Source organism: Spiroplasma endosymbiont of Atherix ibis, assembly GCF_964020005.1.
Classification (GTDB): domain Bacteria; phylum Bacillota_I; class Bacilli_A; order Mycoplasmatales; family Mycoplasmataceae; genus Spiroplasma_A.
In genome coordinates this window covers 57,672-519,044 of sequence record NZ_OZ026474.1, presented here as the reverse complement: position 1 = coordinate 519,044, position 461,373 = coordinate 57,672, and the positions used below count along the sequence as shown (strand labels likewise).

General features: G+C 23.3%; 478 protein-coding genes, 20 tRNA genes, 2 other RNA genes, 6 pseudogenes, 3 riboswitches and 1 other annotated feature (2 of these 510 running past the window's edge). Of the genes and pseudogenes, 72 read left to right on the top strand and 434 right to left on the bottom strand.

From position 1 onward, the window contains the following. The 5 genes from AACK92_RS02835 to AACK92_RS02815 form a co-directional block, all read right to left on the bottom strand. A protein-coding gene (locus AACK92_RS02835) for an ABC transporter permease (protein WP_339021714.1) crosses the window boundary here: on the bottom strand, nucleotides 1-4,194 show its 5' portion. Its footprint begins 369 nt before the window's first position; 4,194 of the gene's 4,563 nt are visible here — the first part of the coding sequence; it begins with the start codon at nucleotides 4,192-4,194; the stop codon falls past the left edge of the window. Nucleotides 4,195-4,451: 257 nt separating this feature from the next. Beyond that, a complete protein-coding gene (locus tag AACK92_RS02830; RefSeq protein WP_339021712.1) occupies nucleotides 4,452-5,120 on the bottom strand; it encodes a hypothetical protein in 669 nt (222 codons plus the stop codon). A 2-nt stretch (nucleotides 5,121-5,122) separates the two neighbouring features. Beyond that, on the bottom strand, nucleotides 5,123-6,592 hold the full coding sequence (locus tag AACK92_RS02825) for a hypothetical protein (protein WP_339021710.1): 1,470 nt from the start codon (nucleotides 6,590-6,592) through the stop codon (nucleotides 5,123-5,125). Between the two features lie 105 nt (nucleotides 6,593-6,697). Further along, complete coding sequence (locus tag AACK92_RS02820; protein ID WP_339021709.1) at nucleotides 6,698-7,210, bottom strand: hypothetical protein; 513 nt, start codon at nucleotides 7,208-7,210, stop codon at nucleotides 6,698-6,700. Nucleotides 7,211-7,269: 59 nt separating this feature from the next. Further along, on the bottom strand, nucleotides 7,270-7,959 hold the full coding sequence (locus tag AACK92_RS02815) for a hypothetical protein (protein ID WP_339021708.1): 690 nt from the start codon (nucleotides 7,957-7,959) through the stop codon (nucleotides 7,270-7,272). Nucleotides 7,960-8,354: 395 nt separating this feature from the next. On the opposite strand from AACK92_RS02815, the gene AACK92_RS02810 reads away from it, so the two are divergent. Next, a complete protein-coding gene (locus AACK92_RS02810; protein ID WP_339021707.1) occupies nucleotides 8,355-8,639 on the top strand; it encodes a hypothetical protein in 285 nt (94 codons plus the stop codon). Between the two features lie 121 nt (nucleotides 8,640-8,760). Continuing rightward, nucleotides 8,761-9,390, top strand: a complete 630-nt coding sequence (locus AACK92_RS02805; protein ID WP_339021705.1) for a DDE-type integrase/transposase/recombinase — start codon at nucleotides 8,761-8,763, stop codon at nucleotides 9,388-9,390. Nucleotides 9,391-9,433: 43 nt separating this feature from the next. On the opposite strand, the gene AACK92_RS02800 is transcribed toward AACK92_RS02805, so the two are convergent. From AACK92_RS02800 to AACK92_RS02785, 4 genes are all read right to left on the bottom strand, one after another. After that, nucleotides 9,434-10,810 carry a hypothetical protein gene (locus tag AACK92_RS02800; protein ID WP_339021704.1) on the bottom strand — a complete coding sequence of 459 codons (1,377 nt, stop codon included), beginning with the start codon at nucleotides 10,808-10,810 and terminating at the stop codon, nucleotides 9,434-9,436. Between the two features lie 21 nt (nucleotides 10,811-10,831). Continuing rightward, nucleotides 10,832-11,065 (bottom strand): hypothetical protein, encoded by a 234-nt coding sequence (locus AACK92_RS02795; protein WP_339021702.1) that lies wholly within the window; start codon nucleotides 11,063-11,065, stop codon nucleotides 10,832-10,834. A 45-nt stretch (nucleotides 11,066-11,110) separates the two neighbouring features. Next, nucleotides 11,111-11,212 carry a lipoprotein gene (locus AACK92_RS02790; RefSeq protein WP_339021700.1) on the bottom strand — a complete coding sequence of 34 codons (102 nt, stop codon included), beginning with the start codon at nucleotides 11,210-11,212 and terminating at the stop codon, nucleotides 11,111-11,113. Between the two features lie 809 nt (nucleotides 11,213-12,021). Then, nucleotides 12,022-12,714 (bottom strand): hypothetical protein, encoded by a 693-nt coding sequence (locus tag AACK92_RS02785; protein ID WP_339021699.1) that lies wholly within the window; start codon nucleotides 12,712-12,714, stop codon nucleotides 12,022-12,024. Nucleotides 12,715-12,784: 70 nt separating this feature from the next. On the opposite strand from AACK92_RS02785, the gene AACK92_RS02780 reads away from it, so the two are divergent. After that, a complete protein-coding gene (locus AACK92_RS02780) occupies nucleotides 12,785-13,480 on the top strand; it encodes a hypothetical protein (RefSeq protein WP_339021698.1) in 696 nt (231 codons plus the stop codon). A 9-nt stretch (nucleotides 13,481-13,489) separates the two neighbouring features. Here AACK92_RS02780 and AACK92_RS02775 read toward each other — a convergent pair whose 3' ends face one another. The 29 genes from AACK92_RS02775 to AACK92_RS05815 all read right to left on the bottom strand — a co-directional run bounded on the left by AACK92_RS02775 (nucleotide 13,490) and on the right by AACK92_RS05815 (nucleotide 37,183). Beyond that, nucleotides 13,490-13,618 (bottom strand): hypothetical protein, encoded by a 129-nt coding sequence (locus tag AACK92_RS02775; protein ID WP_339021696.1) that lies wholly within the window; start codon nucleotides 13,616-13,618, stop codon nucleotides 13,490-13,492. 15 nt (nucleotides 13,619-13,633) lie between these two features. Next, nucleotides 13,634-13,822, bottom strand: coding sequence for a hypothetical protein (locus AACK92_RS02770; protein WP_339021694.1), 189 nt, complete (start codon nucleotides 13,820-13,822; stop codon nucleotides 13,634-13,636). A gap of 39 nt (nucleotides 13,823-13,861) precedes the next feature. Next, entirely contained in the window at nucleotides 13,862-14,539 is a 678-nt protein-coding gene (locus AACK92_RS02765; protein WP_339021693.1) for a M3 family metallopeptidase, read from the bottom strand. A gap of 70 nt (nucleotides 14,540-14,609) precedes the next feature. After that, a complete protein-coding gene (locus AACK92_RS02760; RefSeq protein ID WP_339021692.1) occupies nucleotides 14,610-15,326 on the bottom strand; it encodes a DDE-type integrase/transposase/recombinase in 717 nt (238 codons plus the stop codon). 57 nt (nucleotides 15,327-15,383) lie between these two features. After that, nucleotides 15,384-15,743, bottom strand: a complete 360-nt coding sequence (locus AACK92_RS02755; protein WP_339021691.1) for a transposase — start codon at nucleotides 15,741-15,743, stop codon at nucleotides 15,384-15,386. Nucleotides 15,744-15,803: 60 nt separating this feature from the next. Beyond that, nucleotides 15,804-17,465: a hypothetical protein gene (locus AACK92_RS02750; RefSeq protein WP_339021690.1), complete on the bottom strand. Its 1,662-nt coding sequence runs from the start codon at nucleotides 17,463-17,465 to the stop codon at nucleotides 15,804-15,806. 447 nt (nucleotides 17,466-17,912) lie between these two features. Beyond that, nucleotides 17,913-18,563: a hypothetical protein gene (locus AACK92_RS02745; RefSeq protein WP_339021689.1), complete on the bottom strand. Its 651-nt coding sequence runs from the start codon at nucleotides 18,561-18,563 to the stop codon at nucleotides 17,913-17,915. Nucleotides 18,564-18,583: 20 nt separating this feature from the next. Continuing rightward, entirely contained in the window at nucleotides 18,584-20,644 is a 2,061-nt protein-coding gene (locus tag AACK92_RS02740; protein WP_339021688.1) for a hypothetical protein, read from the bottom strand. Between the two features lie 181 nt (nucleotides 20,645-20,825). Next, nucleotides 20,826-21,188 carry a hypothetical protein gene (locus AACK92_RS02735; protein WP_339021687.1) on the bottom strand — a complete coding sequence of 121 codons (363 nt, stop codon included), beginning with the start codon at nucleotides 21,186-21,188 and terminating at the stop codon, nucleotides 20,826-20,828. 547 nt (nucleotides 21,189-21,735) lie between these two features. Then, nucleotides 21,736-21,867, bottom strand: a complete 132-nt coding sequence (locus AACK92_RS02730) for a hypothetical protein (RefSeq protein ID WP_339021686.1) — start codon at nucleotides 21,865-21,867, stop codon at nucleotides 21,736-21,738. 24 nt (nucleotides 21,868-21,891) lie between these two features. Continuing rightward, nucleotides 21,892-22,116, bottom strand: coding sequence for a hypothetical protein (locus tag AACK92_RS02725; RefSeq protein WP_339021684.1), 225 nt, complete (start codon nucleotides 22,114-22,116; stop codon nucleotides 21,892-21,894). 66 nt (nucleotides 22,117-22,182) lie between these two features. Continuing rightward, nucleotides 22,183-22,488: a hypothetical protein gene (locus AACK92_RS02720; RefSeq protein ID WP_422397873.1), complete on the bottom strand. Its 306-nt coding sequence runs from the start codon at nucleotides 22,486-22,488 to the stop codon at nucleotides 22,183-22,185. Between the two features lie 24 nt (nucleotides 22,489-22,512). After that, nucleotides 22,513-22,908: a hypothetical protein gene (locus tag AACK92_RS02715; RefSeq protein WP_339021683.1), complete on the bottom strand. Its 396-nt coding sequence runs from the start codon at nucleotides 22,906-22,908 to the stop codon at nucleotides 22,513-22,515. A 39-nt stretch (nucleotides 22,909-22,947) separates the two neighbouring features. Continuing rightward, complete coding sequence (locus AACK92_RS02710) at nucleotides 22,948-23,040, bottom strand: lipoprotein (RefSeq protein ID WP_339021682.1); 93 nt, start codon at nucleotides 23,038-23,040, stop codon at nucleotides 22,948-22,950. Between the two features lie 151 nt (nucleotides 23,041-23,191). After that, the gene (locus AACK92_RS02705; RefSeq protein WP_339021681.1) at nucleotides 23,192-24,703 is read right to left on the bottom strand and encodes a sulfite exporter TauE/SafE family protein; all 1,512 of its coding nucleotides are present in this window, start codon (nucleotides 24,701-24,703) and stop codon (nucleotides 23,192-23,194) included. A gap of 151 nt (nucleotides 24,704-24,854) precedes the next feature. Further along, nucleotides 24,855-25,229, bottom strand: coding sequence for a RidA family protein (locus tag AACK92_RS02700; RefSeq protein WP_339021679.1), 375 nt, complete (start codon nucleotides 25,227-25,229; stop codon nucleotides 24,855-24,857). Between the two features lies 1 nt (nucleotide 25,230). Then, nucleotides 25,231-26,472: a threonine ammonia-lyase gene (gene ilvA, locus AACK92_RS02695; RefSeq protein ID WP_339021678.1), complete on the bottom strand. Its 1,242-nt coding sequence runs from the start codon at nucleotides 26,470-26,472 to the stop codon at nucleotides 25,231-25,233. A 127-nt stretch (nucleotides 26,473-26,599) separates the two neighbouring features. Continuing rightward, nucleotides 26,600-27,130, bottom strand: a complete 531-nt coding sequence (locus AACK92_RS02690) for a hypothetical protein (RefSeq protein ID WP_339021677.1) — start codon at nucleotides 27,128-27,130, stop codon at nucleotides 26,600-26,602. A 192-nt stretch (nucleotides 27,131-27,322) separates the two neighbouring features. After that, nucleotides 27,323-27,571, bottom strand: a complete 249-nt coding sequence (locus tag AACK92_RS02685) for a hypothetical protein (RefSeq protein ID WP_339021676.1) — start codon at nucleotides 27,569-27,571, stop codon at nucleotides 27,323-27,325. A 111-nt stretch (nucleotides 27,572-27,682) separates the two neighbouring features. Then, entirely contained in the window at nucleotides 27,683-28,444 is a 762-nt protein-coding gene (locus tag AACK92_RS02680; protein ID WP_339021674.1) for a hypothetical protein, read from the bottom strand. Between the two features lie 145 nt (nucleotides 28,445-28,589). Continuing rightward, nucleotides 28,590-29,753, bottom strand: coding sequence for a glycoside hydrolase family 1 protein (locus AACK92_RS02675; RefSeq protein WP_339021751.1), 1,164 nt, complete (start codon nucleotides 29,751-29,753; stop codon nucleotides 28,590-28,592). Nucleotides 29,754-29,762: 9 nt separating this feature from the next. Next, entirely contained in the window at nucleotides 29,763-29,960 is a 198-nt protein-coding gene (locus tag AACK92_RS02670; protein WP_339021673.1) for a hypothetical protein, read from the bottom strand. 16 nt (nucleotides 29,961-29,976) lie between these two features. Continuing rightward, nucleotides 29,977-30,888, bottom strand: coding sequence for an ROK family protein (locus tag AACK92_RS02665; protein ID WP_339021750.1), 912 nt, complete (start codon nucleotides 30,886-30,888; stop codon nucleotides 29,977-29,979). 255 nt (nucleotides 30,889-31,143) lie between these two features. Beyond that, a complete protein-coding gene (locus tag AACK92_RS02660; protein WP_339021672.1) occupies nucleotides 31,144-31,695 on the bottom strand; it encodes a lipoprotein in 552 nt (183 codons plus the stop codon). 504 nt (nucleotides 31,696-32,199) lie between these two features. Beyond that, nucleotides 32,200-32,556, bottom strand: coding sequence for a lipoprotein (locus AACK92_RS02655; RefSeq protein WP_339021671.1), 357 nt, complete (start codon nucleotides 32,554-32,556; stop codon nucleotides 32,200-32,202). A 439-nt stretch (nucleotides 32,557-32,995) separates the two neighbouring features. Beyond that, complete coding sequence (gene aspS, locus AACK92_RS02650; RefSeq protein ID WP_339021670.1) at nucleotides 32,996-34,714, bottom strand: aspartate--tRNA ligase; 1,719 nt, start codon at nucleotides 34,712-34,714, stop codon at nucleotides 32,996-32,998. A gap of 3 nt (nucleotides 34,715-34,717) precedes the next feature. Beyond that, nucleotides 34,718-35,953 (bottom strand): histidine--tRNA ligase, encoded by a 1,236-nt coding sequence (hisS, locus tag AACK92_RS02645; protein ID WP_339021669.1) that lies wholly within the window; start codon nucleotides 35,951-35,953, stop codon nucleotides 34,718-34,720. A 369-nt stretch (nucleotides 35,954-36,322) separates the two neighbouring features. Further along, the gene (locus AACK92_RS02640; protein WP_339021667.1) at nucleotides 36,323-37,024 is read right to left on the bottom strand and encodes a hypothetical protein; all 702 of its coding nucleotides are present in this window, start codon (nucleotides 37,022-37,024) and stop codon (nucleotides 36,323-36,325) included. Between the two features lie 9 nt (nucleotides 37,025-37,033). Continuing rightward, on the bottom strand, nucleotides 37,034-37,183 hold the full coding sequence (locus AACK92_RS05815) for a hypothetical protein (RefSeq protein ID WP_422397885.1): 150 nt from the start codon (nucleotides 37,181-37,183) through the stop codon (nucleotides 37,034-37,036). A gap of 477 nt (nucleotides 37,184-37,660) precedes the next feature. Here AACK92_RS05815 and AACK92_RS02635 point away from each other — a divergent pair, with 477 nt between their 5' ends. Then, nucleotides 37,661-37,831, top strand: coding sequence for a hypothetical protein (locus tag AACK92_RS02635; RefSeq protein WP_339021665.1), 171 nt, complete (start codon nucleotides 37,661-37,663; stop codon nucleotides 37,829-37,831). Further along, nucleotides 37,810-38,700 (top strand): IS3 family transposase, encoded by an 891-nt coding sequence (locus AACK92_RS02630; RefSeq protein ID WP_339021664.1) that lies wholly within the window; start codon nucleotides 37,810-37,812, stop codon nucleotides 38,698-38,700. Before AACK92_RS02635 ends, AACK92_RS02630 begins: the two co-directional genes overlap by 22 nt. An 84-nt stretch (nucleotides 38,701-38,784) precedes the next feature. On the opposite strand, the gene AACK92_RS02625 is transcribed toward AACK92_RS02630, so the two are convergent. From AACK92_RS02625 to AACK92_RS02555, 15 genes are all read right to left on the bottom strand, one after another. Next, a complete protein-coding gene (locus tag AACK92_RS02625; RefSeq protein ID WP_339021663.1) occupies nucleotides 38,785-39,018 on the bottom strand; it encodes a hypothetical protein in 234 nt (77 codons plus the stop codon). A gap of 137 nt (nucleotides 39,019-39,155) precedes the next feature. After that, on the bottom strand, nucleotides 39,156-39,347 hold the full coding sequence (locus AACK92_RS02620) for a hypothetical protein (RefSeq protein ID WP_339021661.1): 192 nt from the start codon (nucleotides 39,345-39,347) through the stop codon (nucleotides 39,156-39,158). A 331-nt stretch (nucleotides 39,348-39,678) separates the two neighbouring features. Beyond that, on the bottom strand, nucleotides 39,679-40,311 hold the full coding sequence (locus AACK92_RS02615; RefSeq protein ID WP_339021660.1) for a hypothetical protein: 633 nt from the start codon (nucleotides 40,309-40,311) through the stop codon (nucleotides 39,679-39,681). Nucleotides 40,312-40,384: 73 nt separating this feature from the next. After that, complete coding sequence (locus AACK92_RS02610; RefSeq protein ID WP_339021658.1) at nucleotides 40,385-40,771, bottom strand: lipoprotein; 387 nt, start codon at nucleotides 40,769-40,771, stop codon at nucleotides 40,385-40,387. Nucleotides 40,772-40,773: 2 nt separating this feature from the next. After that, on the bottom strand, nucleotides 40,774-42,468 hold the full coding sequence (locus tag AACK92_RS02605; RefSeq protein WP_339021657.1) for a hypothetical protein: 1,695 nt from the start codon (nucleotides 42,466-42,468) through the stop codon (nucleotides 40,774-40,776). A 647-nt stretch (nucleotides 42,469-43,115) separates the two neighbouring features. Further along, nucleotides 43,116-43,553, bottom strand: coding sequence for a hypothetical protein (locus tag AACK92_RS02600; protein ID WP_339021655.1), 438 nt, complete (start codon nucleotides 43,551-43,553; stop codon nucleotides 43,116-43,118). A gap of 147 nt (nucleotides 43,554-43,700) precedes the next feature. Continuing rightward, a complete protein-coding gene (locus AACK92_RS02595) occupies nucleotides 43,701-44,813 on the bottom strand; it encodes a hypothetical protein (RefSeq protein ID WP_339021654.1) in 1,113 nt (370 codons plus the stop codon). Between the two features lie 159 nt (nucleotides 44,814-44,972). Next, a complete protein-coding gene (locus tag AACK92_RS02590) occupies nucleotides 44,973-45,632 on the bottom strand; it encodes a Vmc-like lipoprotein signal peptide domain-containing protein (RefSeq protein ID WP_339021653.1) in 660 nt (219 codons plus the stop codon). A gap of 12 nt (nucleotides 45,633-45,644) precedes the next feature. Continuing rightward, the gene (locus AACK92_RS02585; RefSeq protein ID WP_339021651.1) at nucleotides 45,645-46,022 is read right to left on the bottom strand and encodes a hypothetical protein; all 378 of its coding nucleotides are present in this window, start codon (nucleotides 46,020-46,022) and stop codon (nucleotides 45,645-45,647) included. Between the two features lie 213 nt (nucleotides 46,023-46,235). Beyond that, the gene (locus AACK92_RS02580) at nucleotides 46,236-46,970 is read right to left on the bottom strand and encodes a hypothetical protein (protein WP_339021649.1); all 735 of its coding nucleotides are present in this window, start codon (nucleotides 46,968-46,970) and stop codon (nucleotides 46,236-46,238) included. 996 nt (nucleotides 46,971-47,966) lie between these two features. Beyond that, on the bottom strand, nucleotides 47,967-50,240 hold the full coding sequence (locus AACK92_RS02575; RefSeq protein ID WP_339021647.1) for a fructose-specific PTS transporter subunit EIIC: 2,274 nt from the start codon (nucleotides 50,238-50,240) through the stop codon (nucleotides 47,967-47,969). A gap of 12 nt (nucleotides 50,241-50,252) precedes the next feature. After that, nucleotides 50,253-51,191, bottom strand: a complete 939-nt coding sequence (pfkB, locus tag AACK92_RS02570) for a 1-phosphofructokinase (RefSeq protein ID WP_339021645.1) — start codon at nucleotides 51,189-51,191, stop codon at nucleotides 50,253-50,255. Nucleotides 51,192-51,198: 7 nt separating this feature from the next. After that, nucleotides 51,199-51,687, bottom strand: a complete 489-nt coding sequence (locus AACK92_RS02565; protein ID WP_339021644.1) for a hypothetical protein — start codon at nucleotides 51,685-51,687, stop codon at nucleotides 51,199-51,201. A 3-nt stretch (nucleotides 51,688-51,690) separates the two neighbouring features. Further along, nucleotides 51,691-51,885 (bottom strand): DeoR family transcriptional regulator, encoded by a 195-nt coding sequence (locus AACK92_RS02560; protein ID WP_339021643.1) that lies wholly within the window; start codon nucleotides 51,883-51,885, stop codon nucleotides 51,691-51,693. A 135-nt stretch (nucleotides 51,886-52,020) separates the two neighbouring features. Beyond that, nucleotides 52,021-52,830 carry a hypothetical protein gene (locus tag AACK92_RS02555; protein WP_339021642.1) on the bottom strand — a complete coding sequence of 270 codons (810 nt, stop codon included), beginning with the start codon at nucleotides 52,828-52,830 and terminating at the stop codon, nucleotides 52,021-52,023. Between the two features lie 879 nt (nucleotides 52,831-53,709). Between AACK92_RS02555 and AACK92_RS02550 the strand changes: the two genes are divergently transcribed. The 4 genes from AACK92_RS02550 to AACK92_RS02535 all read left to right on the top strand — a co-directional run bounded on the left by AACK92_RS02550 (nucleotide 53,710) and on the right by AACK92_RS02535 (nucleotide 55,704). Continuing rightward, on the top strand, nucleotides 53,710-54,147 hold the full coding sequence (locus AACK92_RS02550; protein WP_339021641.1) for a hypothetical protein: 438 nt from the start codon (nucleotides 53,710-53,712) through the stop codon (nucleotides 54,145-54,147). Between the two features lie 19 nt (nucleotides 54,148-54,166). Next, a complete protein-coding gene (locus tag AACK92_RS02545) occupies nucleotides 54,167-54,496 on the top strand; it encodes a helix-turn-helix domain-containing protein (protein WP_339021640.1) in 330 nt (109 codons plus the stop codon). A gap of 98 nt (nucleotides 54,497-54,594) precedes the next feature. Beyond that, nucleotides 54,595-55,317: a DDE-type integrase/transposase/recombinase gene (locus AACK92_RS02540; RefSeq protein ID WP_339021638.1), complete on the top strand. Its 723-nt coding sequence runs from the start codon at nucleotides 54,595-54,597 to the stop codon at nucleotides 55,315-55,317. Between the two features lie 84 nt (nucleotides 55,318-55,401). Beyond that, nucleotides 55,402-55,704 carry a hypothetical protein gene (locus AACK92_RS02535; RefSeq protein WP_339021637.1) on the top strand — a complete coding sequence of 101 codons (303 nt, stop codon included), beginning with the start codon at nucleotides 55,402-55,404 and terminating at the stop codon, nucleotides 55,702-55,704. An 829-nt stretch (nucleotides 55,705-56,533) separates the two neighbouring features. On the opposite strand, the gene AACK92_RS02530 is transcribed toward AACK92_RS02535, so the two are convergent. After that, complete coding sequence (locus AACK92_RS02530) at nucleotides 56,534-56,761, bottom strand: hypothetical protein (protein ID WP_339021636.1); 228 nt, start codon at nucleotides 56,759-56,761, stop codon at nucleotides 56,534-56,536. A 1,360-nt stretch (nucleotides 56,762-58,121) separates the two neighbouring features. Beyond that, nucleotides 58,122-58,247, bottom strand: coding sequence for a lipoprotein (locus AACK92_RS02525; RefSeq protein WP_339021635.1), 126 nt, complete (start codon nucleotides 58,245-58,247; stop codon nucleotides 58,122-58,124). A 166-nt stretch (nucleotides 58,248-58,413) separates the two neighbouring features. Here AACK92_RS02525 and AACK92_RS02520 point away from each other — a divergent pair, with 166 nt between their 5' ends. Further along, the gene (locus AACK92_RS02520; RefSeq protein WP_339020257.1) at nucleotides 58,414-58,698 is read left to right on the top strand and encodes a hypothetical protein; all 285 of its coding nucleotides are present in this window, start codon (nucleotides 58,414-58,416) and stop codon (nucleotides 58,696-58,698) included. Further along, nucleotides 58,677-59,510 (top strand): IS3 family transposase, encoded by an 834-nt coding sequence (locus AACK92_RS02515; RefSeq protein WP_339021634.1) that lies wholly within the window; start codon nucleotides 58,677-58,679, stop codon nucleotides 59,508-59,510. The genes AACK92_RS02520 and AACK92_RS02515 overlap by 22 nt, the downstream gene beginning before the upstream one ends. Nucleotides 59,511-59,740: 230 nt before the next feature. Here the strand turns inward: AACK92_RS02515 and AACK92_RS02510 are convergent, their stop codons facing one another. From AACK92_RS02510 to rdgB, 13 genes are all read right to left on the bottom strand, one after another. After that, on the bottom strand, nucleotides 59,741-62,050 hold the full coding sequence (locus tag AACK92_RS02510; protein WP_339021633.1) for a RelA/SpoT family protein: 2,310 nt from the start codon (nucleotides 62,048-62,050) through the stop codon (nucleotides 59,741-59,743). A 118-nt stretch (nucleotides 62,051-62,168) separates the two neighbouring features. Beyond that, nucleotides 62,169-62,681 carry an adenine phosphoribosyltransferase gene (locus tag AACK92_RS02505; RefSeq protein ID WP_339021631.1) on the bottom strand — a complete coding sequence of 171 codons (513 nt, stop codon included), beginning with the start codon at nucleotides 62,679-62,681 and terminating at the stop codon, nucleotides 62,169-62,171. A gap of 17 nt (nucleotides 62,682-62,698) precedes the next feature. Further along, nucleotides 62,699-66,424 (bottom strand): protein translocase SecDF, variant type, encoded by a 3,726-nt coding sequence (locus AACK92_RS02500; protein ID WP_339021630.1) that lies wholly within the window; start codon nucleotides 66,422-66,424, stop codon nucleotides 62,699-62,701. A gap of 32 nt (nucleotides 66,425-66,456) precedes the next feature. Beyond that, the gene (locus AACK92_RS02495; protein WP_339021629.1) at nucleotides 66,457-66,732 is read right to left on the bottom strand and encodes a post-transcriptional regulator; all 276 of its coding nucleotides are present in this window, start codon (nucleotides 66,730-66,732) and stop codon (nucleotides 66,457-66,459) included. An 88-nt stretch (nucleotides 66,733-66,820) separates the two neighbouring features. After that, the gene (locus tag AACK92_RS02490) at nucleotides 66,821-68,482 is read right to left on the bottom strand and encodes a YitT family ABC transporter (RefSeq protein ID WP_339021627.1); all 1,662 of its coding nucleotides are present in this window, start codon (nucleotides 68,480-68,482) and stop codon (nucleotides 66,821-66,823) included. Nucleotides 68,483-68,550: 68 nt separating this feature from the next. Then, nucleotides 68,551-68,973 (bottom strand): hypothetical protein, encoded by a 423-nt coding sequence (locus AACK92_RS02485; RefSeq protein ID WP_339021626.1) that lies wholly within the window; start codon nucleotides 68,971-68,973, stop codon nucleotides 68,551-68,553. A 78-nt stretch (nucleotides 68,974-69,051) separates the two neighbouring features. Further along, on the bottom strand, nucleotides 69,052-70,587 hold the full coding sequence (fib, locus tag AACK92_RS02480) for a cytoskeletal motor fibril protein Fib (RefSeq protein ID WP_339021624.1): 1,536 nt from the start codon (nucleotides 70,585-70,587) through the stop codon (nucleotides 69,052-69,054). A 466-nt stretch (nucleotides 70,588-71,053) separates the two neighbouring features. Continuing rightward, complete coding sequence (locus AACK92_RS02475) at nucleotides 71,054-71,416, bottom strand: PCC domain-containing protein (RefSeq protein WP_339021622.1); 363 nt, start codon at nucleotides 71,414-71,416, stop codon at nucleotides 71,054-71,056. A gap of 9 nt (nucleotides 71,417-71,425) precedes the next feature. Beyond that, entirely contained in the window at nucleotides 71,426-73,093 is a 1,668-nt protein-coding gene (locus tag AACK92_RS02470) for a hypothetical protein (RefSeq protein ID WP_339021621.1), read from the bottom strand. A gap of 23 nt (nucleotides 73,094-73,116) precedes the next feature. Beyond that, nucleotides 73,117-74,655, bottom strand: coding sequence for an AAA family ATPase (locus tag AACK92_RS02465; RefSeq protein WP_339021620.1), 1,539 nt, complete (start codon nucleotides 74,653-74,655; stop codon nucleotides 73,117-73,119). A 266-nt stretch (nucleotides 74,656-74,921) separates the two neighbouring features. After that, entirely contained in the window at nucleotides 74,922-76,289 is a 1,368-nt protein-coding gene (locus tag AACK92_RS02460) for a DEAD/DEAH box helicase (RefSeq protein WP_339021618.1), read from the bottom strand. A gap of 40 nt (nucleotides 76,290-76,329) precedes the next feature. Then, on the bottom strand, nucleotides 76,330-76,854 hold the full coding sequence (locus AACK92_RS02455; RefSeq protein WP_422397884.1) for a tRNA (cytidine(34)-2'-O)-methyltransferase: 525 nt from the start codon (nucleotides 76,852-76,854) through the stop codon (nucleotides 76,330-76,332). Between the two features lie 6 nt (nucleotides 76,855-76,860). After that, nucleotides 76,861-77,466, bottom strand: coding sequence for an RdgB/HAM1 family non-canonical purine NTP pyrophosphatase (gene rdgB, locus AACK92_RS02450; protein ID WP_339021614.1), 606 nt, complete (start codon nucleotides 77,464-77,466; stop codon nucleotides 76,861-76,863). A gap of 59 nt (nucleotides 77,467-77,525) precedes the next feature. On the opposite strand from rdgB, the gene AACK92_RS02445 reads away from it, so the two are divergent. Further along, nucleotides 77,526-78,317 carry a phosphotransferase family protein gene (locus tag AACK92_RS02445; RefSeq protein ID WP_339021612.1) on the top strand — a complete coding sequence of 264 codons (792 nt, stop codon included), beginning with the start codon at nucleotides 77,526-77,528 and terminating at the stop codon, nucleotides 78,315-78,317. Here the strand turns inward: AACK92_RS02445 and AACK92_RS02440 are convergent. From AACK92_RS02440 to truB, 8 genes are all read right to left on the bottom strand, one after another. After that, nucleotides 78,314-79,018, bottom strand: coding sequence for a DxFTY motif-containing membrane protein (locus AACK92_RS02440; protein ID WP_339021610.1), 705 nt, complete (start codon nucleotides 79,016-79,018; stop codon nucleotides 78,314-78,316). The genes AACK92_RS02445 and AACK92_RS02440 overlap by 4 nt on opposite strands. Before the next feature lie 71 nt (nucleotides 79,019-79,089). Further along, nucleotides 79,090-79,163, bottom strand: a tRNA-Gly gene (locus tag AACK92_RS02435). A gap of 88 nt (nucleotides 79,164-79,251) precedes the next feature. Next, nucleotides 79,252-80,004: a hypothetical protein gene (locus AACK92_RS02430; RefSeq protein ID WP_339021608.1), complete on the bottom strand. Its 753-nt coding sequence runs from the start codon at nucleotides 80,002-80,004 to the stop codon at nucleotides 79,252-79,254. A gap of 35 nt (nucleotides 80,005-80,039) precedes the next feature. Next, nucleotides 80,040-80,963, bottom strand: coding sequence for a tRNA (adenosine(37)-N6)-dimethylallyltransferase MiaA (miaA, locus tag AACK92_RS02425; RefSeq protein ID WP_339021607.1), 924 nt, complete (start codon nucleotides 80,961-80,963; stop codon nucleotides 80,040-80,042). A 203-nt stretch (nucleotides 80,964-81,166) separates the two neighbouring features. Continuing rightward, complete coding sequence (locus tag AACK92_RS02420) at nucleotides 81,167-81,751, bottom strand: hypothetical protein (protein ID WP_339021606.1); 585 nt, start codon at nucleotides 81,749-81,751, stop codon at nucleotides 81,167-81,169. Between the two features lie 134 nt (nucleotides 81,752-81,885). Further along, nucleotides 81,886-82,152 (bottom strand): 30S ribosomal protein S15, encoded by a 267-nt coding sequence (gene rpsO, locus AACK92_RS02415; protein WP_339021604.1) that lies wholly within the window; start codon nucleotides 82,150-82,152, stop codon nucleotides 81,886-81,888. Between the two features lie 120 nt (nucleotides 82,153-82,272). Then, complete coding sequence (locus AACK92_RS02410) at nucleotides 82,273-83,010, bottom strand: hypothetical protein (RefSeq protein ID WP_339021603.1); 738 nt, start codon at nucleotides 83,008-83,010, stop codon at nucleotides 82,273-82,275. After that, nucleotides 83,003-83,926, bottom strand: a complete 924-nt coding sequence (gene truB, locus AACK92_RS02405) for a tRNA pseudouridine(55) synthase TruB (protein WP_339021601.1) — start codon at nucleotides 83,924-83,926, stop codon at nucleotides 83,003-83,005. The genes AACK92_RS02410 and truB overlap by 8 nt, the downstream gene beginning before the upstream one ends. 114 nt (nucleotides 83,927-84,040) lie before the next feature. On the opposite strand from truB, the gene AACK92_RS02400 reads away from it, so the two are divergent. Continuing rightward, nucleotides 84,041-84,577 carry a hypothetical protein gene (locus tag AACK92_RS02400; RefSeq protein WP_339021600.1) on the top strand — a complete coding sequence of 179 codons (537 nt, stop codon included), beginning with the start codon at nucleotides 84,041-84,043 and terminating at the stop codon, nucleotides 84,575-84,577. Here the strand turns inward: AACK92_RS02400 and AACK92_RS02395 are convergent. From AACK92_RS02395 to AACK92_RS02380, 4 genes are read right to left on the bottom strand one after another with little or no spacing between them, the layout of a single operon-like run. Then, nucleotides 84,574-84,864: a hypothetical protein gene (locus AACK92_RS02395; protein WP_339021599.1), complete on the bottom strand. Its 291-nt coding sequence runs from the start codon at nucleotides 84,862-84,864 to the stop codon at nucleotides 84,574-84,576. The two genes, AACK92_RS02400 and AACK92_RS02395, sit on opposite strands and share 4 nt — an antisense overlap. A 48-nt stretch (nucleotides 84,865-84,912) precedes the next feature. Beyond that, nucleotides 84,913-85,908 (bottom strand): hypothetical protein, encoded by a 996-nt coding sequence (locus AACK92_RS02390; RefSeq protein WP_339021597.1) that lies wholly within the window; start codon nucleotides 85,906-85,908, stop codon nucleotides 84,913-84,915. 58 nt (nucleotides 85,909-85,966) lie between these two features. Beyond that, the gene (locus AACK92_RS02385) at nucleotides 85,967-87,091 is read right to left on the bottom strand and encodes a hypothetical protein (protein WP_339021596.1); all 1,125 of its coding nucleotides are present in this window, start codon (nucleotides 87,089-87,091) and stop codon (nucleotides 85,967-85,969) included. A 3-nt stretch (nucleotides 87,092-87,094) separates the two neighbouring features. Next, complete coding sequence (locus AACK92_RS02380) at nucleotides 87,095-87,808, bottom strand: 16S rRNA (uracil(1498)-N(3))-methyltransferase (RefSeq protein ID WP_339021595.1); 714 nt, start codon at nucleotides 87,806-87,808, stop codon at nucleotides 87,095-87,097. 99 nt (nucleotides 87,809-87,907) lie between these two features. On the opposite strand from AACK92_RS02380, the gene AACK92_RS02375 reads away from it, so the two are divergent. Beyond that, nucleotides 87,908-88,084, top strand: coding sequence for a hypothetical protein (locus AACK92_RS02375; protein WP_339021594.1), 177 nt, complete (start codon nucleotides 87,908-87,910; stop codon nucleotides 88,082-88,084). 1 nt (nucleotide 88,085) lies between these two features. Next, complete coding sequence (locus tag AACK92_RS02370) at nucleotides 88,086-88,586, top strand: hypothetical protein (RefSeq protein ID WP_339021593.1); 501 nt, start codon at nucleotides 88,086-88,088, stop codon at nucleotides 88,584-88,586. 28 nt (nucleotides 88,587-88,614) lie between these two features. On the opposite strand, the gene rbfA is transcribed toward AACK92_RS02370, so the two are convergent. The 8 genes from rbfA to AACK92_RS02330 form a co-directional block, all read right to left on the bottom strand. Then, nucleotides 88,615-88,959, bottom strand: a complete 345-nt coding sequence (gene rbfA / locus AACK92_RS02365) for a 30S ribosome-binding factor RbfA (protein ID WP_339021592.1) — start codon at nucleotides 88,957-88,959, stop codon at nucleotides 88,615-88,617. 2 nt (nucleotides 88,960-88,961) lie between these two features. Continuing rightward, nucleotides 88,962-90,833 carry a translation initiation factor IF-2 gene (gene infB, locus AACK92_RS02360; RefSeq protein ID WP_339021591.1) on the bottom strand — a complete coding sequence of 624 codons (1,872 nt, stop codon included), beginning with the start codon at nucleotides 90,831-90,833 and terminating at the stop codon, nucleotides 88,962-88,964. A gap of 16 nt (nucleotides 90,834-90,849) precedes the next feature. Continuing rightward, nucleotides 90,850-91,158: a 50S ribosomal protein L7 gene (locus tag AACK92_RS02355; protein WP_339021590.1), complete on the bottom strand. Its 309-nt coding sequence runs from the start codon at nucleotides 91,156-91,158 to the stop codon at nucleotides 90,850-90,852. After that, nucleotides 91,149-91,418, bottom strand: a complete 270-nt coding sequence (gene rnpM / locus AACK92_RS02350; RefSeq protein WP_339021589.1) for an RNase P modulator RnpM — start codon at nucleotides 91,416-91,418, stop codon at nucleotides 91,149-91,151. The genes AACK92_RS02355 and rnpM overlap by 10 nt, the downstream gene beginning before the upstream one ends. An 8-nt stretch (nucleotides 91,419-91,426) precedes the next feature. Continuing rightward, on the bottom strand, nucleotides 91,427-92,770 hold the full coding sequence (gene nusA / locus AACK92_RS02345; RefSeq protein WP_339021588.1) for a transcription termination factor NusA: 1,344 nt from the start codon (nucleotides 92,768-92,770) through the stop codon (nucleotides 91,427-91,429). Between the two features lie 331 nt (nucleotides 92,771-93,101). After that, the gene (locus tag AACK92_RS02340) at nucleotides 93,102-93,689 is read right to left on the bottom strand and encodes a glycosyl hydrolase family 18 protein (protein ID WP_339021586.1); all 588 of its coding nucleotides are present in this window, start codon (nucleotides 93,687-93,689) and stop codon (nucleotides 93,102-93,104) included. Continuing rightward, nucleotides 93,652-93,993: a hypothetical protein gene (locus AACK92_RS02335; RefSeq protein ID WP_339021584.1), complete on the bottom strand. Its 342-nt coding sequence runs from the start codon at nucleotides 93,991-93,993 to the stop codon at nucleotides 93,652-93,654. Before AACK92_RS02335 ends, AACK92_RS02340 begins: the two co-directional genes overlap by 38 nt. Before the next feature lie 92 nt (nucleotides 93,994-94,085). Beyond that, nucleotides 94,086-94,661, bottom strand: a complete 576-nt coding sequence (locus AACK92_RS02330) for a DJ-1 family glyoxalase III (RefSeq protein WP_339021582.1) — start codon at nucleotides 94,659-94,661, stop codon at nucleotides 94,086-94,088. 69 nt (nucleotides 94,662-94,730) lie between these two features. Here AACK92_RS02330 and AACK92_RS02325 point away from each other — a divergent pair, with 69 nt between their 5' ends. Beyond that, nucleotides 94,731-95,153, top strand: a complete 423-nt coding sequence (locus tag AACK92_RS02325) for a hypothetical protein (protein ID WP_339021580.1) — start codon at nucleotides 94,731-94,733, stop codon at nucleotides 95,151-95,153. Nucleotides 95,154-95,245: 92 nt separating this feature from the next. Here the strand turns inward: AACK92_RS02325 and AACK92_RS02320 are convergent, their stop codons facing one another. Genes AACK92_RS02320 through AACK92_RS02305 form a run of 4 tightly spaced genes read right to left on the bottom strand, consistent with a single transcriptional unit; the run spans nucleotide 95,246 to nucleotide 98,595 of the window. Continuing rightward, entirely contained in the window at nucleotides 95,246-95,758 is a 513-nt protein-coding gene (locus AACK92_RS02320) for a hypothetical protein (RefSeq protein WP_339021579.1), read from the bottom strand. A gap of 49 nt (nucleotides 95,759-95,807) precedes the next feature. Continuing rightward, the gene (locus AACK92_RS02315; RefSeq protein ID WP_339021578.1) at nucleotides 95,808-96,416 is read right to left on the bottom strand and encodes an ABC transporter permease; all 609 of its coding nucleotides are present in this window, start codon (nucleotides 96,414-96,416) and stop codon (nucleotides 95,808-95,810) included. Continuing rightward, nucleotides 96,322-97,041: a hypothetical protein gene (locus tag AACK92_RS02310; RefSeq protein WP_339021577.1), complete on the bottom strand. Its 720-nt coding sequence runs from the start codon at nucleotides 97,039-97,041 to the stop codon at nucleotides 96,322-96,324. Before AACK92_RS02310 ends, AACK92_RS02315 begins: the two co-directional genes overlap by 95 nt. A gap of 33 nt (nucleotides 97,042-97,074) precedes the next feature. Continuing rightward, nucleotides 97,075-98,595 carry a hypothetical protein gene (locus AACK92_RS02305; protein WP_339021576.1) on the bottom strand — a complete coding sequence of 507 codons (1,521 nt, stop codon included), beginning with the start codon at nucleotides 98,593-98,595 and terminating at the stop codon, nucleotides 97,075-97,077. Between the two features lie 28 nt (nucleotides 98,596-98,623). On the opposite strand from AACK92_RS02305, the gene AACK92_RS02300 reads away from it, so the two are divergent. After that, a complete protein-coding gene (locus tag AACK92_RS02300; protein WP_339021575.1) occupies nucleotides 98,624-98,887 on the top strand; it encodes a hypothetical protein in 264 nt (87 codons plus the stop codon). A gap of 266 nt (nucleotides 98,888-99,153) precedes the next feature. Here the strand turns inward: AACK92_RS02300 and AACK92_RS02295 are convergent, their stop codons facing one another. From AACK92_RS02295 to AACK92_RS02285, 3 genes are read right to left on the bottom strand one after another with little or no spacing between them, the layout of a single operon-like run. Further along, nucleotides 99,154-100,461 (bottom strand): hypothetical protein, encoded by a 1,308-nt coding sequence (locus tag AACK92_RS02295; RefSeq protein WP_339021574.1) that lies wholly within the window; start codon nucleotides 100,459-100,461, stop codon nucleotides 99,154-99,156. Nucleotides 100,462-100,476: 15 nt separating this feature from the next. After that, entirely contained in the window at nucleotides 100,477-100,866 is a 390-nt protein-coding gene (locus AACK92_RS02290) for a hypothetical protein (protein WP_339021572.1), read from the bottom strand. A gap of 54 nt (nucleotides 100,867-100,920) precedes the next feature. After that, nucleotides 100,921-101,130 carry a hypothetical protein gene (locus tag AACK92_RS02285; protein WP_339021570.1) on the bottom strand — a complete coding sequence of 70 codons (210 nt, stop codon included), beginning with the start codon at nucleotides 101,128-101,130 and terminating at the stop codon, nucleotides 100,921-100,923. Nucleotides 101,131-101,273: 143 nt separating this feature from the next. Between AACK92_RS02285 and AACK92_RS02280 the strand changes: the two genes are divergently transcribed. Further along, complete coding sequence (locus tag AACK92_RS02280) at nucleotides 101,274-103,718, top strand: hypothetical protein (RefSeq protein ID WP_339021568.1); 2,445 nt, start codon at nucleotides 101,274-101,276, stop codon at nucleotides 103,716-103,718. Nucleotides 103,719-104,096: 378 nt separating this feature from the next. On the opposite strand, the gene AACK92_RS02275 is transcribed toward AACK92_RS02280, so the two are convergent. The 55 genes and pseudogenes from AACK92_RS02275 to AACK92_RS02000 all read right to left on the bottom strand — a co-directional run bounded on the left by AACK92_RS02275 (nucleotide 104,097) and on the right by AACK92_RS02000 (nucleotide 158,139). Next, a complete protein-coding gene (locus tag AACK92_RS02275) occupies nucleotides 104,097-104,876 on the bottom strand; it encodes a hypothetical protein (protein ID WP_339021567.1) in 780 nt (259 codons plus the stop codon). Between the two features lie 24 nt (nucleotides 104,877-104,900). After that, a complete protein-coding gene (locus AACK92_RS02270; RefSeq protein WP_339021565.1) occupies nucleotides 104,901-106,151 on the bottom strand; it encodes a replication-associated recombination protein A in 1,251 nt (416 codons plus the stop codon). Between the two features lie 61 nt (nucleotides 106,152-106,212). Beyond that, nucleotides 106,213-108,072 (bottom strand): ABC transporter ATP-binding protein, encoded by a 1,860-nt coding sequence (locus AACK92_RS02265; protein WP_339021563.1) that lies wholly within the window; start codon nucleotides 108,070-108,072, stop codon nucleotides 106,213-106,215. 86 nt (nucleotides 108,073-108,158) lie between these two features. After that, the gene (lon, locus tag AACK92_RS02260; protein ID WP_339021561.1) at nucleotides 108,159-110,534 is read right to left on the bottom strand and encodes an endopeptidase La; all 2,376 of its coding nucleotides are present in this window, start codon (nucleotides 110,532-110,534) and stop codon (nucleotides 108,159-108,161) included. Between the two features lie 90 nt (nucleotides 110,535-110,624). After that, nucleotides 110,625-111,914 carry a trigger factor gene (tig, locus tag AACK92_RS02255; RefSeq protein ID WP_339021559.1) on the bottom strand — a complete coding sequence of 430 codons (1,290 nt, stop codon included), beginning with the start codon at nucleotides 111,912-111,914 and terminating at the stop codon, nucleotides 110,625-110,627. A gap of 413 nt (nucleotides 111,915-112,327) precedes the next feature. After that, a complete protein-coding gene (locus AACK92_RS02250; RefSeq protein ID WP_339021557.1) occupies nucleotides 112,328-112,675 on the bottom strand; it encodes a hypothetical protein in 348 nt (115 codons plus the stop codon). Between the two features lie 504 nt (nucleotides 112,676-113,179). Continuing rightward, entirely contained in the window at nucleotides 113,180-113,401 is a 222-nt protein-coding gene (locus AACK92_RS02245) for a hypothetical protein (RefSeq protein ID WP_339021556.1), read from the bottom strand. 57 nt (nucleotides 113,402-113,458) lie between these two features. Then, nucleotides 113,459-113,587 carry a hypothetical protein gene (locus tag AACK92_RS02240; RefSeq protein WP_339021554.1) on the bottom strand — a complete coding sequence of 43 codons (129 nt, stop codon included), beginning with the start codon at nucleotides 113,585-113,587 and terminating at the stop codon, nucleotides 113,459-113,461. Between the two features lie 120 nt (nucleotides 113,588-113,707). After that, nucleotides 113,708-115,594 (bottom strand): hypothetical protein, encoded by a 1,887-nt coding sequence (locus AACK92_RS02235; RefSeq protein WP_339021552.1) that lies wholly within the window; start codon nucleotides 115,592-115,594, stop codon nucleotides 113,708-113,710. A gap of 110 nt (nucleotides 115,595-115,704) precedes the next feature. Further along, a complete protein-coding gene (locus tag AACK92_RS02230) occupies nucleotides 115,705-115,995 on the bottom strand; it encodes an MMB_0454 family protein (RefSeq protein ID WP_339021550.1) in 291 nt (96 codons plus the stop codon). A 26-nt stretch (nucleotides 115,996-116,021) separates the two neighbouring features. After that, nucleotides 116,022-116,579 carry an elongation factor P gene (gene efp / locus AACK92_RS02225; RefSeq protein WP_339021548.1) on the bottom strand — a complete coding sequence of 186 codons (558 nt, stop codon included), beginning with the start codon at nucleotides 116,577-116,579 and terminating at the stop codon, nucleotides 116,022-116,024. Nucleotides 116,580-116,693: 114 nt separating this feature from the next. Beyond that, nucleotides 116,694-117,641 carry a methionyl-tRNA formyltransferase gene (fmt, locus tag AACK92_RS02220; protein ID WP_339021546.1) on the bottom strand — a complete coding sequence of 316 codons (948 nt, stop codon included), beginning with the start codon at nucleotides 117,639-117,641 and terminating at the stop codon, nucleotides 116,694-116,696. Beyond that, nucleotides 117,634-119,721: a DUF2779 domain-containing protein gene (locus tag AACK92_RS02215; RefSeq protein ID WP_339021544.1), complete on the bottom strand. Its 2,088-nt coding sequence runs from the start codon at nucleotides 119,719-119,721 to the stop codon at nucleotides 117,634-117,636. The genes fmt and AACK92_RS02215 overlap by 8 nt, the downstream gene beginning before the upstream one ends. A gap of 41 nt (nucleotides 119,722-119,762) precedes the next feature. Beyond that, entirely contained in the window at nucleotides 119,763-120,392 is a 630-nt protein-coding gene (locus tag AACK92_RS02210; protein WP_339021543.1) for a hypothetical protein, read from the bottom strand. A 52-nt stretch (nucleotides 120,393-120,444) separates the two neighbouring features. Continuing rightward, complete coding sequence (gene mnmA / locus AACK92_RS02205; protein WP_339021541.1) at nucleotides 120,445-121,569, bottom strand: tRNA 2-thiouridine(34) synthase MnmA; 1,125 nt, start codon at nucleotides 121,567-121,569, stop codon at nucleotides 120,445-120,447. A gap of 17 nt (nucleotides 121,570-121,586) precedes the next feature. Continuing rightward, nucleotides 121,587-122,792: a hypothetical protein gene (locus tag AACK92_RS02200; RefSeq protein WP_339021540.1), complete on the bottom strand. Its 1,206-nt coding sequence runs from the start codon at nucleotides 122,790-122,792 to the stop codon at nucleotides 121,587-121,589. A gap of 78 nt (nucleotides 122,793-122,870) precedes the next feature. Continuing rightward, the gene (gene dnaJ, locus AACK92_RS02195; protein WP_339021538.1) at nucleotides 122,871-123,983 is read right to left on the bottom strand and encodes a molecular chaperone DnaJ; all 1,113 of its coding nucleotides are present in this window, start codon (nucleotides 123,981-123,983) and stop codon (nucleotides 122,871-122,873) included. 54 nt (nucleotides 123,984-124,037) lie between these two features. Further along, entirely contained in the window at nucleotides 124,038-125,840 is a 1,803-nt protein-coding gene (gene dnaK, locus AACK92_RS02190; protein ID WP_339021537.1) for a molecular chaperone DnaK, read from the bottom strand. Nucleotides 125,841-125,873: 33 nt separating this feature from the next. Beyond that, a complete protein-coding gene (locus tag AACK92_RS02185) occupies nucleotides 125,874-126,473 on the bottom strand; it encodes a nucleotide exchange factor GrpE (RefSeq protein WP_339021535.1) in 600 nt (199 codons plus the stop codon). Nucleotides 126,474-126,475: 2 nt separating this feature from the next. Further along, nucleotides 126,476-127,495: a heat-inducible transcriptional repressor HrcA gene (hrcA, locus tag AACK92_RS02180; RefSeq protein WP_339021533.1), complete on the bottom strand. Its 1,020-nt coding sequence runs from the start codon at nucleotides 127,493-127,495 to the stop codon at nucleotides 126,476-126,478. Between the two features lie 62 nt (nucleotides 127,496-127,557). Continuing rightward, the gene (locus AACK92_RS02175; RefSeq protein ID WP_339021532.1) at nucleotides 127,558-129,705 is read right to left on the bottom strand and encodes an ATP-dependent Clp protease ATP-binding subunit; all 2,148 of its coding nucleotides are present in this window, start codon (nucleotides 129,703-129,705) and stop codon (nucleotides 127,558-127,560) included. Nucleotides 129,706-129,851: 146 nt separating this feature from the next. After that, nucleotides 129,852-130,406, bottom strand: coding sequence for a hypothetical protein (locus AACK92_RS02170; protein ID WP_339021531.1), 555 nt, complete (start codon nucleotides 130,404-130,406; stop codon nucleotides 129,852-129,854). A gap of 14 nt (nucleotides 130,407-130,420) precedes the next feature. Then, complete coding sequence (locus AACK92_RS02165) at nucleotides 130,421-130,606, bottom strand: hypothetical protein (RefSeq protein ID WP_339021530.1); 186 nt, start codon at nucleotides 130,604-130,606, stop codon at nucleotides 130,421-130,423. A gap of 62 nt (nucleotides 130,607-130,668) precedes the next feature. Next, on the bottom strand, nucleotides 130,669-131,160 hold the full coding sequence (locus AACK92_RS02160; protein WP_339021529.1) for an isochorismatase family protein: 492 nt from the start codon (nucleotides 131,158-131,160) through the stop codon (nucleotides 130,669-130,671). A gap of 1 nt (nucleotide 131,161) precedes the next feature. Next, nucleotides 131,162-131,641 carry a hypothetical protein gene (locus AACK92_RS02155; protein WP_339021749.1) on the bottom strand — a complete coding sequence of 160 codons (480 nt, stop codon included), beginning with the start codon at nucleotides 131,639-131,641 and terminating at the stop codon, nucleotides 131,162-131,164. Between the two features lie 114 nt (nucleotides 131,642-131,755). Then, nucleotides 131,756-132,256 (bottom strand): annotated as a pseudogene (locus tag AACK92_RS02150) (radical SAM protein); the annotation flags it as partial. Beyond that, nucleotides 132,249-133,745, bottom strand: a complete 1,497-nt coding sequence (locus tag AACK92_RS02145; protein ID WP_339021528.1) for an MSC_0882 family membrane protein — start codon at nucleotides 133,743-133,745, stop codon at nucleotides 132,249-132,251. The gene AACK92_RS02145 and the pseudogene AACK92_RS02150, both read right to left, overlap by 8 nt. 35 nt (nucleotides 133,746-133,780) lie before the next feature. Next, nucleotides 133,781-134,053 carry a TIGR04561 family membrane protein gene (locus AACK92_RS02140; RefSeq protein WP_339021527.1) on the bottom strand — a complete coding sequence of 91 codons (273 nt, stop codon included), beginning with the start codon at nucleotides 134,051-134,053 and terminating at the stop codon, nucleotides 133,781-133,783. A 112-nt stretch (nucleotides 134,054-134,165) separates the two neighbouring features. After that, entirely contained in the window at nucleotides 134,166-134,657 is a 492-nt protein-coding gene (locus AACK92_RS02135; RefSeq protein WP_339021526.1) for a hypothetical protein, read from the bottom strand. A gap of 79 nt (nucleotides 134,658-134,736) precedes the next feature. Continuing rightward, a complete protein-coding gene (gene nadE, locus AACK92_RS02130) occupies nucleotides 134,737-135,471 on the bottom strand; it encodes an NAD(+) synthase (RefSeq protein ID WP_422397883.1) in 735 nt (244 codons plus the stop codon). Continuing rightward, nucleotides 135,467-136,759, bottom strand: a complete 1,293-nt coding sequence (obgE, locus tag AACK92_RS02125; RefSeq protein WP_339021522.1) for a GTPase ObgE — start codon at nucleotides 136,757-136,759, stop codon at nucleotides 135,467-135,469. The genes nadE and obgE overlap by 5 nt, the downstream gene beginning before the upstream one ends. A 22-nt stretch (nucleotides 136,760-136,781) precedes the next feature. Then, complete coding sequence (locus tag AACK92_RS02120) at nucleotides 136,782-137,132, bottom strand: hypothetical protein (RefSeq protein ID WP_339021520.1); 351 nt, start codon at nucleotides 137,130-137,132, stop codon at nucleotides 136,782-136,784. A gap of 15 nt (nucleotides 137,133-137,147) precedes the next feature. Then, nucleotides 137,148-137,891: a DUF3196 family protein gene (locus AACK92_RS02115; RefSeq protein ID WP_339021518.1), complete on the bottom strand. Its 744-nt coding sequence runs from the start codon at nucleotides 137,889-137,891 to the stop codon at nucleotides 137,148-137,150. A 254-nt stretch (nucleotides 137,892-138,145) separates the two neighbouring features. Then, nucleotides 138,146-138,541 (bottom strand): 50S ribosomal protein L19, encoded by a 396-nt coding sequence (gene rplS, locus AACK92_RS02110; RefSeq protein ID WP_422397882.1) that lies wholly within the window; start codon nucleotides 138,539-138,541, stop codon nucleotides 138,146-138,148. 8 nt (nucleotides 138,542-138,549) lie between these two features. Continuing rightward, nucleotides 138,550-139,281: a tRNA (guanosine(37)-N1)-methyltransferase TrmD gene (gene trmD / locus AACK92_RS02105; RefSeq protein WP_422397881.1), complete on the bottom strand. Its 732-nt coding sequence runs from the start codon at nucleotides 139,279-139,281 to the stop codon at nucleotides 138,550-138,552. Continuing rightward, nucleotides 139,281-139,775, bottom strand: a complete 495-nt coding sequence (gene rimM / locus AACK92_RS02100; protein ID WP_339021513.1) for a ribosome maturation factor RimM — start codon at nucleotides 139,773-139,775, stop codon at nucleotides 139,281-139,283. The genes trmD and rimM overlap by 1 nt, the downstream gene beginning before the upstream one ends. Then, nucleotides 139,768-140,025, bottom strand: coding sequence for a hypothetical protein (locus AACK92_RS02095; protein WP_339021511.1), 258 nt, complete (start codon nucleotides 140,023-140,025; stop codon nucleotides 139,768-139,770). Before AACK92_RS02095 ends, rimM begins: the two co-directional genes overlap by 8 nt. Before the next feature lie 2 nt (nucleotides 140,026-140,027). Further along, the gene (gene rpsP / locus AACK92_RS02090; protein ID WP_339021510.1) at nucleotides 140,028-140,396 is read right to left on the bottom strand and encodes a 30S ribosomal protein S16; all 369 of its coding nucleotides are present in this window, start codon (nucleotides 140,394-140,396) and stop codon (nucleotides 140,028-140,030) included. Nucleotides 140,397-140,895: 499 nt separating this feature from the next. Further along, nucleotides 140,896-141,849, bottom strand: coding sequence for a hypothetical protein (locus tag AACK92_RS02085; protein ID WP_339021508.1), 954 nt, complete (start codon nucleotides 141,847-141,849; stop codon nucleotides 140,896-140,898). Nucleotides 141,850-141,878: 29 nt separating this feature from the next. Further along, complete coding sequence (locus AACK92_RS02080; protein WP_422397880.1) at nucleotides 141,879-142,184, bottom strand: GNAT family N-acetyltransferase; 306 nt, start codon at nucleotides 142,182-142,184, stop codon at nucleotides 141,879-141,881. Nucleotides 142,185-142,226: 42 nt separating this feature from the next. Further along, nucleotides 142,227-142,646 (bottom strand): hypothetical protein, encoded by a 420-nt coding sequence (locus AACK92_RS02075; RefSeq protein ID WP_339021506.1) that lies wholly within the window; start codon nucleotides 142,644-142,646, stop codon nucleotides 142,227-142,229. 89 nt (nucleotides 142,647-142,735) lie between these two features. Beyond that, nucleotides 142,736-142,812 (bottom strand) — tRNA-Arg (locus AACK92_RS02070). Nucleotides 142,813-142,864: 52 nt separating this feature from the next. After that, nucleotides 142,865-144,463: a hypothetical protein gene (locus AACK92_RS02065; RefSeq protein WP_339021504.1), complete on the bottom strand. Its 1,599-nt coding sequence runs from the start codon at nucleotides 144,461-144,463 to the stop codon at nucleotides 142,865-142,867. Between the two features lie 16 nt (nucleotides 144,464-144,479). Next, a pseudogene (trmFO, locus tag AACK92_RS02060) lies at nucleotides 144,480-145,798 on the bottom strand (methylenetetrahydrofolate--tRNA-(uracil(54)-C(5))-methyltransferase (FADH(2)-oxidizing) TrmFO). A gap of 82 nt (nucleotides 145,799-145,880) precedes the next feature. Then, complete coding sequence (locus tag AACK92_RS02050) at nucleotides 145,881-146,015, bottom strand: hypothetical protein (RefSeq protein ID WP_339021500.1); 135 nt, start codon at nucleotides 146,013-146,015, stop codon at nucleotides 145,881-145,883. 104 nt (nucleotides 146,016-146,119) lie between these two features. Further along, nucleotides 146,120-147,406, bottom strand: coding sequence for an ATP-binding cassette domain-containing protein (locus AACK92_RS02045; RefSeq protein WP_339021498.1), 1,287 nt, complete (start codon nucleotides 147,404-147,406; stop codon nucleotides 146,120-146,122). 188 nt (nucleotides 147,407-147,594) lie between these two features. Beyond that, a complete protein-coding gene (locus AACK92_RS02040; RefSeq protein ID WP_339021495.1) occupies nucleotides 147,595-149,544 on the bottom strand; it encodes an ABC transporter ATP-binding protein in 1,950 nt (649 codons plus the stop codon). Nucleotides 149,545-149,752: 208 nt separating this feature from the next. Then, nucleotides 149,753-150,508 (bottom strand): DNA-processing protein DprA, encoded by a 756-nt coding sequence (locus AACK92_RS02035; RefSeq protein ID WP_339021493.1) that lies wholly within the window; start codon nucleotides 150,506-150,508, stop codon nucleotides 149,753-149,755. Continuing rightward, on the bottom strand, nucleotides 150,508-150,639 hold the full coding sequence (locus AACK92_RS02030; RefSeq protein WP_339021492.1) for a hypothetical protein: 132 nt from the start codon (nucleotides 150,637-150,639) through the stop codon (nucleotides 150,508-150,510). The genes AACK92_RS02035 and AACK92_RS02030 overlap by 1 nt, the downstream gene beginning before the upstream one ends. 597 nt (nucleotides 150,640-151,236) lie before the next feature. Continuing rightward, nucleotides 151,237-152,928 (bottom strand): dicarboxylate/amino acid:cation symporter, encoded by a 1,692-nt coding sequence (locus AACK92_RS02025; protein ID WP_339021490.1) that lies wholly within the window; start codon nucleotides 152,926-152,928, stop codon nucleotides 151,237-151,239. 18 nt (nucleotides 152,929-152,946) lie between these two features. After that, nucleotides 152,947-154,278 carry a CoA-disulfide reductase gene (locus AACK92_RS02020; RefSeq protein ID WP_339021488.1) on the bottom strand — a complete coding sequence of 444 codons (1,332 nt, stop codon included), beginning with the start codon at nucleotides 154,276-154,278 and terminating at the stop codon, nucleotides 152,947-152,949. Between the two features lie 113 nt (nucleotides 154,279-154,391). Further along, nucleotides 154,392-156,071, bottom strand: a complete 1,680-nt coding sequence (locus AACK92_RS02015; RefSeq protein ID WP_339021486.1) for a phospho-sugar mutase — start codon at nucleotides 156,069-156,071, stop codon at nucleotides 154,392-154,394. 1 nt (nucleotide 156,072) lies between these two features. Continuing rightward, nucleotides 156,073-156,693 (bottom strand): ribonuclease HII, encoded by a 621-nt coding sequence (locus AACK92_RS02010; RefSeq protein WP_339021484.1) that lies wholly within the window; start codon nucleotides 156,691-156,693, stop codon nucleotides 156,073-156,075. After that, nucleotides 156,687-157,646: a ribosome biogenesis GTPase YlqF gene (gene ylqF, locus AACK92_RS02005; protein ID WP_339021483.1), complete on the bottom strand. Its 960-nt coding sequence runs from the start codon at nucleotides 157,644-157,646 to the stop codon at nucleotides 156,687-156,689. Before ylqF ends, AACK92_RS02010 begins: the two co-directional genes overlap by 7 nt. A gap of 28 nt (nucleotides 157,647-157,674) precedes the next feature. Then, a complete protein-coding gene (locus AACK92_RS02000) occupies nucleotides 157,675-158,139 on the bottom strand; it encodes a 23S rRNA (pseudouridine(1915)-N(3))-methyltransferase RlmH (protein WP_339021481.1) in 465 nt (154 codons plus the stop codon). A 92-nt stretch (nucleotides 158,140-158,231) separates the two neighbouring features. Here AACK92_RS02000 and AACK92_RS01995 point away from each other — a divergent pair, with 92 nt between their 5' ends. Then, nucleotides 158,232-159,140, top strand: coding sequence for a hypothetical protein (locus AACK92_RS01995; protein WP_339021479.1), 909 nt, complete (start codon nucleotides 158,232-158,234; stop codon nucleotides 159,138-159,140). A gap of 41 nt (nucleotides 159,141-159,181) precedes the next feature. On the opposite strand, the gene AACK92_RS01990 is transcribed toward AACK92_RS01995, so the two are convergent. The 3 genes from AACK92_RS01990 to rny form a co-directional block, all read right to left on the bottom strand. Further along, nucleotides 159,182-159,904: an SDR family oxidoreductase gene (locus AACK92_RS01990; protein ID WP_339021477.1), complete on the bottom strand. Its 723-nt coding sequence runs from the start codon at nucleotides 159,902-159,904 to the stop codon at nucleotides 159,182-159,184. Nucleotides 159,905-159,969: 65 nt separating this feature from the next. Then, a complete protein-coding gene (ffh, locus tag AACK92_RS01985; protein WP_339021475.1) occupies nucleotides 159,970-161,313 on the bottom strand; it encodes a signal recognition particle protein in 1,344 nt (447 codons plus the stop codon). A 55-nt stretch (nucleotides 161,314-161,368) separates the two neighbouring features. Beyond that, nucleotides 161,369-162,901 (bottom strand): ribonuclease Y, encoded by a 1,533-nt coding sequence (gene rny, locus AACK92_RS01980; RefSeq protein WP_339021474.1) that lies wholly within the window; start codon nucleotides 162,899-162,901, stop codon nucleotides 161,369-161,371. Nucleotides 162,902-163,044: 143 nt separating this feature from the next. Between rny and AACK92_RS01975 the strand changes: the two genes are divergently transcribed. Then, on the top strand, nucleotides 163,045-164,889 hold the full coding sequence (locus AACK92_RS01975) for a hypothetical protein (RefSeq protein WP_339021472.1): 1,845 nt from the start codon (nucleotides 163,045-163,047) through the stop codon (nucleotides 164,887-164,889). A gap of 35 nt (nucleotides 164,890-164,924) precedes the next feature. Here the strand turns inward: AACK92_RS01975 and recA are convergent. The 4 genes and pseudogenes from recA to AACK92_RS01955 all read right to left on the bottom strand — a co-directional run bounded on the left by recA (nucleotide 164,925) and on the right by AACK92_RS01955 (nucleotide 167,202). Further along, nucleotides 164,925-165,962: pseudogene (recA, locus tag AACK92_RS01970) on the bottom strand (recombinase RecA). Between the two features lie 45 nt (nucleotides 165,963-166,007). Then, a complete protein-coding gene (locus AACK92_RS01965) occupies nucleotides 166,008-166,460 on the bottom strand; it encodes a nicotinamide-nucleotide amidohydrolase family protein (RefSeq protein ID WP_339021471.1) in 453 nt (150 codons plus the stop codon). Between the two features lie 34 nt (nucleotides 166,461-166,494). Further along, nucleotides 166,495-166,845, bottom strand: an RNA gene (rnpB, locus tag AACK92_RS01960) — RNase P RNA component class B. Between the two features lie 27 nt (nucleotides 166,846-166,872). Then, complete coding sequence (locus AACK92_RS01955; RefSeq protein ID WP_339021469.1) at nucleotides 166,873-167,202, bottom strand: DivIVA domain-containing protein; 330 nt, start codon at nucleotides 167,200-167,202, stop codon at nucleotides 166,873-166,875. Nucleotides 167,203-167,286: 84 nt separating this feature from the next. Between AACK92_RS01955 and AACK92_RS01950 the strand changes: the two genes are divergently transcribed. Then, nucleotides 167,287-167,772, top strand: a complete 486-nt coding sequence (locus AACK92_RS01950) for a Holliday junction resolvase RecU (RefSeq protein ID WP_339021467.1) — start codon at nucleotides 167,287-167,289, stop codon at nucleotides 167,770-167,772. Here the strand turns inward: AACK92_RS01950 and AACK92_RS01945 are convergent. Genes AACK92_RS01945 through AACK92_RS01920 form a run of 6 tightly spaced genes read right to left on the bottom strand, consistent with a single transcriptional unit; the run spans nucleotide 167,747 to nucleotide 172,338 of the window. Next, nucleotides 167,747-168,298 (bottom strand): DnaD family protein, encoded by a 552-nt coding sequence (locus AACK92_RS01945; RefSeq protein WP_339021464.1) that lies wholly within the window; start codon nucleotides 168,296-168,298, stop codon nucleotides 167,747-167,749. The genes AACK92_RS01950 and AACK92_RS01945 overlap by 26 nt on opposite strands. 53 nt (nucleotides 168,299-168,351) lie before the next feature. Further along, complete coding sequence (locus AACK92_RS01940; protein WP_339021462.1) at nucleotides 168,352-168,627, bottom strand: HU family DNA-binding protein; 276 nt, start codon at nucleotides 168,625-168,627, stop codon at nucleotides 168,352-168,354. Between the two features lie 20 nt (nucleotides 168,628-168,647). Continuing rightward, complete coding sequence (locus tag AACK92_RS01935) at nucleotides 168,648-169,652, bottom strand: NAD(P)H-dependent glycerol-3-phosphate dehydrogenase (RefSeq protein ID WP_339021459.1); 1,005 nt, start codon at nucleotides 169,650-169,652, stop codon at nucleotides 168,648-168,650. Between the two features lie 4 nt (nucleotides 169,653-169,656). Then, entirely contained in the window at nucleotides 169,657-170,970 is a 1,314-nt protein-coding gene (gene der, locus AACK92_RS01930; protein ID WP_339021457.1) for a ribosome biogenesis GTPase Der, read from the bottom strand. A 29-nt stretch (nucleotides 170,971-170,999) separates the two neighbouring features. Beyond that, the gene (cmk, locus tag AACK92_RS01925) at nucleotides 171,000-171,662 is read right to left on the bottom strand and encodes a (d)CMP kinase (protein ID WP_339021455.1); all 663 of its coding nucleotides are present in this window, start codon (nucleotides 171,660-171,662) and stop codon (nucleotides 171,000-171,002) included. A 7-nt stretch (nucleotides 171,663-171,669) separates the two neighbouring features. Further along, nucleotides 171,670-172,338 (bottom strand): hypothetical protein, encoded by a 669-nt coding sequence (locus AACK92_RS01920; RefSeq protein WP_339021453.1) that lies wholly within the window; start codon nucleotides 172,336-172,338, stop codon nucleotides 171,670-171,672. 105 nt (nucleotides 172,339-172,443) lie between these two features. On the opposite strand from AACK92_RS01920, the gene AACK92_RS01915 reads away from it, so the two are divergent. Continuing rightward, nucleotides 172,444-172,626, top strand: coding sequence for a ferredoxin (locus AACK92_RS01915; protein WP_339021451.1), 183 nt, complete (start codon nucleotides 172,444-172,446; stop codon nucleotides 172,624-172,626). 293 nt (nucleotides 172,627-172,919) lie between these two features. On the opposite strand, the gene AACK92_RS01910 is transcribed toward AACK92_RS01915, so the two are convergent. Both AACK92_RS01910 and AACK92_RS01905 read right to left on the bottom strand, forming a co-directional pair. Next, nucleotides 172,920-173,942: a rod shape-determining protein gene (locus tag AACK92_RS01910; RefSeq protein WP_339021449.1), complete on the bottom strand. Its 1,023-nt coding sequence runs from the start codon at nucleotides 173,940-173,942 to the stop codon at nucleotides 172,920-172,922. A gap of 92 nt (nucleotides 173,943-174,034) precedes the next feature. Further along, on the bottom strand, nucleotides 174,035-174,877 hold the full coding sequence (locus AACK92_RS01905; protein WP_339021447.1) for an ECF transporter S component: 843 nt from the start codon (nucleotides 174,875-174,877) through the stop codon (nucleotides 174,035-174,037). A gap of 125 nt (nucleotides 174,878-175,002) precedes the next feature. Further along, nucleotides 175,003-175,120: riboswitch (FMN riboswitch) on the top strand. A gap of 92 nt (nucleotides 175,121-175,212) precedes the next feature. Between AACK92_RS01905 and AACK92_RS01900 the strand changes: the two genes are divergently transcribed. Together AACK92_RS01900 and AACK92_RS01895 are read left to right on the top strand one after the other, a co-directional pair. Further along, entirely contained in the window at nucleotides 175,213-175,917 is a 705-nt protein-coding gene (locus AACK92_RS01900) for an ECF transporter S component (protein ID WP_339021445.1), read from the top strand. Between the two features lie 61 nt (nucleotides 175,918-175,978). Continuing rightward, nucleotides 175,979-176,542: an inorganic diphosphatase gene (locus AACK92_RS01895; protein WP_339021444.1), complete on the top strand. Its 564-nt coding sequence runs from the start codon at nucleotides 175,979-175,981 to the stop codon at nucleotides 176,540-176,542. Between the two features lie 143 nt (nucleotides 176,543-176,685). Here the strand turns inward: AACK92_RS01895 and AACK92_RS01890 are convergent, their stop codons facing one another. Then, nucleotides 176,686-177,474, bottom strand: a complete 789-nt coding sequence (locus AACK92_RS01890) for a hypothetical protein (protein ID WP_339021443.1) — start codon at nucleotides 177,472-177,474, stop codon at nucleotides 176,686-176,688. Nucleotides 177,475-177,514: 40 nt separating this feature from the next. Further along, the gene (locus AACK92_RS01885) at nucleotides 177,515-178,534 is read right to left on the bottom strand and encodes a fructose-bisphosphatase class II family protein (RefSeq protein ID WP_339021442.1); all 1,020 of its coding nucleotides are present in this window, start codon (nucleotides 178,532-178,534) and stop codon (nucleotides 177,515-177,517) included. Nucleotides 178,535-178,669: 135 nt separating this feature from the next. On the opposite strand from AACK92_RS01885, the gene AACK92_RS01880 reads away from it, so the two are divergent. Then, on the top strand, nucleotides 178,670-180,571 hold the full coding sequence (locus tag AACK92_RS01880; protein ID WP_339021440.1) for a M13 family metallopeptidase: 1,902 nt from the start codon (nucleotides 178,670-178,672) through the stop codon (nucleotides 180,569-180,571). 161 nt (nucleotides 180,572-180,732) lie between these two features. On the opposite strand, the gene AACK92_RS01875 is transcribed toward AACK92_RS01880, so the two are convergent. The 7 genes from AACK92_RS01875 to AACK92_RS01845 form a co-directional block, all read right to left on the bottom strand. Next, nucleotides 180,733-181,728: a hypothetical protein gene (locus AACK92_RS01875; RefSeq protein ID WP_339021438.1), complete on the bottom strand. Its 996-nt coding sequence runs from the start codon at nucleotides 181,726-181,728 to the stop codon at nucleotides 180,733-180,735. A gap of 146 nt (nucleotides 181,729-181,874) precedes the next feature. After that, the gene (locus AACK92_RS01870) at nucleotides 181,875-182,591 is read right to left on the bottom strand and encodes a YebC/PmpR family DNA-binding transcriptional regulator (protein WP_339021436.1); all 717 of its coding nucleotides are present in this window, start codon (nucleotides 182,589-182,591) and stop codon (nucleotides 181,875-181,877) included. 266 nt (nucleotides 182,592-182,857) lie between these two features. Next, on the bottom strand, nucleotides 182,858-183,475 hold the full coding sequence (locus AACK92_RS01865; RefSeq protein ID WP_339021434.1) for a deoxynucleoside kinase: 618 nt from the start codon (nucleotides 183,473-183,475) through the stop codon (nucleotides 182,858-182,860). 4 nt (nucleotides 183,476-183,479) lie between these two features. Next, nucleotides 183,480-184,232, bottom strand: a complete 753-nt coding sequence (locus AACK92_RS01860) for a pseudouridine synthase (RefSeq protein WP_422397879.1) — start codon at nucleotides 184,230-184,232, stop codon at nucleotides 183,480-183,482. Further along, nucleotides 184,232-184,789 carry an SMC-Scp complex subunit ScpB gene (scpB, locus tag AACK92_RS01855; protein ID WP_339021431.1) on the bottom strand — a complete coding sequence of 186 codons (558 nt, stop codon included), beginning with the start codon at nucleotides 184,787-184,789 and terminating at the stop codon, nucleotides 184,232-184,234. The genes AACK92_RS01860 and scpB overlap by 1 nt, the downstream gene beginning before the upstream one ends. Before the next feature lie 17 nt (nucleotides 184,790-184,806). Further along, nucleotides 184,807-185,547: a segregation and condensation protein A gene (locus AACK92_RS01850; RefSeq protein WP_339021429.1), complete on the bottom strand. Its 741-nt coding sequence runs from the start codon at nucleotides 185,545-185,547 to the stop codon at nucleotides 184,807-184,809. Between the two features lie 23 nt (nucleotides 185,548-185,570). Beyond that, on the bottom strand, nucleotides 185,571-186,410 hold the full coding sequence (locus AACK92_RS01845) for a hypothetical protein (RefSeq protein WP_339021428.1): 840 nt from the start codon (nucleotides 186,408-186,410) through the stop codon (nucleotides 185,571-185,573). A gap of 125 nt (nucleotides 186,411-186,535) precedes the next feature. On the opposite strand from AACK92_RS01845, the gene ispG reads away from it, so the two are divergent. Continuing rightward, nucleotides 186,536-187,609 carry a flavodoxin-dependent (E)-4-hydroxy-3-methylbut-2-enyl-diphosphate synthase gene (gene ispG, locus AACK92_RS01840; protein WP_339021426.1) on the top strand — a complete coding sequence of 358 codons (1,074 nt, stop codon included), beginning with the start codon at nucleotides 186,536-186,538 and terminating at the stop codon, nucleotides 187,607-187,609. Between the two features lie 9 nt (nucleotides 187,610-187,618). Here the strand turns inward: ispG and AACK92_RS01835 are convergent, their stop codons facing one another. The 12 genes from AACK92_RS01835 to AACK92_RS01780 form a co-directional block, all read right to left on the bottom strand. Next, complete coding sequence (locus AACK92_RS01835) at nucleotides 187,619-188,446, bottom strand: hypothetical protein (protein WP_339021425.1); 828 nt, start codon at nucleotides 188,444-188,446, stop codon at nucleotides 187,619-187,621. Then, nucleotides 188,439-189,932 (bottom strand): hypothetical protein, encoded by a 1,494-nt coding sequence (locus tag AACK92_RS01830; RefSeq protein WP_339021424.1) that lies wholly within the window; start codon nucleotides 189,930-189,932, stop codon nucleotides 188,439-188,441. Before AACK92_RS01830 ends, AACK92_RS01835 begins: the two co-directional genes overlap by 8 nt. Before the next feature lie 60 nt (nucleotides 189,933-189,992). Next, nucleotides 189,993-191,525 carry a hypothetical protein gene (locus AACK92_RS01825; RefSeq protein ID WP_339021422.1) on the bottom strand — a complete coding sequence of 511 codons (1,533 nt, stop codon included), beginning with the start codon at nucleotides 191,523-191,525 and terminating at the stop codon, nucleotides 189,993-189,995. Nucleotides 191,526-191,661: 136 nt separating this feature from the next. Further along, complete coding sequence (locus AACK92_RS01820) at nucleotides 191,662-192,789, bottom strand: hypothetical protein (RefSeq protein WP_339021421.1); 1,128 nt, start codon at nucleotides 192,787-192,789, stop codon at nucleotides 191,662-191,664. Between the two features lie 213 nt (nucleotides 192,790-193,002). Beyond that, nucleotides 193,003-193,419: a hypothetical protein gene (locus AACK92_RS01815; RefSeq protein WP_339021419.1), complete on the bottom strand. Its 417-nt coding sequence runs from the start codon at nucleotides 193,417-193,419 to the stop codon at nucleotides 193,003-193,005. A gap of 12 nt (nucleotides 193,420-193,431) precedes the next feature. After that, nucleotides 193,432-193,779 (bottom strand): hypothetical protein, encoded by a 348-nt coding sequence (locus AACK92_RS01810; protein WP_339021417.1) that lies wholly within the window; start codon nucleotides 193,777-193,779, stop codon nucleotides 193,432-193,434. A gap of 110 nt (nucleotides 193,780-193,889) precedes the next feature. Continuing rightward, a complete protein-coding gene (locus AACK92_RS01805) occupies nucleotides 193,890-194,618 on the bottom strand; it encodes a hypothetical protein (protein WP_339021416.1) in 729 nt (242 codons plus the stop codon). A 421-nt stretch (nucleotides 194,619-195,039) separates the two neighbouring features. Beyond that, nucleotides 195,040-196,236, bottom strand: a complete 1,197-nt coding sequence (locus AACK92_RS01800; protein WP_339021747.1) for an Mbov_0401 family ICE element transposase-like protein — start codon at nucleotides 196,234-196,236, stop codon at nucleotides 195,040-195,042. Nucleotides 196,237-196,247: 11 nt separating this feature from the next. After that, on the bottom strand, nucleotides 196,248-196,634 hold the full coding sequence (locus tag AACK92_RS01795) for a hypothetical protein (protein WP_339021415.1): 387 nt from the start codon (nucleotides 196,632-196,634) through the stop codon (nucleotides 196,248-196,250). Nucleotides 196,635-196,797: 163 nt separating this feature from the next. After that, nucleotides 196,798-197,358, bottom strand: a complete 561-nt coding sequence (locus AACK92_RS01790; RefSeq protein ID WP_339021414.1) for a ThiF family adenylyltransferase — start codon at nucleotides 197,356-197,358, stop codon at nucleotides 196,798-196,800. Nucleotides 197,359-197,784: 426 nt separating this feature from the next. Beyond that, nucleotides 197,785-197,967: an ATP-binding protein gene (locus AACK92_RS01785; RefSeq protein WP_339021412.1), complete on the bottom strand. Its 183-nt coding sequence runs from the start codon at nucleotides 197,965-197,967 to the stop codon at nucleotides 197,785-197,787. Continuing rightward, nucleotides 197,960-198,319 (bottom strand): hypothetical protein, encoded by a 360-nt coding sequence (locus AACK92_RS01780; RefSeq protein ID WP_339021410.1) that lies wholly within the window; start codon nucleotides 198,317-198,319, stop codon nucleotides 197,960-197,962. Before AACK92_RS01780 ends, AACK92_RS01785 begins: the two co-directional genes overlap by 8 nt. A gap of 551 nt (nucleotides 198,320-198,870) precedes the next feature. Here AACK92_RS01780 and AACK92_RS01775 point away from each other — a divergent pair. From AACK92_RS01775 to AACK92_RS01750, 7 genes are all read left to right on the top strand, one after another. After that, on the top strand, nucleotides 198,871-199,200 hold the full coding sequence (locus tag AACK92_RS01775) for a helix-turn-helix domain-containing protein (RefSeq protein ID WP_339021409.1): 330 nt from the start codon (nucleotides 198,871-198,873) through the stop codon (nucleotides 199,198-199,200). After that, on the top strand, nucleotides 199,167-199,400 hold the full coding sequence (locus AACK92_RS01770) for a hypothetical protein (protein ID WP_339021408.1): 234 nt from the start codon (nucleotides 199,167-199,169) through the stop codon (nucleotides 199,398-199,400). Before AACK92_RS01775 ends, AACK92_RS01770 begins: the two co-directional genes overlap by 34 nt. A 306-nt stretch (nucleotides 199,401-199,706) precedes the next feature. Then, nucleotides 199,707-200,597 carry an IS3 family transposase gene (locus AACK92_RS01765; protein WP_339021407.1) on the top strand — a complete coding sequence of 297 codons (891 nt, stop codon included), beginning with the start codon at nucleotides 199,707-199,709 and terminating at the stop codon, nucleotides 200,595-200,597. 21 nt (nucleotides 200,598-200,618) lie between these two features. Continuing rightward, nucleotides 200,619-201,290, top strand: coding sequence for a DDE-type integrase/transposase/recombinase (locus tag AACK92_RS01760; protein WP_339021405.1), 672 nt, complete (start codon nucleotides 200,619-200,621; stop codon nucleotides 201,288-201,290). Nucleotides 201,291-201,356: 66 nt separating this feature from the next. Further along, on the top strand, nucleotides 201,357-201,536 hold the full coding sequence (locus AACK92_RS01755; protein ID WP_339021403.1) for a hypothetical protein: 180 nt from the start codon (nucleotides 201,357-201,359) through the stop codon (nucleotides 201,534-201,536). A 156-nt stretch (nucleotides 201,537-201,692) separates the two neighbouring features. After that, on the top strand, nucleotides 201,693-201,779 hold the full coding sequence (locus tag AACK92_RS05810; protein WP_422397878.1) for a UvrD-helicase domain-containing protein: 87 nt from the start codon (nucleotides 201,693-201,695) through the stop codon (nucleotides 201,777-201,779). A 411-nt stretch (nucleotides 201,780-202,190) separates the two neighbouring features. Then, entirely contained in the window at nucleotides 202,191-202,412 is a 222-nt protein-coding gene (locus AACK92_RS01750) for a hypothetical protein (RefSeq protein WP_339021402.1), read from the top strand. A 95-nt stretch (nucleotides 202,413-202,507) separates the two neighbouring features. On the opposite strand, the gene AACK92_RS01745 is transcribed toward AACK92_RS01750, so the two are convergent. The 19 genes and pseudogenes from AACK92_RS01745 to AACK92_RS01655 form a co-directional block, all read right to left on the bottom strand. After that, nucleotides 202,508-202,687, bottom strand: coding sequence for a hypothetical protein (locus AACK92_RS01745; protein WP_339021400.1), 180 nt, complete (start codon nucleotides 202,685-202,687; stop codon nucleotides 202,508-202,510). 79 nt (nucleotides 202,688-202,766) lie between these two features. Then, a complete protein-coding gene (locus AACK92_RS01740; RefSeq protein ID WP_339021398.1) occupies nucleotides 202,767-202,976 on the bottom strand; it encodes a hypothetical protein in 210 nt (69 codons plus the stop codon). Between the two features lie 196 nt (nucleotides 202,977-203,172). After that, a complete protein-coding gene (frr, locus tag AACK92_RS01735) occupies nucleotides 203,173-203,721 on the bottom strand; it encodes a ribosome recycling factor (protein ID WP_339021397.1) in 549 nt (182 codons plus the stop codon). A gap of 16 nt (nucleotides 203,722-203,737) precedes the next feature. Further along, nucleotides 203,738-204,451, bottom strand: coding sequence for a UMP kinase (gene pyrH, locus AACK92_RS01730; protein WP_339021395.1), 714 nt, complete (start codon nucleotides 204,449-204,451; stop codon nucleotides 203,738-203,740). Between the two features lie 64 nt (nucleotides 204,452-204,515). Beyond that, a complete protein-coding gene (locus AACK92_RS01725; RefSeq protein WP_339021394.1) occupies nucleotides 204,516-205,448 on the bottom strand; it encodes an energy-coupled thiamine transporter ThiT in 933 nt (310 codons plus the stop codon). Between the two features lie 25 nt (nucleotides 205,449-205,473). Continuing rightward, nucleotides 205,474-205,571: riboswitch (TPP riboswitch) on the bottom strand. A 54-nt stretch (nucleotides 205,572-205,625) separates the two neighbouring features. Then, complete coding sequence (locus AACK92_RS01720) at nucleotides 205,626-206,318, bottom strand: hypothetical protein (protein ID WP_339021393.1); 693 nt, start codon at nucleotides 206,316-206,318, stop codon at nucleotides 205,626-205,628. A 2-nt stretch (nucleotides 206,319-206,320) separates the two neighbouring features. Then, nucleotides 206,321-207,196 carry a translation elongation factor Ts gene (tsf, locus tag AACK92_RS01715; protein WP_339021392.1) on the bottom strand — a complete coding sequence of 292 codons (876 nt, stop codon included), beginning with the start codon at nucleotides 207,194-207,196 and terminating at the stop codon, nucleotides 206,321-206,323. 12 nt (nucleotides 207,197-207,208) lie between these two features. Further along, nucleotides 207,209-208,048, bottom strand: a complete 840-nt coding sequence (rpsB, locus tag AACK92_RS01710) for a 30S ribosomal protein S2 (protein ID WP_339021391.1) — start codon at nucleotides 208,046-208,048, stop codon at nucleotides 207,209-207,211. 390 nt (nucleotides 208,049-208,438) lie between these two features. Then, complete coding sequence (locus AACK92_RS01705) at nucleotides 208,439-209,791, bottom strand: Sapep family Mn(2+)-dependent dipeptidase (protein ID WP_339021390.1); 1,353 nt, start codon at nucleotides 209,789-209,791, stop codon at nucleotides 208,439-208,441. An 11-nt stretch (nucleotides 209,792-209,802) separates the two neighbouring features. After that, the gene (locus AACK92_RS01700; RefSeq protein WP_339021389.1) at nucleotides 209,803-210,315 is read right to left on the bottom strand and encodes a J domain-containing protein; all 513 of its coding nucleotides are present in this window, start codon (nucleotides 210,313-210,315) and stop codon (nucleotides 209,803-209,805) included. Between the two features lie 390 nt (nucleotides 210,316-210,705). Beyond that, nucleotides 210,706-210,996, bottom strand: a complete 291-nt coding sequence (gene rpmA / locus AACK92_RS01695) for a 50S ribosomal protein L27 (RefSeq protein WP_339021387.1) — start codon at nucleotides 210,994-210,996, stop codon at nucleotides 210,706-210,708. Nucleotide 210,997: 1 nt separating this feature from the next. Then, the gene (locus AACK92_RS01690) at nucleotides 210,998-211,309 is read right to left on the bottom strand and encodes a ribosomal-processing cysteine protease Prp (protein WP_339021386.1); all 312 of its coding nucleotides are present in this window, start codon (nucleotides 211,307-211,309) and stop codon (nucleotides 210,998-211,000) included. 96 nt (nucleotides 211,310-211,405) lie between these two features. Continuing rightward, nucleotides 211,406-211,702: pseudogene (rplU, locus tag AACK92_RS01685) on the bottom strand (50S ribosomal protein L21); the annotation flags it as partial. A gap of 7 nt (nucleotides 211,703-211,709) precedes the next feature. Further along, nucleotides 211,710-211,791, bottom strand: a sequence feature (ribosomal protein L21 leader region). Between the two features lie 80 nt (nucleotides 211,792-211,871). Then, complete coding sequence (locus AACK92_RS01680; RefSeq protein ID WP_339021385.1) at nucleotides 211,872-212,159, bottom strand: hypothetical protein; 288 nt, start codon at nucleotides 212,157-212,159, stop codon at nucleotides 211,872-211,874. A gap of 49 nt (nucleotides 212,160-212,208) precedes the next feature. Further along, complete coding sequence (gene rsmI, locus AACK92_RS01675) at nucleotides 212,209-213,087, bottom strand: 16S rRNA (cytidine(1402)-2'-O)-methyltransferase (RefSeq protein ID WP_339021383.1); 879 nt, start codon at nucleotides 213,085-213,087, stop codon at nucleotides 212,209-212,211. 46 nt (nucleotides 213,088-213,133) lie between these two features. Then, nucleotides 213,134-213,607, bottom strand: coding sequence for a transcription elongation factor GreA (gene greA, locus AACK92_RS01670; RefSeq protein ID WP_339021381.1), 474 nt, complete (start codon nucleotides 213,605-213,607; stop codon nucleotides 213,134-213,136). Between the two features lie 66 nt (nucleotides 213,608-213,673). Further along, nucleotides 213,674-215,440 (bottom strand): excinuclease ABC subunit UvrC, encoded by a 1,767-nt coding sequence (uvrC, locus tag AACK92_RS01665; RefSeq protein WP_339021380.1) that lies wholly within the window; start codon nucleotides 215,438-215,440, stop codon nucleotides 213,674-213,676. 60 nt (nucleotides 215,441-215,500) lie between these two features. Next, the gene (locus AACK92_RS01660; protein WP_339021379.1) at nucleotides 215,501-218,449 is read right to left on the bottom strand and encodes a DNA translocase FtsK; all 2,949 of its coding nucleotides are present in this window, start codon (nucleotides 218,447-218,449) and stop codon (nucleotides 215,501-215,503) included. Between the two features lie 95 nt (nucleotides 218,450-218,544). Beyond that, nucleotides 218,545-220,260 (bottom strand): ribonuclease J, encoded by a 1,716-nt coding sequence (locus AACK92_RS01655; RefSeq protein ID WP_339021377.1) that lies wholly within the window; start codon nucleotides 220,258-220,260, stop codon nucleotides 218,545-218,547. Between the two features lie 284 nt (nucleotides 220,261-220,544). Here AACK92_RS01655 and AACK92_RS01650 point away from each other — a divergent pair, with 284 nt between their 5' ends. Then, nucleotides 220,545-220,808: a hypothetical protein gene (locus AACK92_RS01650; RefSeq protein WP_339021375.1), complete on the top strand. Its 264-nt coding sequence runs from the start codon at nucleotides 220,545-220,547 to the stop codon at nucleotides 220,806-220,808. Nucleotides 220,809-220,813: 5 nt separating this feature from the next. On the opposite strand, the gene AACK92_RS01645 is transcribed toward AACK92_RS01650, so the two are convergent. The 23 genes from AACK92_RS01645 to AACK92_RS01535 all read right to left on the bottom strand — a co-directional run bounded on the left by AACK92_RS01645 (nucleotide 220,814) and on the right by AACK92_RS01535 (nucleotide 236,240). Continuing rightward, entirely contained in the window at nucleotides 220,814-221,959 is a 1,146-nt protein-coding gene (locus AACK92_RS01645) for an Mbov_0401 family ICE element transposase-like protein (protein WP_339021374.1), read from the bottom strand. Nucleotides 221,960-222,020: 61 nt separating this feature from the next. Further along, complete coding sequence (locus AACK92_RS01640; RefSeq protein ID WP_339021372.1) at nucleotides 222,021-222,632, bottom strand: hypothetical protein; 612 nt, start codon at nucleotides 222,630-222,632, stop codon at nucleotides 222,021-222,023. A 17-nt stretch (nucleotides 222,633-222,649) separates the two neighbouring features. Next, nucleotides 222,650-223,447, bottom strand: a complete 798-nt coding sequence (locus tag AACK92_RS01635; protein WP_339021370.1) for a hypothetical protein — start codon at nucleotides 223,445-223,447, stop codon at nucleotides 222,650-222,652. 345 nt (nucleotides 223,448-223,792) lie between these two features. Continuing rightward, the gene (locus tag AACK92_RS01630) at nucleotides 223,793-224,512 is read right to left on the bottom strand and encodes a hypothetical protein (protein ID WP_339021368.1); all 720 of its coding nucleotides are present in this window, start codon (nucleotides 224,510-224,512) and stop codon (nucleotides 223,793-223,795) included. Nucleotides 224,513-224,841: 329 nt separating this feature from the next. Continuing rightward, the gene (locus AACK92_RS01625) at nucleotides 224,842-225,123 is read right to left on the bottom strand and encodes a hypothetical protein (RefSeq protein ID WP_339021366.1); all 282 of its coding nucleotides are present in this window, start codon (nucleotides 225,121-225,123) and stop codon (nucleotides 224,842-224,844) included. 18 nt (nucleotides 225,124-225,141) lie between these two features. Further along, the gene (locus AACK92_RS01620) at nucleotides 225,142-225,624 is read right to left on the bottom strand and encodes a hypothetical protein (RefSeq protein ID WP_339021364.1); all 483 of its coding nucleotides are present in this window, start codon (nucleotides 225,622-225,624) and stop codon (nucleotides 225,142-225,144) included. A gap of 214 nt (nucleotides 225,625-225,838) precedes the next feature. After that, nucleotides 225,839-226,006 carry a hypothetical protein gene (locus AACK92_RS01615; RefSeq protein ID WP_339021363.1) on the bottom strand — a complete coding sequence of 56 codons (168 nt, stop codon included), beginning with the start codon at nucleotides 226,004-226,006 and terminating at the stop codon, nucleotides 225,839-225,841. Continuing rightward, nucleotides 225,993-226,361, bottom strand: a complete 369-nt coding sequence (locus tag AACK92_RS01610) for a hypothetical protein (RefSeq protein ID WP_339021362.1) — start codon at nucleotides 226,359-226,361, stop codon at nucleotides 225,993-225,995. Before AACK92_RS01610 ends, AACK92_RS01615 begins: the two co-directional genes overlap by 14 nt. 250 nt (nucleotides 226,362-226,611) lie before the next feature. Further along, a complete protein-coding gene (locus AACK92_RS01605) occupies nucleotides 226,612-226,941 on the bottom strand; it encodes a hypothetical protein (RefSeq protein WP_339021361.1) in 330 nt (109 codons plus the stop codon). Next, a complete protein-coding gene (locus tag AACK92_RS01600; protein WP_339021359.1) occupies nucleotides 226,941-228,080 on the bottom strand; it encodes a hypothetical protein in 1,140 nt (379 codons plus the stop codon). Before AACK92_RS01600 ends, AACK92_RS01605 begins: the two co-directional genes overlap by 1 nt. A 272-nt stretch (nucleotides 228,081-228,352) precedes the next feature. Beyond that, the gene (locus AACK92_RS01595; RefSeq protein WP_339021357.1) at nucleotides 228,353-229,198 is read right to left on the bottom strand and encodes a hypothetical protein; all 846 of its coding nucleotides are present in this window, start codon (nucleotides 229,196-229,198) and stop codon (nucleotides 228,353-228,355) included. Nucleotides 229,199-229,225: 27 nt separating this feature from the next. After that, on the bottom strand, nucleotides 229,226-230,083 hold the full coding sequence (locus AACK92_RS01590) for a hypothetical protein (protein ID WP_339021355.1): 858 nt from the start codon (nucleotides 230,081-230,083) through the stop codon (nucleotides 229,226-229,228). A gap of 96 nt (nucleotides 230,084-230,179) precedes the next feature. Beyond that, on the bottom strand, nucleotides 230,180-230,611 hold the full coding sequence (locus AACK92_RS01585; protein WP_339021354.1) for a hypothetical protein: 432 nt from the start codon (nucleotides 230,609-230,611) through the stop codon (nucleotides 230,180-230,182). 71 nt (nucleotides 230,612-230,682) lie between these two features. Continuing rightward, complete coding sequence (locus AACK92_RS01580) at nucleotides 230,683-231,846, bottom strand: hypothetical protein (protein ID WP_339021353.1); 1,164 nt, start codon at nucleotides 231,844-231,846, stop codon at nucleotides 230,683-230,685. A 15-nt stretch (nucleotides 231,847-231,861) separates the two neighbouring features. After that, entirely contained in the window at nucleotides 231,862-232,233 is a 372-nt protein-coding gene (locus tag AACK92_RS01575; protein ID WP_339021351.1) for a hypothetical protein, read from the bottom strand. 120 nt (nucleotides 232,234-232,353) lie between these two features. Beyond that, nucleotides 232,354-232,824: a hypothetical protein gene (locus tag AACK92_RS01570; protein WP_339021350.1), complete on the bottom strand. Its 471-nt coding sequence runs from the start codon at nucleotides 232,822-232,824 to the stop codon at nucleotides 232,354-232,356. 141 nt (nucleotides 232,825-232,965) lie between these two features. After that, nucleotides 232,966-233,337, bottom strand: a complete 372-nt coding sequence (locus AACK92_RS01565) for a hypothetical protein (RefSeq protein WP_339021349.1) — start codon at nucleotides 233,335-233,337, stop codon at nucleotides 232,966-232,968. A gap of 8 nt (nucleotides 233,338-233,345) precedes the next feature. After that, the gene (locus AACK92_RS01560; protein ID WP_339021348.1) at nucleotides 233,346-233,819 is read right to left on the bottom strand and encodes a hypothetical protein; all 474 of its coding nucleotides are present in this window, start codon (nucleotides 233,817-233,819) and stop codon (nucleotides 233,346-233,348) included. 110 nt (nucleotides 233,820-233,929) lie between these two features. After that, the gene (locus AACK92_RS01555) at nucleotides 233,930-234,481 is read right to left on the bottom strand and encodes an ATP-binding protein (protein ID WP_339021347.1); all 552 of its coding nucleotides are present in this window, start codon (nucleotides 234,479-234,481) and stop codon (nucleotides 233,930-233,932) included. Then, nucleotides 234,482-234,874 carry a hypothetical protein gene (locus AACK92_RS01550; protein WP_339021345.1) on the bottom strand — a complete coding sequence of 131 codons (393 nt, stop codon included), beginning with the start codon at nucleotides 234,872-234,874 and terminating at the stop codon, nucleotides 234,482-234,484. A gap of 73 nt (nucleotides 234,875-234,947) precedes the next feature. Beyond that, nucleotides 234,948-235,352, bottom strand: coding sequence for a hypothetical protein (locus AACK92_RS01545; protein WP_339021344.1), 405 nt, complete (start codon nucleotides 235,350-235,352; stop codon nucleotides 234,948-234,950). Between the two features lie 176 nt (nucleotides 235,353-235,528). Beyond that, nucleotides 235,529-235,993 (bottom strand): hypothetical protein, encoded by a 465-nt coding sequence (locus AACK92_RS01540; RefSeq protein ID WP_339021342.1) that lies wholly within the window; start codon nucleotides 235,991-235,993, stop codon nucleotides 235,529-235,531. After that, nucleotides 235,986-236,240: a hypothetical protein gene (locus AACK92_RS01535; protein ID WP_339021341.1), complete on the bottom strand. Its 255-nt coding sequence runs from the start codon at nucleotides 236,238-236,240 to the stop codon at nucleotides 235,986-235,988. Before AACK92_RS01535 ends, AACK92_RS01540 begins: the two co-directional genes overlap by 8 nt. A gap of 206 nt (nucleotides 236,241-236,446) precedes the next feature. Between AACK92_RS01535 and AACK92_RS01530 the strand changes: the two genes are divergently transcribed. Continuing rightward, nucleotides 236,447-236,749 (top strand): rhodanese-like domain-containing protein, encoded by a 303-nt coding sequence (locus tag AACK92_RS01530; protein WP_339021340.1) that lies wholly within the window; start codon nucleotides 236,447-236,449, stop codon nucleotides 236,747-236,749. A gap of 7 nt (nucleotides 236,750-236,756) precedes the next feature. Here AACK92_RS01530 and AACK92_RS01525 read toward each other — a convergent pair whose 3' ends face one another. Further along, on the bottom strand, nucleotides 236,757-237,116 hold the full coding sequence (locus AACK92_RS01525; protein ID WP_339021339.1) for a hypothetical protein: 360 nt from the start codon (nucleotides 237,114-237,116) through the stop codon (nucleotides 236,757-236,759). A 1-nt stretch (nucleotide 237,117) separates the two neighbouring features. Continuing rightward, nucleotides 237,118-237,918: a hypothetical protein gene (locus AACK92_RS01520; protein ID WP_339021337.1), complete on the bottom strand. Its 801-nt coding sequence runs from the start codon at nucleotides 237,916-237,918 to the stop codon at nucleotides 237,118-237,120. Nucleotides 237,919-238,015: 97 nt separating this feature from the next. Here AACK92_RS01520 and trpS point away from each other — a divergent pair, with 97 nt between their 5' ends. Beyond that, complete coding sequence (gene trpS / locus AACK92_RS01515) at nucleotides 238,016-239,029, top strand: tryptophan--tRNA ligase (protein WP_339021336.1); 1,014 nt, start codon at nucleotides 238,016-238,018, stop codon at nucleotides 239,027-239,029. A gap of 502 nt (nucleotides 239,030-239,531) precedes the next feature. Here the strand turns inward: trpS and AACK92_RS01510 are convergent. From AACK92_RS01510 to AACK92_RS01265, 50 genes are all read right to left on the bottom strand, one after another. Beyond that, a complete protein-coding gene (locus AACK92_RS01510; protein WP_339021335.1) occupies nucleotides 239,532-239,849 on the bottom strand; it encodes a hypothetical protein in 318 nt (105 codons plus the stop codon). Between the two features lie 67 nt (nucleotides 239,850-239,916). Then, on the bottom strand, nucleotides 239,917-240,282 hold the full coding sequence (gene rplT / locus AACK92_RS01505) for a 50S ribosomal protein L20 (protein ID WP_339021334.1): 366 nt from the start codon (nucleotides 240,280-240,282) through the stop codon (nucleotides 239,917-239,919). Nucleotides 240,283-240,301: 19 nt separating this feature from the next. After that, nucleotides 240,302-240,496 carry a 50S ribosomal protein L35 gene (gene rpmI / locus AACK92_RS01500; RefSeq protein WP_100916314.1) on the bottom strand — a complete coding sequence of 65 codons (195 nt, stop codon included), beginning with the start codon at nucleotides 240,494-240,496 and terminating at the stop codon, nucleotides 240,302-240,304. A gap of 19 nt (nucleotides 240,497-240,515) precedes the next feature. Beyond that, nucleotides 240,516-241,046 carry a translation initiation factor IF-3 gene (gene infC / locus AACK92_RS01495; protein ID WP_339021331.1) on the bottom strand — a complete coding sequence of 177 codons (531 nt, stop codon included), beginning with the start codon at nucleotides 241,044-241,046 and terminating at the stop codon, nucleotides 240,516-240,518. A gap of 443 nt (nucleotides 241,047-241,489) precedes the next feature. Continuing rightward, a complete protein-coding gene (locus AACK92_RS01490; protein WP_339021330.1) occupies nucleotides 241,490-242,167 on the bottom strand; it encodes a hypothetical protein in 678 nt (225 codons plus the stop codon). A gap of 8 nt (nucleotides 242,168-242,175) precedes the next feature. Further along, nucleotides 242,176-242,385: a hypothetical protein gene (locus tag AACK92_RS01485; protein WP_339021329.1), complete on the bottom strand. Its 210-nt coding sequence runs from the start codon at nucleotides 242,383-242,385 to the stop codon at nucleotides 242,176-242,178. 53 nt (nucleotides 242,386-242,438) lie between these two features. Then, a complete protein-coding gene (locus AACK92_RS01480; RefSeq protein WP_339021328.1) occupies nucleotides 242,439-244,211 on the bottom strand; it encodes a PTS transporter subunit EIIC in 1,773 nt (590 codons plus the stop codon). A 103-nt stretch (nucleotides 244,212-244,314) separates the two neighbouring features. Continuing rightward, nucleotides 244,315-244,578: a hypothetical protein gene (locus AACK92_RS01475; RefSeq protein WP_339021326.1), complete on the bottom strand. Its 264-nt coding sequence runs from the start codon at nucleotides 244,576-244,578 to the stop codon at nucleotides 244,315-244,317. A 2-nt stretch (nucleotides 244,579-244,580) separates the two neighbouring features. Further along, a complete protein-coding gene (locus AACK92_RS01470) occupies nucleotides 244,581-245,684 on the bottom strand; it encodes a MupG family TIM beta-alpha barrel fold protein (RefSeq protein ID WP_339021325.1) in 1,104 nt (367 codons plus the stop codon). A gap of 371 nt (nucleotides 245,685-246,055) precedes the next feature. Continuing rightward, nucleotides 246,056-246,355: a PTS sugar transporter subunit IIB gene (locus tag AACK92_RS01465; RefSeq protein WP_339021324.1), complete on the bottom strand. Its 300-nt coding sequence runs from the start codon at nucleotides 246,353-246,355 to the stop codon at nucleotides 246,056-246,058. Between the two features lie 30 nt (nucleotides 246,356-246,385). Continuing rightward, nucleotides 246,386-247,009, bottom strand: coding sequence for a PTS transporter subunit EIIC (locus AACK92_RS01460; RefSeq protein ID WP_339021323.1), 624 nt, complete (start codon nucleotides 247,007-247,009; stop codon nucleotides 246,386-246,388). Nucleotides 247,010-247,264: 255 nt separating this feature from the next. Next, entirely contained in the window at nucleotides 247,265-248,428 is a 1,164-nt protein-coding gene (locus tag AACK92_RS01455) for a hypothetical protein (protein ID WP_339021322.1), read from the bottom strand. A 2-nt stretch (nucleotides 248,429-248,430) separates the two neighbouring features. Further along, the gene (locus AACK92_RS01450; protein ID WP_339021321.1) at nucleotides 248,431-249,126 is read right to left on the bottom strand and encodes a hypothetical protein; all 696 of its coding nucleotides are present in this window, start codon (nucleotides 249,124-249,126) and stop codon (nucleotides 248,431-248,433) included. Further along, entirely contained in the window at nucleotides 249,117-249,419 is a 303-nt protein-coding gene (locus AACK92_RS01445) for a hypothetical protein (protein WP_339021320.1), read from the bottom strand. Before AACK92_RS01445 ends, AACK92_RS01450 begins: the two co-directional genes overlap by 10 nt. 122 nt (nucleotides 249,420-249,541) lie before the next feature. Beyond that, nucleotides 249,542-249,823: a PTS lactose/cellobiose transporter subunit IIA gene (locus AACK92_RS01440; protein WP_339021319.1), complete on the bottom strand. Its 282-nt coding sequence runs from the start codon at nucleotides 249,821-249,823 to the stop codon at nucleotides 249,542-249,544. Nucleotides 249,824-249,835: 12 nt separating this feature from the next. Next, nucleotides 249,836-251,644, bottom strand: a complete 1,809-nt coding sequence (locus AACK92_RS01435; protein ID WP_339021318.1) for an ABC transporter ATP-binding protein — start codon at nucleotides 251,642-251,644, stop codon at nucleotides 249,836-249,838. 52 nt (nucleotides 251,645-251,696) lie between these two features. After that, on the bottom strand, nucleotides 251,697-253,211 hold the full coding sequence (locus AACK92_RS01430) for a YfcC family protein (RefSeq protein WP_339021317.1): 1,515 nt from the start codon (nucleotides 253,209-253,211) through the stop codon (nucleotides 251,697-251,699). 372 nt (nucleotides 253,212-253,583) lie between these two features. Then, complete coding sequence (locus AACK92_RS01425; protein WP_339021315.1) at nucleotides 253,584-254,693, bottom strand: formate/nitrite transporter family protein; 1,110 nt, start codon at nucleotides 254,691-254,693, stop codon at nucleotides 253,584-253,586. A 20-nt stretch (nucleotides 254,694-254,713) separates the two neighbouring features. Continuing rightward, nucleotides 254,714-256,657 (bottom strand): threonine--tRNA ligase, encoded by a 1,944-nt coding sequence (gene thrS, locus AACK92_RS01420; protein ID WP_339021314.1) that lies wholly within the window; start codon nucleotides 256,655-256,657, stop codon nucleotides 254,714-254,716. 114 nt (nucleotides 256,658-256,771) lie between these two features. Further along, complete coding sequence (pyk, locus tag AACK92_RS01415; RefSeq protein WP_339021312.1) at nucleotides 256,772-258,208, bottom strand: pyruvate kinase; 1,437 nt, start codon at nucleotides 258,206-258,208, stop codon at nucleotides 256,772-256,774. Between the two features lie 92 nt (nucleotides 258,209-258,300). Then, on the bottom strand, nucleotides 258,301-259,755 hold the full coding sequence (gene pyk, locus AACK92_RS01410; RefSeq protein WP_339021311.1) for a pyruvate kinase: 1,455 nt from the start codon (nucleotides 259,753-259,755) through the stop codon (nucleotides 258,301-258,303). Nucleotides 259,756-259,774: 19 nt separating this feature from the next. Next, complete coding sequence (gene pfkA, locus AACK92_RS01405) at nucleotides 259,775-260,743, bottom strand: 6-phosphofructokinase (RefSeq protein WP_339021310.1); 969 nt, start codon at nucleotides 260,741-260,743, stop codon at nucleotides 259,775-259,777. A gap of 70 nt (nucleotides 260,744-260,813) precedes the next feature. Continuing rightward, nucleotides 260,814-261,383 (bottom strand): hypoxanthine phosphoribosyltransferase, encoded by a 570-nt coding sequence (gene hpt, locus AACK92_RS01400; RefSeq protein ID WP_339021309.1) that lies wholly within the window; start codon nucleotides 261,381-261,383, stop codon nucleotides 260,814-260,816. Nucleotides 261,384-261,418: 35 nt separating this feature from the next. Next, nucleotides 261,419-261,841 (bottom strand): Holliday junction resolvase RuvX, encoded by a 423-nt coding sequence (ruvX, locus tag AACK92_RS01395; RefSeq protein ID WP_339021308.1) that lies wholly within the window; start codon nucleotides 261,839-261,841, stop codon nucleotides 261,419-261,421. Next, nucleotides 261,834-262,724, bottom strand: a complete 891-nt coding sequence (locus AACK92_RS01390) for a phosphatase PAP2 family protein (protein WP_339021307.1) — start codon at nucleotides 262,722-262,724, stop codon at nucleotides 261,834-261,836. The genes ruvX and AACK92_RS01390 overlap by 8 nt, the downstream gene beginning before the upstream one ends. 70 nt (nucleotides 262,725-262,794) lie before the next feature. Further along, on the bottom strand, nucleotides 262,795-264,147 hold the full coding sequence (gene eno / locus AACK92_RS01385; protein ID WP_339021306.1) for a phosphopyruvate hydratase: 1,353 nt from the start codon (nucleotides 264,145-264,147) through the stop codon (nucleotides 262,795-262,797). A gap of 114 nt (nucleotides 264,148-264,261) precedes the next feature. Next, complete coding sequence (gene typA / locus AACK92_RS01380) at nucleotides 264,262-266,088, bottom strand: translational GTPase TypA (protein ID WP_422397877.1); 1,827 nt, start codon at nucleotides 266,086-266,088, stop codon at nucleotides 264,262-264,264. A 276-nt stretch (nucleotides 266,089-266,364) separates the two neighbouring features. After that, complete coding sequence (locus tag AACK92_RS01375) at nucleotides 266,365-267,669, bottom strand: Mbov_0401 family ICE element transposase-like protein (RefSeq protein WP_339021746.1); 1,305 nt, start codon at nucleotides 267,667-267,669, stop codon at nucleotides 266,365-266,367. A gap of 189 nt (nucleotides 267,670-267,858) precedes the next feature. Continuing rightward, entirely contained in the window at nucleotides 267,859-270,870 is a 3,012-nt protein-coding gene (locus tag AACK92_RS01370) for an Mbov_0399 family ICE element protein (RefSeq protein ID WP_339021303.1), read from the bottom strand. Nucleotides 270,871-270,916: 46 nt separating this feature from the next. Further along, nucleotides 270,917-271,183, bottom strand: a complete 267-nt coding sequence (locus AACK92_RS01365) for a hypothetical protein (protein ID WP_339021302.1) — start codon at nucleotides 271,181-271,183, stop codon at nucleotides 270,917-270,919. Beyond that, a complete protein-coding gene (locus tag AACK92_RS01360; RefSeq protein ID WP_339021301.1) occupies nucleotides 271,183-271,437 on the bottom strand; it encodes a hypothetical protein in 255 nt (84 codons plus the stop codon). The genes AACK92_RS01365 and AACK92_RS01360 overlap by 1 nt, the downstream gene beginning before the upstream one ends. Nucleotides 271,438-271,692: 255 nt before the next feature. Then, nucleotides 271,693-271,971 (bottom strand): hypothetical protein, encoded by a 279-nt coding sequence (locus tag AACK92_RS01355; RefSeq protein ID WP_339021300.1) that lies wholly within the window; start codon nucleotides 271,969-271,971, stop codon nucleotides 271,693-271,695. A 24-nt stretch (nucleotides 271,972-271,995) separates the two neighbouring features. Next, the gene (locus AACK92_RS01350) at nucleotides 271,996-273,675 is read right to left on the bottom strand and encodes a ribonuclease H family protein (RefSeq protein ID WP_339021299.1); all 1,680 of its coding nucleotides are present in this window, start codon (nucleotides 273,673-273,675) and stop codon (nucleotides 271,996-271,998) included. Nucleotides 273,676-273,949: 274 nt separating this feature from the next. Then, nucleotides 273,950-276,754, bottom strand: a complete 2,805-nt coding sequence (locus AACK92_RS01345) for a type IV secretory system conjugative DNA transfer family protein (RefSeq protein WP_339021298.1) — start codon at nucleotides 276,752-276,754, stop codon at nucleotides 273,950-273,952. Next, nucleotides 276,747-277,022: a hypothetical protein gene (locus AACK92_RS01340; RefSeq protein WP_339021296.1), complete on the bottom strand. Its 276-nt coding sequence runs from the start codon at nucleotides 277,020-277,022 to the stop codon at nucleotides 276,747-276,749. The genes AACK92_RS01345 and AACK92_RS01340 overlap by 8 nt, the downstream gene beginning before the upstream one ends. A 2-nt stretch (nucleotides 277,023-277,024) precedes the next feature. Continuing rightward, nucleotides 277,025-278,389, bottom strand: coding sequence for a relaxase MobL (gene mobL, locus AACK92_RS01335; RefSeq protein WP_339021293.1), 1,365 nt, complete (start codon nucleotides 278,387-278,389; stop codon nucleotides 277,025-277,027). Nucleotide 278,390: 1 nt separating this feature from the next. After that, nucleotides 278,391-278,636: a hypothetical protein gene (locus AACK92_RS01330; RefSeq protein WP_339021291.1), complete on the bottom strand. Its 246-nt coding sequence runs from the start codon at nucleotides 278,634-278,636 to the stop codon at nucleotides 278,391-278,393. A gap of 107 nt (nucleotides 278,637-278,743) precedes the next feature. Beyond that, the gene (locus AACK92_RS01325) at nucleotides 278,744-279,490 is read right to left on the bottom strand and encodes a hypothetical protein (protein WP_339021290.1); all 747 of its coding nucleotides are present in this window, start codon (nucleotides 279,488-279,490) and stop codon (nucleotides 278,744-278,746) included. A 2-nt stretch (nucleotides 279,491-279,492) separates the two neighbouring features. Further along, entirely contained in the window at nucleotides 279,493-279,999 is a 507-nt protein-coding gene (locus tag AACK92_RS01320) for a hypothetical protein (RefSeq protein WP_339021775.1), read from the bottom strand. A 40-nt stretch (nucleotides 280,000-280,039) separates the two neighbouring features. Beyond that, the gene (locus tag AACK92_RS01315; protein WP_339021288.1) at nucleotides 280,040-280,429 is read right to left on the bottom strand and encodes a hypothetical protein; all 390 of its coding nucleotides are present in this window, start codon (nucleotides 280,427-280,429) and stop codon (nucleotides 280,040-280,042) included. A 170-nt stretch (nucleotides 280,430-280,599) separates the two neighbouring features. Continuing rightward, on the bottom strand, nucleotides 280,600-281,049 hold the full coding sequence (locus AACK92_RS01310) for a hypothetical protein (protein WP_339021286.1): 450 nt from the start codon (nucleotides 281,047-281,049) through the stop codon (nucleotides 280,600-280,602). Further along, nucleotides 281,039-281,299 (bottom strand): HU family DNA-binding protein, encoded by a 261-nt coding sequence (locus AACK92_RS01305; protein WP_339021284.1) that lies wholly within the window; start codon nucleotides 281,297-281,299, stop codon nucleotides 281,039-281,041. Before AACK92_RS01305 ends, AACK92_RS01310 begins: the two co-directional genes overlap by 11 nt. Continuing rightward, the gene (locus AACK92_RS01300) at nucleotides 281,289-284,384 is read right to left on the bottom strand and encodes an Mbov_0397 family ICE element conjugal transfer ATPase (protein WP_339021282.1); all 3,096 of its coding nucleotides are present in this window, start codon (nucleotides 284,382-284,384) and stop codon (nucleotides 281,289-281,291) included. Before AACK92_RS01300 ends, AACK92_RS01305 begins: the two co-directional genes overlap by 11 nt. A gap of 262 nt (nucleotides 284,385-284,646) precedes the next feature. Beyond that, entirely contained in the window at nucleotides 284,647-285,711 is a 1,065-nt protein-coding gene (gene rmuC, locus AACK92_RS01295) for a DNA recombination protein RmuC (protein ID WP_339021280.1), read from the bottom strand. A gap of 200 nt (nucleotides 285,712-285,911) precedes the next feature. Further along, nucleotides 285,912-286,703, bottom strand: coding sequence for a hypothetical protein (locus AACK92_RS01290; RefSeq protein ID WP_339021278.1), 792 nt, complete (start codon nucleotides 286,701-286,703; stop codon nucleotides 285,912-285,914). Between the two features lie 110 nt (nucleotides 286,704-286,813). Next, a complete protein-coding gene (locus AACK92_RS01285) occupies nucleotides 286,814-288,598 on the bottom strand; it encodes an Mbov_0396 family ICE element transmembrane protein (RefSeq protein WP_339021276.1) in 1,785 nt (594 codons plus the stop codon). Between the two features lie 275 nt (nucleotides 288,599-288,873). Further along, on the bottom strand, nucleotides 288,874-289,476 hold the full coding sequence (locus AACK92_RS01280; RefSeq protein ID WP_339021274.1) for a hypothetical protein: 603 nt from the start codon (nucleotides 289,474-289,476) through the stop codon (nucleotides 288,874-288,876). Between the two features lie 31 nt (nucleotides 289,477-289,507). Then, complete coding sequence (locus tag AACK92_RS01275; protein ID WP_339021272.1) at nucleotides 289,508-289,852, bottom strand: hypothetical protein; 345 nt, start codon at nucleotides 289,850-289,852, stop codon at nucleotides 289,508-289,510. Nucleotides 289,853-289,885: 33 nt separating this feature from the next. After that, the gene (locus AACK92_RS01270) at nucleotides 289,886-290,299 is read right to left on the bottom strand and encodes a hypothetical protein (protein ID WP_339021271.1); all 414 of its coding nucleotides are present in this window, start codon (nucleotides 290,297-290,299) and stop codon (nucleotides 289,886-289,888) included. 19 nt (nucleotides 290,300-290,318) lie between these two features. Then, a complete protein-coding gene (locus tag AACK92_RS01265; RefSeq protein WP_339021269.1) occupies nucleotides 290,319-292,379 on the bottom strand; it encodes a DNA topoisomerase in 2,061 nt (686 codons plus the stop codon). A gap of 61 nt (nucleotides 292,380-292,440) precedes the next feature. Between AACK92_RS01265 and AACK92_RS01260 the strand changes: the two genes are divergently transcribed. Next, a complete protein-coding gene (locus AACK92_RS01260; RefSeq protein ID WP_339021267.1) occupies nucleotides 292,441-292,680 on the top strand; it encodes a hypothetical protein in 240 nt (79 codons plus the stop codon). A 115-nt stretch (nucleotides 292,681-292,795) separates the two neighbouring features. Here the strand turns inward: AACK92_RS01260 and AACK92_RS01255 are convergent, their stop codons facing one another. The 11 genes from AACK92_RS01255 to AACK92_RS01205 form a co-directional block, all read right to left on the bottom strand. Then, nucleotides 292,796-293,017: a hypothetical protein gene (locus AACK92_RS01255; RefSeq protein WP_339021265.1), complete on the bottom strand. Its 222-nt coding sequence runs from the start codon at nucleotides 293,015-293,017 to the stop codon at nucleotides 292,796-292,798. Between the two features lie 35 nt (nucleotides 293,018-293,052). After that, a complete protein-coding gene (locus tag AACK92_RS01250; protein WP_339021263.1) occupies nucleotides 293,053-293,535 on the bottom strand; it encodes a hypothetical protein in 483 nt (160 codons plus the stop codon). Between the two features lie 15 nt (nucleotides 293,536-293,550). Then, nucleotides 293,551-293,685 (bottom strand): hypothetical protein, encoded by a 135-nt coding sequence (locus AACK92_RS01245; RefSeq protein ID WP_339021261.1) that lies wholly within the window; start codon nucleotides 293,683-293,685, stop codon nucleotides 293,551-293,553. A gap of 4 nt (nucleotides 293,686-293,689) precedes the next feature. Then, complete coding sequence (locus AACK92_RS01240) at nucleotides 293,690-295,336, bottom strand: hypothetical protein (protein ID WP_339021259.1); 1,647 nt, start codon at nucleotides 295,334-295,336, stop codon at nucleotides 293,690-293,692. 4 nt (nucleotides 295,337-295,340) lie between these two features. Continuing rightward, nucleotides 295,341-296,558: a DNA (cytosine-5-)-methyltransferase gene (locus tag AACK92_RS01235; protein ID WP_339021257.1), complete on the bottom strand. Its 1,218-nt coding sequence runs from the start codon at nucleotides 296,556-296,558 to the stop codon at nucleotides 295,341-295,343. Further along, the gene (locus AACK92_RS01230; RefSeq protein ID WP_339021255.1) at nucleotides 296,548-297,396 is read right to left on the bottom strand and encodes a DNA adenine methylase; all 849 of its coding nucleotides are present in this window, start codon (nucleotides 297,394-297,396) and stop codon (nucleotides 296,548-296,550) included. The genes AACK92_RS01235 and AACK92_RS01230 overlap by 11 nt, the downstream gene beginning before the upstream one ends. After that, complete coding sequence (locus AACK92_RS01225; protein ID WP_339021254.1) at nucleotides 297,383-297,553, bottom strand: hypothetical protein; 171 nt, start codon at nucleotides 297,551-297,553, stop codon at nucleotides 297,383-297,385. The genes AACK92_RS01230 and AACK92_RS01225 overlap by 14 nt, the downstream gene beginning before the upstream one ends. Nucleotides 297,554-297,916: 363 nt before the next feature. Next, entirely contained in the window at nucleotides 297,917-298,162 is a 246-nt protein-coding gene (locus tag AACK92_RS01220; RefSeq protein ID WP_339021251.1) for a hypothetical protein, read from the bottom strand. A 12-nt stretch (nucleotides 298,163-298,174) separates the two neighbouring features. Then, the gene (locus AACK92_RS01215; protein WP_339021249.1) at nucleotides 298,175-298,492 is read right to left on the bottom strand and encodes a hypothetical protein; all 318 of its coding nucleotides are present in this window, start codon (nucleotides 298,490-298,492) and stop codon (nucleotides 298,175-298,177) included. 373 nt (nucleotides 298,493-298,865) lie between these two features. Then, the gene (locus AACK92_RS01210) at nucleotides 298,866-299,228 is read right to left on the bottom strand and encodes a hypothetical protein (protein WP_339021247.1); all 363 of its coding nucleotides are present in this window, start codon (nucleotides 299,226-299,228) and stop codon (nucleotides 298,866-298,868) included. A 263-nt stretch (nucleotides 299,229-299,491) separates the two neighbouring features. Then, the gene (locus AACK92_RS01205) at nucleotides 299,492-299,689 is read right to left on the bottom strand and encodes a hypothetical protein (protein WP_339021245.1); all 198 of its coding nucleotides are present in this window, start codon (nucleotides 299,687-299,689) and stop codon (nucleotides 299,492-299,494) included. Nucleotides 299,690-299,702: 13 nt separating this feature from the next. On the opposite strand from AACK92_RS01205, the gene AACK92_RS01200 reads away from it, so the two are divergent. Further along, a complete protein-coding gene (locus AACK92_RS01200; protein WP_339021244.1) occupies nucleotides 299,703-299,918 on the top strand; it encodes a hypothetical protein in 216 nt (71 codons plus the stop codon). Here the strand turns inward: AACK92_RS01200 and AACK92_RS01195 are convergent. Together AACK92_RS01195 and AACK92_RS01190 are read right to left on the bottom strand one after the other, a co-directional pair. Beyond that, entirely contained in the window at nucleotides 299,915-300,082 is a 168-nt protein-coding gene (locus AACK92_RS01195; protein ID WP_339021242.1) for a hypothetical protein, read from the bottom strand. The genes AACK92_RS01200 and AACK92_RS01195 overlap by 4 nt on opposite strands. Then, on the bottom strand, nucleotides 300,083-300,427 hold the full coding sequence (locus AACK92_RS01190) for a hypothetical protein (RefSeq protein ID WP_339021241.1): 345 nt from the start codon (nucleotides 300,425-300,427) through the stop codon (nucleotides 300,083-300,085). Between the two features lie 179 nt (nucleotides 300,428-300,606). Here AACK92_RS01190 and AACK92_RS01185 point away from each other — a divergent pair, with 179 nt between their 5' ends. Beyond that, a complete protein-coding gene (locus AACK92_RS01185; protein WP_339021239.1) occupies nucleotides 300,607-300,852 on the top strand; it encodes a hypothetical protein in 246 nt (81 codons plus the stop codon). 542 nt (nucleotides 300,853-301,394) lie between these two features. Here the strand turns inward: AACK92_RS01185 and AACK92_RS01180 are convergent. The 9 genes from AACK92_RS01180 to AACK92_RS01140 all read right to left on the bottom strand — a co-directional run bounded on the left by AACK92_RS01180 (nucleotide 301,395) and on the right by AACK92_RS01140 (nucleotide 309,129). Next, nucleotides 301,395-302,207: a hypothetical protein gene (locus AACK92_RS01180; RefSeq protein ID WP_339021236.1), complete on the bottom strand. Its 813-nt coding sequence runs from the start codon at nucleotides 302,205-302,207 to the stop codon at nucleotides 301,395-301,397. Next, on the bottom strand, nucleotides 302,207-302,902 hold the full coding sequence (locus AACK92_RS01175; RefSeq protein ID WP_339021235.1) for a hypothetical protein: 696 nt from the start codon (nucleotides 302,900-302,902) through the stop codon (nucleotides 302,207-302,209). Before AACK92_RS01175 ends, AACK92_RS01180 begins: the two co-directional genes overlap by 1 nt. Nucleotides 302,903-302,922: 20 nt before the next feature. After that, the gene (locus AACK92_RS01170) at nucleotides 302,923-303,894 is read right to left on the bottom strand and encodes a DnaJ domain-containing protein (protein WP_339021233.1); all 972 of its coding nucleotides are present in this window, start codon (nucleotides 303,892-303,894) and stop codon (nucleotides 302,923-302,925) included. Between the two features lie 30 nt (nucleotides 303,895-303,924). Next, complete coding sequence (locus tag AACK92_RS01165; protein WP_339021231.1) at nucleotides 303,925-304,587, bottom strand: M48 family metallopeptidase; 663 nt, start codon at nucleotides 304,585-304,587, stop codon at nucleotides 303,925-303,927. After that, entirely contained in the window at nucleotides 304,565-305,455 is an 891-nt protein-coding gene (locus tag AACK92_RS01160) for a hypothetical protein (RefSeq protein WP_339021229.1), read from the bottom strand. The genes AACK92_RS01165 and AACK92_RS01160 overlap by 23 nt, the downstream gene beginning before the upstream one ends. Before the next feature lie 63 nt (nucleotides 305,456-305,518). Then, the gene (locus AACK92_RS01155; protein ID WP_339021227.1) at nucleotides 305,519-306,367 is read right to left on the bottom strand and encodes a hypothetical protein; all 849 of its coding nucleotides are present in this window, start codon (nucleotides 306,365-306,367) and stop codon (nucleotides 305,519-305,521) included. Nucleotides 306,368-306,435: 68 nt separating this feature from the next. Beyond that, nucleotides 306,436-306,861, bottom strand: a complete 426-nt coding sequence (locus AACK92_RS01150; RefSeq protein WP_339021226.1) for a GNAT family N-acetyltransferase — start codon at nucleotides 306,859-306,861, stop codon at nucleotides 306,436-306,438. Between the two features lie 4 nt (nucleotides 306,862-306,865). Next, nucleotides 306,866-308,668, bottom strand: a complete 1,803-nt coding sequence (gene lepA / locus AACK92_RS01145; protein ID WP_339021224.1) for a translation elongation factor 4 — start codon at nucleotides 308,666-308,668, stop codon at nucleotides 306,866-306,868. 218 nt (nucleotides 308,669-308,886) lie between these two features. Next, the gene (locus tag AACK92_RS01140) at nucleotides 308,887-309,129 is read right to left on the bottom strand and encodes a lipoprotein (protein ID WP_339021222.1); all 243 of its coding nucleotides are present in this window, start codon (nucleotides 309,127-309,129) and stop codon (nucleotides 308,887-308,889) included. A 158-nt stretch (nucleotides 309,130-309,287) separates the two neighbouring features. Between AACK92_RS01140 and AACK92_RS01135 the strand changes: the two genes are divergently transcribed. The 4 genes from AACK92_RS01135 (at nucleotide 309,288) to AACK92_RS01120 (ending at nucleotide 311,143) form a co-directional block, all read left to right on the top strand. Further along, nucleotides 309,288-309,617, top strand: coding sequence for a helix-turn-helix domain-containing protein (locus AACK92_RS01135; protein ID WP_339021221.1), 330 nt, complete (start codon nucleotides 309,288-309,290; stop codon nucleotides 309,615-309,617). A gap of 206 nt (nucleotides 309,618-309,823) precedes the next feature. Next, the gene (locus tag AACK92_RS01130) at nucleotides 309,824-310,438 is read left to right on the top strand and encodes a DDE-type integrase/transposase/recombinase (RefSeq protein ID WP_339021220.1); all 615 of its coding nucleotides are present in this window, start codon (nucleotides 309,824-309,826) and stop codon (nucleotides 310,436-310,438) included. A 76-nt stretch (nucleotides 310,439-310,514) separates the two neighbouring features. After that, complete coding sequence (locus AACK92_RS01125) at nucleotides 310,515-310,763, top strand: hypothetical protein (RefSeq protein ID WP_339021219.1); 249 nt, start codon at nucleotides 310,515-310,517, stop codon at nucleotides 310,761-310,763. Next, nucleotides 310,730-311,143 (top strand): hypothetical protein, encoded by a 414-nt coding sequence (locus AACK92_RS01120; protein WP_339021217.1) that lies wholly within the window; start codon nucleotides 310,730-310,732, stop codon nucleotides 311,141-311,143. Before AACK92_RS01125 ends, AACK92_RS01120 begins: the two co-directional genes overlap by 34 nt. A 603-nt stretch (nucleotides 311,144-311,746) precedes the next feature. Here the strand turns inward: AACK92_RS01120 and AACK92_RS01115 are convergent. The 10 genes from AACK92_RS01115 to tsaE all read right to left on the bottom strand — a co-directional run bounded on the left by AACK92_RS01115 (nucleotide 311,747) and on the right by tsaE (nucleotide 321,641). Next, on the bottom strand, nucleotides 311,747-313,624 hold the full coding sequence (locus AACK92_RS01115; protein WP_339021215.1) for a hypothetical protein: 1,878 nt from the start codon (nucleotides 313,622-313,624) through the stop codon (nucleotides 311,747-311,749). A 731-nt stretch (nucleotides 313,625-314,355) separates the two neighbouring features. Beyond that, complete coding sequence (locus tag AACK92_RS01110; RefSeq protein WP_339021213.1) at nucleotides 314,356-314,889, bottom strand: DUF402 domain-containing protein; 534 nt, start codon at nucleotides 314,887-314,889, stop codon at nucleotides 314,356-314,358. 508 nt (nucleotides 314,890-315,397) lie between these two features. Next, on the bottom strand, nucleotides 315,398-316,822 hold the full coding sequence (gene proS, locus AACK92_RS01105) for a proline--tRNA ligase (RefSeq protein ID WP_339021211.1): 1,425 nt from the start codon (nucleotides 316,820-316,822) through the stop codon (nucleotides 315,398-315,400). 3 nt (nucleotides 316,823-316,825) lie between these two features. Next, on the bottom strand, nucleotides 316,826-317,410 hold the full coding sequence (locus AACK92_RS01100) for a hypothetical protein (RefSeq protein ID WP_339021209.1): 585 nt from the start codon (nucleotides 317,408-317,410) through the stop codon (nucleotides 316,826-316,828). Nucleotides 317,411-317,514: 104 nt separating this feature from the next. Continuing rightward, nucleotides 317,515-317,605 (bottom strand) — tRNA-Ser (locus tag AACK92_RS01095). Between the two features lie 137 nt (nucleotides 317,606-317,742). Continuing rightward, nucleotides 317,743-319,752, bottom strand: a complete 2,010-nt coding sequence (locus tag AACK92_RS01090) for a PTS transporter subunit EIIC (protein ID WP_422397876.1) — start codon at nucleotides 319,750-319,752, stop codon at nucleotides 317,743-317,745. Between the two features lie 103 nt (nucleotides 319,753-319,855). Next, the gene (locus AACK92_RS01085) at nucleotides 319,856-320,089 is read right to left on the bottom strand and encodes a hypothetical protein (RefSeq protein ID WP_339021205.1); all 234 of its coding nucleotides are present in this window, start codon (nucleotides 320,087-320,089) and stop codon (nucleotides 319,856-319,858) included. A 71-nt stretch (nucleotides 320,090-320,160) separates the two neighbouring features. Continuing rightward, complete coding sequence (locus AACK92_RS01080) at nucleotides 320,161-320,637, bottom strand: hypothetical protein (protein ID WP_339021204.1); 477 nt, start codon at nucleotides 320,635-320,637, stop codon at nucleotides 320,161-320,163. A gap of 19 nt (nucleotides 320,638-320,656) precedes the next feature. After that, nucleotides 320,657-321,223, bottom strand: coding sequence for a tRNA (adenosine(37)-N6)-threonylcarbamoyltransferase complex dimerization subunit type 1 TsaB (gene tsaB, locus AACK92_RS01075; RefSeq protein WP_339021202.1), 567 nt, complete (start codon nucleotides 321,221-321,223; stop codon nucleotides 320,657-320,659). Nucleotide 321,224: 1 nt separating this feature from the next. Beyond that, the gene (gene tsaE / locus AACK92_RS01070; RefSeq protein ID WP_339021200.1) at nucleotides 321,225-321,641 is read right to left on the bottom strand and encodes a tRNA (adenosine(37)-N6)-threonylcarbamoyltransferase complex ATPase subunit type 1 TsaE; all 417 of its coding nucleotides are present in this window, start codon (nucleotides 321,639-321,641) and stop codon (nucleotides 321,225-321,227) included. A gap of 66 nt (nucleotides 321,642-321,707) precedes the next feature. On the opposite strand from tsaE, the gene AACK92_RS01065 reads away from it, so the two are divergent. The 3 genes from AACK92_RS01065 to AACK92_RS01055 all read left to right on the top strand — a co-directional run bounded on the left by AACK92_RS01065 (nucleotide 321,708) and on the right by AACK92_RS01055 (nucleotide 323,949). Continuing rightward, a complete protein-coding gene (locus tag AACK92_RS01065) occupies nucleotides 321,708-322,688 on the top strand; it encodes an NAD(P)/FAD-dependent oxidoreductase (RefSeq protein WP_339021198.1) in 981 nt (326 codons plus the stop codon). A gap of 64 nt (nucleotides 322,689-322,752) precedes the next feature. Then, nucleotides 322,753-323,364 (top strand): hypothetical protein, encoded by a 612-nt coding sequence (locus AACK92_RS01060; RefSeq protein ID WP_339021196.1) that lies wholly within the window; start codon nucleotides 322,753-322,755, stop codon nucleotides 323,362-323,364. A 96-nt stretch (nucleotides 323,365-323,460) separates the two neighbouring features. Further along, nucleotides 323,461-323,949, top strand: a complete 489-nt coding sequence (locus AACK92_RS01055) for a hypothetical protein (protein WP_339021195.1) — start codon at nucleotides 323,461-323,463, stop codon at nucleotides 323,947-323,949. 11 nt (nucleotides 323,950-323,960) lie between these two features. On the opposite strand, the gene AACK92_RS01050 is transcribed toward AACK92_RS01055, so the two are convergent. The 7 genes from AACK92_RS01050 to AACK92_RS01020 all read right to left on the bottom strand — a co-directional run bounded on the left by AACK92_RS01050 (nucleotide 323,961) and on the right by AACK92_RS01020 (nucleotide 331,055). Next, nucleotides 323,961-324,959 (bottom strand): NAD(P)-dependent oxidoreductase, encoded by a 999-nt coding sequence (locus tag AACK92_RS01050; protein ID WP_339021193.1) that lies wholly within the window; start codon nucleotides 324,957-324,959, stop codon nucleotides 323,961-323,963. Between the two features lie 10 nt (nucleotides 324,960-324,969). After that, nucleotides 324,970-326,151, bottom strand: coding sequence for an AEC family transporter (locus AACK92_RS01045; RefSeq protein WP_339021192.1), 1,182 nt, complete (start codon nucleotides 326,149-326,151; stop codon nucleotides 324,970-324,972). 149 nt (nucleotides 326,152-326,300) lie between these two features. Beyond that, nucleotides 326,301-327,899, bottom strand: coding sequence for a 2,3-bisphosphoglycerate-independent phosphoglycerate mutase (gpmI, locus tag AACK92_RS01040; protein ID WP_339021191.1), 1,599 nt, complete (start codon nucleotides 327,897-327,899; stop codon nucleotides 326,301-326,303). A 2-nt stretch (nucleotides 327,900-327,901) separates the two neighbouring features. Next, nucleotides 327,902-328,720 carry an HAD family hydrolase gene (locus tag AACK92_RS01035; RefSeq protein WP_339021190.1) on the bottom strand — a complete coding sequence of 273 codons (819 nt, stop codon included), beginning with the start codon at nucleotides 328,718-328,720 and terminating at the stop codon, nucleotides 327,902-327,904. Nucleotides 328,721-328,726: 6 nt separating this feature from the next. Beyond that, a complete protein-coding gene (tpiA, locus tag AACK92_RS01030) occupies nucleotides 328,727-329,476 on the bottom strand; it encodes a triose-phosphate isomerase (protein ID WP_339021189.1) in 750 nt (249 codons plus the stop codon). 117 nt (nucleotides 329,477-329,593) lie between these two features. Continuing rightward, nucleotides 329,594-330,298 carry a glucosamine-6-phosphate deaminase gene (gene nagB / locus AACK92_RS01025; protein WP_339021187.1) on the bottom strand — a complete coding sequence of 235 codons (705 nt, stop codon included), beginning with the start codon at nucleotides 330,296-330,298 and terminating at the stop codon, nucleotides 329,594-329,596. A 31-nt stretch (nucleotides 330,299-330,329) separates the two neighbouring features. Continuing rightward, nucleotides 330,330-331,055, bottom strand: a complete 726-nt coding sequence (locus AACK92_RS01020; RefSeq protein WP_339021186.1) for a hypothetical protein — start codon at nucleotides 331,053-331,055, stop codon at nucleotides 330,330-330,332. A 125-nt stretch (nucleotides 331,056-331,180) separates the two neighbouring features. Between AACK92_RS01020 and AACK92_RS01015 the strand changes: the two genes are divergently transcribed. The 3 genes from AACK92_RS01015 (at nucleotide 331,181) to AACK92_RS01005 (ending at nucleotide 333,859) form a co-directional block, all read left to right on the top strand. After that, nucleotides 331,181-332,578, top strand: coding sequence for an FAD-dependent oxidoreductase (locus AACK92_RS01015; RefSeq protein ID WP_339021184.1), 1,398 nt, complete (start codon nucleotides 331,181-331,183; stop codon nucleotides 332,576-332,578). Between the two features lie 400 nt (nucleotides 332,579-332,978). Beyond that, nucleotides 332,979-333,230, top strand: a complete 252-nt coding sequence (locus tag AACK92_RS01010; protein WP_339021182.1) for a hypothetical protein — start codon at nucleotides 332,979-332,981, stop codon at nucleotides 333,228-333,230. Further along, the gene (locus AACK92_RS01005) at nucleotides 333,230-333,859 is read left to right on the top strand and encodes a DDE-type integrase/transposase/recombinase (RefSeq protein ID WP_339021180.1); all 630 of its coding nucleotides are present in this window, start codon (nucleotides 333,230-333,232) and stop codon (nucleotides 333,857-333,859) included. Before AACK92_RS01010 ends, AACK92_RS01005 begins: the two co-directional genes overlap by 1 nt. A gap of 92 nt (nucleotides 333,860-333,951) precedes the next feature. Here AACK92_RS01005 and AACK92_RS01000 read toward each other — a convergent pair whose 3' ends face one another. Next, entirely contained in the window at nucleotides 333,952-335,523 is a 1,572-nt protein-coding gene (locus AACK92_RS01000; protein ID WP_339021179.1) for a formate--tetrahydrofolate ligase, read from the bottom strand. A 34-nt stretch (nucleotides 335,524-335,557) separates the two neighbouring features. On the opposite strand from AACK92_RS01000, the gene AACK92_RS00995 reads away from it, so the two are divergent. Continuing rightward, nucleotides 335,558-336,409: a bifunctional 5,10-methylenetetrahydrofolate dehydrogenase/5,10-methenyltetrahydrofolate cyclohydrolase gene (locus tag AACK92_RS00995; RefSeq protein WP_339021177.1), complete on the top strand. Its 852-nt coding sequence runs from the start codon at nucleotides 335,558-335,560 to the stop codon at nucleotides 336,407-336,409. Between the two features lie 304 nt (nucleotides 336,410-336,713). Here AACK92_RS00995 and AACK92_RS00990 read toward each other — a convergent pair whose 3' ends face one another. From AACK92_RS00990 to AACK92_RS00935, 12 genes are all read right to left on the bottom strand, one after another. Beyond that, nucleotides 336,714-338,534, bottom strand: a complete 1,821-nt coding sequence (locus tag AACK92_RS00990; protein WP_339021175.1) for a hypothetical protein — start codon at nucleotides 338,532-338,534, stop codon at nucleotides 336,714-336,716. 87 nt (nucleotides 338,535-338,621) lie between these two features. Then, a complete protein-coding gene (locus AACK92_RS00985) occupies nucleotides 338,622-339,071 on the bottom strand; it encodes a 4Fe-4S single cluster domain-containing protein (RefSeq protein ID WP_339021173.1) in 450 nt (149 codons plus the stop codon). Beyond that, a complete protein-coding gene (locus AACK92_RS00980; protein ID WP_339021172.1) occupies nucleotides 339,019-339,216 on the bottom strand; it encodes a 4Fe-4S cluster-binding domain-containing protein in 198 nt (65 codons plus the stop codon). Before AACK92_RS00980 ends, AACK92_RS00985 begins: the two co-directional genes overlap by 53 nt. Next, nucleotides 339,209-341,014 carry an AAA family ATPase gene (locus AACK92_RS00975; RefSeq protein ID WP_339021170.1) on the bottom strand — a complete coding sequence of 602 codons (1,806 nt, stop codon included), beginning with the start codon at nucleotides 341,012-341,014 and terminating at the stop codon, nucleotides 339,209-339,211. Before AACK92_RS00975 ends, AACK92_RS00980 begins: the two co-directional genes overlap by 8 nt. A gap of 8 nt (nucleotides 341,015-341,022) precedes the next feature. Then, nucleotides 341,023-342,111, bottom strand: a complete 1,089-nt coding sequence (locus AACK92_RS00970) for a hypothetical protein (RefSeq protein ID WP_339021169.1) — start codon at nucleotides 342,109-342,111, stop codon at nucleotides 341,023-341,025. A gap of 11 nt (nucleotides 342,112-342,122) precedes the next feature. Further along, nucleotides 342,123-343,277 carry a hypothetical protein gene (locus AACK92_RS00965; protein WP_339021168.1) on the bottom strand — a complete coding sequence of 385 codons (1,155 nt, stop codon included), beginning with the start codon at nucleotides 343,275-343,277 and terminating at the stop codon, nucleotides 342,123-342,125. 138 nt (nucleotides 343,278-343,415) lie between these two features. Continuing rightward, a complete protein-coding gene (locus tag AACK92_RS00960; protein WP_339021166.1) occupies nucleotides 343,416-344,120 on the bottom strand; it encodes a hypothetical protein in 705 nt (234 codons plus the stop codon). Nucleotides 344,121-344,195: 75 nt separating this feature from the next. Continuing rightward, entirely contained in the window at nucleotides 344,196-344,390 is a 195-nt protein-coding gene (locus AACK92_RS00955) for a hypothetical protein (protein WP_339021165.1), read from the bottom strand. 3 nt (nucleotides 344,391-344,393) lie between these two features. Further along, nucleotides 344,394-346,250 (bottom strand): DEAD/DEAH box helicase, encoded by a 1,857-nt coding sequence (locus AACK92_RS00950; protein WP_339021163.1) that lies wholly within the window; start codon nucleotides 346,248-346,250, stop codon nucleotides 344,394-344,396. A 3-nt stretch (nucleotides 346,251-346,253) separates the two neighbouring features. Beyond that, on the bottom strand, nucleotides 346,254-346,841 hold the full coding sequence (locus AACK92_RS00945; protein WP_339021161.1) for an AAA domain-containing protein: 588 nt from the start codon (nucleotides 346,839-346,841) through the stop codon (nucleotides 346,254-346,256). Between the two features lie 174 nt (nucleotides 346,842-347,015). Beyond that, nucleotides 347,016-347,492, bottom strand: a complete 477-nt coding sequence (locus AACK92_RS00940; protein WP_339021159.1) for a hypothetical protein — start codon at nucleotides 347,490-347,492, stop codon at nucleotides 347,016-347,018. Further along, nucleotides 347,428-348,147 carry a hypothetical protein gene (locus tag AACK92_RS00935; RefSeq protein WP_339021157.1) on the bottom strand — a complete coding sequence of 240 codons (720 nt, stop codon included), beginning with the start codon at nucleotides 348,145-348,147 and terminating at the stop codon, nucleotides 347,428-347,430. Before AACK92_RS00935 ends, AACK92_RS00940 begins: the two co-directional genes overlap by 65 nt. 456 nt (nucleotides 348,148-348,603) lie before the next feature. On the opposite strand from AACK92_RS00935, the gene AACK92_RS00930 reads away from it, so the two are divergent. After that, nucleotides 348,604-348,756 carry a hypothetical protein gene (locus AACK92_RS00930; RefSeq protein ID WP_339021156.1) on the top strand — a complete coding sequence of 51 codons (153 nt, stop codon included), beginning with the start codon at nucleotides 348,604-348,606 and terminating at the stop codon, nucleotides 348,754-348,756. A 758-nt stretch (nucleotides 348,757-349,514) separates the two neighbouring features. Here AACK92_RS00930 and AACK92_RS00925 read toward each other — a convergent pair. From AACK92_RS00925 to AACK92_RS00705, 45 genes and pseudogenes are all read right to left on the bottom strand, one after another. After that, nucleotides 349,515-349,997, bottom strand: coding sequence for a hypothetical protein (locus tag AACK92_RS00925; protein ID WP_339021155.1), 483 nt, complete (start codon nucleotides 349,995-349,997; stop codon nucleotides 349,515-349,517). A gap of 28 nt (nucleotides 349,998-350,025) precedes the next feature. Continuing rightward, complete coding sequence (locus tag AACK92_RS00920) at nucleotides 350,026-350,385, bottom strand: ferritin-like domain-containing protein (protein ID WP_339021154.1); 360 nt, start codon at nucleotides 350,383-350,385, stop codon at nucleotides 350,026-350,028. A gap of 71 nt (nucleotides 350,386-350,456) precedes the next feature. Further along, nucleotides 350,457-352,874 (bottom strand): leucine--tRNA ligase, encoded by a 2,418-nt coding sequence (gene leuS / locus AACK92_RS00915; RefSeq protein WP_339021152.1) that lies wholly within the window; start codon nucleotides 352,872-352,874, stop codon nucleotides 350,457-350,459. Between the two features lie 204 nt (nucleotides 352,875-353,078). Next, on the bottom strand, nucleotides 353,079-355,796 hold the full coding sequence (gene mgtA / locus AACK92_RS00910) for a magnesium-translocating P-type ATPase (protein ID WP_339021150.1): 2,718 nt from the start codon (nucleotides 355,794-355,796) through the stop codon (nucleotides 353,079-353,081). A 225-nt stretch (nucleotides 355,797-356,021) separates the two neighbouring features. Continuing rightward, nucleotides 356,022-356,098: transfer RNA gene (locus tag AACK92_RS00905), tRNA-Ile, on the bottom strand. Between the two features lie 110 nt (nucleotides 356,099-356,208). Continuing rightward, a tRNA-Phe gene (locus AACK92_RS00900) sits at nucleotides 356,209-356,284 on the bottom strand. A gap of 5 nt (nucleotides 356,285-356,289) precedes the next feature. Beyond that, a tRNA-Asp gene (locus AACK92_RS00895) sits at nucleotides 356,290-356,366 on the bottom strand. A gap of 3 nt (nucleotides 356,367-356,369) precedes the next feature. Continuing rightward, nucleotides 356,370-356,445 (bottom strand) — tRNA-Met (locus tag AACK92_RS00890). A gap of 7 nt (nucleotides 356,446-356,452) precedes the next feature. After that, nucleotides 356,453-356,545: transfer RNA gene (locus AACK92_RS00885), tRNA-Ser, on the bottom strand. 43 nt (nucleotides 356,546-356,588) lie between these two features. Further along, a tRNA-Ile gene (locus AACK92_RS00880) sits at nucleotides 356,589-356,665 on the bottom strand. 26 nt (nucleotides 356,666-356,691) lie between these two features. Beyond that, nucleotides 356,692-356,768 (bottom strand) — tRNA-Met (locus AACK92_RS00875). Nucleotides 356,769-356,773: 5 nt separating this feature from the next. After that, nucleotides 356,774-356,849, bottom strand: a tRNA-Ala gene (locus tag AACK92_RS00870). Between the two features lie 24 nt (nucleotides 356,850-356,873). Continuing rightward, nucleotides 356,874-356,950, bottom strand: a tRNA-Pro gene (locus AACK92_RS00865). Between the two features lie 43 nt (nucleotides 356,951-356,993). Next, nucleotides 356,994-357,070 (bottom strand) — tRNA-Arg (locus AACK92_RS00860). Between the two features lie 163 nt (nucleotides 357,071-357,233). Beyond that, a tRNA-Cys gene (locus AACK92_RS00855) sits at nucleotides 357,234-357,308 on the bottom strand. A gap of 311 nt (nucleotides 357,309-357,619) precedes the next feature. After that, nucleotides 357,620-360,739: a spermidine/putrescine ABC transporter permease/substrate-binding protein gene (potCD, locus tag AACK92_RS00850; protein WP_339021148.1), complete on the bottom strand. Its 3,120-nt coding sequence runs from the start codon at nucleotides 360,737-360,739 to the stop codon at nucleotides 357,620-357,622. Next, the gene (gene potB / locus AACK92_RS00845; protein WP_339021146.1) at nucleotides 360,706-361,716 is read right to left on the bottom strand and encodes a spermidine/putrescine ABC transporter permease; all 1,011 of its coding nucleotides are present in this window, start codon (nucleotides 361,714-361,716) and stop codon (nucleotides 360,706-360,708) included. The genes potCD and potB overlap by 34 nt, the downstream gene beginning before the upstream one ends. Next, nucleotides 361,709-362,767 (bottom strand): spermidine/putrescine ABC transporter ATP-binding protein, encoded by a 1,059-nt coding sequence (potA, locus tag AACK92_RS00840; protein WP_339021144.1) that lies wholly within the window; start codon nucleotides 362,765-362,767, stop codon nucleotides 361,709-361,711. Before potA ends, potB begins: the two co-directional genes overlap by 8 nt. 57 nt (nucleotides 362,768-362,824) lie before the next feature. Next, nucleotides 362,825-362,950 carry a hypothetical protein gene (locus AACK92_RS00835; protein WP_339021142.1) on the bottom strand — a complete coding sequence of 42 codons (126 nt, stop codon included), beginning with the start codon at nucleotides 362,948-362,950 and terminating at the stop codon, nucleotides 362,825-362,827. 576 nt (nucleotides 362,951-363,526) lie between these two features. Then, a complete protein-coding gene (locus AACK92_RS00830; RefSeq protein WP_339021139.1) occupies nucleotides 363,527-364,342 on the bottom strand; it encodes an HAD family hydrolase in 816 nt (271 codons plus the stop codon). Between the two features lie 21 nt (nucleotides 364,343-364,363). Beyond that, nucleotides 364,364-364,669 carry a thioredoxin gene (gene trxA / locus AACK92_RS00825; RefSeq protein ID WP_339021137.1) on the bottom strand — a complete coding sequence of 102 codons (306 nt, stop codon included), beginning with the start codon at nucleotides 364,667-364,669 and terminating at the stop codon, nucleotides 364,364-364,366. Nucleotides 364,670-364,682: 13 nt separating this feature from the next. Further along, entirely contained in the window at nucleotides 364,683-365,516 is an 834-nt protein-coding gene (locus AACK92_RS00820) for an HAD-IIB family hydrolase (protein WP_339021135.1), read from the bottom strand. Between the two features lie 89 nt (nucleotides 365,517-365,605). Continuing rightward, a complete protein-coding gene (locus tag AACK92_RS00815) occupies nucleotides 365,606-367,024 on the bottom strand; it encodes a uracil-xanthine permease family protein (RefSeq protein ID WP_339021133.1) in 1,419 nt (472 codons plus the stop codon). Between the two features lie 233 nt (nucleotides 367,025-367,257). Beyond that, a complete protein-coding gene (locus AACK92_RS00810; RefSeq protein ID WP_339021131.1) occupies nucleotides 367,258-368,388 on the bottom strand; it encodes an amino acid permease in 1,131 nt (376 codons plus the stop codon). A 6-nt stretch (nucleotides 368,389-368,394) separates the two neighbouring features. After that, nucleotides 368,395-368,643, bottom strand: a complete 249-nt coding sequence (locus AACK92_RS00805) for an amino acid permease (RefSeq protein ID WP_339021129.1) — start codon at nucleotides 368,641-368,643, stop codon at nucleotides 368,395-368,397. Beyond that, nucleotides 368,630-368,917 (bottom strand): hypothetical protein, encoded by a 288-nt coding sequence (locus AACK92_RS00800; RefSeq protein WP_339021127.1) that lies wholly within the window; start codon nucleotides 368,915-368,917, stop codon nucleotides 368,630-368,632. Before AACK92_RS00800 ends, AACK92_RS00805 begins: the two co-directional genes overlap by 14 nt. Before the next feature lie 51 nt (nucleotides 368,918-368,968). After that, the gene (locus AACK92_RS00795; RefSeq protein WP_339021125.1) at nucleotides 368,969-369,466 is read right to left on the bottom strand and encodes an alpha/beta fold hydrolase; all 498 of its coding nucleotides are present in this window, start codon (nucleotides 369,464-369,466) and stop codon (nucleotides 368,969-368,971) included. A gap of 340 nt (nucleotides 369,467-369,806) precedes the next feature. Continuing rightward, a tRNA-Leu gene (locus AACK92_RS00790) sits at nucleotides 369,807-369,891 on the bottom strand. Between the two features lie 5 nt (nucleotides 369,892-369,896). Beyond that, a tRNA-Lys gene (locus AACK92_RS00785) sits at nucleotides 369,897-369,972 on the bottom strand. 138 nt (nucleotides 369,973-370,110) lie between these two features. Further along, nucleotides 370,111-370,186 (bottom strand) — tRNA-Thr (locus tag AACK92_RS00780). A gap of 7 nt (nucleotides 370,187-370,193) precedes the next feature. Continuing rightward, nucleotides 370,194-370,269, bottom strand: a tRNA-Val gene (locus tag AACK92_RS00775). A 22-nt stretch (nucleotides 370,270-370,291) separates the two neighbouring features. Further along, a tRNA-Glu gene (locus AACK92_RS00770) sits at nucleotides 370,292-370,367 on the bottom strand. Nucleotides 370,368-370,373: 6 nt separating this feature from the next. Then, a tRNA-Asn gene (locus tag AACK92_RS00765) sits at nucleotides 370,374-370,449 on the bottom strand. A 129-nt stretch (nucleotides 370,450-370,578) separates the two neighbouring features. Beyond that, the gene (locus tag AACK92_RS00760; protein WP_339021123.1) at nucleotides 370,579-374,874 is read right to left on the bottom strand and encodes an ABC transporter permease; all 4,296 of its coding nucleotides are present in this window, start codon (nucleotides 374,872-374,874) and stop codon (nucleotides 370,579-370,581) included. Between the two features lie 6 nt (nucleotides 374,875-374,880). Further along, nucleotides 374,881-377,124 carry a hypothetical protein gene (locus AACK92_RS00755; RefSeq protein WP_339021122.1) on the bottom strand — a complete coding sequence of 748 codons (2,244 nt, stop codon included), beginning with the start codon at nucleotides 377,122-377,124 and terminating at the stop codon, nucleotides 374,881-374,883. A gap of 68 nt (nucleotides 377,125-377,192) precedes the next feature. Beyond that, complete coding sequence (locus tag AACK92_RS00750; protein WP_339021121.1) at nucleotides 377,193-377,930, bottom strand: hypothetical protein; 738 nt, start codon at nucleotides 377,928-377,930, stop codon at nucleotides 377,193-377,195. A 62-nt stretch (nucleotides 377,931-377,992) separates the two neighbouring features. Beyond that, the gene (locus AACK92_RS00745) at nucleotides 377,993-379,174 is read right to left on the bottom strand and encodes an ATP-binding cassette domain-containing protein (protein WP_339021119.1); all 1,182 of its coding nucleotides are present in this window, start codon (nucleotides 379,172-379,174) and stop codon (nucleotides 377,993-377,995) included. Between the two features lie 90 nt (nucleotides 379,175-379,264). After that, nucleotides 379,265-379,393 (bottom strand): hypothetical protein, encoded by a 129-nt coding sequence (locus AACK92_RS00740; protein WP_339021117.1) that lies wholly within the window; start codon nucleotides 379,391-379,393, stop codon nucleotides 379,265-379,267. Nucleotides 379,394-379,414: 21 nt separating this feature from the next. After that, nucleotides 379,415-379,597 carry an ABC transporter transmembrane domain-containing protein gene (locus AACK92_RS00735; protein WP_339021115.1) on the bottom strand — a complete coding sequence of 61 codons (183 nt, stop codon included), beginning with the start codon at nucleotides 379,595-379,597 and terminating at the stop codon, nucleotides 379,415-379,417. Next, nucleotides 379,587-379,910: a hypothetical protein gene (locus tag AACK92_RS00730; RefSeq protein ID WP_339021114.1), complete on the bottom strand. Its 324-nt coding sequence runs from the start codon at nucleotides 379,908-379,910 to the stop codon at nucleotides 379,587-379,589. The genes AACK92_RS00735 and AACK92_RS00730 overlap by 11 nt, the downstream gene beginning before the upstream one ends. A gap of 702 nt (nucleotides 379,911-380,612) precedes the next feature. After that, a pseudogene (locus tag AACK92_RS05805) lies at nucleotides 380,613-381,108 on the bottom strand (HAD-IC family P-type ATPase); the annotation flags it as partial. Nucleotides 381,109-381,241: 133 nt separating this feature from the next. Beyond that, complete coding sequence (locus tag AACK92_RS00720) at nucleotides 381,242-381,574, bottom strand: hypothetical protein (protein ID WP_339021111.1); 333 nt, start codon at nucleotides 381,572-381,574, stop codon at nucleotides 381,242-381,244. Beyond that, nucleotides 381,481-382,197: a hypothetical protein gene (locus tag AACK92_RS00715; RefSeq protein WP_339021109.1), complete on the bottom strand. Its 717-nt coding sequence runs from the start codon at nucleotides 382,195-382,197 to the stop codon at nucleotides 381,481-381,483. The genes AACK92_RS00720 and AACK92_RS00715 overlap by 94 nt, the downstream gene beginning before the upstream one ends. A 9-nt stretch (nucleotides 382,198-382,206) precedes the next feature. Then, on the bottom strand, nucleotides 382,207-382,590 hold the full coding sequence (locus AACK92_RS00710; RefSeq protein WP_339021107.1) for a cation-transporting P-type ATPase: 384 nt from the start codon (nucleotides 382,588-382,590) through the stop codon (nucleotides 382,207-382,209). A gap of 142 nt (nucleotides 382,591-382,732) precedes the next feature. Continuing rightward, nucleotides 382,733-384,379, bottom strand: a complete 1,647-nt coding sequence (locus tag AACK92_RS00705) for a TrkH family potassium uptake protein (protein WP_339021106.1) — start codon at nucleotides 384,377-384,379, stop codon at nucleotides 382,733-382,735. 89 nt (nucleotides 384,380-384,468) lie between these two features. Between AACK92_RS00705 and AACK92_RS00700 the strand changes: the two genes are divergently transcribed. After that, on the top strand, nucleotides 384,469-385,164 hold the full coding sequence (locus tag AACK92_RS00700) for a TrkA family potassium uptake protein (protein WP_339021104.1): 696 nt from the start codon (nucleotides 384,469-384,471) through the stop codon (nucleotides 385,162-385,164). 7 nt (nucleotides 385,165-385,171) lie between these two features. Here AACK92_RS00700 and gatB read toward each other — a convergent pair whose 3' ends face one another. The 8 genes from gatB to AACK92_RS00660 all read right to left on the bottom strand — a co-directional run bounded on the left by gatB (nucleotide 385,172) and on the right by AACK92_RS00660 (nucleotide 395,950). Next, nucleotides 385,172-386,629 carry an Asp-tRNA(Asn)/Glu-tRNA(Gln) amidotransferase subunit GatB gene (gatB, locus tag AACK92_RS00695; protein WP_339021103.1) on the bottom strand — a complete coding sequence of 486 codons (1,458 nt, stop codon included), beginning with the start codon at nucleotides 386,627-386,629 and terminating at the stop codon, nucleotides 385,172-385,174. Further along, on the bottom strand, nucleotides 386,622-388,091 hold the full coding sequence (locus AACK92_RS00690; RefSeq protein ID WP_339021102.1) for an amidase family protein: 1,470 nt from the start codon (nucleotides 388,089-388,091) through the stop codon (nucleotides 386,622-386,624). Before AACK92_RS00690 ends, gatB begins: the two co-directional genes overlap by 8 nt. Before the next feature lies 1 nt (nucleotide 388,092). Further along, a complete protein-coding gene (gene gatC, locus AACK92_RS00685; RefSeq protein WP_339021100.1) occupies nucleotides 388,093-388,383 on the bottom strand; it encodes an Asp-tRNA(Asn)/Glu-tRNA(Gln) amidotransferase subunit GatC in 291 nt (96 codons plus the stop codon). Between the two features lie 4 nt (nucleotides 388,384-388,387). Next, nucleotides 388,388-390,382 carry an NAD-dependent DNA ligase LigA gene (ligA, locus tag AACK92_RS00680; RefSeq protein ID WP_339021099.1) on the bottom strand — a complete coding sequence of 665 codons (1,995 nt, stop codon included), beginning with the start codon at nucleotides 390,380-390,382 and terminating at the stop codon, nucleotides 388,388-388,390. 10 nt (nucleotides 390,383-390,392) lie between these two features. Further along, nucleotides 390,393-392,003, bottom strand: coding sequence for a hypothetical protein (locus AACK92_RS00675; RefSeq protein WP_339021097.1), 1,611 nt, complete (start codon nucleotides 392,001-392,003; stop codon nucleotides 390,393-390,395). 83 nt (nucleotides 392,004-392,086) lie between these two features. Next, on the bottom strand, nucleotides 392,087-393,991 hold the full coding sequence (locus AACK92_RS00670; RefSeq protein ID WP_339021095.1) for a hypothetical protein: 1,905 nt from the start codon (nucleotides 393,989-393,991) through the stop codon (nucleotides 392,087-392,089). A gap of 39 nt (nucleotides 393,992-394,030) precedes the next feature. Beyond that, complete coding sequence (locus AACK92_RS00665; RefSeq protein ID WP_339021094.1) at nucleotides 394,031-394,924, bottom strand: RluA family pseudouridine synthase; 894 nt, start codon at nucleotides 394,922-394,924, stop codon at nucleotides 394,031-394,033. 27 nt (nucleotides 394,925-394,951) lie between these two features. Continuing rightward, on the bottom strand, nucleotides 394,952-395,950 hold the full coding sequence (locus AACK92_RS00660) for a CPBP family intramembrane glutamic endopeptidase (protein ID WP_339021093.1): 999 nt from the start codon (nucleotides 395,948-395,950) through the stop codon (nucleotides 394,952-394,954). A 142-nt stretch (nucleotides 395,951-396,092) separates the two neighbouring features. Between AACK92_RS00660 and AACK92_RS00655 the strand changes: the two genes are divergently transcribed. Continuing rightward, complete coding sequence (locus tag AACK92_RS00655; RefSeq protein WP_339021092.1) at nucleotides 396,093-396,377, top strand: hypothetical protein; 285 nt, start codon at nucleotides 396,093-396,095, stop codon at nucleotides 396,375-396,377. Then, nucleotides 396,356-397,021 carry a hypothetical protein gene (locus tag AACK92_RS00650; RefSeq protein WP_339021091.1) on the top strand — a complete coding sequence of 222 codons (666 nt, stop codon included), beginning with the start codon at nucleotides 396,356-396,358 and terminating at the stop codon, nucleotides 397,019-397,021. The genes AACK92_RS00655 and AACK92_RS00650 overlap by 22 nt, the downstream gene beginning before the upstream one ends. Here the strand turns inward: AACK92_RS00650 and AACK92_RS00645 are convergent. Genes AACK92_RS00645 through AACK92_RS00635 form a run of 3 tightly spaced genes read right to left on the bottom strand, consistent with a single transcriptional unit; the run spans nucleotide 396,999 to nucleotide 398,148 of the window. Then, on the bottom strand, nucleotides 396,999-397,352 hold the full coding sequence (locus AACK92_RS00645) for an integrase core domain-containing protein (RefSeq protein WP_339021745.1): 354 nt from the start codon (nucleotides 397,350-397,352) through the stop codon (nucleotides 396,999-397,001). The genes AACK92_RS00650 and AACK92_RS00645 overlap by 23 nt on opposite strands. Before the next feature lie 11 nt (nucleotides 397,353-397,363). Continuing rightward, entirely contained in the window at nucleotides 397,364-397,852 is a 489-nt protein-coding gene (locus AACK92_RS00640; RefSeq protein ID WP_339021089.1) for a hypothetical protein, read from the bottom strand. Further along, entirely contained in the window at nucleotides 397,819-398,148 is a 330-nt protein-coding gene (locus AACK92_RS00635) for a hypothetical protein (protein ID WP_339021087.1), read from the bottom strand. The genes AACK92_RS00640 and AACK92_RS00635 overlap by 34 nt, the downstream gene beginning before the upstream one ends. Nucleotides 398,149-398,304: 156 nt before the next feature. On the opposite strand from AACK92_RS00635, the gene AACK92_RS00630 reads away from it, so the two are divergent. The 10 genes and pseudogenes from AACK92_RS00630 to AACK92_RS00575 all read left to right on the top strand — a co-directional run bounded on the left by AACK92_RS00630 (nucleotide 398,305) and on the right by AACK92_RS00575 (nucleotide 404,333). Then, nucleotides 398,305-398,547, top strand: a complete 243-nt coding sequence (locus AACK92_RS00630) for a lipoprotein (RefSeq protein ID WP_339021085.1) — start codon at nucleotides 398,305-398,307, stop codon at nucleotides 398,545-398,547. A 218-nt stretch (nucleotides 398,548-398,765) separates the two neighbouring features. Then, a pseudogene (lepA, locus tag AACK92_RS05800) lies at nucleotides 398,766-400,568 on the top strand (translation elongation factor 4). A gap of 4 nt (nucleotides 400,569-400,572) precedes the next feature. Next, the gene (locus tag AACK92_RS00610) at nucleotides 400,573-400,698 is read left to right on the top strand and encodes a hypothetical protein (RefSeq protein WP_339021080.1); all 126 of its coding nucleotides are present in this window, start codon (nucleotides 400,573-400,575) and stop codon (nucleotides 400,696-400,698) included. Beyond that, the gene (locus AACK92_RS00605; RefSeq protein ID WP_339021743.1) at nucleotides 400,699-400,998 is read left to right on the top strand and encodes a GNAT family N-acetyltransferase; all 300 of its coding nucleotides are present in this window, start codon (nucleotides 400,699-400,701) and stop codon (nucleotides 400,996-400,998) included. Between the two features lie 364 nt (nucleotides 400,999-401,362). Then, nucleotides 401,363-401,902, top strand: a complete 540-nt coding sequence (locus tag AACK92_RS00600; protein ID WP_339021078.1) for a hypothetical protein — start codon at nucleotides 401,363-401,365, stop codon at nucleotides 401,900-401,902. Between the two features lie 63 nt (nucleotides 401,903-401,965). Further along, nucleotides 401,966-402,832, top strand: coding sequence for a hypothetical protein (locus tag AACK92_RS00595; RefSeq protein ID WP_339021077.1), 867 nt, complete (start codon nucleotides 401,966-401,968; stop codon nucleotides 402,830-402,832). 1 nt (nucleotide 402,833) lies between these two features. Continuing rightward, nucleotides 402,834-403,271: an integrase core domain-containing protein gene (locus AACK92_RS00590; RefSeq protein WP_339021075.1), complete on the top strand. Its 438-nt coding sequence runs from the start codon at nucleotides 402,834-402,836 to the stop codon at nucleotides 403,269-403,271. A 100-nt stretch (nucleotides 403,272-403,371) separates the two neighbouring features. Beyond that, a complete protein-coding gene (locus AACK92_RS00585; protein ID WP_339021074.1) occupies nucleotides 403,372-403,656 on the top strand; it encodes a hypothetical protein in 285 nt (94 codons plus the stop codon). Then, nucleotides 403,635-403,856 (top strand): hypothetical protein, encoded by a 222-nt coding sequence (locus AACK92_RS00580; protein ID WP_339021073.1) that lies wholly within the window; start codon nucleotides 403,635-403,637, stop codon nucleotides 403,854-403,856. Before AACK92_RS00585 ends, AACK92_RS00580 begins: the two co-directional genes overlap by 22 nt. Before the next feature lie 39 nt (nucleotides 403,857-403,895). Further along, the gene (locus AACK92_RS00575) at nucleotides 403,896-404,333 is read left to right on the top strand and encodes a DDE-type integrase/transposase/recombinase (protein ID WP_339021071.1); all 438 of its coding nucleotides are present in this window, start codon (nucleotides 403,896-403,898) and stop codon (nucleotides 404,331-404,333) included. Between the two features lie 239 nt (nucleotides 404,334-404,572). On the opposite strand, the gene AACK92_RS00570 is transcribed toward AACK92_RS00575, so the two are convergent. The 27 genes from AACK92_RS00570 to AACK92_RS00440 form a co-directional block, all read right to left on the bottom strand. Further along, entirely contained in the window at nucleotides 404,573-405,049 is a 477-nt protein-coding gene (locus AACK92_RS00570) for a PTS glucose transporter subunit IIA (RefSeq protein WP_339021069.1), read from the bottom strand. 58 nt (nucleotides 405,050-405,107) lie between these two features. Then, nucleotides 405,108-405,668, bottom strand: a complete 561-nt coding sequence (locus tag AACK92_RS00565) for a DNA-3-methyladenine glycosylase I (protein ID WP_339021067.1) — start codon at nucleotides 405,666-405,668, stop codon at nucleotides 405,108-405,110. Nucleotides 405,669-405,722: 54 nt separating this feature from the next. After that, complete coding sequence (ptsP, locus tag AACK92_RS00560) at nucleotides 405,723-407,441, bottom strand: phosphoenolpyruvate--protein phosphotransferase (RefSeq protein WP_339021065.1); 1,719 nt, start codon at nucleotides 407,439-407,441, stop codon at nucleotides 405,723-405,725. 144 nt (nucleotides 407,442-407,585) lie between these two features. After that, the gene (locus AACK92_RS00555; protein ID WP_339021063.1) at nucleotides 407,586-408,065 is read right to left on the bottom strand and encodes a hypothetical protein; all 480 of its coding nucleotides are present in this window, start codon (nucleotides 408,063-408,065) and stop codon (nucleotides 407,586-407,588) included. Between the two features lie 37 nt (nucleotides 408,066-408,102). Next, entirely contained in the window at nucleotides 408,103-409,311 is a 1,209-nt protein-coding gene (locus AACK92_RS00550; RefSeq protein WP_339021061.1) for a hypothetical protein, read from the bottom strand. Between the two features lies 1 nt (nucleotide 409,312). Then, nucleotides 409,313-409,891, bottom strand: coding sequence for an ATP-binding cassette domain-containing protein (locus tag AACK92_RS00545; RefSeq protein ID WP_339021059.1), 579 nt, complete (start codon nucleotides 409,889-409,891; stop codon nucleotides 409,313-409,315). A 27-nt stretch (nucleotides 409,892-409,918) separates the two neighbouring features. Then, nucleotides 409,919-410,404: a hypothetical protein gene (locus AACK92_RS00540; protein ID WP_339021058.1), complete on the bottom strand. Its 486-nt coding sequence runs from the start codon at nucleotides 410,402-410,404 to the stop codon at nucleotides 409,919-409,921. Nucleotides 410,405-410,428: 24 nt separating this feature from the next. Beyond that, nucleotides 410,429-411,031: a hypothetical protein gene (locus AACK92_RS00535; RefSeq protein ID WP_339021057.1), complete on the bottom strand. Its 603-nt coding sequence runs from the start codon at nucleotides 411,029-411,031 to the stop codon at nucleotides 410,429-410,431. A gap of 115 nt (nucleotides 411,032-411,146) precedes the next feature. Further along, entirely contained in the window at nucleotides 411,147-411,992 is an 846-nt protein-coding gene (locus AACK92_RS00530; protein ID WP_339021055.1) for a hypothetical protein, read from the bottom strand. Further along, nucleotides 411,992-412,738: an ABC transporter ATP-binding protein gene (locus tag AACK92_RS00525; protein ID WP_339021054.1), complete on the bottom strand. Its 747-nt coding sequence runs from the start codon at nucleotides 412,736-412,738 to the stop codon at nucleotides 411,992-411,994. Before AACK92_RS00525 ends, AACK92_RS00530 begins: the two co-directional genes overlap by 1 nt. 77 nt (nucleotides 412,739-412,815) lie before the next feature. Continuing rightward, nucleotides 412,816-414,981 carry a class 1b ribonucleoside-diphosphate reductase subunit alpha gene (gene nrdE, locus AACK92_RS00520; RefSeq protein ID WP_339021053.1) on the bottom strand — a complete coding sequence of 722 codons (2,166 nt, stop codon included), beginning with the start codon at nucleotides 414,979-414,981 and terminating at the stop codon, nucleotides 412,816-412,818. Next, nucleotides 414,974-415,441 (bottom strand): class Ib ribonucleoside-diphosphate reductase assembly flavoprotein NrdI, encoded by a 468-nt coding sequence (gene nrdI / locus AACK92_RS00515; RefSeq protein ID WP_339021051.1) that lies wholly within the window; start codon nucleotides 415,439-415,441, stop codon nucleotides 414,974-414,976. Before nrdI ends, nrdE begins: the two co-directional genes overlap by 8 nt. Before the next feature lie 3 nt (nucleotides 415,442-415,444). Next, nucleotides 415,445-416,467: a class 1b ribonucleoside-diphosphate reductase subunit beta gene (gene nrdF, locus AACK92_RS00510; RefSeq protein WP_339021050.1), complete on the bottom strand. Its 1,023-nt coding sequence runs from the start codon at nucleotides 416,465-416,467 to the stop codon at nucleotides 415,445-415,447. A 502-nt stretch (nucleotides 416,468-416,969) separates the two neighbouring features. Then, complete coding sequence (locus AACK92_RS00505; RefSeq protein ID WP_339021049.1) at nucleotides 416,970-417,233, bottom strand: HPr family phosphocarrier protein; 264 nt, start codon at nucleotides 417,231-417,233, stop codon at nucleotides 416,970-416,972. Between the two features lie 76 nt (nucleotides 417,234-417,309). After that, nucleotides 417,310-419,484: an ATP-dependent helicase gene (locus AACK92_RS00500; RefSeq protein WP_339021048.1), complete on the bottom strand. Its 2,175-nt coding sequence runs from the start codon at nucleotides 419,482-419,484 to the stop codon at nucleotides 417,310-417,312. Nucleotides 419,485-419,495: 11 nt separating this feature from the next. Then, the gene (locus tag AACK92_RS00495) at nucleotides 419,496-420,698 is read right to left on the bottom strand and encodes a serine hydrolase domain-containing protein (RefSeq protein ID WP_339021046.1); all 1,203 of its coding nucleotides are present in this window, start codon (nucleotides 420,696-420,698) and stop codon (nucleotides 419,496-419,498) included. Beyond that, nucleotides 420,691-421,371: an RDD family protein gene (locus AACK92_RS00490; protein ID WP_339021044.1), complete on the bottom strand. Its 681-nt coding sequence runs from the start codon at nucleotides 421,369-421,371 to the stop codon at nucleotides 420,691-420,693. The genes AACK92_RS00495 and AACK92_RS00490 overlap by 8 nt, the downstream gene beginning before the upstream one ends. Nucleotides 421,372-421,384: 13 nt before the next feature. Further along, complete coding sequence (locus AACK92_RS00485; RefSeq protein ID WP_339021042.1) at nucleotides 421,385-422,350, bottom strand: glycosyltransferase family 2 protein; 966 nt, start codon at nucleotides 422,348-422,350, stop codon at nucleotides 421,385-421,387. A gap of 100 nt (nucleotides 422,351-422,450) precedes the next feature. Then, on the bottom strand, nucleotides 422,451-423,812 hold the full coding sequence (asnS, locus tag AACK92_RS00480; protein ID WP_339021040.1) for an asparagine--tRNA ligase: 1,362 nt from the start codon (nucleotides 423,810-423,812) through the stop codon (nucleotides 422,451-422,453). Between the two features lie 64 nt (nucleotides 423,813-423,876). After that, nucleotides 423,877-424,986 carry an alpha/beta hydrolase gene (locus AACK92_RS00475; RefSeq protein WP_339021038.1) on the bottom strand — a complete coding sequence of 370 codons (1,110 nt, stop codon included), beginning with the start codon at nucleotides 424,984-424,986 and terminating at the stop codon, nucleotides 423,877-423,879. Between the two features lie 24 nt (nucleotides 424,987-425,010). After that, nucleotides 425,011-425,790, bottom strand: a complete 780-nt coding sequence (locus AACK92_RS00470; protein ID WP_339021036.1) for a hypothetical protein — start codon at nucleotides 425,788-425,790, stop codon at nucleotides 425,011-425,013. A 3-nt stretch (nucleotides 425,791-425,793) separates the two neighbouring features. After that, nucleotides 425,794-426,759, bottom strand: a complete 966-nt coding sequence (tsaD, locus tag AACK92_RS00465; protein ID WP_339021034.1) for a tRNA (adenosine(37)-N6)-threonylcarbamoyltransferase complex transferase subunit TsaD — start codon at nucleotides 426,757-426,759, stop codon at nucleotides 425,794-425,796. Nucleotides 426,760-426,876: 117 nt separating this feature from the next. Next, nucleotides 426,877-427,596, bottom strand: a complete 720-nt coding sequence (gene deoD, locus AACK92_RS00460) for a purine-nucleoside phosphorylase (RefSeq protein WP_339021033.1) — start codon at nucleotides 427,594-427,596, stop codon at nucleotides 426,877-426,879. Between the two features lie 68 nt (nucleotides 427,597-427,664). After that, the gene (locus tag AACK92_RS00455) at nucleotides 427,665-428,606 is read right to left on the bottom strand and encodes an ABC transporter permease (protein ID WP_339021031.1); all 942 of its coding nucleotides are present in this window, start codon (nucleotides 428,604-428,606) and stop codon (nucleotides 427,665-427,667) included. Further along, entirely contained in the window at nucleotides 428,590-430,497 is a 1,908-nt protein-coding gene (locus AACK92_RS00450; RefSeq protein WP_339021029.1) for an ABC transporter permease, read from the bottom strand. The genes AACK92_RS00455 and AACK92_RS00450 overlap by 17 nt, the downstream gene beginning before the upstream one ends. After that, nucleotides 430,490-432,037, bottom strand: coding sequence for an ABC transporter ATP-binding protein (locus AACK92_RS00445; RefSeq protein WP_339021027.1), 1,548 nt, complete (start codon nucleotides 432,035-432,037; stop codon nucleotides 430,490-430,492). The genes AACK92_RS00450 and AACK92_RS00445 overlap by 8 nt, the downstream gene beginning before the upstream one ends. Then, on the bottom strand, nucleotides 432,030-433,448 hold the full coding sequence (locus AACK92_RS00440) for a hypothetical protein (RefSeq protein WP_339021025.1): 1,419 nt from the start codon (nucleotides 433,446-433,448) through the stop codon (nucleotides 432,030-432,032). The genes AACK92_RS00445 and AACK92_RS00440 overlap by 8 nt, the downstream gene beginning before the upstream one ends. Before the next feature lie 90 nt (nucleotides 433,449-433,538). Beyond that, nucleotides 433,539-433,634, bottom strand: a riboswitch (purine riboswitch). A gap of 99 nt (nucleotides 433,635-433,733) precedes the next feature. Between AACK92_RS00440 and AACK92_RS00435 the strand changes: the two genes are divergently transcribed. Beyond that, complete coding sequence (locus AACK92_RS00435; RefSeq protein WP_339021024.1) at nucleotides 433,734-434,273, top strand: hypothetical protein; 540 nt, start codon at nucleotides 433,734-433,736, stop codon at nucleotides 434,271-434,273. A 3-nt stretch (nucleotides 434,274-434,276) separates the two neighbouring features. On the opposite strand, the gene trmB is transcribed toward AACK92_RS00435, so the two are convergent. The 4 genes from trmB to ssrA all read right to left on the bottom strand — a co-directional run bounded on the left by trmB (nucleotide 434,277) and on the right by ssrA (nucleotide 438,810). Then, complete coding sequence (gene trmB, locus AACK92_RS00430) at nucleotides 434,277-434,927, bottom strand: tRNA (guanosine(46)-N7)-methyltransferase TrmB (RefSeq protein ID WP_339021022.1); 651 nt, start codon at nucleotides 434,925-434,927, stop codon at nucleotides 434,277-434,279. A 14-nt stretch (nucleotides 434,928-434,941) separates the two neighbouring features. Next, complete coding sequence (gene mgtE / locus AACK92_RS00425; RefSeq protein WP_339021021.1) at nucleotides 434,942-436,393, bottom strand: magnesium transporter; 1,452 nt, start codon at nucleotides 436,391-436,393, stop codon at nucleotides 434,942-434,944. Between the two features lie 14 nt (nucleotides 436,394-436,407). Next, complete coding sequence (locus AACK92_RS00420; protein ID WP_339021020.1) at nucleotides 436,408-438,354, bottom strand: EAL domain-containing protein; 1,947 nt, start codon at nucleotides 438,352-438,354, stop codon at nucleotides 436,408-436,410. Between the two features lie 43 nt (nucleotides 438,355-438,397). Then, nucleotides 438,398-438,810: a transfer-messenger RNA gene (ssrA, locus tag AACK92_RS00415) on the bottom strand. A gap of 89 nt (nucleotides 438,811-438,899) precedes the next feature. Here ssrA and AACK92_RS00410 point away from each other — a divergent pair. The 5 genes from AACK92_RS00410 (at nucleotide 438,900) to AACK92_RS00390 (ending at nucleotide 441,380) form a co-directional block, all read left to right on the top strand. Next, a complete protein-coding gene (locus AACK92_RS00410; RefSeq protein WP_339021019.1) occupies nucleotides 438,900-439,154 on the top strand; it encodes a hypothetical protein in 255 nt (84 codons plus the stop codon). 98 nt (nucleotides 439,155-439,252) lie between these two features. After that, nucleotides 439,253-439,549 (top strand): transposase, encoded by a 297-nt coding sequence (locus AACK92_RS00405; RefSeq protein WP_339021018.1) that lies wholly within the window; start codon nucleotides 439,253-439,255, stop codon nucleotides 439,547-439,549. A gap of 98 nt (nucleotides 439,550-439,647) precedes the next feature. Then, the gene (locus AACK92_RS00400) at nucleotides 439,648-440,385 is read left to right on the top strand and encodes a DDE-type integrase/transposase/recombinase (protein WP_339021017.1); all 738 of its coding nucleotides are present in this window, start codon (nucleotides 439,648-439,650) and stop codon (nucleotides 440,383-440,385) included. 136 nt (nucleotides 440,386-440,521) lie between these two features. After that, on the top strand, nucleotides 440,522-440,929 hold the full coding sequence (locus AACK92_RS00395) for a hypothetical protein (protein ID WP_339021016.1): 408 nt from the start codon (nucleotides 440,522-440,524) through the stop codon (nucleotides 440,927-440,929). A 103-nt stretch (nucleotides 440,930-441,032) separates the two neighbouring features. Then, nucleotides 441,033-441,380, top strand: a complete 348-nt coding sequence (locus tag AACK92_RS00390; protein WP_339021015.1) for a hypothetical protein — start codon at nucleotides 441,033-441,035, stop codon at nucleotides 441,378-441,380. An 82-nt stretch (nucleotides 441,381-441,462) separates the two neighbouring features. On the opposite strand, the gene AACK92_RS00385 is transcribed toward AACK92_RS00390, so the two are convergent. Genes AACK92_RS00385 through secG form a run of 4 tightly spaced genes read right to left on the bottom strand, consistent with a single transcriptional unit; the run spans nucleotide 441,463 to nucleotide 444,609 of the window. Further along, nucleotides 441,463-441,675: a hypothetical protein gene (locus tag AACK92_RS00385; RefSeq protein ID WP_339021013.1), complete on the bottom strand. Its 213-nt coding sequence runs from the start codon at nucleotides 441,673-441,675 to the stop codon at nucleotides 441,463-441,465. A gap of 56 nt (nucleotides 441,676-441,731) precedes the next feature. Then, nucleotides 441,732-442,175: an SsrA-binding protein SmpB gene (gene smpB / locus AACK92_RS00380; RefSeq protein ID WP_339021012.1), complete on the bottom strand. Its 444-nt coding sequence runs from the start codon at nucleotides 442,173-442,175 to the stop codon at nucleotides 441,732-441,734. A 15-nt stretch (nucleotides 442,176-442,190) separates the two neighbouring features. Then, complete coding sequence (rnr, locus tag AACK92_RS00375) at nucleotides 442,191-444,287, bottom strand: ribonuclease R (RefSeq protein WP_339021011.1); 2,097 nt, start codon at nucleotides 444,285-444,287, stop codon at nucleotides 442,191-442,193. Between the two features lie 28 nt (nucleotides 444,288-444,315). Next, entirely contained in the window at nucleotides 444,316-444,609 is a 294-nt protein-coding gene (gene secG / locus AACK92_RS00370; protein ID WP_339021009.1) for a preprotein translocase subunit SecG, read from the bottom strand. A 298-nt stretch (nucleotides 444,610-444,907) separates the two neighbouring features. Between secG and AACK92_RS00365 the strand changes: the two genes are divergently transcribed. Then, nucleotides 444,908-445,303: a rhodanese-like domain-containing protein gene (locus AACK92_RS00365; RefSeq protein WP_339021007.1), complete on the top strand. Its 396-nt coding sequence runs from the start codon at nucleotides 444,908-444,910 to the stop codon at nucleotides 445,301-445,303. A 319-nt stretch (nucleotides 445,304-445,622) separates the two neighbouring features. On the opposite strand, the gene AACK92_RS00360 is transcribed toward AACK92_RS00365, so the two are convergent. The 11 genes from AACK92_RS00360 to secA form a co-directional block, all read right to left on the bottom strand. Further along, a complete protein-coding gene (locus AACK92_RS00360) occupies nucleotides 445,623-445,844 on the bottom strand; it encodes a helix-turn-helix transcriptional regulator (RefSeq protein WP_339021005.1) in 222 nt (73 codons plus the stop codon). Between the two features lie 3 nt (nucleotides 445,845-445,847). Further along, nucleotides 445,848-446,795 carry a DNA-binding protein WhiA gene (whiA, locus tag AACK92_RS00355; protein ID WP_339021003.1) on the bottom strand — a complete coding sequence of 316 codons (948 nt, stop codon included), beginning with the start codon at nucleotides 446,793-446,795 and terminating at the stop codon, nucleotides 445,848-445,850. Nucleotides 446,796-446,804: 9 nt separating this feature from the next. Further along, nucleotides 446,805-448,103 (bottom strand): prolipoprotein diacylglyceryl transferase, encoded by a 1,299-nt coding sequence (locus tag AACK92_RS00350; protein ID WP_339021002.1) that lies wholly within the window; start codon nucleotides 448,101-448,103, stop codon nucleotides 446,805-446,807. A 66-nt stretch (nucleotides 448,104-448,169) separates the two neighbouring features. Beyond that, nucleotides 448,170-449,102, bottom strand: a complete 933-nt coding sequence (gene trxB / locus AACK92_RS00345; protein WP_339021000.1) for a thioredoxin-disulfide reductase — start codon at nucleotides 449,100-449,102, stop codon at nucleotides 448,170-448,172. Next, the gene (locus AACK92_RS00340; RefSeq protein ID WP_339020998.1) at nucleotides 449,086-450,486 is read right to left on the bottom strand and encodes a prolipoprotein diacylglyceryl transferase; all 1,401 of its coding nucleotides are present in this window, start codon (nucleotides 450,484-450,486) and stop codon (nucleotides 449,086-449,088) included. Before AACK92_RS00340 ends, trxB begins: the two co-directional genes overlap by 17 nt. After that, the gene (gene hprK / locus AACK92_RS00335) at nucleotides 450,479-451,408 is read right to left on the bottom strand and encodes an HPr(Ser) kinase/phosphatase (protein WP_339020996.1); all 930 of its coding nucleotides are present in this window, start codon (nucleotides 451,406-451,408) and stop codon (nucleotides 450,479-450,481) included. Before hprK ends, AACK92_RS00340 begins: the two co-directional genes overlap by 8 nt. Before the next feature lie 53 nt (nucleotides 451,409-451,461). Beyond that, the gene (locus AACK92_RS00330) at nucleotides 451,462-452,127 is read right to left on the bottom strand and encodes a folate family ECF transporter S component (protein WP_339020995.1); all 666 of its coding nucleotides are present in this window, start codon (nucleotides 452,125-452,127) and stop codon (nucleotides 451,462-451,464) included. A gap of 1 nt (nucleotide 452,128) precedes the next feature. Then, nucleotides 452,129-453,226 carry a bifunctional folylpolyglutamate synthase/dihydrofolate synthase gene (locus AACK92_RS00325; protein ID WP_339020994.1) on the bottom strand — a complete coding sequence of 366 codons (1,098 nt, stop codon included), beginning with the start codon at nucleotides 453,224-453,226 and terminating at the stop codon, nucleotides 452,129-452,131. Further along, complete coding sequence (uvrA, locus tag AACK92_RS00320) at nucleotides 453,219-456,062, bottom strand: excinuclease ABC subunit UvrA (protein ID WP_422397875.1); 2,844 nt, start codon at nucleotides 456,060-456,062, stop codon at nucleotides 453,219-453,221. Before uvrA ends, AACK92_RS00325 begins: the two co-directional genes overlap by 8 nt. Nucleotides 456,063-456,070: 8 nt before the next feature. Then, a complete protein-coding gene (gene uvrB / locus AACK92_RS00315; protein WP_339020991.1) occupies nucleotides 456,071-458,056 on the bottom strand; it encodes an excinuclease ABC subunit UvrB in 1,986 nt (661 codons plus the stop codon). A 151-nt stretch (nucleotides 458,057-458,207) separates the two neighbouring features. Next, nucleotides 458,208-461,108 carry a preprotein translocase subunit SecA gene (gene secA, locus AACK92_RS00310; protein WP_339020990.1) on the bottom strand — a complete coding sequence of 967 codons (2,901 nt, stop codon included), beginning with the start codon at nucleotides 461,106-461,108 and terminating at the stop codon, nucleotides 458,208-458,210. A 146-nt stretch (nucleotides 461,109-461,254) separates the two neighbouring features. Between secA and AACK92_RS00305 the strand changes: the two genes are divergently transcribed. Then, nucleotides 461,255-461,373 carry the start of a YigZ family protein gene (locus AACK92_RS00305; protein WP_339020989.1) on the top strand. It continues 490 nt past the right edge of the window, so 119 of the gene's 609 nt are visible here — the first part of the coding sequence; it begins with the start codon at nucleotides 461,255-461,257; its stop codon lies beyond the right edge, outside the window.

The following is a 461,373-nucleotide window of genomic DNA, read 5'->3' as shown; positions in this document are numbered from 1 at the left end:
AGCAATTACTGTTACTAAATAAATTATGACTCCTATAATTGCTTGAACTTGATCTAGTAATTGTCTTTTAAATTTCAATGAATCAAGTTTTTTTAATCCATTTTCACCATAACCTTGAATATAAGTTATTTTAGAAGTTCCAGTTTCATCAGTTTCTAAATTAGATTTACCCATCATACCAACTGTTCCATAATCACCAAATGGTTGAGTTCTAGAAGTATTTATAATTTGATCTTTATAATCATCTTTTATTGAATATTTGTAATTAAATATTGGATATTCATTTTCAAATAACTGTCACAAATATTTTGAAGCATACTTAAATCCATTTGGATTATCATAATAATCTGATAATTTTAAAAACATATTAATGTATTCATCATAAGGATTATCTGCTCCAGTAATAAATTTGTCACTCTCTTCACTTGTTCATTTAACCAATAAGAAATTGTTATAATAGCTTACAAATTTTTCTCATTGATTTTTGTTAATTTTATCCATAATACTTTCATCATAGAAATTTTTTAAAGCTTTTCCATCTCTTCACTCATTTAAAAAGAAATTATTAAAGAAATATTTTTTAACTTTATCATAATCTAAAATTTTATTAGCACTATCATTTGAAACTCAAGCTTTTGAATCTCCATAATTTTGAGTAATACCTACAATAATAAATTTTTGATTTTTTCCTGTTTGAGCTTTTTTAATTTCAGAGTTATCAGCTGCTTTTTGAATATCTGTTTTTTGAGATATTCCTGCTAAAGTATTAGAAGCTACATTGTATCCATTTATTTTAGCCACTGATATTGTCGATTCAGAATCTCAACTTCTATTTGAATCATTATAGGAAAAATAATTTTTTTTATGTTCAGAAATATAATCATTTGAAGTTTGAGTTGCATAATTATATTTTGATTTAATTCCCATTTCAACATTTTCTAAACTAATTGCTTTATTTTCTTTATCAACTAATTCTTTTTTTAAAACTGATATATCTATTACATCTTTTGCATTTAAATTTAATTTCTCTGCAATAGTTGCATTAACAACTATTGGAGTATATTGTTTATATTCATCTGTTAATCTTTTAAATAAATTTTGACTTAAATCATTTCCTTTTTTATCTAAAAGATCTACTGCTTTTGAACCTTTATTAATTCCATAAATTTTAATATTTTGTAATTTACTATTTGAAAAATAAGTTCCATTTATCATTGTTCCCAATTCATCTATTTGTTTATTGTAAGGAACAATATTTGTTGTAATATTATAATTTGTTCCTTCCAATAGTGCTTTTTTAATACTTTGTTGAGCAACACTATTTGCTTGCTGATAAGTGGCTTCAGTTAACATGGTTCCTATTTTAGATTCAAAGTTTATTCAATATCATAAAATTAGATTTGTATTAAAAGTTTTAAACTCTTCTTCAGTTCAATTAACATTTTCTAAACTAATTGCTTTATTTTCTTTATCAACTAATTCTTTTTTTAAAACTGATATATCTATTACATCTTTTGCATTTAAATTTAATTTCTCTGCAATAGTTGCATTAACAACTATTGGAGTATATTGTTTATATTCATCTGTTAATCTTTTAAATAAATTTTGACTTAAATCATTTCCTTTTTTATCTAAAAGATCTACTGCTTTTGAACCTTTATTAATTCCATAAATTTTAATATTTTGTAATTTACTATTTGAAAAATAAGTTCCATTTATCATTGTTCCCAATTCATCTATTTGTTTATTGTAAGGAACAATATTTGTTGTAATATTATAATTTGTTCCTTCCAATAGTGCTTTTTTAATACTTTGTTGAGCAACACTATTTGCTTGCTGATAAGTGGCTTCAGTTAACATGGTTCCTATTTTAGATTCAAAGTTTATTCAATATCATAAAATTAGATTTGTATTAAAAGTTTTAAACTCTTCTTCAGTTCAATTAACATTTTCTAAACTAATTGCTTTATTTTCTTTATCAACTAATTCTTTTTTTAAAACTGATATATCTATTACATCTTTTGCATTTAAATTTAATTTCTCTGCAATAGTTGCATTAACAACTATTGGAGTATATTGTTTATATTCATCTGTTAATCTTTTAAATAAATTTTGACTTAAATCATTTCCTTTTTTATCTAAAAGATCTACTGCTTTTGAACCTTTATTAATTCCATAAATTTTAATATTTTGTAATTTACTATTTGAAAAATAAGTTCCATTTATCATTGTTCCCAATTCATCTATTTGTTTATTGTAAGGAACAATATTTGTTGTAATATTATAATTTGTTCCTTCCAATAGTGCTTTTTTAATACTTTGTTGAGCAACACTATTTGCTTGCTGATAAGTGGCTTCAGTTAACATGGTTCCTATTTTAGATTCAAAGTTTATTCAATATCATAAAATTAGATTTGTATTAAAAGTTTTAAACTCTTCTTCAGTTCAATTAACATTTTCTAAATCAATTGAATTAATATCTTTTTCTTTAAAAAAAACTTTTTTATTTTCCATTTCAAAATTTTTTTCTGCAAATTCTAAAACCATTGAGTTTCATTTTGCATTTGAATCTGATGAGTTTTTATCATATCCATAAAATAATCTATTATTTCCTTTTGTAGCTAATTTAAAAGGAGTTTTTACATTTTGTTCAGAATAAATACTGTTAGTTGAAGTTTCAAATAATTGATTGTCAAAATTAATTTTTTTGATTTCTTCAACATTTAATTTATTTTGACTCTCATTTAAATATTTTTTAGTAATATTTAATGGCAAAGCATTTACATATTTTTTATAAAAGTTTTGAAGTTCTTTTGATATCTCTACAACATTTTCTTTATTGTCATCAATACTTTGTTTAATTGATTTTATTGCTATTTTTTCAACACCATCAACTAAGTTAGCATAGTCAGTTCATTGATCAATAATTGAAGCTATTGCATCATAAAGAACTCCTTGTGTATCTCTAGAAGGAATAGTTACTTCATCTAATTTTTTTAAATATTCTAAAGACATATTTTTTCAATTACTATAATTATTCTTCGCTATTTCTTTGTATAAATCAAAATTAGAACTAATATCATTGCTTATTAAATCTTTAATTATTTTTTCTGTATCATAAATATATTCTGTTTTAGAAGCATTCGATTTTAAAGGATAAGATGTTATATACTTTTGTTTTGAATTTGTAGCTTCTGAAATATCTGTTACTTTGTTTTCTTGATTATAAGTTCAATTATCTTTTTTATTAGGATTATAAGTTTTTAAAAATGTTGAATGATTATTTGAAATTGGTTCATTAAATTCAACTACATCATTATAATTTAAACCTGTAAAGTTTGAAGTTTTATTTTTTTGTAAAACTATTGGAACTATTACAGATGATGAAATTAAACTTATTGAAACAAACAGTGTTGCAAAAGTTGCAAGAATTTTTCCTGTTGAACTCATCAATAAAGCTGAATGTAATTTTATTGTTGGATTTGAATTTTTGAAAAGATATTTAAATCCTCTTCCAACTTTTGTATTTGTTTTTGCAAGATTACCTGCTAATAATTTTAATGCACTTTCTTTAATAACAAGATAGGCTATTAATAAAGTTAAAGACATTATTATAAATAATACAAATGTAAATATTAAAATAGATTCGCCTATTACTGGATTAAATTTTAAAAAGTGAATATTAAAATATGTAGCAAATAAATTTACAATTTGATTTTGAAGTAACAATGTAAGAATATAGGCAAAGATAAAACCAAATAAACTTATAACTATTGAAGGTGATATAAAGAACATTAAAAGTGAAAAGTCAGAATATCCCAAAGATTTAAATGTTCCAAGTTTTGCTCTTGTCTCTTCAATTTGTTTTTTAATTATTAAAATAATAATAAAGAAACTTATTAGTACTAGAAGTATTAATAAAAAAGCTGAAAACATTCAATAAACTCAGATTACTTGTCTATAAGTTGCAGTTCTAAAATAATATTTGTACTCTGCATCTCTTAAAGAATAAAACAGTTTAGCATTTTTAATATTTAAATTTCCATAATTAATTCATTCTTGATTAAAAGCTCTTAAATAATACTCTGAATTATTACTTTTGCTTTTAAATTTTCCTGAAAAATAGACTTCTCTATCTTTTTCAGATTCTGGGTTTAATTTACTGCTTGCAAAATTATAAAGATAAAGTTGCATTTTACTTCCTTGCTCAGATTTAATATTTACTTTATTTAAACCAAAAATTGAAGGAGCAACATAGACTACTAAGTTTCTTTTAGTAGAAGGAATTAGTGAATTAATCTCTGTAACAGGATAGACAAAATCAGCTTAAGCTCCAAATCCTATTACTTGAAATCAAACTTGATCTTTATATTCACTTGTTTCAATTCTCAATTTTGAATCATTAATACTTACATTATTTCCAAAAGATAAATTATTAATATTATTTTTTACTAATAGTTCATTTCCATAAATATCACTTGTAAGTCTAATAATATCTCCTCTTTTAATATTATTTTTTTAGCAAAACTTGATTGAATAATAACTTCTCTTGGAGCTAGTTTAATATCAGAAGAAAAATATTTATCTTTTGTTTCATCTTCTAAAATAATTTTGTCTACCATTACTTTTTCTTCTTTTGTCTCTTCAAATTTCTCATCTACAATAGAAGTTTTTGTTATAGCTTTAATATTTAAATCTTTATTATTTAACTTGACACTTAAAAAAGTTCTTCCCTCTGTTCTAGATCAGTTAAAATAACTATCTCCTGTTACAACACCTTGTGAGTTTTTTATTCCCTTTCTAGATAAAGAATTTATTAAATATTGAGAATATAAATCTTGATTTGAGAATTTATCAATATCTTCTCCCCCAATTCAATTATGCTCATCAAAAGAAATTCTTGCAGAGTTTGCTTCATCAACTATAAAGTCATGTTGAACAGATTTATTTAATAAATCAGTATAACTTTTATCGACTCTATTTTGTACAACAAATATTGACATACCTGTAAATAAAGCAACTGTTACTAAAAAACTTAAAACCAATAAATGTCCTAAATTTTTTATATTTGTTTTAAAACCTGATTTTATTATTAAAAGCATCTTACTTTTCTTTTTCATTATTATAAGACCTCGATACTATTAATAATAATTGATCATGATGATTGAAATGAACTGCACCCTGATCATGTTTCAAGTTTAGAAGATATTTTTATTTTTATTACAATATAATCAATTGAATTGGCACTTATTTTGCTAATTGAGTAATAAAAATTACTTATAAAACTTATATTTTGACTTGATCCACAAAAGAAACCACTTTTAAATGAAACAGGAATAGAAGTAGAATCTCTAAGAGATTTTTCTCCAGATTGACTTGCTTGTGAAAGATCATAAGAAATATTAATATTTTCTTTATCATATTTTTTTAAATCTGCTGCTGAAACAGCTGATTTTGCTGACATTTTTTTAGCTTTTGTTGATAAGTTAAAATTAATATTGGTTTTACCAGCATTTATTAAACTTTCATAACTATCTGGAATTGCATAGCGCAATTCAAAAGTAGAGTTATCTGGAGTTTGATACATTGTTGGTACATCTTGTTTTGAATCAAAAGACTCTCCTGTTAAGTTTCCATTAACTGCATTTTTAAAATCAAAATCATTTATTTTCTTAAACATTGTTTCATAAATTATTTTTACTTCACCAAAATAATTTAATGATTTTTCTTTTGCTTTTAAATCTATACTTGTATAAGTAGGTTTAGAAAAATAAACACTATTTTCATTAAAGTTTGTTCCATTTTTATCTTTAATTTTTTGAATTATATCTGAAGTCTTAATTCAATAAATTTTTCCTAAATTTTTTGTTATTATTAAAGACGAAATATTTTCTCTTTTAATATTAAATTTCAAATTTGCAATACCATTATAATTTTTAATTTGTAATTCAAATTTTACATCTTTAATTAACATATCATTTAATCCAAATTCTCCTATTTGAACTTTACTAATAGTAAAATCTGAATTAGGTAATTTTTTTAATAAAGGATTAGAATTTTTAATAGCTTCAACAATTAGTTGATCTCTTTTTTCAGTTTCTTCACTATAATTTGAAATATTTCCAATACTTTTTTCATTTACAATAACATTTATATCATCAATTTGAAAAGTTAAATTAAATCTATTAGCTAAATTTGGATTTGAAATAATAGCTGAATTTAAATCAAAATCTATTTTAGAACTATTTACCTGACTGTATTGTGCAAAAATAGGATTTAACTCTTTTACTTTTGATAAAATTGCATTTTTATTAAGTTGATTTAAAATACCTAAATTTGTATTTTTAATTAAAACTGCTATATCACTAACATTATAAGCAACAATTAAAGTATTTCCTTCTTGGAAATTTACAATTTGATTATTATGTTTTATTGATATAGTTGCATTTTCTGGAGTTTGTTTTGATGTTTCTGAAATTACTATTTGATATTGTTGATTAGATAAAAATGAACAATCTTTATTTATTTCTAAAATTTTATTTGAAATTCATAAAGAACTAATATCACTTGTTCCTCCTAAATCTGTGTTCATAAAAATTCCATCAAGTGAAATTGATTCATAAGTTAAAGTTAACTCTTCTTGTGATTCTCTTGATTTTTTAGCTCATCTTAATTTAATTTAACTTAATGATGAAACTTATAAATCAATATCATTAATAAAATCCATTCCAGCAATATTAGGATTTAATTCTTTTATTTTTTCAATAATTGTTGTTGATTTAATATTTTTTATTTTTCCAAGTTCTTTATTTTTAATTAATCCACTTAAACTTGTGATTTTAAAATTAAAATCAAAAGTTCCTGTATAATTTTCTACAGTTATTTTTATTTTTTTCAAAGTTAAAGCTTTAATATATATTTTTTTATCTTTTAATATTGGATTAACTTCTCTTATTTTTTTAGTTAATCCCTGCTCATTTATATCTGATATAGATCCTAAATTTGAATTTAAATTTAAAACATCTATACTTTGATAACCCTGATTACTTTCTTTAACATCTTCTCCAACTTTTTTTGCTTCATCTTCATTTAGGTTTGGTTTGTATTGTTCTAAACTTCTAACAAATCCCTTTACAACTAGCATACTAGGTGCTAATACTGCACAAAAACCAATTGCACAAACCCCTGATAAAATAAGTAATTTTTTCATAATTTACACTCTTTCTTAATTTTTTTAAAAATAAATAAGAACAATTCTTATTTTAAAAATTAAGCAAGTGGAATAACAATTTTCTTTTTAATTATTAATAAAATTTTATTTTTCATAAATACGTAATTAAAAAATACAAAATAATTAATAAAAAAATTAAATACTTTTTTAATTTGATTAATTAGTTTTATTTTTACTTTTCTAAAAATTAGTCTAATTGATTTTATAATAAAAAGTGAAGCATCAAAAATAAAGAAATTAATTGGTTCAAAATCAATTAATAAATTTCTTTTTTTAAGTATTTTATAGCAAATAGCCATTATTAACAAACTTATGATTAGAATAAAGTTTATTGAAAATAATACTAAAATAGTTATTAACTGATCATTATTTCTTCCATTTATCTCTTTATTCGTAAAAAAGAAAACTGTAAAGAATATAATTAGAGGAACTATTACTAAAATAAGCTTTAAAAGAAAAATACATCTAGTTCTCTTTTTATAAAGTTTTATAAAACTAAATCAATCTATTTTTTTATTTTTAATAGTAATAAGAATTGATAAAAAATTTACAAATAAATACATTAATAAACAAATTAAAAAAAAGTTATTAATTAACATTTTATTTGCAAATAAAAAAGAATTACTTTTATAATTTAATAAAAATAATATATAAACTAAAATTAAAGCATAAGATACAAGCAAAGAAAAAAATTGTTTTTGATTAAATAATTTAATTTTTGAAAACATTTCTTTCTCAACTCCTAGTGTTTAATAATTTTTAAGATTTTAACACAAAAATAGTGTTTATAATGCTATTTTTATTTATAATTATACTTATAAATTCTTTTTAAAATTATAAATATTTTAGTATTTTATAATTTTAATTTATATTTTTCTAGTTTTTTTTACTAAGTAACCCCATTCTAGCAACCAGATATATTTTCTTATTTAAAATAAAGCACTTAGTAATTTCTTAATTCTTTTTCTTTTTTTAAAGAATTTTATAAAAAAAATAAGTAAGAAGGTTCCCCCTATAGAGGGGATGTTTTTTTTTATCATTTTTTATTTATTCTAATTCTAGACTGAGTTGAAAAAAGTAGGCATTAAAATTTATGTAAAATATTTAAAAGGAAGAAAAAAATATGGCAAAACTTGGTCAAAAATTTAGTAAATATAGTGAAGAATTTAAAGTAAATGTAATACTTTATGCAAATGAAAACGGTGTAACAAAAGCTTATAAAAAATATAAAGTGCCAATGGGAACAATTGGAACCTGACAATCAATCTATAGAACAGATAATAATTTATGCATTAATACAAAATCTAAAGAAGATAAATCAGAATTAGAAAATTTGAAGGAGAAATATGAATCCTTAAAAAAGTCTTTAACCTCATGAGAAATTACATGTCTAAAGAGGAAAAAATAGATTTGATTATATAAAATACGATATTTTAAAAGTATTTAATGATAATAGAAAGTAATTTGGATATAGACAAGTTTCAAAAGAACTATCTCATAAATATTCAACATATATAATTCGAAAAGTAATGCGAGAAAATAAAATTATAGCTAGATTTGCTAAAAATCAATTAAAAAAAGCAAATAAAAGAAAACTACAAAATTCAAATGTAGAATATCAAGATCTTGTTCAAAGAAAATATAGTGCTGTCAAAGAAAAATACAAAATTTTATATACAGATATTACTTATTTAATTTGAAAAGGAAAGAAAGCTTATAAATCAACAATAATTGATAGATTCATAAAAGAAGTTATTTCATCAGATATTTCTTATAGAATGTCTGCAAAATTTGTAATTGCTACTTTAAAAAGAGCAATTAATGTTATTAAAAAAATAAAAGATCCGAGTGGAATAATTATTCACTCAGATCATGGAGTTCAATACACAAGCAAAACGTGAAAAACTGTTTGTGATTCGAACAATTTAATTATATCAATGGGAGCGAAAAAAACATGTGCAGATAATATTGTTATTGAAAGTTATCATTCATTATTTAAAAAAGGAACAATTCATAATAATAAATATGAATTACTTGAACATTATATAACTGATGTTATTGAATGAGATAAATGATATAACTCCAGAAAATCTCAAAATAGTTTTTTAAATATAGAATGAAAAAATAAAGATGTCTTTTATGGCACAATAACTATATAAATTAAAAAATAGGCATATTTATGCCTACTCACTTTACCTTTCCTTAAAATATAATCTTACTACTATCATAATTAGTTTTAAAATAAATATTCATTTCTACTATTCCAAATAAACTAAATGTCAAATAATTAATATTTGCAAAAAAATAATTTGGACTATCATATAATCTAAAGAATCCATTAGTTTCAGATGATCTAAATAATAAGTTATTAAATATAAAGTCATCAGCTTTATCAGTATTTACTAAATATAAAATATTAGAACTTTTAAAAACATTTCTTGTCATATCCAATAAACTCAAACTTTTCTCTAGCTCTATAAAATAAAACTGTTGATAATCCTGCAAGATACTATTTACTTCTTTAACGCTTTTATCTTCTGCAATTGCATTATTTCCTATATATTTTCAAATACTATCTCTTTTTTTATAATTCATATTAAATAAAAATTTTTTATTATCTGCTACTTGAGGAGCTCAAAGTTGTTTATAAATACCAAATAATTTCAATGATAAATCTATAAAACTATCACTAATCTCATCATTTTCTCCATTCATTGAATAAGAAATTGCCAACTTAAAATCAGGTAACTTATGCATATAAGAATTTTGTCCTTCTCCAATTCTAATAACCGGACCAACAAAATCAGCATAACCCATAGCCACTGCTAAATCATAGTAACTATCAGTTACCTTATAATTTTCAACTTCCACAGAACTTAAAAATTTATTTAAAAACTCATCTTGAGCAGAACTATATTTCACTCTATTTTTCTGCAAAGCTCTTGAATTAAATACTACTTTCAAAGTTTCTCTTATTAGCCCTTCATCACCTAAAAGAATTTTTGATATAGTTTCTGTATATTGACCTTCTTTTAACTTTATAGCATTTTCTTTATCAAAATTGTTCATAATCAAATACTCTTTATTCTCTGCTAAAAAATCATTTGATCTATATATACTTCTTTTACTATAACTAATATCTAATGTTGGAAAAGCAACTTTAAAATACTTATCTTTAAGTAACTTCAATAAAGCCTGATGAAAATCTTCACTATTATTATAATATTTTTTTAATTGAACATTTGAATTTACATAAGCTTCATAATCTTGTTTTTCTCCTTTAATATCACTTCACTTAAAATTCACATACTTTTGTGTTTCTTGTGAAATAAACATATCCTTTGCAATATTTTTATACATTGCCTCTCCTACTTTTTTAAACGACTCACTTTCTGTTGAAGTATACTTCAATGTTCCTGATTGTTTAAATTTCTCAACATCATTAAGTCCTTTATAATTAGTCACAATATTATAATCAACTACCACATTACCTATATAAATTCCCTCAACCACTTCTCCTGAATTTATTTCAAAATTATCATTAAAAAGCAACTCAACATGTTCAAAAACCGAATACACCTCATCTAAAATAATTTTATATTAATTAACCTTTTTTAACTCATTTAACTTCTGTTTTAACAATTTAATTTGAAATAATTTCTCAACATCACTAGTCAACTCTTTTTTGTGTTCAACTGTTAATTTATTCTCTAATTTTGAGAATTTCTGAATATTTTCTTTATTTAAAAATTTATAATCATTCTTTAAATCTTCTACAGTAATCAAATTACTTGCAACCTCTTTTTCATAATGTTGTGTTCATATCTTTGTCACATCCTTTTCAAAATTTCGAACAACCTGAGCAATATCTTTTTTAGATTATTCTGGTTTCTTCTCAGATTTTGCACCACACGCAATCACACTAATAGTTGATGAAGCAACAACCCCTACTGTTGCCAATACACTTAATAACTTTTTCATATTTTCCTCCTTTTTTAAGATCTTTAAAAAGTAAATAAACAATTCAAATTGATATCAATGATTATATAAAAAAAAAAAAAAAAGCAATAAACATCGAAAAATAAATTTTAAAATTTTAGACTTAGTTGAAAAAAATAGGCATTAAAGATTTATGTAAAATATTTAAAAAGAGGAAAATAAATATGGCAAAACTTAGTCTAAATTTTTAAAAATATAATGAAGAGTTTAAAGTAAATATAATACTTTATGCAATTGAAAATTGTCTAACAAAAGCTTATAAAAAATATAATGTTTCAATCGAAATAATGGAAATTTAACAATCAATATATAGAAAAGATAATAATCTATACATTAATACAAAATATAAACAAGATAAATCTGAAATAAATCATTTAAAGGAGAAATATGAATCCTTAAAAAAATCTTTAGCCTCATTAGAAGTTACATTTTTAAAGAGAAAAAAATAGATTTCATTAAATCAAGTGACTATAAAACAATAATTAAGGAACTACTTGAATTATTAAATTTAAAAAAATAAATTGAAATAAATATAAAAATTATTATTTTATAAATAAAAAAATAAATTTAATTATATAAAATACAATATTTTAAAAGTATTTAATGATAATAGAAAGCAATTAGGATATAGGCAAATTTAAAAAGAACTGTCTCATAAATATTAAAATAGTTTTTTAAATATAGAATAAAAAAATAAGGATATATTTTATGGGACAATAATTATATAAATAAAAAAATAAATATAAATGCGCCTACTCACTTGAACTTACTTTATATTAATATAAAACTCTCTAATTTTTTAATAAAATTGCAAAGCTAGATAAAATAGATATTCTTTTAAGAATATTAAATATATTTCAATATTCTTGTGAATTAGGTTCAAAAATATTATGAATTTTACTATTATTTAATTGTTTTTCTTCTATACTTTCTAAAATTAATTCTGAACATTTTTCAGTATTTTCAAAGTTACTTGAGTTTTCAAATAAATGTAAAATATTATTTATCTTTTCATTAAAAAATAAATCCTTTTCAATATTTTTTATCTCTTTATAATAATTTGTAATAATATTTTTAATATCATTTAAACATTCATTAATTTTCAATATTTTTTTACCTTTTTTTAAATTATCATAACTAATTTTAATTCATCTATCTAATAATTTTGATATTTGAAAAATTGAAATTATATTAGGTCAAAACTTATGTCTATCAATTATTTGATTTTTATTCAAATTTAATAATATATTTCAATAATCATTATAATAAAAAGCAATTAAATCTTTGCCTTCATTAAATTTATCTAAATATTGCATTTTATTAAAGAAATTAAAGATTTTTAAAAAATCCTTATCTAATAAATTATAGTGATTCATTAGTTTTAATTGTTCATCTAATAAAATTTGAATTGTATGAACAGCAGGTTCAAAAAAATTAAATACTTCTTCAATTTCTTCTTTTTTAAACTCATATTTACCCAACATAAAAGTATTCCTTTTCTTTATATATTATTAATATATAATAAAAATATCAATTTATAGAAAGTTTGATAAAATGATTAATAATTTTAAACCTTTTAAAATAAGTGAAAATGATATTAATAATTTAAAAAATGTTAATCCATATTGAGATAGAAACGTTAATAAAAATGTTAAAAAACTAAGAATTTGATTAATTAAATTTAATAAAAATATGGAAAGCTTTAAAATTGAATATACAAATGATTACAATAAATATATTGTTTTTTTTCAACAAATAGAAAATTATTTAAATTTTTATAATCAAAAATTTAAATTAATAAATACTAATTTAAGATTATTATCAAAATTTCATAAATTAATTGTAGACTATGTTTCTATATTGGGATGAGCAAAGTCAATTGAATTAATTTGTAATTATTTTAGTGATATAGAAAAAAAAGATATTAGCAAAAAACAAAAATATGGATTAGAATTAATTAATAATTGTATTATTAAATATTTTGAAATATATAAAAAAGAAATTGTAAAAATTGTAAAAAAAGATGAATATATAGATTTGCTATGAGAAAAGATTTTTTTAAATAAAGAAACAATTACAATTATAGATTTTATTGCTCGAGAAATTATGAAATATTGTAAAATGTTAAAGAAAAAAAATAAAATAACTGAAAAGAATTTTATAGATGTTAGTGTTTTATCAATTGAAATAATAGTATTTACAAATACTATCATTCAATATTATTCAAGATTCTTATCTAATGTATATTAAAAAACAACTTTAATTAAAGTTGTTTTTTAATAATATTTTTTTAAATTCTATAACTAAATTATTTACTTCCTCAATTATTTCTTTATAAGAGTTTTCATCTTTAGTGTTAAAACCATATTTTTTAAATAATTCAGTCACTTCTAAATTTCCACCTTATTTAAGAAAATTAATTACTTGATTTGGATTATTTGTTTTCTTAAAATCAGAGTAAAGTTTAAATGAAACAGCAATAGAAACTGCATACTTATAAATATAAAATGGTTGATCAAAAAAATGAGAAACAGATATTCAACTTGTTTTATAACTTTCATCATTAAACTTATCTAAAATTGATTTGCCCAAAATTTTTCTAATAGTTTCTTTTAAAATTTCATAAATTTTTTAAAGTGTTAATATTTCTCCATTTTCACTTGCTTCATAACATTGAAACTCAAACTCTGCATCAGCAACAGCAGAAAAGAAATTATTAAAAATAAATTCAATTCTATTTTGAATTAATTTTAATTTTCTATTTTCATTTTTCTCATTTTTTAATAAATAATCAAATAATAAATGCTCATTAAATGTTGAAGCTACTTCTGCAATCATATTTGAAAAACTATTTAATGGTTTAGGTTGATTTTGTTTTGAAAATAAATTATGAACAGCATGACCTATTTCGTGTGCAAGTGTTGAAATAGAATCTATATCACTTGTAAAATTCATTGATATAAGCGAATCATAACTATAAATATTTACAGTAAAAGCTCCTGTAGATTTATTTTTATCTTCAAAGTAATCAATTTTATTATCTGATCAATAATATTCTAAATTAGTAATATATTCTTGTCCTAAAACTTTTAATGAATTTCTGATTATGTTTTTTGCATCTTCTACTAAATAATTTACTTTTTCGTTCTTTCCAAGTTCTAAATTACAATGAGTTCCATAAAATTTTTCTAATTTTAAATAATCTTTTATAATTTGATAATAACTATAAAAAACTACACTGAGTTTAAAAAAGTAATCATTAATTAAAAAAAACCATTCGTTAGATTTATAATATCATATAAATTTCAAACTAACGTAAAAAATTACAAAACCTGGTTTTATTTTTATTTACAATGTTTTTTACCATTTAATAAGTTTTTTAATAAATTCTGTAGCTATTTTCTAGATTCTTATATTGTATATATAATTCATTTCATTCTTCAACATCTTTTCAATATTCTTCAATAGACTCATAATTATTATTATGTATAGTACCTTTCTTCAAATGTGAATGAAAAATTTCAATTATTACATTATCTGCACATGTATATGCGTTTCCTTTTGATATAATTAAATTGGTACTTTTACATTTTTCTATGAAGAGTTTTGAAAAGTATTGAAGTCCGTTATCCGAATGAATTATCACTTCATTTGGATTTTTTGTTTTTTTCAATGCATCTTTTAAATTAGAAATTACTAAATTTGTATCTTCTTTCATACTTAATTTATAATCAATAATATTTAAAGAATAAGCATCTATAATTGTAGATTGGTAAAATTTTTTACCTTTATAAGCATGTACACTGATATCTGTATATCAACATTGATTTTCTGCAGTCCATTTATTAAATTGACGATTAACATGGTCAATTGACTTAAATCTTGGATTATTTTTAATGCTTGCTCTTCTTTTCATTCTACGTTCTGCTCTTATTGCATATTTCGATTTTAATTTTCCAAATTTCATAATTCTTTTAACTTTAGTTTCTGATGCTTTTGTATTTATTAATATTCATAAATATTTAGCTATTCTTCGATAACCAAATTGGCATCTTGATCATATAAATACTTGTTGAACTTTTTCAAGAAATTTCATATCTTTTTTAAACTGTTTTGCTTCTGTAAATTTAAAATTTCTGTACTTTTATCAACTTTATCTTTTGACTTTAAGTGCTTCAAGTAATAAATTAATCTTATATTTTTTTCTTCATTTTTTAATGACTTCAATTTTTTTTCTTATTTTTTCATTACAGAAGCAAGAGACTTTTTCCATAAGTTCACACTTATTTTTTCAAAATTCAAGTAAATCTTCTTCATTACCTGGTTGTCTTCCAGATTTAGTATTTAATTTTCCAAATTTATAACTTCTTATTCAAGATTCAATAGTATTTCTATTAATTCCAAATTTAATAGCTATTGTTCTGACTTTTTCATTTTCTTTTAAACATTCTTCTACAATAGATAATCTAAACTCTTTACTATATTTATTAAATTTTTGTCCTAATTTTGCCATAATATCACCTCACAAAAAAATTCTTATTTAAATAAGAATCTTATGTTTATTATACTATTTTTAACAATTAAACAACCTATACCTAAAAAAACTTAAAGCATGTTCAGCTGCATTAATTGCATCTAATTTATTTTTTTTAGGCCTTTCATCTCTTAAATTTTTTTCAAGATGATTTTTACATCTAAATAATTGATCATATAAATAACCATGTGGCTTTATTAATATGTTTTCCCCATTAATATTTTGATAAACTACTAAATCATCAGAAAAAAATAATTTATTTTCTGAAAGTAATCTTTTTCACATGTAATGTCTATCTGCAATGCTTCATCCATATTTACCAGTAGATTTAAAAATACTAAATCCTTCTAAATTTTCTTTAATATAGCCAAAATCAGTTTCTAGAATTAATTTAATAAAATCTTTTACTGTTCTTGAATCTTGACCAATTTTAAATTTAGTATTTTCTTCAAAAGGTAATTTATTTATTGAACACATATACTTTTTAGAAATTTGAACAATGTTTTCGCTAATAGATTTAACTTTTAAAGTCATATCTTTAAATTTTTTAGTAGATATAGAATACTCATCTAAAATATAAACTGTATCTATAAAATCATCTTTAAATTCAAATCCTAAAAAAATTGTAATTGCATCATCACCATAAGTTGAACCATCAGCATAATCACATCCAATTGTTATTTCATCAAATCAAAATCTATTTTCTTTTTTTCAAAAAAATTCTTCTTTATTAAAAAAATGAGCATTTTGAACTAAATCTTTTCGATAAGAGTAAGTTTCTAAACTTCCTTCGTGTTCACCACCCATAAATAATGATTCATAGTGTTCTGGAAACTTTTCTTTAATTCCTTCTGCAAATTCTAGTAATTTTGGATTTAAATTATGTTCGTTAATTGCTGTTGTACCTCTTACAACTGTTGCTCCAACATTCATATATTCTGGATCTTCATCATATATCATTGCATTTTTTTCTAATGTTAATTTTCTCTCTTCATTTAAAGGTACAATGGCAGTTACAAATAATTGATAAATAATATGATTAACATCATGATTATTAAAACCAAAAATTACTAAATGCTTTTTATAAATTCATCATTCTTTAAATTTAAGTTCTTCATAAATTTCTAAACTTGTTGTTAAGTTCTGATCACGTACAATTTGAGTTAGCATATTTATTAATTGATAAATATAAGCTTCCTCATCTAAAATTGTTTCTTTAATAGGAATTACCTCATCAATTGCAAACATTCCTCATTCACCAACTTCAGCAGGAACACCTTCTCAGTTTGAAGTATTGTCAAAACCTACTATATTTATTATCCTTTTATTAGGTCAAATAAAATCACATCTATTATCTGAATCATGTTTTTTAATTTCTCTATTTTCAATAGCTTCTTTTATGGTTACACCATATTTGCAAAGTTCGTTTATTACTTTAGATAATGTTTTTGTATAACTTGTTCTTGCTGATTTATATGTGTATTTTGAAAGAATTACATTATAGTCTTCAAAATTACAAACATAAAATAAAGCTAACAAACAAATTAAATAAGACTTTCCAAAACCTTTTGCTCCACACAATACCATAAATAATGACTTTGTTGTAAATGGTTTTTTAAGCTTATCTAAAAATACTTTATACAAAACATCTATAGAAAAATTATAATTATTTTTTGTAGGCATTAAATCTTTATATTTCATTTATTACTTTTCCAATTCTAAATATATACATAGCAAAAAATAAAAATAAGTCAATTAATTAATTGAATTATTTTTATTTTAGAATGAAGGTAATAAAATGAATAATTCATCTAATGAAGAATTAATTAATTGACTTATAAGAGTTATTTTGAAATTACTGCATGAAAATGCTATTTTAAAAAGTTAACTATAAACAAGTATTTCTACTTGTTTTTTTCTAAAAATTTTGGGCGAAGGTTTTATGCGGAAAAAAATTTGTTGCGGCCGCATTCAAAGTTTATATAGATTCTATAATTCCAGTACACCGGTACTGTTGTAAGGCTACACCCGTACCTATGATACATATATTCTATAATACTTTTAAATAGGAGTCAACCAAATCTTTTTTTCGCGCAAAACCTGAGCCCGGAACATTATAAAAAAGATTAAATAAAAAGAATAGCTATGCTATTCTTCTATAATTTCTATATGTATTTTCAAATTTCATAAAAATTGATCGTGAAAATATTTTAAATCACCTTTGGTTTGTAAATGTTCTTCTATTTTTCCATCAATATACTCTATTTTAATAAAAATATTTTCTTTTTGTTTTTTTAAAAAAACCTGATTAACCAATTTAGGATTTAAAGCAAAACTTTCTTTACTTTTATAATCTTTTTCTCAAAATCCTCCATCTGGTCTTCTTTTTTCAAACCTAGCTCCCCATACTGGCATTCATTCATCATAATGTGTTGGATCAAAACCAATCAATGATTTTATATATTTAGCATATTCTTCTGGTGGTCCAATTCAATATGTGTTATCTGTATTATTAATAGTGCCATCTTTAAAATAAAATTTTATCTGAGTTCTATCTTTATTGTAACTAGCATCTTCTAATGTATATTTTTCAACCTTAGTTTTATCTAATACAATAATTAAACAATCAGCATATATTATAGGTTTTCAAAAACTTAAACTATTATTATATACCTCTTCTTGTAATCTATAAATTTTTACCATGTTGTTTTTCTCCTCACATCCAATTGTATTTTTAATAGCAACAACTCCGGGTATTAAACCAGAAAATGCTGTTAATAAACTTAAAGCTTTTTTCATAAAATGTCTCCTTATTTCTTTTATAATATCAAATTTATAAAAGAAATAGTAGAGTTGGTTTTATCAAATAAATCTAAATCTAAATTTATATTATTTTTATTTTGATCAACTAAAGTTATTCTTCACAATCCAGCTCCAAAAAAACTAGATAATTTAATTTCACCAATATTTATATTTAAGTTATTTTCAAATATAAATTTACCATTATTTGCTACTTTAGAGTTGGCTAGTGGATTAAAATCAATTATGCCATTACCATATTCATTTTTTAAAATTTCAATGTTTTTTTCAATATTTGAAAAAGTTTTTACTTGATATTTTGAATATTCGCCATTGGCAGTTTGCTGATCAAGAGGCATACTGCTTGGTATTGAAGCAGTTTCTATATTATTTCTCATTTCAGGAAAGGCATAATGGTTGTATTCTAATTTATGAACTGTATTCTTAGAAATACTTTTATTTATTGGTTCAAAATCTTTTTCTTTAAAATTAAAGTAATTAGATTTTAACTTAACATAAATATCTTTATACTCAACAAATCTTTTTGGATTATCAAGTTTATTTTGCAGTTCAAAATAATAAGGCAATAATATTTTATAATCATCATTATCTCCTTTATTAATTGAAAAATTACTTTTAATGTAACCTGATAACATTGCCATACAATTTTCAATTCTTTTAACTTTAGTTAAATTTGCATTAACTTCATCTTGGTTAATTCTCTTTCAACTCAATCATAAATTTGTAGTTACTGCATATCTGTCTTGACCTGCATATTTTTGACTTAATTTATATATATCTTCGTATTTTATTTGTTCAATTCATTTCCCATCTTTATTTTTCATTTCTGTTGCACCTTCAAATTCATAATCTTTTCAAAACGATTCAGTTAACATTGTCTTTAAAGTATCAAAACCACTTGTTGATTTATTAACATCTTTGCTAAAAGTATTTGCATCACATGAAACAACTTCTAAATGTAATTTAGTTCCAGGACTTCCTGATGGTTTATCTGGTGCATCAATTGGTGAAACAGTAACTTTTAAAGGAAATTCTGTTCTATTAAAACTAATAAGCTTACTATAATCATATCCTTCACTTATTCATGTTAAACCAGTTCAATGTCCTTTTTCTAAATAACCATGGTATGTATAATCTGTAGATTCAACATTAGTAATAAAAGCTGAACTTTTTTTACTCTCATCACCTAAATGTAAGAAATCTTGTAAACTAAACGACTCATTGTATTTAATTCCTTTTCCATGATTTTGATTGTCCAGGAAGGCAAATATATCTTTTAAAGGTATAATTTGATCACTTGATCAATAATCAACTAACGATAATACAGGTTCAGTTTGAAAAGGAAAACACAATTTGGGATAAATTTCAGTTCCTTCACTAGCTATTAAATTTGGAAATCTTCCATCTTCATCAACAACCTTTATATTACCAATTAAAGTACCTTTGGGACTAGTAACATGTATTTCACTAATTTTGTTTGTTACAGGCTCTGAAATAACTATTCTAATGGGTGCTGTTCTAAAACTTGATGAAAATTCTTCTAAAGATGAAAAACTCATTTGTATTCCTGAACCATCAATATCAGGAGTTATAACCTTTCCAATATATTGTTTAAGACTTTTAAAGTTATCTTCTGTTATTTTTTCTTTAGTTAATAAATACAAAAAACTAGTATCTACTTCACTAATTTCATTTGTTCTAAATGAAATAGTATCACTTACTCTCATTAATTGTTCAGTTGGATTAACTGGATCATAAGTTTCAGTTAAATCATAGTCATCTTCATTTGAAGATAAATAACCATTAATTTTTATTACATTTTTAGGCATTGTTGCCATAATAGTAATTTTATCTTTAGCTATTCTTAAACCATCAGTTACTGTTTTTCCTCTTAGAGTATATAAAGGGTAAATATAAAATTTTCTTACTTCTTCTTGTGAATATAATAAATCTTCAATATTTTCATTTTTTCGATATTTTTGCTTCGAAGTAAAACTTTCTTCATAATCATCAAAGTCTTCTAGTTCATTATTAAAATAGTCAAATTGTTTATTTTCCATTACTAAATTCTCCTTCATTTAATTTATTGTTTTTGTTTAAATTTGCAATTATGTTACTTACATTTTTTTGTGTATTTAAATTTAGATCTAAATCTATTGTTATAGTTGATAAATCAACACTAGGTCATTCTTCTTTAAATAAATATAAAAAATAGACCCAAATAGTCTTTTTTTTTTTTTTTTAATTAATGATTACTTTTTTAAACTCAGTGTAAACTTTAGAGTTTTTAGAAGTAAAATTTAGTAAGTTTAAAAAATCTTGAAAAGAGAAATCATCATCATCAAAAAAATTCTCTTTGAAAATTTTCATTCCAATAATTTGAGCGGATTCAATTTCCTCTTTTATAATTGATTCAAAAATTTTTGCAAAACTATGTTTTTTAATATAATTATTTTCATTATATTTTAAACTACATAAAGCTCTTAATTCTTGATCTTTTATTGGATCAGAGTGAGAAAATAAATCTGAAAGTCATTTTTGATTTACTATATATTTTTGACCTTTATATTTTAGTACTTTTTCTTCATTATCTTTAAATTTCATTATTTCATACATTTCATAAATTATTGAACTTGAATTAGATACTTTAGAAATTAATTCTCTTTGTTTTTGAGGAAGTAAATACTTTATATGTTTAAAAAAATCTTTATAACTTTTTGAATAATATTTTAATTTGTCATCACTTTGTAATCACTCTATTACTTGTTTTTCACCAATATTTTTAATTTCCTCACTTATTCATGAAAACTGACCATCAAATTGTTGTATTTTTTTATTATAAATTGATTCTAGATTAATTAATCTTTTATTCTTTTGTTCAACATATAAAAGTTTTAAAAAATGATTTATTTTTTAAATGTAACTGTCAACTATTATCGAATCTTTTAATAAACCAATAAAGCCTGCTTTTGTATTTAAACTATTTTTATATTTCAATAGTTGTTTATTTTTTTCAATATATAATTAAAGTTCATTAAAAAATTCCTCATCGGTTTTGTAAAGCTCAATTAAATTTCACTTATATTTACTTTCAGCTTCTTTTCTTTTCACTTATATCACCTAACATAATTTATATACTAAATAATAAGAACTATTTACTTTTATTTTCTTTTCCATGAGTTTCATTAAATCATGATTCATAAGATCATTTTTTTCAATTAACTACTTGATTATTTATTGTTAAAGTTCCTTCATAAGCATCAAAATTTACAGCTCACGTCATAAGACCTTTTGTATAAATTCCATCTTAAGCTAATCACTGATATGATTTTTTAATTGACTGTTCAGTTGCAGCACCTCTACCTGCTAATTCATTTGTTGAATCTCCTAAAACAAATCTATCAGGATTTATTAAATAAAAATCATTGCTTTTACTATAAGTTGTTGTCATATATTTTGTCATCAAATAATAAAATTCTGCTCTATGTTCTTGATCATCATTTATTATAGTACTTAGATATGGTAAATTCAATTTTTTAGCTTCTTTTTGTTCAACATAAGGCCCAAAACCTCAACCATTATAAAATTGAGGATTAATTTAATTATAATATTTATCTAATTGCTTTAAAAATGGAATATAGCTTCCTCCACTTGCTTCTGTGCTATTTTTTAAATATGGCATTTCTGGAGCCATAGTTATAATAAAGTTAGAATTAGCATCTTTAATTTCTTTTAAAGCATCAATTGTTACTTGTTGACTGATTCTGTCAGACAAACAACTACCTTCTCAATCAATATCAAGTCCATCAAAACCATATTCATTAATAACTGAAATAATAGTTCTTTTTAATTCATCTTTCTGATCAATTCTAAATCTCATTTCACTTCCAGTAGCACCACCCATTGAAATAAGAACTTTTTTTCCTTTTTAATGTAATAGTTTAATTCCTTGTTTTACTTCATTTGCATTAACAGGTTCATAAACTGGCATAACATATGCTGATTTTGAATATAAGAAAGAAACATCAATTACATTATAATTTGTATTTGCAAGTTGATCAAAACTAGGTTTTACTTGTCCTGCTCCCCCTCAATCATAATAATATCCTACTAAAACTTTATCTATTTGTTCTGTATTTTTTTTATCACTTATAGCAAAATTAACTGTAACACTACCAATATAATAATTATCATTTTTGCTTGTAATAACAGCACTTATTTTTGTTATATTAGTTACTTGAACATACTCTGTTTTTAAATTATTATTTTTTAATTTAACTGCTTTTAAAATAGTACTTTCAGAATTATTTTGAATTTCTCTCAACTGTTTATCTAAAATAACATTTGATAAATTTGTTTTACTTTAATTATTTTCAGTAATTTTACAAGAAATTACAACATTTGAAGTTGTAATTTCTAATATTATTGTAGATATTAAACTTAAAAGTTTTTTCATTTGTTTTACCTCTTTTTTTATAATAACATATTTTATTATGAAAAAAGGTTTTTAAAACTAACTTAATAAAAATTATTTTTAAGAAAATTGATTTTTAGATTAAATAAAATAAAAAAACTCACATTATTTTAAATGGAGTTTTTATAAAAACTTAGTTTCATTTATGAAGTTTTATTTGATTTGATTGTAAAGATTTTTCAATACTTTCTAAGTTTATATCTTTAATCATAGAAATATCTTTTAACTCATCTTCAATTTTTTTCATAGAATCTTGTTCTTCAAAAAAATTCTTATAAGTTTTTTCTACTGGTTTTTCTTTATCATTTTCTTTAATTAATTTTATAAATTTTAGCATTAACATTGTTGAAGCATAAAACATAACAATAATAGCAAATCATTTTAAATATCAAGTAAATGTTGACATTTCAATACCTGCTCCACCTTGTATACCAACAAATACTGTACAAAATGCTATAAGTGTACCAATAACTCCACCTATCATTAATCCATAACTTACTTTTGGACAATAATCATTATTTTTATGAAAAGTTCAAGCAGTTGTTGGCATTGAGAAACCTGCAGCACAAGTCATAATTGGAAAAGCAGCAACAACATTCATTCCTAACAAAGAAATTACTGCCAAAGCTGGTGCATAAAGACCAATACCAAAACTTTGAAGTCCTCCAATTACAAAGAAACTAATAGCTCCTACATAAATTTTTCAACCATGTAATCCACTTGGTAAATCTTTTGAATTTTCAACATTTCCAATAACTTTAAATTGAGCTAACATCATTAATATCCCTGCTATTGCAAGACAAAATGATACAAGAATTGCAACAAAAGCTTTATTTACTTTATTAACAAGTTTGGCTCCTACAAACGCTCCAAGCATTGCTGCACCAATTAGAGATATTAAAGTAGCTAATTCAACTTCAATTGCGCTTACAAATAAACTTCCTGCAAATAAATTTGGAATAACCAATCCTATATTTAAAGTACCTGGTAGTTTTTTTATATTTTTAACAGAATCAGTAGCGTTTAAAAGTGCAACTGTTACTGCAAAACTTCCAACACCAATAGTATCTGTAAAACTTCCAACTCCACCAATTGCTGAAACTACAAATAGATTTTCTTGTTTATCTAAGAATAGTCTTTTGATTGTAAATATTGACATAAAGGCAAGAAAACCTAATATTAAAATACAACCAATTATTACTGTTATGAAAGCAATCATATGATCTAAGTCTTTTAAATCAAATTCCTTACCATTGTTGGCTTTTTTAAAGTAATATAAATAATTTAGTAATAAAGCTGAAAAAAGAAATAAAGGTATCATAATTATTCCTATTAATTTAATTACTTTTGAAGATATACTTTTTTTATAAATAGCATAATTATTTTTAACTAATTTAATTTTTTGTTTTTTTTCAGAATCTGATATTGCTTCAGTTTTTATTTTTTCGATTTCATCTTTATACTCTTTTTTTAACTCTGTATAATTAATTTTATCTCTTAATTCATTTCCTTTATTATAAGCATCAAGAGATAGTGAATAAGCATAATCTAAAATTGTATTAACTTTAGTATTATATTTTTTTACTATTTCTTTTAATTTGCTTTTTATTTTTAAATATTCTTCTTTAGAAATTAATTTTTTCATATATCTTTCTCTTAAAAATTTCAGTTCACTTTTATAGAAATGATTAATATTATTTTTAATTTCACTATATTTATACAAAAGATCTGTATTTTTACTTAAATATAATTCATTTTCTTGAACAAAGCTTAAGGCTTCTTTTTGTTTCAATTATTTATTTAAAAGCAATTGCTTCTATTTCTACTAAACCATTTTTAGGAAGTTCTTTAACTGCAAAAGTACTCCTTGCTGGTTTATGTTCTTCAAAAAATGAACTATATATTTCATTAACAACACTAAAGTCATTAATATCTTTTAATAAAATAGTAACTTTTGCTACATTATTTTTTTTATATCCTGCTTCACTTAAAATACTTTTTATATTCTTAAGTGACTGTACAGTTTGATCATGAATATTTTCTTTTAATTGCATAGTTTTTGGATCTAGTCCTAACTGACCTGAAATAAACAAGGTTCTGTTTTCTAAAAGAACAGCTTGTGAATAAGGTCCGATTGCTCTAGGAGCTTTTTCAGTTTTTATGTATTTCATTTTATTTAATTATCTCCTTAATAAATTCTTTTCCCATCACTTCATAGCCAATTTCTTCTAAATCATTAACTATTAATTTTAATTCCTCTTTTGTATTAATGTCACAAACAACTTTTATAATTTCTCTATTAATTTCTAGTTTATTATCATTTTGTGAATCACTTATTCTATGAATTTGTACATATCTTTTTGAAAAAATACTTGTGATTTTTAATAAATGATCTTTTGAAATCGGTGCATTTATTTTTAAAATAACTCTTCTGTGTTGAGCAATTAAAGCTCTATTTGCAATATTTATAAATGATGTAACATCAATATTTCCACCAGTTAATAAACAAACCACTTTTTTATTTGTAATATTTAACTTATTAAATAATATAGCTGCACATGTAACTGCTCCTGCACCCTCAGCAACAATTTTACAATTTTCAAATAAAAATAAAATGGTTTCAGCAACTTCTTGCTCAGAAACTAGTACAACATCATCTACATATTTATTGAATAAATTAAAAGTGATATCTCCTGTTTCTTTTACTGCAATTCCATCAGCAATAGATAGCTTACTTGCTACAGTATGAGGTTTTCCTGTTTTTCTTGCTTGAAAATACGAAGGTACATTTTCAGATTCTACTCCAATTAATTTAACTTTTGGATTAACTTGTTTAATATATGCTGATATTCCAGAAAGAATTCCTCCTCCTCCAACTGGAACAAGAACATAATCAACATCTTTTACTTGATCTAAAATTTCAATTCCTAATGATCCTTGCCCCATAATAACATCTAAATCATTAAAGGCATGAACTAAGGTTTTTTTGGTTTCTTTTACAATCTCTGTTGCTTTTGCTTGAGCATCATCAAAAAAGTTACCATGTAAGATTACATTTACTCCATAATTTTTTGTTGCATTAATTTTTGCAAGTGGTGCTGTTTCTGGCATAACAATTGTTGCAGGACAATTCAATAAGTTTGATGCATAAGCAACTCCTTGTGAATGATTTCCTGCACTTGCAGCAACAACTCCTTTATTTAATTCTTCTTTACTTATAGACATCATTTTTGATAAAGCTCCTCTTATTTTAAAAGAACCTGCTTTTTGTAAATTTTCTAATTTTACATATACTTGATTACCGCTAAGTATACTTAATTTATTTGCATATATCATAGGGGTTATATTTATGTGATTTTTAATTTTTTCATATCTTTCTTCAATTTTCTCTTTTGGTAAATTATATTTTTCCATTTATAACATTCCTTTCTTTTAGAAATATAAAATTATATATTTAACTATTATTGTATTATAAAAAAAAAAAAAAAAGTCTATGAATTTCAAAATTTTTAGAAAATATTTCCATTAAAAAGAAAAAATATTATATACTAAAAACTATTTTAAAATAATCTAGTACTATACTAATATCTAAATTTTTAGGTTTTAATTTATTTGAATCATTTAAACACATAAATTTTTCTTTATATCATTGTAATAAACTATTATATTTATTTAAATTAAATTTTATATCTTTTAAACTACTATTTTCATGATATTTTACAGCTATATTAAACCATTTTAATTTTGTATTATAAGGTTCAAATTCTTTTAAATCTCATTGAACAATACATTCAAGAATTAAAAAATAATCAGTTTTTTGCTCTATAAAAGTACTATTTAATGCATAATTTGAATGAAAAGTATTTACATAATGATCTCTTTTTTTCATTTCTTCATTTCATTTAAATACAATTAAATTAAAATAATTTCTTCTCATATCTAAAAAAGGTTGCATAGCCTTATTTTTTAAATCTAAATTTAAGCAGTAATCATGCATTCCAAATTCTTTTCTTAAAGTAGTTAAAGATAAATCTGGAGCATATTCATAAAGTTCATAAGGTATTATTCTCATATATTTTAACTTCTTTCATATCTTATTTGTTTTAATAAAATAATAATAATAATAATAATAATTGTTTTATTAAAACTTTAAATTTTTAAATCTACATTTTCTATAATAGCAAAAATAACGATAAATTCAATTTTTATTTAAAAAATAAAAAAAACTTTCAAATAAAATTATTTAAAAGTTTTAAATTACTAATTATTTTTTAATTAAAAGATCTAATTTTTCATTAATTTCTTTTAAAATTTCTAATAATGGTTTTTCAAAGTTATCAATTCTTCCTGAATTTACACCTTGTCTACCAGATCTTCCACCATTGTCTCTACCACGACCACCAAATCTTGAGCCGCGATCTCCACTATGATTAGATCCACCAGATCTTCCACCATCTCTTGATCCATTTTCACTTCTTGAACGTCTAAAGTTTTCTTTGTTATCAAATTCCATATGTTTTTACTGCCTTTCTATTTAAGTCTTTTAAAGGCAATAAATTATACGCTATCAAAAGATGTGTCTAACACCCTTATATTATATAGTAATAATTAAGTTTAAAATTACTTATTTATTTATTTTTTGATAAAAATTTTTAGTAATAACTTTATTATTTATAAAGTTATATAAAAAACTAAATCCTACAAGTAATCCTGTTATTGCAAAAAAAGCAATAAAGAATCATCCATATCCAGGAATTCCCCCTGGTCCTGTGTGATGAACATCTAAGAAGAAATAAGGATAAAGTAAATTTCTTACTACCTCTTTATAATATAAATCAGAAGAAGTATTATATCTTAACTCTCCTCTAATCATGGCAAAAATACAATAAATTAAAACCATCATAAATTGTATTCAGAATTTTTTTATAAAAAATTGTTTTAAATTAACTTGTTCTTTATTTCTCATAAATAAATTTACATATAAAATAAAGGCAATTGGAACTATTGCATGATCAATTAAAGTAACAAAAATTGAAAATGGATGAGTTGGAAAACCCTGAACTGGAATTAAAATAGCATTATAAACAATTAAAGTAACAGTAATCATAGTTGAAATTGAATTTGCTGTTGTATAACTTAGTAATTTAGTTTTTCCTTCATTTTTGTGATTAATTGCAGCATATAAAAATCAAGCTTGAACAAAAACATTTGATAATAAAGTAAAAGTTGTAAAATAATCTATTGTATATATTTCATAATTTCCACTATATGTACTGTTAATTTCTTTTGCTGTTACTATATTTCAAATATAGTAAGAAAAAATAGTAAAAAATGATAATAACCCAAAAAAGTATTTATATGTCAATTGAAAGTTGAAAGATTTCATTTTTTCACTCCTTTATTTCATTATCATATAGATATAAAAATATTTTATCTACAAAAATCCTTTTATTTTAATAAAAAGATTTTTTATATTTTATATAAAAAATCTATATTATTGATATTTTTATTAATAAGAGTTTGAAATTTAATTATTGAGATTTTAATTTAATAAGCTCAGAAATATATATTCCAGATTTTTTAATAAATGTTTTTTTATTTTCTAAATCATATTCTACAATACCATATCTATTTTTAAAAGCATTTGCTCAACTTCAACAATCTATAAAAGTTCACAATGAATAGCCAAAACAATTTGAACCTTGGTCAATAGCTATTTTTAAAAATTGTAAATGTTCTTCAATAAATTCAATTCTATAATCATCATTTATGATTACTTCAATTTTAAATTTCTCTTCATTTTCTACACCCATACCATTTTCACTTATCATTCAAGCAAAATTGTCATACTCATTTTTAATTAACATTGCCAAATCATAAAGTCCCTGAGGATATATTTCTCATCCTCGATGAGGATTAATTCTTCTTTTTGGTCATTCATAATAATCATAAAATGATAAAGGCATAATTTTTTCTTCTATTTTTTTAGTTTCTTTAGCTTTAACTCTTGAAGGTTGATAATAATTCAAAGCAATATAGTCAATCTTTGCTTTTTTTATTTCTTCAAACTCTTCTAAAAAATATTGTGGAATTAAATCATATTGTTTTAAGAAATTTTCTAATTGCTTAGTTAAAGTTCCCTTTAAAATTAAATTTAATTGAAAATAAACAAATATCATATTTCTAAATTCAGCTGCTTGTAAATCTGCTTTATTTTGTGATCTTGGATATGCAGGATTAATACTTACAATAATTGTAATTTTTTTATTAGGATAAATTGTTTTAAAGTAATTAACAGTTTTAGAGTGAGCTACCATTAAATTAAAATAAACTTGAATAGATCTTTTAAAATCTTGTACTTTTGGGAAATGAAATCCATATAAATACTGACATTCAACATTTGCTGAAGGTTCATTAAATGTTGCTCATTCATCAACAATATCTCCAAACAATCCAAAACACTTTTTAGCATATTTTAAATAAAGTTCTATTGTATTTTTGTTTTCCCATCCCCCATTTTTGAAAATTTCATAAGGTGTATCAAAATGATGAAGATTGACAATTAACTTAATTTTTCTTTTCTTAATTTCTTTAAAATAATTTAAATAAAATTCATATGCATCTTTGTTTACACTACATTTTTCAAAATTATAAATTAATCTTGATCATTGAATAGAAATTCTATATGTTTCTAAACCTATTTGTTATAATCACTTTAACTTCTCTTTATAAGTATCATAAAATTCACAAGTTAAATCTGGACCTTGTTGATTAAAAAAATCTTTTGGATTATTTTTAAATCAATAATCCATTATATTTTTATGAACTTTATTCTTATTTCCTTCTGTTTGAGGACCTGAAAGAGAAACTCCAATTTCAAATTTTTTATCAAACTTAATCATATACTTGTCCCATTTACTAACTTTCTAAGTTATTTTTTGAATATTCAACAACTCCAATTATTCCTGCATCATTTTGTAATTTTGCAAGTCTTAAATCTAATAAATCACAATAAGGTTTTAAAATTTTATTTTTAATTTGTTTTTCTATTATTTTTAAAATATAATCTCCAAGTTTTGAAACTCCCCCACCAATTACTATTACATCAAAATCAAACATATGTATCATTACTGCCATATGATCTGTTAAAGGTAAAAAACTTTCATAAAAAATATTATAAATTTGTTGATTACCACTCAATATTTCTTTTCTTAAATCTTTTATTGAAATTTTATCTTTTTTTAGCAACTCTTTGTCTTTTAACATTAAATCGTTTTTTCTTTCATTTAAAATTCTTTCAATATTTTGAGCTCCAGATACAGCTTCAACACATCCTCCAAGACCACATTTACAATCTCTTATATTTTGAAACCCTCCACCATGAACTTCTCCAACAATTACAGTGTTATTGCCCAAATATAATTTTTTATTTATAATTGTTCCTGAACCAATTCCAGTACCAATTGTATACATTAAAACATTTGGTTTTTCCATTTTTAAACCATGTACATATTCCCCATATACTGCTGCTTTAGCATCATTTAAAATTGCAATTTTCTTATTTTTAAATATTTTTTTAGCTTCTTGTAATACAGGATAATTTTCTCATCCTAAATTAATAGATGTTGCATTTCCTGTTTTAAAAATTATTCCAGGTATTGTCAAAGAAACTGATAAAATATCATCATAATTTATGTTTTCTTTTTCTAAACTTATATTGATTTGTTTAAAAATAAACTCGATAATATCTTTTTTTGGTGTATCCAACTTATTTTTATAAATAAATTCACTATCTTTTATAAATGCATATTTAATATGTGTGCCACCAATATCTACTCCTATCCTTATTCGACTAATAAATATCTCCTTATATCTTTATTTTAACTAAATTAATTATATATATTTAAAAAATAATTAAATATGGAGTATTATTCCAAAATAACTTAGTAAATATATATTTATTATTTTATAAAAATAATTAGAAAATTTTAATACAAATTAAAAAATTTTTATTATAATAAAAAAACTAAAATAAAAAAAATACTAATATTTTTAAAAATATTAGTACTAATAAAAATTTTTTAATTATTTATCATCTAAAAAATTAACTTTATATTTATACTGTTGAGTTGCCTTAACTAGTCCACTAATTGGTCTACTTTTATTTTCATCTCATTTTAGATTAGAATTATCTAATTTTATTAAATATAATACACCAAATGTATCACCTTTTTTATCACTAAATGAAAAAGCGTAAGTTATTAATGATTCCTCTGTTAAATTATCAAAAATTTTTGAAGTTTCATTAAATAAATCTTTTAATTTAGATTCTTTTTTAAATTCTAAAAAAGTACCTTTAAATGCTGATATTTTATAATCTGGATATTTTTCTGGATCTGCAGAGGTTTCTAAAGAATCTTTATAGTCATTTTTTAATTTATTATTTTCATCAACTGATATTGGTGTTTTATCTTCTAAAAATGCATTTTCTAATAAATCTTGAACTACCATTTTATTTGTTTTATCAGATGCTAATGTTAAATCTTTAATCTTGTCTTTAGAATTACATGATATAACTGTTATTGATGCTGTTGCAACAAAACTAGTTGTAGCAAAAATACTTAATAATTTTTTCATATTTTTCTCCTCTATAAATAAAAAATTAAAGCAAATAAGTAATGTAAATTAAGTTGTCCTTAATAATTATATATAAAAAACATAAAAGTGATATATTAAATCAAATATAAGTTGCATAACTTAAGAATAAAAAATAGAAAATACATTTTTTATATAATTATACTTTTATTGTACTTTTTTAACATTTAAGAAAAATAAAGATAATAATTCACTTAGAACATAAAATTCAATTTACAAGTAAATTTTGACAATTCGACAATATGGTTATATTAATGAGATTAATATATTGTTACACAGATAATATAATTATTAAAAATATTATTTTAAATTAAAGAATATACAATTTATAATAAAAATTATATATATCTAGATTATCTATTAAACGATTTAGCCAATTTTGTATCTTAATATAATTAAAAAAGCTCAGAAATTTTATCTAAGCTCTATTTTGAATAATTTTAGTAAAATGATCACATCTGATTTAAAAAATTAATAATAACTTTTTTAATCATTACTTGCTTTAAATTTAACTGTAAAAGATTTATTATTTATTTTATTTCCAGTAATTGTTAAAATGTAATCTTTTACTTCAGATGTTTTAGAAACAGTAATTGTTATTTTTTTATCTCGAACTTTTGTTGTTACTTTATTTTCAATTTCACCTGTAATTTTAATACCTTCTAAATCACTTACTGATGTAATATTAATTTCACCAGTTTTTCCTTGTTCAACTTCAATTTCTTCTTTATTTAAAGTCACTCCTTTTGATTTAAGATCTTCAAATAATTTACATGAAACAGCTGTTGCACTTGTAGTTGCAACTAAACCTGTAGTTGCTAATAAACTTAATAATTTTTTCATTTTTTCTCCTCATAAACATAATTTAAATTTTTTTTAAAGACAATTCAAGTTGTTATTAGTTATGATAAAAAAAAAAAAAAAATCAATGGTTTTTAGTAATACTTTTTTACTTGATTAATTTTAATAAATATTTTAAATTGTAAATATCAGATAATAACAATATAAGTATCAAAATTAAAGACCAAAAGTTTAATTTATATACAAATAAACAAAAAATGAAATAACTAAATATGCAAAATCTTATGAACTCATTGCTACTTCACTAAAATATAATGTTCAAAATTAAACAATAAAACAGAACAATATAATTAAGGAAAAAAAATATAAGCAAAATAAAAAAATCTTAGTGAAATAATAAGTCACTAAGATCATTAAAATCAACTTATAATATTATATTTTTAGATCATTTAAGAAATAATCTTATAAAATAGGTTAAAAGTTACTTTATTTTAATATTTAATTCTTCTAATTGTTGATTTGCAACTATATCTGGAGCATTTGTCATTGGATCAACTCCTGATGAATTTTTTGGAAATGCAATAACTTCTCTAATATTTTCTGATCCAGTTAATAACATACAGATTCTATCTAAACCAAGAGCACAACCTGCATGATAAGGTGCACCATATTTATAAGCATTAACAAATCATCCAAAATTTGTCTCAATTTCTTCTTTTGATAAACCAACTGCATCAAACATTCTTTGTTGTAGTGAAGGGTCTGTAATTCTTTGACTTCCCCCTCCAATTTCAAAACCATTTAAAACAATATCATATGCTTTTGCAAGAGCATCTTGTTTATTAGAATCAAAAGTTTCTAATGAATCATCTGCAGGCATTGTAAAGGGATGATGAGCTGCAACATATCTATTTTCTTCTTGTGAAAATTCAAATAATGGAAAATCAACTATTCAAGCTAATTTCATATCTTCTCAATTTAATAGATTTAAAATTTTTGCAACTCTATTTCTAATTGAACCCATTGCTTGACTTGCTTTATAATATTCTTCAACAACAAATAAAATTGTTGAAGAAGTTTTAATATTAAATTCTTTGATTAAACTTGCTTTTTCTTGATCTGATAATTTTGAACCAATTGAACCAGTTCATTCATTAGAATCATATTTTGCAAAAGCTAAAATATTGACACTATTTTGTTTTGCAACTTCAGTTAAATCTTCTAAATCTTTTTTATTTAATAAATAATCAATACAAATTGCTCTAATTGATTTATTTTCTAAATTAGAAAATAATGGTATTTGTGTAGATTTAAAAATATCATTTAATGTATGAATTTCAAAACCAAATCTTAAATCAGGCTTATCATTTCCATATTTGTCCATTGAATCATGTCAAGTAATTTTTTGAACTGGTTCTTTAATATTAATTCCTTTAATTTCTAATATTACTTTTTTAATTAAAGCTTCAATTGTTTGCATAACATCATTTGCATCTGAAAATGACATTTCCATATCCAATTGTGTAAATTCTGGTTGTCTGTCAATTCTTAAATCTTCATCTCTAAAACATTTAACAATTTGAAAATATCTATCTAAACCAGATATCATAAACAATTGTTTATATAGTTGAGGTGATTGAGGCAAAGCATAAAATTTTCCTTGGTTTAATCTAGAAGGAACTAAAAAGTCTCTTGCTCCTTCTGGAGTTGATTTACCAAAAATTGGAGTTTCTATTTCAATAAAGTCTTTTTCAATAAAGAAGTTTCTAATTACATGATTCATTTTACTTCTTATAATTAAATTACTTTGCATTTCAGCTCTTCTTAAGTCTAAATATCTATAAGTTAATCTTGTATCTTCTTGAGATTCAATTCCATCTTTAATTTCAAAAGGAGTTAATTCAGATTTATTAATTAAAGTTATTTTACTTACTTTAATTTCAATTTCTCCTGTTTTAAGATCTAAGTTTTTTGATTTTCTTTCAATAACTTTTCCTTCAACTTCTAAAACATATTCTGATTTAACATTTTCTAAACTAATTGATTCATCAATTACTAATTGAGTTATTCCATATCTATCTCTTAAATCAATAAAATTCATTGCTCCCATTTTTCTAATTTTTGCAAGTCATCCTTGCAAAATTACATTTTCATTTACATTTTTTAAAGTAAGTTGACCACATGTATGTGTACGTTTCATTTTCTATTCTCCCATTATTAAATCTACTATTTTTTCAAAAGTTACTTTTTTCTCTTCTTTTGTTATTTGTTTTTTTACAATAACAACATTTTCTTTTAATTCATTATCTCCAATAATAATAATATTTTTTGCATTTAGTTTTTCAGATTGTTTAAAAGCTGATTTCATACTTCTGTTCATAAAATCAAAATCTACTTTTAATCCTGACTTTCTTAACATTAAAAGTAAAATATTTGAAAATTGTTTTGCTTTTTCACTTAATCCAATAATATATGCATCTAAACTAGCTGGTTGAGAAATATAGATTTCTTCTTCTTGAAGTGCTATTAAAATTCGCTCCATTCCAAGAGCAAAACCAGTTGCAGGTAAATCAACATTTCCAAGTTGATTTACAAGTTCATCATATCTTCCGCCACCAAGTAATGTTGATCCATTTTTGTCTTTTACTTCATAAACAAAACTATTATAGTAATCTAAACCTCTAACAAGTAATTTATCTATAACTGGTTTTATTCCTATATTTTTTAAATTTAATATTAGATTTTCAAAGTATTTTTTATCTTGATCTGATAAATAATCTTTCATATCAATAACATCACTAAATTGTTTTGAATCAATTTTGCAATCCAAAACTCTTAAAGGGTTTGTTTCAATTCTTTTTTTACAATCATCACAAAGTTTTTTTGGTTTTAAGTATTTTTTTAAATCTTCAATATATTTTTTTCTTTGTTCACCATTAACTAAATAATTTAAGTGTATTGTGTGATTGTCTAATCCTATTGTATTTAGAATAGTAGATGATAAACAAATAATTTCACTATCAATTTCAGCTGTTTTTGGACCAAAAACTTCAACTCCAAATTGATTAAATTGTCTGTTTCTTCCAGCTTGAGGTCTTTCATATCTGAACATAGAACCAAAATAAAATAATTTCAAAGGTAAGTTTTCATTAATATACATTTTATTTTCTAAGATAGCTCTAACTGTTGGAGCAGTTCCTTCAGCTCTTAAAGCTAATTCCCTATCTTTTCTATCTTTAAAAGTATACATTTCTTTAGAAACAATATCTGTTTCTTGTCCAACTCCTCTTTTAAAAAGTTCTAAACTTTCAAAAATAGGTGTTTTAATTTCATTATAGTTAAATGAATCAACTATTTGTCTAATTATTACTTCTAAAGCAAAGTATTCTTTTACTTTTAAGTCAACTAAATCCTCTGTTCCTCTTGGTTTTTGTATCATTTTTTTCACCTCTAACCATAATATTTTACACTTTTTTTCAATTGGAATAAATAAAAGCCCAAGATTACTTTTTTTGTAATAAATAAAATATTAAAAAAGGTTGAAACTAAATTAAAATAGTTTCAACCTTTTAAAGAATAAAATGTATTAAACAATATCTACTTTTATATAAATTCTATCATTACGTTCTCATTTTTAATTATTTGGACCTAATATTCTATAACCATCACTATAATGTTTTTCTTCATCTTTATTATTATCATTATTATCAAACTTAGGACCAAAACTATAATTTTTAAAAGCTTAGTTTTGAATTTCTTTATAATCTAGATAATGTTTTTCAACTTTCTTATCATAAAATGAAGACATTTATATACCAATTTGTCTTTTTTTACCATTTTTATTTTCAATAAAATCTGAAAACTTAAAGTTGGCATTTAAAATTCTTAAATTTAAATGTTGATCATTTTCATTATTAATAATAGAGTTTTTTTCATTAAAAATTTCTTCTACTTTTAAATCTGGAGAATTTAATTGTTCTTTATTTTCTTCAAAAAATTCTTTTATTCACTTACTTAAATTAGTTGTTACATATCCAATAAAATAATCAACATAAAATAAAGTTAAACCTAAATACATTTCTTTTCCACTATTTGTTTTAACTTTAACTACATTACTTGATCAATATTTTGAACATTTAAATACTTGTTTTGCTGTTGGTGATAAAATTCCAAAATATATTGAAAAAGCATTTTTACCTCTTCATTTTGGTTGCATTTCATTTGTCATTTCTGAACCATAAACAGATAATAAATTATTCCTATCCTTAGAACGAGATTTTTTTACTTCTTCTTTAGTTTTTCCAATGTAAAATCCAGACATTAATTCAATTCCAAATGGTTTTTCATAACTTACATCAGTTGGTAATAAACTATTATAAAAATAATTTATTTTACTATTTTCTACATTATCTTTTGAAATAACTCTTTCATAGTTATTTCCATTTTCTGTACCAGATCATATTTTAAAATGATTTTCTTTTGAAATAATTTTTATATCTACATTATCCATTTCTTCAAATTATAAATTTCCTAATCTTTGAATAATATCTTCATCAGATCATTTTGTTTTATTTTCTTTTGATGGTGTCGTTGTAACTGGATCTTGACAAGATACAACTGTAGCTGAAGTTGAACCTATTAAACTTACAACTCCAAGTACTGCTAGTAATTTTTTAATCTTTATTTTCTCCCTACTATACTATCATTATAGATTTTTTCTGCCAAAATTCTAGTATTTATTTTAGAACTTCACTCATAATTAGCTGATTTATTATTTATCATTGTTGAATATATTTTATAAATAATGAACTCTTCTGAAATTGAATTTATTAAATAAGATTGATTTTTATAAATTTCTAAAGCACTTTGGTAATCTTTATAATATACTCATTTACCAGTATTTAATTTAAATTTAAATATAATATATCTTCCATCACTTATTAAATTTTCTCAATCTTTTTCTTGATCTAGACTGAGTTGAAAAAAGTAGGCATTAAAATTTATGTAAAATATTTAAAAGGAAGAAAAAAATATGGCAAAACTTGGTCAAAAATTTAGTAAATATAGTGAATAATTTAAAGTAGATGTAATACTTTATGCAAATGAAAACGTTGTAACAAAAGCTTATAAAAAATATAAAGTGCCAATGGGAACAATTGGAACCTGACAATCAATCTATAGAACAGATAATAATTTATGCATTAATACAAAATCTAAAGAAGATAAATCAGAATTAGAAAATTTGAAGGAGAAATATGAATCCTTAAAAAAGTCTTTAACCTCATGAGAAACTACATGTCTAAAGAGGAAAAAATAAATTTTATTAAATCAAGAGATTATAAAACAACAATTAAGGAACTACTCGAGTTACTAAATTTAAAAAAATCCTATTGAGATAAATATAAAAATCATTGTTTCATAGATAAAAAAAATAAATTTGATTATATAAAATACGATATTTTAAAAGTATTTAATGATAATAGAAAGCAATTTGGATATAGGCAAGTTTCAAAAGAACTATCTCATAAATATTCAACATATATAATTCGAAAAGTAATGCGAGAAAATAAAATTATAGCTAGATTTGCTAAAAATCAATTAAAAAAAGCAAATAAAAGAAAACTACAAAATTCAAATGTAGAATATCCAGATCTTGTTCAAAGAAAATATAGTGCTGTCAAAGAAAAATACAAAATTTTATATACAGATATTACTTATTTAATTTGAAAAGGAAAGAAAGCTTATAAATCAACAATAATCGATGGATTCACAAAAGAAGTTATTTCATCAGATATTTCTTATAAAATGTCTGCAAAATTTGTAATTGCTACTTTAAAAAGAGCAATTAATGTTATTAAAAAAATAAAAGATCCGAGTGGAATAATTATTCACTCAGATCACGGAGTTCAATACACAAGCAAAACGTGAAAAACTGTTTGTGATTCGAACAATTTAATTATATCAATAGGAGCGAAAAAAACATGTGCAGATAACATTGTTATTGAAAGTTATCACTCTTTACTTAAAAAAGGAACAATTCATAATAACAAATATGAATCACTTGAACATTATATAACTGATGTTATTGAATGAGATAAATGATATAACTCAAAAAAATCTCAAAATAGTTTTTTAAATATAGAATGAAAAAATAAAGATGTCTTTTATGGCACAATAACTATATAAATAAAAAAAATAGGCATAAATATGCCTACTCACTTCAACTCACTTTAATCTTTTAAATTTATAGATTCATTTTTATGAATATATTTATAACTTAGCTCTATTTGTTTTTTTAACTCAACAATAACTTCATTTTCATTTTTTATTGAAAAAAAACATTTTTCCATTTATATTATAAATTTCATAACCTTTTCTTAAAATTTGTAAAGAATTTTGAAACATTATTTCTTTTGCTGCATTAGGATTTGAAGCCATATTTTCTTTTAACTGATCTGAATACTTACTAAAATTTTTACTTTTATTATTATCAACATAGTACATTCTTTGAATTCTTATTCCATTATTATTTTTATCATTTTCTAAAAAATAAAAATTTTCTTTTCATTTTTTAAAACTTATAGTAAATTCTACATCTCCAATATTTAAAGTTAAGTTTTCATTTTTGTTTTCTATTGGTTTTAATATCTGACTTTGAAAAAATAATTGACTTGAGGTCTTTCATATTTGAACATTGAACCAAAATAAAATAATTTCAAAAGTAAGTTTTTATTAATATACATTTTATTTTCTAAGATAGTTCTAATTGTTAAAACAGTTCCTTCAGCTCTTAAAGCTAATTCCCTATCTTTTCTATCTTTAAAAATATACATTTCTTTAGAAACAATATATGTTTCTTGTTCAACTCCTCTTTTAAAAAATTATAAACTTTCAAAAATAGATGTTTTAATTTCATTAAAGTTAAATTAATCAACTATTTGTCTAATTATTACTTCTAAAGCAAAGTGTTCTCTTACTTTTAAGTCAACTAATTCCTCTGTTCCTCTTGGTTTTTATATCTTTTTTTACCTCTAACCATAATATTTTACACTTTTTTCAATTGGAATAAATAAAAGCCCAAGATTACTTTTTGTAATAAATAAACTATTAAAAAAGGTAGAAACTAACTTAAAATAGTTTCTACCTTTTAAAGAATAAATTATATTAAACAATATCTATTTTTATATAAATTTTATCATTACCCTCTCATTTTTCATTATTTGGACCAAATATTCTATAACCACCATTATAATGCTTTTCTTTATCTTTATTATCATTATCATCTCAATCACTGCCAAATCTATAATTTTTAAAAGCTGAATTTTGAATTTCTTTATAATGTGAATAATGTTTTTGAACTTTCTTTGAGTAAAATGATCTCATCATTGTATCAATCGAATATTCTTCACCAGTTTCATCTTTCATAAAATCTTTAAAATTAAATTTAGCATTTAAAATTTTTAAATTTAAATGTTGATTATTTTCATCTCTAATAATAGAGTTTTTCTCATTAAAAATTTCTTCTACTTTTAAATCTGGAGAATTTAATTGTTCTTTATTTTCTTCAAAAAACTCTTTTATTAAGTTACTTAAATTAGTTGTTACATATCCTATAAAATAATCAACATAATATGAAGATAAACCTAAATATATTTTTTTTCCACTATTTGTTTTAACTTGCACTACATTACTTGATCAAAATTCTGAACATTCAAATACTTTTTTAGCTGCTGATGATGGTATTGAAAGTCCAAAATATATTGAAAAATCATTTTTACCTCTTCATTTTGATTGCATTTCATTTGTCATTTCTGAGCCAAAAACAGATACTTCATTATAGATATCCTTAGAACGAGATTTTTTTTACTTCTTATTTAGTTTTTCCAATATAAAATCCAGACATTAATTCAATTCCAAAAGGTTTTTCATAACTTACATCAGTTGGCAATAAACTATTATAAAAATAATTTATTTTACTATTTTCTACGTTGTCTTTTGAAATAACTCTTTCATATTTATTTCCATTCTCTGTACCAGATCATATTTTAAAATGATTTTCTTTTGAAATCATTTTTATATCTCCATTATCCATTTCTTCAAATTCTAAATTTCCCAGTCTTTGAAGAATATCTTCATCAGATCATTTTGTTTTAATTTTAGGTGGCTTTGTCGTAACTTGTTCTTGACAAGATACAACTGTAGCTGAAGTTGAACCTACCAAGCTTACAACTCCAAGTATTGATAATAATTTTTTCATTTTTATTTTCTCCCTACTATACTATCATTATAGATTTTTTCCGCCAAAATTCTAGTATTTATTTTAGAACTTCACTCATAATTAACTAATTTATTATTTATCATTGTTGAATATATTTTATAAATAATGAACTCTTCTGAAATTGAATTTATTAAAGAAGATTGATTTTTATAAATTTCTAAAGCACTTTGGTAATCTTTATAATATACTCATTTACCAGTATTTAATTTAAATTTAAATATAGTATATCTTCCATCACTAATTAGATTTTCTCAATCCTTTTCTTGATCTTTTAAATTTATAGATTCATTTTTATGAATATATTTATAACTTAGCTCTATTTGTTTTTTTAACTCAGTAATAACTTCACTTTCATTTTTTCTTGAAAAAAACATTTTTCCATTTATATCATAAATTTCATAACCTTTTCTTAAAATTTGTAAATAATTTTGAAACATTATTTCTTTTGCTGCATTAGGATTTGAAGCCATATTTTCTTTTAACTGATCTGAATACTTACTAAAATCTTTACTTTTATTATTATCAACATAGTACATTCTTTGAATTCTTATTCCATTATTATTTTTATCATTTTCTAAAAAATAAAAATTTTCTTTTCAATTTTTAAAAGTTGTAGTAAATTCTACATCTCCAATATTTAAAGTTAAGTTTTCATTTTTGTTTTCTATTGGTTTTAATATCTGACTTTGAAATTTTAATTGACTTTCATGAAATGAATACTGATATTTAGTTTCTTTATTATCTAATGTAGAACCATACATTAAATCATCAAATATTGGCGAATTAGATATATCAGTATTATATAAATTTTGTTTTAATTTATCAAAAAGAATACTAAATAATACTTTTTTATAGTATTCTTTATAGTTTTGAGAATTTTTTAAACTTGATAATTCTTTTAGAGTACCCTGTATATCTTTTCCTAATTGCTTATTAAAAATATTTTTTCCTTTAAAATCAGTACTTTCTAATTCATTTATTTTAAAAAGTACATCTAATTTATTTATAAAAACATTATTTTCAAATTTAAGTTTGTAATTATCTTCATTTATTTCACTCTCATCAATTTTAATATTTTCAGGATTTGTATCATTATATCCTCCAGCTCCACATTTATCATCGTTTGTTTCTAATGCTATTTTAATTTTTTCCCTTTCCCTTCCTTTTTCCTTTCCTGATCTATAAAACTCAAAGTCATGTCATTGTCTTCTATCATTTCAAAGTACACATCAATTACTTACTAAATGACTAGTTCATCTTCCTCTAGTTTTTAAGTTATTTATAAAATCTTGAAGTTCAATTTGCTCTCTTGCAAAATCAGAAACAGAGATTTTTAATTGTTTTTTGTTATTTAGTAAAGTTAAGTTAACTCCCTCAAAACTATTTTCCATTATTTCAAATCAATGTCCACTAGGAGCATCTAGTGTAATTGAATAATTAAAAGTAATATCTATAATCTCATTTGTTTGATTTAAAAAATAAGATCAAAAATTATCATAAAAGTAGTCATTAAAATAATCCTTTTTAAATCTAAATGAATTTTCTAAAGGATTTTGTTTCATTGTATTTTTTAAAGGTCCTTGATTAACTTCATACATTAAACCATCTTTGTCATATTTTGTTTTAAATGCATCATAATAATATCCTTTATGCAATTTTGTTTGAAGATCTTTCATATCATTTTTATTAAATGCATTATAATAAAATCCATTGTAATAATAAAATAAAGATTGTTTAATTGTAAAATTATTTTTTTGAAAAGCATTTTTTGCTTCAAACTCTGAATCAAATCAATCAATTGAGTCATAAGAGTATTTTGGTCTTATTAACTCTTTATTTATATAACTGTCTAATGCTCTATCTTGAACAGATTTTGTTTCTTCATTAATAGGGTCTTTATAACATCCTGTACTTTGACCAAGTAAACATGAAGGTAAAACAGCTTTACCTAATGCATTTTTATAAACTTTTACAAAATCATTTCAACTAGTTCCATATATTTTATTAGGATCAAGTTCATTTGTTGAATAGTTTTTAATAATTTTATTTGGATTAGAAGAGGTTGTTTCTTGTAAAATTGGATTTTTTAAAAATTCTTGTGAAAGTATTGAATTTTTATCTCTATATTGCTTACCTTGATAGTTATAAATAAATTCTGAGCCAGTAGTTTTAGAATTTAATTTTAAATCTTTTTCAATTTCATTAATTTGAAATTCAGCTTTTTCATTATAAGTTTTTTTTGCATTTTGTCCTAAAGTAGTTGATATTACTCCAGCACTTGTAGAAAAAAATGCTATAAAAGATAATAAAAATTTTGTTTTTATTAATTTAACCTCCCTGCATTAGAATTGTCAATTTCTTTTAAATTTGAATATAAATATTCAATATAATCTGTTTTATTTGATAAAAATTTATTATTTAATCAAAATTGTTCAACTTCTATTTCAATTAAATTATTTTTGAAGTTTAGCAATTTCATAATATAGTACATTAAATTAGTTTTATCTTTAAAATAATATTTTATTCCATAAAAATCAAAGTAATAAATTTTAGTTTGTTTAAAATCAAGATTATATAATTCATCATATTTATTTTTACCTTCAATAAGTTCAGAAAATGATACTTTTTTATTACTATAGTCAATTGTTGAAATTACATAATTTTGTGCTTCTTGATAAGAATTAAAATATCTATATTCATTGTTACTAAATAAATATCTATAAAATATTTGATATTCTTCTTTTTCCATTTTATTTAACATGCTATTAAGAGCTTGTTGTTCATTATCAAATTTTCCTCCAAAAAAATCTGTATATTTTTCTTTAATTTTTGAATTATTTAAATAATATTCTAATAATTGATTTACAAGAATATCTTTATTTTCATTTCTGTAATTAACATCTTGAGATTAAAAATATATCTTTTTTCCAGTTTTTAAAGTATCTTCAATTATATTTCTTTTTAATTGTAAAACTGCATTATCATATGTTGGAAAATATCTTCCCTCATATAAATACATGTCATTTTTAATAGGTTTTTTTAATTGAGTTACTCTAAAAATTTCAGATGGATCAAATTTTTTAGAAGAAAGAATAAAATTAGTCATTTGATATTCCAATTTTTGATGAGTATCTGGTATTTGGAATTGATAAGTTTTTGTACTAGATACGGGAATTAAAGAAAGAATTTCAATAACAACTGAAGTTATTATTAAAGCTTTTTGAGCTTTAGCAGATAAATTAAGTATATCTGTTACATATTCTTTAAATGCACCCTTATTTTTTTGAACTTTTTTAACAATATCTTTAACTAATTGATTAAGTTCCTTTTGTGCAAAATTCATACCTTCATCTGCTAATACTTTAATTACATATCTAATTTCAAATGAATCTTTTCTTGAAGTGATAAACTTATTGAATTGACTTCTATTAACTAAAAAATCTGTTATGTATGTTGCATCATCTTTACCTATTTTTTCAACAAAATATGTTAATTCTTTATTAGAATTAAATTTTAAAAAGAAATTATAATAAATTTCATTAACTTTTTGATTATATTCTCTAGTGATATTTGAAAATCTAAAAGCTTCTCTCATTTGATATAAGTAAATTGAACATAATTCATAATAATTCAAAGTATTTATATTTTTTAAACTATTAATAGCAGTATTTGAATTTGCAATTAAACCATACTTATTTATTAGATTTTTAAAATTATACATTTCTTTTTCTAAACCAAATCCTCCAAAAATATTTTTAATTGTAAGAGATTCTCGTTCTTTAAATCTATATTCTAACTTAATTAAATCTCTAGGTAAATTAATATCCATAGTTAATATAAATATTAACTGTTCTACTATACAAGCAATTAATGAACTAATTAAACCAAATAATGCATCTTTTGAACTAGTAGTTTTTGAACTTTTTAATTCTCAATTATTTTTATTTAAAATAAGTTCTTCAATATTTGCACTTGATTCAATAATTGAATCACCTGTATATAAACCATCATTTTCATCCAATTGTTAAAGATGATAAAGACCTGGTGAACTATAAACTTTATTTATTTTTGATAGATCACTTTCTGTTGGTTTTATAACTGATAAGTCATTAATTTGACTATAAAGAAATTTGTCTCCACTTTTTGTTGTATATTATACTTGTAATGAATTTTCTATTTGTTATTCTAAACCTTCTTTTGTATAAGCTAAATTACCATACTTATACAATTCTTTGGATGGAAGAGTATTATTATTTAGAAAATTTGAATAATAATACTCTTCCAAATCGAATTTATTTTCAAATTTTTTACCATTTGAGTAATAAACTTTCTCTATTTTATCTGTATAACTTTTTTCAACAGCTGTTGTTGCTAATTCATCATTACTTTCAGAAATAGCAATACCATTTGCATCTCTATAAACTTTTTTCTCATAATTTTGATCTCTTAAAACTTCAGGATAAAGTTTAACTAATGAATCCATTAAATACTTATCTACATTTTTGTTAGTCACTATTTCTTTTATTTCAAAAGATTTATTAATGTAATCAAAGGTTTCTTGAAAATTATTGAAATTATTTTCTCCTATTAAAAGTTGATTATAAATATCTTGATACTTTTGAGATTTAACTCCACTTTCTTTATTATATAAAAAATAATTTATTGCATCTTGCTTTGAATCAAATTTATTATTAAATAATTCATAATATAAATTATTTAATGGATTTTTTCAATCACTTTCATTATTAATATTATTAGTGCAAGCTACTACCATTGAAGTTGAACTTGCTGATATTGCTAAAATTCCTAATGCGGATAATATTTTTTTAATATTTACCACCCTCTCTATTTTTTATTTTTTAAGATATTTAAATATATCTTTTACAAAATTTTTAACTACAAAATTATTATTTAGAATCCTATATTTTAAATAGGATAAAAATTCTATAAAGAATATCAATAAAATTGTTAATAAAAATACTAATAATATTAAAATAATAATATTTACAGAATCACTGTTTTTAACTTGATTAATAGTAATTTTATTACTACTAATTCTAAATTTTATATCGTTATAATTGCTCAATTGCTTTATCATTAATTCATTACTGTTTAAACTTGTTAATAATGATTTTTGATATTTATTAACATTTATTATGCTATTAAAAATTAATTCATAATAAGTTGAAGCGTCTAATAATTGATAAGTTTTAATTTTTTTAAAACTCAAATTATAATCATAAGCAGTTTCTTGATCTATTCCAGCTGTATTAAAAAGATTAAAATATATTGAATGTTCTAAATTAGTTTTAAAAAAATAATCAAAACCATAATTATTAAAATCACTATATAAATATTTTAATTCTTCTTGATTTATATTTATATCTTTAATATTTTTTCATAAAAAAATATTAAAGATATTTATTCAATGATCAGTTTCATATTATTTAAAATATAAAAAACTATGAAAAGTTTCTATATAACTTTTTTCAGTTATTTCATCAAACTCTAAAGGATTATTAATATAACTTATAAGATAGAAATAAAAAATATCTTTAAAAAAATTATTTATAAGAGTTATTTGAAAATCACTTGAATTATTAATTTTTAAAATTAATTTACCATTTTTAAAATTTAATTCTCTAACTAAAAATTTTAATTCTTCAATTTTATTTTTATCTCATTGATAATTACTTTTTAAAGTTTTATTTATTTTTTCTAATCCTTTATAAAAATTATTTTGATTTTGAAATCATAATGTTATCTGTCCCATTATACTTTCAAAGTAATCAGATCTCATTAAATTTTTTCAAATTAAATTAATTCCATTTTTCTTATTATATTCGTCATTAATTTTGTAATCAAAAACGTTACAAACTGGATATATTTTTTGATTCACATATAAAATTTCTGTATTTGATCCATCACAATAATTTAAAAGATATTTATAATAATCATCTAAAAGTAATTCATTTTTAGAATTAATTATTTTTATATTTGAAAAATTATTTTGATGGATCAAATTATTAGTAATTGATGATATTAAATTGACTTCATTAAAAGTAAAATTAATATTTTGTTTAGTTTTTGAATAATCATCTAACAATTGATAATTTATTTTTTTATTTGAAATAGTATTTTGAATTAAAGATAAATGAAGAATGCTCATTATAGACAAAACTAAAGAAGTTAGACTATAAAATATAATAATAATTTTATTAAATATTATACTAATAGAAGAAATCATAAAAAAACAAATTGGTATATATAAAATTATTATTAATTCTTTTATAATAAATATTTTAAATATAAAACCAATATTTTTTAAACCAATTATTCAAAAGTGAAAAAAATCAAATAATAGTTGCATAGAAGTTTTTATTATTAATAAAATAATAACATAACTCAAAAATCACAAAGCAATGTATTTTATAAGATATAAATTTTTATATGCTTCTCTTTCAAAAAAATAATTAATTATTTTTATTTTTTTTAAATAATTAACTAAATAAAATGATAAAAAAGGAATTATGCAAAAATATATAAATCAATCAACATAATTAAGCAAAACATTAATCAAAATTAATTTACTATTAGCTTGTGTTTCATTAGAACTAAAAGATAAACTTGCCTTATATGTAAAAAAAGCTATATTAAAAATTAAAAAATAAATCAAAGTTAAAATCAATATTAATATTCATGATTTTAAATTCTTAATATTATCTTTTACAAAATCTAAACTAATTTGCACTTTTTTCACCTAATCTTAAATTATTTATTTTTAATAAGCGGTTCTATTTTAAAACCTGTTTAAAATTTCGTCCTTTTTTATTATTTTTTTTAGCCCTACCAAAAATTGTTCTATCAAATAAATAAGTGTTTTTTTATTAGTTTTTAATTTTTTTATAAATAATCTAATAGAAATATATAAATCAAATAAATATTCTTATAGCAATTAAAAATAAAATAAATAAAAGTTAATTTACATATTAATTAAAAAATTTATATTCTTCTAATACAAAATATATCAGCTTTTTTTTATTAAATTAAGTTAAATAATAAAAATTTTATTTTACATCTTATTAAGTAAATATTATTTTTTTAATATAAGAAATTTGATTAAAAAAATAAATTTAAAAAAAAAAACATTAAAATATAATGTTTTTCTAAAAGATTATTTATTAGCTTTTCTAGCTTGTTTTTGTTTTTGTTTTTCATCAACAAGTGCTTGATAAGCTTTTTGTTTTGTAGCTAATTCAACTTCAAAATCACTGTATTTATTTAATTTAGAATTTAATAAATTTAATTTTACATCTTTATTTTGAATTTTTTTATTAGCTTTTAGAGCATCAATTTTTGCTAAAATTGCTTCTTTAACTCCATTTGTTGAATCAAGAGTTAATTTACCATTTTTAATATCTGCTGTTCTTCAAATTCCTAAAAGCATAGCTGATAAGAAACTTGCTCCTAACAATATTAGAATTGCTCCCCCATCTCCTAGTGCAATTGAACCACCAGTCATTGTTGCACTATTTTCTAAGTAACTTGAACTTAGTAATGGAAATACAAATATTCCACCATGTGATGCAAGTAATTTAATTTTTACTGCCCCAACTAATCCTCCAATTAAAGCTCCTCCAAGCATTGCACTTATTGCAACTCTTTTTGGATCTTTAACCATAAATGGAATAGCACCTTCTGATACGAAACATGCTCCCATCAATCAGTTAGCTTTTGCAGTATCTCTATCTTTTGCTGTTCAAGCTTTTGGGAAAATAACTGTTGACATTGCTATCATAATTGGAGGTAACATACCTGCTAACATAGCTGATGCCATAATAATTGTTTGATCACTGTATCCTTGTGAAGATATATCAGTAACTAATTTACCTCCAACTGCTAGGTTTCCTAATGAATAAGCTATTTTGTTAATTGGTCCACCCATATCAACACACATCATAAATCCAATTAAAATTGATACTAATCATAATAAATTTAGTTCAGCTAATTTTTGAATTCCTAAACTAATTCCTCCCATAACAAAACCTAATGGAATGTTAATAACAAACATTGTTAATGCAATTGATAACAATGATATTACAGGAATAAAGACAATGTCTCTTGCTCCTTGCAATCCTTTAGGAAATTTAGCCATTGCTTTTGATCATCCTACAACCAATAATGCTGCAAGATATCCTCCAACAATAGCACCAATAAATCCTGATTCAGTTCCTTTTAAACTAGAAGGAAGAAGTCTTCCTCATAAACCATTTCATCCAGTTTCATCTCCAGAATAGGCAAATCCCATTATATTAGATGAAAATAGTCCTGCTATCATTCCTGGCATTAATCCTTGTGAACCTACTATTGAAAATGCAATAAATGCTCCTAAAATTGGAACCATCATTGACATTGATGTTTTACCAATAGCTGCAAATCATCCTGCTGCTTTATTTATAGTACCAAAATTTCCACCAGCTTCACCATTACCTGCTGCAAAATCAATTAAGAAAGCTATTCCTAAAATAATTCCCCCTGCAACAACAAATGGTAACATTCTTGAAATTCCTCCAAGTAAATTACCTTTTACATCTAAGAATTTTCTCATTGTAAATTCACTAACTTCTGATGAATCAGATGCAGCTTTAACTTCAGTTAATCCTTCACCTTTTTGATATTTTTCAATTAATTGATCACCTTTAAAAATTGCATCTTTTGTATGTGTATCAATTACTTTTTTTCCATTCAATCTTGAAAGTCCTTCAAGAGCTTTATCATGAGCCAAAATAATAACTTTTGCATTGTCAATGTCTTCTTGAGTTAATTTGTTTTCAATTCCTCTACGTCCTTGAGTTTCAATTTTAACTGTTAAACCTTTTGCTTTTGCATATTCTTCAAGTTTTTCTTGAGCCATATAAGTATGAGCTATCCCTGTTGGACAAGCTGTAATTCCAATTACATCATAACTTCCTGGTTTTGCTACTTTTTCAACTTTTTTCTCTTCTTTTGTTAATGCACTTTGTACATCTTTAATAGATTTTGCACTTCTCAATTTTTCTTGAACATCTGCTTTCATTAAGAAACCAGATAAATCAGCAAGAGCTGTTAAGTGCTCATTTCCATCTTTTCCATTTGTCATAATCATAAATACTAAATCAGCTGGTTGATCATCTAGTGATTGTCAATCAACTTTATTTTTTAATTTAGCAAATGCAATTGCTGATTTTTGAACTGTAGGATTTAAAACGTGAGGAATAGCAATACCATCTCCCACACCTGTTGATCCTTCAGATTCTCTTTTGTAAACAGCTGTTTTAAACTCTTCAACAGATTTTATATATTTTTCTTCTTGAAGTTTATTAGATAAAAATTCAATTACTTCATCTTTTGAATTTAAATCTACATTAAAAAAGCTTATTTGTTTACTAAATAAATCTTTTAGTTCCATGTGAACCTCCTATTATAATTTTTCTACTTTAATTTGTGAAACTAAGTTTTCAATTTCTTCTTTTGAAGCAAGTCACTCATTAAATGCTGTAGCAGCTCCACTTGCTGCAGCATATTGAAGCGTATTTTCTATACTTAAATTTTTATATTTACCATATACAAATCCAGCTAACATACTATCTCCAGCTCCAACTGAATTAATTAGTTTTCCTTTTGCAATTCCCACTTTATAAATATTATTGTTTGAATCAAAATATAAACTTCCTTTTGATCCCATACTTAATAAAACATTTTGTGCTCCTAAATTCTTTAATTTTTGAATTAACTCTTTTGTTTCTTCAAAGCTTATATTTTCATCAAATTTTAAATCTAGTGTCGAGCAAATTTCTTCTAAATTTGGTTTTATTAAAAATGGTTTTTCTTTTAAAACATTTTTTAATAATTCATTTGTTGCATCACAAATTAATATAGCTTGTTTTTTATTTACAAGTTTTCCAATTTGTTCATAAATGTCTTTTTCAATCCCCATAGCAACACTTCCAGTTAACATTACAATATCATTTTGTTTCAAACTATCTTCTAAATACTGAATTAATTGATTCAATACTTCTTTTTTAGTATTAAATCCCATTCCATTCAATTCTGTTTCTTGTTTTGATTCTAAATGTTTAATTTTGTAATTAACTCTTGTTGATCCTGAATTTAGAAAAAATTTATTATTTAAATTTATTTCTTTAAATTTATTTAAAAATATTTCCTTATTTTCTTCACCCATAATACCAATTGCTTGAACATATGTAGATAAATTTTTTAAAATAATTCCTGCATTAATGCCTTTTCCACCAACAACTTTATATTCATCACTATAATAATTTGTTACACCAAGTTCTACTTTTTTGTTGGCCAATACAATATGATCTATTGCTGGGTTTAATGTCAATGTATATATCATAATTTCTTTATACCTCTTCATTGATAAGTGCTATTTGTGATTTATCACTAAATTTAACAAGTGATTTAGAGTTATTTTTTGAAATATCTGCTAAAACAAATGCAAATTGAGAATTTTTAATCGCAATTCTCTTAACTTCTGCTTCATCTTCATCTGTTGTGAAGAAATTAAATTCTTTATCTACTGCATTAATACCTAAAAATGCTAAATCAAAATTATATTTTGATAGAGCTGTAATTTTTTCAACTCCGCAAATAGCAACTGTAGATATTTTTAATTTTCCTGGTAATAATTTTATATACTTAACACCATTTTTTGCTAAAATTTGAGCATTAATAATTGAATTTGTATAAATTTTATTATTAAATTCTGGCTTTATTTTTTCTGCTAAGAAAAACGTTGTTGAACCCGCATCTAAAAATATGGTTTCAAATGGTTTAATACAAGCTGATGCTTTTTTAGCTATAATTTTTTTGGCTTCAACATTAGTTAGCAACTTTTAATCCAAAACAGCTTCTAATATTGATTTTTCTCTAATAGTCTTTGCTCCTTCATGAACTCTTTTTAATTTAGATTCATTATGCAGATCAGTAAGATCTCTTCTTAGAGTGGTGAATGGAATGTTTAAATGCTTTGATATTTGTTCATTAGTACAATAATCTTGTTCATTAACATAATCTAAAATTAGTTGCAATCTTTCTTCTCTAATTACTCTTTTACCTCTTTAATATAATATTCCAAAAATGATGGAAAACAACCAAAAACAACCAAATATTTCAAAAAAAAAAAAAAAATGTTTTTCTTATTACTTTAATTAGATTAATAATTATTATTTTCTTCTTTTTTTATCAGTATTAATTCCTCTTATTTTAGACATTGCATAATTTAAATCTTTATACTTTGATTCTTGTTGAATAGCTTCTTCTCAAATGGGATTAATAACTTTTTTAGATTCACTTTCTTTTTTAGCTTCTTTTGCAACTACATCTGGATTTGCTCCATTTTCAATTTTCATAGCTTGTTCTATTGTTAAATATGGATCTTCAGGTCTTACTCCTTTTTGAACTAAAGATGTAATTTGCATTCTTATTTGAGAACTTGATAATTTTTTATCTTTAAAATCAATTTGTCATTGAATTGGAAATGTCTTTTCAAATTTATAAGGTTCTTTAATTATTGCATAAATAATATTTACAAACTTTTCAAAACCTTCTTCACCTTTTCAGAAATTAGTTTCATCTTCTTGTTCTAATTCACCATTTTTTAAATCAAATTTTGAAAAGTGCATTTCAAATACTTTACTTGATCAATCACCTTCTGGAATTAAATAGAAATTTGTAAACATTGAACAGTTAAATATGTGATTGTCAAATTCATAAATAGATAAATTAAATCTATCAACTGTTGTTGTATCAATTGAAACGCTAAAATTTTTAACATCAAGAACTTTGCTAACTCATTGTAAAACAGATTGAGTATATTTTAGAATAAATTTTAATTTTTGACTTGAAAATATCATTGTCTTTCATCTAGTGAAGTTAAAATCAAATTCAGACTCTTTTCTGTTTGAAGCAATACTAAAATCGAGGTTAGCTTGAACAAATTCAGTAATTGATAAATTAATCATCTCTTTTTTCATTAATATGCCTCCCGCATTAAAAATAAATATTAATTATAGTATAGCATATTTTATCATTAAGAGCAATACTTAAAAGTTTAAAGTTGTGGGAAATATTAATTTAATATTACTAGGTTCAATTAGAGATTTGTTGTAAATAATATATAAACTTCTTTTTACCAGTTTTACTATGTATATTTGGAATACTGTTAGATAATTTTATAGTTATATCTCCACACATTTTTGAAATTTATTCATGATTTTTTGTAAAAGTTGACTTTAAATAAACTATTAGTAGTATTGTTTTTTATCAAAAATTTCAATTTTTTTGTCTATTACACATTTTTTAGCACTAAACTTTGTGCTTTTCTTGCACTTACAGTTCTAATGATTTTTTTGTAAAATTAGTAAAATTTTAAAGTCAATCATTCTATCAAGTATTTGTCTTGTAAGAACACTGTTTACATAATTTTGATTTATTTTATCTAAGTAATAGGATTTAATCTCATTATTTTAAAATTATTATTATAATTTTTTAATATTTCAAATAAGTGAAAAGCAATTTTTTATCCTTCTTTATCTAGAACTGTTATGATAATTATTTCTTCTACATTTTAGCTTGTTTAATTAATTTACTTACAACTTGTTTTTTGATTTGAAACTTTATAAATTAGATTCATTTGTTTTAAATTAATTGCTATATTAAAGTTATTTTTACTTGAAAATTCTTTAAAATAGACAATTGAAGCTTTAACAATTAAATTGTTAATTTTGTCAATTTTTTTAAAAATTAACTTACTTTTTTAATTTTATCTAGTGATTCTAATATAATTAGTTTAGTCATTAAATCAACTTCTTTCTATAAAGCTAGTATAATTAAATCAATGAAAGGAAATAAAAATGTTTAAAAAAAATAAAAAAGTAATAAATAGTAATTCAAAATCAGACATTAATTATGAGATAACTATTAATTCTTGATTTTTTAAGTTTTATTCAATTCAAGAAATAACCAAACAAATAATTTTAGAAACTACTGAAGAAATAAGACTTTCTGATGATTATGGAAAATCAAATAGTTATAAAAAATTTTTACTATCTTTAGAAGATGAATTTACTAATTTTTTTAGTCTTTGAAAAGAAAATTTTTGGAATTCAAAAGTATTAGAAATAAAAACCTATTCAAAAATTTCAAATTTAATACCAATAATACGCCCATGAAAAAAAATGAAATATGATGAAGTACCCCCAAATAGTGAAGCTAGAAAAAAAAGAATAAAAGCTTTTTCAAATCCTTTAGAAAAAGAAGGTTACCCCATTTTAGGAGACACTTTTATATAATAATAGAAAGGAAAAATATATGGCTAAAAAAGGACAAAAGTTTAGAAAATGAACTAAAGAAGAAAAAGAAAAAATTATTGAATTAAGTTTGAATTGCTATTCTCTAAAAGAAATAGCATTAAAATTTAACTCAACTACTGGATCAATTGGAACAATAATTAACAAATATAAAAATGCAAAGATAAGTGAAGCAAAACCTCGCTTGCCTTATAAAATAGATTACAGCATATCTCAAAAGGCAAATGATTTGTTTATAGGAGTTCTATTCGACTATAATAAAGAATTAATTAAGGAGAATAATATTTTAAAAAAGCAATGAGCCTCCAAGGGCGAAACCAAAAATAAATAATTCAGGAATTATTAATAAATACGAAATATAATCGAACAATAATTTGCAAAATTTTAAATATCAATAGAACATCAACATATAAAGAAAATAAAACTTTAATGAATTTCCTCAATGATACAAGAATTATGAATTTAGTGATTTCAGAAATTGAAAAAAATAATTTTCTTAGTGCTTATAGTGCTAAAAGATGATCTTTATATTTTAAATTGAATTATATTGACCCTTTTAGGATAAATCACAAAAAATTAGAACGTATATTTAAAAAATTTAATCATATTGCATATTATATTAAGAAACAAACTAAACATGAAATTAAAAAATATAAAGAAACTATTAGAAAAAATTATCTTAAAGAAGCAAAAGAAATGGGATTTGAAAACATTTGAACTAGTGACATAAATCAATTTTCAGTTAAAACAAAAAAAGGTTATATTTGCACAGTTCAAGATAATTTAACTGGAGAAATAATAGGAAAATCTAAAAGAATAGATAATCAAAAAACAAATTTTATGCTTGAAGCTTTAAAAATGGCATATAAAAATAAAAAATATTTAGGTCTAATATTATTACATTCAGATAATGGAAATCAATATACTTCTGAAAACTACATAAATTTATGTAATGATTTGCAAATCATTAGAAGTTATTCAAAACCAGGAACACCTCATCATAATGGCAAGCATGAAAGTTTTCATAGTCGTTTAAAAGATGAAACTATAAGAACATGTCATATTGAAAACATTAATCAATGCTTAAAAATAGCATGAGCATGATTAGATTTTTATAATAACGATAGAATTAGAATAAATAAAAAATGATAAAAAAAAAAAAAAAACGTTCCCTCTATAGGGGGAACCTTCAAATATAATTACTTTGGAGGAAAATTATATTACCCATTTCCATTATTGACAAATACCCAACATAATCATACAACTTATATTATTTTTGAAGAATCTTGTGAAAATAATAATATAAAAAATTTTATTTATAAATCTAGTTTTATTCAAGATGTTTCTTATATTAAAAATAATGTGTATTTTAATAAAAATGGAATAATATTAAAAAATTTAAAGTATCATGATACTTTAAATAATCAATTAGATAGATTAGAAAAAGTTATAAAAATATGACCTTGATTTTTAACAATTATTTGAAATTGCATTTTTAATGAAACATGAAAAATAAAAAATGAGTTTAATCCAAATTAAAATTAATAAAGTTTATAATAAAACTAAACATTTTATTTGTTTTATAATTACTAATTAACATATAGTTTTTATTATTAATAATTTTATTTTTTAGTAATTTTTATATATATTTCTAGGAAAACTATTAAATTAAAAGTTAATATTTTTATAATGTTTTTTACATAAATTTATTAATAAATTTTAAGTTTTAATTTCAAATTTATAAAATTAATTTTGAATTTTTAATAATTTTATGTCTGATTGAGATTAAACATAACCTTTTTTATATTTTATTATATTCTTAACAATTACTACAAAATTGGTTGTAAAAAATATTAAGGAGATGATTTATTCAATTCATTTTTAAATTAACATTAATTAATATCTTTCATTAAGACTAGCTTCTAATTTGTTTAAATTATCAATTATTTGATTAAAAAAGTTTTTCATTTTTTCATTATGATCTAATGAAAAAATATTTTTTAAATTTTTCTAAATCATTTTATTTGTTAAATTTAATTTTGCATTTTTAATTTTTACATAAATATTTACTTTTAATTTTTGTATATATTACTTTTCTAGTTTTTTCCAGAAAAATTATTTAAACTAGATAAATAAAAAATTAGAGTGCTAGTTTAACTAGCACTCTAATTGTCTTAAATAAACTATATAATAAATTTTAATTAATACCAAATTCTATAATTGTTTGAGTTAAATAATTTAATGCTTTATATCCATAAATTGAAACAAAATCCTATTTTTCTATTACTGCTGATTCTAAACTTTTCAATATAATTAAACAATCCTTCTTTGAAGCTGATAATTTGTGATTTGTATCAATTTTTCAAATCTAATAAGATATTTTAATAAGATCAACACCTGCAATTAAAGCATCTCCTAATTTATTATTTTTTCTTGCTTCATTTTCTTTTTGCTCTGTTTCTTTGTATTTATTTACTAGTTCTTCAATATTTTTATATTCATATTTTTTTTCTACTTTTTTTGTAAATGCCATTGCTGAACTACTAGCAGAAACACTAATTGCCAAAATTGATAATGTAGATAATATTTTTTTCATATATAATTCCTTTCTTCCCTCCCATATTTTAAATCCCTCCCTATAACTTAATTTTAGCTCATTTTTTTAAGTATACACTTTTTTATTATAAATTTCTTTTAATTAAATTAGTTTAGTAAACTGGGAAAAATAAATTCTGCATTTTAAATATTATTACAAATACTAGCATAAACTGATGTTTTTCAATTTAATTTTTTTGTATTCTTTTACTATTATATCAATTTACATAACATTTAATATGTGAATATATATTATTATATTTCATAGATAAAATATTTATATGATTTAAATATTCTCCTTTTAAACATCTAAAAAAATATTCAATTTTTCTATTTTCCAAAAAATTGCCAATTTTACTCATTGAATTTAAAACATTTAAGACATTTAATGACTTTAAAACACTATTTGATAAGTATTGAGAACCATAATCTAAATGTAGTATAAAATTAGATCTTTTAAATTTTTAATTATTTTTAAAACTAAAGTTGTATCATTATTTTTTTGATAATTCTCATGATTCAATCATTTTTATTTTGTTGGATTATCTATTAATTTAATCTGTTGTTGATTATATAAATTTTTATAATGTAATGAGACCAGTTTTAAAGTTTAATGGATTAATACCTATTGAATTTTTAAATAAAAACACCGAACAAAATTGTTCAGTGTAAAATGTATTAAATTTGTGTCTACTTTTATTGACAAATTCATTTTAATTTGTGTAGAATTTTTTTTCCCAATTTAAAATACGTTTATTTTTATTATAGATTTTTTACTATTATATGAATAGTTATTTATAAATTAATATAGATTAATTTCTATTAAATAAAATAATATTTATTTTTTGCTTTAACTTCAACTTTAAAAATTTTATTACTTATGTTATCTCCACTAATTGTTAAAATATAATCTTTTACTTATGTTGTTTCAGAAACTATAATTGCTATTTTTTATCTTTAATTGCTACTATTACTTTATTATTAATTTAATTTTTAATTTTAACATTTACTAAATCATTTATTGATGTAATGCTAATTCCATTATTTCCTCTGCTTAAGTAACTTCAACTAATTCAGCATTTAAAATCACATTAATCTATTTTTAGAAGTCTAGAGCTTAATTTAGATTTTTCTTTAACCATTAATTCTAAATTTGGTTTTTCTTTAACCTTAACTAAAAAATATTTATTATCTATTTTATCTCCACTAATTTTTAAAGTATAATCTTTTATTGCAGCAGTTTCAGAAACTGTAACTATTATTTTTTTATCTTGAACTGTTGCTGTTACTTGATTTTCAACTTGACCTGTAATTTTAACCCCTGTTAGATCATTTGTTGATACAATGTTAATTTCACCAATTTATCCTTGAGTAACCTCAATTAGTTGTTTATTCAAATCTACATTTTTTTCTCCACATGAAACAACAGTTGAAGATGTTGTTGCAATTAGACTTGTAGTTGCTAATAAACTTAATAATTTTTTCATTTTTTTCTCCTTTTTAAAGTACCCTATAAAACAAATAAACAACTAAAATTGTTATTGGTGATTATAAAAAAAAAAAAAAATGTCAATGATTTTTTTTTATTTTAGACTGAGTTGAAAAAAGTAGGCATTAAAATTTATTTAAAATATTTAAAAGGAAGAAAAAAATATGGCAAAACTTGGTCAAAAATTTAGTAAATATAGTGAAGAATTTAAAGTAAATGTAATACTTTATGCAAATGAAAACGGTGTAACAAAAGCTTATAAAAAATATAAAGTGCCAATGGGAACAATTGGAACCTGACAATCAATCTATATAACAGATAATAATTTATGCATTAATACAAAATCTAAAGAAGATAAATCAGAATTAGAAAATTTGAAGGAGAAATATGAATCCTTAAAAAAGTCTTTAACCTCATGAGAAACTACATGTCTAAAGAGGAAAAAATAAATTTTATTAAATCAAGAGATTATAAAACAACAATTAAGGAACTACTCGAGTTACTAAATTTAAAAAAATCCTATTGAGATAAATATAAAAATCATTGTTTCATAGATAAAAAAAATAAATTTGATTATATAAAATACGATATTTTAAAAGTATTTAATGATAATAGAAAGCAATTTGGATATAGGCAAGTTTCAAAAGAACTATCTCATAAATATTCAACATATATAATTCGAAAAGTAATGCGAGAAAATAAAATTATAGCTAGATTTGCTAAAAATCAATTAAAAAAAGCAAATAAAAGAAAACTACAAAATTCAAATGTAGAATATCCAGATCTTGTTCAAAGAAAATATAGTGCTGTCAAAGAAAAATACAAAATTTTATATACAGATATTACTTATTTAATTTGAAAAGGAAAGAAAGCTTATAAATCAACAATAATCGATGGATTCACAAAAGAAGTTATTTCATCAGATATTTCTTATAAAATGTCTGCAAAATTTGTAATTGCTACTTTAAAAAGAGCAATTAATGTTATTAAAAAAATAAAAGATCCGAGTGGAATAATTATTCACTCAGATCACGGAGTTCAATACACAAGCAAAACGTGAAAAACTGTTTGTGATTCGAACAATTTAATTATATCAATGGGAGCGAAAAAAACATGTGCAGATAACATTGTTATTGAAAGTTATCACTCTTTACTTAAAAAAGGAACAATTCATAATAACAAATATGAATCACTTGAACATTATATAACTGATGTTATTGAATGAGATAAATGATATAACTCAAAAAAAATCTCAAAATAGTTTTTTAAATATAGAATGAAAAAATAAAGATGTCTTTTATGGCACAATAACTATATAAATAAAAAAAATAGGCATAAATATGCCTACTCACTTCAACTCACTTTATTTTTTTGACTTTTGATTGTAAAAAAAATATTAAAAAGAGCAAATCATTATATCAATTAATTTCAATTAAGCAAAATTAAACCATATTCAATTAAATATTTAAAAAAGTGTATTAAATATACTTTTTATGATATTCGATTTTCTGAAGAGGTTGCTCTTGTAACTTCAATCATTCCAGGAATTTCAGAAAGATCTTTTAAAATAATATTTAACTGTTCTAAATCATTGACAGTAACAATAATAGTTCCCTTACCAGTGTAATTATCTTCTTGAGTAAGAATCTTTATTTCAGCTAAATTAGCTCTTTGATTTGCAAAAACAGAAACTACATCAAGTAATATTCCAGGTCTATCATATACAGTTATTCTAATTTTTGTACTATATTGCTTATTTTCAGTTTTACTTGGAATTCATTCAGTTTTAAGTAAATTTTTAAGTTTTTGAATATTTGTAATATTTAAACATTCACTTCTATGTACTTGAATACCTTTAGTTTTTGACATAAAACTTGTTACTGGTTCAACTGGAATTGGATAACAACATCGAGCAAGCGAACAACTAACTTTTTCAATACCATTTATTTTTAAATCTTCTCTTCCTCTTGTAGATTTATATTTTCTAGTTTTCATATCATTAATTAATTTAATATCTTTTAAATCTTGTTTTGATACATAAACTATTTCAACTGCTTCTGGAATTGAAAAATCACCATTACCTACAGAAAGTAAAAATTCATCTATATTTTTATAATCTAGAACACTAAGTTTTTTTTGAATTTCTTCAATAGAATTAACATTTCATTTTAAATTATTTGCAATGATATATCTGTCAATTTCTCTTTTAGTATTTCTAACTATCTTTTGATTTGTTATTTTTTCTTTTTCTGCTTCTCTTACTTTTTTTTTATTTAAAAAATCTTCAATTGCTCTTCGAGCTGTTGAAGTACGAGCAAAACGTAATCATTTTTCATTAGGATATGTATCTTTTGAAGTTTGAATTTCAACCATTTCTCCAGAGTTTAATATTGTATTGTAAGGAGAAAACACACCATTAATTTTAGCTCCTACAGTTTTATTACCAACTTCTGTATGAATTTTGTATGCAAAGTCCAAAACTGTTGAACCAAAGGGTAAATTAACAACACTTCCATCTGGAGTTAAAATGTAAATCATAGGAGCTAAGTAATCAGATTTAAATGTTTCTTCAATAACTTCTCCACTTAAATCAATTTTTTCTGATTGTTCATTATAATCTATTTCTAAATTTTCACTTGCTAATTTTTCAAGATTTATTAATCTTGTAAACATATCAACTTTTTGATCAATTTCTTTTTGCTTTTCTGCAATATCGATTGTTTTTTCTCCTTCTTTATATTTTCAATGAGCTGCAGCTCCATTTTCTGCTATTTCATCCATTTCTTTAGTTCTAATTTGGCATTCAAAAATAATACCATCTTTACTTGACAATGTTGAATGCAATGATTGATATAAATTATTTTTTGGAGTTGCAATATAATCTTTAAATCTACCAGATAAAGGTGTATATAATTGATGTAATATCCCTAAAATTCTATAACAATTATCTTGTTTTTCAGTAATAATTCTTATAGCTAAAATATCATTTATATCACTAAATGACTTACCAAAAAAATTTAATTTTCTATAAATTGAATAGATTGTTTTTGATCTACCAAAAACTTGAGCATTTTTAATTCCCTCTGATTTAAATTTTTTGTTAATTTCAACTATTATTTCTTCTATTAGTTCTTTTCTAGAATTTTTATCTTCTTCTAAAAGATTTTTAATTTTTTTATACTCTTTAAGATTTAAATATTGAAAAGAGTAATCTTCTAAAATATTTTTAGCAGTTTTCATCCCAATTCTATGAGCAATTGTTGAATAAACTTCTAAAGTTTCTTTTGCAATTATTTTTTGTTTTTCAGGTTTCATATATTGTAAAGTCAAAAGGTTATGCATACGATCAGCTATTTTAACAATAATAACTCTAATATCTTTAATCATTGATAAAAAAAGCTTTCTTAAATAATTTGCTTTCATTTGCTCACGATTTTCTTTTGTAAAATAACTTACTTTAGTTACAGCTTCAACTATATCTGCAACTTCTATACCATAAATATCTTCTATTTCTGAAAATGTTACAGGTGTATCTTCAATAACATCATGTAAAAGTCCAGCAATAATTGTTTTTGGACCCATTCTTCACTGTGCCAAATAATAAGCTGTTGAAAGTGGATGAATTATAAATGGATTACCATTTTTTCTTTTTTGACCTTTGTGTTTTTCTTCTGCATAATAATATGCTTTTTTAACTTCTTCAATTAATTTATTATTTTTAATATACTTTTTCATTTCTGCAATAAGCATATCAACTTCAATACATTCTACATAGTTAAATTCTTGTTCTTGTGCATGCATAATGTACACCCCTTTTTTTTACTAACAATATTAATATTATATATAAATTAAACTCTATAAAATAAAAATTTCCTAATTTTATTTAGGAAATTTTATTTAATTATTATATAAAGTTTTTTTAATAAGTAATTAGACTTTTTGAATCAAAATTAGCAAAAAGATTAGATTCGTGTAAAAATGATAAATCTGCTAAAAAAACAATTCCATTAATTTTTACTTTTTCTTGTTCTATAAGATCTACAATGGCTTTCATTGTTCCCCCTGTTGCTAAAACATCATCAACAATAACTACACTATCAGTTGCTTTTAAATCACCAAAATGCATTTGAATATGTTCTTTTCCATATTCTAATTCATATTCAATATCTTTAACTTTTCTTGGAAGTTTACCAGGTTTTCTCACTAATACAAATCTACAATTTGCAGCATAAGCAACTGCAGAGGCAAATAAGAAACCCCTTGCTTCTGGAGCAACAATAACATCAGCTTTTTTTTCTTTTACATATTCAACCATTTTATCAATTGCATATTTAAAAGCATCTTTGTCATTTAATAATGGAGTTATATCTTTAAAAGTAACTCCTTTAATTGGAAAGTCCTCAACATCTCAAATATATTTTTTTAAATCCATATTTTGTTGTCCTCTTACTAATCATTTATTCCTTCTATAATTTGTTCTTCATTTGAAACATACAATCCATTAATAAAACGTTTTCTTGCAAGTTTATTTCTTATTCTTATTTGTTCAAAGATTACTCAAAGTGGAAGTGATATAAATAATACAACTAAACTTGTAACAATTGTTCCAATAATAATTGCTAAACCAAATGATAATATTGATGGCATAGTAGTTAATATTACAATTCCAACCAATGAATAAAGAGTAATTAATAGTGAACATCTAACAAGTCCAAATTTAAATGATTTTACTAATACTTCAGATAAGTAATTATTTTGCTTACCAACTCTATTTATTTTGATTTTATTTTCTTTTTTAATTTTCTTAAATTCTATTTTTTTATTGTGTTTTATTTCTTTAAATTCTAATTTTATTTTTTTCTTCTCTTCTTTAGATAAACTATTTACTTTTATATTTAATCTCATTTCATTTTTAAGATTGAATAATTCATCATTTATTTTTCTTTTAAATGTTTTTGTATCATAAACAATTTCTATTTCTTTATTAAAGAAATTTACTAATGATTTTTCATTTTTAGATGAAATTAATGATCTTGATTTTCCAAAAATCATAAACAATGATATGACTGTAAATAATAAACTACTTACAATTGCAATAATTGAAGCATTTCCTAATGGAATTTGTAAAGCAGTTATCAGAGCAACAGAAATAACTGGAGCAACTATTATTGCCACAATCATTGCAATATAGTATGTTCATTTAAATCTAATCAAAATATAAATTATTAAAGCTAGAATTATTGCAGCAACTGTTATAGCAATTTGTTGCAATGTTCATAACATTGTAGCTGGATTAATTGCTTTTGTAATAAATCCATTAGTTTCAGTTATATTTTGTTGTTTATCAACACCTCAATTATTAAACATTTTTTTAATAACTGAAGATTGTTTTATATTTTGTGTATAAACAGTTAAAGTGATTCAATTTTGATTATTTGAAGATCCATTATATACAAATTGACGTCCAAAAGAAACTGAATAATTATTATTTTTATAAAGTTTAGATGAATTTAAACTATTTGAAAGATAATTAACATAATAACTTTGTGAATATACAAAATTTAAATATTCTGATACAACTTCAGCTTTTTTAAAATGAACTGCTGGTAAATCATCATTATCTTGATGATTCTTTTCAAACTCTTCAAATTCTTCTTTAAGCTGATTTATTTTTTCTTCAAGTGCTTTTGTTTTAGGATCTTGATCTTCAAAAGTTTCTTCAACCATTCCATTATAAGAAGTTTGAATATTATCTCCTCATAATGTATAGTCAGTTCTTCCACCAAATGTATGATCAAAACGTAAACCAAATAAGAAACCAAATCCTATTGAAAGAGCAAGTATAATAATTCCAAATAGTAAAATCATTTTTGCTCCATTTTTAATATTTATTTCAATAGTTTTAATTTTTAATTTTTCATTTGCACTTGTTATAATTTGACCTTCTTCTTCAATTATGCTTTGAGTTTTATCATCTCTAATAAAAATCAATTCATTAATTTTAAAGTTCAATTTTTGAATTTTTTTAGCTTTTTTGTTTTCATCTAAAGATGCTATCTTAGACTTTAATTTCTCAATTTTTTTATTTAATTTTTCTTTTGCTAATAATTGTCTCTTATCTGCTTTTGAATTTTCTTTTTCTTTAAATAAAGTTAATTTTTCATTCAATATTTTTAATTTATCTTTTAAAGAATTAATTAAAGTTCCATTTTGTTTTTCTTTTGATTCTAATTTGCTAATTTTATTTTCAGTTCTTCTTATTTTGTAATTAAGAAGAAATTTACCTTGAGTTGCAAAATCTGTGTTTAAAGCAAATAAATTAGATTTATTTGTAAATCATGAAGAATTTAAAACTATTTTAAATAAAATTACACTAATCAAAATAGTAAATACAACAGTGAATAAAGAACCCATAGCAAGCATTATAGCCATTGATCTTATTGCATTTGAAGTAATTCAAAACATACACATAGAAGGAATTAACAATGCAATAACTAAGTCAGCTGCTAAACCAACATTTTCTTTAATAGAAATATTAAAACTTGTTTTTAAACCTCTTTGTTTTAAATAATAACTTTCTTTCATATTCTCAAATAATGTAGAAAATATTTCAATGTTTAAAGCAATAAGAATAAATGAAGAGATAATTGTTTCAGGTCCAACAGTTAAGTTAAATCAGCTTAATGATAACAATGTCATTCCTATTATTGCCAATGTAATTATCATTGAAAATAGTCCTAAAAGTCTATAGAAAAATCCCATATAAATAATTAAACATAATGCAATTATCAATAAGAAAGTTAAACCTGCTCAAAGCATTATATTTGTAACTGTTCCACTTAATGTAGCAATAGAGTTAACTGTAAATACAAATCCCTTTCCAGCTGCATTAAATAATGATGCTCCAATTTCAGATTTTGCATAACTGTCAACAGTTGTAATTAAGTTATTGCCATCTATATATCCCACACCACCAGCTGCTGTAGTTGATTTAGTTTCAGTTACTTGACCAGTGAATAAAAAATAGTTTGTTCTTAAGTTATTTCAATACACTTCATTAAATGATTGTCCATTTGATCCAACATATTGAATTAAAACTGGATTTATTTTTGCAAATATTTGATTAACTTTCATGTCACTATCTGTTAAAACACCACTTTGACTTCAAAGTTTTACATTATTTGAATATCTTCCTTCATTTTCAAAATCTTTTGTAACAGAATTTGAGTCATATACATATTTTGAAGTTTCAGATAAATATTTAAAAGATTTTACTATTTCAGTAAATCCAGTTGCTGTTGCTAAACTTGCTTCTTTAGTTTCAATAAGCGATGCCGAACGCTTATATGAAACTCCTGATGAAGTTTTAACATCTCAATTACCATAAAATAAGTCGAAAAGTATTTGTTTAACTTCTGAATTTGTACTACTGTTATTATAAATTTCTCTAAAAGGTTGAACTACTACTTTAAAGAACTCTTCAATTCTTTCTTTTGTTGTTCCTTTAATTAGATTATAATAGTTTCTAATATCATTGTAGAAACCATCTGCGTCTAACAGAATAAATAAACTTAAAGCTTTATTATCATCTGCATAAGTTCCTTGTTTTTGATTTGAACTACTAGGTAATAAACTTTTAAAAGTATCTCCATTTAATTTATATGATATTGCTGGTTGTTTTTGATTTGAAGTTGTAACAGAAGTTGCTTTTGCTCCTGTAAAGAATTCATTAATACCTTTTCTTTCAATTTTGTCATCTTTAGTTGTAATTTGTAAATCAGAAAAAGTCTTAGCATCTAGTAAAACAATACCCCCATTTTTTTGAATTTGGTTTCTAAATACTGTTTCGTTTTGATATGCATCAACTGGTGATAAAACTTTTAAAAAGTTATTACCAGCTTTTTCTATTATTATTTGATTATTTCCCATAGGATTTAAACGTTGATTTAAAGCTTTTGCACCTTCTGATGCATCTCCATTTGGTTGACCATTATTTTTATTTTTTTCATTTAAATTGTCAACTGAAACAAGTGCTGAATAATAACCCTTGAAGTCTGAACCCAACCTAATATTTTCTGAAAATTTTCAAGTAGAGAATACTATCCCTAAAATTAATGAACATACTATCAATAATATAGCAAAACTTTTAAGAATAGGTTTCTTTTGTTTTTTCATTATATTTTTTTCGTTGATATTCAAATTAATCACTATCTTTCTAAAATACTTTTTAAATCAATTTCAATTGAACTACTTTTATCTAATATTGCACTAATATTTAGATACTCGAATATTTTATTAATCTTAATATTCATAATAAAAAACGATAAATCATTCAAATCAGTAATTTTATTATTTTTGAATATTATCTCTTTTAAATAAGAGAACAAATCATTAAAACTAATCTTTTTATATTCTTTCCTTAATTCAGTTAGTTTTAGATCTAACATTTTATAAATAATATCTCTTAAATAAATATTGTTCATTAAATCACCACTACTTTCCTAATTATAAACAAAAAAAATAATAAATTAACTAATTTTGCTAAATAATTAAAAAAAAATAAATAAAAATTTATTTTTTTTCTAATTCTGATTTTTTTGATTTATTTTTTCTTTTTTGATTTTTCTTAATTAATTTTTCATTTTCTTTATATGCTCTAACAATAGCAATTTGTCTAATTTTTTCCTTTTCAAGCTCATCAGTTTCAATTTTTGTTCTAATAATATCTCTATCATCATTCTTTTTAATTTCGTAATTAAATAATCCCTTAATAGTTTTTGTATTAATTGCATTGACTTTAGCATGAGGATCAGCCATAAAGACTTTTTTTTCAATTTTTTCTCAATCCATCACGGACATAGCAACCATAATCACACTTCTATGTAGATAGTTCCCATTAATTCTATTTATACTATCTCAAGTTAAAATATCATTTTGAAAACCATTATCTAATAACATTTTATTAATTTCTTTTGGTACATTTGTTGTAATCATATAAGTTCTCACTGTATATTTTGGATAAAAGTAATTTGTTGACATTCCAGCACACATTACAAGAGTAAATGATGCAAACAATGATGGTCCAAAGACAAACAATATTTTAATTTTTGCAACTAAACCTTTATCAATATTTGACAAATCAGTTCCATATCCATTTTTGCATACAAATTCAACTAAATAATTATATTGATCTTTTGTAAAAGTTGAAGGCAATCCAGTAGGAAATCAAGCTGCAAAAACAGGGTGATTTGTAGTAATTCCATCTCCTATAATATCTCCATTTTTCATTGCATAGTTTCACATTGATTCTATTAATTTTTGATTATTAATATAATTTCCATTTTGTAGAATATCAATTTTAATATCTGAATTAATTAATTCTAAAGGAATAATAAGTGTATTTAAAACAATAACACATGCCAAAATAAATAAATTTACTTTTCTATTTAATGATCCTAATGGTTTATTACTTTTATTTGAAAAATAAACTGTTAAAAAATCTAATCCTCCACTTGAACCACCAATTTTATAAACAATTGAATATGAAAAACCTAATAATATACCACCTAATGAACCAAAAATAAACAATCATATACCCGTATTTCATGAATCTGGTGTTCTTGAAATTAATTGAAAATTAACAATTAAATGAAATTCTTTAGGATTAATATATGGTAATGCTTGAAAAATTTGGTCAAAACCAATTTGCAAGATTACAAATAAAAATGTTGTAAAGGTAAATTTTTTACCTAATTTTATATAACCAAAAATAAATAAAGGGATATTTATTATTAAATAGTAAATAAAATAAAAAGATGATTGCATATCAACTTGGTTCCTACCTGGAAAAGTTAAAGTAGCAAAAAAACGAGCAATCGCTCCTAATCCTGCTGGAAATAGTCCTGCTCTTCCTGTAACAGAAATAAAATAGTCAAATGTTAATGCAGTTAGAAAGGCAGCAAGAAAAATTTGAAAAAAATCTTTAAAAAATTTAGTTCTAAAATATTGCTTAACTAAAAGTTGTTGTTCTCTTTGAGACATTACCTTATTTTCAAAATTAAGTAATAAATCTCTATCAATTGTATTACCTTTATTAAGTTCTTTAGCTAATTTATTAATTGTTCTTTTTTCTTGTGTTGATTGAAATTCTACTTTTTGATCTTTTAGCATTTCATCAACTGAATCTGATATTTCATTGCTTAACTCATTCATATCTACTTTATTTTTATCCATTTTTTTTGTTCCTTTACTACTTCAAAGTCAGTTAATCTTATACTGGTTTAATAAATAATTTTATAAAACTATTTTTTTATTTTGTTAATTATACTTGATAATCCTTCAGTTTCATATTTTTTCTTTTGTCTTTGCAAAAGTAATTCTCTTAAAACATCAGCATCATAAATTGATTTTCCTTCATTTTTAGCTTTTGAAATTATATCATTTTCAACTTTTTTATATGGATCAACTAATTTTAATTGATTATTTTTCTGTTCAACTTTTTTAGCATGTATTATAATTGAACTTAAATCTGTTGGATTAAAATCCTTTTCATCATCATTATATTCTATTTTTAAATCTAAATTATTAGAGTTATTTTTATTATTTTCTAAATTTTCATTATTTTTAAATTCTAGTATAGCTAATTCAAGCAATTCTTCCATAGCAAGACTAACAGTATCATCTATTTGATTATTAGATATATTTTTAGTTTTTTTATTAGCCATAAAATTTCCTCTTTTTATAACAATAACTATATACTAAAAAATAAAAAAAATCACTACAATAGTGATTTTTAATAGTTTCTATAAGTTTTTTAAACGAACTGTAACTTTAAATGATCCTACTTTTAATGGATCATAGTCATTTCTAATAATGTCTACAACTGTATAAGTTTTTTGATCTTTTGCTGAGTAACCTGCAAATACAATTGGTTGATTTGCTTTTGTTTTTGTTTGAACAAAAATTGGTAATTTTGAAGAACTTACTGTTGGTATTTTGAAATAAACAACAACTTTTTCGTAAGGTGATTCAACCTCTGCTAATTGTGTATTTAAATATTTTACAAATTCATTTGCTACTAATTTTGAACCATGATGTGGATTTTCTACAAATTCATGTGTTACATTATGTGTAATATAGAATGAAATTGCTGCATCAACAGTAACTAACAAGTGTTTTTTAAGTACTGTTGCTCCATCATAAGTATATGATGATTTATCTTGTGAAAGATCAGCAATAACTTTTGAAACTGCTTTACATACATCTTCAATTGTGTAAATTTTTGCTGCTTTAACATCATATTTAGCTGATTTATTTCATAATAATTCATCATCGTTTACACTAATATTTGTTAAAAACATCATTTTACGTAATCATTTTTTAGGAGCATTTTTTCATTCATCTTCTCCTAAAATTACTTTACTTGGTCCTTCATCTTCAATTTTAGTTTTCATAACTTCAACAATATCAATTGCTTCAGGAGTAATTCCTTTTTTATCAACTAACATTAATGATGGTCCTAAACCTGAAATTAATGATGCTACATTTGATTTGAAACGTGTTGCTCATGCATCGTGTTCCATTTCAAATAATTCGTGAATAACTTCTAATTCATCATTTGATAATTTTGTGAAATCTAATACATATTTTGATGATAATAAGTTAAATAATCTTGCCAATAAATACTTTAAAGTATTAGTTGTTTCATAGATTTTAAATTTATGTAATGGATCATTATCTCATGGTGATAATGCATTGTTATACATAATTTTCATTGTCATAAAATTAAGACTTGATTTTTTAGCAATTTGAACTAATGCTCCTGCTTCTGTATCAATTACGTCAATTGTTTGACCATATTTGTCAACCATTTCTTTGAATTGTTTTGAGTTATAAACTAACATATCAGCAGTACCTACAATACCATCTGATACACCTAATTTAAAGTTTTTAACTTGACTTGCAAATTCAGTATTAAAAGCATAAGCTTCTGGTTCATGAACTATTTGTCCATATTTAATATCTTTAAATACTGTCAAATCTGCATCTCTATAGATGAATTTTGTAGACATAACTGTATCTGTTGTATCGAACTTATCATTTGTTGATAAAGCTAAGTCAACGTTTATTACTGTCTCTAAATTTGAATATTCTTCCATTAAATAAGTAATTGCCATAGCGGCATTTGCTTTTCCATAACCGATTGTAGCAATTATGAAAGATTTTCCTCTATATTTAACATGTTGAATAACCATATTTCTTCACCAATATTTTTTTACATTTTTGATTCCTGGACGATCTTTAACTGTAAAGTATGCTGTTGAAATAATACCTATCATTTCTTAGTCACCTCTTATTTTTTTCTCTATTACCTCTATTATTTGCAATATAGTGCAAATATAAAGATTAAATTAATTATACTAAAATCTCTGGAAAAACACTATATTTTTATGGAAAAAATAAAAATTTAGTTTAAATTTAGTTTTTTAATATAAAATATAATAAAAAACTTTATTTGTAACTTATTTTATTAGTTACTTTTAAATTAATTTAATATTTTTTATTTTCAAAATTAACTTCATACAAATATTTATCAATATCAACTCCAATTTTTAAAAGAATCTTTTTATTTTTTAAAAATTTCTAAGTCATAAATACTAGTATTGAACTAATAGTTACAATATAAAAAATAGTTACTAGCAAATAAATGACTTTATTCATTTATTTAAAGTTTTTATTAATATTAATAAAAAAAATAAAAGTCCTATAAAAATCAATATTAAAATATTGATTAATTTTTGACTTTTATTCAGTTTTATATATTTCTAAAATTATATTGAAAAAATTTATAACATTTCCTTTAATTAACCTTCCTTGATGACGTTCAAATTTATCATCAACTGAAGTTATCATTATAGAAGGTTCACGATTATCAATCATTCCATTTATATTTGTAACAGTTATCAATCCCTCTTTTAAAATTTTTGATAAGAAGAATGGATCTGATTGTGAAAGAACTCCATATTCAACTCTTTCTAAATAACCATATCCAGATATTTTTGCATCAATTAACTTATACTCTCTTATTATATTTTTAATTTGAGCTTCTATTTCTTCACCTTGTTCTAAATAAACTACAAGTAAATTAGATTTTTCTCTTACTATCATTTTTATCTCCTATACTTTTGCTTGATGCTTTTTTTGCTCAAGTTCTTTTAGTTTTTGTTTTTGTTTTTCTAATTTTTTTGATTTAGGAACATCCAAATGTATTTCTCTAAAACGTTTTTTATCTCTAATTGTATTTAATTTATTAATTTGTTCATCACGATAAGCAACTTCTTCTTCTTTAAGTTCTCTTAAATCTCTTAAAGTTTCATTTAATGATTTAACAATTTGATTTGTTGCAAATGGATCATTTGGATCATAATACATTATGTTATCAAATACTTCTTGAGTTTCAATATTTGGCATCGTTCCAACTACAAGAGAATGAAATCTATTATAATTATCCTTTAAATTTGCAATTTTAACTCTTGTTGAATTTGGAAGTGAATTCATCATAAAATCTGAGATAAATAATAAATCAGCTCTTTTAAAGTCTTCTGAATGCATTTTTTCAATAACTTTTTCAAATGCTGGTTTAGCATTTGTTTTACCATAAAATGACTTAGACAAAAACTCTAACATTTTTTGAATATTTACATTTCTTCCTTTTATTGTAAATTCTTCAACATGTTGATTTGCAAAGTTAACAAAAATCAAATCCCTATATTCTTTTAAGGCAACTTTTGCAACAGCAATTGAAAGTGCTTTTGCAATATACTCTCCAGCTCCTTCCATAGAACTTGATGTATCTATACAAATAATAAATTTACCTTGTTCTAATGGAATAGGTGCTTCATATTCAACTTCTTCAATTTCATGATCAATAATATTTTCATTAGATTCAAATAAAAACGTTTGTAATTGACCTTCAACAAATTTTTTATAAAAAATTATTTCTAATTCTTCATCAAAAAGATTTGCAAATTCCATTGGCAATAGTCGTTCTAAATCTTTTGAAACAGTTAAACCAACAATTTCTTCTGGATTATAAGGTAATTTAGCTTGTGTAGGATAAGTAACAACTTGCTCAATAATATTAATTTCCATTAAATCATCTTCACCATTTAATCTACCTAACATTTCTGCAATTATTAATATAGAAGGATCTTTATATAGAGATTCTGCAAATCTAGCAATTGATTCAATATTTTGGTTTCTAAGTTCATCTTCAATATTTGCAAATTTTCCAAAAACATCATACATAGTATTATAAATTTTTGCATATTTACCATAATTTTTAATAATTGAATAAATCTCAACTAAATAATTGTATCTTAAATCTTCAACAGCTTTCATTCTATAATCAACAATTCTTTTAGTTAACATAAAAGTTCAAGTCTTAAAAAACTCTGTTAATCAATCTCTATCTTTCAACTCTAAATAACCATTTTCAATTTTTCATCTCATTGTATCAATATAAGTTGAAAATGGTGAATCAAATTCTTCAAGTTTATTTTGAATTAAATTTAAATTTTGTGAAAAACTAACTTCATCAAATTTTTCAGAAATATAATTGTAATAAATAATTTCTTTTCTTATAGGTTCAGGTAATTTAATTTGTTTAATTGTTGATAAATTAGAAGCAGAATAAAAATTATTAATTTTATCATCTAATTGTTCTGCTGCATATTCATGTTGTTTTTTAAAAGATAGAAATTCACTATTATTAAGATCTTTTCTTCTAAGTTTCTCAATTTCTTGCTTGATTTCACTTATTGGGTTTTCTAGATCAAAATGCATAATAGTCACCTTCTTTTAATTAATTACATTTCCATATCAAATTCTAAATTATCAATATCACTTATTAATTCATCAGCTTTTTCTTTTTCTTTTTCCAATTGTTTTTTAGTTTTTGTATCAAAAGATTCTGCTATTTTTTCATTATAAATATCTTCAAAAAATATACAATTCATATTCATATACTTTTTATACTCTTTAAACATTTTTGCAGAAATTTCTTTATATTGTTTTTCCAAACCTATAATTTGATCTGCTAAGCTAGTCATTTTTGCATTAAACTCTGATGGATTATCATTTTGTAATAAATATTTTTTGTTTTCTCTAACAAATAAAATTTGATCTGATTTATAAGCTTTAACTAAAGTTTTTTGACTTCCTGCATATTTATTTAAATTTGCTCCAAAGTGTAAATCAACTTCAAACTCTTCATTTGGTAAATTTCTAATTTTATTTCAATCTCCTGCTGAAATAAAGCAATACTTGTAAGTATCTCCCCCATCAGTAAAGTTAATGAAATAATAAGTACCACTAAGTGCTCCTTTAAATATATCTGTATATGGTGTAAGTCTTAAATATTGTGCTTCAATTTGTCCAACTTGAGAGTTAATAGAATCAATTTGATTCATTAAATTTTTCTTTTCATTTCTTCATTCTAATCCAAATTGTTCTAAAAATGCTTGAAAGAAAATCTTAAAATATTGTTTTTCTTGTTCTTCATTATCTCAAATGCAATAAGGTATAACAAATAAATCTGCTATATCTGTTTCTGATCGTCCATTATAAAATGCACTAGTTTTTATTAAACCAGATATTTTTTTTCAACGTCTATCTGAAATATATGCTTGTCCATTAGTATCTTTTAGTAGTTTTTTTCTAAAGTAATGAATAAAATCTAACGATTTTCTACTAATTTTTATTTGTTTAGATTGTTTTTTTCAAATTTCTAATTCTTCAATAGAAATTTGTAACTTAGGATCAACATCAACATCAAGTGAAGATTCTCCATCAAGTAATTGTTCAAAGTTTTCTTGTTTTTTTAATCCTTTAGCAATATATCTAATAATGAAACGATCAAATAAAGCTTCCAATCCTTCACCTTCTGCAGGTAATTCATTAGATGCTGAAATTAAAAGTTTTAATGGCACTTTTATATCAGATCCACCATTTCTAAATATTTTCTCATTAATAATTGTAAGTAAAGTATTTTGAATACTTGGACCTGCTTTTCAAATTTCATCTAAAAATCCTACATTTGATGAAGGCAAATAACAATCAACAACTCTAACATATTTTCCTTCTTTAAGTAATCTTAAATCTATTGGACCATAAATTTCTTCTGGTGTTGAAAATTTACTCATTAAATATTCAAAATTTGTTCCATCTTTAATTGCAAACTTTAATCGACGTGAAATCAATGATTTTGCAATTCCTGGTTTACCTAATAAAAATATAGATTCTTCTCCAAGCAAAGCAAGCATTGCAAGTCTAAAAATTGTTTCTTTTTCATAAACCTGATATGAAATTTCTGATATTAATTTTTTGATTCTCTGTGTGATATCCATAATGTACCTCATTTACATATAATTATAAAACAAGAACTAGTTATTGTTTAAATAAAAATAAAAAAAAGAATGAAAAGATTATTTTTTTTATTTTTTTGATATTAGATTTAAAGATTATGTTAAAATTATTTTGTAAAATAATTTCAAACTTTTTATTTTATATTTAGAAAAAATATTAAGTTCTTCTTTTAAATCTTAAAAAATTAATTCTCCATTACCTATAATTTTTGCAAAGTTATCAATATTATAGAAACTTAATATTTTTTTTAATTATCAAATAATTCTTCTCTACGTTTTTTATACTTATCTTTTTTAATTTTTGCAATTGACTCTTTAATATGTTTTCTTCTAATTTCTTTTTTTACTTGATCAACTTCAGCTTTTCTACGTTTTTTATATCCTGGTTTTACTTTTTTATTCTTATACTTATCTATAATTTTTTTTGTTTCAATATTTATTGGTAAATCTACATTAAATTCTTTTTTCTTTTTAATTACATTTACTAATTGTAATTGATTATTTACAAGTTTAAAATTTTCAAATTGAATGCCTTTTGATTTAAGTTCATCAATTTTATACTGATTTGTTGAATTAAATAAAACATAGCTCTCACCAGAATATTGGTTTCTCCCTGTTCTACCACTTCTATGAATATAATAATTAAGATCCTTTGGTAAATCTATTGAAATTATATGACTTACACCATCAATATCAATTCCTCTTGCTGCAACATCTGATGCCACAATTCATTTAAATTCTCCATTTTGAATTCTTTTTTGCATATTTATTCTTTGTCTAGAATCCAAATCTCCATGAATTTCTGCAACATTTTTAATTCCAAACTGATTTAATAAATTTATTATTGGCTTTATTTGATCTTTCTTATTTAAAAAAATCATACAAATATATGGATTTATTGAATTTACTATTATTCTTAAAATATCTTTATTTTCTTTATTTTTTGTTCAAATAATAATATGTTTTATATTTTTGTTTGTAGGATTTGAATCCATAGTTTCAATAAAAATTGAATTTAAAAAATATTTTTTTAAAAATGGTTTTAAACTATTATCAATTGTTGCAGAAAACAAAGATATATTAACATTTTTGTTCATTTTTGAAAGCATTAAATCTACTTCATCAATAAAACCAAGATTAAAAATCATATCACATTCATCAATAACAACATACTTTGCAGTAGTTATAAATAAATTACCTTCTTCATACATTTTTTTTAATCTTGTAGGAGTTCCAATAACTATTGTTGGTTGTTTTGTTTTAACATTTTGAACTGATTTTTCAATATCATCTCCACCTACAAATAAAGCAACTTTTGCTTTATCATTAAATTTTAAAAGTTCTTTAGTATTTTTAAAAATTTGTCTAGCTAGTTCTCTTGTTGGAGTAACAATTAAACATTGTATTTTATTTGTTTCATTATAGTCAATATTATTTAATATAGGCAATAAAAAAGAGTGAGTCTTTCCTGTTCCTGTATGTGATTGTGCTATTACTGACTTATGCTTCTTTATAAGAGGAATAACCTTTTCTTGAATTTTTGTTGGATAAATAAAATTTATTTCTTCTAATGCATCATTTAAAAATTTTTTAAATCCAAAATCTGAAAATTTCATATTGTACCTCCTATTTACATACAAATTTTATTATAACTTATTAATCTCTTTCAAGATAGTCTTCTCCCTTTTCTACTTCAACTTTTGACAAGTCTAAGTAATTTCATTGCCTTAAAACTTCATATGTTACAATTCCCATTGAATTTGCAATATTTAAACTTCTTCCACTAGCAATCATTGGTATTCTAAAACACTTATCAATATTATTTTTTAATATACTTTTTGGAATTCCTGTTGATTCTTTTCCAAACATTATAAATATTTCATTATCTATCTGTGAAAAATCAAAATCACTTATTGGTTTTTTACCATATCTTGTCATACAAAATAAATTAGGATTTTGATTTACATCATTAAAATGATTTCAATCATCATATCTTAAATATTCACAACCTTCAAAATTATTTGCACTACTTCTAGCAAAGTTTCTTTTATCAAAAATAAAACCAAAAGGTTCAATTAAATGAAGCTTGGCATTTGTTAATGCACATGTTCTCATAATAGCTCCTACATTATCTGCTATTTCTGGTTCAAACAAAACTATATTAATTTTTCTCATAACTAACTCCTTTTAAAAATAATTATTATCTTTTAAGTATTTTCTTAATTTTCCAATAGAAATATTTCTATGTGATATTAGATTTTTTTCCTCTTTTGACATTTCTGCAAAAGTTTTATTACAGTCATCAGGTTTAAAAATTTTATCATAAGCAAAACCATTTTCACCAATTTGTTTAGATACAATTACACCATTTATAACTCCTGTAAATATTTTTTCTATATTCTTATTATTATCAATAAAAGCTATAGATGATGTAAAAAAAGCTCTTCTTTGTTGGTCATTTAATAATCCATTTTGTAGTAACTTTTCTAAAAGCATATTATTTATATTATTTCAATCTTTTTCAGGATTAGCTCAACGTGCTGAATAAATACCAGGAAAGTTGTTTAATTCAGGAATGCTTAATCCTGAATCATCTGCTATTATAATTCCTTTTACTAATTCTGATAAAACTTTTGCTTTAAATAAAGCATTCTGTTCAAAAGTTGGTTCATTCTCAGGAATATCAAGATTACTTTTTAAATCACTTAGAGATTTAATTTCCATTTCAGGTATAAGTTCTTTTAATTCTTTTATTTTGCTTTCATTTTGTGAGGCAAATCATATTACATTCATCTAATTAACTCCTTTTTCTAAATAATATTATAATATTATAATATTATGAGGTAAAAAAAATGAAATTTAAAGGATATACAAATGAAATTATTGTTGAAAATGAAATCGTGATAAAAAAATCTCTTTTTTTTCATAATATTTATTTAGATAAGCAAAACGAATATAATTTTTTGGAACAATTAATTAAGTTAAAACAAGACTGCTTGTTAAACCCTATTAATTTTTATTGAGAGAAAGAAGAACTAATTTCACAATACAAATTTTTAAAAAATTATCATTCTCTTGAAAAAATTAATTTAACAGAAAAAATAGTAGATATGGTTATTGAAAATATTATTAAAATGCATAATTTAAATATAAATTCAGCTAAAATAAAAAAGTTTGAATATGTAAATTTTTTAAATAAATTTCATGATAATACTATAAATAAATTAGAAATTTATGATTACTATATTGATGAAATTAAAAATTATGAATCAATATTTAATAAACTAGATTTAGTTTTAAGTCATAATGATTTAGTTCCAGGTAACATTTTAATTAAAAAAGATAAATTAATTTTTATAGACTATGATTATGTAATGTTAAATAATAAATTTTTTGATCTTGCTAGTTTTATAACTGAAACTTTAAATGATGATGAAAAATTAATAAATTATTTTATAAATAAATGTATTGAAAGAAAAATAATTTCAATAACTGAATTAGATACATTAAATAAAATAATTAAATATCAAGATTTATTATGAACTTTTTGAGCTTACTTTATGTTTGAAAAACAAAATAATGAAGAATTTAAAATAATATATAAAAATAAACTAAATAGATTAAAAAACAGAAAGCATTATTAATCTTTCTGTTTTTCTCTTTGTTTTTGTTCTTTTTTATCAAGTTTACTAATTATTTTTTGCTTTTTCAAATCTTGTTTTTGCTCTTGATTTTCAAGTTCCAACTTAAATTTTTGATCAAGTTTCTTTTTAAATATTTCAAGTTCCGCTTTTTTAGTTTCTTTTTTAATTAAGTATTTTTGATATCTTTGAGCTTTCAAAAGTTTGTTAGATGGTATTATTTCACCATTTTTATATGCTTCATATATTTTTTCAAATTCTTCTTGTTTTTTTAAATTATTATTTCTAATAAGAGCTGTTATAAAAACAATTAAAGGAGTTAATAAGACAACTATTAAAGATATTGAAATAAATTTTATTAATATTCATAAATTATGATTACTCATAAAACTGCCAAACATGATAATACATATTAAAATCAAAGTTATTAAAAATGCAAAAGTAAAATGATCTACTTCATGTCATTTAAGTTTATAAAATATATAAGTCAATAAAAAAGTATATATAAAATAAACAATACAAATTAATGCAACATAACCTACTTTTGGATATGGTAATTTATTATTTAGTGTAAAATTAAAATCAAATCCAACAGTTAATCAGATAATTAGACCTGGCAATATTGATTCAATTAGTAAAAAAAGAAAACTTCTAAAAAAAGGAGTTCTTAATTCATTAAAATCTTTAAAAATATTAGTTTTCATTTTCTCACCTATTTAAATTCTATTTATAATTATAAATAAAAAAATCCCATAAGGGATTTGAAATTTCTTAATGGAGCGGGTGAAGGGAATCGAACCCTCACAGTCAGCTTGGAAGGCTGAAGTTCTACCATTAAACTACACCCGCAAATTAATTACATTAATGAATATATATAATTGATTTGCAGATGTCAATACTTTTACAACATTTTTTTGTTTTTTAGATTTATATATTTTTAATTTATTTTTTCACTTAATGCAAAGAACAATGTAATTAATGCATAACATCTATACTTATAAAAAAAATTATTATCTTGAAAATTTATAAGCATATGTTTTAATTCTCTTATTTGAGGAAATTCTGATATATTACTTGGAGTAGTTATAATGTAAAGATCGTTATTACCTTTTAGAAGATATTCTAAAGCAATTACTACTGTTTCAGTATCTCTTCCTGTTAGTAAAATAACTATTAATTCATTATTAAACTCCAAATGTTTTCCTATTTCTAAATTAAAAGACATATCAATTATTTTTGTTTGAATTCCAATATTTATCAACACATCTTCTAAAAATTTAGCTGGATACATTGATTGATATGATGGACAGATTCAAACTTTTCTTTTTTCATTAATTTTATTAGCTAAATCAATTAAAAAATCATCATTTTCATTTGCTCATTGGCATATGACCGCTCTCATTCCAACTTGCTCTATTTCATTTCCAATAACACTTTTTGCCTGATTTTGCATAACATTTTCATACTCAACTTTTAATCTAATAGAAAGTTCTTTATAACCTTCACACAAACATGCTTTTGCAAATTGTGTGACTGTTGCTAAAGAAACAAAACAAGATTCACTAATCTCATTTTGAGTTTTAAAAATTCCAACTGATCAGTCAGCAAGAATTTGCTTTCCTATTAATTTAAAAGTAGTATTTTTATTGTCCTTAATTAAGTTCTCTACACGCTCGTATACAGATAACATAAATAAGTCTCCTAACTTGTATTTAATTTTAAAAACTAAATATTTAGTTTGATATAATCAACTATTTCATCTGTAATTTGATCATAATTTTCATAACTATGTTCAAATCATTTAATATTTTCTAACTGATTTTTAAATCAAGTTAATTGCCTTCTTGCATAATGCCTATTATTTTTTTGCATTAATTTTATACATTCATCATAAGTAATTTCTTTTTCAAGATATCTTATAATTTCTGGTCCGCCTATGCATTTAAGAGCTTGAGCCTTTTTATTAAAATTATTTGCTTTGTAAGCATTTTCAATTTCTTTAAAAAAACCTTGTTCCGTCAAAATAAATACCCTATTATCTATTCTACTATATAATTTCTCTCTTTGTGGAAATAATCCAATAATTAGTAAATTATTATAAAAATATTTTTTATTATTTTTAATAATTTTTGTTTTTTCAATACCTTTATTAATTTCAATTATTTCTAATGCTCTAATAACTCTTTTTCTATTATTAAAATAAATTTTTTTTGCCTCTTCTTTATCTTTTAAATTTAAAATATGTCAAATTTCTTCATTTGAAATATGATTATATTTTTGTTCAAAATTTTTTATATGATCTTTATTTACAAAATTGTAATTCATTAAAACAGCATTAACATACAATCCAGTACCTCCAACAATTATTGGGGTTTTACCTTTTTTCAATATGTCATCAATTTTTTTTCTAGCATCTTTTTGAAAATCTGCTACAGAATATTTCTCATTAACCTCTCTTATTGAAATTAAATGATGTTTTATTCCTTGCATTTCTTCTTTAGTTATTTTATTTGTTGCTATATCTGTTCCCTTAAAAATTTGTGTTGAATCTGAGTTAATACATTCACCATTAAATTTTTTTGCTATTTTAATTGATAAATCGGTTTTACCACTAGCGGTTGGTCCAACTATTACTATTATTTTATTCACAATTTGTTATAACCTTTCTAAAAAAACAAATAAACAAAAAAAATATTCCCACCCGCTATAAATTGCATGAGAAAGGAAATACTTATTTATTGAGCGGTTTTTAAAATCTCACGCAAACTTAAAGAATAACAAATATTCTTGGTGTCCCGAAGGACAAACTTATTATATAATAAAAAAACTCTACCTAAAGTAGAATTTTTTTATTATTTTTTGCCAGTTACTGTTCTAATTTGAATATTAACTTTTCTAGGTTCTACTCTTGATGATTGGAATAAAACTGTTTTTCTTGATTTTGTTAATTGAATACCAGGAATTTTAACTTCTTTTTTCTGATTAAATAAACCTGTTATATCTCTTCCACCTGTAACTACAGCTGTTCAAGCTTCTAATGCTTTACGTTTAACTTTTGCATTCATTCAATGCATAGCAACAACGTTATTTACATCATCTGTTTCTCCTTCTGGATCAATTAAACTATAAACTCAACCAAATTCTGAAGCTTGTCAATGCTCACTAACTCTCATAATAGCTCCAGCTACATCTTGTCTATAAATAGAAGCATTTGTTGCTGAAACTGGATCTGCTTTTTCTCATATGAATTTTTCTTGACCATCAGTTAATTTAATAGTTTTATTAATAATTCTTTCTGGTTTTGGATCACTAGGTTTCTTTCTAGTTTGAATATGTACTGCTCTACTTTTATTTGAAGCAGCTTTCTTAACAGCAGCTTTATCTGGTTTTTTAGTAGTAGTCTTTTTAGCTGCTGGTTTTTTCATTGCAGTTGCCATGTAATAACACCGTCTTTCTAATAAAAAATATTAAATTTTGATAAAAATTTATTTTTTATATCAAAATATGATTTAATTATACATTATTTTTTCAAACTTATCTACTTATATTTATGTAACTTAAATAAATATACTTATTTTCTAATTTTTAATTTTTCAATAATTGTTTTGTATCTTTCAAAATCTTTTTTAAATAAAAAACTCAATAAATGTCTTCTTTGAGCCACTTTTTTTAATAAACTTCTTCTTGAAGTAATATCTTTTTTATGTATGTTTAAGTGTTCATTTAAATTTTGAATATCTTGAGTTAAAATTGCAATTTGAACTTCTGCTTTACCAGTATCATTTTGATTTGAACCATATTCTTTTACTATATTTTCAATTTGTGCTTTAGAAACCATGTCTAAATCCCCCTTTTAATCTTGATTGAATTTGTTTTAACAAAGAAATAATTTAGGGTAAAATCATTTCAACGTAAAAACATCAATACAAAAAAATTATAGCAAAAAAAAAGATTTTTACTATAACTTTTCCAAAATTTCTATTTCTAAAATATTATCTGAGTTATTAAGATAAACTATATTATCTATTATTTCTACTTTTTGAATATTTTTTTGAATTTTAATCAAATAATTTCCTTTTGACAAAATTATATTAAAATCTTGAATTAAATACTTATTTTTTTGAACTTTTTTTAAACTAACAACTAAATTTTTACCTAAAATTTGCTTTATTTTATTAATGTTTCCTAAAGATATATTTTCTTTAATTAATGTTGATGAAATTCCTTTAACTCTTTCAAATATTATAATATTTGATTTTCCAAAATAGTTTTGAAGAAATTCTATATCTCCTTGATTTTTAAAACCAAATCTAAAATCACTGCCAACAACAATTTTTTTTACATTTAATTTAGTTTTTATGAAATCACAAAACTCCTTAGGTGATTTTTTAATAGTTTCATTATTAACTTGTATTTCAAACAAAAAATCTGGATTATATTTTTTTTTGATTAGATTATATTTTTGCTCTTTTGATTGAAAACAATTTGATTTTTTATTAATGAAATCTGAAATTTTCTCTGAAAAAGTAATTATTGATCAAGTTGTTTTTTCTATTTTTGAGATACTTTTAGTCTTTAAAATAATTTTTTTATGCATTTTATGTATTCAATCAAAAAATCCAATACATATTATATTATTGACAATATTAAAATTAAACATTTCTTCTTTATTTAGAAATGTTTCAACTTTAATCATAATAGCCATTCCTTTCAGCCTCTGTTAATTCTTCTAAAGGAGTTTCATCTCACAGTCCTCTTTGACACTTATATAAATCATGTGCAATATGTTTATAAATTGCAATAACAGTTTTTTTATCATTTATGATAAAAACTATAGGGTAATTAATTCCAGTCAATGTAATAGTTTTTCCTTGTTTAATATCTTTTACTCTATGATATTCTACAATAGGATGTTGATTAATCATTAAAGAATCGTACATACTAATTAAATCTGAAAATTTAATTTCATCAATTCCTTTTGCATTTTTAAGTAAAAAACCTCCAGAACTAATTCTTTCAAGTTGTGAAACAGTTGCAATAGTTTCTAAATCTTTTGCAATATCAGAAACCAAACTTCTAATATAAGTTCCTTTGCTTGATCTAACTTTTAATTTAATTGTTCCAAGTTTTTGATTGAACTCTATTAACTCACATTCTTTTATTGTAACTTTTCTTGGTTTTATAACAACTTCTTGATTTTTTATTGCATATTCATATAACTTTTTTCCATCTACTTTAACAGCTGAATATACTGGTGGATATTGATCATATATATAACCATTATATTTTTTTATAATCTTTTTAACTAAGGATTTTGAAATTTTTTTAAAAGGTTCTTCTTCAACAATATTTCCAGTAATATCTTGTGAATCTGTTTGAACAAATAATTTCATTGTAACAATATAACTTTTATCACTACTTAAAAGAAAATTAGAAATCTTAGTGGCTTGATTTATTAAAATAACCATTAGACCTGTTGCTAATGGATCTAATGTTCCTGCATGACCTATTTTATTTATACTTAATTTTTTTTTAATTTTTTGAATTAAATCATTTGATGTTATATTTTGTGGTTTATTTATTAAAAAAATTCCTGACTTATTAGCCATCATAGCCACCTCCAAATTATTACATATATTATTATACAACTGCTTTAACTCTAGACTGTTAATTTTTTAAAAAAATATGTTATAATATAATTAATGTTGGGATAGAGCGGTGATGTAATGCAAATTAAATCAGAGTTTTTTAAAGAAATTGAAACAGAATTTAAAATCATTTCAGAAAGAGAACACTTAGGTACTTGAGGTAATCCTGCAAGTAATCTAAGCATCAAAATGTTTTATTTATCAAAACATCAATTTAAATCTTATGATGAATCCGATCAAGCAATTGTTACAGAAATTGCAAATACACTTCAGTCTTTAGAGGATATAATTGTAAAAAAAGCATTATCTTATCAAGCATTGGCAAAAGAAGCATATAATGAAAATATTGATCCTCAAAAATGAATAGACTATGCTCAAAGAGAAGCACAAGCATTAAGTTTTGAAATGTATAATGAAAGAGAAATTAAATATTTAAGACACTTTCATATAGTGTGATTAACATGAGTTTATTGTGATGAAGAACTTAAAAAATTAAGAATTAAAGCAAGTCGTGATAAATATCATGAAATTGGAAAACCAGAAAAAGACTATATTAAAAAAAGAAATAATTATTTAATAAAAAATAAATATAATGACGATGATGATTACTATTAGTTATCATTTTTTATTATTCATTGTTTTGAATCAATTTTATCAATTGTTTGAATAATCAGTAAAACTAACTGTTCAATTTTATAATTTGATACAAAAGGATATTTTTTATCAAAATAAGGTTGTAAATATTTTAATTTTAAGCTATATTTTGTTAATCATTCATTTGCTATTTGATTTAATTCACTCATTGCTTCTCTTTGTTTTGTAGATTTAATTTCTGATTTTAAATCTGAGTTTAATTTCATATATAATTCATTTGATTTAACAGTTAATCATTTTTGAAACATAGGTCAATTAGAAATACCAGTTTTTATTAATGGAGATACTATATATCTTTAACTCTCATTTTTAAATTTTTCTCATGATACTAATGATAAACAATTTTCATTTGAAAGATTATTTTGAATATAAATTTTATTATTAAGTAAATTTGTATCAAATAATTTAATTTCTGATAAATAATTTATAGGTAATTTAAAGTTCGAATTAGAATTTATAGAATATCTAGATATTCCTTCAAATATTTCTTCATATCTAAAATCAAACTCACTAAAATAATATGTATTTTTTGAATCTAACTTTAAAAAAATAAAATTTGTAAGATCTAAAAAACTTACATTTTTTTTAATTCATTTTCTAAAATTTTCAGCTTTCATAAATTTTTCAATATTTAAATCTAATTCTTTTTTATTATATTTTTTGAAAATAAAATTTTCCAATGTTTTTGAAATATATTCATAAAATCATCTTAATAAAAGATAATCAATATCATAAGAGTAATTAAATTCACCTTTCATTATATAATTTATAATTCTTTTTAGTGAAATTAATAGTCCAGAGCTTAATTTATTTGCATTTTTAAAATCAGATGTTAAATTTAAGATTAAATCTTCATAAATTCTGTCATTTCTATTAACTTTACATATAAATTTTTCTTTATTTTTTCTTACAGTAATAGGAACAATTCTAAAATTTATTTTTTTATTTCTAAAATTAAAAATTAAATTTAAATAATTTTTAATTATACGAATTTCAGGAATTCCTTTGTATTTTTTAGAAACTTCTAATATTAAATCCATAAATTTGTTAAAATCAAAAGTTGATTTTGAAATATACTTTATAGCACAAATATCTAGATTAAAATTCTTTTCGGTTTCTTTATAAGAATTATATGAAAAATCCCCTACTTTTCTTAAATGAATTTTTTCTTTAAAAAATAAATCTTTCAGTTCATTAAAATAAAAATTAATTTTCTCAATAATTTCTTTATTTTCAGAAGTTAATTTTTTTACTGTAATATTAAATTTTCATATATCTTTATTTAATTTCATATTAATCCTATTCTATTTCAAAATTAAAATACTGTAAAAATATTAAAAACAATCCATTTTATTTATCAGTTGGATATATAGTTTTTGAATAAATTTGAATATCTAAATTATCAAACTTTTGATTTTCTTTTTTAATTGAAATGGTTGATGAACCTATTGTATTTTTTAAATAAGCAATAGAATTATATCAAAAATAAAAATTCTCTTTTATATACTCATTTTTATTATTAATAAAATTGTTTGAATATTCCAAATACTTATTTAAAAATTCTTTTGTATTTGAATAACTTTTAATAAAAACTCATTTTAAATTTTTCAATTTAAAAGAATTATAAAATTTTGATATTTTTTTTTGTCTTTTATAATATAAGTTTTTTGATTCAAAAGCACTATCAACATTTTTTTCATTTAAAAAATAATGATAAAATGAAAGATCAAGTCATTTTTGTAGATAAATATTTTTTACTAAACTATATTGAATATTTGATATTATAGATAATTTTAAAATAAGTAATTCTTTTTTTGTTAAGATTTTTTTAAATTTTTTTGTTATTTTATAAAATAGAATTTGTAATTTTTTAATTAATAAACTATTTAAAGTTCTAAACTTTTTTAAATATTCTAAAGTAAAGCTTCTTTTATAGATTTTTTTACTACAAATTAATAATGGATATTCACTATGTTTAATAGTAGTTCTAATTAATATAGAAAATCCTAATTGATTTTCTTTATAAAATTCAATTTTTAAAGAATCTTTAAAAAGAATTGGATCTATTAAATTAGAATCTATATTTTTTTTCTCATTTCAACTAATTTTTACATCCTCTGAAATTTTATAAATATCTTCAAGAATTTTATAAATATCTTCATTAGTTTTGCAAATTCAACAGTTTTTAAAATGAGTTTTTGTTTCAATTTGATTTTCATATAATTTATAAGTACTATTTTTAACATATTTAATTGCTAATAAATCAACATTTAATACTTTTTCAAATTTATATACTTGTCCTGTTGCATAAGAACCATGAGTTTTAATTTGAACTAAATTTTTAAGTTTTCTTTTAATAAAATTTATATTTTTATTGATAAAAATTTTAAAATCTTTATCAATAGAATAAGTCTGAATTTGATTATTAATTTTTTTTAAATCAGATGTGATCATTTTACTAAAATTTTCATTCATAATTTAAACCTCTTTTTCATAATTTAAACAACTTAATAAAAATAATGGAACTGTTTCTGCTCTCATTATATTATCACCTAAACTAACCATAATATAGCCCATAGATTTTAATTTATCTATTTCATCAACACTTATTCCTCCTTCTGGTCCTATTACTATATTTATTGTTTTAAATTCTTTTTTAAGTTCAGTTTTAACAAAATTATTTTTTTCCTCTTCTCAACAAACTAAATTTAAATCTGCTTTATATTTATTTAATTCTGATAAATCTTTAACTAAATTTGTTATTTTAGGAATACTGCTTCTTTTTGATTGTTTTGCAGCACTAGAACAAATTGACAACCACCTATTAATTTTATTTTCTTGTTTTTTAGGATCAATTTTCACTACATTTCTTTTAAATTCAACAGGAATTATAGTATCAACTCCTAATTCTGTAGTTTTTTGAAGAACAAAATCTCATTTTTGTTCTCTGATTAAGCCTATAATTAAATTAACTTTATAATTCTTTTCAGAAAAATTAATTTTTGAAACTATTTTAGCTAAATAAGAATTTTCTAAAATACTACTAATAGTGCATAAATACTTTTGATTTTCATATACACAAATAATTTGCTCATTAACTTTTAATTTTATTGCATTTTTTATATGATGAAAATCTTCATTTTCAATTTCAAAAACATCAAAATTTATTTTTTTTAAAAAGAAACTATGCATAATACTCTCCAATACCTTATATATTATAATATAATATTAATTGAGGTGAATATATATTGAATTCTGCACAATTGTTTGTTTAGAAGGAGAAATTAACCGATGAAGAAAACTGATGAAAATAATCAGGAATCTAATTTGATTAGTAATTTTGATCAAATAGATATTGATTATGAAATCAGCAAACTTAACAAAACAAACAAACGAACAAGGTTTAAGAGTGAGACTCTAAAAATAACTCTTGTCAGTTTGTTACTAAGTATATCCACAGCTAGTTAGTATGATAAATGTTGTTATTCCACTAGTAATAAATGGTGTAAACGTAGGATTTGTCTTAAAATATTTTGTTATTGCTATAAGCTTTCAAGTGGTAGGTATATACTGGGGTATGATAATAGGTTTGTTAGATAGTTTACTTCAATTTCTAATCTGAGGTATGAGCCTATTATTTAGGTTCACATATGGAATTGGATTAGCAATTTGAGTATTACTGTTTTGATTAATGTACGATAAAATTTTTCGAGTTTATAATAAAGAGCGTTCTTTAAATAAAAATTTATCTCTTATATTCTCAGCTTTTATAGTATTTGTTTTTGGACCATTAAGTTCAGCATTTCTAAGTTTTATAAGAATGTATATTGAATTTGGAACAGTATATGGATTTATACAATTTATAAATTCTTGACTGGCCTTTATGGTGTTTGATTTATTTGCAATTGTTTTATTCACACTCACAACTAATAGAATTCAATTATTAACTGATAAATTGCTATTTAAATAAAAAAAATCTGCAAATATGCAGATTTTTTTTATTTAATTTCTTTTAAAATTTCTTCAATTTTATTAGCATTTTCTAAAGTTTTATCATATTCAAAAGTTAATTCAGGAACATTTCTCATTTCAACTTTACTTGCTAAAATCATTCTAATTTCTTTTAAATTTTCATTAATTTCAGCTTGAACAGCTTTTTGATCTGCTGATGAATCTAAAAATGAATAAAATATTTTAGCATGACTCATATCATTTGATAGTCTTACTTCATGAATTATAAGTGAATTTAAATATTCACAATCTGGAAATTCTCTTTGTAAAATCAAATTTAATTCTCTTAAAATAGTTGACTGATTTCTTTCAATTTTAATATCTTTTGCCATAACTATTTAACCTCTTCTATCTTATATGCTTCTATAATATCATTTTCTTTCAAATCATTAAAGTTTTTTATTGTAAGTCCACATTCTGCGCCTTCTTTTGCTTCTTTAATATCATCTTTTTTATTTTTTAATGATGATAATTCTCCTGTATAAACAACTATACCATCACGTAAAATATGTACTTTAGAACCACGCGGAACTACTCCACTAATAATTCTACAACCTGCAATTGTTCCAACTTGTGAATGTTTAAATAATTGTCTAACTTCAGCTTCTCCAAGTGATTTTTCTTCAAAAACAGGATCAAGCATACCTGTTGCAGCTTCTGCAATTTCTTCAATTAATTTATAAATAATATTGTGAAGTCTTATTTCAACTCCATCTTCTTCTGCTTTTTGTCTAACTTGAGCAGTTGGTCTAACATTAAATCCATAGATTAGAGCATCAGATGCTAATGCTAATGTAACATCACTTATTGAAATCGCACCAACAGTTGCTCTAATAACATTAATTTTTACACCTTCAATACTAATTTTTAACATTGAATTTCTAACAGCTTCAACAGTTCCTTGTGTATCTGCTTTTAAAATAATATTAATTGATTTTAATTCACCAGATTCAATTTTATTTTTAATTGAATCTAAAGTGAATGTTTGATTTTTTTGTCTTGCTTCGTTTTGTTGTTTTTCAAATTGAGCTTTAGCAATATCTCTAGCCATTTTTTCTTCTACAACTACAATAAACTTATCCCCTGCTTTTGGAACTTCATTTAATCCTATTACAACAGCTGGTTGTCCTGGTAAAACTTCTTTTAATTTAGACTTATTTTCATTTTCCAAATCTTTAACAGTACCAAAAGTACCTCCTGCTATAAGTATATCTCTCATTCTTAAAGTTCCCTCTTGAACAAGAATAGTAGATATTGGTCCTCTATTTTTATCTAATTTTGCTTCAATAACTGTTCCACGAGCAAATTTATTAGGATTTGCTTTTAAATCTTTAAGTTCTGAAATTAATAAAATTGTTTCTAATAAATTATCTAAACCCATTTTTGATTTTGCAGATCCTTCAATAAATGGAATATCTCCACCATACTCTTCTGCAACAATACCATAATTCATTAATTCCATTTTTACTTTACTTGGATCTGCTCCAGGTTTATCTATTTTATTTACAAATACTATAATAGGTACATCAGCTGCTTTTGCATGGTCAATAGCTTCTTCTGTTTGAGGCATAACCCCATCATCTGCTGCAACAACTAAAATTACAATATCTGTAACTTCACTTCCTCTTGCTCTCATTTCTGTAAAAGCTTCGTGACCAGGAGTATCAATAAAAGTTATTTTATTATTTTTAATTGTTGTTTGATAAGCTCCAATATGTTGAGTAATTCCACCAAATTCACCATCAGTTACATTTGCATTTCTTATAGAATCCAACAAAGTAGTTTTACCATGATCAACATGTCCCATAATTGTAACAATTGGTGGTTTTTCTTTTAAATCTTTTGGATCATCTTTTTCATTAAAAGTTTCAAAAATATTTTCTTTTGTAACTGTTGTTTCTTTTTTAAAGTCATATCCAAACTCAATACACAATTCTCCCATTTGTTCTTCTGAAAGAATCTGATTTTGAGTTACCATTGAACCATTTGTGAAAAATCACTTCACAATTTCTGCAGGACCTTTATTTAATTTTTTTGCAAAATCTGCTATTGATAATGGTTCTGTATAAACAAAAATTCCATCAATTAATCCTGTTTCAGTTGTTTGTTTTAATTGGCTTTTTAAATTAGCACTATGTGCTTTGGATTTGTTTTTGGCTTGTATTTTATTGTTATTATTACTATTTGTTTTAGTTTTTTTTGCCATAACTACATTTCCCTTCTTATTCAATTTTATTTAAAAGTAACTTTACAAAATTTTCATCACAAACACCAACACTTTTAATATTAGTTTTACCAATTGCTTTACTTAACTTTTCAGAATCAAATAAATTATTAATAATTTTTATATTATAGAAGTTAGCTTTATCATTAATTTTTTTTAATTGAGATTTTCCCATATCAGAAGTTGTAAATATAATTTTAACTTTTTGATTTTTAATTTGATCAAATAATTTACTTCCATAAACTAATTTACCAGTAGATGAAATTATTCCTAAAGAACCTAATAATTTATCTAAATCTAATCCCAATTTAATTTTACCTCATCTATAAGTTTTTCATAAAATTCATTATTTAAAGTAGTTCTTAAATTTCTTTCTAAAGCTTTAGTTTTCTTAACTTTTTCAACAGCTTCTAGTGTTGGTCTTATATAGGCTCCTCTACCATGAGCTTTTTTAGTATTATCTATAAAAACTTCACCATTTTTATTTTTAACAATTCTTATTAATTCTATTTTAGGATACATCTTATTAGATGCAGCATCTTTTCTAAAATTTATGTCTTTTGTCATTTTTTAAATTAATCCTGATAATATGAATCATATTCATCATCATTGTCAATACTTTCTTCATATTCAAAAGTATTATCATCACTATTTAGACTTTCAAATGCTGCAATTGATGCTTGAATTTCATCAATTGATTTGTCATGTTCAACAAATACAATTTCTTCTTCTGTTTCTTTTTTAGTAACAATATTTTCTTTTACATTATTTTTTAAAGTTTTTTCTCTTCTTTTATTAACTTTATTTAAAAATTCTGGATCATTTAATTCCTTTTCACTAATATTTCCATTTCACAAAATTTCAATTTCTTTTTCTTTTGCACTATCAAGTGAAAAAATATTTATTTTCATATTTACAAGATTTGCAACTAATCTAGCTGCCATTCCTCTTTTTCCAATTGCCAATGATAATTGTTCATTTGGAACAACTATAAAACATTCATTATTTTCTTCATTAATATCAATACTAATTACTTTAACAGGTGCTAATGAATTCATTACAAAAGTTTTAGGATCTTCACTTCATAAAACTACATCTATTTTTTCACCATTTAATTCTTTAGTAATATTTTTAATTCTACTTCCTAAAGCTCCAACACAACTTCCAATTGGATCGATTCCTTCTTCGTATGAGAAAACAGCAATTTTAGCTCTATGTCCTGGCTCTCTTGCAACAGATTTAACTTCTACTATTCCTTCTAAAATTTCAGGAACTTCTGTTTCCATTAATCTTGATAAAAATTCAGGGTGAATTCTTGAAGCTTGAATTTGTGAGTGTTTATTATCTTTTGAAACCTCTTCAATATAAAAACAAATTCTTTGATCAATTTCAAAATCTTCTCCTGGAATTATTTTTTTATTCCAAATTGGAATTATTGAACCATTAACATCCACTAAATAACTAGTTTCAGTAATATCTTTTACAAATCCTCCAACAATTTCGTGATTTTTTGATAAAAACTCTTGATAAATTTTATTCTTTTCACCTTCACGAATTTTTTGTTTAATAATTTGTCCAACTTGCATTACTGCCAATTTAGAAAATTCCATTGTAAATTCTACTGGTTCATAGACATTATCTCCAATAGAAATATTATCTCCGTATTTTTCTTTTGCAGCATTTAAACCAATTTCTAATCACTCATCTTCTATTTTCTGAACAACTGATAATTCCTTAAATACTTTAATTTGCCCTGTATTTTGATAAATATCTACTCTAACAATAGCTTCTGGATCAAAGAATTTTTCATAAGCTTTTTGAAAACCTTCTCTAATTCCTTCTAAAATAACTTCTTTATCAATTTTTTTATCTTGTACGATTTCATAAATAGCATCTAATAATTGTGCACCATCAATCATGGTTTTTTATCCTCCTGTTTAACTTTTAATAAAATGTCAATTTTATTTAATAAATAGAAAAGAAGACTTGCGCCTTCTTTTAATTAAATATGACATTTTAATTATAACTAATTTTTAACAAAATATAGAATTTATTTAAAAATAATTAATATTTTTTAAATCATTATTTATAAAACTCATTTATATAATAATTTGCAAAAATCCAATTTGAGTTTTTATCTCAATTAATTGACCAAGTCATAAGACCTTTTAAATAGATATCTTTTTTAACTAAATAATTAGTAGCATTTTTAATATTATTTTTTTGAATTTGACCATTTGCTGCAGCATCTTAATTTGATGGTAAACCTCATAGTAATTTATCAGCATTAATTTGATAAAAATTATCTTTACCTTCTACAATATATTTTGCAATAAGATATAAAAATTCTGATTTTAATTTGTTATTATTTTGAGGTAATCAATAAATATTCAATCCCAAATCTTTTCTATCTTCTTCTTGGATATTAATTCCATCACCTGCTTGATTATAAAATTGTGGATTTATATAATCATAATATCCTTCTAATTTTTCTAAATATTTAATATAACTTGCTCCAGTTTTATTTACTTTTAAATATGGGAATTCAGGAGCCATTGAGATAATGAAATCTATATTTTTTTCAGCTAAAATTTTTTTAACTTCAATTAATGCTTCTGGAATAACTTTTTGATTATCTGCTGCATCAATTGCAGTCTGTTCTAAATCAATATCTACTCCATCAAAACCAAATCTATCAACTAGTCTTAAAATTTCAGTTACAAATTCATCTTTTTGATTTTCATATAAATTTATATGAGCATCTGCTCCACCAAGTGAAATAACAACTTTTTTCCCTTGTTTATGTAATTGTTCTATTTCATTTGCAAAAAAAATCATCTTTCTGTTCTTGATTCATTTCTGGATGTGTGGCTACTAAAGGAATAAATGTAGGAATTTGTCCATCTCCATAAGATTTAAAGAATGATACTTGAATAACATCATATTCTTCTGGAACTTCTGTTAAATCAATATATTTTGCATTTCCTCCTTTATAACCTGTTGCATTATCAAAATTATGTCAATAACCAATTAAAATTTGATTTTCCTTCATTTGAATATCTAAACTTGTTTTTTCAATAAAAACAGAGGCACTTGATCCTGTTAATCCAGTAGATCCTATAAGTGATAATAATATTTTCATTATTTTTTGCCCTTTCTTTCAACAGACCCACCCATCCAACCATTAATTAAGATTTAAGTTTTTTTAATAAAAAGCAAACTTTAAAATTATTATTAATAATTAAATACTAACGTTTCATGTAATTTTAACATTTGTTCTGTTGAAGTAAAATGATCAACAATTTGTAAAGCAAATTGTAATACTCCTCCAATTGAACTTCCTGTAATAATATTTTTATCAGCAATTGCTGACATGTGAGATTTTTTAATAGCTTTATCTAAATATTGTGTACATCCTGGATAATGAGTAACTTCAATTCCATTAACAAGCTCTAATTTACCTAAAATTTGAGGAGCTGCACAAATAGCTGCAACAACTTTATTCTCTTTAGCGTGTTTTTCAATTGCATTCATTAATACATCATTTTCTTTTAAATGCTCTACTCCAACTAATCCACCAGGTAAAATTAAACAATCATATTTTGAAAAGTCTATTTCACTAATTAGCTTGTCAGCTTTTATCTCTATATTTCAAGAACCTTTAACTTGTTTAGAATCACTTATTGAAACAATATCTACAACAGGAAAACTGCCATTAAATAGTTTTTCTGCTCTTCTTAAAACATCAACTGTTGCTACAACTTCTGTATCTTCAAAACCATTTGCAACAAAAATAGCCACATTTGCCATATTTATCACTCTTCTCTTTTTATTATTATACTATTATTTTTTTAGTTATAATAGTTTTAGGTGATCTTAATGCTTTCAATTAGAAAAATAATAAGTTTTATAAGAATATTTAAAGAAGGTAAAAATAAAGATATTTTTAAAGAAAATTATTCTTCAAAATTAATACATAATCAAAAAATATTAGATATGAATATAAGAACAGTTAGAAACTCGTCAAATAAATTTAGTTCTTTAATATTCAAAGAAAAATTTTCTAGTGAAAATGGTTTTAAACTTGTTTATTCTAAAGGATTTAATTCTTTTGGTTTTAAAGAACAAGTAGATGTTGTATTTTGTGATATTAAAAATAAAGTAATAGAAACTTATTCAAACTTTAGTCCAAACAAAATGACAAAATATCACAATAAAACAATTGCAATTTATGTTTTAGCAAATAATATGAATAAGTTTTTAAATATAAAACAAAAAGATATTTTAAAAACAATAAAATAAATAGACCTTTAAATAATAAAAAAATATAAAAATTGTCCTCATAAAGTATTTTTTACATTTGAACAATTTTTATATTTTTATTTTATTTCTAATTAATCAATTTTATTAACTGTTTCTTGTTTAATTTTTGATCAAAAATTAACAGCCAATATTTTATCTACAGCTCTAACAGAAATATGTAAAACATCAAAATAGAAATGATTTTTATTATATTTTAAACAAATATGAGCAATAGTTATTCCCATAAAATCATATCCATTTTCAATTAATTCATTAGCAGTTTTTTCTTTAAAATCTGAACTACCATAATTTTGATACATTATTTCTCTTATGGTTTCAATTCCAGGATTCATTCATGTGGTTAATAAGTAATTTCTTAGTTTATTAATTTTTATTTTCCCATTATCTCCTTGTGCTAATCAATAATTAATAATTTTTTTTTCGAAAAAAATTGAAAAATTTTGAATTCCTTCTGTTAATGAAGGAAAAAAGATTTGATAAGGTTCTAACTCACCTTCAATTTCAAAGTGAGCTAAAAATCAAGGTTCTGGAAAATTTATTACTCCAATTTGATCAGAATTCAACTGATATACTTTTTCACTCATTTTAAGTCTTCCTTTATAATCAGTAAAATTATAACATATTTCTATTTTTTTATTTCATCAATACTGAAGGTGATTCTCTTCTTATTTTTTTTGTTGTAATTGCAATTGAAGAGAAAAATGCACCAAATACAAGTAAAATAGCAACAATTAGTGTTCACCAAGTTAATCCAAAAGGAATTGAACCTAACTTGTGGCTTATAATATTAAAACTAATTGCTATTATAGTAAAATTAGTAGCCACACTTAAAATATATAATAAAAGAGAAAGAATTGTTACAGTTGCAAATGTATATTTAATAATTTTTCAATTTGAATATCCTAAAGATTTCATAACAATCATAAATTTTCTATATTGATTAACATATAAATCATTAATTAAAGTAATAGTTAATATCATAATAATTATAAGTAGTGCAATTGCAATAGTAGCAATGTTTAAAATTATTACAGATAATTGATTTATAAGTGCTTTTTGTTGACTTAATAATTTTGTACCTTCTATTTCTAAACTACTTGCTCCATAATTATCTCCATTTATTGTATCTACTCCAGATTTTGTATCTCTAGTAAATGAAGCTTGTGAAGTTATAAAGTAAGGTTCTTCAGCATTTGAAAAAAATACCTGTATACCAAATACTAGGTCGTATACTTCTTTCAAAATTATCATTTCCATAAACTAAATTTTTTTGTGTTAAATTTTTATTATAACTATAATACTCAATAGGATTTATATAACTGTAAGTGTTAACTTTTACATCATTATATGTATAATTTTCAACAGGTTTTGTTAAATCCTCGTATTGCAAATTAAATGGAATATATTTAGAAATACCATATCCACTCAAAATATTAATAATATCTTGATCTGCAATAACAAGTGGATTTCCATAGACATCTATTGAACTAACTTTCTCAAATTTTATAGATTTAACATTTTTTCCTGATATTCAATTCATATCTGCATTTCCAAAAGTTATTGGTCCATTATTATCTCTTAAAGTTCTTGCATAAAAATTATAATATCCCTTTGCAATAGTTTCAGTTGGAGTTCCTGATAAGTTTTTTAATTCTCTTTTATAATTTCCTGAACTATCAAAATAAAATGAATAAGGTTTTATTGCAAAATAACTATCATTAGAAATATTTGGATTTATTTTTTCTCAAGCTTCTTTAGTTTCTTGTGGAACTTTTGTAACATCATCTTTTCATCATTGTGATGAATCTACATTACCCTTTTCTTTTAAAATTTCAAAATCACTTTTATAAAAGTTAGGAATAAACATTGTAATATTATCAAAAGAATAGTAAGGTCTTATTTATAAATTTAACTCTTCACCTTTTTCTGTTGGAATTGAAGTTAAGTTATAAAAACCATATGAATTATCCATAAGATTTATATTTTCACGATTTTTTTGTTCATTAATTAAATTAAATCCAGTTTGATCAAAAATAGGAGCATATGTAAATTTACTTGGAGATAAAGATTGCATTTCAATATAACCATTATCTGTACTATTTTTTTGAGAATTTTTATTATATCTAATTCAATCACCATCATCATAAATTCATGCTTGATTTGGTATATTTACTAAACCATTTCTTAAAACCAATCTAGATTTATTAATTAAAGGATTTGATAAATTATTTCAATCATTATTTAAAACAAAATCTGTTTGATCATTTGCTACAACTGGAATAGTAAGTTCTTGAGTTTCTTTATTATAAATATCTTTAATTGATTCCAATTCTTTTGTAGATATTTGCTCTTGAGGCTTATCATTTAAAACTTTTTCTAAAATTTTAGATTGATATTCATTAATAAATACTTTATTGCTTATTTTCTCTGAAATTTTATATGCATTTTGAGTTTTTTGTAAACCTGTAATATTTAAATTTAAATTATTTTTTGATGATACTAGAAGATTTGTATATAGGTTATCCACACCAGGTATATACTTATTTATTTGTCATCCAAGTGAGAAATTATTAAATCTATTTTCTGATTTTGCAAGATATTGTTTAATATATGCTGGAGTTTGAGCAATAATAATTTCTATAATTTGTTCTTTTCATTCTCCTTCAGATATTGAAGAACCTTTAATAAAGTTAGTTAATAATTGAGGTAATCCATTTGTTAAAAGTTCTGATAAATCATTAATTTTCTTAATTCTTTTTTGAATTCCCTCATCACTGTTTGTTGAATTTTTAAATTCATTAGAATTTGAGTGAATTGTTCATTCCAATATTTTTTGCATATCTTCAATTGAAATTCCTTTACCAACAAGTTTACTTATATTATTTCCAAGTAAACTTGCAATAATTGAAATTACTGAGTTTTGTTCTTGATATAATTTATTATATTGACCTGATGCAGAATTAGTAATTGAATCATAAATTAATTTTGCAGTTAGTTCTTTTGAAGAATTTTGAGAAAGTAAAATTTGAGGTATTGCTGAAGCATCTGGTATTGGTGCAAAATCAGTTACATTTTTAGAAATATTGATAATACCAGAACCAAAAATTGATTTACTGTCAATTAAATTTTTTTCATATTCATCAACTTCTTTTGTAGGAGATAAAGAGTTTTTTGCAAGTGGAGCATTACCTATTAAATCTCTATTTTCATAGTAGTTTGAATAAAGAACATTTTTATAATAACTTCCAACAACATTTTGAACAAGTCCTGGAATAGTCAGACCAAAAGAAACTAAGAATCCAGCCATAAATATAGTTGTTGCAGAAAGAATAGTTTTTGATAAACCAGAAACAGCTAATTCTAAACTAAATCTTGTTGAAAATGATCTATTTTTAACTACTGCATTTTTAACTTGATTCAATCAATAAATTTTTTTAGTTTTCTCTAATTTGTTTATTATTTCTAATGTTGGTCTTTTCACTAATATAAAAGCTGTAAAAAATGAAATTAAACATAAAATTACTCCAAAACATAAAATAGAAATAACAATTGCTATTGGACTAAAAACTAATATATTTGAACGGCCACCAGAGAATTATATAAAAACTTTTGCTATAAATTCTTGAACAAATGCACCCACAATTCAAGCAAAAGGAATTACAAATAATGTAACAATTATCCCATATGATAAATATGATAAAGAAATTTCTTAACTTTTAGCTCCCATTGCCTTTAATATACCAATTTCTCCAGCATTTATTTCAACAGTTTTTTTAATAGCAATAATTGCAGCTGATATTGCAATTAAACAAATTAGTACACAAAAAATAATGGAAAAAATTTTAAAACCATAAATAATTTTAGGTGCTATAAGTCAATTTAATTTTAAATTACTAGAAGAAAAACTTTTATATTTATCTATTATATTATTTTCCTTAAATTCGCTTTTCCCAGTTAAAAATTCATAAGAATTATATACTTAAACAAGGTTTGTAAATGAATATGCTCTAAATTTGTCAATATCATTTTGCATATCTTCAGGATTATCTTTATTTTTATAAGTTAAAAAAGAATAAACTATCTTTGTTGTGGACTTATCTAAATCTATTGTTATTATCTTATCTAAGTTATTTTTATTTGCATATATAATTGCATTTTTTTTACTATTTGGAAGAGGATTTGTAGTATTTGCAATTGGATAATATGTCAATGGTTCTGATGCAAATCCAGAAATAACAAAATTATTTCCTCCAATTTTTATATTTTTACCTATTTTATATTTATTTGCTCTTGTAAATTGTGTATTAATAAGAATTTCATTTGAGGTTCTTGGCAAATTACCTTCATATAAAGTAATTGAGTTTTTTCATTGATTTTCAATATCAACAATTCTATAAGTAATTTCAGAAACATTATCAGTATATTCAACTTCAGCTCTAGCTTTATAATCAAAATTTGTTACTTTTGCAAGTAATTCATTTTTCATAAAATATCCTTTTATTCTACTAATATTTTCATAGCTATGTTTATCATAATAATCTAAATCGTCAAAATTAGATCATCTTCCAAGATCTTTATCAATACTTGAATTTTCAAAATGTCTTAAATAGTTTGTATTAAAAGTTTTATCAACATTAATAATATTATTATTTTTATTATTTTTATTAACAATAAGTTGAGTAAGAGATCCTCTCATTCCTTTGTCATAAACTTCTTTTTTACTTTTTAAATATTGATAACTATCATCTTTTAAAGAAATATCTACACTATTTCTTCAAGGAGTATTTTGTTCAGTTACTATAAATTCTTTTTTTATTTCAACACTATCATATCCTTGAATTTCTGGTTTAAAACCAAAAATTCATGTAAAAATAGTTACTCCAAAATTTTTAAGATCAGATTGTAATTCTGAACTATTTCTATCTATAAAATTAAAACCTATTTTATTATTTTCATTTAAATCATTAAAATATTTAATAATATCTTTTCTTTCTTTTGAATCTTTTGAAGTAATAATAGCTTGATTAACTCAATATGCTGGATATTCTGTAGTTGCTCTAATTATTTGTCTTAAATAAGCTTCAAGAGAAAAATATAAATATCTGTTATAAATATCATTATCTCCATTATCAGATATACTTATAACTTGATTTTTATTTTCATTATCATATTCAACTTTTGCAATATTCATTTTAAAATTTTCTTCTGTTATAAAACCTTTATTTTTAAGTTCATAAAATAAAGTATTTTTAATATAATTTGGAATACTTTCATTTTCAAAAAACAAGTCTTTTAAATAATTTTATTTTAATTTTTCAATTATATAAATATAAAAATTACTAATTTTTCCAGCATGATTAGCTGCAGTTTTTTTTAAATATGTAAAAGAAGTAGCATCTGACCAATAATTAACAGATCTATAAGGTTCTCAAGTAGATAAGTCTTTTTCAGGATCATATTCATAACCAAATATATCTTTTCAATAATCTGAATCTGTAATCATATTTAAAAATTTTTCTTGAACTGTTTTATCTTCAAAAGTTTCTGTCAAAAAAGTTTTTTGATTATATCCACTTAAATTACTTTCTGAAAAAAAACTCAAATTATAATTTATATCAAGTGCTTTATTATTTTTACTTGTTGGATTTTCTGAATCTATTGAATAAATAAACTGACTGTTCATTATATCCATAGGATCTATAATATCTGTTCCAGAAACATCAGAAGAATTAACATTAACAACTTTTTAACTTACATAATCAAATGGATTCATTTTTGATGTTGTATTATGATAGTCATCACTAATTCTTTTTGTTGATGATAAAGAAACGCTCAAAATAAAAGAAGCTAAAAAACTCAAAATAATAATTACAATAAATTGTATTTTGAATTTTATAACACCTTTTATTCCTTGTTTTAAATATAAAAATATTGATTTTTTAATTATTTTATCCACCGACTACAATTAAGTATGATATTATAGTTTTTTTTTTTTTTTTACAACACGTAAAAAAATTTTTTAAAAATAAAAAAATATTTTAGTATTTTAAAAATAATTTATTGCAAATAATAAATATAATATGCATATTAGGTGAAAAAATGAAAAAATTATTAAGTATAATCTCAGCTTTTGCATTAATAAGTTCAACTTTTACTGTTGCATCTTGCAGTTTAGTAAATTATAAAGCTCAATCAATAAAAAATAAGATTAACAATTTAGTTGAAATTTCTTCAACTCTTTTAAGAGGAACTATGGTTCAAAATGCAAGTCAAAATCAAAATGCAAATTCTGATACTCTTGCATATGATTCAAACTATTTAAACTCTCTTATTAATAACTCAAAAGCAAATAAACTTATTCCAAATTTTAAAACAGATGCACAAACAACAATGAAAAATTTAAAAGACACATACTTTACAAATCAAAATTTTGACAGAGATTCAATTAATTCTTTAAATAGTGATTTTTTAACAAAAAATGTTAAATCTCCTAATAGTTCAACAGATGATTTTTCTTCAAAATTTATTTTATTCTCTAGTATTTTAAAAACAAATGGAGGAATTCATCCTAGTATTTCAGGTTTAATTCAAGGTTTATTACCTCAATTAAATTTAAAAGATGATTTGGCAAATATATTAAATAGTGAATTATTAAAATCTATTTCAAATTTAATTAAAAAAACAAATGAACCTCTAACAAAAATTCTAGGTTTTTTACAACAATCAAATTTATTTTATGCTATTTTAAAAAATTTCTTTAATTCAGATTTTGAAAATTCAAATAAAGAAAAAAATATAGCAAATACAACAAAATGAGTTAAAGAGTTTATAAATGAAGTAAAATTAAATAGTTTAGATATACTAATTGAAGAATTAATTAATAAATTACTTACACAAGATAAAAATGAACAAGAATTAACTGGGCAAATGATTCTGAACTCTTCTTTAAATCGTTTTAGTAATATTTTAGCAAGAGTTACAAACCAAGAAGATAAAATAATTAATTCTTCAAATCTTTATGAAACATTAAGTAAAAATTTTGATGAAGATTTAGGGGATTTATTGGGTAACTTTTTAAAAAGTTTAAATTTAAATACTAATTTTAGTAATTTTGATTTTAAGTCAGTTTTATTTTCTTTATTAAAATCTCCTGAAAACATTACTGATATTTTATTTATAATTTCAGGACTTTTAAAATATATCTCTTCAATTAATTTCTCTGATTTTGTTCCTGAAGATGATAAAAATTTATTTAGTTCTACTACATCAAATAATGAATTTTTAGAAGAAATAAATAATAAAATCTTAAAGGAAAATCGATTCAAAACTGAAACTCTCTTTAAAAATATATCAACAATTATAAATGTAAAAACAAATGCCAATGGAAAACAACTTCAAAAACTATTTTATATGTTGTTTAATTCTGGACAAAAAGCTACTGAAATTGATTCAAATATAAATTTATTTTCACTATTATGAAACCTAAATCCTTCTGTGATCTGAACTAGTGAAAAAAATAATTATTCTTCTTTATTATATGGTATCGGAAAAGGAGTAGCTATTTGAAAAGGTTGATCTTTTACAGGTATTGGACCATGTCAAGTAGGAAATTTAATTAGATGAGTAATTGGAGATGGACTTGGCTATAACTCTGATTTTAGTGGATTAAATAAAGTAATAGAGAGTTTAAAAGAAGTGGGAGTTGAAATTAATTTAAAAGTAAGTGAACAAACAACAGAACAATTAAAACATTTGTTTAATGCTTTTTATGATGAAAATTCAACTCTTTTAAAAGATTTATTTGGAAAAGAAATTACTTTATATTCTATTTTTAATGAAGAAATCATTCTTTCAATTAAAATTATAGATATTATTGATTTAATATACAAAAATATTGCTTCAAATGGTAATGAACAAGAAATAAATACAGAGAAATTAAGAACTGGTTTAGATATTTTGTCTAAAGAATTAGTTAACGATAACTATACTCTTTATTATAAGAGTTCAAATAATTTTGTACAATATAAGAAAAATAGCACAAATGAGTGAGGAAAATATAATGCACTACAAGCTATGATAATTTATTATTCTAAAAACGGAATGTATCTAAAAATAGAAGACAATGATATTAATGAAAATATTAAAGGTTCAAAAGCAGCAATGTATGCTTTAGGAACAGATTACGATCAAAATGGTAATCAAAAAACAAATTTTAGAGATAATAGTTTATTAACAGGAGTTGAAAAAATATTTGATGATGAAATAATTATTAATATTTTAAATGATCTTACAAGAGGTTTTACAGATATTCAAACAATAAATGAGAATATTTCTAATAATATTTATAAAAAACTAATAGAAAATGAAAATTTTGAAACAAAAATAATAAATTACTCAGATATTGATACAAATAAGCAACAATCTATAACTTATAGAACAACTTATAAAGATCCCTTTTCTAAAGCGAATATAAATTATGAAGTTAATTTAGTCTTAAAGATTAATGAAGATTCATGACAAATTAACTCTATTAAAAAAATTTAAAAGTTAAATTTTTAGTTTTTTTTTTTTTTTTATAAATTTTATAAAGAAGTCATCAAGAAAATAAAAGTTTAATCTCTATTTTAAAAATAATTTTAATTATAGCATCAGCATTAAAAGTTACAAGTTGTAACATTTTTAACAATTTAAGAACTTTAATATATAAACTAGTTTAGTTGAAATTTCTTCAACTTTTTAAAAAAAATCTATAATTCAAAATGCAAGTCAAGAATTAAATAATAAATTTGCATATTAAATAGTTTAGTTAATTTAAATAAAGCAAAAGATTTATTGCTTAATTTTAAAATGAATAATAAAAAAACTACTATGTTTTTTCAAATAGTAGTTATTTTAATTCATAATGATTAAGTAGAATTCTTGCTAAACTAAAATCATAATCGCAAGAACAGATCCCAAAGTACATATTGGAAATAAAAATCATAATAATCATAAATTAGAATTTCATTTTGATCCATAAGTACCTTTTTTATCTTTTTTTGGTTTAACTTTTTTGGGAGGAACTACTTTTATTTCTACAACCTTTTCTTTAGCTTCAACTGGTGCTTTTCTTCAACCCTCTTGTTCTTTCATAGGTTTAATTTCTTCATGTTTTTCTTCAAATTTATGAGGAATTTTTTCTTTTACCTTATTTAAATCTTCATCTATTGCTTGCTCTTTTTCATTTTCTGCTAATAGTGGATTATCTGAATCTGGAAGTATTTCAATCTCCCCATTTGTTCTTCCAGCTAAAGTATCAACAAAATGTTGAGCAACTTCTCTACTTGGAGTTGCAAAAGTTACTCCATTTCCAAAACTGTCATTTTGAAGTGAAACATAATGCAATCCTCCAGAATTTTTTGAAAATTGTAATTGAATTTTTTGAAGTGAATACGAATCAAATGGTAAATATCTTATTTGTTTACTTGTATCATTGTCCAAAATTTCTAAAGTAAATGTTCTTTTTGTTGTAATAAAAACAATTCCAATCATTTCATCTTCATATCTTTTAAAACTAGCTCAAAGTGCTGACAAAACTTCTTCATCTTCGTCAAAATAAGTTTCTGTTTGAGATCAAACTTTTTCTAATATATCTTTGTAATTGGGCATTCAAATATAGCCTTGACTTGCAAGTTCTTCTTTTAATTGTGTACTTGTTTTCATATTTAAAAACCAACTTCCTTTTTACTATTTTAACTTATTTTTATTTGTAAATCTTGTATATATATCCATTAATTTTTTTTCATAAATACTGTGTGGTTTAAAATTAAAATACTTTATGTCTTTTATTTGATCAGGTAAGTACTGCTGTTTTAGTCAGTCATTTTCATAATTGTGAGGATATTTATATCCAATTCCACTACCAAGTTTATGAGCATTTTTATAGTGATTATCTCTTAAATACATGGGAATTGGTGGTGCTAGTCCTTTTTGGACATCTTCTAAAGCTTTTTCTAAAGCCATATAAGAAGAGTTAGATTTTTCACTTAAAGCCATTTCAATAATAGCTAGTCCTAATATAATTCTTCCCTCTGGCATTCCAACTTGTCTAAAAATTTGACAAGCTTGAAAAACTCTTAAAGGAATTGTTGGATTTGCCAATCCTATATCTTCATATGCCATTATAATCATTCTTCTCATTAATACTTCATAATCTCCAATTTGCATTAATCTAGCTCAATAATGAAGTGATGCATCTACGTCACTTCCCCTTATTGATTTTTGAAGAGCAGATTTAAGATCATGATATTCATCTCCCTCTCCAGTTCCTTTTGTAACTGCTTGATCAAATATTGAAGACATAATATCTTTATTTATTTTTTCATTTGAATAAAGAGTAGTTAAGATTTCAATCGCATTTAAAGCAACTCTTAAGTCTCCATTAGCAAGTTCACAAAGATTTTCAAATGCACTTTCTTTTATATTCAAAATAATATCATTATTTTTTAAAATTCTTTTAATTCCTTCGTTCATTTCCATAGAATTAATTTCTTTTAATTTTAAAATAGTACATCTGCTTCTAATAGCAGGATTTATTACAAAATAAGGATTTTCAGTAGTTGTTAAAAAAACAATTACCTTTTTAGATTCAATATATTCAAGTAAATAGTCTTGAATATTTCTATTCATTCTATGAATTTCATCAATTATTAATATCAATTGTTCTTCATGATTTGAAGATTCAATTAATTTCTTAAGTTTTTCTTTCTTATCATTTGAGGAATTAAAAAATTCATATTTAGTATTTAAATCATTTGCAATTGATATTGCCATTGATGTTTTTCCCACACCAGGAGCACCATAAAAAATTAAATTCGTAAGAAAATTTTTCTCTATCATTCTTGAAATCATTCCATATTTATTATTAATTAAATGAGATTGTCCAACTATATCTTTTAAAGAGTTTGGTCTTAAAAGAAAACTTAAAGGTTTATTCATTTTTTTCAACTCCTATAATTGAATAATAGCATAAAAAAAACTAACCATTTTGATTAGTTTTTTATGAATTTCCTGCATCATGTAAATCTTTAAATTTACCTGGCATTTTAATTAATTCTTTATAAGTTCCCTGTTGTACAATTCCCTTACCAGAAACTAAAACAAATATTTGATCTACATCTTTAATTGTACTTAATCTATGAGCAATAATAACTGATGTTTTTTCTTTCATTAATTCATTTAATTGAGATTGAATTTCTTTTTCAACAATATTGTCCAAAGCACTTGTAGCTTCATCAAGAATTAATAACTCAGGATTTCTTAATAAAATTCTTGCAATAACAAGTCTTTGTTTTTGTCCACCACTCAATAGTAACCCACGTTCTCCTAAAATTGTTTGATATCCATAAGGTCAACTATTAATTATTTGATCAATTTGAGCTTTTTTACATGCTTCATGAACTTCTTCTTCTGTTGCTTGAAAATGACCATATCTTACATTATCATAAACATCTCCAAAAATAATTGAAGGTTCTTGTTCAACATAGCCCACATGACTTAAGTAGCTTTTCAAATTAAAATCTTTAATATTTTTATCATTGATTAATAAACATCCTTCTGTTGGATCATAAAATCTCAAAAGTAATTTAGAAATAGTTGACTTACCACTTCCAGTTTCACCAACAAAAGCATAAGATTTTCCTTTTTCAAGAGTAATATTTAACTTTGGAACAATATTTACTTCTGGCTTTTCAGGATAATTAAATTTAACTTGTCTAAACTCTATTTTTGAAATATTTTCATCGAATAAAATTACTGACTTATCTTTATCATCTAAAATTGGTTCTTTTTCAATAACTTCATATATTTGTCTTGAAGAAGCAGATGCTCTTGAAAGACCTGGAATAATAGCAGCTATTTGTCATAATGGACGAGTTAATCCTATCATTGCAGAAATAAATGCTGGTAAAGTTACATTCATCATTTCTGAATTATTAAAAAATAAAATTGCTACTGTTATCATTATTAAATTTATAAGAACATCAGAGGCAATTAAAATAGCTAATAAAGTTCCATCAATTCTTGAAATTGGTTTAAAAGCTTTTATATAAGGTTCATGCAAACCATTCAATCTAGATTCTTCATATTTTCTAGTTCCTGTTGCTTTTACTAATTTAATTGCTCCAATTCTATCAATAACATCTCCATTAACATCTGAAATTACTTCTCTTACAATTTTAACTTTTTTCTGATATTGCAATGAAAATAGTATAACTAAAATTGCTAATGAATAAACACACAAACTTGCTATTAAAGCTAATTGTCAATGTAAAATAAATAAAGTTGAGGTTCCCATTGCAATTACAAGTGGTGCTTGAATAACTCAAGCTATCATACCTGAAATTTCATTTCCAATTACATTAGTATCTCCAACAAGTTTTGTCATTAGTTTACCAATTTTTTTATCTGAATAATAACTTATATCTTGTTCTAATAATCTTTTAATTGTTAAATTTCTTAACTCAACTTCTATTTTTACAGCTAACATAATTGAACAAGAGTTTCTAATATAAGTGCATATATAAAGTAAAACAAGATCAGATACTGTTATAGCCATTCATCCATATCAAGCAAGACCATATACTTTTTCTTGTCTTGTTGCTTGAAGTACATAACTTAAAAATAAAGTATTTAAACTTACCAAAAAAGCACTAAAAGTAACTACAAATACAACACTTAAAAATAATGCTTTATACTTTCATCCATAAATTAATACAATTCAAGAAAACCTAAGTTTGTTCTTTTCTTTAACAAGTTTATAAATTTTATCATCTGGTATATATTCCTTAGAATCAGGTTTTGGATTTGGAATATTAACATCACTAATTGGCATATTTGTTGCACTAAACGATTGATCCATTTTATTTTTCCTTTCCTTTTTTAATATTGAAATATTATCACAAATAATAGAAAAACAACTCTCAAAAAGAGTTGTTTTTTAAATTATTAATGAGGTTTTTTAGTTTCTTCTTTTGAAGAAGTTGCTATAGGCAATTCTCTAACTAAATCACTTAATTTTATTCCAAATACATTTTCATATACTTCTGAATATTTTTGAACAGGAACAACTTCCAATTCTTTTCTAACTTCTTCAGGAATATCTTCTATATCTTTTGTATTTTTAAATGGTATCAAGATTTTTTTCAATCCACTTCTATGAGCTGAAATTGATTTTTCTCTTAATCCACCAATTGGAAATACTAAACCTCTTAGTGTAATTTCACCTGTCATACCAATTTCTTTTGGAACTGGTTTATTTGTTAGTGCAGATACAATTGCAGTAGTAATTGTTACTCCAGCACTTGGTCCATCTTTTGGAACAGCTCCTTCAGGAACGTGAATATGTATATCATTTTCATTAAATACTTCCTTAGGTATTGCAAATGCTTTATAATTTGATTTTACAAAGTCATATGCAATAGTTGCAGATTCTTTCATAACATCTCCAAGTTTACCAGTTAATACTAAACCACCTTTTCCTGGAAAATGATTTACCTCTATTGGTAAAATGTCTCCCCCAAATTGAGTATATGCAAGTCCTGTAACAACTCCAACTTGTGCTTCATTTTCTTTTTCAGTATGTTCAAAAATACGTTTTTTCAATAATTCATTAACTATTTTTGGAGTTACTTTTAAAGTTTCAATTTCTTTATTTAACATTTTTACAACAAATTTTCTAACAATTGATGCAATTCATCTTTCTAATTGTCTTACACCAGCTTCTCTAGTATAGTGTTTTATAATTTCATTAATTGATTCTTTTGTGAAAACTACTTGATCTTTAAAAACTGCATGATCATCTAATACTTTTGGTATTAAATATTCTTCTGCAATTTTCATTTTTTCAATTTCAGTATAACTTGAAAGCTCAATAATTTCCATTCTATCATATAATGCTTCAGGAATATTTTCTGGATAATTTGCTGTTGCAATAAATACAACATCACTTAAATCATATTCTTCTTCTAAATAATGATCTGAGAATTTTGAGTTTTGTTCTGGATCCAATACTTCTAACATTGCTGAAGCTGGATCTCCTCTATAATCACTTGCCATTTTATCAATTTCATCAAGTAAGAAAACTGGATTTTTAACTCCTGCTTTTTTCATTCCTTGTATTACTCTACCTGGCATAGCTCCTATATAAGTTTTTCTATGACCTCTAATTTCTGATTCATCTTTAACTCCACCAAGAGCCATTTTTATAAACTCTCTTCCCATTGATTCAGCTATTGATTTTGCTAAACTTGTTTTACCAACTCCTGGAGGTCCTACTAAAGTAATTATTTGACCTTTAACTTTATTAGTATTTTGTTTAACAGCTAAATATTCTATAATTCTTTCTTTAACTTTTTCTAAACCATAATGGTGTTTATCTAAAATATTTTTTGCAAATTTTAAATCTGTTTTTTCTTCTGTTTTTTGTCATCAAGGAGTTTGCATCATTCAATCAATATAGGTTCTTATAATATTTGCCTCTGATGAAGCTGCTGGCATACCTTCACATTTTTCTATTTCTGATAGTATTCTTTTTTTAATATTTTCTGGGAATGGTTCTGATTCTAGACGTTTTCTATATTTTGCTAAATCATCTCCCTCTCCATCCATATCTCCTAATTCTTCTTTAATTGCTTTTAATTTTTCTCTTAAATAAAATTCTCTTTGCTGTTCATCAACTCTTGATTTAATTTTTTTACTAATTGATGATTCAATATCAGCTGATTGACGTTTTTCATCTAAAAAGTCATTAATTATTTCAATTCTTTTTATTGGGTCAAATTCTTCAAGAATTGCTTGTTTCTTTTCAATAGGCATAAAAGGCATTAAGTTTGCTGCACTATCAACAATAAAGTTTGGATCTACTTCTTTTGGAGCAGAATTAATAATTTCTTCAACTTCTGATGGAAATTCATCTTGCGAACTTATCATTGCTTTTATATATTTTGTAATTTTATCTAATGCTTCTTTATTTGAGCTTTTTAGGCTATCTTTTACTTTATAATTTGCAATATAAAAATCGTTTAATTCAATATCACTAATTTCAGCACGTGAAATTGATTTTATATTTACAGTTAATGTACCATCTTTTCATTCTTTTTTTATTTTTATTTCTGCTAATATTCCAAATTTGAATAAATCTTCAATTTTTGGTTCATCTTCTAATGGTTTTTTTTGTGAAACCATCAAAATTTTTCCTTCATATTTTTTTACAGATTCCTTAACAGCAAGTGTTGTTTTATCTCTTCCAATTTCTAATACTTGATCAAATGTTGGATAAATATAACTTCCACGTGTTATTAGCATAGGTAATTTTTTATTCATATTATTCCTCCTTAGGTACAAAAATATGATAACACAATTTTTAGCACTTGCAAGTGCTAAGTGCTAAAAAAATACAATTAATTGTATTTTTTAACCATTATTTGAATATAAAAAATCAACAATTTTTTCTCTAATTATTTCTTCTTTAATTTGCACTTCTGGTATTAAAGATTCTTTAATAAAATCAGGTTCTACTCCAAAATTTTTAGCTAAAGAACTATATTTTTGTTCCATTTCTTCTTTAGAAACTTCAAATTTTTCTGTATTTCTTACTTGATCTGTAATTAAATAACTTTCAATACGTTTTTTTGCATCTTGAAATAATTCATTTCTAATGTCTTGATCACTTAAACCTGTTTGTTTTTTATATTCTTTTATAGTAATTTTTTGACTTTGTACTTTTGCTTCAAATTCTTTATATAAATTATCTATTTCTTTATTAATTGCAGATTTTGGAATTTCAATTTTTGAATCTTTTCTTATTATATCTATTACATTATTTACAAAAATATTTTTAGATTGATTTAACTTTTGTTCCAAAATTTGTTTTTTTAGACTATCTTCTAACTCTTTAAAAGTTTTAATTCCTGGTAAATTTAAATCTTTTAATAATTCATCATCTTTTGAAGGTAAAACTCTTTCTTTAATTTCTTTTATATCTAATTTAAATTCTGCTTTTTTTCCACTTAATTCAGGAGTGTAATTTTCTGGGAAAGTAACATTTATTGATGATTTTCCTAATGTTTTACCAATCATTTTTTCTTCAAAACCAGGAATCATTTGTCCACTTCCAATAACTAATTTAAAATCAATTCCTTTTCCACCTTTAAAAGCAACATTATCAATGAAACCTTCAAAATCAAAAATAACAGAATCACCTTTAGCTATTTTTTCTACTTTTTCTTTTTGTTTTTCCATTACAAATCTTTCTCTATATTGATCAATTGCTTTATCTAAATCTTCTTTTTCAACTTTTACTTCTTCTTTAACTAAATCTTTATATTTTATTCCTTTGTAATTTCCTATTTTTATTTCAGGTTTTAAATCAAATATAAAATGCAATTCACATTCTTTTTCACTAATTTTAACTGGTGTTGGAACTGGTGAATTAAATGGTTCAACATCAGTTTTTTGTTCTTTTGCAAAATTTCAAGACTTTTCAATTACTGATTGAACAGCTGCATTTAAATATTTAACTGGAGTTAAATATTGTTCAATTTTTTCTTTAGGTATTTTACCTTTTCTAAAACCTGGTATTTCCATATTTACAGATACTTTATTTTTACCCTTTTTAATTGCTTCCTCTCATTCTTTTCCATCTATTGTAACTATTCATATTCCTTGCCCTTTATCAGCAAGCTTTTTTGCACTAAATTTCATATAAATTTCTCCTCTTTTATATATAACTTTTTAATTATAACAAATATTTATATATTGTTAACTATTTTAGCTTTTATTAGAATAGTTAATTTCTTTATTTACTCATTTTATTAAAAAATAAAAATTACTATTAATATTTAGAAAATTTAAAAAAACACTTTATAATAGTGTTTTTTTAAATTAATTTCATCAAATAATTACATTTTGTATATTATTGAAATATTTTTTTAATAATACAATATATATTATTATATTGTCATAAAATGAAACTTTATATTTTTACATAAATCTATCATCTGATTTTTAAAAATTTTTGATTGTGATCATTAATAAAATAAACTATCAAATTTTATTAATATATATTAACAAAATTATTTTATAAAAATATTGTTTATATTCAAGTTTTTAATTATTTATTTTCTTGACTTTTGGGTTATTTTTTTGTTGCCACTTCTTTTAAACCTTTTTGCTTTTGTGCTGTTTTTAATTTCACAGATTTTTTCCCAAAACCCATTATTTTCTTGATATTTTAATCTTTTATTAAGAATAAACTTTTGTTTATTGGGATAAGTCTTCAATCAAACAGTTATATTTGATGTTCCAGTTCTTTTTTTCAAATTATATCAAAAATTAAAATATTTATTTTTTGGATCTATAATTTCTTGCATAGAAAAAGTATGATCTAAGATTGTAAAAGTTTCTTGCAGCTCAGATTCTGGATTAAAATTTGGTTTTTTATCATATTCAACATGTTTTTGCAATTTAGAATTATCATTTGTTCTATCTTTTAATGATTCTTTTCTTGTTTTTCCATATAATTATTTTCAAAGTTTTTCTTTTTCTGCTTGTTCTTTTTCATAATCTCTTTTTATATTAAATGGTTTTATATCAAGAGTAGTAAAAGTTTTTGAATTTACTTGTTTAGAACTTTTTTCTTTTGCTTTATTTTTTTCTGCTTTCTCTAAAAGTTTTTGTTTTTTTAATTCTGCTTTACGAATTGCTTGAAGTTTTTTCTCTTCTACAAGTTTTCTTTTTTCCTCAATTCTTTTTTCCTCTGCAAGTTTTTTTCTTTTAATTCTTTTTGAGATAATTCTTTTGCTTCTTTTTCTTCTCTTATTTTTGCTTCCAAAAGCATTTTATCTAATGCACTCAATTGTTTTTTTTGTTTTTTAATTACTTTTTCTTTTTTAATTTCCTTAACCTATTTATTTTGCTGCTTTTTATCTTGATTTTCAGTTTCATTTAAATTTGAAATTTCAAAAGGTTTAAAAATTTCAGATCTTTGAATGATTTTTTTTCTCTTTATCTAAATCATTTACTTTTTTTAAAGAAGAATTTATATATGTTTTAAGATAACTTTGAAATTTTTTAAGATTTTCTTGAGTTTGATTAAATTGTATTTCTTTTGAATTTGGCAATGCTTTTCCAGTATGTTTTTCATATAAATAGCTTGATTCTTTTAATCATTTCTCTCTTTCAATTTTCATTAAAAAATTAATATACTCAACTAAAGTTTCTCTAAATTCAAAATCATAGCCTTCATACTATTTTGCAAATAACATTATAGTTTGACTATTTAATCTTTTTTCAATTAAACTTTTAATTCTATTTTTTACTTTTGGTGATAATAATTGAAAATCCTCTTCCAATTTTATTTGATTCTTTTTTGCCATTTTTTATCTCCTATTTCTTTTTAAACACTATCAAATGCATTTTCTTTATATTGACTTAAATTTAACTAAATTTATACAAAAAATGGACAAGTTTAAATAAATTCTTGTCCATGATTTTAACTATTCAATATTTTTTATAAATTTTTTAGTTATTTTTTCTACTCTTTCTTTACGTTTTTTCTCTTCTAATTGATGAATAAGTTCTGCTTTATCTTCAATTGCTTTATAATTTAGAGTAGCTGATTTTGCAACTTTTAATGATTTATCAAATAATTCGTCATCATGAACTTTTGTAAAGTAAGCTTTCATTTTTAATTCAGTACGTTTTATCATTTCTTGCTCATATCTAATTTGAGCATCAATTGATGCAATTTCTGTTCTATATCTTGCATCTCTTTCAAGACGTCTCTCACGCTCTAATTTTAAAACTGCAGCAACACGTTTTTCTTCTGATCTTTTTAAGTGTCTTTCTTTCATTAATTCAATTAATTTTTGACTCTCTTGTAATCTTCTTAATCTTTCTGTTTTTTCAATAGATTTTAGATTAAAGTCTTCACGTTTTTTTAATCTTCTTAATTCTCTAGCTTCTGCTAACCTTCTTGCTCGTACAACAATATAACTGTTTGCACGTTCAATTTTCACCATATTAATTCTATGACGACGCTCATTTCTTAATTCTCTTAAAAATTCTATTTTTTCTTTCATTTCATCAAAGACTTGGCCTTCTCTTTCATGAGAATCAACTAATTCTTGCATTATAGGTCTTTTTGACAAATCATAAGTCATTGGATAATAACCTACTGGATTTTCTTCATGATATGGTTTTGATTTAGAAATAGAACTTTTATATTCATATAAGCTTTTTTCTGATAAATCTTTTTTATCCTCATCAATATTAATTTCAAAAACTTCTTTTGAAAGAATATTTCTTTTTTCTGGATCAATTCCTTCATCTTTAATAGTATATTCTCTCTTTGCAAATACTTTATCAACTTTAGTATATTTTTTAGAATTTAAATTCTGTACTAAATGTTTTTCAAAAAATTCGCTTCCTAATTCAATAGGAGCAAGATTTTGACTTTCACTTTCAATTTGATTTTGGTCTATATGAATATTATTTTCTCTATTAAATTCTTCTCTTATCATATTTTCTCTTGCACTATATTCTTGCATTGTTGTTGCATTAGAGTATAATTTTAGATTTGAAATATTTTCATTTTCTTTTGTTTGCTCTTCTAATTTTATATTCTTTATTTCTTCTACACTTAATTTAGGTCGAACTTTTCCATCATTTATAAACTCCAATAAATTTGGATCTGGCACAACTTTTGAAACTACAATTTCAGTTTTTTCATCAGCAATAGGTTCTGAATTAGAAATTGAATTTGAAACTTCAATTCCCTCTTGCTTTATCTCTTTTTTTGGAGATACATTAAAAGCATTTTGTAAAATATTTGTTGGTTGACTTATAACTTTTTTATCTACACTACTACTTAATAAGTTTTCAATTTCATAAATATTTTGTCCACTTTTTGAAGCTGCTGTAAAATTAAATTGATCTTTTTTAACTTGACTAAGATATCCAGCTCTTGAAAGAATATTTTCTTTTGTATTTCTATTTGAAAAAATAACATTAGGAGAAAGTTTTTGCAATAAATCTTTTCTCTTCTCATCTGGAGACATTGAAACTGTTTTAATATTTAATCTGTCTTTTCAACCTGCAACACCAATTTCTTGTTTTCTTTTGCCATTTGCAAAATTATTTCAAAAGTGTTTAAAAATTCTATTAAATTCTCCTTCTCATAAATTAACTAAATTAGATCTTCTTGGATCATTTTTTGGTAATGAGTTAATTCTTTCAAATGATGAAATTAATTTTTTATAGTTATTATCTGTTTGTAAATTATATTTATTAATTAATGCTAATGCTTTTGGACCAAATTTTTGGTTTTTATATTCACTTGTACCAGGCTTTTTATTACTAGTTGTTTTTTTAGCTACGGCCATACCAAGTACCTCCATTTAAATACAAAATAATTATACACTATTTCTTTATATTTTAATAGCATAACACAATATATAATATATAGTATATAAAAAATAGGTTAATTTTAAACCTATTTTATAAATGCAAATGCTATGTTTTTTGGTTTAATTCCTAAGGTTTTATAAAAAGAATCATTAATTATTGAAGTTACTTTTGCACCATCCATAGAAAATAATCCTTTTTCCATAGTATAAATTCTAACAACAATAAATAAATTAGTTTCTTGATGAATACTTACTGAAGCTTGAATATCTCTAAATCCTTTTGCATTTGAACGAACATCAAATTCAATTATTTTGCTTAATATTTTTTCATCTATTTCTAGAAAACCTCTAGAATTTCTTTCTATAGAAATGTACATTTTCAATACCTCTATTATTCTATTTTTTAATTTGCTCTTCCAGAATATTTACCATCTGTTGTATTAATTAGGACTTTTTCTCCCTCTTTAATAAATAAAGGAACTGTAATTTCTAATCCTGTTTCAACTTTTGCTTTTTTTTGAGCACCACTAGTTGTATCGCCTTTTACAGCAGGTTCTGCTTCTACTATTGTAAGTTCAATTTTTTCAGGAATTGTAATTCCTAAAATTTCACCATTATATTCTGTCATTTTTACCATAATTCCATCAGTTATAAACTTAAGTTCTAACTCTAATTTTGATGATGCAATTTCAACTTGTTCATAAGTTTCAATGTTCATTAATACACAATTTTTTCCATCATTATATAAAAATTGCATATCTTTTTTTTCAATTAAAGCTTTTTCTACTTTTTCTCCACCTGTAAATGTAATTTCAACTCTAGCAGCAGTTCTAAGATTCTTAACTTTAACTGTTACTTTTCCTTGTTGTCTTCCTGTTTTAGAAAATGAGTTTTCCAAAACAACAAAAATATTTCCATCATATAAGAATGTATTTCCAGGTCTTAAATCGTTTACTGACATAAATTAATCTCCCTTTAGTATTTATAAGTAAATTATATATAAAAAAATATATATTTAGTAGATATTAACTTAATTAATTTTAAATATAAAAATGCTATTATATTTTTTTATTTACTATTCAAATTTAGTTCCTATTTTTATTAATGAATTAGGATCATAAAAAGTAGAAGCTTTTACCATATTTTTTCCTTGTCTTTGTAATTCCAAAATTTTTAGATAACCATTTGCTGTATTTACAATAATACCTTCTTTATCTATTAAAACAACTTCTCCTGTTGAAAATGTTTTATTAATTGTTATTAAATTCTCTTTATCTTTAATAACTCTAGATTTTTTAATTTTTATTCTTTCATTATTAAAAAAAGTAAATGCTATAGGTTTAGGACTTAAAGCTCTTATAAAATTATTGATTTCAACAGCAGATTTATTTCAATTAATTTTTTCTTCTTCATTTTTTAAATTATATGCAAAAGTAACTTTACTTTCATCTTGTTTTTGTCCAACTAATTTTCCATCAAATATAGCCATTAATTTTTCTTTAATCATTTTTTTTCCAAGAATTGCCATTTTTTCAAATAAAGTAGCTGAATCATCATTTTCATCAATATCTATTTCTTCTTGATAATAAACTTCTCCTGCATCCATTTTTTTAACCATTTTCATTAAAGAAATACCTGTTTTTTTATCTCCATTCATAATTGCAAACTGAATAGGACTTCCTCCTCGATATTTTGGCAAAATACTTGCATGAGTATTTATACAATTTTTAAATATGTTTAAAATTGAATCACTAATAAATTGACCATAAGCACAAGTTAACATAAAATCTGGTTTTAAATCTTTTAATTGATCTTCAATTTCAGATATTTTATAAGGTTGAAATAATTTATATTTTTTTGTTAAACAATATTCTTTTACTTCAGAGAATTTTATTTCTTTTTTTCGTCCAACTTGTTTATCTGGTTGAGTAATTACACCTACAATTTCTACATTTATTTTTTCTAATGCTTTTAAAATTTCAACAGAGATTTGAGGTGTTCCACAAAATACTACTTTATACATTTTTCTCTTCCTCCAATAATCTATTAATATCTTTCATAAAATCAGGATTATATTGTTTTACAATATCTACAATCTTTTGCAATACTACAATCATAGCAAGTGTATCTCTGTCACAATATTTAAGCATATCTTCTTTCAAGATAACTTCATATTCTTGCTGATTAATTACATTGTCCAAAAATTGTCTAAAAGTTTGACTTGCTTTATCTCCTTTATTTATTTTTAAATCTTTATAACTTAATGAATGATCAAGTGCTGGTTGAGTTTTTTTAATTGAATATGATCCTCTAAAATCAGGATGATAAATAATTCAATTATTTTTTCCTTTTTTAAAAAATTCCATTAAATCAATCGTGTTATTATAAATAAATTCTAAAGGAGCTGAAAAATCAGGATAAGAATATATTAAATTTTTAATAACACTTCTTTCAAATGATTTATTATAAGCAACATATATTCCAGGTCCATAAGCAAAGCAATCTTTTATAAAATTAAATAAAAATTCTGGTATTGGATCTTCTTGTTTATTTGCAATAAAGTTTGAGTGCTCCATTGTATTTTTTGAATCATTAAAATCATAATTAGGATTATTTATTACATGAATAGAATATTGAAATGGTATTTGTTCATAAGATCATGAATTATCATATTTGGGAACAGCTCATTTAACTGTTTCAAAATCATACATATAAACAGGATATTTATAATAATCTTTTAATAAATTAATTAAAGTATCATAAGCATTTTCTTTAATAATTTCTTTAGATGAAAGAAATCCTTTTTTTAAATAACTTTGAACATTTTGCAAAATTCTTAACTCATCTTGACCAAATAAAAGTTTATCTTTTTCAAAAAAAATACTATCTGTAAAATTATTAATATTTTCAATATAAATACTATCTGGTTTTCTAGAATGAATAATAGCTGCATTTGATTTAAATCTTGTTAATTCATATAAATTAAATTTTTCTTTATCATAATAAGAAACAATATGATAACAAATAGATTTTTTCATTTTATAGGATTTTTTAGCATATTCAAAAGCTACTTTTTCACACTCAATATTAAAAATATTTTTGGAATCTTGAAGATATTTTGAAATTTCTAAGATTTTTTCATCAAAATCAAAACCATTCTCTTCCATACAAATTATCATTTCATTAATACCAATATTTTTTTTAGAAGTTTCTAATTTTGTTGTTATTCTTATTAGTTCTTTATAATTTAAATCTGACTCATCACTTTTTGGAATAAACAAATTTTTTAAAAAAGGTTTTATATCTTTTTCAAAATCTAATTTTCTTGAAATTATAGAGAAATTTGTTCTATTTTCATCTATACCAATTCCTCTTACATAATTTTTATTTATTAAACCAATTTTTACATCATCAACAATATATCCATTTTTTTCAAGAACTTTTTTTTGATACATTACATCAAAAAAATGAACTATTTTAGAAGTTGTTGAAGCTTTAAATTCAATTATTGTCACATGTCTATTTCCATGATTAATAAGAATATCACATCTTACTTTTAACATTTCATTCATATATTCAAATGAAGGTTCAAACAAATATTTAATCTTATTACCTTTTAACGCTTCTTTAGTTTCTTCAATACTTTCCTGATAAGTTTTTTCTTGAAAATCTAAATATTCATAATTAGTTTTGTTTTTTAAATTTTCTTTATAAAGTTCTTCTATAAAATATTCTCTTGCTGCATCTCCAACTGCATTACCATCAACTATAGTTTCAGCTGGAAGTCCAGAAATTTCAAATCCATTTATATCTTCCATTTGTTTTATAAGTATTTCTTTTTGAGCAAGTTCTGATTTTGTTAATTCATGATCACTTTTTTCTAAAAGATTTGAATATAAATCTAGAGCATTAAAACCAGATGAAGTATCTCAATCTTCATCACTGTCAAGAGAAACTTTATAATGGGTTTCAATTATTTTTTTCTTTTTTAAATCAATTACACGCTTAAAGTTATCAATACTATAAAAGATTCAAGCTATTTTAGGACATTCACTCATATATCTTTTAAAATCTTCTTTTGAAACTTTTATATTATTTTTCATTTTTTCACCTCTTTTAAACAAAAAAACATATTTTAAATATGTTATTTATTTCTTCTTGGTATGAACTTAACTGTTGTTGCTTTAATTGCTTTATCCATTTGAAGATTAGCATCTTTATTTTCTTTTTGATTTTTTTTCTCTTCTTTAATATTTTTCATTTCTTCTTTAATTTGAATTTTATGTTCAATAGCTTTTTCTTTTTCTTCTTTTTTTAATACAACTTTTTCTTGTTTTGTAAGTTTTACTTTTTTTTCAGCTATAGCTATTCTTCTTTTTGTATTTTCAAGATCTATTTCACCATTAACTTGTCATGCAGTTACATAATTATTTTTTCCAGACTTTGTAGTTATACCTTCTACTTCATAAGCATTAGTAGATATTAATTTGTTTGTTTTTGGTTCATACATTTGAACTACAACATCAAATACGTCTCTATATTTATATTCTGGACCTTTTCTTGCATAAACTTTTTCATATTCCACTTTAATATTTTTAATATTTTGACTTTTTGCAAGATAATTTTTGATTTCTTCTTTAACAACTTTTTTTCTTTTTTGTTGTTCAACTTTTTGTGCTTTTTTACTTGTTATTGATGAAACAATAACAAATACTAAAACAACTAGCACTACAACTCCAATAACTATTGTACTTATACTACTACTTAATATCATGCAAAATTCCTCTTTCTTAAAATCATATTAATTTTAACTTATTTTTTACTAATTATTTAAAAACTTTATCAATAACTCCCCCACCAAGACATAGTTCATTTAAATATAATACTGCTTGTTGCCCTTCTGTTACAGCTCTTACTGGTTCTTTATAAGTTATTAATATTTTATCCTTTTTTAACACTTCTACTTCAACTTTTATATCTTTTTGTCTATATCTAAACTTTGCACTACATTCAAATTTATTATCTTTAAAATAATTTTTACAACTTGATATAAAATTGAATTTTTCAATTATACAGCTTTTAGATTCTAAATAATTTTCATCACTTAAAGGTGCTACATAAAGTATTTTATTTTCTATATCTTTTTTAGCTACATAATACGGTTCTTTTTGACCCCCAAGATTTAAACCTTTTCTTTGTCCAATTGTATAATACATTACGCCAATATGTTCTGCAATTTTCTTATTTGTTTTTATATAAACAATATCTCCTGGTTGATTTGGAATATAATTTTGTAAAAATTTTGTAAAATTTCTTTCACCAATAAAACAAATTCCTGTAGAATCTTTTTTTTCAGCTGTAATTAATTTATATTTTTTTGCAATTTCTCTTATTTGACTTTTTTCAAAAGCTTGTAAAGGAAATAAAGTTTTAGAAAGTTGGTTTTGATTTAATTCACATAAAAAATAACTTTGATCTTTATTATCATCCATGCCTCTTATTAATTCAAATTCATTTGTTTTTTTATTTACTCTAACTCCAGCATAATGTCCCATTGCTATATAATCTGCACCTAATTCATTAATTGCATAATCTAAAAATTTATCAAATTTAATATACTTATTACATAAAATATCAGGATTTGGTGTTCTTCCCTTTTTATATTCTTTAACAAAATATTCAAAAACAAAGTCTCAATATTCTTTAATAAAATCTATTCTATGAATTTTTATATTTAACTTTTCTGCCACTTTTTTAGCATCTAGATAATCTTGTTCTTGAGGACAAATATTTGTTTGCAAATTATTTCCTAGAATGTCATTATTTAAGTTACTATCTCAATTTCTCATAAATATTCCCTCAACTTCATAACCTTTTTCTAATAATATAGCTGCTGTAACAGAAGAATCTACTCCACCGCTAAGACCAACAATAACTTTTTTATTTTTCATAATTTTCGCCTTATTTTTTATTTTTTCTTATTATCTACTTTTGCTAAATTTTCAGCGTCATTAAAATTGTCAAATCAATTTTCATAAAAATCAAAATCTATAGAAGAATTTAATAAAGAGGATTTTTTATTCATTTTTGCATTTTTTTGTAAACTTTCCAACAGTTCAGTTGTTTCTCCATTTTCATCAAAAAATATTTCTTTTATTTTTTTCTTTTCTAATTCAAGATTTCTTATAGCTTTTTCAAGATCATCTATAGTATTTGCTAAAGTATAATCTAAGTTATTTACTACAGGAATTGAATAATTATTATTTTCCTCTTTAATAAATTTTTTAAGATCTTCTGTATTCATTTCATTATAAAGAGTTTTTTTGTTAATTTGATTTATTAATGAATTATCATTATTTTGTTTATAATTTTCATTATTGAATTTTACTGTAATATTTTTTTCATTTTCTTTTACAAATTTTTTTACATAATTATTACTAATTTTGCTATTTTCAATTTTTTGAGATTTTATTTCATTTAAAGATTTTAAAAATGAATTATTTAAATCCTGTTTTTCTAATTTTTCCTTAGAATCTAAATTTTGATTTGTAAAAGTTTGTTCTTTTAATTTATTTAAAATCTTTGGCACTTCCATTTCTTTTTTACTTTCTGGTTTTTTTAATAATTGTTTATTAATAGAAAATATTTGTTTTTTAATTCTATTAATTTTTGCTTCAAGAGAATTTTTTATTATTTTTCAATTTTCAGATTTAAAATTATTTTCCTTTTTAACAAGATTATAATTCTTAAAATTATTATGAGGTTTTAAATCAACATTTAATTTATTAAGCAAAAAATCTTTATCTCTTTGCTCTTGTTGATAACTTAATAATCTCATATTTATAATTTCTTTTCTCATATTTGAATTTTTTGGTTTAATCATTTTATCTACTAAATTAATTGATTCAAATCTTTTATTTTCTATATCACTTTTATTAAAACTTAAATCACCTTGATTATTTGGACTAAAAAAATGAGAATTAGCATTTTGAACAAAATCAATTTTTGAGGTTTTTTTTTCTTTAAATGAAATTGTTTTATCAAAATCTAAATATGTTAATTCATCTGAATTTTCTTCAAATCAAATACTTTTTGAAGGAAAATCTAATATAGTATCTTCAATTTCATCTTGTAAGTTTTTTTTAATTTTTAGAACTTTAATTTTTTCAGACATAAAAACCTCCACTCATTGATTATACAATAATTAATTTAAATCAAAATAAATACTTTTGACAAAAAAATAACCCTAAGGTTATTCTTCTAAATTATTTGTAACTTTAAAATCAGTTGATTTTAAAATATTTTCTAGTTTTTCTTTTTCATTTTTATCAATTTCTTTTGGAATAACTATATTTACTTGTAATAATAAATTACCTCTATGCGATGATTTAACACCTTTGTATAAACCATGATTTTTTACATTTATAATTTCCCCATTTTTAATACCTTTTGGAATTTTTATATTAATATTTCCATCTAAAGTTTTAATTGAGATTTCATTTGCCAAAAGAGCATCTAAATAACTAATATCAAATTTAAATTTAATATCAAAATCATTAACTATAGTAACGTTTCTTGAAGCTTTTAAATGAACGTCTACGTATAAATGACCACGTTCTCCTCCTTCAATAGAATAATTACCAGCATTTCTTAAAACAATTTGTTGATCTGGTGCTAAGCCTTTTGGTATTGGCATTATAACTTTTTCTTTTTTAATTACTGTTCCATCACCTCTACAACTTTTACATGGATTTTTATTTTCTTTTCCATTTCCTTTACATTTTGGACAAGTTTGTTGAGTTTGGAATTTAGCAATACCCATATCTTGTAATATTGTAACTACTCCATGACCCTTACATACTTCACATTCTACTATATCAGATTTACTTTTTGCTCCAATTCCATCACAATCATCACATTTAGAAATTAAATCTAAATCAATTTCTTTATCTACTCCAAATAATAATTCTTTAAGTTTCAAACTAACACTTATTACAATATCTTTACCTCTTGATGATCGCTTTCTAGAAGAGCCTCCTCTTCCTCCAAAAAAATTAGAGAAAATATCTGAGAAAAAATCACTTGCTCCACCCATATTTGAGAAAAAGTCTCCAAATCCACCACCAAAACCAGAACCCATATCGTTTAGACATTCATGACCAAATTGATCATAGGCTTGACGCTTATTTGCATCTAAAAGTACCTCAGCTGCTTCAGTAGCTTCTTTAAATTTTTCTTCTGCATTTGGTTCTTTACAAATATCGGGATGGTATTTTTTAGCTAATTTACGATAAGCTTTTTTTATTTCATCCTCTGATGCTGATTTTACAATACCTAAGATTTCATAATAATCTCTTTTAGCCATAAATACACCTCATTTCTATCTTTAAAAAACAACTACTAACAGTTTTTTTTAAAATTATTTAGATTCTTTATCTTTATCTTCTTCTATTGAATCTTCTTTTTTAGGTTCAGATTGTGCTTGTTGCGCTTGTTGCGCTGCTATTTCTGAAGCCATTTTCATTGCTTGTTCTAATTCATTCATTTTTTTCTCTAAAGCTTCATAATCTTCTTTAGCAATTAATTCACGAATTTCTTTTGCCATATCTTCTGATTGTTTTTTTTGCTCTTCATTCATTGAAGTACCTGCGTCTTTTATTGAAGATTCAATTATATTTAAGTAACTTTCAGATTTATTTTTTAATTCGATATTTTTACGTTTTTTATTATCAGCTTCCTGATTCTCTTCTGCTTCTTTTACCATTTTTGCAATTTCTGCATCTGATAAACTTCCTGAGTTTGAAATTGTAATAGTTTTTTCTTCATTAGTAGCTTTATCTTTTGCAGTAACAGATACAATTCCATTAACATCGATTTTAAAAGTAACTTCAATTTGAGGTGTTCCTTTTGGAGCTGGTTTAATTCCTGATAATTGGAATTGTCCTAATGACTTGTTATCAGCTGCCATTGGTCTTTCACCTTGTAAAACATTAATATCAACTGCTGGTTGATTATCAACTGCTGTTGAGAAAACTTGTGATTTTTCTGTTGGAATTGTTGTATTTCTTTGAATTAATGGTGTCATAACTCCACCCATTGTTTCAATACCCAAAGTTAATGGTGTAACATCTAATAATAAAACATCTGTTACATCTCCAGCTAAAACTCCACCTTGAATAGCTGCTCCCATAGCAACAACTTCATCTGGGTTAATAGTTCTATTTGGTTCTTTTCCTAATAATGATTTAACTAACTCTTGAACTGCTGGAATTCTTGTTGATCCTCCAACTAAAAGAACTTGATCAATTTCAGTTGATTTTAATTTTGCTTCTTTCATAGCATCTTCAACTGGTTTTCTTGTTCTTTCAACTAAATCTTTAGACATTTTCTCAAATTCTGCTCTTGATAATTTAGTTGAGAAGTTAACTGGTCCATTTTCATTCATTGCAATAAATGGTAAATTAATTTCAGTTTCAACTTGACTTGATAAATTAATTTTTGCTTTTTCAGCTTCTTCTTTAAATCTTTGTAAAGCCATTTTATCTTTAGATAAGTCTATATTATGTTCTTTTTTTATTTCAGCACTTATTCAGTCCATAATTTTTTGGTCAAAATCATCTCCACCTAATTCATTATCTCCTGATGTTGCTAAAACATCATAAGTTCCATCAGCTAATTCTAATAATGAAACGTCAAATGTTCCTCCACCCAAATCGTAAACTAGAACTTTCATTTCTTTATCTTGTTTATCAATTCCATATGCTAATGCTGCAGCTGTAGGTTCATTAATAATTCTTTCAACTTCTAAACCAGCTATTTTACCAGCATCTTTTGTAGCTTTTCTTTGTGCATCATTGAAATATGCAGGAACTGTAATTACAGCTTTTGTAATTTTAGATCCTATTTTATCTTCAGCATATTTTTTTAAATATCTTAAAATTTCAGCAGAAATTTGTTCAGGAGTATAGTCTTTCCCTTCCAAATTTCTTTTTTTAGTTGTTCCAATATCACGTTTTATTGATATTGCAGTATTTGGATTAGTAACTGATTGTCTTTTAGCAGCTCCCCCAACAATAATATCACTATTTTTAAAAGCAACAACAGATGGTGTAGTTCTTTGACCTTCTGGGTTTTCAAGAACCATTGGTTGACCACCCTCCATAATAGCTACACATGAGTTTGTAGTTCCTAAATCTATTCCTATAATTCTTTCTTTTGCCATAATTTTTATCTCCTTTTTTTATTTAATTTTTAATTATTCTGCTACTTTAACAGCAACATGTTTTATAACTCTATCGTGTAATTTATATCCATTTGAAACAATAATTACAATTTTTCCTGTTTCAAATTCATCTGATTTTATTTGTTCAATTGCTGAATGTAATTCAGGATTAAAATCATCTCCAGGTTTTACATCTATCATTGAAACACCAGCATTTGTTAAACCTTGATCTATTTGATTTATAATCATTTCAAATCCCATTAAATAATTTTTAATTTCAGGATTATCTGGAGTTGATTTTAAAACTCCTCTAAACATATCAATAGCTGGTATTAATTCTGAAGCTAATTTTTCTCCACCATATTTTCTAACTAAAATACTTTCATTTTGAAATCTTCTAACTGTATTTTGATTATCAGCAATTGCTATTAATTTTGCTTCTTTTAATCTTGCAATTTCTTCATTTAAAGCTACAAATTCTAATTCTAACTTTTCAATTGCAGAAAGCTCTTCTTCTTCTTCTTCTTCTTTTTTATTTTCTTTACTTTCCTTTGTTTGTTTTGATTTTACTTTCAGTTCTTTTTTAACACTTTCAAATAAATTCAAAATTTCTTTTTGTTTTTCTTTTTCCATTATTATTCTCCTTCCAATAAAAATTTTTCTTCAATTTTATTGCTAATTCATTCTAAAAGTTTTGATACTTTATCGTATTCAATTCTTTTAGGACCAACTAGTACTAACGCACCTTTCCCCCCAACTTTAGTGGGGAAGTTAGTACCAATAACAGCTATATCATCATTTTCATTGCCTGTTTCTAATCCAATAGCTACAACAGGTTTATTTGTTTTGCTTTGATAATTAAATCAAGCAAAAGGAGAAGCATTTTCAATAAATTCAATAATATTTTTAATTTTATTTGGATCATTGAACTCTGGATTTTCCAATAAATATTTAACACCTCTTGTTTTTGATTTATTAGAATCTGTATGAATCAAAGCACCTACTAATGTTTGCAAAATAAACTCATATTTTTTAACTTGTAATTTCAATACAGGTATAATTGCTTGCGATTTAGTTTGAATTTCAGATATTTTTGAATTAACTAATCTTTCATTAAATAAATCAATAGATAATTTTAATTCTTCTAATGAAACTGATTCTAAATTTATTGTTTTATTTTGAATTGTTCCATTTGAAATAATAAAGATTACTATAGCAGATTTAGATGAAATTGGAACAAGTTCAACTTTTGATAGTAGTAACTCATCATTTTGCTCAGAAGTTGCCACAACAGTTGCTAACTTTGTCATTTCACTTAAGATTAAGGAAGTTTGTTCTAAAATCTCATCAATTGTAGCTCCTCTTTTTTTAAAAATTTCATTTATTTGTAATTTAATATCATCAATATTATTTGATTCCATTAAATTATCAACATAATATCTGTAACCTTTTGTTGATGGAACTCTTCCTGAAGAAGTATGAGCTTTTTCCAAAAATCCTTTTTCTTCTAAAAATGCCGATTCATTTCTAATTGTTGCAGAAGAAACTTCTATTGTTAACACTTCTTGAATTCTTTTAGATCCAACTGGTAATGCCGTTTTAATATATTCTTCAATAATTGATTTTAATATCAATTCTTGACGCTCTGTTAACACTTAAAAACACCTCCATAACAATACATATCTAGTTTATCAATAGCACTCTTAATAATCAAGTGCTAATTTAATTTATTTGAAGTTGTTATAATAAATTTTCCATCATTTACATCAACTACATAATTTCTTTTTGGTTCCATTTCTCCCCCAACTATTGCTCTTGCAATTAAAATTTCTATATTTCTTTCAATATATCTCTTAATTGGACGAGCTCCATAAAGTTGATCGTATCCTTCATCCAAAATTTTTTGAATTGTTTGTTCTGTAAAATTTAAAATATATTCATTTGTTAAAAGAACTCTTTCTTTTAATTCATCAAGTGTCTTTAAGATAATTTCTTTAATTACTTCTTTTGATAATGAATTAAAATTTACAATATTATCAATTCTATTTAAAAATTCAGGTCTAAAGAATTGCTTTAGTTTTTCATTTAAAATATCTTGATCTATTAATTCTGATGGAGTTGAAATTAAATAATCAGAACCAATATTTGAAGTCATAATAATAATTGTATTTTTAAAATCAATTGTTTTTCCAAGCGAATCAGTAACTCTACCATCATCTAGTATTTGTAAAAAAATATTAAATACATCAGGATGTGCTTTTTCTACTTCATCAAATAATAATATTGAATAAGGTGCTCTTCTAACTGCTTCAGTTAATTTACCCCCTTCTTCATAACCAATATATCCTGGAGGAGATCCTAATAATTTAGAAACTGAATGTTTTTCCATATATTCAGACATATCAAAACGTAACATTTTTCTTTCACTTCCAAATAAATTTCTTGCAAGTGATTTTGCAACTTCAGTTTTACCAACACCTGTAGGACCTAAAAATAAGAAACTTCCAATTGGTTTATTTGGATTTTTAATACCACTTCTACTTCTGATAATTGCATCAGATACTAATTCAATTGCTTGATTTTGACCCTTAACCATTTTTTTCAATTGCATATTTAATCCTAAAAGTTTTTGTTTTTCACTTTCTATTAAATTTTCCATTTCAATTCCAGTTCATCTAGATACAATTGATGCAATTTCATTTTCTGTTACTTCTTCTGATATCAACTTTTCTTTATTAGTATTTAAAGCTGTTTCTAGTTGTTTTTCTAAAGCTGGCAGTAAAGAATATTGTATTTCTCCTGCTCTTTGATAATTAGCTTGACTTTGTGCTTGCTCTAATTCAATTTTTAAAGAATCTATTGTTGATCTAAATTGATTAATTTTCTCTAAAGATTTTTTTTCAGCATTTCATTTATCATTAAATTCTGTTTGTTTTTTCTTTAATATATTTAATTCTTTTTCAGCTTGATCTAATCTTTCTTGAGATTTCTCATCTTTTTCCTTTGAAAGAGCAGCTTTTTCAATCTCTAATTGCATAACTTTTCTATCAATTTGATATAACTCTGTAGGAACTGATGCAAGTTCTGTTTTTATTGTTGCACTTGCTTCATCAACTAAATCAATTGCTTTGTCTGGTAAGAATCTATCTGAAATATATCTATCACTTAATTGTGCTGCTGCAACCAATGCATTATCATGAATTCTAACTCCATGATAAGTTTCAAATCTTTCTTTTAAACCTCTTAAAATTGATATTGTTTCTTCAATTGTTGGTTCACTAACAATTACCTTTTGAAATCTTCTTTCAAGTGCTGCATCTTTTTCAATATATTCTCTGTATTCTTTTAAAGTTGTAGCTCCAATAACTTTAATTCCACCTCTAGCAAGTGAAGGTTTTAATAGATTAGAAACATCCATTCCTCCTCCATTTCCAGTTTTTCCTGCTCCAACTATTAAGTGAAGTTCATCAATAAATAAAATTACTTGACCTTCTTCTTTTTGAATTGCATTTACAATACCTTTAATTCTTGCTTCATAATCTCCTAAAAAACTTGCTCCTGCCATAACACTTCCCATATCTAATTCAAGAATTCTTTTATCTTTTAATACGCTAGGAATATCTCCCTTGTTAATTCTTTGAGCTAAACCTTCTGCTATAGCTGTTTTACCAACTCCTGGTTCTCCTATAAGAACTGGATTATTTTTTGTTTTTCTACTTAAAATTCTAATTACTCTCATAATCTCATCATCTCTACCAATGATAGGATCTATTTTTCCTTCTTTTGCATCCATAGTTAAATCTCTTGTATATTTATTTAATATTTCTGGATCATTTAAAGTATTAGGTTTTTGTGTAAAATCCATAAAATTTCCTCCTTTTTTATTAGCACTCTATAACCTTATTTGCTAATCATTATTATAATACATCTTGTTTTAGCAATGTCAATATCAAAGTGCTAATTTAATTAAAAAAATATTAAAAAAAACACTTTGAAAATAGTGTTTTTTAATTAATTCATTTTTTTTCTAGATAAATTTTGTTCTACAAATATACAAAACAATTGCATAAATGTTAAATACGATAATTTAGCTTTTTCTTTTAAATTTAATTTTGAACTATTTTTAATAACTTTTGCTTGCAAAAGCATCATATTTATTGGTAAATATTTAAATAAATCTATTTTAATTTTTTCTCTCAATTTAACAAAGTCTTCTATATTATTAGATTTTAAAACTAAGTCTAAAATCTCTCTTTGATTTTCATTTAATAATACAAAAGAATCTTCATTATCTTCTCTAAAATCATACATTAGAAGTAAAAGTTTATAATTTATTTCTGTTTCTTTTCTTTTTGATTTTATTTTTAAAGTTTGATTTGTATTCAATTTTAATCAAATATTTGAATTATATCTTAATTGAGCTAAAAAAACTTGTTTTAAAATAAATATTTTTTGCAGTAATTTAAAACCATTTTCATTTTTAAATTTACTAGAAAAAAACATTGTTGTTCAATAAGATATTTTCTCTGTTAATTTTCATAAAACAAAATTTGTTTTAAAATCCAATTCAAGCTCTTTAACTAAATCTTTAAAACAATTTTTTTAATAGCTTTAGAAAAAAGTAAATCATATTTCTGTTCTATTTTTACTTGAGGTTGATTTAAAAAATTGTAGATTATATCTTTAAAATTTGCTATTTCTTTCTCACTTGCAATTTTTGAGAAAATTAAATTACTCTCATCTTTATTAATTATTTCTTTAATCATAAATTTTCCTCCATACTAATTAATTGACTGTTTTTTTTTTTTTTTTAAAAAAAAAAAAAAAACTAACTTTTTAATTTTTTTGAAAGATCAAAATTTATAAAAGCATTATATCCTTTTTTAATTGCATCATCATAAGTTGCTTGAACACATACATCTAATGCAAGTCCACAAATTTCTAAATCTAATATATTATTTTTCTTTAATCACAAGTCAAGATTAGATTCGACTTCTAAATCTTGGGATATATAAAATGCTGAGTAACTATCATAGTTTAATTCAGTACCTTTTTTAATAAACAAATCTACTTTTGAAGAATCAACATAAAATTCTGCTCCCTTTGAATTAACAAGACAGTGCTCTCCTCATTGAGAAAAAGAAATATGATTTTTAGGATGAAAATCTCCTGAAAAAATTACTAAATTATTATTATTTTTATATTCTATAATTCTTTTTTCAATATTTTTTTTAATATTTTCTCCATTAGGAACATATAATTTTCCTTTAGGATCTGCAAAATCATATTGATAATCTACTACTATTAAAGCTTTTTTCATATTATAAAAAATCTATTAATATCTCATTTAAGATATTAAATCCTCTTTCTGTGCATTTTAGTTTATTATTTGATATTTCCAATAAATTACTATTAATTTTTTCTTTAATAATTTGCTCATAAAATTTATAAACTTTTTGATTGGTTTCTAATGTTAAATCTATTCCTTCAACTAATCTTAATCCCATCATAATTATTTTAAAATAATAATCATTTTTAGTTAAAAGTTGAAATTGCTTTTTATAGCTTAAAATGTTTCCTTCATTTTTAGTCAAATAATATTTACCCTCTTTTTGTTCAAAACCAGTTGCATCTATTCCAACACCTGCAAAAATAGAGTTATTTCAATAAGTTATATTATGAAAAGATTTACTCTCTTGTTTTAAAGCATAATTAGATATTTCATATCTAATATAGCCTAACTTTTCTAATCATTCATTTACTATTTCATCAAATAATTCATCATTTTCTGGAACTTTCATTTTTTTTCTACCTCAAACTGAATTTTCTTTCATTATTAATGAATATCAAGAAATATGATCTGGTTTTAGTTTTTCAATATAACCTAAATCTATATAAATGTTCTTTCTTGTTTGATCATATAAGTTATACATTAAATCAATACTTACATTTTTAAAACCTACTTTTCTTATTAGTTTATATGCTTCAATTGCAATAGAATTATCATGAATTCTTCCAATTTTTTTTAATAATTCATTATCAAAAGTTTGAACTCCCATACTAATTCTATTTATATTATATTTTTTATAAATCTTTAATTTTTCTTAAGTTACTGATTCAGGATTTAATTCTATTGAATATTCAAAATTTTTCTTTTCAGTATATTTTGACAAAATTTCACACATTCTAATAGTTTGTTCATGATTTAAACAACTTGGAGTTCCCCCACCTATATAAATACTTTGAATATCATCTAATCTATTTTTATAAGAATCTAATTCATCTTGAAGCTTATCAAGATATTTCTCAATAATTTTTGGATCTTGAGGCTTTTTAACTTTAACAAAATCACAATAAAAGCAAATATGTTCACAAAAAGGAATGTGAACATATAAACTATTAATTTTTCTATCCATTAGCTACTGTTCCTCAAGGTTTAAGTGAAAGACCTCTTTTTTTTCTAATAATTAGTCAAGGAATAACAATTAAAAATAATATAATTGCTAATGTTATAAAGAAAATAATCATACATATTTTATTTGCTCTTTTTCTAATTTCTTTAATTTCTTGTTGAGGAATTATTTCATAGCCATAATAACCTATAATATTATTTTTTCTAGTTCTAGTTGTAACAATATTTAAGATATGAATTGTTAAAGTTACAAATAGAACAATTATATTAGTTTGAATTTCTGAGTTTAATGATTTTAACTGAATTTTTCAAAATAGGAAATAAAATGTTTCAACTTGACTTTGAAGTCCATACATAATACCAAGAGAAATAGCTCCAAAAATATATATGCAAAAAGCAATTCAATTTAAATACACTGCTCTTGATATTAAACTTCTATAGTTTCTTGTTATAAAATAAGGAACTGACTCTTTTCCGTAATATAAATCTCTTGAATACTTTTTAACGTTAGAAAAAATAAATCCAAAATCTGTAAGACTTATAGCAAAAAAACCTAATGAAAATATTAATAGTAAAATTGAGAAAAATGGATACATTACTTGATCACGCTTAACTCCAATATAAGTTCCATTATTTCCAGCTTTATAAAAAATAGCTAACATTATAGATGAAGTAACTATTCCAACTAATCCTATTAAAAAGATTAAAAAGATTCTTAATTTTTCACTTCTTACTTCTTTTCCAATTTCTTTTGGCATCATTCTTGCTGACTTATATCTTTGAGTGTAAGTACTTTTATCATATGGATTATAATTGTTTGAACTTACTGGTGCATAATCTATTTCTGGATTATAACCATATGGAGAGTTTTGATTATAAAATTGATTATTATTTGAAAAATCATTATAACCATAATGCATATTATTATTAGGTACATTATAATTTTCATATAAAGGTCTATTATAATTTTTATTTCTTTGAATATTATTCATATGATTATTTGGAGAATAAACCATTCTATTATATTGATTTTCATCTCTAAAATTTCCATAATCAATTCTTGAATTATTCTCAAAATCTAAATATTCCTGTTTTAAATTATTATTATATTGATTTGGGTAATTATTATAATTATTTACATTTTGAAATTGTTGAGGTTTTTGATACATCTGTTGATTTTGATATTGCATTTGATTATTTTGTAAATACGGACTATTAATTAATTCAGGTCTATTTGCACCATTATTTTCACTTCTATTATATTGAGGAATATTTTGAACTTGATCATAATAACTGTTTTCAAAATTTCTTTGTCTTGGTATTATATAACCTTCATTTTTTGATTCAATCAAATTTTTTTGATACATTGCTGTTTCATTTTGATAATTTGGATTTTTATAAGGATTTTGATTTAAATCAAAATTTCCAACATTTTGTTGGTTATCATTTTGATTTAAATTTTCTTTTTTAAAAGGATTAAATAATCCACTCATAAAAAAAGCCCCCTTTTTTATAAGCTTAAAACGTATTATTTTTTTCTTTCTTTTTGAATTTTTTTAATTTTAGCAATTTCTAATTCAAAATAATTTCTTTGTTCTTCAAATTTTTCAAGTCTTTTAAATTCATCACCTGAAACCTCTTCTTTTTCAAAATAGAATTTTCTATTTTTTCGAAAAAGAATCAACAAATAAATTACTAAAGCTATTGTAGCGATTATAGTAAAAATAATCAAAACAACTGTCAAAGAAAGTTCAAAATCTAATACTTTAAAAAGTGTTCCACTGAATAATAATATTTTCATAAAAATCACCTTTATTTTAGCCCAACTGTAAATTACCCTATCTACAATCATAATTATATTAACATAATATTTAATAAAAAAATCTAAATTTTAATCTAGATTTTTTTATTTTTTAATCTCAGCTTGCTACTAATGCGTCAATAATATCGCTTTTTCACTCTTCAACATCAAGATCATTTACAAAGAAATCTATAAATTCATCTTTTAATGTAATAATTAAATTCATTGAAAAATCATTAATTTCAATATCTAGTTCCTTTAATTTAACTATTATTTCTTCAGGATATTCTGGACTAAATGCTATTGATTGAACACAGTCTTCAGCAAATAACTTAGCATCAGATTCTTCTTGTAAAGATCCCATTAATGCAGAATAAATTTCTTCTTCTCCAATTTCTGTTTCCTTAACTGTTTTTGCTATTTCTTCTAATGATTTTCCATCTAATTTTAAAGCTTCATAATTTTTTTCAATTTCTTCTCCAAATAAAACTATTGCAAAGTATAAACTCATTCCTGCAATTAATTCTTCAAACATTTTATCTGTTGTTTCATCTGGCAAACTATCAATAAATTCACTTATTTTATTTGCTTGTAATTCTGTCATTTTTATTTCTCCTTATTTATTTAATTATCTAACAAAAAAAGATATTAATTGATAAAATTTCTAAATAAACTTATTTATTTTATCTTATATTTTTTGGCATTGGTGCACTTATTCTTTTATGTTCAGAAATTTTATGTAAATAATCAACTCTTTCTTTTACTTCATTATTTACTTGTTTTCCGCTTAAATAATCATCTATTAAATCATAACTAAATCCAATTTCAGATTCATCAGTTTGATTTTCTCATAAACTTGCAGTTGGAGCTCTATTTATAATAGAATCTGGAATTCCTAAAATTTTTGCAGCTTCTCTTACTTCTCTTTTTAAAAGTTTAATTATTGGCAATAAATCCACACCACCATCACCAAATTTTGTGAAATAACCAATGTGTCACTCATCTGCATTATCTGTTCCTAAAACTAAATAATTATGAGTTTGAGCCATTGAATATAGCAAAGACATTCTTAATCTTGCTTTAGTATTAGCAAGTGCTAATTTTGACTGGTTAATTCCTGAATCATTTAACGAATTTGATATACTTTCAAATGGTTTAATTAAATCAACTGTAACATTTTTTAAATCTAACTTTTTAATTAACTCTTCTTTGCATTTTTCATCTAACTCACTTGAATTACAAGGCATTCATAATGTAATATAATCATTTGGAAATGCTTTTTTTGCAAGTGCAGCTACAACTGCAGAGTCAATTCCTCCACTTATTCCAACAATAACGCCCTTTTGATTTGCTTTTTTTACTTCTTCTCTTATTCATTCAACTAAATAGTTTAAATAATCCTTTATTTTCATATTAATCCATTCATTCCAATTCTATATCAAATATTTTAACAATATCACCTTGTTGTGCGCCTTTTTCTCTTAAAATATTATAAACTCCTAATTTTTTTAATTTCTCATTAAATAATAATAAATTATCATAAGTTGAAATAGGAGTTTTTTGATAAATTTTATAAACATATTCTCCATCAATTTTTCATCTACCATTACCAAGATTTTTAACTTGTATATCTTTTAAATCAGATTCAAATGTATAAACTTTATAGTCCTGATCATTTTCTTCTTTAATTTCTCAAAGAGGAATATCTTTGACTTTTTCTAATGTTGAACCAATTTCTAAAAGCAATAGATCAATATTAATTTTATTTAAGCCTGAAATTTCAATAATTTTTTTATTTTTATAATTTTCTTTAAAATATAAAACATTTATTTGAGCTTCATCAATATCCATTTTATTAGCAACTATTATTTCTTCTCTTTTTTCTAAATTATAATTGTATTCAATAAGTTCTTTTCTAATTAATTCATAATTATTTATTACATCTTCTGTTGCATAATTTCCTGACATATCAATTACATGACAAATAATTTTGCATCTTTCAATATGTCTTAAAAATTCATGCCCTAATCCTTTTCCTAAACTTGCTCCTTCAATTAATCCTGGTAAATCAGCTACCGTGAAAGTTCTTCCTTGTTTATCTCTTGAAACTCCTAATTGTGGATTTAAAGTTGTAAAGGGATAATCTTCAACTTGTGGCTTTGAATTTGAAATATTTCTCAATAATGTAGATTTTCCTGCATTTGGCAATCCAACAAAACCAACATCTGCTAAAACTTTTAATTCTGCTTTAATATTTATTTCTTGTCCTGGATCTCCAGCTTCAAAAATTGTTGGTGCCTTATTTCTTGAATTTGCAAATCTTGCATTTCCTCTTCCACATTTTCCACCAAAAGCAACTATTTCTTGTTGACCATCACTTATAAAGTCATGCAATAATTCATTAGTATCTACATTATATATTATAGTTCCCACAGGAACTTTAATATAAATATCTTTACCATTTTTACCGTGCATATTTTTTATATCACCTTTATGACCATCTTCTGCACTATAAAATTTTTGTAATTTTAAATCTAATAGTGAAGATTTTCCTTCATCTGCAATAAAAATAACATCGCCACCTTTGCCACCATCACCACCATTCGGTCCACCATTTGCAACATAAAGTTCATGACGAAAAGAGACAGCTCCATCGCCACCTTTGCCTGATTTAATATTAAAATGTGCTAAATCTACAAATTTCATGAACTTTTCTCCTTAAAAGATATTATTTTTCATCATTGTTAATTGAAATTGAAATCTCTCCATTAATTAATTGATCATTACAGTTATAGCATAAAAACGTTGGAATACCAATTGAAGCATTATAATCATCTAATTTTTGTCAAGCTTCAACTTGAGGTTCTATCATTTCATTTAAATCATCATCATTAATTTCTGGATTTTCCTCTAATATTTCTTGTGCAACTTGTCCCAAAGTTTTAGGCGCTTTTTCATCAATAAAATCAATTTCATCAATTCCACAAACTGAACAAGTTATTCCAAATAACTGCATCATAACATTTTTTGGATCTTCATATTTTATAAAATCTTCTTCTGTAAAAGTTGTTTTTTTCATAATATTTTTCCTCTTTTAAATAATTTCATTCAACTCATTTAATAATAACATTGTATTTTCTTTATTAAAATTTAATTCTAATTCTAATTTTTTATTTCATTCTAAACCAAGTGAATTTGATGATTTCATAATTATAGCCATAGCCAAATCATTTAAAGTATTATCATCAAAATTAAATATAGGAAAAACATGGTAAAAATAAGTATTTGCAACATTTTCACAAATATTAAATAAACTGGGATTACTATAATATACAACTTGTTCTATTTTTAACTCTAAATCTTTAAAAATTTCTTGTGTTTTTAATAAATCATACTTTAATGGATTTATTAAAATACTTTGATTATTTTTTTGCACAATTAAATCTTCATCTATTGCTTGTTCAATTAAAACTAATATTAAAAAACTTTTATACTCTGAATTAATTTCTGGATTTTGTAAATACTCTTTTATTTCCTTAATTATAAGTCTTGCATTCAAACCTCTAAGAGCATCAAAAGCTATTAATTGAACATCCTGATTAAGTTTTTTAGACATAGCTTCTAAAACTTTATCAATATTTCAATTAAATGAATTATTTTTATTTGAATTTATTTTTTCTATTAATCTAATTTCTATTTTTTGAAGTTTTTCTAAAAAATCTTGAGGTACATATGGTGCATCTAATTCTTCTGAAATTAATTTTAAAGCTTCTTGCAAATTATTTTGTTCTTCAGATTCTAAAACTTTTTGCAATATTTCATCATAGTAATTTTTCATACTTCACCTCTTAATATCTTATATTTTACCTTTTTTAATTCACCTTTACATTAAATAAAGCTGAAACTATTTTTAAGTTTATTCAATTTTTGATTACTATTTAATAATAAATTTTTAATTTTAAATATATATAAGTACTTCACAATTAAAATATAGAGAAAAACTAAAAAAACAAAATATTTAAAAAATATCTGTAACTAAAAAATTATAGCATATAAGTTTTTTCATTATATATAAAAAAAATAAGCTTCTGCTTATTTTTTAACTGCTTTTTTCATTGAATTAGTATCTTTTGATTTATTATTAATAACTTCTTTAATACGTGCTGCTTTACCTGATAATTTTCTAATATAGTAAATTCTTGCTCTTCTTACACGTCCACATTTAATAATTTCAATTGACTCAATAATTGGTGAATGAACTGGAAATGTTCTTTCAACAAAAACACCATTTGAGTTTTTTCTTACACATACTGAGTATGAAATTCCACTTCCTTGATTTTTAATAACTACACCTTCAAAAGCTTGAATACGATACTTTTCTCCCTCTTTAATTTTTACATTAACTTTAATAGTATCTCCTGATGTAAAATTTGGAATATTATTATTTAATTGTTCATCAATTAAAGCTTTTGTATTTTTTGTTAACATATTCATATTTAATTTTCTCCTTTCATTTTTGTTAATTTTTCAATAAATTCTAAATCTGTTTTTGATAACTTACTTTTCTCTAAAAGATCTGGTCTTTTAATTAAAGTATTTTTTAATCTACCTTCTTGACGAAATTTTTCAATATTTGCATGATGTCCACTAGTTAGAACTTCGGGAACAATTTTTCCTTTAAAATTAATTGGTTTAGTATAAACTGGATGATCCAATAAATTATTTTCAAAACTATCATTTAGATGAGAATCTTTTGCAATAACTCCATCAATCAATCTTGTTATTGAATCTAAAATTGCTATACTTGGAATTTCTCCACCTGTTAAAACATAATCTCCAATTGATAATTCTAAATCTACATATTCTAAAATTCTTTCATCAAAACCTTCATAATGTCCACAAATTAATATTATGTGTTCTTTAGTTAAAGCATACTCTCTTGCAAGATTTTTATTTCAGGTTTTTCCCTGAGGACTTGTTAAAATAACTAAACTATTTTCTTTTTTGCAACTTTCAATTGCATTTACAACGGGTTCAACCATTAGAACCATACCTTTACCTCCACCAAATTGATAATCATCAACTTGATTGTGCTTAAAATTTGTATGATCTCTGATATTAATAATTTCAACTTCAATACTATTTTTTTCAATAGCTTTTTTAATAATTGACTCTGAAATATATGAATTAATTAAATTTGAAAATAAAGTAATAATTGAAAATTTAATTATAATAAAACCTCAATTTCTTTTAAATATATTTCTTTGTTCATTACATCAACTTTTTGAAGATAAAAATCAACACAAGGAATCCAAAATTCATTAGTTTTAGTTTTTAATTTAATTAAATCTTGTGCTCCATTGAACATTTCATCAATAACTTTTCCATAAAGTTGACCATTGTAAAAACATTGAAAATTTATATAACTAAATGCTTCTTCAACAAATTCAGAATCTTTTTTAACATAAACTATATTATTTATTAATTTCTGAGCACTATCAATATTTGTTATATTTTCAAGAGCTATTATATGTTTTTTATTTAAGAAATAAGATTTCTTAACTTCAAATACATCTAAATTTTTTAAACTATTTTCTAAAAAAAATTGCTTATTTTCAAAATTACCAGTAAGAATAAAATTATTTTCTAATTTGAACTTAATTTCTCCTTTTAAACCATGAGTTCCAACAATTTTTCCTATTTTTTTTAGATTATTAAACATATGATTCTAATACCTCTAAATCTATAACTATTTTTTTTAAAAAAGTTGATGCTTGAGAATTGCAGATATTAGTAACTGATTCAATAAGATTTAGTTTTTTATCTTTAAAAAGAATAAAATCTTTTTTCTCAATTACTAATATAAATTCATATTTTTGATCAGTTTCATATTTTTCTTTAAAAACATATTTAATTTCAGATGGAATAATATTTTTTAAAAATTCTTCTAATGTTTTAAAAACATTTTTCATAATTATTCTGCAGAAACTTCTTTTTTATTTGCTGGTTTTTTAGCTGAAGTTGTTGATTTTTTAGCTACAGGCTTTTTAGAAATTTTTTCTTTTTTAGGTTGCGTGTTTTTACTTGCTAATTTAGCATTGTGTAAATCAGTCATAACACCTTCTTTTGAAAGAATATTTCTTACAGTATCTGTTGGTTGTGCACCTTGTTGTAATCATTTTAATGCTATTTCTTTTTGAACATTTACTTCGCCATTAATTGGATTATAAGTTCCAATTAATTCTATATATTCTCCATCACGTTTAACACGAGCATCAGAAGCAACAATTCTATAAAATGCTGCTCTTTTTTTACCAGATCTTTTTAATCTTAATTTAACCATGTTTCCTCCTTTTTTCTATTTAATAACATTAATAATAATAAACTAAAAAATAAGTATGTCAAGTTAAATTACTTAACATACTTATTTTAAACATTCCTCATGAGCATAAAATATTACCCTATTAGAAAAAATATCTTCTTCTTCAAAATATTTATATAATTCCTTTTCATCAATTTTTAATTTACATTTATAACAAACTTTAGTATGTATACTTCTTTTCATAACGTTTTAATATTAAAGTCTTTATTGACTTTATGCTAAATGATTTTATTTAATATAAAATTTTAGTCTTATAAAAATATTTTTAAGTTTTAATTATTTTGAGAAAAATTTATTTCATATACCTGTGAAAACTCAAAATAATACTAATATAGCAAAATTTATTATATATAAACTATTATTATCACTTTTAATTGACATTATATTTATAGTTAAAGTAGTTATAAATATAATTAAAGGTACTATAAAAGTTTCAATAGAACTTTTTCAGTTAAATTTACTATTTTCTAACAACTCTAAAAGACCACCAAAAACATATGTTAATAACATTCAAAATAATATTTGCAAATATTATTATAATTATTAAATAGTAAACAAATAAATGAGTTCAATAAATATTTATATTAATTTTTCTTGAAGATAAAAATATTGAAAGATTGTAATGAATCATAGCAATTAAAAGCAATGAAACAATAAAAACTACAAATACATAGTTGTTAAAAGTCACTTTATTTATGTACATTCCAATTCCTACAAAAGAAAAAATTACAATATTAATCATAAATGATATAAAAAGTGAATTTTTAAATTTGGAAATATATAAACTAGAGATTTTTCATCTACTTGATTTGCTATTATCTAGATTATTTAAAGCTAAATTATATTTAATTGAATCTCAACTACTATTTGTAAAATAAGATTCAGACATTTTTATTTCCATCATTCCTTTTTGATTTTTAAGAATTCTTTCTCTTTCTAATTTAAAATTAGTATTAATATTTTCTAAAATTACTTCAACAGAATTAGCATATACAGAAATATCTTTTTCCATTAAAAGTGCATTTGCTAAAACTTCCATAAAATTTGAAATATAAATAGGTTTATAACTTATTGTTTTAAAGTGTTTTAAAGCTTTTTTTGCTTCTAAAGCATCATTATGATTAATAATTTTTTTTAAACTTTCAATATAAGTTATTGTATTTTCAAACTCAAATAATATATTATTTCTTAAATTTTTTCTATAATTTTTCAAATTGACAAATCTAGAAAATAATAGATTTTTAATAGCTGCATAAATTACAGTAAAAATCATACCCAATAAAATTAATTTAAAAGGATCAAATAATTGAAACATTAAATCTGTTTTATCAAAACTATTTACTCATGCATTATAAAAATAATACATAAAAAATAACAAACATATAAATACCAATTGTATACTAAATTTTTTCATTTCTTCATTCCTAACTTTTCTTTAATAAACTAATATTTGAATTGAAATTGTTCAATTCAAAATTTTTTTTCTTTAAAACCTAGTTTTTTATAAATATTAAAAGCCTTTTCACTTGCAAATAAATAAAGTTCATTTTGATTTTTTTCTAAAACTCAATTTATAAGAGCTTTCATTAAAAATGTTGCAATACCTTTCCCCTTTGTAGTTTCACTAATTGCAATATCATCAATAATTGTACATTTATTATCCAAATTTATTAAATGACCTGTTCCAACAATTTTATTGTTATGTTTAACAATAAATAATTCACTTATTTGCTTATATTCATCAAAAATTCCATAAAATTTATTAGAATCACTTACTTCATCACTAAATACTTACGTTATTATTTTTATAAATGAGTCTAATTCTTTTATATCATCTAATTTTAAGAAATGAGTATTTTCAATTTCATAATTACTAAATTTTTTAACTTTATTTAAATTTAGTGACATAAATTTATAACTACCCTTAAATTTAATATCTTCTAATATTTCTTTATTATAAGCTTTCTCAGTAAAATTAATTAAATATTTTGGTTTATATTTTTTTATTTCCTCTGAAAAATTACTTTTATAATTTCAATTACTTGTAATCATTGCATTTGAATGGTTATCACACTCTAATATTTCAAAATCATTTAATTTTATTCTATTAAAATGATTATAAACTGGATCTACAAAATAACTTAAGTAGGTCGTTGCTATTAAATTATATTTATCATTATTTGAAATTTTCTGATTATATTTTAATTTCATAATATATGCTCCTGATTTTTTCTATTCACTATTATATTACAAAATTATAAAAAAAATACTAGTTCGTAAACTAGTATATATTTTCTTAATGGCGCCCACGAGAAGATTCGAACTTCTGACCCTACGCTTAGAAGGCGCATGCTCTATCCTACTGAGCTACGTGGGCAAAATAAGACAAAATAATAATAGCAAATTTTTTTAACTAATACTATTTATTTTTAATCTTTTTTTCATCTTAGTAATTTTAAAGGCAACTCCAAATTAGAAATATATTTTTTTGATTTAAGTAAATTTATTTCCAGTAATTTTTCATATTCAAAACACATTAATTTAAAATTTGAGTATAATTTTTCAATAACTTCATGTGTTTGAACTGTATGATCAAGAGGATGAGGTCCCATTAAAATTATTATATTTTTAAACAATTCAAATAAATCATAATTCATGTTAAATGCTGTTTTACTTTCAACACCAAGCATTAAGCTCATAATTTTTCCTATTTTATAAAAACAAGCTTTATTATAAAAATCATCAATATTTGTATATTTTAATTCTAAAATTTCATTAATATCATCCTCTGTAATTAAAAAATCTGATACTAATAAATTATCAACATCTAAATTTCTTTTAAATTTACCTTCTTTTAATTCTTCAAATAAATTAAGAACATCTACAAATAATTTTTTATTTGGCAATATTCTAGAATCAATTAAATTAGGTAAATATTCATGAATTAATAATACTAACCTTAATTTTGCAAGAACAGTATATATAATTTCTGAAGTTCTTATTAAAGTATCTTTATTATAATTTACAAATCTTTCACCTTTTGTTTCAATATATGGTATTAAAACTTCTACATTTATATTTTGATTTGCAAAAGGTGATAATACTTTTATTTTTGAATTTTTAAAATTTCTTTTAAGTTCATTTTTACTTTTAAATACTTTATCTTCAAAAATAAATAAAGGTAAATAATTTTTAACTTGATCAAATAATTCTTCACCATCATCAAGCATTGTAACTGCACTAATTTCATCTTTCATTAATATTGTTGTTAATTTTGTTAATTGAAATAAAGCTTTAAATCTTTCTTTTAAATCAAAATTATCTCATTTTGATGAGGAAAAATTACTTAAAAATAACAATCACTCTTCATCATTTTTAATTAATTCATATGTTTCAGTTAAATAATCTAATTCTTTTGCTTGTCATTCTCTTCCTAAATTAAATTTTCTTAAAAGAACTTCTTTTTTATAACATTTTTCAATTCTTTGATATAGACCTTGTTTTTCTTGTATAACAATTAAACTTAATGTAAAGAAAAATGGATAAAGCATTGAAGTTTTTGTTTTTCCATCATCTGATTTATGGTTTATATCATATTCGTAATTTATTGTACATTCTCTTATATATGCTTGAGCCAAATTTTTTCACATATCATAAGTTCTAAAACAATATTCATTTATATAAGGAAGCAATAAATCTGAAATTATTTCTTCACATAAATGATATATTTCAATATCTTTTAAATTAGCTTTTTTAGGCTTATCTTTTACAAATCTATACCTAGTTTTATAAATTTCATCATATCTTTCTAAAATATATTCAGTATAGGAGTTGCTTTCCTCTAAAGGTATTTCATCTAAAACAATTCCTCTATAAAGAGAATATTGAATAACTCCTAAATAAACTACTGGATATAAATTATAGATAAGTTCTTTTTGAGTAGTAATATAATATTTTAACTGAGCATTTTCTTGAACTAAATTATGCAATCCAAATCAAAAAATGCTTTGCTTATCAATTTCTTTCATTTTTACCTTTCATCTATTAAAATAGAGTTTTAATAAACTGTTTCATTGAATTTATTGCTCTATTTGAATAAAATTCCTTCTTTTGTTCTTTTTTAATTTTAAACTTAATTTCTAAATTTTCAACAATACTTCAATTTGCTTTCATTGGTTGAAAATTTTTTGAATTAGTTGAAATTATATAATTTTGTAATGCTCCCATTACAGTATCTTTTGGAAATTTTTTAAGTTCTTTTCTTTCAATCATTCTTGCTATATTGATTGCTGCAATTATTCCTGAAGAAGTTGATTCAACATAACCTTCAACTCCTGTTATTTGTCCAACAAAAAAAATATTTGGATTTAATTTTAATTGATTAAACTCATTTAAAAGTTTTGGTGAATTAATAAAATTATTTTGATGCATAACACCATATCTTATAAAATCAGCTTTTTCTAATCCCGGAATTAATCTAAACACTCTTTTTTGTTCAGCTCATGTTAAATTTGTTTGAAAACCAACAAAATTATATAAATTATCAGCTGCATTATCTTGTCTTAATTGAACAACTGCAAAATTATTGCTTCCATCTAAATTTCTAAGTCCCGCAGGTTTTAATGGACCATAAGTTAATGTATCAAAACCTCTTTTTGCCATAACTTCAACAGGTATACAACCTTCAAAATATTTTAAATTTTTTTCTGACTCTAAATGAACTGGAGCTAATTGAGCATTTATAAGTTCATTGTAAAATAACTCATATTGTTCTCTATTCATAGGGCAATTTATATAATCTTGTGTTTCACCCTTTTCATATCTATTTTTTCTAAAAGCAATATTCATATCAATAGAGTCTTTTGTAATAATTGGTGCAACAGCATCAAAAAAATAAAAATAATCTTCACCAATTAATGAAGCAATCTCAACTTGTAAATTCTCACTTGTTAAAGGTCCTGATGCAATTAAAGTTATTTCATTTTTATTAATTTTTGTATATTCCTTTTCAATGACTTCAATATTATTATCATTTTTTATTGCATCAGTAATATACTTTGAAAATTTATCTCTATCAACTGCTAAACTTCCACCAGCTGGAATTTGACTAAATTCTGCTGCTTTTATTATTAATGAGTCAAACATTCTCATTTCCTCTTTAAGAGTACCTACAGCATTTTTTAAATCTGTAGATCTTAAAGTATTTGAACAAACTAATTCTGCAAAATAATTCAATTTTTGAACAGGATTCCTTTCAATAGTTTTTTTTCATATAATTTTACTTTTATATTTCTTTTTGATAATTGATAAGCTACTTCACAACCTGAAAGACCTGCTCCAATAATATTAACTATTTTTTCCATTTATAAATTATAACAAAAAATAAATATAAAAAAATAAATAAAAAGTGCTAACTTCATTTTAATTTTAAAAACTTATTTTATATTATGATTCTCATTTAAGTTTAAATGAAGCTTCTAATGTAAATGCAGTAACTATAGAAAGAGAAACTCCAAGATAGATTCCTGTAGTTAAATTAAAAACAAATCTACCTGCTCAAGCACTTATAAATGGGTCCATAGAATATTTAAATAAGTAACATATTTTAAAGCACTACTTGCCATAATTAAATCAATTGGAATAAATGTTCCACTTAAAAATATTATTAACATATAAAGAACATTTTAAACAGCAATATAAGTTGTTGTTGATTTAAATATAGTAGCAAATAACATTCCTAATGATACTGATTGAACTATAGTTAATAGTAAAAAAGGTAAAGATTGACCAAATTGATATGGCAAAGCAACATTTGCTCATCCAAATTCATTACCAAACATTATTCCTGCTCAAAGCAATGTTCATAAAAAACCAATTATCATAAAAAATATTCCCATAGTAACAACATTTAATATAAAAAATATTGGTTTTATATTTGTAGCTCCTATCCTTTTCATAAGAACACTATTTTTAAATTCCAAAATAGTTTGAGGAACTATAAAAATACCAACAGATATTATTTGCATAAGCGATAAAGAACCTATTGAATTATGCAATAAAATTCATTTATTTTGACCCTCAGCTACAGGCATTAATTTAGATACAATTCCCTGTAAAAATAATAAAATTAATGGAAAGAAAAATAAGAAAAAATGAACTGCAAAACCTTTGTAATAATATTTCAATAATAATTTTATTAAAGGTATATTTTTACCTTTATTTTTTTCACTATTTATTATTTTATCAAGTTTATTTTTATTTTTTATATTATTATGATGATCTGATACAGATTTTATATCCATAGCTTTTTGTTCTTTAAATTTTTTTCATGTAAAATTATGAACTGATCCATATTTTTCTACTAAATCTTTTACAAAACCTCTTTCTTTAATTATTCCATTGTCAATATAAATATATTTTTCACAAAGTTCTTCAATTTCATTCATCATATGTGTGACTAAAATCATTGCTTTATTTTTATTTATAACATTTTCTTTAATTACATCAAAAATTTCACTTCTAACTTCAATATCAAGACCAGTTGAAATTTCATCAAATATAACCAAATCAGAATTATGAATTAAACTTAAAAGAATATTTACTCTTTGTTGTTGTCCTCTACTTAATTTTTCTATAAATTTCTTTTTAAAATTATCTATTTGAAATTTTTTTAAAATCTCATTTAATTTTTCTTCTATCATTGGAATATTAAAAGTTTCTAAATAATACTTAATCATATCCAAAACTGTTATACCAATTGGATATTTTGATTCTTGAAATTGTAAACCAATAGTCATATTTTCTTGTTTAGTAACTTTCCCTGTTGTTGGTTTTCTAATTCCACCAATAATTTCACTTAATGTAGATTTACCCCCACTATTAGGACCAATTATACCAATTCTATCTCCTGGATTAATAATTAAACTAACATCATCTAGGGTTTTTTTTATTCTTATAAACTTTTGATACATTTACAATTTCAACTAAAGCTCTAGTTTCATCAATTTGTAATTTTTTTTTATCTTTTATCATTATATTCATACTTTCTATACTTTAAAGTTATCTACTTTTTATAATATACTAAAAAAATTTTAGAAAAAATATAAAAAAAAATTAAAAATATTTTAATAATAAAAAAGAACTTTAATAGTTCTTTTTTTTAACCCATGAGACCTGCATCATATAGTTTTTTAAAATGTCCTTCTTTATTTTTTAGTTCACTAAAAGTTCCCACCTGAGCAATACCTTTTTCTGGTGCCAAGACAATAATTTGATCAACATTTTTAATAGTACTTAATCTATGTGCGATAGTAACAGTTGTTCTACCTTTCATTAAGCTATCTAATTTTGATTGAATTTCTTTTTCTACAATGTTGTCTAAAGCGCTTGTTGCTTCATCTAAAATTAATAATTGTGGATCTTTTAAAAACATTCTTGCAATAACAAGTCTTTGCTTTTGACCTCCTGATAACATAAACCCTCTTTCACCAAGAATTGTTTTATATCCTTCTGGTCATGTCATAACCAAATCATGTAATTCAGCTAATTTAGCAGCTTCAATTGCTTCTTCATCAGTTGCATCAAATCTTCCATATTTAATGTTATCTAAAACATCTCCAAATAGAATTTGTGGCTCTTGTTCAACATAACCAACTTTATCTAAATAACTTCCTAAATTCAAATCTTTTAAATCATATTTTTCATTTATTAAAACACTACCTTTGTATGGATCATAAAATCTTAATAAAAGTTTTGCAATTGTTGATTTACCTGCTCCAGTTTCTCCAACAAATGCATATGATTTACCATGTTCAAATTTAAATGAAAATTTAGGAATAATTAATTTTTCTGGTTTTTCAGGATATCTAAATTCAACATCTTTAAAAATAATATCTTTATCAATATTTTCAATATGAATTCCTTCACTAGGATCATAGTGAGGATCAATTCTTGATTTTGCTTCAAGAATTTCTGCTATTCTAACAGCAGAAGTTGAAGCCATTATCAATCCAGCTTGTAATCTGGCAACTTGCATAATTGGACCAACCATTGTTCCAACTGATGAAATAAACGCTGTTAAAACTATTGAAAGTATTCCAGGTTCATTGTGTCATTTTATAGCTGCAGCTATAACAATAATCATTTGAATTGAACTGACCCCTGCAACTAAAACAGTAACAACTATTGATTGTAATTTTATTAAACTACTTGATTTTTTAAAATAATCTTTATGAATTTCTTTAAATCTTTCAGTTTCATAATTTTCTGTTCCTGAAGCTTTAATTAATCTAACTGTAGAAATTCTATCAGTCACATCTCCATTAATATTTGTAATTGAATCTCTTGTTTTTAAAGCAGCTTTTTTTACAACTCCAAATGTAGAAAAAATTGAAGTAACTATAATTGCCATAGTAACTATTACAACTATTGTTAAGTAAATATTAATTGTAAACATCATAATTAATGCTCCAAAGAATGTAAATGCAGCACTCATCATTGTTACTGGTATTTGTTGTGCTTGATCTCCTATAATTTGTGTATCAGATACAATTTTTGTTAAAATTTCACCAATTTTTTTATCTGAATAATAACTCATATCTTGTTTAACTAATTTTTCAAGTGCTTTATTTCTTAATTGAATTTCAATATTTTTACCCATAATTCCTGCAAGGAAATTTGAAGCAAATGTAAATATTGCCAATGATGCAAATAAACCTATTTGAACATAAATTCAATCTTGTCAACGTAAATTGAAACCAAAAAGAATTGTTGTAAAGAAGTAATTGCCTGGCTCACCATGAACAGTTACTAATAAAGTATTTCTATTATCATGAATCTTATTAAGTAAGGCTTGAATTGATGAAATATCTGCTGTTTGTCAATCATCTCCAAGACCAGTTGGAGCTGTTAAAACAGTCATAATATTTTCAATTATTTTAGGACTTAATACACTAGTAATCGATGAAGCCAAAGTAAGTAATACTAAAAATATTCCAATAACTGGATGTTTTTTTATGTAATGCCAAATAATTGCAAAAAATGATTTACCACTTCTCTTTATTTTCATTTCAGGCTTAATATCTTTATTTTCAATTTTTATTTTAGCCATTTTAATTTTTCACCTTTTTTTCTTTTAAATATCTTAAAAAATTATACATTAAAAAAAACAAAAAAAAGAGATATAAAATATCTCTCTAATTAACATTATTCTTATCATTTGTGTGTCGGGAATAAAATGATTAGTTAATTTATACTTAGTTTTTTAGGCTATCGCCCTACAAGCGTGATATATCTACCACAAATTCATTATATCACTATTAAATTTCATTTAATATATCTTTTGCATTTTCTATTAATTTTGATCCATTTTTTATTAATTTATTAGTTCCCTCTTTAGAAAAAAGAGCATTTGGTATTGCAAAAATATCTTTTCCTTCATTTACTGCGAAATTAAATAGTTTATTTATTGGATCACTATTCTTAAATTGAATAAAAACAATTCCTTTGGAAACTCCACAAAGCATCCTATTAGAATACTCGATTAATTTACTATTCATTGAATAGTTTGATTCATATACTTCTGTAATTATTAAAAAATTACTTTTTTCTGGTAAATCAATAGTTCTTTTAAGATAATCTTTCATACTTTCTTCAATTATTTTAATTACTTTATATTGATTTTTAAAAGAATTATTTAAAACTTCATTATTAACTCCAATATTTTCAATAGTTGAAAATATTATATTTTCCAAATCTAAGTCTTGCATAAAAAACTCAATATTTTTAATACAATATTCATCAACTTCTTGACCTCCAACAATCGCAATAGTTTTATGATATTTTGAAAGTAATGAAATATCTCCTTTATAAAATATTACAAAAGGTGGTTTATGAGTATTTTTTAAATAATTTGGATATAAAGGACTTAATATTGTAATAAAGTCACTTTCGATTTTATTTTTAATTTCTTCTAAATCCTTATGAATTATTTTTTCTTTAGTATCTAAAGCATGATAAATTTTATCTCAATCACCATTATATTTTAATGAAAAGTATAATAAAACATTTTCCATTAATTTAAATGTATCACTTTGTTTGCAACTAATTCATTTCCATAATTGTTATTTTCAGTATTTCCAAATGAAACCAATCTTCCCTCAATACCAATATATGATTGATCAAAATACTCATATTCTTCACCCAATACATTAGATCAAACTTTTACATTAATAAAATCATCAATTAATTCTCCTGACTTAGTTTTATAATTTCTTGGTACTCTTAAAATAAATTTATATAGTTTTTTTACTCCATCTTTTTAATTAAAAACAACTTGAGGATTTCCCTCTATTTGTCCTATAATAGTCACATTATTCATTTTTTTATTCCTCACATATATTAATATCGTTAATAGTTTTAAAAAAATAAAAAAATAATTACTTTTCAGTAATTATTTTTTTATAGAAAATTTAAATAATTTTAATTCTTTAACATTATCTGCAAATAACATTAATTTTAATGTTACCTCTGCTTTTATTTTAATTTTATTATTAACTTACTTATAACTAATATATTTAGTACTATCAAATTGAACTTTGAAATTTATTAATTCAAAATAATTCTTTATAAACTTATTTATATTTAGTAATTTCAAAATTAATAATTTTGTATATGAATTTTTAGGTGTTAATGCTAAAAAATCTTTATTTTTGAACTATTATTAGTATCATCATCTAATTAAAATATTTTATTATTTATATCTTCAACTTTTTAATTTTAAATTTTAAAAATAATTTCATCATTATTTTTTAACTTCTTTAGATTTATTTTTTTCTTCTTTTAATGATTTTATTTTTAATTTATATTTTTCTTGTTGTTCTTTAATATCTTCTTTTAATTTAGTATAAATTTTGTTTTTATTTTCAGAAGATAATTCCTTATTTTTGACTTCTTTTGAGGCACTAGATCTAATAGAATTAATTGATTGGATATAATCATCTTTTGCTTTATGCTTTGCAAGAATTTGTGTTTGTAATATTAAACCTTTTTCATTTAAAAGTTCAGAGTCTTTCTCTATTAATCCTTCAGATTTAGCTACAATCGTTGCTGTTGCAACTCCTCCAATTACATTTGCTCCAGTTCTTCCCATATCAAATAATCCATCTAAAGGTGCAATAATTGCAAGAACGCTTCCTGCAAAACCTCCAAAGCCCATTCCTCCAAGAACTCCAACTGTAACAACAGTAGCAGTTCCAGGAACTCCTGCAATTCCAAGTGAAGCAATAATAGTTACAAATAAAGCGATAATAAAGAATGTAAATAATCCCATTCCTTGTACTAATCCATTTGTATCACTAGTTCATAAAATACTTGTTGCTAGTCCAGATTGTACACCAGCACAAGCTATTAGCCCCATTGTTGTTGAAATTGGTTGTATAGTGTTTGCTGCTTTTCAATTAATTTTCATATCTTCTGTTAAAGTTTCCATTGTAATTGGCAATGAAGCATTTGAAGATTGCGTTGAAAATCCTTGAACTAAAGGTCTTCATGCTTTTTTTCATCAAACTCCTAATTTTACTCCACTTAAAAAAACTTCTAAACTCAATAGTCCAAGAGCAATAACTACTCCTAAATACCCAACTCCAATTACTTTACCTATTGTAACTAATGAACCAATTGGTCTTGAAGTAATTGAAACACTAATCATAGACATTACAGCTAATGGCATTATTTTCATAAATGTCATTAAAACTGACATCATTACATCTCATCCAGTATTAATAGCTTTTCTAATAGCTTCCATTTCAACTTGTTTTCTTTTTGATAAAATTTTTACACTTCCACCAGCTAAAGCACCTACAACCATTACAGGAATAATTGAATTTTTAGCTAATGCTCCAATAATATTATCTGGAATATACTGTCAAATAATTTGAGGCAACGGTACATTATCTCTTCCAGACACTGAATTGTCTGAAGGTAAATTAAATCCTTGCCCTACTTTTAATAACATTCCAATAAAAAATGTTATTGTAAACATTACAGCAACATTAAATAATAATAAAATAATTCCTTTTGCTGTAATTCTTCCCAATCCTGTTTCACCAGGTTTAGAAGTAATTTTAAAAATTGCTATAAATACAATAGGTACAGTTAATAAATAAACTCCATTAATAAATATATTTTTAAAGAATGATGCTCAAATATTTATTTCATATATTCAATATAGTTCACTTGAAGGTTTTGAAATTTCTTCAAATGAATTTGAATCTGGAAAACCTATAATAGATTGTAAAATTATACCAAATAATAAACCAATTCCCATACCTAAAATAACTCTGTACATAAAAGCAAATTTATATTTTTTTAAAAAGAATCACAAACCTACTTGTAATGAAATAAACAACGTTATTGATACAAGTGATTGTCATGTACTAATTGCCAAAAAATCTCTTAGTAAGTTGTGTCCTTGATCTTCAACCAAGAATAACATTTTAATTTCCCCCTTTTTTTATTTGTTTAATTTTGATAAAGCAATGTGAATAATATCCACACTTCTTGAAAATGGTGGTGCATATGGCAAATCAATTTGCTCTAAAGCACTATTTACTTTAGCTTTTTGCCAAATTAAAACTGCTAAAGCATAAATTCTTAAAATAGAATTATTACTTCCTGCCATTTGAGCTCCTATAATTTCTTTTGTATCGCCATTTATAATTAATTTCAGATATAAATCTTTTTGATTTGGTGTGTAATTTGTATGATCTTTATCTTTAATGAATACTGATTTAACATTTATTTTATTTGCTATTGCCATTTGTTCAGTTAAACCTGTTCTTGCAATTTCAAGATCAAATATTCTCAACATTGCACTTTGAATTGAACCAAAATATTGATTTTCTTTTCCAGAAATATTATCTGCAATAACTTTTGCAAATTTACTTGCAACAGTTGCTAATGGTGAATAAATTTCTTGATTATTAACAAAATTTTTAGAAATAGCACAATCTCCTGAAGAATAAACATTAGCAATATTTGTTTCACCTTTTGTATTTATAATTATTGCTCCTCTTTCATTCATTTTTAACTCACTATTTTTTAAAAATTCTGTGTTAGGTTGAAATCCTACAGAAAGTAGAACTGCATCAACTTTTATTTCTTTACCACTTTTTAGTAAAATAGAATTAACTTTATTATTTTTTAGTTTAATCTCTACTAATTGTTCTCCAAATAAATTATTAATATTTTTTTCTTCCAATTTTTCTTGAATTAAATTAGATATTTCTTCATCAAAAGTTCTTTTCATAACTTTTGTTTCCATTTCCAATAAAAATATCTCTTTTTTTAATTCATAAAAAGTTTCTGTCATTTCTAAACCAATAAAACCAGCTCCGATAATAGCAACTTTTTTAATGCTTTTATCATTATTCATTTTTTCTTTTAACAATACTCCATCTTCTAATGTTGTAAGAGTAAAGACATTTTCTCCTTCGACACCTTTAATATTTGGCACTATAGGTTTTGCTCCAACTGCTATGACTAAATTGTCATAGTTTTCAAATTCATTATTGAAAAAAACTTTTTTATCTTTAAAGTCTATACTTTCCACTTTTGAATTTGAAATTACTTTAATACCTTGTTTTTCAAATTGTTCTTTTGTTCTCGCAATTAAATTATTTTTATCTTCAAAATTATTTGCTACAAAATATGGAAGACCACACGCTCCAAGAGATACATAATCTTTGTCTTGTATAACTGTTATTTCACAAGTTTGATCGTTTCTTTTTAACCTAGCAGCTACACCCATTCCAGTTGCACTGCCTCCAATAATTATTGTTCTCATTTTTACTCCTTAATTTGATTTACAAAAAATATACTGCCAATATAATTATATTGTAGTAAAACAAGTTTTTATTTTTAAAATAAAAACTAATACCGTAGTATTATTTTTTTAAATTAAATTTCTAAAAACTCTTTTAAATCTTTAAATATTAAATCACATTTATTTTTAGCTGCTTGTCCTTCTTTGTCAACACAAATAAAGTAAATTTTAATTTTTGGCTCAGTTCCTGAAGGTCTTACTGCAAATCAGCTTCCATCATTAAAGTAAAATTTTATTAAATTTTGACCGGGCATATTGAATAAACCATCAATATAATCTTCTACATAACTTAATTCTAATCCACCTAAAGTTGTGAATTCTTCTTCTCTAAGTTTTTTCATAATTGGCTCTACTTTTGATTTTATTTCTTCAGGTTTAAAATTTAAATTTTCTGTATATGTGTAATAATAACCATATTTTGCATATAAATCATTTAAAACATCAATTAATGTTTTACCTTGTTGTTTATAATATCATGCAGCTTCAACTAACATTACTGTTGCTTGAATACCATCTTTATCTCTTGTTGATGAGTCTAAAACATAACCATAACTTTCTTCATATGCAAATACAAAATTTAAATCTCTTTCTGGTTCTTTTAAAATTTCTGATCCCATTCATTTAAATCCTGTTAAAGTTTTAATTACCTTTACTCCATAAGTTTCATTTGCAATTCTATCACCTAAATCACTTGTAACAAAACTTGAATACATAGCAGGATTTATTGGAGTTAAATCAAATTTTTTCATTTGACTTAATTTTCACTCTATAAATAAAGGACCTGTTTGATTTCCATCAATTCTAATTCACTCTCCATTGTGATTAACAGCACAACCAATTCTATCTGCATCTGGATCTTGAATTATTATAATTGACGCATCTTTATTTTTAACTCCATATTCAAATGGTATTTTTCATGCAGGTTCAAATTCAGGATTTGGATTTCCAACATTTTTAAATGTATAATCTTCAAATGCATGTTCTTTTACTTCAATTACATCATAGCCAAATTTTTTTAATAAAGGAGGTGTGAACTCTGTTCCTGTTCCATTAACAGCAGAATAAATCATTTTAAATCCTTCTCTTGACTTATTTTTATAAAATTGTAAATTTGCAATCATTTCCTTATAATTATTTAAAACTTTTTGAGGAACTACTTCAATAAGTGCTTCATCACTTTTATAATTTCAACTTAATATATCTTGAAATTCTTCCATATATTCAGCAATAATTTTTGTATCTTCATCAATTAATTGACATCCAAATTCATCATAAATCTTATAACCATTATAAATTGCTGGATTATGACTTGCAGTTATTACAATTCCTCCAATTGCATTTAAATCCTTTGTTGCATAAGAAACAACTGGAGTTGGTTTCATTGTATTATTTTTAAACAAATAAGCTTTAATGCCAAAACTTGTTAAAATTTCAGCTGCTAGTTGTGAAAATTCTTTTGAAAACTTTCTATTATCATGGCCAATAACAACTCCTCTAGATAATTCTTCTCCATATTTTGATATTAGAAGTTTTGCATAACTCATTGTTACTTTTTTAATTGTGTATAAATTAAATCTTCCTGGACCTGCTCCAAGTATTCCTCTTATTCCAGCAGTACCAAATTCTAATTGAACATTAAATGCTGCATTTAATTCTTCATCAGTTGCATTTAAAAGCTCTTCTTTTAAACTTTCATTTAAGTGTTTTGAATTAATTCATTCTTGATATATTTCATTACTTTTATTAAAACTCATTTTATTTCTCCTTTAGAAATTTAATTGGTTTATAAGAAAACCTGTGAATACTTAAAGCACCAAATTCTTTTACTTTTTCTTTATGTTCTTTTGTACAATAACCCTTATTTTTTATAAAGTTATACTGTGGATATTCTAAATGAAAATTATTCATTATTCTATCTCTGTACACTTTTGCAATAATACTTGCAGCTCCTATGCTTATACTCAAGTTATCTCCTTTTATAATTTGTAAACATTTATATCGAACTAATTTTATACTTTCTCCATCAATTAAGCAAATATCTGGTTTAACTTTTAAACTTTTAATAGATTCTACCATTCCTATTTGACTTGTTTTTTTTGGATTATATTGATCAACAAATTTTGAATCATATTCACAAATGCTATATGCAATACAATTTTCTTTTATTTCTTCATACAATTCTTCTCTTTGTTTTTCATTTAATAATTTAGAATCCTTTATTTTTGAATTATTATAATCTGGTTTTAAAATAGCTGAAGCAACAACAATTGGGCCTGCCATAGCACCTCTACCTACTTCATCACTTCCTGATATTAAAGTAACTTTATATTGTTGTCGTATATTTTGATCAAATAAATATCTATTATTTTCTATCATTCTACTGTTAAATCACTAACTACTGTTGAATCCAGATCATTTTCTTTAATTGCCTGTTTTGATATTTCCTTTATTTCTATTGGCTTTTCAAAAGAAATTTTTCCAAGATTATTATTAATAATATCGTGAATAAATAATTCAATAACTCTTTCAACATCGGGTATTTCATCAAGAATTATAAACTTATTTCTTTTTGCTATTTCTTCAAAAATAGTAAATGTATCATCATAATTTATTGGTCTTAATACATTCTTATTAATTTTGTAAATATTTTCAATTAACAAAGGATATGAATTATAAATATATCTCATTAATTTTGTTGCCATTCTTTCTTTTGGTATTACATCTAATATAATTGAATTTGTTGCTGCACAATTACAAGCCACAGTTTCATTTTCAAATTTTGCAGGAAGAATTCCAGGAGTATCAATTAAAGTTATGCTATTGTTCATAATAATTCTTTGCATACCTCTAGTTACTCCTGGTTTATTAGCTATTTTTAAACTTTTTCCTTTTGAAAGTTTTGAAATTACTGTAGATTTACCAACGTTTGGTATTCCAACAACAAGAACATTTAATTGAGGATTTTCTATACCTCTACTTTTTTGCTTTAACTGATTTTCTCTTGTCATTTCATTAATAAGTTTTAAAACATCATTGTAAATATTTGCTTGTTTATCTTTTACAATATATGCTTTGTGTCCAGCATTTTTAAAATAATCAGATCATTGATTTGTAATTTCTTTATCAGACAAATCAAACTTTGTCATAATAATTAATCTAGGTCTTTTATTTAGAATTTTTCTAAGTAAAGGATTTTGTGTAGAAAATGGTGCTCTTGCATCTACAATTTCTATAACTAAATCAACTATTGAAATTTTCTCTTCAATTTCTTTAATACTTTTATTCATATGACCTGGAAATCAATTAAAAGTTGATTTTTCGTTAAACATAGGATTTCCTCCTTAGTGATAATATAATCTATTTATGATATTTCTGATTTTTTGATATTTTAAAACCTCTATAAATTTGTTCTAATAAAACTATTCTTACTAAATTATAAGGTAATGTTATTAAACCAAAACTTATTTTGTTTTGATATAAACTTTTAAATTCTTTGCTAAATCCATCACTTGGACCTATTATTAAACAAATATTGCCACCCTTGTAATTTTTATTCTTTTCTAAAAGTTTAGCTATTTCTTCTGAACTGTACTGCTTTGCGTTAATATCTAATAAAAATATTTCAAAGTTTTTCAATTCTTTAAGTTTTGAAAATATAATTTGTTCGTTTTTAATCATATTAGATTTTATATCTACATGTTCAAATTCACTAATTTCTATTATTTCTAGATCACAGTGTTTTTGTATTTTATTAATATAAAATTCATAAGGTTCTTTAAATTCTTTATTTATTTTATTAAAACAAATTAATTTTATTTTCATTTTTTCTCCTAAAACCACTCTTATTATACACTTACAATACTTATTTAAACAAATTTATGATAAAATATATTTATGATTTTGGAGAAGATTTTATGGCAGAAAAAAAGCAATTTCAATCTATTTTAGACTATATACCACAATTTGAAAATATAATTGATGCTCTTATTCCCGATATTCAATTTTCATATTCTGCAATTTTGAATAACTCAACAGTTCAAACTTACTTTAATATGATTTCACTTGAATATTATGGATTTGAATATTATCAACTATTAAAAATGAATAAATTAGAATTTACACTAAATGAAAAAATATTGAACTTAACTATTTTAGAAATGGTATATAATATAATCTTAGAAATAGTTGCAAGAAAATGAAGATATTCAGAATATATTTCATACGATATGTATATCTTGCCTTTACGTATTAAGAAATATACAAAGGCTATGAATTATAAATTTGTAGAATCAGAAACTGCAAATAAAAAACCAATTTGAAAATTAGTAAGTCATTCTACAAGAGTTATTGTTGAAGAAATATCAAATCAATATCACGATAATAGATTAAATAATGTTATTCAACAATTTAGAGCAACATCAAATAAAGATGCAGAAATAAGATTAAATTTATTTAAAAACATTTCTTATTTTATATCTGAAGGTAGTACTGTAATTTATCAAAAATTTGGTAAAGAATTTACAGACTGATATTTAAAAGAAGTTGAAACACTACAAAAATATAAATCTGAAAGTTTATCTGCTAAGGAAAGAAAACACACAGAAAAAGTTATTGAACAAATATTTGATATTTCTATTCTTTCTATATTACTAATGTCAGACGCAATGAAAGATGGGCGTTGAAAAATAATTAAAGAAGCAGAAAAAAGAAGAGAAGAAAAAGAAATTACTAGAAAAACTATCGAAGAGGCAAATAGAAAATTACAAGCTATTTCTCAACAAGAAAAAGAAGTTAAAAAAATTGAAACAAAAAAAGATTTCTAAAGAAATCTTTTTTTGTTTTTTTGTATATAAAATTAAAAATATTATATTGACTGTTTTGTACTACTAATTACTATTTCCTTTAAAGATATTTCTTGAGGCATTTTATACATATAAAAAATAACTTCAGCAACTTGTGAACTTTTAAGACCCTTATCTAAATTTTGTTTTCAATCTTGATAATTTTTAATTACTTCAGAATTAATAGTTCCTTTTGAAAGATTTGTATCAACTAAAGCAGGTTCAATTGTAAGAACTCTTACATTAAATTTTGCCATCTCTTTTCTAGTTTGTTCTGTTATAGCTCTCACTGCAAATTTACTACCATTATAAATTGCTCTATCTTCACTTGTTCATCTTCCTGCTACACTTCCAACATTTATTATTGTTCCTGTATTTCTATTTTTCATATCATTTATAACAATATTAATTCCATTAAGTACACCTTTTACATTTATATCCAACATTTCATTTTGCATTTTTAAATCTAAATTATATATTTTATCTAAATACATAACTCCAGCATTATTTATTATTAAATCTGTTAAACCAAATTTTGCTTCTGCTTGTCTAACTGCTTTTTTAAATTCATCAAAATTTGTAACATCAACTTTAGAAATAATTACATTATCTGATTGAAATTCCTTAAGTATTTCTTCTCTTCTAGCTAAAAGTAAGACTGGATATTTATTTTTAATAAATAATTTAGCTAATTCTTTTCCTATTCCACTTGTTGCTCCTGTTATTACAACTAATTTTTTTTCCATTTTTTAAAATTTCCTTTATCAAAATTATATATTTAAAAATAAAAAAATCTAGAAAAATATCTAGTTTAAAATTTTAACCCACCCATATTAGGCATTTTTCCAGATTTTAATGCTTTAGACATTTCAAGAACTTGTTTTTTACCTTTATCAAATTGATTTAGTAATTCATTAAATTCTTTTTCACTTCTACCTGAACCTTTTAAAATTCTTTGTTTTCTAGTTATAGCTTTTAAAAGTCTAGGTTCTCTTCTTTCTTTTAAAGTCATAGAACTCATTAAGATATTTGCAACTCAAAGTTTTTGTTGTGCTTGATTAATTAGATTTTCATTTATTTTTCCATTTAATCCTGGCATCATTTTCATTATTCCTCCAAGATTTCCCATTTTAGCAACTTGTTCCATTTGATTTTTTAAATCTTCTAAATCAAATTGACCAGCAAACATTCTTTTCATGGTTTTTTCCATTGTTCTTTGATCAATAACATCTGCTGCTTTTTCAAATAAAGTTTCAACATCACCCATTCCAAGAATTCTATCTGCAATTCTTTTTGGATGAAATTCAGCAAGAGCAGAAATGCCTTCACCTTCACCAATAAATTTAATTGGTAATTTTGTTATATCTGTAATTGATAATGTTGCTCCTCCTCGAGCATCACCATCAAGTTTTGTAACAATTACTCCAGTTAATTTTAATAAATTATTAAATTCTTGTGAAACATTTATTATGTCTTGCCCTGTCATACCATCAACTGTAAGAATTATTTCTTGAGGAGAAACAGCTTTTCTAATATCATTTAGTTCTTTCATTAATTCTTTGTCTATTTGTAAACGACCAGCAGTATCTAAAATTATTACTTCATATCCATTTTTTTGTCCATAATCAATTGCTTGTTTAGCAGTTTTAATTGGATCTTGTTTTCCTTGTTCGAAAACATCCAAATTATTTTTTTGAGCTAATTCAACTAATTGGTCAATAGCTCCAGGTCTATAAATATCTAAAGCAACCATTAAAGTTTTCTTTTTATTTTTTTTAGAAATTAAATGAGAAAGTTTTCCTACTGTTGTAGTTTTACCAGCTCCTTGTAATCCAACCATCATTATAATTGAAGGTTTTTTATCAATTTCTAAAGGTTTATTTGTTTTTCCTAAAATATCAACTAGTTCTTTATGAACTATTTTGATCATTTGTTGATCTGCTCTAACTCCTTGTTCAATAAAAACTCCTTCAGATTTTTTTTCTACATTAGCTATAAATCTTTTAACAACATCTACGTTAACGTCAGCTTCTAAAAGAGCTAATCTAATTTCTCTTAATACTTCTTTTACATTTTCACTATTTAAAGTACTTTTCTTTAAGTTCTTTTCAATAGATTTTTTCATTTTATTTGCTAAAAAATCTCTAAATCCCATATGTTTCACTCCAATCACAAATAATTATAACAAAAAACACCTTTTTCTTGGTGTTTTATAATATAATAATTTCACGTTTTTCTCGAATAATTGTAATATAAATATCTCCAGGAGTTTTATTAATTTTTTGAATTTCTTCTTTTATTTTAAAAGAAAGTTTTTTCATACTGTAATCATCAATAATGTTTGGATTTACCATTACTCTTATTTCTCTTCCTGATTTTAAAACATAGGCTTTTAATACTCCATTTTGTTTTAAACAAATATCTTCTAAATTTTTCATTCTTATAAAATAATCTTCTGAATCATTATTTCTTGCTCCTGGTCTTGCTGCACTTATTGCATCAGCAATAGCAATTATTTCAGCATAATAGGTATTTTTTTCTACATCATTGTGGTGAGATTCAACAACATTAATAATTATATTATCCATATTATACTTTTTAAGTATATTTACACCTAATGTAACATGACTTCCTTCTTTTTCAAAATCCACAGCTTTCCCTATGTCATGTAAAAGTCCTGATTTAAGAGCTATTTTTTCATCTAAATTAATTTGTTTAGCAATATTTTTTGCAATAGTAGCAACCTCAATTGAATGTTGTAAAACATTTTGACCATAACTATGTCTGAATTTTAATTTTCCTAGCATTGTAATTATTTCAATTGGAAAATCATCTATTTTTAGATCTTCTAATATATTTAACCCAATCTCATAACAATGTTTTTCTAATTTTTCTTCTTGCAAAATTAATTGCTCTTCAATAGTTGCAGGGTGAATTCTTGCTGATTTTAAAAGTTCTTGCAAGGTTAAATAAGCAATTTCTCTTCTAATTGGATTAAAAGATGAAATAGTTATTCTATTTGGTGTATCATCTATAATTATGTCAACTCCACCATATGATTGAAAAGTTTTAATATTTCTTCCTTCTTTACCAATTATTTTTCCTTTTCAAGAATCATTTTCAAGTTCAAAAAAAGTTGTGTTTTTTTCTGAGGTAATTTCAATATGAATACTTTGCATTGCTTCTATTAAAATTTTAGAAGCTTTCATTTGAGAATTTCTAATTAAATTTTCTTCATAATTTTTGATTTTTTTTGAAAAATCACTCAAATATTTTTTTTCTATTAAACTAAATATTTCATTTTTAATTTCTTCTTCAGTTAAATTTGAAATATTCTCTAATAACAATAATATTTTTTTTCTTTCAATTTCAAGTTCTTTTATTTTTTTATTAAGATTAATTTTATCTTCAATTATAAATTCTTCTTTTTTAGTTAAATCATTTAATTCTTCATAAATTTTTAATTGCTTTACTTTTAAATCATTTTCCTCTAAAAGAATTTTTTCTTGAATATATTTAATTTCATTTTCAGCATTTAATTTAATAAAGTCTGCTTCAGCTTTTGCCTCTGCTATTATATTCATTTTAATTTTTTTAGCTTCGCCTTTTATTTTTTGTAAAATATATTTGCGACGGCGAGATTTAACTAAATAAACTATAAAGCCAATAGTTATACTTAAAAATAATATTAATATAGTTAAAACCGCAATATATATGTTTTCTTCTAAATTTGTAACTAGCATTGTTTCTCCAATCCTAGAAAGCGTGGTGTTGCATTTACAACAATATTATTTTACAATAATTAGGTTTATTTATAAATACTATTTATTATAAATAAACTTAATGACAACTTGAGTTTTAAAAAAATTAGAAAGAAGTAAATAACATGAAAGGTATATTCAAAGGTTATTGAATTGAGTTATCTTCAAGAGTTCTTTCATCAAAAAAAAGGTTGATTAAATTTTTTGGTATTGCAATAATACCTATTATTTATGCTATTACTTGTATTTTAGGATTTTGAAATCCTATTGATAATCTTGGAAAAGCACCTATTGCGATAATGAATGAAGATAATACAGTTTGAATTTATAAGAAACCAGGAACAATTTTAAAACAATATGAACTTGGAGTTCTAAGAGATGAAAATAATGATGCTTTAACTACAAAAAATACATCAACTATAGAAGAAGCTATTAAAAAAGCAGAAATATCTGAAGAATCTAATAAATTAAGAACAAATACAGGAAATTATTTAAAACCTAAGGAAGGTTTTAAAGATTATATTATGCCAATAAATATTTGAGATCTTTTAAAATCAAATTTAACTGCAAAAAAACAAGGAGTTGAAGATGAGAAAAATATTTTTAGTTCAAATGAAATAAAAGAAGGAATGTCACTTACAAATATCCACTATATTTCTTCTAAAGAAGAAATTAACAAAAAATGAAAAGGCAAAAAATATTATGTTGACTTAAAATTAAATACAGGAACATTAGAATATTTAGTATATAAAATAGGAACTTTTTTAAAATTTGATTCTAATTTAGTACCTTCTCCTAAAGTAAAAATGGATCTTTGAACAACTTATGAAAGAAACTTTATATTTGGCTATTATATGAAAAGTATTTATGAATATAGAGCTTCAATTGTATTAAAAATAATTGATAAATTATTTGATGAAAAAGCAGCTGAAGCAATTAAAAATGAAATAAAAGAAACAAAAAATAATCAAAACAATTATCTTCAAAAAAGTTGACGAGAAGAATTAATATTGGCTATTATTAAATACATTTATAGTAATTCAAAAGAAGAGCTAAATATGATTAATTTTGATCAACAAGGTGCTAGAAATGGAATATATGGAATTGGTCTTGGTGAATTTTTTATATGTATAGGACTATTTGTTGGAACGTTTATGCAAACTTTTATATATGATAGAGGAAAACGAAGTCATAATTTATCAGCTAAGAAATGGTTTATTACAAAAACGATGTTAATGTATACAACAGGTATAATTCAAGTTAGTTTACTTGTTGCTGTACTATCTTTAACTGGATATTCAGCAATTGGTTCTGCAGCATTATTTTCACTATGATTATGATTACTCTATATAGAATTAATATTTGTTATTACAATTCAGGCTTTATGATTTGCATTTACAGATGAAATGGTTTCCAAATTTTTAGTTATTATTTATTTAGTTATAAATATTGCTGCAGGTTCTGGAACATTTCCAAGTTTTATGCAATTTGATTTTTTCTATGGAATAAGTTTCTTATCAGAATATAGATTTTCAATTCAAGGTATAGGTTCAATTATATTTGGAATTGGAGAAAACGGATTTAACAGTTCAGATACACTTTATTTGTTAAAACAAGCAGGAATTTTAGCAATATTTGCAGTATTTATGTATAGTTTGGGTTTATTATTAAGTACTCAAAGAAATAAAGAAATTAGATTTGGTTCTTATAAAGGAAAACAAGTTTTAAGAGCATTTGAAGAACTAAACATGAAAACAGAAACAGAACAATTTAAAAAACAAAATAAAAAAGGATATAATTGAAATAAAATGCAAAAAAAATATTATCCAGAAGTTATTTTAAAAGTTAGAGAATTATATCCGTTTGAAGGGCAATTTAAATGATATAAAAAAATGCAAAAAAATGAGGTTTTAAAACCAAGTGTTACAGATGAAGAAACAATTAGTAGAAACGATTCAGTAGAAGTTTAAAGAATAAAAAAAATCGAAATTAATTTCGATTTTTTTTATTCTATACAGTCTTTTAATTTATTTTGAATTTCCTCATATTTATCAGGATTATTAATAAATCATTCTCTTACAATTTCTTTTCCCTGTACTATTTTTTCTTCACCATAAGAATATCAAACTACTGCTTTTGTTAAAATATTATAAATTGTTGCCATTTCAATAACTTCTAAATCTTTTTCTACACCTTTATTATATGCAATTGTTATTTGACAAGTTTTAAAAGGTGGAGAAACTTTATTTTTAACTACTTTTATTTTTACTTTATTTGCAGTTGCTTCTCCATTTATAGAAATAGTTTCACCTTTTCTCACTTTAAGTCTTAAAGAGAAATAAAATCTTAAAGCTCTACCTCCAGGAGTAATTTCTGGATTTCCAAAAATTACTCCTACTTTTTCTCTTAATTGATTAATAAAAATAATAGTTGTATTTGTTTTTGAAACAATACCATTTAACTTTCTTAAAGCTTTAGACATTAATCTTGCTTGCAAACCAATTTGTTGATCTGACATTTCCCCATCTAATTAAGCTTTTGGAACAAGAGCTGCAACTGAATCAACAACTACAATATCTATTGTATTTGATTTAACCAACATTTCTAAAATATCTAAAGCTTGCTCACCTGAATCTGGTTGAGCCACAACAAGATTTTTTATATCTACACCAATGTTTTGTGCATATCTTGGGTCTAAAGCATGTTCTGCATCTATAAATGCAGCTCTTCCGTTATTTTTTTGTGACTCACAAATTGCATGTAAAGAAAGTGTATTTTTACCACTGAATTCTAGACCATATATTTCTATAATTCTACCTTTTGGATAACCTCCAACTCCAATTGCTCTATCTAATAAAAAACTCCCACTTGGAATTACATCAATTGCTGAATTTACAGTATCACCAAGTTTCATAATTGAACCTTTTCCAAAATTTTTTTCTATATCTTTTAAGACACTTTTAAAAGCCGGATCATCATAAATATTATTATTCATATTTAAAAGCACCTCATTTTTATTTTCTTCTAATGTTTTTTCTATCATAATTTTCCTCCTCATTTGTCATAATCGACAAATATAAGAAAAAAATTATAGTTCTAATAACTTATTTATAACAAAATTACAAGCTCTTTTTTTATATTCTTTTCTTGAAATATCTTCTAAAACTTTAAATTCATATGTATATATTTTTTCTTTAATTTTAAAACCAACATAACTTAATCCAGATAAAGGATTATCATCAATTGGAGTTGAAAAACCAGTAAAACCAAAGACAATATCTGTTTTTAATATTTCTTGTTTTTTAGATAACATTAAATTTAAAGTTTCTAAAGAAACCGCACTATATTTTTTAATTATTTCTATATCAATTTGCAAAATTTGTGATTTAAATTCATCAGTATAACAAACAAATCCTCCTTTAAAGTAATTACTTGATCCTGATAAATTTGTTATTTCATTTGCAAAATATCCACCTGAAAATGATTCACAGCTAGATATTGTTAAATTATTTAATTTTAAATATTCAAATAATTTTTTCATATACAAATCCTTAAAAAATATAGTGAAATTAAATCATCATAACCCACGTTTTGTAACACTTTCGTGTATCAACTATCTATCTATTGCATATGCAATCCCAAAGGTTTGTTGAATTCCTCACCCTTAAGCTCCTCTACCAAAATTTGAGTTTCTTGCTTGTGGAGTTTACCCGTTCCATTTCACTATTTCTAGTTAATCGTCTCTGTGGCACTTTAAAAAGCTTATCATAGGTATAAATACCCTTAGACTTTACTTAAGTCGTTACCAATAAAATTGGTACATAGAGTTATTTTTTCCTCTAGCACAATCACTACATTCATCTCAGAATGTGCAAGCGTGGAGTTTCCTCTATATTATTTTACAAATATAGCAGTTGATTCAGATTTAATCTCAATCTTTATTTTATACCAAATTATTTATTATATGTATCTTTTTCTAAATTAGAGATTCTTTTAATAAGATCTGAACTATTAAGTCCTTTTCTTGCTAATTCTTCAATTTGATTTTCTGTAAGTTTTAAGTTAGCAAGTGTATGTTTTAAATCATTGGTTACTCTCTTAACTTCTTCTTCTAAAAGAGCTATTTTTTCATCTTTTTTAATTTCTCTATCTAAAAATGTTTTATAATCTTCTGCAATCATATCTAAAAAAGAGTCAACTTCTTCTACTTTATAACCTTTATATTCTACTTCAAAGTCTTTATCTAAAATATCTTGTTTTGATAATTTAATATAATCTGCCATTTTCTTAGTCCCCTATTTAGTCTTATTGTATCTTATTTTATAATTTTTTGTAAATATATTACGATTAATAAATTAGGTGATAATATGATTATTAAAAATAAAGGAATGTATTTAGAAACAATTATAAATAACAGTATTAATTTATTAGACTCATCAAATGGTTTTATATACAAGATGCCTATAAATAACAATATTATTTCTATTGAAAACAATATAGTTACAGCTAGATTAAATAAAAACTATTTTTGTGATTATATAGGTCTTTGAAATGAAATTTATATTGAATTTGAAGCTAAAGAAAAAGAAAAGGATTTTTTTAACTTAAATAATATTAAAAAACATCAAATAGAAAAATTAAATTTAGTTAATAAAAATAATGGTTCTGGATTTATTTTAGTTTATTTTCATTTATATGAAAAGTTATTTTTTTTACATATAAATGAAATAAGAAAAGCTGAAAATAAAAAAATATCCTACAAATACTTCAAAGATAATTTCTTTGAAATAAATTTTTCAGGTATTAAATTTGATTTTAATCAAATTTTTAATCATTTAATCAGTTATACATAGTAATTTTTACTGATGTTTTTTTAGATTGCTCTTCTAACTTCTTAAATAGATCATTTATATTATTAATTTTATATTCATCAATTATTGACATAATTTTTGGTTTTGAAATACCTAATTCAATGAAATTCTCAATTTTTTCTATTTCCTGTTTATTAAGTTCATAATTAAAAATTTTTTCAATAAAATTATAAGTATTATCATTTTTTAATTTAGAGTGTTTTTCTTCCACTTCTACAAGTAGTCTATTAAATAATGGTGTGAGATCAAGAATAGTTTTTTTGCCTTTTTGTTCAAGTTTAATAATTCTATTCTTTAATAATTCTGAAATTTCTTTCTCTATTTCTTCTTTGGAAATCATCATATGCTGAGCAATTTGTAATGGTGTAAAGTTTTTTTGATCATCATTTGATAATTCCATAATAATTAATAGAATAGCTAACTGGTTTTCATTAATTTTAATTTTAGAGTAATTTAAAATTAAAAGAGCTTTTTTACTTATTAAGCCTATTTTAAATAATTCAAACATTTTTCTTCAAAATTAAAACTTGCTTTTAGCAAGTTTTTTTTAAAATACTTTTATTATTTAGCAACTGCTTCTTTTAATTGTTTAGCTACTTTAAATTTAGCAACTGTTGTTGCTGCAATTTTAATTTTTGCTCCAGTAGCTGGGTTAACACCTTCACGTGCTGCTCTTTCAGAAGTAACAAATTTTCCAAACCCTGCTAAAGCAACTTCTTCTTTTTTAACTAATGCACTTGATATTTCATCAAATACAAAATTAATCATTCTTTCTGATTCAGCTTTTGTACTACCAAACTCTGTTAATAATTTTTCAGATAAATCTTTTTTTGTCATGGTTTATACACCCCTTATATCTATACTACCTTAGCGTGTTTGAAAAAATCATTAACTAACCCACTAGGCTTATAATTATTGTATAGTATTTTATATAGTATTTCAAACATTGAAGTATTAATTTTATACTTTTTAGAAATTTCATATCCTAGTTTACAAGATAAAACCCCTTCAACAGTATGTTTATGTGAAGTAAGTATTTTTTTTGCATCATCATTTTCTGCAATCTGTACACCTAATGAAAAATTTCTTGATTTTATAGATGAAGCAGTTAAAATAAGATCTCCAAGTGTAGCAAAATTCATAAATGTCTCAATTTTTGCTCCAAAGTGCTTTGCAATACTATAAATTTCTGCATTTCCAATAGTAATTAAAGATGCTTTTGCATTATCTGCAGCTGAAAAACCATGTAAAATCCCTGTTGCAATAGCTACTGCATTTTTTAAGGCAGCTGCAATTTCACAACCAATAATATCTGTAGAAACTTTAACAATAAAATACTCATTTGAAAAAATATTTGCCATATATTTTGCTATTTCTTCATCTTCATTACAACTCATGACACAAGTTGGTTTTCTCATAATAACTTCTATTGCAACTGATGGTCCATAAATAGCTCCATAAGATTTCATAACTCCTGTACCTTCAAACTTTTTTTTAATTTTTTTACTTAATACATCTAAGTTTTCTTCATCTAATCCTTTTGCAACATTTATAATATGCATTTCATGCTTACCATATTTAATTATATTTTCAATTCCATTATCCAATGCAAATGTAGGAACACTTAAAATTACAATATTAGCTTTTTCCATAGCAACTGCAAAATCTGTTGTTGCTTTTATATTTGAATTTATTAATAAGTCCTTAAAAAACATTGAATTTAAATGATTATTATTAATATCGTCAACTTGTGACTCTTCAATACCATACATTAATACGTCATGACCATTATCAGCTAAAACATTTGCTAATACTGTTCCATACGCTCCTGTACCTATTATTGATATTCTTTCTTTTATCATTTTATTATTTCCTTTCCCTAAAAATTATTGTAATTGGTACACCACTAAAATCAAATTGTGAGCGAATTTGATTTTCTAAAAATCTTTTATATGAAAAATGTACAAATTCTGGATTATTTACAAACAAAACAAAAGTAGGAAGATAAGCTTCTACTTGAGAAGCATAAAATATTTTTAATCTTCCTCCATTATGATTTGGAGCTGGGTTTATCAACTGTGCTTTATTAAAAATTTCATTTAATAAACTTGTTCGAATTCTTTTTTTAATATTCTTTTGAACTAAATCAACAACATCAAAAATTTTATTTACTCTTTTATGCTCTTTTGCTGATAAAAATAGCACTTTAGCATAATTTAAATACTTGAAGTAAGCTTTTATTTCTTCTTCTTTCTTTTTCATTGTATTAGTATCTTTATTAGAAATTAAATCCCATTTATTGCCAATAATTATTATAGGTTTATTTTCTTCAAAAGCAACTCCACCAATATTTGTATCATGATCTGCTACTTTCTCACTTGAATCTAAAACTAAAAGCACAATATCTGCTTTATTAATACTGCTAATAGATCTAAAATAACTATATTTTTCAAGATTTTCATAGATTTTACCTTTTTTTCTCATACCAGCAGTATCTATAATTGTATATTCATTACCATTATATTTAATTTTACTATCAACTGCATCAATTGTTGTTCCTGCAATATCTGAAACTATCATTCTTTCTTCTCCAACAAGAGCATTTACTAAACTTGACTTACCAACATTTGGTCTTCCAACAATTGCTAATTTTAATTCTTCATTTTCATGATTTTCATTAAATTTAGGCATACTTTCAATTACTTTATCCAATAAATCTCCAATTCCAATACCATGTGTTGAAGAAATTAAGCAAGGCTCTCCAAAACCTAAAGTCATAAAAGTAAAAGACTCATCAAATTGTTCCTTTTTATCATATTTATTTACAGCTAATATAATTGGTTTTTGAGTTTTATAAAGAATTTTGGCAACCATTTCATCTTCTTGAGTAATCCCATCTTTAAAATTAATTACAAAAATAATTACATCTGCTTCTTTAATAGCTATTTCAGCTTGCATTTTTATTTCCTTTGAAAAAGGACTATCTTGTAAAGTTATTCCTCCAGTATCAACAACAATAAAAGGCAGTGTTAATCACTCTGCTTTTCCATACATTCTATCTCTTGTTACACCAGGTTTATCTTCAACTATAGCTTTTTTTTCTCTAATTATTCTATTAAATAGTGTAGATTTACCAACATTTGGTCTTCCAACAACTGCCACAATTCCTTTTCTTGCCATATTTCTACACCTCTTTTACTTATAAAAAATTATTTAATTTCTTCTATTTTTTTCAAAACCATATTAATTACTTCTTCTATAGTTAAATTACTAGTATCAATATACCAAGCATCTGTTGCTATTTTTAAAGCTCCTACTGCTCTTTTTTTATCATAATCATCTCTTTGTTCAATTTGTCTTAAAATATCTTCATATATATTTGGAACAATATTTTTTGTTTTATTTTGTTCATATCTTCTTTTTGCTCTTGATTCTATAGAACAATCAAAATATATTTTTAATTCTGCATCAGGTAAGACAACTGTTGTTATATCTCTTCCAATTACTATATTATTTTTCTTTTCTGACATTCTTCTTTGAACTTTAACCATAAAAGATCTAACTTCATTATTTTTTGCAACATATTTAATATTTTCTGCAACATCATAGTCAGAAATATTTTTTCCATATTCAATATCATTTACTAATATTGAATTTTCATTTATATATTTAAAATTAAAATTTTTTATTTGAGCTTGAATTTCATTATCACAAGAAAAATTTACACCATTTTTAATGCACAATTTTGTAAAAGCACGGTACATAACTCCTGTATCAATAAAGTTCATTTTTAATTTTTCTGCAACTTTAATCATTACAGTACTTTTACCAGATCCTGCTGTTCCATCTACAGCAATATTAATATTTTTCATATTTATTTTACCCCTTAACAATGAAAATTGGAATTATTATAGTTAAAATCATTAAAATTGCTAAAACTATTAAAACAGGTAATGATCATCTAAATCTATATTTTCTTTCATAGATTTTTCAAGTTTTCATAACCCTACTTTGACCTTTTTCATTTTTATCGTTAACTTCAAGAATCATTTGTTGAGTACTTCTATTATCTTTGCTTCTTACTTGTTGAACAGTAGTCATTGAAATATCTTGAGGAATAATTTTAAGACCTGCTTGTTTTTCTTTTAATTTATCTATATTTTTTTGAAAATTTTTTTCGTTTGCTTGTAAACTTCTATATAAATTAATATACTTTTCACTTTTTAAAGTAAATGATTCTTCTTCTGATTCAACTTTAGGATTATTTATAACTTCAGACTTTCCAAGTTTTTTAAGTTCTGAAATTTCTAGTTTCATTTCATATTTAATCTCTTCAGGAAATAAGCAAGATGACTTATCTCTGTCAAGATATGGTTTTTCAAACTCATGTTTAGCATCAAATATTGCTAATTTTTCTTTAAAAAAATCTAAATCAATTTTTTTAAGTTTTTCAAAAGTAGAATGAATTACTGATTTTTCATCTTGAATGTTTTTCTTATATGAAATTTCTTTTCTAACTTTCTCGTGAATTTCCTTATTACGTTCCATTCTTGTTAGGTTCACTTTTTTCACCCCATTAATTTATATTATAAATTAAATATAGAAATATTGGAAATTATTGTTATTATATTAATGAAACGGAGATGTTTTTTTATGAAAAAAACTTGAATAGATAAGTCAATGTGTATAGGATGCATGGCTTGTGTACAAATAGATGAAACAGATACTCTTTTCATAGATGATGATGGATTTGCAGAAGCAAATGAAAATGATCTAGAATTAGTAGAATGCCAAATGGTTTGTCCTACTGGTGCTGTTAAAATTGGTGATGAATAGATAATAAAAAAAATTCTTTAATAAGAATTTTTTTTATTATCTATTTTAAAAATTTTTAAATTATTAAAAATTTTATATTACTAACTTAAAATAAATTTATTAATATTTTCTAAAATAAGATAATCAAGATTTCTTTTGAACAATTTTAATATCCTTATTATTGATATATGAGAATTACAACTTCTTGTAATTTCATTTTTATTATAGCATACAAATAAAAAAAGTTATAAAAAAATAGTTTTTTTTAGAATTTTTTCCATTAATTTAAATAAAAAAATGCATTAAAGCATTTTCTAATAATCTAATTCAGTTTTTGCAGTTCTTAATTTTTCATAAATTTCTGCTTCATATTTTTTTGTTCCATTAATAACTGCCAATAGTGGGAATTCTCCAACTTTAGTTGGCAATTGTAATGTATCTCCAAAATATTTTTCTATACCTTTAATTAAAGCAGTTCCCCCACACAATGTAATACCATTTCTAAAAATATCTCCTGCTAATTCAGGTGGAGTTGATTCAAGCACTTGAACTGTTAATTCAATAACTCTTGATAAAGGAATTTTCAATAATTCTCTTAATTCTTCTGGAGTTATTGTAATTTCTCTTGGTAATCCAGAAACAACATCACGCCCATAAACTTTCATTGATTTTTCATCAGCTTGTTTTGCTAATGAACCAATACTAATTTTAATTGTTTCAGCTGTTTTTACTCCAATTTCCATTCCATATTGAGCTCTAACAAATTTTAAAACTTCTTCATTTAAGTAGTTTCCAGCAACTTTAATTGATTTAGATAAAACTATGTCACCTGATGCTATAACAGCAACATCAGTTGTTCCTCCACCCATATCAATAATTAAGTTTCCAGATGGAGCATAAATATTTACTCCACCACCTAATGCAGCCATTTTAACTTCTTCTTCAATAAATACATTTGAAGCTCCTAAGTTAAGTGCAATTTTTTTAAGTGCAGTTTTTTCTAATTCTGTTATAACTGATGGACAAGCTAATACCATTACACTTCCTTTTAATGTTTTTTCCAATCTTAATCTTGCAAAAATATAATTTAGTTGTGCTTGTGTAGCTTTTATATCAGTAATAACACCATCAACCATAGGTCTAACAATTCTTAAATTTTTATTCCCTTTTCCTATCATTTTATATGCTTCAGAACCAACAGCAATTATTTTATTTTCTCTTATTTTATAAGCCACTATTGATGGTTCATTATAAACAATTCCCTGTCCTGCTATGTATACTAAAGTATAAGCTGTTCCTAAATCCATAGAAACATATGTTGGTTTTTTTCCAGCCATTTTTTATTTTCCTCACTAATCTATTTGAATTTTATATATTAATTTTATCAAATATTAATAAAAAGACTGTATTTTATTAAACAAATATTTTTTTATTTGTAATAATGATTTATTTTTTTAACTTGTGGTTCAATTAATGCAAATAGTGAGTAGCAAATTGAAAATCTAATAAACTCAATGGCTGAAATAATTCCAATAAATTCTCCTAAGTTTTTTACAATATCTTTTCAATGACCATGATTATGATCATGTTCACTTTCTAAATGAAATGATGAAATATTTGTAACTAAGTGATTATGTTCTTCATGATAATGTTCAAAAGAAGTATTTAAATACATAATTGCAAAAACTAATAATGTATAAACTATTGTCATAATAGAAACGTATGCAACAATTGGTGTTCATCTTTTAAACCGATCTACACTTTTTACTTGATGTTTATGTATACTAGAATTTCTAAATACAAAGTAATAGAAAAATCATATTATTCAAATTGATATAAAGTATCCAACACAATCAATAACAACAGATATTGGATTATGAAACCCATCTGCTAAGTGAATAAATGGTGCTACAAAAGCTATTAGACCTGAGAATATTGGTCCTAAAGCTGATAGTGATAATGTTATAACTATTAAGTCAAATATTCTAAAAGGTATTGGAACTCCTTTAAATTGTATTTTTTCTAAAATAGCTTCTATTGACATTTCAAATGCTGAAACAGCTATTGCTAGTGCTAGAAATACACCTGTTAAAGTTATTTTAAAAGTTAAATTTCTTCTACTTGTAAATAAACTATTTTTTCAGTGAAAATCTTCTTCTTCTATATCATCATGGTTACCTAGAGCATCAAAATGATGTTCATCATGATAATGATCTTTTTTAACCTCTTTTTCATCATCATGATCTGGAATATTGTGATTTTTATTTTCCATAATTTTCTCCTTTCTATATGTTCTTAAATATTATATAGTAATTTATAAAAATTATAAATATAAATTATAATTTTTATAAATTAGAATTTATTAGTTTTTTAAATTTTAGTATATAATAAATTTGTGAGTACTTTCGGGGCAAGGCGCAATTCCTTACCGATAGTGAAAGTCTATGAACTTTTTAAAGTATGATTCAGTGAAATTCTGAAACCGACGGTAAAGTCCGGATGAGAGAAAGTACCTAAGAAATTTAAAATCCTATGGATTAATTTTTGTTTTATATAAAAGCCCCATTTTATATTTGAATGGGGTTTTTATATTAAAGGAGCTTATAAATGAAAAATGAATATGGTTTTTGAAATCACAAATATGATTTTGCAGAAATCAATAAATATAATTGAAGATTAGTTTTAAAAGATAATTTTCAATTAAATATAAAAAAAATTACTTTATTATCTATGTTATTTGCAGTTGAAATTATATTAACTATTTTTAGTAAATATGTTATTGGTGGACTTTTAATTATGGGATTTTATACAATAGAATTATCATTTTTTGGAATTTTATTTATATACTTATGTTCAAATATTGTTTATTCAACAATTATAAATATATTAGTAAATTTTATGAGAATTGCTCTTCCCTTAGGAAGTGATATAGTTGGTGTTGTTGCAATGACATTATCTGATTTATCTTTTTTAATAGCATTTGCTGTTATATTCTTTTTTCTTAAAAGAACTTTATTATTTAGAGCAAAATCACACAATAAAATGAAGTACTATTTATGAATAATAGTAATTAGTGGAATATTGGCAACTTTTATTTCTGCTAGTTTATCTTTTTTATATAATCAAACTTTTATATTTGAATGATATAGAACTTTCTATCCAAGCTTAATTCCACAAAAAAATAGTGTACTTTGATTTTCCATACTGTTTGTAGGATTTGGAGTTACAATTGCTAAATTTATCTGTAATTTATTATTATTTACAATTAGTGTAAAAATTATTGTAAATCTTATAAATAAAAATTTATTTTAGAAACAAATATTATAGTTTATATTTTTTAATATAAAATTATTTTGTAGAGGAGATTTTAATAATGGAAAATAATGTGATTAAAATGATAGTTGAAATACCAAAAGGTAGTTCAAATAAATATGAATATGATATTAATACTAATGAAATTAGTTTAGATAGAGTTTTATATGGAGCTAATTTTTATCCAGGAGAATATGGTTTTGTGCCAAATACTCTTGATTGAGATGGAGATCCATTAGATGTTATAAGTCTTGTAACTTACCCTACTCTTCCAGGAGTTGGAGTTAATGTAAGAATTTTAGGTTCAATTAAAATGATTGATGCAGGAGAAATTGATACAAAACTATTTGGTGTTTTTGCAGATGATAGAAGATTTGATACATATAAAACTTTAAAAGATGTACCACAACATTTAAAAGATGAAATTGAAAACTTCTTTTTACAATATAAATCTTTGCAAAAAAAAGAAGTTAAAATTAATGGTTGAGGAACTGCAGAAGAAGCAATGCATGAATTAAAAGAATGTAAAGAAAGATATCAAGAATATAAAGATAGATATTCTAAACCAAATGGTAAAGAAGAAATAATGGCAGAGTGAAAGAAAAAAGGACTTGGTCAAGGATAATAAAAAACTAAGTTTTTAAAATATTGACAAAATAGTAAACAAAAAAGAAAGCAAACAAAAGCTTTCTTTTTTCTTTTTTTGATAAAACTCTATTTATATTTTTTTATACACATTAATTTAAAATATTTATATTATAGATATTTTTATAATATTGTAAAAGGTCCTACAAATTTTAAATTAGATGTTTTTGCATTAAATCTAAAAATTTTAAAATCTAATTTATTAAAGCTTTTTGCATATATTCTAGCTGCAGATATATCCATTTTATAACTTTCACATTCGTTTTTTACAAAACTAATTATTTCTTTTTCATACTTTTCTTCTAATCTTATTTTTAAAATATTAGAACTAAAAATTAAAATAATTATAGCTAAAAATACTATAATAGCTATTAGTTCAAACAAAGGTTTAGAGAAAATAAATATTAATAATTTTGAAGAAGTTGCTTGTATAATAGATTGTTTGTCCAAAAAATAAATTACAAAAGATAATATAAAAGTTAAAAAATACACTATATATAAAAATAAAGGTATTCACTTTAAAATTAATTGAATTTTTTTTATTTCTTTATCTCTTTGATATAATTTAGCATTAAATCAAATACTTGCTAAAATATAATCCAATTCATAGCCAACACTTGGCATAATCCATTTTGGAATTGTAATTTGTTTTTTTCTTTTGCTTAACATTTGATTAATTCTATAATAACTTTCTGTTTCTCCATAACTTATATTTAATTCTTCAATCTTTAAATATACTTTAAATTTTGCAATTAATGCATCAATTTTGCTACTTGAAATATTGTTATCTGCAGAGTTAATTTCATGAATAACAATTCTATTCAAACTAAATGTATTAAATATTCTTATTGTTATTAACGTTATTAATGAAAGCCCTAAAGCTATTAGTAATACTTTAGTTAGCGAGTCCATAAATTCACCTTCTCTTTAATATATTATATATCTTTAAAAACTATCTTTTATATTTATCAAATAAAAATTTAATTTCAGGTTTTAAATCATTTACTTTTTTTACATCATAAACTGAATTAAAATTTCTTACAATTCCATGTGAAGACATAAATGCATTTACATAAAATTTACCATTTTTATAATCAACTGGTTTTAAACTTCCCCCAGCTGTTAAACCTGCAGCAAAAAATCTAGTTCTGTGATCTGCTACTAAATCTAAGTCATCCAAAATTGATTCAAAATCTAAATTATGTTTTTCAAGTCAAGCTTTTTCTTTTTCCATTCTTGCTTTACTTTCGTTTTCATTTGGTCAAATTTCTTCATATTTTACAAGTTTTGATTGCATTTTGCATCCTGCAGAAATTGCAAGTGCAGCCATTAAAGAACCTTCTGGTGCTCCTCCAATTCCATAAACAAAATCAGCATCTCCATTTACTACATCAATTGCAGCTAGAACATCTCCATCTTGAATAAGTCTTATTATTATTCCCAAATCATTCATTTTTTTAATAATTTTTTTATGACGAGGTTTGTCTAAAATAATACATTTCAAATCTTTTCTATCAGCTTTTTTTTGCATATTTTGAATTGACTGTACTAGTCCTTTATTTAAATCAATTTCATTAATAAATTCAGTACTAACAAATAATTTTTCCATATACATTTCTGGTAATTGTAACATAGTATTTTCTCTTGAAAATGCAATGGTTGCAATACTTCCTGCAAAATTATATGCAGCTGGATGAGTTCCTTCTACTGGATCAACACTAACATCATAAGTCATAACACTAGGATCATCAAAATCTCCAAGTAATTGTCCAACAAACAACATTGGAGCTTGATCTAATTCGCCTTCTCCATTAACTACTTTTAATCTAAAACCTTTTTCATTTTTTAGCATAACTTCAAATGCCTCAACAGCAGCTTTATCAACTAAATTCTTATCTTTTTTGCCAATATATTTATATGAAGCTATAGCAGCCACTTCAACAGTTCTTAACAAGACTATATCTCTGTTCATTTTAATACCTCTTATTTAATAATTATAGCAAAATAATTGAATTGCTTAATTATAGTTAATATAAGATTATTCTTCTTGCTATTGTTTATTTTTATATTACTTCTATAATCTTATATGTAAAAGGAGAAAAAAATTATGTCAAAAATAAAAGCACAAGATAATTTCTTTGATCATATCAACAAAGAATGAATTGATAATACAGAACTACCAAGTGGTTATCCATCATGAGGAAGTTTTGAAATGTTACATAAAAAATCAATAGATGATATTAAAGAAATGATATTAGAATTTAAAAAAAATGAAAAAAATTTAAACTCAGATCAGGAAAAAATTATTAATATTTTCAAAAACTATTTAAACCAAGAAATGAGAAATAAACAAGGAATTGAGCAAATTAAAGATATTATTGTTAAAATTGATTCATTAAATAAAAAAGAAGACTTTACTAATTTCTTAATAAAGTGTTTTAAAGAATTTAATATATCATTTTTTCATTCTAAATCAGTAGATTCTGATTTTAAAAATAGTAATATTAGAGCTCTAATGATAGGTTCAATGGGTTTGGGAATGACAGATAGAGATTTTTATGATAAAACTCACCCAAGACATAAAGAAATTAAAACTAGATACAAAACTTACTTAGAAAATATGACAAAAATTTCAAAATTAAAATTTAATACAAAAAATATTTTTGATTTAATTTATAACTTTGAAAAAGAAATATCACAAAGTATGTTGAAACAAGAAGAACTTAGAAGTCCTGAAAATATTTATAATGTAGTTACATTAAAAGAATTAAATAATCATTGTCCATTTATTAATTGAGAAGAATATTTAACTAAAATAGGATATGCAAAAGCTTCAATTTTTATATTATTTGAACCTAAATTTATGAAAAAACTAAATGAAATGTTAAACAATATAAGTTTAGAAGATTTAAAAGATTTTCTAAAAATAAAAACCCTAATAGCTTCATCTTCAATATTAAGTTTAGACTTGTATGAAGAAAACTTTAAATATTCAAGTGTATTTAGTGGTGTAAAAGAAATGAAACCAGAAATAGATAGAGCTGTAGAGTTTACAAATTCTACTCTTGGAGAATTATTAGGAAAAGAATATGTAAAAAAACACTTTTCAAAAGAAGCAAAAGAAGATGTTTTAAAAATAGTAAAAGATTTAATTAAAGTTTATTCAAAAAGAATTAATAATTTAGAATGAATGGGTCAAACAACAAAAGAAAAAGCAATTGAAAAGTTAAACTCATTTACAATTAAAATTGGTTATCCAGATAAATTTGAAGATTATTCAGCAATTGAAATAAAAAACTATGAACAAGGTGGTAGTTTATATGAAAATATAAAAAATCTTTCAAAATATTTTATTGAAAAAGATTTAAAAGAAATTAATTTACCAGTAGATAAAGCAAAATGACATATGAATCCACAAACAGTTAATGCATATTATAAACCTAGTTCAAATGAAATTTGTTTCCCTGCAGGAATTTTACAAAAACCATTTTACGATATTAAAGAACCAAAAGCTAAAAATCTTGGGGGAATTGGAGCAGTAATTGGTCATGAAGTAAGTCATGGATTTGATGATGAAGGAAGTAAGTTTGATAAAAATGGTAACTTTGAGAATTGATGAACAGAAGAAGATTATAAACAATATAGTTTAAGAACAGAAAAATTAGTTGATCAATATAATAAATATGAAATTAATGGAACTAATATAAATGGTAAACTAACATTAGGAGAAAATATTGGTGACTTGAGTGGAGTTGCAGCTGCATTAGATATTTGCAAAGAACAATGTAAAGAAGATATTAAATTATTTTTTGAAAATTATGCAAAAATTTGAATGAGAAAATCTACAGATGAATTAAAAAATACTAGATTATTAATTGATCCACACTCTCCAGAAGAATTTAGATGTAATGGAGTATTAATAAATATTGATGATTTCCACGAAATTTATAAAACTCAACCTAGTGATGGAATGTATTTAGAAAAAGAAAAAATAATTAAAATTTGATAATTTAGTAAACATAACAATTTTATTAAAAAAGTATAGAGGATTTATTCTCTATACTTTTTTAATATTATATTTTTTATTTATTATTATTTTCTTTTTTATTTAGAATTAATAAATCCATGTTTCATTCCAGCTTGAGCTAATAAATTTAAATATTTATCAAGTTAATTTCAATCATCTTTTTTTATTTCTAAGCCATTTTTAATTTCATCAAAAGTAATTAATTCTTTTTTTCAATTTTTTGTATCAAAACTACCTTTATATCTTCATGGAATAAAATTTAAAGATTTTCTTCTAATTGTTCAGGGATTATGAAAATCTCTTTTATCATTTCAATTACTATTTCAATAATCATCCATTCTTAATTGAAATGAATCCATGCCAAGTTTAGATAATGAATCATATTCATTTTTTCAATATAAGTCTCAATTAAAATCTATATATTCATTAAAATCATATTCATCTTTAATAAAATCTGGACGTCCATAATTTTTTTTACTATCTTTATTTACAAAGACACTATTATAATAAAATGATGTTCATTCTGGAAAATAAAATAAATTATAATCTGATTGTTTATAATTATCATAATTAATACTAAATATATTTAAATTTATTGAATTTTTTTCAATTAAAGTTTTTCCATCTTTTTTACCAGCTATTTTAAATTTTAGTTCTTTAACTTGACTTTGTTTTATTAAAGTTGAATAAACAGAAACATTAATTATATAAACTGTATTTTTATAAACTTTATCTATTTCTTTATTATCTGTAACTTTTTCAGGAACTAGCAAAGTTTGTTTAATTCCAAATGGATTTGCCATTCCATTTGTAAGTTTATAATCGCTTGAATATACAAATTCATTAAAACCATATTCAATTTTTAAACTATCATCTAGTTTATCTTCATTTTCTAATTCTACACTTAAAGAGTCAAATTCTTCATTCATTAAAACTACTATTTGTGCCATATTAAAATCATTTTCTCAAATATCTATTATTTGATTATTTTCTAAATAATTATATTTTTCAACATCTCCATAAAATTTTGCATTTTCTAAAGAATTACTTTCCTCTTTTGGAACATACAATGCAAAATTTTCATAGGCATCTGCAGAAAATGCATGTATTTTTCTTTTACCTTTATAATATTCTTTCATTTTATCTGTTAATTTAAAATCTAAATATACATTTCTTTCTAAATTCGATTTATTAAAATAAATAAATAAAGAGAAACTTATTAAAATAGATTGAACTAATATGATTATTAATAAAAATATTTTTTTAATTATTTTTAAATTTACCTTTATAATTCAACATTATGATAAATATCTTGAACATCTTCAAGTTCATTTAATTTATCTATTAATTTATCGAATTTTATCTTTTCTTCAGAATTTATTATTGTAATCATTTCATCAGCTAACATTGTTGTTTCAGCTATTTTATAATCTTTAATTCCTACATTTTCTAATGCTATTTTAATTGCATTAAAAGATTGAAATGAAGCATAAACAACTGTTAATTCTTCTTCTTCAAGAACATCATTTACTTCACAATCTGTTTCCATTAAAAGTTCCAATATTTCTTCAATACTTTTATTTTCAAATGCAAATATACTTGTTGCTTGAAATGAATGAGAAACTGCACCACTATTTGCAATTTTTCCTCCATTTTTATTAAATGCATCTCTAACTTCTGCAATTGCTCTATTAACATTATTTGTAAGTGAATCAACTATTATCATTGAATTTCCAGGACCATATCCTTCATATCTATTTGAAGTATAATTGTCTGCATCTCCACCTTCTGCTTTTTTTATTGCTCTTTGAATAACATCAGCTGGAACTTGTTTTGATTTTGCTTTATCAATTGCACTTCTAAGTGCTAAATTTGCCTCTGGATCTTTGCTTCCAGCTTTTGCTGCCATATATATTTCTTTAGAAGATCTTCCATAAATTGCTGATTTCATTGCAGCAGTTTTTTCCATACTTGCTTTTCTAACTTCATGTGCTCTTCCCATAATTAGTTCTCCTATTTTAATGACTTTTTATATTATACTTTTTCTTTATAAAAAAATAAAAACCTAAAAATTATTATTCTAAAAATTAGAAATTTTTTGACTTATACTTAGAATCTCTTTCAAAACTATTTTAAATTATTAATGATAAAAAATAAATGACTTATTTACAAAATAAGTGGGATTTATAATAATTTAATACTAAAAAACTAGATTAAAACTTTATATTCATACTTTAATTTATTATTTTAGTTTTATAGTAATTCATTTTACTTTTTCAAAGTAGAATCTTTTTCATAAATTTTATTCATTATGACTTTCATTTTTTCTTCTAAAACATCAGTTTCTGCATCTACTACTAAAAAATCAAACAGATGTTTTCTTTTTTCAAAAAAATTATCATAATTTTTATTTAAAACATCTCAATATTCTCTTGAAGTATCAAGTTCTTGGTATCTTCCTCTTTCACTAATTCTTTGAATTGCCTTATCTGTTGAAACTTTTAAATAAATTACTAAATCAAATTTTGCTCTATCAGATAAATTTGGAATAACAACATTTTCATAAAAATCAGTATATGTTTTATAGTCAATATCATTCATTGTTTTTGTTTCATAATTGGTTGCAACAAAAATTGGATCTTCTAATATTGTTCTATCAAAAATAACATTTTCCAATGTTTTAGCTTCAATTAATTGTTTACTTCTTGCTGTTAACATATATATTTGCATTTTAAATACATTTGATTTTCTATCTTTATAGTAATCATCAAAGTATGGATTATTGTCAATTGGTTCTGGAAATACTTTATATCCTAATTTTTTTGATATTTCCTCACTTATAGTAGATTTACCAGCACCTACTGTACCAAAAATAGCTATTCTCATATTTTTACTTATCTCCTTTAACTTTTAATGAATTATAAATTCCATAAAATTGCTTAATTTCATGAGATTTTAATTCCCTAAATTTGCCAATTGGCAATTCATCTATTGTTAAAAACTCTATTTGAGTTCTTTTTAACTTTTTCAAAAAAATATCTGCTGCTATTAGCATTTTCTTAACATGATTCTTTCTACCTTCAGCAATTGTTAATTCTATGACAGATTCATCATATTCTTCATCATATTTTAAAAGCTTTGCTTGAATTGCCTTTGTCTTATAATTATCATCTATAATAACACCATCAATAAGATGTTTAATTTGATATTTATGTACTTTACCCTTGCACAAAGCTTGATATGTTTTTCTAAACTCATATTTTGGGTGCATTACAAAATTTGCAAACTCACCATCATTTGTCATAATAAGTGCTCCAGAAACATCATAGTCTAATCTTCCAACAGGATAAACTCTTAATTTTGAATCCTTAAAGAACTCTGCTACAGTTTTTCGATCTTTTGGATCATACATAGTTGTTAGAACTAATCTAGGTTTATTAAATAAATAATAAACCTTCTCTTTTACTTCTTCTAAACTTTTATTATTAATATCAATTTTAATATTTGTATCAAATTTTGAACCAAGTTCTTTTATAATTTTGCCATTAACTTTAACTTTGCCTTGAACAATAAGTTCTTCTGCTCTTCTTCTTGAACAATATCCTCTAGTGGCAATAATTTTTTGCAATCTTTCTTCCATTATTAACCTCTAGTAAAAATTTCTTTTACTTCTTCTATTGTTTCTTTTAGTTTAGGTAATTCATCTAAACTATTTAAATTAAAATACTTTAAAAAGTCTTGTGTAACTTTATATAGCATTGGTTTTCCAACCTCATCAGATTTACCTGCTTCTTTAATTAAATTTCTTAATTTTAACTTATAGAAAATTGTTTCACAATTTACTCCTCTAATTTCTTCAACATGAGCTTTTGAAATTGGTCCTCTATAAGCAATTATAGATAATGTTTCAATGCTTGCAGTAGACAACTTTGATTCAGTTTTAATATTTGAAAGCTTTGCATAAAAATCAGCATTTTCTTTTTTTGTAATCATTCTATATCTATTTTTAGCAAATTTTTGAATATTTAATCCAGATGATTCATCTTTACTATATTTTTTAATTAGTTGATCAATTAAATCACTAATTTCATTTTCATTAATATCTCCTAAAATAAATTGAAGATCTTCAATTGAAGTTCCTTCATCTCCATTAACAAATAATAGGCCTTCAATAATTGAAATTCTTTTTTTATTATCCATAATTTACCTCCACTTTATTAATCTAAATATTTTACAATTACTTCTTCTTGATTTTGAGATAGTGTAATAAATTTTTTAGCAGCTAAATCTAATACTGCTAAAAATGTTGCTACCATCATTTTTATTGAGAATTCCTTTATTTCAATAAGTTTTCCTAGTTCAATTTCTTTCAAATTACTATTTTTAAAAAAAATTATAATATCTTCTGACACTTCTTCTGGTGATATTTCTACAGAAGTAATTGTATTAACTTCCATTTTTTTAAATTTATTTTTTTCAATAGCTCTTAAAAAGATATTTGAAAATTTTTCAATATCAATATTATTTTCTGCTAATGGTAATTTATCATCATCAATTTTTGAAATTTTTATAATACTTTTTGATTTACTAAAAGTTTTTAAAAATTCTTCTTGTTTAGTTTTAAAAAAATCTGTAACTTCTTTAATTTTATGATATTCCATTAATCTTCTAATTAATTCATCTCGTTCTTGTTCTTCATAACTTGAATCAATTTCAACTTCTTCTTTTGATATTAATAATTTTGACTTTAATTCTATTAAATAAGCAGCCATAACTAAATATTCACTTGCTATTTCAATATTTAATTCTTCATATTTTTTAATATAAGAAATATATTGTGAAGATAGTTCAAAAAGATTAATATCCATTATATCCATTTGTTTATCTTTAATTAAATGAAGTAATAAGTCTAAAGGCCCATTAAAATTATTTAATTCTATTTTATTTCATTTATCCATTTATGTACCCTTTCCTTTTAAACCTATTTTTGTTGCTTTAAATTATCTAAAGTTTTTCTAACATCTGCTTCAGATTGAATGTATTTATTTAGTGCTAAAATTATTCTACCAATAATTATAAATAATAACTGTAAAGAAAAACAAATATTGTATCTATAAGATGGGTCTACAAAATAATGTTCTATAGAATTTCGCAATCTTCTAATATAATGTCAAGCTTTTGAATAAGTTATTTGATCAAGTATATCACTTAATTTTTGAAAATCACTTATATTATTTGTTAAAAAGGAAATATCTTTTAAAAAGTCATTTGAAAATTTTAATGCTTCTATAAAATTATTCTCTTTCTTACAATATTTATCATTTAAATGTCTTGCAATATAAGTAAGCTTATCAAATATTGTATAAAGATATTTAAAACTTTCATTTTGTTGATGAAATTCTACTGAATTTACTCCATATAAAGTTTCATAATTTTTTAAAGATTTTAACTCATAAGTTTTTTCTAAAAAATACTTGAAAATACTTTTAATTTCTACAAATATTGACTGTTCAAAAAAACTATCTTCTACAAATATTACTTTTTCTATAGCTTTTTTAGTAATTGATAAATAATTATGAATATCTTCAACATTTAAATCTATCCCACTTAAAAACTTAAAATTAATATCTAAATATCTACTACTTTTTTCACAATATTCCACTAATTTTTCAACAATAGCATTATTTCTAAAAAAAGTATCATCTACATATTCTTGAATAATATCAATATATTCATTAAATTCTTTTAATGAACTATATTGTTTAGAGGCAAGTATTTTATTTATTTGAACTATATCTTTTAATGTAGTTTTTTTTGACACTTTTTCACCTCTCACTATATTAATTATACATAAAAATAATTTATACTCTTATTTTGATATCTAAAATACATATAAAGAAACAAGTGTATAATATCTTATGAGAAACAATTTGATGGTGAATAAATATGGTAAATAGAGTAAATACTAGAAAAGTAAAAGTTGGCAATATTGAAATTGGTGGTAATAATGAAGTTATTATTCAATCAATGACAACTTCAAAAACCCATGATATAAAAGAAACATTAAAACAGATAAATTCTCTTTATAAAGAAGGTTGCCAAATAGTTAGAGTTGCTGTTTTAGGAATTGATGATGCAAATTCTTTAAAAGAAATAGTTGATAACTCTCCTGTTCCAATCGTAGCAGATATCCATTTTAACTATAAATTTGCTTTAATAGCAGCTGATGCAGGTTGTGCAAAAATAAGAATTAATCCAGGAAATATTGGAATTGAAGAAAATACAATTGCAGTTGTTGAAAAATGTAAGGAGAAAAACATTCCTATCAGAATTGGAGTTAACTCTGGAAGCTTACCAAAAAATATGGTTGCTAAATATGGTTGAACAGCAAAAGCAATGGTTGAATCTCTTAGAGAACATATTGAAATTTTAGAAAAATATGATTTTAGAAATATAATTTACTCTTTAAAAGCAACAGATCCTTTAATGGCAATTAAAGCCTATGAAATGGCAAGTGAAAATTGAAAATATCCTGCGCATTTAGGAATAACAGAAGCAGGAAGTTTACTAAATGGAGCAATAAAATCTAGTTTTGGGTTAGGATATCTTTTGCAAAAAGGTATTGGAAGTACAATTAGAATAAGTTTAAGTGAAGATCCAATTGAAGAAATAAAAGTTGCAAAAAGACTACTTAATTCATTAGGGCTTTTTCACCATATGGTTGAGGTTATAGCTTGTCCAACTTGTGGAAGGTTAGAATTTTCTTTAAGAGAAGTTGTTAAAGAAGTTGAAGATTTTGTTGAAAAACTTCAGTTTCCATTAAAAGTTGCAATCCTTGGTTGTGTAGTTAATGGACCTGGTGAAGCTAGTCAAGCAGATATTGGAATTGCTGGGGGAAACAAAGGTGGAATAATTTTTAAAAAGGGAAAAATATATAAAACTGTTCAACAAGATGAATTAGTTCCAGAATTAAAAAAATTAATTTTAGAATATTATGATGAATGAAAAAAGATGCAATAGCATCTTTTTTTAAAAATGAATTTCTAATAAAAATTCCTTACTTTCATTAGATTCCAAAGAAATAATTTCTGGTTTATCTTTTATTTCATTAGATTTTTTATCAACCATATCTGGAATACCATTTCAATATTCAACACAGATAAATTCACTTTCGTTATTTTGTTTTCATAAAACTAAGTTCTTAAAGTTATTAACTTTAAGAGTAAATTCTAAATTACCATTATTTAAATATATATCTTTCCCACTAAATTTATCTGTTAAATAAGAAATATTATTAGAGAAATCAATATTTTCATTATTAATTTCTCTAATTAAGATATCTTTTTCAAGATTTTCTACTAAACCTGATTTAAATTTATTTGTAAATAATTGTTCTTGCAGTAACTTCAAATTTGAATTCTGATTAAAAATAAATCCTGGATGATGTCCTATAGAAAAATACATTTTTTCATTTTCTAAATTTTTAACAATTATATTTAAAGAAAAAATTTTTTCTTTTAAAATCATTTCTATTATTATAGAAAATTTAAAAGGATATATAGCATAAAAATTATTATTTGAAATATATTCAATTTTAACTTTACTATCACTTTTTTTAATTATTTTTCAATTATTTATTTCATTAAAAAAACCATGTCTTTTTAATCCTATTTCTTTTCCTTTGTGCTCTAAAATACCATTAATTGTCCCACAATTTGGAAAAAGAATTGGTCAAGTTTTATTTCAACTTCCATTAGCTTGATATAAAATTTCTACACCCGAATTCTTTATACTTTTAATTTCAAAAGGATTTAAATTAAATAATACTTCAAGATTATTATTAAAAATTTTATTCATTGCTTTCTTTTATTCCTTCCTCAATAAATTTAATATCTAATTTTGTTTTAGTTTTTGCTATTACCCTTTTTTTAATTAAGATTTTTAAATTTTGTGTTGCAATTTTATAGTTACTATAATCTGCAAATATTTTTTTATTCATAAAATAAAATATTAAAATTACTATAAGAATAATAACACAAGAAATTGACATAATTATTGTTGAAATATCATCAAAACCTTTTAATGCATTTTTTAAATCGAAATCTTTATTTAAAAGTTCTTCTAAATTTGAAAAATTTTTAAATATTCCAATTTTTAAATCAGATAATGTGCTTTGAATAGAATCAATAATAAAATAACTTGCAAACATAGCACTTCCATAAAATCCTGTTACTGGATTTATTTTTGCTCTATAATTTCAAAATAAACAAGCTGAAAATAAAGAATATATAATTTGATTAAAACAAATTCCTGCAATAATATTTAAAACTATAAAAATAAAAGGATTTTGAACAAAAGCCATAGCAGTATAAGTAGCAAATAATACGAACATATTTAAAAATATTAAATATTTTTGTTCAAAAAATTTTCTTAAAAGTTTATAGCTTATAACTGAAGCTATTATTGTTGGAATTAAATAAGCAAAATCATTAATTCTGAGCCATATTCTTATTACTTCATTATTGAAATTTAAATCTTTTAAATTTAATGCTATATATAATTTTATGAATAAAGAATTATTTATTGCACTTGTTATTGTTAAAAGAAAAGCTAATAAGTAAATAATTAAAAATAAGCCGTTATTTTTTTTAGGAAGATTTTCTAATATTTCTTGATCAAAAGTTTGAACCATATTTTTATTTTCTTTTGTTAAAAAACTTAAAACTAAACCTGAGCAAATCATTAAAGTCAATATAATAAATAATAAAATATTTGAAATTTTTGAACTATTTCCAATAACTATATTTAAATTACTTAAATATATACCAAAAGTTGTTGAAAAAGTTATAAAAACAAATGTTATTCAAATAGAGGGTAAAATATATATTCTATAAAAATTTTGTTCATTTAAAAATAAATAAAATAAAGTTGAGCTTGCTAAACAAAAAGAAAATAAAAGAGATACTATTATTAAAGCTCATAGTGGTAAATTAAACAAACATATTAAAAATAGTAAAACAACCATAATTAGACTACTTATTTGTATTCATATTTTTCTATTTTTTAATATACCAGTTGAAAATGTTGCAAGAGGTTTTAATATAATTAAAAAAAGTGAAGTTGTAAAAACACTTGCAACTATAAAGCTTACTGAGTTTAAAGAGTTAATTTGACTTTTTATTTGATTTCCAATAAAACCTGCTGCAATTCAGAATAAAATTATTTGAGCTATTCATAAAAATGCTCCCCTTTGTAGTTTTTCTTTCATACACAAAAAGATCATAGAAGTAATACATACTATGAATAGTAAAGGAAATAAAATTTTTAAATCTCAATCTTGCATTTTGCACCTCAATATATATTTTATTACAAATAAAAATTAAAAAGTCACTTAAATAACTTTTTAATGGGAAACTTTTTGATTTTCTTCTTTATTATTTGATATTGATTGATTTGAATAATGTTTATTAGTTTTTTTGATATCTTTTTTAATTTTTTTAATTTCATTATGAACTTTAAGTAAATAAATACTTGATTCATTGTTATATTCTTGAATAGAGTCTATAATTTCAATATTATTTTTTAATTGGAAATTATAAAATGCAATTTTCTTATATTGTTTATCATTTATTGAAATTAAATAAAATACTAAATAAATACTAAATATAGTTAACATTAAAATTGATAGTGAGATTATAGTTATATTAATTACTATTGATAAATCAAATGAAAATAAAACTTTTAAATCAATAATTTTATTTTTAACTAATTCTAAAGCTGCTTTTACAAAAATTCCAATAATTGGAGTAATTAAAGCTAATACTAAAAATAAAATTAATAATCTACTCATTAATTTAAATTTTTTATAAATTTTAGAGTTTTTTAGTGAATTTTGATCAAATTTATTGTTAATTCCAAATATTGTATTTGTGTTTTCATTATTATTTTTAAATTGACTATTAAAATCATCATGTATTTTTTTTTGCTTATTAAAATTTTCAAAGAATTTTTTTGTATTTAAAGGTCCTGTTTCAAGAGTATCAAAGTGATCTTCTTTTAAAGAAGAATTAGATATATTTTTTTCTAATTTATTTATAGTGACTTCTTTTTCAAAATTCGGAAATAATTCTTGTTTTTCATATTGATTTTTATCTTGTTTTAATAAATTAATATTTTCATTGATTATTTCTTTTTCCGAATTATTTGATTTTATTTCATTAAAAGACTCTAATTTAACTTCTTTATTTATTTTAATATTTTCAAATTTATTATTATTATTATTTACTTTTTCAATAACTTGATCTTCAGAATTTTTATTTTTTATTTGTTTATGTAATTGTTCTTGTTTTTTTTGTTCATTAAATACTCTTCTTGGAATTATTTCAGATGTTTCAGTTGTAAATTCGCCAACTATCTTTAAATTGCTAAAAGTATCATTAACGGGTGAAAGTTTTTCAAAACTTGCTACTCTTCTTGGTGTTAAATGTATGTTAATTTCTGGTGTTTGAAAATTTTCAACTAAACCAACACTAGAAGTGTTTTGTGCTTTTTCTAAAGAATCCAAATTATTTTGAATTTCCAAATTATCATTTTCTTCTTCAAAAATAACATCATCTAAAATAAATGCATTTTCTCCTGATAAATCAAAAATACTAAGATCTTCACTATCTGTCTCTGACATTATTTCTGGAAATAATGATTCAATATAACTAGTATCAGTTAATTCATTTTCAAAATTAACTTCTGGTTTTTTTTGACTTCCCTTTAATTCAATATGATTAACTTTTTGTGAATTAACAGTTAAAATTTCTTGATTTATTAAATTTTTAAGTTTCAAAAATTTAATAAATCCATAAGTAACTTGTTTTTCAATTATTTCAATTATTACATAATTTTGTTGATTATATGAAACAACCATACCCATATTAAAACCCATAATAAACACCTCTTCTAATAATTAGTATATATATAAATAAATCTTTTACAACTTGCCCCAAAAATAAGGTTATAATAAAAAAAGAAAAAATTAAATATTTCACTTATAGTAAAATATTTAATTTTTAAATATACATCTAATTAATAATTCATTCTTTTCTTGGAACTTTTACTTTATCTGTTCAATCTCCAGAGAATGCTCTTGCAAAATCATATTCTTCTAAATAAGCTAATCCATGAGTAACAAGGGATTTATTAACATGTCTATTATTCTGTCTTCCTCTATCATCATTCATTGATCACATTCCTATATATGCTAAATTTCTTACTTGAGCATAATTATATAATTCCTTTGCATCTTCAAGAGTAAATACACCTTGAACAGTATCGTTAACACCGATCATTGGAGTTGCTCCAATTAATGAATATAATTTATTAGCTTTTACTCCTATAGTACCTCAATTTTCTTCTAAAGAAGTAGCTAAATTATTTCTTGTATTTTCAATTGCTTGCTTTGCTAAATCAAAGTTTGTTTCTCCTTTTGCTTTTGCACTAACATAAATTGGATCAAAATAATCCATTAACATTAAGTTAACAATTGGAACTTGATTTTGAGATAAACCAGCTGCTTTAAATTCTTTATTGATAATGTTCATTACATTATATCCAACATTTGTTAAACCTGTTGGAAGTACAGGAAGAGTTAATGAAAAGTCTCATGAAGAATCTTTTTTCTTCATATTTGCCATTGTTTTTCCAAGTACTTTTAATTCATCTTCTTGATATTGTGCTTGACCTTCTATATCAAAATCTATTGATTTTGGCATTTTTTGTTCTTTTTTAGAATATTTTGTTGCAATTTTTGCTAAATTTTCTTGATATTTAACTAATGCAGCTTCTAAATAACTAGTAGCCTGATTAATTTCATTTGGAGTTGCAGTTGCAGTTGAACTTCTTTGTGATCCTGTCATTCTTAAAGCAACATCTCATGGATTTTTTTCTAAATATCCAACAGTAGTTGCTCCTCCATAAGCTACTTTAATATTTTCAAAATTATTTGATTCTATCATCGGTTTTAACATTTTTTCATATAATTGATATTGTTCTCAATATTCATAGTTAGCATCTTTGTTAGGAATACCTTCAATTGATAAATCTATTTCTTTATTATCACTGCTATTTACTTGTTGTACAAATGATAATGTTAAATTATTAAAACCTGAAACTCCTTTTCTAATTCCTTCAATATTATTTCCTTCATACAATCCTGAATCTAAATAAGGTGAGAAATATGTAGAACCATTTGCTTTTAATTTATTTGTAATATTTGTTTTACGATTTGGATTTGCTTGAACTCAACTTTTATATAAGCTTGCTCCTGGACCAGTTGGATGAGTTGGAGGAAATATATTTCCTCCTCCTTTGCCTGAACCTGATGAACCTCCTCCTGGATTTTCAGGATCTACTCCTGGATTTTCTTATCTTCCACTATCATTTGATTCTGGTATTAAAGTTTTATTTGCTAAAATATCATCTTTATAATCTATACCACCATTTATTTTAATTTCTTCTTTTGTTTTAGCTTCTCTTTCTAATTCAGAACTTATTTTGGCTTTTCCACTTAAAAGATCTGAGAATGAATTAGCTTTATAACCTGCACCACTTCTAATATTTTGGTCTAACTCATTTTTATCTGCTAATCCATAAATCTGTTCACCTTGTTTTGATTTTTTATTAGGTTCAAATAAAGATGGAATATCTCTTGAAATATAAAACATTGATATTTGACCTAATTTTTCTTTTTCTGCAAATTCTCTTAAATCTGCAGCATCTTTTGTTGTAAAACTATAAACTGATTCTTCAGCTCTTCTTCCAATTCATGGTGTTACTGACATTCTTCTACTTATTTATTCTGATGTATAAGAAACCGAATCATTTCCATGAATATTTTTATACATTTGTCCTCAATTAGTTCTAGTTGATTTAATTGCTTCTTCAATTAATTTTAATTCTCAATCAGTTTCATATTTAGATCCATTTTCAGGACTATTAGTTAAATATGTAATTAAATTTAATCTAAAATTCATACCTAAATATTCTATAAAATTTCATAAAGGATATCCTTCATCTCCAACTTCTTTCATTGATGTTCATTCTGGTTTAATTCCAACACCATCTTTAGTTGAAACAACTAATGATAATGTAATATCATATCCTGATTCTGATTCCATTAAAATTTTTAAAGCACTTGCCAATAATCTTTGAGAATCTCCATATTGACCTTTTTTAGCTAAATATGGTGCTGAAAAATATAAATCAAATTTATTTGTTTTATATCTATCACCAACAGTTTTAATAGTAGTTGCTAATTCTTCTGGTGTTTTATTATTAATATATGCAGTATGTCATAATGAATTTGCAAATGGTCCAAAAGATATTGTAATATTTTTTGTTTTTTTCCTGTTTCTAAAATACCTTTTTTACTTCCTTGTGAAGGAGCAGCATTTCACATAGGAAATAACTCTCCAGTATCTGAAGCATTTTGCATGAATCCTAATTTAATACCATTTCCTTCTTGATTTCCATCATTAAAGTACTTAGTAACATATTCACCTACATCATTATAAACAGCATTGTTTTTACCTTCCAATCATTTTTCTGCTTTAGCTCTATTAGCTCCTCCTACACCTTTATCTTTCATTAAATATTCTGCAGTATCTTCAACTATACCCATATCTGTATAAGGATTAAATTTTAAATGATCTTTAGTTTGAAGATATTTTTCCTTAATTAATTTATTTTTATAACCTAATGTTTTTTCAATATTAGATAAATTAGCTAAATAATTTGATTTACTTGATTTTGAATAATCAGTATACAAAACATCTTGTAATTTTTGTAATTTTACAGAAGTAGATTTTAATTTTGTAAGTTCTTCTGAAATTTGACCATTTCCCTTTCACTTATTTCCAGTTTGTAATTCAAAATCTCCAAATTTATTATCTGAACCAGTACTTGAAAAACAACTAGCAACAGAAGTTATAGGTAACGATGTTAAAGTTAATGCTCCTAAAATGCTTAATAATTTTTTCATATATAATTCCTCTAAATTATTTTCTATTTTTTAATTATATTTAAAAAAAAAAAAAAAATCAAATAGCTTTATTTGACGGTTGTGGGAAATATTAAGGGGGTGATGGCCATATTAATTAATTTGAATTAATCAAATTTAAACCATATTCAAGTAAATATTTAAAAACTGCAAATTTCGAGTTTTTTATTTCACAAAAATATTAACATAAATAATTTAAAAAAACTAAATAAATTTCTTTTTTTACCGAAAAACGAAGTTTTTGGTAACAGGATAAGGAATACTATCACTTTTTTTGGAAAACCCTTTATTAAAGGGTTTTTTACCAAAAAAAATGCTAGCATTCGCAATTTTTGTGCTAGCATAAATACTAGCTCAAAAAGAACTTGGAGGCCAAGTTTGCAGTTTAATAGATTTTAAAAATTTAATGTATTAATTTTCTAATTAGTTCATTATATGAAGATTTTTTAGAATCCAAAATAGGAATTTTAGCTAATTTTAAATTTCGTTTTACAAAATTATTATGCCTATTTGGAATAAACATTTTTAAATTATCATATATTTGATCTTCTAAATTTTCTTTAAACTTAAAATAAATTATTTCTAAAATATCAATATTATTAATTTTTGTTGCTTTTAAATTAATAAGTAACTCAAATGTTTTTTTATTATAAATTTTAGCTCCATAACCTTTAATGGATTTCACTAGGTGACTTACTGCACTTTTAGCAAAACATCCAATATATCAATCTTTAAAATGATTTTCAATTCCTTTAATATTATTTGAAATATATTTAATAGTTTCCTTAATTCTTTCATTTTTTAAACCAATTGAATCAATATTTTCAGATAAAAAATTAATTAAAGATTTAATATTTTTAGATTTATATTTATCAATAGCTAATTCATATAATTTCATTAATTTACTTTTATTTTTACTTCTTTTATAAGGAAAACAAAAATATATTTTTTGAAATAAATGAAATTTATCTAAAACAAATTCCGCTCCTAAATTATTTGCAATTTCTGAAATCCAATTTGCCCCCTCTCCACAAATTACAAATTTTTTATTAGTTAAACTTCCATAATTTTTTTCTATTTCGTTTTTTAATCAATATGAATAATCATAAGTATTACATGACTTATCTTTTAAAAAAGTTTTTAAAAATACTTTTTTATTAATTAATTTATTTCTTTTACCTTCTTTTTGTTTTCCTTGATATGCAACAGCAACCCTAACTCTAAATCATCTTTTTTTATTTTTAAATCTAACTGTTGTTCAACAATCATCAATATCCACATAAACAGGTAAATCATTTTTAAATTCTTCATTAGATAAATATAAATTTTTAAAATCAAATTTAGCATTTCGTTTTAAAATATTTAATATTGTTCTTTTTGTAATATTTGATTTTTTAATTTTTTCTCAAACTATAATATGACTTTCACCATGATTAAATGATTCAATAATTTCTTTTTCTAAAGAAAATGATATTATTTGATATTTTTCTATTTCCATATATGGATCTGCTAAGAAACTACATTTACCATTGTACTTATTTATAAACTTTGTTCTTTTATAAGTAACTTCTCCAAATTTAGTAATTATAGTTCTTCTTATATTTCTTTCTTTTATAATTCATTTTTTAAATTTAAAATTTTTATATTTTTTGAACTTTTAAAGTTTTTTAATAAATACTCTTTTTGATATTTAGCAATTTTAGTTAAATATTTTGTTGTAACAAATAGTTTGTTTTTATTTTTTTTAAAAATAAAATTAGGCTCTGATAAATTTTGATTTATATTAAGTAAAATTGTTTCATATAAATCAAACGTATTATGATTAGGTATAAGCACTTCGTTATAAACTACAATATTTTCAATTAATTTATCTCTTTGTCAAGCTAACAAATAAATTTTATTTATAATATGTTTTTTCAAAAAATAGATTCTTTCTACATTACAATCTTTAATAATTTTTAAATTATTAATAAATGTACTAATTTGATGTTTTTCCATTTTTAATACTTCCTTTAATTTTTTTAATTTTAGAATTAAATTCACAAAACTTAATATGATATTTCTTTTTTATATACATATCAATATCTGATAAAACTTTTAAAATTAAATTGCTTGCTTGATCATTTGTTGCAAATTGTTGAACAACTCCGTCATTTATTAACTATTCACAAATTTCTTCTGATATTTTTAGTTCTGTTTCTTTTTCAATTTTTAAATTATAAATATTACTTCTAAATTCATTAATTAAAATATCACCATAAATATCTTCATTTGCTGAATCAATATAAATTACATCTGAAGTTTGAGAATATCCCATTCAACTAAAATCTTTTTCTAATAATCATTTTTTAAACATATCTGTTGATTTTTCAATAAGTATTCTAGTTTTATGATTATCAACACAACTTATTATTATTGCTTTATTAAATTCATTGTTAAAAGATTTAATTATTTTAAATAAAGAATTCTCTTTATTTAAAAATTTATTAATAGAATAACAATTTTTAAATCTACTTATACTATTTATTTTTTTAGCTAAACTTTCAGCTTTATAATTGTAAACATCATGAATTTGAAAAGGTTGTCGCATAACGTTTTTATATTCAACTTTATCTCCATCAATTAATACTAAATTATCATTATTTGATAAAAATTTTGCTAGTTTCCCAACAAGAAGACCGCCAGTGACTCCTACTCCAATTAAAAATATTATTTTATCCATTTTTTTCCCTGGGGAAAATTAAAAATCAATATATTCAAAATTTTTATTTTCAATTTCATTAGAGTATCTTTTATCATTGCCTTCAAATTCTATATTTAAATTAATTATTCCTTTTAATCTAGAAATTATTCTTGAACTAGATATATTATCAGATTTAGTACTATAGTTTTTTTCTAACTTATCTATATCATAATTTGAAGTAATTATTGTAATTAAAGTATTATCTTGTTCGCTCTTTTCAAATCTTTCATTTAATAAATTGTAAATATAAGGAAGTGTTGATTTATGAATAAATTCACTTCCTAAATCATCAATAATTAAAATTTGTTTTTGAGCTAAGCGACTAGGACTTGATGCATAGATTCCTTCATAACCATTTTCTCAAGCTTGTTGATGTGATTTAATTCACTTTGAGATATTAACTATTTAAGAATTAGATTTTGAATTTTCAACAAATTTATTAATAAAAGTGGTTTTACCAACTCCTGGTTTACCGTAGATATAAATTCCATTATTTTTAAAATTTTCTTTTTGTTTAACTTTTTCAAATAAAGAATTAAATTTTATATAATCTAAATCTTGATCAACATTGAATTTAGTTTTAATCATAAATTTTTTCTCCTATAAATTTTGTTACAAATTCTCTATACTCTTGAGAATTTTTATTATTTAACTCTTCAAAGAAATTAGCTAAAATTTCTCCTGAAATCAGATTTACTTGTTTTTCTCCTAAAGAGTAAATTATTTCTTGATAAAAATGAGTTTCTTTAGTTTTGTAATTAATAATATTGACTTCAATTCCAAAACGATTCTTATATTTACTAGATAAATAGTAATTTTTGTAAATTCAAATTAGTCCATTTTTATTTCAAGGACTTTGAATTGCAAATGCTGTTTTATTACTATTTCAACCCTTAAATCAATGGTTTAATAACCACACTTTTTTATTTTCACTCCCCATAGATGTCCTTTCTATTTTTTCCCTGGGGAAAATTTATTTATTATTGTTTATTTGGTTTTTAAATTTTTTATAATCAAACGATTATAATCAAAGATTATTAATTAATTTAAAGTTAATTTTTAAGTTTAAATTAATTAAGATTATTTTTAAATAATTTTTTATAAATAATTCTAGAATACAATCTAAGATTATAATCTCGATATTTATATTTATTTTTGTCATTTAGGTACTATAAAAAATAATTGCATTTATTTTGTTAAGCATTTAATAGCTTTAGCAACTTTTTTAAATTTTAGCTTTGTCATGACTTTTTTATTTTTATTTATATAGGTTTAGAGCACATATATGTGCAAAAATTTTATTAACTGCGAATTTGCAGATAGTTTAGATCACCTTTACTTTCTTAATCAAAATAAAAACTGCTTTTTATAGCAGTTTTTTAATATTTACTTAGGGTATTTCTTACCCCCTTACTTTTTCCCTCGCCCTATTTGACAAAGTTCCCCCATTTTAGGAGACACTTTTATATAATAATAGAAAGGAAAAAATATATGGCTAAAAAAGGACAAAAGTTTAGAAAATGAACTCAAGAAGAAAAAGAAAAAATTATTGAGTTAAGTTTGAATTGCTATTCTCTAAAAGAAATAGCATTAAAATTTAACTCAACTACTGGATCAATTGGAACAATAATTAAAAAATATAAAAATGCAAAGATAAGTGAAGCAAAACATCGCTTGCCTTATAAAATAGATTACAGCATATCTCAAAATGCAAATGATTTGTTTATAGGAGTTCTATTCGACTATAATAAAGAATTAATTAAGGAGAATAATATTTTAAAAAAGCAATGAGCCTCCAAGGGCGAAACCAAAAAGAAATAATTCAGGAATTATTAATAAATACGAAATATAATCGAACAATAATTTGCAAAATTTTAAATATCAATAGAACATCAACATATAAAGAAAATAAAACTTTAATGAATTTCCTCAATGATACAAGAATTATGAATTTAGTGATTTCAGAAATTGAAAAAAATAATTTTCTTAGTGCTTATAGTAGACTGAGTTGAAAAAAGTAGGCATTAAAATTTATGTAAAATATTTAAAAGGAAGAAAAAAATATGGCAAAACTTGGTCAAAAATTTAGTAAATATAGTGAAGAATTTAAAGTAGATGTAATACTTTTATGCAAATGAAAACGGTGTAACAAAAGCTTATAAAAAATATAAAGTGCCAATGGAAACAATCGGAACCTGACAATCAATCTATAGAACAGATAATAATTTATGCATTAATACAAAATCTAAATAAGATAAATCAGAATTAGAAAATTTGAAGGATAAATATGAATCCTTAAAAAAGTCTTTAAAATCATGAGAAACTACATGTCTAAAGAGGAAAAAATAAATTTTATTAAATCAAGAGATTATAAAACAACAATTAAGGAACTACTCGAGTTACTAAATTTAAAAAAATCCTATTGAGATAAATATAAAAATCATTGTTTCATAGATAAAAAAAATAAATTTGATTATATAAAATACGATATTTTAAAAGTATTTAATGATAATAGAAAGCAATTTGGATATAGGCAAGTTTCAAAAGAAATATCTCATAAATATTCAACATATATAATTCGAAAAGTAATGCGAGAAAATAAAATTATAGCTAGATTTGCTAAAAATCAATTAAAAAAAGCAAATAAAAGAAAACTACAAAATTCAAATGTAGAATATCCAGATCTTGTTCAAAGAAAATATAGTGCTGTCAAAGAAAAATACAAAATTTTATATACAGATATTACTTATTTAATTTGAAAAGGAAAGAAAGCTTATAAATCAACAATAATCGATGGATTCACAAAAGAAGTTATTTCATCAGATATTTCTTATAAAATGTCTGCAAAATTTGTAATTGCTACTTTAAAAAGAGCAATTAATGTTATTAAAAAAATAAAAGATCCGAGTGGAATAATTATTCACTCAGATCATGGAGTTCAATACACAAGCAAAACGTGAAAAACTGTTTGTGATTCGAACAATTTAATTATATCAATGGGAGCGAAAAAAACATGTGCAGATAACATTGTTATTGAAAGTTATCACTCTTTACTTAAAAAATGAACAATTCATAATAACAAATATGAATCACTTGAACATTATATAACTGATGTTATTGAATGAGATAAATGATATAACTCAAAAAAATCTCAAAATAGTTTTTTAAATATAGAATGAAAAAATAAAGATGTCTTTTATGGCACAATAACTATATAAATAAAAAAAATAGGCATAAATATGCCTACTCACTTCAACTCACTTTATAGTGCTAAAAGATGATCTTTATATTTTAAATTGAATTATATTGAACCTTTTAGGATAAATCACAAAAAATTAGAACATATATTTAAAAAATTTAATCATATTGCATATTATATTAAGAAACAAAATAAACATGAAATTAAAAAATATAAAGAAACTATTAGAAAAAATTATCTTAAAGAAGCAAAAGAAATGGGATTTGAAAACATTTGAACTAGTGACATAACTCAATTTTCAGTTAAAACAAAAAAAGGTTATATTTGCACAGTTCAAGATAATTTAACTGGAGAAATAATAGGAAAATCTAAAAGAATAGATAATCAAAAAACAAATTTTGTGCTTGAAGCTTTAAAAATGGCATATAAAAATAAAAAATATTTAGGTCCAATATTATTACATTCAGATAATGGAAATCAATATACTTCTGAAAACTACATAAATTTATGTAATGATTTGCAAATCATTAGAAGTTATTCAAAACCAGGAACAACTCATCATAATGGCAAGCATGAAAGTTTTCATAGTCGTTTAAAAGATGAAACTATAAGAACATGTCATATTGAAAACATCAATCAATGCTTAAAAATAGCATGAGCATGATTAGATTTTTATAATAATGATAAAATTAGAATAAATAAAAAATGATAAAAAAAAAAAAAAACGTTCCCTCTATAGGGGGAACCTTCAGGCGACATTTTTTATACAAAAATAGAAATGAAAAATATAGAAAATGAACTCAATAAGAAAAAAGAAATAATTATTAAATTAATTTTAAATTGCTATTCTCTAAAAGAAATAGAATTAAAATTTAAATCAATTATTGAATCAATTGGAGCAATAATTAACAAATATAAAAATACAAAGATAAGTGAGACAAAACCTCGTTTACCTTAAAAAATAAATTATAGTTATATCTCAAAAGGCAAATAATTTATTTATAGGAATTCTATTTGACTATAATAAAGAACTAATTAAAGAGAATGATATTTTAAAAAACAATGAGCCTCCAAGGAGAAAACCAAAAATAAATAGTTCAAAAATAATTGAAAAATGCGTTTTGATTATATTATGGTTGATGAATTTCAAGATACAAATTATACTCAATTTGATTTAATTAAGTGATTAACAAAATCTTAAATATCAATAAAACATCAACATATAAAATAAATAAAACTTTAATGAATTTCGTCAATGATGCGAGAATTATGAATTTAATTATTTCAGAAATTGACAAAAATAATTTTCTTATTGCTTATAGTACTAAAAGATGATTTCAATATTTTAAACTCAATTATATGACATATTATACTAAGAAACTATTAGAAAAAATTATCTAAATGAAGCAAAAGAAATGGGATTTGAAAACATTTAAACCAGTAATATAACTTAATTTACAGTTAAAAAAAAGGTTATATTTGCACAGTTCAAGATAATTTAACTGGAGAAATAATAGGAAAATCTAAAATATTAGATGTTCAAAAGACAGATTTAGTTCTTAAAGCTGTAAAAATTGCATATAAAAATAGAAAATATTTAGATCTAGTATTATTGTATTCAGATAATAGAAATAAATATACTTCTGAGAATTACATAAGTTTATGTATTGTTTTACAAATTATTAGAAGTTATTCAAAACCAGGAGCACCTCATCATAATGGCAAACATAAAAGTTTTTATAGTTTTTATAGTTGTTTAAAAGATGAAAATATAAGAACATATCTCAGATTTAAAACATCAATCAATGTATGGAAATTGCATGAGCAAGATTAAACTTTTATAATAATTATAGAATTAGAATAAATAAAAAATAATAAAAAAGGTTACCCTTATAAGGAAAACCTTACTTTAAATATAAAATAAATTAATTATTTTTGTATTGGATCATTTTTAGCTCATTCAATAATTGATAATATATTTTTATAAGTTTTATCCGTGAAACATTTTTTCATATATTTTTCAATGTTTTTAAATTCTTTATCCATATCAGAAATTATTTTATCTTTATTTTCAGCTTTAAAATAAGAAACTTTACAACTATATGCCATAGTTAACATTCCATTTATATATATTTTTTGAGCAATTTCATTTTTTTAGAAAATTCAGGAAATTTCTCATCTTGTTCTTTTATATTTGCCTTTTCCATCTCTTCTTTAAGTTTTTTTGAAAGTTCTTCATTTTTTTACTATATTCATCAAATAATTTTTGGGCTTCTTCTAAATCTTTTGGTTCTGAAGGTAATTTAAAATTATCTCCACAAGATACAACATTTGATAAAATAAATCCATTTGTAGATACTAAACCAAATGAAAATAAAATTGTAAAAATTTTTTTCATATTTCTTCTCCTATTTTTAAATTTAAAATTCTAAATTTATTTTATCACATACCTATATACTAAACTTAAAACTTATTAAGAAATTTTTGAACTAAATTTATAATTAATAAAATATTTTTATTTAAGTGAAATTAACTGTAATCTTTTAAAATATTACAGTTAATTTAATAAATAATTTTGAAAAAGCAAAAATTTTTTATATTTTCATTAATTCAGCTTCTTTTTCTTTTGCTAAGTTATCCAAAATATCAATATATTTATCTGTTAATTTTTGAATTTGATTTTCTAAATCTTTTTTAATATCTTCAGGTGAACTTGTATCTTTTTTAATTTTATCGTTAGCATCTCTTCTTGTATTTCTAACTCTAACTTTAAATCCCTCAAGTTCTTTTAACATTTTTTTAACCAAATCTTTTCTAATATCTTCAGTTAGAGCAGGTATATTAATTCTAACTAGATCAGCTTCTCCAATTGTATTTAATCCTAAATCAGCTTTATTAATTCCTGCAATCACAGCTCCAACTTGACTTCTATCATAAGGTTTAATAACTAATTGTTGTGGTTCAGGTGATGAAATTTGTGCAGTTTGATTAATCGGTGTTAGTGTTCCATAAAAATCAACCATTACACTATTTAACATATTTGCATTTGCTCTTCCAGTTCTAACTTTTGATAAGTAATCTTTGAAACTTTCTATTGAATCTTGCATATTAAGTTCTGCTAATTGAACTATTTCATTTATCATTTTATTTTCTCCTTTTTTATTTAATTACAGTGCATTCTAATTCACCATGTGCAATTTTAATTATATTATCTGTTCCATTCATATCAAATACAACTATTTCTAACTTGCCATCTCTTGATAATGCAGCTGCAGTTGAATCCATAACTTTTAAATTTTTACTTACTAAATCATTATGAGTTAAATTTTTTAAAAATTTTGCTTCAGTGTTTGTATTTGGATCTGAATCATAAACTCCCTTTGTTCCATTTTTAGCCATTAATAAAGCATCTGCTTTTATTTCTATAGCTCTTATGCTTGCTCCTGTATCAGTTGTAAAATAACTATAACCAGTACCTCCAGCAAATATTGTTACATAACCTTCATCAAGTTTTTCTCTTGCATTTCTATAGTTATATGAACTTGTAACTGTTTTGATTTCTAAAGAAGAATATACTTTTACTTTATCAAATCCCAATTTCCTTAGTGTTGCTTCAAATGCTAGAGCATTCATAATTGTTGCAAGCATTCCCATATAATCAGCTTCTATTCTAAATAATTCAAGAGTATCTGCCAATTTACCTCTTCAAATATTTCCTCCTCCAATGACAATACCAATTTGCAATCCTTGTTTTGTTAAATGAATAACTTGTTTTGCAACTTCATCTAGTTTTTCCTTATCATAAATATCTCCACTTCCTTTTAAGGCTTCACCAGATATTTTCAATAAAACTCTTTTAAATTTTAATGCCATATTTACCTCGCTAGATAAATTATAACAAAATCCCTTATTTTTTTTGATAAAAAGTGTTTGTTTTTTAGTTATTTAAATTTTTATTAAAGAAAAACCTTTCTTTAATAACTCAAAGTGATTCACATATGCTAGGTACACAAATCATTAATAGTACATAATCAAAAATACTGTTAAAAGAATTATAAATAAATGAATACTCTATATTATTTGTTCAATCAAATTCTTTTCATACGTCTACTTTGTTTGGATTTAATCAATAAATAACTCCTGATATTACTCTTGAAAAATAAATAATTAATATTGGTATAGTTATAAATGCAAATCAAATTGATATTTTATTTATTAATTTATTTAATTTAATATTTGGTGCAAAAAAATAAGCAATGAAAATACAAAATATAGGTATTCAATAATCAAATAAAAATTGTCAAAATGCTAGAGGTGTTCCTGGCATAAAAGCTGTTAAAGTTGCTGATAAAAAACAAAGTGTTATACATCCAAACAATGGTAAAATAAAGGCTCCAAAAAATAGAGGTATATATTTAAAAGATATCGTTATATAAAATGGCATTGGTGGAATTAAACTTGATACAAAACCTATTGCAAAATATAAACCTAAAAGTAAGGCAATTGATGTTATATCAAATGCCGTTCATTTCTGCATTTTAAAACTTATTTTTTTGAAATCTATATTTTTCAAATATATAATTATTGTTTCAATATTTAATGTAATTATAGAGAGAGCAATAATTATTTTATTATTTAAATGCGAACTGTCAAAAATAACATTTAATATTAATGAAATATTCATTAATAGAAATAATATAAAAAATAATGAAAAACAAATACTTACAGTAATATTTTTTCCTATAGGCATTTTTGTTCCTTCTGAACCAACATTGATAACTGAAATAATTGCTCAAATTATTAAAGCTAAAAATAATAAAATTCTAATAGTTGATAAACTAATTGTTAATTTAATTGTGTTTTTATTCATGAAATTCCTCTATGAAAAAAGCAGAACTTGTCTTTTAAAGGACTTCCTACGCTAGTATTAACTAGATCAGGTTCTAAGAGTGTTTCTCAAGCTTTTAATTAATAGCTACCTCTGCCTTTTTCATAATTATTTTATATATAAATAAAAGAAAAACACATATAAAATGTGTTTTGAAAATTATTTTTCTTCTTTTGATGAATCATCATCTTTTTTATTTTCTTTTTCTTTACTTTCATTTATTGAATTTTGTAAAGCCTCTGCTCTAATTTTTGCCACTTCTTCTTTAAAATAAGTAAGTTCTGTACCTTTTTCTAAAGTAAAACCAATTTTTTCTACATTTTCTAAAAAATACATTCCAATTGTTGTATTTTTACTAAATTTAAGTTTTTTAAGTGTTCTTTTTCCTTCTAAATAATTAATATAAACTGCACTTTTTTCATCATCTTCAATAATCTTTGTTACTTTAGATAATTTAATTGTCTCTCCTAATGTAATTAATTTTCCTTCTTCTTTTTCAACATAAAATCATATTTGATTTGAAAAGAAAATTACCATTATAAATCATGCAGCAGATAATAAAAGTGAAACTACAATAAATACTATTACTAATGTTTGACTTAAACTAGTATTATTAGAAGCTAATATTCCTAAATATGAAAGTAAAACCAAGATTGAAGTAAAAATTGAAATAATTTGAAAACTCAACATTGTTGAAACTAATATTTTATTTGCAAATTTTATTTCTGACTTTGATTTTTGAAATTTAATTGTTATATATCATGATGAAATTGAAGCAAGAGGTATTATTAAAAGCAGTACAATTGAAAGAACTAATAAATTATTATTTTCTAATGCAGCTAATAAATTCATAATTAATTACCTGCTAACTGTGCTGCAACTTCTGCTGCAAAATCTGTAGTGTTTTTTTCAATACCTTCTCCAACTTCAAACCTAAACATTTGAGTTAGTTTTGCTCCTTTTGATTTAACAAAATTTCCAACAGTTTGTTTTTCATCCATAACAAAACTTTGTGCTAATAAAGTAACATCAGCAAGTTTTTTATTTAATTTACCTTTTAAAATCCCTTCAGCTACATTTTCAGGTTTTCCTGTTAAATCAGTTGTCTCTTTAATAATGTGCATTTCTTGATCTTTAAATTCCTGAGCTACATCTGATTCTTCTAAATATTTTGGTTCCATAGCAGCAACGTGCATACATACATTGTAAGCATCTTCATCTCCAATATTTCCATCAAATGCTAATAATACTGAAATTCTTTTATTTGCATGATTATAAATTGATAATTTTTCACCTTCAACTGCAGCAATTCTTCTTAATTCAATTTTTTCTCCAATTGTTGCTGTTGCTTCTATACAAGCTTCACTAATTGTTTGTCCTGAATCTAATTTAATTTCTAATGCTTCTTGCAAAGTTGATGCATTAGAATTTAATAAAGCATTTCCAATATTTTCAATTAAAGTCATAAATTTATCATTTTTTGAAACAAAATCTGTTTCAGAATTTACTTCAAATATAATTGCTCTTTTTCCATCTGTTTTAGCAAAAGAAACTCCTTCTGCTGCAACTCTATCAGCTTTTTTAGCTGCTTTTGCTAAACCATTTTCTCTTAATCATACTACTGCTTCATCAATGTTTCCGTTTGTAGCTTCTAAAGCTTTTTTACAGTCCATCATTCCAGCAGAAGTCATTTCTCTTAATTCTTTAATTAATTGTGGTGTAACTGCCATTTTTCATCTCTCCTATTTTATTTCTTCATTTTTTACTGCAGGTTTTTTATATGCTGGTCTTTCATTATTAAAATCATTATTTCTTGGTGTATATGGTTTTCTTTCTCCATCATATTGTTTTTCTTCTTTTTTCTGTGCAACAACTTTTAAATTACTTGGTTGCATTTTAATTCCAGCTGCTTCAGCATAAACATTAACTATAAAATTAGTAATAATATTTACTGATTCTTGAATATCATCATTTGCAGGAATTACAAAGTCAACCATATCTGGATCCACATTTGTATCACAAATTGCAATAACTGGTATTCTTAATTTTCTTGCTTCTTTTACTGCAATTTCATCAGTTTTTGGATCAACTACAAACATAGCTGCAGGTAGTTTATGCATTTGTTTAATTCCACCTAAAGTTTTTTCTAATTTTGCTTTTTCTTTTCTAATTAAAATTTGTTCTTTTTTAGGTCTTAAGTTAATTTTTCCAGTTTTTTCTTCATTTTCAATATCTCATAAAGCTTTAATTCTTAGTGAAATAGTTTTCATGTTTGTTAAAGTTCCACCCAATCATCTTGAGTTAACAAAAAAGTTTCCACTTCTTAATGCAGCTTCTTTTACTGCATTTTTAGCACTTCTTTTTGTACCAACAAAAATAATTTTTTCTTTTTTTTGTCCAATTGAAGTAACATATTTTTTAACATCTTCTAATCTTCAAATTGTTTGTTGTAAATCAATAATATGATTTTTGTTTTTTGCTCCATAAATATATGGTTTCATTTTTGGATTTCAACGTTTAGTTTGATGTCCAAATTGAGCTCCAGCGTCTCATAACTGTTCTCTTGTTAAATCTTTTGCCATTTTTAAGGCCTCCTTAATTTTTATTCGTTAGTCTTCCATTATGGTTCTAAATATATCCACTCGTTTAATTAAAGTTAACAAGCACTAGGATATAAAATTCCCAAATGTGATTGCATACCCAAAATAAATATACAAACAAATATAGTATAACATTTTTTAAAGCTATATTTTAAACAAAAAAATAATACAAAATGAAAAATATTAAAAATATTATTATTTAATTGATTTTTCATTGCTAAACATTAATTATAATTTAAACTGCTTTTAAGTATTTTTAGTTCTTTAATAAAAAGAAATAAAAAATATTAAAAACACATCTTTAAATATTACATGTGTTTTTAATATTTTTTGTATACTTCTTTTTTATTTATTAATTAGTGCTTTTAAACATTATTTAAACTTTGTTAATTTAACCAATGATTTTGCATAAATTTCCATCATTTTTTTCAAATCATCTATTTTTACATATTCATTGTAAGCATGCATTGTTGAATCATTTAAATCAAATTCTGCTCCAAAAGCAATCATATTAGGCATTGATTTTGCAAATGTTCCCCCTCCAATTGCAATTGGTTCTGCATTTAAATCTCCAGTAACTTCTTTATAAACTTCCATAATGTTTTTTACAACATCACTATCTTTTGGAAAATAAACTCTGTCTTCAATTGAAGATAATTTTAATTCTAAACCTTTATCTTTTACAAACTTTTCTAATACATCTACAACATCTTTTTTAGGATCTCTTGTACAAGGAATTCTAAAATTTATTGTAAATCTAAAATCATCTTTTGAAATGTTTATAATTCCATTACATGCTGTTAAATTACCAGTTTCATCTGTTAAATCTCCAAAAATTTCTTTCATATCAAAATTTAAATGTCCATATTTTGCAACAAATTGTGCTAAAGGATGTTTTAATCCACTTTTATCAATTGCTTTTAACAATCAAGTTGAAGCTGATATACCTTTAAATGGTAAACTTCCATGTGCTGATACACCTTTAACAAATAAATATCCTTCATTTTCATATGAATCTATTGAGTTTTCTTTTAATCAAGAAGCTATTTCTTTTTGTTTTGGTCCTTTATATTTAACCAAATCGTTTACTGCATTATAAACTTCTCCTCCACTTATTTCAAATTCTGAATTAAATTTTCCAATTAAATCTACATCAGCAATTCATTTTTCAGCATAAACAACTGGAAAATGTCCATCTGGAACATATCCCAAATCACATAATTGTTCATTTTTAACATAAGCTTCCATACATTCTCAATTTGTTTCTTCACTTGTTCCAAAAATAAATCTTATTTTATAATCTGGTTTAAATCCATGATCAATTAAATATTTAAAAGCAAAAATATTAATCATTGTAGGTCCTTTATCATCAAAAGTTCCTCTACCTATTAATTTTCCATCTTTAATTATAGGTTCAAATGGATTAGTTTTTCACTCATCAATATTTCCAGCTGGAACAACATCTAAGTGACAAATAATACCAAATAATTTATCACCAGTTTCATAGTCTGCATAACCATATCTATAATCTGGAGCTACAAATGTTTCAAAACCAAAAGATTTTAATAATTCTATACAATGTTTTAAAACTTTTTTAATATCTTCGTTAACAGCAGCTCCATATGTTAAATCTCTTCTATATGAAGGAATTGCAACTATTTTTTTTGTTTCTTCTAAGGCTTGATCAAAATATTGACCAAGTAATATATCTTTTTCTACATTCATTTTTAATTACCTTAATTTTTCTTTCTATTCTTTTGGACAATATCATAAGCATTATTTATTTCAACCATTTTTTGTTTTGCATATTCTGTATTATTTTTATCTGGATGATAAAGCTTTGCTAATTTTAAATATGCTTTTTTTATTTTATCATCTGTATCTAAAGGTGATACTTCTAAGATTTTATATGCTTTACTTAATTTTTGTTCATTGTCATTATTAAAATTATTTTGTGTTTTTGTATAATATTCATTTTGTTTATCATAAAGTTCTGATTGCATAATTTGAATTATTTTATCTATTCTCTTACAAAATTCATTAAATTGTTCATCTATAAAATCATTTATCATATCTGGACTTAATTTCTTATAATTTTTTTTCTCAAATTTATATATAGTTGCTGGAACTATTTCTTGAATAAAAGTATTTTGAAATAAATTAAAAATTTCTATTGAAAATTCATTATAAATTTTAATTATATTTTCTGATGAAAATATTATGAGTTTCTCTTTTGAAAGCTTTTCCAAAATAATAAAAAGCTCATACTCTTTATTTGCTCAAAATTTATAAAAACTATTTTGAGTATGCTTTAAAATTTTTAATAAATCTTCATTGAAATATATTTTTTTAATTTCCTTAAATTAACTCATAAAAGGAAAAATATTAAAAAATTCATTTATATTCAATTGTTTAATTAAAACTTTTTTGTCTGCCTTATTTTGAAAAGTTTTTTTAAACTCTTCTAAATCTTTTTTTATATTTTTATTAGTATTTTACTTATTTTTAAGTTTATATATTTTAAAAAAATAAAAAACTAAAAATACTAATACTATAAAAATAAATCCAACAAATAACAAAATTAACATCAATATCTTCCCCATTTTATTAAAAAAACCCTCTAATGGGGTCTTATATTATTATTTAGATTCTTGTGGAATAACTACTGCTCTAGTTCTATTTTTACCAAACTTTTGGTACTTAACTATACCTGAAACTAAAGCAAATAATGTATCATCTCCACCAAGTCCAACATTTACACCTGGATGGATTTTTGTTCCTCTTTGTCTGAAAATAATTGAACCTGCATTAGCAAATTGACCATCTGCTTTTTTAGCTCCTAAACGTTTTGATTCTGAGTCACGTCCATTTTTAGTTGAACCAACTCCCTTTTTAGAAGCAAAATATTGTAATCCTAATAAGAAACGCATATTAAATCATCCTTTCTATTTTAAAATTCTTTGGGTATTGTACCTCAATAGTTTCTAACTGAATAATCATAAATTCTAACAAATGATTTAATAAATTATCATTTTTTATAACTTTTATACTTATTTCATTTTTATCAACATTAAGTTCAACATAATTCTTAAACTTAATATCTAAAGCATTTAATGTTCCAGAAACTATTGCTGTAATTCCAGCACATACTAAATCTTGACCAAATTGATCAAAATTTGCATGTCCTTTTATTACAAATGAATTTATTATATTGTTTTTTTTAACAATTTTAGATTTTACCATTTACTATTCCTCAGTTTTTGGTTTTGGTGCAGCTTTTTCTACAGAAACTGTAGTTTTTGATTCAGTTGATGTATTTACTATAGATTTTGTACCACTTAATGAAATTTCTTCAATTTTTACTTTTGTGTATGGTTGTCTATGACCATACACTTTATTAACATTTTTTTTAGGGTGATATCTAACAACTCTAAGTTTTTTTCCTTTACCTTGTTTAACAACAGTTCCAATAACTGTTACTCCTTTAATTAAAGGAGAACCTACAGTTCCATCAATCATTAAAATTTCATTAAAAATAACTTTTTTACCTTCTTCTATGTCTAATTTTTCTACATAGATTTCATCATCTTTTGAAACTTTAATTTGTTTTCCACCTGTTTTTATAATTGCGAACATCTTTATTCCTCCAGTCTAGACTCGCCTTGTATGTGAGTTATTTTTCAAACTACTTTTTTTTACATACAAAAGTGCGGTTGAAACTAGCAACCTAAATTATTTTATACCATTTTAAGAACAAATTTATATTTTTTTTTATATTTTTAAATAAAAAAGGTTCTCATGAACCCTAAAATAAATTTACAACATTTGGCATTTGTGAGACTTTATTTTCTGCATTTACTTTATTTGAAATACTATTGTCAGCTTTAAAAGTAGAATTACCTATTTTTAACTCAACTTTATCATTTCTATTTATAGTTAAAGCTCCAAATACAGTTGTTGAAATTGCTCCAATTAAGTTTGTAAATAAATCTGAAGTACTTTTTATAATTGAACCTATACCATTAAAAAGAGCTCCACTAGCTGCTTTTCCCCCAACTACTTTTATTGATTGTTCTACAGTTAATTTTTCCATATAAAAACCTCCTTATATTTATATCTTTATAAATATCAGAAAAATTTTATTATTTATAAAAAAATTTAGTTAATTCATTTTTTTTAATATTATATTTTTTTGAAATAGTTTTTATTGCATCTTTTTTACTTACATTTTCTTTTATTAAATTTTCTACTTCAATTAATATTTTTTCTATATCAATTTTTATTTCTTGTTCTAAATTATAGTTAGAATCTATAACTACACAAAATTCTCCTTTAAGAGTTAATTGATTGTTATTTATATAATCACAAATTTCAGCTATTGTGCCTCTTAAAAATTCTTCATTTATTTTAGTTAATTCTCTAGCAAGTAATAATTTTGTATTTTTATTTAAGATTAAAGATAATTGATTTATAGTTGATTGAATTCTATGAACAGATTCATAAAAACTTATAATAACTTCATTATTTTTATGTTTATTAAGAATTTCATAAAATTCTTTTTCAATATTTTTTTTATCCAAAAAACCTAAAAATAAATTTTTTCTAGAAACAAAACCACTTGAAGCAAGTGCATGAATATATGCAGGACCACAATTAACTGAAGTAATATTGACTAAAATGTTACTTTCTAAAACTTTACTTATAATTATTGCTCCTGGATCACTTATACAAGGAACTCCAGAATCACTTATAATTACTATATTTTTATGTTTGTTAATATCTTCAATAAAACTTTCACTAATTAAATATTCATTAAATTTATGTAAAGATTTAAGCTTTTTGTTTATATTTAACTTGTCAAATAATTTAAAGCTTACTCTAGTGTCTTCACAATAAATAACATCAGCTTTTTGAAAAACTTCTATAACTCTTTTAGAGATATCATCTAAATTACCAATTGGAGTTCCAACTAGATAAATTGTTGGTAAATTATTTTTAAATGTACTTTGAACTTTTATCATAGTTTTCTCCTTATATAAAAAAACCTAATATCTTTATTAGGTCAAATTATTTAATATCATTAATTGTTATTTTGTAAGGTTCTTTAAGTTCTCTAACTTCAACTGAATCTCCAACTACTTTACTCATCATAGCTTTTGCTAATGGTGATTCATTTGAAATTTTATTTTCAAATGGATCAGCTTCAATAGCTCCAACAATTTTTACTTTCATTTCTTTTTTAGTTTTTTGATTTGTAAAAATTACTTGACTTCCAATTTTAACTTCTTTATTTTTTGAATTAGTATCTTCAATAATTTTTGCTTTAGACAGCATTGCTTCTACTTCTTTAATTCTTGCTTCTACTTCTGCTTGTCTATTTCTTGCTGCATCATAATCTGCATTTTCTGATAAATCTCCTTGCGCACGAGCTTCAACCAATTCTTCAATAACTTGTGGACGAACATTATTAATTAAATGTGCTAACTCATCTTTTAATTCTTCTAAACCTTCTGCAGTTAAAATAATATCTTTATCTGTCATATTAATCCCCTTTTATTTAACTAAAATATTATACATTTTTTTAATAAAAAAATAAGTATTATATTGTTATTTTTTACTTTCTATTTTTCTTTTTATTTCCTTAATAGCTAATACTATATGATCTTTCTTAACTATTTTTTTTATATCCTGATAATTTAAATTATAAAAATCCATTCTTGAAGGATAAAGTTGATTTATTTTTTGAATTGTTTTTTCTCCAACACCTTTTATTTGTGATAAATCATCTTTTGAGAAAGACTTTGTATGTTTTTTTCTAAAACTAGATATTGCATAATTATGAACTCTATTTTGAATCAACTCTAAAAATTTAAAAACCTCAGTTGTTTTTTCTAAATATATTTCTTTTTCATTAAAATTCAAAATATATTCTGTTTTATGCTTATCATTTTTTGCAAGTCCAATAACTGGAATATCTAAATCTAAAAGTTCTAATTGAGATTTAGCAGCATGTAATTGAATTTTACCCCCATCCATTATTATTAAATCTGGTAAATTTGCACTACTTGCAATATCTTTTTGATATCTTCTATAAATAATATTTTGCATTCTTTGAAAATCACCTTTTTCATCAATTATTATGTTATATTTTCTAAAATCATTAAAACTTGGTTGACCTCCTTTAAAGACAACCATTGCTCCTGTTACAAATTCATCTAAAATATTTGCAACATCAAACATTTCTATATGATAAGGATATTTTGGTAAATTTAATGTTTTTTGAACTTCATTTAAAAGTTCTTCTTTACTAATTGATTTTTGCTTTTTATAAAGTTCTTCTTGTCTTATATATTCTTTTGCATTATTTTCTGCTAATTCCAAAATTTTTAATGTTGAATCGTCTAAAGGATATGTTATTTTATTTTGAAATAATAATTTTAAACTACTACTATTTAAAGATTGTGGAATAACAATATAGTCAGGAAGCATATTCTTTGAATATATTTGCATAATAAAATTTTCAAATAATGAGTTTATATCTTCTATTTCATTTTTAATTATTATTTGATCCTTTAATATTAATTTTCCACTTCTATAAAACAAAACTATAAAACAAACGTACTCTTCTGTTTGATAATAATTAAATACATCTCTATTCAAATTATCATTAAAATCAACAAACTGTTCAATAATTGAGAAATTTAAGTGAGATATAATATTTTTAATTCTTTGTGCTTCTTCAAATTGTAAATTATTAGATGCAATAAACATTTTTTCTTCTAATTTACTTTTAAAATCATCATTTGTTCTATTAAAAAAATTCTTTACATTATTTATTTGATTTTTATAATAATTTTGATCCACTTCTTTAAAACAAGCCCCTGAACAATGATCAATATGAAAATGAATACAGGGTTTATTTAAATTACCTTTACATCTTCTTAAAGGATAGATTCTTTCTAATGTTTTTAAAATATTTCTAGCACTAGTTCCATCAGGAAGTGGTCCAAAATATATTTGATTTTTATTGTCATAATTTCTTGTATAAACATATATAGGATCTTTTTCTTTTGTTATTGCAATATAAGGATATTTTTTGTCATCATTTAATACAATATTATATCTTGGTCTATATTTTTTTATTAAATTTTGTTCTAGAATTAATGACTCTTTTTCATTTTCTGTAACTATAGTTTCAATATCACATATATCTCTTACTAATTTAGTAGTTTTATAATTATGAGCTTTATTAAAATAACTTGAGACTCTTTTTTTGAGATTTTTTGCTTTACCAACATAGATTATTTTATTATCTTTATTTTTATACAAATAACAACCAGGTTTTTCTGGTAAGTTTTTTACTATGTTTTCCATAAAATTTCTCCTTTTTATTTATTATATAGTGTAAAAAAATCAACAGTTAATTTGTTGATTTTAATACATATCTTCATTTTTAATATAAACTTCTCTTGGTTTTGAACCATTTTGTGGTCCAATAATTCCGCTCTCTTCAAGTTCATCAATTATTCTTGCAGCACGATTATAACCTATATTAAATTTTCTTTGAATTAAACTTGTAGATGCTTTTTGAGTTCTAATTACATAATCTTTAATTTCATCAAACATTGAATCTCTTCCAACTCCCAAATGAACTGAATATGTTTCTTCTTCATCTTGTTTTATAAACTCTGTTTCAAAAATTTGTTGTTGTTGGCTTGAACAATGTTTTACTAATCGTTCAATTTCATCATCACTAATATACGCACCTTGTGCTCTTACAAGTGAAGTAATTCCAGGTATTGTATATAATAAATCACCTTTACCAATTAATTTTTCTGCTCCATTTGAATCAAGAATAGTTCTTGAGTCAATTGATGAAGCAACAGAAAATGCTATTCTTACAGGAATATTTGATTTAATAACTCCAGTAATAACATCTGTTGAAGGTCTTTGAGTTGCAACAATTAAATGAATTCCTGCAGCACGTGACAATTGTGTAAGTCTCATAATTGAGTCTTCAACATCTTTTTTATTTGAAGTCATCATTAAATCAGCTAATTCATCAATAATAATTACAAAATAAGGCAATTTATTTGTTGCAGAATTCTGTTTTGCATTAAATCCTGATATATTTTTTACACCATGAGTTGTAAATAATGCATATCTTCTTTCCATTTCATTTATTACTTTTTTAAGTGCACTGTTTGCAATATTCATATCACTTATAACAGGTGCTAATAAATGTGGTATTGTAGAATATACTGACATTTCAACTTTTTTAGGATCGATCATTAAGAATTTAACTTCATGAGGTTTTGCTCTCATTAAAATAGATGAGATAATTCCATTTATCATAACTGACTTACCACTTCCAGTTGATCCAGCAACTAGTAAATGTGGCATTTTATCTAATTCACCAAATAATAATTCTCCAGTAACAGTTTTTCCAATAGCAAATAATAATTTATTGCCCATTTTAACAATTGGTGTATTTTCAATAACACCTCTCATTGGTACCATTTCTGGTTTTTCGTTTGGCACTTCAATACCAACTGCAGCTTTTCCTTGAATTGGAGCTTCAATTCTAACATTTTGACTTGCAAGTGCTAATTTTAAATCATTTTCAAGAGAAGTAATACTATTAACTTTTGTTCCTGGTTCTGGTTGAATTTCAAATTTTATTACACTTGGACCAATATTCATATGTTTTACAGCTGCTTTTACACCAAATTGTTTAAATGTTTCATTAATTCTTTCAGCTTTTTCTTTAGCAATCATTCTTGTTTCTTCTTGATCTTTAGAATTCGTAATACTTTCTTTAAGAATATCAATTGAAGGTAATTGATATGAAGTATTTACATATTGTTTTTTTTCAATTGCTTTATTTTTATTAACCTCAATTGTTTGATTATAATTATTTCTTGATTGATATCCATTTGAAGAATATAAAATATTTCTTGCAAGATTTTCTTGCATTGGTGAAGTATAAGTTCCATAATCTTCAACTTGTTTTTTTGCTTCTTCTTTTTCTTTTTGAGTTTCATTAATAAAATGTTCTAAAGTAATTTGGCCATTTAAATTATCACTTAATTTATCTTTTTTATTTCTTGTTTTTAAAAGCTCTTGAGTTTTTCCATTTGCACCAAATGGTGTTATATTAGTTTCTTTTGCCAATTCTTTTCTTGCTTCTTCTGTTGAAATTTGACCATACTTTGACTCTATAGGCATAGAAATATTGTAATCAGAATCTTTTTCTCTTCTAGGTATATAAGATTGTGGTTCATCTTTTACTAATGATTGTACTCGATTTTTAGCTTCTTCTCTTCTTTTGTCCAAATCAAAATCTACAAATCTATTCATACCTTGATTTGGTTGTTGAGCAAACTCTTCTGGGTAATTTCTATTTAAGTTATATCTTTCTAAATCTATATTTGCAAAGTCATCATTGTAAAAATCATTGTCAACTTCTGCATATATATTTTTCTCTTTATATCTATTAAAACTTGGCATTTCTATAGTTATATCTGATTCTTTTACAGAAGCTAAAATTTCTCTTTCATCAAAAGTAACATCGTCTTCAACATTTATAATATTGAAAATACCTTTAATTATTTTTTCTCTTTTAGGTTTTGAATTATAATTATGATCAGCAATTTTAATTTTATTATTTTTTAAAGATAAAATTCTTAATCTTTTTCCAACTCTTTTTGATTTCGGTTTAAAAAAGAAAAATGCATCTCCTGTAAAAATTCAAATCATATCCAAAGTAAAGAAAAATAGTGAGATAATTAGTCCAAAATAAATTGAAGTATATGCTCCTATACCTGAAAGGATTGTTCCTATTAATCCTCCCCCTGCTCAAAAAGTAAAATATGTATTTGGCTTAGCCAATCAAATAGTTCCATTATCTTCTCCTCATAAAGAGTTATTCTTTCAATTTGAAATATATGAATTTATAGAATCTTTTAATATTGTTTTTGATCAAATATTGTCAACTTTAAATTGATATGTATTAACATGATATGCAACTATGAATAAAATTGATGATATTATTCAACACAATACAACTCAAGTTAATAAAATCATTGCAATAAATCTTTTTTTTGGTTTAAATTTAATTCCAAAATAAATTGCAAAATCAATTAGAAAAAATAAAGCATATAAAAAATACTTAAATCATCCAAAAGGTAAATTAAAAATTACATCATCTATAAATTGACCAATTATAGTAATTCTACCCAATGATATTAAATTTAAAAAAAATAATAATAAAGCTCCAACTATTCAAGCTACTGAATCTACTTTTCTTTGCTTTTTTTGAATAGTAAAAGCTATTGTGCGATCATTATCATTTTGATTGTTTTGCCCATTGAAATTATTCATGATTTCACCTTATATTTATTTGCCCTTACCTTATAATTTTAATATATTTTAATGACTTTTTTTAATCAAATAATAAAATTCACAGTTATTAATAACTATGAATTTTTTATTTTATTAGATTTGGGTTCAAAAAATGATCCATCAAGTTCATTAATTATAACTAAAACAATCGGTTGTTTTCCTGTTTCTTGCTTTAAAGTAGTTCTAATTCTAGAAACAATTTCTTTTTTAATTGCATTTAAATCATATGCATTTGGATTTGTTTTAGATTCATTTTTATATTTATCTAAAATATCAATAATTTGCTTTTGCATTAATTTAAAAATTGCATTTTCTTCTGTTATATAAATAACTCCACGCATTTGAATATCAATTAATGATATTAAATCTTTGGTCTTATTATTAACATTAGCTCCAATTATAACAGCACCATCTGTTGCTAATTGCTTTCTTTCATTTAAAACAACAGATCCAATATCACCAACACCAATTCCATCTACATAAACATCTGCTGTTTTAATTAAATCAGATGCAATTACTAATTTACCATCATTTCCTATTTTTAAAATTTGACCATTATTAATTAATTGAATATTTTTCTTTTGAACTCCAGCTTCTATAGCTGCTCTTTCCGCATTTAAAAAATCTTTATATAAACCTTTAATAGGAATAAATGATTTTGGTTTCATTATTCTTGTCATTAATTTAATATCTTCATAACTTGCTCTCATTGATCAAATATTTTTATCACTCAATGATACTAATTTAGCATTTGTTCTTGCCAATTCATCTAAAATTTCTGCATGTCTTTTTTCAACTCCTGCAGCTGGAGGAGTTGCCAAAATAATTGTATCATTCTCTGTAAATTCAACTTTTTCATCATTTCCAGCAGCAATTTTAGCAAGTCTTGTATATAAAAGATCTCCTGCTCCAGTTAAAAGTAAAATTCCATCTTCTGATTTCATAAACTCCTCAATACTTATAATATCTTTTGAAGATATTTGTAAACTTTCTTGAATTACTTTTGATTCAACTACTTTTTTAATTGTTTTGCCATAAACAGCAATCTTTCTTTCATTTGCTTTTGCTTGTTTTATTATTTCAAATAGTTTAAATACATCTTCTTCAAACATTCCTAAAATTAGACGTCTTTTTTTATCTTTCATTGGTGCTGAAATAAATTTTTCAATTCTATGATTTGGAACAGTATAATCAATTCTTGAAGCATATTCTGCATCACTAATAAAAGCTAAAACTCCTTTTTGAGAAATTTGATTTAAATGATTCATATCTGTTGAAAAATATGATTGCTCATTTCCATCAATAATGTAATCACCTGCATAAACTATAACTCCATCTTCTGTATGAATTGCAAATCCAAAAGACTCTGGAAATGCTGCAGTTGTTCTAAAAACTTCAATTTTTACATCTTCAAATGATATTACATCTTTATCATTTATAATTTTAAAATTATTTTCTCTATTTTTAATTCTATACTTCATATTTCTATATTTTAAAATTGTTGTTGTAAGTTCATTACAATAAACTGGTACATCAATTTCTCTTAAAATATAACTAATTGCTCCTGAATTATTTGAGCTTGGATTTGAAAGAAAAATTCCTTTAATTTTTTTTGCATTTGCTTTTAAATATTCAAAATTAGGAATAATTATATCTATTCCCAAAACACTTCTTTCTGGAAATTTAATTCCTGCATCAAAAATATATAAATTATCGTTAACACTTATAACAAAAATATTTTTTCCTCTCTCATCTTGACCCCCTAGGGCCATAAATTTAATATCTGCCATATTTTTATTTTTCTCCATTTCTTTATTTTTTTTATTATTTTTTGTTTAGTTCTTTTTTAAAATAAACGTCAATCAGAATTAAATACTTTTTAATTATAATTTATTTAAAGTTAAAGTAAAGTTTTTAAAATGGGTGCATAACTTAAAGGTAGGGAACGGAAAATACGATTTTCATTCAATTGTACTTTTATTATACATTTTTTAACATTTAAACAAAGCAAAAAATACAAATTTTTTAGATTTGTTAAAAAATGTATAATTAAAAATGAAAGGAGAATTATAAAATGTACATATATCCAATTATAGAAATTAGCAAAAATGCAAATGAAAGTGCAAAAATTATACTAGTTAATTCATTCAAAAGTTTTGATGATGCTAAGAAGCATGTTTCTTATCCTTTTAAAACTTCTAAAGTAATTGATAAGGATAAATTTCTAATTTTAACAAAGGATTGAAATTTAGAAATTATAAACGCAGGTGAAATTCATTTATTAACAAATGATGATAAAAAATATTTTAGAATCATAACTGAAATTAAAGTATTGTAATTGACTTAAAATATTAAGTTATTATTTAATTTATATGCTCTTTCATTGAGCATATTTTTTAATACTATTAGTGAATATACTTTACTTCCATATCCTAATGCAGATTTAACAAGTCTTGAAACTTCTGATTCAGCTGATACTCCTATATTTCATTCTGCACTTTGATTAATTATTCCTATCCTATTATTTTTAAAATATTTGAATACTTCTTTTGGTGCTTCAATTTCTAATAATTGTATTAATTCTTTATAATTACCTGAATAAAATAAATTTATCGCTATTCTAAATAATTCTTTACCATGATATTTACCGTTAAATAAAAATAGTTTTCTAAATTCTCTAACTGCATGGAATCTGTCTAAAATGTAATTAGCTCCTATAAACGATGCCAACTCTTTAATTCAAATAGCACCATCTCCTCCAACTACTAATTTAGCATTTTCAAAGTTATCATAAAAATTACATCCTAATTCATAAATTCTTATAGCTAATTTTTCTGTTGTTAATTTTTCATCTTTTCCTATAAAAAATGTAGTTCTTTTATCTTTTAATTTCCTACGTTTTTTATGAATTGTTTTAATATCAAAACCTGTGCAAAAAGAAACTACTCTTATTTGAGTATCCTTATTTATTTTTAACTTTCTTCATTTATATTTATTTTTAAACCTATCAACATTAACAAATGCATCATCAACAAAAATATATACTCTTTGTTTATCAACTAAACTGATTTTTCTCTCAACTTTGTTTCTTTTATCTTCATTTTTTATAGATTTAAAGATTCTTGAAATAGTCATTAAAGATAATTTAGCTTCCGGGAACATATCAATAATATCTCTATAACGTTTTCCAGTACCTAATTGTTCTTTGATTAATTCAACTAAATTTAAATCTAGTTTAGATCATTTCTTTAATTTTAATTCTTCATCAATTAGGGCTATATATTTTCATTTTTTCTTTATATAATGTTTATAGATATGTCTATCGAATGTTAAATTTCCAAACTCTGTTGTGATTGTTCTGGATTTGACTTTAATGAGGATATATCTTTTTTTGTCTCTATTTTCAAGAAGTTCTATATCTCTTGCTTCAATTTCTCCCCTTCTTTTGTTTAATAAAAATTTATATTCTTCTTTACGATTAAATAACATATTATTTACCTCCTTTCTAGATAATTATATTATTTATTTAAATAAAAATAGAGCATAAGCTCTATTCAAATTTAGTATTAACTTTTATACCATCAATTCAAGCATTTTTCAGTTGTTCTTTATCATGACTAATTTTTATGTCACCTAATACTATTAACATATTTTTTGAAATTTCAGAATATTTGTCAGTTTTTCATTTTTTACCAGTTCTTGCAACTGAAAAGTTATTTATAGATAATTCTAATCATTCTGACCAATTACCCTGTTTAAATTGTTCTGAATTTTTATTATAACTTTTTTTGTAATAACTTCATCCATGCCCGCTTTCATCTCTGACAACATCATATTCTTTATTAAAATAAACAATAGAAATATCTAATTTATTGAATTCCTTTTTCTTTTCAGTATATTCCTTATCTGTATATTGACCATTTATTTCTTCTTGAAATTTATTAAAAATCAATGCTTTTTGTTTATCTAATTCTCCAAAAATATCTTTTAACAAAGTTTCTTTTTTAATTGAAAAATCACTTAATTCTTGAGATATCTTGGTTATTAAAGACATGTCATTTTCATTTAAATTGTAACTGAATTTATTAGAACATGAAACTACAACCATTGGTGTTACAGTCAACACAGGCAATGATAATAAAGATAAAATTTTTTTAAACATTTTTTCACCTCTATTTATTATATTAGCATTTTTACTTTAGTAATATTTTGTTTATTTATTTTAAATAAAATTAAATTATCTATTAAAATACTCTTTCCTCCCTTATCAATAAATTCAATTTTTCAATTACCTGAACCGTAAATACCGGAGATATCTATTAACTTTGGATTTACAGTTTCTAACTCAAAAATGTACTCCAAATTACTTTTATTATTTAAATTAACTACATTTTGATAATTAATTTTAAATATTTCATCTTTTTTGCCAAAATAATTTATTCATGTCTTTGAAACATTAACAATAAATTTACCTATATTTTCATCTTCTAATTTGAAATCTTTGACAGATAACGAAGGTAATTGTGTTTCATCAATTTGATTTGGTAGAAAAGGTCAAATAAATCTGTCCTTATTTGTTTTGATTGCTATTGAATCTGAAATAGTATTTTTTAAAGAGGCTTGAAATTTATTATTTAATATATTCTCTAAATTAAAGTATGAGCTTTTTAATTTAACTTTAATTGTATCTTTGAATTTTCAAATACCTGTTCCATCATCAGGATTTTTGCCTGTCCAAACCGGATTAGTTTGTAATTCAAAAAATCAAGGTAACAATATTTTGTTATCCTCATTTTTACCCTCATTAATTGATAATGAACCAAATATATTGTGAGATAACATTGATCTAATTGCTTTGTAATTTTTATATTGTTCTTTTTCAATTTCATTAGGATATTTTTGTTCTCAATTTTTTTCAAGTCCATCAATATATTCAACAATTGTTTTACCTTCAAATTCTTGTTTATATTTTGCCATTTCATTAAGTTCACCCGTCTGATTATCTTTATATCCTGCACCTTTAAAATTATTTTTGTAATTAAAACTTGCTGTTAATATTTCAGAAAGTAAATTAATAAGTGTTGATTTAATTAATTTACTTCTAAAATAAACGCTAACAGATCTTAATTTTTCATAGCTATTAGCATATTTAATTTTTCTATTATATTCTTCAAATGTAGGACTATTACCTGGTATTTGTTGTGTTTTTCTTTCATAATAAAATTATTTTTTATCTCAATATCCTTCACCAATACCTGTTGTTACTCATGTTTTTTCAGTGTATTGTCCTTTGTAATCAAATTCTAATTTATCTAATTCGTCCTAATTGAATGTTACAGAATCACTAATTTCTTCCACTTCTTCACCCTTTATCAAGTCATTTATTTCTGTTGTATTTATAAATTTTTTTGCTTTTTCTCATGGAAGAATATTATCTGTCATTCAAAAATTAAATAAATTAACTTCACCTTGATCATTAATTTCAATAGGATTAACTCAAATTGGAATTAAATCACTTTTAGATATAATTTCAGGAAATAATTCAGTACCCTCTTTTGTTTCCCCCAATACTTTTAAATTGGAAAGTAAAAATGAACTAGGTGCAGTTATTTTTAATTCTTTTAATTCAAGAGAATTTAACTGTTTACCAATTCTAAATATTGCATTATTGCTATCACGGGCAGCTCATGTATTTAGATCTACAATTTCAATATTTTTATTTCCATTCATGTTATCTGTTAATGGACTATCTGCATCTATTTTTTGAATTAAATAACAAAAATTAGTTATATCGTCATCTGTTTCTAAAATAAATTCAGATACCATATATAACTTATTTCTTGAATATTTAAATATCTTTCCATTTTCAAAATTTAAAGATCCTGTTAAATCTAAATATGAATATACATTTTCTTTTTCATATTGAGCAATATCAACTTCACCATCTATATTTGATACAGATTGTTTAGTACGATATTCATATGTTTGAGCATCTGGTCTTCAAACTTCAAACTTCAAATATTCATCTTTATCAATTATCACTAAATTTACACTATTGGGCGAAAATGTTAAAAGTGAATCAGTCTTTCCTTTTATAAGCTTTTTAAGCTCATAAATATAATATGTTTTTCTTTGACCAATTGGTAAACTTTCTATTTGTTCATCTTATTCATAAATAATTTCATCTGGATTTAAAGTCATGGGATTAGGCATATTAATCTCCTTCGTATTCTAAACGTTCTTTTTTCATATATGAAATATAATTTTTCATCATTGCAAATGTTCTAGCTTTACCATCTTTTCAACCATTTTGCTTAACTAGTTCATTATATTCTTCTTCTACTTTTTGATACTTTTATTCAATATCTTTTTTAAACCTGTGGTAATTCACTGGGTCTATCTTCTTGCGAATCTTTGACATATATTTCCTCCATTGATGGTGTATCCATCGATTTCTTTAAGTAATTTCATTCATTATAAGAAGAATCAGATTTATATGTAATTTCTTTTAATTGATTTTTTAAATCATCTAATTCTTCTAAATCTTTTTTATAAACTAAATTAAGTTTATGTTGTTTTTCTAATTCTAAAATTTGCTTTTTAATATTTTGATTTTTTTTATACTCATTAATTAATTTTTGTTGTAGACCCATTTTGTTTCTCCAATCTTTTTAAATTACTAGTTTTTTTATTTTTTGATCTTTATATTTAATATTAATTATTAATCTCCCTATTGAATATAAAACAAGTGGTAAAACAATTATTGAAAACATTGTTATTCTAAACCCAGTTTTTTTAATTATTGGATTTCCACCTTCTTGTATTTTTTTGTCATATTTAGGTCTTTTAGTAAATCAAACAACAACTCCTTGAACTAAATTTAAAGTAACGTGACCAGCACAATAAAATGTAATACCTGAATATTGTGCTAATTGATGATATGTATTATCTAAACCATTACTTTGTATAATACTAAATCAACCAACAGTAGCAAAAGCATTATATAAAACAAAATATAAAAAATGAGTAAATCATTTAATAAAACAATTCCAATGAAAAATTGCTTTTTGTTTATCTGTCATTAAATCCAAATTTATTACAACTTTTTTATTAACATTTTTAATAATTTCTTTAAATATTTCATTATTTTGCATCTTTTACCTCCTGAAGATAATATTTTCCATTATTATAAATTTTTATATTTTAATACAATTTCATTTTTTGGTGTTTCAGAATCATAACTATAAATTTCCTTAAACTTTTGTCTTGTTGTTTCTATAAAAAGATTATTTTTTATGCCTTCAGAAAAGATGTCATATTCTTTTTGAATGATTAGTTTCTTAAATAATGTATAATTTTCTCCTGAAGCTATAATTCTAGTTTCATTACTAATTGCATTAAAGAATTCGTAAGTTCTAATGTCGTTTGTTCATATTGATTGAGAAACAATTGATATATTTTTGCCAAAAAGAAGTGAATTTGATAAAGCAATTCTTCATGCAAAAAATAAGTAATAATTATATTATTTGCTAACATTTTTTATTTCATAGATGAAATTTGCATCAGAAAGTTTACCACTAACTTTAATATCCTTTGGATTAATTTTTAATTTTTTCATTTTAATTGGTTCATCTATTAATTCTCATAAATCTTCATCAAAACCGAAATCCAAAGGAACTCTAATTATTGGTGGTATTGATTTTAACAATAAATTATTTAAATTTTTAAATTGATTTTTTAAAGTATCTAATTCTTTTGTAAATTTTGTTTCAAGTTTTTCCTCAAATTTATTCACTAATTCTTCATTTTCTACTAATGATACTGAAATATTATTAATAATATCTTTATTATTAGCTAACTCTGTTTTATGTTTGTCTAACCTATCCAACATATGTTGCAATATCTTTAAATAAGTTTTCAGATTCAATTTTTATAATTTCAATTAATTCATCAATTTCAGCTGATGTATAGATATAATCAAAATTTTTGTCTTTAATATGTGCAAATACTTCTTCTCATGTTGTGTATATTTTTTATAATTGTTTTATTTGAGTCTGATTAAGAGCTTTAATAGCACTTGGTGTAAATATATCTTGATAATGATTAGTTTCTCTTGTTTGATTTTCTTCAATTGAATAACCTTAATTATTTGAAAAAGTTTGTTTTACATTTTTATCTGTAATTAGCATTCCATATAATTTTGAAACAAATGTAGAATAACATGCGGCTTTAATTAATTTCAATTTATTAATAGGCAATACATGTACTTCAATATGTGAAAATAATTCATTAAAGAAAAGATTTACATGATACTGAATATCTAACATTATTGTGTTATACATATCCGTTACTGTTGAAAACTCTTTTTTTCATTTTGAAGGAACTGTAGACAAATAAGGTTTACCAAATGTATTATCTTTCAAATATTCTTCAAGTGAAAATCATATTTGTTCATATGGTAACTTTTTCATTATTTTATTCCCCCTTTTGAATTGCCTGATTTAATCATTATCTCTTCTGCATTATCTATGATTGTTTTGTTAATAGTTCTAAATGGCAATTTAACATTAACATTTTCAATTTCTGTTTTATCAAATAGTGATATTAATATTCTTAAATTATTTTCATATTGATCTTTATTAAGTTCTAATGCATCAGTTGCGCTTCTATTAATATTTAATATTTCTGCATTATTTTTTTGAGCTGAATCATTATCATCATCCTTAATAGCCTTACCATGTTTTTTTATGTCTTCTTCTAACCAATCAGCAGTATCTCTAAACTCTTTTAATATCAAAGAATTAGGTGAGTATAAAGCTATTTGTTTAGTTCATTCTTCTGTCGTCATTGAAGATACTTGATTAGATATTTTCATATATCTATTTTTTGAATCTTTCAGGTTTGTAGCAGAATCAGGATTACCGGTTTCTTGATCAGAATTAAATTCTTGTTGTTTTTGCATTAAATTAAGAATTTGGTCAACTATTACATCATTTACAATGTTTAATTTCTCTGCCTTCTCAATTGCTAAGTCATAGAAATTAGTATTTTTGGGAAATGAATTTCATTGTACAATTGGAATTCCATTTTGTTTTGGATTTCAATTATTTTCTAAAATTTTGTCCCTTATAATTCGTTCTATATCATCTATTTTTTGCTCATTTTTTTGTAATGAATCTAAGTTAAATTCAACTTTATCTTTTGTAATATCATAGCTATATTGAACTAATCAGTCACAATCTTTAAAGTTTATGGTTGCAACAGTAATAATAGCCTTTAAAATTTTTTTATCTCTATTTCTAACTGAAATTTGATTAATTAAGCAAGGTTCAATGTAATCATCGATAATTACAAATCATACTCTTTCTTTTAACAATGAACGTTTAGATAAATCATATAAATCTTCTATAAATCACGGTTTATCTTTTATATATTTATTAAACTTATGTGAGTTAGTTTCTATATTTTTTCAGTCAAATGAGTTCGCGCGTTCAGATGCCAAACTATCTATCATTAATGAACCTGCATTAGATGGTTTAAGATTCAAGACTTGTAAAGCTTCAAAGTAATTATCATCAGCATTACGTTCAACTGGCGTTATCTTTATCATATATGCCTCCTATTTTATTTGAGTTTAGGTTTTTGACGCTGTTGCAAAAACAACTGGGACCACTTTCTGTTTTCGTTCTGGGGACCCCTTGCTCGCCAGAGCCCGCTCCGGCTTGCTCCCCAAAGAGAACAAAAGGCGGAACAGTTTTTTTGCTACGCGTGTTTTGCATTTGTCACGTTACTGCAATTATAATAATCAATTTTATTAAAATAAAGAGGTTTGGTTTTTTAGAAGATAAAAGATTTTTTAACATGATATCTAGTCATCGTTCTTTAATACCCTAATGCAGTAATTGCATCATCTTTTGAATTTTTGTCCGCTTGTAAACTACCTTTAGCTAATCTTGATTGTGTTATTTCTTTATAAAGCAAAGGCGAAATTCTAGGATCTATAAAATATCTTTTTGAAGCTAAAATTTGTTGCATTCAAGCTTGTCTATCTGATCTATCTCATTTCTTTTGTACATGTTTTGCACCTGGTAAAAAATTAAATTTTAGCCCCAATTTTTCTAACTCTTTTTGAACTTGTCATGCAGTTACTTTATCTTGTAAGTCATATCATACTATAGGTATATAATGTAAATATCTCTTTCATTTATTAAAAGTCTCATAGATAAATTTAGCAGCATTTAGAATTTTAATTTCTTCTGAATCTACTTTATTTGATTTTGTTATTGCATGTCAATCTCCCAATGAAAATGTATACTCATATGCTTTATGTTCACTATTTCAATCAGAATAGCCTTCAACTGTTATTGCTGAATTTTTTGCTTTTATTTTTGAAAAACCTCAATCTAAACCAAATGTTAAATGTTTTATTATATATTCCTTTTTATCTATTAATATTGTTTTCTTATCAGTCAACGAGTCTTTTAAATTAAAAATATTTGTATTATCCATATGTGGTCTATATGTAAATAAACTTAAATTATCATCTTCTGCAATATATCCTAGAACTATCCCTTCTGCTTTACCTGGGTTTTTCACCATTACATTTATCAAATGCATTTCAGTTCTTGAAGACATAATTCCACATGCTTTAGCCATTCATGATGTTGCCCTAATTAAAGCGCAATCTAAATTCTTATCTTCAAAATATGCAGAATTCAAATTTAGCATTTGCTGTTTAATTTCAAAGTTTAATTCTTATAAATCTTCAAAATATTTTTCATGTAACATATTTTCAGGATCTCAACCGTTTAATGAAAAATATAAATGTGTTGTTTTAAAATAATTTATTTTTTCTGTTTTAAATTTCACTTGTATTAATTTTCTATTTTTTTCATCTCATACAGGAAACTCTTTACCATTTCGATCTAAAACATAGAAACCATCTTCATTAACAACAGGAATTTCAGTTACAAATTCTGGTATTGGTTCATTAAAACCAGAATATTCTGAACGAACAGCAGAACCTAAAATTGTATCTGCATTATCATATATTAATTTACCAATATCTTCTGTTGTTGATTCTTTTGGTTGCTTAGAAGCTTCATCAACTCAAATTCCACCTAATACCCCAACAACAAATTCCATACCCAGTGTAGAATCTTTAAACTTTCCAATAGATTCAAATTTTATTTTTCTTTTATTTCATAAAATATAACCTTCATCTTTTGTCATAATTCATTTTAATCCGTTTATATTTTCAGGTCCAATTTGGATATCAAATTCTTGTTCTAATAAATTTGCTACTTTTTGAAATTGAACTCAGGTAGTATTTTTATGCGTTGAAAAATTATAACGACCAACAATTGAATTTTCATCTTTAAATGTAATTAATCTAAAAAGTTTATCAAGAGCAAATAATCAACTCTTTCCAGTATAACGAGCAGTTTCTGCTATCCTATCTTTTTTGCCAGTACAAATAAATCTTCTGAATGGTCATGGAACTAAATTAATAAATAAATCTCAGGTAAATCCAATTTTGTTAATATTTTCTATATCTATACTAAATTTAGATATTGAATTTTTAGATAATAAATTTTTGCTTTTTGTATACATAATATTAAAACTCCTATATAATATATATGAAGTGTTTATTTGGTTTTACATAATTTAATTATAAAAGGTCCAGTTAATTTTGAACCTTTTTAATTTTTAAACTGTTTTAATTTCATTAATATGTTTTGCTTTTCTTTCAAAATGTTTAGCAGTTTTAATTGCTGCATTATGTTCTTGAATTGCTTTTTCCATTTCAAGTTTTTTATTTTTTGCATATTCTTTAGCTTCTTTTGCATTTGAAATATCAGCTGATACAATTCTATGTCCAAGCATCATTTTTGCATCAATTGCTTTTTCTGCACGAGCTTTATCTAGCATTTGAATCGCTTTATAAAATAATCCAAAAAACATAAAAGCTGAAATTACTGCAAATCCTACAATAATAGCAATAGTATCTGATTTATCTAGTTTATTGATAAAGGGTATAGCATTTATCATATAACCAATACCAATTGAAAGACCTAATGATAACAATAAAGGTAATACTTTCAAAATTACAAAATTACGTAATTTTTTATTTTTATTCATATGAATTCCTCCTATAAAAAAATAATATATTTTCTTTTTAAGAAAAAAAGAAGTTTGGTTTTTTAGAAGAATTAGTGTATTGTTTTAATTTTATTATTAAATTTTTGTATTCCTTTATTGATTAAATAATTTCTAAAATAGTTTTTATTTGATTTATCATTTAAAAAATTCTTTAATACACCTCTAAAAAATACTGTAGCAACTATAAAATTATTTTTCTTTGAATTTAATAATTTATTAGCATTGTTCATTGCATCATTTAAATATGATTTAGGAGAAGTTTTAAATGTATTAATAATTTTATTCATTTCCTTTCATGTTTTAATTCCCTCTTTAATAAAACCAGTTATTATAGGCGGTAAAAAATTTAATGCACCCAAAATAGAAGAATTTTTTAAATGATAACCTAACTCTAAGTTTTGTTTATAATATTCTCCTACCTTTTGTTTATTGCATACTGTTAATCATAACATCATTTCTTTTTGATTTCAATAAAATATTCTTGGTTTATATTTTAAATTTTTAAAATAAATAATTACTGTATATGTCCCTGTTGGCAAAGGTTTAACTTTATAACCTAAAATTCATTCAGAAATTACAGGGATTAAAATTTTATCGATATTTTTATATGTTGCTTTACCTAATTTTGATATACCCATTTTTTTAATTAATTGATCAATTTTTTTAATTAATTTTTTCTTAATTTTAGTAACTACTTTTTGTATTGGTTTCATTACTATATCAACAGTACTAGACAATATTTTATTAAAATGCTTTTGTAAATCTAAATATGATAGTGCTTTATTTGCACCTTTAATATATTTCATTAATTTTGCTGATAATTGTAAGTCTAATGATTTTGTAAATCTTAAACTATAAAGTGATCAAATTAATTGACCAGATACATTACCTGCACTTGTACGAGCTGATAAAACTAATTTACTAAATTTAGAATCATTTAATAAATCTTTAGGTTTTAACCCTTTTCTAGCTAGTAAATCTTTAGCTTCTTTTCAATATTTTGACTGAATTTTAGGAAATAGTTTTGGATTAATATTTGTAAGAATATTTTGTAATTTAATTAAATCATCTAATTTTGAAGCTAATATTCCTTTTTGTGTTTTCATTATTTTTGAAATATTAGATACCGCATTTTTTGTAGATCATGTAGAAAACATTTGAAGAATATCACTTCTATTAATTCCTTTTGAAAAATCAAAAATTGTTTGTTTCAAAACAATTTTTTTACCTTATAAAACTTTTAATAAATCAGTATAATTTTTAACTTCTCCTGCTTTAATAGCAATTTGTTTAAATAAACCAGTTACTTCTGCTAATTTTAATGCTTTAGCCATTTTTACTTCAGTAGAAGCTACTTTACCAACTTTTGCAAAAGATAATGCATTTAATGCTAAACTCAATGGATCTAAATTACCAGTAATAGCATCATATGCAGTCATTGTAGCAAATTCTACTGATGCCCCAACAAATGCAGCCCCGACTCCTACTCCAAGTTCTCCTGCGCCCATAGCAACTAGTCCTACACTAGCTCATGCTTGACCAACAGCTCCAAGTGCAGCTGCTAAAACTCCAACTCCAATTATCTTAAGAATTTCTACCAATCAACTTGTATTTTTTTTAAATTAGTTAATTTTAAATTATTATTCTTAATAATTTTTAATTTTAAAGATTTAGTACCAACCATGTTTTTCTCCTTTAATTAATAAAAAAGAATAGTATAACTATTCTTCTGATTCTTCTGGTGTTTCAGGTTCAACAGTAACAGCAAATACTTTTAATGATTCAATCAATTTAACATCATAACCTTTTGCATATTCCATAATATCAACAGAACCCTCTCCATTACCGACTGGATTTTTTTTACATCTTAATGGCGTATGTGTTCATTCCATAGCTTTAAATGGTCGATATTGTGGATTCATTTCAACTAAATAAACAATTATTCCTTTTGGTAATAAATTTGTAGTAACTCCAGCTTTGCCAGTGGGATCTAATACTGCTACTTTTTTTGGAATACCAACATAATTAATTCCTTCAACTGATGATTGAATACCTGATATAGTTACGTCTTTACCGTCTAATACATCTTGAATTTGTTGTGTTGCTCCAATTGTTAATTTTAATTGGTCTCTAAAACCTCTATTTAATTCAATATCTGAAAAAATTCATAAGTTTTCAATATTAATTCCCATTTCATAACAATGATCAATTATTTTATCATGAATTTTTAAAGCATCTTTTCTTAAATCTAATTTACCTAAAACTAACTTATGAGCTTCTAATGCTGTATCTAATAATGCTTTTCTTTTATACTGAGTTTCAGCGACAGCGGCCTATGATAAATCAGCTGCAATTAATTCTGGTGTTAAAGTTTCGAGTGGTGAATATTTTCTCGCTATTGTAAATGCTTTATCAATTGTGATATTTTCTTCTATATATTCAGCTTTTGAATATTCTTCAAAAATTACACCTTTTTGTTCATAAATTTTACCAATATCTTCACCTGTTGTTACTGTAAATTTTAAAGGTTTTCTTCTAGTAACTCTTTGATTACGTTCTCTAACAGTTTCAAAAGGAATTAAATCTTCAAAACCAATTTTTGTTGGATAAACTTCATTATAAATTCCTTGAACAACTTCAGTTCTTGAAGTTGCATTGTTTAGATCAATAAAACCTTTTTGATTTTTAAAATCTTTTAATGCCATAATTTCTCCTATTCTAATCCAAGAGGATTACTTGGATCTATATATATTTTTTCTTTTTTTCCGCCAAAGTCTTGTTCATCAACTATTTCGACTTGTTTTCCAATTAATTCTTTAACAGATCTAACAATTTCCTCAATATTTGCAAATGTAAAATTATTGACCAATTGCTTAATAAATTCTAATTGTGTATCTGTGATATCTAAGTTTTGTGAAAATAATTCTTTTTGAATTAATTGATTATTTAAAGATTGAATTTGATAATCTTTATCTTTTAATGAATCTTGTAAAGCTAAAATTTCAATATTTTTATTATTAATATTTTCTTTAATAATTTCATTAATTTTTGCTTTTTGTTCATCACTAAATTGTACTTCTTCAGTTTGATTTTCTTCTTCATTAGAAGATTTTGATTTATCTAATTCCTCAGAAGTTTCAGGTGCAGTCTCCTGAATAATTTCATCTACTTTTGTTTCTTCTGTCATTTTTGTTTATCCTTTAACATTTGGTGAGCACCAATAAGTTAAGTATAAAAAAACCTCTTTAAAAATAAAGAGGTTTGGTTTTTTAGAAGAATTTAAGAAATCTTTAAAATCTATTTTTTTCTTTTATCATTTCCTTTAAATTCATAAAAATCAAATAAATTCATTCTGCTAGATATTCTATTTTGTAAATAATGCTCTATTGTTCCTAAATTTTGTAAAATATTTTTAAACTCTTTTGGACTATAATTTGTAGTAATTATTGTTTGTTTTTTGTTTTCTAATCTTGTATCGATTATCTCATAAAATATATTAATATTATATTCAGTGGGTTTTTTAGATAAAAAATCATCAATAACTATAATATCTGAATTAAAGTATTTTCTAATTTTATTATCACCATTTAATACATCATTTATTATTTCATATCACTTATAATACATTCCTCTTCCATTAATTAATTCTTGAGAAAAATAAGTCTTACCAACACCAGTATTTCCAAATATATATAAATTATTATTCAATAAATCTGATTCTTTTAATCTTGTAGATAATGATTTAAAATTTGTATCTCATTGAGTTTTAAAATCTAATTTATTATAATTGTTTTTATATTTTAGAAATTGATTTAAAATATCATAAAAATCATTTTGAATTTTAGTCATTTATTTATCTCCTTTTATTTTCAATTTTCTTTTTTGCAAGGTATCTTTAGACATTAAAAACTTATTTTTTGTTGTTGTTTTAATTGGACATGTATATAAGACTTCAATAACTTCAATTTGAGCTTTGGATTGATTAGCTTTTCTATTAAATGAATTTTTTAATAATCCATTAACTTCAATATAGTAACCAATTAGAATTTTTTTATATTTATTTCATAATTCTAAATCTTCAAAAATTAGATCTATTCATTGATTATTATCAAATATAATCTTAATTTTTCTAATTAATCATTCACCAGAACCGTTAGCATTTTTACCAGAATGTTCTTCTGGGTTAGAGTAGACTTGGCCCGATAGATGTATTAGATTGTGTTTAATTATATCTTTATCCATTATTATCACCTCTGTATTTATCTATTATTAAATTTGAAATAGTTTTAGATTGAGTATCAATAATTCCAATTAATTATTCAATATGCTTCATTATCTTTCTGTTTGGACCTTTATATAATTTTTTTAAACGTAATGAAATTTCAATTAAATTGCATTCATTACAAACTTTTAAAACTTTACCTTTAGCTATTAAATAGCTTGAGTTTGGATAATAACTAAATTCTTTGTTACATTTAATGTTTTGACATTTATTTTTCATATTTTTCCTTTCTTGAATTATTAAAAACCTTCGAAAAAAATCACATTCTTTCCAGAGCCCGCTAAGGTTAGACGCACTTTGCCCTACAAAAGAGCAAAGTGTCATTCTTTCCGTCACCACGCAACGGCCAGCATGCACGCGAGCATAATTTACATTTTCTGCCCCAAAAACCTTTTCAGGAGTCTCGCTTTTGCAACTCGTAAGAGTTCAGACTGCCATAGTTAAAACTATCTACCTCTAGCTAATGCTAGACGTGTTTTGAGCGCAACCCCAAAACTACCCCGCCTTTTAATAGATGCGGTCTCTAATGGTTCACGTATACCATAACCGGAGTACAATTTTGCTGCTTTCGCAAGTCGCATAAGGTGTCTCTACCCAATCTATATAAATAGGATTTAAATAATTTTTATCTGATTTTCTTTTTTTGCTGATCCATAATAGTAAATGATAATTGCATCTACTTCATGCTCATTAATGCGTTTGGAGCACCAAAATCAACCCCTAGCACGACCAGTCTTAAATATGAGTTCATCAATTGATTTTTTATTATTTCGAATTTTATCTTTAAAGTTTTTAATCATAAATGAATTAATTTTAAATATATTTTTATATTTAATTTCGATAGCACCTATTAACTTTGCATATGAAACCATATCTGTATTAGCTACATTATTTTGTAAGGGTCTCATTTCTTCAAAAATAATACACTCATTAATTGATGGATATAGACTTCTAATTCTTTGTATGAATTTAAAATGTTCTTTTCACTCTTTACTAAAAAATGTATGAATATTAAAACCATCAAAAATTGAGGTTGTTCCAGTTCCAGAAATATCGATTCCTAAATAGTAACTATTCATATAAATCAACTCCCATACTTTTTGGACTTCTTTGAAATTTAAATTCAATAGCCTCAAATGGAATTTCTAGATCCAGCATTTCATACACTTCATATAAATTATTTTTTAATCAAATTAGACATTCTTTAACTTTACTGAAAATAGGTAATTCAAATTTAATGATTTCTTCTCATTCTAATTGATAAGAACTAAATTCTTCAATTTTGTATAAAAGTCTAAATTCTTTAGAACCTCTGGAAAAACTCATATATTTAAATTCTATTCTTGCATGCATATTAAAATCTCTTTTCAATATTTATACGAAGTGTTTATTTGGTTTTACAAAAGAACAAAAAAAGACGATATTTATCGTCTTTTCCTATTTGCCCCTAATTCTTTGTTATACGCACAATAAAAATATTGTTTTATTTTTAAATAAAACAATAAAATATTTACGAGAAAGGACGTCATAGTATGTTTATTTCAGTAGAAGAATATGCACAAAATAAGGATAAATATTTTACATTAGATGTAAGAACTCGAACAGAATTTCAAACGCTTCCTCATTTTAGTTGAGCAGTAAATATCCATATAGATCAATTTTTAGAAAATTTTAAAAAATATCTTGAGGAATACAATCAAACTAATAAACCTATTGTAACTGTATGTAATGCTGGAAATAGAAGTGGTCAAGTATCTAATTTTCTCAGTCAATTAGGTTACAATGCAAAAACACTTCAAGGTGACATATACAATTACAATAAAAAAATAAGATAATTTTATCTTATTTTTTTATATCTTCTTTTAATCTTTTAATAAAAAGTTTAATAGCAAATTCTTTAGATGTTAAAGTTAATTCTTTTTCTATTAATTGAGCTTTTATTTTTATTTTTTTTAAATTTTCAATGTTTACTAATTGATTAGATAAAACTATTATTTTATCTTCCTTAATCTCATCAATATTATCTATAGTTCCAATTTCTATTAAAATTTTATTATAAATAGTTGAAGATCTTTCAATAGTGTCAATTCCAAACTTTGCTTTTTTATTTTTAATAAACTTTGTTATTGAAAAATATGCAAATAAAGATATAAAACAAATTGCAAAAGCTATAGCCAATAAAATATATATAGTTGAATTCATTTTATTCTATACTTTCCTTATCTTTTATAAAAATATCTCTCAATATTTTTATTTTACTTACATAGTTACCATCTGCTACTACTTTTATATTAATTTTAGAAGGTTTTATTTCGATTTCTAATTCATCAATTGGATACTCTACAGTGTCAATTATCATTATTTCATTTGATTGCTTTTCAAATTTGAATTTTAATACATGTTTATTATTCAAAATTAAAGGTGCATTTAGTGTTCTAAACTTATTTGTACTTACAGGTACTAATTCTTGCATTTGATAAATTTGACTATCTTTTGAGAGAATTACAGCTCCCCCTGTTGATTTCATATATCCACTACTTCCATTTGAAGTTGAAACCACTATTCCTGTTCCATGAAATCTTTCTAAAAATTCATCATTTATATATATTTCTACATACAAAGGATTTTTTTCATTTAAAATTTTAATTTCATTTGTAGCTATTAAGTTTTTTGTTTTTGTCTTAATTTCTAATAGTTCAAAATTATTTATTTGATATTTTTTACTTTCAATTGATTTAATTGTATTGTCAATATTTTCTACTCTATTTTTATTTGTATAAAAACCAATTCCCCCAGATTTAAAAGGAACAAATTCAATATCTTTTATTTTATCTTTATAAGTTGAAACAGCTTTTAAAAAAGTTCCATCTCCTCCAAATATAAAAACATAATTAGGATTCAACTCGCTATATTTTCAACCTCTTTTTTCAAGTTTTTCTCTTAAACTTGAAACTACCTCTTTTGTAGCTTTATAATCATTTTTAATTATGCTAAAAAAAAACACCAATTTCACCTCTAAACTATAATTAATTTTACTTATTTTTAAAAGAAAAATATATAAAGATTGTATAATATTATTTGTAAATCAAGGAGTAAAAAATATGAATAAAAAAATAATGCTATCTGGAATAACAACAACTGGGCAAATGACATTAGGAAATTATATTGGAGCAATGAGAAACTTTGTTGCTCTTCAAGATGAATTTGAGATGTATGTTTTTGTTGCAAATCTACATGGAATAACATCACCAATCGAAAAAGAAACATTAAGGCAAAATATAAAAAATATGGTAACTTTATACTTTGCTTGTGGAATGGACGCTGAAAAATCAACAGTTTTTGTTCAAAGTGAAATTTTAGAACATACACAACTTGCATGGATACTTACTTGTAATACTACAATTGGAGAATTGCAAAGAATGACTCAATTTAAAGATAAATCAACCAAAGTAAAATCAGAAAATGGAACTGAATATATTCCAACAGGTTTATTAACTTATCCTGTTTTAATGGCAGCAGACATTTTACTTTATGATCCTGCTTTTGTACCAGTTGGAAAAGATCAAAAGCAGCATATTGAATTAGCAAGAAATATAGCTGAAAGAATGAACAATAAATTTGGAGAAATGTTTACAATTCCAGGAGACTATACTCCTAAGGTTGGTTCAAAAATAATGGATTTACAAGATCCAACAAAAAAAATGTCAAAATCAGCTATAAATCCAAAAAGCTATATTGCTCTTTTAGATGATATAAATGAAGTTAAAAAGAAAATTAAATCAGCAGTAACTGATTCAGAAAATTTAATAAAATATGATCGAGAAAATAAACCAGGAATAAGTAATTTATTAACAATATACTCTGCTTTAAAAAATATATCAATTGAAGAAACTGAAAAGTTCTTTGAAGGAAAAGATTATGGATTTTTAAAAGAGGAAGTTACAAATGTTGTAGTTGAATTATTAGAAAAAATTCAAAAACGTTTTAAAGAATTAAGCAATTCAAATTTAGTAGATAATTGATTAGAACAAGGTGCTGAAAAAGCTAAAAAAATAGCTAGAAAAAAACTTACAAAAGTTCAAAATTTAACTGGAATTAATTATAAAAGAAAATAACAAATAATATAGCAATACATAAATACTAAGTATTAACTTAAAATTAATAAAAACACAGATTCTAAGTAATTCTGTGTTTTTATTACATTATTTTTTTAATTTTTCCTTTTACTTTAGTAACTTGTCTTATATAAAAATTATTACTTATAATTTAATTTCATCTTCTTAATTTTGATTTTTACAATAAAAACTATATAAACATCAACTTTACTTGATTTCCATTCTTTTTCCTGTACTAAAATATATTTCTCTTAAAACTATTATTAATTACTCTTCTTGATCAATTTTAATTTTATTAATATTAACTAAACTGCTATGAATTATAAAAAGTAACTTTAGCCTCAATGATAAGTGATGTTGCTAAACTTACTTAATTTATTGTTTATTGTAACTAAATTTACTAGTTTATATTATATTTATTATAATTATTATAAAAAAAATATCTGTTTTTAAATTTAAACACTTATTTTAGATAGTATTCTATAATTAATTTTCTACTTTTTTAAACTGCATTTCATTTTACAGCCTTTATTTTTTTAACAATTTTTGTGCAATCATCTTTATGTCTTAATTCTTTACAGTTTGGATGAATTGCAATTAAATTTGTAGGTTCTAAACTAAAATGTTTTAAATCAATAAATTCACAAATTCAAGATAAATCTCCTTGTTTAAAATTCTCTCTAATCATAAAAAATTTACAAATAAAACACATTCTAAAGTCTTTTTCATCTTTGTTAATTAGAGTTGGAGAATTTTGTCAAGCTACTTCTAAATCTTCTTTTGTAAATTCAATTTCATTATTTTCTAAAATTTTTGCCATAATTTACCTCTTATAAATATAACAACATTTTATCATAAATAAAAAATGAGTAATAAGCTCATTTGTATTATTTTTTATAATCTAATGCTTTTTTAGATGAAGTTACAATTGCTTCAAATTGCTTTGGTTCATGAATTGCTAATTCAGATAACATTTTTCTGTTAATATCAATTCCTGCTATTTTTAAACCATTCATAAATTTTGAATAACTTAAACCTAATGGTCTAACAGCTGCATTTATACGAATAATTCATAATTTTCTAAAATCACGTTTCTTAAGTTTACGTCCAACAAAAGCATAAGCCATAGAACGTAAAACTTGTTCATGAGCCTTTTTATAGTTTGCTTTTTTTGTTCCATAGTAACCTTTTGCTCTTTTAATTCAACGTTTTCTTCTTGCTCTAGTTACTTTACCAAATTTTACTCTTGCCATATTGTTCTACCTCCTATTTTTAGTTTTGTAATAATCCTTTTAAACGTTTCATATCTCCAGCTGAGACAAAAGTTGCTTTTTTAAGATGTCTTTTTTGTTTTGTTGATTTATTTTGTGCTAAGTGAGATCTATAAGCTTTACCTCTTTTTAATTTACCTGCACCAGTTTTTTTAACTCTTTTTGCTAAAGAGCTTTTTGTCTTCATTTTTGGCATAAATTCTCTCCTCCTATAATTAACCTTTTTTTGGCACTATATACATATCTAAGAATCTTGTATTTAGTTTGGCTTCTTTTTCAATTTTTGCAACATCTTCAATTTTTGCAAAAAACTTATCTAGTGTTTCTTTTCCAAATTCTTGAAAAGTTATTTCTCTACCTTTAAATTTCAATGAAATTTTAACTCTATCTCCTGCTAATAAAAATTCTCTAGCTTTTCTAGCTTTTGTATCCATATCATGTTCACCAATTCCAACAGTTAAACGAATTTCTTTGTTTTCAACTTTTACTTGATTTTTTTTATTTTCTTTTTGTTTACGTTTTTGTTCGTATTTATATTTTCCATAATCAAGTATTTTAGCTATAGCTGTCGAATTATCTTGCATACCCACTTGAAATAGATCTAAACCTGCTTCTTCTGCTAATTTTAAAGCTTCAAACTTATTTAGTGGTCCATTCTTTGTACCATCATCATTAATAATTAAAACTTGTTTTGCTCTAATTTCTCTATTAATAAAATCTGTTTTTATATTTCTATTGTCTGCCATTTGTCCTCCAAAATAAAAAGTGTGCCATTAAAAGATTAGGAGCACACTTAAAATTTATTTATTCATATATACTAATAAATAAATAAGTTTTTACCGCTTCTTTAAAAATTGCGGTGAGCTGTGTGCTTCTTTCTTTAAACCTTAATTATTATATTATAGTTTTTTAAAAAAAGATAAATTTTTTTAAATTTTTTATCAAATTGTACTTTCACTAGTTATTACATTAATATTTATTTTATATATTAACACTTCATGCAAAAAAATTAATATTTTTAACTATTAACTGTCCATAAACAAAATATGATGGTAATAATGCAAGAATGTATTTTAAAGAAGGAAAAATAATAAAAAAATCAACTATTTTAAATTCTATTAAACAATATGATATTGATAAAATTTTAATTTAAAAACCTCATAATAATAAATTATTTTCTTATGAGGTTTTATCTAAATTTTTCAAGATCTGTAATACTTGAATTTTCTCTTTCTAAATTTCTATCAATTTTATTTTTTTTACAATATTCATCAATTTCATTAGATTTTTGGTTTATTTTTAAATTTAATTCTTCTGATGATTTAACATTATCATATTCATATTTTAGATTTCTTATACTATTTTCTAATTTATAAAGTCCTAAAACTATATTGTGTTTTTTAATTTGCTCTTTTTCACTAAATCTTTTATCTGGAATTTTTGTAGTTCCAGTAAAATAGTCAATATCAATATGCTTACATCCTATGTGATGATAACCTTTAGAAATTGCTTCTTTCATTGTTATATATTGATTATCATATTCTTCAAGTGAAAGTATTTGATTTTCAAAAGGTCTACAAAATTCACAACTATCTTCTTCTGGTTGAACATAAACAATAGTTTTTAATCTTAAAGCTTCTTTTTTACCAAATCAATTATAAATACCTAACATTGGTTTATTATTTGGATTTTCTTTTGCCTCTGTTATTTTTTTATCAATTTCAGAATCTATATACTCTTTTGGTTCATTTATTAAATCTGACTTTTCTTTTCTTTTTGCATTAATTTTACTTCAAGGAATAGCAAAATAAAGTATTAAAAGAACAACAATAACTATAAGTATTATTCATAAAGGAAATTTATTCATAATTTTAATTAATTATTATGATCATTTAAATGATCATAATAATCCCTTGCTTCTTTTAAATTTATTCTTTGATTTTTTTTACAATTAATACAAATACCTTTATAAAAATCCTTTGTTGAAAAATTTATTGGTTTAGAAAATACAAACTTTTTAAAATCTCAACAATTTTTACAAAAAGTAAATATTCAATCAGTATCTTTATCAAAATTAAATGCCATAAAATACCTCCAAAATAAAAAGAAATGTAATCATTTCCTTTTTAGATTTTAAACTATTTTTCAACAATTTTTCTTACAGAATTTGCAACATGTTCAACATCTGGTCCAATAACAATTTGCAAACTTTCATTTCCTAATCGTTTAATTCCATATGTTCCTGCTGATTTTATAAGAACATCGTCTATTTTATTGTTATCTTTTAGTACAAGTCGCAATCTAGTTGCACAATTGTCAATACTTACAAAATTTTCTTTTCCAATTGCTTGTACTATTTTTTCTGCCATATAATCATATTTATCAATTTTTGATGAATTTTCTTTTATAGTTGATGATTTGCTAGCAGTATTTACTTGATTATTTGAAGTATCTTCCACATTTCTACCTGGTGTACTTAAATTCATACCTTTTATTATAAAGTAGAATACAAAGTAATATGTAGCTCCAGCTCCAGCAGATAAAGCAAGTATTCATAATGGATTTGAAATAATTGAATCACGTACATTTGCTAATGCCCAAGATTGAGGAAGAGAAGCTGCATAATCAATAAATCCTGCACTAAATCCAAATCCTATTTGAATTTTCATTGATGTTGTTATTGCCATAAATATTCCTGTTAATCCTGCATGAATTCCTAATAATGCAGGAGCAATAAATACAAATGAGAATTCTAATGGCTCTGTAATTCCTGATAAGAATGAAACTCCAGCTACTCCTCCAAGGAATCCAGCTATTTCTTTTCTGTTAGATTTATCAGCTGTCATAATCATAGCAATGGCTGCCATTGGTAATCCACCCATCATAATTGGAAAGAATCCTGATTGAAATAATCCTGAAGTACTTATTCCTTTAGAAAAAGCTGTTATATCTCCCATTTCTGTTACTATTTCACTACTTATAGTTGGATTTGAACCAAATCCAGGAGATACAATGTTTCCAGATACTGGCATTTGGAATCAAAAGAATGTATTCATAATTTGATGTAAACCAAATGGAAGCAATAATCTATTTAGAATTGCATAAACTGTTGTTCCGGGTATAGCAACAGCTGGGTTGTCTGGATTAGCAACAGCTGTTCCAAAACTAATTAATCCCAATTGAATTCATGGTCAAATAACTGCAAAAACTAATGCTGTTGGAATAGCTGCTGTTAAAGCAACCATTGGAACAAATCTACGACCTCCAAAAAATGACAAAGCTGTTGGAAGTTTAATTTCTTTTAACCTATTATAAAAGTATGCTGAAAGGCAACCTGTTACAATACCTCCAAGAACTCCTGTACTCAATACATAAGTTCCTTTTTTAATAACATCTTTATTTTCCATAACTTTTACATAAAGCAGTTTAGATCATTCTTTACCACTTGAATCTGTAAATTTTAAAGTTTTTCCTCAAATCATATTTGGTAAAGTTCCTTCTCCTGTTAAAGCAGTAACTGATAAATAAAAAATTACTGCAACTAAAGCTGCCTCACCTCTATGATCTTTTGCAAGACCAAATGCACAACCTATTGCAAATAGCATAGGTAAATTTTCAAATGGAATTAATCCTGGTTTTTGAATAATTAGTGATATTCAATAACCTACTTGATTTGTTATTACAAGAACTCCATTTTCTGCTGTATGAGATGAATATTCAATACCCAAAGCACCAAATCTATTTAGAATAGCTGCAAAAGGAAGAACAGCAATTGGAAATTGTAAAACTTTTCCCAATTCTTGAAGCATTGTTAAAAACTTGCTTCAGCTACCCTTTGAATTGTTCTCATCTTTATTTTTTTTCACTTTTAACTTTTTTTCATTAGTTAAATGTATACTTTTATTTTTCATTTTTATTTTCCTTTCTATTAAAACTTAATAATATTTTACTACAAAAAAAATAAAAAAATAAAAATTTTCCAATTTATTACTAAATTTAGTAAAAAAATTCTTATTAAATAATTTCTCCTATACAAATACCTAAAAATATTAAAGCCATTAAATATCCTACTAAAGCTAATGTAAAAATTCCATAATATTGTCAAAATCTAAATATTTTAAATTTTGTTGATATTACTTTAAATGAATCTTTTTCCAGTTTTTTATTTCTTCTAAAAACTACAAAAAAGATAGTTGAACATATTCCTAAAACTAATCCTAAAATACCAAAGCCTAGCAATGTTCAAAATGTTCCAGCACTTAAACTAGCTAATAACATATTTATTCCTCTATTCCAAATCTAAAGTGATTTCATGGTCCAATAAAATCAATTAATCTCTTTTCACTATCCTTAATAGTACCCATTCAATTATATTTTTGTTGTTTATCTTCAAAGTCATTTTTTAAAATAATATGACATTCACCCTTATATTTTGAGTCATTATTATTTATAATGACAACATCTCCTTTATTATAAGTTTTTTTTGTATTTTTTGGTTCAATAGATTCATTTTTAAACTTTACTCTTGAAAAAGTAGATCTTATAAAATATTCTGTAATATCTCCCCTTCTAAAATGATCAAAATTTAATATGTCTTTTTCAACTTTATTTAATTTGTAAAATGGTTTTACAGTTAAAGTTATTTCATATCTGTCAATGCTTGCAAGTTCTTCTAATTCCTCTTTTAATGAATAGGCATTTCAAATTAATACAAGTTTTATTTCATTAGTATAAAATAAAATTTTAGCTTGCTCAGATATAGAAAGATTTCTTTGTTCTTCTAAGGTAGGCAATTCCTTTCACCCTACAGCTGTTGTCATTTCTCCAAAATGGCTTCCCACAAAAGCTGCTGTTGAAAGGTTATATTTTAAATATTTTTGGTTTGACTGTTTAAAATAATTAAAAGGTAATGCAGTATATTCTAAAGGATAAAAGTTATGGCATCCACTTAGTCTTTCTTTAATTGGCTTAAAATCAATAACATTATCAATTAAACTATCATTATTTGACATATTTAATTGAATATCTATATCATATTTATTATGTGTAATATTTGCTATTTCAAAAGGTAAACTTGGAGAATCTAGTCTTAAACAATCTATTCCATATTCACTACATTTTGATAAATCATTAACATTAATTCCTATTAATTCCATTGATTTATATTCAACATCAACTATTGTATAAAAACCAATTTTTTTTGCATATTTAATACTTTTTAAAACCATTTCTGCTTTTTTATTATCATCTTTTTGTCCAACAAAATGTAATAAACTTGTAAAAACTACTTCATATCCTAATTTTTTAGCTAATTCTAAATAATCTTTATCTTTTTCAAAAGTTGATTGTTCAGGATATATTGATATTCCAATTTTTCTTTTCATAATTTTCCTCACCAATATAATTTTAACAATAAAAAAATCACTTTAAAAAGTAATTTTTTTATTATATTAAATTTACTTTGTATCAATAAATTATTTTATTGTATTTTTAAATTAATAAAAAACATAAAAATTTTGCCTATTAAGTTTGTTTATTTTTTATAACTAATTAAAAATTTAATCAAATCTTTTTAGTTATATATATTTATATTTTTTATTTAATTTTTAAAAGCTATCTTTATATTTAATATTCTATTATTTTTTTATGCTTTTCAATAATTTTATTATTAAATTTGAATTAAAAAAACTATCTTTTTACGATAATTTTCTATTTTATTCAATTTTTTATTTCAAGTAAAAACTTATATTATTTTTTATTTACAATTTTCTAATGCAAAATTTAAAACTTTTTCACCATTTGCTTTAGCATAATCTTCTTTATCAATTACAAATACTGGTGTATCAAAATATGTTTTTATTTCATCAAGCTCATATGCAATTTGTGGACCTAATAAAACTATATCTCAATTATTTCCATTAAGTTTAGCTTCATTTATTGAAACTGCTTTGATTTCTACATTAATGTCCTCTTCAAAAGCATAATTTTGCATATTTTTAACCAAAATTGATGTGCTCATTCCTGCATTACACGCTAAAAGTACCTTTTTATTCATTAATTTTAATTCCTTTCAAATAAACTAAATTTATGATATTTTTAAATTACTATTTAATTTTACTATATTTCCATCTAATATATTTTTATTTTTGGCAAACTTATTTAAAAGTTCACGTTTTTCTATTTTATTTTCAAGCATAACAAATGGTGAATACATAGTAATTAATATTACAAGATTAATCAATGCTACAAGACCACCAATTAAACTCTTAGTTGTTAATATTCCCCCAATTATTGGTGGTGTTGTTCAAGGAACAATAACACTAGAATGAGGCATCATTCCTAAAGTAGTTGCTAAATAAGCAAAAATAACTGCTAACAATGGTCCAAGTATAAATGGAATAACAAAGATTGGATTAAGAACAATTGGTAATCCAAATAATAAAGGCTCATTAATGCAAAATATTGCTGGTATTAATGTAATTTTAGCCATTGTTTTATAATCACCACGTTTAGAAAATATGAAAATAGCAATTATTAAACCAATTGTTCCCCCAGTTCCTCCCATAAATAGAAAATTATTCATAAATGGATTTGTAAATACATATTGAGGAGTTGTTCCATTAGCAAGTGCTTGTTGATTTTGAATTAAACCATCTAATTGTATTGGTTCTACAATTGGTGACAATATTCCACTTGCGTGAATTCCCATAAATCACAAAAATTGTCATAGAAAGACAATAGATATCATTCCTACAAATCCTGATACTACATTTACAAGAGGTTTTTGTATTGCAACAGTAATTAAACCATTAATATCTATAAATGTTACTTTATTTGTTCCAATAGTTATTTCTCCAACGCTTTCACCTATTCAAGTAATTGAAAAAGCAATTACTCCAAAAACTATAGATGTAATTCCATAAGGAATTAAAACATTAAATGACTTTGCAACACCATCTGGAACTTAATCTGGCATTTTTATTTTTAGTTTTTGGTTTTTTGAAAGATGCCCAAATAAAACAGTTGAAAAAATACCAACAAGCATTGCAATAAACATTCCTGTACTTCCAAAAACTGCTAAATTTGTTCAAAATGAAGGACTTATAATTAAAAATGAAATAAAAGCCATAATTGCTGCTGCTCATTGATTAACTTTATAATATGGAGCTAAATGGTATGCAATTGCACCTGCTAATAAAAATCCAAAAAAAGCATAAGTTCCATTTCAAATGTAAGAACCTATTGTTTTAAATTGTTCTAAAGTTGCAAGTTGATCTGATGTCAAATAAAATAAATTAAATAAACCTCCATTACCTGCTCCAAAAAAAATATTATTTATTAAAATAAATATAGCTCCAACAATAACTAAAGGCATTAATGAAAAAAATCCATTTTTTATAGAAACCATAAATTTTCAATTTGATAATTTACCTGATGCTCAAGTAATTTTATCAATTGAGGTTCTAATAGTTATTAAATCTGCTTTACCAGCATTATATCTAATCTTTAATTTTTGATTTTTAATTTTACTTTTTTCTTTAAAAAGCTCATTTTCATAATTCACTTTTAAATCATTAATTTTTAAAGATAATTCATAAACTGTTTCATCAATTTCTGATTTTAAAGGCTTAAGTCTTTTTTTATGACCTAATTTTCCAAAAAGGTAACAAATATTTTCTGAACTTTTATTTTCATTTTTTCATTTTTCTATTAAAATACTATATTGTTTATTATATTCAGTTTTTGACTCTTTTAATGCAATTTTAACTTTATTTTTAAGCTCTTGAATATTATTTTTACTTTTTTCCAGTCTAGACTCTTTTTTCTGTTCATATTCTTCTTTTAAATTTACAATATTAGAATTGTAGTCTTCATATATTTTATTGATATCAGCTTTTTTATATTTAGCATTTAATAAATCCAAATTAAAATTAGTTATAAGTTCTTTTTCTTTTTCTTTTCTAATTTTATTGAAAGTTGATGAGATTTCTTTATGTTTATTTTTTAAAAGATGAAGCTCATTTTTTGCTTCAAAAATTTCTTTTTTTATTTTCTTTATTTTTTGTTTACTTGATTTAATTGAATTCCAAGTATCAAATATATCATGGTATTTTTCATATTTAAGCATATTTATACATTACCTCCGGAAATATTTTCAAATCCATAATTATAAAATCTCATTATTTGCTCATTTTTCATTTTAATTGATACTTCTCTTGCAGAAACAGTTTTTATTTTTTTTGATGATATTATTTTATTAGTATTATCAAAAGTAATTACACCACTATTAGGACTATTAATTTGATTATTTTCTTCAAATCAATACCCCTCATATTTTCTAATATAATTTTCATCAAGTCCACCAACATTAATATATTTAACTAATGTTTGATCAAATTTAATTTTTGTAAGAGCAGTACCCTTACTTTTTGCTTTACCTTTGTTTACTATTTTAAACATAGGAACAAATCATCAATCTTCGATATATTTATTCATATAATTAATGCTTTTCATATATTCATCTTTTTCATCTAAATTATTTAGATTTTTTTTATAAAAAGCTTGGTTAAATTCTAAATTATTTTTTAGAACAGCAAATCTAGCTGTATTTACTTGAAATTCTGGTTTTATAATTTCATCTCCAAAATATTCTAGTAAATTTTTTTCTGAATCATAGTTAATTTCAGTTGATGCACTACCATATTCTCCTTTATCATCAATTACATAGTAGTAATAATAATAATTTCCATTTTCATTATCCTTATTAAATTTTGGAACTAATTTATTAAAATAATTACTAGCTTCTTTAAATAATTCTAATGACACATCTGTAATTTTTTTAACATACCTTCAGTATCATTAACAATAGTTTTATTAATTGACAAAGAAAGTGTTGACATCATTTGTCCATTTTCTTTTTCATTATGTTCATTATCATCAATTTGAACACATTCTTTTGCAATATTATAGTAAGTAAGTTGAGTTAAAGATTCTACATCTTTTTTCAAGATATCTTTGAAAACTAAAGATCATGTATTACATGAAATTACTTGAGTAGATAATAAAATTGGAGAAGATGCTAAAGAAATTATGCTAAATAAAGCTAATATTTTTTTCATGTAAAAACTCCTTCATATTTATTTTATAATAATTACTAAAATAAAAAAAATAAATATACATTTATTTTTTTTATTTTTTTAAATTCTATTTATTTATAATTTTATACATTTCAATCATTTCTTTACCTAAATCAATTATTTGCTTGTGTTGTAAGCATTTGATCTTCTGCATGTAAAAAAATTAATTTTAAATCAAGTTTTTCTCCATTTGCTTCTCTTGCTACTATATCAAAATGTAAATTATGTGCTTTATTCATTTCTAATTCAGCTAATTTAATTAATTCTTTTGATTTATCAAATTCTTTTTGTCTAGCTGCTCTAATAGCCAATATTGCATTTGATTTTGAAGTTCCTATACAAGAAATCATTTCCATTGATATTTCATTTCAATTAATTTCATTCATACTTCTTAACCTCTATTTCATTAAACCTAGTGTATAAAGTTTTTTAAAATGACCTTCTTTTTCTTTTAATTCATTAAAATTTCCTTTTTGAACAATCCCATTTTTATCTAAAACAATGATTTCATCTACATTCATAATTGTGCTTAATCTATGTGCTATTACAACAGTGGTTCTTCCAATCATTAGCTTATTTAACTCTGATTGAATTTCTTTTTCAACTACATTATCTAAAGCACTTGTAGCTTCATCAAGAATTAATAATTGTGGATCCTTTAAAAAAATACGTGCAATTACTAAACGTTGTTTTTGTCCACCACTTAACATAAACCCTCGTTCTCCTAAAATTGTATCATAGCCAATTGGTAATTTTTTTATGTAATTGTGGATTTTAGCTTTTTTAGCTGCTTCAATTGCTTCTTCATCTGATTTATCAAAAAATGGATATTTTAAGTTCTCCATAACTGTTCCATAAAATATTTGTGGTTCTTGTTCAACATATCCAACTCTATTTAAATAATCATTATGATCTATTTTTTTTATATTTTTACCATTTATTAAAAGTTCTCCTGTTGTAACATCATAAAATCTTAATAATAACTTTGCTATTGTTGATTTACCTACACCTGTTTCTCCAACAAAAGCATAACTTTTATTTTTTTCAAAATTTAAACTAATTGTTGCCAATATTTGTTTTTTTGGTGACTCAGGATAATTAAAAGTTACTTTATTAAAAACTATATTTTCAATATCTCCAACTTTTTCTGGATTATCTACAAAATTTAACAATGAATTTGAATTATAAATATAATTAAGTCTCATAATACAATTTGATAATTTAGTTAATCCTCTCATTCATATTGGCAATGTCAATAATGCATATAAAACATTATTTGTAGCTGATGTAAATGCTACAAGTAAATTTGAAAGTTCATTAGGTTTCATTGAATTACTATATAATCCAATTGCAGAAATAATAGTAATAATTGGTAAAGCTCAAGCAAAACTATAAGCAAAAAAAGATAAAAGTGATTGTAGTCAAATAACTTTACTTAATTTTTGATCATACTTTTCATGTAATTTTTTATTTCTAATAGTTTCTCTATTTTCAGAAGCATTAGCTTTAATTGCTCTAATATTTATTAATCTGTCTGTAATATCTGTATCAATTGCTTGTTTTATGTCAGCAAAAACAATAATTGCTCTTCTATAATATACAAAAATAATTCAAATTATTATTACTAAAAGTGCAAAAATACCTATAACAATTAAAGTAAGAGTAATATCAATAGTAAACATAAAAATTGCCATTGTTATAAAACTTACACTACTAAATAGCAAATTTAACAAAAAGTCATTAAATGAATCGCCTGAACCTTGACTATCATTTATTACTCTAGACATTATTAATCCTATTTGATTTTTTGAATAATAACTAATATCAACTTCAACTAATTTTTTAAGTGCTTTTATTCTTAAATAAATTTCAACTCTTTTTGCAAAAATAGCTGCATATATATTTGTTAAGTAATCAAAAAATATAATTGCAAAAAGCAAAACTATACCTACATAGACTCAACTAATTCAACTCATTGTAAATCATAAAAAATGATTTGCTTGTAAACCTAAACTTGTAAGATTTTTTGTCATTTGACTAACAACAATAGTCATTGAAGAATACAAAATTGAATCTATAATTGTAAAAATTAAATAGCCAATAAATATTTTAGGATTTTTTTTGATACCCTTTCCAATCATTTTAAATGAATCAAAAAATTTCTTGGCTGAAAAAGCTCTTTCGCTTTTAAATTTTTTTCCTTTCATAAACTACCCCCAAAAAAATAAAAACCCTTAGGTTTTTTAACAATAATATCTTTTAAAAAATATGAGCTCCTGTATAATTTAAACCTGTCCCAATTAAAAGTAATGATATATTTATAACAAATAAGCTTAAATGAAATTTTCAAGTTCCTTTTAAAATTGTACCATAACTTGTTCTACCAATTTGTGCTGCTCCAACAACAATTCCAGAAGCTGGAGAAACCATATTTGCCATTCCATTAGCATATGCAAATGCAGTTATACTTCCAGAAATCATATTAGTTACAGTTGAACCAATAGTTATAGAACCTGCTAATGGTCCTCAAACCGGAAATACTGCACTTGAAAATCCTGAAGTTGAAGGCAAAGCAAATGACATAGGTATAAAAAGTAAGAAAGTCATAATTATAAATAAAAATGGATTTATATTACCTATATTTGAATTTCTAATACCTGTAAGCATAAGAGCTTGAATACCAGTTTCTTTTAAAAGATAAGTAATAGCTCCTGCAATTGAAATAATAAATGCTACTCCTATCATATCTTTTGCACCTGTCATAAGATCTTCAATAAAAGTCTCTTCTCCTTCTCATTTTAGAATAGCAACAATTAATGAACCTATTAGAAAGAAACCAGAAACTACAAACATATCCCCATATCCCATTCCAGGAACTAAACCTGTTAAAAAAGGAATATACTTATTAACTCATTTTCCAAAATCATGCATAGCAGTTGTTTTAAATAATTCATCTCAAGGAAATAAATATGCAATCATTACTAAAAACATTACTAAAAACATTACACTAATTACTATTCTTTTTTTAGTTAAAGGAATTTCATTAATTTGTTCTTTTAAAAAGAATTTTTTATCTTCTTCTAATGTTGAAAATGTGTATGAAAGTTGAGGATTCTTTTTTACACTTCTTGCATAAAACATTATTCATCCTGAAGTAAATCCTGTTACAAGAACTCAAGCTACTAATCTAAAAATTAGACCATCCATTGCTTGAGAATTTGCAGCATCTGCAGCTGTAAAAATTAAGAAAGGATCAAATGTTGCTAGCATTGGACCAATTCCCCCACCAAGCAATACTGTTATTAACGCTGTGAAAACATCAAAACCTGCTACTAACATTAATGGAATAACTATCATATGAAATCCTAAAGCTTCTTCTGACATTCCATATGCAGATCCACAAAAACTTAAAAATATAACAATAATTGGAATTGTTCAAATTGTTTTTTCTTTAAATTTTCATGCTATTTTTTGAGTCAATGCATCTAATGATTTTGACTTCATTACAATGTAAATAAATGCTCCAATTGATAAAACAAATACAATAATTTCTACTTTATTTTCAAATCCTTTAAATATAGATACAAATAAATCAATTATTCCAATAGCTTTAATTACAGTTGGAATTGATGGTTCTACCTCGCTTGCACCAAGCTTATTATAAGTTACTCCTGAATAGTACAATATTCAAGATATTATCATTATCATTATCAATACAGCAAAAAGTATTGTAAACGAAGTGGGTATTTTAAATTTAGGTTCTTTATTATTCATTTTTAAGTCTCTCATTCTAATTGTTATTTTTTATATTAAGTTTAAATTTTGATATATTATTTATTATTTGTATTTATTATTTAAATTTTAAAAATAAGTATTTATGTATTTGTAATCAAAAAAATCAATAGTTAATAAAACTACTTTCGTTTGCCCTTACTAATTTGTTTGATTATTAATCTCATAAAAATACTCCTGTGCATTTATCTTTTTTTATTATATATAAAAAAAGATAAAAACCATAATTAAATTAATATATTTTTCTAAGTTAGTAATTTGAGCAAAATAAAAGTAGTTGCATTTAAAACAACTACTTTATAAAAACCTTTTATATAATTTTCAAAATACATTCAGAATAATAATTAAATATTTTTATTCTGAATTTTTATCATTTTTTCTAACTTGAATATTAGCTTTTTGTTTTAATTTTTTATCATTTTTTTTAATTTGTTTATCAGCAATTTCTTTAAAACTACGCATTTTTTCTTCTAAATATTCTAATTTAATTTTTTTAAATAAAATTGATACATATTCTTTATTAATAAAATATAAGACTCCTGACAATAATAATGCTCCACCAATTCAATTACCAATTAAAGTAGGTATTGTACTTAAACCAATAAATAAAACAAAATGATAGAATTGAGGACGTAATAAAATTTCTCCACTTCCACTTGTTATTGCTACTTGACTGTGATTAAAAATTATTTCAAACAATAACATTCACATAAAGAAAGAATTTGCAGGTCCATGTTGGAAACTTCCAATTGCAAAGTAAGCAATTGGGAAAATCATTAGTAAAATAATTGCAGCTGCATTTTTTGTTGTACTTGCTAATGGTAATGTTGAACAAACCATTATATTACATAAAATTCCTGAGCAAATACCTATTCCAATTGTTGCAAGAATGCTTACTGCTTTAATTGATTCATTATTTTGTAAATCATAATTTACTAAATATAATTTATGCATTGACATAGCAAAAACTTTATTTAGAAAAGGACCATTATTTCAAAGTCCTCCAGCTCCTGAAAAAATTGCTACAAAAATAAATGTTCCAACTAAATTTCCTAAAAGCACTCCAAAAATTCCTTTTAAGTAAAGTCTTTTACTTCCACAACCTTTAAAAATTGGAATTGTACTAAAGACATGACTTGTAAACAATCCTCCTCCAAGAAATGTAATCATAATAATACATCCTGGAAAAATAAAACCTAATAAAATTGTTCCAAATGCTTCAAAACCAGTTCCCTTAAGAGAGACCATTGCAATAATACATGCTACATATCCAAAACCAATAATTACACCACTCATAATTCCAAGCAATATTTGTTTTATAAAAGTATAATGCAACTTATGCATTGCAGCTTTAAAACCTCCTAATACGCCATCTACCATAAATGAATGTTGTGCATCCAAAATTCCATAATCTACTTCTTTAAGAGACCTAATTTCTTCTTCTATATTTATATTTTTATTCATATTTTTTTAAATCTCCTAATTTAATTATATATTTTTTCTTTAACTTTATTTTTAACCATTTTAATGAATTCTTTAAGAGTTATAGTAATTTGTTCTTCACTACCATATTTTCTATATGTTACCATATTATTTTCAGCTTCCTTATCTCCTAATACTAATTGATAAGGTATTTTTCTAACTTGTGCATCACGAATTTTATAACTCAATCTTTCATCTCTAAGATCTATTTTTGTTCTTATTAATTTTGATTTTAATTCTTCTCTTACTTTTTCTGCATAATCTTTTTTAGAAATATTTACAGGAATTATTTCAACTTGTTGAGGAGTACATCATAATGGTAAAACTCCTTTTGTTTGTTCCAAAAGAACTGAAATAAATCTCTCATAAGTTCCTACAAGACCTCTATGAATCATAATAGGTCTTTCTAATTCTCCAGCATAATTTATATAAATAAGTTCAAATTTTTGAGGTAATAAAAAATCTAATTGTATTGTTGAAACTGTAATCTCATGTCCTAAAGCAGTTTTTGCTTGAATATCTAATTTAGGTCCATAAAATGCAGCTTCACCAATCATTTTTTTATAATTAATTTTTAATTCATTTAAAACTTTTTCAAGTTCTGCTTCTGCAGAATTTCACATTTTATCATCATTAAAATATTTTTCTTTATCTTCTGGATCTCTTAATGATAAAGATAAATAATCAATTTTAATATCAAAAGTTTTTAAAACTTCTGTTATTAAATTAAAACATCTTATAAATTCATCTTTAACTTGGTCTGCTCTTACAAAAATATGTGAATCTGTTAATTCCATTGCTCTAACTCTTTCAAGTCCTGTTAAACTTCCAGATGATTCATATCTGTGTTGTAATGCATGTTCTGCAAATCTTAAAGGTAAATCTCTATAACTTCTTGGCTTATATCTATAAACTGAAATATGATGAGGACAACTCATTGGTTTTAAAACCATTTCTTCTTTTGGAAGATTCATAGAGGCAAACATATCATCTCTATAATGATCTCAATGTCCTGAAGTTTTATAAAGTTTACTTGTTCCAATTACAGGAGTTTCAATTTGAATGAAGTCATATTCATATTCTTTTTCCATTAAATATTTTTTAATTTCTTGTTTTAAAATAGTACCATTTGGCAATCAAATAGGTAAACCTTGTCCAATTAAAGGATCTAAATGATATATTTCTAAATTTTTAGCAATATATTTATGATCACTTTCTTTTAATTCTTCAATTTTTCTTTTCTTTTCTTCAAGTTCTTTTTCACTAGTTGCAGTTAAACCATGAATTTTATATACATATTTATTATTTTCTATTTGAAAGGCAGTTATTTCATTTAATTCAATTTTAAATAAATCACCTGTATTATTTAAATTAGCATATCTAGAATAATATATAACATTATTTAATGATCCAACTGGAAATTTTATATATCTATTTTTATTTTTTTCCAACATAATATCTATATATTTTTTTTTAATATTAATAGAGCTCATTATCTCTTTATATTTTTCATCTGTAATAACTGTATCTTCAAATTTAATTTCTATTTTTTTATTAATAAAATCATTTGCTAATTTTTCTACTTCTTTCAAGTCTTCTAATGTTAATTTGGTTGGTAAGTCATAATACACAAAGAACTCTGGTTTATCATATCCTTCAGATTCAGGATAAAGACTTCCTTGTGGAAATAAAGTTTTTAAAGCAAAACTTGTAATTATTTTAGCAGTGTAATTTACAACAGAATTAAACAATTCATGTCTTTCTGTAATTAATTCCAATTTGCAATCTTTATCTATAGTTGCTTTAGCTGGAACCACTTCTTTACTATTAATAATTGCTCCAACACATTTTTTACCTAATGATATAGATATTTCTTGAGCAATTTCTAAGACAGTTTTTGGAGTTTCAAAACTCATTACTTTTCCATCTAATAATTTTATTTTCATCTATACTTCCACCTTTTTCAATTACTTATATTTAAAACATCAATTTATATTATACATAATTTTATTAACTTACAAAGAAAAAAAGTAAACATAAAAATGTTTAATTTTTTAAAATTATAATACTGTAATTTCTTTAATATTTTCACTTCTAACAAACAAAATTCTTTCTCCTGATTTTGCACCTCATGATTTTGCAACTTCTGAGATAGCTTTTTGATCATCCATGAATGAATCTAAATTAGCTACTTGATTCATAAAGATTGAGTGCATTGCTCCAAATCCAGTTCATAATTTTTTATTATCACAAACACCTAAGATTGTAACATTTGGTCTAAATTTTGAAATAGTTCTTAACAATTCACCAGTTCTTGATAAAACAACAGCATATTCATAATTTCCACCTAAAGTAGTATTTGCTAATTGATTTGCAATTTCTGCTCTTTTTCCTGAACTTGATTTTCTAGCATTTTCTAATTGTTTAATATAATAATTTTTTTCATAGAATTCAATTTCAGCACGTTTATTAATTGTTGACATAGTTTCAACTGTAATAAATGGGAAATCTCCATTTGCTGATTCACCACTTAACATAGTTGCATCAGCTCCTAATTCAGTTGCATAATAAACATCTGTTACTTCAGCTCTTGTTGGTTGAGGATTGTCAGTCATTGATTCTAACATTTGTGTTGCGACAATAACTAATTTTCCTTGCTCTCTACATTTTCTAATAATTTGTTTTTCTCAATATGGTACATCATAATAAGGAATTTCTAATCCTAAATCTCCACGAGCAACCATAATTCCATCTGAAGCTGTAATAATTGAATCAATATTATCACATCCAACTTGTGATTCTATTTTTGAAATAATTTGAATATGTTCAGCTTTACATTCTTTTAAAATATTTCTAATTTCTTTTACATTATCTGCTGAATTAACAAATGATGCTGCAATATAATCAATATTATTTTCGATTCCAAAATGGATATCTTTATAATCTTTTTCAGCTAAAAATGGTAATGTAAATTCTACACCTGGTAAATTTACTCTTTTATTTGTTTTTACTAAATGAGTATTAAATGCCTTACACATAACTTTATATTTATCAACACTTGTTACATGCATTGTTAATTTTCCATCATCTACTAAAACAACATCTCCAACTTTAACATCTTGAGACATATCATATGACATTTGCATTTCATTTGCTGAACACTCTCTTGTTGAGAAATCTTTTGGATCAGTATAAACAGTTACTTCAGTTCCTACTTTAACTTCTTGTTTTCCATTTTTCATTTTTCCAATTCTAATTTCTGGACCTTTTGTATCTAATAAAATTGAAATTGGTTTATTTATTTCTTTTCTTAAAGTTTTAACTCATTCAAATCTTTCTCCATGTTCTTGAAAATCTGCATGTGAAAAGTTCAAACGAATTGTTGTCATTCCTTTATCAAATAATTCTTTGATAGCTTCTTTTGAGTGAACACTTGGACCAATAGTTGTAATAACTTTGGTTCTTTTCATTTTTTCATTTAAATTAAATTTATTCATCTTATTTCTCCTTATAAATAACAAAAAAATTATAACATTATATAGTATATTTTATTTAAATAGAATAGTTTAAAAAACTACTATTTAGCTTTTTAAACTGTATGAACTTTAATATTTTGACTTCTAACAATAAGAATTTGTTCTCCTTTTTTTGCACCTCATGATCTTGCAATTTCTGATAATTCTTCATTATTGTCAATAATTTTATTAATGCTTTTAACTCTATTCATAAAAATTGAATGCATTGCGCCAAAACCAGTTCATAATTTTTCATTATCACAAACACCTAAGATTGTAACATTTGGTCTAAATTTTGAAATAGTTCTTAACAATTCACCAGTTCTTGAAAGTACTAATGCAAATTCATATTTCCCATTTCTTGTAATATTTGCCAATTCATCTGCAATTTGTGCTCTTTTACCAGATGAGCTATTTCTTGCAACTTCTAATGCTCTATCATAATAAATTTTTCCATAAAAACCTAATTCTGCACGCTTATTAATTGTTGCCATAGTTTCTGTTGTTATAAATGGATAAATACCTGCAGCTGATTCACCACTTAACATAGTTGCATCAGCTCCTAATTCAGTTGCATAATAAACATCTGTGACTTCAGCTCTTGTTGGATGAGGATTATCAGTCATTGATTCTAACATTTGTGTTGCAACTACTACTACTTTTCCGGCTTTTCTACATTTTCTAATCATTTGTTTTTCTCAATATGGCACTTCATAATAAGGAATTTCTAATCCTAAATCTCCACGAGCAACCATAATTCCATCTGATGCTTCAATAATTGAATCGATATTAAAAATACCTATTTTTGATTCTATTTTTGAAATAATTTGAATATGTTCAGCTTTACATTCTTTTAAAATATTTCTAATTTCTTTTACATTATCTGCTGAATTAACAAATGATGCTGCAATATAATCAACTTTCATTTTTACTCCATATTTAATATCATCAATATCTTTTTGAGCTAAAAATGGTAATGAAAAATCAACACCTGGTAAATTTACCCTTTTATTTGTTTTTATAGTATGTGTATTAAAAGCTTTACAATTAATAAATCCTAATTCGACATTAATAACATTTAATGTCAATTTTCCATCATCTACTAAAACTGTATCTCCTGGTTTTAAATCAATACTCATATCATATGAAACTGTCATTTCAGTTGCTTTACATTCACGATTTAAATATTCTTCTTGAGTTGTATAAACTCTAATATCTGATCCAGCTTTAATTTCTTGTGCTCCATCAAAAACTTTTCCAATTCTAATTTCTGGACCTTTTGTATCTAACATAATTGAAATTGGTTTTTCTAATTCTTCTCTTAATTCAATTACTGATTTAATTTTTTCTGATTGCTCTTCTTGTTTTCCATGAGAGAAATTTAACCTAACAACATTCATTCCTGATTCAAATAATTTTCTAATATCGTCTTTTGAATGAGTACTTGGTCCTATTGTTGTAACTATTTTAGTTCTTTTAATTTTTTTTGCAATTTTACTTGGTTCATAAAATTCTATTTCTTTATCCATAATTATTTTCTCCTTATTATTAAATTGCTTTATTAATATTTCTTAGTTTTTCATACTCATCAGTTTTATCAACTTTTGGCATATTTAGAGTTAATTCTATATCTCTGGCAACTAATTTATTATTGCTCATTCCAATATACAAGCCACCTTTACCTGCAATTAACTGTTCAACTGCAAATATTCCTGCTTTAACTGCTAAATATCTATCTATACCACTAGGTTTTCCTCCTCTTTGGATGTGACCAAGAATTGTTGCTCTAGTTTCATAACCAGTTTCTTTTTCAATTTTTTTTGCCAATTCATTTACATCATAGTTTTTTTCAGCAACAGCAACAATTACACTTCTTTTATTTTTTTTGCGCAATTCCTTAACTTGATTAATTATTTCATTTTCTGTTAAATAACTTTCTTTTGTTGAGAACACTTCAGAACCACTTCCAGTTGCTCCATATAAAGTTAAATCTCCACACCCATTTCCCATAATTTCTACAACCATACATCTATTGTGAGATTGAATTGTATCTCTTATTTGATCTAATGAGTTTATTACAATATTTAGTGCCGTGTCAAAACCTATTGTATAATCTGAAGAAACAATATCATTGTCAATTGTTCCTGGAAGACCTATACAATTTATTCCCATTTTTGTTAACTTTTCAGCACCTTGATAACTTCCATCTCCACCAATTACAACTAATGCTTCAATTCCTATTGCTTTTAAATTTTTAACAGCTTTTTGTCTAACTGATTCTTCTTTAAATTCAGGTAATCTTGCAGAACCTATTACAGTTCCCCCTTTTGAAATAATATCTGATGCAAAATTAATATCTACTTTTTCAATTCAATTATTAATAAGACCTTTATAACCATCTTTAACAATAAAAGCTTCAATCCCTTTTGAAATTGCAGTTTTAATAACTGATGCAACAGCAGCATTCATACCTGGTGCATCTCCTCCTGATGTTAAAACACCTATTTTTTTAATCATAAACTTCCTCCATATATATTGATTATATAACTTTTTTAAAATCTAATTAAATAATAAAAATGACATTAAATTATCATTTTCAAACTTTAAGTTTATCTACATCACAAACTGCAATATAAGGAAGATTCCTTAATCTTTCATCATAGTCCAATCCATAGCCAATAACAAATTCATGTTTAATAACAAAACCACTTCAATCAGCATCTATCTTAACTGTTCTTCCTTCAGGTTTATCTAAAAGAGTTACTACTTTAACTTCTTTTGCTCCTTTAAAAGAAATATAATTCTTAACATATTTTAATGTTATTCCAGAGTCAATAATATCTTCTATTATTAATACATGTTTATCTTTAATAGAAATATTTAAATCCAAATTAATTTTAGGTTCTCCTGTTGTTTTTGTTCCTCCCAAATAGGAAGAAACGACCATATATTCTGTTTGACATTCATGGTCAAAATATTTAATAAAATCTGCCATAAAAGGAATACAACCTTTTAAAAGACCTATAAGAATAACTGTATTTTCATTTACATTTTTACTTTTATAATAACTTTCTATTTCTTTTGCTAACTGTTTAGTTCTTGTCTCTATTTCTTCTTTTGAAAATAGAATTTCTTTAACTAAAGGATGATTTTTCATTTATACCTCCACTTATTTACAAATTGATTATATACTTACTTAATTGAGTTGATATATGTTTCTAAAATTAATTTAGCAGCAATTTGATCTTTATTTTCTTTTTGTTTTTTTCTACTTAAATCAGCAGAAATCATAACTTGTTTTGCCATTCTTGTTGTTAATCTTTCATCTACTCTTTCAATTAAGTCACTTGAAATAATCTTTTGCTCAATCATTTTATCAATAAATTCTTCAACCATTTCAACTCTATGCCCTTTTGAACCATCCATATTTTTTGGATATCCAACTATTATTTTTTCAAATCCCTCTTTTTTAAGAAAGGAATTTAGTTTTGTAATAGCTTCAAGAAAATTATTTTCTTGATATCTAATTGTTTCTTTAGGATTTGCAAAATAACCTTCACTTGTAGCGATTCCTATTGTTTTACTTCCCAAATCTAATCCAATATATTTAGCCATTTCTTTTTATCCTCTTATATAATTTTTCTACAATTTTTAGTGTTACAAGATAATATAGAATAATTAAAAACATTGAAAATGATAAATCTGTTATGAAATGTTTTTGCATTGTCATTCTTGAAATTGCCATTAACATAATTAAAATTATTACTAATGAAAATAATAAAATTCTAAATATATTCTCTCACTTTTTATTTTTAAAAATTATAAAATATAATAAAATAATTAATTGAGCGATTGCCATAGTATGACCAGAAGGAAAACTTGTACTTTGTTTACCAACTCTATTAAAGTTTATTTGAAATACATACTGAAATGAGTTTTTAAGTTCAATTACTGCTTCAGGCCTATTTCTTCCAAATATATACTTGAACAATATTAAATTTGTTCAACATAAAATCATAAATACAATACTAATATTTGCACAATAAAATATTCTATTTATTCTTTCAATATTATTAGATAATAAAAGTTTAATTCATATATAACTAATTCAAAAAATTAATAATGTAAGAAATAAACACATAATTGCTATAGAAATTTTATTTGATAAATCATTGTTAGAATTTTTAATACTAACAAATAAATAAAAAGAAATTGCAATATAAATTAAATCAAATAATACAATTACTAATATTTTAACTATACTGCTAATTTTTTTTGTATTTATAAGTTTTAAAAAATACGCTAAACAGATTATATAAATAGGAAAAATTATTATAAGTGAACCTATCTTATCAAAAAAAAGAGAAAAGAAACTATTTGTCAAATTATTGCCTATCATTAATGCAATTTTATAATCATAAATTGCAATTATTATAAAATACAATAAAAAAACTAATAATAAAAATATTAATGTTCAATTTTTCCTCTTTTTCAACATAAAAATCACCTTATTTAATTATAAATAAAAAACGAACCTTTTTAAGGTTCGAGTAAAATTTATATTTTTATTATTTTGTTAAGTTATAGAATGATTTTAAACCATCATAAATTGCAGCTTCCCCTAATTCTGCTTCAATTTCTAATAATCTATTGTATTTTGCAATTCTATCAGATCTTGACATTGAACCAGTTTTAATTTGTCCTGTATTTAAAGCAACAGCTAAATCAGCAATTGTTGTATCCTCAGTTTCACCTGAACGATGTGAAGTAACAGCTGTTCAACCAGCTTTTTGAGCCATTTGAATAGTTTCAATTGTTTCTGTTAAAGTTCCAATTTGATTTAATTTAATTAATATTGAGTTTGCTGCTTTCTTTTCAATTCCTTCTGCAGTAATTTTAGGATTTGTTACAAATAAATCATCTCCAACAATTTGTATTTTGTTTCCCATTGTTTTAACTTGTTTTTGGAATCCATCTCAATCTGATTCAGCCAATCCATCTTCAATTGAAATAATTGGGTATTTATCAACTAATTTATCTAAGAATGAAACCATTTCATCTGTTGTTAATGCTCATTCTTTTCCAGTTAATTTTTCAATTTTTTTGAAATGGTATTTTCCATTAATATATAATTCTGAATTAGCACAATCCATTGCAATCATAATTCCATCTTTTCCAGTTTTGTAACCAGCTTTTTTAATAGCTTCTACTAGTAAATCTAAAGAAACTTCAACTGGAGTTTTTGCTTTAAATGCTTCAATAGTTTCATTTGGATATGCTCATGCAAAATTTGGAGCAAATCCTCCTTCATCTCCAACAGCTGTAATATCTTTTTTATCTTGTAATAATGATTTTAAAGCTTGGAAAGTTTCTGAAGCTCATCTTAAAGATTCACTAAATGTTGGAGCACCAACAGGCATAATCATAAATTCTTGGAAATCTATTGCTGAATCAGCATGTTCACCACCATTAATAACATTTAACATAGGAACTGGCAATCTTCTAGCGTTTGTTCCTCCAATGTATCTGTATAATGGAATTTCTAATTCACTTGCAGCTGCTTTAGCAACAGCTAAAGAAACACCTAAAATAGCATTTGCTCCTAAGTTTTTTTTGAAGTCATCTCCATCTAATTTACACATTACTGTATCAATAGCAATTTGATCAGTTACTTCCATTCCAATAATTACATCAGCTATTTTGCTATTTACATTATCAACAGCTTTTAAAACACCTTTTCCATTGAAACGATTTTTATCTCCATCTCTTAATTCTAGTGCTTCTCTTGATCCAGTTGAAGCTCCTGAAGGAACTTTTGCAGTTCCAAATCCACCAAATTCAGTTGTTACATCAACTTGAACTGTTGGAAATCCACGTGAATCAAGTACTTCACGTGCAACAATATTAGTTATTTTTGACATATTAAAATTCTCCTTACACTTCTATAATAACCCTATTTTTCTAGATTATTTAGAATTTTTTATTGATATGAGTGGAACTTTTTTTAAAAAAAAATTCCTATATGGAATTTTTCACTAATGTGGATCATTTCTATGCTGTTTTCTTTCGTTTTCTGAAAGTCATTTTTTTCTTAATCTAATATCTTCAGGAGTTACTTCAACAAGTTCATCTCATTCAATAAACTCTAAAGCTTCTTCAAGAGTGAATTTTCTTGGTGGAGTCAGTTTAACTGAATCATCACTTCCTGATGCTCTAGTATTTGTTAATTTCTTACCTGTTGTTGGGTTAACATTTAAGTCATTGTCACGTGAATGCAATCCTACAATCATTCCATCATAAACTTCAACTTGAGGTCCAACAAATAAAATACCTCTCTCTTCTAAGTTATTTAGAGCATAAGGAAGAGTTACTCCATTTGCCATAGAAACTAAGGTACCATTTTGTCTTCCTTCAATTTTTCCTTTATATTCTTCATAACCAATACTTGATTTAACCATAACCCCTTCCCCACGAGTATCATTTGTAAATTCTGATTTAAATCCAATTAATCCTCTTGTTGGAATATGATATGTTACTTTATCTCTTATTCCATCAGAATCCATGTCAGTCATTATACCTTTTCTTAAATTTAATTTATTAATAACTGTCCCTGAATATTCTGTTGGAACATCAATTGTTACTTTTTCCATTGGTTCTAACTTGTTACCTTTTTCATCAATTTTAATAACTACTTCTGGTCTTGAAATTCCTAGTTCAAATCCTTCTCTTCTCATAGTTTCAATTAAAACAGATAAATGAAGTTCACCTCTACCTAGAACTTTAAATCCATCAGCAGATGAATCAGTTAAAGATTCTACTCTTAAACCAACATTTACTTCTAATTCTTTATCTAATCTTTCTTTGATGTTTCTTGTAGTAACATATTTACCAACTCTTCCAGCAAATGGAGAAGTATTTACTAAAAAATTCATACTCATAGTTGGTTCTTCAATAACAATTGGAGGTAATGCATCAATTTTATCTGGTTCACACACTGTATCTCCAATTGTTAAATCACTAATTCCTGAAATAACAACAATTTCTCCAGCTCGAGCTTCTTTTACAGCAACTCTTTTTAAGCCTTCATAAATAAATAATCCTGAGACTTTACCTTTTGCAACACTTCCATCATTTTTGCTAATAGCAACTTGTTGTCCTTCTTTTAAAACACCTTTAAATAATCTTCCAATTCCCAATCTTCCAATAAATGAATCATATGCTAGAGAAGAAATTTGCAATTGAACTGGCTCTTTTGCCAATTCTAATGGATAATTTCCTACTTGCTTTATAATTGTTTCAAATAAAGGAACTAAATTGTCACTTTTTTCTTCCATTGAATACTGTACAATACCTTCACGAGCTGTTCCAAACAATGAAGGAAATTCTATTTGTTCATCATTTGCATCAAGTTCCATAACTAATTCTAGTACTTCATCAACTACTTCTAAAGCTCTTTGATCTTTTTTATCAATTTTATTCACTAAAAGTATAGGTCTTAATCCCAATTCTAATGCTTTAGAAAGAACAAATCTTGTTTGAGGCATTGGCCCTTCAGCTGAATCTACCAATAATATTACTGTATCAACCGTTTTCATTATTCTTTCAACTTCACTTGAAAAATCAGCATGGCCTGGAGTATCAACAATATTAATTTTGTATCCATTATATTCAATAGCACAATTCTTTGAATAAATTGTAATTCCACGTTCTCTTTCTTGATCATTACTATCCATAACTTGCTCTTTTACTTCTTCATTTGCTCTAAAAACATTTGATTGACTTAAAAAAGCATCAACTAGAGTAGATTTTCCAGCATCTACGTGAGCAATAACTGCTATATTTATTATTTTTTTATTCATAATGTTCTCCTATTTAGTCTTTAATAATTTAATAACTTATAGATAATACCAAATATTTAACTTTTATGCTAATAAATATTAATGGGGGTTATATAAAAAATGTGGGGTGTATATATTATGGATGATTTGATTTTTTTATATAAAAAGTGCTTTCTTAAAATAATTATATTATTTTTTTGTAAAAAAAGAATATAAAATATGAATAATTTTAAAAAAAATTAACATAAAAATGACATATTTCTATGTTAATTTTTACTATAAATAAGGAAACAAAAATATTTAAACTCTTTTAAATCCTGGTTGTTTTATTTTAGCTCATGAGCCTTTTCTTGATATATCTGATTTTTTATCTTTTCATAATAAACCTATAGTTTTGTATTCTATTACTTCTTTATATATATAGTCCAAATTATTAATTTGTAGTGTTTCTATTTCATACTCTAATAACTCACATATATCATAACCATTAGCATGTATTTGTTTAATTTTTAATAAATTACTAAAGGTTTTAAAGCCATATATTTTTTTTCCATAACCTAATGTTTGTTTTACAAAAGATGATACTTGTCCTTCAGTATGAGATGATGAATCGAACTTTTTATAATAATTTTTTATGGCACAACTGTTTCTTTTAATAAAACTTATGAATTTAATAAACTCTCTTAATTTTTCTTTTTCATTGCTCGATTCTAATCATAAAAATACCTCGTTTAGAGCATCTAGAACATAGTTATAACTTAATCCTTTTAATATAGAGGTTTTTATATATAAAAAGGGTTTTTTTCATTTCTCACTAGTAAATCTATTACGATTATTATAAGGAAACACATTAGATAATTTTTTTAATAAATGATACTTATCTAAAACATAAAACCCTCCAAGTTCATATGCCAAATTATTTATTCATGTCGCATTATCTCCTAAAATAATTAGTTGTTTATTTTCGTAGTTTCTATAATGATTATTTATAAAAGCTTTAATTCTTTTTGAATAATCTAATGTAGAAATTCCTTTACCTTTTTCAATTAACATATAATCTATTTTCTTATTTTCCAAATATTTTCTATTATGAATACCTTTTCTTGCACCAGTATGAATAGTTGCAATTCTAATTCTAAAATTAGTTTTTTTATTATCTTTAACAAAATTTGAAAAAGTATCATCAGTTTCAATATAAATGTATTCTTTTTTTGAAACATCTATTTTATTGCCTTTTAAATCTTCAATTGTATCTTGAGATATATTAAATTTTTTAACTATGTTTGAGATTGTTTGTTCACTAATTTTACTGTTACGTAAACAATCAACAATATCACAGTATCTGTTTCCTCTCCCAACTCGATTTAAAATCTCTATCTTTAAATTTGGTATTATTCTTTGATATTTTTCAATAGGAATTTCTTGATCAACTAAAACTTTAACTTCCTTTGTAAATTTATTTCAATATCTAGTTCTTAAAAAACTTACATCACCATATAAAGTTTTTATTTTTCTATATCTATAATCTTTTATTTGCCATCCACAAGCAATTCTTTTTTTGTCATATCTTATTCTTAAATCTATTCTTTCAAATTCTTTTTGAATATCTTTTTTAGCTTTATCTAGTAACTTCTCTTCGAAATCTTAAAAATAAAGATTTTGATTAAAGTAGACAGTTTTTTTATAATTTGCAAAATTGTACTTTCCCATAAATACACCTTTTAATCTCTTATAAGTAAATTTTAACTTTAAAGAAAATAAAAAGCTTTAAAAAAATAAAATAGTTTATTTAAACTATTTTATTTTTTTTACTTTTCTTCGTTTTCATAAAATAACTCCAAATAAAATTAAAAGTACTATTGAAAAACAAATAATTAAAATAATTCATCATCTTACAGTTTTATTAGAAATATTGTTTTTCTTACTAACTTCTGGTTTAAAGGGAGGTTCAGGAACCTCAGGTGCAACATTGTTATCTTTTGGATCATTAATAATTTTATAACTTGTCAAACCACTTAGTTTAATTGATTCATCTTTAGAAACTATAAATATCTCTAAAATAACTTGAGTTTTTGAATTAAGAAATTTATATAAAACATTTTCTAAATCCGTATCTATTTTTATATCTTTTGCTTGACTTGAATTTAAAGAAATATAATAATCTTTGTCATATTCATATTCTCAATCTATTTTTTTAGGTTTATATGTTTGTAATATTTTTTTAACATATTCATAAATATAATTATTTAAAAAGTTCTTCTTTATTTGATTATCAGCATTAGTAAAATTATATCTAATTGATTTCAAATCTTTAATTGTTGATAAATCAAAATTTTTACTTTCCTCAAATTCTTTATTATTAATAACATTAAAATTTTGTTTTCCTATTAACAATGAGGAAGTACTTACTGCTTTAATAAATAAAATAATCTTTTTATATTTATTACTCTCTGATAAATTTATAAAATCTTGAAAATCTAATTCTTCAATTTGTTTTTCATTTTCATCACATATTATATAGTCTGTTTTATATACAGTATTTTTAATAAATTTTTCTATATACTTTTTAACATGATTTATAATTTTATTTTTTACTTCTAAAGGATTAATTTCATTAATTTTTAAACTACTTATATTTAATTTTTTTAAATCTTTATAACTTACAGGATTTTGTGGGACATCAATTTTTTGACTTATTTGGTCGCTAACATATTTTTTTCAATACATGATAATTTGTTCATAAGTTAACTCTTCAATTTTTTGACTTGTATTTATAGAAGTATAAGAGATTAAATAATTTTTCAAATGAATACCAGCTAAAGAATCTCAAAATTTAAATATAGATTGATTTTTTGAAACAAAATCAAGACTTGTAAACCTTGTATAATCTTTTGATTTATTTGAAATATAAAGCAATTTGTGAATAGTACTTCCTTTAGTTGCATTTATATCCTGATTCCCTGGATTTGATGGGTCAATAGTTTCTTTAACATAATCTTGTAAATAAATTACATAATGTCAAAGTCCCTCTATTGATCATTGCTCATTTTGATTTATATTCACATTTTCTTGTTTACTGATAACTTTAAAATTTTCATCCAACTTTAATCTATCAACTCTATAAATTTTTGCTTTATCAAATTTTTCTAATAATGTAACTCCACTATTTGCAACAGCCGCTTCAACTATTATAGACTTATTAATATTTTTATAATCAGTTATTATGTTACCAAATTTATCAAGAGGGTCTTGATAAAAAGGAAATTTCATATCTCTTTCAATATAAATATATTCATTTCTCATTCCAGTTTTAGAATTAATGGAAGGATCATAATCAGGATTTGGTTTTCCATCTCCTAGCGTTTTTTCTATTAATTTACTTTGCTCTAAATTTTCTTTAGGATTTCAACCAACTCATCTATAATTTAATTTATTAGCAAGAGATTGAATATTAATATTTAAACTTAGTTTTGTAATACCTTTTAAATTTTTAATACCATTTACTTCAATTTTATAAGTATTCAAATTATTATCTAATTTAATTCTATAGATATTATTAAATACAGGAACTTCTTGACCATTTACAGTTAGGATTTCAGATTCACTTATTGCAGTAAAAGTAACATCAATGGAGTTATGATATACAAATGTATTATTTTTAACATCATATTCAGGTTTATCAATAATTAGTTCATTAAGTTGAGAATTTGGATTAACAATTTTTCCAGGATTAATTACTAATCTTTTTTGTGCAGACCTTTGATAATAGAAATCAGTTAAAGTAATATTAACTGGCATTATAACATTTGTTAAAAATTGCTTTGAACCTGAAATTTGTTGTTCATCTTTAAAAGTTATGGAAACATAACTCTTCTCATCATTAAAAGTATCATTTATTTTTAAAATAGGTTTACTAAATCAAGCAGAATAGTCTATTCCAAAAGAGACTCTCAATCTTTTATCAATTTCTTCTAAAATTAATTCTTTATTAGATTTTAATAATTTACCTGGTAAACCATTTTTTTCATTATTGCTAATATCAGGAGATGTATCACTTTTTATAGTAAAATTTTTAGACAGAGCACTTTGTATTTTATTTTTTAAATTATTTTGATTAAAATTTGATTTAAATTGAAATGAATCTATACTTAATATGACAAAACTTGCATGATTATATCAAGAACCACCTTTTCAATATACCGAGGCTCCTAATTTTCATTTTAATATTAAATTATTACCTCTTCATGAATGTCCAAACTCTATTTTTAAAAGAGCTTTATTAATTTCATTGTGATAAGAATGTGCATATATTCATCCACTATTTGATGAGAAATTATAATCTATATCTTTATTTAGTCTAGGTGATATATTTTTCTCATCATTATCACTTCATCCTGTTCCTCCATCTCAGGTGTTGTAATTATAATAAAAACTAACTTTAATCTCTTTATAATTATCTAAAAAAACTTGCTTATTTGGAGCATAATTTAATACATTTATTTCTTTTGCTTGTCATTCAGAATAATATCATTCTCCGTTACTAACTTTGTTATGTCTTTGATCACTGCAATTTGAACAACTTGGTAATGAATCAACTTCTTTACCACTATCAATATAAAGTCTTTGAGTTCTTGAATAAAAATCTGAATATAAATTAAAACTAGGATATGAAGGATCATAACTATAATTTGAAATATCTTCCAAATTATTTTTTAACTCTTTTTGTTCAATATTATTATTAAACTGTTTTAATGGAATATAACTTAAATTCATAAATAAAAATAAACTTAATATTACTTTTTTCATATATAAATAAAATAGCAAAATATGAATTTTGCTATTTTAGGATATTTTATCTAGATAATGCATCATCAATTAAATCATATTCCACATTATTAACTTTTTCTTGTTTTGCATCTTCATCTGCAACAGCATAACTTATTCAAAATCCTGCAATTCAAAATACAACACAAATAACTACAGCAAAAGAAAAAATTCCTAAAATTGGAGTAACTTTACCTAATACTCATTCTTTAATTGGCTCTCCACTTATTCCAGATTCATTCGAATCAGCTAAGAAATTTATTCCAATAGAAAAATAAAATAAGATTTGATTCATTATCTTATATATTCATTTTTCTTATTTTTTTGTTTTATAGATGGAATTATTTCTTTCTCAATAACTTCTTGAACCGCAGATTCAACATTATCATAATCTCTTAGTAAAGTTTTAGAATTTCTCCCTAAATTCATAACTTCAATATTGTCAATTTTTTCATTTAATATTGAATTTTCTACTATAGATTCTGATATTTTTTTAATAACATCTGGATTATTTAGGCTATTTAATATTAAATTAATTAATTTCTTCATATTATTTTCTCCTTATTCATTGGTTCCTAAAAAATATGCTAGAAAATAAAAAAAGAGATAAGTTAGTTTCCTAACATATCTCTTGTGAACTATTTATATTATATATTAAAAAATTATTTAAAGTAATATACATTTTTATTTATCTAATTTATTTATTTTATGCTATTTTTGTAAATAAATAGTTATACAAAATTAACTATTAAAATATAATAGCTTTTCTCTAATTATATTTCTTGATAATTAAATTCTAACTTATTAAATAGAAAAATTTTTTAATACAATTAATTTTTCAAAATTTATAAATGTTTTTGAAACTTTTCTTGACTTTAATAGATCAATTTTATTATCTTTAATAGGTAAATAAAAATAATCTTTATTAACCTTACAAACTATATTATCTATATTATTTTTCTTTATACTATTAGTATGATTATTTTTAGTAATAAAATTATTAAATAATTCTTCAGTTTCAAATGATATTAAAAAATCAAATTTATCATTTTCAATATTTTTATAATATTTAATTTTTTTCATAATAATCACCTAAATTCTTTTGTATTATATCTTATCATTAATTTTTTTAATTCACTCTAAAATTTTATTAAAAATATTTTCTACTTCTTCTAATGAGTTTATTTTTTTTAAATTATCAGGTAATAAATTTCCATGCAAGTATGAATTTCTATATTCTTTATATAGGTTATATCCTTCAATAATCAATAACGAGTTATCCTCTGAAATAGTTTTATCTGTAATTATTCTTTCACCCTCTTTATTTTTATTAAAAATATTAAATTTAATTCAACCATCTTTTTTTATTAATAAAGGGGGTTTTTTTGAACTTTTCTTCATTATAAAATCTGCTATTAGAGTTTCTAAAACTCTAAAAGTAGATGTAAGAATAAAACAATAATCTTTAAAATTATCATCATAATTTCTTATAATTACTATTAACTTTGGAGTCTGTCTAATTAATTCTTTTAAACTATCAGGTATATTTTCTAATAATTCAATATCTGAATCAAAATCTGTATTTTCTTTTTGTTCATAATCAAATTCATCTATAATATTTTCAATAATATTGATAATTTCTTGATCCAATAAAATATTTTTAAAATAATTTATTAATAAAAAAACTACTTCTATAAAAAGTGAAGTTAAACCTCCTTGAATTACTAAAGAATTCTTATAAAAATTAATAGTTAATTTATTGTCACTAGCATCCTTTACATTAATTTGCTTATTATCAATTTTATTAAAATTATAATTTTCAAGTATTTTCAAAATTTCTTCAAATGAAATTATATTAGTTTTAATAGATATTATTTTATTTTTACGTTTAATTTCTTGACTAAAATTTTTATCGATATATTCTTTAAACTTAAATCCTTGTTTTTTTATATTTTCTTCTTTTTCTTGATACATAGTAAATAAACCATTTTTACTAATAGAAAAAGTAAATTCGTCGTTTGAAACTGTATCTTTTAAAATAAATTCTTCTTTTATTTTATTATTATTTCTATTAACTAATTCTAATGTTTTAAATTTTTTTGTTATTGCAGTTTCAATATATTTATCTATTTCAAATGGATTTACATAATTATACATTCGATTTATTAAATCTGATGCACTTTTAAAATCCTTTCCTTGTTTAGCTAAACTATCTGCTAAATCATTAAATAAATTATTGGAATGGGATTTAACTTTTTTAAATTTTATAATTATATCTTTTTTATACTCATTTAGAAAATACTTAAAATCTTTTGAAATATTTTCTTTTGCTAATCATTCATTATTTGATCATTTAATTATTCCTTCATAGTCTACATAAATTAGAATATTTTTATAATTATTTTTAATAGCTCATAAAATAACTTCCATAACAGCAGCAATTTCACCAGCTATATTGTTTGATGACATTCATCTTTTTTCTTTATATTTATAAGAAATTTTCTTAATTATTTTATTTTCTTTTATAATTACTCCTCCAGCTTTAAAAATATCTTCAGTTTGAGGATCAAAACTTCCATCTGTATAAGCTACTAAAACAAAATTTGATTCATCTATTTCTGTAACTTCTTTATTAAAATCTAAATATTTTTGTGCTTCTTCTTCAGTTAAAAAAGATTTATATTCTTGACCTGAAAAACCTTTAATTTGTTCTTCACATTCTTTTCATGAAGAATAAATACCTGGTGTTTTTCCTTTTTTAACAGCATAATATTTCTTATTTTTCATAATATTAAATTTATCCTTTAGTTCTTCTTTTAACTATTATAATTATTATTTTTTATACATTAAAAGTATAAACCATTTTCTCTGTTAAAACTAATAATTTTAACTCAATATTTATAAATATCTAATTCACGAAGTGTAGCAGGATAGAGAGTGATATCACTTCATATTTATATAAAAAATACTCCTTTTTTAAAGGAGTATTTTCTCACAAACTATGTTAAGTGATATCATTTTTTTCGGTGAAACCGAAACTAAGAAAATAAATGCATATAAACTAATATTTTGAGTTTTTACATCTCTCAAGTATTTTTTTATTTTCTTCAGCTATTTTAAGCTGTTGTTCATATAAACTATTATATTCTTGCTTTTGTTTTGTAGTCATTTCATTTGGTAACAGATTAGAATATTTATAATAACTTTCTTTAATTTTTTCTAATTTAAAATAATTTTTTTCTATTTGATCTTTCATACTTTTTTTATTTCTAAACTTTTCTTCAATGTCATAAAACATTGAAGTTAACTCTTCATTTTCATCATCTAGTTCCTCATTTTCTTCTACTTGTTGAACTATTTCTTTTAAGTGTTTTGATTTAATATTTTGCTTTTGCAAAACTATATTCTTATTTTGTTCTTCTAATAAAGACTTGTAATTATAATTGTGATAATCTTCAATCGAACTATTATTAAAATCCAAATTATTTTCTATTTCTAAATTATCTAAATTATTTAAAGACTCTCATTCTGCTAATTCTTTATCTGCTCCAATATAATTAATTCACTCTTGATAATCATTATCTATAAAATTAAAATAGTGATTTTTCTTATAATTAATTGAATTAGAAGGAACAAAACTACGTTTATAACTCATATATTCTTTAAATTTTTTAACTTTATAAGAATATATTGAATGAAGCAAAGCAGGGTTTTTACCACTTTTTTTAACTATCATAAAATTATCATCTAAATTTAATATTTCATTTCCCCTAATTAAAGGAACAGTTGTAACATTAGTAGTTTCCTCTTCTTTTTTATTTTTATAATCTTTTTTCTCTACTCTATTAAACTTATCATTAATATTAAAAGCTACTATTGGCTTTTCTCCATATTCTTTTGATAACTCATCTGCAGTTGATGAATCATTAGTTCTAATATAAATACTTGCATTACAGTTATATTTAATAGTTTGTGATTCAGTTTCTCCATAAGCAGTTTTTAATTGACCATAGTCTTGCAAAATTAACATAAAGAAAATATTTCTACTTCTAGCTACAGTAATCATTTGTGCAAATGTTGGTATTTTAGGAAAGTTACCAAATTCATCTAAATAAAACTGAATTTGTCTAGATAATGTAGCTTCTTTTAATCTACCACTAACTTTATTATTTGTAGCTACTTTAACTGAAGTTTTATACAATTGATCTACAAAACAAGCTACTAAAGGATGAAATGTTTTATCATCATCTGGAACAATTAAATATAAAATTGTGGGTTTTTCTCCATAAGCTATTTCTTCCATATTTATTAAATTTTGTGTACTGCATAACATTCCTTGAACACTTGTAAAAGTATAAAGAGTTGTTTCTGCTTTAGCTGTTGTTATAATGGATTTTTGAGTCTGTTCACTTGAATTCACTACTGTAAGAATTTGATTTAATCCAAAAGAATCCTCGCCATCTTTATTTTTAACATCTCTAAATTTCTCTATTCATTCTTCAAAATTTGTTTCATCCATCATTTTAATTATATTTACAATATTAAATTTTTCTAAAGGTAAAGCATCTTGATTTTTATCCATAATTTCTAACATAATAACTGCTATTCCTATAAAAAAGGTTCTTGATGCATTAACTCAAAAAGGATCTCCATTATCAGAAGTTTGAATAATAATACTTGCTAGATTCATTATCTCTTTTTCAGATAAGGACTTTAAATTTTTAATATGATTCTCTACTTTTATTTCAAAGTCATATTCATTTATATGAAATCTACCATTTGAAACATATAATTTTATTTCTTCTCCTTTTTCTCAACCGTTATTTAATATTTCTTTTTGAAAGTTTTCAACACAATCTATACAATTTTTAGTATCATGAATTGAACATAATAATTGAGTTTGTGAATTATGTAGTTCAATAACTTCTTTATTTATGTATTCTTTTACAGTAACTAAATTTGTAAATGTTTTAACAAAAGTATATTCGTTTCTATAATTAATAGCTTCTTTTCTATACTTTCAGCTAATATATAAAGGATTTCATGAATAACTTGTTGTAGTATCTCTAAAATTTAATACTTTTACATCATAGCCTTGTAATTCAAGTATTCCACTAGTTTGTTCATAAATTTCTCCTTTAGGATCAGTAATTACCATTGTTGGTTGTTCTTTATTATCTAAAAAGGCATTTCTAATAATACCAGGAAAAATAAGTTTTTGAGTTTTACCACTACCTGTTGAACCCATTACTAATAAATGAAGTTTTTCTAAAGTATGATATACAATATTATATTTAAAATGATATTTATCTATTTCTAATTCTCATTTTTCTAAACTATTTGAATACTTCTCAGTATCTAAAATATTGTTTTCTCCATCATAATATTCAAAGTTTTTAGCTAATGGAGGAACAACAAGAGTATTTTTATCTTTTGTTCTATATTGACAATTTATAACTCATGCAGCTTTTTTTATTATTTCTTTTTTAGGTTTACAACATTTTTTAATATCACAACCAAAGTAATGATGAAACTCTTTTAAGGTTTTTTCTTGTTTACTTAAATTACTTATTTCTGTTTCATTGTGCATTCATCTTGCAATTCCAAAATCTTTTATTTTATTTGTATCAACATTCTTTACAGCTTTTTTTGATTTATTATTAAATATTATTTTTCAAGTTATATAAAAATATCATCCTACCAATCCAATAAAAGGAATAAATAGAAAATTTTTATACTTTATTAAAAGTTTAACTTTTACTATTTCATATTTAATTAATAAAAAAAGACTAATCAATATAATTAAACCAATAAGAAAAAAAATAGTTGTAACTAATCATCTTTTCTTTTTTGAAATCTTATGCATATTTAACTCCTCCACTAATAGCTAAAAGTAATACAAAAATAATTAACAAAATTAACAAAAATAATTTATATAATTTAATTTTATTTTTTAAAATAAAACGATAATAAGTTTTTTTTCTAAAAAATACATTAATAGTAATTTCATCAATTTCTTTTTTATTCATTTTTCTAAGTATTTTTTGACATTTTAAATATTTTCAAATAAAAATTATTAATAAAAGAATAACTATAGCTCCAATTATAGAAGTAATTTGTTCTAAAGTTTGCATAACTATTTTTTAGTTCTTTCTCTTTCTTTAAATATTTCCTCTGTTTTATTTGTTTCAAATGAAACATAACTATTCATAATTTTTATTAACTTAGAAATTTTAATCAATAAATCACTTATAATAGAGATTCTTATTTTTCTTATTTTTGGATAATATTTTGCTGAAATAATACCTTTTCTTGATATATCAATATTTCTTTTTATTGCATACAAAATTCTATTGCCAATTCTTGAATATAGTCCATCTCTGCCATAAAGAGACTCATAGATAAATTTACTATCTTTATTATTATTTATTTCATTGACTGCATTTTGATAACCTTGTAAATTTTTTACATAAACTTTAAACTCTTGACTAATATTTTTATCGTTTTTTAAAATATGATTAATAATTTTATTAATTCTTTGTTTTTCTGTTTTATTTAAAAGATTATATTTTAAGGAATTTACTTTTTTAAATTTCGCTCTATTATTTTCATAATTATATTTATTAATTTCATATACTATTTTTTCATAATCAGATGTTAAATCATTATAGATCTCTTTTACATCCATTCAAGAAGAAGTTTGTCAAATTATTGGTTCTTTTAAACTTTGTTTAAAATGATTTACAAGATTTTCTCTCTTTTTCATAAAATCTTTATACTCTATGTTTTGTTCTTTTAATATTAAGTCAGTTGCAAATCTAAAGCGAAAATCCTCTAAAAGATGTTTATCAAAATGATATTTTGGTTCATATCCTTTTAAGCATCTTGTTGGTTCTTTTTCAAAGAATAATAAATGCACATGAGGATTGTCAGTATTTTTATGAAAAGTAAAAAATCATTCCATTTTATCAGAGTTAATGCCTTTAGATTTAAAAAGCATATTTATTCTATCTTTTAAAACATCATGAACAATTTCAGGAGAATATATTTTATACTTTTCAACAAAAGCAGATTCAAATGAAATAACTGTATCTCAAACAAATTGCTTTTCTTGATTTATTTTTAATAAATTAGATTTAATTTCTCCTAATCTTTCTTCATTTACTAATCCTTCTTTACTTCAAACTCCGGTAACTTCCTCTTTTACAGTTTTTAAATACTCTATTTTTTTATAATATTCCTTTGAGTTAGTTTCTCTTAATTTATTTAATTCAATTAACTCATTTTTAGTTAGATTTAATTTATAAATAGCATCCCCTCGTGTAATATAATCTAAATAAGTTCTATTTTTAGTTTTATTATTTTTTTGAGCTTTTCCAGAATAATAATATTCTATTCTTTTAGAAATATCATTTCTAGTTTTTCCCAACTTATCCTTAGGTTTTATTTTAAAAACTACAGGAGATTTAAAATTTTTATATTCATTAAAGGGTGTATTCATATTATTCTTTCTCCTTTTCATAATAAAAATTATTAACTTTTGCTTTATCTATTTGATTAATTTTTTCATCTTCTTTTTGAAAAACTATAACTTGAATTTTTTTCATGATAATTTCAATTTTATTTAATGTTTTTTGATAATCAGATAAAAACTTTTTATCTATTTCATTAATAAAACTGTACTTTTCTAAAAACTGATTTCATAAACTTTTTATTTGTTCAAAATATTTCAAAATTTTTTCTTTCAAAAACTCACCTTTTCTATTTTAAAAGGATATGTTAGAAAATAAAAAAACAAGAGCTAAGTTAGTTTCCTAACATATCTCTTGTGAACTATTTATATTATATATTATTTTTATTCTCAGTTTACTAAAATATCACTAATCTTATTATGTAATTTTTGAATTTTATCAAATCTTAATTTTCAAAATGCAGTTAAATCATCTATAAATTTTATATCTTTTTGTAAATCTATTACATTAACTCCTTCACCTGGATTGTCAATTTGAGCTTGTTTAGCAGTTTTATATCTAGCTAAAGCTGAATTCATGCCCATAGCATATATACCTCATTTACCTTGAGATTTAATTTCTTCATGTAATCCAGAGTAATAAGAAATATATAAATTTAAAACTTTTAGTCTAAATTGAAATCATTTTTTAGAATAACTTTTTTGATTTAATTCATTAATATCAATTTCTTCATATTTATAATTACCATCAAACTCATCAATTCTAACTAAATCTCATTGTGCTTCATTTGCATATCATATTATTGATTGAAAATAAATATCTCCATTTAAATATCATATTTCATTTTCTGATTTACCTTCATCTACTCAATTCTTAATAAAATTACCATAAAAATCATTTGCTGTTTTTAAATAATAATCTCTTGCTTTTTGATATGACAGTTTATTTTTATATTTATAATCTCAATTTGCAGCAGTTTGTTTTAATTCTTTAATAGCTTCTTGTTCTTTTTTATCTCCATTTTCTTTATCAACAGTTCCATTATTATCAAATGTTTTACAACTAGTAACATAAATAATTGAACTTGTTATTAAAGTAATAGAAGAAGTTAAAGCTAAAAGTTTTTTCATATTTATCTACTCCCTCTAGAAAAATCATGTTTCTTATCATATTCATTTTTATATTTTTTATCGTAATAATCTACTTTTTTTCTTAATTGTTGGACTTCCAGTTTTAACTGTTGATTTTCAAGTCTTAACTGTTGATTTTCTTCTTTTAAAACTTTAATTTCTTGTGTTAATTCAGTTATCAATTGCTTTACTTCAATTTTAAATTCATTAAATTCCTTTTCTAATTTTTCTCTTTTATTTTTTTCTTCTAAATATTTTTCTTTTCAATCAGTTTGATCAATATCAATTATTGGGCCAAGTGGTCCAACAGGTTTTTCAGTAATTTTTCTTTCTCTTTTAGGAACTAAATTTAAATATTCATTAACATCTTTTCTCATTGCTTTTCCTATTCTAATTGCTTCTTCTTTTGGAAGCGAATTCATATAACTTTTAAATTCATCAAGTGTCATTGAACCCTTTATTTCATAGTTTTCTTTCGAAAAACACAATATAATGTTTTTACTATCCATATTATAACACCTCTATCTTGAATATTCTTTCTTTATATTTTTATCGACATTTTTCATTGTATTTATTAGTTAATTTTTTTAATTCTTCTGGTAATTTTTTAAAGAATTCTTGAGTTTTTTTATCATCCTCTTTATACTCTGAATCATAAATTCCAAATATAAAAGGTACTTCATTAGATTTTAATTTTTCATTATATGCATCTTGATAAGTACATTCTCCAATTAAAGCTTTATATTTTCCTAAAGTATAAAAAACTACTTGATATTTATTCTTTTCTTTATTCTCTATAACTTTTACATTAAAAACTGATAATCCAAAACCACTAACTGCTATAAAATTATTTTTTTGTTCTTTCTTTTCATTTGGTATTCAAATTTCTCCAACTATTCATAAATTATCGGTTAAGTTACTTCTTGTATATACTGACATTTTATTTCTCCTTTATATTTTTTGTTCTCAAAATACGTTAGAAAATAAAAAAAGAGATTTGTTAGTTTCCTAACATATCTCTTGTGAACTATTTATATTTTATACTATTTTCTAATTAATTTATTTTTAATTCCAAAAACTTATTTTGAGTAGAAAAAACTTATATATTACTAACTCTTTTTAATTTGAATTTCATCATTTATTTTTAATTCCTCTTCAAGCATTCAATTTTTCTCTTTTATTTTTTCAGTAATATCATTAATTATTGGTCTACCATCAATCATTCTATTAAATCCTAATTCATAAATTAAAAAGTTTACTTTTCTATTTAATAATTCAATTTTTATTAAATTTTTTTCATTTATGGTTTTTACCATTCCATAAAATCTTGGAATAATATTTTCTTCTAAAATTTCACTAAAATTATCCTTCAATTTATTTTTAGTTTTATTTATTTCTTTATTTTCTAAATTATTTTCAATAATATCTATTATAATGTCCTTAATATATTTGTTAAAACTTTCACTTTTACTCTTAAAAATAGCTTTAAACTTATTTAATAGTTCCACTTCTTCATCTGTTCTAAATCTTATTAAAATTTGAGTATATTTATTTTTCATTTTTTCACCCATTACAAGATTTTTTAATTCTTAAAGATAAACAATTTTTAAAAAATGAATTATTATATCTTTTTATTTTTAAAGAAGCGAAATTTTTAATTGTAAGTTTTTTTTCTTTTAAAAGTTGATTTTTAATTTCTTTAAAAATCTCATCATAAATAACATTTATATATTTTTTCTTTATTTTAGTTCTTTGAAAAATAGTATTGCAAATTTCACTCTTATAAATTTTTTTATTATTAGATATCACTTTCTTTTCCTCCTCTTATTAAATCGATTTTCTTTCTTACTTTGTCATAAAATTTAATAGCTATTTCTTTATGCAATTCCTTAAAATTAATTTCTAAAGAATTATTAATAATTCTTACATTATCAATTTCAATATTATTTTTTAATAAACTCTCATTAATTTTATGATTATCTTTTAACTTAATAATTAAAGTTTTTTCTTCTTTTTCTCTATTAATATCTACACAATTTTCTTGATCAATATTTATAAATTTTAAACCATTTATTATATTAAATAATCTGGTAGTTAAATAATTTAAAGTTCATTTTACTAAATCAGTTTCATCTCCAGAAATAATTTTAAAATCATCTGGCTGAACATCAATTTTTAATAAAAATCTTTTTGTTCTTGATGTAATAAGTAAACCTTCTCCATTTGGAGCATCTATTAAGTGACTCTTTTCTTGATATGTAAATCCATCACTGTCTGAATATAAACTTTCAATTTTATCAATATTTTTTGCAGTTGATTTCATAATAAAAGCATATTGACTATTATTAATAATAGCTTTAGTTTTCTTTTCTATTTCTTCATTAGAAAGAAAATCTTCTGCATTTTGAGTAATAATTGTTATTCCCCCATTTCTTTTTCTTATCATTTTTACCATTCTAAATATAAAATCTAAAGCTATAGGAAAATCTTTGTCCATTAACAAATGAGCTTCATCAACTATTATTCTTTGTGCAACATTTGGTTGTTTTCCATGATTTACTTTTACTTGTCTTTCCAATAATTTAATTACTAGAAACATTTGCATTGAAAGTAATCTTTTGTCACTTCCATCTTTTAAACTACTCATATCAAAAATAGTTAAGTATCTATTTGAAATATCAATACTTGTATAACCATTATAAAACATAGAATAACTACCTTTTTTAAGACCATTTTGAGATATAACAAAACCATCTTCTAAAAGTTCTATTAGTTTATTGTACAAACTATTATTTTCTTTATTTTTAATCAGCCAATTATAAAAATCTTGTAAAATAGGAAATTCATTATTTTTTCATTCTAATATATTTTTATTTGAAGCATTATTTAATCAATAATTATAAAAAAATCAAAACTTATTCTTTAAATAACGTGTATCTTCTTCACTAATATCATTAAAGAAATTTTTAAATAATATTTCTACTATACTTTGGTGATTTAGTATTAAAGCCTCATTTAAATTAAACTCTTTGCTAATTGTTTTCTCTTTATCGATATTTCAAAACTTTTTATTATATTCTATTTTTTCTTTTTCTTCTTCATTTTGTAAATCAGACAATGTAGGCATAATTTGTAAAGGATTAATTTTATAAATTCCATCACCTAGAAATATCTTATCTTCTCCAAAGTAATCTGCAAATCGGGAATACTCATTTTCAGGATCAATTACATAAACTCTATTTCCATTTAGAATTTCATTTTTTAACATTCTTTGCATAGTTGTAGATTTTCCAGCTCCAGTTGTTGCAACAAAGAACATGTTAGCATTTCTTCTTTCTTCATTTCTTATATGTGGATTAAAAAATAATTCATCTCCTACAATACTATTTCCTATAAATCAACCTTGTAAATCATTTAAAGAATTATTAATATAAGGCATACCTCATACTAATGAATATAGAGGAACTTCTCTTCCATTTATTTCCATTAAAGGATCATGAGGTTTTGGTAACATTCCACTGAATGCTTCAATTTGCTTATAAGGATTTGCAAATAAAGTTAATTTCTGCTGTTTTAGTATTTTTTTTGTTTCTTTTATAGATTTATTTAATTCTTTATTATTAATTCCTTTATTAATTATATAAATATTAAATTTATATAATTGATCATGTCCATAACCAATAGTGTCAGCAAATTCTTCTAATTTTTCAATTTCTTGTTGACGTTTTCTTTGTGTTAAAATTTCTTTTTTACTTGTTGCATTAGCTGTTGCTATTGCAGTTCTTCTTGCTTTGCTTAAAGTCTCTTGAAAAACTTTATCACTTACTTTATTAAAATTAATTATAACAGGACTATCAATATTAAAGATTTGTCCAAGTCAACCACAATCTGGTTCTCCTGGATAATTATCAACTGAACCTATTGAAATTTTAAGATTATTATCAATTTTTAAATAGGATGCTTTATTTTCTAAAGTATCATATCCAAAGTATTCATCTAAAGTATCTTTATATTTAAAAATATTATTTTCATTATCATCAAGTATATCAATATCAACTATTTTATTTAAAACATTAACTTTTTTAGATATATCAATTTTGTGGGCATTTAAATCTGCTCTTCTATATTCATTAATTATTTTGTTTTCAATTTGTTTTAGTTGATCAATTGACTCTGCATAAAAAACAATATAAATTGATTTTTCAATTCATTCTAATACACTATTAGCTTCAAGATTTGAATATTTTTCAATATCTTTTTCAATTAGTCTTACTCTAGAAAAATATTGTTTATCGTTTATTTCTCCATTTTTTCTTTTTACTTCTCATTCATGACGTTTTTCTTCTAAAAAGAATAAGCTTTGATTTCTTGATTTTAACTCATCAAGTTTTATTATGCTTCCTCCCATTTTTAAACTATTATAAATCTCTCAAATTTTTTCTAATATATTATTTTGCTTAATTTGTTCATAGTCAAAAAATGAATTTCCTTGAATTTTTATTAAACTCATATAGAGTTTGTTTTTTAATAAAATGTATTCTCCTTCAATAGATTTATAAGGTATTAAATTTAAAGTACTATTTTTAATTTTTAATTTATATTTTTTATTTACAAATAAGAATATAAATCAATCAAATATAACAGCATAAAATTTTTTATTATGAAATTGACTTTTAGTATTTAATAAGAATCCTGCAATTAAACATAAACTAGCAGATAATATAGCAATAGGTTTTCAAACTCCCCCTAGTTTTCACAAAAAGAAACCTAGTATTGCTCCTAAACCTATAAAAATTATTCATACTGAAAGATCAATAATTGTCAAATTTAATTGTTGTCATATTATAAATTTTCTTTTATTTGTATTTTCTGGAATAATTGGATTTCTAGTCATTTTGTTATTCTCCTAACATATTTTTATTTGTTCATAATACGTCAGAAAAATAAAAAGAGATTTGTCATTTCTGACATATCTCTTTTGAACTATTTATATTATATATTAAATTATATTAACTAGTTTATCTAAAAATTAAATTTGATTTTAATTGAATACTAGCAAATTCTAATATTTTCATTTTATTCTCCAATTTTTTTGATATTTTATCAATTTTTTAAACTATTTTAATTACCAAATAATGTATATTTTCCTATTTATTTTAATTATTTTTAATTTTATTTTTTATTTCTTCTATTTCTTTTGAATTAATAAAACCTGAAGATTTATTTAAATCCTTAAAATTATTAATAATTTTATTATAGTTTTCTATAACTTTTGTTATATCACTTCCTAGAGTTTTAAAATTACTTGTAAGTGTACTGTGCTTATTAATTCAGATAGAAATATTTTGTGTTTTCTCATCAACCTCATTTAATTTTTGAAATAAATCAAAATATCTTTCTAATGTAGTTAAAACAGCAATTATAGTTGTTGGTGAGACAGGGACTATTTTTTTATTAAAACAAAATTCTGAAAAATTTAATTCTCCTACTTCTTTTAATTTTTGATCCTTACCAAATTTAAAACTATCATCAGAAGATAATTTTAATATCATATCTTCTAGCGGAGTAAACATAATTGCAAATGGAACAGAATCATGAATATATTTATCACTTATATCATTAATATGCACTTTGATAGCTTTCACTAAAACATTTTTATCATTATCACTTTTTGTAGAACTTAAATAATTTGTTCATGTATCAACTGGAAATTTTGAATCAATTGTTATTTGCGGATAAATATTATTATCCGATTCTATAATTAAATCTGGTATCTTGTTATTAATATCTTTATCTTGTCTTTTAATTATTGCTCCCTTTATTTCTGTATTACAAATTATATTAAGCATTCTCTCTAAAATTGTTTCACTTAATGTTCCAACTTTTTTTGTATTTCCTAAAAATAATCTATTTACTTCATCTAATAATTTTTGAAAATCCTTAATTTGTTGTTTATTTTCTTCAATATTATTAATAAACTGGTCTTCTATTTTTTTCTCTAAAGTAGATTGTAACTTTTCATTTAATTTATTACGTTCTTTTTCTAATTCTTTAATTTCATCTAGTTTTTTATTATATAATTCTCTAACTGGTTCATATGTAGCTAAATCTACTTCATTGTTATCAATCTTTTGTAGTTTTATTTTTTTAAGTATAAAAATTCCAAAAAATATAATTAAACTTATTAGAATTATTAGAAAAATAGTTACTACTATTAACATACTTCCTCCTTAATTATAAAAAGATTATTCTTTTATCTTCTATTTTCTATTTTCTATTTAAATCTTTTATTAAAATTTAAAAATTTAATAATATTTTATTATTTATATAATTATATAAAAATCACATAATAAAATTTGATACAATTGTTATTATTGCTAGTAAATAAATATTTGTAAACTTATTTAAAAAAAACATTTTTTTATCCTCTATTAGTATTTTTTTCCTTTATTTTTTCTAACTCTATTTGTTTATCTAAAATTTCTTGTTGATGTTTTAATAATTCTAATTGCTTTTCAATTTCTTCATTGGAATTAATATTAACTTGTTTTAATTTTGGATGACATATTTCTTTTGAAATTAAATTATAAACTCCAAACTGAATTTGTTTTTTTATTAATAATGGAATATAAAATTGTTCTTTTAAATATTTTAAATAGTTAAAATCTTTTTCTCTATTAAGTTCCCTCTTATTTTTTTCTTTCTCACTTAATTTATACCCCCATGGACTATATTTATTTTCAATTCATTCTTGATTATTTTTTTCAAATTCATTTTTTGTTCTTGGAGACATAATTCATTCATATACTTTATCTTTTCTCAAAATTTCATAAGAAAGTCATCATTTAAAGTGTCATATTTTAAGAGATGTACGGCCTTTTTTAAAATCCTCGGTAGTTTTTTCATCGCATCCTCATCTTTCTCTTTCTGGAACTGTTCTTTTAAAACCATGTATAGTATTTATAAAATATTTTGGCTGTTTATTGCAAAATTTTTCTAGCAATATTTTAGATTTAGTTGGATTAGTTTTTTCTATTTTCTTAATTAAAATCATAGTTTTAATTATCTTTTTTTCTTCATTGGTTACTCTTCTTTGTCATTCTAAATATTGATATTCCTTAGAATTTATTCATTTTTGATTTGCATTATATTTTGCAACTTTTTCTGGATCCTGATTTCCTATTAAAATTTTGCTTAATAAAGACTGTCCCATAAATAAACTCACTTTCTTTTAATCATTATTTATATTATAACTCTAATAGTTTTAAAAAAATAGTGAAACTTTAATGTGAATTATATTTTTAAATTATAAAATATAATAAATTATTCACTATTTTTTTTATTTTTATTAGTTTCATCAGCATATTTTTCTCATTTTTTAGATTTTTTTGTAAAGTCCTCATCAAATAATTTTAAAGATAATCTTTTTTGTTTTTTTATAATAAGTGCTTCTTTAGCTTTTTGAATTTCTTTTTTTCTATTAATTCCATTGCTATTTATTATTTGATTAGAACTCATAGCATTTAATTTATCAATTTTTTCATTAAATGCGGTTTTTAAGTTTTCTTTATATGTTCCTTGTTTATCAGAATGATAAACATTACCACGTTCATTTAGAGTTTTGCCTCTTGTAACATCTAATCCAGTCATTTTTGCAACACCTCCAAAAGTAGTTCCTGCTACTCCTAAAGTTTTTGCTCCAAGTTTTGCTAGTCCTTTTCCTAAAGTTCTAGTTTGTTCTTTTAATTGCTCACGTCTCATCATTCTACTTGCTTTTGTACCAACAAATGAACCTACTAAATTTTTAGCAGTTTTTGTACCATGAAATGCCGCTGCTACTCCTAAACCTGCTAAAGCTAAAATACCACCTTTTTGATATTTTGACATTGCTTGTTGTCTATTTTTAACAAAATTTTCCTTAGCTTGTTGCATTTTATTTTGATGAGTTCCATTTTGAACGGTTTCATTAGAAGTTTCTTCACTTGATTGATTATTTGCAAAGTTATTAGAATCTTGTGAACCACTTAAGTCATTTTTTAAAGAATTACTAAAATTCTTTCTACCCATTAAACCTTTTTTACTCATTTTCATAGCTGCAACTCCTAAACCAGCTGCTAACATTGCTCCTGCTTTTATAGCACCCAATCCTTGCATTGCACTACTTACACCACTTATATTTTCTCCTACTAATCTTGAAACGTATTGATCTCCATTAACTACAAATAATCCTCCTCCACAAGCTAAAGCAAGTTGTAATAGCATTTTTGTAAAACCATTCATTCCTAGTTTATTCATAGAATTAAACGATATTTGAATTAAACTTGAATAAACACTAAATATAACCATAGTTGAACAAATTATAAAGTTATTTGCAATAATAGTTTTGGAATAATCTTTCATTCTTGCACCCTGGTCAAATACTGCAGTTAAAGCATAAAAACCAGTTAATATAAAATAAAAGAAAGTTGCAAAAGTATTTGTAACAATATTTATCATAACCAATAAAAGACAAATAAAAACTATACATAATCCTACTAATTCTACTATCATATTTCATTCAGTTAAATTACTTGGAGCAGGATAAATTCCATTCTGTTCTACTATTTTTCCATCTCAATTTGGATTTCCCATATTGTAAAGTAAATCAGCAATACTTGTATTTTTTGAACCAAAAGCAAGCATTAAGCCTTGTGTTAATACTGAAGTCATTTTTACTAATATTCAAACAAATAAAGGAATGAATATTAACAAAATTGCAGAAAATGTAGAGTACTTTAAAGACTCCATAATTTTTTTAGTAATTGGTGTTTCTTCATGTTCAATAATATCTTTTTTTAAATGGCATATAAATGTTGATACTAAAAATATTAATCAACACACAGCAGCTACTATCAATATTCGATAATAAGTTGAAGGTATTAAAACTTGATTTCAATCACTTACTTTATTTCCAAATAGTATTGATTCAAATAAATCTGTTGCTAAATATTTTACAACATCATTTACAGCATTTAAAAGTTGTAAAATTCATTTACATGGTAATCATAAAATATAATTAATTAATCCTTGAAACATACCCATATTTCTATTTTCCTTTCTAATTGTCAATTTAAGATATGTTAGAAAGTAAATAAAAAGAGATTTGTCAGTATTTCTAACATATCTCTTGTGAACTATTTTTATTATACATTTTTATTTTTATTAAAAGTAAAAATAAACTAAAACAAATAATTTAAATAATTGACATAATAGAGTTAATTGACTTAATTGAATAAGAATTAATTTTTAATTTAGACTAGAAAAAAAATTTTGAAAAGTAAAAAATTTTAGCTTTAATCAACTAAATACTTTTTTTAAAAAACTCACTAATCTATTGTAAAATTTTAATCTTCAAATATATTTTGAATTATTAAATTTGAAGAAACATTACTGTTAAAACCAATATCTTTTTCTATATTTAGATCTTCTTTCTTTTTAATTGAGTTTTGTTTTTGTTTATTTTCATGAGAATATTCATTTTCATATCATATTTTCATTTTTTCATATTCTTTTTTAATTTTTCTTAACTCTTCTATATTTTTATTTTTATCTTTTTGTTTACTAGCTATTACTAAATTATATTTATTATTTAATTCTAAAATATTTACAATTTCATAATAATGACAGTATTTTTTATTTAATAACTCTCCTGAATTTAAGTCATACTTACGTACTCAAAAAAAATGATGAATGGGAATTCCCAAATTATAAACACTTTTTTTATTAGAATTACTTTTATAACCTTGCATTATTTTAAAAAGTGAATTATTTCCATTTCTTACTTTTTTTCCTTTAGCAAAACTTATTTCAAGAAAAGTCTCATTTTTAACATCAAAAATCCTTACTAGAATACTGTTTTTAGCAAAGTTTTTATTGACTATATTATTTTCTAAAATTTCTAAATTACTTATTTCTTTAGAAAAATCTAGCTGATTAAATATTTTCATAAATTTCTCCTTATAAAATATAATTTTATTATTAATAAATACTAGTATTTTTAAATCTAATTTGAATATTTCTTTTATCTCAATATCCTTTTAAATGTTGATACATTTGCGTTTTGTAACTATTTAAATTATTTAAACTTTTCTTGCAATGTGGGCATTTCAAAACCCAATGATAAGTTACAAATTTGCCTAAACAATTTATACATTTATAATTAAAATAATACTTAGTATTATTTAAAAATTTTTTAATAAAACTATTATATTCTTTATAATCTTGCTCATTTAAAAAATCTTTTCTACATAGTCTAGTAGAATCAAAGTTTCTTTTTGTTATTATGATTTCTTTCTTATTTTCATTTGTTTCAACTTTATTCATTAAATTACTTTCTTTCTATCTTATATAATTTTTTTATTTGTTTTTTCTAATTCTTTTTAAAAGTTCAATTACTTTTTCTTTAATTTCAAAACTTTTGCCAATTTGATATTCATCTTCAAGTTCTTCTTCCCTTAAATGACTATTGTTATACTGAGATATATAAGCGTTACAATTGAACTTTTTTAAAGAATTATTAAGTTCAGTTTGAATATTTCAATCTATTTTGCAATATTTATATCCAAACACACTAAATTTAATATTGTAAATTTCATTTTCTTTTATTAAATCTATATCTTCTTCATCAATTTCAAGAAATGTATCTGTTTTTAAAGATAAAAAATTTCTAGAATATCCTTCTATTAATTCAATATTCTTTTTTACAAAATTTACAATATCTTTTTCATTATTAGAAACAATCTTTATTTTTGATGTAAATCCTGCTGACATATTTTATTCTCCTCTATTTTTAAAATTGGATAAACTGACAATTTGGATAATTATTACATGCAATAAATTTGCCTGATTTATCTTTTTTTGTTCTTTCAACTAATCAACCTATATTACAAAGTGAACATTTTTGAATTACTCCTGGAACTCATTTACAGTTTGGATAATTAGTGCATGTTTCAAATTGCTTCATAGAATTTTCTTTTTTATCAAAATAGTTTTTTATAAATCTTTTTCCATTTTCACATCCAGGACATGCTTTTGCAGTTTCTAAGTCTAACTCAGGTTGATCTTTAAAATCACAATTTTTATAATTAGAGCAAGATTTAAAACCTAAATCTACTCCTGTACTAGTTTTTGCTTGTCTTATAAATCCATTTTGACATTTTGGACATTTAATTTGTTCTATCATAAATTGTTTTCCTCTCTCTTCTAATTTTTTGAAATAGTTTTTTATATAATTTTTGTAATCTAATTTTGCACATGCAATTAGATCTAAATCTTTTTCCATATTTTTTGTAAATTCTAAATTTATAAATTCACTAAAGTTTTTAGTTAAAAATTCATTTACTTGAATTCCTAATTTAGTAACTAACATAGAGTCTTTTTTGTCAGTTTCTACATATTTTCTTTTTTGATTTATTTCAACAGAAGTTTTATAAGTACTTGGCCTTCCAATTCCTAATTTTTCAAGTTCTTTTATTAGAGTTGCTTCATTAAATCTTGATTTAGGATTTGAGTTTTGCATAATTATTTGAATTGAAAACACTTCTATTTTTTGCCCTACTTTTCAATTAAGATTTTGAGATTCTGGAATAGTTAAACTTTTATCAAAATTATAGTATCCATAATCTATATACTCCTTAGTTTCTCCTAAAAAATATTTATTCTGGTTTTTTAAAATATAAGTATTTTTAGTTCCTATTGGTTGTTTTAAAGCTGAATTTACAGTATTTTTTCATATTAGGGTATAAACATCAACTTCTTTATTTGTTAGCTCAATATTATTCTCTATAGATATTTTTTGTATATTCTCTGGTTCTCATTCTAAATGAGTTGGAGTTATTGGAGGATGACCTTCTTGATCAGTAAGTTTTTCTGATTTACAATGAATTTTTCCAACAGCATGATTTCCAAATTTAGAACTTACAAATTGCAATAATTTAATTTCAGTTTCACTATCTAATTTTGTTGAATCAGTTCTTATATAAGTTATAAGCCCTTTATCAAATAAACTTTGAGCAATACTTGTTGCTTCTTTAACGTTTAACTTTAATTTATTTTTTGTATTTTGTAAAAAATCACTAGTTGTAAAATTAATAAAAGGTTTATCTTGAAATTCATTTGCTAATAGTGACTCGACAATATAATAATTATTAAGTTTTTGTTTTATATTTAAAGCTTCTTGAAAAGAATTATATTTTACAATTTCATACTTGTTGTTAATTTTAATTACATTTTTAAAATTTACTTTTAAAGTATCTTGTAAAATAAATCATTCTTCTTTTACAAAATTTTTAATTTCTTCTTCTCTATTTGACAATAATTTTAAAACAGAACTTTGAACTCTACCTGCAGATAAACCAATAGAGTTATCTTGTAAAATTCTAGAAAGTATATATCCTGTTATTTTATCTAAATAACTTCTAGAAAGACCAGAATTAACATAGTTAATATTGATATTATCCAAATTTTGTAATTCCTTTTTAATACAATCCTTTGTTATTGAATTAAGTCTGATTCTTTTAAAATTTTTATTATAAGATTTTAAAACCTCATGTAAATGTCAAGAAATAACTTCACCTTCTCTATCAGGATCTGTTGCAAGAATTATTTCATCAACATTTTTTGAAGTTTCTATTAAGTCCTTAACTACATTTCTTTTATTATTGGTCACTATGAAATCAGGTTCAATAGTATTTAAATTGATACCTATTTGATATTCTCCAATATTTGCAAGTTCTCTAATATGACCAATTGAAGCTTTTACAATATAATTATTAGTTTTGTCAATTTCTTTTAAAAATTGACTTACTTTTTTAATTTTACCTGGTGATTCTAATATAACTAGTTTAGTCATTTGATCAACTTCTTTCTATGTTTAGGTTTGATATAATTTTTAAAAGATAGGAGGTGAATAAATGGATAAGAATGGAATAAAAAATAATAAATATTATGAAGAATACAAAGTTAATAAAAACATTCCAATATGTTATTCTTGTGGTTTTAACGAAAGCAAATTTAGTTTACTAAATATGTGTAAAGTAAAAACAAAAAAAGAATTAATGGGTCAATTTTATGTAAAATCTGATCCAAATGGTGATATATATGTTAATTTTTGCAGTAATTGTATTTTATGTGGTTTTACAGAAGGTTTATAAAAAGCCATAGAGGGTTCAAAAATAACATGTAGATATGAAAACTCAGACTTTTGAAAAAAATTGGTGTAAAGTAAATATTAATTGAAGCATATTATTTTTAAAAAATGTGCTTCAATTATTTTTTTAAAATACTTTTTGCTAGTGCTCTAATAGAAATTTCATTTTCATTATTTACTTTTAGATTACTAATTTTTAATTCTAGTTTTTCAATACTTATATTTTCTTCAAAATTATCAATTATTAGCTTTTTAGCTGATTCTATTCAAAATTTATCTGTTTTATTTACTTTAATTTCTAAATCTATTTCTTTAATTAAAGCTTCTAAATTTAGTTTCATATATATTCCTTCTTTCTATATAGATTTAGTTAATATTATTTCAAATTATTGTAATGATCATTGCATAAAACTAAAGCAACATATAATTCTAAATTATTTTTTAAAAGTGGTTTTATTGTAAAATCTACTCTAACATATGATGAAATATTTCTACAGAATGCAACATCACATTCTGTTTTTTCACTTTCTGTTGAAATAGTATTTAAAATATAATGTTCTTTTTTTATATAAACTAAATTAAACTTTTGATTTTCAACTTTTTCAGTTTTACCAATAATTATATTTTTTTTATTTAAATTATCTAAAATAGTGAGTGCTGTTTCTCTAATATAATTTTCAATTTCATTAGTTGGTTTTAGATTACTAATTTTTAATTTTAATTGTTCAATACTAATATTTTCTTCAAAATTATTAGTTATTAATCTTTTTGATAATCTTTTTATAAAAAGAGTATGGGTTGTATATTCTTTTGTTACTAAGTCTACTTTTTTAATTAAATCTTCTAAGTTTAGTTTCATATATATTTCTCCTTTTTAATTACTGCATTTATTATGAGCAATTTCATAAATAGAATTGCCAAATACATCAATAGTTTTATAAGAATTATATTTATCTGATTCTTTAATTTTCTTTTTACATTTAAAACAGTATTTTGTTAATTTTGCCATAATTTTATTTCCTTTCTATAGATAAGTTATTTAATGTTTTATTAATTTTTGTTAAAAAATTAAATTTTATTTCTTTAAATAAATTATTACTAAATCCTTTATTTTGTTTAGAATTAGCTTCTACAAAAACTCATTTATTTTTTACTTTTTTAATATAAACAGCTTCTATTAAATTAAAGTTTTTATCTAATATAGAAAAAAATAGATTTTTTTGGTATTCTGAAAAATTACTTGTGTAGTTAGTTTTTAAACAATTTTTAAGTTCTAATGAAACTAATTCAAATTTAGAGTATGTTGTTATTAATTCAAAACTAAATAAGTTTGTCTTAATACTTAATTCATTTAAGTTAATTTTTTCCAAATTAAAATTTTTTAAATGCAATAGAAAATTAGATATTTTAACATTTTTATTTTTACAAAAATTACATTCAGTAAAATTATGGGTTTTTAAATTTTTTACTTTTTTTAATCCAGATATTAAATTAAATAAATCATGTGAAGTATTTAATTTGTCTTTTAATCATCTAAAAATAAATTTATAAAATAAAATTTTATTTTCTTTACTTAAATTAATTAAATATTTTAAAAATCAGAATGCTATTTTTTGATTTTTTTTGTCTATTTGATTTTTAAACAAAAACTTATTCTTTAAAAAATTTATATTTAAATTTTTTAAATTATTAATTTCTTTATTAATTTTATTAATATCTCCTGAATGAAAAATAAATATAATAATAGTTAAATATAGCTTATAACTAAATAAATTATTATTAATATAATATTTATTTGTTAATTGATCAAGTTTTTTAAATTCAGCTTTTGTTAATTTTTTATAAAAATTTTTGCCAAAAAATAAAAGTTGCCATAATTTATTTAAACCAAAGTTATTTATAATATTAGTATCTCAAACTTTTAGAATATCAGATATTTTAAAATATTTAAGTAAATAAAATAAATTTTTATAATTTTCAAAGTTAATTTCAAAATTCTTTTTTGTCTTAATAATTTTTTTATATAAATAAAAATTTAACATTTCAGTATTAATAATTTCATTTTTTCCTAATTTATATTCAATTAATTTTAAAAAAGAATTTCTAACATTTTCTAAAAATTTTAAATAGTTTCTACTTACTTCCTTATTAAATAAAAATATATTTTTATTTAACTCAAAAATATTTTTTGTTAATAATTCTAAAAAATAAATTAAGTTATATTTTTTAATATAATTATTTTTATCAACTAATAATTTTTTTTGATCATAACTATAACTAAGTGTTTTAGTAAAATTATATTTATAAAATACTAAATTTAATTTATTAATAATAAAATTACTATGATAATTACAAAGTCAATAATATTCAATAAAATTATTTCTATAAACTTCAATTTCCATTTCAAATTCATTATAAAAAACTCTTAAAAACTTATTATCTTCTGCTAAATTAAAAACTGCATTTGATTTAAATAATACAGAATAACGTTCTTTTATAGCAGAACCATTAATATATGATTTTAAATTTAACAAATTATCTATATTATTAGTATCATTTATATTTTTTTTATTAAATATTTTATTAAAAAATAAAATATTATTTGAACTAAATTCTTCAAAAGTTGTTATATTAAATTTTGGTAATGTTTTTTTAATCATTTTTTTACCTCTTAATATTTATTAACTCTTTAAAAATTGCTTCCAAAACTTGAATTACAATTGCATTACCCGCCATATGATACATATGAGTTTTTGGCATATCAATAACTTTATCTATTGATTTATCATCTCAACCCATAAGTCTTCACGCTTCACGCTGAGTTAAAATTCTTAAATGATATGGTTTACCTTCTATAATAAATATTGGTACATTAGGAATTGGTTCTATTGCTTCAACCTTAATTTTTGTATTAGATAAAGCAGCAATGGTTCCGACATATTTATCTTCTTTTCAAATTCTATTATGCGATCTTTTTACTAATTCACCATCAATCGTTCTTGAAATAGTTTTAAAATTTATAAAGTCTTTAGTTTCTATTTCTAATAATGGAATAGCAATTTTAATGCGGCTATTTGCTCTACCTGCAGTTAATGTTGGTGCTATAGCTTTATCTAAATTATGAACATAATTTTCTTGATTAAATGTAGTTAATGGAATTTTAAGAACTCCTTGATTATTTCATCTTACTTGCTTAGTAAGAATTGTATCTACAACATTATCAATAATTTTAACTTTACCTTCTTCTATTGCTTTAGACATTGATTTTTGAGTTATATAATATTCTTTACCAATTTCTTTAGTCGGTTCTAAAAATTCTTTTAAAGGTTTATATTCAGTTATTTCTAAATTTTCAAAACTAAAATTATTATTAAATTTATCTTGTCCTTTTAAAATACTAATTACAAAAACTCTGTTTCTGCTTTGAGAAATCCCAAAATCTTTTGAGTTTAGAATTTTATAATGATTTTTATATCCATAACTTTTCATAGTATCTAAATAATGTTGAAAATGAGGAAAGTTCTTTTTTGAAATTAAACCTTTTACGTTTTCTCAAATTACAACCTTAGGCCTAGGATTTAATTCTTTTTTAATTATTTCTAATGTTCGTCTATATAAAATTGATCTTCCACTAGATAAATCATTTTTTCCTGCTACTGAAAAATCTTGACATGGACTACCATGTATAAGCATATCTACATTTAAATTTCATTCTTTAATATCTTGTGCTTTGTAATTGTTATCAAAAATTCGATTATATGCTTCTACAGGATGTTTTCATCATTCTACATAATCAATATGTTTTATATCTAACCCTAAATTCTCTAATTCCTTTCTGGGACTTCCTATTCCTCCAAAAAGCTCTAGTGTTTTAATTTTCATTTTTCACCTCATAATTTGTAATAAACAGTTCTTTTCCTAATTTACATTTTTTATTACCTTTAGTATTCGAAGAAGTATATTTTCACTCAGCTTCATGAATGTAGTAATCTTTAAATAATTCTCTAACTTCAAAACAATCATCTAAACTAATTAGAATTTTTATTCCTAATTTTCTATACTCATCAACTTTATTTTTAAATTCATTAAATTGTTTAATTGTAAATTTATATTTATATGGTTTTCCTTTATTTGAAAAATATGGTGGATCAAGATACATAAATAAACTTTCATTAAATTTAATAGTGCTTCAATTACTTAAAAAATTAAAATTAGAAAATTTTATTTTATTTTCATTTGCTTTTAATAAATCGAAACATAAATCAATTCTATTTCTTTTATTACAATTTCAATTTTGTTCCAATCTTTTTTGAGTTAAAGTTCCTCAACTTTGGCCATTAAAAGTTAAATTATTATTAACTAAAAATAATAAATTTTTATTTGTAGATATCATTTCACTATTTTTCAACTTTTCTAAATTAGAAATTGGATAAAATAGAAAAAATGGTATTTGATTGATAATATCATTAAAACTATTATCATTTTTTAGTTCTACAAATCAATTTCAAAAATTAATTAAATTCTCATCTATATCATTAAAATGATAATTTTTAAATAAATTTTCTCTTAACGCATTTAGTCCACAACTTCCTTCCCCAAAAAATGGTTCTATATAGACCATTTTTTCAGTATTTTTAGGAAAATAACTTTTAATTAAGTTTCATTGTTTAGCTTTTCCACCAGGTCATGTTAATGGTGATATAAATTTACTTTTTATCATAATCTAAAACCTTTAATTTATAATCTAATATGTTATTACATACTAAAAATGAATGAAATGTAGGTTGAGGTAATTTCTCTGTAATTGTTAAATCTTTTATAAATTTTATTTTTTTTGATAAGAAACTTGATATTAATATCGATAAAAAATATTTCATAATTCATACCTTCATTTTCTAATAATTCTATCTTTCTATATAAGAGTTCTCTTTTCTTTTATCTTTTCCTATAAATTTAATATTCATGTTAATAACTCCTTCAATTCTTGAAAATAATCTTTCAAGTGCAACTTGATCATTTAAATTTTTTGAATATTTTCCTTTTAACTCTTCAACAGAGTAATTAGAAGTTATTATTGTAATTGCTTCTTTTTGATTCTTTTTAATGAATTCATATCTAGATTCAAATAAATCTAAAATATAAGGTATAGTTGAGTTGTGAAAAAACTCGCTTCCTAAGTCATCAATAAGTAATACATTAGCTGATGTATTTATTTTTATTGGATCATCATATTCTGATTTTTAACTTTTTTGAATATCTTTTATTCAATTATTAACATTTAAATACATGACTTTATACTTATCTATTAAAAAATTATCAATACTTATTTTTTGATTTTTTATATTCTTGGCAAAATTAAGTAAAAAAGTAGATTTTCCAACTCCTGGTTTTCCAAAAATATATAAACCCTTTTCTTTTGATTTAAAGTTTAATAGTTTTTCAAAAGATTTATATTGTAAATCTTGATCTACATTAAATTCTTTCATAATGTCACCTTCTTAATCATCTTTAAATTGCTTTTTTTTATTAGAAAAGCTATTTTTATATCTTAAAGAAATTATTAAAATTTCCTTTTTTATTTCATCAAAACTATTATCTTTACAGATAATAGTTAAAACAGCAAATTGATTTCTTTCAAGTTTTTCAAGAATTTGATATTCCTTATAAAGTTCTCAAACCTCTTTATTTTGCTTGTATAAGAAACAAATTTTTATAACTATATCCAATAAACCTTGAATATCTTTTTTAAATCAAAAATCCTTAATAATAAGGCAAAACATTTTATAGTTATTTCTTGTAATATTTGATTTATTCATTTTTTTCTTCCTTTTACTTTTTTCTAGCATTAATACGTTGAAATTTATAAAGTTTTAGTCATTTGAGATATGTGATATTAAATTAATTTAAACCAACAATAATTATTAACGCAAAAAAAGTGCTTGGGAAAGCACTTTTCTATTTAAAATTCAACTTTTATCCCCCCACATTTTTTATACAACCTTAATGGGGATTGAATAAAAAATAAAAGTTGAAAGAGAAAAACTAACTTTCAACTTATTTTAATTAAATTATAGAAGATAAACTAAAATAATAATTAAAAACAGGTTTTATAAATGTATATAGAAATTCTAGAATATTTTTAGTATTCAGGTTTGATATTATATAAACAAATTATTTAATCAAATTTAATTACACTCTACTCAACGAATAAAAATTTTCAATCAAAACCTCTTTTAACTCTTCAATATTAATAGTCAAATTATTAGACATAATATTGATATTTCTGTTTGATCTAACAATTCTATCTATAAAAGTACTATAATTTCTAATATATCTCAAAAAAATTATGTAGTTTTGATAATTATCTTTTTTATTATTAATATCTTTATTTAATTTTTTCTTTAATCTATTTTGATGAAACATAAATACATTATTATATGGAGATTTATTATTACCTTCAAGTAACAATATTCTTTTATACTCTACATTATTTTTTGGAATTGAATAATTTAATTCTATTTCAGTTCTACTATAAAATTTACTGAAGATCAAATAAATACAATAGCGTATACAATATATATAGCAATTAATAATAAAAAATTCATAAAGTATCAAATAAAAAACATTAATTTTTCCCCTTTAAACAAAAGCATTTTTTCATTATTAAATAAAAGAAAATTTCCAAAAATAATCTCTACTTTTTTCACTTTAAAATTAAAAAAATCTAAAAAAACTCAATAACTTCCTAGAGGTAAAACAACATTTATTGACAAATAAATACATATAATACATATATCGTAAATCATTCTAACCTCCTATTTATATACATATTTAATTCATGCTGCTAATGCTCCAGAAGTTACTAAAATTGCAACTGCTGCTGGAAAACATCATGTAGTAGCAGTAACTACTGCCGCCATTTTTATTAAAATATCATAACTAGTTAGTGCCAAACTTAATCCTAATTTTAATGTAGCTTGTAAAACTGTACCAAATTTTATTCAATTGTTCATACTTTGATCATATTTGACAAGCGCAATTTCAACTCCAGCACTTGCAACGCCTAATGCTATACTAGCTACTGTACAGCCAATTGCTCAAGGAGTAGAAATTCCAAATCATCATGCTGCTGCTCAAAAACCTGCTGCTGCAACTGCAGCGGCTGCACTCCCTGTTGTTAAAGCAGCCTTAGTAACTCTTAAATCAGATACTAGCTTTTTATTTTTTTGTTGTGCTGATTAAAGAGAATACTCTTGTAAATTAAAATTATTAATTTGATAATTGTTAAATTGATCAATAATGTCTTTTCCTAATTTCATATTACTTATAATATTATTTAAATTTCTATTATACTCTTCTTTAAAGCCAGGATAATTATTTTTTATAATATCAATAATTGTATCCAATTAATAATTATTTTCTTGAAATAATATTAAAATATTATTTGCTTCTTTTTGGGCAAAACTAATCATTTCATTCATTAATTTCTCATTAACTTGCTGATTTTTACTTGTATTTAAATTAATAAAATTACTATTCTCAAAGTTTTTTTTAAAAGAATTTTTAGTTTCTTTAAAAACTAATTCTGTTTCTTTTCTTACATTATTTCAGTTTATAACGTTCTTTTCTGAATTAATAACTTTTTGTATTTTTATTTTTTGATTAGTAGCATTTGCAAATGTACTTGATCCTGATGAGATAATAGCAAAAGAGCTAAGTAAACTTAATATTTTTTTTCATATTTTTTTCACTTTCTTTCTTATATTTAAATTTATTTTTTTAAAATTAGTGCACACTTTTATCTGTAAACTTTTATGTTATCATATTAATTAAATTTTTTTCCAATTTAATTTAAAAAATTGGATTTTTTTTTAATTAATATGATAAAATGAATTTGAAAAGTTAAGTCTTTTTAAAAAACGGAGGAAAAATGAAAAAAAATAATAAACCTAAATTATTAAAAAATTTTTTAATTTTAAATGCTGTTTCATTTGTAACAATATCAAGTGCTACAGCAATTGCATTAGTAAATGGCAAATCACAGGAATATTCATTTAATTTTAGAAATGAATTAATTAATACAAATCAAATAGTTGATATTAAAGATGTTATTACTCAAACTAATTTAGGAGAATTTCCAATAAAAAGTTACTATGAAATTGATAAAAAATTATAAAAGTTAAATCCTCAATTAGAAGAATACATTCCTTGAGAAAGTCAAGGTATACAATGAGATAGAATTATTGAAGACTCAAATGAAACTATTAAAAATGGTTTTAAAACTAAAATTAAACCAGCATATTATATGTCAAATATTAAAGGTGAAGTTTGATTATATTTTAAAATTAAAGAAAAAGAAAAAAATAATTAATAATAAAATTGTCAAAACTTGACAATTTTATTATTTTTAATATATATAAAAATTTTGTACTTACTTAATATACAAAATCTTAATTTAAACTATAGATATTGATTAAAATTTACAAAAAAAGACTTTTTTATCTTTTTCTTACTTCTTTAAAATTTTTTGCGCTTTTATGGGTTACAAAAAATTTTAAAAAATTAATATTAATTAAACTTAACTAGTTAAAATTACATTCAAGTAAATATTTAAAAAATAAAAAAGAATTATTTGCTTTTTATTAACATTTTTATTTTTTAAAGTAATAAAAAAAAATAAAATTATTTTTTATTAAATTCAGTTTAACTTTTATAAAATTAGTTTTTTAAAGTTTTATAAAAAATTTCTTTAGACTGATCTGAAATAATTTTAGTTTCAGCTAATCTAAATTCTTCTTCCTCAATTAAAGGCTTAAATTCCTCAATTATTATATTTTCAATTCTTTCTTCTTCTAAAATTATATACTCTCTTAATAATAAAGAGAAATAGACTTTTGTTAAATGATAAATTGCAAAATTATATAAAATAACTTCTGAATCAGATCCAAACTCAAAACTATTATCTTCATCTTCTTCTAAGATATCTAAAAGATCATTTAGTAAATCATTTACTTTATAAGTTTCTTTAATTATTAAAGAAAATTCATTTATTTCAGAGATTCTATGTATTATTTTTTTAATATCTTTTATTATTGAAAAATATTTTTTTGTGACTTCTAAACTATCTAACTCTTCAATAAAACCTTTATAATTTAAATCAATAAATTCTTTAAAAGCATATTCATATGGTTTTAAATTTTTCATAAATTCTTTTTTTGATTCTAAAAATAAAGTTCTTGTTGAATTATATATAAACTCATATTCATAAAAACAATCACAAATAGACATGATTCTTAAAAGACAACTTAAGCTATCTCTATCAACTTGAGGTTTTTGTTTTATTTCAATTTCTTCGAACTTATATTCAATATATTCTCTAAACTTTTCAATATCTTTTGTTTCAAATCATTCTTGTTGAATTGTCTTTAAAAATTTACTATCTTCACCAAATATTGAATATAGAATAAACATCTCTTTACTTATTAAATCATTTTGTATAAAAGTGTATTCTTCATATTCTTTTATATACATTACTTTTCACCTACTATATTGTTTAAAAATTCTAAATAGCTGATATTAATTGCTAAAATAGCTCATAGATTAATAATCATATCATCTGCTAAATCATTTGATTTTGAAAGTAAATCTTTAAAATATTCAAAATCTCCATCTGGTTTATTTAAAATTTTTGACTCTAATATCTTTATTTCCTTTCAAAGTTCTTTATTCATATAATTTTTAAAAAAGTCATTTATTTTTATATTACTTTTTTCTAAAATCCTTAAAACAGAATTTGAAACCTTATTATCATCTTCAAATTGAGCATAATTTGAAATATTAATAATTTCTTTAATAATCTTTGTATCTTTAATTTTTTCTGCAACTTTTAATCAATAGTTACTTGTTAAAGTATCTAATGTCACTAATAATTGTCTAAATAAATTTATTAATATTAAATAATCATTAGCTCCCTCGTTTAATTGCATAATAACAGAAACTGAATCTGCACTTGAGACTATTGAAGTTGCTTGTAAATAAAAATTATTGTATTTACTTCTTAAAAATTTAAAAAATTCTTCTCTATCAGAAAAATATACTTCTGAAAAAGCCACTAAATCTTCACTAAATTTTTTAACATAATTAATTAATTTATTTTGATTTTCTGAAAAATTAATAATTAAATCCTGAGATGATTCAAATAATTTGTTTCAAACTTTTTTTTGCATGATTATTATTGTCCTCTTTTTTAAAAAATATCATATTTATTATAATATTGTTCAATTATTTCTTTAAATATATTAATTTTTTTCATTTCTACAGTTGCATTAGGATCTGAATTTATATCTGGATGATACTCTTTTGCCATTTTTCTATAAATTTTTTTAAATTCACTTGGCTGTGTTATTTTTGAAATTCCAAAATAATTAAAAGCATCATTAAACACAATAGTTTTGGTTTTTTCAAAAAAATCTTCAAAGTCATCTTCGTCAACTTCTTCAAAAAAATTTGAATAAGTTGAAGAAAAGGAATGTAAATTAGTTTGACCATATTGTTTTTGAAAAATAAATGTTTCAACTGTTAAATCTATGACTTGATCTAGCATTCTTGATCAATGATAAGTAAAATCTTCACCTAAATCAATAATTTCTTCAATTAATAAGTGATTTTTATAAGAATCAATACTTTTATTATCAATTAACATAAGTGCTTTTTCAATAATACCATTAATTGCTTCAACTGAGGTTCTTTGCATAACTTCAAAAACTCTTAAAAGAGGTCTTTCATTTATGTCCTTATTTGCAAAAGTATAATTAAATACTTTTCAAAATTTATCAGTTATATAATAAGAAAACTTGCTTAAACTTGTGATAATAACTGCTGCTTCATAATTTCCTAACTTATTAGAAATTGTATTATATGTTTCTTTAAAATAACTTGCCATTGGATAGAAATAAAAGAATTCAATAGTAGATATTACATCAATTTTTGCAGAGTAATTACTAAATTCATTTGGTAATTCTTGAATACTTAAAATATTTTTTATATTTTCATTAAAATTAGAAATATCAGTTAATAAATTTTCTATTGTTCAATGATTAACAGCGTTCATAGTTCTATTTCAAATAATATTGCTTGAAATAGAACTAGAATAATCAAAAATATTAGATTTTTTTTCACTCTCTTTTTTTATTTTTTTAAATTCCTTTTTTCATCACATTAATTTTTATCTCCATAAAATTATTATACTTTATAAAACATTGACTTTTAATATTTCACTTACGTTTTTATAATTAGGCATATATCTTTCTACATGCCTTCAAAAATCCTTAGAGTGATTTTTATAAACTAAATGACTTAATTCATGAATGACAACATATTCTAGGGCTATTTTAGGAAAATGTACTAATCTAGTATTTAAAACAATTTTAGATTTTTCTGGATAGCAAACCCCTCATTTAACTTTCATAATTTTAATTGTTAAATTTTTAAAATCTAAATTCATAATTTGTTTATATTTGTTAATTGTTTGTTCAAAATAATTAAAATAAGAAATAGCTAACTTTTTATACATTTTTTTAACTGTTTCTTCTTTATTATCATATATTTTAAAACTCATTTTATCTTTATTATCAATTTTTTCAAGAAACTTAGCTACTATTTTTTTATTATCAATTTTAATAAATCCTTCATCAGCTATCAAATAAAACTGGTTTTTTTCTCTATAATCTATTATTTTCTGAATTTTTTGTATATTTCTATATATTAATTGTTCAACTTCTCAATTATAGACTTGATATGGAGCAGAAACATAAATATTTGTATCATCTAATTTTAATCTAATAAATTTTTGATCTCTTAAAGTTAAGAAATAATCTATTTTTTGTCCTTTATAACTTAGTGTCTTTTTCATATTCATTTGTTTTTTTACCTTTTAATTTTTTTTGCATTTTTTCTTTTCTTTTGTTTATTCTTTCCTCTTCAGCTTTTTTAATAGTTTCAATTTTTTCTCTTCTCTCTTCTGCAATAGTTTCTTTTCTTATTCTTTTAACTTCTTTATCAACTTGAACTGGATCAAACTCTCCGAATTCAATTTTTCCTTCAATAACTTGATTATATAAACTTCTTGCAAATTTATCTTTAACAAAAAAATCACTATAATCTAATTTTCTTGTTCTAACCATATGGGCTTCAAAAATTGAGAATATACCAAATAAAAAAAATATTGCATAAATACATTGCAAAGTAATCATTCAACCACTATATGGTGTAAATGTGTCTTTTAATGATTTCCATAACTGTCATGTTTTATCTACATTTGGAGCTGTTGGACTAGTTTTTGTTCCTATTTCATAAAAAGGAATTGTAAAATAAATTCCATATATTAGACCAGTTAATAAAATTGGTCAAAAAATAAATTTAAAAGCCAAATGAGCTCTTTTACCCCAGGTTAGCTTATTAAAAAAAGGTTTTACACTTGCAAATAACATTATAATCATCATTAAAAATCATAATAAAGGTGCAGCAACATCAATTGTTATTCTAGTTGCTAATGTACTATTATTTCCTTTTAAAATTAATGCTCATATAAATTCAACTAAAGTTCTTAAACCATCATCAAATCCAACATTTAAAGCTAAAATTATTGGTGCTATTAATCAAAAAGCAATCATAGTAATTCTAAAAATTACTATAACTATCATAAAAAAAACTGATGTTGTTTTAAAATTTTTAAAATTAATTTTTCTTAGTTTGTGCTCTTTATTTTTTTCTTTTTTCATTTTTTCACCTAGCAATCTTACTTTACATAAAAATAAATTTAAACATTATTTTGTTTAAATTCTTTAATTTTCACTATCATCTATATCTTTTCTTCTTGAAGTATATTTATAATTTTTATTTAATAAATTTGAAGGTTGATTATTTTCATAATCACTAGAATAACTTGCTAGTGGATCTTGAATAATTAAATTTTCATCTGATGATGAAACAAATTGTCTATTTCTCTTAAAATCTAAATTTCTATTATTTTCTTGATTGTCAATAGAAAAAGGTATTATTTTATTTTCATTTTCGCTCTTATCTTCATTCAATAATTCAGACATATCAAGACCGTTTAATGCTCCTGTTCTTTCAATTTCATCTATAGCTTCTTCATAAGATTTACTTAATCCACTTTTCATATTAATAATTTTATTTTTTAATTCTGAAACATCTTTGGCTTCAGTTGTATTAATATTTGAAGAATTATCAATAATATTTTCTTGAACTTGTTGCTGTTTTTGAACTACAGTTTGCATTTTTTGTGTATTTATAGCTGGTTCTTTTGAAATACTAATAATTGAAAGTACTGAATCTATACTCAATAAACAAAATAAAGGCATAATATAAAAGGTAATAAAATGAAATGATAAAATGATAATAATTGAAAAACTAGTAATTGTACTAAAAACTGAAAACACACTAGCTGCTTTATTTTTTAAAATATTTGAAAATAAAGTAATAATAAAATATAAAAAACCACTAACTAATATTATTCAATTTATTAAATAAAAATTTTTTAACGAAAAATAAATTGTATACTTTATTTTAAGGTCATTTTGAGAAATTACATCTATTCAAGGTATAATAATAATTAAACTTATAGAAATTATTAATGTTATTATAATTCTTCAGATTTTAATTTGTTTCATTTCTTTCCCACCTTTAAAGTTTATTATATAATTTTCTTTGCTAAATTAAAGCAAAAAACTATTTAATTTTATCTTGCCATTTTAAAATGTCTAATAGTTCCTTCATAAAAAGGTTCTGAAACAATTTTAAATCCCATTTTTTCATATAATTTAATTGCTGTTTCTTGTGCATTTAAATAAATTTTATCTGCTTTTAATTTATCTGTTGTGAAATTAACTAAATAATTCACTAATTGTAAACCTATTCCTTGACTTCTAAATTTTTTTAAAACTGCAATTCTTCCTAAATATCATTCTTCATTTTTCTTAACAATTCTAGCACAACAAATTGCTTTATTATTATAAAAACCTATAACATGAAAACTTAATTCATCATATTCATCAATTTCTTCATATAAAGGATAATTTTGTTCTTCACAAAAAACTTTTTTTCTAATTTCTAATGCTTGATCAAATACTAAGTTTACATTTGAAAAATCTACTAAAAATTTCATCATATTAATCATCTAATTTAAGAACAGCTATAAAAGCTTCTTGAGGAACATCTACTGAACCAATAGCTTTCATTCTTTTCTTTCCTTCCTTTTGTTTTTCAAGTAACTTTTTCTTACGAGAAATATCTCCTCCATAACATTTAGCTAAAACATTTTTTCTCATTGCTTTGATAGTTTCACGTGCAATTATTTTACCTCCAATTGCTGCTTGAATTGGTACTTCAAAATTTTGTCTTGGTATTATTTCTTTTAATTTTTCAGTTAAAATTCTTCCTCTTCCCTGAGCAAAATCTTTATGTACAATATTTGATAAAGCATCAACTATATCTCCATTTAATAAAATATCCATTTTTACAAGTTTTGATGTTTTGTAACCAACTAGTTCATAATCAAATGAAGCATAACCTTTTGACATTGATTTCAACTTATTAAAGAAATCAAAAACAATTTCATTTAAAGGCATTTCATAAATTAAAGTTCTTCTCGTATCATCAACATACTCAATATTAATATAAATACCTCTTTTATCTTGACACAAACTCATTAAATCACCCAAATACTGATCTGGGGTCATAATTGTAACTTTCACAAAAGGCTCTTGGATAAACTTTATTTTTTGAGGATCTGGTAAAAATGATGGATTATCAATTTCAATTATTTCATCATTAGTTTGTGTTACTTTATAAACAACTGATGGTGCAGTTGCTATTAAAGTTAAATCATATTCTCTTTCAAGTCTTTCTTGAATAACATCCATATGTAATAATCCTAAAAAACCACATCTAAAACCAAAACCTAATGATTGAGAACTTTCTGGTTCATAAACTAAACTTGCATCACTTAAAGATATTTTTTCTAAAGCTTCTTTTAAATCTTTATATTTTGCAGTATCAACAGGATAAATACCACAATAAACCATTGGATTTAATTTTTTATATCCTGGTAATGCTTGTTTAGCTTGATTATTTTTAGTTGTAATTGTATCTCCAACTTGAACATCTCTTACAGTTTTAATTGAAGCTGCAATTCACCCAACTTCTCCAGCTTCTAAACTATTTTTTTTAACTTCAAAAGGAGTTTTTACACCAAGTTCAGTAACTTCATAAGTTGCTCCTGATTGCATCATTTTTATAGTTTCTCCAACTTTTACAGTTCCATCCATAATTCTAACTGAAACTATAACTCCTCTGTATTTATCATAATATAAATCAAATATTAAAGCTTTTAAAGGCTTTGAATTATCTGCTTCTAATGGAGAAGGTATAAAATTTACAATTGCTTCTAATACATCCTCTACATTTAAACCAGTTTTTGCACTAATCATTGGAGCATTTGAGCAATCTATTCCTATTACTTTTTCTATTTCTTCTTTAACTCTATCTGGTTCTGCTGCTGGTAGATCAATTTTATTAATTACAGGAACAATTTCTAAATTATTGTCTAATGCTAAATAAACATTAGCTAGTGTTTGAGCTTCAATTCCTTGACTTGCATCAACAACTAAAAGAGCACCTTCACAAGCTGCTAAACTTCTTGATACTTCATAGGTGAAATCTACATGACCAGGAGTATCAATTAAATGAAAAATATATTTTTCTCCATCTTTTGCATTATATTTTAATTGAACTGAGTTTAACTTAATTGTAATTCCTCGTTCTCTTTCAATATCCATTGAATCTAAAAGTTGTGCTTGCATATCTCTTTTTTCAACACTTCCTGTTAATTCAAGAATTCTATCGGCTAAAGTAGATTTACCATGATCAATATGAGCAATTATACTGAAATTTCTAATTTTTGATTTATTCATAAATAATTATTCTCCATATTTTCCTTAATTATTATAACCAATATTCTTTTATAATTAAAAATAAAAAATCATAGACTGTGTTTAACAGAGTTTAAAATTGAAAATTAAAACTATTTTAATTTTTTTATTTGCTCATTTATATTAAAAAACAATTTTTTCTTCAAATATCACCTTATCTTTATTCTCTGGTTTTAAATAATATTAAATATTTGATTTAACTAAAAATTCATAATCGTTATTTTGCATCTTCTAAAGTAATTAAATTTGTTGCAAAACTCCTTTTCATAATGCTGTGTTCATATTTTTGTCACATCCTGTTCAAAATTTTGAATTACTTGAGTTAATTCAACTTTTGGTTTAGAAACTTTCTTATCGTCTATTTTTTTACCACATGCAACAACACTAACAGCTGATGAAGCAACAACTCCAAATGTTGCCAATACACTTAATAAGTTTTTCATATTTTCCTACTTTTTAAAAACAATTCAAATTGATATTACTAATTGTAAAAAAAAAAAAAAAAGTCAAGTTTTAAACACGAAAAAATAAATGAAGGTTCGGGGAACCTTCCCCCCATTTTAGGAGACACTTTTATATAATAATAGAAAGGAAAAAATATATGGCTAAAAAAGGACAAAAGTTTAGAAAATGAACTCAAGAAGAAAAAGAAAAAATTATTGAATTAAGTTTGAATTGCTATTCTCTAAAAGAAATAGCATTAAAATTTAACTCAACTAATGGATCAATTGGAACAATAATTAACAAATATAAAAATGCAAAGATAAGTGAAGCAAAACCTCGCTTGCCTTATAAAATAGATTACAGCATATCTCAAAAGGCAAATGATTTGTTTATAGGAGTTGTATTCGACTATAATAAAGAATTAATTAAGGAGAATAATATTTTAAAAAAGCAATGAGTCTCCAAGGGCGAAACCAAAAAGAAATAATTCAGGAATTATTAATAAATACGAAATATAATCGAACAATAATTTGCAAAATTTTAAATATCAATAGAACATAAACATATAAAGAAAATAAAACTTTAATGAATTTCCTCAATGATACAAGAATTATGAATTTAGTGATTTCATAAATTGAAAAAAATAATTTTCTTAGTGCTTATAGTGCTAAAAGATGATCTTTATATTTTAAATTGAATTATATTGACCCTTTTAGGATAAATCACAAAAAATTAGAACGTATATTTAAAAAATTTAATCATATTGCATATTATATTAAGAAACAAACTAAACATGAAATTAAAAAATATAAAGAAACTATTAGAAAAAATTATCTTAAAGAAGCAAAAGAAATGGGATTTGAAAACATTTGAACTAGTGACATAACTCAATTTTCAGTTAAAACAAAAAAAGGTTATATTTGCACAGTTCAAGATAATTTAACTGGAGAAATAATAGGAAAATCTAAAAGAATAGATAATCAAAAAACAAATTTTGTGCTTGAAGCTTTAAAAATGGCATATAAAAATAAAAAATATTTAGGTCCAATATTATTACATTCAGATAATGGAAATCAATATACTTCTGAAAACTACATAAATTTATGTAATGATTTGCAAATCATTAGAATTTATTCAAAACCAGGAACACCTCATCATAATGGCAAGCATGAAAGTTTTCATAGTCGTTTAAAAGATGAAACTATAAGAACATGTCATATTGAAAACATCAATCAATGCTTAAAAATAGCATGAGCATGATTAGATTTTTATAATAATGATAGAATTAGAATAAATAAAAAATGATAAAAAAAAAAAAAAACGTTCCCTCTATAGGGAGAACCTTCATTCTACACTTTTAAAAAAGAAAGTGTAGAATTTTTTTATGCAAAAAAAATTAACAAAAATTGAATGATTGGAAGTTATAAACTCATATAAACAACTAGGAAGCAAAGAAGCAGTTAAGTGTTATATAAAATTTAAGAAAAATATCAAATATTTAGGCAATTTAAAAATTAAAATAAGAAAAAAGGTAATTTTGTTTGATAATAAAGGTATGAAATCATTGCAAAGAGTAAAAGGTTCAGGTAGACCTAAAAATTGAAAAGATATGACTGAGATATACCTAGTATAATTGATGAACTAACAGAAGAAAATAAGAAAGAGATTTTAGAGCGTTGAATAAAAGAACAAAGAGATAAAAAGGATAAGGAGAGTTTGAATAGTTATAAAACACTAAAAAAATCATTAAAATCTAAGATATTAATGCTACACAGAACAACATTTTATAAACAAAAAATAATTAGAAAATACAAATATGATTATTTGAAACCAATTATAACTAAAATATTTATAAAAAATAAATGAATTTATGGAAGTGGTAAGCTTTTAATAATATTGGCAACTAATAATATTTATATCAATGAAAGAACATTAAGACATTATATGTTTAGATGAGGTTTGGTAACTTTAATACGTAAGAAAAAACGTAAATCTGAGTATAAAAATACATAAGTTAAATTTGATAATTTAGTAAAAAGAAACTATAATCCAGAGAAAGACAATATTATTGCAACAAATGTTTCTTATATTACTTCTGATACGATTGAAAATAATGTTTACTTATCTGTTACTATTAGTCATAAAACTAAATTAATTGAATCTTGAAAAATATCTAGAAATAATGATAGCAAGTTAATATTAGAAACCATTAATGACTTAAAAAGAACTGATTTTATATTTCATTCTGATCACGGTTCTCAATATTCCTCAAATGAAGTTCTTAAAAAACTTGAGGAATTAAAAGCACAAACTTCAATGTCGAGAATAGGCAATTTTTTAGATAACCGAGAAATTGAATACTTTTTTGGTTGTATGAAGGGTGAATATTTAAATCATATTGATACTTCTAGCATGAAGATAGATGAAATTACAAATCATATCTCATGATATATTAATTGATACAATAACAATAGAATACAAAAAGTATTGAATTAAAAAACATCAGCTTACGCTAGTGCAATCAATTCTTAAAATGTAGAATTTATTTTTCCGGGTTTATTTCTTTGACTTTCTTAAAACAAAATTATAAGCATCTGTAAAATTATAATTCTGGATTTATATAAATTTAATAAAAATTTTAGATTCTTGATTTTCAGATAAATTAAATAATTTTTCATATTTAAAGTTAACTGTTAAATAGCCTAATTTAACAGTTATAGAATCAGGATTTCTAACTTTTGTCCCATCTTTTGCTGGTATAAAAGACACATCTTCTTCATTAAAAGACATACCAATTTTATTATTAAAATTAATACCATCGTTAGATTTATTATAATTTTGTAAATCATTTAAATAATTGGGAAAAATAAAAATTGAATTTTTAAAATTATTTTTAAGCATATTTATAATTTTTATACTGTTAAAATATTTTATTGATTCTGCTATATTAATTCTGCTTCAAAGAGATCAGAATAAACTACTTAAAGAACCTGTCTCTCCAAGGTGAGGATTAGGAATTTCTAATTTTTCTAAAATAATTTTAGCTATTTGTTTATTACCAATATTCATTAAATAATCTTCATCTGAATTATATTGAGGATATTTAAAACTAGAATCTATTCCATAAAAATAATGTAATCCTTTTATTAAAACTTTTGAAGTAAATTCACTTAAAAAGTTAATTTTCTCTTCCTTTTTTGAAGAAACATTATATGTTACAGATAAATTAAAATCAGATAATTCATGAATATACTCATCATTTCCTAAACCAATTGCAATAGTTGCTCCTTTTATTTTAATGCTTCCTATTGAATCTGCATTAATAAATTCAGTAGATTTTTGAATTGAATTTGCTAATTCTTCTGACAACTTTAAATTTTTAAGATAATTATTTTTTAAAACAAGTAAGTCTGAACTTCATTTTTCCATATTATTGTTTGTAAAATATAGTTCTTTTAAAGATTCTTTATTTAATTCAGTATTAGGATCATTTCTAAAAATTGTTTTAAAAATCTTTTCAGAAACTTTTTCTGAATTTGTATAATTTTCAAAGGACTTTGCACTTTTATTTTCAAAAACATTTAATAAATTAGATTTAAAAACTGAATCTATATAAATATTGTTTTGATTAAATTTTATATTTAAATTATTAAAGCTTTTAAAATAATTAGATTTAATAAAATTAATTAAATTAATTAAATTATTCTTATATTCATCACTTGTATTTATATATTTTTTTATCTCCTTAGAAAATTCACCATATCCTTCATAAGAATTTTTATTATCTTTTATATCATTTCATTTAAAATTAGAATACTTTTTCATTTTATTTAAAGTTAAAAAATCTTTTTCAATATTTTTTACAAAATTATCACCTGAATCTTTAAAAATTTTACTCTCTGTTGAAGTATATTTTAAAGTATCTCTAAGTTCAAATTTTTGAATACCAATTGTACTTTTGTATTTAATATTAATTTTATATTCATTTATAAAATTTCCTATATAAAGTCCCTGAGATAACTCTCCAGATTTTATTTTAAAATTATCATTATAAATAATTTCTATGCCATCATAAATTGAAAAAACTTCATCTAAAATAACTTTATATTTATTTACTTTTTTAAGTTCATTTAATTTTTCTTCTAATAATTTTGACCTTAAAATTATATTTTCATCATTTTCTATTTGTTTCTTATTTTCTAAAGTTATTTCTTGTTCTTTATTAGAATATGCTATTATATTTTCTTTTTTAATAAATAAGTAGTTTTTTTCAGTCTCTGGCAAACCTATAAAATTTTGTGAAACTTCATTTTTTATATGATTATTATAAATTTTTATAACTTCTTCTTTAAATTCTTTTATAATTCCATTTAAATCATCACTTTTAAAATTAGAAATATCTTTTGAATTATTTTTTGTAATACAAGCAGTCACACTAACAGTGGCTGATAAAGCTAAACCAAAGGATGCTAATAAACTTAATAATTTTTTCATTCTTCCTCCTATTTTTAAAAAGTTATTAAAACAATTTAAACTTATATTAGTAATTATACACTTATATATAAAAAAATAAACCTTTTAGTGGTTATGAAAAATACTATAATTATATTTTTTGCAAAAGTTTAAATTAATAATTCATTAAAAGTATTAAGACATTATATGCCTAAATAAAATATCATATTTAATTCACGTAAAAATAAATATAAATTAGAACTTAAAAATACATTAGTTAAATTTAATGATCTAGTGAAAAGAGAGTTTAATTCTAAAATAAATAATATAATTACTACTAATATGTCTTATGTGCCTATAAATACAAGAGAAAACAATTGTTACTTATCTGTAATAATTAGTTACAAAACAAAAATAATTAGATCTTAAAAATTATCAAAATAAATGATAGATTTTTAGTTATAAATAATTTAGATAATATTAGTATAATCATTTTCATATTACATTTAGTTTGTACTAAGGTAGTATTAAATAAATTAAATTAATTCTAAATTATTTATGTCTAGAATTGGAAATTATTTAAATAATTAAAAGGTAAAATATTTTTTTGGTTCTTTAGAAGGAAAATGTAGAGAAAATAAAATATCATATATCCTGATATATTGATGAATATAATAACAATAAAATACAAAATTTTTGAATTAAAAAACACCAGTTTATACCAGTGCAATTAATTCTTAAATTGTAGAATTTATTTTTAGATTTTTATCCTATTAGTTTTTATTTTTTAAATTTTCATATTTTTTTCATATTTCATTAACATATTCATGTTCAAAAGGTTTTACTTTATTTTTAATCATTTGCTTTAGATCATCAACACTTTGTCAAACTTTATCAACAATATCAACAGAATAATTTCAAGTCATTCTATTTCTATTAAATTCTTTTAAATCTAATATTTTATAACTATGATCATTGAATACTTTAAAATCTAAATCATAATCAATATATTTAACTGTTCCTTCTTCAAAAATATATGGTGAAGCTAAATTACAGTAATAATTAATTCCTCGTTCTTTAAACATACATATTATGTTATATCAATTATCTTTAAAAAAAAATCATATAGCTGGCTCATTTGTTTTTCATTTTCTTCCATTAATTTCAGTAATTAAAACGTCCTCGTTAATTAACACTAAATAATCTTCTGTTTCTTCTAAAATAGCTACTTTTTCTCAAGACCTATATAATTTTCCACTATGTTTATATGCATGAACAAGAACTAAATCTCCAGTTTTTGATTTCATTCAAAATCTCCTTTTCAATTGTTCATTTTTTTAATTAATAAATACCTGGTTACATCACATTTCATAAGTGATTACGTATACAAATAGATTATATCTTTAAAATAACTAATTTCCTAATTTTAAGATATCAAAAAAAATAGATATTTTGAAACTATTATTAGAACTAAATAATAGTATTTATAAATTTTGTGAACTTTTAAAAGCATATTTAACCTTTACTAAAAAACACTTTATAAAATTTTTTGTTGTATGTATTTTAATTATTTATTATTAATAAATAATTAATTTTAAAAATATGAATATTTATTAATTATATCTCTAGATCATTTCTTAAATTATTTAAATAATTGTGCATTTTGGTATAGTCAAAAAAAGAACTCAGAAATTTTATCTAAGTCCTATTATGAGTAATTTTGATAAAATAATAGTAACAACTTTTTAATTTTTACTTACTAAACTCTTAATTTATTTCAAATAAGTATTTATATAAAATTAATTAAAAGCATAACTAATAAGCTCTTGCAAAATAAACCATAAGTTCAGAATCTTTATTACAATTAAAACATTTTGATTTTACTTGTTTTATATCCTCTGGAATACATCTAGAATTTGTTGATGTTTTTTGTTTAACATCATTTTCACATTCTATTTCTCCACAAAATGGAACTAGTACAAAACCTGGAGTTTTATAAATAATTGCTTTATATTCTTTAAAAGAGTCTGCTTTAAAAGTTTTATTTTTTCTATTTCTTAAAGCTTTATTATATAAGTTTTTATCATATTCATTGATTTCTTTTTCAATATATTTCTCAACTTCTTCTAATTTAACTTGAACTTTATTTCTTAAATCACGTCTTGAAATTGTAACAACTTTCTCTTTTAAATCTCTTGGACCAACTTCTATTCTTATTGGAACGCCTTTAATTTCTGCTTCAGAAATTTTAAAACCAAAAGATTTGTCTGTTTTATCTAACTGTACTCTATAATTTGAAGATAACTTTAATTTCAAATTATCTGATACATTCGTTACTTCATCTAAGTTATTAATTGCAATAATAGATATTTGAATTGGAGCAATTTTACTTGGTAAAACTAATCCAAAATCATCAGAGTGAGTCATAATAATTGCACCAATTAATCTAGTTGATATACCTCAACTTGATGAATATGCATTTTCTTCTTTTTGATCTTTATTTTGAAACTTAATATTAAATGCTTTTGAGAAATTATCTCCAAAATAATGACTTGTTCCTGATTGCAATGACTGACCATCATACATTAACGATTCAATAGTATAAGTTTCTTGAGCTCCTGCAAATTTTTCTTTTTCTGTTTTTTTTCCAGCAATAACTGGCAATAATAAAATCTCATTTGCAAGTTTTTTATATACTTCTAATATATCTAAAGTCATTTGCTTTGCTTCTTGTTTTGATGAGTGAAAAGTATGACCTTCTTGTCATAAAAATTCACTACTTCTTAAAAACGGTCTAGTTGTTTTTTCTCATCTCATAACATTTGCTCATTGATTATATTTAACAGGCAAATCTCTGTATGACTTAATTTCTCTTGACAAAAAATCAGCAATAATAACTTCACTTGTTGGTCTAATAAATAAATTTTCACCCAAATCTTTATTTCCAACTTTTGTGACAGTTGCTAATTCTGGTGCAAATCCTTCTATATGTTCTTTCTCGGCTAAAAATAATTTTTCTGGAATTAAAAGAGGGAAATATACATTTTGAACTTCTAATTTTTTAAACTCTCTATCTGCAAATTTTTGAAATTCTTCTCAAATTGCATACCCATGAGGTTTAAAAATCATTGTTCCTTTTACTGGACCATAATCCATTAATCCTGCATTTTTAACTACATCTGTATATCATTGACTAAAATCTACATCCCTTGATGTTATTTTTTCCATTTTATTAGTCATTTTTTATTTTCTCTCCTTTTTTGTGTCAACATTTCCTGTTTCACCATAAAATACATCAATATGAATATCATTTGCTTCAACATATGTTTGAATTCTTTTTAAATTTGATTTGTCTTTAATCATAATAAAATCAATAGCATCTAATGGTACTGTTTCATATATATAAACTATATTTTTTACTTCATCAATTGCTCAGTCATTTTTTGAATATTTAGCAAGCTTTTCAGGATCAATTCCAATAACTGTTATTTTTTCTATGTCAACTTTTGATTCACTTGCTCACTTTCAAAAATTAGCTCTTGTAGAACTGTCAAATTCTAATCCTATTGAATTTTCATTTTCCAAATATGTTCAAACTGTATACTCTTCATTTTTTTTTAATTTTTGATCTTTCAAAAGTCTAATACCATTTTCTAAAATTAATAAAATATTATTTACATCTGTATAAAAATAAAGATTATTAATTTTTTTAGTTTTAATAATTGATAAAACTTTTTTCTTATCTTCTTTACTATTAAAAATTTTTTTAAAAAAACCCTTTTTTGGTTTATTTTCACTTAAATCATTTTTGATATTAGTTTTTTTCATTGTTATATTCCTCCAAAGCAATCTTACATTATTTATTTTATAGGTATTATTTTTATAATCAAATAAAAAACCAAGATTTTAAAATCTTGGTCTACTTTCTTAAATGGCGGATTGAGAGAGACTCGAACTCTCGCGCCAGTTGCCCGGCCTAACACCTTAGCAGGGTGCCCTCTTCACCAACTTGAGTATCAATCCATACACATAATTCATTATATCAAAAAAAACTAATTTAATATCAATACATTTTTTTAAAATTTTAATTATTATAAAAAATAAAAAAGTTCTACTATCTAAATTAGAACTTTTTTTAAAATTATTAAATTACCAAAATACTAAGATTTTTTATATTTTCTTTGTTCTTCAAGTATTTTAATCATACGAGGTTTTATGGCTTCTTGCTCTCCACCATAAACTACTTGTACACTAGTACCTTTTATAAGAGCTCCGTTTGCTCCACCTAAAGAAATAATACCATCTTTATTAACGATAGAAGAATCTTTAACTGTAACTCTTAAACGACTAGCACAAGCATCAACATCTTCAATATTTGACTCTCCTCCTAAATATTCAATAATTTTTGTAGCTTTTTCAATTCTAGCAGCTTCTACTGAACTTTTAGTTTTTTCAATTTTTGAACCATCTAGGTTTTGTCCTTTAGAAGCTTTGTAATCAGCTTTAGTTGCTAATTTAGCTTCTGCTGATCCATCACGGCCAGGAACCATTACTTTTCCATATTTCACTGCAAAGTAGAATGAGAAGAAGTAAGCTGGTGCCATTATTCCAGTTACACCTAAAACTGCAAAACATGATTTTGCACTCATAACTTGACTTCCAAAGAATGGTACCATACCAAATACAATATAATCAATAATTCCTCCTGAAACTGTCATTGAAACGTGAGTTTTAAATAATCCAGCTAATAAGAATGAAATTGAAGCTAAAGGCATATGTACACCATAGAATAATCAAGGAGCCAAGAATAAGAATGTATATTCAATTGGTTCTGTAATTCCTGTTAAGAAACAAGTAAAGGCAGCTGAGAAATAAATTCCCATAACTGATTTTCGATTTTCTTTAGGAACATTTAATCACATAGCAAGTCCTGCCATTGGTAGACCTAATAACATAAATCCGAATTTTCCTGATTGGAATCTACCAATATTTAATCCTAGCATTTCTAAATCTGTAAAATTCAATACTTTTGAATTTGCTATAACTTTATATGCAATTGTTTGATCTCCCATTGATTGTCATAAATCAGGATATGACCTACTTATTAATTTTTTAATATTTTCAAAAGTAACTTCTATTCCTCCCAATAAAGATACATCATGATTTGCTTTTCAAATTTCAACAAAAGTTTTTTGTTGAGCTTCACTTGCTCCATTAAATGCTTCAGCAATTGAACCTCCAGCATTTGTTCATCATAAAGGTGCATAAAATACATGATGTAATCCAAATGGAACTAATGAACGCTCTGCAACTTCATAAATTAATGAATCTACACCAAATGGTAATTTACCTGAAACTCTACCAAAGGCAGCCAATGCCATTCCCAAATAAGGTCATGCAAACATAAATATAAATGATAAAGGTATAACAGCACCAAAAGTAATAATAGGAACTAATTTTGTTCCTGAAAAGAAACTAATTGCAGCTGGTAATTGTGTAGCATGAAATTTATTGTAACATTTTGCAGCAATAGCACCAACAAAAATACCTGCAAATACTCCTGTATTTAATGAGTTAACACCAATATTAGATGTAATTAATCCATTAGGAATTTTTTTAATTCACAATAATGAATAATAAACACTTCCAGCACCATCAATTAATTCTAATTTAGAGTTAATTGCAATACCATTAGCTGCTTCGCCTATGCTTGAAGCACTAACATACTTCTCTATATCTTGAAGATTAAAATTATCTCAATTTTCTTTTCAAACATCTCCAACTTTTTGATAAAGTTGATGTCAGTCTGTTTTAGCATATACAAATACGCTTGATGGATCAACTGTTTGTGTATGTAATAAAGCAGCTTGCATTCCATTCATAACTAGGAATCCAACAACAGCTGTCAATGCTGCAATACCTGAATCTTTTGTATATGCTAAAGCAACAGAAATACAAAATAGAACAGGTAAATTACCAAAACATACGTCACCCATTTTATTCAAAACAGAACCAAAATAAAATCCAAAACTACCATCTGCAGAATTTGTTGCAATAGCAGAACCAACACCTAGAAAAACACCAGCAATTGGTAATAAGGCAATTGGTAATAAAAACGCTTTGCTTAACTTTGAAAGTGTGGGCATAATATTTCTACCCATCTTTTTCATAGATCCTACAAATTTATTTTGAGATTTTCCTTCAGCTTGTGAAGAAACATTTTTCATAAATTATTCTCTCTTTCTTTATTTTTTAATTGTGTAGTAAATCATTTTAGAACATCATTATTGCTCCAGTAATACTAATAATAAGACCAAATAAAGCTATAAAAATTGGAAAATTCTTTTTAGTGAATTCTCAAATAGTTTGACTTTCTTGATTTCTAGAATTAAAATTTAAATTATTTTTATTTTTATTTTTTAAATAAAAAATTAATCATCCGAAAATAACCATTATTAAGAGTCCTATTAAAAAAATCGATAACCCTATAATTTGATTTTGTATCATGATATACCTCCACAAAGTTATTATATATATTTATTGGAAATTATTCCATAATATAATAAAAGTGAAAATAATTACCTATTAAAACCTCTTTTTTTTGAATTTGTTTTGTTTATTCAAATTTCTAAAAACTCATTATTAGATTCTTTTTCTAATTTTATAAAATATATATCTTCTATTTTCAAGTTTTTTTCATTCATATATTCTTTTATTAAACTATATTTTTCTGTATTAATTTCTTCTATTATATTTTTTGATACTAAATCAAAATCTTTAGCTTTAAAAATAAATATTGGTCTAAAGTAGTCATTTTTATTAAAGTCCTTAAAAATAAAAGCAAATACTCCTACTTTTTCTTGAAAAGTATCTCCATATTTAATTATTTGTTTATCTTTAAATAAGAATTCTAAATTTATTTTAATTCTTTTTTTCTTTATATTAAAAGCAGATATAAATCCTCAAATAGAAATAACTAGCCCTATTATAAAAAAAACTAAAATTAATATTATTGCTCATATAGGCAATACTCCAATTTGACCTGTTTCTTTCATAATCTATACCTCACTATCTTTATATAAAATGTTTTATATAAACTGGATTTATTTTTGATACATCACTAATTTTTTCAAACATTTTTTTAGTTTTTAAATAGTTAACTTTAAAATCAATATTATTATAATCTTGAAATATCTCAAAATCTTTAAATTGAGATTTAAAATTTTCTAAATAATCTAATGGTATAACTTGATCTGCAATTATATTTTTGCCTTTATCATAAATACCTAAATAAATTTTTGATCCCTTTGCATCAAGAATACTTATTGCTTGCTTATTTGATGCTTGAAAAGCAAGTGAAGAGATTAAATAAACATTAAAATCATTGTTAATAGTTTTTAAAGTTTTAACAATTGTAATTGCAACTCTTACTCCTGTATAACTTCCAGGTCCTTTTGTTGTATAAAAATTATTAATATCATGTATTGTTAAATTATTTCTTTGCAAAAAATTATTAAGTTTTTCTAAAGCAATATCACTAATTTTTATTTGATTATCTAAAAATAAATAATCTACAATTTCATGATTTTTTTCTAAAATAAAAATTAATTTATTATTGCTTGTATCTAAAAAAAGATTCATATTAGTTTTCCTCCTCTATTATAAAAACTCTCTTATTTTCATCAATTACATTAATTACAATTTTTATAACCTTAAAATAAGAATTATAATTAATTGCAAGATTTTGACTTCACTCTACAATATTTAAGGAATCAAACATTTCTTCTAAATACATTTGTGAATTTTCTTGTAAAGTTAATCTATATGCATCTATATGATTAATTTTTAAATCATTTATTTGATATTGATTCATAATTGTAAAAGTTGGTGATGTTACAATTTCATTTATTTCCATTTTTTTAAGTATTTTTTTTGTTAAAGTTGTTTTTCCCGCACCCATTTGTCCATCAATAATTAAACAAACATTTACTGCTAATTTATCTAGTAAATAAATAACAACTTTATTTAATTCATCTAAATTGTTAATTTCAAATCTCATTTACTATTGCTCCTTTTAACATATGTATATATGATATAATGATTTTGCATTATTTTGGAGGCAATTATGGTTAAAGATATTTTAATAATTGGATGTGGATCATCTGGAATGTATGCTTGAAAAATGGCAGCTGATTTAAGATTAACTGGAGACATAGTTGAAGCCAAAGACACTTATGGAGGTCAAGTAACTACTTATTATCCAGAAAAATATATTTATAATTTTCCAGCAATATCTAAAATTCAAGGACAAAAAGCTATGGATGAAATGTTTAAATCAATTAAAAAAGAAAATAATGACATTAAATTAACATACAACACATATGTTTTAGAAATAAAAGCAATTAAACCAGAAGATGAAAAACATATTAACTGATTTGAAGTTAAATTTTCAAATAAAGAAATTAAACATTATAAAAGAATCCTATTTACAGATGGAATGGGCATTTTTAAACAAATACAGTTGGTTGATAAATTATATGATAATATATTTTATTCAATTACAAATATGCAAAGTTTTAAAAATCAAAATGTTATTATTTTTGGTGGAGGAGATTCTTCATTAGACTGGGCAAATGAACTTACAAATATAGTAAAGTCAGTTACAATAGTTCATAGAAGAAATGAGTTTAGAGCAAAACCAGCAAGCATAGAAGAAGCTAAAAAAAATCAAGTTAAATTTTTAACTCCATATAATTTTAAAGAAATTAGTGAAGATGATAATGATATAGCAAAAAAAATTAAAATAACAGAAATTGATTCAAATCAAGAAGTTGAATTAGAATTTGACTCTATTATAGTTCAATTTGGTTCAACAATTGAAAAAGAAAAATTTACAAATTTAGATTTAAAAATAAATAAATTAAATAGATTTGAAGTTGATCAAACAATGCAAACTTCAGTAAAAGGAATTTATGCAGCAGGAGACTGTTGTATTTATGAGACAAAAATAAGAAATCTTATTTCAGGAATCTATGAATCAATGCAAGCAGTTGTTAATATTGAAAAAATTATTAAAGATAGAAAAGCAGTTAATAACGGTTGATAAAAACTAAAAAATTGCTTTTTTATTAAAATAATTGATAATTAGTAAAAAAGATGATGAGGAAATTATGAAAAGAAAATTAAAAATTATAAGCTGATATTTATTCTTTATTTATTTTTTTGGTTTTTTAGTTATATCTGCAATTATGGCGCAAGTTGATCCTGCTCCAAGATATCATATTTTTGGATGAGTAAACAAAATATTTGCAGATTTAGCTTTTTGAACAACACAAACAAATTGAATGTTTTTTATTTTCTTTTTATTTGTTGCATTAAATGGTAAATGAGGATTATGAAGACCTGGCAAAGTTGCTTGAATAAACTTTTTAGCTTATTTCACATTAACAATGGCATTATTTTGATCAGCTTTATCTGCTACTCTTTCAAATCATGATATTGATACTAATCCATTAGTATCTTATTCAAATGCATACGATAGCATATTAAAATGATTTATAACAGTTACAACTCATTTAGTAACTTACATAATTTCCTTATCATATTATTTTATTGCTGTAAAAAAAGAAAAAATTGATATCTCAAACTGATATAAAAATAATCTATTAAAAGGATGAATTTATCTAGTATTTTATCTTATTTTTATAATGACAAGAATGATAAAAATGAACAATATTGGTTCAGAATATTATATTTCAAATATTTCAGAAAAAAACTATTAATGACTCCTTGAAAATGATTATGAGTGAGTTACAGATTTAAATATTTAAGTTTTATCAACACATTATTTTTTCTTTAATTTATCAGCTAAAAATGGTTTGGAATTATTTACTTTTGGAGTAATGGGATGTTTATTTTTAATAACAGCATGTCAATATTTAATGATTTGAATAAACAATTTATTTGTTAAGGAAAAAAATATTTATAAAGAAAATAAAAAGTTTGAAGTAACTTATGAAGAAAAAATATTGAGCATAATTAAAATCTGTATTAATTTAGTTTTAATAGGTTTAATAATATATATGCTAACAAAAACAAAAAAATATAATTTTAAAACTGAAAATGAAATCTTATATGATTTTGTCTATTTATTCTTATACATATTTGCATTAATTTTAAACATTACAAGTATTGTCTATACTTTTTTAAAAATAATTGGAAAATATAAAAACTCTACTATTGAATTCTTATCTTCTTTATTCTCTGGTCTATTTACAATACAATTTTATGTAATACCTATTTTAATAGTAATTCCATTAAAACTTGAAAATTACTATAAATATAAAAAAATATCTTCTAATAAATAGAAGATATTTTTTTATATACAGTTTTTACAACTATTATTTTTTTCAAATTCTTGTAAATTTTCTAAAGATATTTCAACCATATTTTTAATCGCTTCATCTGTATAACTACCTATATGAGGAGTAAAAATAACACGTGGTGAAAATTTTATAAGTTCATTATAAACTGCAATTGGCAGATCTTTATTTTGAAAATCTTTAAAGAAAATTTGACTTTCATTTGATAAAGTATCAAGTGCCACTCCTTTAAGTTTATTAGATTTTACAGCTTCTAAAAGATCTAAATTATTAACTAACTCTCCTCTAGAAAGATTTAAAAAGAATGAGTTATCTTTCATTTTATTAAAAAAATCTTTATTAATAAATTCATTATTTTGACCTTCAATAAGTGGACAGTGAAGTATTACTGCATCGCTTTCTTTTGCTAATGTTTCAAAATCAACATATTTTAAAATTTCTTCATTATCCTTATTTGGATAAAGATCATAACCTAATATATTTGCTCCCATTCCTTTAAAAGCTTTTGCTGTTTCCATACCAATTCTACCTGTTCCAATAATTCCTATTGTAGAATTTCTTATTTCTTTAGCATACATAAAATTATCTACTGTAAAGTTTCTTTCATTACTTTTTTTTGCCATATAAAATATGTTTCTCATTAAGCCTAAAGCTAATGAAACTGCTAATTCACTTACTGCATTTGGAGAATAAAATGGAACTCTAGCCATCTTAAATCCCAATTGTTTTGCATAATTTAAATCAATATGATTAAATCCTACTGTTCTTGTTAAAACATATTCAATTCCATATTCTTTAAATTTATCTAGATTAACTTTGTCAGCAACACAATTAGCTCTTAACATTACTGCATAAGCTCCCTTTGCAGTTTCAACATTGTCATGAGTTAACAATTTTTCTTCTAATACTAATTCATAAGGAAATTTAGAAGCAATATTTGAAAATATTGCCTTTTCAGTGTCTCTGACACCATAACATACAATTTTTTTAGACATATATTTTATCCTAACTAAATAATGGTGTTGATCCTAGTATTTTAACTAAAATAATTCAAAATGGCATCATAATTATTGACATAAGAGTAGATAATACAGATAAATTACTTGCCAATACTTTTTCTTTATCAAAAGAAATTGCATAAGAAACTACAACTGAAGCTGGTGGAGCTGCTGTCATAACAACTAATGCTCCTAAATTGGCTTCTGTAAGAACAGCATTTCCTGTAATTGCTTTTCCAATTGATGAATATCCAATTGCCATTAATAAAATTATTGTTGGAGCTACTAAAACTTTTATAAAAGTTGAATATCAAACTAATTTTGATTTTACAGCTGCTTTAATATCGCTTGAAGCTACACTCATTCCTATAGCAAGATATGCTAAAGGAGTACAAATTCCTGCAATAAGCTTTAGTATATTATTTATTGGGGGAAATAATACATCTATTCTTAAAACTGAAGCTGGATTACCTTTTTCATCTTTTAAAATATCAATACCAGGAATTAACTGAGTAATTCAAATAAATAATCCAATAAATGTTGCAATTAAAATTGGATTTACAAAAATACTTTTTAAACTATTTTTAATTTTAATATTTTTTTCATTTCTAATTATTTGTTTTTCTTCTACACTTAATTGTTTAAATTTTATTTTTTGTTCTAATTTTTGTTCTTTTGTTAAAGTAGCTGTAAGATTTTTTTTGCTCATAATCATTAAAGCTAAACTATATAAAAAGATTCTATAAGGAACGTTAAAAATATTTCCTGATACAGTTCCTTCTTGACCAAAAATTACACTAACAATTGGTAAACCAAAAAATGTTGTTGAAGCTAAAGCTACACACATTGCTAGTGTATCTTGAATATCTTTATTATTTTTTAAAAAGAAATATCTTGAAGTAAACATCATAATTGAATAAAATAAAAAACCGATTGCTAAAACTCCCATTTGATTTATTAATGTAGAAACTGTAATATTACTTAAAAACCCTTGTAATGCTAGTGCTGGTAAGCCTAATACCATAACAACTTTAACAAAAACCTTATCTCATTCCTTTTTTAAGATATTTTTTTTGGTTAATAAAAAACCTAAAAATATTACTGCAAGAGTAGATATTATAGCTCCCCAAAATTTTCAATCAGACAAAACTTTTACAACTGTTTCTCCTATATTTGCAGATAAAATCATTTAATATAAAATTCCTTTCTAAATTTATATACTACAATTTATAATTATTTTCCCTATAAACTAATAATATAGTATTAAACAACAAATAAAAACTTTTATATAAAAAAAAACACTATATATTTATCAAAAATAATAAAATATATTTTATATTAAAAGTTTTTATTTTTTTCAATTAATGAAGGTTGAGTCATTTCTTTTGGTATTTCTACTCCCAATATTTCACAAATTGTTGGTGAAACATCAGCAATTGCTGCATCTTTTGATCTTAGTTTAATTGATTTATCAGTTATTATAATTGGAACAGGTTGACTTGTATGTTTTTTATTTGGCCCTCCTTCTTGATCAATCATAATTTCTGCATTTCCATGATCTGCTGTAATAACCATTACTGCACCATGTTCTTCACATGCTTTATAAACTCTTTTTAATTGTTCATCTAAAGTTTTTACACCTTTAATTGCAGCTTCTAAAACACCTGTGTGACCTACCATATCACAGTTTGCATAGTTTAAAACAATTAAATCAAATTCTTCTGATGCAATTCTTTCAACTAATTTATCTGTAATTTCAACAGCTGACATTTCTGGTTTTAAATCATAAGTTGCTACTTTTGGAGAAGCAATTAAATCTATTGATGCACCTTCAAGTTTAATTTCTTTTTGTATTGCAAGACCATTTTTAAAATAATCTTTTCCTCCATCAAAGAAAAAAGTAACATGTGCTATTTTTTCAGTTTCAGCAATTCTTAATTGTTTATATCCTTTTTTACTTAATAATTCTCCCAAACCATTAATAACTTCTATTGATTTAAATGCTATATGATTTGTTTTAACTGAATCTGAATATTCCATCATACATAGAAAATAAATTTTATCTCCCAAAAAAGTTAAACCCTTAAATGAATCATCATTTCATGCTGCATAACTGTGATTTGTAAATGCACTTGCCATTTGAATAGCTCTATCTGGTCTAAAGTTTACAAATACAACTGTATCATTTTCTTTGACATAACCATTTTTACAATTTGAATTATATGCTGGAATAATTCCTTCATCATCTTTTCCTAAATTATATTGTGATTGGATATATGACAGTGGATCTGTAAATGAATTTTCACAGTTTCTATCAACCATTGATTTATAACCTTCAGCAACTCTTTCCATTCTTTTATCTCTGTCCATTGAATAAAATCTTCCTGAAATTGATGCTACTTGACCAACTTTATATTTAGCAATTAATATATTTAATTCTTTTAAATAATTCAAAGCTACAGTTGGTTTTGTATCTCTTCCATCTGTAAATAAATGTAAATAAATTTCTTTAACACCAGCTTTAGCTGCTTCTTCATATGTTGCAAACATATGTTTCATATGTGAGTGAACTCCACCATCTGAAAATAATCCCATGATATGAAATGCGCTATTTTTATCTAAAGAGTTTTTAATTGCTTTTTGAATTTCTTCATTTGAATCAAATTTATTTTCAAAAATTGCTTTATTAATTAATGATAAAGATTCATATTTAATTCTTCCTGCTCCTAAATGAATATGACCAACTTCTGAATTTCCCATTTGTCATTCTGGTAGTCCAACTCATTCACCACTTGCATGTGATGAAACTCATGGATATTCTTTTTTTAAACTTTCTACAAATTCCATATTAGCTTGAAGAACAGCATTTCCTTTACCTGGTTCTGCAATTCCTCACCCATCTAATATAGCCAATACTACTGGTTTTTTTGCTTTCATTTTTATTCTCCTAATATATATTTATTAATTGCTTTTGCAACGGCACCTTCCAAATTTGTATATTCAGAAACTATTGTTGCTTTAGATTTTATTTCTTGATGAGCATTTACTGGTGCAATTGATAAACCTGCATATTCAAACATTGGTAAATCATTTGCTCCATCACCCATTGCTAAAATTTCTGTTCTTTCTACTGAGAATTTTTTTGATAAAAATTCTAGAGCATATTTTTTATTTATACCTTTTTTAGTTACTTCTCCTTGCATTGAACCTTCAGTTCAAGAAACTTCTAAACCCAAGTTTCTCAATTCATTTACAAATTTAGTACTTGCATTCATTACAAGAATTTTATGACAATCAAGTATTGGCATATTAGATGAAAAAACTACTGGTTTATAATCAAAAAAATATGTTTCATTTTTTAAAATCTTTGATTCTTTTATAGGCATATTTATATAGCTCAATTTGTCATCAACTGTATAAGCTCAAAGTTCAATTTCCTTAAATTCTTCTGATTTTTTTAAAAGTTCAAATGCTTTCAAAACAGATTCTTTATCTATAGGATTTGCATCAACTACTTGCTTATTTTTTAAATCATAAATAAGAGCTCCATTAAATGCAGCAAAAATTGCTCCAACATTTGAAAAATCAAAAAGATCTAATTTATTTAATTTTGTATGAACTGGTCTTCCTGTAACAAAAACTACTTTTATTCCTTTTTTAATAGCTTTATTAATAGGTTCCATATTTTCTATAACTATATCATCTAATTCTTTAAAAGTAGTTCCATCCATATCCAATGCTAAAATTTTGTAACTCATATTAAATTATCCCTTATAATTTACTAATCCCAAATATGAATCTTCAATTAAAGAAGCTCCACCAACTAGTGCTCCATCTATATCAGCTTGATCTAAAATATCTTTAATATTTTCTGGTTTTACACTCCCCCCATATTGAATTAGAATTTCATTTGCTACTTGTTCACTATAAATATCTTTAATAATATTTCTAATTTCTTTACATACATTTTGTGCAATTTCTGGAGTTGCAACTTTTCCTGTTCCAATTGCTCAAATTGGTTCATATGCAATAACTACTTTTTTTGCATCTTCTGATGAAACACCTGCAAAATCTTTAGTAATTTGTGATTTAACTCACTCTATTGTTTTTCCACTTTCATAAGTTTCTAAACTTTCTCCACAACATAAAATTGGTATAATATTTGATGACAATAAAGTTTTTACTTTATTATTTATCATTTCATCAGTTTCACCAAAAATATCTCTTCTTTCTGAATGACCAACAACAACATATTTAACATTTAAATCTTGTAACATTGGAATTGATATTTCACCAGTAAAAGCTCCTTCTTTTTCAAAATAACAGTTTTGTGCTGAAATAACTATATTTCTTGCAACTTTTTGTACATCACTTAACATAATTGAAGGCACAGCAATACCTGCAATTATATTTGAATCTTTTTTAACTTTTGAATCTACTGATTTAATAAATTCAACAGCTTGTGAATTAGTTTTAAACATTTTTCAATTTCCTACAATAATTTGTTTTCTCATTATTTTATATACTCCTTTAGTAACTACTTAATAATTTTACACCATATTCAATATTGATATTTTTCAAAATAAAAAATCTCTTTTTTAGAGATTTTTTTATTTTAAAAGTTTACTTGCTTAATTATCAATAACAACAGTTACATCAGAATGATTTAAAAGAATTGAACAAGGTCAATCTTTTGAAATTGGTCCTTCTACTAAATTTTTAACTGCTTGTGCTTTTTCATTTCCTATTGCAATTAAAATAATTTTTTTTGCACTCATAATTGATTTTAGTCCCATTGATATTGCTTTAGTTGGAACATCCTTTTCAGAATTAAAAAATCTTGAATTTGCCTCTATTGTTAATTTTGTTAAATCTACAACAGATGTTAAGCCTTCAAAATCACTTCCAGGTTCATTAAAACCAATATGTCCATTAATTCCTAAACCAAGCAATTGCAAATCTATTCCTCCATGTTTTGCAATTAATTCATCATATTTTTGTGCTTCTTCATTTGAGTTAATCATTCCGCTTGGAATAAATGTATTTTCTTTTTTAATATTTATATGATTAAATAATTTATCATTCATAAAATATCTATATGATTGATTATGAGTTGGTTCTAAACCTTTATATTCATCTAAATTAAAAGTTGTAACATTACTTCAATCAATATTTTCCTCTTTTGATTTTGAAATGATATTTTCATATGTAGAAATTGGTGAACTTCCAGTTGCTAAACCTAAAACTATATTTGATTTTGATTTAACTTCTTTAAGAATTAAATCGCTTACTATTTCTCCAGCTTCTTTATTATCTCTAACTTTAATAATTTTCATATTGTTTTTTCTCCTATTAATATAATATATATTAAATAATTTTTAAAACTAATTTATTTCAAAAATCAAAATAATTATATAATTCTTCTACTGATTCTAATTTTAAATTTAATCTTGGTATCATTCTTTGTAATAATACATATGTTAATAATCTATTTTTACCTCTAAATAAAAATTTTGTTTTATTTGTAATAATAACAACTCCAAAAGTTTCTATATATGCTTCTGTTATAGAACTATTTTTAATTTTTTTAATAACTTTTTGATTAACATCAGTTAAATAAATATTAAAATTAGAAAAATAACAATCAAACTTATTTAATAGTTTAAGTTTTTTCTCTTGTTTTTCTGGACTGTAGTCATAAATATTGACATTTGTTTGAATCAGATTTATTTTTTCTTTTTTTTCTAAATTAAATTTTACAAGTAATTGCTTTAAAGGTCTTCAAGAATTAAAAATTAATTCTTCTAAATCTCTTATAAATTTTTCCTCTTTTGAAGTTAATGTTAAACTCAGTTTTTTAATATTTCTATTTAATTTTGTGACAAAACTTTCAGATAATTTAAAATGCAAATTAATTCATTTTCAAAGAATTCAATATTTAAAATAAGTAAATGCATTTTTATCATTTATTTTTTTTTCAACTCTTTTAATATATCATTTTGATTTTCTACATAAATTATGTTCGTCAAAATATTTAATAAAATTTGATCTTCTTAAATAATAGTTAACATCACTGTTAATTCTTAAAAACACTTGTAATATCACCTCAATAATTTTTTTCTTAATTTATAATATTTTTTGAAAATTTTTTATTAATCTAATTATAATTATAGATTTCATATATTATTATAGTATAAAAAGATAAAGGAGCAAAGTAAATGAAAACTATAGTTATAGGAACAAACCATGCTGGTACAACAGCTGTTAGAACTTTAAGAAGATTAGATTCTAAAATGGATATAACAACATACGATCAAAATGATAATATTTCATTTCTTGGGTGTGGAATAGCGTTATGAGTTGGGGGAGAAGTTAATGATCCAAATGGATTATTTTATGCTTCTCCAGAAATTTTAGCTGAAGAAAATATAAATGTAAAAATGGAACATAAATGAATAGGAATAGATGCAAAGAAAAAAACTGTAAGAATTAAAAATATGAAAACTGGAGAAGAATTTGATGATAACTATGATAAATTAATTGTTGCTTCAGGTACTTGACCAATTTTTCCTCCAATTACAGGAATACAATTAGAGGGTGTACAAATTTGTAAAAATTATCATCATGCTAAAGTTATTAAAGCAGCAAATGAAAATAAAGATATTAAAAAAGTAGCAGTAGTTGGTGCAGGATATATTGGAGTAGAAATAGTAGATGCATTTGTTAAAAGTGGAAAAGAAGTTTCACTTATTGATATTGCTGATAGAATTATGCCAGTATATTATGATAATGAATTTACACAATTAGTTGAAAAAACTATGAAAGAAAAAGGAGTTAATTTAGCACTAGAACAAAAAGTTATTAAATTTGAAGGAAAAAATGGAAAAGTATCAAAAGTAATCACTGATAAGGGAGAAATTGAAGTTGATTATGTTGTGTTTTCAGTTGGAGTTGCTCCTCAAACAAAATTACTTAAAGGTATAATTGATCTTGATGAAAGAGGAGCAGTTAAAACAAATGAGTTTATGCAGACTTCAAACAAAGATATCTATGCAATTGGAGACTGTGCACAAGTTTATAATTGTTCATTGAAAAAAGATACACAAATTGCTTTAGCAACAACAGCTGTTAGAACAGGTATTTTAGCAGCAGTTAACATAGTTAAAGGTAATACATTAGAAAGTCCTGGATTTACTGGAGCAAACGGTATTGAAGTATTTGGTTGAAAAATGGCTTCAGTTGGTATATCAATGGAATCTTGTAAACGTTTTGGAATTGATGCTGAAGAAATTATGTTCAAAGATTCAGATAGACCAGAATTTATGTCCACTTTCAAAGATGTTCATTTAAAAATTATTTGAGAAAAAAAATCAAGAAAAATTATTGGAGCACAAGTTGCTAGTGTTAATAATCATACTGAAGTAATGTATATGTTTGCATTAGGTATTCAAAAAGGATTAACAATAGATGAATTACCATTAGTAGATATTTTCTTCTTACCGCATTTTAACAAACCATATAATTTTATTACATTAGCTGGTTTAGAAGTATTAGGATTAAACTACTTTAAAAGTTTGTTTTGATCTATTAATAATAACTTCAGCTTAATTAAATAAAACTTTATCTTTCTGTGATTGATTACTTGAAATCTCTAAACTTAGTTTCCATACTAGATAAAACATAAAAAGATAACTTAAGTTTACCAGTGATATAAATCACTGGTTTTTTTATAGAAAAAGAAATAGCCTATAAATATTTAAATTGCTTTAATACAAAATAATTAATAAAAAACTTAGATTTAGGAACTCAATTAGTTTATTTATGATTATAATGTTTCTAATATACTTATTTTTTTCATTCTTCTTCTTTTAAAGAACTTTATAAAACAAATAAACAATTCTAATTGATATTATTGATTGTAAAAAAAAAAAAAAATCAATGCTTTTTTTTTAAAAATTTTAAGAAGGTTCCCCCATTTTAGGAGACACTTTTATATAATAATAGAAAGGAAAAAATATGGCAAAACTTGGTCAAAAATTTAGTAAATATAGTGAAGAATTTAAAGTAGATGTAATACTTTATGCAAATGAAAACGGTGTAACAAAAGCTTATAAAAAATATAAAGTGCCAATGGGAACAATTGGAACCTGACAATCAATCTATAGAACAGATAATAATTTATGCATTAATACAAAATCTAAAGAAGATAAATCAGAATTAGAAAATTTGAAGGAAAAATATGAATCCTTAAAAAAATTCGAAAAGTAATGCGAGAAAATAAAATTATAGCTAGATTTGCTAAAAATCAATTAAAAAAAGCAAATAAAAGAAAACTACAAAATTCAAATGTAGAATATCCAGATCTTGTTCAAAGAAAATATAGTGCTGTCAAAGAAAAATACAAAATTTTATATACAGATATTACTTATTTAATTTGAAAAGGAAAGAAAGCTTATAAATCAACAATAATCGATGGATTCACAAAAGAAGTTATTTCATCAGATATTTCTTATAAAATGTCTGCAAAATTTGTAATTGCTACTTTAAAAAGAGCAATTAATGTTATTAAAAAAATAAAAGATCCGAGTGGAATAATTATTCACTCAGATCACGGAGTTCAATACACAAGCAAAACGTGAAAAACTGTTTGTGATTCGAACAATTTAATTATATCAATGGGAGCGAAAAAAACATGTGCAGATAACATTGTTATTGAAAGTTATCACTCTTTACTTAAAAAAGGAACAATTCATAATAACAAATATGAATCACTTGAACATTATATAACTGATGTTATTGAATGAGATAAATGATATAACTCAAAAAAATCTCAAAATAGTTTTTTAAATATAGAATGAAAAAATAAAGATGTCTTTTATGGCACAATAACTATATAAATAAAAAAAATAAGCATAAATATGCCTACTCACTTCAACTCACTTTATAATAAATACTAATTTTAATTACTTTTAATAAAATAATATGTATTTTATTTCAATCCTACAATTATTCCATTTTCTAAGTCTATATCTTTAGAATTTGGATTTTGATTTAATCCAGGCATACTCATTACATTATTTGTATAAACAAGAATAAATTTAGCTCCTGTATTTACGTTAACATCTTTTATTATCATTTCATAATCTACTTCTTTTAAATCATTTCCATCAACTGAATTTGAAGATTTAACCATACAAATTGGCAACTCTGCATATTTAGTTTTTTTAATTATATTTATTTTATCTTGAGCTTTTTTACAAATTTTAAAATTTTTTAAATAATAAAAATTTTTAATTACTTTTTCAATTTTATTTTCAATTGTTTCATTTGAATTTATTAGTCTATTAAAGTTTTGTTTTAAATCACAAAGTTCAGCAACCTTTTTTGCTAAATTATCTGCACCTTTAGCTCCATCAGTATAGGCTTTATTCATTTCTCAAATATATTTATTTTTATCTAATCAATTTTTTAAAATATTTAATTGCTCTTCACTATCTCCTTCAATAAAGTTAATTGCCACTATTAAATTTAAATTATATTGAGTTATATGTTTTAAATGTTTTTCTAAATGATCAAAGTTATTTTCAAAATCATTGTGTAAATTTAGTGCTCTTAAAGTAACTACCATAACAGTACAATCAGGTATTAAATCATTATCATTATTTATAACATTCATGTATTTTTCAAATCCCAAATCACTTCCAAAACCAGATTCTACTATGCAATAATCTGCTAAACTTAATCCTAATTTTGTTGATATTATTGAGTTTGTTCCTGTTGCAATATTTGCAAAAGGGCCACAATGTACTAAAGTGGGTGTATCATATTTAGTTAAAACCAAGTTTGGTTGAATAGCTTTTTTTAAAAGAGCCATTAATGATCCTGTTATATTTAATTGCTTTAAATAAACTTCTTCTCCATCAAAATTATAAGCTATTAATGAATTATCCAATCTTTCTCTTAAATCACTAATATCTTTTGAAAGACTTAATATAGTCATCATATTACTTGCAGCTGTTATTGTAAATTCTTCATTTCTTAAGATTTTACTTCCTATTTTTAATTCAACTTTTCTTAAAGCTCTATCATTAATATCTATACATCTTTTTCAAACTACTTTATTTGGATCAATTTTTATATCTGAATTTCAATAAATTTCTGAATCAATTTGAGCTGAAATTAGATTATTTGCTGTTGTAATAGCATGAAAATCTCCAGTAAAATGTAAATTTATCTCATCCATAGGTATAACTTCGCTTTCTCCTCCACCAGTTGCTGTTCCTTTTCTTCCGAAAACAGGACCTAAACTTGGTTCTCTAAGAGCTAAAATTACATTTTTTCCTATATATTGTAAACCATCAGCTAATCCAATTGCAGTTGTAGTCTTTCCTTCCCCTGCTGGAGTTGGATTTATTGAAGTCATCAATATTAGCTTTCCCTTATCATTTTTTATATACTTTTCATAATCTATTTTTACTATTTTTTTTCCATAAAATTCATAATCTTTTTGATTAATTTTTAACATACTTAATGCTTTTAATATTTTTTCCATTATAATCACCTTTAGAATATCTTTTTTAGAAAGGATTTAAAACATGAGCAAAATTATTAATGGGAAAGAATGTGCTCAAATTCTAAATACCAACCTTAAAAATAGTATAAAGCAATTAAAGGTAAAAAGAAAACCAAAACTTATTATTATACAAATTGGAAATAATTTGGCAAGTAATAAATATATAAAAAATAAACTAAAAGCTTGTGATGAAGTTGGTATAATTGGAGAACTCAAAAAATTTGATGAAAATATAGATAAAAATAGTTTAAAATTGGAAATTGAAAAAATTAATAAAAACTTATCAATAGACGGATTAATTGTTCAATTACCTTTACCTTCTCATATTGATGAAAAAGAAATTACAAATTTTATTTCTCCATCAAAAGACGTTGATGGATTCAATGCTTTAACTTTAGGAAATATTATGCTTAATAATTCAAAAATATATCCAGCAACTCCTCTTGGAATATTAAAACTTTTAGAATGAAAAGACATAGATTTAAGTGGAAAAAATGTTGTTATTATTGGGCGAAGCAATATTGTTGGTAAACCTCTAACTAATATGTTAATAAATAAATCTGCAACAGTAACTACTTGTAATACAAAAACAAAGAATTTAAAGGATATTTGTAAAAAAGCAGATATTTTAATAAGTGCTGCAGGTAGAGCTAATCTAGTAACAAAAAAATTTGTTAATAAAAATATGACAGTAATTGATGTTGGAGCAAATTTTGTGAATGGTAAGTACTGTGGAGATGTTAAATTCAATGAAGTATCAAAAATTGTAAAATATATTACACCAGTTCCAGGGGGAGTTGGTCCAATGACAATTGCTTGTTTATTACAAAACACTTTTACTTTATATAAAATAAAAGAAACTAATTTAAAGTAATAAATATAATTGATTTAAAAAATGAAGTTAAATAAAAAAACTTATTAATTAATAATAAGTTTTTTTATTTTGAATAATTTTTCTTTACTTTATTTATTTTTATTTTTATAATACTTTTTATAAAGTTGTATAGTTAAATACACTATGTATTATTTTTTACCAAACATATATTATACAAATAATATTTAATTAAATTTATATATAAAGATATCCTAATATACTTTTTATTTTTTTAAAGTTTTCAAAAAAATATGAATTCATATATAACTAAGCAGTTAATTAAAATAAAAATATAAAAGTATTTTTATATTTTAAGCTTTTTATTTAAAAATACTTTTATAAAAATTAAAATTAAAGAAATTAACATAAATATTGTGAGTAAAGTTATTAAACCAATTAATGAATTTTTTATTAAAAGCATAGTTATAAAAAATATAGCTGTAATGCTTAAAGAAAAAAATGCATTTCCTGCTACATGATCAATTATCATAGCTAAAGAAAACTCATTTTTAGAAACAATTGATCTAAATGTTTTGGCTTTTGTTTTTTCAATAATAGAATAACTTGCTCCAAAAATAAACATTAAAACTGTTAATAATGAGTAATAATAATAATTTACATTTTTACTAACAAAAAAGTAATTTAATACTAAAAACACAATAAATGATAAAACAGAAACTATAGTTACTAACATTGCTACTCTATTAATATTTTTACTATTATATTTTATATTAGCAAATATGGCTTGAGCTATATATTTGCTTAAAAAACCTGAAACTAAAAATATAAGAACAATGCCAATATTATTATTTCACTCAATAAAAATTTTATTATTATAAAATATTATAAAGTAAAATAAAACTAAAGATAAATCTAAAAATTTAAAGAATCCTATAAAATAATTCTGAATAAATACTTCTATAAAAAACTTTTTATTTTTTTTAAGAGTAACAAAAGAATTTTTATCTATATTTAAAACCTTACCTTCTAACATAATATTTTTATTAAACATTATTAAAAATAAAATTAAAATTGAAAGTAGCATAAAAAATATTAAAACATAAATACTTCCAAAATGATAGTTAATCAAAAATGGTAAAGGTAATAATAAAAAACCAAAAATAGAGTTATATTTTGAAGTTTTATTTTTTAATTTATTTCTATACTCATAACTTTTAATAGCTTCAATATTTATAGGTAAAAAACCAGCAATAAAAACGCCAAAAAGAATTAAACCAATTATTAAAAAAGATAATGTAATACTATATTTTGTTGATGTAAAAGAACTAAAGGTAAAAATAACTGCTAATAATAATCCCACAGAGTTAATTTTAAGCATATTTAAATTAACTATTTTTTTTGCACTTTTCATTCAAATAGGAGTTACAAATAACATTAATAGCGGAACAATTATAATAGCTGCCAAATAATTTATATTATTTAATGTAGTTACCATTTTATATGGTACAAAACTAAAATAGCAAATCAATAACATCATTGAAAAAATCATTGAAACTAATTGAACGTTATAATTAATTTTTTCATCACTTACTTTTTTTGTATCAGTTTCCATAGTTTCTATATATTTTTTAAAATCCTTATTAAAAATAGTCGAATAATTATAGTTAAATTTAATCATAACCTGAAATATTTTTTTAAAAATAACTGGAGTTAAAAAACAATACATAAAAAATATTATGTAAGCTTCATGCAAATGAACTAAGTACATTGAATACCCATTTATTTTTCCATAAACTAATACTGAAATTAATAAATAAAGTGTTGTTATCATTAAACCAAAAATTGGTAAAGTAACATAAGCAATACTCTTATTTTTTAAAATTACTTTTCTTATAATAATAAGAAAAACATTTAATAATAAATATACATAAATTGTAGAAGTTCAAAGAATAATATCTGTTATTATTAAAAAACTCAAAGCTGATATTCCAGCAGTTGAAATTATAGATATACTAGACTTAAAAAATAGTCCTGTAATAAGAATTATAATTAAAGTCAAATCAAAACCTGGCAATCCTAAAAAAATTAATTTTAAACAGATACCTATTGACAATAGCATTGCACTTATTGTCATATCAAAAATTATATTTTTTTTATTTTTCATTTATATTTTCCTTCCTTTTTTTATAAATAAAAAGGATTAGGAATAAAAATCATTCATACTTCTAACTAAAAATTTCACTTTATTTCCCTACTTTATATTAAAATTAAATTCTCCATTATCATTATCAAACACAACACCATCACCATTCATTGAAATACGATTATTATAAAGTTGAATTTCAACTTCTGAATGTGGTTGTTCAAAATAATCACAATCTTTATATACACTAGTTATTTTTATAACTCTTTGATTTTTACTTCCAATTAATCTTCTATTTTTATCTAGTAATCTCATAATAAAAGGTCCATCAATTAATATATCAATGTACTCTAATATTTCTTTATGTTCTTGCATTAAATTTTCATATATATATCCTGTAAAACAAATAACTGTTAAATTATTTTTTTGACTTCATTGAACAAGTTCTTTTAAACCATCAGGTTGCAAAAATGGTTCTCCCCCTATTAAAGTTATACCTTCTATATTAAATTTTTTCTTTGCTTCTAATATTTTCTCATAAATAAATTCATTTGGCATAAACATTTTTTTCTAATGGAAGTAATTCCTGATTTGAACAACCTCTACACCCTATATTACATCCTTGAAATCATATTACAAATCTTATTCCAGGACCTTCAATTTCACTATTCATTAAAAATTTTCCAATATTTAAATTAGCCATTTATTGTAAAATTAATTTTTCCATCTTTATAAGAAGTTAAAATTTTAGTTCCTTGTCTAATGTTCTGTAAGTTATGAAAAATAAATTCTGATAATGGATCTACTAAATTTGTTTCCAAAGAGTTTAAAACATCTCATACTCCACGTCTTTCATCTGCATTTTTTAAAATAATAGAAATTAAATTTTGATCATTTAAATCAATATGTAATTCTGCTTTATATTTTTCATATATTGCAATTTGTATTGGTTTTACTTTTTGATAAATAATTTTAGATTTTAAACTTAAGTCACTAATAAAATTAAATGGGACAATATTATTTCCAAATCTTCCTAAAAGCTCTGGTCTATTTAATTCCTTTGTAAAATGATCTTGAACTCTTTTAATAAATTCATTGTAAACGTTCTCTTTACTTTGATTTGGATTTACATCAGCTGCACCTATATTTGAAGTAAAAATAATAAATGTTTCACTAAAACTAACTGTTTGTCCCGTATTATCTGTTAATCTTCCATCCTCTAATATTTGTAAAAATTTATCAAATATTTTGGGACTTGCCTTTTCTATTTCATCAAATAAAATTACTGAAAATGGTCTTGATTTTACAGAATTTGTAAGTTGTCCTCCACCTTCAAAACCAACATAACCTGGAGGAGCTCCTATTAATTTTTGATCTGAGTTTTCTTGGCCATATTCTGACATATCAAATCTAATTAGATTTGTCTCGTCATTAAAAAGAAAAGTTGTAATAGCTTTTGCTAATTCTGTTTTACCTGTTCCTGTTGGACCAACAAAAAACAAAGTTCCTTTTGGTTTACTTCTTTTTGAAGAATAAGTAATGCCGGTTAAACCTGTATAAGCTTTATAAATTACTTTTGCTACTTTTTCAATAGCTTCTTCTTGTCCAATGACTTTTGATGATAGTTGCTCTTTAACTTTTAACATTTTTTCATAACTTAATTCTTCTCATGGTGAAACTTTCTCTCCATAATTATAAATATTAAACATTTTATTAAACTTTAAAGGGCTTTCAAAATTACAACTAAATTTTGCAAAATGTGATATTTCTTTTAAAGTTCAACTTTCTGTTGCATCAATAATGTTATTAAATTCACTTTCTATATCTGTTACTTGAATTCTTGGTTTAATTGTTCCTAAAAATTCTTTTCTTTCTTCTCTACTTGGTTTAGGTAAAGTTAAAATTATAATTTCTGGATTATCTAAATATAAACTTGGTGGTAGCTGATTAATTTTTTTAGTTAAAAAAATTATACAATTAGTTAAATCATCAATTTTTGAAATCAGAAAATTAGACTCCTTTAATGTTTTTGAGAACTCTGTAAGAACCCTTCTATCATCAACATCCAAACCTTGATCACTAAATACATAATTTGTATAATCAGCTATAAAACCAATTTTTTTTTCATCTTCTCTATTAATATTCATATTTAAAATTTTAAAAAAATCAATAGGTTTTTTTAGTGTTAAAGAATCAAAACTCTCCAAATTATTTTCATTATGAAATAATTCTTCAAAATCATTTGAAGCAAATTCTTCCTGTTTTTCTGAAGAGAAATCTAAAATTAAATTAGATATTTTTTTACCTTTTAAACCTGAGTTTTGATCAAAAACAAATTTATCAAAATATTTTTTATGATCAAAAATATTCATTATAATTTCATGAATATTAATATAATTGCCTTCAAATTCATAAATATCATCTATATTTCCTTCAATAATAATAGCTTTTTTAATACCTATTAAATTTTTTAACTGATTTAATTCTCTTTTTACACTCATTTTTACACCTACTTACTTGAGTTTGAATTAGTATTTTTGTTTTTTATTATTTTCTTATTTTGAGCAATATATTTTGGTTCTCTATATTGTTTATTAAATTCATCACTTGAATGCAAATTAAATTCTTTAAGTTTATTAAGAAAACTTTGAGCATCTATATCGTGTTTATGATATTCAAAACCTTCTCAATTGTAAACAAAAGTTCCATCTAATTTTACAGCAAAATCTGCAGCTTCCCCAGTCAGTTTTTCTCCATGAATTAAAATCAGATTTTTTTCTGCTATTTTTCTAATATTATCTTCCTTGACAATATATCCAACTTCTCTAATTGCTTTAACTATTTTAATTACATTATCTTTTCTTACAGCTTCTTGTTCTGCTATTTTTGATGATTTTACAAAATAATCTTTAATGCTATTTTGTAAATTAATTAAATTAATTTTACTTATGAAATCTTTTGCGTCTTGTTTTATAGAATTTACTATATCTTCATCTTCTTTATAAAGATCAATTGAAGAGGAAACTACTTCTTTTACAATAGAGTTATTTGAAGATTTATGTTCTTTTAAACTTTGTAAAATAAAATCATATAATTCATTACCTTTTTTATTAATTAAAATATGTTCATTTTTTTCAAATAAATTTTTTATATATAATTTATCTTCAGAACTAGAATAATTACTAATTAAGGAGTTTTTAAAATTTGTTATATCTTCAAATATATTTTTATCTAAAGACTTTAAAATATTTTCTTGTTCTTTTTCAAGAATATCTTTTTTAAAACAAAATACTTTTGTTTTAAAATCTGCAATAACTTCTCTTTTTCTTTCTGCATATCTTTGAATTTCATTATATGTTTCAATAGCAACATGATTATCTGAAGAGATTTCTCTTTCATAAGTATTTTTAGTTAAATCTATTTGTTCTTTAGTTAACTCTTCTAAAATCTGTTCTATTTGTTTTTTAAAAAAACCTGAACTGTCAATTTGTTTACATTGCTCAATTAATTCTTTAATATATTTTATTAAAGAATTAATATCTTTTTTAATAAAACTAAATTGTTTTTCACAATTAACTAAAATTTCTTTAGCTGTCATACTCATAGCTCTTATCCTCCAAATAAAGTAGTATATTTTAATAAATCATCTTCTGTATATTCTCTTTTTTTACCAAATATTATATTAAGAGCTATTTTATAGGATTGCTCGTCATTTTTTAAAATTCTTTCAACTTCTTGTGATTTATTCTCAACATTTTTTAATCATTTTAATTTTAACTCAATTGGCATATTGTAGATACTTTTATCTAAAAATTCGTTTAAAGCAAGTTCAATATTATTAATATATTTACCAGCAATAAGTTGAACTTTATAATTTATACTAGTATTTGATATTGTTGAAAACTCAACACTTTTATGTTTATAATAGAATTTATAAAAATCAACCAATGATTCAGATAAGTTAATTAAATAAGTGTTAAATTTTTTTATTTCTAATGAGTTTTTAATTAGTCCTATTAAAGAAGTTAATAAAAAATTATAATTATCTTCAACAAATTGATAATTTGATAAATATAACTCTTTAGTTATTTTCCCAATTAAATTTAAAGTACTTGCATGCTGAATTCAAATATCAGAATTATATTTAGTTTCATTAAAGATTTCAGCTCTATTATTATTTTTAAAATAACTAGTTAAGACAATTAAAGAATCTTTTACATTAAATTTTCAGCCATCAATTGAGTTTTGTTGCAAATAATCATTAATTTTATAAATATTTTGAATACTATTTTCTATATCAATTTTATTAAAAATATCTAATATATTTTTTGTATGTTTAAACTTATAATTCCTAATAATATCAAATAATTCATCATCAGTTTTATTTTTTGAAATCTGAATAATTAAATCTTTTGCTATTTTTTCAAGAGTTAAAAATAACTTTCTATTTTCTGATTCTAATAAGTATTTTCTCATTTCTCTATAATTTGACCCACTATCTATAGTATTTAATAAAAACTTTTCTAAAATTGAAATAACCTCTTTTTCTAAACCAAGTCTTTCTAAAATTAAATATATATTCATTGAAAAATTATAATTTGAATTTAATAAAGACTGTTCAAACTTTTCTAAAACTCTTTTAATACTTGTTTTAAACAAAAGAGTTAAATTTAAAGGTTCCTTTGAATTTTTAAATAAAAAGAAAACAGGAATATTTAAATTTATGGATTCTACTAATTTATTTACTACTAAAAAACCATTCATAAAATTTTCAGAGTCTAAATAAATGAATGAATTTAATTGCAAAATTTCATTTTCAATATAATCAACATAAAAAATTAATTTATTATCAACTATATCAATAATTTTATTATTTCTTTTTGAATTATAAAAAATAATTATTTAAATATTTTTAGTAAAATCTTTATTCTTTATAATTTCAGTATCCGATTTAATAAATTGATCGTTTACTAAAAGTAAATCGTAATTTGTTTTTACATTTAAATTTGATAATAATTCTGGTGTTAAAACAAATTTATGTTCATGTCTAAAAGATATTTCAGGTATAAATATTTTTTTTAATTTTTCATCATACTGATTTAAAATATTTTTTAATATTTGAATTGAAATATCTGAATTGTATCTTAAATAATTATTAAAATAACTATTTTCTGTTCTAATTTTATAAGTTTCATTATTAAAAATTTCTATTGAAGCCTTTATTGCAATACTTTCTGTTTTTATATATTCTTTAAATGTCACAATATTATTTATAGATTCTTCTTCAATTAAAATATTTTTTAAAACACAATTTTCTCCAAATATATTTTGCTGTTTTTTAATAAAATCATTTACTTTGGATAAAACTAAATTTTTATTTTCAATTTGAAAAAATTCAATAGGAATATTAATTTTATGACTAAATTTCAAATTTGTTATTCTTTTATCTCAATTAATTTCTTTTAAAACTTCTAAACTTTTTGTAATTGGATCAAAAAAATATTTAATGTTTTGAGTTTTATTATCTTGAGAAACTGTGTAATCTTCAGATTTGAATTTTTGTTTAACTTCATCATTAATTTTAAAACTATTAATTGCAACATTCATATTTAATAAATTAATAGTTAATTTAATCTGATTTACTTCAATAACTTTGAAATTAATTAAATCCCTTAGAGCTTTTTAAAACAGTGACTGATTTAAAATATTAAAATCATTTTTTAAAATTTCTGATAAACTTTTATTTTTATTTGTATATTCTATAATAATTAATAAAATTAAAAATTCCATAAATGTTGGTTTTCTAATTTCTGAATATTTAATTTTTAAATCTAAATATAACTTATTATATAGAATTTCAATTTCATTAATTATCATTTTTTATTCCTCCAAAATTTCACTAGGTTTTAATAAAAAACCCTCAAAATCTAGTTTTGCAATTATATCTGCATAAACCTCATAACTATTTGAGACATTAGGATTCTCTATAGTAGGAATTTTAACAGTAATGTCACTAACAGCTCTTTGAGCACCAATAATTATTAATAATTCTCTTGCTCTTGAAAAAGCTACGTTTATTCTTTCATATTTTTTTAAAAACTCTCTTTCTAATTTATTTGATAATTTTTCTGGATTTCTTACCATATTAACCAAAACGTAATCAGCTTCTTTACCTTGAAAATCATCAACTGTATTAATAATAATATTAATATTTTTAAATTTATTTACATTTATCTCTCTTTTTAATTTTTCAATATGTAAACCATAAAAACTAATTATGGCAACTAATGGTTTTATTTTTGAATTTTTTTCACCAACAGCAGTATCTAATTTGCTTAAAAGTTTTTTAGTTATATGTAATTCAAATTCATTAAATAAACTTGTTGAATATTCTTCTCCCTGTTCAAAACTTATTTCATTTTGTAAGTTTCTAGTTGAATCAACTCAATAAACAGAACTACGTGAATCAATAATGTCTTTTCCTAAATTGTTAGTAATTTTTAAATCATGTTTTTTTTGATTACTAACCTGATAATCTACTCTCAAACTTCCCTCATAAAATTTATTAACTACATCCATAATTTGTTCATGACTTCTATATTGAGTTTTTAAAAAAGTAGTTATTGTTTTATTACCCGCACTAATTAGTTTTTTAAAAGCCGATTCATCAAGTAACTCATACATTAAACTATAGCTATAATCTTTATTAAAAAATTTATTTACCTCTTCAACATCACTTTGTTGTAACTTAAGAATTGGAGGAAGTTGTCTATAATCTCCAACTAAAATTAAGGACTTACCATAAATTAAAGGCATTAAAATTTCTAACAATGTTGCTTTTGAAGCTTCATCAATAATAACAACATCAACATTCATATTTTTTAAACTTAACTCTTCTAATCCAAGTTTATTAGCAAAATTGTCTTTATTAAATTTAAATAAATTTGTTGAAGTTAAAGTCATTGAATAAACATTAATTAAATTATCTAAAACTGATTTTATATATTTTTGACTATCTTTAAACATTTGATTTGTAAAATCTGATGAAGCAATCTCTTCTTTAAAATTATTTACAATTTTATAATTATCTTTTAAATATTTAATTATTTTTGTATAAATTTGAAAAAAATTTTCTTTTCTTTCTCTACTATTTTGTAATTTAATTTCAAGTTTTTTTAATTCCTTTTTAACTTGTGTTTCTAATTCAATATCTTCTAAACCCAAATTTATATTGAACTTATAATTAATTGTTTTAATTAAATCTCTTAAATCTTTTGTATTTGCTCCTGAATTTTCAATTAAATTATTTCTTGAAATAATTAACTCATTTTTTTTAACTTCAAGTTGATTTAAATCAATTTCAAATAAATTTATATTTGTATTATCTTGTAAATTCAATTCTATTTCAATTTTTAGATTTTTTAAAGATGAAATGAATGTCAAAAACATATTTTCTAACTCTATAATTTTTTTATCTGAATTTATAATTTGTTGAAATCCCAAAATTTTACTTTCTTCTTTATTTGCTAAATCAAAATCTGCATTTCTTTTAAATTTATTTACATTATTTTTAGCATTTCTAATTTCTATAAATATTTCATTTTTATAATAGATTTCAGCTACAACTTCTTTTATTAAAAAGTAAATATTTATAAAGTCTTTAGGATTAAAATTTAGATTTTTATAAATGAAATTATTAAGTTCATATTGAATTGTGTTTTTAAAACACTCTTCCATTTTTTAACTTACTTTAATTATTGAATAAAAATCTTTTGTTACTAAAGCTTCAATTAAATTTTCAATATTAATTAATTCTTCTTTTAAAGAATTAATTTCTTTTTGTAAATTTTTTATTTTATTATTATTTTGATTAAAGTTTTTATTTAAATTAATTAAATTCTCTAGATCTCTTTTATAAATATAAAATTCTTTAATAGATTTTTCATCATTGTTCATATCATCAAAAACTTTTTTTCCAATTGATTTATAATAATTATATAAAACTCTGTCAGGTGAATAATTATTAGTATCTTGTGTTTTTATATTTAATTGATTTGTTAATCTGATTTTATTTAAATTTGGATTAATTGATAATCTATTAACTACATTTTTTATTGCTTCATGATTTTGACTTGATATTAATACTTTTCTATTCAATTTTGATAATTGAGTTATTATTTCACATATAACTTGAGTTTTACCAGTTCCAGGTGGACCTTGCAAAATAAAAATATCTTTTGTATTAACAGCTTTTTTTACAGCTTCTTTTTGTTCAAAGTTTAAATTAAACTCAAATTCATTATCTTTAATTTGAATATCATTTGACAATTCAGATAATTCAACTAATTTTGTATTAAATAAATAATTTACAAGATATGGGTTTTTAGTATTTCCTTCTGATATTTTTTTAATAACTTGCTTAGAACGTTCAATTAGTATATCCTCACCAATTCCTGTATATGCAATATAACCTGAACTTAAATAATCTAAATTATTTTTTACTTAAAATATTTTTTGATCAAACTCTTGTTCTATTTCAAAATTTATTTTTATTATTTGCCATTCTTTCATTTCTTTTGGATTTTGTTTTAATAGAATTTCTAATTCTTTATTTCCTACTAAAAAAATAGTTTTAGAGTTTTTAAATCAATAATCTGCAAAACTTATTGATTCTTCTGAAACACCTAACATTGTAGAAACACTTAAAATATTTTGCAAATCATTAGTTTTTTCAAAGTCAAAATTAAAAATATTATGAATATTTTTTACAAGTTCATGAGTAGTTTTTATATTTTTATTTTTACTAATAGAAACTAAGGAAAGTTCTTTTATTTTTTTTATTTTATTAATTTTATTTATATCATCTACAAGTAAATCAAGTACTACAATATTTGTAAAATTAAAAGGTATATCTTTACTTTTTAATAAATGTTCTGCACTTATATTTAAATAATTCTTTTTTAAAATGAATTTTATCAATTTTAATTATTTTTAAGTATTTAACTCCCAAATAAGGAAGTGATTTTTTTCTTTCAAGTTTAAGCAAATCATCGCAAAAATCTAGATAGTTTAATCACCTTTCTTTTTCTTCTTCAAAAGTTGACAATAATTTTCCAATTTCTAAAATATTTGAAGAATTCAAAACATTTCTTCTTATTAATTCTTCATCTTTAATTTGCCCTTGATTTCTTATTATAAATATTTGTGATTCTTGAATCATTGTTTCAAACTCTTGAGAAATTGGTTTTAGTTTTGTAACAAAGATTGAACTAATTATTAAAGATAAATTTCTAGTGTCTATATTCACATAAAAGCCTAAATATGTTCCATTATCTAACAGAGACTGATTTTTAAAATCTAGTTCCATTCTTAGAATTCCATTATAAGAGGTTCTACTTTTATCTTTTCTAGAGAGTTGTTTAGTTTTATCATCTAAAAGACATATAAAAGATTTTTTAGCAAGAGAGTTTCTTAAAAAATTTTGAAAATCTAAACATGTTGTAATACCTTTAATTCCTAACTCCTCTGCTATTTGATCTAAAGTTACTGGATTATCTTTAAATTGAACATTTTGTAAAAAAGAGAAATCCAAAATTATTTCTTTAACACCATTATTTTGAATTATGTTTGACATAAAAATTGGCCTCCATTATCTTAAACTTTTATTATTATAACATTTTTAAAAACTAAAAAATTAACTAGCAAGTTAAGATTTTAGTACTATTTTATTATTTATAAATATGTAATAGCATATTAAATGTTCAATAAGAGCTAGTTTAACTTTTAAAGTAAAGTTAATATATTTATATGTTTTTAAAGTCTTTTTTCAGAATTAAACATCTCAATTATTTTTTCTAATAAAAAATCTATTTCTAAATTTGATAAATAGATATCTGAGCTAAATATAAAATTTTAAAAATATTTAATAATAATAGAAAAAATTTAAATACAGATAAATTTCAAAAGAACTATCTCAAAAATATTTGATTTATATAATATTTGTAAAGTAATGCTAAAAAACAAAACTATAGCTAGATTTAGTAAAAATTAATTAAAAAAGATAAATAGAATAAAATTACAAAATTTAAATGTGAAATATCCAGATTTTATTCAAAGAAAAATACAAAACTTATATACAGATATTACTTATAAATTGTTTGCAAAATTTATAATTGCTACTTTAAAAAGAACAATTAATATTATTAAAAAAATAAAAGATCCAAGCAAAGTAATTATTTACTAAGATTACGGAGTTTAATACACAAACAAATCCTAAAAAATGTTTGTGATTCGAGCAATTTAATTATATCAATAGTAACAAAAAAACATGTGCAGATAACATTGTTATTTAAAGCTATCATTTTTTACTTAAAAAGAAACAATACATAATAATCTAACATTATGTAACTGATATTATTGAATGAGAAAAAAATATAAATTAAGAAAAGCTTAAAATAGTTTTTTAAATATAGAATAAAAAAATAAAAATATCTTTTATCGAATAGTAAAAAAATAGGCGTAAATACAACTATTGCCTATTCACTTCAGTAATTTTTAAATAAATCATTTAAAAAATTTTTTACTTATTTCTTTATTATTAGGTTCATATTTTAATTTATTTACCGAAAAAACTATTAAACCAAAAGTAACATATAAAATTGAGAAACTAGCTATTATAATCTCAATAAAACTAATTCAATGAACAATATTAGAAAAAGTTTTATTATCCTCAGTAATTAAAAATTGAGATAGCTTTTCTGAGGCAAAAGAAGTTATTGCTAATGGGAAAGTAAAACAAGCAAAAAGTGGGATAAACTTCTTAGTCATTATTGGAAGTATAATTAAATAATCAAATATTATAAATATAATACCCAAGATAAATAAAAATATAACTATAGGTTTTTGAAGCTCTCCCAGTTTACTTGTTGTGTTAAAAAATGCAACTAGATAACCTGCTAAACATAAGCTTGCAGGGGCACCAAAAATTCCATAAGTAGGAAATTAATTACTTTTAAGTTTTAATTCAATAAACAAAACTTTAATTAAAACTATTGGCAATAATATAAGATAGGCACTAAAACCTAAATATCAAATTGTTTTAGATAAACATTCCAAAAACTCTTTGAAGTTTTTTTGTTGACTAACAGTTAAACCAATTGTTGTATATGAACTTCCCATTGTTGAACCAGTAACACAAAATACTATTATTCCTACTCAAACTACAAATCAAGAAGGATAAACAGATTTTCAAGAAAAGTTTTTTATATAATAAATTGAAAAACAAATTATATATAGTACAAAAAAAATAAGTACCAATAATCAAATAATTTCTCCTAATCATGGAACTTTAATTGAGTTTAAAAAAGCAGTTCAAGAAAAAGATGCCATAAATAAGGTTGGTATTAAAGAACCAATAATTGGTGACTTAAATTCTGTAATAAAAATTTTTGGTTTAGATAAATACTTAATAATTATTAAAGTCAAGAACAAAGTTAATAATAAAAAGCCACCACTAGTTATAATAATTCATAAAATTTAACTGTTGTAAAGTCCATTTTATCTTTTGCATTATTTGTAAATTCATTTGTAATATTTGCAAAATGATTTCTACATTTAATATATCTTCTATATTTTTTAATTCTGGAGTATTTACTTCTATTGAGTTAATTTTGTAATTTTGTCCTCTATCTAAAAGATAATTCATTATTCTTCTTTGATGTAAAAATTCATCCTGAGCTTGTACTTGAAAAAAATGTGTAAAGCCAGGATATCCTAATTCATCACTTTTTTTACTTAAATTAAAACAATTTAATTGCATTTTAATATGTTCATTAATATAATCTTGCAGATTAATTAAAATTAATTTATCCATTATAATATTCCTCCTATTTTTAACATTTTTATTATATGCTCAAAGTAAAAAAATGACACCTATTAAAGGTGTTATTTTATAACGATATTTACAATTTTATCTATAACAACTATTTCTTTAACTATTTCTTTTCCTTTAATTTGTTCTTTTATATTATCTAATTGTTTTGCCAAAGCAACTAATTCATCTCTTTCAGTTCCTTTATTAATATCAAATGTAGCTCTTAATTTACCATTAATTTGAACTGCAATTGTAACTTTTGAAAGTAATAGCTTAGACTCATCATAAATTGGTCAAACTTCTAAACAAACACTTCCAGAGTTTCCTGTTTTAGCTCATAACTCTTCTGCCAAATGAGGAACATAAACTGAAAGCATTTTAATAAAATTCAAAATATATTCCTTATATATAGGAGTTTTTTCTTTATAAACTGCATTTACAAATACCATTAATTGAGAAATTGCTGTATTAAACTTACAACTTTCAATCATTTGAGTAACTTTTTTTACAACATCATTGTAAATATAATCTAAATTATGATTATTTTCATTTGTTAATTCAAAATTATTAACCATTCTATAAACTCTATCTAATCATTTTCTTGCTCCATCAAGTCCTTTATAACTTCAAGGAAGCGATGCTTCAATAGGACCCATAAATACTTCATATAATCTCAAAGTATCTGCTCCATGTGATTCTATAATATCATCAGGATTAATTATATTTCCTTTTGATTTACTCATTTTTTCCCCATTATCAGCTAAAATCATTCCTTGATTTACTAATTTTTGAAATGGTTCTTTTGTGGGAACAACTTCTAAATCAAATAATACTTGATGTCAAAATCTTGCATATAATAAGTGAAGAACAGCGTGTTCTTGACCTCCTATATATAAATCAACAGGTAATCATTTTTTAAATAATTGCATAGCTTCTTTTGATTTAATATCAATAAATTCATTTGGACCTGTAGCTAAAATATAGGCCAAATAGTATCAACAACTTCCAGCTCATTGAGGCATTGTATTTGTTTCTCTTTTTGCATTTTGATTTTTAAAACGAATATTAACTCAATCAGTTAAATTAGCCAATGGTGATTCACCAGTTCCTGATGGTTTAATATAATCATCTTTTGGCAATTCTAAAGGAAGATCTTTTTCATCTATTAAAGCAATCTGACCATCTTCTAAAAAAACTACAGGAAAAGGTTCTCCATAAAATCTTTGTCTTGAAAATAATCAATCTCGTAATTTATAATTAACTTTTCTTTTTGCATTATTTTCTTTTTCAAGCTTTTCAAGGACTAAATTAATTGCTTGTACTCTATTTAAACCATTTAAAAAATCTGAATTTACTAATGGAGATTCTCCTACAAATGCTTTTGTTTTATCCTTTGTTTCTAAAACATATTTAATTGGTAAATTGTATTTTGTTGCAAATTTTCAATCACGTTCATCATGAGCAGGAACTGCCATTACAGAACCAGTTGCATAATCATTTAATACATAATCTGCAACTCAGACAGGTATTTCTTCTTTAGAAATTGGATTAATTACATAGCTTCCTGTAAAAACTCCTGTTTTTTCTTTTGAAACATCTTGTCTTTCAATATCTATTTTAGTTTTAGTAATCTCAATATATTCTTCAATTTTTGCTCTATTTTCTTTAGTAGTTAATTTTAAAACCAAATCATTTTCTGGTGCTAATACAATGTAAGATACTCCAAAAATAGTATCTGCTCTTGTTGTAAATACATCAATTTTTTCATTACTATTTTTTACATGAAAATTAATTATTGCTCCTTCTGATCTTCCAATTCAGTTTTTTTGAATTTCTTTAACTGAACTTGGTCAATCTAAATCTTCTAAACCTTCAAGTAATCTATCTGCATATTCTGTAATTTTTAAAACTCATTGTTTCATAGGTTTTTTAATTACTTCAAAACCACCAACTTCTGAAATCATTTTACCATTCTCTAAACTAACTTCCTCATTTGCAAGAACAGTTCCTAAACCTTCACATCAATTAACATTGGCTTCTCTTATTTCTGCTAATCCTTTTTTGTAAAGTTGTTGAAATATTCATTGTGTAATTTTGTAGTAGTTTGGATGACTTGTATTTACTTCTTTATTGTAATCATAACTTAATCCAATTTTTTTTACTTGTTTTTTAAATGTAATAATATTTTTGTTTGTAAATTCTCTTGGATCATTTCCTGTTTTTAAAGCATATTGCTCTGCTGGAAGCCCAAAAGCATCTCATCCAATTGGATGTAAAACATCATATTGTTGCATTCTTCTAATTCTTGCAAAAACGTCAGTTGCAGTATAACCCTTAGGATGACCAACATGAAGTCCTGCTCCACTTGGATAAGGAAACATATCTAAAATATATGCTTTTTTTTCGCTATTGTTTGTTGTTTTATATGTATTATTTTCTTCTCAAAATTTTTGTCACTTTTTTTCAATTGCTTTATGTGAAAATTCCATGTTATTACCTCTTTTATTAACTTTATTATTTTACATTAAATATATATTCTTTTAAATAATTCATTTAATAAGTTATATAAATAAGAATTTACATTTCAATTGTTATCTTTATTTATTTTTGTTTTTTAATATTTTATTTATATACTTTTAAAAATCTTAAACAAAATTAAAATAAAAAAAGTTTAAACCTTAGTTTAAACTTTTTTATAATCACTCTTTGAAAATTCTTATATATAACATTTTAACTGCTTGTGCTAAACACATATATGCAACTACAAATGATAATGCAATTGGTAAAAATGTTAATGGTGGAATACCCATTCCCATACCTTCTCTAACAGTAGGTATGCTCATAAATCCGTAAGGAACTATTACAGCCATTGCACAAACAAATACCGTTGACACAGATACTTGTCATGAACCATTTGATTGAATAAATGGGATTTTTTCAGTTCTATACATTTGCATTACTGCAGTTTGAGTAATCAATGCTACAACAAATCAACTACCATTAAATACAGCTAATGAAGCAGCATCAGGTTTACCAACTCCTGAACCAATTCCTGGTTGAACAATATGATATCCATATAATAATACTAAGAAAGTTGAAATATCAAATATTGAACTAACTGGACCATTTATAACTGTAAATCATATAATATTTTTTGTTCTTAATGGTCTTGGTTTATCTGTAAAGTTTTTATCAACTTTATCAAAGATAAATGCAAACATTACTATATCATATAATAAATTTTGTGTAAGTAAATGTAATGGCTGCATTGGTTCTGCCATTGTTAAAAATAACGCAACAAGAACACTTAAAACATTTCCAAAATTTGAAGCAATTGTAACTTTAATATATTTTAAAATATTTGCTAATGATACTCTTCCTTCATGAACTGCATGACTAATTGGTAATAGTGATTCTTCCATTAAAATAATATCTGCTGCTTCTTTTGCAATATTTGATGCTTCATCAAAAGATATTGCAACATCAGATTCTCTTAAAACTGGTGCATCATTAATTCCATCACCCATAAATCCAACAACATGTCCTTGTTGTTTTAAAACTCTAATTATTGTTGACTTATGAATTGGACTTAATTTAACAAATACATTTCCTCTATGAACTGCTTTGTTTAATTGATCTTCATTCATTTCCTCAATTTCTTTTCCAGTATAAAGTTTTTCAATTTTAAAATCTACTTTTCCACAAATAGCTCTTGTAATAACTTCATTATCTCCTGTAAGAACTTTTGTTGCTATTCCTTTTTGAGCTAATTCTTTAATAATTTTTTTTGATGTTTTTTTTGGTTGATCAAAAAATGTACCAAACCCATAAAATACCAAATCTTCTTCGACATCTTCATCTTCTAAATGATTGTGAGCTATTCCTATAACTCTAAATCCATCATTATTATACTCATCAACTTTTTTAATTATTTTATTAATATTCTCTTGAGTAATTTTTACAATATCACCATTAATATAAATACGGTTACACACTTTTAATACTTCTTCAATTGCACCTTTTGTAAAAATTTCTTTTTCGTCATTTTTAGTTAAAATTACTGATAATATTTTTCTTTGAAAATCAAAAGGAATTTCTCACTCTTTTGAATATTCATCAATATTTGGTGCACTTATTTTTTTGCTAAGCAATACAGCTTGGTCAATTGGATTTTGAAATCCTGATTGGAAATAACTATTTAAATATAAAATATGTTCTATCATTTCATTTTTTTGACTTTTAATATCAAATACATGATCTAAATTAATTTCTCCACTTGTTATTGTTCCTGTTTTATCTGTACATAAAATATCAATTGCTCCCATATTTTGAACAGCATTTAAATTTTTTACAATAACATTTTCTTTTTTAATTTTTGAATAACCTCTAGAAAGATTTGCAGTAACTATTACTGGTAACATTTCTGGAGTTAATCCAACAGCAATTGAAATTGCAAACATTGCAGCTGCAAATCATCTATTATCAATTTCTCCTGGTCTTAGACCAAAAACTAAAAAAACAATTGGTGTTACTGCTAACATAAATGAAATTAATAATAATGTAATTCTTGTAACTCCTTTTTCAAAAGAGTTTTTTGCTCTTTTCTCTGTAACTTTATCATTAATTGCAGAAAAATAAGTTTTTTGTCCTGTTTGAGTTACTAAACATAATGCAGAACCAGAAACTACTTCTGTTCCCATATAACAAATATTTTGATATTCTAAATAACTTTCTTTTTCATTTGTTATTTTCTTTTGAACAGGAAATGATTCTCCTGTTAAAGAAGATTGATTTAAATATAAGTTATTGGATCAAATAACTTTTACATCTGCTGGAATCAAATCCCCATTTGAAACATAAATTAAATCTCCTGGAACAAGTTCAGAATTTTCAATTTTTTCATGTTCTTTAATTAATTTAATTGAATTTGCATTATCAATATCTTTAACTTCAAAATCAATATTTCTAATTACTTTTGATGTATGCTTATTTTCATATGTCATTTTTTTAATAACATGAAATGATCTAATTTCTTGAACAAAATAAATTGTTCCACTAATTATAATCATAATTAAAACAAGTAATGCTCCAACTAAATCTGATGGTTCTAATGAACGATTACCAGACTCATCTTTTGCTAATGCATATCGATAAAAACTAAAAATATCAATCACTATCAATATTAAATTAAAAGGACTAAAAAATGATTTAACAAATGATATTAAGTAATTAAATTTTTTTTCTTTTAAACTATTATTTCCAAATTTATTTTTTTGAATTTCAACTTCTGTATCTGATAGCCCAAAACTTGAAACTTCTAATTTTTTTAATGTTTGAGCTTGATCTAAATTTACAAACTCTGCTATTTGATTATTATAATTATTGTTTAACTTTTTTTTATTAGTTTTCATAACATCGTTCTCCTTATTTATGAAAGCTAATTTAAAAACCTATTTAGACAACACAAAAATAGGTGGTAAATTAGCAATACTTCTTACCGTATTTTCTTTTATTAAAATATTTAAATTTTCGACGGAAGGAATACTCATATTTACCACCTCATTTCTAAACTATTTTATTATATATATATAAAAATAAAAAAACACCCCTATTAAGGGTGAAATTAATTTTTTAAATGGTCGGAATAAGTGGACTTGAACCACCGACCTCACCCTTATCAGGGGTGCGCTCTAACCAACTGAGCTATACTCCGTAAAACAACATTAATTATAAAATATTAATATTTAAAATTCAACATAAATTAATTTTTTTCTATCTTTTTTAATAAAAAAACGTCATTTATTGACGTTTTAATTTCATAAATGGTGGTTTTGGACGGAATTGAACCGCCGACACATTGAGCTTCAATCAATTGCTCTACCAACTGAGCTACAAAACCAATAATGGCGACCCCAACGGGACTCGAACCCGTGATCTCCTCCGTGACAGGGAGGCGCGATAACCAACTTCGCTATGGGGCCAAATGGTTGCGGGGGCAGGACTTGAACCTACGACCTTCGGGTTATGAGCCCGACGAGCTACCAACTGCTCCACCCCGCGATAAAAATGGCGGAAGATGAGGGATTCGAACCCCCGCTCGGGTTTCCCCGACTCTCGGTTTTCAAGACCGACCCCTTCAGCCAGGCTTGGGTAATCTTCCGTATTTTGTTATGCCCCTTAATGATCTAATAGAGTCATCATGATGGTGGACCTTATTGGACTCGAACCAATGACCATCCGGTTATGAGCCGGATGCTCTAACCAACTGAGCTAAAGGTCCAAAATAATAAAAAACAATAAAATATATGGTAGCGGGGAAGAGACTTGAACTCTTGACCTCCCGGGTATGAGCCGAGCGCTCTAACCAACTGAGCTACCCCGCCATATATGGTGGACCCGAACGGGATCGAACCGTCGACCCCCTGCGTGCAAGGCAGGTGCTCTCCCAGCTGAGCTACGGGCCCATATATAAAAAATATTAAATTAAATGGTCGGGAAGACAGGATTCGAACCTGCGATCCTTCGGTCCCAAACCGAATGCTCTACCAAGCTGAGCCACTTCCCGAAGTATATGAATATTTAATAATATTCATAATTGCTCTCAATAATGGCGCGCCCTAAGGGACTCGAACCCCTAACCTTTTGATCCGTAGTCAAACGATCTATCCAATTGATCTAAGGGCGCATTTTTTTCTGAAAACAACCAAAAATATTATATTACATTTTGTTCTTTTTTTTATCAATTTTATAGAAAATTGACAATATTTATTATAGCAAATTAAAAAGCAATATGTATCTTTTTTTAAAATAAATAAAAAAAGAGTATTTAAACTCATTTGTTTTCTATTTGGAGGTACCAGTCGGAGTCGAACCGACGATCAGGGAGTTGCAGTCCCATGCCTTAGCCTCTTGGCTATGGTACCATTACCTAAATTATTATACTAAAAAAAAAGTAAAAACAAAAATATAATAATAAAGAAAGTATTATATTAAAAAAAAAAAAAAATCTATAAAAATAAAATTCCTTTACAAAAGTTTTATTTTTATAGATTCTAATACATTATATCTTATCAAACTAAATTTTAACTTTTTAAGACTTTTTCAATTTTTTAAAAGATATTTCGCTTGTAACAGTTTTACCTTTAATCATTTGTACATTTAGTAATTTAAATTTCACACTTTATTTTCTTTTAAATTAATAAGTTCTTTCTAAATATTAGAAAGTAATTTTAATCTAATGTTTAGTTGAAATAATTTTATTATATTTGTCTACTAAATAATTATCCATTTTTTCATCAAAATTAAATGATTCTCCTAATTTAGGTGAAAATCATTTTGCTCATTCATCACCTTTTGCTTCTCCATATTTTATCATTTCTTCAAAACCAGTAGGCATTCCTGTTTCATCAATTAGTGCTTTTTGTGATTCAACATTGTACATAAAGTTAATAAAATCATATGTAGCTTTTAAACGATTATTTGTACTTGAAATTACTAAATTATCACTTCATAAATTTGTAGATTCTTCTTTTCTTTCTTTATCATTTACAATTACTTTTTGAGTTAATGGTGATGCTGGAACTCCAGAAATCATTGTAAATTTAAAATCATTTTTTTCTTCTTCATTATTATAAACAAATAAATTATTTTCTTCAACTTCTGTACTAGTTTCATAATCATCTTGATTTGCATAAATTAAATCTCCATTATAGACAACTGCTATATCAAAATCTTTATCATGAACTTTATCAATTAATTCATCTCCAAATAATCCTACATTTTTATAACTTACAAGTTTTTCAATTTCTTTTGAAACTTCATCTATTTGTTGTTGCTTAGTAAGTTTTTTATTCCCTACTTCTAAACTTGATTTAGATTCAACTGTTCCATATAATTTTTGAAATCCATACATAAAGACATTTTTTGGATCTTCATTTAAAGCTAGATTAAATCCTTGTGATGCAGCTTGTCAAAGAATGTTTCATGATAATTTACTTTCTACAACAGAAAATGGTTCATTTTCTGTTTCACCCTTTTCAATTAAATTATTATCTAAAAGAAATTTTTTTAATTTATCATTATATATAAATTTACCATTTTTATAATCAGCTAAATTAAATACAATTCTTACATCTCCTCAAAATCATGGAATTGAATAATCTATTAAATTAGTATCCTCTCCATTTGTATCTTTAAAAATATAATTTTGATGAGCTTGTTCAATAGTTTTATAGTAAGTTAACCTATTTTCTACTGAAGGAATTTGTGAATTTTCACAATTACTTACTTTATTTTTTTGTGATGTTACAACATTTTCTACTTTACATCAATCAATTTTTTGTAAACCACCTTCAGTAGCTAACTTTTGAACCATATAATCACTTGGGACCATAATATCATAATTAAATGTATAAGTTTTGTTATATAATGACTCATTAGAATCATATTGTTGATAATTAACTTTATAACCATATTTTTTTTCAAATTTTGTAATTAAGTTTATATCAATATAGCTTCCTCAATTTCCAATAACTAAATCATAAACATTATTCATAATATATGCTGTTGTTAATAAAGAAAATGATGTTAATATAGTTGTTCCCATTATAAGTTGTTTTCAATTTCTTTTAATTCATTTATTTGATTTTGGAACATAATTTTCTTCTAAAACATCTGGAAAATATTTATCTTTTTTAGCTTTTACATAATTATTAACTTTATCAAGTTTTTCTTCTTTTAAAGTTAATTTAGAGCTTAATTTTTCTAATGTCTCTTTTAATTTTGTTTCTTTTAAGCTTTCTAATTCTTTTAATTTTGTTTTGTAATTAATATCTTCTTTATTTAAAAGTTCTATTTGTTTATCTATTAATTCAACTAAAGAAATTTTTCTAAATACTCTTGCTTTAATTTCTTTATATTGTGCATATTTAGCATCACTTTTTTCAACATTTTCTTTTTGCATTAAAGCAAGTTTTTCAATAGTCATTCTTAATTTATATTGATTTCTTCCTTCTAACAATCTATCTCTTTTAATTGAAAGAATTTTAATTTTTTTATTATATCAAGAAGTTAATTTAGAAGTTGGATTTTCTAATGCTTGTAGTTCTTCTTTTAAATCAATAATTTCTTGACCAATTTCTAAAACTCTTTCTTTATCATGTTCATTTCTATTATTAATTCACTCTATTTCTTTTTCATATTTATTAATTTTTTGATCAAGCTTTGCTAAAACTTGATTAAATTTTTTAATTTTTTTCTCATTATTCATTTTTGAGATCTTTAATTCTATTTGAGATTTTTTAATATTTAATTTTTTAAATACTGTAAAATATCTTTTTTCACTTTTAATTTCATCAGTAATTATTGCTTTTTTTCATTCTAATTTACTAATTTTCTTATTATTATTTTTATTATTTAATATTTTTAATTGAAATTTTAATAATTTATATTGCACTAAAAGTTTTAGATTTTTAGATTTTTGTATTTTTGTTCCTGTTAAAAGACATTTTTGTAAATATTTAATTTCATTTTCTATCTTACTAATTGTTTTAATTTTATACTCACCTTTTTTAATTTGCAATTTAATATCTTTAGATTTTTGTAAAGAAAATTGAATTATATTTCAAATTAAAATAATAAATACAATTGCAGCTACTAATAATGTTCCAAAAGCATTAATATACGGTTGCATTCTTTTAGCAGTATAAATAAAAGTAGAAACGTTTGTTTGTCCTCCTCCTGTAAAATAAGAAATAATAAAATCATCAAAACTCATTGCAAAACAAATTGCAGCTGCAGTAATTATACAAGGAGTTAAAATTGGAAGAACTACTTTATAAAAAGTTTGTCTTTGATTTCCCCCAAGATCTTTTGATGCTTCAAGAATATTTTTATCTATTCTATTCATAAAGGGAAGAACTGTAATAATTACATAAGGCACATTAAATGAAACATGAGCTGCAATTAAAGTTACTATTCCAAATTTTACTCCTGCAAGAACAAATAGTAACATTAAGCCTACAGCTGTAATTACATCTGCATTAACTAAAGGAATATTTGCAATTCTCACTCAATTATCTGCAGATCTCTTTCTAATTTTTGTAAGTCCCACAACAGCCATCATTCCAATTACCAATGATATTAAAGTTGATATCATAGCAACAAATAATGAAACTAATATTGATTTCATAAATGGTGAATTTGCAACTAACTTTGAATATCAAGATAAACTAAATCCGCTTCAACTACTGGTACTATTTCCAGAATTGAATGAAAAAACAATCATAACAGCTATTGGCACATAAATAAATGTCATTATTATTAAGAAGTAACTTGATTTGATGAATTTTTTCATTTTTTTGATGCTCCTTTCACTTCAAATTTATTTGAGATTAATTTCATAATTCCCATAATAGCAAATAAAAGCAAAGCAAGAACAATTGCTATTGTTGCTCCAAATGTAAAGTCTGTACCTCTAAAAAAGTAATTCTCAATAATTGAAGTTATTAATTTAATCTTACCATCACCCATATATCTAACAATTAATAAAGAAGTTGCTGCTTGGATTAAGACTAAAGTAAATCCAGCTAAAACTCCAGGCAATGATTGTCTAAAAGTTGTATGTCAAAAAGCCTTTGACTTACTTGCCTTTAAGTCAAGTGCTGCTAAATAATAATTTCTATCTTGATTTTCAATTGCATTATAAATTGGAGATATAGCAAAAGGTAAAAACATATAAACCATTCCTATAATAACTGCAATTGGAGTTCCCAAAGAACCTGGAGAAATTAACAAGAATAAACTTCTAAGTCCAAGTATCTTTAAAATCATACTTATTCAAATTGGCAATGTTACTAATACTCATACATTTTTTGCAAGCATTTTATTTTTTAATTGTGCCATAATCAAAGCTATTGGATAAGCACAAGCTACACAAATTATGCTTGCAATAAAAGCATAAAGTAAAGATATAAATAGTACATAAAGTATAGATCCTGATGTTAAAAAATTTACAAGATTTGAAAAATCTATTTTAAACTTTATACTATTTCCTGTTGCTTCAACAATTGAGAATATTATAATTCCTAATAGAGGAAGCACAACTAAAAATCCCATAACTACTATAAAAGGTAATAATATAGGTCAAGCTTTTCCTTTAAGTCCTTTTACTATTTTAAATTCAGCTATTTTATCTTTAAATTTAATTTTTGGTACTTCTATTTCTATTTCTGTTCCTTCTGATTCAATGTTTTCAATGTCGTCTAATTCTTTTTCAACTTCAACATTATTTTGTTGATCAATAATGTTTTTTTCGTTATTTAAATTATTCATCAATTTCTTTTCACATTACATGTAAATCTTCTGGATTTCATTTAATAGAAACTTTTTTATCAAAATTATGAAACTCTGTTGTATGTGCTGTATAAAATCTATTTTCTGTTTTAATAGTAATTTCATAATGCACACCTTTAAAAATTATATTTTCTACAATACCATTAAAATAGCCTTTATTTGGTGGTAGTATTTGCAAATCTTCTGGTCTTAAAACTATATCAATATTAGTTTCATTTTCTCCAAAACCTTTATCAGTAGAATCAAATTCTTTTCCATCAAATTTCACTTTTAAATCTTTTACAAATTCTCCATCAGCAATTACATTTGAAACACCAATAAAATTAGCAACTCATCTGTTTTCTGGTTCATTATAAATTTCTTCTGGTGAACCAATTTGTTGAATTTGTCCATTATTCATAACTACAATTCTATCACTTAATTTCAAAGCTTCTTCTTGATCATGAGTAACTAAAATAAAAGTAATTCCAATTTCTTCTTGTAATTTTTTTAATTCATCTTGCATTCTTTTTCTTAATTGAACATCAAGAGCTGACATTGGTTCATCTAAAAGTAATATTTTTGGTTTCAAAATAAGAGCTCTTGCAATAGCTACACGTTGTTTTTGTCCACCACTTAACTCATGAACTCTTTTATTTTCCATACCTTCTAATGAAAATTTTTTAATATATTGCATTACTTCTTTTGTAATTAAATCTTCTTTCATTTTTTTGATTCTTAATCCATAAGCAATATTATCGTAAACATCATAATGAGGGAAAAGAGCATAGTTTTGAAAGATTGTGTTAATTTGTCTTTTATTACTTGGAATGGGTGCTAAATCTTTTCCTTCAAATAATAATTCACCAGAGTCTTGTTTTTCTCTTCCTCCAATTATATTTAAAGTAGTTGTTTTTCCACACCCTGAGGGTCCTAAAAGAGTTATAAATTCTCCTTCTTTAATATTAAAACTAACACCTTTTAAAACAACTTTTCCATCATAACTTTTAGTAAGATTTCTAATCTCTAAAATATTATTATTGTTGTTCATAATATGTTCTCCTTTAAAAAATATTAAATTTTTAACGCGTAATTTTATTAAAATTCATTACGCAATCAGGAGGAGCATTTCAGTCTCTAAAACTTTTTCAAACCATTCAACACGAGTAATTACTACATTAAATCATTCTGAAATTAAATATTGATTAATATTTATTACTTTTCTTAAATTCATAGTAACTCTCCCTTATTTTTGCATAACATTATTATATATAAAAATAGATTATAAAAGTATAAAAGAAAATAATATTTCTTCCAAAAAACTTTATTCGTTATTTTATCAACAAATCAAATAACAACAAATCTAACAAATTAAAAACATTGAGTTTAATTCATTCATTGGCAGTAAAAATAAGGTTTAGTATTAAAATTGATAATAAATTTAAAAATTTCTGCAATTCATAATCTATAATCATATATTTTGAAAATAAATAGCTTAGTTTTTAAATAAAAGAAAACTTGTTTTTTTATTTAAACTTACTTTTAATTATATTAGATATTTTCTTAAATAGATTAAAAAATATTATATAGTTTTTTACTTCCAAAATATTTTTTAAAACTATTTTATTTTATAGTAATATTTTAATAAAGCTTTGATATCAAAACAAAATATAACTGTTTATAGCTCTTATATACCATAATAAGCATATAAATTATTATCGTAAAAATAAAATTTATTATTAATAACCATAATTTAAATAACATTATATATTCATTAATAGATTGATTTATTATACTTATTCTAATGTTTTTAATTTAAAATGTCTTTTTTTATTCAATAAGCAACTCCATGTTTTTTATTTGATTTGGTTATATTCTTAACAACATTTTTTAAATCCTTTTTTGAGTTTCGCATTGCAACACCTTGACCGACTCAATTTAAAGATCTTTTATCATTATCTCCATCTCCAAAATACATAATTTCTTCTGGTTTTATTCCATAAGCTTTTGCAACTTTTTGCAATGAATACAACTTATCAACACCTTTTGGGTTTATTTCTATATTTGAAGAATGTGGCACATAGCTCCAAGAGAACATTTCATATTCCTTATCTTTAATTTCTTCTTTTAATTTAGCAATACCCTTTGAATTTCCATAAACTATTATCTTATATGAAGTATCTTTTATTGTATCTCTATCATATTTTATAAGTTTTCTATGTGAAACTTTTTTTAAAATATAGGTAAATAGATTTTTTTTAACGACATAAGAAATTTTTGGATCTTTTGCATAACTAAAAGTACTTAACTTATTTTCTTTAGCTTTATTATAAATAAACTTAAAATCCTCTAAAGTAAATAAATGTTCTTCTATTAAAGTTAAATTAGCATTTTTATCATACTTATAAACTGCTCCACCATTAAGGGTTATTAAATATTCTTGTGCTAAATCAATACCAATTAATTTAGCAACTCTTTGTGTTCTAGTTATATTTCTTCCTGTTGCAATACAAATTTTTATTCCTTTTTTTCTTGCTTCATTAATTGTTTCTATATTTGATTTTGAAACTCTATTTTTTTTCTTAACTAATGTTCCATCAACATCAAGTGCTATTAATTTAATCAATTTGTTTAACTCTCCTATTTTTTATTTTATAAACTGCTTTAAAATATCTTTTGACATAAATCCACTATTTTGTTTAGAAACTTTCCCTTTTTTAAACAAAATTAAAGTTGGAATAGACATAATATTATATCTTTGTGCTATTTCTGGTAATTTATCTGTATCAACTTTAATAAAATTAATTGATTGTTCTTCATCTGAAGTTAAATCAAATATTGGTGCCATCATTTTACATGGACCACATCATTCAGCATAAAAATCAACAACTGTTGCATCTTTTGCTATTTCTTCATCAAATTCTTCTACTGTATTAATAACTTTTACTGCCATTTTTCTTTCTCCTTTATAATATATATTTTTCAATAAAATCAACAACACCATTTTCATCATTTGTTTTGGTTGTAAATGCTGCTATATTTTTTAGTTCTTGTAAACCATTTTCCATTGCTACAAAAACATCAACTTTTGTAGCTAATTCAAAATCATTAAAATTGTCTCCAAATCCAAATGTTGATGTATTTGATTCATTTAATCCTAAATGATTTAAGACTTCTTTAACTACAGACCCTTTATGAACTCCTTTAATTGCTAATTCATAAACTCTATCTGTATATTTAATTATATCAAGTGCATCTAAAATACTTGAAAAATCTTTATAAAATTCTTCAATACTTTGAATACTTGGATTTTTTTCAAGAATTATAGTAATATGGTTAATTTTTTTATCTATATCTTTAAAGTTTTGAACAACTTTATATTCAGTTCTCATAATATCACTTCAATACCTCGAATTTTGTCCTTCTCCATAAACATAATAAGTATCATCTCCAATAAAATGAACTTTATATTTTCCTACTTTTCCATAAGTAATATCAAAAACTTTTCTTAAAGTTTCTTTATTAATGTATTCTTGTTTAATTCATTTATTTTCCTTGAAATCATATATATGAGTTCCATTATTGGCAGCTGCAATACCTTTTAATTTATCTAATTCTAGATAAATTGATTGTTGTTCAAATGTATCCATTGTACACCTTGCTGTTACTGGTATAAAATAATAATTTTTATTATATATTTTCTTTACAATTTCTTTAGTTTCCTTACTAAAATTATGGTTACTAGCTAAAGCAGTCCCATCTAAATCTGAAAAAATAAGAACATTCTCTTTTAATTTCATCTTTTCACCTCATTTTACTAATATAAATTATAGATTAAAAAACGATTCTATTTTATTAAGAATCACTTTTAATTATTTTTTTAATTTCTTTATTTATTTTTTACATTATTTTTGGATTTTTTAAAAATACTTAAAAGACCTTTATTATCATGATTAGGAAGTAATAAATTTAAAATTACTCCTAAAAATGTCGCTAAGAATAATCCTGTAATATGGAATGAACCTAATTCAATATCTTTTTGCATTATTGACATACCTACACCAATAGCCAAAATTACAGATATAATAACAAGATTCTTTGCATTTTTTAAATCAACTTTTGCATCTATCATTATTTTAATTCCATTTGAAGCTATCATTCCAAATAACATTAAACTTATGCCTCCCATTACTGGAGCTGGAATCATTCTAATTAGTTGATTAACAGGAGCAATAAAACTCATAATAATAGCAAATATAGCAGCAAGACCAGTAACTCAAACATTTGCAACTTTTGTTAAACCTACCACACTAGTATTTTCTGCATAAGTTGCATTTGATGGTCCTCCAATTAATCCTGCAAAACTCATTGCAACTCCATCAGCTATTAATGTTTTGCTTATTCCAGGATTTTTTACAAAATCTCTTCCTGTCATAGCTCCAATATTAATATGATCTCATAAATGTTCTACCATTATAACCATTGATATTGGAACAATTGCTACAAGAGCTGGACCAATTGTTTTTGGATCAACATCTCATATTTTTTTAAAACTAGGATATCATTCTCATTTCTTTGTATCTGTAATATAATCGATTTTAATAATATTATAATCAGTTTTTATTAAACTAAAATGCAATATTATACACAATATATATCCAATTACTAAAGCTATAAGAATTGGAATTACTTTCAAAAAACTTTTAGCTTTTAACATACAAATTGTAGCAACTAAAAATGTTATAAGACCAATTATAATCGCCAATCATTGAGGATAATTACCTCATGCATTTGAAACACTGCCATCATCATTTACAGATGTTCCAGCTGCAAATCCAATATTTCCAAGAGCACTTGGAACTGCACTAAGACCAATAGTTATTATTATGGGACCAACTACTATTGGTGAAAAAGCTTTTTTAATTCATTTAATACCTGTTCAATGAATTATAAATCCAATAATTATATAAACAACACCAACTGCAAAAACTGCAATAAAAATTGAATTGTGTCATTGTTTTCAACCTACTCCAAGCACTGTCATATAAGTGAAACTACTTCCTAAATAGATTGGAACCTTTGCCAATGTTAAAGCTATATAAATTAATGTTCCAACTCCAGAACAAAATAAAGCCATAGAAATATTAATAACCTCTTCACCTGCTATTTGACTAATAACTATTGGTACTAAAACTGTAGCACCAAACATAGCAAATACATGTTGAATAGATAAAGTTACTCATTGACCAAAATTTTTAGGTTTTTGATGTGGTTCAAGAACTAAATCTATTTTTTTCTCTTCTTCCATATTATTCTCATTCTATTACTAAAAAATTTACAAAAAAAACAACCATTAAAATGGTTGACTAATTAAATATAAATAATTTAGAAAATTGAAAAGAGTAAGAAATTAATGAATTTTTCAAATATATTTTATTAACTTGTATTACAAACATAATATTTTTAATAATTTCTCCAAACTTTTCTTAAAAATTAATATATATATAATTAAAAAGAAAAAAGCAACATAAAATTAATTTTTTATAAATTTTGCTCTTTAATTTTTATTTTTTCATTTGATTTATCTGTGATTCTTTTTTCCAAATAAAATTTCAAATAACCTATTGGAAATATTAAAAGAATTATAACTAATGGTTTTCAAATTTCAATAATGCCTGTAGCATTTACAATATATACAAGATTAATTATAGAACCTGCTAATGCTATAAAACATGTTAAATAGCCAAAAACTACAAGAGTTCAAAAAACTCAAGGTTTATAAATTTTTACATAACTTTCATCTTTTTTTCTTAAGTTAATTATATTTGTAATCATTAAAACTTTTAGTAAACTAACAGTAAGAGCAAAATAATTTAGTAATTCTATTATTTGATTAAATAAAATATAAAATACTGCAATCAACATAAGTAATAACATTGATAAATACGGTTGACCTGAAAATTTGTTAGTTTTTAGAAAAACATTATATAAATCTTTTTCTTCTGCCATTTTATATACTAATCTTGACTGATATAGTAAAAATGAATTTATAGAACCTGCAAAAAGTAGTATAGCAAGTACATTAAACATAATTTTAACCCAATTAGGAATTAAACTAAATCCAGCAATTCCATTTTGCTTTAAATCACTAGAATTTTTAGCAATTGAAAGAATTGCAATAATATAAATTAAGTAAATTACAATAACAATAACAACTCCTATCAAAATTGATTTAGGAATTATTTTTTCTGGTTTATCAATTTCTCATGCAACATATGTGGGAACCTCAGTTCCAGAATAAGCAAATAAAGTTAAAGTTATAGCTGGAATTAACATTAAAGATGAAATGTAAATTTTTGTTAAATTTTCAGTCATAGTTTTTCCATTTAATAAATTATCACTTGTTCCAAAAATAACTGCTAAGATAATAATTAAAACAATTGGCAAACTTTTAATAACTAAAAAAATAAATTGCGTAACTTGTGAACTATTTCTTATAAATATTTGTGTTAAACCAATAACAGCTAATATTGCTATAGCAAAAAACTTTATAAAATATATATTATCAATTTTTAAAAGAATTGCTGTTATAGTAGATAATGCTAAAGAACTTGTTGCTATATCAGTTGCAGATACAAAAAGAGTTAATACTCATCCAAATCAAAAAGCCATTATTTTTTAATTTGATCTTTTTAATCAATAATAATTAGTTCCATTTTCTTTAAAAGAAATTGCAGGTTCAACCATTAAAAAAGTTTCAGGTAAAATAATTAATCCCCCTACTACTCAGGCAATAATCATAAGAAGAGGATTATTAACTACAGAATCAAAAACACTTGAAAACGATATTATTACACTTGAGCCAATAGTTGCTGTAAGAGTTAAAGCAAGTACAGTTCAAAAACCCATTTTTTTATTTTGTTTCATTTTTATTTTTCTCACTTTCTTTTGCAAAAAATAAAGTCTTTGAAATATATTGATCATTATAATCACTTAAAACATATACATGTTCTGATCCTGTAGGATTTCAAAATTGACTTAATGCATTATTTTCAAACTTTATTTTTTTATTAAACATAGTTAAACTCATTTCAAAAGGAATAAAAGTATCTCCTTTTGCATGAATAAAAAATATAGGTATATTTTTATTCTCCTTCATTTTTTTAAGTAAATTATATTTACTTTGCTTTGTTTTTGTCAATTTACTAAATTTAGAAGTAAATCTAAATGTATTAAATAATCAAGATTTTTTTTAAAAGTTATTTTGAACATAATATCTATATTGTGTTTTAATATCACTAAAACCACAAACAGCTACAACTCAATTAACATTGTATTTCCCAACTTGTGAATAAAGAATAGAAGTTGATGCTCCCATACTATTTCCAATTAATCCAATAACAGATATATCATTTTCTGTTTTTAAAAAATTAATTATTGAATTTATTATTTCTATACTTGAAAAACCTATATCAGTATTTTCACCATAAGTTTTTACATGAGCAAAAGAATCAAAAGTTAATATATTATAACCATTATCATAAAAATGACTTGTAAGTCTTAAAGCTAAATATTTATCTTCTGTTCATCCATGCAAACCAATAACTCATTTCTTGCTATTTTTATTTTTTGCTTGCAAACAACTAATTGGTCCTTTAGAAGTATCAATTGAAAATTCTAGTAAGTTTTTCTTAAAAAAAGAGTTTTGCTTTATATTCATTTTTTTTAAATCTCAATAATAATATTCCAAGCAATTTGTTTCTGTTTCTAAATGTTTATATTCTCCATTTTTAGATTGATTTTTTCCAAAACGTGGGTAAGTATAACAAAATTTCTTATACTTACTAAATACTTTATTTTATTTTATAATTATTATTGGTAATAACAATATTGTTATAATAATTTTTATAAAATTATATTTATACTTTTTATATTTAAACACAATAATTAGTCCCCTTATTTTTAAAACTTTATTAAATAACACACTATAAGAATATTTACATATATATATTGAAAAAAATAAAAAATATTAAAAATTAAAAATATTTCCAAAATATAAAAAAAATCACTTTCGTGATTAAGTTTCTTTATGGTCCGGAATAAGGGACTTGAACCCCCACGTGTTACCACGCCAGATCCTAAGTCTGGTGCGTCTGCCAATTCCGCCAATTCCGGATGAATGGTGTCCCGTATAAGACTTGAACTTATGACCCACTGGTTAAAAGCCAGTTGCTCTACCGACTGAGCTAACGAGACGTTAAAAATTAACAAATTTATAATAACATTTTTTTCTTTTTATTAAAATACTTAATTTAAATTTTATAAGTATTCTCTTATTTTTTAAATAAATTAATTAATAAAAAAACAACCATTTATGGTTGATGATTTCTTAAATGGTGCTGATGATAGGACTTGAACCTACAACCTACTGATTACAAGTCAGTTGCTCTGCCAATTGAGCCACATCAGCAAAAAAATGGTGGAGTGTGACGGGCTCGAACCGCCGACCGCCTGCTTGTAAGGCAGGAGCTCTCCCAACTGAGCTAACACTCCAAAAAAAATATAAAAATAATAATGGTAGCCTGTACGGGGTTCGAACCCGTGTGTGCACGGATGAAAACCGTGTGTGTTGACCGCTTCACCAACAGGCCATAAAATGGCGGCTCTTGCAGGACTCGAACCTGCGACAAACCGGTTAACAGCCGGTTGCTCTACCAACTGAGCTAAAGAGCCATAGATAGATTTCTACCTATTCATAATAGCATATTAATATTATTAAAAGCAATATTTTTTTGTTTTTTTGAAAAAAAAGCAAAAAAACCACATTATTAAGTGTGATTTTTTTAAATATAAACGTTAAAATTATTCATTTCCAATTAATAATGAGAGTTTAGTACGCTTAATAGATAACATAACTACAATATATCCTAATAGAAAAATTATAATTCCCGATGCAAATATAATTGGAATAACTTCTCACCCAATAATCATTGGAACAGCTATATTTATTGATAACAATACTTTAGGTATTATTAAGAATATTTGACTTAAAATAGAAAGTATTCCTACTATAACAGCAATAATAGTTATAGGTAAAAAAATTCATAACATAATCGAATTAATTTCTTTCATTGAGTATCCTTGAATTCGCATATAACTCATAAATCTTTTATATCTTCCAACAAACATATCTGTAATTAAGTAAATAATTATAATAGCTGTTATTAAAGAAAGTGAAATAAATATAATAGAAAGAGATACAATTGATGTTATTAAATTATTCATGGCTATTTTTTTAGTATCAATATAATCTGTAAAACCTATCGCCTGATCCATATATTTATCAAAACCTAATGTAGAATTATTTCCATTAAAAGAGTTCAATATTATTCTTTGCATTTGATCTGCATTTTGAACATTGGAACTCATTTTTGCATTACTTCATATATTAATTGAAGAGCCATCATCAAATGTTTTTCTTATATTAAATCCTTCACTAATACCCATTAATTTATTAGCATACAATTGATCCATATATATTTTATTGCCATCATATAATTTTTCAATACCAACAACTTTTATTTTCTTATAGTTTTTTAAATCAACTAGTTTATTTGTTAAAAGTTTATTCTTTAAAGCAATATTAAATCAATTATTAGTTCTCCCCATTATTAATGTTTCTAAACCTATTTCTTTTTCAGTTCCATCATCTTCATAAGTATAGATATTAAAAGGTTTAACAATATAATATTGTCAATCACTACTTTCTGTATAAACGTTTTGAATATTTGAGTATTCTTTATATTCTTTATTTACTTTTTCAAATAGATTTTTATCAATTAGACTTTTTTTAATGTGAAGTTCTATATTTGCCATATTATAATATTTTGAATATTCATTATTTGATTTTTTAAAATATAAATTATTATTCTTATTATTTAAGTATGTAAATCTGCTTAAATCCATTGAATATAAATTATCATTTTGATATTTTCATGAATCTGAACTTAAAACATTTAATTGATTATTTTGATCAACAGTTGATAAAAATTGAGAAGCAGTATTTAAATTAAACTCATCGCCTAATTTTAAACCCTCTAAAACAGCTTTTTTATTAATTAATACAGGAATATAGTCTAAAGAATCATTATATTTAATTTTTTCATTATTTTTAATAATTAGATTATTTAAATTCGAATCTAAATTTAAACCATAAATAGTAACTGGAGTATTTTTTAAATTATCAACTTTAGAATTGAACCTTGTATACATTTCATCTTTATCTTTATCAACAGAGATATTTGAAAAATTAAATGTAAAATTCTTAAATTCATTATCATCTTTATCTCAAAGTTCTTTTATAGTTGAAGGTAAAATATTATTTGATGTAGTTTTAATACAACTATTGTAATCTGACTCTTCTGTTATTGCTGATTGACCAAACAATTGTGGAATTACTTTACAAGAAAAATTATCAAATGTTGTTTTAACTAATTTTGATGAGCTATCAACTTTATTTGATATTCCAACCATTTGATCCATAATACCAGCTGAAAGAGTTCCCCCTTTAAAAGTTAAAATATTGTTATAAACTATATTTTCAAAGTTTTTTCTAAACTCTGTTTTTTTGATTTTTTCTGAACTTCAGTACTTATAATCATATAAATCTTTATATTCTTTTTCTACTCCTATTAAAGGATTAAATACTGAAGCATGCAAATTGCTTTGTGCTTTGTCATTTTCATCCATTTGATAAAAAGAATATCTTGTTAAAGGATTGTTGGCAATAATTCCTGAATAACTAAAGTCATTATTATATTTAATATTTCTATAATATTCATTTCTCATTTTTTTCAATGTATTTGGAGCTAAAGAAGCTGTTGTTATTACAGAACTTGAAAAGAAAAGTATTAAAAAGAATATCGTTAAATCTTTTACAGCAGATGAAATAATTATTAATCTTAATTTAGAAGTAAAATTATTAATTTTTATTTTTGAAAAGAATTTAGAAATAAATAAATTAGGTTTATGACTTTTACTTGGTTGCAACAATACTAAAGGATTTTGTTTTACAGTAAAATAACTTGTAATAAAAACTAATGCAGAAATAATAACTATAAAAAATAATCACTCTAGTAATAATAATTGTCAATTAATTGAAAAACTTGAAGGAATATTAAAATATCTTTCAAAAATATTCATAAGAGAAATTTGTAAAAATAAACTTATAGTTCAACCAATAGGTACTAAAAAAATTATTGGAAAAACCATATATAAAATATAATTAAATATAATTTTAGAATTTGATACACCTAATGATTTTAAATTTCCTATTTGACTTCTTTGTGAAATAAGAATTTTTTTAAAAATATTATAAACTACAAAACAAAGTGATAATGCAAATATAATACAAAATATTATTGCCAAATATACAAAAGTTTTAACAACCCCAGTAAATAAACTATTTCTCATATTTAATACTTTTGTATCTACATAACCTTGAAATTTTGCTCTAGATAATTTTTCTGCTTTATTTCCTGAATTAATACTTTCTTTTATTTTATTTAAGTTAGAAATATTATCTGCTAAATATGTTTGAAATAAATTTATATCTTCTTTCATTTCATTTATATGTTTTTTGTGTTTTTTAGGTTTTTTATTATAAGTTAAATAAGTTCTACTAACATCTTGATAACTTTTTTCTTCTCCCTCTTGATTAAATTGTTTACTAAAAATTATACTACTTATATAATAAATAGCTTCATTTTCTTGATTTGTTAATAAGTCCTCTTCATATATTGTTGGATATATATTTAGTGAATCAACAGCTATTCCATCCATTACATATTTTTTATCAGAACCAGGAAAAATATTATAAGTTTTTCCTAACTGCATTTCATTATATTTTGCATATCCACTCGAAGTTAAAAAGGAATTTTCAGTTAAACTATCTTCATTATATGTTCTTGTATAAATTTTAAATATGTCTTCATTATAAAAATGGGTTTCTTTTTTATTAGAACCTATTACATTTGTATTGTAAAAGGAAGAAATATAACGATATTTTTTTCCTGCAGAGTCTCATTTAACTGCTTCATTTGAAGATCTAATTTTAAAGTTTGTTAAATCTCCTAATAAATTAAAATACGTTGAAAATCAATTTCCATATATTAAATGATTATCTAAAATAATATAACCATTATTATTTAATTTTGTATAAAAAATATTTTTATTATCGAATTTATTTATATAGAAACTTGCATTACTTGAAAAAAGATTAATTTCTTCATTATTTCAAGTTTTTTTACTATCAACTTTAATTGGATTATTAGTAAATTTATAATTTCCTGTTTTTTGATCAATCTCTCCCAAAGTTTTATTTTTGAAATAATCTTCTGGATTATTATCATTATTTTTCATAAAATCTAATAAATCTAATTTTATTGAATCAGTTATTACTGAATTATTTAAATAAAACATGTAATTAAATATGTTTAAAGCAGCTTTTTGAGCCTCTTTTGATAATTTTTGATTATCAAAATTATTATATTTTTCATATAACTTACCAATTAAAGATTTTTTAAAATTATCTGAGTTTAAATTAAATCTAAACAAATCTCCAAACTCAGCTTTTTTTACAGTATTTATTTTTTGCTCCTGAGTATAATTTAAAATAGCTTTCTCAGGAGTTGGCATAAATGATTTAGGTTTATCACTGCTTAATTTTGATTCTACATCACCAAAGTGAAAGTTTATAAATTCTTTATTACCATCTTTTATATATGAACTTTCATAACATTGAGTTTTATTATTTTTACAACTTTTAGTAAAAGTATAATTTTTCAATACTCCCTTATCTCCAAAAGTTAGGGTTGGAAAATAATTACCTTTTTGGTTTTCTATTAATTCTATATTAAATGAAAATCACGGAGTAAAAGTTTGAGTATCATTTGATTTATATGCACTTGATGTGTATCTAAATGAATAGTCAAACTTTTCATAATTTCTATTTATTTCATTATTTTTTTTAACAAGATTTGAAGAAACAATACCAAAAGTTGATGTAAAAACAACTGAAATTGTTATAAGAATTAAATAAATTCCAAACTGGACGTAGTCTTTTAGTAATTTTCTTAAACCATTTTTAAATAAAAGCATTAATTATTAATAAATATTATAGAATTCTTCCCCGTTTTTATTAAAGCATTTAATTGAAGTAATAACTCAATAAGGTGATTCAAAATTTTTTGAAATATTTTCTCAAATTATTTTATATGAATTTTGAACCTCATTATAATCTTGATAATTACCTTTACCATCATAAGCTTCTAAATCTTTTTCTTTAAGAACTCCTTGTTCCAATCCAAGAATTTTTCCTGAGTTAGAAAGTTTTTCTTGGTCTAATTTTTCTATTAATTCTGGTGTTCATTTATCCTTTTGATGTTTAGCTATTGTTTGATAAGGATTAAATTTTTTGTCTACTATAACTTTTTTGGTTTGTGCACTAGCATTTGAAGTTACATCTCCCTTACCTTTGTAATCAAGTGTGAACTCCATTTTTCCTCCAAGTTGTGTATTACTTGTTGTATTTACTTTAAAGTCATTAACTTTTCAATATTTATCATCTACAAGATATTGTAAAACAGGTTCATGTATTTCTTTCATAGCATTAGCTACATAATCTTTAAAACTACTAAAAAATCTTTTAAAATCCTTTTGACCAATAAATTTTTCATTTGAAAAAGCATTATATATTCTAGCAGCTAAAGAGTTTTCTTCATAGCCTTTTTCACTTCATCCTATTAATTTTAGAAATTTGTTTTTATCAGCTAGTGATAAATCTCTAAAATTACTTGAATCCTTAAAAGTATCAATTATTAACTCAAATTGATTCATAGTTTTTTCTTCTGTTAACATTTTATAAAATGCTTGAGCGATTTTAAGAAGATTAATTGCTCCATCATCATCATCACCAATCATTGTTTCTTTTCAATTATTATCACCTATAAAATTTATAATATTTGAATAAGCTTTTTTAAAAGGTGAATTATCTGATCAAAAGAATTGTTCATTAAATTCTTTTTTATTATTACTTTGATCATAAAGTTTTATTATCTCATCTAATATTTCAATAATATCTTTTGCATTAGTTGCTTGTTTTATTTTATCTCTATCTGCATCTTTATAGATACTACTTAGTTTGGGAGCTCTAAATCCCATAATACTATATTTAGGAGCTTTATCTAAAGCTTTAATTTTATTATTTAAATTTTTATTTAAAATTAAAGAACTACTATCTAAATTTTTAATACCTTTTCAAACACCACTTGACATTATCATACCTACAGATTGAGAAATATTGTTTGCATCACCAAAAGTGAATTTTTTATTAGTTATCATTGGAAATAAAGTGTTCATAAATTCTGAAAGTACTAAAGCTCCATTTTTTGTATCTGAAATATTATCTAACATTGATCCAAATAAACTTATATATCCATTAATATTTTGCTCTCCTGCAACTTTTGTTATTAATGCTCCTGTTGAATTAAATTCCTTACCATTTATTTTTGATTTATTTTCTGAATTTGCTGATTGAAAATCTTGACCTTTTAATTTACTATCAGCAATTTTTACATCACTATATTCTTTACTTTTTGCTGCTGAACCTTTCATTAATATAGAATTATATCAAGCATATCCTGAACCATTTGTACCAACATTTTCATTAGCTGCTGTTTTAGGTCCAGAAGAACCATTTGTGTCTGTTGGATTTGCTCCATCAAATCCTAAATTTAATAAATAATTTGATAATGCTCCTGTATCTTGAATTCCTCAAGCAAGATTTCTTCTTTCTTCATTATCAGATAAGTTAATATCCTTTCCTAATCCAGCTGCAAAACCCATTGCATTATTCTTACTTTTACTATAACCTTGATTACCAGATTTAGAAAAAGTGTCATTGAAATAATATGCATTTTCATCTCCACTATTAATCATAGTTTCATAAAATTCATTATCATACATACCCATAATATAACTTGCAAACATTCCTGCATATTTATCACCATTATAATAAATTAAAGATGGTACCAAGTAATTTTTAAATCTATTTATATTTGTTGCTAAATTTATATTTTGATCTCCAATTTTATATGAAACAGGCATATTCATAGCAACTGGTGAAGGTGTTAAAAAAATTGAAAGTATTTCATTTATATTATAATTTAAATTTTCATGTCTGCCTCCAACAATTAATCTTGAAATAAATTCTGCTCCTTGAAGCATTTCCTTTTGCAATTCATTATCATTAATTTTTTTATCATTAATTTTTTTTGTTCCACAAGCAGCAACTGTAGCTGATGAACCTACTAAAACCATTACAGCAAATACATTTAATAATTTCTTCATTTTATTTTTTCTCCTTAATTTTTAAGTACCTAAAAAAACAATAAAATATTTAATTTAATTATTTATTCTTAAACATTTAATAATAGATCTGGTGGATCAGTTTCCATTTTATGAACTCTTATTTTATCTGTTTCTAAAATTATTATTGAAACTAAAACTTTATCTCAATAATTTATATTTAATACTTTTTTTATTTTTTTATTTTTAATTTTCTCAAAAATACTTTTTAAAATAGAATTAACTTTTGCTGAGTTTTTGTAAATTATATTTATAAAATTTTTATTTGAAATAATTGCAGTTTTAATAATTGTATATACTAAAAAAAACATAAAAATATATATAATTAAAAAAACTAAAAAAGTATTTAAAATTACAATAAACATTATAAAAATTTTGTTTATATAAGAAAAATTAATATATTTATAAAATCTATAATTTTTTCATCAATTCATTTCTTCAAAAGCAATATTAGTTTTTAGAATTGAATTATATGTTGAAATCATACAGAAGAAGAAAAGAAGAAAAATAATAAATAAAGTAATAAAAAATTTAAAATTATTATTCATATTACTCATATTTAATATATTTTTTTTCGATATTTCAAATTTATATTCTTCTGCATATTTAAATATTTTAATAATAAAACTTGTTAAAAAATATATAGTAACAATAATTAATGAAATATTAACTATAAGTGAGACTGTTAATATAGCTTTTTTATTATATAAAACTTTTTGTATAGTTAAAGTTAAAAAAAATAATAAAAAAAGCACTATTCAATTTATATTTAATTTGCTATTTTTCATATTTATCCCACTTTTTTTTATTATATCTTTTAAAAAAAAAAAAAAAACATTTTACTTAATACTTAAAAAATTTTTATAAAATAAAAAACATTTTTAATATATTTTATAAGTCTAAACTTCTTTACAAAAGATAATTTAAATGTTCTATATTTTAAAATAATTAATCGATTAAACCTGCCTGATAAAGTTTTTTTGAAATGACCATCTTGAGATTTTAGTTCATTAAATTTACCTCTTTGAACTATTCCTTTGCCATTTGCACCTAAAACTATAATTTCATCAGCATTTTTAATAGTACTTAATCTATGAGCAATAGTTACAGTAGTTCTACCTTTCATTAATAAATCTAACTTAGATTGAATTTCTTTTTCTACTATATTATCTAAAGCCCTTGTTGCTTCATCTAGTATTAAAACCTCAGGATTTTTTAAAAACATTCTTGCTATAATCAGTCTTTGTTTTTGTCCACCGCTCAATAAGAAACCTCTTTCCCCTAAAATTGTTTCATATTGATCGGGTCAAGTCATAACAAGTTCATGTAATTCTGCTTTTTTACAAGCTTCAATAACTTCTTCATTTGTTGAATTAAAAGAACCATACTTAACATTTTCAAAAACATCTCCATAAAGAATTTGAGGATCTTGTTCAACATATCCAACATGTCTTAAATAACTAGATAATTTAACATCTTTTAAATTTGTATTACCATTAATAATAATATCTCCTTTTGAAGGATCATAAAATCTTAATAATAATTTAGCAATTGTTGATTTACCACTTCCTATTTCACCAACAAAAGCATATGATTTTCCCTCTTCAAATTTAAAATCAAATTTTGGAAGAATAATTTTTCCTGGTTTTTCAGGATATTCAAACTCCACACCTTTAAATAAAATATCTCCTTTTATTGATTCAACAGTTTCTCCATCTCAGTAATGAGAATTTAAAATTGATTTAGCCTTAATCGTATCATCGAATCTTTGTGCTGCAACTGAAGCTTGAGCTAAACCAAATAAAGCAGCCATAAAATTAAATAATGGACCTATCATAAGCCCTTGTGCTAAATTATAAGCTGCAAATCTATTTTTTAGAAAATCAGATTCTGTTCCTTGATTTCCATAAATTAACATTGCTGCAATTACAGTTGCAAATTGCAAAACAAATATTCCCCCTCACATTGTTGTTAACATAAGAGCTAATCTTGTACCTACTTTTTTAGATTTTTTATAAAAATCTTTGTGCACTTCATTAAATCTTTCTGTTTCATAATTTTCTGTACCTTAAGATTTAATAAGTCTCACTGTAGCAATTCTATCTGTTACATTTCCATTAATTTATGTGATACTTTCTCTTACTTTTATAACTTTATTTCTTGTTGCATAAAAACAAAACATCATTAAAAACATTATTATTCCAAAAGTAATAACAGTCACTGTTGCTAACTGTCAACTTAAAATATACATTAAGATAGCTGCACCAATAACTTAAAAAAATGATAAACCAAATTGTAAAGGTACTTGAACTGCTTGATCACCTACTATTTGTGTATCATAAACTATTTTAGTTAAAATTTCTCCAATTTTTTTATCTGAATAGTAAGAAATATCTTGTCTTACTAAACTCTCAAGAGCTCTATTTCTTAAACTTATCTCAATTTTACGACCCATAATGTATGCTAAATAGTCATAAACAAAAGAAAGTATATAATATAACAATACCAACAGATATATAAATTAATAATTCTCAATCATTAGTTCAAAGATCTGTTATTATATTTTTTACTGATTCTTTTGAATCATTTTTTTCACTTGTTATTGCAAGAGTCATTTGATAAGTTAATATTGGTAATGACAAATGCAGTACAACAAACATTAAACATAAAAATAACATTGATAATGATAATTTTCATTCTTTTGCAAAATAGTAAGATAAAGTTTTAAAAAACTTTCCCTTGCCAACTTCAAATTCTATATTTTCCATATTTCTCCTTTATATTTGACTCCATTAAAAATTATATATTTTTTATAAATAAAAAGGTATTAAAAGGCTACCTTTCTAATTATTAAATTAATTTAAGTAATAATTTATAAGTACCATAAATAAATACTGTTGGTAACAATTAGTTAATAAAGAATATTAATGCTAATCAGGGATTTAATCCTACAGTTGTAAAGTCAAAAAACATATTAACTTTATCAACTGGAATTAAAGTTAATGTAGTAAAAATAAATGCTACAATCATCAATATTAGCAATCATTTGTTTGGCCTATACTTGTTCACTTCTTTATTTTGTCTTGTTGATTTAATAGGCAAGAATAAGTTATTATAAAGAATTGAATAGAATATTGGAGAAAACATAATTGCCATATAAACTCCAGTTTTACCAAATTTTGCTGCAGCTTGAATATCTTCTTTAAATCATCAAACTGCTATTTCATAATTTAATACAGCAAATAAAGTAGTTATAATAATTTGACTTCTTATTCCTTTTAATAAACTTTCTTTTTTATGTGTTGGAGGTGGATTTTTCATAACACCTCTTCTTTCTTTTTGCATTCCAATTGGAACAGCAACAATTGTTTCAATAATAAATATGTGGAATAATATATTTACTGAATTTAGAGCTATATCTTGATTAATTGCCAATATTAATAATAAAGTTAAAACTTGACTTATATTTGCGGCAATTAAAAAGGAAATGGAATACTTAATTTTCTCATAGAAATTTCTCCCTGAATTAACACCAGAAACAATACTTTTAAAATTATCATCTGCAAGTATAACATCACTTACCCCTTTTGCAACTTCAGTACCTGTTATTCCCATAGAAATACCAACATCTGCTTTTACCAAGCTTGGTGAATCATTTAATCCATCCCCAGTCATAGCAACAATATTATTATCTTCTTGAAGTAAATCAACAATAAGAGCTTTATGTTCTGGATTAACTCTTGCAAAAACATTTGTTCTTTTAAGTCTTTCTTTTAATTGTTCATTAGATAATTCATTAATATCTTGACCTGTTAAAACACCATCAAAATTCTCATCTACTATTCCTAATCTAGAAGCAATTTCAAAAGCAGTAATTTTATGATCTCCTGTAATCATAATTACACGAATTCCTCCAGATTTTGCCTCTTCAATTGATGTTTTAACTTCTTTTCTTGGTGTATCTATAATTGCCACACACCCTAATAAAGTTAAATTATTTTCATAACGTTGTTTTTCTTCAGTTATATCTTTTTGAGAAAAACCTAAAACTCTTAAACCTCTTTTAGCAAAACTATACAATTGTTCATTGACTTTTGCTTTATCCTCTTATTTTAAAGGAGTTACTTTTCCTAATTAATTTATAATTAATATCAAATTTTTTAACAAAATCAATAGTTGCAATTTCAGTAGCACTACCAATTTTTTCTTTTTCAACAATTGCATCACTACATAAAGTAATGCAATTAATTAAATCATTATACTTTGTTTTATCAAATTTATTATAATCTTCTTCTATAAAATCCAAAAAGATTCTATCTACTGTCATTTTATTTTGTGTTAATGTTCCTGTTTTATCTGAACAAATAACATTAACATTCCCAAGTGTTTCAATTGATTTTGGATTTTTAATAATAACATTTTTTCTTGCCATTTTTTTGTAGCTACCATTAAACAAATTTTAACAATAATAGTTAGTGATTCAGAAATTAAAGAAATAGCAGAAGAAACTGCAATAAGAAGAAGATTTTTGATATCAACTTTACCTGGTTCTACTTCATTAATTTTATTTGATAAAAAATAAGAAGTTAAGAATAATATAACTCCTAAAACTATTGATGTTAAACCTATTATTGTTGTTAAACGAGTAACTTTTCTTTCAAGTGGAGTTTTTTCAGCTTTGTGACCTGTAATTTTTGTAGCAATTTTACCAATTTCAGAATCTTTACCTGTTCCAAAAATAACACCCATCATTTTTCCTTCAATAACTAATGTAGACATAAATGCAATATTTTTTTGATCTCCCAACATTAAATTCTTTTGTTTAATAGAGTTAGAAATTTTTTTAACAGGTTCATTTTCTCCAGTTAAAGCAGATTCATCAATTTTTAATAATTGATTATCTAAAATTCTTGTATCTGCAGGAACAAAACCTCCAGAGTTTACAAATATTATGTCACCTGGAACTAATTCTTCAATATCTACTTCAATTTTTTTTGAATTTCTTAAAATAATGGCTATTTGTTTATTTTCATTTAAATTTGCTACTTGATTCAATGATTTAACTTATTGAATAGTTGCAATAATAGAATTAGTTAAAACTATAATTATAATAATAACTAAACCAGTTATATCAACTACTCCAATTTTTTGTGAAATAATAGAAACCAATCCAGAAACTAAACCAGATAAAATCATAATTAAACTTAATGGGTCTAAAAAGCTCAATAAAAAATTTTTAAATCAATTGGTTTTTTTAGTTTTTGGAAGAATATTTCGACCATATTTTTCTAATCTATTTTTAGCTTCTTTATTACTTAATCCAGTTTCAGGATTAACTTCTAAAATATTGCATATTTTTTTATTAGAAAGTTTATATCACTCTTCATTTAAAGATAAAGTTTCAAACTTGGAGTCTGATGACTCATTTTTATTTTCAGTTATATTCATTTTAACATCTCAAAAGATTTAAAAATCTTAACCATATTATTTTACTACTTTAAATATATAAGTCAAATTTTTTTTACAAACCTATACTTATAAGTTTTAAAATATGATTAATTTAATTTTTTTTATTAAAATTAAAAATATTTTATCCAATTGTAACCTCTTCTTCTAAATATCCATAATTCTGTTTATTTTTAGGTTTTACAAAAGCAATCAATGTATTTGAAATACCTAATTGACCTATAAACATAGTTATAACAAGCATAATTTTACTTATAACTCCAAGTTGAATTATTTGTTCATTTGGAAATGGTTGAAAACCAACTGTTCCAAAAGCACTACATACATACATTATTAACTTAATAATTGTTGCTTCAGTATGCTTTGTATTGTCAGTTCCATATAACATCTTGTTACTATCTAAATAAACTACAAAGATACTTGTAATAACAATAAATAATGAAATAAATACTACAGCAAATGATCTTTTTACAGTTTCATCTGGTATTTTTCTTTTAAAAGCTTCTACAGATTTTTTATTTCTTATAATTGAGAAAATAGCTAAAATACATATTGCAAAAGTAGTTGTTCTAATTCCTCCTGCTGTTGAAGAAGGAGCAGCTCCTATAAACATTCAAATTGATAATATAAATTTACTTCCAGCATTAAAATTATTAACATCAACTGTTGCAAAACCAGCATTTCTTGTAGAAGAAACATTAAAAATTAAGTCCATTATTCAAACATTTGCAGGCTTTCAACCAGTTGGTACTCATTGTTTTACTTCAACTGATCCTCCACCATGAACCATTTTAGTATATTTCTGCTCAACACCATCTAAAAGAATTTTGCTATTCTCCACAGTTAATCATTCAGTTAAAAAAACTAATATTGGACCTAATATAAACAATGTTATATAAGTTATAAAATTTAATTTAGTAAACAAAGAAAATTTAACAATTTTCCCTTGTTTTTTTGCTTTAATTTTTTTCTTAATATCATGATAAGTTGGATAACCTAATCCTCCTATAACTCATTGAAATAGAAAAGTAACTTGTATTAAATATCCAGCTGATCCTGGTTGATTATAGGGAACAAGTGAGCTACCACTTATAATATCAAAACCAGCGTTATTTGTAGCACTTATAGAATGAAAAATAGCTGCTCAAAGAGACCTTCCAAAGTCATTATAAGCATTTGTAACAGAATCTTTTTCAACATTTAAATTGTTAATATCAATAGGAGTAAAATAAAATCCAAAAAATAAAATAATTGAACCAACTATTTCTAAAGCAATTAAAAAAATAAATGCATCTTTAATCATTTCTACTGTATTTGATAAACTATTATTTCCTCTTTCTGATGAAGCTACATTTTGATCATCTAGTGAGATTTTTTTTCCAATCATAACTAAAAGTGAAATTTTAATTGTTAGTATACCAATACCTCCAATTTGACACATAATAATAATTAATAATTGACCTATAAATGAATAACCTGTATTTGTTTGTACAATTGTAATACCCGTATCTGATATAGCACTTGATGCAGTAAATATTCCAGTAATAAAGTTTCAATAATTATTTGAATCTTTTACAACTCCAGGAATTGAAAGTAAAAAACCTCCAATAATAATAGCTAATACATATGCTATAATAATTTTTCCACTAACACGAGAAAAAGGTCATCAGTTTTTTAATTTATAAAAGAATTTCTCATTTTGTTTTTTTGGTTCTTTAGTTTTTTTAATTTTTTTATTATTTTCTTGTTCTATATTTAAAGAATTTTTCACCAAAAATACCTCTTTCAAATCTACATTAAATTATACATTAAACCCTAAAAGAGTTGTATAATTTAAAGAGTTAGAAAGTTGGTGCTTATATGGCTAGAAAAAAAAGTTTTGCTATATTCGGTGCAAATTACTTTGGTTTATCAGTTGCTCAAACACTTGATGAAAAAAAGCAGCTGATTAAAATATTTGATTATGATGAAGAAAAATTAAACTTACATATCAATGAATTTGAATCTGTTGAAGGTATAGTATTAGATGCTACAAACAAAAATGCTTTAGAAAAAAATGGTATTTCTCAATATGATGGAGTTATTGTTTGTTTTGGAGGAAATATGGAATCAAGTATTTTAACAGTTTTAAATCTTTTAGATTTAGGTGTTGAAAATATTATAGTTAAAGCAAGAGATGAAAGACATAAAAGAATTTTGCTTGCTCTTGGTTTAGAAGAGGATAAAGTTATTATTCCTGATGTTATAACAGGTAAAATGGTTGCTACAAAATCACTATTTGATATTGAAAGTGAAGTACAGTCAATTGATAATGAATACGTATTTACAAGTATCACAGTAAAAGAAGAAAAAGTTATTGATAAATCAATTTTTGATACAGGTTTAAGTTCTAATAAAGATTTCAATATTATTCAAATAAAAAGAAATGGTAAAACATTACTTCCAGATGAATATACAATTCTAAAAGAAGGAGATATTCTTGGAGTATATGCAAAAAATAATATAGTAAATGATCTAGTTTTAAAAATTAGAGGTGAACAAGAAATTGAAGAATAAAAAAATGCTAACCTAAATTAGCATTTTTTAAATAATCTTGAATCATTCTAATAATAATTTCTGATGCTATTGTTGGGTTAACATTACCTTCAGTTTCTTTCATAAGTTGACCCATTAAAGTTTTTTCTATTCTTTCTTTTCTTTGTTCATATTGCTCTTTTATTAAAGAACTATTTTGTTCAATAATATTGTTTAATAATTTCTCTATTTCTTTTATATCAGAAATTAATTTTAGATTATTTTCCTCTACAATTTCTTTTACAGTTTTTTCAGTTTCAAAAGAAATTGGTAAAATTAATTTTACATGTTTTGAAGAAATTAATTTTTTTTCTAACATTTTAATTATTTCACTAATATCTTTTGGTTTAAGTTTAGACTGACTCAAATCTATTGCATCTTTATTTAATAAAGCCTTAATATCAGTTATTAAATAATTTGCAACCTTTTTTGGATCAGATCCTAATACTATACATTCTTCAAAAAAATTAACTAAAGATAAATTTGAAAGAATATAATTAGTATCTTCATTAGAAAGTTGATATTTTTTAATATACTTTTCTCTTTTTTGTGAAGCTAACTCTGGGGAGTTTTTTAAAACTTCTTTAGTTCATTTTTCATCTAATTTAATTGGAAATATATTTGGTTCTCTAAAATATTTATAATCAATAGCATTATCTTTTTTTCTCATTAAAACTGTTTCTTGAGTATTTTCATCAAATCTTCTTGTCTCTTGTTGAATACTTTCACCTGATAACAAAATTTTTGATTGTCTACTAATTTCAAATTCAATTGCTTTTTTAACATTATTTAAAGAGTTTAAATTTTTAATTTCTACTTTTGGACCAAATTTTGAATATCCATAAGGTCTTAAAGAAATATTTATATCACATCTTAATGAACCTTCATTCATTTTAACATCGCTTACACCAAGATATAATAAAATCTCTCTAAGTTTATTTACATATTCAACTGCCTCATTGACACTTCTTATGAAAGGTTTTGAAACTATTTCAATCAAGCCAACACCACTTCTATTAAAATCTATATAAGTTAATTCACCTTTATGTGTTTGTTTTGCAGTGTCTTCTTCTATATGTAATCTTTCAATTTCAATAACTTTATTACTTCCATTTTCTAAAGTAATCTCAATTTTGCCTTCTTTTCCAATTGGAAAAAATTGTTGTGTAATTTGAAAACCTTTTACTAAATCTGGGTAAAAATAATTTTTTCTATCAAATCTTAAAAGAGGATCAATTTTCATTTTTAATGCATTACATGCAAGTAAAGCTAATCTAACTCCTTCTTTATTTACAGAAGGTAATGCACCAGGATAACCCATATCAACTTCAGAAACTTGTGAATTTGGAATCTGTCCATATGTAACTGGACCTAAACCAAACATTTTAGAATTAGTTTTTAATTCTACATGGTTTTCAATTCCTATAATTACTTCAAAGTTATTCAATTAAATCAACTACTTGTCTAAAATTTTTTAAGATTATATCCTCTAAAAATTTTGCTGCTTGTAAAACTTTTAAATCATTTTTTGGTTTTGCATTTAAATTAATTCCTATTGGCATATTATCTTGAGTTACAAAAGGAATTGTAATTGAAGGCATACCATTAAAATTAGCTAAAATTAAAATATATTCTACAAATGAACCTTCATTATCTTCTTTTTGTTCTACATCTACTCCATAAACATTATTAACAATTGGTGCTGGTTTTAATGTTGGGGGAACAATTAAAATGTCTACTTGACTATATAATTTTTCTAAAGCTTCTACAATTAATCTTCTGACTTTTTTTGATTTTGATAAAAGAATTTCTTGATTTTCTGATTTAAGTTGATAACTTCCTATAATGAATCTTCTTTTTACAGTATCTCCAAAACCTTGAGTTCTAGAATTTTTTATTATTTCTTTATAATCTTTCCCCTTAGCTCTTAGACCAAATTTAATTCCATCTAAATTAGAATGTGTTGAAACTCCTTCTGCAAAAGATATCATCATATACGTTGCTGGAATAGCTTCTAATAGTTTCTTATCAAAATCCAATTCTATAACTTCATGACCATTTTGCTTTAAAATTTCATATAGTTTTTGATAATCTTTTTTTAATTGACCCTCTAAATATTTATCAACATGTTTAATATATCCAAATTTAACTTTTTCATCTAAATTATTAATATTTTTTACAAATTCATTTTTATTATCAATTGATGTAAAATCTTTTTCATCTTTTTCATATGTTGCTTCACATAAATAACTTAAATCTTCAACATTATTTGTAAAAAAACCTAAATGATCTAAACTTGGAGCATAAGGAATTGCTCCATATCTTGAGATTGATCCATATGTGGGTTTAAAACCAACTACACCATTTAAGCTTGCAGGTTTTCTAATCGAATCTCCTGTATCTCCTCCAGTTGCAAAAGGAACAATACCTTTTGCAACAGCATATGCACTACCACTTGAACTTCCCCCAACAATTCTATTATTATCATATGGGTTTCTTACTTCTCCATTAAATGAAAATAAACCTGTTCCACCCATTGAAAGTTCATCAAGAGCTGCTTTACCAATCATAATTGAATTTGACTCTTGAAATTTTTCTGCAATAGTTGCATTAAAAGATGGAATATAATTTGATAAAATTTTAGAACCAGCTGTTGTTAAAACTCCTTTTGTAGAAATATTATCTTTATGAATAAAAGGTATACCATATAAAATATTTTCCTTATCAATATTTTTTTGAAGTTCTTTTGCTTTTTCTAACGCTTCTTCTTTACATAAAGTAATTAAAAAATTACTTTTCATCTCTTTTTCTGATGCTTTTAAAACATCATTTACTAAGTCAATAATAGTAATTTCCTTGTTTATTAATTTATTGTGAATATTTTTTAATGTAACTTTCTTAAAATTCATATTATTTAACCACCTTTGTAATTGTTAAAAAATCACCTTCTGTACTTGGTGCATTCTTTAGAATTTCACTTTGAGATAAAACATTAACTTTATTATCTTCTCTTAAGTATGTTTGTGAAATATCAAATGGATAATGCAATTCTTCTACATTTGTAGTATCAATTGATAAAACCTTTTCAAATTTCTTTAATAAATCATTTTCATATTTAAGAATATTTTCAAGTTCATCTTTACTTAAAGTTAACATTGCATCTTCTTGAAGTTCTTCTAATAATTCTAAATTTATTTTCATTTTTTTATTCACCTATAATTTCTAATAAACTTTCTTCAGAAATAATTTCAATTCCTAATTTTTCAGCTTTTTCTAATTTACTACCAGCTTCTTTACCTGCTAATAAAAAATCAGTTTTTCTGCTAACTATATCAATTACTTTAGCTCCATATTCTTCAAGTAAATCCTTAAAATAATTTCTAGGTTTACTTAATGTACCTGTTATAACAAAACTTTTCAAAGTTATTTTATCATTATTTTTTGATCCTTCATTACCTAAATAAATCATATTAATATTTTCTTCATTTAATTTATTAATTAATTGCAGATTTTGTTTTATTTCAAATCAATCACAAACAGATTTTGTAACAATAGGTCCTACATCATTAATTTGTTCTAATTCTTCAAAACTTACTTTTGAGATATTTTCCATTGTTTTAAAACTTATTGCTAAAGTTTTTGCTGTTTTTTTTCCAACATGTCTAATTCCTAGACCAAAAAATAATTTTTCTAATGAGCTATTTTTTGATTTCTCAATTGATTCTAATAAATTAGTTACAGATTTTTTTCCCATTTTATCCAATTGAATAAGTTCATTTTTAAATTTATTTAATTTATAAATATCTGCAACATTTTTAATAAATTTATTTTCAAAAAGTTTTTCAATAATTTTTATACTTAAACCTTCAATATTCATTGCATCTCTAGAAACAAAATGCTCAAGCCCTCTAATAATTTTTCTTGGACATTCAAAATTAATACAATACTGATCTACTTCCCCCTCAACTCTTTCTAAATTTGAATTACATACTGGGCATTTTATTTCTTCAACTCATATAGTTAAGCTTTTATATTTTTTATCCTTAATTGGTTCAATTACTTCAGGAATAATATCTCCAGCTTTTTTTATTTTAACTTTTCCTCCAACTCTTATATCTCTTTGAATAATAAAATCAGCATTATGTAAAGTTGCTGCTTGAACAATAGTTCCTGAAATTTGAACAGGTTCTAAAGAAGCATTATAAGTTATTCTTCCCGTTCTTCCTACTGTTGCATAAATATTTTTCAATATTGTTTCTTTAACTTCAGCAGGAAATTTAAAGGCTATAGCTCATTTTGGAGATTTTGAAGTATATCCTACTTTTTCATAAAGATCAAAATCATTTATTTTAATTACAACTCCATCAATTTCATATTCTAATTTTTCTCTTTGTGCTTCAATAAATTTGATATGATTATAAACTTCTTCAATATCATTACAAATTTTTCCCAATTTATTTACTTTGAAATTCATTTTTTCTAAGTAATTTAATGATTCACTATGTGTGTTAAATTTCTCTCTATCCATAAAATAATATAAAAATGCATCAAGTTTTCTTGAAGCTGCAATAGATGAATCTAATTGCCTTAAAGTTCCTGCTGCAGCATTTCTTGGATTAGCAAATAACTCCTCGTCATTATTTTGTCTTTGTTTATTTATTTTTTCAAATTCAGTTTTAGATAAAAATACTTCCCCTCTAATTTCAACATAATCATTTTTATCTGAAATTGATAAAGGAATACTTTTTATTGTTTTTACATTTGAAGTTACATCTTCTCCATAAATTCCATTTCCTCTTGTTACACCTTTAAAGAAACTACCATTTTTATAAATTAAAGAGATTGATAATCCATCTATTTTTGGTTCAACAAAAAAATTATATTTCTTATTCTCAATCTCTTTAAAAATTTGTTCATCAAAAGTTTTTAAATCTTCTTTGTTAAATGCATTAGATAAACTTAACATAGGTAATTTATGTTTATACTTTTCAAATTTATCCATTACTTGACCACCAACTTTTTGTGTTGGTGAATCATCAGTTTTAAATTCTGCATTTTCTTCTTCCAATTTTATTAACTCGTTTAAATTTTTATCATATTCAGAATCATCAACTATAGGACTATCCAAAACATAATATGCATAATTTCATTTTTTTAAATTTTCTTTTAATTTTTCAATTCTTTTTTTAATTTCTTTCATATATGCTCCTTTAAAAACTTAATCTTGAGTATTTTTTAATAACAATAATTTCTGCATTTTTTTTCTTTACTTTTTTCTGTTTAATTGAATATGGAATAGCATTAATAAGTGAAAATAATAAAACAAATAAAACTTTTCCATTTGTTTCAAACATTTTTGGATAAAAGACACTTATAAATCTAACTGATATAGGGTTATAGAATGTTAAATAACTTATTAAAAATAAATCAACTATATTTGTTAACAAATCACATTTTATTTTTTTTCTAAAGAAAACTCAAACAAAAGATACTACTAATAAAGACATTGAAATTATAAATACCAAAGATTGTTTTGCAATATTATTTTTAATTACAGAAAGTCAAATATATAAAATATTTAGAGAGTTAAATTTATCTAAAATTATATTCTCATTAAAAGCTAAAATAAAAGCTGTTGATATTGTCATAAAAAATATTGGTACAAAAAGAACTATAAATATACTTCTGTTCTCTAAAAAATTCTCAAACTTAATAACAAAACTATACTTTCTATTCATTAATATGGAAGTAATAATCATAAGAAAAAGAACTGCTCCAAATACAATTACTTGTATATAAAGACTTAAAATAATATTATAGAAAATAAAACAAACCATTGGAAATAGTACAATTTTTAAAATATCTTTTGTAAAATTTTGATTAAACTTTCTTTGAATTATAAAAATAAATGCATATAACAAGAAAAGAATTTGATATGAACTTTCTCAAGAAAATGAAATATAACCTCCAAGAACTAAACCAATTAAAATTGGATTATATCTTTCTCTATTATTAAATGTTGTATATCTAAGTAGCATAATTATTGCATAAAAAATTAAATAAAGTAAAATCATATATCCACTAAATATTGAATATTCTAGTTTTCAAAATACTAATCTAGTTATCATAAAAAGTACTAAACTTGATAAAAATAAAATAATCTTATTATTATTTTTAGTTTTTAAAGAAAATGATTCATAAAATGTAAAGAAGATTGAAGATATTAAAAATGCATCTAAAATTATTGATAAAGGAATTAATAAATCTTTATATTGATAAGGTTTAACATTTGCAATCATAATAGTTGATAATTGAAAACTATACCATCCTTGAAATGGTTTAAATCCTAAAAAGTTATATAATGTAGAATCATTGAAAAAAGAAACTGAATTACCTTTTAATCAATATAAAATTGCTAATGTATTTTTATGCCTACTAAAATTTTCTTTTGAGATATACATCATAGAAAAATAATTTATAACTATGAAAATGCAAACTACAATTATAAAAAATAAAGAATCTAATTTAAAAAAATTAGTATTTAATCAAAATCTCATAAAGACAAAACAAAATAATAAATATATTATAGATATGGCAAAAATATAGTAAATAAAGAATATGTAAGGTAAAACTGAAATAAGTTGTAGTGGAAATGTAAATACAGAGAGAAATGTAAAATAACTGAAAAAACCTGTAGCAATAGCTACAAAATAATTTTTTATTTTAAATTTAAAAAGTTCAATTGCAATTAGACCTGATGTATAAAACATAAATAAATACAAAATAGAAATTCCAATAGCAATAAACAATGAACCTGACATATTATCACCTTTATAAATTATAGCATCTCAAAGCAGCTTAAATATTCTTAAAAATTAAATAAAAAAATCGACTAAAATCGATTTTATTTACCCTTTAATTTATAAATACTTTCATTTTTAGGATTTATTTTTATTTCTGCAAGATCATCTATAATCTCACTATTAATTGTTGTATCTTCAATTCCATACATAGCTTGAGATATTTTATCACTGTTATCAACTATTTCATCAATATCTATGCCATATTCTTCAAAACGTTTTTTTCTAGCCTCTGTTGATTTTTTTAATAAAATTCTTTGAACTATAGGTAGATTTTTCATAATTCCATTAAATGATTTTGCATTTAATAAATAAGAAAATAAAATTAATATAAAAATAGATGTGAAAATTAATCCAAAAAACATTCCAATTAATGGAGCAATATGAGCATTTGTTGATGTAGCTGTTTTAATATCCAATTTTTTACTAATATATAAAATATTTAGTAAAATTACTATAAATGTAGGAACTACTAAAATTAAAAAGTTATTTAAAACATATTTTTTATTTGAATTATATGTAACATATTTTCAAACATAAACTCATAAATAGGAATATCTAATAATTAAACATAATAATTTTATTGAATACATTACAACTACTCCCACAATTAATTTATTTATTCCTCCAACACCACTAGCAACTAACATAAATGTAATTAAAGGAGCTGAAATGACATAAACAATACCAACAATATTTTGAAATTTAGATACTTCTCCATATCTCCCTTTTGCTTGTATTAAAGTCATTTGTCCATCACATAAAATAGTGAATGCTGTTACAGTAGCATATAATATTGAAAAATTAGGAGTATAAAACATATATTCGAATGCTTTTTGACTTGCTAAATCATTTTTAATGTTATTATTTTGAGCATATAAAGCACTAACAAAATATGGAGATAAAATAGACATATTTATAAATGTAAAAGCAGCTATTAAATAAGTATACAATTCATATTTTGTATAACTTTCTCAATTTATTCTTCCTCTTTTTGCCACTAAAGTTACAAAAAACTCTCTAAAAGAAACAACAAAATTTGTCATAATCAGTCTAACATTTAAAGCAACAACTAAATAAAGTGATAAAGTTGACGAGACATTCAATCCTAAAATAACAGAAACTATTGCGATATCTGAATTTAATAATAGTGATGAACCTAATGTTGATCATGATATTTTGCTTTGTGTAGTATTAAGTTTAAAACTATTAAAATCTTTATAGTATTTCAATCATAAGTATTTTCTCTTAACATACATATAAATTAATAAACCTTTAATAGGTGAATAGAAAAATGTTGGAATAAAAGGAATTATAGGATTTTTAGTTTTTGCAAGTAAAAAGAAAGTTAAACCACTTACTAAAACATCTGTAAATAAAATTATTATTCTTCTAATAACATTTTTATTATTGGCAATAATTATGGTTTCATAAACACTAAATCAATAAGCTGAAATAAAATTTTTTGTTCCAAAAATTAATGCAACTAATATTAGCATTCAGTATTTTGCATTAGCATAAGTAATACCTTCTTTATCAACTAAACCAATGCCTGCGTTTTCTCAAGAGGAAGGATTCAATATATTTCCTCCTCCTGATTTAACTCCAGCATAAAGTGGATAAGCAACAGCAGTTAGTGAAACTAAAATTAATCCTATAATTGCAGATTTTTTAAAACTTTTCTTTGTTGTTGAATAAATTTCATTTGCACTTATTCAATCGTTGTTAACTAAAGGTTTAACTAGTAAAATAGAAGCTGCAATACCAAGAGCTCCTTCTGCAGTTGAAATTATAGCAGAAAAAGATGTAACCAAACGTACAAACCCGTTAAACTCTGTACCAAATTTTTCTAAAACTCAGTACATAGTCAAAAACTGAATTATAGCATTAAGAATAGAAATTGTTGTACCAACAATTACACTGAATATACCTTGTTTTGTAGATAACATTGACAACCTCCTAGAAAAAACATTACATTAATTTTAACATTAAAAATTATATTTTGATTTATATTCATTATCATTTAAATATGCTAAATGACCATCAAAATTTTTAAATATTATTTTATATGCAATCAAGTCAATTTCTTTTAATTCACTTCTTTTAGCACCATATCTAAAATCCTTACATATTGGTGATTTATAAAAATTGCATACAGCTCTGATTTGGTGTTTTCTTCCTGTTAATATTTGAATTTCATAAATATTTTTTTGTTCATCAATTAAAGTATTTATTTGTTCTACTTTTTTAGCATTATTAAACTTTTCTACTCTAAATTTTGCTTTTTGATTATCATTATCATATTTTATATAACCTTTAATGCTACCTACTTGTAAGTTATTATTTTCTGTTTTTGCTAAATATAATTTAGTAATATTGTTTTTATTGTTTAATTCTTTTAAAAGAGTATCTAAAGTAATTTTATTTTTAGAATATATTACTAAACCTTTTGTTAATTTATCAATTCTATGAACATGACTTATAACAAAACTATTTTCTTGTTCTGGATTATAGTCTCCTTTACTTTTCAAATAACTTTTAACCATTTGATCTAAATTAATATTAATTGGTGAATGAACTTCTAAATTTGGCTGTTTGTCAACAATTAGTATATTCTCATCTTCATATATGATTTCTAAATTAGAAAAATCTACTTCAATAAATTGATCTCTTTTTTTTGTTTGACTGCTATCATATATTTTAACTTCATCATCTAATTTAATTTTAATTTTACTATCTTTAACTTTTACATCATTTATTTTTATTTTTCCTTTTCGAAATCACTTGTAAATAATAGATAAATTTGTTGATTTAAAATTTTTTTTAATAAAATTAAAAATAGTTTGATCTACATCATTTTGATTTGCTTTAATTATTGTCATAAGTAACCTCTTATAATTTCTATTTTTTTAAAGTAAGATTAATACAAAAACTATTAAATTATTTAACATATGAATAAATCATGAAAACGTCATATTTCCTTTTGTATATAAAAATACTCCCGATAAAATAAAACCTGCTGCACTATAACTCATTATATGAACAAAATCAAAACTTGGACCTCAATGAACAAAACCAAAGAATAAAGAGCTTGAAACAAAACCAAGTCATTTATTTGATGCATTTAAATTAAAACTATTTCTTAAACATAATTCTTCACAAAAAGGTGCAATTATTACAGTTAATATAAATAACAAAATAGCATAAACTATTTTTACTTTTAAACCATACTTATTATCTTTTAAAATACTTTCCAATGAACTTTGATTGCTACTTTGTCCAGCACCTATTAGCTTACTTTCAATTAAATATTGAATTATAAAATTTATTATTAAAAACATTAAAGCAGTACAAATAATTGTTATTAAAATTATTTCTTTTCATTTATATTTAATTGTTTCTTTTAATCTTTTAAGGATTTTTCTATCATAAACTAAAGCAAGAGTAATAATAATTACTTCTGTTACTATCATTGTTAATAAAGAAGCAAAAAATTTAATAACCTCAATATTTTCAGTCAAAAAAAACTTTGTTAAAGGAAAAATAATTACAGAGATTATTTGTGGACCTAATATGAACATATAAACTCATGAATAGCCTCCTTTAAAAAATCCTGCTCCATTTCTAATACAATTAAATATCAATCCAATAGAAACAGATAGAATATATAAAAGTGAAAAAATTGAACTTGAAGAAAATGCTGAATTAGCATCAGCTACAAAAGGAATAAATAAAGCTAAAATAAAAGGTACTATTAAAACTGATGTAACAAAAATCATTCCATCAGTCTTATAATTTAAAATATCAAATCTAAATTTTGTCTCTTCACTTAAATCAAAATGTTTAGATCTAAAACTATTATTTTTATTTTTCAAATTATTTCAAAAATTATTTGAATTTTCTTTCATAAAATCACCTTAATTAATTTTACTACTAAATAAGAATATAAAAAAAAAAAAAAAACTCCTTTAGATATTTTAGATACTTAGACTGAGTTGAAAAAAGTAGGCATTAAAATTTATGTAAAATATTTAAAAGGAAGAAAAAAATATGGCAAAACTTGGTCAAAAATTTAGTAAATATAGTGAAGAATTTAAAGTAAATGTAATACTTTATGCAAATGAAAACGTTGTAACAAAAGCTTATAAAAAATATAAAGTGCCAATGGGAACAATTGGAACCTGACAATCAATCTATAGAACAGATAATAATTTATGCATTAATACAAAATCTAAAGAAGATAAATCAGAATTAGAAAATTTGAAGGAGAAATATGAATCCTTAAAAAAGTCTTTAACCTCATGAGAAACTACATGTCTAAAGAGGAAAAAATAAATTTTATTAAATCAAGAGATTATAAAACAACAATTAAGGAACTACTCGAGTTACTAAATTTAAAAAAATCCTATTGAGATAAATATAAAAATCATTGTTTCATAGATAAAAAAAATAAATTTGATTATATAAAATACGATATTTTAAAAGTATTTAATGATAATAGAAAGCAATTTGGATATAGGCAAGTTTCAAAAGAACTATCTCATAAATATTCAACATATATAATTCGAAAAGTAATGTGAGAAAATAAAATTATAGCTAGATTTGCTAAAAATCAATTAAAAAAAGCAAATAAAAGAAAACTACAAAATTCAAATTTAGAATATCCAGATCTTGTTAAAAGAAAATATAGTGCTGTCAAAGAAAAATACAAAATTTTATATACAGATATTACTTATTTAATTTGAAAAGGGAAGAAAGCTTATAAATCAACAATAATAGATGGATTCACAAAAGAAGTTATTTCATCAGATATTTCTTATAAAATGTCTGCAAAATTTGTAATTGCTACTTTAAAAAGAGCAATTAATGTTATTAAAAAAATAAAAGATCCGAGTGGAATAATTATTCACTCAGTCTATAAGGTTCCCCCTATAGAGGGAACGTTTTTTTATTTTTTTATCATTTTTTATTTATTCTAATTCTATCATTATTATAAAAATCTAATCATGCTCATGCTATTTTTAAGCATTGATTGATGTTTTCAATATGACATGTTCTTATAGTTTCATCTTTTAAACGACTATGAAAACTTTCATGCTTGCCATTATGATGAGGTGTTCCTGGTTTTGAATAACTTCTAATGATTTGCAAATCATTACATAAATTTATGTATTTTTCAGAAGTATATTGATTTCCATTATCTGAATGTAATAATATTGGACCTAAATATTTTTTATTTTTATATGCCATTTTTACAGCTTCAAGCACAAAATTTGTTTTTTGATTATCTATTATTTTAGATTTTCCTATTATTTCTCCAGTTAAATTATCTTGAACTGTGCAAATATAACTTTTTTTGTTTTAACTGAAAATTGAGTTATGTCACTAGTTCAAATGTTTTCAAATCCCATTTCTTTTGCTTCTTTAAGATAATTTTTTCTAATAGTTTCTTTATATTTTTTAATTTCATGTTTAGTTTGTTTCTTAATATAATATGCAATATGATTAAATTTTTTAAATATACGTTCTAATTTTTTGTGATTTATCCTAAAAGGGTCAATATAATTCAATTTAAAATATAAAGATCATCTTTTAGCACTATAAGCACTAAGAAAATTATTTTTTTCAATTTCTGAAATCACTAAATTCATAATTCTTGTATCATTGAGGAAATTCATTAAAGTTTTATTTTCTTTATATGTTGATGTTCTATTGATATTTAAAATTTTGCAAATTATTGTTCGATTATATTTAGTATTTATTAATAATTCCTGAATTATTTCTTTTTGGTTTCGCCCTTGGAGGCTCATTGCTTTTTTAAAATATTATTCTCCTTAATTAATTCTTTATTATAGTCGAATAGAACTCCTATAAACAAATCATTTGCCTTTTGAGATATGCTGTAATCTATTTTATAAGGCAAGCGAGGTTTTGCTTCACTTATCTTTGCATTTTTATATTTGTTAATTATTGTTACAATTGATCCAGTAGTTGAGTTAAATTTTAATGCTATTTCTTTTAGAGAATATCAATTCAAACTTAATTCAATAATTTTTTCTTTTTCTTCTTGAGTTCATTTTCTAAACTTTTGTCCTTTTTTAGCCATATATTTTTTCCTTTCTATTATTATATAAAAGTGTCTCCTAAAATGGGGGAACCTTCTAAACCTTCAATTTATTTTTTCGTATTTAAAACTTGACTTTTTTTTTTTTTTTTACAATTAGTAATATCGATTTGAATTGTTTTTAAAAAGTAGGAAAATATGAAAAACTTATTAAGTGTATTGGCAAAATTTGGAATTGTTGCTTCATCAGCTGTTAGTGTTGTTGCATGTGGTAAAAAAATAGACGATAAGAAAGTTTCTAAACCAAAAGTTGAATTAACTCAAGTAATTCAAAATTTTGAACAGGATGTGACAAAAATATGAACACAGCATTATGAAAAGGAGGTTTGCAACAAATTTAATTACTTTAGAAGATGCAAAATAACGATTATGAATTTTTAGTTAAATCAAATATTTAATATTATTTAAAACCAAAGAATAAAGATAAGGTGATATTTGAAGAAAAAATTGTTTTTTAATATAAATGAGCAAATAAAAAAATTAAAATAGTTTTAATTTTCAATTTTAAACTCTGTTAAAAACAGTCTATGATTTTTTATTTTTAATTATAAAAGAATATTGGTTATAATAATTAAGGAAAATATGGAGAATAATTATTTATGAATAAATCAAAAATTAGAAATTTCAGTATAATTGCTCATATTGATCATGGTAAATCTACTTTAGCCGATAAAATTCTTGAATTAACAGGAAGTGTTGAAAAAAGAGATATGCAAGCACAACTTTTAGATTCAATGGATATTGAAATAGAACGAGGAATTACAATTAAGTTAAACTCAGTTCAATTAAAATATAATGCAAAAGATGGAGAAAAATATATTTTTCATTTAATTGATACTCCTGGTCATGTAGATTTCACCTATGAAGTATAAAGAAGTTTAGCAGCTTGTGAAGGTGCTCTTTTAGTTGTTGATGCAAGTCAAGGAATTGAAGCTCAAACACTAGCTAATGTTTATTTAGCATTAGACAATAATTTAGAAATTGTTCCTGTAATTAATAAAATTGATCTACCAGCAGCAGAACCAGATAGAGTTAAATAAGAAATAGAAAAAGTAATAGGAATAGATTGCTCAAATGCTCCAATGATTAGTGCAAAAACTGGTTTAAATGTAGAGGATGTATTAGAAGCAATTGTAAATTTTATACCTTCTCCATTAGAAGCAGATGATTCAAAGCCTTTAAAAGCTTTAATATTTGATTCATATTATGATAAATACAGAGGAGTTATGGTTTCAGTTAGAATTATGGATGGAACTGTAAAAGTTGGAGAAACTATAAAAATGATGCAATCAGGAGCAACTTATGAAGTTACTGAACTTGGTGTAAAAACTCCTTTTGAAGTTAAAAAAAATAGTTTAGAAGCTGGAGAAGTTGGGTGAATTGCAGCTTCAATTAAAACTGTAAGAGATGTTCAAGTTGGAGATACAATTACAACTAAAAATAATCAAGCTAAACAAGTATTAACAGGATATAAAAAATTAAATCCAATGGTTTATTGTGGTATTTATCCTGTTGATACTGCAAAATATAAAGATTTAAAAGAAGCTTTAGAAAAAATATCTTTAAGTGATGCAAGTTTAGTTTATGAACCAGAAAGTTCTCAATCATTAGGTTTTGGTTTTAGATGTGGTTTTTTAGGATTATTACATATGGATGTTATTCAAGAAAGACTTGAAAGAGAATATGATTTAACTTTAATAGCAACTGCACCATCAGTTGTTTATAAAGTAACACAAACTAATAATGAAATAATTGAAATTGATAATCCAGCATTTTTACCAGATCCTCAAAAAATAAAGTTTATCCAAGAGCCTTTTGTGAAAGTTACAATTATGACCCCAGATCAGTATTTGGGTGATTTAATGAGTTTGTGTCAAGATAAAAGAGGTATTTATATTAATATTGAGTATGTTGATGATACGAGAAGAACTTTAATTTATGAAATGCCTTTAAATGAAATTGTTTTTGATTTCTTTAATAAGTTGAAATCAATGTCAAAAGGTTATGCTTAATTTGATTATGAACTAGTTGGTTACAAAACATCAAAACTTGTAAAAATGGATATTTTATTAAATGGAGATATAGTTGATGCTTTATCAACTATTGTACATAAAGATTTTGCTCAGGGAAGAGGAAGAATTTTAACTGAAAAATTAAAAGAAATAATACCAAGACAAAATTTTGAAGTACCAATTCAAGCAGCAATTGGAGGTAAAATAATTGCACTTGAAACTATCAAAGCAATGAGAAAAAATGTTTTAGCTAAATGTTATGGAGGAGATATTTCTCGTAAGAAAAAGTTACTTGAAAAACAAAAGGAAGGAAAGAAAAGAATGAAAGCTATTGGTTCAGTAGATGTTCCTCAAGAAGCTTTTATAGCTGTTCTTAAATTAGATGATTAATATGATGAAATTTTTAGTAGATTTTTCAAATGTAAACTTAGTATTTGATCAAGCATTAGAAATTAGAAAAAAAGTTTTTTGTGAAGAACAAAATTATCCTTTAGATGAAGAAATTGATGAATATGATTAATTAAGTTTTCATGTTATAGGTTTTTATAATAATAAAGAAATTTGTTGTGCTAGAATTGTTAAGAAAAATGAAGAATGATATTTAGGAAGAATTGCAGTTTTAAAAAAATTTAGAAGTCAAGGAATAGGTTTACAATTAGTGAATTATTTAGTTAATTTCACAACAGATAAATTAAAAGCAGATAAAATTTATTTAAATGCACAAGAAACAGCAATTAAATTATATGAAAAAATGGGATTTAAAATTGTTTCAGAACCTTTTTATGAAGGAACTATTAGACATTTTAAAATGGCAAGATAAAATTAAATAGTTTTTTGCTTTAATTTAGCAAAGAAAATTATATAATAAACTTTAAAGGTGGGAAAGAAATGAAACAAATTAAAATCTGAAGAATTATAATAACATTAATAATTTCTATAAGTTTAATTACTATTATACCTTGAATAGATGTAATTTCTCAAAATGACCTTAAAATAAAGTATACAATTTATTTTTCGTTAAAAAATTTTTATTTAATAAATTGAATAATATTAGTTAGTGGTTTTTTATATTTTATTATTACTTTATTTTCAAATATTTTAAAAAATAAAGCAGCTAGTGTGTTTTCATTTTTTAGTACAATTACTAGTTTTTCAATTATTATCATTTTATTACCTTTTATATTATGCCTTTATTTTGTTTATTGAGTATAGATTCAGTAATTTCAATTATTAGTATTTCAAAAGAACCAGCTATAAATACACAAAAAATGCAAACTGTAGTTCAAAAACAGCAACAAGTTCAAGAAAATATTATTGATAATTCTTCAAATATTAATACAACTGAAGCCAAAGATGTTTCAGAATTAAAAAATGAAATTCTTAATATGAAAAGTGGATTAAGTAAATCTTATGAAGAAGCTATAGATGAAATTGAAAGAACAGGAGCATTAAATGGTCTTGATATGTCTGAATTATTGAATGAAGATAAGAGCGAAAATGAAAATAAAATAATACCTTTTTCTATTGACAATCAAGAAAATAATAGAAATTTAGATTTTAAGAGAAATAGACAATTTGTTTCATCATCAGATGAAAATTTAATTATTCAAGATCCACTAGCAAGTTATTCTAGTGATTATGAAAATACTCAACCTTCAAATTTATTAGATAAAAATTATAAATATACTTCAAGAAGAAAAGATATAGATGATAGTGAAAATTAAAGAATTTAAACAAAATAATGTTTAAATTTATTTTTATGTAAAGTAAGATTGCTAGGTGAAAAAATGAAAAAAGAAAAAAATAAAGAGCACAAACTAAGAAAAATTAATTTTAAAAATTTTAAAACAACATCAGTTTTTTTTATGATAGTTATAGTAATTTTTAGAATTACTATGATTGCTTTTTGATTAATAGCACCAATAATTTTAGCTTTAAATGTTGGATTTGATGATGGTTTAAGAACTTTAGTTGAATTTATATGAGCATTAATTTTAAAAGGAAATAATAGTACATTAGAAACTAGAATAACAATTGATGTTGCTTCACCTTTATTATGATTTTTAATGATGATTATAATATTATTTGCAAGTGTAAAACCTTTTTTTAATAAGCTAACCTGGGGTAAAAGAGCTCATTTGGCTTTTAACTTTATTTTTTGACCAATTTTATTAACTGGTCTAATATATGGAATTTATTTTACAATTCCTTTTTATGAAATAGGAACAAAAACTAGTCCAACAGCTCCAAATGTAGATAAAACATGACAGTTATGGAAATCATTAAAAGACAAATTTACACCATATAGTGGTTGAATGATTACTTTGCAATGTATTTATGCAATATTTTTTTTATTTGGTATATTATCAATTTTTGAAGCCCATATGGTTAGAACAAGAAAATTAGATTATAGTGATTTTTTTGTTAAAGATAAATTTGCAAGAAGTTTATATAATCAAGTTATTGAAGGAAAAATTGAATTCGGAGAGTTTGATCCATTTCAAGTTGATAAAGAAGTTAAAAGAATAAGAAAAGAAACTATTGCAGAAGAGAGAAGAGAAAAAATTGAAGCTATTAAAAAAGCTGAAGAGGAAAGAATAAACAAAAGAAAAGAAAAAATGCAAAAAAAATTAAAAGGTAAAAAAACAAATTAAGATGAAAAAGACACTAAGTTATAAAGGACAAAAAATAGATTATTTCTTAACTTTAAGAGATCAAAAATTTATTAGATTAAAATTAGATGATACAAATATTTATGTTTCTGCTCCATATCAAGTCTATAATTGAGAAGTTGAACAATTAATATATAGAAATAAAAAATATTTAGGTCCAATATTATTACATTCAGATAATGGAAATCAATATACTTCTGAAAACTACATAAATTTATGTAATGATTTGCAAATCATTAGAAGTTATTCAAAACCAGGAACACCTCATCATAATGGCAAGCATGAAAGTTTTCATAGTCGTTTAAAAGATGAAACTATAAGAACATGTCATATTGAAAACATCAATCAATGCTTAAAAATAGCATGAGCATGATTAGATTTTTATAATAATGATAGAATTAGAATAAATAAAAAATGATAAAAAAAAACGTTCCCTCTATAGGGGGAACCTTCATTCTAGACTGAGTTGAAAAAAGTAGGCATTAAAATTTATTTAAAATATTTAAAAGGAAGAAAAAAATATGGCAAAACTTGGTCAAAAATTTAGTAAATATAGTGAAGAATTTAAAGTAAATGTAATACTTTATGCAAATGAAAACGGTGTAACAAAAGCTTATAAAAAATATAAAGTGCCAATGGGAACAATTGGAACCTGACAATCAATCTATAGAACAGATAATAATTTATGCATTAATACAAAATCTAAAGAAGATAAATCAGAATTAGAAAATTTGAAGGAGAAATATGAATCCTTAAAAAAGTCTTTAACCTCATGAGAAACTACATGTCTAAAGAGGAAAAAATAAATTTTATTAAATCAAGAGATTATAAAACAACAATTAAGGAACTACTCGAGTTACTAAATTTTAAAAAATCCTATTGAGATAAATATAAAAATCATTTTTTCATAGATAAAAAAAATAAATTTGATTATATAAAATACGATATTTTAAAAGTATTTAATGATAATAGAAAGCAATTTGGATATAGGCAAGTTTCAAAATAACTATCTCATAAATATTCAACATATATAATTCGAAAAGTAATGCGAGAAAATAAAATTATAGCTAGATTTGCTAAAAATCAATTAAAAAAAGCAAATAAAAGAAAACTACAAAATTCAAATGTAGAATATCCAGATCTTGTTCAAAGAAAATATAGTGCTGTCAAAGAAAAATACAAAATTTTATATACAGATATTACTTATTTAATTTGAAAAGGAAAGAAAGCTTATAAATCAACAATAATCGATGGATTCACAAAAGAAGTTATTTCATCAGATATTTCTTATAAAATGTCTGCAAAATTTGTAATTGCTACTTTAAAAAGAGCAATTAATGTTATTAAAAAAATAAAAGATCCGAGTGGAATAATTATTCACTCAGATCACGGAGTTCAATACACAAGCAAAACGTGAAAAACTGTTTGTGATTTGAACAATTTAATTATATCAATGGGAGCGAAAAAAAACATATGCAGATAACATTGTTATTGAAAGTTATCACTCTTTACTTAAAAAAGGAACAATTCATAATAAAAAATATGAATCACTTTAACATTATATAACTGATGTTATTGAATGAGATAAATGATATAACTCAAAAAAATCTCAAAATAGTTTTTTAAATATAGAATGAAAAAATAAAGATGTCTTTTATGGCACAATAACTATATAAATAAAAAAAATAGGCATAAATATGCCTACTCACTTTATACTTATTTCTACTTTACTTGAGCTACTAAGTCACCTTTTTTAACTTTTCCAGTTTTAAGAATATCAAAACTTTTTCCACTCATTGAATCAACTGTAAAAATTAATGGTGTATGCATTGAAGGAACTTTAGCAGCTACACTTTTAACATCAACATTTACTAATAAGTCACCTTTTTTAATACTTTGACCTTGTTTTACTTTTATATCAAATCCCTCTCCATTTAATGAAACTGTATCTAAACCAATGTGTAATAAAATTTCAACTCCATTTGAATTTACTATTCCATAAGCATGACCACTTGGAAAAACTGTTACTAATTTACCATCTATCGGTGCTACAAACTCTCCATTTTCAGGAATAAAAGCTAATCCATCCCCTAACATTTTTTCTGAAAAAACTTCATCTTCAACTTTTGAAAGATCTATTATTTCACCATCTACTGGTGCAAATACATCTAAACTTTTATTTTTTGTAAATAATCCCATATTAACTTCTCCTCAAAACTAATTTTACAATAAAAACTTGATTTCTTCACTTTTTAAATTATAAATATTTAACAAAACAATCATTTATATGATCATTTATAATTCCAATAGCTTGTAAAAACGAATATACAGTTACAGCACCCAAAAATTTAAAACCTCGCTTCTTTAAATCTTTAGAGATTTTAAGGGAAAGCTCACTTTGAGAAGGTATTTGGGACATTTCATCTCATTTATTTACTATTTGTTGATATTGAACAAAATTTCAAATATATTTGTCAAATGTTCCAAATTCTTTTTGAATTTTTATAAAATTTTGAGAGTTTGATAAAACTGATTCTATTTTTAACCTATTTCTTATAATATTTTTATTTGTTAATAATTCTTCTATTTTATTTTGATTTCAATTTACAATTAAATTATAATTAAAATCATCAAAAGCTTTTCTAAATTCCTCTCTTTTTAAAAGAATTGTTAATCAACTCAATCCTGCTTGCATAGTTTCTAATATAAGATTTTCAAAAAGAATTTTATCATTATGTATAATTTTTGCTCATTCATTATCATGGTATTTAATTAACTCTTTATTTTGACTTTTTCAATCACATCTTTTATTTTTCATTTATTTTTTCCTTTTTAAAATTTGTTCAAATAAAAAAAGCCTAAAGGCTAATAATTATTTATTTTTCATTAAATCTTTAACTAATTTTAATACTTGATCTGAAGTTTCACATTCAAGTGCTTTATTAGCTAATTGTTGTGTTTCTTTTAAAGTAAGTTTTGACATAATGCTTCTTGCTTTTAAAATACTTGTAGCTGACATTGAATAGGCATCAAGACCTAATCCCATTAATAATGGAATTGCATCTGGCTCTCCTGCCATTTCTCCACACATTCCAGCTCATTTTCCATATTTGTGTGCTCCATCAATTGTCATTTTTAATAATCTTAAAATTGAAGGATTATATGGTTGATATAAGTAAGTTACATTTTCACTCATTCTATCTGCAGCCATTGTATATTGAATTAAATCATTTGTTCCCACTGAAAAGAAATCAGCATTTTTTGCAAAATTTTCTGCATTAACTGCAGCTGCAGGTATTTCAACCATCATACCTATTTCTAAATCTGTTCCAATTTTTTGACCTTCTTTTTCTAATTCAGCTTTACAATCCAATGTAAATTTCTTTGCTGCTAAAAATTCATCAACTGTTGCAATCATTGGAAACATAATTCCTACTGGTCCAAATGCACTTGCTCTTAATAAAGCTCTAATTTGATCTTTAAAAATATCTTTTCTATCTAAAGTAAATCTAATAGCTCTATATCCTAAAAAAGGATTCATTTCATCTGGGAATGAAAAATATGATAGTTTTTTATCTCCACCAATATCTAAAGTTCTAATAACTGTAATTTTACCATTCATTTCTTCAACAACTTTTTTGTATGAAATAAATTGTTCTTCTTCTGTTGGAAAATGGTCATTATCCATATATAAGAACTCACTTCTGAATAATCCAATTGCTTCTCCACCATTTTCTAAAACTGAAGCTACATCTTTTGGACTTCCAATGTTTCCTTCTAATATAAATCCGTCAAATCCATCTTTAGTTAAAGTTGGTTGATTTTTTAGTTTCTGTAATTCCACTTTTTCTTTTACAAATTTCTCTACAAGTTTCTCTCACTCTTCTTTATTTTTAGGATTTATTTCAACATCTCCAGTTTCACCATTTAGTGCCAAAATATCATTTTCTTTTACATCATGTACAATTGTTTTTAATCCTAAAACTGCTGGAATTTCTAAACTTCTTGCCATAATTGCAGCATGACTAGTTCTTCCCCCAATATTACATGCAAAACCCTTTACAAATTTTGGGTTTAATTGTGCTGTTTGTGATGGTGTTAAATCTTCTGCAACAATAATAACTTCTTCATTTATTGTTGCTAAATCTGCAACTGGTAGATTTAAAACATATCTAATTAATCTCTCTGTTACATCTTTAACATCTGCAGCTCTTTCTTTAAAATAATCATCATCCATTGCTTCAAACATTGAAATATATTTGTCAGCTACTTCTTTAATAGCTCTTGCTGCATTATATTTTTTTTCTTTTAATAAATTTGTAAATTCTTCTTCCATTGCTGGATCTTCTAAAATTGATGCATGTGCTTCAAAAATAGCTGCTTTCTCTTCACCTAATTTTTCTTTTGCAATAGATTGTAATTTTATTAAATCGTTCTTTGCTTTCTCTATAGATGAAGTTATAATTGACAATTCTGAATCAACATTTTTAGTTGATTCTTTTGAAATAATAATTGGTTTTTCATCAAGTATATATACTTTTGCAAAAGATATACCATTACTTGCTCCAATTCCTGATAATTTTTTAGACATTGATATTCCTCCTGATAAACAAATATATTATACACAATTTATGAGCTTTAATAATTGAAACTAAAGATAAAAAATAGATAAAAAAATAAAATATCCAACAGTTTTAAAAAACTGCTGGATATTTTATTAAAAGCTTTCTAATATCTAAATTTTAGATTTTCTAGATCATAATAAATAAACAAGATACATCATTGCAAAACTTATTAATAAATACATTAAATAATCTAATAAAGTACTAAATCCCATTTTTTTCTTTAATACTAAATCTTTAAAAATTGGTTCTAAGGGTTTATTTTGATCTTGATCACTACGATTTCTAATATCTACTTTATTTAAATCTTCATAATTTGAAAATCCTGTTGTTATTCCTGAATAAGATAGAAGTGAATTTGAGAAAATTAAATCCTTATTCATTGCTTTACCAAATAATTGTCCATACATTATAGAAAAATGTTGAAATATGTTTAAATTATTTTTTAAAATAGAGCTATTAACTCATTGTTGATAAGTTGAATAAACTTCATCTTGTTTAAACATAGTACTAGTACTTGAGCTTCTATAAAGTTCAGTTTTTGACATCATTGTATTTAATCAAGTTTCAGTAATAATATCATTTATTATCATTAATTCTAGATATCTTTTATAAACTATATTTACTGTTTTATTTATTTCTTCTTCAAAATTGTTTTGATAATCATTTAGATAAAGGAGTTAAATCATGAAATTCTTGTGAATTATCATTTTTATTTATAAAACCACCCATATAACCAGGTTTTGAAACAGGAGGTTTATTATTAGGTTTCATACCATTTAAAATTTCCTGATAAATAGGATTTAATATTTTTTCAAATATTTCTGTTCCACTTAATACATTTTTAGGTGCAAATGCTAAATTTTCATTATCATATGAATATTTTAAATTTGGTTTTCCCCCATATAAAGATTTTTCTAATATTGAAATATCTTTTGCTTCAACTATATTTTTTTTAGAAACTAAATTGTAATAATAAAAATCTGTTACATTAATTTTTTTTGTTTTTAATGACCCATTGTCATTAATTGCTTTTGAAAAATTTGATTGTTGATTATTATTTTGATCTAAATCATTAAAAACAAAATTTATATTTTCATCATCTTTAAATGTATTATAAAAAGAATTTGCAATTTCTAATTTTAAATTTAAATTCATTACCAATTTATTGTTATTCAATTGATCATTATCAAATAATATAGAAATTGAAGATATCATCCCTGAAAAAACTAAGATTAAAGAAATAAAAATATTTAGCATAACGCTTCAAGCAATAGAACAAATAATAGTTATAAAAAATATTATTGGTGTTCCAAAAAATATTAAGAATAAATAAAAAATACATGTACTAAATATTATTCCTAAAATTAAATCAAATTTAAATAAAACTGATGATGAAGTTAAGATAGTAATTAATGTATTTATACCTCACAATCCTGCAGTAAATGTAATAAATACTAATAATCTCAATAAGAAAGTTGACTTAAATTTCATTCCAGATCTAGTCTCAATATTTTGAATACCATCTAGCATTTGTTTTTTAATAAGTTCTGTTGACATAATTATCATAAATAATATAAAGAAAAATACTTGAATAATATATCCAATAGATAACATTATTAATCCAAAAGACATAATAGTATATGGATTTTTTGCAGTACCAGCAGTAACTCATGAAAAAATTAATGTAATTATTATTGACATAATTGAAGTAGCTAATATACCCTTATTTCTAATTAATCTCTTTAAATTAATTAAATATAAAGTTTTAAAACCATTAAATTTATTTTCCTTTTTAGGTTTCTTAAGCTTAACTAAATTTAATGTTGTTTTTTCCATATTAACTCACCAACCCTTCATTTAAACTGTAAATTTCTTTTAAAAGTTTTTCACCATTATTTTTTTCTGCCATTACATCTTTATAAAGTTGCGATATTAATTCTTTTTTATTATCAAAATCTTTTTCTAAAACTACCTCTCCATCACGAATAAAAACTACATAATTTGCAACTTCTTGAAGTTCTTCAAGAATATGACTTGTAATTAAAATTGTAACTCCTATATTTGATAATTCATGAAGAATATTCATAAATGACAATTTTGCTTCTACGTCAACATTAGCTGTTGGTTCATCAAATACTATATATTCAGGAGTTCTTACCAAAACACTTGCCATTATAGCTCTTTTTTTTCAACCTGCACTTAAACTTTTAATTTTTTTATTAATATATGGTTCTAAAGATAACATCTTAAATATTTTATTTGCTCTTTCCTTAGCTTCTTTTTTAGGAATACTGTTAACAGCACAAATATATGCTACATAATCTTTAAGTTTCATATTTAAAGGGACACTATTTGAATCAGGAAAAAAAGCAATTCTTTGAAGATTTTCTTCTTCAAAAATACTTTTTCCATCCATTAATATTTCGCCTTGTTCTAATTTAAGTTATCCAAAAAGAGCTTTAATAGTTGTAGTTTTACCAGCACCATTATCTCCAACAAATGCTAATGGAATTATTAGTATAAAGTACATTGCATATGCTAAAGGTATCATAAATACAACTCTTTTTTTAATTTGAACTTTTTCATATACTGGTTCCATTTGTGATCCAGGAGTTTTATTTTCTGAATTGTAGTTCTCAAAATCAAATATATTTGAAATATTTAAAAATTGACCTTGATAAAATATTGTACTTTCAGTATTATATGAATCATTTAACAATACTTGTGAAAATAATCCTGATGACATTGCTGCAAAGTGTCTAAATAAATCTGTTTTTAAAGTATTTGATTTAACAGTAGAATCATGATAATTGTATAAACTTTCTTCAATAGAGTCTCCGATACTAAATTCCATTGAATCTCTTCATAAATTAATTATTAATTGATTAATAATTGTTAATTCAGGAAATTTTTTATAAACTTCAGCCATATTATTATTGCTTTGTATATTTTCTTAATTTGTATCATAAACTGATATAGGTTTTTTATCACTACCATTTAAAGTTAAGAAACAAAAATAATCATTTGGACTATTATTTTGAGTTTGATTTTCAGATTCATAAAATTTCTTTCAAGAGTAAAAATGTATTTTATTTTTATTATGTTTATCAAGTTCATACGCTAAAGGAGTATCCATTATTCCATGGTATATAGCTTCTTTTGAATTAAAAGCTTTACCAATACTTTTGCTTTCAGAAATAATAATTGTTTTATATTTATTATAATAATTATTTATAAAATTAAATACTGTTGAATATTGAGGAAGTTTTAAAGATATTTCCTTTATAAAGTTATTTATATTCATATCTACTGTATTAATACTTTTCCCATAATATGAATTTAAGTTTTTAACAAAAATAGAAGGAATTAAATTTGAATTATTATCTTTTATACTATTTTGATTATCCAATACACTTTGATTTATATCCTTTAATAAATTTCATATTGGAGTAGTTTCTAATAAATAATTATTTGTTACTTCTTTTAAATTTTGCTTACTGTTCTTTTTAAACATATCATAATTATAATAAACTTGACCAAAAGCCATATTTCTCATAACTATATTAATTGCTTTATCATAATCATATTTTTCATTACTAATAAATTCATTTTTTTAAGTTTCAACTTGGAAGCAATTCACTAGGAACTATTTTACTATTATATTTACCTGATTAATTGCTTTGTGTTTCTTCATATACTTTTAAAGGTTCTAGAACCTCTTTTAAATATAAATTAATTCCTTTTAAAGATTTAGAATTATTATTACCATCATTATCGTTGAATCATTCTTGATTTGATTTTGTAGTATTGTAAAAATCTTGTGCACCGATCATTTTGATATTTGCTTTGTAATTTTCTATAGTACTATCACCTGTCAACATATATTTAAATGATGCAAACATTGGAGACATTGTAAGTACTACCATAAACAACATACCAAATGCTGTAGATAATGAAGTTTTAAAAAATACCATAATAGTAGATAATACTATTGTTGAAAAATATGCTAAAAAGTAGAAAAAGAAAACTTGTGAATAATGTAAATTCAAGAAAAATGTAGTATTACTTAAACTAGAAAAATTTAAAATTAAAGCAACTACTAATGTTGTTGTTATATAAATAGTTGCAACTGTAAAAATAATAAGCACTCTAATTAAGTAAGACTTTCAAGTTTTATAACCTGCTCTTAATTCAATTGAAGATATACCATCTTTTACTTGTTTTTTAAATAAATATAAAGAGTTTAAAAGTATATGAAAAATTAAAGTCATTCCTCCAAGTAAAAATGTTAAATATTTATAAACTCCATAATTACTTAATGAAGAAACTTCAATAACTTTTGTATATTCAACTATAAAAAAAATAATTGTTGTTAATGAAAAAATAAATCCACTAATAACTGATCCTGCGTTTTTAAGACTTAATTTTAAATTAATTAAATAAAGTAAAGTAAAATTTTTAAACTCTTTTGATTTATAATGTTTTTTTATTTTATTATTTTTTATTAGTTTTTCCATTATTCATTATCCTTTTTATTATATAAATCTCTTAAAATATATAAATATTTAATTGGTTCATTCATATGTCTTTTATAAACATCCATAATGTGCTCCTTCTTTTTATCAAAATTATTTGAATAAACTATTTGTCCTTTTTTAATTAAAACTAAATAATTTGCTAACTCTTGAAGTTCTTCAATAATATGACTAGTAATCAAAATTGTTATACCAACTTTAGAAAGTAATTTAAAAATATCTATAAAATATAATTTAGATTCAACATCAACATTAGCTGTTGGTTCATCAAAAATTATATATTCTGGTGATCTAACTAAAACACTTGCCATTATAGCTTTCTTTTTTCAACCAGAAGACAATTCTTTAATTTTTTTATCTTTATAAGGTCTAAGTTCCAATAATCTATAAACATTATCAATACTTAATTCTGTTCTTTTTTTATTCATATTATTTGCTGCACAAATATAATGTAAATATTCATGTACTCTAATATCTAGTGGAACATTATTTGAATCAGGAAAAAAGGCTACCTTAGATAAATTGTTATTTTTAAATAAGTCTTCTCCATCAATTAATATTTCTCCACTATCTATTTTTAATTCTCCAAAAAGTGCTTTAATAGTTGTAGTTTTACCAGCACCGTTATCTCCAACAAATGCTACTACAGCACCTTTTTCAATATTAAAACTAACATTTTCTAATCCAAAATTTCCTAATTTTCTGGATATATTTTTTATCTCTATCATAACTTTCTCCTTTAAAAATTATTATACATTACAAATATTTTATGAAAAAAAAATAAAAAACCTTTATAGTTTTTATTTTATATAACACAAGCATCACATTCATAATTTTCACTATTTTCAAGTACTTCTTGACGAACTCTAACATAATAAATTGAAGCACATCCTTTTTTAAAAGCTCTAATATATGCTTTATTTAAATCTCTTGTTGTTACTTGATCTGTCATAAATAATGTTAATGATATTGCTTGATCAACATGTTGTTGAGCTGCAGCTGCAATATCAATAATTGGATTTGGTCCAACTTCATATGCTCCTAATGAATAGTAACCCATATTATCAAAATCAATTTTATATGCAGGTACATAAACTCTTCCAAGTTTTCCCTCTTTTCTTACTTCAACTGGTGCAACTACAGGTTGTAAACTTGGTGTACATGAAGATAAGTAACTAATTGATCCAGTTGGAGCAACAGCCATTAAGTGCGAATTCGCTAATCCTGAAGATTGAATTTCTTTTGATAAAGAAATTCAATCTTCTTGACTTGGAATTGTAACATTATATTTTTCAAATATTTTTTTGACTGTATTTGATTCTGGAATTCACTTATTTTTTTCACATTTTGTATATTTTTCAAAGTATGAGCCATCAGCAAATTTAGAAATTTTAAATCCTGAAAATGAACCAAATTCTTTTGCTAATTTATTAGAGGCTTTAAAAGCATGAAAAGCCATTGTATAAAAGAAAATATTTGTAAAATCAATTGCTTCTGGAGAATTATAATAAATATGATTTGTTGCTAAAAATCCATGTAAATTCATAGCTCCTAAACCTAATGCATGATTATTTTTATTTCCATTTTCAATTGATTGAGCACTTGATAAATCACTATTTCTTGAAACATGATCTAAAGCAAGAATTGAGTTATAAATTACTTCTGAAAATTCTTCTCCACTTTCCATTGTTTTTGCAATATTCATACTTCCTAAATTACAACATATATCTTCACCAACTTTTGAAAAAGATAAATCAGAATTAAATTCACTTGGTGTAGAAACTTGAACAATTTCACTACATAAATTACTCATAACAATTCTTCCAGCTACTGGATGAGCATTATTATTATTTACAGTATCATCAAATAATAAATAAGGATATCCACTTTCAAAATGTAATTCAGCAATTGTTTGAAACAATTTTCTTGCATTAATATAAGTTTTTTTTATTTCTGAGTTTTTTAACATATTTTCATATTCTTCTGTTACAGAAATATCTGAAAATGGTTTTTTATAAACTCTTTCAATATCATAAGGACTAAATAAAGCCATTTCCTTATTTTCTTTTGCTAATTCAAAAGTAATATCTGGAATAACTACTCCCAATGACAATGATTTAATTCTAATTTTTTCATCAGCATTTTCACGTTTTGTATCTAAGAAAGACATAATGTCAGGGTGATGAACATTTAAGTAAACTGCTCCAGCTCCTTGTCTTTGTCCTAATTGATTTGCATATGAAAATGAATCCTCTAAAATTTTCATTACTGGAATAACACCTGTTGCTTGATTTTCAATATTTTTAATTGGTGCTCCAAATTCTCTTAGATTAGTTAAACATAAAGCAACCCCACCACCTCTTTTTGATAATTGTAATGAAGTGGTAACTGCTCTAGCAATTGATTCCATATTATCTTCTACTCTTAATAAGTAACAAGATACATACTCTCCTCTTTGCTTTTTACCTGCATTTAAAAATGTTGGTGTTGCTGGTTGAAATCTTCCCATAATTATTTGTTTTAAAATATTTTTAGCTTTTTGAAAATCACCACCAGCTAAAAATAAAGAATTTAAAACTACTCTATCTTCATAGTTTTCTAAATATTTTTTTCCATCAAATGATTTTAATCCATAAGCATTAAAGAATTTTAATGCTCCCATAAAACTTGGAAATTTAAAGTTAAATGAGTATGCATAATCTGTTAAATCTTCAATTTCTTTTATTGAATACTTTTCAATAACTTTTTCATCATAGTATTTATTTTTTACTAAATATTCTATTCTTTCTTTCACTGATGAAAATTTCATCATATTAGGTTCAATATGCTCTTTCATATACAATTCTGCTGCTTGAATATCTAGTTTAAAGTTATCTTGCCCTGGAACAAATAATTTTGCTCTAGCATTCAATTTTATATATTCATCAGATTCATTTGTTCCAGAAAGACTTTTGATACTATCTTTATTCATTTTCTTTTTCCTCTCATAAATCGTCTAAGATTTTTCTAACTGTATCAACATCATGTCTTGTTCCTAAAAGTTCAAATTGATATAAAAAAGGTACTTTTAATTTTTTTGAAATTATAGGTCCTGCAATAGCAAATGTGTCACCAAAATTTGTATTTCCTGATGCTATTACACCTCTACACAAATTTCTATTAACTTCATTATTTAAAAATTTTACAACTTGAGCTGGAACAGATCCTTTTTTATCTCCACCACCACCAGCATATGTTGGAGTTATTAAAACATATTCCTTATCTACAATTAATTCATTTTCTAAATCGTAAGGAATTCTTGAATAATTTACATCTAACTTTTCCATAAATCTATGTGTGTTGTTTGATATTGAGGAAAAATATACAACAAATACTTTTCCTTTTGGTTTTTTAATATATTTTTTAGATATTTTTATTACATCTTCATGCATTTTTTAAAATTCTCAATCTTCATCTGAAGTTTCTTCAGTAACACCCATAACATATGATGAACCATTTCCAGAAAAGAAATCATGATTTTCATCAGCTCTAGCTGATAATTGAGTAAAAATCTCAGGTTCAATTCTTGTCTCTTCTTCAGTAAATGGAGATTCATAACCTAAGTTTTGTAAAAACTTTCCAGCATTATATAAACTAAATCTTACTGCATCATCTGCAATTCCAAATCCATCATATAACTCATATAAAAATTTATTTTCTAAATCAATCAATTCATATAATAAATCAAAAACAAATTTTTTCATTTCAGCTTGTTCTTTAGGAGATAATTTTTCAACTTTTCTTTGATATTTATAACCACTATAATAGTTATGAATAACTTTATCTCTTAAAATTAATCTTATTATATCTGAAGTATTTGGTAATTTACCACGAGATGATAAATAAAATGGTAAATAAAATCCACCATATAATAAAAACCCTGGCATAAGTGCTGCTGCTACTTTAGATTTTAAAGAATCATTTCCCACATAATAAGGAATTAAAGCCTTAGCTCTTTCTTGCAAACTTTTACAATTAATTACTCATTCATGCGCTTCTTCAATTTGTTCACTTGAACATAAAGTAGAAAAAATTGTTCCATATGATCTTGCATGAACTGCTACCATAAATGCAAAATTAGTATAAATTACTTGTTCATGATCTGTTAATGAATTTGGAACTTGTGCAACATCTCCTACAGTTGCTTGTATTGTATCAAGCAATGTTAATCCTGTAAAAGTTCTTGTAACTAATTGTTGTCATTCTGGAGTTAAAGTTTTTCAAGATACTAAATCATTTGAAACTGGAATTTTTTCAGGTAATCAGAAATTTTGAGTTGCTCTATTTCAAACCTCTAAATCTTTATCATCATTCATAATATTTCAATTTACTGATCTCATTCTTCCTTTAAATTTACTCATTGCAAACTCAATTGGAGAAAGAGAATCGTAATAGTACTGGTTTTTTTTCTTTGCCATAATTTTATGTTACCTTTCCTAAGATTTCTATACTTTTATAGAATTATGTGCACTAAATGCACCTTATATTATAATTAATACCTAAAATTAAATTACTAAAAATGATTAATTTTTAAAATTAATCATTTCACAAAATACTTTTTTAGTGAAACAAAAACACGATTTTTGTATCGTGGCTAAAATATTATCAAATAAATATTCTCTTTTATAGCCAGTAAAAGATTTAATAAAAAGACGTGCTATCTGACTCAAATTGTTATAAATTAATATTCTAATTTATATCCTTATTACAGGTGCTGGTACAGTTTTGGACTTTCACCAAATTTACAAAGTCTTTTTTTCGTGAAATTGTGTTTTTTATTCCAATATTGTTATAACTAAAAAAAGGAAAAAAGATACCCTTTTTTTAAAAAAATTAATATTAAAATATTTATACTATTATTTATTTTTATATATTGAATTTTAATTAAACAAAAAAACCTTTTAAAGGGTTTTGTTATTACTAGATAATTGAGTTATCTTTCATTGCTTTTTCAATTGTTTCAATAGCTTCTTTTTCATCTTCGCCATTTGCTTCAATTGTAATTTCAGCACCTGTTTTAACTGCAAGTGCCATAACGTTCATAATTGATTTTAAATTACCTTCTTTGTCTCCACATTTAATTTTAATTTCTGAAGCAAATTTTGAAGCTTCTTTAGTTAAAACTGATGCAGGTCTTGCATGTAATCCAACTGGATCAATTACTTTAGCTGTGAATGAAGTCATGTATTATCCTCCTTAACAATATTATTTTATATAAAAAAGTATTTTATACAAGAAAAAAATTTTTTTCTTGTATAAATTAATCTATTTTTTCTCATGAACTTGAATTTATTGGTATCATTTTAATACCCTGTTTTGGATCATCAAAAGCAACTGAAATATGCTTTTCAATAACTTTAATTACATTCCCTTTTCCAAAAATCATATGTTTAATTTTATCTCCTTTAACAACACCAGCTTCTAATTTTATTGGTTTAATTTCTAAGTTTTTAGCACTACCTCTATAACTACTTGATATATCATTATTTGAATGAAAATAAATACTTTTTTCAATCTCATATAAATCTGGATTTAATTCTTGAATAAATCTAGAAGGACCTAATTCTCCACTTGAAATATAAGAATATTCTCCAGAAACATAAGAAATAAAAAGTTTTTCCTGGGCTCTTGTTATTGCAACATAAAATGCCCTTCTTTCTTCTTCTAAACTTTCCATTGAATAAAAACTCATTTTTGAAGGAAAAACATCTTTATTTAAACCAACAATAAAAATGACTTTATTTTCTAATCCTTTTGCTGAATGAATAGTTAATAAAGTTACTTTATTAACTTCTTTTAAATTATCTTCATCACTAGATAAAGCCTGTTCTTGTAAAAAATTTATAGTTCTATTAATTTCTTTCTCAGATTGATTATAATCAAAATCATATTTCTCCATTTGATCATAATAAGCTTCTAAATTTTGTAAAGATTCTAAATCTTCTTTATCTTTTAAATCTAATCTATCTTTATATACAGACTCTTTAACAAGTAATTCTGCTAATTCTAATAAACTTTTATTCTCTTTAAAAAGTTTTCTTGCTTTTATTAAACACTCTATTAGTTCATTTAAATTTTTTGAAATTGAATAAACCTCTTCTTTATATTTTGTTAAAAAATCAAACAAATTAATGTTTAAATCATAAGCTGCTTGTTTTAATTTTGAAGCAGTTACTGCACCAACTTTTGGTGTAAATCCAAAAACTCTATCTATTGCTAAATCATCTTTAAAAGCAATAGTTCTTAATAATGCAGTAACATCTTTAATAATTTTTCTATCTCTAAATTTAAATCCTCCAATTAATTGAAATGGTATTTTTTGATTTTGAAATTCTTTTTCAAACTCCTGAGATCAAGCATTAGTTCGATATAAAACATACATGTCTGAGTATTTATATTCTTTTGTTTCAACTAACTCTTTAATTTTTTTAGAGACAAATTTTGCTTCAAAATTTCTTGAAGCAACTTCTTTTACATGAACTATTTCTCCTTCCTTTTTTCGTGTGAAAATATCTTTTTTCTCTCTATTTTTATTATTATCAATAAAATAATTTGCAATGTCTAAAATAGGTTTTGTAGATCTATAATTTTCAGTTAACATAATAGTTCTTGCATTTTTAAACTCACTTTTAAAATTTAAAATGATATTAACTTTTGCTCCTCTTCATGAATAAATTGTTTGATCAGGATCACCAAAAACAGTTAAATTATTTCTTGATTTTGTTAATCACTTAATTAAATCAAATTGAGTATAATTTGTATCTTGAAATTCATCAACCATAATATAATCAAAACGCATTTTTCACTTTTCTCTGATATCTATATTCTCATTAAACAATTTATGTACTTTTAAAATCAAATCATCAAAATCTAAATAGTTTTTATCACATAAATATTGCTCATAATCTCTATAAACTTTTGCTCATTTTTTTTCCACTATATTAAAAGTTTCTTCATAAGCTTCTTCCCAAGTTAATTGTTTTGTTTTTCAATTACTTATTTTTGATAAAATCTTTTTTTCTGGCTTATTTTTATCATCTCTGATGTCTAATTTTTTTACAATTTCTCTAATTATTTTATTTTGATCAGAATTATCAATTATTGTAAAATCCTTTGATAAACCAATATATTCACAATCTTCTCTTAAAACTCGAACACAAAAAGAGTGAAAAGTTGTTATCATGGGATTTCTATCTAAATTTGGAAGTATTTTTTTTACTCTATCTTTCATTTCTTGAGCTGCTTTATTAGTAAATGTTACAGCCAATATTTTAAAAGGACTTATTTTTTCTTTTTCTATTAGATATGCAACCTTAGTTGTAATAACTCTTGTTTTACCACTTCCTGCACAAGCTATAATTCTTAAAGGAATATCTGTTGTAATTACAGAATCCAATTGCTCATCATTTAACTCTTTTAATAAATTTTCTATCATACAAAATACTCCTATAATTTCTCTACTATATTAATTTTTTTATTATTTTTTAAATCCTTATAAAGAGCTTCAAAAAATTCTGACTCTACTAATTTATTATGACCTGGTTTCGAACTTAACATTAAACACATTGTGATTCTATTTTTTGGATCTACAAGAGCTGTTGATCCTAATAATCCATCTCATCCAAATTCATCAATTTCTGTTAAAGGATAATTTTTATTTTCTACTCTTACTCTTACTCCAAAACCATAGCTATAATCTTGATTTAAATTTCATATAAAATTTTTTCTTATTTTTTTTAATTGATCTTTTGTCATATCATTAAGAATTTGAGAGCTCAATAATTTATTTCCTTTTGAATCTTTTCCATCTAAAAGAAAATCCAAAAATTTTATATAATCTTTTGCAGTTGTAAATAAACCTGCCCCACCCATTGGCATACTTGGAACTTTATCCAACTCTTGAATAAAAAAATTAAAATTTTCAATTTTTTTTAAATTAGGTTCATCATTTATTAAACTTCATTCATAAACCTTAGCTTCACGACTTTTATCTTTTAAAAAGAAATCACTATCAAACATTTTTAAAGGTTCAAAAATTTTTAATTTAACAAAGTCTCTAAAAGACTTTTTAGTTATTTTTTCTATAACAGCAGCAATAACATCTAAAGATAGACCATATTTCCAATTAGTTCCTGGTTCAAACTCTAAAGGTATTTCAGATAATTTTTTCATAAAAGATTCATAATTCATAAATTTATCATTTTGCTTTTTAGCAAAATTAGATAGTAAATTTGTAGTTTCCTTTTGAGTTTTATTTTTATTTCCAAAATATGTAAATCCAGATGTCATTGTAAGTAAATGACTAATCAGAATTTCATTTTTACACTCTATTACTTCATCTAAATTATTTTTATCTAAAACTTTCATATTTTTAAACTCTGGATAAAATTTAGATAAAGGATCTTTTAAAGAAACTTTTTTTTCATCAACTAAAGTCAAAAAAGCTGCAACTGTCAAAGTTTTTGTCATTGAATATGCTCTAAAAATTAAATCTTCTTTCATTAAACTATTTTTTTCTAAATCATTTATTCCAAAGCAATAAGAAAATATATTTTTTTTATTCTGATTAATTTTTAAAACAGCACCTGTAAAATATTTTTTTTCAACAATTTCTTGAATTTTTTTTATTACATTTTCAAAATTATTCATTTTCTTCTCCTATTATTTTATCAATTTCAGATACATCTACTTTTCCAGGTCTATCATTTTCTAAATGAATATGTTTTTTATAAATTTCCTTTTTTTCAAATATTAATATTTTCTCTAAATAATATACTCTTATATTTAGTTTTAAATCTACAGAAGAAATATTTTCTTCTTGCAAATATATTGTTAAAGGTATATATATAAATCAAATAGCTAAAAATGTATAACCAATACTATTTATAATTCTCAGTACAAAACTTAAATCTGTCTCTTTAGAATTAGTAAAAATTATAATCCCCATAATTATTTGAACTATAATTTGAAATAATAAAGGAATATATAAAAAATAAAACTCTCTAAATAATATATCTTTTAACTTAATTTTTGATTGGTCTTCTTTTTTTAATCTTAAATTAAAAATTAATTTCCCAAGTGTATTTCCTTTCAAAAAATAAGGAACTAAAATAAAATACACAAATAGTATAACCTGACTTATTGAAATATTTATAAGAAATGTTTTTCAATCATGAATGGGATTTAAAAAAGATAAAACTATTGTAGGCACTGAACAAATAATAATATCAAAAAGTCTAGATAAAAAAATTCTTCCCAAATGTGGTTTTACCAATTTATGAGAAGATTTTTTTAAATGAGATTTATTATTTTGTTTTTCCATAAAATTTACCTTTTTATTTTGCAAGTTTTAATAAATTCTTAATGTAAGTAGGAAAACTTTCAACTATTTCAATAAATTTAATATCTTTAGTTTTTTTAAAAGCCTCATTATTTTTTAAAAAATCTTCTCTTTTATCTTCAAATTTTCGATTTGCAAAACTCCCAGATTTTTTAATTAATAACTTATTATTATATTTTCTAATATTTCACAATCATATATGAATTAATGTTTTATAATAAGCATAATTTAAATAATCTTTTAAGTCTTTAAATTTTCCAATTCTTCTATAGTAATTTAAAATATGTGTTCATTGATTTACTAAATCGAATGCAGAATATTGAATTGGACCTAAAGACATTATTTCTAATGGTTCTGAATCTAAAAATAAATAAGAATCTGCTTGACCTAAAACTTTATAGACAAATAACATATCAAATCTTACAAATCTTCTAAATTTAAATCCAAATTTTTTTAATAAATTTGTTCTGAATAATTTATTTGAAATAGTTGCACTAATTTGTGCAAGTGGTTCATAATTTTCAACTAAATTATAAATTTTACCTTTTTCTAAATAAGTACCTATACACTTATTAGACAATCCACTTAATTGAACATTATATTCTATTAAATCAATTTCTTCATTTTTAAATTTACTTAAATTTTCTCTAAGAACTTTTACAAAATCAGAATTGATAGTATCACCTTGAGAAATAAACTTAGTATACTCACCTTCAGCTAAATCAATTGCAGTATTTCAACAAACTGCTGCTCCTTGAATTGAGCTATTAACAACTATTTTTAAATTATCAATATCTCAAAAATAATTTCTTAATATAGATAATTCATTATTTTCTTCTATCATTTTATCTGAAATTAAAATTATTTCATAATCTTTATCAGTTTGATCAAGAACACTTTGTAATGTGGCATTAATATTTTCTTCAATTTCTTGCCATGTAATAACAAACGAAACTAACACTTTTATTCGCCCCCTACTTATCATATTAATTTTACACTAAATTATAAATACAAATAATATTTTCAATGAATTTAAAATAAAAAAAGCAATTCAATTGCTTTTAAAATAGTAAATTTCTTGGAGTTCTTGGAAATGAAATAACATCTCTTATATTTGAAGCTCCTGTAATATACATTATAAGTCTTTCAAATCCTAATCCAAAACCAGAAGATTTATAATAACCAAATTTTCTTAAATCATTATATCAACTTAATTCTTCAAGATTGATACCCGTTTCCTTACATCTATTAATTATTTTATTATAGTCATCTTCTCTTTGACTTCCCCCAACTAATTCACCTATTCCAGGTACTAATAAATCTGCTGCTGCTACAGTTTTATTATCATCATTTTGTTTCATATAAAAAGCTTTAATTTCTTTTGGATAATCAACTACAAAAGTAGGACATTTATTTACAACTTCACATATATATCTTTCATGCTCAGTTGCTAAATCTAGACCAAACTCAATAGATGATTCTTCAAATTTATGTCCATCTAAAACTGCTTTTTGAAGAATCTTTATAACTTCTTCATATTTATTAACTACAAATTTAACGCTTCTAACATTATTCAATTTATCAATTAAACCCTCTTCTAAATTTTCATTACAAAATTCCAATTCTTCTTTTGCATTTTCAAAAACATAATTAATTAAATATTTTATAAGTTCTTCAATAATTTTTATATTTTCTTTTAAATCACAAAATGCCATTTCTGGTTCCATCATTCAAAATTCAGCTGCATGCTTTGAGGTATTAGAATTTTCAGCTCTAAATGTTGGACCAAATGTATAAATATTTTTAAATGCTTGAGCATAAGCTTCGCCATTTAATTGACCTGAAACAGTAAGACTTGCTTTTTTACCAAAAAAATCTTCTTCATATTTTCCATCTTGTCTTGTTGTAACTATAAAAGATTCTCCTGCACCTTCTGCATCATTTTCTGTAATTATTGGTGTATTAACATATACATAATTTTTTTCTTGAAAAAATTTATGTATCGCAAATGTTGCAACTGATCTAATTTTAAAGATTGACTGAAATGTTTTTGTCCTAGCTCTTAAATGAGAAATCTCTCTTAAAAATTCTGGTGAATGCTTTTTTTTTTGAAGCGGATACTCTTCAATAGACTGATCTAATAAAATAATCTCTTGAGCTTGTATTTCAAAATCTTGTTGTTTATCTGGTGTTAAAACAATAATTCCTCTTACTTCAACTATTGAACTAACTCTTGATTGTATTGCATCATTATATCCTTTAACATCTGATTTATAAACTACTTGTACATCTTTTATTGTAGTTCCATCTGTTAAAACTAAAAAACTTACAGTTTTTCCTTGTCTGTTACTTCTCACTCTTGCAATTAAAGTAACTTCTTTAATATTTTTAAACTCTAAAAATAATGTTCTAATATCTTTCATATTAACACTTCCTTTTTTATATAATAATATTATACAAAAAAAGAAAGTAAATACTATCTTATTTTTATTTTAGTAAAATAGAAATTTCATCTTTTTTTTCCAATTCTGCTAATTTTCAATCATCTATAATATTTTTAAATAAAGTTTTATCTTTTTCAAACTTAGAAATAAACTCTGCCATTTTATAATTAAAACTTTTAAAATGATATCTAATAGCTTGTGTGTGCATTGAAAAATTAAACATTAAAAAATCATCTTGTTCAAAACTTCTTTTAATTATAAGTTCATAAGTATCTGTAGGACTTGTAACTCTATCATCTGTTGAATGGAAAAATAAAGTTGGAAATAAATTTTTATTTCCCTTTTTTTCTAATAATGTAAAAAGATTTACTTCATGAAGATTTATATTAGATTCTTGCTTATTTTGTTTTTCAATAATTTTATTAATAAATTTTTTCGTTTTTATCTTAGGAATTACTCACAAATAAACTTTTTTTATGTGTAAAAATAAAGTAAATATACTTGCATATGCAACATCAGAAATAATAAATTTAAAATTTAGTTTTTTTAATTCTTCTTGATAAAGTACTGAACAATAATTTGAAACAAAACCTCCCATGCTTGTACCCATAAATGCAAGCTGATCAATTTTTCGATTTTCTTTTAATCAGTCAACAGCTCCCATCAAATCAAAATGCTCTTTACCTCCCATTGTTGTAGAATAATTTTGAGATTGACCATGACCTCTAAAATCATATGAAATAATATTGTAACCCATTTTAACAAATGTCATAGCATGGTGTAGGGCTCATGATTTATGTCCTGCAAATCAGTGAGATGCAATAACTCACTTATTTGAATTCTTATTTGGCTCATAAATTAAACCTGCAAGTTTAATATTATCTCTTGATTTAAAACAAAAAAGAGAGACATTTTCAAAATCACCTATTTCAAGTTCAGGTCTTTTATAAAACTTTCTAACTATTTTATTAGTAGTTAGAATCTCTTTTAATCATTTTCTATCTTCTTTTGTTTTATTAAATTCTTTAATTTTTTTAGAAACCTTAAAATTTGATTCAGAAAAAGGTTTCTCCATAATTCCATAAAAAGTTTTAAAACCTCTTTTAATAGTATTTATAAGTTTATTTTTTCTAATTCTTTTCTTTTTTTTCATAAATTAATTATAACTTATAAAAAACTAATTTTCAGAATTTAAAAAATGATAAATCAATAAATCATTAAAATAATTAAAAGGAACTGACTGAGAAATATGTCCTTTATAAATGCTTTCATCTGAATTATCAACTATTAATGTATGTATTGAACTTAAGTATTTTGTAACATCATAAGAAGCAATCTTACCTGATATATAAATTATTTTTCTTTTCTTTTCTCCAAGTTCTTTAATTATATTATCTAATCTTGATGAATTACCATATCTTGTTAGAAAAATAAATACATCATCGCTATTTGAAAATTTTACTCTATCTTTTATAGTATCTTGATCACTGTCTAATAAATAAACATTAAATCCTATTTTATAAAAAAAGTTTGATAATTCATGTGCTGGACCTCAAAGCAAATTTTCTCAATAACAAAAGAAAATTCTTTTTGAGTTTTTAATTATATTTAGAGTTTCAAAAATAGATTTTTTTTCAATTAAAGCATAATTTTGTTTAATTATATTTATATACCCTGAAACAATATTTTCATCATTCTTTGCCACATTAATTTCTTGATTTTCAGCATCATTTGCAAGTGAAATTGCAAAATCTCTAAATCCTTTAATATTTAATTTTTTTAAAAGTCCATAAATAGCACTATAACCTGTCCCAGCTTCTTGTGCCATTCTTTCAATTTTCATATTTGAATCAACAATTTCCTTTAAATGATTTTTAATATATTCTACAATTTTTTTTTCTTTTATTGTTAAATCTTTATCATCAATCGTTGTCAATTTACTTAAAAATGATCTCATATATTATAATCCTCCTTGATTATCTTTAGTTAAAAACTCATTAGTTAATTCTGCAATCATAGCTGCATTATCTGTACAATACTCTATTTTTGGAATAATGATTTTACTTATATTATATTTATTTCCTATTTCACAAAATTTATTTCTAATTGCTGTATTGGCACTTACACCACCAACAACTGTTATTGATTTTGGTTTAAATTCTTTAACAGCTTTTTCAAATTTTAACATTAAAGTATCTAAAACAGTTTTTTGAAAACTTGCACAAAAATCTTCAACTATTAATTCCTCTTGTTTTTGATTTAATTTACTTATAAGATTTAAACTTGCAGTTTTTAATCCTGAAAAAGAAAAATCGTAAGTATCATCATTTTTACTAATAGGTAATATATATTTAGTTGAATCCCCTTTTTGAGCCAACTTATCAATTTTTGGACCACCTGGATATTTTAATCCTAAAACTCTAGCCACTTTATCATAACATTCTCCAACTGCATCGTCTTGAGTAGATCCAATAACTTTAAAATCTAAAGTTTTCTCTAATAATTGTATTTGTGTATGACCTCCACTTATTACAAGAGCAAGAACTGGATATAACATTTTTTCTTCAATATTTGCTGCATAAATATGTCCTTGAATATGATTCATTTTCATAAGTGGCCTATTCAAATATATTGCTAATGTTTGTGCAACTAATTTTCCAATAATTAAGCTTCCTATTAGTCCTGGATTTGAAGTATAAGAAATATAATCAATATCTTTTAATTTTACTTTACTTTGATAAAGTGATTTGTTTAGAACTCAATGAAAATTTTCTACATGCAATCTCGAAGCTAATTCTGGTAAAACTCCACCAAATTTTGAGTGCTCTTCTATTTGACTTGAAATAACATTTGACAAAATTTTGCCATTATTCATGATTGAAATACTAAACTCATCACAACTTGATTCAATTGCCAAAATTTTCATTTAAATACCCCTTTTATAAAATTATTAATATTTTACTACATTTTAAATAATATAATAGAATTTTTTTCCAAATAAAAAAAATTACCAAAATTTTAATTTCTGGTGATTTTACTAATTTTATTTAAGTTCCAAAGAAGTTTCCAAAGCTAATTCAATCATTTGCAAAAAATTATTTTGTCTCTCTTCAGCTGTTGTAACTTCTTTTGTAATAAAGCTATCTGAAATTGTTAATAAACAAGCTGCTTGTTTATTAGTTACAATAGCATTTGCAAATAAAGCATATGATTCCATTTCTACTACATCTAAATTATTTTCAACTGCAAATTTCATTGAATCTTCATATCTATAAAAAACATCAGATGAATGACATCTTCCTGAATGTAATTTAATATTATTTTTTTTAGCCACTTCTTCAATTTTATTGAATACGTTTTCTCCTGATTCAAGAATATTTGAATCAATATTTGCAGCAATTTTTGCATAATTGTTTTCGCCAAAAGCTTCTTTAACATTAAAAACATCATAGACATTTATTTTTTCATTATAACTTCCAGCGCTACCAACTCTAATAATATAATCAACATTATAAAATTTAAATAATTCATAAGAGTAAATACCAATACTTGGACAACCCATACCACTTCCTGCAATAGTTATTTTTATATTTTTATAAGTTCCTGTATACATAAACATATTTCTAGTACTATTTACAAGTTTTATATCTTTTAAATATGTTTCTGCTATTTTTTTCGCTCTTAATGGATCTCCTGGCATTAATACTATATTTGCTATATCTTCTTTTTTAGCTTCAATATGAGGTGTAGGTATATTTGACATATTATTTCTCCTTTTCCAAATTTAATTTTAAACAAAAAATAAAAAGTTTAAATAAAAGTTTTTATTTTTTATTTTAAAGTTTTATCAAATGGGATACCATTTGATTTTGGAGGTTTTGATTTTCTTGCAAAAATCATCATAACAATAAGTGACATTACAAATGGTAATATTCTTAACAATGATGAGTTTTTAGTCATTCACTCATTATTTGTTTTCAAAAATGGCAATTGTGTTCCAAGTCCAAATAAAATTGAAAATACAAATGCAAATAATGTAATCATACTTACTCTTCATTGACCTAATATCATAATTGCAAGTGAAATGAAACCATAACCTTGAACTGATCCTGAAAAACTTCCTAATAATCTTGATACAACAAATATACCTCCAGCTAATCCAGCAATGGCACCAGATAGTATTATGCATCAAAATCTATATTTTATAACAGAAATACCTGCTGCATCAAGTGCATGAGGATTTTCTCCCGCTGAAATATGTCTTGTACCTGTTTTTGTAAAAGTAAAATAGAAACCTACAATAAGGGAAATTATAATAGCGATAATTAAATAAATTGTAAATATTTGATTAACTCCTTTATCAATAGCTATTGGTAAAAAACCTGTAGCAATATAATTTTCTGAGCCTGTAATTGTAGATGTTGCCAAAACTAATGCAATACCTTGTGCAAGTATATTAATTGCAGTACCAGATATAATCTGATCTCCTTTTAATTTTATTGCTGTAAAAGCATGTAATAAAGATAATAATCCTCCCATAATAGCACCAATTAATAATCCTATTAATTGTAATCATTGACTTGGTTGTGACCTAGATGCATGAACTGCATAACCAAAAATACTATAACCAAGAGCTCCCATAGTCATAAATCCTTCAATTCCAAGATTTACAACACCAGATCTCTCTGAGAACATGCCAGCAATTGCAGCTAGCATAAATATAACAAAGAAAGTAGTTGTATCAGCAAATAATCCACTAATGAAGTCTGTCATGTTTTTCTTTCACCTCCATTAATTTTTCAAAATATTTCTTTTTAATATTAAATTTTTCTTGTTGATTTGAATTTTTTATATCATTTTTATACTCTATTAATAACTTATTTAAAAAATCCTTAGCCTTTTTAAATGAATTAATATAATTTTTTTTATAATTATTTATTTTATTATTAGAAACATTAATTATTTCAAGAGATTTTGTTTCAATACTTTTTTTATAAGCTATTTTTTCGTTTTGAATTTTTTGAATTTTATCAAAAGATTCTTTTTTTAATTTGTCAATACTTTCTAATAAGTTTGAATCATTTATCATAGATTTTTTTAAAAACTTAAGTTGATTTTTTATATTTCTTTTTATTTCTTTTATTTGAGTATTAAAAACTTTATTTTGATCTTCAAAATCACTTATTTGTTTAATAATATTATCAAGTGCTGAAAAAATAGATTGAAATTTTTTATTACTATAAGATAACTTCAGTCCCTTAATTGAACTTTGTTTATATATTAAATAACCATTTTTAATTAAATCATTAATATTCTGTTTTAGAATTTGAATATTTTTATGATGTTTTTTATAATGGAAAATTTTAACTTCATTATATAATTCTTTAAGTGAAGCAATTTTATTTTTGTCTTCTTTATTAGTTTTTAAAATTTTATTTCTAATTTCTACCAATTCTTCTAATTGAGAAATATTTTTTAAAAATAATTTTTGTTTTTTAATTTCAGCTTTATAATCAATAATTTGATTTTTTGTTACAATATCTTTTTGAACATATAATTTTTCTTTAATTTTTTGTAAAGGATTAAATTTGAAAAATAATATATATAAAGTTGAACAATAAATAATAATACCAAAAATTAAATCTGCAACTTCTGGTTGCAAACTATTAAGTTCTGGTGTAGTAATAGCTACAGCTGCTCCTTCTTTAAAAATTCCTCAAAATAATGCTATAGGTACAATACCTAATACATTATTGAAAGCAACTAGTGCAACAGGAATTCCATCAAATCCAATTTGAGGAACAAGATCTTTACTAAATGTTAAACTTCCTTGAATTAAGAAATAATAGAAAAATCCTCCGATACTTATAAAAGCGCCTTGTGCTGCCATTACAATTAAAATGTAATAAGAGCTCTTAATACCTGAATATTTAGCAACACTTGGAGACATACCTACAATTTTTAGTCTATATCCAGTTGTTGTATATGAAATAACAATATATGTTATAACAACAGCAAATAGTGCACAAAGAACACATAAAGCTCAAACAGAGTTTCCCATCATAGCCATATTTTCATTTAAAGAAGGAGTTGACGCTGCATTACCTATTATTGTCATATATCATTTTAATAAATATCAAAATGTTCAGTTTAATAAAATTGATGATGCAACTTCATGAACATTTAAGTAAACTTTTAAAGCTCCTGTCAAAGTTGAAATTGTCATACCAGACAATACTGTTACAAAAAATACTAATGGAGCATATTTAGTATCTAAAATCATTTGTCCTGTTACCGGATCTTTTGTTCCTAAAGTATTTGTAATAACAAAAGTCATTATTAACCCTGTTAATATTTGTCCTGAACCTCCCATATTAAATATTTTTAATTTAAAACCAAGTGAAAGTCCAAGGCCAATTAATGTATAACAACCAAAATAAACTAACGTTCTATTTATATTTGTTGTAAGAGATCTTGAAATGGCTGTTCAAATAAATAAAAAACCATTTTCTCCGTTACAAAATACAAATAAAATACCTACTATTAAACCTATTAGTATTGAAATAACTGATGCTTTAATAAGACTTAATTTTTCTTCAAAAGTTGAAGACTTAACAAGTGCTTCAGTTTTTACTTTCACTGTTCAAAATTTTATTTTAAACATTTGCAGTTTCTCCTTGGACTTGTGAAACCATTAATCTACCAATTTTTTCTCTTGTTGCCTCTTTTTTATTCAATTTTCCAACTACACTACCTGAGTTAACAACAATAATTTCATCTGCTAATTGTAATACCTCTGAAAGTTCATAAGAAATTAATAATATAGCTTTTTTATTTTCTTTTGCTCTTAATATTTGTTCATGAATAAACTCAATTGAACCTATATCTAAACCTCGTGTTGGTTGAAAAATAATTATGAAATCATTTTCTCTTGAAAGTTCTCTACCTATAATAACTTTTTGTTGATTTCCTCCAGACAAGTTTCTTACAATTGTAAAACCTGCATCAGCATTTCTAACATCATAATCTTTAATAATTTTTTGTGTATGATTTTGAATTTTAGCAAAATTTACAAATCAACCTTTACTATATTTTTCCGTTCTAATATCTTGTAAAGTTGTATTGTTTATAATATTTGAATCTAAAACTAAACCATGTTTATGTCTATCTTCTGGAATGAAACTCATTTTATGTAAAAGATATCTTTTTGAAATTGAAATTTTTGTAATATCTTTTTTTCTACAAAGTATTTTACCACTGATAGGTTTAACTAAACCACTGAGAACTTCAACTATTTCATTTTGTCCATTGCCTTCAATTCCAGCAATTGCAACTATTTGCCCTTCTTTTATTTCTAAATTAAAATTCTTTAATCCAATTATTTTGTGATTGTTATGTTTTCTAACATTTATATTTTCAAATTTAATTACAGTTTCTCCTGGTTGAATTGTTGAGTTATTCTTAACTTCCACAATTTTTCTACCTACCATTGCTTTTGAAATTTCTTCAATACTTGTTTTTTTAAGATCATAAGTTCCTACAAACTTACCTTTTCTTATAACAGTTGCTTTATCAGCTACTTTTTTAATTTCAGCAAACTTATGTGTAATAAAAATTATAGTTTTACCCATTTTTTTAAATTCTAACATTACTTCTAATAAGCCTTCAATTTCTTGAGGAGTTAAAACTGCTGTGGGTTCATCAAATACCAAAATATCTACATCTCTATATAAAATTTTTAATATTTCAACTCTTTGTTTCATTCCAACTGATATATTTTGAATTTTTTCATTTAAATCTACTTCTAAATTATATTTTTTCATAAGTTCAGTTGTTTTTTTAATTACTGCTTTTTTATTAATAAATTCTCATCCTAAAACATTTTCTACTCCTAAAGCAATATTTTTTCAAACAGGAAGAATATCAATTAATTTAAAATGTTGATGAACCATTCCAATTCCTAACTTTGTTGCTTTAATTGGAGAAGTAATAATTTCTTCTTCACCATTAACTTTTATTATTCCTTTAGTTGGTTGATAAATTCCAAAAAGAATAGACATAAGAGTAGATTTACCTGCTCCATTTTCTCCAACTAAACAATGAATTTCTCCTTTTTCAACTTTTAAAGTTATATCTTCATTGGCTATAATTTTTTTATTAAAAATCATAGAGATATTATTCATTTCAATTGCATAATTAGCCATTGTTTTGGTTACCTCCTGATTTGTCATTTTCTTTGATTGATTTAGCATAATATTTTATAACTTTTTCATTAATTATGCACTTACCATAATCATTTTTATTAATAGTTTCAAATAATTTTATTGATGCTTCACTCAATGCTTCTGGTGAAAATATTTTTTTAATATTTGTTGCAGTTTTTAAATCAAGTAAATTTCTTCCTCCAGATGACATATTGCCCCCTACTCATAAGGTTTGACCTTCTCAAGATTCCTCTTTAGATAAGTCAACCGTTTCAAAAATACCTTCTTCATTTTCTCTAGTTATAGAAATTTTATTTTCTAAATACTTTCCTACTTCATTTGTTATATTATTTTGAGTACTTTGACTATTATATTGATTTATTCAATATTTTGTATGTGAAAGACCAGCTATTGTTGCATTTGTAAGTTCTTTTTCAGCACTAGTTATGAACATTCCTTCATTTTGAGGAAAAGCTTCTGCTTGATTTGTATCAACACCAACTATTTTAACAGTCTTACCCCCATCATTTGTTTTTGAAAGTCCAATTACATCTAAAGTCTGTGGACCTGCAACAGGCATAATAACTGTAGCTTTATTTTGAATTAAGTTCTTTGTTACATTCATTCCATCACCTTGAGCAAATGATTGTGAAAATCAAGATGAATCTGTTAAATCTTTTGGTAAGTCTTTTTGAGTACGCTTAACTTCTCTTTTTAAACTCTCTTCACTGAGAGCAAAACCACCTTTTTCTATAGGTTTTAACAATTGTTCTTTGCCCTCTTTGTTTGTTTTATATTCATTAAACAACTCTATTGAAGCTAAATAACCAACAATAAAGCTATCAACAGCTTGAGGATTTGAAATTCCCCCAAATGATCCTAAAGAAATAGTTTGATTATCAGTATTCTTTAAAGATCAAATAATAGCAGACATTCCCGCATAAAATCCTGAAATATCTCCTCTAAAACTAAATCCCAATTCATTTTTGTTAGAACTTCTTCCATCTAATATGATTGTTGAACCTTGTTCAACATTTTCCATTATCTTTGGTGCTAAATTATTTCCTTCTCCTGGAATAGCATGATGAAATCCTGGAAGTAAAATTGTTTTTGCTCCATTATTTTTTGCATTAGTATATTGATTTTTTAAAACTTTTGTACTAGCATTTTCTGGTTCAATTTTTGATATTTTTGAGTTTTTAAATTTTGAATCTATATTACCAACAACTTGCTGTAAAAATTCATTCCCAGCTTTATAAGTAGATTCATTAAAAGATTTATCTAAAATTTTACCACTATCTGTAACTAGATAAATTTCTGCTATTGCAGAGATTTTACTACATGATACAAGACTAGAAGTTGATGATAAAACAACAACTCCCACCATTAATCCTGAAAGTAATTTTTTCAATTCATTTTTCTCCTATACTTAATTTGCGTAAATTAACTTCAGCTATTATTCATAAAAAAACAAAAAATCATAAATAATTTTTTTTATTTTAATTTTCTTAATATCGCTTTTAGAAATGTATAAGGTACATTGTAGAAAAACCAACCCATTTTATTGGCTTATAAAAGCTTTTTTAATTTACACTTTTATTATAAATGATATTTATAGTTTTATAAAATTCTTTACTTATAATATAAATTCTTTCAAAAAAGTATTATATCTAATATAATAAATAAGGTGAAAAAAATGGATTTTAAATTAATTAAAGCAGATCTAAAAAAACCAATATTATGATTTGGTTCAATGACTTTATCTCTTATTGTGATTTGTTCAATAATATTGTTAAGTATACCTCTATCAACTAAAGAAAAAATAACTCTTGTTTGTCAAATTAGTCTTAATTTTATTTTAGTTTATTTAGTTTGTTTAACAACAAACCTAAGTAAAGCATCAATTTCTCTATTTTATAATATTGAAGTAATAACAAATGTTGAAACAGCTGACAAGGAAATAAAAATTATTAAAAATAAATTTGTTTATACTTTTATAATTTTATTTACTCTAGGAGCTTTTTTTATTGAATTAACTAGTGGATCATTAATAAATAAAATTAGTTGAGCAGAAAATACAAAAAAAACATGATGAATATTTTTTATATTATTTTGAATAAATTTAATTTATTTAATTTTATTCTTTGAAATTACTAAATATCTAATAAGTCAAAATCAAGAATTTAAAAAAGCTTATTTAGATTTTATTAAAAATCCACCAAAAAAAAGAGCTTAAAAGTTAAAGTTCTTTTTTTATTACTATTTTATTTATATTTTTACCTAAACTACAAAATTTTTCTTCATATTCAGTTGCTATATTGTCTTTCAATAATTTTTTTTCAAAATATAAATTATTTGTATTATAAATTAATTTAAATTTTGATTTTGCTATTTGTTCTAAACTAAACTCATATAGTTTATCATTATCTGTTTTTATTTCAATAACTCCATTATCTTTGAGCAAATCTCAATATATATTTAAAAAATCTATATATGTCAGTCTTTTTTTAAAATTTTTGAATTTAGGTCAAGGATCTAAAAAATTAAGAAATATTCCACTAATTGAATTATTTTCAAATATGTCTAATAAATTCTCAGCAAATTTATTTAAAAATAATAAATTTGCTAAATCAAAATTTTCAGTTGTAATAGCTTTCTTTAAAGCAACACCAACTACTGTAGTTTCTTTCTCCATCGCTATAAAATTTTTATCTTTATTTTTAATAGCTTGCTCAATTATAAATTTTCCTTTTCCACAACCTATTTCTAAATAAGTATCTTGTTTTTTTATAAATAATTTATCAACGTTAATTTTCTTCTTTATCTTTATCATATATTTTAAGTTATCTTTAATATAATCTTTAGTTCATTTTTTATTTCTTAATCTCATTTTGACCTCTTTTTTTAAATATATTGTGCAAAGAAAATTAAACCAATTGAGAAAAATATTGCAGTAGATAAAGCATCAACTATTGTTGTAAGTAAAGGTGCCGCCATTACAGCAGGATCTAATTTCAGTTTTTTAGCAAGTATTGGAAGAGTTCCTCCAATTATTTTTGCCATTATTACAGATAAATACATTGAAATAGAAAGTGTTGCAATTGTATATCAAATTCTTGGATCATCAAGATTTCTATTTTTTTCAACTGAGTAAATTATAACCATTCTTACAAAGTTAATAGATATTAATATTAAACCAGTAATAAGCGCTACTCTAAATTCTTTCCACAATACCCTTGCAAAATCTTTTGTTTCTACTTCTTTTAAAGACAAAGCTCTAACAATCATAGTTGATGATTGGCTACCTGCATTCCCAGTTGTTCCTGATATTATTGTTAGTAAAGGAGTTAAAAACATTGTAATAATATAACTAATTTCACTAACTGAACTTTGACCATTGTTTATTTGATTTGCACTGTAAATTTTCATAAATATAGTTATTATAATTTGTGATAAAGTTGCAGAAATCATTAAAAACATTAATCAAATACTTCTTGATCTAACCATTTTTCAAATACTAGTTTTAAAATATTCATCATCTGTTGGAGTAATACCAGCCATTTTATGAATATCTTCTGTTACTTCTTCTTCAATAACATCAAGAACATCATCTATTGTAACAATACCAACTAATTTTTGTTGAATGTTAATAACAGGTAAAGTTGTAATATCATACTTTTTAAACTTATCTATAACAGTTTCTTGATCATCTTTTGTAAAGGCAAAAAGAACACGTTCATCCATAATTTCAGATAATTTTAAGTTACCTTTAGAAAAAACTAAATCCTTTAATTCTACTGTTCCTTTTAAATTATTTAAATCATCTACTACATAAAATGTATTATGATCTTCAGATTCTTCATCACGTTCTCTAATTTTTTCAATTGCTTCAGTAACTGTTCAATCTACTTTAAATCTTGTATAATCAACGCTCATAATGCTTCCTGCAGTGTCATCATTATATTTTAAAATACTATTTATTTGTGCTCTTGCTTCTGGAGTTGACGATCGTAAAACTTTTTTAACAATATTTGAAGGCATTTCTTCTAGAATATCTACAATATCATCTGTATATAAATCTGAAAATAGTTCAGCAATTTGTTTAGAAGACATTTTATTTATAATTTTTTCTTGTATATCTGCATCAAGATGTGGAAAAATTTCACTACTTGTATCATTTGTAAATAATCTTAAAGCAATAATAATAATTTTTTCATCTAATTGTTCAAGTGCTTCTGCAATATCTTGTGGATAGTGCAATTCTTCTAAATCTCTAAGCTTTTTAATATCATTATCAATTACTAATTTTTCAATTTCCTCACTCAAGATTTTTAAATTTTCTTTTTTTTCTAACATTTATAATTTCCCTTCTATTTGTTTAATAAATATTTTAATTCTTCTGAAATTATTTCTTTTGGCTCAATTGAACTACCAATAAGTTCACCTGTAAATATTTTAATTCCTAAAAATCTTAGATGTTTATAAATTATATAGCTATTTACAGAAGTTGCAATTAATTTTGCTTCTATTTTATTTGCAATTTTAATACTTTCCAATACTATATTTTCATTTTCTTTAATATAATTTATTTTCTTTGAGATTTCTTTTTCTAAAAAAATAAATTCAGGTCTATATAAACTAATTAAAGAAAAATCTGTTTTTAACGAACCAAAATTTGAAACTGATATTCTTATTAAGTTTTTTTTCAATTTTTGAATGTTTTTTTCTAATAACTTTTGATTTTCAACATCTTTATTTAAATCAAAATTTAAAACTATCTTTGATAAATTAATTTTCAAATTTCTTAATTTTAACAAAAATTCATTTGCATCAAAATTATCACTTGATAAATAATTACTATCATAATCTATAAAAATAGGTTTTTCTTTAACTGAAATATTTTGTTTTGACAACTTTTTTAAAGATTGAAATGAAGTATATCTTAAAAATAAAGTTCATAACCCCATATCCAAAATTAATTTATTTTTCTTACTAAATAATTCAGAATCTATTTCAATTCCTTCAATCATTCCATTTAAAAAATAAGAATTAAAATCTTTTTCTTCTATAGAAAATATAGGTTGAAATAACGTTACAAATTGATTTAAATTTGCTACCTCATTTAGCGAAAGCATTTTTTTATTTTGATTTTTCTCTTTTAAAATTTCTATTGGACTTACTATAATATTTCTATCTTGATAAGTTAATAAGAAATCATTAGCAACATGTTTATTATATTCTAATAGAGTATCTAAATTATTAGAGTGCAATCCATAATATGAACAAATTGATTTTAATTTTATAGATATTCTATAATTATCAATTTTAAAATCTACATTTATTTTTTTAAATATATTTTTTATTACTTCTAAATAATTATTTTCATTTTCATTAAAGCTTTCATTAATCTCTATTGGAATAAAAACTCCAAAAGTTTTATAGTTTGGTTTAAAAAATATTGCATTTAAAAAACTTTCTTTTATTAGATTATAACTTTCTTCAGAAATTGAATTTACAATTTTTTCTTTTATTTCTCCATTTACTTTTGATTCAAACTTTTCAAAATCAGAAATAAAATAAGTTAAATATATTCCATATTTTATTTTATTTTCTTGAACTTTATTTAGGATTTGTTCATGAGCTGAGGAAAAATTTAAGTAATATAAATTATCATATCTAACAATATTTTGTAATTTTAAAGCATGAATATATATTTGATTAACAACTGTAATATAAGCATAGGCTAAATATCCACTACCTAATCAAAATAATAAATTAGCTATATTTGGAAGATCTTTTGGTGTTTTTATTATAATTAAATTTCAAGTTAATCCTACAATAAGTAGAATAATTGTTGTTATTGATCAATTAGATCAATTGGATATTTTTTTTCAAAATAGTGAAATTAGATAATTCAAAAGTGGAACTATATAAGCTATTATTAAAATTGTAATTGTTGAAGCATTTGTTGGTTTTCCAAAAAAATCACTAAATAATGAAGAAAACAAAACTAAATTTAATATATTACATGTTAATATTCCAATACTTGAAAATGATGAAATAAAAATAATAGAAACTCAATATAAAAAAGTTGGTAATAAAATAGTAAGTTCTAAATTACTAGCATTATTAGTAAGCAAATTTATTAAAACAATTGAAAATGTTGAAATAAACCCCAAAACAAATCCTAAAAAAAAATCATAATAAATTTTTAACTTAGCAAACAAATGTCTTGTTAAACCTCAAAATATTGTATAACACATAGCCATAATTGTTGTATAAGAAAGACATGCAATTAATATTGACAAAATATTCATATAAATTACATTCCTTTCTTATAAAACAATTAAAAATAAAAAATGGTGGAGATGGCGGGAATCGAACCCGCGTCCAAAATACTCCAACACATAACATCTACAGTTTAGTTGTATCTAACTTACACTATAAAACAACAGATTCAACAAGATTCAATTTTATAGCGTTAATGATTATATTTCAAATAAATTTATCATTAAAATCATTTATTCTATTGTGCTAGTTAATACGTTAATCAATGAAGCACAAACACACTTCATAACGTTGAATTGCTATAAACTTCGATAGTTTATTAAGCTGCTAAAGCAACTCCAGCTGATGCATTATTGATCATAAATGCTGGCATTTCAAATTCATTTTTTTCTTCGTTTGCATTTTATCAAACCTAGTAGTATTAAGGTCTACCAAACCACTGCAGTTATGGACCAGATGTATCCTGTCGAAACCGGGGCACCCCCATAAATATATTATAAAACATTATTTTAATAAATAAAATTTCTATTATATTTTATATTTAAGAATATAATTTTTATAGAGGAGTGAGAAAATGAGTAAAAATTTAAATAAGGTCTTTGAAATTACTGATATGTCTAAATATGAATTAAAAGATTTACAAGAAATTTTAGATAAAGGACAAACAATTCTGCTTTCATTAGAAAAAGGAGAACATGTTAACAACAGTTTGGTAAAGGGATTTTCTGATTACTTAAATGCTTTTATAGAATTAAAAGAAGAAAAAGAAAATTGCGGAGTTTGTGGTTGTGGAAAACCAGCAAATATTTTAGTTTACATTTGAAAATAAAATATTAAAAACCTTGTAGTGTAACCTTTTTTCGGACACAAAATTAAAATATTTTATATATAGGTATAAAATATTTGTGAATGAAGAGAGGTTTTATTTTGAATAAGTATACAGTTAATCAAAAAATAAATATAATTATTAATTTTTATAAATCAAATCATTCTATAACTCAATATGCTAAGCAAGTAGCTATTGATGTTCAAAGAATTAAAAATTGAATAAAAGTCTATGATCAAAAAGGCAGAAGTGGATTTAATAATTCAAAATTTAATCAAATTGACAAAATTAAAGATTTAGAAAAAGAAAATAAAAAATTGCGAAGAGAAACTGAAGATCTTAAATTGAGAGATGAGATGTTTGCTGAATTAAGAAGAATGATTGATAGAAAAAAGTAAATAAGTGGCAATTAAATACACTCAAATCAAAAGTTGTTTATAAATTTTGAATAGCAAAAAAAGATGTTCAAATTAGAGAGTTATGCAAACTTATTCTATTGGCAAAAAGCACATATTATGATTGACTTGCTAAAGGTAAACCCAATTTTAAAGGTTATGATTGGGAACTTGTTCAGGAAATCAATAATGCTTACAAAAACGAAGTTCAAATATATGTTTCAAGACGAGTAAAAAAATATTTAAATTCTGAGTATAGTCATAAAAAAATTTTAAGAGTTATGAAATTTTTAAATATTAAGCCAAATAATTATAGATATATAAAATCTAAAAAAGTAAAGAATGAAAAGATTGGAAAGTATGCAAGATTATTCAAATCTAAAAGTGATTTAAATAAATATGGTGATGTTTTCTCAGTTGATATTACTGAAAAAGAAATTGCAGGAAATAGATTATATACCTGTGCTTTTTATCATGTAAATAGCAAGAAAGTTTTTGGTTTAATTACAAAAACACACAAATGAGAAGATCTAGTTTTAGAGTCATTTGATAAAATGACAAATCAATTTGGTTCTTTTAAAGAAAACTCTATTATACATTCTGATAATGGTTCAGAATTTAAATCATATAATTATAGACTAGCTACAATGTGATTTAATTTCAAACTTATTATGTCTAGGGTTTCTAGATCAACTGACAATGGATATATTGAGGGTTTTTGAAGCATAATGAAGAGAGAAGCTATAAAAGAAAATTATAAATACAGAGATATAAATGAATATGTTTTAAATCTAAAAATGTATGAATCTTTTTATAATGAATCTAGAATTAAGTTATAAAATTAAGGTGTCCAAAAAAAGGTTACAGAACAAATTTTAAAAACCTATTAATAAATTTAACTAATAGGTTTTTTAATTATTTCTATTAGTATAAAATATTTTTGGAGGTAAAGATATTAATAAAATATCAAAAAGTTTGGGATTATCAGGAGCAATTGTTTCAATATGTGTAGATGCAATTTTTTTATTGGGATTAGTAATATTTCTTGCTATTTTAGCAGGAACTAATAAATATAATGTTCCAACTACAAAATTATTAATTCTAACAATTATAATTATGATTATAATTGGTTTTGGAATTTCTTTAATTTTAAACATTATAATTTTAGTTATGCTACAGAAGAAAAATAAGGATAGTTATAATGGATTAGCTATATTTCAAATAGTAGTTGGAACACTATCAATCTTATTTGGAGTAAAATTTATAACTGGAGGTTTAACATTAGCAAGTGGAATAATTATATTGTCAACTCCAATAAAAAATGAAAGAAATGAAAGAAAAAATAACAAAGAATTAGAAGTAAATAATAAAGAATTAATTTAATTTTTTTAAGGGACACAAAAATTTATTATTTATAATATTGAAAGGAGGTAAAAAATAAATGAGTAAAACATCAAAAAATTAAGGAATTGCAGGTTCATTAATTTTGATTATAACAACAGTAATTGTTTCAATTATAGTTATATTAGCTGCTATAGCTTTAATGGCAACAGGAAAAACTGAAAAAATTGCTAAAGGAACTATTGCATTAATAATTTCAGTAATAGCTTTATCTATAACATTGGTATTTCCAATTATTATTTTAGTATTACTGAATTCTAAAAATAAAAGTAATAAAAAAATACTTACTGCTGGAATAATTTCAATTGTTATTACAGGTCTTTCAATATTAGGATCTTTAACAGATCCTATTTACTTAATAAATTTAATAGCTGCAGGTTTATTGCTAGCTAGTGGTATTATGATTTGTATTGAATACAATAAAGCAAAATAAAATTCCTAAATTAAGGAATTTTTTTATCACAATCTTTTTTAAATAAAAAACTTATTTTTAATTAATAAAATTTTAAATACTATTATTCTGGTATTAATAATAAAATTCCAGATACAATTCCAAAAGGCATAGTCATAAATAATATATTACATATTCCTAAAGCAATATGTTCTTTACCATCACCAATACTCTTTCTTGCTGCTATTGTCATTGGAATTATTCAAGCTAAAGGTATTAAAAATATAGCCCATGAAATTGTTGATATTATAAAAAGTATATAAGCTGCTGTTCTCATTAAAAAATCCTCCATAATTATAATATACTTTTTTTAAAACTTATAAAAGTTATTTATTATTTTTTAATTTTATTTAGTCTTCTTTCAATATCTCTTTGTTTAATTGTTTCTCTTTTATCAACTGTTTTTTTACCTTTTCCTAAAGCAATTTCCAATTTAGCATAGTTTCCTTTTAAATATAATTTTAAAGGTATTAAAGTAAGATTTTCTAATTGAATTCTTTTTAGGATTTTTTTTATTTCATTTTTATGCAAAAGTAATACTCTATTTCTGGTTGGATTATGTTTGATATGATTTGCAAATTCATAATTTTTTACATTCATATTTAATATTTCAACTTGTCCACGCCTTATAAGTATAAAAGATTCACTAATAGAGACATCTTTATTTCTTATAGATTTAATTTCTGGACCAGTTAAAACTATGCCAGCTTCTCATGTATCTAATATTTCATAATTAAAATAAGCTTTTTTATTTTTTATTAAAAGATGTTCTCCCATATTTATTCACCACCACTAAGCAAGCACAAAATCTATAATTCTTTTTTTGACATCTGCATTTTTAACTTTAATTTTTATTTTTTGACCTAATCTAAAAATTTTATTTTGTTTATTTACCATAATACTTGTTTTTTCATCAAAAGTAAAATCAGGCAATTCTGATATATGAATTAAACCTTCCACACAATTATCTAACTGAACAAATATTCCAAACTTCAATGCAGCAGCAATAATACCATTAAATTCTTGATTAATTTTTGATTGCATATATTCTGCCATACAAACTTTGTTAACTTCTCTTTCAGCAAAAAAAGCTTGTTTTTCCGTATCATTAATAATACTACATGCTTTTAGAACAAACTTTTCATTTTGCTCCAATTTAAATTCTCTTACATCTTTATCAACTAAATACTGTTTTAAAAATCTATGAACAATTAAATCACTATATCTTCTAATTGGACTTGTAAAATGAGTATAACAGTCACTTGCTAAGCCAAAGTGTCCTATATTTTCTAATTCATATGCTGCTTTTTCCATAAATTTTAAAAGAATTACATTAATTACATCTCTTTCTGTTGGATCTTTTATTTGTTCTTCAATTTGAATAAGTGCATTTTTAATTGCTTTGGGATTAATTTTATCCAAATCATTTAGTTTTACATTTATACCAAGTACTCTTAAAATCGAATGTCATTCAATTAATTTTTCTTCTTTTGGAACATCATGATTCCTATAAATAAAAGGAAGTTTTTTTTCATATATGACTGTTGCTACACATTCATTTGCACTAACCATAAAATTTTCAATTAACTTTTCACTAATTCCTCTATCACGCTTTGCTATCTCAATAACATTAGAATCAGAGTCCAAAATAATTTTTGGCTCTGCAACATCAAATTCTATTGATCCTTTTTTATTTCTTGATAAATCTATAATTTCATGAAGTTCTTTTGAAAGCATCAACATATCTGTAATCTCTTTTGGTCTTTTTGATTTACCATTTTCATAAAATTCGTTCACTTCTTTATAAGTTAATCTTGCCTTTGAAATCATAATTGATTCATAGACTTTTTTCTTTATTACATTTCCTTTTAAATCAAAATCCATTTCAGCTACCATACAAAGTTTTTCTTCATTTGGATTTAAACTACAAACACCATTTGATAATTTTTCTGGAAGCATAGGTATAACTTTATTTGCCAAATAAACTGAGTTACCTCTAAATAAAGCAGTATTATCCAAAGGTGAAAATGGAGTTACATAATAACTAACATCAGCAATAGCTACAATTAATTTGTATCCATTAGATATTTTTTCAACATAAATTGCATCATCTAAATCTTTAGAATCTGATCCATCAATAGTTACCAAATTTTTATTTACTATTGATTTTGAAAGTCTTCTTTTAATTTTTGAATCGTTATAATCAAGAGGTTTAGCAACCTCATTGGCATTTTCAATTGTTAATTTATTAAATTCTGGTTTAATTTCATACTCATATGCAATTGAAAAAATTCTATCAACAGCTTTATTTGCATCACCAATAATTTTTTGAATTCTTACAAATAATTTCTTATCCCTAACATTTAGTATTTTTACTTTTAAAATCAAATCCTCTTTTAAAGAAAAATCTTTTGAATTTATCATTACAATTCTATAATTTTTAAATCCAGGTTCATTAGCCACAAAATCTAGAAACTTTCCATTATTGCTTTTTATAATTTCACCAACTAATGATATTTTTGTTCTTAAAATTACATCTTCAACGATAGCTTTCATTCTATCATCTTTTTCTTTTTGAACTGTAAAAACAACTTCATCTGATGAAATTGATCCATTTAATCCATTTGGAGGAACAAAAAAATCCTCACCTTCACTATTAAATTCTTTTACAAATCCAAAACCTTTATCATTAATTTTAATAGATCCTATTTTATATGTATTTCCAATAAAGTATATAACATTTTCTTTCGTTCAACCAATTAAATGTTCTTCTTGAAGTTCTTTTAATAGAGCTGTTACACTTTCATAACTTGATTTAATACTCTTGACTAAATCATTTAGATGCATTTTTTCATTTTCTTTTACCCGTGATAGTATTGTATTTTTCATAACATCTCTTTCTACTAAAAAAACATTCTTAGTTTAGAACAGTGTTTGTAATTATTCCTATTACAATTGTAATTATAAAAAGTGAAACTCCTAAACTAAACATCCAAATTGATGTTGTTTTATCTATTCCTCTTTCTTTTGAGTTAGAAAATAATTCATCATTCCCACCATTTAAAGCACTTAATCCAGTTTGTGAACTTTTGTTTTGCACTAAACCTATAATTATCATCAATATTGCTACAATCAAAGATATAATTTCAAAACCTAGAATTATTTGGTTTGCAAGTGTTTGCTGTGATACAGTTCCGGCAAGTAAATTCATACAAGGCCCTCCATTCATTTATATATATAATACTACATTTAAGAAGAAAAAATATTTTTGTTGTAATATTATTTGATTTTGTTAAAAAGAAGTACTCAAGATAACTTTAATTAAATATAGTTTTTTTAAGCATAAATGTTATAAATCTTTTTCTTTAAAAATAATAATTAAATAAAAAATATATTAACCTATAAGTTCTTCAATCTATATGTCTTTATTTACTTTTTTCAGTATTTGATTTTCCTAATCTAAGAGATATTTTTTTGTATTTCAATATATAATAATTTTGGTGATAAAAATGCAGTGATTAGAATATGTATTTAAATTTTTAGAAAAAGTTTTTAAAAAAAATGCTTTCAAAGCAAAGTATAAAACAAAAAATAGTAAAAAGCTTAATCATATTTTAAAGAGCAAAAAATGACAAGTTATAGATATAAGAAACTCATTATCTTATAACGAAAATCATCTTAAAGAGACAATCAATATTCCAGTTATAAATTTTAATTTTAAATATTTTAAAGTTTTAAATAAAAAAAATAAAATTCTTATAATTGATGAAGATTCAAGAAGTCACTTATCTATTTATAAGAATTTAAAAAGTAAAGGATTTAAAACTTATATTTTATATGAGGGATACAAAAAAATTAGAAATAATCCCAAATTTGATGATTTTACAAAAGTAGTTATATATTAAAATTTAATATAATAAAAAATTAGTCTTATACATCTTATTAATATAAGACTAATTTTATTTATGTTACTTATGTTTAAAGAAATCAACACTATTTTACAAATAATGCTAATTTGTTTGATAAAAAAACTGATATAATCTTAAGAATTTTAAAAAGCAATTCCCTTAATATTATTTTTTATTTTTGAATTATTGTTAATTAAATTTCTAATATCCTCAAGTATTTTTTTATCTCTGATAATTAAATTACCCTTAATTCTTAATATTTTTTATAGTCTATTTAAAAAATATATTAAAAGTAGAACTTATGTTCTACTTTTTTTTAATCTTCTATTTCCCTAAAAAATTCAATTGGTTCAACATTTAAAGCTTTTGCTATTTTCTCAACAGATTTAAGTGAAATATTTCTTTTACCTCTTTCAGAGTCAGAAATATAATTTCTATGTAACTGAGATCTGAAACTTAACTCTTCTTGAGTTAGTTGTGCATTTACCCTTATTCTTTTCATGTTTTTACTAAATGTTATAATAATGTCTTTTTTCATTTTTTAGTCTCCAATTGTATTTGCAATCTTATTTATAATTTTAAATAAGTTGCTGATTCCAGACTTAGTAATTGATACATTTTTTTCTTTCATTAATAATTCTAATTCTGAAAATGATGCGTCTGGATTTTCTAATCTTATTTGTGAGAGTAATTGTGCCTTAGACGATAACTCTGACATTAAATTGTTTTTTTTAATTAATTCTATGACTTCAACTTGTCTAGAACCAGTCACAGAAGATTTTTGTTGATTATATATATCAATATTTATCATTCTGTTTATGTTATTACTAACATCCCTATTAATTCTTGTATTTTCAAATTTCATAACTGAAATTGAAGTATCTATAAATTTTAGAAAGTCAGAAACTACTATAGATTTTTTAATATAACAAACAAATTTATTTTTTTTACTTATTGTTTTAAAAGTAAAATTATATTTCTTAAGAATTTTTGTAATATAACTTGAAGATTCATCTTCTTTAAATTGCAATTCTAAATGATAATTTGTAGTTTCTGGTGAGTTTACACTCCCAATAGCTATAAAAATTCCTGAAATATATGCTCGTATTAATTCTTGTTTTATTTTTTTGTCATATTTTTCTAAATCTATTTTAATAATCTTTGTGCTTGAATTAATATCATAAATATTATATCTCTTTAAGAAATCAATAACATTATCTGTTAAAATTAATTGATAAATTTTATTTTTTCTAAGCTTTTGAATTTGAATAATTGATATTTCAATATTTCCACTATAAATTGTTTTTAGTAGTGATAAAATATTTCTAATAACATTATTACTATTATTTGTTAATTTTAAAACAGCACCATTACTTGTGTAAATTAATTCTCCATTATATTTTATAAAACCAGATAATAGCATAATTATTTGCTCTTTAGTGAATGTATGATTTAAAATTTCTTCTTTAACTTCCATTGCAAAAGACATACTTTAACCCTATTTCTTACCAAGTTTTTTATTTAATTTTTCTTTAATTTTTTCTTGTTTAATTTTATTTTTTTCAATTTTACTAATTAATACTTTATCTTTGTTTTTTGCTTTATTGTTATCTTCTAAATAGAAATATTCTTGTTCATATATAAATCCTGTAGTTCTAAATAAATATGGAATAACAAATTGAGCCAATAGCGCAACTATTAGACCTGCAACCATAGATAAACCAATTATAACTAATGATAATTCTTTTTTATACATTAAAAATAAATGATCATCTGGTCGTCCTAATTCTAAAATAAATCTAACTAAATTTCATGCAAAGAAATAAGCTCCCGCCTGCACCCCCGTTCTTACGAGCATATATTTTTCAGGATTATTACATTCAGATAAAAGTTTTCCTTGTTTTCATTTTTTTACAATATAATTTTTATCATTAATATTATTTATTTCACTTTTATATTTTTCTATTTCTTTATTATGGTGATTTGCATAAACTTCATTTCTTCAAATTTTATATTTAGGATATTTTATATCATATTTATTTGGATGTAATTTTCAAGGCTTTTTACCAAATCATTTTCCTATATTTGGAATAACAAATGTAATTATTGCTCAAGCAATAATTAAACTTATTGATTCATAAAGGAAAATTGGTGACATAAGATATTCTTTTCCATTTTCTAAAACTACTCCATTTAATTGACTATTCTCTCCATCATATTTTCAAACCATATTTCTTTTAACAAAGTAAGGTAATCAATTTAAAGCATCTTTATCTGTTCCTTTTCATTCAGCAACTGGTCTACCTATTACTTCGTGATTAAAGAAATTACCTCATCTACCAATCCCTTGTCCAACAAGAATATTTGGAATTATGCAATCTGAATAAACCCACAATGAAACTTTTGTTCTTCTACCAAGAAAATAAAATACTATTAACCCAACCAAAGCTCCTGAATAAACTCCTCCATGAATTGCCATTCCACCTTCTCAAAAAGCAAATAAACCAAAAAAACCTACTCCATTAGAATTCCTGCCAATTCCTTCTGCATTTAATTTTCCAAAAAAACTTGCTCCTAATAGACTTACTGGAACAATTATAGCTGCTCCAATTCAAAGTTCAGTAAGAGGTATTCCTCTTCTATATAGTTTAACTGCAGATATAGCAATAGCAAGTATTACACCTAATGTCATAGTAAAAGCATATACATGAAAAAAACCATAATCATCTCTTACTGTTCATCAATTTTCATCTGTTGGTTTACTTCAATTTTTTCCTTGAATTCAACTAAATAACATTTATAATCAACACCTTTTTAACTCTGTTTATTTTAACATAGCAAATAATAAAAAAATTTTGATATTTTAATCCAAATTTTCAATATAATTTACTGCATTTTGACCAGCTAATGCTCCATCAGATGTAGCTGTTGCAATTTGTCTAAACGGAGTATTTCTAACATCTCCTGCAACAAATAAACCTTCTATTTTGGTTTTCATTCTTTCATCACCTATTACATGCTTTTCATCGTCTAATATTTCAATTTGTTTAATAAAACTTGTAACTGGATAATTCCCAATAAATGGAAAAATAGCACTAACTTTTATTTCACTTTCTTTATTTTTAATTGTATTTTTAATTTTAATTGATGATACTTTATCTTTTCCCTCTATTTTTTCAACTATTGTATCTAAAATAAATTCTATTTTTTCATTAGTTTTAGCTTTTTGCAATGTTTTTTGATCAACTCTAAATTTTTGACTTCTGTGAATTAAATAAACTTTTGATGCAAATCTTGTTAAGAATATTGACTCTTCAATAGCACTATATCCACCTCCAACAACAGCTACAACCTTGTCTTTATAAAAACTTCCATCACAAACTGCACAATATGAAACACCTTTTCCATATAGTTCAATTTCTCCATCAACTCCTAATAAATTTTCTTTTGTTCCTGTTGCTATTATTAGCGCTTTTGCAGTTATAATTTTTCCATTTTCTAATTTAATTTTAAATATTTCCTTTTTTTCAAAATCTTTTAATCCTGAAAATTCAAATTTTGCTCCCATTGCAGTTGCTTGTTCAAAAAAATGCATTGCCAAATCTGGTCCTTGTATATTTATAAAACCAGGATAATTTTCAATTTCTCCAGTTTTAATTACTTTTCCTCCTGGAGCTTCTTTTTCTAAAACTAAAACATTAAGTCCGGCTCTTCCAGCATAAATTGCAGCACTTAATCCTGCTGGACCCGCACCAGCAATTATTAAATCATAATCTGTTTTAATATGATTTTTCATATAATCAACCCTCTTCTCTTCATTTCTTTGGAGCTATAAACTGTGCACAAACAAACAATATTATTCCAAAAAGTAAAAATGCTGTTAAAAATAAATAATTTAAAATTGAGTTTTCTTTTACAGTTAGTTCATATGGATTTCTTAAAGGATCTAATATAAATCTTATAAAGGTATATCCGCAAATATAAATACTAGTTAAAACTCCACAATGTACTACATTATAATTATTTGGATTATTTAAATTATAAAGTTCCTTAGAATCTCTTTTAATAAAACTTATCAAAGGACTTTTATTTATCTTTAATTTTCTAATATCTTCTTTATAATTATTTTTAATATTTTTTTTAACTAGTTTAAATTCTTTTTTTGTTATTTTATTTTTATTTAAATTTAGTTTTTGACTATTTATTTCTTGTTTTATTTTCTTTACCATATTATTATATTTTTCTCTACTTTTTAAAGCAATAGATTTTTGATTATTTATTTTTACTTGTTCTGCTTCAACTAAAGCTTTTTTTGGTTCATATAAAAGATAAGCTTTTTTTCAAGCTCAACTTCTTGATAAATAAACTTTTCCCTCTTTATCAATTAAATATTTAATAGGTATTTGATTAGGATATTCATATAAATTATTTTTTTCAACAGACTTATAAGTTTTATTTGCTTTACAAGGAAAATTTATTGGATCAATTTTTCATGGTTTTTTACTAATTCATTTCCCTATATTTGAAAAAACAAAAGTTATTAAAATAAATAAAACTAACGTTGCCATAGATTCATATAAAAATAAAGGTTCACAAAATTGCATTTCTTTCATTTCAGGTTGATCTGGTTGGGAAAGATTATGAAGATAAAAAAGTCTATGTCAAATAAAATCTGGTAATCAGTTTATTTTATTTATATCATCAACTCTTCTTCCCAAAATTTCATGATTAAATAAATTACCTCATCTGCCAATTGCTTGACCTAATAATATATTTGGAACTATACAATCAGCATATACATATACAGAAACTCTCGTAGTTTTACTTTTATGTCAAAATCATAAAAATGCTACAGTTACTCCACATAAAAGTCCTCCAAAAATACTCATACCTCCATGTCAAAAGAAAAATAACATATATATTTTTCATTGATCTCCATAAGCTCCTAATTTACCAAAAATACTTGCTCCAAGAACTCCTACAGGCAAAGAAATATAAATTCCATTCACAAATTCTTTTAATGGAATTCCTCTTTTTCAAATTTTAAAAGCAGATATACCAATTACAGAAAAAACCCCAATTCCTACTAAAACTGGATACATAAATTTTAGTGAATCATAATAATCAGAAGGTATTGGTTGACCATTATTTCAAATAACATCTGATAAGAAATTAATCATTATTAAATTTCATTGCTCTTTCACTTAAAATTTGAGCTTCATCTTGATATAAACCGCTATGTTTAATTTTTAACTTAGCAACAGCTGCTTCAATAATATTTGGTATATTTCTTCCTGAAGAAACAGGAATTTTTATATATGGAACATCAACACCTAAAATATTATATCCCACAAAAACATTTCCTAATCTCTCTGAGTCATCTATTCCATTTTTTTTAAACTTAGTTAATTCAATTACTAAGTCTATTTTTGTTTTTTCTAAAATAACTTGATATCCATTTGTTTGAGAAACATCAACAATTCCAATTCCTCTAACTTCTACTAAGTTCTTTAAAATCTCATGACTTTTACCATACAATTCATTTGATTTTTTTGTGATAACTATTCTATCGTCTCCTACAAATAAATGATTTGTTTTAACTAAGTCTAATGCAATCTCTGATTTACCAATACCTGATTCTCCAATTAACAAAACACCTTTACCAAAAATATTTATACAAGAAGCATGTACTTCTACTAAAGGAGCAAAATAGTCATCCATAAATTCCAAAATATTTTGAGTAAAATCACTAGTTGATTCAGTATTCGTTCTAACAACCAATGAGTTAGTTTTTTTACCAATTTCAATTGCTATATTATCTTCAAACTTATTTGTAAGAATAATCATTGGTATATTTCTTGAAAATAACTTTTCATATCTTTTTTTTCTTTCATTTTCTTCAAAATTCATAATATATGAATATTCTTTTGTTGACATAACAATTACTCTATGTGATTTTTCACCTTCTTCAAAATAACCAGTAAGTTCAAGTCCAGCTCTGTTTATACCATAAACTTCTATTATATTATCCAACTTATTTTTTCCAGAAACTACTTCAAGTTTAAAAAAATCAATTATTTTTTTTGCATAAAGTTTGCTCATTTTTAACTACCTCTTTAATAATTATAACTAATAAATGAAATAAAAATCTAGATTTAGTACTCTAGGTTTTTATTTTTATATTGAGATTTAAAGCATCAAATATACTCATTATTTCAATTCTTCAGGAATTTTTTTATTGGTAAATAAGAAAGATAAGTAATTGATATATATATAGGTAAAGAAATAGGTAATTTGATAAGTTTACTTATAAAATCTAATCAAGCTGCCATACCTTTTCAAGACATCATTCATATTTGATTTAAAAATAAACTTTGAAAAATATATGAAACAGTGTATAAAACAATTACTTTTAATAAAATCCTTTTTTCTCCTCTTGTTAAAAATATAAGAGAACCAAAAAAAGCTAAAACACATTTACCAAACATATATCCAGCATGATAACCGTAATTACTTGGCAATACAATTGACATTAAAGTATCTGTACAAATGGCTGAAATAACACCACACAAAGGACCAAAAATAAATCCTAATAAAAATATTATTCAATCACCTAAAGCAATATGAATATTTCCAAATATTGGAGGTATTTTGTATGTAAAACCTGTTAATATAGCACTACATGCAGCAAATAGAGATATTACTGTTAAATGTTTTAGACTTATTTTTTTAAATGTAAAATTTTCTAAAGCAAGAGCAGAAACAAAAATTGTCATAATTAAAATTCCAGCTCCTATATTTGTATATAAATAAAAATTCATATTATCGCACCTCAAATCATTTATAAACTAATGGAATAAAATATAAACTTCCACAGACTAAAATATTTTTATCCTTATTATTATCTAAAAATACTTCTCAATTATCTATAATTTTGAATTCTTTAAATTTATTTTTATCTATTTTTCATGATTTTTTATGGATAAATTCTGTTAAAAATATTTCTTTTTTTATTTTTTTAAAAACCTCTAGTATTTTTATTTGATCTTTTCTTTCACTAGAACCAAATAAAATTATTAAATTATCTATGTCTTTTATTTGCTTAGAAAGTTTTACAGCTCCATCATAATTATGACAACCATCTAAAATAAGTAATGGATCTGTTTTTAATATAGTAAATCTTCCAAGTGGAGATTTACTAAAAGATGCAAATGGTATATCCAGATACTTTAAAGTTTCTAAAGCAAGTCCTTTATTAAAACTTTGATAATATATTGAATCTTCTATTTGTTTTGTATAAATTTTTTTATTAAGATTGACTTTATCAATAATTTTTTTATATTGTAGATTATCAGCGCTTATAAAAATTTTTACATTTTTTTTTGCAATTGCAAGCTTTTGATAAATTATTTCTTCTATAGAAGGCCCAAGAATTTCTTGATGATCTAAACCTAAAGAAGTAACACAAACAGCAAGTTGTTTTTCAAAAACATTTGTAGAATCTTTAAATCCTCCAATACCTGCTTCAATAACTGCTACATCAACTTTTTTTTCATTAAAATAAAGTATTGCTATAAAAGTTCAAATTTCAAAAAAAGTAAGCTCATATTTTTTAATTACTTTCTCATTATCTAATAATAATCTTTTTAAATCATTATCAGATATCATTTCTGTATTAAATTGAATTCTTTCGTTTTGATATATAAAAGCAGGTGAAATAAATAAACCTACATTTTTAAATTTAGTTTTTAGTCCACTAAAAATAAATTGAGAAGTTGAACCTTTTCCATTTGTACCTACAATACTAATTACACTAAAGTTATTCTGTGGTTTTCCAAAATCATCTAATAATTTTTTTAAATTATAATTTTTTTTAAAAATTATATCTGATGGAATTAATTCTTCTTCTACACTAATCATTTAAATACTCCTTCAAATATTTAGCAGTAAAACTTTCTTTACTTTGAATAATTTTTTCAGGTGTTCCTGTTGCAAGAATAGTTCCTCCACCGCTTCCACCTTCAGGTCCTAAATCTATTAAATAATCTGAAACTTTTATAAAATCTAAATTATGTTCAATAGTTAAAACAGTATTTCCCTGATTTACTAAAATATTTAAAACTTCAATTAATCTTTTGACATCATCAATATGTAAACCTGTTGTTGGTTCATCCAATAAAAATAAAGTCTTTCCAGTTTGTTTTTTTAATAAAAATGTTGATAGCTTAACTCTTTGTGCTTCTCCCCCTGATAGAGTTGTTGCATTTTGACCAAGTTTTATATACCCTAAACCTACAGCTAAAATTGTTTCTAATTTTTCTCTTATTTTAGGAATATTTTCAAAAAAATTATGTGCTTCTAGAACTGTCATATTTAATACATTTCAAATATTTTTTCCTCTATATTTTATTTGTAAAGTTTCTTCATTATATCTTTTTCCATCACAAATTTCACAAACAACTTCAATAAATCCTAAAAATTGCATATCTACACGAACAACTCCATCACCTCAACAAGCATCACATCTTCCCCCAGCGACATTAAAACTAAATCTTCCTTTTTTATAACCTCTAATTTTAGATTCAGGAATTTCAGCATAAAGATCTCTTATATCATCAAAAACTGATGTATATGTTGCTGGATTTGATCTTGGAGTTTTACCAATAGGATCTTGAGAAACATAAATTATTTTATCAATATTTTCTCAACCCTTTATTGATTTATATTTTCCAGGACGAATTAATTCTTTATTTAACTCTTTTTTTAATCCTTTATAAATAACTTCTTCTACTAAAGTGGATTTTCCACTTCCACTAACTCCTGTGATAGAAATAAATTTACCTAAAGGAATTGTTACATCAATGTTTTTTAAATTATTTTCTGTAGCTCCTTTAATTTCAATTTTTAATCCATTACCCCCTCTTCTTTTTTTAGGAGTTGGTATTGAAAGTTGTTTTGATAAATATTTCCCTGTTAAAGAATTTGGGTTTTTATATATTTCTTCATAGGTTCCTTGAGCTGTAATATTTCCCCCATCAACTCCAGCTCCTGGACCTATATCAACAATTCAATCAGAAGCTTTCATTGTATCTTCATCATGTTCAACAACAATTAATGTATTTCCTAAATCTCTTAATTTTTTTAATGTACTAATTAATTTATCATTATCTCTTTGATGCAAACCAATTGAAGGTTCATCTAAAACATAAAGTACACCTGATAATTTTGAACCTAATTGTTTAGCTAATCTAATTCTTTGTGCTTCTCCCCCTGATAGAGTTGTTGCACTTCTTGATAAAGTTAAATAGTTTAATCCTACTTCATTTAAAAAACTAATTCTTGAAACCAATTGATTTAAAACTAAACTTGCAATTTTTTGTTGTTGCTCTGTTAAATTTAAATTTAATAAAAATTCTAACTCTTCTTCAATTGTCATTTCCACAAAATCAGCAATTGATAAATTATTAATTTTTACACTAAGAGCAACATCATTTAATCTTTTACCATCACAAGTTTTACAAACTTTTGACATCATATACTTTCCATAATATTTTCTATTTTCTTCTGATTTTGTTTCTATATATTTTCTTTCAATTAAAGTTGCCACACCTTCAATATAATCAAATGCTCTAAGAACATTACCACTTACTGTTGTAATTTTTGTTTCAATTGGTTCTTCACTGCCATAAAGAATTACATTAATTTGCTTTTCATTTAATTTATTTATTTTAGAATTTAAATCTATAAGATAATAATCACAAAGTAATTTAAATTTTTGTCACTCAATATTTGTTGTATCAACAATATTTTTGTAATATAAAATTCCTCCTTCTCTAATTGAAAGTGATGAATCAGGAATTATTAGACTTGGATCAGCTTCTAAATTTACACCTAATCCTGAACAAGTTTCACAAGCTCCATTTTTTTTATTAAAAGAAAATAAATTAGCCTCTAAATTTGGAATTGAAAAGCCACATTCATTACAAGAATATTTAGTTGAAAATAATCTTGTAAATTCATTTTTTTTAGGATAATTAATTTTTATTAAACCATTTGAATATCCTAAACCAACTTCAATTGCAGAATAAATTCTTGATTGTAAATCTTCATCTTTTAATTTATAAATTAATCTATCAACAACAATATCTATGTTGTGTCTTTTGTTTTGTTTTAATTGAATATCATCTTCTAAATTTTTTATTTCCCCATTAATTTGAACTCTTAAGAAATTTTCTTTTTTTAATTTTAATAATAAATCTTTATGAGTTCCTTTTTTATCTCTTATAACTGGAGCTAAAATAAAAATTTGATCATCTTCTTTTGTTTCTTTTTTAATTGTTTCAATTATTTCTTTTAATGAAGAAGTTTTAATAGGACCATGCCCATTTATACAAAAAGGAGTTCCTATATTTGCAAATAATAATCTTAAATGATCATGAATTTCTGTTGTAGTACCTACAGTTGATCTTGGATTATGACTTGTAGTTTTTTGATCAATTGAAATTGCGGGGCTTAAACCTTCTATTTCATCTACATCTGGTTTTTCAACAGATTTTAAAAACTGTCTTGAAAATGAAGATAGTGATTCGATATATCTTCTCTCACCTTCTGCATAAATTGTATTAAAGGCTAATGAAGATTTTCCGCTTCCTGAAAGACCAGTAAAAACAATAAGTTTTTCTTTAGGAATTTCAATATCAATATTTTTTAAATTGTGTTCTCTTGCTCCTTTTACAATAATTTTTTTATTCATAATTATACCTTCTAACTTTCTACTTGTAACTCTAAAATAAGATCTCTAAGTTCTGCAGCTTTTTCATAATTTTGTTCTTTTGCTGCAGTTAACATTTGTTTTCTTAAATCAGAAATAAAATCTTCTCTTTTTTTCTCTTTATCTTTTCTTTTTAATTTTTTTAATTCATCAACTTTATTTCTAATTGCTGAATCAGAAATAATATTTGATATTTTTTTAATAATTGTTTTTGGAGTTATTTTATGAGCAATATTATATTCTTCTTGAATCTTCCTTCTTCTATCAGTTTCTTCAATAGCTTCTTTCATTGATTGAGAAATTGAGTCTGCATAAAATATAACTCTACCTTCTGAATTTCTTGCAGCTCTACCTATTGTTTGAATCAAACTTCTAGTATTTCTTAAAAAACCTTGTTTATTTGCATCTAAAATGCAAACAAGACTTACTTCAGGAACATCTAATCCTTCTCTTAATAAATTAACCCCCACTATAACATCATAAACTCCTTTTCTTAAATCTGTTAAAACTTGATTTCTTTCTAAAGTTTTTAATTCAGAATGAAGATAAGAAACTTTTATATTTCTTGATTGTAAATAAGTTGTAATATCTTCAGAAATTCTAATTGTAATAGCAGTTATAAAAACTTTTTGTCCTTTTTTTACAACATTGTTTATCTCATCGACTATATCATTCATTTGATTTATAGTTGAGCGAATTTCAATTTGTGGATCAACTAAACCAGTAGGTCTAATTATTTGTTCAATAACTTTATTTTCTGTTAAAGCTAATTCATAAGGACCTGGTGTTGCAGAAGTATAAATTGTGTTCTTTAATTTTTCTATAAATTCTTCAAATTTAAGAGGTCTATTATCAATTGCACTGGGTAATCTAAATCCATGTTCTATCAAAGTTTGCTTTCTACTTCTATCTGTATTATACATTGCATTTAATTGTGGAATCATCATATGTGATTCATCAATAATTGTTAAAAAGTCATCACCAAAATAATCTAATAATGTAAATGGAGGAACACCTGGAGCTCTGAAATCTAAATGGGGCGAATAATTTTCTATTCCACTACATATTCCAAATTCACTCATAGTTTCCATATCATATTTTGTTCTTTTCATTAATCTATCTGCTTCAATAAATTTCTTTTGATCTTGAAATCATTTAACTCTTTGTTCAAGTTCTTTTCTAATATTTTCTACAACTAATTTCATTTTGTCAAAATTAGTTACATATGCAGCAGCAGGATAAACTGTAAACATTCTTAACTTTTCTAAAACATGATTGTTTAAAATATCAATCATCTCAATATATTCTATTTCTTCACCAAACATAGAAATTCTAATATGGTATTTATCAGTTCAACTTGGTGCAATTCTAATTACATCACCTTTTGCACTAAAATAACCCATTGCAAGATCATTTTCATCTCGTATATATCCAGTTTGAACTAAAAAAGTTAGCAAATCTTTTTTAGATAAAATCTGACCTACTTGGAGTTCAAAAAATACATTTCCATATTCTTTTGGATCTTGAGTTGCATAAATACAAGCAACTGAGGCAACAACTATTGTATCTTTTCTAATCATTAATGCATTCATAGCACTTAATCTCATCATTTCCAAATCATTATTTCTTTTTGCATCTTTGTCAATATATAAATCTCTTGAGGGAATATATGCTTCAGGTTGATAAAAATCAAAATTAGAAACATAGTACTCTACTCTATTATTTGGAAATAATTCTTTTAATTCTATATACAGTTGCATCGCAAGAGTTTTATTATGTGCTAAAACTAATGTTGGCTTATTTATTTCCTTAATGACATTTGCCATTGTGAAAGTTTTACCAGTACCTGTTGCACCCATTAATACTTGATTTTTAACATCCTTTTTTAAACCATCAATCAATTTAATAATTGCATTTGGTTGATCTCCACTAGGTTTATAATCAGTTACTAATTCAAATTTTTGTTTTAAATTTTCCATATATTATACTCATATCTATTCTAGGAACTAAAAAATCTAGAGCTTAGCCCCTAGAGATGTTATTTCCTAGCAATTATTTTACATAGATAAATGAAAAAAACAAGAAAAATATTTAATTCTTGTTTATACAAATTAATTATAAAATATTTTATTATCCTAGTTTAGTTTTAGTTTGAACTTGTTCTGTATCTTCAATATCATCTTCTGATATTGAACCATCAGGATTTGTTTTAAAAACCTTTTTAATATTTCCATCTTCATCAGTTATTGTAAATTGCTTTTGATTAGATTCAAATTGAGTTGCAATTGCCATTAGTATCTGTGTTTCTATTAAAAGACTAGTTTTTTCTTCATCTTTTTCAGTTTCTTTTATCAATTTATCAAAACTATCTTTAACTTGCTCTTTTGTAAATGCTTTACCAAGATTAAATTTCTTAGTTATTTTTTCTATAGCTTCAAATGATAATTCAGCTGCCTGTTTATTTTGTTGAGCAAACATATCATCAAGTTTTTTCATTAAACCATCAAGAACTGCAAATTGGAAATTTACTTTTTCTAATTCACTTTTATCATTTTTAAATTGTTTTTTTAGTTCTTTAAATCTTTTTTCAACAGCTATTCTTGCAAAATTCTCTTTTGGAATATTTCATTCCTTTAAAATTTCATCAATATCTTTATCTGTTATATTTACAGTTTTAGGTTCTAAATCTACAAAATTAATCTCCTCATTCATTTTCATTTCTTGAACAAATGAGCCATTTAATTTTATAATTGTTTCTTCTGCAATCATAACTTTCATTTTATTAAATAATTTTGCAGACTCTTCTACATATTCATGTAATGGATTATTTTGTGCATACTGTTGCAAGTAAATACCACTTCTTAACTTTTGAGTTAAATTAATATGTTTTTGTCAGTAGTAATCTAAAGTTTGAAGAATTGTTCTTCTTTCCATTTCAGAAATTACTTCATGGGGAACTAAGCTAGATCTATTTATATAATGTTCCATCATTTTTTCTGATATTTTTTTAGCTATATCTTGTTTTTCCAAACCTACAAAATCTTCTTCTGTTAAACTTCCTTCAAAAACAAATTTACCATCTATTTCTTGAATTAATAATGGAATATTTATTGTTCTTTCTCCACGAACTAACTCTGAGTTTCTTTCTACAAATTCAAATGCAATTGTATAATGAAATCTTGAAAGAACAACTTTTAAAGATTCTTGTTCCAAAATTGAATCTCTTTGTGCATAAATAGCTTCACGTTGTTGTGAAAGAATATTATCATAATCAAGAACGTTTTTACGTTGATCAAAATTTAAACCTTCCAATTTTTTTTGAGCATTTGTAATTGCTCTTGTAAATAATTTAGATTTAATATGATCGTCTCCAAGTTTTAAGAACATTTGTCTCAACTTTGGAGAAGAGAAACGAACCATAAGTTCATCTTCCATTGAAATATAAAATCTTGAAGTTCCTGGATCTCCTTGTCTTCCTGCTCTACCACGTAACTGATTATCAATACGTCTTGCTTCATTACGTTCAATACCCATAACAAATAATCCACCATTTGCTTTTGCTGCATCAGAAAGCTTAATATCAGTTCCACGTCCTGCCATATTAGTAGCTAAAGTAATTGAACCTACTTGTCCTGCTTTTTCAACAATTTCTGCTTCTCTATGGTGATTTTTTGCATTAATCATCTCAAACTTTAAATTAGCATTTTTTAAATAATGAGCTACTTGTTCTGATGATTCAACTGAAGTTGTACCAATAAGCACAGGTCTTCCAGCTTGTGTAACTTCTTCTAAATCTCTTACTAAATGCTTTAATTTTGCATTTATTGTTCCAAAAGTTAAATCTGCTTCATCAACTCTAATAACTGGTTTATTTGTTGGACAAACAATTACTCTTGTATTATAAATTTTTAAGAATTCTTCTTCTTCTGTTTTTGCAGTACCTGTCATACCAGAAAGTTTACTATAAAGTCTGTAAAAATTTTGATAAGTAATAGTTGCAAGTGTTGTTGTTTCTTCTTCAATTTCAACACCTTCTTTTGCTTGAAGTGCTTGTTGTAAACCATCACTATATGCTCTACCAGGCATAGTTCTTCCTGTAAATTGGTCAATTAAAATAATTTCGTTATCTTGAACAGTATATTCTACTTCTAATTTAAATGTGAATAAAGCTTTTAAAGCATTCATAATTAAGTGAAATAGCTCAGTATTTCTAAAGTCAAATAAGTTTTCAATACTAAAGTATTTATGAGCTTTTTTGATCCCTGACTCAGTTAAATAAACTTGTTTTGATTCTAAGTCAATTTCTATATCCATTTTTGAGTCTAAAGTTTTTGCAAATGAATCCGCTGATTTATATAAATTGATTCTATTTTGACTACCTCCTGAAATAATTAATGGAGTTCTTGCCTCATCTATAAGAATTGAATCAGCTTCGTCAATAATTGCAAAATTTAACTTTCTTTGAACTTTTTGATCTAAACGATAAACCATATTATCTCTTAAATAATCAAATCCTAATTCTGAATTTGTTGTATAAGTAATATCTTGTCCATAAGCAATTCTTTTTTGTTCTTTTGAAAGATCTCTTCCATTTAAACCAACAGTTAAGCCCAAAATACTATAGACACTTCCATTTATTTCACTATCTCTTTGAGAAAGGTATTCATTAACAGTAACAACGTGAACTCCTAAACCTGAAAGAGCATTTAAATATGCAGGAAAAAGACCTGTTAAAGTTTTACCTTCCCCAGTTCTCATTTCTGCTATATCACCTTGATGTAAAATAATTGCTCCGATAAGTTGAACTTTATAAGCTTTTAATTTTAAAACTCTAAAAGCAGCTTCTCTTACAACTGCAAAAGCTTCAACTAATAGGTCATCTAAAGTTTCTCCTTTTTCTAATCTATCTCTAAATTCTTGTGTTTTATTTGCTAAATCTGAATCACTTAATTTTTCATAAACTGATTCTAGTGAGATAATTTCATCAGCTATTTTTCCATTTTTTTTAATTATCGATTTATCTCTTGCCATTAAAATGCTCCTTTTTATTAAGTCAAAATCCTAATAATTATACAATTATTATTAGTAAATATAAAGTTATAGTATCAATATTTATTAGAATTTATAATAAATATAAATTTTGTTATATTTTAATCTTATTAAAGGTAAAATAATAAATGATAGAAGTTATGATATCTTTAAAAATACTAAAAAATGAAAAAATTATTGAATGTAATTATATAGTTAAGAAATCAAAATTCATTACCTATATTTCAAAAATTAAAAATAAAGAAGA